General features: G+C 40.3%; 428 protein-coding genes, 9 tRNA genes, 3 rRNA genes, 1 other RNA gene and 3 riboswitches (2 of these 444 only partly in view). Of the genes, 215 read left to right on the forward strand and 226 right to left on the reverse strand.

Annotation, left to right across the window (positions count from 1 at the left end; all coding sequences use genetic code 11):
* From pepF to WS08_RS02045, 3 genes are all read left to right on the forward strand, one after another.
* Positions 1–967: the 3' portion of an oligoendopeptidase F gene (gene pepF, locus WS08_RS02035; protein ID WP_009764931.1), read on the forward strand. The gene continues 845 nt to the left of window position 1, outside the view; 967 of the gene's 1,812 nt are visible here — the last part of the coding sequence; the start codon falls outside the window, past its left edge; it ends in the stop codon at positions 965–967.
* A gap of 86 nt (positions 968–1,053) precedes the next feature.
* Positions 1,054–1,410, forward strand: coding sequence for a DUF948 domain-containing protein (locus WS08_RS02040; RefSeq protein WP_009764932.1), 357 nt, complete (start codon positions 1,054–1,056; stop codon positions 1,408–1,410).
* A gap of 32 nt (positions 1,411–1,442) precedes the next feature.
* Positions 1,443–2,171, forward strand: coding sequence for a hypothetical protein (locus WS08_RS02045; protein WP_009764933.1), 729 nt, complete (start codon positions 1,443–1,445; stop codon positions 2,169–2,171).
* Between the two features lie 51 nt (positions 2,172–2,222).
* Here the strand turns inward: WS08_RS02045 and WS08_RS02050 are convergent, their stop codons facing one another.
* Entirely contained in the window at positions 2,223–3,323 is a 1,101-nt protein-coding gene (locus WS08_RS02050) for a M24 family metallopeptidase (protein ID WP_009764934.1), read from the reverse strand.
* A 174-nt stretch (positions 3,324–3,497) separates the two neighbouring features.
* Between WS08_RS02050 and ccpA the strand changes: the two genes are divergently transcribed.
* Entirely contained in the window at positions 3,498–4,499 is a 1,002-nt protein-coding gene (gene ccpA / locus WS08_RS02055; protein ID WP_009764935.1) for a catabolite control protein A, read from the forward strand.
* A gap of 234 nt (positions 4,500–4,733) precedes the next feature.
* Here ccpA and WS08_RS02060 read toward each other — a convergent pair.
* The 5 genes from WS08_RS02060 to WS08_RS02080 all read right to left on the reverse strand — a co-directional run bounded on the left by WS08_RS02060 (position 4,734) and on the right by WS08_RS02080 (position 5,246).
* Positions 4,734–4,822: transfer RNA gene (locus WS08_RS02060), tRNA-Ser, on the reverse strand.
* A gap of 80 nt (positions 4,823–4,902) precedes the next feature.
* A tRNA-Glu gene (locus WS08_RS02065) sits at positions 4,903–4,974 on the reverse strand.
* Positions 4,975–4,994: 20 nt separating this feature from the next.
* Positions 4,995–5,066, reverse strand: a tRNA-Glu gene (locus WS08_RS02070).
* A 14-nt stretch (positions 5,067–5,080) separates the two neighbouring features.
* Positions 5,081–5,152: transfer RNA gene (locus tag WS08_RS02075), tRNA-Glu, on the reverse strand.
* A 22-nt stretch (positions 5,153–5,174) separates the two neighbouring features.
* Positions 5,175–5,246 (reverse strand) — tRNA-Glu (locus WS08_RS02080).
* A gap of 167 nt (positions 5,247–5,413) precedes the next feature.
* Between WS08_RS02080 and WS08_RS02085 the strand changes: the two genes are divergently transcribed.
* The 30 genes from WS08_RS02085 (at position 5,414) to WS08_RS02225 (ending at position 44,277) form a co-directional block, all read left to right on the forward strand.
* The gene (locus WS08_RS02085) at positions 5,414–6,961 is read left to right on the forward strand and encodes a helix-turn-helix domain-containing protein (protein ID WP_009764936.1); all 1,548 of its coding nucleotides are present in this window, start codon (positions 5,414–5,416) and stop codon (positions 6,959–6,961) included.
* Between the two features lie 311 nt (positions 6,962–7,272).
* On the forward strand, positions 7,273–11,628 hold the full coding sequence (locus tag WS08_RS02090; RefSeq protein ID WP_038566628.1) for a DUF5978 domain-containing protein: 4,356 nt from the start codon (positions 7,273–7,275) through the stop codon (positions 11,626–11,628).
* A gap of 389 nt (positions 11,629–12,017) precedes the next feature.
* Positions 12,018–15,635, forward strand: coding sequence for a MucBP domain-containing protein (locus WS08_RS06745; protein WP_051747830.1), 3,618 nt, complete (start codon positions 12,018–12,020; stop codon positions 15,633–15,635).
* 202 nt (positions 15,636–15,837) lie between these two features.
* Entirely contained in the window at positions 15,838–17,031 is a 1,194-nt protein-coding gene (gene coaBC, locus WS08_RS02100; protein ID WP_009764942.1) for a bifunctional phosphopantothenoylcysteine decarboxylase/phosphopantothenate--cysteine ligase CoaBC, read from the forward strand.
* A 1-nt stretch (position 17,032) separates the two neighbouring features.
* Positions 17,033–18,202 (forward strand): hydroxymethylglutaryl-CoA synthase, encoded by a 1,170-nt coding sequence (locus WS08_RS02105; protein ID WP_009764943.1) that lies wholly within the window; start codon positions 17,033–17,035, stop codon positions 18,200–18,202.
* A 31-nt stretch (positions 18,203–18,233) separates the two neighbouring features.
* Complete coding sequence (locus WS08_RS02110; RefSeq protein ID WP_009764944.1) at positions 18,234–18,677, forward strand: nucleoside 2-deoxyribosyltransferase; 444 nt, start codon at positions 18,234–18,236, stop codon at positions 18,675–18,677.
* Positions 18,678–18,893: 216 nt separating this feature from the next.
* Positions 18,894–19,703, forward strand: a complete 810-nt coding sequence (locus tag WS08_RS02115) for an N-acetylmuramoyl-L-alanine amidase (protein ID WP_009764945.1) — start codon at positions 18,894–18,896, stop codon at positions 19,701–19,703.
* 286 nt (positions 19,704–19,989) lie between these two features.
* Positions 19,990–21,297, forward strand: a complete 1,308-nt coding sequence (gene hisS, locus WS08_RS02120; protein ID WP_009764946.1) for a histidine--tRNA ligase — start codon at positions 19,990–19,992, stop codon at positions 21,295–21,297.
* Between the two features lie 4 nt (positions 21,298–21,301).
* Positions 21,302–23,107, forward strand: coding sequence for an aspartate--tRNA ligase (gene aspS, locus WS08_RS02125; RefSeq protein ID WP_009764947.1), 1,806 nt, complete (start codon positions 21,302–21,304; stop codon positions 23,105–23,107).
* Between the two features lie 41 nt (positions 23,108–23,148).
* The gene (locus WS08_RS02130; protein WP_009764948.1) at positions 23,149–24,030 is read left to right on the forward strand and encodes a YitT family protein; all 882 of its coding nucleotides are present in this window, start codon (positions 23,149–23,151) and stop codon (positions 24,028–24,030) included.
* A 132-nt stretch (positions 24,031–24,162) separates the two neighbouring features.
* Positions 24,163–24,348 carry a 30S ribosomal protein S21 gene (gene rpsU, locus WS08_RS02135; protein ID WP_009764949.1) on the forward strand — a complete coding sequence of 62 codons (186 nt, stop codon included), beginning with the start codon at positions 24,163–24,165 and terminating at the stop codon, positions 24,346–24,348.
* 92 nt (positions 24,349–24,440) lie between these two features.
* Entirely contained in the window at positions 24,441–24,884 is a 444-nt protein-coding gene (locus WS08_RS02140; RefSeq protein ID WP_009764950.1) for a GatB/YqeY domain-containing protein, read from the forward strand.
* 77 nt (positions 24,885–24,961) lie between these two features.
* Positions 24,962–25,444 carry an rRNA maturation RNase YbeY gene (gene ybeY / locus WS08_RS02145; protein WP_009764951.1) on the forward strand — a complete coding sequence of 161 codons (483 nt, stop codon included), beginning with the start codon at positions 24,962–24,964 and terminating at the stop codon, positions 25,442–25,444.
* A complete protein-coding gene (locus WS08_RS02150; protein WP_009764952.1) occupies positions 25,428–25,832 on the forward strand; it encodes a diacylglycerol kinase family protein in 405 nt (134 codons plus the stop codon). Before ybeY ends, WS08_RS02150 begins: the two co-directional genes overlap by 17 nt.
* A gap of 20 nt (positions 25,833–25,852) precedes the next feature.
* The gene (gene era, locus WS08_RS02155) at positions 25,853–26,761 is read left to right on the forward strand and encodes a GTPase Era (RefSeq protein ID WP_009764953.1); all 909 of its coding nucleotides are present in this window, start codon (positions 25,853–25,855) and stop codon (positions 26,759–26,761) included.
* 34 nt (positions 26,762–26,795) lie between these two features.
* Complete coding sequence (recO, locus tag WS08_RS02160) at positions 26,796–27,578, forward strand: DNA repair protein RecO (protein ID WP_038566630.1); 783 nt, start codon at positions 26,796–26,798, stop codon at positions 27,576–27,578.
* Positions 27,579–27,837: 259 nt separating this feature from the next.
* Positions 27,838–28,767, forward strand: a complete 930-nt coding sequence (gene glyQ / locus WS08_RS02165) for a glycine--tRNA ligase subunit alpha (RefSeq protein ID WP_009764955.1) — start codon at positions 27,838–27,840, stop codon at positions 28,765–28,767.
* 1 nt (position 28,768) lies between these two features.
* Positions 28,769–30,847, forward strand: a complete 2,079-nt coding sequence (glyS, locus tag WS08_RS02170; protein ID WP_009764956.1) for a glycine--tRNA ligase subunit beta — start codon at positions 28,769–28,771, stop codon at positions 30,845–30,847.
* 254 nt (positions 30,848–31,101) lie between these two features.
* Positions 31,102–31,698, forward strand: coding sequence for an HAD family hydrolase (locus WS08_RS02175; protein WP_009764957.1), 597 nt, complete (start codon positions 31,102–31,104; stop codon positions 31,696–31,698).
* Between the two features lie 9 nt (positions 31,699–31,707).
* Positions 31,708–32,589, forward strand: a complete 882-nt coding sequence (gene fba, locus WS08_RS02180; RefSeq protein WP_038566632.1) for a class II fructose-1,6-bisphosphate aldolase — start codon at positions 31,708–31,710, stop codon at positions 32,587–32,589.
* 343 nt (positions 32,590–32,932) lie between these two features.
* Positions 32,933–33,622, forward strand: coding sequence for an MIP/aquaporin family protein (locus tag WS08_RS02185; protein ID WP_009764959.1), 690 nt, complete (start codon positions 32,933–32,935; stop codon positions 33,620–33,622).
* A 121-nt stretch (positions 33,623–33,743) separates the two neighbouring features.
* Positions 33,744–35,348: an L-lactate permease gene (locus tag WS08_RS02190; protein ID WP_009764960.1), complete on the forward strand. Its 1,605-nt coding sequence runs from the start codon at positions 33,744–33,746 to the stop codon at positions 35,346–35,348.
* A gap of 91 nt (positions 35,349–35,439) precedes the next feature.
* The gene (locus WS08_RS06900; RefSeq protein WP_157788564.1) at positions 35,440–35,610 is read left to right on the forward strand and encodes a hypothetical protein; all 171 of its coding nucleotides are present in this window, start codon (positions 35,440–35,442) and stop codon (positions 35,608–35,610) included.
* Between the two features lie 160 nt (positions 35,611–35,770).
* On the forward strand, positions 35,771–36,724 hold the full coding sequence (locus WS08_RS02195) for a TerC family protein (RefSeq protein ID WP_009764961.1): 954 nt from the start codon (positions 35,771–35,773) through the stop codon (positions 36,722–36,724).
* Between the two features lie 112 nt (positions 36,725–36,836).
* Positions 36,837–37,862, forward strand: coding sequence for a lactonase family protein (locus tag WS08_RS02200; RefSeq protein ID WP_009764962.1), 1,026 nt, complete (start codon positions 36,837–36,839; stop codon positions 37,860–37,862).
* Positions 37,863–37,980: 118 nt separating this feature from the next.
* Positions 37,981–38,496 carry a tRNA (cytidine(34)-2'-O)-methyltransferase gene (locus WS08_RS02205; protein WP_009764963.1) on the forward strand — a complete coding sequence of 172 codons (516 nt, stop codon included), beginning with the start codon at positions 37,981–37,983 and terminating at the stop codon, positions 38,494–38,496.
* An 8-nt stretch (positions 38,497–38,504) separates the two neighbouring features.
* On the forward strand, positions 38,505–41,198 hold the full coding sequence (locus WS08_RS02210) for an FtsK/SpoIIIE family DNA translocase (protein ID WP_009764964.1): 2,694 nt from the start codon (positions 38,505–38,507) through the stop codon (positions 41,196–41,198).
* Positions 41,199–41,350: 152 nt separating this feature from the next.
* On the forward strand, positions 41,351–42,250 hold the full coding sequence (locus WS08_RS02215; RefSeq protein ID WP_009764965.1) for an ABC transporter ATP-binding protein: 900 nt from the start codon (positions 41,351–41,353) through the stop codon (positions 42,248–42,250).
* Complete coding sequence (locus WS08_RS02220; RefSeq protein WP_009764966.1) at positions 42,250–43,497, forward strand: ABC transporter permease; 1,248 nt, start codon at positions 42,250–42,252, stop codon at positions 43,495–43,497. Before WS08_RS02215 ends, WS08_RS02220 begins: the two co-directional genes overlap by 1 nt.
* Before the next feature lie 18 nt (positions 43,498–43,515).
* Complete coding sequence (locus WS08_RS02225; protein WP_051747837.1) at positions 43,516–44,277, forward strand: glycerophosphodiester phosphodiesterase family protein; 762 nt, start codon at positions 43,516–43,518, stop codon at positions 44,275–44,277.
* Positions 44,278–44,331: 54 nt separating this feature from the next.
* Here WS08_RS02225 and WS08_RS06990 read toward each other — a convergent pair whose 3' ends face one another.
* Complete coding sequence (locus WS08_RS06990; RefSeq protein ID WP_267134623.1) at positions 44,332–44,460, reverse strand: hypothetical protein; 129 nt, start codon at positions 44,458–44,460, stop codon at positions 44,332–44,334.
* A gap of 116 nt (positions 44,461–44,576) precedes the next feature.
* Here WS08_RS06990 and uvrC point away from each other — a divergent pair, with 116 nt between their 5' ends.
* The 4 genes from uvrC (at position 44,577) to WS08_RS02245 (ending at position 49,668) form a co-directional block, all read left to right on the forward strand.
* Positions 44,577–46,364, forward strand: coding sequence for an excinuclease ABC subunit UvrC (gene uvrC / locus WS08_RS02230; protein WP_038536152.1), 1,788 nt, complete (start codon positions 44,577–44,579; stop codon positions 46,362–46,364).
* Positions 46,365–46,477: 113 nt separating this feature from the next.
* Positions 46,478–47,776 (forward strand): GTPase ObgE, encoded by a 1,299-nt coding sequence (obgE, locus tag WS08_RS02235; protein WP_009764969.1) that lies wholly within the window; start codon positions 46,478–46,480, stop codon positions 47,774–47,776.
* Positions 47,777–48,015: 239 nt separating this feature from the next.
* On the forward strand, positions 48,016–48,915 hold the full coding sequence (locus WS08_RS02240; RefSeq protein ID WP_009764970.1) for a sulfite exporter TauE/SafE family protein: 900 nt from the start codon (positions 48,016–48,018) through the stop codon (positions 48,913–48,915).
* A gap of 72 nt (positions 48,916–48,987) precedes the next feature.
* Positions 48,988–49,668 (forward strand): YigZ family protein, encoded by a 681-nt coding sequence (locus WS08_RS02245; RefSeq protein WP_009764971.1) that lies wholly within the window; start codon positions 48,988–48,990, stop codon positions 49,666–49,668.
* 115 nt (positions 49,669–49,783) lie between these two features.
* Here WS08_RS02245 and WS08_RS02250 read toward each other — a convergent pair whose 3' ends face one another.
* A complete protein-coding gene (locus tag WS08_RS02250) occupies positions 49,784–51,007 on the reverse strand; it encodes an MFS transporter (protein WP_009764972.1) in 1,224 nt (407 codons plus the stop codon).
* Positions 51,008–51,132: 125 nt separating this feature from the next.
* A riboswitch (purine riboswitch) is annotated at positions 51,133–51,231 on the forward strand.
* Between the two features lie 93 nt (positions 51,232–51,324).
* Between WS08_RS02250 and guaB the strand changes: the two genes are divergently transcribed.
* From guaB to rpsT, 25 genes are all read left to right on the forward strand, one after another.
* Positions 51,325–52,473 (forward strand): IMP dehydrogenase, encoded by a 1,149-nt coding sequence (gene guaB, locus WS08_RS02255; RefSeq protein ID WP_009764973.1) that lies wholly within the window; start codon positions 51,325–51,327, stop codon positions 52,471–52,473.
* A 148-nt stretch (positions 52,474–52,621) separates the two neighbouring features.
* Positions 52,622–53,218 (forward strand): Holliday junction branch migration protein RuvA, encoded by a 597-nt coding sequence (gene ruvA / locus WS08_RS02260; RefSeq protein WP_009764974.1) that lies wholly within the window; start codon positions 52,622–52,624, stop codon positions 53,216–53,218.
* 9 nt (positions 53,219–53,227) lie between these two features.
* Entirely contained in the window at positions 53,228–54,226 is a 999-nt protein-coding gene (gene ruvB, locus WS08_RS02265; RefSeq protein ID WP_009764975.1) for a Holliday junction branch migration DNA helicase RuvB, read from the forward strand.
* A gap of 360 nt (positions 54,227–54,586) precedes the next feature.
* Positions 54,587–54,658: transfer RNA gene (locus tag WS08_RS02270), tRNA-Gly, on the forward strand.
* Positions 54,659–54,922: 264 nt separating this feature from the next.
* Positions 54,923–56,496: ribosomal RNA gene (locus tag WS08_RS02275) — 16S ribosomal RNA — on the forward strand.
* Positions 56,497–56,588: 92 nt separating this feature from the next.
* A tRNA-Ile gene (locus tag WS08_RS02280) sits at positions 56,589–56,662 on the forward strand.
* 6 nt (positions 56,663–56,668) lie between these two features.
* Positions 56,669–56,741: transfer RNA gene (locus WS08_RS02285), tRNA-Ala, on the forward strand.
* A gap of 202 nt (positions 56,742–56,943) precedes the next feature.
* Positions 56,944–59,860, forward strand: a 23S ribosomal RNA gene (locus WS08_RS02290).
* Between the two features lie 106 nt (positions 59,861–59,966).
* A 5S ribosomal RNA gene (gene rrf / locus WS08_RS02295) occupies positions 59,967–60,083 on the forward strand.
* The 16S, 23S and 5S rRNA genes sit together here with 4 tRNA genes alongside, the layout of an rRNA operon.
* Before the next feature lie 4 nt (positions 60,084–60,087).
* Positions 60,088–60,160 (forward strand) — tRNA-Val (locus WS08_RS02300).
* Between the two features lie 255 nt (positions 60,161–60,415).
* Positions 60,416–60,736 carry a preprotein translocase subunit YajC gene (yajC, locus tag WS08_RS02305; RefSeq protein WP_009765503.1) on the forward strand — a complete coding sequence of 107 codons (321 nt, stop codon included), beginning with the start codon at positions 60,416–60,418 and terminating at the stop codon, positions 60,734–60,736.
* Positions 60,737–60,794: 58 nt separating this feature from the next.
* On the forward strand, positions 60,795–61,910 hold the full coding sequence (gene dinB, locus WS08_RS02310) for a DNA polymerase IV (RefSeq protein ID WP_009765502.1): 1,116 nt from the start codon (positions 60,795–60,797) through the stop codon (positions 61,908–61,910).
* A 47-nt stretch (positions 61,911–61,957) separates the two neighbouring features.
* On the forward strand, positions 61,958–62,902 hold the full coding sequence (locus WS08_RS02315) for a DHH family phosphoesterase (RefSeq protein WP_038528156.1): 945 nt from the start codon (positions 61,958–61,960) through the stop codon (positions 62,900–62,902).
* On the forward strand, positions 62,902–64,254 hold the full coding sequence (locus WS08_RS02320; RefSeq protein WP_009765500.1) for a DEAD/DEAH box helicase: 1,353 nt from the start codon (positions 62,902–62,904) through the stop codon (positions 64,252–64,254). The genes WS08_RS02315 and WS08_RS02320 overlap by 1 nt, the downstream gene beginning before the upstream one ends.
* Positions 64,255–64,390: 136 nt before the next feature.
* Positions 64,391–64,987, forward strand: coding sequence for a sugar O-acetyltransferase (locus WS08_RS02325; RefSeq protein WP_081855546.1), 597 nt, complete (start codon positions 64,391–64,393; stop codon positions 64,985–64,987).
* Between the two features lie 297 nt (positions 64,988–65,284).
* Entirely contained in the window at positions 65,285–67,921 is a 2,637-nt protein-coding gene (gene alaS, locus WS08_RS02330; RefSeq protein ID WP_009765498.1) for an alanine--tRNA ligase, read from the forward strand.
* 21 nt (positions 67,922–67,942) lie between these two features.
* Entirely contained in the window at positions 67,943–68,194 is a 252-nt protein-coding gene (locus WS08_RS02335; RefSeq protein WP_009765497.1) for an IreB family regulatory phosphoprotein, read from the forward strand.
* Positions 68,195–68,629 carry a Holliday junction resolvase RuvX gene (gene ruvX / locus WS08_RS02340; protein WP_009765496.1) on the forward strand — a complete coding sequence of 145 codons (435 nt, stop codon included), beginning with the start codon at positions 68,195–68,197 and terminating at the stop codon, positions 68,627–68,629.
* Positions 68,630–68,645: 16 nt separating this feature from the next.
* Positions 68,646–68,924, forward strand: a complete 279-nt coding sequence (locus WS08_RS02345) for a DUF1292 domain-containing protein (protein WP_009765495.1) — start codon at positions 68,646–68,648, stop codon at positions 68,922–68,924.
* 53 nt (positions 68,925–68,977) lie between these two features.
* On the forward strand, positions 68,978–69,253 hold the full coding sequence (locus tag WS08_RS02350; protein ID WP_009765494.1) for a DUF1292 domain-containing protein: 276 nt from the start codon (positions 68,978–68,980) through the stop codon (positions 69,251–69,253).
* A 67-nt stretch (positions 69,254–69,320) separates the two neighbouring features.
* Positions 69,321–69,992 carry a helix-hairpin-helix domain-containing protein gene (locus tag WS08_RS02355; RefSeq protein ID WP_009765493.1) on the forward strand — a complete coding sequence of 224 codons (672 nt, stop codon included), beginning with the start codon at positions 69,321–69,323 and terminating at the stop codon, positions 69,990–69,992.
* A gap of 41 nt (positions 69,993–70,033) precedes the next feature.
* The gene (locus tag WS08_RS02360) at positions 70,034–72,190 is read left to right on the forward strand and encodes a ComEC/Rec2 family competence protein (protein WP_009765492.1); all 2,157 of its coding nucleotides are present in this window, start codon (positions 70,034–70,036) and stop codon (positions 72,188–72,190) included.
* A gap of 68 nt (positions 72,191–72,258) precedes the next feature.
* Positions 72,259–73,284 (forward strand): DNA polymerase III subunit delta, encoded by a 1,026-nt coding sequence (holA, locus tag WS08_RS02365; RefSeq protein ID WP_009765491.1) that lies wholly within the window; start codon positions 72,259–72,261, stop codon positions 73,282–73,284.
* Positions 73,285–73,418: 134 nt separating this feature from the next.
* Complete coding sequence (gene rpsO, locus WS08_RS02370; RefSeq protein ID WP_009765490.1) at positions 73,419–73,688, forward strand: 30S ribosomal protein S15; 270 nt, start codon at positions 73,419–73,421, stop codon at positions 73,686–73,688.
* 54 nt (positions 73,689–73,742) lie between these two features.
* Complete coding sequence (rpsT, locus tag WS08_RS02375) at positions 73,743–73,997, forward strand: 30S ribosomal protein S20 (RefSeq protein WP_009765489.1); 255 nt, start codon at positions 73,743–73,745, stop codon at positions 73,995–73,997.
* Positions 73,998–74,123: 126 nt separating this feature from the next.
* Here rpsT and WS08_RS02380 read toward each other — a convergent pair whose 3' ends face one another.
* Positions 74,124–75,296, reverse strand: a complete 1,173-nt coding sequence (locus WS08_RS02380) for a DUF998 domain-containing protein (RefSeq protein ID WP_009765488.1) — start codon at positions 75,294–75,296, stop codon at positions 74,124–74,126.
* A gap of 234 nt (positions 75,297–75,530) precedes the next feature.
* On the opposite strand from WS08_RS02380, the gene WS08_RS02385 reads away from it, so the two are divergent.
* From WS08_RS02385 to WS08_RS02600, 44 genes are all read left to right on the forward strand, one after another.
* Positions 75,531–77,501 carry a ribonuclease J gene (locus WS08_RS02385; RefSeq protein ID WP_009765487.1) on the forward strand — a complete coding sequence of 657 codons (1,971 nt, stop codon included), beginning with the start codon at positions 75,531–75,533 and terminating at the stop codon, positions 77,499–77,501.
* Between the two features lie 61 nt (positions 77,502–77,562).
* Entirely contained in the window at positions 77,563–78,462 is a 900-nt protein-coding gene (locus WS08_RS02390) for a hypothetical protein (RefSeq protein WP_009765486.1), read from the forward strand.
* A 200-nt stretch (positions 78,463–78,662) separates the two neighbouring features.
* Positions 78,663–79,850: an elongation factor Tu gene (gene tuf, locus WS08_RS02395; protein ID WP_009765485.1), complete on the forward strand. Its 1,188-nt coding sequence runs from the start codon at positions 78,663–78,665 to the stop codon at positions 79,848–79,850.
* Positions 79,851–80,062: 212 nt separating this feature from the next.
* Positions 80,063–81,352, forward strand: coding sequence for a trigger factor (gene tig, locus WS08_RS02400; protein WP_009765484.1), 1,290 nt, complete (start codon positions 80,063–80,065; stop codon positions 81,350–81,352).
* 147 nt (positions 81,353–81,499) lie between these two features.
* On the forward strand, positions 81,500–82,744 hold the full coding sequence (clpX, locus tag WS08_RS02405) for an ATP-dependent Clp protease ATP-binding subunit ClpX (protein ID WP_009765483.1): 1,245 nt from the start codon (positions 81,500–81,502) through the stop codon (positions 82,742–82,744).
* A gap of 12 nt (positions 82,745–82,756) precedes the next feature.
* On the forward strand, positions 82,757–83,359 hold the full coding sequence (gene yihA / locus WS08_RS02410; protein ID WP_009765482.1) for a ribosome biogenesis GTP-binding protein YihA/YsxC: 603 nt from the start codon (positions 82,757–82,759) through the stop codon (positions 83,357–83,359).
* Between the two features lie 56 nt (positions 83,360–83,415).
* A complete protein-coding gene (gene zapA / locus WS08_RS02415) occupies positions 83,416–83,643 on the forward strand; it encodes a cell division protein ZapA (protein ID WP_009765481.1) in 228 nt (75 codons plus the stop codon).
* On the forward strand, positions 83,643–84,149 hold the full coding sequence (locus WS08_RS02420; protein ID WP_009765480.1) for a CvpA family protein: 507 nt from the start codon (positions 83,643–83,645) through the stop codon (positions 84,147–84,149). The genes zapA and WS08_RS02420 overlap by 1 nt, the downstream gene beginning before the upstream one ends.
* 8 nt (positions 84,150–84,157) lie before the next feature.
* Positions 84,158–86,542 carry an endonuclease MutS2 gene (locus WS08_RS02425; RefSeq protein WP_009765479.1) on the forward strand — a complete coding sequence of 795 codons (2,385 nt, stop codon included), beginning with the start codon at positions 84,158–84,160 and terminating at the stop codon, positions 86,540–86,542.
* A gap of 88 nt (positions 86,543–86,630) precedes the next feature.
* Positions 86,631–86,954 (forward strand): hypothetical protein, encoded by a 324-nt coding sequence (locus WS08_RS02430; RefSeq protein WP_009765478.1) that lies wholly within the window; start codon positions 86,631–86,633, stop codon positions 86,952–86,954.
* A 95-nt stretch (positions 86,955–87,049) separates the two neighbouring features.
* Complete coding sequence (gene trxA / locus WS08_RS02435; protein WP_009765477.1) at positions 87,050–87,364, forward strand: thioredoxin; 315 nt, start codon at positions 87,050–87,052, stop codon at positions 87,362–87,364.
* 771 nt (positions 87,365–88,135) lie between these two features.
* Positions 88,136–88,975, forward strand: a complete 840-nt coding sequence (gene murI / locus WS08_RS02440) for a glutamate racemase (RefSeq protein WP_009765476.1) — start codon at positions 88,136–88,138, stop codon at positions 88,973–88,975.
* Positions 88,968–89,564, forward strand: coding sequence for an XTP/dITP diphosphatase (locus tag WS08_RS02445; RefSeq protein WP_009765475.1), 597 nt, complete (start codon positions 88,968–88,970; stop codon positions 89,562–89,564). The genes murI and WS08_RS02445 overlap by 8 nt, the downstream gene beginning before the upstream one ends.
* A gap of 2 nt (positions 89,565–89,566) precedes the next feature.
* Positions 89,567–90,085, forward strand: a complete 519-nt coding sequence (locus WS08_RS02450; protein WP_009765474.1) for a YfcE family phosphodiesterase — start codon at positions 89,567–89,569, stop codon at positions 90,083–90,085.
* A 115-nt stretch (positions 90,086–90,200) separates the two neighbouring features.
* Positions 90,201–90,809: a GTP pyrophosphokinase gene (locus tag WS08_RS02455; protein ID WP_009765473.1), complete on the forward strand. Its 609-nt coding sequence runs from the start codon at positions 90,201–90,203 to the stop codon at positions 90,807–90,809.
* A 4-nt stretch (positions 90,810–90,813) separates the two neighbouring features.
* Positions 90,814–91,626, forward strand: a complete 813-nt coding sequence (locus tag WS08_RS02460) for an NAD kinase (protein ID WP_009765472.1) — start codon at positions 90,814–90,816, stop codon at positions 91,624–91,626.
* Positions 91,626–92,531 carry an RluA family pseudouridine synthase gene (locus WS08_RS02465; protein ID WP_009765471.1) on the forward strand — a complete coding sequence of 302 codons (906 nt, stop codon included), beginning with the start codon at positions 91,626–91,628 and terminating at the stop codon, positions 92,529–92,531. The genes WS08_RS02460 and WS08_RS02465 overlap by 1 nt, the downstream gene beginning before the upstream one ends.
* Before the next feature lie 24 nt (positions 92,532–92,555).
* Positions 92,556–93,950 carry a magnesium transporter gene (mgtE, locus tag WS08_RS02470; protein ID WP_009765470.1) on the forward strand — a complete coding sequence of 465 codons (1,395 nt, stop codon included), beginning with the start codon at positions 92,556–92,558 and terminating at the stop codon, positions 93,948–93,950.
* Positions 93,951–94,092: 142 nt separating this feature from the next.
* Positions 94,093–94,794 carry a ribosome maturation factor gene (locus tag WS08_RS02475; protein ID WP_009765469.1) on the forward strand — a complete coding sequence of 234 codons (702 nt, stop codon included), beginning with the start codon at positions 94,093–94,095 and terminating at the stop codon, positions 94,792–94,794.
* Between the two features lie 15 nt (positions 94,795–94,809).
* Entirely contained in the window at positions 94,810–95,937 is a 1,128-nt protein-coding gene (gene nusA / locus WS08_RS02480) for a transcription termination factor NusA (RefSeq protein ID WP_009765468.1), read from the forward strand.
* 17 nt (positions 95,938–95,954) lie between these two features.
* Positions 95,955–96,251 carry an RNase P modulator RnpM gene (gene rnpM / locus WS08_RS02485; RefSeq protein ID WP_009765467.1) on the forward strand — a complete coding sequence of 99 codons (297 nt, stop codon included), beginning with the start codon at positions 95,955–95,957 and terminating at the stop codon, positions 96,249–96,251.
* Positions 96,244–96,558 carry a L7Ae/L30e/S12e/Gadd45 family ribosomal protein gene (locus tag WS08_RS02490; protein WP_009765466.1) on the forward strand — a complete coding sequence of 105 codons (315 nt, stop codon included), beginning with the start codon at positions 96,244–96,246 and terminating at the stop codon, positions 96,556–96,558. The genes rnpM and WS08_RS02490 overlap by 8 nt, the downstream gene beginning before the upstream one ends.
* 11 nt (positions 96,559–96,569) lie before the next feature.
* Entirely contained in the window at positions 96,570–98,774 is a 2,205-nt protein-coding gene (gene infB, locus WS08_RS02495; protein WP_009765465.1) for a translation initiation factor IF-2, read from the forward strand.
* 30 nt (positions 98,775–98,804) lie between these two features.
* Positions 98,805–99,158: a 30S ribosome-binding factor RbfA gene (gene rbfA / locus WS08_RS02500; RefSeq protein WP_038528173.1), complete on the forward strand. Its 354-nt coding sequence runs from the start codon at positions 98,805–98,807 to the stop codon at positions 99,156–99,158.
* 126 nt (positions 99,159–99,284) lie between these two features.
* Positions 99,285–99,791, forward strand: coding sequence for a GNAT family N-acetyltransferase (locus WS08_RS02505; RefSeq protein ID WP_009765463.1), 507 nt, complete (start codon positions 99,285–99,287; stop codon positions 99,789–99,791).
* Positions 99,792–99,801: 10 nt separating this feature from the next.
* Positions 99,802–100,713 carry a tRNA pseudouridine(55) synthase TruB gene (gene truB, locus WS08_RS02510; protein WP_009765462.1) on the forward strand — a complete coding sequence of 304 codons (912 nt, stop codon included), beginning with the start codon at positions 99,802–99,804 and terminating at the stop codon, positions 100,711–100,713.
* A 47-nt stretch (positions 100,714–100,760) separates the two neighbouring features.
* Positions 100,761–101,351: a pentapeptide repeat-containing protein gene (locus tag WS08_RS02515; protein ID WP_009765461.1), complete on the forward strand. Its 591-nt coding sequence runs from the start codon at positions 100,761–100,763 to the stop codon at positions 101,349–101,351.
* Positions 101,352–101,408: 57 nt separating this feature from the next.
* Positions 101,409–102,344, forward strand: a complete 936-nt coding sequence (gene ribF, locus WS08_RS02520) for a riboflavin biosynthesis protein RibF (protein ID WP_009765460.1) — start codon at positions 101,409–101,411, stop codon at positions 102,342–102,344.
* An 18-nt stretch (positions 102,345–102,362) separates the two neighbouring features.
* Entirely contained in the window at positions 102,363–104,066 is a 1,704-nt protein-coding gene (locus WS08_RS02525) for an NFACT RNA binding domain-containing protein (RefSeq protein WP_009765459.1), read from the forward strand.
* A gap of 196 nt (positions 104,067–104,262) precedes the next feature.
* Positions 104,263–104,898: a copper homeostasis protein CutC gene (locus tag WS08_RS02530; RefSeq protein WP_009765458.1), complete on the forward strand. Its 636-nt coding sequence runs from the start codon at positions 104,263–104,265 to the stop codon at positions 104,896–104,898.
* Positions 104,899–105,062: 164 nt separating this feature from the next.
* Positions 105,063–105,929: a DegV family protein gene (locus WS08_RS02535; protein ID WP_009765457.1), complete on the forward strand. Its 867-nt coding sequence runs from the start codon at positions 105,063–105,065 to the stop codon at positions 105,927–105,929.
* Between the two features lie 53 nt (positions 105,930–105,982).
* Positions 105,983–106,828: a DegV family protein gene (locus WS08_RS02540; protein ID WP_009765456.1), complete on the forward strand. Its 846-nt coding sequence runs from the start codon at positions 105,983–105,985 to the stop codon at positions 106,826–106,828.
* Between the two features lie 300 nt (positions 106,829–107,128).
* Positions 107,129–108,811, forward strand: coding sequence for a D-lactate dehydrogenase (dld, locus tag WS08_RS02545; protein ID WP_009765455.1), 1,683 nt, complete (start codon positions 107,129–107,131; stop codon positions 108,809–108,811).
* 209 nt (positions 108,812–109,020) lie between these two features.
* Positions 109,021–109,242: a YozE family protein gene (locus WS08_RS02550; protein ID WP_009765454.1), complete on the forward strand. Its 222-nt coding sequence runs from the start codon at positions 109,021–109,023 to the stop codon at positions 109,240–109,242.
* A 14-nt stretch (positions 109,243–109,256) separates the two neighbouring features.
* Positions 109,257–110,135 (forward strand): ribosome biogenesis GTPase YlqF, encoded by an 879-nt coding sequence (ylqF, locus tag WS08_RS02555; RefSeq protein WP_009765453.1) that lies wholly within the window; start codon positions 109,257–109,259, stop codon positions 110,133–110,135.
* Positions 110,125–110,886: a ribonuclease HII gene (locus WS08_RS02560; protein WP_009765452.1), complete on the forward strand. Its 762-nt coding sequence runs from the start codon at positions 110,125–110,127 to the stop codon at positions 110,884–110,886. The genes ylqF and WS08_RS02560 overlap by 11 nt, the downstream gene beginning before the upstream one ends.
* A 252-nt stretch (positions 110,887–111,138) precedes the next feature.
* The gene (locus WS08_RS02565; RefSeq protein ID WP_038566635.1) at positions 111,139–116,532 is read left to right on the forward strand and encodes a DUF5978 domain-containing protein; all 5,394 of its coding nucleotides are present in this window, start codon (positions 111,139–111,141) and stop codon (positions 116,530–116,532) included.
* A gap of 517 nt (positions 116,533–117,049) precedes the next feature.
* Positions 117,050–122,230: a KxYKxGKxW signal peptide domain-containing protein gene (locus tag WS08_RS02570; RefSeq protein ID WP_038566637.1), complete on the forward strand. Its 5,181-nt coding sequence runs from the start codon at positions 117,050–117,052 to the stop codon at positions 122,228–122,230.
* Positions 122,227–123,162, forward strand: coding sequence for an LPXTG cell wall anchor domain-containing protein (locus tag WS08_RS02575; RefSeq protein ID WP_038566640.1), 936 nt, complete (start codon positions 122,227–122,229; stop codon positions 123,160–123,162). The genes WS08_RS02570 and WS08_RS02575 overlap by 4 nt, the downstream gene beginning before the upstream one ends.
* A gap of 158 nt (positions 123,163–123,320) precedes the next feature.
* Positions 123,321–124,151, forward strand: coding sequence for a DNA-processing protein DprA (gene dprA, locus WS08_RS02580; RefSeq protein ID WP_051747839.1), 831 nt, complete (start codon positions 123,321–123,323; stop codon positions 124,149–124,151).
* Positions 124,152–124,425: 274 nt separating this feature from the next.
* Positions 124,426–126,621 carry a type I DNA topoisomerase gene (gene topA / locus WS08_RS02585; RefSeq protein WP_009765447.1) on the forward strand — a complete coding sequence of 732 codons (2,196 nt, stop codon included), beginning with the start codon at positions 124,426–124,428 and terminating at the stop codon, positions 126,619–126,621.
* Between the two features lie 8 nt (positions 126,622–126,629).
* Positions 126,630–127,547: a tyrosine-type recombinase/integrase gene (locus tag WS08_RS02590; RefSeq protein WP_009765446.1), complete on the forward strand. Its 918-nt coding sequence runs from the start codon at positions 126,630–126,632 to the stop codon at positions 127,545–127,547.
* A gap of 280 nt (positions 127,548–127,827) precedes the next feature.
* Positions 127,828–128,763: an amidohydrolase family protein gene (locus tag WS08_RS02595; protein WP_038528192.1), complete on the forward strand. Its 936-nt coding sequence runs from the start codon at positions 127,828–127,830 to the stop codon at positions 128,761–128,763.
* Between the two features lie 155 nt (positions 128,764–128,918).
* Complete coding sequence (locus tag WS08_RS02600) at positions 128,919–129,818, forward strand: aldose 1-epimerase family protein (protein ID WP_009765444.1); 900 nt, start codon at positions 128,919–128,921, stop codon at positions 129,816–129,818.
* 371 nt (positions 129,819–130,189) lie between these two features.
* Here the strand turns inward: WS08_RS02600 and WS08_RS02605 are convergent, their stop codons facing one another.
* Both WS08_RS02605 and plsY read right to left on the reverse strand, forming a co-directional pair.
* Positions 130,190–131,371 carry an MFS transporter gene (locus tag WS08_RS02605; RefSeq protein WP_009765443.1) on the reverse strand — a complete coding sequence of 394 codons (1,182 nt, stop codon included), beginning with the start codon at positions 131,369–131,371 and terminating at the stop codon, positions 130,190–130,192.
* 212 nt (positions 131,372–131,583) lie between these two features.
* Positions 131,584–132,213, reverse strand: a complete 630-nt coding sequence (plsY, locus tag WS08_RS02610; RefSeq protein WP_009765442.1) for a glycerol-3-phosphate 1-O-acyltransferase PlsY — start codon at positions 132,211–132,213, stop codon at positions 131,584–131,586.
* Positions 132,214–132,434: 221 nt separating this feature from the next.
* Here plsY and parE point away from each other — a divergent pair, with 221 nt between their 5' ends.
* The 6 genes from parE to WS08_RS02640 all read left to right on the forward strand — a co-directional run bounded on the left by parE (position 132,435) and on the right by WS08_RS02640 (position 139,684).
* On the forward strand, positions 132,435–134,486 hold the full coding sequence (parE, locus tag WS08_RS02615) for a DNA topoisomerase IV subunit B (RefSeq protein WP_009765441.1): 2,052 nt from the start codon (positions 132,435–132,437) through the stop codon (positions 134,484–134,486).
* Positions 134,479–136,950 carry a DNA topoisomerase IV subunit A gene (parC, locus tag WS08_RS02620; RefSeq protein ID WP_009765440.1) on the forward strand — a complete coding sequence of 824 codons (2,472 nt, stop codon included), beginning with the start codon at positions 134,479–134,481 and terminating at the stop codon, positions 136,948–136,950. The genes parE and parC overlap by 8 nt, the downstream gene beginning before the upstream one ends.
* A 114-nt stretch (positions 136,951–137,064) precedes the next feature.
* A complete protein-coding gene (locus tag WS08_RS02625; RefSeq protein ID WP_009765439.1) occupies positions 137,065–137,412 on the forward strand; it encodes a toxin-antitoxin system HicB family antitoxin in 348 nt (115 codons plus the stop codon).
* A 17-nt stretch (positions 137,413–137,429) separates the two neighbouring features.
* A complete protein-coding gene (locus WS08_RS02630) occupies positions 137,430–137,768 on the forward strand; it encodes a hypothetical protein (protein WP_009765438.1) in 339 nt (112 codons plus the stop codon).
* A gap of 50 nt (positions 137,769–137,818) precedes the next feature.
* The gene (locus WS08_RS02635) at positions 137,819–138,640 is read left to right on the forward strand and encodes an SPFH domain-containing protein (RefSeq protein WP_009765437.1); all 822 of its coding nucleotides are present in this window, start codon (positions 137,819–137,821) and stop codon (positions 138,638–138,640) included.
* 117 nt (positions 138,641–138,757) lie between these two features.
* Complete coding sequence (locus tag WS08_RS02640; protein ID WP_009765436.1) at positions 138,758–139,684, forward strand: manganese-dependent inorganic pyrophosphatase; 927 nt, start codon at positions 138,758–138,760, stop codon at positions 139,682–139,684.
* Positions 139,685–139,825: 141 nt separating this feature from the next.
* Here the strand turns inward: WS08_RS02640 and WS08_RS02645 are convergent, their stop codons facing one another.
* Positions 139,826–140,455, reverse strand: coding sequence for a GntR family transcriptional regulator (locus WS08_RS02645; RefSeq protein WP_009765435.1), 630 nt, complete (start codon positions 140,453–140,455; stop codon positions 139,826–139,828).
* A gap of 201 nt (positions 140,456–140,656) precedes the next feature.
* Here WS08_RS02645 and WS08_RS02650 point away from each other — a divergent pair, with 201 nt between their 5' ends.
* The 6 genes from WS08_RS02650 to WS08_RS02680 all read left to right on the forward strand — a co-directional run bounded on the left by WS08_RS02650 (position 140,657) and on the right by WS08_RS02680 (position 146,274).
* Complete coding sequence (locus tag WS08_RS02650) at positions 140,657–141,847, forward strand: quaternary amine ABC transporter ATP-binding protein (RefSeq protein ID WP_009765434.1); 1,191 nt, start codon at positions 140,657–140,659, stop codon at positions 141,845–141,847.
* Entirely contained in the window at positions 141,847–143,550 is a 1,704-nt protein-coding gene (locus WS08_RS02655; RefSeq protein ID WP_009765433.1) for an ABC transporter permease/substrate binding protein, read from the forward strand. Before WS08_RS02650 ends, WS08_RS02655 begins: the two co-directional genes overlap by 1 nt.
* A 354-nt stretch (positions 143,551–143,904) precedes the next feature.
* On the forward strand, positions 143,905–144,102 hold the full coding sequence (locus tag WS08_RS02660; protein ID WP_144242022.1) for a hypothetical protein: 198 nt from the start codon (positions 143,905–143,907) through the stop codon (positions 144,100–144,102).
* Positions 144,103–144,225: 123 nt separating this feature from the next.
* Positions 144,226–144,741, forward strand: coding sequence for a GNAT family N-acetyltransferase (locus tag WS08_RS02665; protein ID WP_009765431.1), 516 nt, complete (start codon positions 144,226–144,228; stop codon positions 144,739–144,741).
* A 429-nt stretch (positions 144,742–145,170) separates the two neighbouring features.
* Positions 145,171–145,521 carry an iron-sulfur cluster biosynthesis family protein gene (locus WS08_RS02675; RefSeq protein WP_009765429.1) on the forward strand — a complete coding sequence of 117 codons (351 nt, stop codon included), beginning with the start codon at positions 145,171–145,173 and terminating at the stop codon, positions 145,519–145,521.
* 60 nt (positions 145,522–145,581) lie between these two features.
* Positions 145,582–146,274, forward strand: a complete 693-nt coding sequence (locus WS08_RS02680) for a YjjG family noncanonical pyrimidine nucleotidase (protein ID WP_051950121.1) — start codon at positions 145,582–145,584, stop codon at positions 146,272–146,274.
* An 82-nt stretch (positions 146,275–146,356) separates the two neighbouring features.
* Here the strand turns inward: WS08_RS02680 and WS08_RS02685 are convergent, their stop codons facing one another.
* The 4 genes from WS08_RS02685 to WS08_RS02700 form a co-directional block, all read right to left on the reverse strand.
* Positions 146,357–146,572 carry a hypothetical protein gene (locus tag WS08_RS02685; protein WP_009765427.1) on the reverse strand — a complete coding sequence of 72 codons (216 nt, stop codon included), beginning with the start codon at positions 146,570–146,572 and terminating at the stop codon, positions 146,357–146,359.
* Positions 146,573–146,759: 187 nt separating this feature from the next.
* Positions 146,760–147,137: a PH domain-containing protein gene (locus WS08_RS02690; protein WP_009765426.1), complete on the reverse strand. Its 378-nt coding sequence runs from the start codon at positions 147,135–147,137 to the stop codon at positions 146,760–146,762.
* A 283-nt stretch (positions 147,138–147,420) separates the two neighbouring features.
* Positions 147,421–149,112, reverse strand: a complete 1,692-nt coding sequence (gene rnjA, locus WS08_RS02695) for a ribonuclease J1 (RefSeq protein ID WP_009765425.1) — start codon at positions 149,110–149,112, stop codon at positions 147,421–147,423.
* Between the two features lie 3 nt (positions 149,113–149,115).
* The gene (locus WS08_RS02700; protein WP_009765424.1) at positions 149,116–149,328 is read right to left on the reverse strand and encodes a DNA-directed RNA polymerase subunit epsilon; all 213 of its coding nucleotides are present in this window, start codon (positions 149,326–149,328) and stop codon (positions 149,116–149,118) included.
* 181 nt (positions 149,329–149,509) lie between these two features.
* Here WS08_RS02700 and WS08_RS02705 point away from each other — a divergent pair, with 181 nt between their 5' ends.
* From WS08_RS02705 to WS08_RS02815, 23 genes are all read left to right on the forward strand, one after another.
* Positions 149,510–149,998 carry a hypothetical protein gene (locus WS08_RS02705; protein ID WP_009765423.1) on the forward strand — a complete coding sequence of 163 codons (489 nt, stop codon included), beginning with the start codon at positions 149,510–149,512 and terminating at the stop codon, positions 149,996–149,998.
* A 50-nt stretch (positions 149,999–150,048) separates the two neighbouring features.
* Positions 150,049–150,636 (forward strand): peptide deformylase, encoded by a 588-nt coding sequence (gene def, locus WS08_RS02710; RefSeq protein ID WP_009765422.1) that lies wholly within the window; start codon positions 150,049–150,051, stop codon positions 150,634–150,636.
* Positions 150,637–150,641: 5 nt separating this feature from the next.
* Positions 150,642–150,923, forward strand: a complete 282-nt coding sequence (locus WS08_RS02715) for a UPF0223 family protein (RefSeq protein ID WP_009765421.1) — start codon at positions 150,642–150,644, stop codon at positions 150,921–150,923.
* A gap of 1 nt (position 150,924) precedes the next feature.
* Positions 150,925–151,695: an inositol monophosphatase family protein gene (locus WS08_RS02720; protein WP_009765420.1), complete on the forward strand. Its 771-nt coding sequence runs from the start codon at positions 150,925–150,927 to the stop codon at positions 151,693–151,695.
* A gap of 100 nt (positions 151,696–151,795) precedes the next feature.
* The gene (gene typA / locus WS08_RS02725) at positions 151,796–153,643 is read left to right on the forward strand and encodes a translational GTPase TypA (RefSeq protein WP_009765419.1); all 1,848 of its coding nucleotides are present in this window, start codon (positions 151,796–151,798) and stop codon (positions 153,641–153,643) included.
* A gap of 102 nt (positions 153,644–153,745) precedes the next feature.
* Positions 153,746–154,975 carry an FtsW/RodA/SpoVE family cell cycle protein gene (locus WS08_RS02730; protein WP_009765418.1) on the forward strand — a complete coding sequence of 410 codons (1,230 nt, stop codon included), beginning with the start codon at positions 153,746–153,748 and terminating at the stop codon, positions 154,973–154,975.
* Positions 154,976–154,977: 2 nt separating this feature from the next.
* On the forward strand, positions 154,978–155,292 hold the full coding sequence (locus WS08_RS02735; RefSeq protein ID WP_009765417.1) for a YlbG family protein: 315 nt from the start codon (positions 154,978–154,980) through the stop codon (positions 155,290–155,292).
* Positions 155,292–155,843: a 16S rRNA (guanine(966)-N(2))-methyltransferase RsmD gene (gene rsmD, locus WS08_RS02740; protein WP_009765416.1), complete on the forward strand. Its 552-nt coding sequence runs from the start codon at positions 155,292–155,294 to the stop codon at positions 155,841–155,843. Before WS08_RS02735 ends, rsmD begins: the two co-directional genes overlap by 1 nt.
* Positions 155,844–155,845: 2 nt before the next feature.
* The gene (gene coaD, locus WS08_RS02745; protein ID WP_009765415.1) at positions 155,846–156,319 is read left to right on the forward strand and encodes a pantetheine-phosphate adenylyltransferase; all 474 of its coding nucleotides are present in this window, start codon (positions 155,846–155,848) and stop codon (positions 156,317–156,319) included.
* 3 nt (positions 156,320–156,322) lie between these two features.
* Positions 156,323–157,372: a SepM family pheromone-processing serine protease gene (locus tag WS08_RS02750; protein ID WP_038528205.1), complete on the forward strand. Its 1,050-nt coding sequence runs from the start codon at positions 156,323–156,325 to the stop codon at positions 157,370–157,372.
* A 164-nt stretch (positions 157,373–157,536) separates the two neighbouring features.
* Entirely contained in the window at positions 157,537–158,874 is a 1,338-nt protein-coding gene (locus WS08_RS02755) for an MFS transporter (RefSeq protein WP_009765413.1), read from the forward strand.
* A gap of 114 nt (positions 158,875–158,988) precedes the next feature.
* A complete protein-coding gene (gene dnaG / locus WS08_RS02760; protein ID WP_009765412.1) occupies positions 158,989–160,851 on the forward strand; it encodes a DNA primase in 1,863 nt (620 codons plus the stop codon).
* 10 nt (positions 160,852–160,861) lie between these two features.
* The gene (rpoD, locus tag WS08_RS02765) at positions 160,862–161,995 is read left to right on the forward strand and encodes an RNA polymerase sigma factor RpoD (RefSeq protein ID WP_009765411.1); all 1,134 of its coding nucleotides are present in this window, start codon (positions 160,862–160,864) and stop codon (positions 161,993–161,995) included.
* A gap of 222 nt (positions 161,996–162,217) precedes the next feature.
* Positions 162,218–163,441 carry an MFS transporter gene (locus WS08_RS02770; RefSeq protein ID WP_009765410.1) on the forward strand — a complete coding sequence of 408 codons (1,224 nt, stop codon included), beginning with the start codon at positions 162,218–162,220 and terminating at the stop codon, positions 163,439–163,441.
* Positions 163,442–163,541: 100 nt separating this feature from the next.
* Positions 163,542–164,252 carry a response regulator transcription factor gene (locus WS08_RS02775; RefSeq protein ID WP_009765409.1) on the forward strand — a complete coding sequence of 237 codons (711 nt, stop codon included), beginning with the start codon at positions 163,542–163,544 and terminating at the stop codon, positions 164,250–164,252.
* Positions 164,253–164,262: 10 nt separating this feature from the next.
* A complete protein-coding gene (locus tag WS08_RS02780) occupies positions 164,263–165,636 on the forward strand; it encodes a sensor histidine kinase (RefSeq protein ID WP_009765408.1) in 1,374 nt (457 codons plus the stop codon).
* A gap of 54 nt (positions 165,637–165,690) precedes the next feature.
* Positions 165,691–166,335, forward strand: a complete 645-nt coding sequence (gene udk / locus WS08_RS02785; protein ID WP_009765407.1) for a uridine kinase — start codon at positions 165,691–165,693, stop codon at positions 166,333–166,335.
* 218 nt (positions 166,336–166,553) lie between these two features.
* Complete coding sequence (ytpR, locus tag WS08_RS02790; protein ID WP_009765406.1) at positions 166,554–167,195, forward strand: YtpR family tRNA-binding protein; 642 nt, start codon at positions 166,554–166,556, stop codon at positions 167,193–167,195.
* 19 nt (positions 167,196–167,214) lie between these two features.
* On the forward strand, positions 167,215–167,733 hold the full coding sequence (locus WS08_RS02795) for a hypothetical protein (protein ID WP_009765405.1): 519 nt from the start codon (positions 167,215–167,217) through the stop codon (positions 167,731–167,733).
* 134 nt (positions 167,734–167,867) lie between these two features.
* Entirely contained in the window at positions 167,868–169,208 is a 1,341-nt protein-coding gene (gene murC, locus WS08_RS02800) for a UDP-N-acetylmuramate--L-alanine ligase (RefSeq protein WP_009765404.1), read from the forward strand.
* A gap of 74 nt (positions 169,209–169,282) precedes the next feature.
* A complete protein-coding gene (locus WS08_RS02805) occupies positions 169,283–169,987 on the forward strand; it encodes a Bax inhibitor-1/YccA family protein (protein WP_009765403.1) in 705 nt (234 codons plus the stop codon).
* A 210-nt stretch (positions 169,988–170,197) separates the two neighbouring features.
* Positions 170,198–172,882 (forward strand): DNA polymerase I, encoded by a 2,685-nt coding sequence (gene polA, locus WS08_RS02810; RefSeq protein ID WP_009765402.1) that lies wholly within the window; start codon positions 170,198–170,200, stop codon positions 172,880–172,882.
* A gap of 178 nt (positions 172,883–173,060) precedes the next feature.
* Positions 173,061–173,267, forward strand: a complete 207-nt coding sequence (locus WS08_RS02815; protein WP_009765401.1) for a CsbD family protein — start codon at positions 173,061–173,063, stop codon at positions 173,265–173,267.
* Between the two features lie 96 nt (positions 173,268–173,363).
* Here WS08_RS02815 and WS08_RS02820 read toward each other — a convergent pair whose 3' ends face one another.
* Complete coding sequence (locus WS08_RS02820; RefSeq protein WP_009765400.1) at positions 173,364–173,690, reverse strand: DUF898 family protein; 327 nt, start codon at positions 173,688–173,690, stop codon at positions 173,364–173,366.
* A gap of 389 nt (positions 173,691–174,079) precedes the next feature.
* Here WS08_RS02820 and mutM point away from each other — a divergent pair, with 389 nt between their 5' ends.
* The 10 genes from mutM to yjeM all read left to right on the forward strand — a co-directional run bounded on the left by mutM (position 174,080) and on the right by yjeM (position 184,505).
* On the forward strand, positions 174,080–174,916 hold the full coding sequence (gene mutM / locus WS08_RS02825; RefSeq protein WP_009765399.1) for a bifunctional DNA-formamidopyrimidine glycosylase/DNA-(apurinic or apyrimidinic site) lyase: 837 nt from the start codon (positions 174,080–174,082) through the stop codon (positions 174,914–174,916).
* Positions 174,916–175,509, forward strand: a complete 594-nt coding sequence (gene coaE / locus WS08_RS02830; RefSeq protein ID WP_009765398.1) for a dephospho-CoA kinase — start codon at positions 174,916–174,918, stop codon at positions 175,507–175,509. Before mutM ends, coaE begins: the two co-directional genes overlap by 1 nt.
* Before the next feature lie 24 nt (positions 175,510–175,533).
* Positions 175,534–176,856, forward strand: a complete 1,323-nt coding sequence (locus tag WS08_RS02835) for a DnaD domain protein (protein WP_009765397.1) — start codon at positions 175,534–175,536, stop codon at positions 176,854–176,856.
* Positions 176,857–176,859: 3 nt separating this feature from the next.
* A complete protein-coding gene (dnaI, locus tag WS08_RS02840; RefSeq protein ID WP_009765396.1) occupies positions 176,860–177,816 on the forward strand; it encodes a primosomal protein DnaI in 957 nt (318 codons plus the stop codon).
* On the forward strand, positions 177,816–178,916 hold the full coding sequence (locus WS08_RS02845; RefSeq protein WP_009765395.1) for a YibE/F family protein: 1,101 nt from the start codon (positions 177,816–177,818) through the stop codon (positions 178,914–178,916). Before dnaI ends, WS08_RS02845 begins: the two co-directional genes overlap by 1 nt.
* Positions 178,916–179,665, forward strand: a complete 750-nt coding sequence (locus WS08_RS02850) for a YibE/F family protein (protein WP_009765394.1) — start codon at positions 178,916–178,918, stop codon at positions 179,663–179,665. The genes WS08_RS02845 and WS08_RS02850 overlap by 1 nt, the downstream gene beginning before the upstream one ends.
* 102 nt (positions 179,666–179,767) lie before the next feature.
* Positions 179,768–180,463 carry a response regulator transcription factor gene (locus tag WS08_RS02855; protein ID WP_009765393.1) on the forward strand — a complete coding sequence of 232 codons (696 nt, stop codon included), beginning with the start codon at positions 179,768–179,770 and terminating at the stop codon, positions 180,461–180,463.
* A gap of 16 nt (positions 180,464–180,479) precedes the next feature.
* Positions 180,480–181,919 carry a HAMP domain-containing sensor histidine kinase gene (locus WS08_RS02860; RefSeq protein ID WP_009765392.1) on the forward strand — a complete coding sequence of 480 codons (1,440 nt, stop codon included), beginning with the start codon at positions 180,480–180,482 and terminating at the stop codon, positions 181,917–181,919.
* A gap of 17 nt (positions 181,920–181,936) precedes the next feature.
* Positions 181,937–182,941 (forward strand): nucleoid-associated protein, encoded by a 1,005-nt coding sequence (locus tag WS08_RS02865; RefSeq protein ID WP_009765391.1) that lies wholly within the window; start codon positions 181,937–181,939, stop codon positions 182,939–182,941.
* A 79-nt stretch (positions 182,942–183,020) separates the two neighbouring features.
* On the forward strand, positions 183,021–184,505 hold the full coding sequence (gene yjeM, locus WS08_RS02870) for a glutamate/gamma-aminobutyrate family transporter YjeM (RefSeq protein ID WP_009765390.1): 1,485 nt from the start codon (positions 183,021–183,023) through the stop codon (positions 184,503–184,505).
* Between the two features lie 87 nt (positions 184,506–184,592).
* Here yjeM and WS08_RS02875 read toward each other — a convergent pair whose 3' ends face one another.
* Together WS08_RS02875 and WS08_RS02880 are read right to left on the reverse strand one after the other, a co-directional pair.
* Positions 184,593–185,309 (reverse strand): LytR/AlgR family response regulator transcription factor, encoded by a 717-nt coding sequence (locus WS08_RS02875; protein ID WP_009765389.1) that lies wholly within the window; start codon positions 185,307–185,309, stop codon positions 184,593–184,595.
* A complete protein-coding gene (locus WS08_RS02880; protein WP_009765388.1) occupies positions 185,287–186,645 on the reverse strand; it encodes a sensor histidine kinase in 1,359 nt (452 codons plus the stop codon). Before WS08_RS02880 ends, WS08_RS02875 begins: the two co-directional genes overlap by 23 nt.
* A 152-nt stretch (positions 186,646–186,797) precedes the next feature.
* Here WS08_RS02880 and WS08_RS02885 point away from each other — a divergent pair, with 152 nt between their 5' ends.
* Both WS08_RS02885 and WS08_RS02890 read left to right on the forward strand, forming a co-directional pair.
* Positions 186,798–187,727, forward strand: coding sequence for a D-alanyl-D-alanine carboxypeptidase family protein (locus WS08_RS02885; protein WP_009765387.1), 930 nt, complete (start codon positions 186,798–186,800; stop codon positions 187,725–187,727).
* Positions 187,728–187,990: 263 nt separating this feature from the next.
* On the forward strand, positions 187,991–189,139 hold the full coding sequence (locus tag WS08_RS02890; RefSeq protein WP_009765386.1) for a trans-sulfuration enzyme family protein: 1,149 nt from the start codon (positions 187,991–187,993) through the stop codon (positions 189,137–189,139).
* Between the two features lie 274 nt (positions 189,140–189,413).
* On the opposite strand, the gene WS08_RS02895 is transcribed toward WS08_RS02890, so the two are convergent.
* Positions 189,414–189,887 (reverse strand): BdrQ-like protein, encoded by a 474-nt coding sequence (locus WS08_RS02895; RefSeq protein ID WP_009765385.1) that lies wholly within the window; start codon positions 189,885–189,887, stop codon positions 189,414–189,416.
* A 426-nt stretch (positions 189,888–190,313) separates the two neighbouring features.
* Between WS08_RS02895 and WS08_RS02900 the strand changes: the two genes are divergently transcribed.
* The 13 genes from WS08_RS02900 (at position 190,314) to WS08_RS02960 (ending at position 203,436) form a co-directional block, all read left to right on the forward strand.
* Entirely contained in the window at positions 190,314–191,240 is a 927-nt protein-coding gene (locus WS08_RS02900; RefSeq protein ID WP_009765384.1) for a DMT family transporter, read from the forward strand.
* A 229-nt stretch (positions 191,241–191,469) separates the two neighbouring features.
* On the forward strand, positions 191,470–192,234 hold the full coding sequence (locus tag WS08_RS02905; RefSeq protein WP_009765383.1) for a threonine/serine exporter family protein: 765 nt from the start codon (positions 191,470–191,472) through the stop codon (positions 192,232–192,234).
* A gap of 15 nt (positions 192,235–192,249) precedes the next feature.
* The gene (locus tag WS08_RS02910; RefSeq protein ID WP_009765382.1) at positions 192,250–192,720 is read left to right on the forward strand and encodes a threonine/serine exporter family protein; all 471 of its coding nucleotides are present in this window, start codon (positions 192,250–192,252) and stop codon (positions 192,718–192,720) included.
* Between the two features lie 55 nt (positions 192,721–192,775).
* Entirely contained in the window at positions 192,776–193,948 is a 1,173-nt protein-coding gene (locus WS08_RS02915; protein WP_009765381.1) for an ArgE/DapE family deacylase, read from the forward strand.
* Between the two features lie 26 nt (positions 193,949–193,974).
* Positions 193,975–195,000, forward strand: coding sequence for a linear amide C-N hydrolase (locus WS08_RS02920; RefSeq protein ID WP_009765380.1), 1,026 nt, complete (start codon positions 193,975–193,977; stop codon positions 194,998–195,000).
* Positions 195,001–195,212: 212 nt separating this feature from the next.
* Positions 195,213–196,715, forward strand: a complete 1,503-nt coding sequence (gene abc-f / locus WS08_RS02925) for a ribosomal protection-like ABC-F family protein (RefSeq protein ID WP_009765379.1) — start codon at positions 195,213–195,215, stop codon at positions 196,713–196,715.
* A gap of 225 nt (positions 196,716–196,940) precedes the next feature.
* Positions 196,941–197,666, forward strand: a complete 726-nt coding sequence (locus tag WS08_RS02930) for a WxL domain-containing protein (RefSeq protein ID WP_038566645.1) — start codon at positions 196,941–196,943, stop codon at positions 197,664–197,666.
* Between the two features lie 124 nt (positions 197,667–197,790).
* Positions 197,791–198,819: a DUF916 domain-containing protein gene (locus WS08_RS02935; RefSeq protein ID WP_038528215.1), complete on the forward strand. Its 1,029-nt coding sequence runs from the start codon at positions 197,791–197,793 to the stop codon at positions 198,817–198,819.
* A 28-nt stretch (positions 198,820–198,847) separates the two neighbouring features.
* Positions 198,848–200,512 (forward strand): Ig-like domain-containing protein, encoded by a 1,665-nt coding sequence (locus WS08_RS02940; protein ID WP_009765376.1) that lies wholly within the window; start codon positions 198,848–198,850, stop codon positions 200,510–200,512.
* A 101-nt stretch (positions 200,513–200,613) separates the two neighbouring features.
* Positions 200,614–202,083: a helix-turn-helix domain-containing protein gene (locus WS08_RS02945; protein WP_009765375.1), complete on the forward strand. Its 1,470-nt coding sequence runs from the start codon at positions 200,614–200,616 to the stop codon at positions 202,081–202,083.
* 44 nt (positions 202,084–202,127) lie between these two features.
* Entirely contained in the window at positions 202,128–202,304 is a 177-nt protein-coding gene (locus tag WS08_RS02950; protein ID WP_009765374.1) for a type II toxin-antitoxin system RelB/DinJ family antitoxin, read from the forward strand.
* 144 nt (positions 202,305–202,448) lie between these two features.
* Positions 202,449–202,880, forward strand: coding sequence for a GNAT family N-acetyltransferase (locus WS08_RS02955; RefSeq protein WP_009765373.1), 432 nt, complete (start codon positions 202,449–202,451; stop codon positions 202,878–202,880).
* Positions 202,881–203,256: 376 nt separating this feature from the next.
* The gene (locus WS08_RS02960) at positions 203,257–203,436 is read left to right on the forward strand and encodes a type II toxin-antitoxin system RelB/DinJ family antitoxin (RefSeq protein WP_009765372.1); all 180 of its coding nucleotides are present in this window, start codon (positions 203,257–203,259) and stop codon (positions 203,434–203,436) included.
* A 205-nt stretch (positions 203,437–203,641) separates the two neighbouring features.
* On the opposite strand, the gene WS08_RS02965 is transcribed toward WS08_RS02960, so the two are convergent.
* On the reverse strand, positions 203,642–204,619 hold the full coding sequence (locus WS08_RS02965) for an Abi family protein (RefSeq protein ID WP_009765371.1): 978 nt from the start codon (positions 204,617–204,619) through the stop codon (positions 203,642–203,644).
* Between the two features lie 514 nt (positions 204,620–205,133).
* Here WS08_RS02965 and WS08_RS02970 point away from each other — a divergent pair.
* The 3 genes from WS08_RS02970 to WS08_RS02980 all read left to right on the forward strand — a co-directional run bounded on the left by WS08_RS02970 (position 205,134) and on the right by WS08_RS02980 (position 209,038).
* Positions 205,134–207,200, forward strand: a complete 2,067-nt coding sequence (locus tag WS08_RS02970; RefSeq protein ID WP_009765370.1) for a DNA topoisomerase — start codon at positions 205,134–205,136, stop codon at positions 207,198–207,200.
* A gap of 155 nt (positions 207,201–207,355) precedes the next feature.
* Positions 207,356–208,459, forward strand: a complete 1,104-nt coding sequence (locus WS08_RS02975) for an alpha-hydroxy-acid oxidizing protein (RefSeq protein ID WP_418080421.1) — start codon at positions 207,356–207,358, stop codon at positions 208,457–208,459.
* Positions 208,460–208,534: 75 nt separating this feature from the next.
* On the forward strand, positions 208,535–209,038 hold the full coding sequence (locus WS08_RS02980) for a hypothetical protein (protein WP_009765368.1): 504 nt from the start codon (positions 208,535–208,537) through the stop codon (positions 209,036–209,038).
* A 48-nt stretch (positions 209,039–209,086) separates the two neighbouring features.
* On the opposite strand, the gene WS08_RS02985 is transcribed toward WS08_RS02980, so the two are convergent.
* A complete protein-coding gene (locus WS08_RS02985) occupies positions 209,087–209,932 on the reverse strand; it encodes a metallophosphoesterase family protein (protein WP_009765367.1) in 846 nt (281 codons plus the stop codon).
* Between the two features lie 237 nt (positions 209,933–210,169).
* On the opposite strand from WS08_RS02985, the gene WS08_RS02990 reads away from it, so the two are divergent.
* The 7 genes from WS08_RS02990 to WS08_RS03020 all read left to right on the forward strand — a co-directional run bounded on the left by WS08_RS02990 (position 210,170) and on the right by WS08_RS03020 (position 217,084).
* A complete protein-coding gene (locus tag WS08_RS02990) occupies positions 210,170–211,486 on the forward strand; it encodes a Y-family DNA polymerase (protein WP_009765366.1) in 1,317 nt (438 codons plus the stop codon).
* Positions 211,470–211,856 (forward strand): hypothetical protein, encoded by a 387-nt coding sequence (locus tag WS08_RS02995; RefSeq protein ID WP_009765365.1) that lies wholly within the window; start codon positions 211,470–211,472, stop codon positions 211,854–211,856. Before WS08_RS02990 ends, WS08_RS02995 begins: the two co-directional genes overlap by 17 nt.
* A gap of 161 nt (positions 211,857–212,017) precedes the next feature.
* Complete coding sequence (locus WS08_RS03000) at positions 212,018–212,842, forward strand: Fic family protein (protein WP_009765364.1); 825 nt, start codon at positions 212,018–212,020, stop codon at positions 212,840–212,842.
* Positions 212,843–212,957: 115 nt separating this feature from the next.
* Positions 212,958–214,388, forward strand: coding sequence for a C69 family dipeptidase (locus WS08_RS03005; RefSeq protein WP_009765363.1), 1,431 nt, complete (start codon positions 212,958–212,960; stop codon positions 214,386–214,388).
* 871 nt (positions 214,389–215,259) lie between these two features.
* Complete coding sequence (locus tag WS08_RS06750) at positions 215,260–215,961, forward strand: CPBP family intramembrane glutamic endopeptidase (protein ID WP_009765362.1); 702 nt, start codon at positions 215,260–215,262, stop codon at positions 215,959–215,961.
* A gap of 705 nt (positions 215,962–216,666) precedes the next feature.
* Positions 216,667–216,906 (forward strand): hypothetical protein, encoded by a 240-nt coding sequence (locus WS08_RS03015; protein WP_009765361.1) that lies wholly within the window; start codon positions 216,667–216,669, stop codon positions 216,904–216,906.
* Positions 216,899–217,084, forward strand: coding sequence for a type II toxin-antitoxin system RelB/DinJ family antitoxin (locus tag WS08_RS03020; RefSeq protein ID WP_009765360.1), 186 nt, complete (start codon positions 216,899–216,901; stop codon positions 217,082–217,084). Before WS08_RS03015 ends, WS08_RS03020 begins: the two co-directional genes overlap by 8 nt.
* 50 nt (positions 217,085–217,134) lie before the next feature.
* Here WS08_RS03020 and WS08_RS03025 read toward each other — a convergent pair whose 3' ends face one another.
* A complete protein-coding gene (locus WS08_RS03025; RefSeq protein WP_009765359.1) occupies positions 217,135–218,475 on the reverse strand; it encodes a DUF3800 domain-containing protein in 1,341 nt (446 codons plus the stop codon).
* A gap of 178 nt (positions 218,476–218,653) precedes the next feature.
* Here WS08_RS03025 and WS08_RS03030 point away from each other — a divergent pair, with 178 nt between their 5' ends.
* From WS08_RS03030 to WS08_RS03060, 6 genes are all read left to right on the forward strand, one after another.
* Positions 218,654–218,824 carry a type II toxin-antitoxin system RelB/DinJ family antitoxin gene (locus tag WS08_RS03030; protein WP_009765358.1) on the forward strand — a complete coding sequence of 57 codons (171 nt, stop codon included), beginning with the start codon at positions 218,654–218,656 and terminating at the stop codon, positions 218,822–218,824.
* Positions 218,825–219,076: 252 nt separating this feature from the next.
* A complete protein-coding gene (locus WS08_RS03035) occupies positions 219,077–219,466 on the forward strand; it encodes a DUF805 domain-containing protein (RefSeq protein WP_009765357.1) in 390 nt (129 codons plus the stop codon).
* Between the two features lie 35 nt (positions 219,467–219,501).
* A complete protein-coding gene (locus WS08_RS03040; protein ID WP_144242024.1) occupies positions 219,502–222,402 on the forward strand; it encodes a MucBP domain-containing protein in 2,901 nt (966 codons plus the stop codon).
* Positions 222,395–224,083: a pre-toxin TG domain-containing protein gene (locus tag WS08_RS06905; RefSeq protein WP_009765355.1), complete on the forward strand. Its 1,689-nt coding sequence runs from the start codon at positions 222,395–222,397 to the stop codon at positions 224,081–224,083. The genes WS08_RS03040 and WS08_RS06905 overlap by 8 nt, the downstream gene beginning before the upstream one ends.
* An 18-nt stretch (positions 224,084–224,101) precedes the next feature.
* Positions 224,102–224,539, forward strand: a complete 438-nt coding sequence (locus WS08_RS03055; RefSeq protein WP_009765354.1) for a hypothetical protein — start codon at positions 224,102–224,104, stop codon at positions 224,537–224,539.
* Between the two features lie 510 nt (positions 224,540–225,049).
* On the forward strand, positions 225,050–226,081 hold the full coding sequence (locus WS08_RS03060) for an IS30 family transposase (protein WP_009765353.1): 1,032 nt from the start codon (positions 225,050–225,052) through the stop codon (positions 226,079–226,081).
* A gap of 941 nt (positions 226,082–227,022) precedes the next feature.
* Here the strand turns inward: WS08_RS03060 and WS08_RS03065 are convergent.
* The 6 genes from WS08_RS03065 to WS08_RS03090 all read right to left on the reverse strand — a co-directional run bounded on the left by WS08_RS03065 (position 227,023) and on the right by WS08_RS03090 (position 233,584).
* Positions 227,023–227,601 (reverse strand): hypothetical protein, encoded by a 579-nt coding sequence (locus WS08_RS03065; protein ID WP_009765352.1) that lies wholly within the window; start codon positions 227,599–227,601, stop codon positions 227,023–227,025.
* A gap of 203 nt (positions 227,602–227,804) precedes the next feature.
* A complete protein-coding gene (locus WS08_RS03070; RefSeq protein WP_009765351.1) occupies positions 227,805–228,089 on the reverse strand; it encodes a sigma-70 family RNA polymerase sigma factor in 285 nt (94 codons plus the stop codon).
* A gap of 248 nt (positions 228,090–228,337) precedes the next feature.
* On the reverse strand, positions 228,338–228,841 hold the full coding sequence (locus tag WS08_RS03075; RefSeq protein ID WP_009765350.1) for a hypothetical protein: 504 nt from the start codon (positions 228,839–228,841) through the stop codon (positions 228,338–228,340).
* Between the two features lie 206 nt (positions 228,842–229,047).
* The gene (locus WS08_RS03080; RefSeq protein WP_009765349.1) at positions 229,048–229,596 is read right to left on the reverse strand and encodes a hypothetical protein; all 549 of its coding nucleotides are present in this window, start codon (positions 229,594–229,596) and stop codon (positions 229,048–229,050) included.
* Between the two features lie 24 nt (positions 229,597–229,620).
* A complete protein-coding gene (locus WS08_RS03085) occupies positions 229,621–229,899 on the reverse strand; it encodes a hypothetical protein (RefSeq protein ID WP_009765348.1) in 279 nt (92 codons plus the stop codon).
* A gap of 145 nt (positions 229,900–230,044) precedes the next feature.
* Positions 230,045–233,584, reverse strand: coding sequence for a bifunctional glycosyltransferase/CDP-glycerol:glycerophosphate glycerophosphotransferase (locus WS08_RS03090; RefSeq protein ID WP_009765347.1), 3,540 nt, complete (start codon positions 233,582–233,584; stop codon positions 230,045–230,047).
* Between the two features lie 151 nt (positions 233,585–233,735).
* Here WS08_RS03090 and trhA point away from each other — a divergent pair, with 151 nt between their 5' ends.
* The gene (gene trhA, locus WS08_RS03095; RefSeq protein WP_009765346.1) at positions 233,736–234,389 is read left to right on the forward strand and encodes a PAQR family membrane homeostasis protein TrhA; all 654 of its coding nucleotides are present in this window, start codon (positions 233,736–233,738) and stop codon (positions 234,387–234,389) included.
* Positions 234,390–234,488: 99 nt separating this feature from the next.
* Here trhA and WS08_RS03100 read toward each other — a convergent pair whose 3' ends face one another.
* From WS08_RS03100 to WS08_RS03260, 33 genes are all read right to left on the reverse strand, one after another.
* Positions 234,489–235,022, reverse strand: a complete 534-nt coding sequence (locus WS08_RS03100) for a biotin transporter BioY (RefSeq protein ID WP_009765345.1) — start codon at positions 235,020–235,022, stop codon at positions 234,489–234,491.
* Positions 235,012–235,749 (reverse strand): biotin--[acetyl-CoA-carboxylase] ligase, encoded by a 738-nt coding sequence (locus WS08_RS03105; RefSeq protein WP_009765344.1) that lies wholly within the window; start codon positions 235,747–235,749, stop codon positions 235,012–235,014. Before WS08_RS03105 ends, WS08_RS03100 begins: the two co-directional genes overlap by 11 nt.
* The gene (gene accA / locus WS08_RS03110) at positions 235,749–236,549 is read right to left on the reverse strand and encodes a carboxyltransferase subunit alpha (protein WP_009765343.1); all 801 of its coding nucleotides are present in this window, start codon (positions 236,547–236,549) and stop codon (positions 235,749–235,751) included. The genes WS08_RS03105 and accA overlap by 1 nt, the downstream gene beginning before the upstream one ends.
* Positions 236,546–237,397: an acetyl-CoA carboxylase carboxyltransferase subunit beta gene (locus WS08_RS03115; RefSeq protein WP_009765342.1), complete on the reverse strand. Its 852-nt coding sequence runs from the start codon at positions 237,395–237,397 to the stop codon at positions 236,546–236,548. Before WS08_RS03115 ends, accA begins: the two co-directional genes overlap by 4 nt.
* Before the next feature lie 31 nt (positions 237,398–237,428).
* Entirely contained in the window at positions 237,429–238,799 is a 1,371-nt protein-coding gene (locus tag WS08_RS03120; protein WP_009765341.1) for an acetyl-CoA carboxylase biotin carboxylase subunit, read from the reverse strand.
* 3 nt (positions 238,800–238,802) lie between these two features.
* Positions 238,803–239,234, reverse strand: coding sequence for a 3-hydroxyacyl-ACP dehydratase FabZ (gene fabZ / locus WS08_RS03125; RefSeq protein WP_009765340.1), 432 nt, complete (start codon positions 239,232–239,234; stop codon positions 238,803–238,805).
* A 1-nt stretch (position 239,235) separates the two neighbouring features.
* Positions 239,236–239,712: an acetyl-CoA carboxylase biotin carboxyl carrier protein gene (locus WS08_RS03130; protein WP_009765339.1), complete on the reverse strand. Its 477-nt coding sequence runs from the start codon at positions 239,710–239,712 to the stop codon at positions 239,236–239,238.
* Entirely contained in the window at positions 239,713–240,951 is a 1,239-nt protein-coding gene (fabF, locus tag WS08_RS03135) for a beta-ketoacyl-ACP synthase II (RefSeq protein ID WP_009765338.1), read from the reverse strand.
* A gap of 19 nt (positions 240,952–240,970) precedes the next feature.
* Positions 240,971–241,693 (reverse strand): 3-oxoacyl-ACP reductase FabG, encoded by a 723-nt coding sequence (gene fabG / locus WS08_RS03140; protein WP_009765337.1) that lies wholly within the window; start codon positions 241,691–241,693, stop codon positions 240,971–240,973.
* Positions 241,680–242,615, reverse strand: coding sequence for an ACP S-malonyltransferase (locus WS08_RS03145; protein WP_009765336.1), 936 nt, complete (start codon positions 242,613–242,615; stop codon positions 241,680–241,682). Before WS08_RS03145 ends, fabG begins: the two co-directional genes overlap by 14 nt.
* On the reverse strand, positions 242,612–243,583 hold the full coding sequence (locus WS08_RS03150; RefSeq protein WP_009765335.1) for a DUF561 domain-containing protein: 972 nt from the start codon (positions 243,581–243,583) through the stop codon (positions 242,612–242,614). Before WS08_RS03150 ends, WS08_RS03145 begins: the two co-directional genes overlap by 4 nt.
* 17 nt (positions 243,584–243,600) lie before the next feature.
* Complete coding sequence (locus tag WS08_RS03155) at positions 243,601–243,846, reverse strand: acyl carrier protein (RefSeq protein WP_009765334.1); 246 nt, start codon at positions 243,844–243,846, stop codon at positions 243,601–243,603.
* Between the two features lie 65 nt (positions 243,847–243,911).
* Positions 243,912–244,883 (reverse strand): beta-ketoacyl-ACP synthase III, encoded by a 972-nt coding sequence (locus WS08_RS03160; protein WP_009765333.1) that lies wholly within the window; start codon positions 244,881–244,883, stop codon positions 243,912–243,914.
* Positions 244,884–245,351 carry a MarR family winged helix-turn-helix transcriptional regulator gene (locus WS08_RS03165; protein WP_009765332.1) on the reverse strand — a complete coding sequence of 156 codons (468 nt, stop codon included), beginning with the start codon at positions 245,349–245,351 and terminating at the stop codon, positions 244,884–244,886.
* Positions 245,352–245,370: 19 nt separating this feature from the next.
* Positions 245,371–245,802, reverse strand: a complete 432-nt coding sequence (gene fabZ / locus WS08_RS03170; protein ID WP_009765331.1) for a 3-hydroxyacyl-ACP dehydratase FabZ — start codon at positions 245,800–245,802, stop codon at positions 245,371–245,373.
* 142 nt (positions 245,803–245,944) lie between these two features.
* Complete coding sequence (locus tag WS08_RS03175; protein ID WP_009765330.1) at positions 245,945–247,834, reverse strand: acyltransferase family protein; 1,890 nt, start codon at positions 247,832–247,834, stop codon at positions 245,945–245,947.
* Between the two features lie 322 nt (positions 247,835–248,156).
* Positions 248,157–248,813 carry an ATP-binding cassette domain-containing protein gene (locus WS08_RS03180; protein ID WP_051747843.1) on the reverse strand — a complete coding sequence of 219 codons (657 nt, stop codon included), beginning with the start codon at positions 248,811–248,813 and terminating at the stop codon, positions 248,157–248,159.
* Entirely contained in the window at positions 248,810–250,888 is a 2,079-nt protein-coding gene (locus tag WS08_RS03185) for a bacteriocin-associated integral membrane protein (RefSeq protein WP_009765328.1), read from the reverse strand. Before WS08_RS03185 ends, WS08_RS03180 begins: the two co-directional genes overlap by 4 nt.
* 249 nt (positions 250,889–251,137) lie before the next feature.
* On the reverse strand, positions 251,138–252,484 hold the full coding sequence (locus WS08_RS03190; protein ID WP_009765327.1) for an FAD-dependent oxidoreductase: 1,347 nt from the start codon (positions 252,482–252,484) through the stop codon (positions 251,138–251,140).
* Between the two features lie 321 nt (positions 252,485–252,805).
* Positions 252,806–253,312 (reverse strand): TetR/AcrR family transcriptional regulator, encoded by a 507-nt coding sequence (locus tag WS08_RS03195; RefSeq protein WP_009765326.1) that lies wholly within the window; start codon positions 253,310–253,312, stop codon positions 252,806–252,808.
* A 19-nt stretch (positions 253,313–253,331) separates the two neighbouring features.
* Positions 253,332–254,402, reverse strand: coding sequence for a YdcF family protein (locus WS08_RS03200; RefSeq protein WP_009765325.1), 1,071 nt, complete (start codon positions 254,400–254,402; stop codon positions 253,332–253,334).
* A gap of 184 nt (positions 254,403–254,586) precedes the next feature.
* On the reverse strand, positions 254,587–255,186 hold the full coding sequence (locus tag WS08_RS03205) for a thiaminase II/PqqC family protein (protein WP_009765324.1): 600 nt from the start codon (positions 255,184–255,186) through the stop codon (positions 254,587–254,589).
* Positions 255,167–255,841 carry a thiamine phosphate synthase gene (thiE, locus tag WS08_RS03210; RefSeq protein ID WP_009765323.1) on the reverse strand — a complete coding sequence of 225 codons (675 nt, stop codon included), beginning with the start codon at positions 255,839–255,841 and terminating at the stop codon, positions 255,167–255,169. The genes WS08_RS03205 and thiE overlap by 20 nt, the downstream gene beginning before the upstream one ends.
* Before the next feature lie 8 nt (positions 255,842–255,849).
* Positions 255,850–256,653 (reverse strand): bifunctional hydroxymethylpyrimidine kinase/phosphomethylpyrimidine kinase, encoded by an 804-nt coding sequence (gene thiD, locus WS08_RS03215; protein WP_009765322.1) that lies wholly within the window; start codon positions 256,651–256,653, stop codon positions 255,850–255,852.
* Positions 256,644–257,423, reverse strand: coding sequence for a hydroxyethylthiazole kinase (gene thiM / locus WS08_RS03220; protein ID WP_009765321.1), 780 nt, complete (start codon positions 257,421–257,423; stop codon positions 256,644–256,646). Before thiM ends, thiD begins: the two co-directional genes overlap by 10 nt.
* A gap of 78 nt (positions 257,424–257,501) precedes the next feature.
* Positions 257,502–257,593, reverse strand: a riboswitch (TPP riboswitch).
* 131 nt (positions 257,594–257,724) lie between these two features.
* Positions 257,725–259,380 carry an adenine deaminase gene (ade, locus tag WS08_RS03225; protein WP_009765320.1) on the reverse strand — a complete coding sequence of 552 codons (1,656 nt, stop codon included), beginning with the start codon at positions 259,378–259,380 and terminating at the stop codon, positions 257,725–257,727.
* A 173-nt stretch (positions 259,381–259,553) separates the two neighbouring features.
* Entirely contained in the window at positions 259,554–261,497 is a 1,944-nt protein-coding gene (locus WS08_RS03230; RefSeq protein WP_038528242.1) for an LPXTG cell wall anchor domain-containing protein, read from the reverse strand.
* Between the two features lie 402 nt (positions 261,498–261,899).
* The gene (locus WS08_RS03235; RefSeq protein ID WP_009765317.1) at positions 261,900–263,699 is read right to left on the reverse strand and encodes a glycerophosphoryl diester phosphodiesterase membrane domain-containing protein; all 1,800 of its coding nucleotides are present in this window, start codon (positions 263,697–263,699) and stop codon (positions 261,900–261,902) included.
* Positions 263,700–263,800: 101 nt separating this feature from the next.
* A complete protein-coding gene (locus tag WS08_RS03240; protein WP_038528245.1) occupies positions 263,801–263,980 on the reverse strand; it encodes a hypothetical protein in 180 nt (59 codons plus the stop codon).
* A gap of 156 nt (positions 263,981–264,136) precedes the next feature.
* Positions 264,137–265,003 (reverse strand): CHAP domain-containing protein, encoded by an 867-nt coding sequence (locus WS08_RS03245; protein WP_009765316.1) that lies wholly within the window; start codon positions 265,001–265,003, stop codon positions 264,137–264,139.
* Positions 265,004–265,336: 333 nt separating this feature from the next.
* Positions 265,337–266,161 carry a Cof-type HAD-IIB family hydrolase gene (locus WS08_RS03250; RefSeq protein ID WP_009765315.1) on the reverse strand — a complete coding sequence of 275 codons (825 nt, stop codon included), beginning with the start codon at positions 266,159–266,161 and terminating at the stop codon, positions 265,337–265,339.
* Positions 266,162–266,290: 129 nt separating this feature from the next.
* Positions 266,291–267,385: a GGDEF domain-containing protein gene (locus tag WS08_RS03255; RefSeq protein ID WP_038536182.1), complete on the reverse strand. Its 1,095-nt coding sequence runs from the start codon at positions 267,383–267,385 to the stop codon at positions 266,291–266,293.
* Between the two features lie 77 nt (positions 267,386–267,462).
* Entirely contained in the window at positions 267,463–268,374 is a 912-nt protein-coding gene (locus WS08_RS03260) for an ADP-ribosylglycohydrolase family protein (protein WP_009765312.1), read from the reverse strand.
* Between the two features lie 122 nt (positions 268,375–268,496).
* On the opposite strand from WS08_RS03260, the gene WS08_RS03265 reads away from it, so the two are divergent.
* Positions 268,497–268,916 (forward strand): DUF2507 domain-containing protein, encoded by a 420-nt coding sequence (locus WS08_RS03265; RefSeq protein ID WP_009765311.1) that lies wholly within the window; start codon positions 268,497–268,499, stop codon positions 268,914–268,916.
* Between the two features lie 62 nt (positions 268,917–268,978).
* On the opposite strand, the gene trmB is transcribed toward WS08_RS03265, so the two are convergent.
* Genes trmB through WS08_RS03280 form a run of 3 tightly spaced genes read right to left on the reverse strand, consistent with a single transcriptional unit; the run spans position 268,979 to position 271,417 of the window.
* A complete protein-coding gene (gene trmB, locus WS08_RS03270; protein ID WP_009765310.1) occupies positions 268,979–269,653 on the reverse strand; it encodes a tRNA (guanosine(46)-N7)-methyltransferase TrmB in 675 nt (224 codons plus the stop codon).
* 4 nt (positions 269,654–269,657) lie between these two features.
* On the reverse strand, positions 269,658–270,734 hold the full coding sequence (locus WS08_RS03275) for an ABC transporter permease (RefSeq protein ID WP_038566651.1): 1,077 nt from the start codon (positions 270,732–270,734) through the stop codon (positions 269,658–269,660).
* On the reverse strand, positions 270,734–271,417 hold the full coding sequence (locus tag WS08_RS03280) for an ABC transporter ATP-binding protein (RefSeq protein WP_009765308.1): 684 nt from the start codon (positions 271,415–271,417) through the stop codon (positions 270,734–270,736). Before WS08_RS03280 ends, WS08_RS03275 begins: the two co-directional genes overlap by 1 nt.
* Before the next feature lie 127 nt (positions 271,418–271,544).
* Here WS08_RS03280 and WS08_RS03285 point away from each other — a divergent pair, with 127 nt between their 5' ends.
* Positions 271,545–271,973 carry an HIT family protein gene (locus WS08_RS03285; protein ID WP_009765307.1) on the forward strand — a complete coding sequence of 143 codons (429 nt, stop codon included), beginning with the start codon at positions 271,545–271,547 and terminating at the stop codon, positions 271,971–271,973.
* Between the two features lie 14 nt (positions 271,974–271,987).
* Entirely contained in the window at positions 271,988–272,275 is a 288-nt protein-coding gene (locus WS08_RS03290; protein ID WP_009765306.1) for a hypothetical protein, read from the forward strand.
* A gap of 105 nt (positions 272,276–272,380) precedes the next feature.
* Here WS08_RS03290 and uvrB read toward each other — a convergent pair whose 3' ends face one another.
* The 5 genes from uvrB to pcrA form a co-directional block, all read right to left on the reverse strand.
* Positions 272,381–274,393 (reverse strand): excinuclease ABC subunit UvrB, encoded by a 2,013-nt coding sequence (uvrB, locus tag WS08_RS03295; RefSeq protein ID WP_009765305.1) that lies wholly within the window; start codon positions 274,391–274,393, stop codon positions 272,381–272,383.
* A 20-nt stretch (positions 274,394–274,413) separates the two neighbouring features.
* Positions 274,414–275,052: a YfbR-like 5'-deoxynucleotidase gene (locus tag WS08_RS03300; RefSeq protein WP_009765304.1), complete on the reverse strand. Its 639-nt coding sequence runs from the start codon at positions 275,050–275,052 to the stop codon at positions 274,414–274,416.
* A 243-nt stretch (positions 275,053–275,295) separates the two neighbouring features.
* The gene (locus WS08_RS03305) at positions 275,296–276,483 is read right to left on the reverse strand and encodes a CamS family sex pheromone protein (protein ID WP_038566654.1); all 1,188 of its coding nucleotides are present in this window, start codon (positions 276,481–276,483) and stop codon (positions 275,296–275,298) included.
* Positions 276,484–276,613: 130 nt separating this feature from the next.
* Positions 276,614–278,719 carry an NAD-dependent DNA ligase LigA gene (gene ligA, locus WS08_RS03310; RefSeq protein ID WP_144427311.1) on the reverse strand — a complete coding sequence of 702 codons (2,106 nt, stop codon included), beginning with the start codon at positions 278,717–278,719 and terminating at the stop codon, positions 276,614–276,616.
* Between the two features lie 20 nt (positions 278,720–278,739).
* Positions 278,740–281,034 carry a DNA helicase PcrA gene (pcrA, locus tag WS08_RS03315; RefSeq protein ID WP_009765301.1) on the reverse strand — a complete coding sequence of 765 codons (2,295 nt, stop codon included), beginning with the start codon at positions 281,032–281,034 and terminating at the stop codon, positions 278,740–278,742.
* Positions 281,035–281,513: 479 nt separating this feature from the next.
* Between pcrA and WS08_RS03320 the strand changes: the two genes are divergently transcribed.
* From WS08_RS03320 to msrA, 3 genes are all read left to right on the forward strand, one after another.
* The gene (locus WS08_RS03320) at positions 281,514–281,789 is read left to right on the forward strand and encodes a hypothetical protein (protein ID WP_009765300.1); all 276 of its coding nucleotides are present in this window, start codon (positions 281,514–281,516) and stop codon (positions 281,787–281,789) included.
* Positions 281,790–282,026: 237 nt separating this feature from the next.
* The gene (locus WS08_RS03325) at positions 282,027–282,374 is read left to right on the forward strand and encodes a TM2 domain-containing protein (protein ID WP_241761922.1); all 348 of its coding nucleotides are present in this window, start codon (positions 282,027–282,029) and stop codon (positions 282,372–282,374) included.
* A gap of 199 nt (positions 282,375–282,573) precedes the next feature.
* On the forward strand, positions 282,574–283,095 hold the full coding sequence (gene msrA, locus WS08_RS03330) for a peptide-methionine (S)-S-oxide reductase MsrA (RefSeq protein WP_009765298.1): 522 nt from the start codon (positions 282,574–282,576) through the stop codon (positions 283,093–283,095).
* A 60-nt stretch (positions 283,096–283,155) separates the two neighbouring features.
* On the opposite strand, the gene WS08_RS03335 is transcribed toward msrA, so the two are convergent.
* The 5 genes from WS08_RS03335 to WS08_RS03350 all read right to left on the reverse strand — a co-directional run bounded on the left by WS08_RS03335 (position 283,156) and on the right by WS08_RS03350 (position 286,831).
* Positions 283,156–283,938 (reverse strand): trypsin-like serine peptidase, encoded by a 783-nt coding sequence (locus WS08_RS03335; protein ID WP_009765297.1) that lies wholly within the window; start codon positions 283,936–283,938, stop codon positions 283,156–283,158.
* A gap of 217 nt (positions 283,939–284,155) precedes the next feature.
* On the reverse strand, positions 284,156–285,286 hold the full coding sequence (locus WS08_RS03340) for a THUMP domain-containing class I SAM-dependent RNA methyltransferase (protein ID WP_009765296.1): 1,131 nt from the start codon (positions 285,284–285,286) through the stop codon (positions 284,156–284,158).
* A gap of 91 nt (positions 285,287–285,377) precedes the next feature.
* Positions 285,378–285,749: RNase P RNA component class B (rnpB, locus tag WS08_RS06840), an RNA gene on the reverse strand.
* Between the two features lie 16 nt (positions 285,750–285,765).
* On the reverse strand, positions 285,766–286,182 hold the full coding sequence (gene gpsB / locus WS08_RS03345; protein ID WP_009765295.1) for a cell division regulator GpsB: 417 nt from the start codon (positions 286,180–286,182) through the stop codon (positions 285,766–285,768).
* A 91-nt stretch (positions 286,183–286,273) separates the two neighbouring features.
* Positions 286,274–286,831 (reverse strand): SLOG family protein, encoded by a 558-nt coding sequence (locus tag WS08_RS03350; RefSeq protein ID WP_009765294.1) that lies wholly within the window; start codon positions 286,829–286,831, stop codon positions 286,274–286,276.
* Between the two features lie 186 nt (positions 286,832–287,017).
* Here WS08_RS03350 and recU point away from each other — a divergent pair, with 186 nt between their 5' ends.
* Together recU and WS08_RS03360 are read left to right on the forward strand one after the other, a co-directional pair.
* Entirely contained in the window at positions 287,018–287,629 is a 612-nt protein-coding gene (gene recU / locus WS08_RS03355; RefSeq protein WP_009765293.1) for a Holliday junction resolvase RecU, read from the forward strand.
* Positions 287,622–289,895 (forward strand): transglycosylase domain-containing protein, encoded by a 2,274-nt coding sequence (locus WS08_RS03360; RefSeq protein ID WP_009765292.1) that lies wholly within the window; start codon positions 287,622–287,624, stop codon positions 289,893–289,895. The genes recU and WS08_RS03360 overlap by 8 nt, the downstream gene beginning before the upstream one ends.
* Before the next feature lie 221 nt (positions 289,896–290,116).
* On the opposite strand, the gene WS08_RS03365 is transcribed toward WS08_RS03360, so the two are convergent.
* The 8 genes from WS08_RS03365 to WS08_RS03395 form a co-directional block, all read right to left on the reverse strand.
* Positions 290,117–292,285, reverse strand: coding sequence for a C39 family peptidase (locus WS08_RS03365; protein ID WP_009765291.1), 2,169 nt, complete (start codon positions 292,283–292,285; stop codon positions 290,117–290,119).
* Between the two features lie 234 nt (positions 292,286–292,519).
* A complete protein-coding gene (locus WS08_RS03370) occupies positions 292,520–293,275 on the reverse strand; it encodes a DnaD domain-containing protein (protein ID WP_009765290.1) in 756 nt (251 codons plus the stop codon).
* A gap of 3 nt (positions 293,276–293,278) precedes the next feature.
* Positions 293,279–293,419: a hypothetical protein gene (locus WS08_RS06910; RefSeq protein ID WP_157788572.1), complete on the reverse strand. Its 141-nt coding sequence runs from the start codon at positions 293,417–293,419 to the stop codon at positions 293,279–293,281.
* Positions 293,420–293,446: 27 nt separating this feature from the next.
* Positions 293,447–294,124, reverse strand: coding sequence for a CPBP family intramembrane glutamic endopeptidase (locus WS08_RS03375; protein WP_009765289.1), 678 nt, complete (start codon positions 294,122–294,124; stop codon positions 293,447–293,449).
* 155 nt (positions 294,125–294,279) lie between these two features.
* Positions 294,280–295,575, reverse strand: a complete 1,296-nt coding sequence (gene asnS / locus WS08_RS03380; RefSeq protein WP_009765288.1) for an asparagine--tRNA ligase — start codon at positions 295,573–295,575, stop codon at positions 294,280–294,282.
* A 10-nt stretch (positions 295,576–295,585) separates the two neighbouring features.
* A complete protein-coding gene (locus WS08_RS03385) occupies positions 295,586–296,017 on the reverse strand; it encodes a hypothetical protein (RefSeq protein WP_144427312.1) in 432 nt (143 codons plus the stop codon).
* Between the two features lie 165 nt (positions 296,018–296,182).
* Positions 296,183–299,008, reverse strand: a complete 2,826-nt coding sequence (locus WS08_RS03390; RefSeq protein WP_009765286.1) for a helicase C-terminal domain-containing protein — start codon at positions 299,006–299,008, stop codon at positions 296,183–296,185.
* Positions 299,009–299,524: 516 nt separating this feature from the next.
* The gene (locus WS08_RS03395; RefSeq protein WP_009765285.1) at positions 299,525–299,767 is read right to left on the reverse strand and encodes a GlsB/YeaQ/YmgE family stress response membrane protein; all 243 of its coding nucleotides are present in this window, start codon (positions 299,765–299,767) and stop codon (positions 299,525–299,527) included.
* Between the two features lie 424 nt (positions 299,768–300,191).
* Between WS08_RS03395 and WS08_RS06915 the strand changes: the two genes are divergently transcribed.
* The 4 genes from WS08_RS06915 to WS08_RS03410 all read left to right on the forward strand — a co-directional run bounded on the left by WS08_RS06915 (position 300,192) and on the right by WS08_RS03410 (position 302,229).
* Positions 300,192–300,332: a hypothetical protein gene (locus WS08_RS06915; protein WP_157788571.1), complete on the forward strand. Its 141-nt coding sequence runs from the start codon at positions 300,192–300,194 to the stop codon at positions 300,330–300,332.
* 237 nt (positions 300,333–300,569) lie between these two features.
* Positions 300,570–301,004 carry a hypothetical protein gene (locus WS08_RS03400; protein WP_009765284.1) on the forward strand — a complete coding sequence of 145 codons (435 nt, stop codon included), beginning with the start codon at positions 300,570–300,572 and terminating at the stop codon, positions 301,002–301,004.
* 116 nt (positions 301,005–301,120) lie between these two features.
* Positions 301,121–301,588, forward strand: coding sequence for a hypothetical protein (locus WS08_RS03405; protein WP_009765283.1), 468 nt, complete (start codon positions 301,121–301,123; stop codon positions 301,586–301,588).
* Between the two features lie 194 nt (positions 301,589–301,782).
* Positions 301,783–302,229, forward strand: a complete 447-nt coding sequence (locus tag WS08_RS03410; RefSeq protein WP_009765282.1) for a hypothetical protein — start codon at positions 301,783–301,785, stop codon at positions 302,227–302,229.
* A gap of 235 nt (positions 302,230–302,464) precedes the next feature.
* On the opposite strand, the gene WS08_RS03415 is transcribed toward WS08_RS03410, so the two are convergent.
* The 7 genes from WS08_RS03415 to WS08_RS06920 all read right to left on the reverse strand — a co-directional run bounded on the left by WS08_RS03415 (position 302,465) and on the right by WS08_RS06920 (position 305,598).
* The gene (locus tag WS08_RS03415) at positions 302,465–302,689 is read right to left on the reverse strand and encodes a hypothetical protein (RefSeq protein WP_009765281.1); all 225 of its coding nucleotides are present in this window, start codon (positions 302,687–302,689) and stop codon (positions 302,465–302,467) included.
* A 203-nt stretch (positions 302,690–302,892) separates the two neighbouring features.
* Entirely contained in the window at positions 302,893–303,180 is a 288-nt protein-coding gene (locus tag WS08_RS03420; RefSeq protein WP_009765280.1) for an HNH endonuclease, read from the reverse strand.
* A gap of 61 nt (positions 303,181–303,241) precedes the next feature.
* The gene (locus WS08_RS03425) at positions 303,242–303,436 is read right to left on the reverse strand and encodes a hypothetical protein (protein WP_009765279.1); all 195 of its coding nucleotides are present in this window, start codon (positions 303,434–303,436) and stop codon (positions 303,242–303,244) included.
* A gap of 152 nt (positions 303,437–303,588) precedes the next feature.
* The gene (locus WS08_RS03430) at positions 303,589–304,128 is read right to left on the reverse strand and encodes a hypothetical protein (RefSeq protein WP_009765278.1); all 540 of its coding nucleotides are present in this window, start codon (positions 304,126–304,128) and stop codon (positions 303,589–303,591) included.
* Positions 304,112–304,294 carry a helix-turn-helix domain-containing protein gene (locus WS08_RS03435; RefSeq protein ID WP_009765277.1) on the reverse strand — a complete coding sequence of 61 codons (183 nt, stop codon included), beginning with the start codon at positions 304,292–304,294 and terminating at the stop codon, positions 304,112–304,114. The genes WS08_RS03430 and WS08_RS03435 overlap by 17 nt, the downstream gene beginning before the upstream one ends.
* 513 nt (positions 304,295–304,807) lie before the next feature.
* Positions 304,808–305,374, reverse strand: a complete 567-nt coding sequence (locus WS08_RS03440) for a hypothetical protein (protein ID WP_009765276.1) — start codon at positions 305,372–305,374, stop codon at positions 304,808–304,810.
* 47 nt (positions 305,375–305,421) lie between these two features.
* Complete coding sequence (locus tag WS08_RS06920) at positions 305,422–305,598, reverse strand: hypothetical protein (RefSeq protein WP_157788570.1); 177 nt, start codon at positions 305,596–305,598, stop codon at positions 305,422–305,424.
* 480 nt (positions 305,599–306,078) lie between these two features.
* On the opposite strand from WS08_RS06920, the gene mvk reads away from it, so the two are divergent.
* Genes mvk through fni form a run of 4 tightly spaced genes read left to right on the forward strand, consistent with a single transcriptional unit; the run spans position 306,079 to position 310,136 of the window.
* Entirely contained in the window at positions 306,079–307,014 is a 936-nt protein-coding gene (gene mvk / locus WS08_RS03450; RefSeq protein ID WP_009765274.1) for a mevalonate kinase, read from the forward strand.
* Between the two features lie 13 nt (positions 307,015–307,027).
* Complete coding sequence (mvaD, locus tag WS08_RS03455) at positions 307,028–308,017, forward strand: diphosphomevalonate decarboxylase (protein ID WP_009765273.1); 990 nt, start codon at positions 307,028–307,030, stop codon at positions 308,015–308,017.
* Positions 308,014–309,078, forward strand: coding sequence for a phosphomevalonate kinase (locus WS08_RS03460; RefSeq protein WP_009765272.1), 1,065 nt, complete (start codon positions 308,014–308,016; stop codon positions 309,076–309,078). The genes mvaD and WS08_RS03460 overlap by 4 nt, the downstream gene beginning before the upstream one ends.
* Positions 309,078–310,136 carry a type 2 isopentenyl-diphosphate Delta-isomerase gene (gene fni, locus WS08_RS03465; protein WP_009765271.1) on the forward strand — a complete coding sequence of 353 codons (1,059 nt, stop codon included), beginning with the start codon at positions 309,078–309,080 and terminating at the stop codon, positions 310,134–310,136. Before WS08_RS03460 ends, fni begins: the two co-directional genes overlap by 1 nt.
* 101 nt (positions 310,137–310,237) lie before the next feature.
* Here fni and WS08_RS03470 read toward each other — a convergent pair whose 3' ends face one another.
* The 6 genes from WS08_RS03470 to WS08_RS03490 all read right to left on the reverse strand — a co-directional run bounded on the left by WS08_RS03470 (position 310,238) and on the right by WS08_RS03490 (position 314,436).
* A complete protein-coding gene (locus WS08_RS03470) occupies positions 310,238–310,576 on the reverse strand; it encodes a thioredoxin family protein (protein ID WP_009765270.1) in 339 nt (112 codons plus the stop codon).
* A 114-nt stretch (positions 310,577–310,690) separates the two neighbouring features.
* Complete coding sequence (gene yidC, locus WS08_RS03475; RefSeq protein WP_009765269.1) at positions 310,691–311,647, reverse strand: membrane protein insertase YidC; 957 nt, start codon at positions 311,645–311,647, stop codon at positions 310,691–310,693.
* Positions 311,648–311,718: 71 nt separating this feature from the next.
* Complete coding sequence (locus WS08_RS03480; RefSeq protein ID WP_009765268.1) at positions 311,719–312,210, reverse strand: GNAT family N-acetyltransferase; 492 nt, start codon at positions 312,208–312,210, stop codon at positions 311,719–311,721.
* A 90-nt stretch (positions 312,211–312,300) separates the two neighbouring features.
* The gene (gene ndk, locus WS08_RS03485) at positions 312,301–312,717 is read right to left on the reverse strand and encodes a nucleoside-diphosphate kinase (RefSeq protein ID WP_009765267.1); all 417 of its coding nucleotides are present in this window, start codon (positions 312,715–312,717) and stop codon (positions 312,301–312,303) included.
* Positions 312,718–312,854: 137 nt separating this feature from the next.
* Positions 312,855–313,031: a hypothetical protein gene (locus WS08_RS06925; RefSeq protein ID WP_157788569.1), complete on the reverse strand. Its 177-nt coding sequence runs from the start codon at positions 313,029–313,031 to the stop codon at positions 312,855–312,857.
* Positions 313,032–313,110: 79 nt separating this feature from the next.
* Positions 313,111–314,436, reverse strand: a complete 1,326-nt coding sequence (locus WS08_RS03490) for an APC family permease (RefSeq protein ID WP_009765266.1) — start codon at positions 314,434–314,436, stop codon at positions 313,111–313,113.
* A gap of 373 nt (positions 314,437–314,809) precedes the next feature.
* On the opposite strand from WS08_RS03490, the gene WS08_RS03495 reads away from it, so the two are divergent.
* Positions 314,810–315,397 carry a DUF1361 domain-containing protein gene (locus tag WS08_RS03495; protein WP_241761923.1) on the forward strand — a complete coding sequence of 196 codons (588 nt, stop codon included), beginning with the start codon at positions 314,810–314,812 and terminating at the stop codon, positions 315,395–315,397.
* A 45-nt stretch (positions 315,398–315,442) separates the two neighbouring features.
* Here WS08_RS03495 and WS08_RS03500 read toward each other — a convergent pair whose 3' ends face one another.
* The 11 genes from WS08_RS03500 to WS08_RS03550 all read right to left on the reverse strand — a co-directional run bounded on the left by WS08_RS03500 (position 315,443) and on the right by WS08_RS03550 (position 328,575).
* Entirely contained in the window at positions 315,443–316,420 is a 978-nt protein-coding gene (locus WS08_RS03500) for a YeiH family protein (protein WP_038528389.1), read from the reverse strand.
* 197 nt (positions 316,421–316,617) lie between these two features.
* On the reverse strand, positions 316,618–318,471 hold the full coding sequence (locus WS08_RS03505) for a hypothetical protein (protein WP_009765263.1): 1,854 nt from the start codon (positions 318,469–318,471) through the stop codon (positions 316,618–316,620).
* Positions 318,471–320,471, reverse strand: a complete 2,001-nt coding sequence (locus WS08_RS03510; protein WP_009765262.1) for a glycosyltransferase — start codon at positions 320,469–320,471, stop codon at positions 318,471–318,473. The genes WS08_RS03505 and WS08_RS03510 overlap by 1 nt, the downstream gene beginning before the upstream one ends.
* Complete coding sequence (locus WS08_RS03515; protein WP_009765261.1) at positions 320,464–321,531, reverse strand: bifunctional glycosyltransferase family 2/GtrA family protein; 1,068 nt, start codon at positions 321,529–321,531, stop codon at positions 320,464–320,466. Before WS08_RS03515 ends, WS08_RS03510 begins: the two co-directional genes overlap by 8 nt.
* Before the next feature lie 474 nt (positions 321,532–322,005).
* The gene (locus WS08_RS03520) at positions 322,006–323,184 is read right to left on the reverse strand and encodes a thiolase family protein (RefSeq protein WP_009765260.1); all 1,179 of its coding nucleotides are present in this window, start codon (positions 323,182–323,184) and stop codon (positions 322,006–322,008) included.
* Between the two features lie 235 nt (positions 323,185–323,419).
* Entirely contained in the window at positions 323,420–324,370 is a 951-nt protein-coding gene (locus WS08_RS03525; RefSeq protein WP_009765259.1) for a Dyp-type peroxidase, read from the reverse strand.
* A 194-nt stretch (positions 324,371–324,564) separates the two neighbouring features.
* Positions 324,565–325,008 (reverse strand): Fur family transcriptional regulator, encoded by a 444-nt coding sequence (locus WS08_RS03530; protein ID WP_009765258.1) that lies wholly within the window; start codon positions 325,006–325,008, stop codon positions 324,565–324,567.
* Between the two features lie 11 nt (positions 325,009–325,019).
* On the reverse strand, positions 325,020–326,159 hold the full coding sequence (locus WS08_RS03535; protein ID WP_158500889.1) for a serine hydrolase domain-containing protein: 1,140 nt from the start codon (positions 326,157–326,159) through the stop codon (positions 325,020–325,022).
* Positions 326,160–326,266: 107 nt separating this feature from the next.
* Positions 326,267–327,049: an ABC transporter permease gene (locus WS08_RS03540; protein WP_009765256.1), complete on the reverse strand. Its 783-nt coding sequence runs from the start codon at positions 327,047–327,049 to the stop codon at positions 326,267–326,269.
* On the reverse strand, positions 327,033–327,686 hold the full coding sequence (locus WS08_RS03545; protein ID WP_038528394.1) for an ABC transporter ATP-binding protein: 654 nt from the start codon (positions 327,684–327,686) through the stop codon (positions 327,033–327,035). The genes WS08_RS03540 and WS08_RS03545 overlap by 17 nt, the downstream gene beginning before the upstream one ends.
* 91 nt (positions 327,687–327,777) lie before the next feature.
* The gene (locus WS08_RS03550) at positions 327,778–328,575 is read right to left on the reverse strand and encodes an alpha/beta fold hydrolase (RefSeq protein WP_009765254.1); all 798 of its coding nucleotides are present in this window, start codon (positions 328,573–328,575) and stop codon (positions 327,778–327,780) included.
* Positions 328,576–328,857: 282 nt separating this feature from the next.
* Between WS08_RS03550 and WS08_RS03555 the strand changes: the two genes are divergently transcribed.
* The gene (locus tag WS08_RS03555) at positions 328,858–329,808 is read left to right on the forward strand and encodes a sugar-binding transcriptional regulator (protein ID WP_009765253.1); all 951 of its coding nucleotides are present in this window, start codon (positions 328,858–328,860) and stop codon (positions 329,806–329,808) included.
* 187 nt (positions 329,809–329,995) lie between these two features.
* On the opposite strand, the gene WS08_RS03560 is transcribed toward WS08_RS03555, so the two are convergent.
* From WS08_RS03560 to WS08_RS03610, 11 genes are all read right to left on the reverse strand, one after another.
* Positions 329,996–331,777, reverse strand: coding sequence for an FtsX-like permease family protein (locus tag WS08_RS03560; protein ID WP_009765252.1), 1,782 nt, complete (start codon positions 331,775–331,777; stop codon positions 329,996–329,998).
* 14 nt (positions 331,778–331,791) lie between these two features.
* Complete coding sequence (locus WS08_RS03565; protein ID WP_009765251.1) at positions 331,792–332,544, reverse strand: ABC transporter ATP-binding protein; 753 nt, start codon at positions 332,542–332,544, stop codon at positions 331,792–331,794.
* 98 nt (positions 332,545–332,642) lie between these two features.
* The gene (locus WS08_RS03570) at positions 332,643–333,524 is read right to left on the reverse strand and encodes an alpha/beta hydrolase (RefSeq protein WP_009765250.1); all 882 of its coding nucleotides are present in this window, start codon (positions 333,522–333,524) and stop codon (positions 332,643–332,645) included.
* A gap of 81 nt (positions 333,525–333,605) precedes the next feature.
* On the reverse strand, positions 333,606–335,012 hold the full coding sequence (gene lpdA, locus WS08_RS03575) for a dihydrolipoyl dehydrogenase (protein WP_009765249.1): 1,407 nt from the start codon (positions 335,010–335,012) through the stop codon (positions 333,606–333,608).
* A gap of 1 nt (position 335,013) precedes the next feature.
* Entirely contained in the window at positions 335,014–336,321 is a 1,308-nt protein-coding gene (locus tag WS08_RS03580) for a dihydrolipoamide acetyltransferase family protein (RefSeq protein ID WP_038566664.1), read from the reverse strand.
* The gene (locus WS08_RS03585; RefSeq protein ID WP_009765247.1) at positions 336,314–337,294 is read right to left on the reverse strand and encodes an alpha-ketoacid dehydrogenase subunit beta; all 981 of its coding nucleotides are present in this window, start codon (positions 337,292–337,294) and stop codon (positions 336,314–336,316) included. Before WS08_RS03585 ends, WS08_RS03580 begins: the two co-directional genes overlap by 8 nt.
* A complete protein-coding gene (locus WS08_RS03590; RefSeq protein WP_009765246.1) occupies positions 337,294–338,403 on the reverse strand; it encodes a thiamine pyrophosphate-dependent dehydrogenase E1 component subunit alpha in 1,110 nt (369 codons plus the stop codon). Before WS08_RS03590 ends, WS08_RS03585 begins: the two co-directional genes overlap by 1 nt.
* On the reverse strand, positions 338,393–339,400 hold the full coding sequence (locus WS08_RS03595) for a lipoate--protein ligase (RefSeq protein ID WP_009765245.1): 1,008 nt from the start codon (positions 339,398–339,400) through the stop codon (positions 338,393–338,395). Before WS08_RS03595 ends, WS08_RS03590 begins: the two co-directional genes overlap by 11 nt.
* 183 nt (positions 339,401–339,583) lie before the next feature.
* Positions 339,584–341,278 (reverse strand): glycoside hydrolase family 13 protein, encoded by a 1,695-nt coding sequence (locus tag WS08_RS03600; RefSeq protein WP_038536195.1) that lies wholly within the window; start codon positions 341,276–341,278, stop codon positions 339,584–339,586.
* Positions 341,279–341,366: 88 nt separating this feature from the next.
* Positions 341,367–342,695 (reverse strand): SLC45 family MFS transporter, encoded by a 1,329-nt coding sequence (locus tag WS08_RS03605; protein WP_009765243.1) that lies wholly within the window; start codon positions 342,693–342,695, stop codon positions 341,367–341,369.
* A gap of 228 nt (positions 342,696–342,923) precedes the next feature.
* On the reverse strand, positions 342,924–343,442 hold the full coding sequence (locus tag WS08_RS03610; protein ID WP_009765242.1) for a DoxX family protein: 519 nt from the start codon (positions 343,440–343,442) through the stop codon (positions 342,924–342,926).
* Positions 343,443–343,723: 281 nt separating this feature from the next.
* Here WS08_RS03610 and WS08_RS03615 point away from each other — a divergent pair, with 281 nt between their 5' ends.
* Both WS08_RS03615 and WS08_RS03620 read left to right on the forward strand, forming a co-directional pair.
* Entirely contained in the window at positions 343,724–344,284 is a 561-nt protein-coding gene (locus tag WS08_RS03615) for a GNAT family N-acetyltransferase (RefSeq protein WP_009765241.1), read from the forward strand.
* A gap of 522 nt (positions 344,285–344,806) precedes the next feature.
* Positions 344,807–345,493: a LysM peptidoglycan-binding domain-containing protein gene (locus WS08_RS03620; protein WP_009765240.1), complete on the forward strand. Its 687-nt coding sequence runs from the start codon at positions 344,807–344,809 to the stop codon at positions 345,491–345,493.
* 417 nt (positions 345,494–345,910) lie between these two features.
* Here WS08_RS03620 and WS08_RS03625 read toward each other — a convergent pair whose 3' ends face one another.
* Positions 345,911–346,354 (reverse strand): hypothetical protein, encoded by a 444-nt coding sequence (locus WS08_RS03625; protein ID WP_144242030.1) that lies wholly within the window; start codon positions 346,352–346,354, stop codon positions 345,911–345,913.
* A gap of 418 nt (positions 346,355–346,772) precedes the next feature.
* A complete protein-coding gene (locus WS08_RS03630; protein ID WP_038528908.1) occupies positions 346,773–347,093 on the reverse strand; it encodes a MazG nucleotide pyrophosphohydrolase domain-containing protein in 321 nt (106 codons plus the stop codon).
* Between the two features lie 68 nt (positions 347,094–347,161).
* Between WS08_RS03630 and WS08_RS03635 the strand changes: the two genes are divergently transcribed.
* Positions 347,162–347,728 carry an LOG family protein gene (locus WS08_RS03635; protein ID WP_009765237.1) on the forward strand — a complete coding sequence of 189 codons (567 nt, stop codon included), beginning with the start codon at positions 347,162–347,164 and terminating at the stop codon, positions 347,726–347,728.
* Positions 347,729–347,801: 73 nt separating this feature from the next.
* On the opposite strand, the gene WS08_RS06995 is transcribed toward WS08_RS03635, so the two are convergent.
* The 3 genes from WS08_RS06995 to WS08_RS03645 are packed head-to-tail and all read right to left on the reverse strand — an operon-like array spanning position 347,802 to position 348,430.
* Positions 347,802–347,930 carry a hypothetical protein gene (locus WS08_RS06995; RefSeq protein WP_267134621.1) on the reverse strand — a complete coding sequence of 43 codons (129 nt, stop codon included), beginning with the start codon at positions 347,928–347,930 and terminating at the stop codon, positions 347,802–347,804.
* Between the two features lie 2 nt (positions 347,931–347,932).
* Positions 347,933–348,124 carry a hypothetical protein gene (locus tag WS08_RS03640; protein WP_009765236.1) on the reverse strand — a complete coding sequence of 64 codons (192 nt, stop codon included), beginning with the start codon at positions 348,122–348,124 and terminating at the stop codon, positions 347,933–347,935.
* Between the two features lie 27 nt (positions 348,125–348,151).
* A complete protein-coding gene (locus tag WS08_RS03645) occupies positions 348,152–348,430 on the reverse strand; it encodes a hypothetical protein (protein ID WP_038566668.1) in 279 nt (92 codons plus the stop codon).
* A gap of 420 nt (positions 348,431–348,850) precedes the next feature.
* Here WS08_RS03645 and WS08_RS03650 point away from each other — a divergent pair, with 420 nt between their 5' ends.
* A complete protein-coding gene (locus WS08_RS03650; protein WP_009765234.1) occupies positions 348,851–349,783 on the forward strand; it encodes a LacI family DNA-binding transcriptional regulator in 933 nt (310 codons plus the stop codon).
* A gap of 121 nt (positions 349,784–349,904) precedes the next feature.
* On the opposite strand, the gene WS08_RS03655 is transcribed toward WS08_RS03650, so the two are convergent.
* The 19 genes from WS08_RS03655 to WS08_RS03745 all read right to left on the reverse strand — a co-directional run bounded on the left by WS08_RS03655 (position 349,905) and on the right by WS08_RS03745 (position 370,062).
* Positions 349,905–351,122: an OFA family MFS transporter gene (locus WS08_RS03655; protein WP_009765233.1), complete on the reverse strand. Its 1,218-nt coding sequence runs from the start codon at positions 351,120–351,122 to the stop codon at positions 349,905–349,907.
* 119 nt (positions 351,123–351,241) lie between these two features.
* On the reverse strand, positions 351,242–352,903 hold the full coding sequence (locus WS08_RS03660) for a formate--tetrahydrofolate ligase (protein ID WP_009765232.1): 1,662 nt from the start codon (positions 352,901–352,903) through the stop codon (positions 351,242–351,244).
* Between the two features lie 13 nt (positions 352,904–352,916).
* Positions 352,917–354,179, reverse strand: coding sequence for a phosphoribosylamine--glycine ligase (gene purD, locus WS08_RS03665; RefSeq protein WP_009765231.1), 1,263 nt, complete (start codon positions 354,177–354,179; stop codon positions 352,917–352,919).
* Between the two features lie 29 nt (positions 354,180–354,208).
* Positions 354,209–355,735, reverse strand: coding sequence for a bifunctional phosphoribosylaminoimidazolecarboxamide formyltransferase/IMP cyclohydrolase (gene purH, locus WS08_RS03670; protein ID WP_009765230.1), 1,527 nt, complete (start codon positions 355,733–355,735; stop codon positions 354,209–354,211).
* On the reverse strand, positions 355,735–356,322 hold the full coding sequence (purN, locus tag WS08_RS03675; RefSeq protein WP_009765229.1) for a phosphoribosylglycinamide formyltransferase: 588 nt from the start codon (positions 356,320–356,322) through the stop codon (positions 355,735–355,737). Before purN ends, purH begins: the two co-directional genes overlap by 1 nt.
* A complete protein-coding gene (gene purM / locus WS08_RS03680) occupies positions 356,307–357,356 on the reverse strand; it encodes a phosphoribosylformylglycinamidine cyclo-ligase (RefSeq protein ID WP_009765228.1) in 1,050 nt (349 codons plus the stop codon). Before purM ends, purN begins: the two co-directional genes overlap by 16 nt.
* Positions 357,357–357,389: 33 nt before the next feature.
* On the reverse strand, positions 357,390–358,883 hold the full coding sequence (gene purF, locus WS08_RS03685; protein ID WP_038528405.1) for an amidophosphoribosyltransferase: 1,494 nt from the start codon (positions 358,881–358,883) through the stop codon (positions 357,390–357,392).
* Positions 358,865–361,102, reverse strand: a complete 2,238-nt coding sequence (purL, locus tag WS08_RS03690; protein ID WP_200870257.1) for a phosphoribosylformylglycinamidine synthase subunit PurL — start codon at positions 361,100–361,102, stop codon at positions 358,865–358,867. The genes purF and purL overlap by 19 nt, the downstream gene beginning before the upstream one ends.
* Positions 361,102–361,773, reverse strand: a complete 672-nt coding sequence (purQ, locus tag WS08_RS03695; protein ID WP_009765225.1) for a phosphoribosylformylglycinamidine synthase subunit PurQ — start codon at positions 361,771–361,773, stop codon at positions 361,102–361,104. Before purQ ends, purL begins: the two co-directional genes overlap by 1 nt.
* A 3-nt stretch (positions 361,774–361,776) precedes the next feature.
* Positions 361,777–362,034: a phosphoribosylformylglycinamidine synthase subunit PurS gene (gene purS / locus WS08_RS03700; protein ID WP_009765224.1), complete on the reverse strand. Its 258-nt coding sequence runs from the start codon at positions 362,032–362,034 to the stop codon at positions 361,777–361,779.
* 2 nt (positions 362,035–362,036) lie between these two features.
* A complete protein-coding gene (locus WS08_RS03705; RefSeq protein ID WP_009765223.1) occupies positions 362,037–362,759 on the reverse strand; it encodes a phosphoribosylaminoimidazolesuccinocarboxamide synthase in 723 nt (240 codons plus the stop codon).
* A complete protein-coding gene (purK, locus tag WS08_RS03710; RefSeq protein ID WP_009765222.1) occupies positions 362,746–363,873 on the reverse strand; it encodes a 5-(carboxyamino)imidazole ribonucleotide synthase in 1,128 nt (375 codons plus the stop codon). The genes WS08_RS03705 and purK overlap by 14 nt, the downstream gene beginning before the upstream one ends.
* Complete coding sequence (gene purE, locus WS08_RS03715; RefSeq protein WP_009496497.1) at positions 363,866–364,354, reverse strand: 5-(carboxyamino)imidazole ribonucleotide mutase; 489 nt, start codon at positions 364,352–364,354, stop codon at positions 363,866–363,868. Before purE ends, purK begins: the two co-directional genes overlap by 8 nt.
* 342 nt (positions 364,355–364,696) lie before the next feature.
* Positions 364,697–365,983 carry a D-alanyl-lipoteichoic acid biosynthesis protein DltD gene (gene dltD, locus WS08_RS03720; RefSeq protein WP_009496496.1) on the reverse strand — a complete coding sequence of 429 codons (1,287 nt, stop codon included), beginning with the start codon at positions 365,981–365,983 and terminating at the stop codon, positions 364,697–364,699.
* On the reverse strand, positions 365,976–366,215 hold the full coding sequence (gene dltC / locus WS08_RS03725) for a D-alanine--poly(phosphoribitol) ligase subunit DltC (protein ID WP_009496495.1): 240 nt from the start codon (positions 366,213–366,215) through the stop codon (positions 365,976–365,978). The genes dltD and dltC overlap by 8 nt, the downstream gene beginning before the upstream one ends.
* Before the next feature lie 30 nt (positions 366,216–366,245).
* A complete protein-coding gene (gene dltB / locus WS08_RS03730; protein WP_009496494.1) occupies positions 366,246–367,484 on the reverse strand; it encodes a D-alanyl-lipoteichoic acid biosynthesis protein DltB in 1,239 nt (412 codons plus the stop codon).
* Positions 367,484–369,016 carry a D-alanine--poly(phosphoribitol) ligase subunit DltA gene (dltA, locus tag WS08_RS03735; protein WP_009496493.1) on the reverse strand — a complete coding sequence of 511 codons (1,533 nt, stop codon included), beginning with the start codon at positions 369,014–369,016 and terminating at the stop codon, positions 367,484–367,486. Before dltA ends, dltB begins: the two co-directional genes overlap by 1 nt.
* A gap of 30 nt (positions 369,017–369,046) precedes the next feature.
* Positions 369,047–369,175, reverse strand: coding sequence for a teichoic acid D-Ala incorporation-associated protein DltX (dltX, locus tag WS08_RS03740; protein ID WP_009496492.1), 129 nt, complete (start codon positions 369,173–369,175; stop codon positions 369,047–369,049).
* 317 nt (positions 369,176–369,492) lie between these two features.
* Positions 369,493–370,062 (reverse strand): GNAT family N-acetyltransferase, encoded by a 570-nt coding sequence (locus WS08_RS03745; protein ID WP_009496491.1) that lies wholly within the window; start codon positions 370,060–370,062, stop codon positions 369,493–369,495.
* 278 nt (positions 370,063–370,340) lie between these two features.
* Here WS08_RS03745 and lepA point away from each other — a divergent pair, with 278 nt between their 5' ends.
* The 3 genes from lepA to WS08_RS03760 all read left to right on the forward strand — a co-directional run bounded on the left by lepA (position 370,341) and on the right by WS08_RS03760 (position 373,058).
* Positions 370,341–372,116: a translation elongation factor 4 gene (gene lepA, locus WS08_RS03750; protein WP_009496490.1), complete on the forward strand. Its 1,776-nt coding sequence runs from the start codon at positions 370,341–370,343 to the stop codon at positions 372,114–372,116.
* A 242-nt stretch (positions 372,117–372,358) separates the two neighbouring features.
* Complete coding sequence (locus WS08_RS03755) at positions 372,359–372,724, forward strand: DUF805 domain-containing protein (RefSeq protein WP_009496489.1); 366 nt, start codon at positions 372,359–372,361, stop codon at positions 372,722–372,724.
* Positions 372,725–372,758: 34 nt separating this feature from the next.
* Entirely contained in the window at positions 372,759–373,058 is a 300-nt protein-coding gene (locus WS08_RS03760; RefSeq protein ID WP_009496488.1) for a hypothetical protein, read from the forward strand.
* 133 nt (positions 373,059–373,191) lie between these two features.
* Here the strand turns inward: WS08_RS03760 and WS08_RS03765 are convergent, their stop codons facing one another.
* The 17 genes from WS08_RS03765 to WS08_RS06950 form a co-directional block, all read right to left on the reverse strand.
* Entirely contained in the window at positions 373,192–374,217 is a 1,026-nt protein-coding gene (locus WS08_RS03765; protein WP_009496487.1) for a zinc-binding dehydrogenase, read from the reverse strand.
* On the reverse strand, positions 374,207–374,917 hold the full coding sequence (locus WS08_RS03770) for an IspD/TarI family cytidylyltransferase (RefSeq protein ID WP_009496486.1): 711 nt from the start codon (positions 374,915–374,917) through the stop codon (positions 374,207–374,209). Before WS08_RS03770 ends, WS08_RS03765 begins: the two co-directional genes overlap by 11 nt.
* A gap of 4 nt (positions 374,918–374,921) precedes the next feature.
* Entirely contained in the window at positions 374,922–375,722 is an 801-nt protein-coding gene (locus tag WS08_RS03775) for a LicD family protein (protein WP_009496485.1), read from the reverse strand.
* Positions 375,723–375,845: 123 nt separating this feature from the next.
* The gene (locus WS08_RS06765) at positions 375,846–377,567 is read right to left on the reverse strand and encodes a CDP-glycerol glycerophosphotransferase family protein (RefSeq protein WP_009496484.1); all 1,722 of its coding nucleotides are present in this window, start codon (positions 377,565–377,567) and stop codon (positions 375,846–375,848) included.
* Positions 377,568–378,184: 617 nt separating this feature from the next.
* Complete coding sequence (locus WS08_RS03785) at positions 378,185–378,376, reverse strand: hypothetical protein (RefSeq protein ID WP_009496483.1); 192 nt, start codon at positions 378,374–378,376, stop codon at positions 378,185–378,187.
* 146 nt (positions 378,377–378,522) lie between these two features.
* Entirely contained in the window at positions 378,523–379,854 is a 1,332-nt protein-coding gene (locus tag WS08_RS03790; RefSeq protein WP_009496482.1) for a dihydrolipoyl dehydrogenase family protein, read from the reverse strand.
* A 55-nt stretch (positions 379,855–379,909) separates the two neighbouring features.
* Entirely contained in the window at positions 379,910–380,470 is a 561-nt protein-coding gene (locus tag WS08_RS03795) for a TetR/AcrR family transcriptional regulator (RefSeq protein WP_009496481.1), read from the reverse strand.
* A 138-nt stretch (positions 380,471–380,608) separates the two neighbouring features.
* Positions 380,609–380,878 (reverse strand): 30S ribosomal protein S14, encoded by a 270-nt coding sequence (gene rpsN, locus WS08_RS03800; protein ID WP_009496480.1) that lies wholly within the window; start codon positions 380,876–380,878, stop codon positions 380,609–380,611.
* A gap of 2 nt (positions 380,879–380,880) precedes the next feature.
* Positions 380,881–381,030, reverse strand: a complete 150-nt coding sequence (gene rpmG, locus WS08_RS03805) for a 50S ribosomal protein L33 (RefSeq protein ID WP_009496479.1) — start codon at positions 381,028–381,030, stop codon at positions 380,881–380,883.
* A 184-nt stretch (positions 381,031–381,214) separates the two neighbouring features.
* Complete coding sequence (locus WS08_RS03810) at positions 381,215–381,847, reverse strand: hypothetical protein (protein WP_009496478.1); 633 nt, start codon at positions 381,845–381,847, stop codon at positions 381,215–381,217.
* 111 nt (positions 381,848–381,958) lie between these two features.
* On the reverse strand, positions 381,959–382,162 hold the full coding sequence (locus tag WS08_RS03815) for a hypothetical protein (protein WP_009496477.1): 204 nt from the start codon (positions 382,160–382,162) through the stop codon (positions 381,959–381,961).
* Between the two features lie 114 nt (positions 382,163–382,276).
* Complete coding sequence (locus tag WS08_RS03820; RefSeq protein WP_009496476.1) at positions 382,277–383,461, reverse strand: acetate/propionate family kinase; 1,185 nt, start codon at positions 383,459–383,461, stop codon at positions 382,277–382,279.
* A gap of 294 nt (positions 383,462–383,755) precedes the next feature.
* Positions 383,756–385,006, reverse strand: coding sequence for a peptidase T (gene pepT / locus WS08_RS03825; RefSeq protein WP_009496475.1), 1,251 nt, complete (start codon positions 385,004–385,006; stop codon positions 383,756–383,758).
* A gap of 19 nt (positions 385,007–385,025) precedes the next feature.
* Positions 385,026–385,823, reverse strand: coding sequence for a Nif3-like dinuclear metal center hexameric protein (locus WS08_RS03830; protein WP_009496474.1), 798 nt, complete (start codon positions 385,821–385,823; stop codon positions 385,026–385,028).
* Positions 385,810–386,511: a tRNA (adenine(22)-N(1))-methyltransferase gene (locus tag WS08_RS03835; RefSeq protein ID WP_009496473.1), complete on the reverse strand. Its 702-nt coding sequence runs from the start codon at positions 386,509–386,511 to the stop codon at positions 385,810–385,812. Before WS08_RS03835 ends, WS08_RS03830 begins: the two co-directional genes overlap by 14 nt.
* A 152-nt stretch (positions 386,512–386,663) precedes the next feature.
* Complete coding sequence (locus WS08_RS03840) at positions 386,664–387,944, reverse strand: tetratricopeptide repeat protein (protein WP_009496472.1); 1,281 nt, start codon at positions 387,942–387,944, stop codon at positions 386,664–386,666.
* Positions 387,945–388,091 (reverse strand): hypothetical protein, encoded by a 147-nt coding sequence (locus WS08_RS06950; RefSeq protein WP_009496471.1) that lies wholly within the window; start codon positions 388,089–388,091, stop codon positions 387,945–387,947.
* A gap of 211 nt (positions 388,092–388,302) precedes the next feature.
* On the opposite strand from WS08_RS06950, the gene WS08_RS03845 reads away from it, so the two are divergent.
* Positions 388,303–388,779, forward strand: a complete 477-nt coding sequence (locus WS08_RS03845; RefSeq protein ID WP_009496470.1) for an NUDIX hydrolase — start codon at positions 388,303–388,305, stop codon at positions 388,777–388,779.
* 104 nt (positions 388,780–388,883) lie between these two features.
* Here WS08_RS03845 and WS08_RS03850 read toward each other — a convergent pair whose 3' ends face one another.
* The 20 genes from WS08_RS03850 to WS08_RS03945 all read right to left on the reverse strand — a co-directional run bounded on the left by WS08_RS03850 (position 388,884) and on the right by WS08_RS03945 (position 406,775).
* Positions 388,884–389,585 (reverse strand): hypothetical protein, encoded by a 702-nt coding sequence (locus tag WS08_RS03850; RefSeq protein WP_009496469.1) that lies wholly within the window; start codon positions 389,583–389,585, stop codon positions 388,884–388,886.
* A 1-nt stretch (position 389,586) separates the two neighbouring features.
* Entirely contained in the window at positions 389,587–390,084 is a 498-nt protein-coding gene (locus tag WS08_RS03855) for a DUF805 domain-containing protein (protein ID WP_009496468.1), read from the reverse strand.
* Positions 390,085–390,330: 246 nt separating this feature from the next.
* Positions 390,331–391,260: a lactate/malate family dehydrogenase gene (locus WS08_RS03860; RefSeq protein ID WP_009496467.1), complete on the reverse strand. Its 930-nt coding sequence runs from the start codon at positions 391,258–391,260 to the stop codon at positions 390,331–390,333.
* Positions 391,261–391,276: 16 nt separating this feature from the next.
* Positions 391,277–392,488, reverse strand: coding sequence for an MFS transporter (locus WS08_RS03865; protein ID WP_009496466.1), 1,212 nt, complete (start codon positions 392,486–392,488; stop codon positions 391,277–391,279).
* Between the two features lie 2 nt (positions 392,489–392,490).
* Complete coding sequence (locus WS08_RS03870) at positions 392,491–392,991, reverse strand: ECF transporter S component (protein ID WP_009496465.1); 501 nt, start codon at positions 392,989–392,991, stop codon at positions 392,491–392,493.
* Positions 392,981–393,802 carry a bifunctional hydroxymethylpyrimidine kinase/phosphomethylpyrimidine kinase gene (locus WS08_RS03875; protein WP_038566673.1) on the reverse strand — a complete coding sequence of 274 codons (822 nt, stop codon included), beginning with the start codon at positions 393,800–393,802 and terminating at the stop codon, positions 392,981–392,983. Before WS08_RS03875 ends, WS08_RS03870 begins: the two co-directional genes overlap by 11 nt.
* 333 nt (positions 393,803–394,135) lie before the next feature.
* Positions 394,136–394,411 carry an HU family DNA-binding protein gene (locus tag WS08_RS03880; RefSeq protein WP_009496463.1) on the reverse strand — a complete coding sequence of 92 codons (276 nt, stop codon included), beginning with the start codon at positions 394,409–394,411 and terminating at the stop codon, positions 394,136–394,138.
* 333 nt (positions 394,412–394,744) lie between these two features.
* Positions 394,745–396,055, reverse strand: a complete 1,311-nt coding sequence (gene der, locus WS08_RS03885) for a ribosome biogenesis GTPase Der (RefSeq protein ID WP_009496462.1) — start codon at positions 396,053–396,055, stop codon at positions 394,745–394,747.
* A gap of 135 nt (positions 396,056–396,190) precedes the next feature.
* Positions 396,191–397,441, reverse strand: a complete 1,251-nt coding sequence (rpsA, locus tag WS08_RS03890) for a 30S ribosomal protein S1 (protein ID WP_009496461.1) — start codon at positions 397,439–397,441, stop codon at positions 396,191–396,193.
* A gap of 96 nt (positions 397,442–397,537) precedes the next feature.
* Complete coding sequence (gene cmk / locus WS08_RS03895) at positions 397,538–398,218, reverse strand: (d)CMP kinase (RefSeq protein ID WP_009496460.1); 681 nt, start codon at positions 398,216–398,218, stop codon at positions 397,538–397,540.
* 110 nt (positions 398,219–398,328) lie between these two features.
* Entirely contained in the window at positions 398,329–398,919 is a 591-nt protein-coding gene (locus tag WS08_RS06770; RefSeq protein ID WP_009496459.1) for a LysM peptidoglycan-binding domain-containing protein, read from the reverse strand.
* Positions 398,920–399,098: 179 nt separating this feature from the next.
* Complete coding sequence (locus tag WS08_RS03905) at positions 399,099–400,538, reverse strand: RecQ family ATP-dependent DNA helicase (RefSeq protein WP_009496458.1); 1,440 nt, start codon at positions 400,536–400,538, stop codon at positions 399,099–399,101.
* Complete coding sequence (locus tag WS08_RS03910; RefSeq protein ID WP_009496457.1) at positions 400,535–401,581, reverse strand: YpbB family protein; 1,047 nt, start codon at positions 401,579–401,581, stop codon at positions 400,535–400,537. Before WS08_RS03910 ends, WS08_RS03905 begins: the two co-directional genes overlap by 4 nt.
* A 15-nt stretch (positions 401,582–401,596) precedes the next feature.
* Positions 401,597–402,184, reverse strand: a complete 588-nt coding sequence (locus tag WS08_RS03915) for an ECF transporter S component (protein ID WP_009496456.1) — start codon at positions 402,182–402,184, stop codon at positions 401,597–401,599.
* Positions 402,185–402,256: 72 nt separating this feature from the next.
* A riboswitch (FMN riboswitch) is annotated at positions 402,257–402,374 on the reverse strand.
* 56 nt (positions 402,375–402,430) lie between these two features.
* Positions 402,431–403,201, reverse strand: a complete 771-nt coding sequence (locus tag WS08_RS03920) for a pseudouridine synthase (protein ID WP_009496455.1) — start codon at positions 403,199–403,201, stop codon at positions 402,431–402,433.
* Positions 403,194–403,805: an SMC-Scp complex subunit ScpB gene (gene scpB, locus WS08_RS03925; protein ID WP_009496454.1), complete on the reverse strand. Its 612-nt coding sequence runs from the start codon at positions 403,803–403,805 to the stop codon at positions 403,194–403,196. The genes WS08_RS03920 and scpB overlap by 8 nt, the downstream gene beginning before the upstream one ends.
* On the reverse strand, positions 403,783–404,589 hold the full coding sequence (locus WS08_RS03930; protein WP_009496453.1) for a segregation and condensation protein A: 807 nt from the start codon (positions 404,587–404,589) through the stop codon (positions 403,783–403,785). Before WS08_RS03930 ends, scpB begins: the two co-directional genes overlap by 23 nt.
* Positions 404,582–404,956, reverse strand: coding sequence for a hypothetical protein (locus tag WS08_RS03935; protein ID WP_009496452.1), 375 nt, complete (start codon positions 404,954–404,956; stop codon positions 404,582–404,584). The genes WS08_RS03930 and WS08_RS03935 overlap by 8 nt, the downstream gene beginning before the upstream one ends.
* A 20-nt stretch (positions 404,957–404,976) precedes the next feature.
* Positions 404,977–405,882, reverse strand: a complete 906-nt coding sequence (gene xerD, locus WS08_RS03940; RefSeq protein WP_009496451.1) for a site-specific tyrosine recombinase XerD — start codon at positions 405,880–405,882, stop codon at positions 404,977–404,979.
* A 20-nt stretch (positions 405,883–405,902) separates the two neighbouring features.
* Entirely contained in the window at positions 405,903–406,775 is an 873-nt protein-coding gene (locus WS08_RS03945) for a CvfB family protein (RefSeq protein WP_009496450.1), read from the reverse strand.
* 185 nt (positions 406,776–406,960) lie between these two features.
* On the opposite strand from WS08_RS03945, the gene WS08_RS03950 reads away from it, so the two are divergent.
* The gene (locus WS08_RS03950; protein WP_009496449.1) at positions 406,961–407,509 is read left to right on the forward strand and encodes a hypothetical protein; all 549 of its coding nucleotides are present in this window, start codon (positions 406,961–406,963) and stop codon (positions 407,507–407,509) included.
* A gap of 104 nt (positions 407,510–407,613) precedes the next feature.
* On the opposite strand, the gene WS08_RS03955 is transcribed toward WS08_RS03950, so the two are convergent.
* The 4 genes from WS08_RS03955 to glpK are packed head-to-tail and all read right to left on the reverse strand — an operon-like array spanning position 407,614 to position 412,430.
* Positions 407,614–408,327: an MIP/aquaporin family protein gene (locus tag WS08_RS03955; protein WP_241761921.1), complete on the reverse strand. Its 714-nt coding sequence runs from the start codon at positions 408,325–408,327 to the stop codon at positions 407,614–407,616.
* Positions 408,324–409,112 (reverse strand): triose-phosphate isomerase, encoded by a 789-nt coding sequence (gene tpiA / locus WS08_RS03960; protein ID WP_009496447.1) that lies wholly within the window; start codon positions 409,110–409,112, stop codon positions 408,324–408,326. The genes WS08_RS03955 and tpiA overlap by 4 nt, the downstream gene beginning before the upstream one ends.
* 6 nt (positions 409,113–409,118) lie before the next feature.
* Positions 409,119–410,921 carry an FAD-dependent oxidoreductase gene (locus WS08_RS03965; protein ID WP_038528426.1) on the reverse strand — a complete coding sequence of 601 codons (1,803 nt, stop codon included), beginning with the start codon at positions 410,919–410,921 and terminating at the stop codon, positions 409,119–409,121.
* Positions 410,922–412,430: a glycerol kinase GlpK gene (gene glpK / locus WS08_RS03970; protein ID WP_009496445.1), complete on the reverse strand. Its 1,509-nt coding sequence runs from the start codon at positions 412,428–412,430 to the stop codon at positions 410,922–410,924.
* 245 nt (positions 412,431–412,675) lie between these two features.
* On the opposite strand from glpK, the gene WS08_RS03975 reads away from it, so the two are divergent.
* Positions 412,676–413,716, forward strand: coding sequence for a helix-turn-helix domain-containing protein (locus WS08_RS03975; RefSeq protein ID WP_009496444.1), 1,041 nt, complete (start codon positions 412,676–412,678; stop codon positions 413,714–413,716).
* A 67-nt stretch (positions 413,717–413,783) separates the two neighbouring features.
* On the opposite strand, the gene WS08_RS03980 is transcribed toward WS08_RS03975, so the two are convergent.
* From WS08_RS03980 to tsf, 17 genes are all read right to left on the reverse strand, one after another.
* Positions 413,784–414,752, reverse strand: a complete 969-nt coding sequence (locus tag WS08_RS03980; RefSeq protein WP_009496443.1) for a cation:proton antiporter — start codon at positions 414,750–414,752, stop codon at positions 413,784–413,786.
* Between the two features lie 139 nt (positions 414,753–414,891).
* A complete protein-coding gene (locus WS08_RS03985; protein WP_009496442.1) occupies positions 414,892–415,059 on the reverse strand; it encodes a type II toxin-antitoxin system RelB/DinJ family antitoxin in 168 nt (55 codons plus the stop codon).
* Positions 415,060–415,236: 177 nt separating this feature from the next.
* A complete protein-coding gene (locus WS08_RS03990) occupies positions 415,237–417,462 on the reverse strand; it encodes a RelA/SpoT family protein (protein WP_009496441.1) in 2,226 nt (741 codons plus the stop codon).
* Between the two features lie 122 nt (positions 417,463–417,584).
* The gene (locus WS08_RS03995; RefSeq protein ID WP_009496440.1) at positions 417,585–420,899 is read right to left on the reverse strand and encodes a DNA polymerase III subunit alpha; all 3,315 of its coding nucleotides are present in this window, start codon (positions 420,897–420,899) and stop codon (positions 417,585–417,587) included.
* Positions 420,900–421,033: 134 nt separating this feature from the next.
* Entirely contained in the window at positions 421,034–421,234 is a 201-nt protein-coding gene (locus tag WS08_RS04000) for a YjzD family protein (protein WP_009496439.1), read from the reverse strand.
* A gap of 154 nt (positions 421,235–421,388) precedes the next feature.
* Positions 421,389–421,886: a dihydrofolate reductase gene (locus WS08_RS04005; RefSeq protein ID WP_038528437.1), complete on the reverse strand. Its 498-nt coding sequence runs from the start codon at positions 421,884–421,886 to the stop codon at positions 421,389–421,391.
* Position 421,887: 1 nt separating this feature from the next.
* Positions 421,888–423,801, reverse strand: a complete 1,914-nt coding sequence (locus WS08_RS04010) for an ABC-F family ATP-binding cassette domain-containing protein (RefSeq protein WP_009496437.1) — start codon at positions 423,799–423,801, stop codon at positions 421,888–421,890.
* Entirely contained in the window at positions 423,801–425,024 is a 1,224-nt protein-coding gene (locus tag WS08_RS04015; RefSeq protein WP_009496436.1) for a CCA tRNA nucleotidyltransferase, read from the reverse strand. Before WS08_RS04015 ends, WS08_RS04010 begins: the two co-directional genes overlap by 1 nt.
* 161 nt (positions 425,025–425,185) lie before the next feature.
* Positions 425,186–425,743 carry a hypothetical protein gene (locus WS08_RS04020; protein WP_038528441.1) on the reverse strand — a complete coding sequence of 186 codons (558 nt, stop codon included), beginning with the start codon at positions 425,741–425,743 and terminating at the stop codon, positions 425,186–425,188.
* A gap of 115 nt (positions 425,744–425,858) precedes the next feature.
* The gene (locus tag WS08_RS04025; protein ID WP_009496434.1) at positions 425,859–427,613 is read right to left on the reverse strand and encodes a DUF2075 domain-containing protein; all 1,755 of its coding nucleotides are present in this window, start codon (positions 427,611–427,613) and stop codon (positions 425,859–425,861) included.
* A 116-nt stretch (positions 427,614–427,729) separates the two neighbouring features.
* Positions 427,730–429,541: a glutamine--fructose-6-phosphate transaminase (isomerizing) gene (gene glmS / locus WS08_RS04030; protein ID WP_009496433.1), complete on the reverse strand. Its 1,812-nt coding sequence runs from the start codon at positions 429,539–429,541 to the stop codon at positions 427,730–427,732.
* A gap of 278 nt (positions 429,542–429,819) precedes the next feature.
* Positions 429,820–430,488: a hypothetical protein gene (locus WS08_RS04035; RefSeq protein ID WP_009496432.1), complete on the reverse strand. Its 669-nt coding sequence runs from the start codon at positions 430,486–430,488 to the stop codon at positions 429,820–429,822.
* A 225-nt stretch (positions 430,489–430,713) separates the two neighbouring features.
* On the reverse strand, positions 430,714–430,887 hold the full coding sequence (locus tag WS08_RS06930; RefSeq protein ID WP_157788567.1) for a hypothetical protein: 174 nt from the start codon (positions 430,885–430,887) through the stop codon (positions 430,714–430,716).
* Positions 430,888–431,005: 118 nt separating this feature from the next.
* The gene (locus WS08_RS04040) at positions 431,006–432,151 is read right to left on the reverse strand and encodes an LCP family protein (RefSeq protein WP_009496431.1); all 1,146 of its coding nucleotides are present in this window, start codon (positions 432,149–432,151) and stop codon (positions 431,006–431,008) included.
* A gap of 119 nt (positions 432,152–432,270) precedes the next feature.
* On the reverse strand, positions 432,271–432,828 hold the full coding sequence (gene frr / locus WS08_RS04045) for a ribosome recycling factor (RefSeq protein WP_009496430.1): 558 nt from the start codon (positions 432,826–432,828) through the stop codon (positions 432,271–432,273).
* Complete coding sequence (gene pyrH / locus WS08_RS04050) at positions 432,828–433,550, reverse strand: UMP kinase (protein ID WP_009496429.1); 723 nt, start codon at positions 433,548–433,550, stop codon at positions 432,828–432,830. The genes frr and pyrH overlap by 1 nt, the downstream gene beginning before the upstream one ends.
* Before the next feature lie 24 nt (positions 433,551–433,574).
* Entirely contained in the window at positions 433,575–434,450 is an 876-nt protein-coding gene (tsf, locus tag WS08_RS04055) for a translation elongation factor Ts (protein ID WP_009496427.1), read from the reverse strand.
* Positions 434,451–434,910: 460 nt separating this feature from the next.
* Here tsf and WS08_RS04060 point away from each other — a divergent pair, with 460 nt between their 5' ends.
* Entirely contained in the window at positions 434,911–435,576 is a 666-nt protein-coding gene (locus tag WS08_RS04060; RefSeq protein ID WP_009496425.1) for a TrbC/VirB2 family protein, read from the forward strand.
* Positions 435,577–435,756: 180 nt separating this feature from the next.
* Here the strand turns inward: WS08_RS04060 and rpsB are convergent, their stop codons facing one another.
* The 3 genes from rpsB to WS08_RS04075 form a co-directional block, all read right to left on the reverse strand.
* Complete coding sequence (gene rpsB / locus WS08_RS04065) at positions 435,757–436,521, reverse strand: 30S ribosomal protein S2 (RefSeq protein WP_009496423.1); 765 nt, start codon at positions 436,519–436,521, stop codon at positions 435,757–435,759.
* A gap of 214 nt (positions 436,522–436,735) precedes the next feature.
* Complete coding sequence (locus WS08_RS04070; protein WP_009496421.1) at positions 436,736–437,020, reverse strand: GIY-YIG nuclease family protein; 285 nt, start codon at positions 437,018–437,020, stop codon at positions 436,736–436,738.
* On the reverse strand, positions 437,013–437,777 hold the full coding sequence (locus tag WS08_RS04075) for a tRNA1(Val) (adenine(37)-N6)-methyltransferase (RefSeq protein WP_009496419.1): 765 nt from the start codon (positions 437,775–437,777) through the stop codon (positions 437,013–437,015). Before WS08_RS04075 ends, WS08_RS04070 begins: the two co-directional genes overlap by 8 nt.
* Positions 437,778–437,873: 96 nt before the next feature.
* On the opposite strand from WS08_RS04075, the gene WS08_RS04080 reads away from it, so the two are divergent.
* Positions 437,874–438,512, forward strand: a complete 639-nt coding sequence (locus WS08_RS04080) for a lysophospholipid acyltransferase family protein (protein WP_009496417.1) — start codon at positions 437,874–437,876, stop codon at positions 438,510–438,512.
* 95 nt (positions 438,513–438,607) lie between these two features.
* On the opposite strand, the gene WS08_RS04085 is transcribed toward WS08_RS04080, so the two are convergent.
* The 22 genes from WS08_RS04085 to tagD all read right to left on the reverse strand — a co-directional run bounded on the left by WS08_RS04085 (position 438,608) and on the right by tagD (position 459,711).
* On the reverse strand, positions 438,608–438,835 hold the full coding sequence (locus WS08_RS04085; RefSeq protein ID WP_009496415.1) for a YneF family protein: 228 nt from the start codon (positions 438,833–438,835) through the stop codon (positions 438,608–438,610).
* A 69-nt stretch (positions 438,836–438,904) separates the two neighbouring features.
* Positions 438,905–439,141 carry a DUF896 domain-containing protein gene (locus WS08_RS04090; RefSeq protein ID WP_038528946.1) on the reverse strand — a complete coding sequence of 79 codons (237 nt, stop codon included), beginning with the start codon at positions 439,139–439,141 and terminating at the stop codon, positions 438,905–438,907.
* Positions 439,142–439,421: 280 nt separating this feature from the next.
* Positions 439,422–439,937 (reverse strand): adenine phosphoribosyltransferase, encoded by a 516-nt coding sequence (locus WS08_RS04095; protein ID WP_009496410.1) that lies wholly within the window; start codon positions 439,935–439,937, stop codon positions 439,422–439,424.
* Between the two features lie 4 nt (positions 439,938–439,941).
* Positions 439,942–442,242, reverse strand: coding sequence for a single-stranded-DNA-specific exonuclease RecJ (gene recJ, locus WS08_RS04100; protein WP_009496408.1), 2,301 nt, complete (start codon positions 442,240–442,242; stop codon positions 439,942–439,944).
* Entirely contained in the window at positions 442,235–443,224 is a 990-nt protein-coding gene (gene rnz / locus WS08_RS04105; protein ID WP_009496406.1) for a ribonuclease Z, read from the reverse strand. The genes recJ and rnz overlap by 8 nt, the downstream gene beginning before the upstream one ends.
* A 112-nt stretch (positions 443,225–443,336) precedes the next feature.
* A complete protein-coding gene (locus tag WS08_RS04110; protein WP_009496404.1) occupies positions 443,337–444,059 on the reverse strand; it encodes a hypothetical protein in 723 nt (240 codons plus the stop codon).
* Positions 444,060–444,069: 10 nt separating this feature from the next.
* Positions 444,070–444,339: a hypothetical protein gene (locus tag WS08_RS04115; RefSeq protein ID WP_009496402.1), complete on the reverse strand. Its 270-nt coding sequence runs from the start codon at positions 444,337–444,339 to the stop codon at positions 444,070–444,072.
* 82 nt (positions 444,340–444,421) lie between these two features.
* Positions 444,422–445,333, reverse strand: coding sequence for a DnaJ C-terminal domain-containing protein (locus tag WS08_RS04120; protein WP_009496400.1), 912 nt, complete (start codon positions 445,331–445,333; stop codon positions 444,422–444,424).
* 79 nt (positions 445,334–445,412) lie between these two features.
* The gene (gene dnaK / locus WS08_RS04125) at positions 445,413–447,230 is read right to left on the reverse strand and encodes a molecular chaperone DnaK (protein ID WP_009496398.1); all 1,818 of its coding nucleotides are present in this window, start codon (positions 447,228–447,230) and stop codon (positions 445,413–445,415) included.
* A 49-nt stretch (positions 447,231–447,279) separates the two neighbouring features.
* Positions 447,280–447,822: a nucleotide exchange factor GrpE gene (gene grpE / locus WS08_RS04130; RefSeq protein WP_009496396.1), complete on the reverse strand. Its 543-nt coding sequence runs from the start codon at positions 447,820–447,822 to the stop codon at positions 447,280–447,282.
* A gap of 24 nt (positions 447,823–447,846) precedes the next feature.
* Positions 447,847–448,869 carry a heat-inducible transcriptional repressor HrcA gene (gene hrcA / locus WS08_RS04135; protein ID WP_009496394.1) on the reverse strand — a complete coding sequence of 341 codons (1,023 nt, stop codon included), beginning with the start codon at positions 448,867–448,869 and terminating at the stop codon, positions 447,847–447,849.
* A gap of 166 nt (positions 448,870–449,035) precedes the next feature.
* Positions 449,036–451,672: a GH25 family lysozyme gene (locus tag WS08_RS06775; protein WP_009496393.1), complete on the reverse strand. Its 2,637-nt coding sequence runs from the start codon at positions 451,670–451,672 to the stop codon at positions 449,036–449,038.
* Between the two features lie 165 nt (positions 451,673–451,837).
* The gene (locus WS08_RS04145) at positions 451,838–452,611 is read right to left on the reverse strand and encodes a DUF4422 domain-containing protein (RefSeq protein WP_009496392.1); all 774 of its coding nucleotides are present in this window, start codon (positions 452,609–452,611) and stop codon (positions 451,838–451,840) included.
* 67 nt (positions 452,612–452,678) lie between these two features.
* Entirely contained in the window at positions 452,679–453,614 is a 936-nt protein-coding gene (locus tag WS08_RS04150; protein ID WP_009496391.1) for a glycosyltransferase family 2 protein, read from the reverse strand.
* Between the two features lie 35 nt (positions 453,615–453,649).
* Entirely contained in the window at positions 453,650–454,006 is a 357-nt protein-coding gene (locus WS08_RS04155; RefSeq protein ID WP_009496390.1) for a hypothetical protein, read from the reverse strand.
* Between the two features lie 17 nt (positions 454,007–454,023).
* On the reverse strand, positions 454,024–454,653 hold the full coding sequence (locus WS08_RS04160; RefSeq protein ID WP_009496389.1) for a sugar transferase: 630 nt from the start codon (positions 454,651–454,653) through the stop codon (positions 454,024–454,026).
* 18 nt (positions 454,654–454,671) lie between these two features.
* Positions 454,672–455,451 (reverse strand): type I methionyl aminopeptidase, encoded by a 780-nt coding sequence (gene map, locus WS08_RS04165; RefSeq protein WP_009496388.1) that lies wholly within the window; start codon positions 455,449–455,451, stop codon positions 454,672–454,674.
* A 154-nt stretch (positions 455,452–455,605) separates the two neighbouring features.
* Complete coding sequence (locus WS08_RS04170) at positions 455,606–456,754, reverse strand: CDP-glycerol glycerophosphotransferase family protein (protein WP_009496387.1); 1,149 nt, start codon at positions 456,752–456,754, stop codon at positions 455,606–455,608.
* Between the two features lie 73 nt (positions 456,755–456,827).
* The gene (locus tag WS08_RS04175) at positions 456,828–457,637 is read right to left on the reverse strand and encodes an ABC transporter permease (protein WP_009496386.1); all 810 of its coding nucleotides are present in this window, start codon (positions 457,635–457,637) and stop codon (positions 456,828–456,830) included.
* Positions 457,634–458,680, reverse strand: coding sequence for an ABC transporter ATP-binding protein (locus WS08_RS04180; RefSeq protein ID WP_009496385.1), 1,047 nt, complete (start codon positions 458,678–458,680; stop codon positions 457,634–457,636). The genes WS08_RS04175 and WS08_RS04180 overlap by 4 nt, the downstream gene beginning before the upstream one ends.
* Before the next feature lie 44 nt (positions 458,681–458,724).
* A complete protein-coding gene (locus WS08_RS04185) occupies positions 458,725–459,171 on the reverse strand; it encodes a hypothetical protein (RefSeq protein ID WP_009496384.1) in 447 nt (148 codons plus the stop codon).
* Between the two features lie 102 nt (positions 459,172–459,273).
* Complete coding sequence (gene tagD, locus WS08_RS04190) at positions 459,274–459,711, reverse strand: glycerol-3-phosphate cytidylyltransferase (protein ID WP_009496383.1); 438 nt, start codon at positions 459,709–459,711, stop codon at positions 459,274–459,276.
* Between the two features lie 223 nt (positions 459,712–459,934).
* On the opposite strand from tagD, the gene WS08_RS04195 reads away from it, so the two are divergent.
* A complete protein-coding gene (locus WS08_RS04195; RefSeq protein ID WP_009496382.1) occupies positions 459,935–461,173 on the forward strand; it encodes an aminopeptidase in 1,239 nt (412 codons plus the stop codon).
* Between the two features lie 136 nt (positions 461,174–461,309).
* Here WS08_RS04195 and WS08_RS04200 read toward each other — a convergent pair whose 3' ends face one another.
* Positions 461,310–461,373, reverse strand: the 3' portion of a protein-coding gene (locus WS08_RS04200) for a cold-shock protein (protein WP_009496381.1). 140 nt of this gene lie beyond the right edge of the window; the window shows 64 of its 204 coding nt (coding positions 141–204); its start codon lies off the right edge, out of view — the gene reads right to left on this strand; the stop codon is at positions 461,310–461,312.

The following is a 461,373-nucleotide window of genomic DNA, read 5'->3' on the forward strand; positions in this document are numbered from 1 at the left end:
ATTGCTACACCGTTACGTGGCTTTGCGTAAGCGTTTATTAGGTGTTTCAGAACTACATTCATATGATTTGTACACACCAATCTTGGGTGAACCAGATTACGCCATCGATTATACATCTGCACAAGCGACAGCGTTAGAAGCGTTGCGTCCATTAGGGGATGACTATTTAGATGTTGTAAACAAGGCATTTGATGAACGTTGGATTGACGTACCTGAAAACAAGGGAAAGCGCTCAGGGGCTTATTCTGGTGGTTCTTATGATACGAATCCGTTTATTTTGTTGAATTGGGTTGATAACTTGAACAACTTGTACACATTGGTGCATGAGATGGGGCACAGTGTTCACAGTTACTTAACACGTCAAAATCAACCATATCACTACGGTGATTACCCAATCTTCTTGGCGGAAATTGCCTCAACAACGAATGAAAATCTGTTAACAGATTATTTGTTGGAAACAATTGATGATAAGGCGTTACGTGCGTTTGTATTGAATCAATATTTAGATGGTGTAAAGGGAACGATGTTCCGTCAAACACAATTTGCGGAATTTGAACAATGGATGCATCATCAAGATGCGCAAGGTATTCCGTTGACGGCTGATGTTTTGAACGAAGCGTATGCTGAATTAAACCAACGTTACTACGGTCCAAGTCTTGAAGTTGATCCAGAAATTGCGAATGAATGGTCACGTATTCCACACTTCTACTACAATTTCTATGTCTTCCAATACAGTACTGGATTCGCTGCTGCAACAGCGATGGCACATGAAATGAAGACAAAGGGTGCGACAGCCGTGGATGCATACAAGAACTATTTGAAGGCTGGTTCATCAGCGTTCCCAATTGATGTGATGAAGACAGCAGGGGTTGATATGTTACAACCAACATACTTGCAAGAAACATTTGCGATTTTTGAAGAACGACTAAATGAATTTGAAGCATTAGTTAATGAATTAGATATGTAAGTTCTATGCATTTTCAAGGCATTCACTTGTCGCATAATCGATAAACATGTAGAATTACAGTTATAAAAGAAATTGGAGGGATTTATATGACACTGGGAGGAATTGCGTGGCTGATTGTCGCGATTGCGATTTTGTTGTTTTTGGGGTCAATTAGTTTCATGATTTTCCGCATTACGCAACCGTTGAAGAATGTGTTGAAGGACGTTGATATCATTGCTCGTGAAGCAGATGACTTGTTGGTAAATACTAACGTGTTGTTGGAAGATGTTAACGGTAAGGTCGAAGTTCTTGACCCAGCCTTCCAAGCGGTAGCGGATTTGGGAGAATCAGTTTCTGATTTGAACGACGCAGCTCGTAACTTGACGACTAAGATCGGTACAAGCAACATGTCAAAGATGGGACTATTATTTGCGACATTTAACGGAATGCGTAAGGGATCATAAAAACGCATAGCTTATAAACTGGAGGGGAAACCATGGCAAACGGATTTATTAAGGGATTGTTGGTAGGTGGAGCAGCCGCTGCTGCTGGATACGCTGGATACAAGATGTTGAATGAAAATCAAAAGAAGGAAGTTAACCGCAAAGTTGCGGATGCAACTGACTCAGTGATTGAATACATCTTAGATGCTGAAGCAATTGCAAGCGCTACTTTTGCTGCTGCAAAGGCTAAGGCAGAAGATTCACTTGAAGAAGCTGGTTTGGAAGAAAAGTTTGGTGCCTTGAAGGATCAAGCTGAAGGTTTCGTGAACCAAGCTATGGATAAGGCACAATCTTTTAAGGATGATGCTGAATTAGTTGAAGCTGTTACTGAAGCTGACATTTTGTTGGATGCAAGTGACTTGGCTGCTGAAGTAACAACACCTGAAAAGGTTGAAGTTGTTGTTTTGGAAGCACGTCCATTGCCAGAAAAGGAAGTTCCAGAAGCTGAATTGAAGGCAACTGCAAAGGAACAAGTTAAGAGCTTGGCTAAGTCAAGCAAGAAGCCTTTGTCAGAATCAAAGAAGCAAGGTTTGGCTGAAGAAACAGAAGACAAGAACAAGTCTGCTGCTAAGTCAAAGTCAACTAAGAAGTCTAGCTCACCAAAGAAGAAGGCTGCTAAGTCAAAGTCAGATACATTATCAAAGTCTGATCGTCCTGCATTGTCAAAGAGTGAAAAGTCATTGGCAGATACAGACAAGAAGGGTTTGGCTGATAAGAAGTAATTTATCAATGTCATCAATGAAAAAACCACATCGTAGAGATGTGGTTTTTTTTTAGTCAATAATAAGTAGTTCTTTTGATGTATGTGTAAATGATTCAGATCCTGATTCAGTCACAACAACGGAATCTTCAATACGAATACCTAAATCACCGGGGATGTAAATTCCGGGTTCGATAGAAAAAGTCATACCGGGTTCCAGAATAACATCATTGCCAGCCGCAATTTGTAGTGATTCATGAACAGATGAACCCAAACCATGGCCTAGGCGATGGATAAAGAAATCACCGAATCCACCCTCAGTAATAATGTCACGAGCAATCTTATCTAAGCTACCTGTTGTAATACCAGGCTTAACCGCTGCTTGCGCTTCACGTTGTGCCTTTAGAACTAGTTGGTAGATATCACGTTGACGGAATGAAACGGAATTAAAGGCCACTGTTCGGGTCGCATCTGATACATAACCATCATAGATTGTTCCCAAGTCGAATAGGGCCATTTGTCCACCTTTAAGCTTAGTATCGTTCGTTGCGCCGTGTGGATCTGCCGCATGCGGACCAAATTGTACCATGGTGTCAAAAGACATGCCTGTAACACCGTTCATCTTTAATTTATATTCTAATTCGGCTTGGACGCTTAATTCAGTGATACCGGTACGTAATGCATCAAAACCATATTGGAAAGCTAGGTCAGCATCACGACCAGCTGCGTGCATTTTAGCGATTTCATCGGGGGTCTTAATAAGACGCATACGTTCAATAATTGGTGACAAATCAGCCGTAAACTTTAAATCAGGGAATGCCGTTTGTAAGGCATTCGCTTTATTAAGGGTTAATTGTTGTTGTTCAACGGCCCAGCGTGTTGTGTGTGCTGTTGTCTCACGAATGTGTTCGGCGATTAGAGCAAATGGATTTTCAGAATCTTGGTAACCATAGACTGGATATTGCCAACCCGTTGCTCTTACTGCTTGAACTTCTAATGCGGGTGCAAAAATGAACGGATCATTTTGCGGAAAAACAAATAATGCTAGAATTCGTTCGATTGGATCTGATTCAAATCCTGTTAAATATGAGATTGAATGGAAATCAGAAAAGTAGGCAACATCAATGCCTTCAGTGTTAAGCCAGTTTTGGACTTGCGTTAGATGTGTCGTCATATCAGAACTCCTTTGATTGAATTATATCTATTGTACTCTTTTAATTAAAAAATGTTTGTGCTAAAATTAGCACTTGGCTTTGAAAAGATTAATGAAAACGTGTTATACTTACCGAGTAAGCGCTTTCTGAAATACTCCCCCAGATTTTAATCTCAGGGAATGAGGAGAATTATAATGGAAAAACAAACCGTAACAATTTATGATGTCGCGCGTGAAGCCAATGTATCAATGGCAACAGTATCACGTGTTGTGAATGGAAATGCAAATGTTAAGGCTGGAACTAAAGAAAAGGTTCAAGCTGTTATTAAAGAATTAGGCTACCGTCCAAATGCGATTGCACGTGGATTGGCCTCAAAGCGAACAACAACAATTGGATTAATTCTACCTGATTTAACTGATCAATATTACGTTGAATTAGCCCGTGGGATTGATGACGTCGCTAAGATGTACAAATACCAAATTATCCTAACAAGTGCTGGGGAATCAAACGAAAAGAACTTAGAAGTTATTGATAACCTACTTGGAAAGCAAGTTGATGGGATTATCTACATGGGAAACCATATTGATGAAGACGTGGATGAACGCCTAGACTCAATTGATGTGCCTGTTGTATTTGCTGGATCAGTGGATTCAGAAAACCAACACCCATCAGTAAACATCAACTACATCGAAGCGTTTGAACAAGCGACTGGTATGTTGTTGGCGAATGATCATGAAAAGGTGGCCTTTATTTCTGGTGATCTAGAACATGCTATTAACAAGGACCATAAGTTGAAGGGATATCAAGTTGCATTGGAAAAGAAGGGTATGGCTGTTGACCCAGACCTAATTTTCCAAGGTAGCTATGTATATGAATCTGGATACGCAATGGCTAAGGACATTATTGCAACAGGCGCAACTGCGGCGATTGCTGTTAATGATTCTATGGCTGCGGGTGTACTAAATGGATTGACTGATGCTGGCGTGAAAATCCCAGCAGATTTTGAAATCATTACGAGTAACAACACTGCGTTGACAAGTATGACGCGTCCGCAATTGAGCTCAATTACACAACCAATCTATGATCTTGGAGCGGTTGCAATGCGTGTTTTGACAAAGTTGTTGGATCATGATGAATTAGCTGAAAAGCAAATTGAATTACCACATGGTTATGTGGAACGTGCTACAACAAATTAAAACGCAATATAAGCTCATATGAGCGAATTACGTATTACGTGGATAAAGATATAAGAATAGCCGTCAGAAGTCATTTGAAAGCTTCTGACGGCTTTTTTGAAACGTTTTAAAGGTAAGAGGAGTTAAAACGTTTAATTTTGAGAGAAGACCACGAAAGAAAATAAAAACAGAGTGACACTGTTATGTGTGACTCTGTTTTTGAAATGCTGACTTAGCGATGATAGATGGGTTTAAAGGAGACAACGGGATTTGAACCCGTGCACCGATTTATCACCGGTTCGGCGGATTTCGAATCCGCTGCATTACCACTCTGCCATGTCTCCAGTTACAGAACATGTTCATTATATCGAGGGGGAAAAGGGGATTCAAGCAAAAAAAAAACAACGCCGTAGCGTTGTTGAGATAGCCCATCAGGGAATTGAACCCTGGATGCCGGTGTGAAAAACCGGAGTCTTAACCACTTGACCAATGGGCCAGGCTTGTTTTAAAAACAAATAGCTCATCAGGGAATTGAACCCTGGATGCCGGTGTGAAAAACCGGAGTCTTAACCACTTGACCAATGAGCCAAAATATCGAGCAATAGCCCATCAGGGAATTGAACCCTGGATGCCGGTGTGAAAAACCGGAGTCTTAACCACTTGACCAATGGGCCGATAGTTTGTTTTAAAAACAAATAGCTCATCAGGGAATTGAACCCTGGATGCCGGTGTGAAAAACCGGAGTCTTAACCACTTGACCAATGAGCCATGAATGTTGCATGTCTTAAACAACAGAGATTAATATACCAAGTTTTAAAACCTTTGACAAGTCTTTTTTCAAAAAAAAAAAAATAAAATGTGTGTGTTGCGTATTTTGCTTAACTTGCTTACACTGGTAACAAAGTCATACGTGAGAAAAAGGGTTAGGGAGAATTATGAATCTTTTACGTTGGATGTTGGATAGACATGAACAAGAAGTATTGGAGTTGCATGACTATTTGATATTGCATGAAGGGGAAAAGCTGTTACTTAAGACAGTGATAGAAGAATTGGGATGGTCACGATATCGTGTTGTGACTGCATTTAATAGTTTAATCGATGATCTGAACTTAGTTGATCAACATGCGGTGTCAGAAGAAAAGTTTATTTATGACACGAAATATATTGAAGTAAAAAAGCAAAATCAAGCAGCTGTTTTAGAATTAGAACATTATTACCGCCAAAATTCAGTTATTTGGTGGTTCTTAGTTGATAGCTTAATGGAAGATGTTACATCATATGAAAACTTTGCTGTGAAACATAATACCAGTGTGTCTGTCATTCGTTCATCTAAAGAACGTGCGACTGAAGCACTAAGCAAGCATGGCATTAAGATTACCAAGAATAATCATTTGGTGGGAGATGAAGCAACGCTTCGTACATTCTTTGTTCATATTATGAATCAGTATCATAGTTATACTGAAATGCCATTGGATGAATTCGAAAATGACGAAATTGAAGATATTGTGGATATTGTGGTAGATATCTTTGATATCGAGAACCGTCAATCATTGCGTCAGTCACTTCGTATTCAAGTGATGATTGCGATTATTCGTATTCGAAAAGGACATTATCTACGCGATGTTGATATGCCAAAAATTGTACGTCCGTCTGATGAATGGCCACCAGATCAAAAAATTCGATACCAAAAGTATCGTGCATTATTCCAGGAGACATTTGACTTACCAGAACACGTCATTCATACAGAAGTAGTGTTCAGTATTTTAAGTTTATTTGTTAGTGGGATTATTCGCGATGCACCTCGTGGGGTATTGACGGATAAGATGCGTAAGCATTTTACAGAAGACCGTGAACGTTTTGTACATCGTTTTGAGCAATTCTTTGGGAAGGAATTGCCAGACGAATATCAATATCGTTTGAGTCTTGCTTTAGCAGGACCAAATATGCGACAAGCATACTTTGAAAACACCTATGATCGTAAACGTCATAGTATGCAGTTCTTAGAAGAGAACTTTCCGATTCAGTCGCGTTTCATTGACTGTGTCATGGCGGATTTCAAACGAGAACGTCTTTCTTGGACGCCGAATGCTGATCGTAAGGTAGAAAATCTATCGCAAGAATATTTCAATGCGATGGTTGCCATTGTTCCAGCAGATATGATTTTACCTAAAATTCATATTGCGTTGGATTTCTTATATTTCCCAGGACTAGAAACTGTCTTGCGTCGTATTTTTGAAAGCCAATGGCAAATTAATTTTGTGTTTAATGAAATTGAGGATCCGGATTTTTACATTTCAGACATGGAATTAGACACTTTCGAAAATACAAAAGCATTGGTTTGGACTACTTTCCCGGATGCATCTACATTAGGTCAATTTATTAAAGAAGCGATGGCACTAAGTGAACGTAAGTTCTTAGAACAGCGTAATGTGGATAATTGGGAAGAGTTAACGGCTCAATTGGCGCCGAAAGAAGTTGAATAGTTATTATATAAATATATAAACGGTAACGAACATTTTGTTTGTTGCCGTTTTTTTAATATATATTCTAATGATTTATTTTTATTCGTTGTATTTATATGCATTTTTATAATATTTGTTTCTTCGATTACTTATTATATAAAAGAATTAGATGTGTTTTTAAGTGTCTGTAGACTTATTGAAACGTTTTACTAGAAAAATAAATACAAAAAAAGATTATTTTAAATGTTTTATGTAGATTAAAAATTTTAAATAATGTATTATTTTGAGTGTAAGAACGGGAAATGTATGTAATGTATAAAAGGAGATTTCTAATGGGATTTAAAATGTATAAGGCTGGTAAATTTTGGGTATTTAGTGCAGCTGTTTTGACTGTCGTGGGTGCGGCAGGTGTAATGGATGCGAATAGTCAAATTTACGCGAATTCAGAAGCGACGCAAGGTGGGCAACTTGCAGCGACTTCAAAAGAATTAATTGTTAATAAAGATAATTTTGAAGAACATTTCAATATTAACGGGGCAGCAACGTATGATAAAGATACGGGAATTGCAACCCTAACGCCATTCCAACAACGTGTTTCTGGGAATATTTCTATGAAACATAAGTTTGATGCAACGCAAGATTTCTCTATTTCTGGAGAAATTAATCTAGGAGCGAATAAGAACGGGTCTGGAATCAGTGGGTCTGGAACAAATCGTGGTGGTGATGGAATCGGAATTTTGTTCCACCCAGGGGATCCTAAAGTTGTTGGTGGAAAAGGTGGAGCTATCGGAATCGGTGGTGTACCAAATGGATTTGGATTTAAGTTTGACACATATTGGAATCGAAATGATTCAAACGCAGCTGATGCTTGGGCAGTAAAAGACCCTAAGACAAATGCTGCTGGGGAGAGCTTAGAACTAAAGTCTTTTGGTGCATTCGTTAAGAACCGAGCAGATAATGCTGCGGAAACAGTTGTAGAAGCAGGAACGGCTGACCCTAAGTTAATTGGAGAACCGGATGGAAACACATTCAAGCCGATGGAACTTAAGTATACTGCTGCAACAAAGACTTTGACTGTGACTTATGAAGGAAAGACATGGTCACGATCAATCGCAGACTGGATTACGCAAGATGAATTGTCATTTGCTATTTCTGCATCAACAGGGCCAGCGTTGAACCTACAACAATTCCGTATGAACGAATTGCGTATGACACAAAATGTGCCAGAAACACCAACGCGTCCGGTAGATGAAAAGGGAAATCCAATTGAAGTTCCAGCAGATAAGACAATGCCAATTGTTGATGGATTCCCAGGTGATGAAGTTGAAATTGATATTAAGGATATTCCTGATATCCCAGGATACGATAAGCCGGTAGCTGATGAAAATGGTAAGGTGAAAGTTAAAGTTCCCGAAGCAGGAAAGATGATTGACTTACCATATACTGAAAAGTCAACACCAACACGTCCAGTGGATGAAAAGGGAAACCCAATTGAAGTTCCGGCAGGAGAAACAATGCCAGAAGTAAAGGGTGAACCAGGAGACGAAGTTGAATTGAATGTTGATGACTTGCCAAACATTCCAGGTTACGAAAAGCCAAAGGGTGACGAAAATGGTAAGGTAAAGGTCAAGATTGTTGATGATGGTAAGGGTGGAAAAGTCTACGATGTAACTTACACTGAAAAGTCAACACCAACACGTCCTGTAGATGAAAAAGGAAACCCAATCGACGTACCTAAGGATACGAAGATGCCAGATGTGAAGGGTGAACCAGGAGACGAAGTTGAACTTGATGTAAATGAGTTGCCAGACATCCCAGGATACGCTAAGCCAGAAGCCGATGAAAACGGTAAGGTAAAGGTCAAAATCAAGGATGATGGTAAGGGTGGAAAGGTATATGACGTAACTTACGCTGAAAAGACAACACCAACACGTCCAGTAGATGAAAAGGGAAACCCAATCGACGTACCTAAGGATACGAAGATGCCAGAAGTAAAGGGTGAACCAGGAGACGAAGTTGAACTTGATGTGAATGACTTGCCAGACATCCCAGGATACGCTAAGCCAGAAGCCGATGAAAACGGTAAGGTAAAGGTCAAAATCAAGGATGATGGTAAGGGTGGAAAGGTATATGACGTACCTTATACACAAGCTACACCAACACGTCCAGTAGACGAAAAGGGAAACCCAATCGACGTACCTAAGGATGCGAAGATGCCAGAAGTAAAGGGTGAACCAGGAGACGAAGTTGAGCTTGATGTAAATGACTTGCCGGATATCCCAGGCTACGAAAAGCCAAAGGGTGACGAAAATGGTAAGGTAAAGGTCAAGATTGTTGATGATGGTAAGGGTGGAAAGGTCTACGATGTAACTTACACTGACAAGAAGACACCATCACGTCCAATCGACGAAAAGACTGGGGAAGAAATCAAGTTGCCAGAAGGTAAGACAATGCCTGAACTTGACGGAAAGCCAGGAGAAGAAGTTGAAATTGATGTGAACGACTTGCCAGACATCCCAGGATACGACAAGCCAAAGGGAGACAAGAACGGTAAGATCAAGGTGCAAATTCCAGAAGATGGAAAGCCAGCTGATGTGCCATACACACCAGCCGAAGATAAGAAGACACCATCACGTCCAGTAGATGAAAAGACTGGGGAAGAAATCAAGTTGCCAGAAGGTAAGACAATGCCTGAACTTGACGGAAAGCCAGGAGAAGAAGTTGAAATTGATGTGAACGACTTGCCAGACATCCCAGGTTACGATAAGCCAAAGGGTGACGAAAACGGTAAAATCAAGGTGCAAATTCCAGAAGATGGAAAGCCAGCTGACGTGCCATACACACCAGCCGAAGATAAGAAGACACCATCACGTCCAATCGACGAAAAGACTGGGGAAGAAATCAAGTTGCCAGAAGGTAAGACAATGCCTGAACTTGACGGAAAGCCAGGAGAAGAAGTTGAAATCGATGTGAACGACTTGCCAGATATCCCAGGATACGACAAGCCAAAGGGAGACGAAAACGGTAAGATCAAGGTGAAGGTACCAGAAGATGGAAAGCCAGCTGACGTGCCATACACACCAGCCGAAGACAAGAAGACACCATCACGTCCAGTAGATGAAAAGACTGGGGAAGAAATCAAGTTGCCAGAAGGTAAGACAATGCCTGAACTTGACGGAAAGCCAGGAGAAGAAGTTGAAATCGATGTGAACGACTTGCCAGATATCCCAGGATACGACAAGCCAAAGGGAGACAAGAACGGTAAGATCAAGGTTCAAATTCCAGAAGATGGAAAGTCAGTTGATGTCCCATACACACCAGCCGAAGATAAGAAGACACCATCACGTCCAGTAGATGAAAAGACTGGGGAAGAAATCAAGTTACCAGAAGGTAAGACAATGCCTGAACTTGACGGAAAGCCAGGAGAAGAAGTTGAAATCGACGTGAACGACTTGCCAGATATCCCAGGTTACGATAAGCCAAAGGGAGACAAGAACGGTAAGATCAAGGTGCAAATTCCAGAAGATGGAAAGCCAGCTGACGTGCCATACACACCAGCCGAAGACAAGAAGACACCATCACGTCCAGTAGATGAAAAGACTGGGGAAGAAATCAAGTTACCAGAAGGTAAGACAATGCCTGAACTTGACGGAAAGCCAGGAGAAGAAGTTGAAATCGACGTGAACGACTTACCAGATATCCCAGGATACGACAAGCCAAAGGGAGACAAGAACGGTAAGATCAAGGTGCAAATTCCGGAAGATGGAAAGTCAGTTGATGTGCCATACACACCAAAGAAGAACACGACACCATCACGTCCAGTAGACAAGAACACTGGTAAGGAAATCAAGACAGACAAGAGTTTCCCAATCCTAGAAGGAAAGCCAGGAGAAGAAGTTGAAATCGACGTGAACGACTTACCAGAAATCCCAGGTTACGATAAGCCAAAGGGAGACAAGAACGGTAAGATCAAGGTTCAAATTCCAGAAGATGGAAAGTCAGTTGATGTGCCATACACACCAAAGAAGAACACGGCACCATCACGTCCAGTAGACAAGAACACTGGTAAGGAAATCAAGACAGACAAGAGTTTCCCAATCCTAGAAGGAAAGCCAGGAGATGTTGTTGAAATCGACGTGAACGACTTACCAGAAATCCCAGGTTACGATAAGCCAAAGGGAGACAAGAACGGTAAGATCAAGGTTCAAATTCCAGAAGATGGAAAGTCAGTTGATGTCCCATACACACCAAAGAAGAACACGACACCATCACGTCCAGTAGACAAGAACACTGGTAAGGAAATCAAGACAGACAAGAGTTTCCCAATTCTAGAAGGAAAGCCAGGAGATGTTGTTGAAATTGATGTGAACGACTTGCCAGATATCCCAGGTTACGATAAGCCAAAGGGAGACAAGAATGGTAAGATCAAGGTTACTATTCCTGAAAACGGAATGATTGACTTTGGTTACACACCAATTGAAGCTGGAAAGCCTGGTCAATCACAACAAAACAACAATGGTTCAAAGAACACACCTGACAACAACGCTCCTCAAAAGGGAAAGTCAAAGGGTGATGCAGCATATCCAAACACAGGATCAGAAACAAATGCACTTGTTTCAGCTCTTGGTGCAGCTATGTTGGCTTTGACAGGATTATTTGCAGGGTTGACTAAGTTGCGTAAGAAGTAATTTGAAACTGCGTATCATTTAAGTGAATAGCTTTTTGTAAAGAACCCTCGGAAATTAACCTTTCCGAGGGTTTTTATAATTAATTATAAAAGTCGTACAAAAATATTGTTTTAAATATTTGAAACTGGCAGTTATATGGTAAAATGTAATGTGTGATAATAGTATTGTTTGTTATTAATGTGTTACATGGGAATGTGACGCGTATAACAGAAAGGGGTGTTTGTTAGTATAATGGGCATTGGGTAAGGGACGTGTATTTGTTAGATGGGATTTAACCTGACAAATACATTTGAATATTGTAGTTGTTGCTATTTCAGCCGTGTAATTCACGTCTGGCAGGGGCAATCTATGATTTTTTGTAGGATAATATGTTTACGAAGGAGAAGTATATGGCGAAGAGCATTAAGAAAATGTTCATTATCATGATGGCAATGGTATTGTCATTCTCAGGTGTACCGGCCTCAGTATTTGCGGCTGATTTAAACCCGGGCGATTATGTTGATAAAGTGCAATATGGAAAAGAAGAAGTAACTTCAGGTGACTATGTCAGTTTGAGAGTTGACTTTAATGAGAAGGGTGTTGAAGGAGAACCTGGAGCGAAATTATTCGCTGCAGGGGACACTGTTACACTACCCCTACCACCAGAACTAAAGGCATTGAAGCAAAACATCAAATTAGGAGAATATGGTGAAGTTGTTGTGACTGGTGACAAAATGGTCATCACGTTTAACGACAAAGCCACAACGATGGAACACATCAAGGGATACTTCGAAATTGAATTGTTTGTGGAACGTGTTGAGGACGGATCAGAACAAGATGTTGTTGCTGATTTGAACACAGGACTGGGAACAAAGTTGAAGGTCAAGGGATACCCAATTCGTGAAGGTGGCGAAGAAGGTGAACGTGGTCGCTACGACTTTGGATACAAGGGTGGAAACGTTAACCGTGATGAACCAACAATTATTGATTGGTACATTGTTGCTAACGCAAACCAAGACGAATTGAATGATGACATTATCATCAAGGACGTTTTCGGTGAAGGTCAATCAATGGTGGATGGTACATTTACAATCATGTACGAAAAGCCAGAAGAAGCTGAAGGTATCAAGTTTGTTCCAAACGGAAGTGGATTTGATCTTGTAATCAGCAAGGACTTCGCAAACAAGCGTTCTGTTCAAATGAGTTACCAAACAAAGATTAATGACGATTCTAAAAAGCAAAAGATTTTTAAGAATGAAGCAGAAATTAAGTTTGACTCAGCTATCGATGGTAAGGGTGAATTTACTGCTAAGAGTGAAGTTCAAAACCGTTTGTCAGTAGACGGTGGTGCTGAAGGTGATCAAGTATTCGAATTGGTAGTTGAATATCAAGACGAAGACGGAAACACAATTGCCCCTTCAACTGCACCAAAGGACTACACGGACGGTGCAGACTACACAACTGATCCTATTGACATTGACGGATACGAATTTGTGAAGGTTGATGAAAACAATGACCCACAAAACGGAAAGATCAATGGTAAGGACGCCAAGGTTATCTACGTCTACAAGAAGAAGGCTGAAGAACCAAAGCAACACAAGTTGGACGTAATCTATGTTGACGAAGAAGGTAATGAAATTTCAGAACCTGACGAAACAAAGACATTGGATGACAAGTCAGATTACAAGACAACACAAAAGGACATCGACGGTTACGAATTCGTAAAGGTTGACGAAGAAAACGGTGACAAGGCCAACGGAACAATCGATGGTAAGGACGCCAAGGTTATCTACGTCTACAAGAAGAAGGAAGAACCAAAGCAACACAAGTTGGACGTAATCTATGTTGACGAAGATGGTAAGGAAATCGCACCAGCTGATGAAACAAAGACATTGGATGACAAGTCAGATTACAAGACAACACAAAAGGACATCGACGGTTACGAATTCGTAAAGGTTGACGAAGAAAACGGGGACAAGGCCAACGGAACAATCGATGGTAAGGACGCCAAGGTTATCTACGTCTACAAGAAGAAGGCCGAAGAACCAAAGCAACACAAGTTGGACGTAATCTATGTGGACGAAGATGGTAAGGAAATCGCACCAGCTGACGAAACAAAGACATTGGATGACAAGTCAGATTACAAGACAACACAAAAGGACATCGATGGTTACGAATTTGTAAAGGTTGACGAAGAAAACGGTGACAAGGCCAACGGAACGATCGATGGTAAGGACGCCAAGGTTATCTACGTCTACAAGAAGAAGGCCGAAGAACCAAAGCAACACAAGTTGGACGTAATCTATGTTGACGAAGATGGTAAGGAAATCGCACCAGCTGACGAAACAAAGACATTGGATGACAAGTCAGATTACAAGACAACACAAAAGGACATCGATGGTTACGAATTTGTAAAGGTTGACGAAGAAAACGGTGACAAGGCCAACGGAACGATCGATGGTAAGGACGCCAAGGTTATCTACGTCTACAAGAAGAAGGAAGAACCAAAGCCAGAAACAAAGCCAGAAACAAAGCAACACAAGTTGGACGTAATCTATGTTGACGAAGATGGTAAGGAAATCGCACCAGCTGATGAAACAAAGACATTGGATGACAAGTCAGATTACAAGACAACACAAAAGGATATCGACGGTTACGAATTCGTAAAGGTTGACGAAGAAAACGGTGACAAGGCCAACGGAACAATCGATGGTAAGGACGCCAAGGTTATCTACGTCTACAAGAAAAAGGCCGAAGAACCAAAGCAACACAAGTTGGACGTAATCTATGTTGATGAAGAGGGTAATGAAATTTCAGAACCTGACGCAACAAAGACATTGGATGACAAGTCAGATTACAAGACAACACAAAAGGACATCGACGGTTACGAATTCGTAAAGGTTGACGAAGAAAACGGTGACAAGGCCAACGGAACAATCGATGGTAAGGACGCCAAGGTTATCTACGTCTACAAGAAGAAGGCCGAAGAACCAAAGCAACACAAGTTGGACGTAATCTATGTGGATGAAGAGGGTAATGAAATTTCAGAACCTGACGCAACAAAGACATTGGATGACAAGTCAGATTACAAGACAACACAAAAGGACATCGACGGTTACGAATTCGTAAAGGTTGACGAAGAAAACGGTGACAAGGCCAACGGAACGATCGATGGTAAGGACGCCAAGGTTATCTACGTCTACAAGAAGAAGGCCGAAGAACCAAAGCAACACAAGTTGGACGTAATCTATGTTGACGAAGAAGGTAATGAAATTTCAGAACCTGACGCAACAAAGACATTGGATGACAAGTCAGATTACAAGACAACACAAAAGGACATCGATGGTTACGAATTCGTAAAGGTTGACGAAGAAAACGGTGACAAGGCCAACGGAACAATCGATGGTAAGGACGCCAAGGTTATCTACGTCTACAAGAAGAAGGTCGAAGAACCAAAGCCAGAACCAAAGCAACACAAGCTGGACGTAATCTATGTTGATGAAGATGGTAAGGAAATCGCACCAGCTGACGAAACAAAGACATTGGATGACAAGTCAGATTACAAGACAACACAAAAGGACATCGACGGTTACGAATTCGTAAAGGTTGACGAAGAAAACGGTGACAAGGCCAACGGAACAATCGATGGTAAAGACGCCAAGGTTATCTACGTCTACAAGAAGAAGGTCGCAGAACCAAAGCCTGAGCCAAAGCCTGAGCCAAAGCCAGAACCAAAGCCAAAGCCAGAACCAAAGCCTGAGCCAAAGCCAAAGCCAAAGCCAGAACCAAAGCCTGAGCCAAAGCCAGAACCAAAGCCAAAGGCTAACAACAAGCCAGCAGAAGGTAAGAAGACAACAGAAACAAAGTCAACTCCTTCTCAAAAGCAAGTTGAAAAGAAGTCAGAAGCTAAGAAGGGTGAATCTTTGCCTAACACTGGATCAAAGAAGAACATCTTCGTTTCAGTTGCTGGATTGATTCTTTTGATTGGGGCACTTGCATTTGCTATCCGTAAGCGTAAGCAACAATAATTTTTAATTAAATATGTAAGTGGTTTGTAAATAGAAACGAACGGTAGAATTATTTTGCCGTTCGTTTTTTATTTTGTCTTTTTTAAGGGCAATAACATAAGCTAGGAGAGTTAAAGCCTTATTTTACGCTTATTCAGTTGGTGTTTAAGAAAAGCATGTTAAAATGTAAGTATGTAATTAAGTCAAAGTAGGAGAACGATATATGTTCACAGATAAAAAAATTGTGGTCATGATAAGTGGTGGTATCGCAGCATATAAATCAATCGTATTAGTACGTGGTCTCCAGAAATTAGGTGCACAAGTACGTGTGGCAATGACGGAATCTGCTACTGGATTTATTGTGCCAAAAACATTGGCTGTGTTAACAAACGCACCTGTATTAACTGATTTGTTTGCATCAGATGATCAACAAATTGGGCATATTGAACTATCTGATTGGGCGGATTTGATGATTGTTGCGCCAGCAACTGCAAATCTGATTGGTAAGATGGCGAATGGTATTGCGGATGATGCAGTGAGTTCTGTACTAAGTGCACGACATGTTCCAACATTTGTCGTGCCAGCAATGAATGTACATATGTGGGAAAACCCAGCTCTTCAAAGAAATCTTTCTGTGTTGAAAGCGGATGGTGTACATATCATAGAGCCAGCTGTCGGATTACTTGCAGAAGGTTATGAAGGTAAGGGCCGTTTGGCAGAGCCAGAAGATGTTATTGCGCAACTTGAGGCGTATTTAAATCGGGATATGGTGCTAGCTGGTCGGCGAGTATTAATTAGCGCTGGAGGAACGATTGAGCCAATTGACCCTGTTCGCTTTATTGGAAATCGCTCATCAGGAAAAATGGGCTATGCATTAGCTGAAGAAGCGCGCCAACTTGGTGCAGACGTAACGCTTGTTACGACCGTAAAACGCGCAGTCCACGCTGATATTCATGTTTTGATGGTTGAAACAGCGCAACAATTAGATATGACGATGAAAGAACAATTTGATGCGGCCGATATCGTTATTATGGCTGCGGCTGTTGCGGACTTTCGAGTCGCGGAAATTGCAGAACATAAGATGAAAAAGACCGATGGTGATGACACAATGACATTATCATTAGTGAAAAATCCAGATATTCTGGCTGGATTAAGTGCATTGAAAACACATCAATACATGGTTGGTTTTGCGGCAGAAACACAAAATGTGATTGACTATGCACAGAAAAAATTAGCCAAGAAACGTGTTGATATGATTGTTGCCAATGACGTTTCTCAGGAGAATATTGGGTTTGCCCATGACACAAATGCAGTCAGTTTGGTCACAGAAAATCAGGTAGAGACGTTACCTCTAGCAACGAAAAATGATATTGCCCACGCAATTTTAATGCGTATTAGTGAAAGGTTACAAAAATAGCATGAATATTGGAATTGATAAAATAAATTTTTTCTCCCCAAACCTATACTTAGATATGGTCGACTTAGCTGAAGCACGTGGTGAAGATCCTAACAAGTACTTAATTGGTATCGGACAAACACAACAAGCGGTTATCCCGGCGACACAAGATATTGTGACTATGGCCGCTAATGCTGCGGATGCAATCTTGACTGATGAAGACCGTGAAAATATTGAAGAAATTATTGTGGCAACAGAATCAGGGATTGATCAATCTAAATCTGCCGCTGTTTACGTGCAAAGCCTACTAGGGTTGAACAAGTATGCCCGCACAATTGAAATGAAGCAGGCATGTTATGCGGGAACATATGGTCTGATGCATGCTCGTGATTTTGTGGCTGCCCATCCGGATAAAAAAGTCTTAGTGATTGCGACAGATATTGCGCGCTATGGGCTTGAAACTGGTGGTGAAGTGACGCAAGGTGGTGGAGCTGTTGCAATGCTTGTTTCAGCAAATCCACGTATTATGACAATTAATCAAGATAGTGTCTACATGACCGCAGATATTATGGACTTTTGGCGTCCAAATTACACAAGTGAAGCTGTTGTTGATGGTAAGTTTTCAGCGAATATTTATCGTGATTTCTTTGGTGAGCTATGGGCCCGTTACAAGGACAAGAACAATCTGTCATTAACAGATATGTCAGCATTTGTGTATCATCTACCATTTACAAAGATGGGCTTGAAGGCATTGCGTGATATTTTGCCAGAAGTTGATGAGGATAAGCAAGCAGCCTTTTTAGCAGCATTTGAAGACAGCCGTGCCTACAATCAACAAGTAGGGAATCTGTACACGGGTTCAACCTACTTGAGCTTGTTGTCATTGTTGGAGAACACAAAAACGCTTGAAGCTGGTGATCGTATTGGAATCTTCTCATATGGTTCAGGTGCAGAAGGTGAAGTGTTCACGGTAACATTACAACCAGAATTTAAGTCTGCCTTACCGTTGGGAAACTTCGCAGACTTGTTGGCTAATCGTCGTCGTGTCACAGTGGCTGAATATGAAAAGATTTTTAAGTCAGTTCTATCAGGATCACAAGATCGTGAATTAGATGTGAGCGCAGATTCAGCACGTTTTGTGTTAGCTGGTTTGAAGGAACAACAACGTCAATACCTTGATCAAAACGATTAAGGGAATACTACATTATTTGGGGGAATGAAGCATGACAAAGATTTACCTAGCAGGACCATTTTTTGATGATGAACAAATTGAACGTATTAGCCGTATGGAAGAGGCTTTGACAGCCAATCCAACGGTGGCATCGTTTTTTAGTCCACGTAAAGAAGAGTTTGAAAATCGTGTGATGGGAACACCAGAATGGGCCGCCGATGTATTTGAGATGGATCGTGTCAACATTGATAACGCTGATGTTGTGACAGCGGTTATTGATTATGAAGGAACGTACGTAGACCCGGGGACTGCTTGGGAAATTGGATATGCAAATGCGATGGGAAAGCCTGTTCTATTGATCAAGGAAAAAGCAGAAGGTAGTGTGAACTTGATGATGGGAATTCCAGCGCACGGTGTTTTGACAGACGTGGCTGAAATTGCGAACTATGATTTTAATGAGATGCCACGTAGCTCATGGCAAGGTGATATGTTTTAATTGAATCAATTTGAGAGAATCTTTGATACAGACAGTCTTTTTTCTGTGTTAAGGGTTCTTTTTTGTACAGATTAGATTAAAATAGAAGACATGAAGTTGTACGGAGATGCATCCGCAATGCATTTAAAAAGGGGACGTACGGAGAAGGAGTTTCGTGGGGGAATGTTGAAAATAAAATTAAGGGAATATTGGATACCTTTAGTCATATCAGGGATTATGATTGGCTTAGCAATTTGGTTGACCATGTTCTTACTATATAAACAACAAGTAACGGTTCAAGTGAATCAAGTGCCAATTCGAGATGCACGTGGCTATCAAGCTAAGAAACTTGGGACTTTAGAACAAGGTGAACATTTACAGATTTTGAAAAGACAAGATAATTGGTATGAGGTGCGTCGTGAAGACGAATCAACAGGATGGGTAGCAAGTTGGTTAGTAGAACGCAAGCTACCGCTAGATGAAATTACGCCACTATCTGAAATGACCATTGTGGTTGATGCTGGACACGGGGGAAGTGATCCGGGGTCATTGGCTAATAATGGTTCTGAAGAAAAGCAATACACACTAGAGACGGCACAAAAGATGCAAAGCCAGTTAGAAAGTCGTGGGGCAAACGTAGTTATGACACGCAGTGGAGATACTGATGTGACGTTAGAAGAGATTGCTAGCCTACCGAAGAAAGCAGCTGCAGACTTATTTGTATCCATTCATTTTGACGCCGTAAAGAAGAATCAAGCGCGTGGATTTACAACATTTTATTACCATGACGATGGTTCTATTGCATTTGGTGAGGCGATTAATAATGAACTAGCCAAACGTGTGCCAGAAAAGATGCCGAATCGTGGTAATGACTTTGGGGATTATTATGTGTTACGTAAGAATACAGTCCCCGCTGTCTTAATTGAAGGTGGTTATATTGATTCAGATAAAGACTTTAGTTACATTAAAGACGGAAATTATCAAAACAAACTAGCAAAGAGTGTGGTTGCTGGAATTGATCAATATAATGTCGAGAAAAACGGGTAGCTCTAGGCTTGACGTTGTCTACTGGATATTAGATAATAAAAGACGATATATAAACCAGTGATGAAATGAATTTTATGTCTAACAAGCCAAGCGAGTGGGAAATGGTGCAAGCCCACATTGTCAGCATAGAAGGGACACTTCTGAGGTCGCGTTGCGCGGATGTACACCGTTATCGTACGTTGAGAACCAAAACAAGGTGGTACCGCGCGTGAATGCGCCCTTGATAACATATTTTTTGTTATCGAGGGCTTTTTTTATAGCCTGGTATCGTGAAAGGACTTTAATTATGGCAAAATCAAATTTCCAAAAGCCAAAAGGAACGGCAGACTTACTACCAGGAGAATCATATAAGTGGCATTTCGTTGAAGAAACAGCCCGTTTGTTGTTTTCTGATTACCAATACCAAGAAATTCGCACACCATTGTTTGAAAACTTCGATGTTTTTGCGCGTTCAGCGGGAGATACATCTGATGTGGTAACAAAGGAAATGTATGACTTCTACGATAAGGGAGAACGTCATATTGCATTGCGTCCAGAAGGAACAGCTGGAGTTGTGCGTTCATTTGTTGAAAACAAGTTATTCGGACCAGAATTCCAAAAGCCATACAAGGCATTCTACATTGGACCAATGTTCCGTTATGAACGCCCACAAGCAGGCCGTATGCGTCAATTCCACCAAATTGGGGTTGAAGCATTAGGATCAGAATCACCAGCATTAGATGCTGAAACAATCGCTATGGCCGTTGATTTGTTCCAAACACTTGGACTAACAGATCTAAAGGTAACGATTAACTCATTGGGTGATCCAGAATCACGTGAAGCCTACCGTAATGCATTGATTGATTACCTACGTCCATTGGCTGATGAATTATCAGCTGACTCAAAGCAACGTTTGGAACAAAATCCATTACGTGTCCTTGATTCTAAGGACGCACATGATCAAGAATTGGTTGCGGATGCGCCATCAATTTTGGATTACTTAACACCTGAAGCCCAATTGCATTGGGATAAGGTTCAAACATACTTGGATGCTTTGGGGCTAGATTACGAAATTGACGCGAACACTGTTCGTGGTTTGGATTACTACAACCACACAATTTTTGAAATTATGACACAAAACGCTGTTCTTGGCCGTGGTTGGACAACCATTGCGGGTGGTGGGCGTTACAATGGCCTAGTACAAGAATTTGGTGGACCTGAAATGCCAGGTGTTGGATTCGGAATCGGGCTAGAACGTTTGATGTTGTTGCTAAATGAAATGGATGCAAACTTGGGGATGGCACCAAAGGTAGATATCTTTGTGGCTAACCAAGGTGAAGGCACGGATGTTGCTGCTATGCAAATGCTACAAGCCGTTCGTTCATTTGGTTACAGTGCAGAACGTGATTACCAAGATCGTAAGCTAAAGGGACAATTTAAGGCTGCTGACCGTATGCAAGCGCGTTACATGATTATCATTGGGGAACGTGAATTGGCGGATCAAGTCGCTAACTTGAAGGACTTGGAAACAGGTGTTGAACGTACTGAAAAGTTAACAGACTTGTACACAGCATTGCCTGATTTGTTAGAAGCAACTGTAATTGATGGAGAATAAAAATATGAAGCGAACTAATTATGCTGGACTAATTGATGAAACTTACTTAGGACAACGTGTGACACTTGATGGTTGGGTACAAAAGCGCCGTGACTTTGGTGGTGTGTTGTTTGTCGATTTGCGTGACCGTGAAGGGCTTGTGCAATTATCATTTTCAGACGAAATTAATGCAGATGCGATGGCTATTGCATCAGACATTCGTACAGAATATGTGATTGAAGTACAAGGAACAGTTACAGAACGTATTGAAGGGGCACAAAACCCTAACTTGCGTTCTGGAAAGATTGAAGTTCGTGTCGACCATATCGAAGTATTGTCAGAAGCAAAGACAACACCATTTGAAATTGAAGACAAGATTGAAACAGCTGACGAACTACGTTTGAAGTACCGCTACTTGGATTTGCGTCGTCCTGAAATGCAACGTAACCTACGTATTCGTTCAAAGATTACAGCGGCAACACATGACTTCTTGGATAATGCTGGTTTTATCGATATTGAAACACCTATCTTGGCTAAGTCTACACCTGAAGGTGCGCGTGACTACCTAGTACCATCACGTATCTACCCAGGATCATTCTATGCATTACCACAATCACCACAATTGTTTAAGCAATTGTTGATGGGTGCTGGTTTTGACCGTTACTACCAAGTTGCACGTGCATTCCGTGACGAAGACCTTCGTGGAGATCGTCAACCTGAATTCACGCAATTGGACTTGGAAACATCATTCATGAGCCAAGATGAAATCATGGCATTAGTGAGCGAATGGGTTGCCCACATCATGAAGAAGACGGTTAACTATGACCTTGCAATTGATCAAATTCCTACATTGGAATGGTCAGAAGCCATGGAACGTTTTGGAACAGATAAGCCAGACATGCGTTTTGGCATGGAATTGCAAAACTTGACTGACTTGATGGCTGATTCAGACTTTGGAGTCTTCTCTAACGCTGTTAAGAACGGTGGACAAGTTAAGGCCATTGTTGTTCCTGGTGGCGCTGAGAACTATTCACGTAAAGATATCGACAAGATGGGACAATTCATCGAACGTTTTGGTGCCAAGGGACTAGCATGGTTGAAGGTATCAGAAGCAGGGATTGAAGGGCCAATCGCTAAGTTCTTGACTGAAAAGGCCGATGCTTTGCTAGCACAAACAGATGCCCAAGTTGGTGATTTGCTGTTGTTTGCAGCCGACCAACCAGGTGTTGTTGCGGCTAGTTTGGATGCTTTGCGTCGTTCAGCCGCTGAAAAGTTGAACTTGATTGATGAATCAAAGTGGGCATTTGCTTGGATCATCAACTGGCCACTATTTGAATACCAAGCTGAAGAAGATCGTTGGATTGCAGCGCACCACCCATTCACAATGCCAAATGAAGAAGATTTGCTATTGATGGATACAGTTGAAGGTGCACACAAGGCCCATGCTCAATCATATGACTTGGTTTTGAATGGATATGAATTGGGATCAGGTTCAATCCGTATTCACCGTATGGACATTCAACAAAAGATGTTGCAAGCCATCGGATTCACACCGGAATCAGCCAAGGAAGCATTTGGTTTCTTGCTAGAAGGTATGGAATACGGATTCCCACCAATGGGTGGAATCGCACTTGGTCTAGATCGTTTGGCTATGCTGTTGGCTGGACGTGACAACATTCGTGATGTCATTGCATTCCCTAAGAATTCAAAGGCCACAGAACCAATGACTGATGCGCCAACACCAGCAAGTCGTCAACAAATTGTTGAAGACTTGGGCTTGGTCTCACCTGTTTACGCTGAAACAGATGTACCAAACATGGCCGAAGAATAAATCACGCTCATATCATTTTTCGTTATTAGAATGGAGGAAGCATGAGCTCGATTATAAAGTTTTTTGACCAACACGAATCTGCTTCGCGCGTCTTTACAGCATTGTTGTACGCATTGACCTCAGCCATTGCGTTGAATTTTTTCTGGATTCCTGGAAATATTTATTCATCCGGATTTACTGGGTTAGCCCAAATTGTGAATACGATTAGTAATCGCTACATGGGTATCGATATTCCGATTGGTGTTTTGATTATCCTATTAAACGCACCGTTACTAGTTTTGGCGTACATTAAAATTAGTCGTCGATTCGCCTTGTTTACAACGGTTGCCTTGGTTGGAGCCGCAATATCTATTCGATTTGTAACCGGACCAACGATTCCTTGGAGTACAGATCCATTAGTACTTGCTATCTTTGGTGGTGCTGTTAATGGATTCGGAACCGGATTTGCCCTGCGTAACGGGATTTCCACTGGTGGATTAGATATTATTGGAATTCTAGTCCGTAAGAAGACGGGGATGCGTATGGGGGCTGTTAATCTAACCTTCAATGCCTTTATCGTCTTAACAGCTGGATTTTTGTTTGGACCGCAATTTGCGCTTTACACAATTATTAGCTTAGTGGTGAATGCGAATGTGTTAGACGGTGTCTATACACGTCAACAACAATTACAAGTCATGATTGTCACAGACAAGCCTGCACAAGTGATTGAATTAGTACAAAAGGAATTGCGTCGTGGAATTACGATTGTTCACGGGGCAGAAGGGGCTTATACGCATGCGCCTAAGGAAGTGCTGTTTACAGTTATTTCGGCGTATGAACGATATGAATTCCGTGATGCCTTAGCAGAGGCTGATCCTAGTGCATGGGCGTCAACTTGGCGTATTGAACGAACGATTGGTCGTTTCTTCGAACCTAAGTTATAACTGGATTGATATTTAGAAAAAGTCATTGTTTTTCTGTTTGACAATGGCATTTAAGATGTATAAAATAGTAAAGAACAAAGTGTGCAACGTTAAATGGTTGAATTTTTCACACGGGAAGGGAGGGTAAACATTATGACTATGACTGTTGTTCGTAAGAATGAGTCACTAGATGATGCACTCCGTCGCTTCAAGCGTGGAGTCTCAAAGGATGGTACTCTTCAAGAATACCGTAAGCGTGAGTTCTACATTAAGCCATCAGTTCAACGTAAGTTGAAGGCTGAAGCTGCTCGTAAGCGCAAGAACAAGAAGGGACGTTAATTCGTTCTAGCCGGGCTACCGTTGGGTGGTCCGGTTTTGTTTTATATATTTGTTAAATACATGTTTTTCTCGTTAATAGAAAGGACTTAAAAATGTCATTAATTGAAACACTATCAGCTGATATGAAGACAGCCATGAAGGCTAAGGACAAGCAAACACTTGGTGTTGTGCGTATGTTGAAGTCTGCATTGTCAAACGAACAAATCAAGTTGGGTGCTGACCTAACTGAAGAACAAGAAGTTGCGGTTTTGTCACGTGAAATGAAGCAACGTGTTGAAGAACTTGAAGGAAATCAAGCAGCTGGCCGTGATGACCTAGCCGAAGAAGTTCAAGGTCAAATGGACGTTTTGAAGCGTTACTTGCCAGAACAATTGTCAGATGAAGAAGTTGAAGCAATTGTTGTGGAAACAATCGCGCAAGTTGGTGCAACAAGCAAGGCCGACCTTGGTAAGGTGATGGGTGCTTTGATGCCTAAGGTTAAGGGGAAGGCTGACGGTAAGTTGGTTAACCGCTTGGTTATGGAAAAGCTTGCCTAGTAAGTACGGGACTATTCCCGGTACATAAAAGTGCGGTATAATTAAGTATTCAGCAAGATTAATGGAGGAATAAGTCAATGGATGTTGCTATGATAGACCAGTCAACCCCTGGGTTGACGACTGAACAAACAGCCTTAGTCACTGATATCTTGGATTTTGCCGGTAAGTATCTAGAATTACCCGCAGACACTGAAATGTCAGTTACATTTATGCATAATGATGAAATTCAACGTTATAATCGTGAATATCGTGATAAGGATCGCGCAACTGACGTGATTTCTTTTGCAATCGAAGATGACGATGAAGATATGCCTTTGATGTTTGATGAAGACATGCAAGCTGATTTGGCAAAAAACCTTGGTGATATTTTAGTTTCAGTTGATAAAGTTGCTGAACAAGCTAAGGAATACGAACATTCATATGATCGTGAACTAGGATTTTTGGTTGTTCATGGTTTCTTGCACTTAAATGGATATGACCACACATTAAGTGAAGCGGATGAAAAGGAAATGTTTGGTCTCCAAACAGAAATTCTGGATCAATATGGATTGGAACGCTAAAGACCAACAAACAGAAAAAAACACGTGCTTTCTACAATCCTTTGGTCATGCTGTAGATGGGATTAAAGTTGTTTTAGAGCGCGAACGTAATATGCGTTTTCACTTATTAGCAACTTTGGTCGTGATTGCAGGTGGTTTGTGGTTAGGAATTGGTCGTTCAGATTGGATCTGGATTACAATTTCAGTGTTTATTGTCGTGGTCGCCGAATTTACCAACACAATGGTTGAGGCGATTGTCGACTTGATTGTCGGAGAAACGTATGCACCATTAGCAAAGGTCGCCAAAGATGTGGCTGCTGGTGGTGTATTGGTTGCTGCAGGTACGGCAATGATTATCGGTAGTTTGATTTTTCTACCATACATTTTCCCCCTTTTGGGTTGGAAATAGCGGAAAGTTAAGGAATAAATATGAGCGAACAAGCATTTAAGTCAGGTTTTGTGGCCATCGTTGGGCGTCCTAACGTTGGAAAGTCAACATTGATGAATGAAATGATTGGTGAAAAGATTGCCATCATGTCACCCAAAGCCCAAACAACACGTAACAAGATTCAAGGAATCTACACAAATGATGACGGGCAAATTGTCTTTATTGACACTCCTGGAATCCATAAGCCTCAAAACGGATTGGGTGACTTCATGGTGAAGACAGCAATGTCATCACTTGGTGAAGCTGACATGATCTGGTTTGTTGTGAATGCTGATCAAAAGCGCGGTGCTGGAGATGACTTTATTATTAATCGTTTGAAGACAGTGGATACACCTGTTTACTTGATTATTAACAAGGTTGACTTGGTTCACCCACAAGAATTATTGGCAATTATTGACGATTACCGTCAACAAATGGAATTTGCGGAAATTTTCCCAATTTCAGCGTTGGATGGTGATGGTGTGCCAGAACTATTGAACGTGACAATGGGTCACATGGAAGAAGGACCACAATACTACCCTGAAGATCAAATTACTGATCACCCAGAACGTTTTATTATGGCCGAATTAATCCGTGAAAAGGTCCTACAATTGACACGTCAAGAAGTGCCTCATTCAGTTGCGGTTGTTATCGAAACAATCGAACGTGAAGGAGATGCTAAGCTACACATTCAAGCAGCGATTGTTGTTGAACGTCCAACCCAAAAGAACATTGTTATTGGTAAGGGTGGCGCAATGATTAAGGAAATCGGAACGCGTGCGCGTAAGGATATCGAACGCTTGATGGGTGAAAAGATTTTCCTTGAATTGTGGGTAAAGGTTGAAGATCGCTGGCGTGATAAGCCACAATCTTTGAATGCCTTTGGTTACAACGAAGATTCAGAAGTTTAATCTATTCATGATTTAGTTAACGAGGGAGGTTGCCATGGCAGATGTTTTTGATGCAATTGTGATGTATCAACGCCCTCACAAAGAGCATGATTTAATGGTTAAAATGCTGACTAAAGATTATGGTAAGCGAATGTTTTACATTCGCCATGGTAAGTCTAAGCGCTATGCATATGCAGCAGATGTACAACCGTTTACAATTGGTAAATACGAAGGGTCAATTAATGCAACTGGCTTGAGTTTTATGAATGATGTTAAACAAAGTCATATGTCGCGTACTTTTTTGGAAGATATGCATCGCACTGCCTACATGACTTACATTATGGGGTTGGTCGATGCCGCATTCGTGGACAATCAACCTTTGCCAGCTTGGTTTGATGAAATTGCATTAGCAATTGAAAAAATGGAAGCAGATTTTAGTTCAGCGGCTTTAGCCCATTATTTTGAGCTCAAGTTGTTGCCTGCATTTGGTGTGCATATTGATTGGACGCATTGTGTGGTGTGTGAAGAAACCACGCCACAAATGGATTTCTCCATGAAATTAGGTGGTTTATTATGTGCAAAACATTTTGGACAAGACGAACATCGGATGCAAATCGTGCCTAAGGCACTGTATATTTTGCGTCAATTTAGTCAAATTAGCCTAAAGCAAATGCATTCATTACAAGTTAAATCGAGTACGAGTCAAGAAATGACACGTGTCTTAGATGCGATTTATGATGACCAAGTAGGAATTCAACTTAAAGCAAAGTCGTTTATCAATCAATTACAGAGCTGGGAATCTCGCTTACAAACGCGACAATCTGATGCAAATAATTGACAATTGATAGCGGTGGCGTAAAATAGAAGTTAAGCGATGAGAACAGAAGAAACGTGTCTAAAAGCACAGCGAGCTACCGATGGTGTGAGGGTAGCCTTTGAAGCATGTGGGGAGCTGTTTGAGCATTTAATTAGATAATTAAGCTGCCGGATTCATTCGGAAGTAGGGTGGAACCGCGATAACATCGTCCCTACATCAATCACGTTATGTGGTTGGTGTAGGGACTTTTTTTCTGCACTGCCACAGGAAGGAAACACTAATGAGCACAAAAATGAGTGTCCAAGATATTATTTTAACGCTTCAAACATTCTGGGCGAAGCAAGGTGCCATGTTAATGGAAGCCTACGATACTGAAAAGGGAGCTGGGACTATGAGCCCATACACGTTCTTACGTGCGAATGGACCAGAACCTTGGAATGCTGCCTATGTTGAACCATCACGTCGTCCAGCGGATGGACGTTATGGAGACAACCCTAATCGTTTGTACCAACACCACCAATTCCAAGTGGTTATGAAGCCATCTCCTGATAACATTCAAGAACTATACCTAGAATCATTGGAAGCATTGGGAATTGATCCACTTGCTCACGATATTCGTTTCGTTGAAGATAACTGGGAAAACCCATCAATGGGTGCGGCTGGAATCGGTTGGGAAATCTGGTTAGACGGAATGGAAGTGACGCAATTTACGTACTTCCAACAAGTTGGGGGAATCCCAGTTGATGCCGTTACATCAGAAATCACATACGGTTTGGAGCGTTTGGCGTCATACATTCAAGACGTACCAACTGTTTACGATCTAGAATGGGGAAATGGTGTTCTTTACGGTGACATCTTTAAGGAACCAGAATTCGAACACTCAACATACTCATTTGATACATCTGATGCAGAGATGTTATTGCGTCACTTCAATGAATACGAAGTTGAAGCAAAGCGTGCATTGGAAGCTGGTTTAGTACACCCCGCCTATGACTACATTCTAAAGGCATCACACACATTTAACTTGTTAGATGCACGTGGAACGGTATCTGTTACAGAACGTGCGAAGTACTTGAGCCGTATCCGTAACATGGCTCGTATGGTGGCTAAGGCCTTTATCGCTGAACGTAAGAAGCTTGGTTTCCCTCTTTTGAAGGACGAAGCATTGCGTGAAAAGTACTTACCAACGCAAGAAGAGGAGGCCAAGTAACATGGCAGATTTTCTATTAGAAATTGGACTAGAAGAAGTTCCAGCGCATTTGGTTTCACCAGCGCGCGAACAATTGGTTGAACGTACAGAAGCGTTTTTGACAGAAGAACGTTTGGCCTATGGCAAGGTTGAAGCTTTTTCAACACCTCGTCGTCTAGCTATCCTAGTACGTGATTTGGCGGATAAAGCTGAAGATATCGCACTTGAAATCAAGGGACCTATTAAGCGCGCAGCCGTAGATGCTGATGGTAACTACACAAAGGCAGCGCAAGGATTCGTTCGTGGACAAGGTATGACAACTGATGACATCATCATCAAGGAATCAAACGGAAACGAACACATCTTTGTTTCTAAGTTTGAAGCTGGTCAAGCTGCAGCTGAAGTTTTGCAAGGATTTAAGTCAGTGGTTGAAGCAATGCAATTCCCAACAATGATGCGTTGGGGACGTCACAGCTTTGAATACGTTCGACCAATCCGTTGGATGGTCGCCTTGTTAGATGAAAACATTGTGCCATTTAACGTTTTGGATGTTGCGACAGGACGTACATCACGTGGACACCGTTTCTTAGGACAAGATACTGAAATTGCAACAGCAACGGCATATGTCGATGCGCTAGACGCACAAGCAGTATTGGCTGATTCTGAAGCACGTAAAGGACAAATTTGGCAACAAATTGAAGCCATTGCGGCTGCGAATAACTGGTCAGTTGTTCGTGACGAAGACTTGCTAGAAGAAGTTAACAATTTGGTTGAATTCCCAACGGCATTTAACGGAAACTTCGATGCTAAGTACCTAGACTTGCCAGATGAAGTGTTGATTACATCAATGCGTGAACACCAACGTTTCTTCCACGTTGTCGATGAAAAGGGTGCGCTATTGCCACACTTTATTTCTGTTCGTAATGGTAATGACCAACACTTGGATAACGTGATTGCTGGTAACGAAAAGGTGCTTATTGCCCGTCTTGAAGACGCCGTATTCTTCTACGGTGAAGACCAAAAGCATGATATTGCTTACTACAATGACAAGTTGAACAATGTTTCATTCCACGCAAAGTTGGGATCTGTTGCAGATCACACACGTCGTGCCCAATTGCTAGCTGCTTTGTTAGCTGACCGTTTGGACTTGAATGAAGAACAACAAGTTAAGTTGGCTGAAGCTGCATCAATCTACAAGTTTGACTTGATGACTGGTATGGTTGGTGAATTTGACGAATTGCAAGGTATCATGGGTGAAAAGTATGCCAACTTGTTTGGCGAAGCACCTGAAGTTGCGGCCGCAATTCGTGAACACTACATGCCAATCAGTGCGGGTGGTGAACTGCCTGCAACTGACTTGGGTAAGATTTTGTCTTTGGCAGATAAGCTTGATACATTGGTCTCATTCTTTGCTGGTGAAATGATTCCTTCTGGATCAAATGACCCATACGCTTTGCGTCGTGCCGCATCAGGTGTTGTAAACATCTTGCATGCGAACGATTGGGCTTTTGACTTGAATGAATTGCTAGTCACATACGTTGCTGCCATTACAGAAAGTGAAGACCATGTTGGTTTGCCAGAAGACGTGGTTGCGCGTTTGGTAGCCAGTGTTGCTGATGTAAACGACTTTTTGACAGACCGTGTTATTAAGGACTTGCAAGATCAACATGTTCGTCACGACGTGATTAATGCTGTGACACAAGCAAACTTAACAAGCACAACACAAATGTTTGATTCAGCTGCGGCTTTGTTAGCACATCAAGATGATGCTAACTTCCGTGGTGGTGTTGAAGGATTGACACGTATCATGCGTTTGACAGCCAAGAACCCAACTGACGCAGAAGTATCAGTAGAATTGTTTGAAAACGATGCAGAAGCAGCCTTGTACGCTGCTACAACAGCGTTGGATGCAGAAACAACTGATGACTTGTTAGTTGATTTGTTGGCCCTAGAACCAATGATCGCCGCATACTTTGATGTAACAATGGTTATGGTTGAAGATGAAGCGGTCCAACAAAATCGTCTTGCAACCTTAGCGGTTGTGAGTGAGATTGCTGGTCAAATTGCAAACTTCATGCAATTGGATGTTAAGAGTAAATAAATCCGATAATGAAAAGAGGTACAGCCTATGCTGTACCTCTTTTTTTAGTATATATAAGTATACCAATTATTTGTTTTCATAATAAATGTGTTTATGGTGGGGGTTTAGATAGTGTTAATGCGGTATTTTTAAAACCTGACTAGTATCTGTTAATCATGAATACCAATTGTGTGTTTACATTTTTGATAGAATAGTTGATAATAGTCAATATCGAAAATGAAAGCGTTTACCAAAAACGCAATGAGGGAGAGAAGATGAATAAGCCGAAGTTATATTTAGATATGGATAATGTGTTGGTAGATACATTGCCGGTGTTGAATGCGTATGCGCAAGAACATCCAGATGCAGGGAAGCCAGATCGTATACCAGGAATATTCGCTGATTTACCAATTAAAGATGGTGTTGCAATGGCCATTAAATGTTTGGCACCTTATTTTGATCTCTATATTTTATCAACAGCACCTTGGCATAATCCAAGTGCTTGGCAAGACAAGATGATTTGGTTAGAAAAACATTTTGGCGAAGGGGAATTAAACCCATTTTATAAAAAAGTGATTATGACACATGACAAAGGATTAGTGCATCAATCAGGCGGTATTTTAGTCGATGACCGTCCATACCATGGTGCCAGCGCATGGGCTGACGCTGAAAGTGATAGCGTGTGGATTCAATATGGGTATACGTCAGAATTAACATGGGAAAAGGATTTAGTACCGTATTTAATTGATATCTCAACGACGTACGGCCAAATGATGACCCCTAATTTAACGCAAGCAGTTGCAGAAGCAGATACGATCACAGGTGCAATTCATGGTGATTTGGTGACATTTGAAAAAGAAAGTTGGGAATAAGGAGAGCTAATCATGATTACAAATAGTACTGAAATGTTGCAGGCGGCACGCCAAGGTGGCTATGCTGTACCTGCATTTAATGCGAATAATTTGGAATGGGTGAAGGCGATTCTACAAGCAGCCCAAAAGACAAACTCACCAGTGATTGTGCAAGTAACTGGTGGCGCGGCTAAGTATATGGGAAGTTTTAAAGTGGCCCATGATTTAATTGTAAATTTGCACGATGCATTAAACATTACTGTGCCAGTTGCGATTCATCTAGATCATGGTGCATATTTAGAAACCCAAGAAGCATTAGCCGCAGGGTTCACGTCAATTATGTTTGACGGTTCTTCACTAGATATTGATGACAATTTAGTCCAAACGACCAAGTTAGCGGTGCAATTACATGCACGTGATGTCACCTTAGAAGGTGAAGTTGGTACCATTGGTGGTGAAGAAGATGGAATTGTGGCGCAAGGTGAAATTGCCCCTGTAGAAGATGCGGTTAGAATGGCAGAGTCAGGGGTGGATATGTTGGCGGTGGGTATTGGAAATATTCATGGTCCATATCCTGATGATTGGCAAGGATTAGATTTTGATCACTTAAGAGCCATTACAGCGGCGATTAAAAACAAAATGGCCATTGATATGCCGCTAGTGTTGCACGGTGGCTCAGGTATTCCAGACGACCAAATTCAAGAAGCCATTAAATTGGGTGTGGCAAAGATTAATGTGAATACGGAAGGTCAATTAGCTTTCCATGATGCCATCAGAGCCTTTGTTTTAGCCGATAAAGATTTGGAAGGTAAAAACTATGATCCGCGTAAATTCTTGTTACCAGGAACGAACGCAATTGAAGACATGTGTGTCGAACGAATCCATGTTTTTGGTTCAAATGGCAAAGCCTAAGCCATATGACGCACGGCTGACATATATTGGAAATTAAAAAGAACGCTTTTATCAATACTTTAGATGGTACTTTTGTAGTAAAACACGAAAGTATGTTTTGAACATCACAAAGTTTTGATAGAGGCGTTTTTCAATTAATCGTATACTTATGGAAGGTAAGTGTATTTTTATGTGACATTTTCGTCCTTTATTTTAAATAAAAGTATGTTTTATCGCGGTGTATTGTGATACTATGAACAACGTGATGTTACGCGATATTATGATATTCGTTATGTAGAAAGAAATAATTAGCTAACATTGAAAGATTATTACATACAATTTGGAATTTATAGGAGTGCAGAGCATGAAGCGCAAGATTTTTGGTGAAGTAGCGGGAACCGCGCTATTGATTTATTTAGGGACAGGTTTGGTATTACTTGGTGGTCCATACACTGATTTGGTAGGTCCAGCATTAGGTTGGGGATTCATGTTTACCATGTTAGTTTACACATTTGGTCCACTATCAGGTCCGCATTTGAACCCAGTTGTAACGTTGACAATGTATTTGACAAAGCGCATGCCTGGTAAAGAAGCGGGTGTTTACTTTGTAAGCCAACTAGTTGGTGGATTGCTAGGTGAATTAGCGTTAATTGCAACATACAGTGGTTTCTTGTCACAAAAGGGAATTGCATGGTCTGATGCAATTGCTGAACACCATTTGGGAAGTACAATGTATCCTAACCTAACAGCAGGATCAGCTTTCTTTGTAGAAATGTTGATTACAACAATCTTGTTGACTGTATTGTTGGTCTTCATGAACCGTCTAACGAATGAATTCTCAGGACAATCTCCCATCATTGTGGGTGTAACAATTATTGCGCTTGTGATGTTCAGTGGGAACCTAACAGGAACTTCAATGAATCCTGTTCGTTCACTATATCCAGCTTTGTTTGCTGGAGGTGAAGCACTATCTGCTGTCTGGGTATACTTAACAGCGCCATTTGCAGCCGTATTTATTGCTGTATTGATTGATAAATATATTTTAAATGACTAAATAAAACGAAAACACTAATTTTAAAATTAGTGTTTTTTTTTAAATTTCACATACATGTATGCGTTTTCATGTATAATAAAGAAGTATTGAAGTGTATGAGGAAAACAGGGAGGAATGAGTAATGACAATATTAGTTTCAATATTGCCAATTGTGTTACCGGTGATTCTATTAGGGATTTTGAATATGCCGGCTGTAAAGGGAATGGCAATTAGTGCTTTAGCTGTGACAGTAGCAGCATACTTGTATTGGGGGATGCCAGGGGATGCAATTGGGGCCTCTATCCTACAAGGAATTCACAAGAGCTTACCAATTGCATGGATTTTATTGGGAGCCATGTTGCTACTAAAAGTGTTGCAACATACAGGGGCCATTGATCGTATTAATTTAGGATTTATGAACCTAACGCAAGACATGCGTCTCCAAGCCGTGATGATTGCCTTTTTGTTTGGATCATTAATGGAAGGTGTGTCAGGATTCGGAACGCCAGCGATGGTAACGGGACCTTTGTTGATTGCCTTGGGATTTAAGCCATTGTCAGCGGTATTTTTGGCATTGGTATCTGATTCAACTGCCGTATCATTTGGGGCTGTGGGAACACCTCTAACGGTAGGTCTAAGTAATGCGGTACCTGCCAATGAATTACCACAAGTGGCGATGCAAATCTCTCAAATTGAATTGTTTGTGGGAACATTTATGCCATTAATTCTAATCGGTATGTTAGTAATGGTATTGCCTAACCAATACAGCAACAACCGTCTAAAGAGCTTATTAGAAGTCGTACCTTGGTTGTTGTTGATTGGATTAACATACACTGGAACAAGCTTTACGGTTGTTCGTGTGATTGGTTACGAAATGGCGTCAATTATTTCACCATTAATTGCCATCGCAGTGAGTGTGTTAACGATTAAGTTCGGTATTTTAGTACCAAAGTCAGCCAAAGAAAATCCATGGCGTCAAGAACCAATGTCAACGGAGAACAGCACAGAAATTAAGAGTGACATGCCGCTATTGTTGGCGTGGTTACCATACATCTTAGTGGTTGTAGCATTATTGATGACAAAGTTTGTGACACCAATCAAAACATTCATTAACAGTACCTTTGATTTGTCATATCGCCAAATTCTAGGTTTTGAAACAATTAATTCTGATTGGTTGATTTTGGCTAACCCAGGAACAATCTTGTTGATTGTGGCAATTGTGACTTTGTATTTGCAAGGTGGTCGTTGGCGTCCATTCCAATCAAAGGCTGTTGATGTTGTGAAGGGGATGAAGGGAACAATGACAGCCCTAGTTGTGACATTGATTATGGTACAAGTCTTCACGAACTCAACTTATAACATGAACGATTTGGTAAGTATGCCAATTTATCTTGCTTCTACATTGGCTGAATATCTAAGTAGCACTTGGCTAATTATTGCGCCTGTACTGGGAGCGCTTGGATCATTCATTACAGGTAGTGCCACAGTTTCCAACTTAACATTCTCACCTATTCAACATAGTGTGTCTGTGGATGCTGGTTTGAACCAGTCATTAGTACTAGCGCTACAAGTCATTGGTGCAGCCATTGGAAATATGATTTGTATTCATAACATTGTTGCCGCTGGTGGTGCTGTTGGCTTGAATGGTAAAGAAGGGGACATTCTTCGTAAGACCATTATTCCAGCCTTAATCTATGTCACATTACTAATTATCGTTGGTTCTATCTTTGGGATGATTAACGCATAAAAATTGGAACATTTAGTTACTTTTGCTATAATGGTAATCATTAAGGCGTGAATAATAATGAACAGGTCTATTGGTGACCAGCGGGAGTGCTATGTTAATTTTTGGTTTTATTGGAATTCTGTTTGGCTTTGTCTTTCTAGGATGTGGTGCATATTTCTGGGATACAGGATTGCCAAATGAAGAGAACAAAATTGAATTCGTAATGATGGGAATTGGAATCTTGTTGCTACTAGTTGGCACATATCTAATGTTCAGTGTTTAAAATATATAAAATGCGTATGGCAACTGATTAGGTTGTCATACGCATTTTTTTTATGCTTAAAGTCAATTTGTTTAGTTTCATTTAAGTTTCAGTCGTTAATTTCAATAGGTTAGGAATAATTGTAGAGATTCCTTGTGTCAAAATGAAAGATGAGTATTTCATGGAAGTTAGTATTGGATATTGGATTGGATTTTTTGCGTTTGTCATTGTTATGTTGGCCTTGGATTTAGGGGTCTTCCATAAAAATAACGAGACACCAACAATGAAGTCATCCTTACTTTGGAGTGCATTTTGGATTGCCTTAGCATTCGCCTTTGCCGGCGGTGTGTGGGTAGTTGGCGGATCTGCTCCAGCTATTGACTTTGTAACAGCATACTTGTTAGAAAAGTCATTGAGTATTGATAATTTATTTATCTTTATTCTGGTCTTCACATTCTTTGGGATTGAATCGAAGTACCAACACCGTTTGTTGTTCTGGGGAGTTTTCGGAGCGCTTGTAATGCGTGTTATCTTTATCTTCGGTGGTGCAGCCTTACTACATCGTTTTGCTTGGTTGATGTACATTTTCGGAATTTTCTTGGTGATTACAGGAATCAAGATGTTCTTTGAGAAAGATGACAATCAAGACTTGAACGATAATAAGATGATTAAGTTCTTCCGTAAGTTCTTGCCATTGAAGGAAGATGTTAAGGAGCCACATTTTGTGGTTCGTGAAAATGGAAAGTTGTATGCCACACAGTTCTTGTTGGCATTGCTATTCATTGAAGCCTCTGACCTATTGTTTGCTGTAGATTCTATTCCAGCAGTATTGGCCGTGTCACAAGATACCTTTATCGTTGTGACATCTAATATTTTTGCGATTATGGGATTGCGTTCATTGTACTTTGCCTTAGCAGGGATTTTGCCAATGTTCCGTTACATCAAGTACGGTCTAGCCGGGATCTTAACATTTATCGGATTTAAGATGATTTTGAATGAAGGTAGTGCGATGTTTGACTTACCATTTAAGATTTCAAACACAGTCTCATTGGCTGTGATTGTTATCTTGTTGGTGGGATCAATCGGTGCTTCTATCTGGGCAACCAAGCAAGAAGAAAAAGCACAACAATCATAATTCTCATATTGAGATGGAAAAGCAGCCTTAGGGCTGCTTTTTTAATACCAAAAATTTGCGTGAATGATGATATAATAAGCTTATATTATTAAAGAGATGAGGGTTGTTTGTTATGGCAGAGAAGATTTTATTTGGTACGTACACAAAGTCAGCATCAAAGGGGATTTACGAAGCAACGTTTGATGACGCAACAGGTACAATGGGACCAGTTGAATTGGTTGCAGAAGTTGGATCACCAACTTATGTTGCCTTGAGTAAGGCAAACAAGCTATACGCTGTTGATCGTAAGAACGGCGAAGAAGGTGGAATTGCTATGCTTGATTACGCAAATGATCAAGCAGAAATGGTACAAGAAGTGGTTGAACCTGGAGCATCAGCAGCATATGTTGCTGTCGATGAAGCGCGTCAATTTGTTTACTCAGCAAATTATCACCGTGGATTGGTACAAGTATTCAAGATTGAAGCCGATGGGCAATTGACTGAAACTGACCGTTACCAAGCAACTGGAAAGGGTCCTCGTCCAGAACAAGCATCATCACACATGCACTTTTTCAACGTGACACCAGATGGTCGTTTGGTTGCTGTTGATTTGGGTTCAGACAATGTTTTGACATTTGATTTGTCATCTGATGGTAAGTTGACATTGGTTAACACATACACAACAGAACCTGGTTACGGACCACGTCATATCCGTTTCAGTGCAGATGGTAAGCATGCTTACTTGTTAGGGGAATTGTCATCAAAGCTAACTGTTTTGTCATACAATGAAGATGGTTCATTGACACCGTTACAAGTGGTTTCAACAATTCCAGCTGATTGGACAGAACACAATGGAACAGCCGCCATTTACTTGTCAAATGACAACCGTTTCTTGTACAGCACAAACCGTGGACACAATTCAATGGCTGTCTTTGAAATCCAAGAAGATGGTGCACATGTTGAATTGATTCAATTGATTAGCACAGAAGGGGAATTCCCACGTGATTTCGCGTTGTCACCATCAAATGACTATTTGATTGCTGCAAACCAAAACACAGATAACGTTACGATTTATTCACGTGATGCCCAATCTGGAAAGTTGACTTTGAAGGAAAAGGACTTGTTCTTGCCTGAAGGAGTTTGCGTTAAGTTTATCTAAGAGCTAAAGGCTTTAATAAGATTCGAATTATAGCACGGATGACAATAGTTATCCGTGCTATAATTTTTTGAAATGGGTATTTTTAAATATATCCGAACACCGTTGGAGGAATTATTTTATGAGCACGAACCATATTGTTTTATTTGAACCGTTGATGCCAGCTAACACAGGGAACATGGCCCGTACGGCAACCGGAACAAACACAAAGCTACACTTGATTGAACCATTAGGATTTAAGTTAGATGATAAGCATGTTAAGCGTGCTGGATTGGATTACTGGGATACTGTTGATATTACAGTTCACAAGAATTTACCAGCATTCATGGCAACTTTGACTGAACAAGATCAATTGTTCTTGATTTCTAAGTTTGCACCACAATCTTATCATCAAGCAGATTACACAAATCCAGATCATGACTATTACTTTATGTTTGGTAAAGAAACAACTGGTTTGCCTGAAATGTTCATGAAGGAACATGCTGAAAAGGCTTTGCGTATTCCACAAAACGATACAAACATCCGTTCTTTGAACGTATCAAACACAGCATCAATTATTATCTATGAAGCATTGCGTCAACAAGGATTCCCAAACTTGGACCTTACGCAAGACTATGATTACGATAAGCTAAAGTAGGAGGAGCTATGGCTGCGAAAAGTAAAACAACCAAAAAAACGGCGGCCAAGCGTAAGCCTCGCAAAAAGACAGCTCAAAAAAGCTGGTTGAATCAACATTGGCCACAATTAGTCGGCCTAGGATTAACGCTTGCGACCATTTTTGCCATTTTGCAGGTGGGCTTGCTAGGTAAGTTTTTGGCTAACTGTGTACGTTGGTTAGTAGGTGGTAGTTATCAATTCTTGTTATTGATGCTATTGATGCCATTCTTAGTCTTATTGGCGTATGCACAATGGCCAAAGCGCTTTAAGGCGCATCATTACATTGGTTTCAGTTTGTTTTATTTTGGCATCATGTTAATTAATGCCATTTTGTTCTTTTCACCCAAAAACATGTATATTGAATTGCCCGCAAAAGTGACGCAATTTATTAATCAAGACTTTATGAATCATGCTAGCTCAACGCCTGTCGGTGGTGGTGTGATTGGTGCTCAATTGTATGAGTGGACCCACATGATTGCTGGAAATTTTGGATCTTGGTTAGTTGGTATTTTACTTCTAGTGGGTGGCTTTGTTGTGATGTTTAAAGTACCTGTTCGTGAAGTGTTTGATAACTTCTTCTCATTAGCCGAAGGTACCGGTGATTTTGTCCAATCACAAGCCACGCAAGTACACGAGGCTGTGACTGAAAAAGTCACAACTTTCCGTGAAAACCAACGTCAAAATATGACCGATGTCTTTAAGGACAACCCTTTTTCTTCTGAACCGGATCCGCAAGCAGAAGTATCTGCGACAGCAACGGCAGGAAAGAGTATTACCAAGACGAAAAAGCGTGAACCTGACTTTACACAGGAAGCCACAACATCTGGTGCCGATTTCTTGCCACCAGAAATTATTGCGCCGGAGCCACAAGTTACGAAAGTTCAAACGGCACCAATTAAGTCAGCGGTGGAAGCGAAGGCAGTGGATCTACCACCATTACCACCAGAACCAATGTTTGATGATGACTTTGAACCAGAAAATGTGATTCAAAGTGCAGATGTTATGGTGGACCCAATTACGATTCAACCTGATTTGCCTGAGGCTGAGATTGATACGTTGTCACATGCGGATATTTTCGGGCATGATGATGCGAAAACATCACCAAAGACACAAGCCAAGCCTGATAGCTTTGGGCATGTCGAACCAACCACACAAACAATGCCAACGGCTGATGTTGATGCAAGTGGATTGGGTAATGTGATCGATGATCGTGATTATGATTTGCCAACAACAGCATTAATGACAGAGATTGGCTCAACTGATCAATCAGCTGAACGTGATGCGTTGAATGAAAAAGCACGTCTATTACATGAGACATTGAAGAGCTTTAACATCAATGCCACGGTTGAAAAAGTTGTATTGGGGCCAACGGTTACCCAGTATGAAATTAAACCTGCTGTGGGAGTTAAGGTATCTAAGATTCAGAATTTAGCTGATGATTTAGCCCTTGCTTTAGCAGCCAAGTCACTTCGTATTGAAGCGCCAATTCCAGGGAAGAACGTGGTTGGAATTGAAGTTGCCAATGATCAACAAGCGACGGTTGGTTTCCGTGACATGATGGATGAAGCAGGAATTGATACTGAGCATCCATTAGTCGTTCCAATTGGACGTGGTGTGACAAGTGGTGTGGTTAAGATGGATTTGACCAAGATGCCTCATTTATTGATTGCTGGATCAACTGGATCTGGTAAATCAGTGGCGATTAATGGTATTTTGGCGTCAATCTTGCTGCAAGCAAAGCCAAGTCAAGTGCGTTTGATGTTGGTAGATCCTAAGAAAGTGGAATTGTCAGTCTATAATGATATTCCACATTTGATTACACCGGTTGTTTCGGATCCTAAGAAGGCTTCGCTTGGTTTGAAGAAGGTAGTTGCTGAAATGGACCGTCGATTCAAAGTGTTAGCTGAAGAAGGTGTGCGTAACATTGACGGATACAACCGTTATGTGCAAAAACACAATGCGACAAGTACTGAATCAGTCTTGCAAGAAATGCCATACTTAGTTGTCATTATTGACGAATTGGCTGACTTGATGATGACGTCATCTGTTTCAGGTGATGTTGAAAATGCCATTGTGCGTATTGCGCAATTGGGACGTGCCGCAGGAATTCACATGATTGTGGCAACGCAACGACCATCAGTTGATATCATTACGGGATTGATTAAAGCCAATGTGCCTTCACGTATGGCCTTTGCGGTGTCATCTGGAATTGATTCACGTACGATTTTGGATTCTAACGGTGCTGAAAAGTTATTGGGTCGTGGAGACATGTTGTTCTCACCAATTGGTTCAAGTGGACCACAACGTGTGCAAGGTGCCTTCTTGAGTGATGAGGATGTTGAGAATCTAACAGACTTCATTAAAGCCCAAGGAGAAGCGCAATACGATGATACAATGACTGTTTCTGATGCTGAAATGCAAAGCCTTGAACAAGGGGATGCTGGATCAGGTAGTGACCTTGATGAACAATGGGATGAAGTGCTTGAGTTTGTATTACGTGCAAACGGAGCTTCAACGTCATCAATTCAACGTCACTTTAAGATGGGGTATAACCGTGCCGGACGTCTCGTTGATGATATGGCTGACCGTGGCTTGATTGGTGGACCGAATGGTTCTAAGCCACGTGAAGTACATTTCACGGCTGAGATGTTACCTTCATTGCGTCGAAATGCGCAACAATAATTGATGATTAAATAAAAGTCATACACTGAGGTGTATGGCTTTTTTGTTTAGGTTAGAAAAGTTTTAAAGTTAAACTGTTTTTTAATAAGAAAACTTGATAAATGTTATAATAATACAACTTATCAGAGAAGAAATTAAGGGAGGGACGTGTCATGATTGAATTGACGCATCTAACGAAGCAGTTTGGGGATAAAACGGCTGTTAGTGATTTAAATATGACGATTAAACCTGGTGAAGTCATGGGGTTAATCGGTCAAAATGGTGCTGGAAAGACAACAACATTTCGTATGATTTTGGATTTTATTACACCAACCGAAGGAACTGTCTTGTGGGATGGACAACCTTTAAATGCCCAAAAGCGACAAAAATTAGGATTTTTACCTGAGGAACGTGGATTATATCAAAAGCAAACAATCGAAAATCAAGTGTTATACTTTGCGGAATTGCACGGGATGAAGCGACAAGATGCGAAAATTGCATTGCGAGATTGGATGCAGCGTTTAAACGTGGTGGGAAAGCCAGAAGATAAGGTCCAAGCTTTGTCTAAAGGAAATGCTCAGAAGATTCAACTGATTTCGACTGTTATCTTTGAACCAGAATTTTTAATTTTAGATGAACCATTCTCAGGGCTTGACCCAGTGAACACAGAATTAATGATGGGTGAAATTAAGCGTTTGAAAAATAATGGGGCGAAAATTTTATTTAGTTCACATGATATGTCAGGGGTTGAATATTTATCTGACAAGATTACGATGTTGAAACATGGAGAAACGGTCTTACAAGGGACTCCTGTAGATATCCGTGAATCGTTTGGTCGTAGTGAAGTGTATATTGAATCTCCTGTTACAGATGTGCAATTACAACAAATTGCTGGAGTAGATACAATTGAAGTATCTGGTGCAGGACGTCAGATTCATCTAACAGATCCAGCGGCTGGAAAAGACATTTTTAATGTTGTTGCAGCCGATGGTTATGTACCTGTGTTTGCACAAACACCGCCAACGATGGATGAAGTGTTCCGACGCGAAGTTGAAGCAGGAGGGCATAACTAATGTTTATGAAACAACTGTGGTTAGTGATGCGTCAAACCTTTATGACGCGTGTGAAGACAGGTGGTTATTGGATGTTGGTGCTATCACCAATTTTAATTGTGGGAATTATTGCTGGAATCACCTTCTTTATGCAAGCAACACAAAACAAAGATACGCCAACCGTGGCGGTGGTTAATCAACCACAATTGACGCAAGCCTTACGTCAAGATACGCAATTAGATGCGGAATTGACGGATGTTTCTTCCAAAACTGTTGCGGAACAAGATTTAGCAGCTAAAAAAATTGATGGTGTGTTAACGGAATCTAACGGAAAATACACGTATGCGTACACATCTGATTCGCATGAAATGAATCAAGACGCTTTACAAGCTGGTATTAATCAATATGCAATGCTAAATAAAGCGCAAAAGTTAGAGCTTTCTTCACAAGACTTAACAGAATTGATGCGATCACCTGAATTGAAGATGGTGGTGCAAAGCGATAAAGGTAATGCAGATGGTGGTGCAGCCGCAACGGCTAATTATGCCTTGGCTGTCGCATTGGGAATTTTCATCTTTGTCTTTCTGAATGCGTACGTTAGTATGATTGCGCAAGAAATTGCGAATGAAAAGTCATCTCGTATTATGGAAATTTTGTTAGCAACAACATCTCCAGCCGTACAATTCTTTGGTAAAATTGGTGGTATTTCGCTATTAGCGCTATTACACGGTCTGATTTATATTGCAGCAGGGGGAATCTTTGCCTTAGTTGCACCAAATAATGAAATGCTTGTACAAGCAAAATCAGTGCTTGTTGGTGTTGATTGGAGCTTTGGATTGATGACCTTGGCAATTGTTTTCGTAGCAATTGTACTGTATATGGTCTTAACGGCAATGATTGCAGCGATGGTTAATGATTTGAGCCAAGTCCAACAGGCAGTTTCACCAATTACCTACCTATCAATGATTAGTTATATGTTGACGTTCATGTTGAATGGAAATGCGCATAATGTGGTCTTGCAAGTGTTATCATATTTGCCATTCTTCTCACAAACGTTGATGCCAGCACGATTGGGCCTACAGTATGCAACGATGACCGACGCATGGATGGCATTAATCCTAGAAATTGGCGCCTTGATTGTCTTAAGTTACTACGGATTACGTATCTACAAGCGTAATGTGTTGACCTATCAAGAAGGAAATCTATTAAAGCCAATGTGGCGTAGTATCACAAAGATGCTAAAAATAAGTACGATTGATTCGCATTAAAAATAAAGTGAGGGAATAATGATGGAAAGAACAATATTTGCCCACCGTGGTGTACCAGCAAAGTTACCAGAAAATACAATGCGTGGTTTTAATGCAGTCGCTGATTCTGATGTGATGTGGATTGAAACTGATGTGGCTATCACAAAAGATGGCCAATTAATTTTGATGCATGATGATTTTCTAGATCGTACCACAGATATGACTGGTGAAATCACGGCTAAAGATTGGCCAGAGATTAAATTTGCGGATGCATCTGTTAATGCGCCTAAGAAATTACGTGGTGAACGTATCCCAACGATGGAAGCCTTTATTCCATTTATCAATCACCATGGTTTAAATATTAATTTCGAGTTGAAAGGGGTATCAGGACCAAATGGTTTGGCATTATCTAAGCAACTGGTTCGTCAAATGATGACTTATTTGGATCAACTGGATGCGGGTGTTAAAGTCCAAATTTCAAGTTTTAATCCGATTTTGCTGGGGATGATGCGTCAAGCGTATCCAAAGGCCCAATATGCATTGCTATTTGAAAAAGCAACGTTTAACCCAGATTGGCCTATGCTAGCGCAAGCGTGTGAAGTGACAGAAATTAGTATCGAAAATGAAGGATTAACAGAAGCAGATGTTACGCAAATCCGTGCATTGGGGTATGAAGTTAATGTTTGGACTGTTAATTCAGGACGTCGTATCAAAGAATTGTTTGATTGGGGTGTGAAGGGAATCTTCACTGATAATGCACCTAAGTTTTTGAAGATTGCGACGAAATATTCAGATAATTAAGAAATAGAAAAGGCGCTAATCGTTAGGATTAGCGCCTTTTGCGTGTTTTTATACTTATTGTTTCTTTTTGGTACCCAAGAAACGGTTTTTATCATCTTGCATTGGTTCGTCGAGAGTTGGAATATCAAAACGATCTTCAACTTCTCGGCTATTTGTATCTTTTCGACGTGTTAGTAATCCCATGATATGCCTCCAATTAGTTGTAGGCTATATTATAGCACCTTTTATCAGGTGATAGATGACTTTTCAGAAAAGGGCAATGGTATAATAAAGACAAAGAATCGATAGAGGAGGCAGTCATGGCATCTACCCATATTGAGCAAAAATTATCGCTTTTACCTGATCAACCAGGATCGTATCAGATGAAAGATATTAACGGAAAAATTATTTACGTTGGTAAAGCGAAGAATCTAAAAAATCGTGTGCGTTCATATTTTAAAGGTGAGCACAGTGGTAAAACCGCGCAATTAGTTGAAAATATTGCGGATTTTGATTTTATTGTCACGTCTTCAGAAAAAGAATCATTGTTATTGGAAGTGACGTTAATTCAGAAATATCAACCGTATTATAATATTCGGCTAAAAGGGGGGACGGGATATCCGTATATTAAAGTCACCCACGAACGTGATCCTAAGATTGAGTTAGCCAATGAAGTTAAAAAGGATGGTGGTTTGTATTTTGGACCGTATCCTAATGTTTATGCGGCCCAAGAAACATTGCATTTTTTACAAAAGGCTTATCCGTTACGTCGTTGTAATGGTTTTCAGGGTCGTCCATGTCTGTACGCTAACATGGGGCAGTGTCTAGGTGCATGTTATCGTGAAGTACCGGTCGAAGAATATGACGAACAAATCAAACGTATTCAAGCGTTTTTGAATGGTCGTACGAAAGAAGTCACACAAGAGTTAAAAGCAAAGATGTTGTTGGCATCAGAAGAAATGGCCTTTGAACGAGCTGCTGACCTACGTGATCAACTACAATTCATTGAAGCGACCGTTGAAAAACAAAAGATTATTTCAAATGATGGTACGCCTCGTGATTTGATTAATTATTATGTGGATAAGGGCTGGATGTCGGTGCAAATTTTCTTTATTCGACAAGCTCGCTTGATGAAACGAGAAAAGCGTGTGTTTGCGATTGTGGAAGATGCAGCCGACGAATTAACGCGTTTTATTTTACAATTTTATCAACGTGATAATTCTGTGTTGCCTAAAGAATTACTTGTTCCGGCTGGCTTGGATACAGCTAATTTAAGTGCGGTGTTAGGTGTACCAGTTCGTACACCGCAACGTGGTGAAAAAAGGCAATTACTTGAATTAGCTGAGAAAAACGCAAAAATCGAACTTGATGAAAAATTCCGACTAATGGAAATGAACACCAAGAAGACCAGCGGTGCTTCCCAAGAAATCGGAGATGCGCTAGGCTTGACTGAAATCCACCGTATTGAAGCGTTTGATCATTCGCACATTAGTGGGCAAGAAATGGTTTCGGCAATGGTTGTCTATGAAGATGGTGTACCAAATAAAAATTTGTATCGTAAGTACAAAACCAAAACAGTTGAACATGCCGATGAGCGTGCTGAAACGATGGAAGTTATCCGTCGTCGCTATAGTCGTCTGTTAAAAGAACATGGTGAAATGCCAGATTTGATTTTAATGGACGGGGGAGACATTCAATTAAATGCAGCCAAAGAAGTGATTGAGGACGAACTTGGTTTGGATATTCCAGTGGCCGCCATGGTGAAAAACAATTACCATAAAACCGCTGATTTATTAGTCGCTGCAGGAGAACCAGCTGTTGCCTTAGATCACAAATCACAAGGGTTCTTTTTGATTCAACGTATCCAAGAAGAAGTACACCGTTTTGCGATTACTTTCCATCGTCAATTACGTTCAAAGTCATCATTAGGATCTAAATTGGATGAAATTAGTGGTGTGGGTCCTAAGACACGTCAGAAACTTTTGACGACATACGGGTCTTTGAAGAAAATTAATGATGCGCCCCTAGAAGACTTACAAAAACTAGGGATTAGTAAAAAAGTTGCGCAAAACATTAAGATATCATTGCAAGCACGAGATACAGATTAAACCAATAAAATACCATTCGCCGGTTGGCAATTGTGTTCAGATAATGTAAACTGGAAGATACTGAATTTCGCGTGGAACATAACTCTGAAATAAAAGAAAGTGAGGTCATGAACATGGCGTTTGTCGACCAAGTTAAAATTAACGTTAAAGCAGGAAAGGGTGGCGATGGAGCTGTCTCTTTCCGTCATGAAAAGTATATTGATCGTGGTGGTCCTTTCGGGGGTGACGGTGGTCATGGTGGAAACATTGTAATGGTTGTTGATGAAGGTCTACGTACTTTGATGGACTTCCGTTACAAGCGTCACTTTAAGGCGCAACCAGGACAAAACGGTGCAACTAAGGGTATGACTGGACGTTCAGCAGAAGATATGATTATTCGCGTACCACAAGGTACAACAGTAACAAATGCTGAAACTGGTGATATTATTGGTGACTTGACTGAAGCTGGGCAAGAATTGATTGTTGCCAAGGCTGGACGTGGAGGACGTGGAAACATGCGTTTCGCGTCATCAAAGAATCCTGCACCTGAAATCGCCGAAAACGGTGAACCTGGTGAAGAATTTGAAATTGGACTAGAACTTAAGGTTTTGGCCGATGTTGGGCTTGTTGGATTTCCATCTGTTGGAAAGTCAACATTGTTGTCTGTTGTGACAGCTGCTAAGCCAAAGGTGGCCGAATACCACTTTACAACATTGAAGCCTAACCTAGGAATGGTTCGTCTAGAAGATGGTCGTGACTTTGTTATGGCCGACTTGCCTGGATTGATTGAAGGTGCGTCAGAAGGTATCGGACTTGGAATTCAATTCTTGCGTCACGTTGAACGTACACGTGTTATTTTGCACATGATTGATATGTCTGGAATCGATGATACACAAGATCCATTCGAAAACTACATGAAGATTAATGCAGAATTAGAAGCGTATGACCCAGCCTTGTTGGAACGTCCACAAATCATCGTGCCAACAAAGATGGATATGCCAGATGCGGCTGAAACACTAGCAACGTTTGAAGAAAAGATGGCAGAAGCCGGTATTGATGCTGACATCCACCCAATCTCTTCTTTGACACGTACAGGTGTAGAAGACTTGATGCAATACACTGCTAACTTGTTGGATGAAACACCAATGTTCATCCCTAAGGGTATGGAACCACAAGATGAAACAGCCTTGTATGAATTTAATGACACTAAGCCAGCGTTTGAAATTGCGCGTGAAGAAGATGGTACTTGGATCTTGTATGGTGAAGAAATTGAACGCCTATTCCAACGTACAAACACAAACTTTACAGAATCAATGATGCGTTTCGCACGTCAACTACGTTACATGGGTGTCGATACAGCTTTGCATGAAGCTGGTGCCCAAAACGGAGATACAGTGCAAATTCTTGATTTCCAATTCGATTACGAAGTATAAAGTTAACGAACTCCGTGATGCTAGTTATCAAACTAGTATCATGGAGTTTTTTGTTTATGCGACCATAAACTAGTCACGGGATATACGCATCTGTTTAGGAAAATGGATGGGGGAAATGGCACAAACATCGTGTATGAAAGGTTTGCGTGCGGTTACTGAATCGGGTAAAATAGTTAAATGCATTTATTAGTTGAGAGATAACTAATAAATTTAAGTGATGATTGAATGTGAGAATAAAAATGACTGAAGAAATTATTTTAAATATCTTGAAATTTATCCTATTGGGCGCGTTAGTAGGAATCGGTGGGATTATTGTTTACCAAATTCGTAAGCAAAAAATCAATGTACGTGAACGATTTGGAAAAGGATTTGTTATCGGACTATTCGCCGACTTTGGGGATACGTTAGGAATTGGCTCATTTGCGACAACAACAACTATGTTTAAAGCAACAAAGTGGTTGGATGATGATCGTAAATTACCGGGGACAATGACAGTTGCGCATGCAATCCCAGTGTTTGTGGAAGCTTTATTGTTCTTGACGGCTGTTAAAGTAGAAGCATTGACACTTGTTTCAATGACCTTAGCCGCCGTAGTGGGAGCCTTTGTTGGAACCCGCGTGACGGCGAACTGGAATGTACGTAAGGTACAACGTTTCTTATCAATTGCTTTGGTTATTGCGGCGATTGCGATGTTGATTAAGTTGTTGTTCCACCCAGGAATGGATGCATCAACGGATGTGCATGGTTTGCATGGTTGGTTGTTGGTTCTAGGGATTGGTGTTAACTTCTGTCTAGGAATCTTTATGACAATGGGATTAGGGAATTATACGCCTGAATTGATTTTCTTCTCACTTGTGGGGATGAATCCGTTGGTGGCATTCCCAATCATGATGATGGACGCCGCCATGATTTTCATGACATCAGCGGTCGCGTTTATTCGTTCAGGTCGTGTCGAGTGGCGAGGAGTACCAGGAATCATCATTGGTGGTGTGATTGGTGTCTTGCTAGCGGTGCAAGTGGTGAACTACATTGATGTGACTGTCTTATCATATTTGATTGTTGGTCTATCTGTTTACACAGCAAGTACATTGTGGCGTGATTCAAAGAAGCCACTGCCTGAAACAACTGAAAATGTTTAATCTAAAAAGTCCTGACACTGTTCGGGGCTTTTTTTGATGGTATACTAAGTAAAAAGAAGTGGGAGAAAAGAGATGGCCGAGAATGAATATTTAAACTTAACGATAGCGCCGACTGTCGCTACGTGGGAACATGAGATTAAAAAGTCTCGTTTTATCTTAAATGTCGCCCGAATTAATTCAGAAGAAGAAGCGCGTGACTTTATTGCACGTATCAGTCAACAAGAACGGAAAGCAAACCATAATGTATGGACATACGTATTAGGTGAGCATGATGAAATCCAACGTTACTCTGATGATGGTGAACCTGCTGGGACCGCAGGGGTACCCATGTTAGAAGTTTTGAAAAACAATCAAGTACACAATGTTGTTGCCGTTGTGACACGATATTTTGGTGGGATTAAATTAGGCGCTGGTGGTTTAATTCGTGCCTACGCCGGTACCGTCGCTGATGGCTTGGTTGATGTTGGTCTTGTAGAATTAGTCGCTCGTCAAGCAGTCACAATCAGTGTGAGTTATAGCGCGTATGATTCATTAAAATACTGGTTGGATACGAATGACCATATCATTAATGATACGCAATATACGACTGGGGTAGATATCACGGTTCCAGTCCTGCCGGCTGAAATGAGTGCATTCGAATCAGACATTAATGATTTGTTAGCGGGACAAGTGACCTTTACCAAAGGGGATGAGCAGATTTTCGAACTACCGTATGATCGGTCAGTGAGTGCTGCAACGTCATCGCTTAAATAGATTGTTGTTGGAATACTGTCATTTTTGTTGTTCACCAACAAGGTAGAGATAAATATAGATATCAAAAAAGGCTTCGATGCACATGCACCGAAGCCTTTTTGTATAAGTTAATAATTTAGAGTGGTTGATTAAAATCGATATTAGCTGTTAATCTTCTAAATACTGTTGCGGTTAGTGCAACTAAGATTGCACCAGCGATAAAAATACCAGGATAACCAAACTGGATTGCAACGACTGTTCCAATCATGGGACCAATCACGGCACCCAAAGCTTGGAAGGATTGATTGTATGCAAAGACACGGCTGGTGATTTCACGAGGCGTTGTTTTTGACAGTAGGGTTTGAACAGCCGGCAACATTGTTGCATCTGAAATCCCAATCAAGAAACGGAACAATGCCAATTGCCAAACGGCGGTGACGAAGGCAGTCGGAATTAGAATTAAGATGGCTGCTAAGAATCCAGCCATAATCATACGTTGTGTTCCGATGCGATCACCTAAGGCACCGAATTTTGGTGCGACAAGTAATGTAGCGATACCTGGCATCGCCGCAACCACCCCGGCTAAGAATGTGACGCTAACTGGGGTCGTGTTTAGTTCGCGGACAAACAATGAAATAATCGGTGTGATTGAAAAATTGACAATCTGAATCATCATCGTCGTAAAACACAGCCCTAAGGTTAGGCGTGCATGTGGTAATTTAGTGACAATTTGTTTGAATGATGGTGCATCTTCTTTCGCCGTAGGGGTAAAGTTCTCTTTAATACCGAATAGAACGAGTAAGAACACACAGAAGAAAATGATACTTGTAACAAAGAACGTCATACGGAAGCCAGTAAGACTGGCCAAGGTACCTCCGACAAAGGGACCGATTAATTGACCGGCAGTAGTACCTGTGACAATAACTCCCATAGCATACCCAGCATGATCTTTTGGTGTTTGGGTTGCGACTAATGCTGTTGCGTTTGAGATGAAACCACCAAACACACCTTGAATGGCACGTAATGCAAGAAGTTGCCAAACGTCAGTGACGGTTCCCATCAAAGCGAAAATAATTGCCATTCCAAGGGATGCACGTAATAGCATTAATTTACGACCTTTGGCATCAGCCAAACGTCCCCAGAGTGGTGCAGTAAATGCAGTGGTCAGAAATGCAATAGCAAAAGTTGCGGCGCTATAAAAATTCAATTGGTTGGTTGAGAATGACCCTAATGTATCAATATAGAGTGATAAGAAGGGCATCACTTCACTAAATCCAATCCCGATCATGAAAACACCAAACCATAAAATCATCAAGTTTTTTTGCCAAAGCTCAGTGGGTCTTTCGCGATGTTTCAACATGGGTGCCTCCAATTTTTTTAATTATTAGTAATAGTGTAGGCTTTTTTGCTTTAAACAACAAGTTATAGTCTAAATTGGCTGAAAAAATGCTTGCAAAATGATGAAAACAAGGTAATATGTGTAACAAGACTTTTTAAATAAATGCAGATTTAATTGTTGGAATATGGCCAACGAGTCTCTACCACCGACCAAATTCGGTGACAATCCGCAAATGTCCTTCTATGCGAAATCCGCATAATATAGTTAGGGTATTTGTGGTGTTGTCCGCGAATTTTGTCCCGCACCCAAATTTAAACCAAACTTCGGAGGATGAACACATGACATTTGCAGCAGATAAAGTAACAAAACTAGGATTAACATTTGATGATGTATTATTGGTGCCAGCGGCATCAAACGTATTGCCTAACGATGTCGATTTAAGCGTTTCATTGACACCTACATTGAAGTTGAATATCCCAGTATTGTCTGCAGCGATGGATACTGTTACTGAAGCACGTTTGGCTATTCGTATGGCGCAATTGGGTGGAATGGGTGTGATTCACAAGAACATGCTAATTGAACAACAAATTGCGGAAATCAAGAAGGTTAAAGAAGCAGCGATTGATTACGGAACATTCCCGCAAGCTGCTACTGATGAAAACGGACAATTGATCGTTGCCGGTGCTGCTGGTATTACGTCAGATACAATCAAGCGAATTGCTTCATTAGTTGAAGCTGGAGCAAACGCAATTGTTTTGGACTCAGCGCACGGACATTCAGAAGGTGTTTTGCGTAAGATTCGCGAAGTTCGCGCCGCATTCCCTGATGTAAACATCATTGCTGGAAACGTTGCAACAGTTGAAGGAACACGTGCTTTGTATGAAGCTGGTGTCGATGTTGTAAAGGTTGGAATTGGTCCTGGATCAATTTGTACAACTCGTGTCGTTGCCGGAGTTGGTGTGCCACAATTGACAGCTGTGCTTGATGCAGCAGAAGTTGCGCGTGAAATGGGTAAGACAATCATCGCCGACGGTGGTTTGAAGTACTCTGGAGACATCGTTAAGGCGTTGGCTGCTGGTGGAAACGCGGTAATGCTAGGATCAATGTTGGCTGGAACTGCTGAAGCACCAGGTGAAGTGTTTACTGATGAAGCAACTGGTGAACAATTTAAGTCATACCGTGGTATGGGTTCAATTGCTGCTATGGAAAATGGTTCTAAGGACCGTTACTTCCAAGGTGAAGTTAATGAAGCCAACAAGATGGTTCCTGAAGGAATTGAAGGACGTACAGCTTACAAGGGATTGTTGGATGATGTTATTTTCCAAATCCTTGGTGGGTTGCGTTCAGGTATGGGATACACAGGTTCACACTCAATCGCAGAATTGATTGAATCAGCACGCTTTGTTCAAATCACAAACGCTGGATTGATTGAAAGCCACCCACATGACGTTCAAATTTCAAAGGCAGCGCCTAACTACGCTAACTAATTTGTGTCATTCATAATTAATATTTAAAAAGGTTGTCGCATATCATTGCGATAACCTTTTTTTCTTAGGTTTAGGTGATTATCTTCGTTTAAACTTAATATCTGCTATAATTAGAGTATCTGAATTTATATGTTGAAGGGAAATACACATGTACGAATATCTAAAAGGAACCATTGAAGCAGTTACGCCCAGTTATATTGTTGTGGACGTTAGTGGGGTCGGTTACCGTGTTATGACGGCAAATCCGTATGTCTTTACACAAGAACAAACAACAATCGTATATGTTGAACAAATTGTACGTGAAACTGAACAAACGCTATATGGTTTTGCGACATCTGATGAAAAAGTATTATTCCAAAAGTTGATGGCGGTATCGGGGATTGGACCTAAGTCAGCATTGGCTATTCTAGCCAGTAATGATCATTCTGGTTTAGTACAAGCCATTATTGATAATAACGTGACATTCTTGACGAAGTTCCCGGGGATTGGAAAAAAGACAGCGCAACAAATTATTTTGGACCTACAAAATAAGTTAGCTGATTTGCCATTCCAGAGTAACGTTGAAATTACATTAGATGTGCCTAAGGTAGAAGTAGCAGACGGTGCATTAGGGGAAGCGATGTTAGCGTTGGAAGCGTTGGGATATGCGAAGCGTGATTTGAAGCAAGTTGAAAAGCAATTAAGTAAAATGGATTTTGCGGTTACTGCGGAATATGTCAGTGCCGGATTGAAACTATTACAATAGAGGTGAGTGATGACAGAAGACTTATTGCGGGATGTATCCGCCGATATAGAAGAAAAATCATTACGTCCGACACGTCTAAGTCAGTATATTGGACAGCCTGCCTTGAAAAAGCGCATGAATATTTATATTGAAGCTGCCAAGCAACGTGCTGAACCATTGGATCATGTGTTGTTTTATGGACCACCTGGTTTGGGTAAAACAACCATTGCGATGATTATCGCAAATGAAATGGGGGTTAATATTCGAACAACGACGGGTCCAGCTATTGAAAAGTCTGGTGACTTACTAGCGCTATTGAATGAATTGGCACCAGGGGATGTTCTGTTTATTGATGAAATCCATCGTTTGCCAAAAACGGTTGAGGAAATGTTGTATTCAGCCATGGAAGATTTCTACGTGGATATCATTGTTGGTGAAGGGCCAACTGCACATCCTGTGCATTTCCCATTACCTCCATTCACATTGATTGGTGCAACAACGCGTGCGGGGATGTTATCACAACCATTGCGAGACCGTTTTGGTATCGTTGAACATATGAATTATTATTCTATGGAAGAATTAGCAGAAATTGTGACCCGTTCGGCGGAAGTGTTCGGAACTGAGATTCAACCAGAAGGGGCATTGGCCTTGGGGCGCCGTTCACGTGGGACCCCTCGAATTGCAAATCGCTTATTACGACGTGTTCGTGACTTTGCAATGGTGCAAGGCTTAGATGTGATTGATAATCGTATTGTTGATTTCGCATTAGAGATGTTGAAAGTAGATAGCCGTGGATTAGATCAAGTGGATCATAAGATTTTGCGAACAATGATTGACTACTATCAAGGTGGTCCCGTAGGTATTAATACGATTGCCGCTAATGTTGGTGAAGAAGTAGATACCATTGAATCAATGTATGAACCTTATCTGATTCAAATTGGTTTCTTGCAACGCACACCCCGAGGGCGTGTAGTGAGTCCAGAGGTGTACGCTCATTTGAATCTACCATTACCTGCGACGCCGAAATAATTGAAATAATTAACGAAGCTAACTCTTTTATAGAAAGAACAGTATAGTTGGCGTGTATCACTAATGCGAAGTACTCGTACGATAAATACATCTATGGCCCATAGGTGAATCATGTAATCGTTTAAGGTCATCTTGATATGATAGGTTTGTAGTCCTTGAGGTGTTGATAATCTAAATGGGACATGAGTGCAGGATAACGGCAGAATACTGGTTCTTTTCGGTTTAAGATGCGATGTTTGTGCCTCAATAACAAAAAAATAAAACTTTTTAACAAAACGCTTGACGATTGCTTGCCAGCGCGGTATATTATTACTTGTCCTTCAGACGAGCAGTCAGATGCGACCGAGTTAAAACGTTTTTGCGGATGTAGTACAATGGCTAGTGCTCCAGCCTTCCAAGCTGGGAATGCGGGTTCGATTCCCGTCATCCGCTTTGCAGAAATGCAAACGAATGAAAAAACTTCAAAATAAGTTGTTGACATTCGTATCATACCGAGGTATGATAATTAAGTTGTCTCAGGGAGACGTCAGTCAAACGAAACAACGAAGTAGATCATTGAAAACTGAATATCGTTTCGATGTAACAAATGTGTAGGTCGACCAACTATTAGTTGGTCCAAACATTTGCGAAGTCAATTCGCTAGTAAATTCGTTTAACATCTGTTAAACAACAAAAAATTGAGTTATACTCAAACTTCAAATTGAGAGTTTGATCCTGGCTCAGGATGAACGCTGGCGGCGTGCCTAATACATGCAAGTCGAACGCACTGTGGTTCAACTGATTTGAAGAGCTTGCTCTGATATGACGATGAACATTGCAGTGAGTGGCGAACGGGTGAGTAACACGTGGGAAACCTACCTCTTAGCGGGGGATAACATCTGGAAACAGATGCTAATACCGCATAACACTAGCAACCGCATGGTTGCTACTTGAAAGATGGTTCTGCTATCACTAAGAGATGGTCCCGCGGCGCATTAGTTAGTTGGTGAGGTAATGGCTCACCAAGACGATGATGCGTAGCCGAGTTGAGAGACTGATCGGCCACAATGGGACTGAGACACGGCCCATACTCCTACGGGAGGCAGCAGTAGGGAATCTTCCACAATGGACGAAAGTCTGATGGAGCAACGCCGCGTGTGTGATGAAGGGTTTCGGCTCGTAAAACACTGTTGTAAGAGAAGAATAGCATCAAGAGTAACTGCTTGGTGTGTGACGGTATCTTACCAGAAAGGAACGGCTAAATACGTGCCAGCAGCCGCGGTAATACGTATGTTCCAAGCGTTATCCGGATTTATTGGGCGTAAAGCGAGCGCAGACGGTTTTTTAAGTCCGAAGTGAAAGCCACAGCTTAACTGTGGAAGTGCTTTGGAAACTGGATGACTTGAGTGCAGTAGAGGAGAGTGGAATTCCATGTGTAGCGGTGAAATGCGTAGATATATGGAGGAACACCAGTGGCGAAGGCGGCTCTCTGGACTGTAACTGACGTTGAGGCTCGAAAGTGTGGGTAGCAAACAGGATTAGATACCCTGGTAGTCCACACCGTAAACGATGAGTGCTAGATGTTTGGGGGTTTCCGCCCCTAAGTGTCGCAGCTAACGCATTAAGCACTCCGCCTGGGGAGTACGACCGCAAGGTTGAAACTCAAAGGAATTGACGGGGACCCGCACAAGCGGTGGAGCATGTGGTTTAATTCGAAGCAACGCGAAGAACCTTACCAGGTCTTGACATCCTTTGACCACGCCAGAAATGGCGCTTTCCCTTCGGGGACAAAGTGACAGGTGGTGCATGGTTGTCGTCAGCTCGTGTCGTGAGATGTTGGGTTAAGTCCCGCAACGAGCGCAACCCTTATTACTAGTTGCCAGCATTCAGTTGGGCACTCTAGTGAGACTGCCGGTGACAAACCGGAGGAAGGTGGGGATGACGTCAAATCATCATGCCCCTTATGACCTGGGCTACACACGTGCTACAATGGCAAGTACAACGAGTCGCTAACCCGCGAGTACGCAAATCTCTTAAAGCTTGTCTCAGTTCGGATTGTAGGCTGCAACTCGCTACATGAAGTCGGAATCGCTAGTAATCGCGGATCAGCACGCCGCGGTGAATACGTTCCCGGGTCTTGTACACACCGCCCGTCACACCATGAGAGTTTGTAACACCCAAAGCCGGTGAGGTAACCTTTTAGGAGCCAGCCGTCTAAGGTGGGATAGATGATTAGGGTGAAGTCGTAACAAGGTAGCCGTAGGAGAACCTGCGGCTGGATCACCTCCTTTCTAAGGAAAATCGGAAACCTACACATTCGCATTGAAACGATATTTAGTTTTGAGTGGTTTACACTCAATGTAATAGACGAGAGAAGAACCTCGGGACTGTAGCTCAGCTGGTTAGAGCGCACCCCTGATAAGGGTGAGGTCGGAGGTTCGAGTCCTCTCAGTCCCATTCTACGGGGAATTAGCTCAGCTGGGAGAGCACCTGCTTTGCAAGCAGGGGGTCATCGGTTCGATCCCGATATTCTCCATTGCCACTCACGTGGCAGTGACTTAGATCTTTGAAAACTGAATAATATTGTAAATTTTAAATTCATTTCAAATTAATTATTTAATTAAATTGAGCCGAAAAAAATACACCGCGTAATTTTTTTGAGTTTTTTTAAATTTAGTTTAAATCGCATGTGGCCTTGAGCCACATACTCAAACTTGAATCATCAACGTAAGTTGATAGGTTAAGTTATTAAGGGCGCATGGTGGATGCCTTGGCACTAGGAGCCGATGAAGGACGGGACTAACACCGATATTCCCCGGGGAGCTGTAAGTGAGCTTTGATCCGGGGGTTTCCGAATGGGGGAACCCAGCTTGTGTATGCAAGTTATCACCTGATGAATACATAGTCAGGTTGAAGGTAGACGTTGTGAACTGAAACATCTCATTAGCAACAGGAAGAGAAAGAAATATCGATTCCGTCAGTAGCGGCGAGCGAAAACGGAAGAGCCCAAACCAATGTGCTTGCACATTGGGGTTGTAGGACTGTCGTTGTGGAGTTATAAAGTTGTTTGTTAGCAGAATCAGCTGGGAAGCTGAGCAGGATAGGGTGATAGCCCCGTATGCGAAAACAAATAACCTCCCGTACAGGATCCTGAGTACGGCCGGACACGTGAAATCCGGTCGGAATCCGCGAGGACCATCTCGCAAGGCTAAATACTCCCTAGTGACCGATAGTGAACCAGTACCGTGAGGGAAAGGTGAAAAGCACCCCGGAAGGGGAGTGAAAAAGTTCCTGAAACCATGTGCCTACAAGAAGTCAGAGCCCGTTAATGGGTGATGGCGTGCCTTTTGTAGAATGAACCGGCGAGTTACGATAACGTGCAAGGTTAAGGTGGAAAGACCGGAGCCGTAGCGAAAGCGAGTCTGAAATGGGCGCTTGAGTACGTTGTTGTAGACCCGAAACCAGGTGACCTACCCATGTCCAGGGTGAAGGTGCGGTAAAACGCACTGGAGGCCCGAACCCGTGCATGTTGAAAAATGCTGGGATGAGGTGTGGGTAGCGGTGAAATTCCAATCGAACTTGGAGATAGCTGGTTCTCTCCGAAATAGCTTTAGGGCTAGCCTCGGAATGAAGCGTGTTGGAGGTAGAGCACTGTTTTGGTGCGGGGCCCATCTCGGGTTACCAAATTAAGATAAACTCCGAATGCCAATCACGTATGTCCGGGAGTCAGACAGTGAGTGATAAGATCCATTGTCGAAAGGGGAACAGCCCAGATCGTCAGTTAAGGTCCCTAAGTGTGTGTTAAGTGGAAAAGGATGTGGAGTTGCATAGACAACTAGGATGTTGGCTTAGAAGCAGCCACCATTTAAAGAGTGCGTAATAGCTCACTAGTCGAGTGATTCTGCGCCGAAAATGTACCGGGGCTAAACACACCACCGAAACTACGGGTGCCACGTAAGTGGCGCGATAGGAGAGCGTTCTATGGGCGATGAAGTCAGACCGTGAGGACTGGTGGAGCGCATAGAAGTGAGAATGCCGGTATGAGTAGCGAAAGACAGGTGAGAATCCTGTCCACCGTATGACTAAGGTTTCCTGGGGAAGGCTCGTCCTCCCAGGGTTAGTCGGGACCTAAGGCGAGGCCAAGAGGCGTAGTCGATGGACAACAGGTTGAGATTCCTGTACCAGGTGAACATGTTTGAACGATGGAGGGACGCAGAAGGCTAACAGATCCCAGCTGATGGATATGCTGGGTTAAATCATAAGTCTTAGAGTGAGTTAAATGCTTGCTCTTCCAAGGACAAGTGATGATGAGGACCGAAATAAAGTAGGGAAGTCTGTGATGTCACGCTGCCAAGAAAAGCTTCTAGTTAGTGTTTACCTGCCCGTACCGCAAACCGACACAGGTAGTCGAGGAGAGCATCCTAAGGTGAGCGAGTGAACTCTCGTTAAGGAACTCGGCAAAATGACCCCGTAACTTCGGGAGAAGGGGTGCTCAGCGAAAGCTGAGCCGCAGTGAATAGGCCCAGGCGACTGTTTATCAAAAACACAGGTTTCTGCAAAATCGTAAGATGACGTATAGGGGCTGACGCCTGCCCGGTGCTGGAAGGTTAAAAGGAGTGCTTAGCGCAAGCGAAGGTACGAATTGAAGCCCCAGTAAACGGCGGCCGTAACTATAACGGTCCTAAGGTAGCGAAATTCCTTGTCGGGTAAGTTCCGACCCGCACGAAAGGCGTAACGATCTGGGCACTGTCTCAACGAGAGACTCGGTGAAATTTAAAGACCCGTGAAGATGCGGGTTACCCGCGACAGGACGGAAAGACCCCATGGAGCTTTACTGTAGCTTGATATTGAGTGTTTGTGCAGCTTGTACAGAATAGGTAGGAGCCGTTGAAATCGGAACGCTAGTTTCGATGGAGGCATCAGTGGGATACTACCCTCGTTGTATGACCACTCTAACTCACATCGCTTATCGCGATGGAAGACAGTGTCTGGCAGGCAGTTTGACTGGGGCGGTCGCCTCCTAAAAAGGTAACGGAGGCGCTCAAAGGTTCTCTCAGAATGGTTGGAAATCATTCGTAGAGTGTAAAGGCACAAGAGAGCTTGACTGTGAGACTTACAAGTCGAGCAGGTACGAAAGTAGGACTTAGTGATCCGGTGGTTCCGCATGGAAGGGCCATCGCTCAACGGACAAAAGCTACCCTGGGGATAACAGGCTTATCTCCCCCCAAGAGTCCACATCGACGGAGGTTTGGCACCTCGATGTCGGCTCATCGCATCCTGGGGCTGTAGTCGGTCCCAAGGGTTGGGCTGTTCGCCCATTAAAGCGGTACGCGAGCTGGGTTCAGAACGTCGTGAGACAGTTCGGTCCCTATCCGTCGCGGGCGTAGGAAATTTGAGAGGAGCTGCCCTTAGTACGAGAGGACCGGGGTGGACGTACCTCTGGTGTATCAGTTGTTCCGCCAGGAGCATCGCTGAGTAGCTATGTACGGATGAGATAAACGCTGAAAGCATCTAAGTGTGAAACTCGCCTCGAGATGAGATTTCCCATTCTTTATGAAGTAAGACCCCTCAAAGATGATGAGGTAGATAGGCTAGAAGTGGAAGTGCGGTGACGCATGGAGCGGACTAGTACTAATGGTTCGAGGACTTAACCAAGTTGAACAAAACGTGGTGTTAAGGCTCAAAAATAAATGATTTAAAACTTGACAATGTTATTCAGTTTTGAGATAATTAAATCTCGTACTGCTAATTAAATAGCACGTGTTGTGATGATGGCATTGAGGCCACACCTGTTCCCATACCGAACACAGAAGTTAAGCTCAATAGCGCCAAAAGTAGTTGGGGGATCGCCCCCTGCGAGGATAGGACATCGCAATGCATCTGGACGTTTAGCTCAGCTGGGAGAGCACCTGCCTTACAAGCAGGGGGTCACAGGTTCGATCCCTGTAACGTCCATCCTGAAACCACTCCTTGTGAGTGGTTTTTTTGTATCTTAATACATAGTCATTTGTCCTAAAATGATGAAGGACTTTAATAAAATGTGGTTAGTGTTCTGTTCATAACTTGTAATATTTGTTAAACTTAATAGAAGACATCTGTCCAGTGATTGCGGAAAAATGTTTAATATATTTTCGCACCGAAGTTATGGAAAACTATGGTTACAACAAAGTAAATTCACGTTAATTTTAAAACCCTTGGAGGATTTTATTCATGAGTCAACAACTACTATTGATCGCGCTTTTGTTTGGAGCAATGTACTTCTTTTTGATCCGTCCACAAAAGAAGCAACAAGCTAAGCACCAAGAAATGATGAGCAACATCAAGCCAGGTACACATATTATTACTATTGGTGGATTGCATGCAACAATCGATTCAATCAGCGAAGACCGTAAGACTGTTTCTTTGGACGCTGATGGAACATTCTTGACATTCGAAATGTCTGCTATCCGTACAGTTGTTGCGGAAGCGCCTGTTTCTGAAACTGTTGTGGAAGAAGAAGTGACTGTTGTCGAAGACACAGAAGAAAAGTAATTCTTGAGAATTCAAAGTCATAAGTGGCTTTGGATTTTTTTGTTTAATGAGGTATGTTATGGCAGATTTGTTTGAAATTCCAATTCAATTAGAAACGAATAAATCCATCATTCATATTGATATGGATGCTTTTTATGCGCAAGTAGAAATGCGTGATCATCCGGAATATCGAGATCAAGCAGTCATATTAGCTAATGACCCACGTAAAAATGGACATAGGGGTGTTGTGGCAACGGCAAATTATCATGCTCGAGCGCTAGGTGTTCATTCAGCAATGAATGCAAATGAAGCCTTGAAATTAGCACCAGATGCATTGTTTGTGGCGCCTGACTTCCCAAAATATCAAGCTGTATCCGCTGAAGTTCATGAAATATTCCACCGGGTGACAGAAAAAGTAGAGCCAGTCGCTTTCGACGAAGCCTATTTAGATATCAGTGATTTAAAGGATGAACCAATAGAGATTGCGCATCAGTTACAACAAACAATCTATGATGAATTGTCGTTAACCTGTTCGGTGGGGATTTCATTTAATAAGTTCTTAGCTAAATTAGCATCAGAGCATAACAAACCAGCTGGGCTAACGTATATTGAAGCAGATGATATTCGGGCCTTTTTAGACCCATTACCGATTGAGGACATTCGTGGAATTGGTAAAAAGACAGCTGAAAAAATGTATGCGCAAGACATTAAAACAGGTTATGATTTGTTTCAAATGGCCCAAAGTGATTTGACCAACCAATTCGGTAAAATGGGTTTTATTCTATATCAACGTATACGAGGTATGGACTCCGGTGTTGTCGAGTGGGAGCGTGAACGTAAATCCATTGGTAAAGAACATACGTATGGATCAGTGGTGGATACTGAGGATGAAGTCCTACAAGAACTAAAGCTAATTGCGACAGAATTATCAGAAAATCTCAATCGTAAAAAGATGCATGGGAAAACATTAGTGCTTAAAGTACGTAGTGATTCGTTTATCACAAAAACACATCGATTAACATTGCCAGACGTCATTGAAGCCGATCCGTATGTTATTTGGCGATTGGCACAAGATATTTGGGAAGATTTAGGAGGTTATCAAGAACCGTTACGGTTGATTGGATTAACCATGACGAATCTAACTCCTATAACCTTTAAAAATATTAGCCTTCCTTTGTATGAGGAGGGCCCTTGAATATGTTATACTTAATAGAATTTTATTAAGTAAAGGAATTAAAAATTATGAGCGCACAAACACAAATTATGGCTCAAATTGAAGCCGCATCAACAATTGTGATTCATCGGCATCAACGTCCTGATCCAGACGCAGTCGGATCACAACAAGGGCTTGCAACCATTTTAAAAGCAAGCTTCCCTGAAAAGACAATCTATTCTGTAGGAAAGCAAGTACCAAGTATGGCTTGGATGGGTGAGATGGATATCATCCCAGACGAAGTATACGATACTGCTTTGGTTATTGTGACTGATACAGCAAACGAACCACGTGTTGACGACCGTCGTTACGACTATGCAAAGACATTGGTAAAGATTGACCACCATCCTAATGATGAACCATTTGGTGATTATTCTTGGATTGATGATACAGCATCTTCAACATCTGAAATGATCTACCGTTTCTATGCAGAATTCTCAGATAAGTTAACGATGACACAAGATAGTGCATCATACTTATACTCAGGAATCATTGGAGATACAGGTCGTTTCTTGCATGCGACAACGCCAGAGACAATGGAAACTGCAGCTGCTTTAATGCGCTTTGGTTTTGATTGGACAGCGATGACACAACGCATGGATACGATTTCTTTGGAAGCAGCTAAGGCAACAAGTTACGTATATGATCACATGGTCTTAACACCTGAAGGGGTAGGATACATTATCCTGGATCATGAAACACTAACGCAATTTGACTTAGGTGATTACAGTACAGCCTTTATCGTGCCTGTATTAGGAAGTATCGATCAAGCTAAGGCTTGGGTTGTCTTTGAAGAACAAGAAGAAGGATTCTACCGCGCCCGCCTACGTTCACGTAATATTGTGATTAACAATGTTGCTAAGCGTCATGGAGGAGGAGGACATAAGTTTGCCTCTGGTGCGATTGCAGAAAATATTGATGAAGTTCATGACATTATCAATGAAATGAAAGAGACATTGAAGGAGCAGGCTTAATGGCTAAATTTACAGATTATAATCTACGTCCCGAAATTTACCGTGGACTAGAAGCAATTCGCTTCACAACGCCAACGCCAGTTCAAGAACGTTTTATCCCAGTTGTCCTACAAGGACGCTCAGTGGTAGGACAATCACAAACTGGTTCTGGAAAGACACACGCATTTTTGATTCCAATTTTTGAGAAGCTAGATGTTAATGCTAAGCAAGTACAAGCAATTATCACAACACCTTCACGTGAATTGGCACAACAAATTTACGATGCTAGCCAAAAGATGGCCGATGCATTCCCTGAAGACGCACGTCCAAAGGTTGGTGTTTACGTTGGTGGAACTGACAAGGCACGTCAAATTCAACAATTGCAAAACAACCAACCACAAATCGTGATTGGAACACCAGGTCGTATCAAGGACTTGTACAAGAGTGGTGCTTTGGATATCCATACTGCAAAGACATTGGTTATCGACGAAGCCGACATGACAATGGACTTAGGATTTATGCCTGAAGTTGATGCCATTGCGGGTGCATTGCCTGAAAACCTACAAATGTTGGTTTTCTCAGCAACAATTCCACAAAAGCTACAACCATTCTTGAAGAAGTACCTAAGCAACCCAGTTGTGGATGAAATTCCAACAACAACTGTTATTGCACCAACAATTGAAAACATTTTGTTGGAAACAAAGGGTAAAGAAAAGGATCAAGTTGTTTATGATCTTTTGACAATGGGAGACCCATACATGGCCTTGGTATTTACAAATACTAAGGAACGTGCGAAGGAACTTTCTCGTAACTTGAAAGAACGTGGATTGAAGGTTGCGGAAATCCACGGTGGTATCCAACCACGTGAACGTCGTCGTACAATGAATCAAATCCAACACTTGGACTATCAATATGTTGTTGCGACTGACTTGGCCGCACGTGGAATTGATATCCCAGGAGTTTCATTGATCATTAACGATGGTATTCCGAATGACCTAGAATTCTTCGTTCACCGTGTTGGTCGTACTGGACGTAACGGTATGGATGGTCGTGCAATTACATTGTACTCACCAGATGAAGAAGATAAGGTTGCAGCGGTTGAACAATTAGGTGTTACTTTCGAACCAATGGCATTGAAGAAGGGTGAACTAACACCTGGATTTGACCGTCGTCGTCGTAAGCAACGTTCAAAGTCTTCAGAAAAGCTAGATCCAACAATGATTGGAATGGTTAAGAAGAAGAAGAAGACTGTTAAGCCTGGTTACAAGCGTCGTATTAAGAACGAAATTGCTCGTGATGCGAAGTACAAGAAGCGTATTGAACAACGTCAAACAGACCGTGCAACACGTAAGGCTCGTAAGCAACAAGGGTAATACATTAAGCTGACTTAGGTCAGCTTTTTTTGTATCTTCATTTTGGTTCGCCCTAACTTTTAAGGTTTGATGTGCTATACTTGTAAACAATATTAATTAGAAACAATATATTTTGTGGGAAAAAGGGGCAAGAAAGATGAAGGCACATACGCTGTCAGATAAAGAAAAGGCAGAAATGGGACAACTGTACAATTCAGATAAAGATAAAGAGTTAATTGACCAACGATTGGTTGCACGTAATCGTTGTTTTCAATATAATCAACTTTTGCCCGTGCAGGTAGATGCACAACAAACTTTATTGGCAGATTTTTTTGGTGAAACAGGTGATGACTTAACAATCATGGCACCATTCCATTGTGATTACGGGGAAAACATTTATATTGGTCAGAATTTTTATGCGCAATATAATCTAGTGATTTTGGACGCTGCGGTCGTGACAATTGGGGATAACGTCGTTGTGGGGCCTAATTGTACGTTCACGACATCTGGTTATCCGTTAGACGTCGAGCAACGTGAATCAGGACTAGAATACGCCTATCCAATTACGATTGGTGATGATGTTTGGATTGGGGCCAATGTTGTGATCAATCCGGGTGTAACGATTGGTGCTGGGGCTGTTATTGGGGCCGGTGCAGTCGTAACGCGTGACATTCCTGAACATGTGGTGGCTGCAGGTAATCCAGCAGAAGTGATGCGCGAATTACGTTACGAAGATAAATTGAAATACCAATAAACGGTGAGAAATGGGTATTCAAGCCAGCAATTGTGTGTGGTATAATGAATGTGTTGGATAGAAAGATTAGCCAGTAGACTCAGAGACGTTACGGTTGGTGCAAGTAACGCTACTTAATCTTTTTGCTCCCAACGGTAATAACGATTATGAAAATAATCCGCTAATCAGCGTTAACGATCTATTAAGAGGTAATGATGGCAGACAATCATTGCAAACAGAGTGGTACCGCGTTAATGCGTCTCTGATTTGTAGTGGTTTTCTGTCTTTTTTTATATATTTAAGAAGTGAGGCAACATTATGAAAGAATTATCATCTGCTGAAACACGTGATATGTTCTTGCGTTTCTTTGAAAGTAAAGGACACAGCATTGAACCATCACAACCATTGATTCCAAAGGATGACCCAACCCTTTTGTGGATTAATGCAGGAGTTGCAACATTGAAGAAGTACTTCGATGGAAGTGTTATTCCTAAGAACCGTCGTATTACAAATGCGCAAAAGGCCATTCGTACCAACGACATCGAAAATGTTGGACATACAGCACGTCACCACACATTGTTCGAAATGATGGGGAACTTCTCAATCGGAGATTACTTCAAGACTGATGCCATTCCATTTGCATGGGAACTTTTGACAAGCCCAGAATGGTATGACATTGACCCAGAAAAGCTATATGTAACTGTGTACCCAAATGACACAGAAGCAAAGCGTATCTGGTTAGAAGAAGTTGGTATTGACCCAACTCACGTTTACGAAGAAGCAGATAACTTCTGGGATATCGGTGAAGGTCCTTCAGGTCCTGACACAGAAATCTTCTTTGACCGTGGACCACGTTTTAATGCCGAAGACGAAAATGAAAACTACCCTGGTGGTGAAAATGATCGTTACCTTGAAATTTGGAACATTGTGTTCTCACAATACAACCACTTGCCTGGTTTGACAGATAATAAAGATTATCCTGAACTACCACACAAGAACATCGATACGGGGATGGGTCTAGAACGTTTGGTTTCTGTTTTCCAAAATGCAGACACAAACTTTGAAACTGACTTGTTCATGCCAATCATCGAAAAGGTTGAAGCTCTTTCAGGGCTTAAGTATGGTGAAGATGCAGAACGCGATATTTCATTCAAGGTGATTGCGGACCACGCACGTGCGGTCACATTCGCAATTGGTGATGGTGCTTTGCCATCAAATGAAGGTCGTGGATACATTATTCGTCGTTTGCTACGTCGTGCCGTGTTGCACGGTCGCAAGCTAGGTATCGAACAATCATTTATTAATGAATTAGTACCTGTTGTGGCAAACATCATGCAAGCTTACTACCCAGAAGTTAAGGAAAACGAAGAATACATTGCGTCTATCGTTGTCGCTGAAGAAGTTCGTTTTAACAAGACTTTGACTGCTGGACTAGCATTGTTGGCTGATGTTATGGCCGACGCAACAGACACAATTGATGGTGCGGTTGCCTTTAAGATGTACGACACATATGGATTCCCATATGAATTGACAGTTGAAGCAGCTGAAGAAGCTGGTTTGACAGTTGATCGTGCAGGCTTTGACGCTGCCATGAAGGAACAACAAGAACGTGCGCGTGCAGCTCGTGGCACACAAGCCTCAATGGGTGTGCAAAACGAATTGTTGACGAACTTGGACACACCATCAACATACGTTGGTTGGTCTGAACTAGCCGTTGAAGAAGCACAAGCCGTCGCTATTATTGTTGATGGTGACTTGGTTGATGCTGTTTCAGATGGTTCAGCACAAGTTATCTTCAATGCAACACCTTTCTATGCAGAAATGGGAGGTCAAGTGGCTGATCATGGTGTTGTTTTGGATGCTGATGGTGAAGTTGTTGCCCGTGTCTTGGACGTTAAGAAGGCACCTAATGGACAACACTTGCATGAAGTAGAAGTACTTTCAACATTGGATAACAATGGTGTGTACCGTCTAGAAGTTGATCAAGCATACCATGCTGCAATTTCTAAGAACCACACTGCAACACACATGCTTGACCAAGCTATCCGTAACATTTTGGGTGAACACTCAACACAAGCCGGATCATTGGTTAACGCTGATGGTTTGCGTTATGACTTCACTTACAATGGTGCCGTTCCAGCAGAAAAGTTGGCTGAAATTGAAGATTTGATTAATCAAAAGATTATTGAAAACTTGCCAATTTCATGGGTTGAAACAGACCTAGAATCAGCTAAGAAGCTAGGAGCAGTTGCTGTCTTTACTGAAAAGTACGGTGAAAAGGTCCGTGTTGTTTCAATTGGTGACTTTAACATTGAATTTGATGGTGGAACACATGCTGTATCTACTGCTGAATTGGGAATGTTTAAGATTACTAGTGAACAAGGTACGGGAGCTGGTATTCGTCGTATCGAAGCCGTTACTGGTCAAGGTGCAATGAACTTGTTTAAGCAACATGATGCTTGGTTGAACAAGGCCGTAGAACAAGTTAAGGCACCACAATTGAGCGAAGTGAATGACAAGATTGCTGCGCTTCAAAACGCTTTGAAGGATGCAGAACGTCAAGTACAAGCCCTAGAACAAAAGTTGGCGAACCAAAGTGCTAGTGATGCCTTCACACAAGTTGTTGAAGCTGGATCACACACTTTGATTACTGCTGAATTGGCCGTTGAATCAATGGATGCATTGCGTGCGACTGCTGACAATTGGAAGCAAGCGTACCCATCTGATGTTCTAGTCCTTGCGGCTAACTTGGGTGATAAGGTAAACTTATTGGTAGCAGCATCACCTGATGCCATCTCAGATGGTATTAAGGCTGGTGATTTGATTAAAGCTATTGCCCCAGCAATTGGTGGTGGTGGTGGTGGTCGTCCAGATATGGCGCAAGCTGGTGGGAAGAATCCTGCTGGAATTACGACCGCATTTGAACAAGCGAACGATTGGTTAGCTGCGAAATAACAGCTAGGAAAGAGGTGTTTTATGAACTCACTAGATCACACAACTTTATTTAATGTAAATCGTAACGAAGATAACGATGTACGTAAGATGTTAGAAACGGTATACGAGGCTTTGGAAGAAAAGGGTTACGACCCAACAAGTCAAATTGTTGGTTACTTAATTTCAAATGATCCAGCCTACATCCCACGTGTGAACGATGCGCGAAACTTGATTCGCAAATTCGAACGTGACGAAGTAATTGGTGCCTTGGTTAAGAATTACTTGGGTAAATAGATGGGACGCTTACTTGGTTTAGATGTAGGGTCACGTACCGTTGGTGTCGCAGTTTCTGACGTCTTTGGTTGGACATCACAAGCAGTTGAAATTATTCGTATCAATGAAGATGAAAAAGAATTCGGAATTGAACGTATGAAGGAACTGGTTGCAGAACAACAACCAACTGGCTTTGTGCTGGGACTACCCAAAAATATGAATAACACATCAGGTCCTCGTGTTGAAGCTGCACAAGCTTACGGGGCCTTGTTAGAAGAAACATTTGGTTTGCCTGTTGATTATCAAGATGAACGCTTAACAACCGTTGAAGCGGAACGTATGTTAGTTGAAAAAGCTGATGCGTCACGTAAGAAGCGGAAGCAAGTTATTGATAAATTGGCAGCAGCCTTGATTTTACAAAACTATCTTGACCGTAAAGGACCACTGGTCAAGTAATTAAAGGAGCAATAATATGAGCAATGTAAACGAAGAACAAGATATTATCTCATTGTTTAACGAACAAGGAGATGAAGAATTATTTGAAGTGTTGTTCTCATTCCACGATGATGATTACAACAAGGATTACATTTTTGTATACCCTGCAGGCGCTGATTTGGATGAAGGTGTAGACATCTTCCCATTCATCGTTAACAGCAAGGATACAGAAGGTACTTTCGATGAAATCGAAGACGATGCTGAATTTGAAATGGTTAGCGAAGCGTTGAACCGTTACTTGGATGAAGCTGAATAATTAAAAAATTGAGCCACCGATTGCCGGGGCTCTTTTTTGTCAGGAGATATAAAATGGTAGAAGCACAAAACGAAGAAATTTTTGTCCTAACAGATGATGATGGAAATGAACAAACATTTGTAGAAATGTTCTCATTTGATTCAGAAGATTACGGAAAGTCATACATTGTATTGGCTCCAGACGTAGATACAGGTGAAGATGTGACTGTATTGCCATACATCTACAACCCAAATGATGAAAATGACACACTACAACCTGTGGAAACACAAGAAGAATTCGACATGATTGAAGAAGTGATGAACACATTGTTTGCGGATGGACACATCTAATCAAGCCGATTTGAATATCTAATTAAAAACCGCGTCTTTATTTATTGAAAATAAGGAGGCGGTTTTTATGTGGGGAAAAATAACAGATAATCTGAAGGTTCTCTGGGATGCGTATCGGGCATGGATTGTTGCGCAAGTGATGACCATCGGAGTTTGTTTGGTTCTATGTGTCTATATGCAGGGACATCAGACGATCCCTGATCAAACAGAGGGGAATGATTCACAACGGACAGAATGGACGAGTGAAATTACTAATGCGAAAACTAAAGCAACAACTGAGAAGGAAGATCAAGTAGTTAACACGACAGGGGCATGGTTCGTCGACGTCAAGGGGGCTGTTAAAAGGCCAGGCATCTATCAAATTCAAGGTGGAAAGCGGGTTATAGACGCCATAACTCTGGCTGGTGGACTACGTGGTGATGCCAATCTACAACAAATCAATCAGGCAACTAAAGTCAGTGACGAAATGGTCATTGATGTCCCGGTGAAAGGTGATCAAACATCTGAATCAGCACAGACACAGAGTACGCATGGCACAGATGCGAAGAATACCTTAGTTAACATTAATAAAGCGACTGAAGCAGAATTAATGACATTACCTGGCGTTGGACAAAAACGTGCACAAGATATCTTGGCGTATCGGGAAGAGAAACATTTTGCGAGTGTTGATGATTTGGGACAGGTGCAAGGGATTGGACCTAAAATGTTGGCGAAATTAACGCCGTTGGTTTGTGTGTGAGGAGTGGCTTTTGGTTTTGGACAGGCTGTATATTGATCTGCATGAATATTGGCCTTTTAAATGCCGACTTAACTTTTTGGTGGATTGGTGCGATTTGGTTTAGTGCGATTGTGTGGTACTACTATGCTGATTATTTATGGATATTGTTTGTGATTATTGTGCTGTGTGTTGCATGTTGGGGATGCCGAGAGTATCGATTAAATGAGTATCATCGTGAAATAGGTGAGCATACAGGATGGCTGACCCTGCATCAGGGTGATATGAAATGGTCACAAGGTTATTTAACTGGTGTTGGCGATATGGATGGTATACCAGTCAAGCTCAAAGGGCAATGTCCGCAACCACCGCATACACAGAAGGTTAAATTATATGCATCTTTTTCATGTGATGTGATTGAGCCTAATCGAAATCGATTCAATTTTAATCCACAAGCATATTGGCGGACGAAAGGTGTTATTTTAGCGTGTACACTCCAAGAGGTACGATATTGGGAAAATGATGATCAGGCACGTTGGTACGATTGGATAAAAACGCTCCATTATCATTGGCTGAATTGGTTTGAGAAATTACCAGGTGGACTACGTGATTATGGTGAAACATTATTACTCGGCTATACGCGTTCGGATTTTTATGCTGATAATGCTGGTATTCAAAAACTTGGCTTAGTTCATCTATTTAGTATATCTGGGTTTCAAGTGACGTTATGTTATCGTGTTTGGTTCGCTTTAGCCCGCATTTTACGTCTCTATCGAGAAGATATCCAAATCCTATGGTTTGGATGGTTAGCCTTTATCTGGTTTTTTGCTGGTGGCGTTCAGAGTTTGATTCGGGCGATTTTATCTAGTGGACTGATGAATTATTGTGAACTCAGAAATGTAACGATGACACCGATTGATGTTTGGGGGATGACCGTCCTCGGTAGTCTCTTATGGGAACCAGCTGTATTACATCAATTAGGTGGGCAGTTATCTTTCTTATTAAGTTTTGGACTGCTATGGTTACAAGAAGCATCTTTTTGGAAAACCAATTTAACGCTGAATATGTTGATTGCACCTTGCTTGATTACACAAACCTACAGTTGGCAACCGGTGGGGATTTTAGCTAACTTAATTGTGATACCTGTCTTTACATGGCTAGTCGTGCCAATTGTTGTTATCGGGATTTGTGCGGCATTACTGCAAATAACACCTATCGTACAGCTGTGTAATACGCTAGTTAGTTATGTGCAGGACATCATCAGACTAGGTGAAGATTTGCCAGGTGAATTAATTAGTGGCGAACCAAATATTTGCTGGAGCGTGGTGGTTGTCATTTGTACAGGCGTGATGCTAACAATGCCTAAATGGCAGTCATGGTGTGCCTTAGTCATCTGTTACGTCTGTTTACTTTTAGGTTATGCTGGGTCTACGGAACCATTTATAGCGTTTGTTGATGTAAACCAAGGGGATGCGACTGTATGGCGTGATGTGCACCAAGAAAGTTATGTGATGGACGTGGGTGGAAAGGTCGACACATTACCGAATACGCAGCAGCGGACTAAACCCAACTTTGTTGGGCAACAATTATGCCAAGTCTTAAAAGGCTATGGCATTAGAAAAGTAGATCACCTTATTTTGAGCCATCAAGATATTGATCATATCGGTAATTTTGCGTATTTAGCGCAACATGTTCCGATTGTGAATATGTATTTGCCACCGGGTATGTGCGAAACAAAAAACTATCAACGTCAAATTGCGCCATATATCCACAAGACAACTGTTATTCATGAAGTGGGTGCCGGTGCAAGTATTGGGAAATCTGATTGCCGGGTATGTCATCCGTTTAAACGTGGCTTGGGTAAGAACGAGGATTCCATTGTTGTAACGATGACGTTAGCTGGTCTGCGCTATATGTTAATGGGAGATTTAGACATTGCGGGCGAGCAAAGGATTTTGTCTCATTATCAAGTCCCAAGTATTGATGTATTGAAATGTGGACATCATGGTTCACGAACGAGTACGTCAGCTTCTTTTTTAGCGGTATTACACCCTAAACTAGCCATTATTAGTGCTGGTAAAAATAATCGTTTTAAACATCCACATGAGGAAGTCTTAGCACGATTGAAAGCACAGCATGTGCAAATGCTTAATACAGCGGAATTGGGGATGATAAGGTCTGACGGCATGCATTGGCAAACTAGCTTGAAAAAAATGAACTAATCAATTGTATTCTGTTCAGCGATGTGGCACGATTAAAGGACTGAAGATAACAAGAAAGGGCGATTAACATGGCGATAACGTTAAAAGAATTAAAGAAGGATTTGGCGAATCAAAATAGTGCGCCCGTATACCTGATTCAAGGAACCGATCAATTTCTATTAGATCAAACACGTGCATTATTTACGAATCTAATCGAAGAAGAAGATCGCACAATGAATTTAGCGCAATTTGATATGCGTGAGACAAATTTAGCAGTGGCATTAGATGACGCCCGCGCTGTACCATTTTTTGGTGATAAGCGTGTCGTGATTGTTGATAATGCTTATTTCCTAACAGGAGAGACAACACGTGGGAAAATTGAACATTTTCCTGATGAATTAGTCAACTACGTGCAACAACCAGAACCACAGACAATCCTTGTTATTTTTGCGCCATACGAAAAACTAGATGGCCGTAAGAAAGTAACGAAACTTTTGAAAGAACGCGCCAGCTACTTGGCATTTGGTGATTTAACTGAACGTGATATTCATCAACTTATCCAACAAAGATTGGATGAGGCTGGCTATGTCATGGCATCAGGGGCTGAACAAGTATTATTCCAACGAACTAATCTCTCATTGACCCAAATTATGATGGAATTAGAGAAATTGTTATTGTACACGTACGATACGAAGCAAATTACGGTTGCAGATGTTGAAGCAGCGGTGACCAACACATTGAGTCAAAACATCTTTGATTTAATTGAGGCATTATTGAATCAACGTTTACGACAAGCCGTTGAGTTATACCACGAGCTTGTTTTAAATGGTGAAGAACCCTTGCGACTACATGGGGCGATGATTGGACAGTTCCGACTGTTGTTGCAAGTTAAAAGCATGACATTAAGTGAACAGGGGATTGCGACAGCGTTGAAGGTGCATCCATATCGTGTGAAGTTAGCCAAACAAACTGTGCGCAAGTACAGTTATGCAGCGTTATCAAATGCTTTTCTAGGCCTTGTTCAAATGGAAGAACAGTTGAAGTCAACATCACGTGATCCTGAATTACTGTTCGAATTATTTGTCTTACGCTATCAAGAAACATCTAAAAATTAACCCTTGTATTCGGACTTATGTTTGGGTATACTAATTAAGTACATTTGTACATGACCTCATACGATGTTTGACGGTTCACCGTCGTTTTACGTTGTATGTGGCGACTAATAAATTATGAAAGGTGGATATCCAACATGGCAATTTCTGCAGAACGCAAGAATGAAATCATCAAGGAATTCGCACGTCACGAAGGTGATACTGGTTCAGTTGAAGTTCAAGTCGCAGTTTTGACTGCTGACATTAACGAATTGAACGCTCACATGTCAGAACACAAGCATGACTTCCACTCACAACGTGGGTTGATGAAGAAGATCGGTCACCGTCGTAACTTGCTACGTTACCTACGTGATAACGAAGTACAACGTTACCGTGAATTGATCCAAAAGCTTGGATTGCGTCGTTAATTTTAACATTAACACGTACGTATTTTTTGACACTTATCTCCGGAGGAAAAAGCGATGCCAATTATTGAGTCATCAATCCAACGTGCCCGCTTAAACAAGGTACAACGCGAGCGTAACGTTCAACAATTGAGTGCTTACCGCACTGAAGTGAAGAAGTTCCGTAACGGTGTTGAAGCTGGAGCCGACAATTTGCAAGAATTGTTTGCTAACGCATCATCAGCTATCGACCGCGCTGCATCAAAGGGCTTGATTGCTAAGAACAAGGCTTCACGTGACAAGTCACGTTTGTCAGCTTTGTTGAACAAGTAATCAACGTTGCTAAAAAAGAAAACAGCTAACTTAGGTTAGCTGTTTTTTTGTGCCGTTAAGACGGCATTTATGATTTAAGACAAAATAAAAAGCACTTGTCAGAAGGCGAGTGCTTTTTTGCTATATTTAATTAATTTCTTGGTTAAGTGTGATAACTTCAGCCTTAAAGGATGAAGATGGCAATGCAATACTACTCAAATGTGTCAGTAGTAGGATTAGCCAGAAGAAGGCTAATGCACAGGCGACAATTTCAAAACCAGTTAGGGATAGTAAGTGGAAGTGTTGGAACAAAATAGTTACCACAACGAGTGACGCTCCAATGGCATACGAGATATAAATGAATTCAGTCCCAGCTTTTGGTAGGAACCATTTGATACCAATAATCATTAGTAAGATGATTACAACTAATGTTTGCGCAAAGTAATCGTGAACTGTGTGTGTCCAACCGGGGTTATTTGGGAACAAGCCCACACCACCAAGTGTGATTGCTAACATAGAAAATAGGATACGTAGCGCGAATAGACGACGATTGTGTGTGAAGCTCGCATCTAAACTAGTAAATAGATAATCAACTAACGTTAACATAGTTAATCCAGAGAAGATTAGCGTGAAATTAAAGTACATTGCATTTTCAACATGTTGCGTACCTAAGTAACTAAAGTTAAATTGCCACCAGTCTGGTTGACCGCTTGTTAGCATAGAAAATAGAATACCACCAAATAGTGTGGCGATTAGAACAGCTGTAATGGTTGAAAAGTTGATGTTACGTGCGGCTAACATAAGCGCATAAGCATTAATACCAACGATCAATCCGATAATAATAGCCGCAGTGTATTGATCAAGGTGCAAACCAATGAATGCTTGTGAGAAAATACGGAAAAAGATTGCGACGACAGCAAAACATAAAATACCGTAGGCTAATGTCAAATTAAAGATATGGCGCCAACGCAGAACCCATTGTTGTTGTGCTCTGTTTTTAATTAGTGTGTATAGAAAGCCTAAGCAACCAAAGAACACGCTAAAGTAAATTGAGATTTGTGCCACTGAATTCGCACCAGATAAGGGAACATTTGGTGTTTGTTGGACAAAAAAGTTTACTAATGCAAGTAAACCACTCAAGATGGCGGTGATTGTAAAATAACGAATGAGAACACGTTCATCATGGTGATCACGTGCAATGTTTTCAAATGTTATTTTTCCGTCTGCGTATACGGCAGTGATGTGGGCATCTTTTTTAAAATGCCCTTGTTTAGCTACCGTGTCGGGGATTTCTATATAAAGTTTTTCGTTAGTGGGCATAGGCACTCCTTGTTTCCGACCCATTTGAGGGGAAAGGGTATTTTATCAGTCATATTCAATTATATATGAATATATGCATTATGGAAATGTTAGAGCGGAAACCTGTTGCTTTTTTGTTAATAAGGGGTTTGCTATTGGTCGAAGCCGTATTCTGTGCTATATTATAAGGTAATCGAAGGAAGTTGGATTTTATATCCTGTTAAAAAATAAATTAAAGAAAAGAATAGGGAAATTATGAGTACGACATTAAATATTATGCCGTTTGGTGGCGTCCGTGAAAACGGAAAGAACATGTACGCAGTAACAGTTAACGAAGATATTTTTATCTTGGATGCAGGATTGAAGTACCCAGAAAGCGATTTGTTGGGTGTGGATGTTGTTATTCCTGATTTTGAATATCTAGTAGAACATGCAGACCAAGTTCGTGGGATTTTCTTGTCACACGGACATGCTGATGCAATTGGGGCTTTGCCATACTTGTTGAGCAAGATGCAAGCACCTGTCTTTGGATCAGAATTAACATTGGAATTAGCTAAGTTGGCCGTTGAAGCAGAACCTTTAGCTAAGGGATTTGATGATTATCACGTTGTTAATGAAAATAGTGAAGTTGCGATGGATTCTGTCACAGTTTCATTCTTTAAGACAACTCACACAATTCCAGAATCACTAGGAATTAACTTGGAAACAGAAGAAGGACAAGTTGTTTATACTGGTGACTTCAAATTTGATACAACAGCAACACCAACTTACCAAACAGATTTGGCACGTTTAGCTGAAATTGGTAATAAGGGAGTTATTGCATTGTTGGCTGATGCTGCGGGAACAGCGAACACAAGTGCAACTGACCACGAAACTGATTTGGGAAAGTATGTTCTAGAATCATTCCGTGCACATGCAAAGGAACGTATTATTGTGGCAACTGTTGCCTCAAATATCCTACGTATTCAACAAGTAATCGATGCTGCCTTTAAAACAGGACGTCGTATTGTCTTGTCTGGGAATGATATTGAAAAGGTTGTCCGTACAGCGCTACGTTTGAACAAATTGGAATTACCAATGCGTGAAAACGAATTGTTCGTATCAATGAAAAACATGGACAAGCTAGCACCAGAAGAAACAGTTATCTTGGAAACAGGTCGCATGGGTGAACCTGTCCGCCATCTACAACGTATGGCACAAGGTGAAGACCGCAATGTGCAAATTCAAGAAGGTGACTTCGTCTTTATCGCAACAACACCTGCTGTTGCAATGGAAGGATTTGTCGCACGTACACGTGACGTATTGTTCCGTGCAGGAGCGTCTGTGCAACAAATTAGTACAGATAAGAAGTCTTCAGGACATGCTAGTCGTGATGACTTCCAACTACTATTAAACTTGTTGAAGCCACAAAACGTGATTCCAGTACAAGGTGAATACCGTGTCTTGAATTCAGCGGCTAAGGCTGCGTATGCAGTTGGTTACACACCTGACCATGTCTTTTTGCTTGAGAACGGTGACCGTTTGAACTATGCAGATGGTGAAATGGAATTGGGTGGATCAGTACAAGTGACATCAACAATGATTGATGGATCTGGTGTTGGTGATATTGGGTCAATCGTTTTGAATGACCGTCGTATCTTGTCCGAAGACGGTGTGTTTATTGCTGTTGTGACCATCGATCGTAAGAAGAAGAAGGTTGTGGCAAAGCCTAAGTTGGATTCACGTGGATTCGTGTATGTGAAGACATCTCGTGATTTGATTCGTGAAGCAAGTGACTTAGTAGAAAACACAGTTACTGAAGGTATTCAAAACACAAAGGAATTCGATTGGTCAAACTTGAAGAATTCTGTACGTGATGTATTAGGTAAGTTCTTGTACGAACAAACACACCGTAAGCCAGTTATTTTGCCAGTTATTATGGAAGCCAACCAAAATGGTCGTCGTCGTAAGAAGACACCAGCTAAGAATGGTAACAATAACGCTAACGCAAATAAGAAGGCTAACAATGCTGAAGGTGGTCAAGCGAATAAGCAAGGCAACAAGAAGCAAAACAACAATAATAAGAAGAAACAAGCACCAAAGGCGAATGCAAATAAGCCAGCGGAACAAAATCGCCCAGGTAACAAACCTGAAGGGGCAGCGCCAAAGAAGCGTCGTCGTCAACGCAAGCCAAAGGCTGCGGCACAGACGCCAGCAACTGAAGCACAAGCACCAAAGGCAGAATAATGAAAAAGGGCTGACATTTTATTTTTATAATAAGATGTCAGTTTTTTTATAAGGAGAGATTATGAATGTAGAGGAGCTACTGATTGCTGCGGAGCAAGCGATGGACGAAAACGACTATTCTCATGCAGTCGAGCTTTTAGAAGATGCGTACCAAATGGAGCAAACCCAAGAAATCAATCGTCGCTTAGTTACAAGTTTGGAAGCAGCTGAACAGTTTGAGCATGCATACCGTATTGCAATGGAGCGTGCATGGGTAAGTTATGTCGATGTACAAGAGCAAGAAACATTTATGCGCCTCGCATTAAAAGTTAATCGTCCAATTGCGGCACGTAAGATGTTGAGTCAGTTCATTGGGGATGTAGAGAGCTGGCAACAAAAGATTGTGTCGTCTGAAAATGAGAGTCGTTTAAACGAACAAACGCGTATTAAAGAAATGACGCGAGAATTTTACCATTTAGGGCAAACGACATTAACTGACCAACACCGTCTATTGTCTGAAATGGATCAATTACCACTGAAAGAATATGTTTTCAGTGCCAAAGGGGTGTTAACAGATCCGTTCTCTAATTCGTTAATTCGTGCGACTGTTTTTGAAAGCCTACAACATCTAAAATACTCAGAAGATATTGAGATGTTATCCGTCTTGGGAGATGTACATGTTGTGAATGCCGCAGACATCTCTCCATTAAAGGGGATGGCCAGCTATCAAGAAATGTTGCGTCATTTAGTTGAATTAGAGAATGATATGGACCCAACAATGTGGCAAGGGCTTTCTCAACAGAGTGAGTTGATGCTACAAATCATGTATCCGTTTGTGAATTTCGGCATAACTAATGTTGCTGATTGGTTAAATGATGTTCAAGTTATGATGTTTGGCTTTGGAGAAATGCGTTCAGAACCTGAACAACAACGCTGGCAACACGCAATCTGGCAAGCAATTGCAGAAATTTTGGAAAATTAAGATTGAATTCATTATGGCATGTTTACAAATGAATTAATGTTTTATATAATTATTTCATCTTCTCATTGGAGCGTTACCTTTTCCATGCATTTTTTTGTGTGTTTTGGGTTCCTTTCCATTTGGGAATGTTGTATACTTAAAAGCAAGCATAAATGGTTAATCCCAAGGGGTTAACTTGCGAAATTTAGGAGGATAAGCTTTTGGCTAAAGAAAATTTTGAGCGCACTAAGCCTCACGTAAACATTGGAACTATCGGTCACGTTGACCACGGTAAGACTACTCTTACTGCTGCAATCTCTAAGGTATTGGCCGACAAGGGATTGGCACAACAACAAGACTTTGCTGCTATCGACGCTGCTCCTGAAGAACGTGAACGTGGTATCACGATCAACACTTCACACATCGAATACGAAACTGAAGCTCGTCACTACGCGCACATCGACGCGCCTGGTCACGCGGACTACGTTAAGAACATGATCACTGGAGCCGCTCAAATGGACGGTGCCATCTTGGTTGTTGCCGCTACTGACGGTCCTATGCCACAAACACGTGAACACATCTTGTTGGCACGTCAAGTTGGTGTTGACTACCTAGTTGTCTTCTTGAACAAGACTGACTTGGTGGACGACGAAGAATTGGTTGAATTGGTTGAAATGGAAGTTCGTGAACTGTTGTCAGAATACGATTTCCCAGGGGATGATATTCCTGTACTTCACGGTTCAGCTTTGAAGGCCTTGGAAGGTGACGCAGCTAACGTTGCAGTTATCGAAAACTTGATGGACACAGTTGACGAATACGTGCCAACTCCAGATCGTGAAACTGACAAGCCATTCTTGATGCCTGTCGAAGACGTATTCACAATCACTGGTCGTGGAACTGTTGCTTCAGGACGTATCGACCGTGGAACAATCAACTTGAACGACGAAGTCGAAATCGTTGGTTTGCACGAAGATGTTCGTAAGACTGTTGTTACTGGTATCGAAATGTTCCGTAAGTCAATGGAACAAGGACAAGCTGGAGACAACGTTGGAGCATTGCTACGTGGTGTTGACCGTTCAGAAATCGAACGTGGACAAGTTTTGGCAAAGCCTGGATCAATCCAAACTCACAAGAAGTTCTTGGGTGAAGTCTACGTATTGTCAAAGGAAGAAGGAGGTCGTCACACACCATTCTTCACTAACTACCGTCCACAATTCTACTTCCACACTACAGACGTTACTGGTGTTGTTCAATTGCCAGAAGGTGTAGAAATGGTTATGCCTGGAGATAACGTGACATTCGACGTTGAATTGATCGCTCCTGTTGCCATTGAAAAGGGATTGAAGTTTACTGTTCGTGAAGGTGGCCGTACTGTTGGTGCCGGAACTGTTTCAGAAGTCTTGGACTAATCTGAATATTCAGTAAATTAAATAGTCTAACTATTTAAAAAAGATGTTACTTCGGTAACGTCTTTTTTTTGTTTTACAAGCGAATAAAACCATGAAATAACACGTTTTTATGCTCAGTTTTGTTTAAATTAATTGGGTAATCTGCTATACTTACCTAGTATGTAAGATAGAAATTAAATCATAATTCAATTGTGATGTGGAGGAATTTAAAAATGGCAAATGCAGTATTCACTAAGGGTGATGGAAACAACGGAACGTTGACATTCGACGTACCAGTTGATGTATATGAAAAGGGAATCGATCAAGCATTCCAAGACGTGAAGAAGGATGTTGCGGCACCTGGTTTCCGTAAGGGAAAGATGCCTAAGCAAGTATTCATGCAAATGTACGGTGAAGAATCACTATACAACGAAGGTTTGAACAAGGTTTTGCCAGAAGTTTTCGACAACGCAATTGCTGAAACTGGTGTTACAATGGTTGGTCAACCTAAGATCTCAATCGTTTCAATGGACAAGGGACAAGACTGGAAGATTTCTGCTGAAATCGAACTTGCACCTGAAGTTGAATTGGGAGACTACAAGGGTCTAACTGTTGCCAAGGTTGATGCAACTGTTTCTGAAGAAGAAGTTGCCGCAGAATTGACACGTTTGCAAGAAGACCAAGCTGAATTGGTATTGGTTGAAGCAGCTGCACAAGACGGTGACACTGTTGTCATCGACTTTGATGGTTCTGTTGACGGTGTTCACTTTGATGGTGGAAAGGCCGAAAACCACAGCCTAGCTTTGGGATCAGGATCATTCATTCCTGGATTCGAAGAACAATTGGTTGGTGCAAAGGCTGGAGATAACGTTAACGTTAACGTTACTTTCCCTGAAAACTACCAAGCTGAAGACCTTGCTGGTAAGGAAGCATTGTTTGAAGTAACTGTTCACGAAGTTAAGTCAAAGGAAACACCTGAACTTGACGACGAATTTGCTAAGGACGTTGATGAAGAAGTTGCTTCATTGGCTGAATTGAAGACTAAGATCATGGAAGGTCTTCAAGCGCAAAAGAACGCCGAAGCTGAAAACAAGAAGGAAGACGAAGCTATCAACGCCGCTGTTGATAACGCTACTGTTGTTGGTGGATCATTGCCACAATCAATGATTGACGAAGACGTAGAACGTCAAATGAACCAATTCTTCGCTTCAATGCAACAACAAGGAATTACACCAGAATTGTACTTCCAAATCACTGGAACTTCTGCTGAAGACATGAAGGCTCAATACGTTGATGGTGCAGACCGTCGCGTTAAGACTAACCTTGTGTTGGAAGCCATCGTTAAGGCAGAAAACATCCAACCTTCAGAACAAGAAATTGCTGCTGAAGTTAAGGCATTGGCTGAACAATACGGTATGGAAGAAGAAGCTATCCGTAACGCATTGTCAGACGACATGTTGGCACACGACATTGCTATCAAGCAAGTTGTTGCTGAAATCGTTAAGACAGCGGTTGAAAAGTAATTTAACCCGACTTAACATTAAAGAGATCCGGACTTGTCCGGGTCTTTTTTTGTATTCTACAGGTAGTTTACTTATCAATTGTTTAGGTCGTCTGTTATAATTGAAGATAACCGTATTTAAATACACAAAAAATGAGGAGGTAGCAGTGTGTTCGATCCTAATGAAGATACAACAGGCATTGCTTACTGTTCTTTCTGTGGTAAGTCATCTGATGAAGTTAAGAAGTTAGTGGCTGGCCCAGGAGTTTATATTTGTAATGAATGTGTGGCACTAGCCCAAGAAATTATCGAAGAAGAAATGCAACAAGATGCATTGGACCTAACACTTGATTTAAAGAAGCCACGTGATATTGTGGACACTTTGAATCAATATGTTGTGGGACAAGACGAAGCTAAGCGTACATTAGCTGTAGCTGTCTACAACCACTACAAGCGTGTTAATGCCATGTTGGAAAACACACTAGATGATACTGGTGTTGAACTACAAAAGTCTAATATCGCGATGATTGGACCTACTGGTTCTGGTAAGACATACATTGCGCAAAGCCTAGCTAAGATCTTGAATGTGCCATTTGCGATTGCAGATGCGACAACTTTGACTGAAGCTGGATATGTTGGTGAAGACGTTGAAAACGTTGTTTTGAAGTTGCTACAAGCAGCGGATGGTGACGTTGAACGTGCCCAAACTGGAATTATCTACATTGATGAAATTGATAAGATTGCCAAGAAGGCTGAAAACGTATCAATTACACGTGATGTTTCTGGTGAAGGTGTCCAACAAGCATTGTTGAAGATGATTGAAGGCACGATTGCTAGTGTGCCACCACAAGGTGGACGTAAGCATCCGAACCAAGAATTGATTCAAGTTGATACAAACAACATCCTATTTATTGTAGGTGGTGCCTTTGCAGGTATCGAATCAATTGTTAAGGAACGTGTTGGGGCAAAGGTTATCGGATTTGGTACAAGTAAAGAAGCGGCCAAATTTGATGATTCACAATCAGTGATGTCACAAGTATTGCCAGAAGACCTAATGCGTTTTGGATTGATTCCTGAATTTATTGGTCGTTTGCCAATCTTGACAGCCCTTGAAGAATTGACTGAAGCTGACTTGGTTCGTATTTTGACAGAACCAAAGAACGCTTTGGTAAAGCAATATCAAGAATTGTTCAAGCTAGAAGATGTAAAATTGAGCTTCACAGAGGATGCATTGAACGCAATGGCGCACTTAGCTATTGAACGTGAAACTGGTGCCCGTGGACTTCGTTCTATTATGGAAGAAGTGATGCGTGACATTATGTTTGATGTGCCATCTGAAGACGATATCGCTGAAGTTATTATTAACGCCGATAACGTAATCGCTCACACTGAACCAAAGCTTATTAAGAAGTAAGAGGAGAGCAACATGCAAGTCCATAACGTGGATCTAAAGATTTCAGCGGTTCGTCCGAATCAATATCCAGATGATGGTTTCCCAGAAGTGGCCCTAGTTGGTCGTTCAAACGTTGGAAAGTCATCATTGACGAATACGTTGATTAACCGTAAGGCATATGCCCGTACATCATCACAACCTGGTAAGACACAAACATTGAACTTCTACAACGTCGAAGACGCTGTATACTTCGTTGACGTGCCTGGTTATGGTTATGCAAAGGTATCAAAGAAGGAACGTGAAAAGTGGGGCGCAATGATTGAGACCTACTTGTCACAACGTAAGCAATTACGTGGTGTTATTTCATTGGTGGATGCACGTCACTCACCATCAGAAGATGATATTAACATGTACAACTGGTTGTTATACTACAATATTCCAGTCTTGGTTGTTGCGACAAAGGCCGATAAAATTGCGCGTGGTAAGTGGAATCAAGCAGAAGCTTTGATTAAGCGCGAATTGGATTTCGATCCAAGTTCTTCTGAATTTACAATGTTTTCATCAGAAACAAAGTATGGAAAAGAACGCGTGTGGGAATGGATTGAAGCCCGCATGGAAGAGCCAGAACGACAATAATGACAAAGTACCTGAGAATATTCTTGGGTACTTTTATTTCAAAAGAGGATAAAAATATGAATAAGACACGTTACAAGGGAATGATTTTAGGCGAAGAAGTTGTGATTTCTGGGACTAAAGGGGAAACACACATGGATGCAGTTTTTGAAATTGTAAACAAGCAATTGAAAGAATTGGCACACATGAACGAAAACTTGACGCGCGAACAAATGCTAACATTGATGGCCATTAATGCTGTGTCAGATCAAGTGACAATGCAAGCCGAAATGGATGCTGAAAAATAATGATTTTATCAATTGTTATTTTACTGTTGTTGCTGATTAGTTTTAAAACAGGATATCATTACGGGTTCGTACGTAGTATTGTGCGTATGACTGGCCGTTTTGTTGTGTTGATTGGGGCGACAATTCTAACGCGTCCAGTTAGCACATGGTTAGCGACAACATTATTCAATGAACCGGCAGCTAATATCCTGTTTACGACTATCACTTTTGGGGTGCTTATGACCTTCGGTAGCATGATTTGGCGCCGAATTGAACGTGTCATGCACATTTTTAATAAGATTCCTTTGATTGGCTTTTTCAATCGTTTGACAGGAGCTGCTGTATACGTTGTATTGTCATACTTAATGATCTATGTGTTGCTATTGGTGACACATACGTGGTCTGTTGATTGGTACCAAATCCAATTACAACATTCCACAGTAGCACAATGGATGTTATCAAATACAGCAGGGTATACGAATGTCTTTACTGAATGGGTAGCCAATCAATATAGTCGAATCGGATAGGCTGAATTATGAATGAGAAAATACTAAAAACGTTAGAATACAATGCTGTGAAGCAACAAATTCAACCGTACTTAGCAACTGAATTAGGTAAGAAATTACTACAAAACTTGCGACCAACGACAGATTTGGTAACTATGCGTGCATGGTTAGCCCAAACATCAGACGCAAGTAAGGTGTTGCGTTACGAAGGTGGATTAACAATTCCGCGTTTGGAAGACGTTACACCACACATGAAACGTGTTGAAATCGGTGCTGCGTTGAGCGGAACTGAACTGGCACAAGTTGGGCGTGTCCTATTTACGACTGGTCAAATGAGTTTGTTCTTTGAGAACTTCATTCAAGACCGTGGGGATGATTTGCCAGCCTTGAAGCCATACTATACACGTTTGGTTACAATGCCTGAGTTGACGAAGCAATTGAATGTTGCAATTGATGCAGATGGTCGTGTTACTGACGAAGCGTCTGTTGAATTACACCGTATTCGTCAAGCAATCACCGGGACTGAAAATGGTATCCGCCAACGTATGCAAGATTATACACGCGGTAAGATGGCGCAATATCTATCAGACCCAATTGTGACGCAACGAAATGATCGTTATGTTGTGCCCGTCAAGGCAGAATACCGTAGCAAATTTGGTGGTGTTGTTCATGATCAATCACAAACAGGTCAAACATTATATGTTGAACCTGCGGATGTTGTGGACATGAATAATCGATTACGTGAAAACATCGTGAAAGAACGCCATGAAGAAGCACGTATTCTAGCTGAATTATCAGAATTATTATTACCAGTTGCTCAGGATGTTACGGCTAATGCAGATATTCTAGGACAATTGGATTTTGTTAATGCGAAGGCACGCTATGCCATGATGAGCAAGTCTCTTGAGCCAGAAGTGAGTGATGAAAACCACATCCGTTTGCTTGAAGCACGTCATCCGTTATTGGACCTTAACAAGGCTGTAGCGAACGATATCGTGTTGGGTGAAGATTATACTGCCATCATCATTACAGGTCCTAATACCGGTGGAAAAACCATCACATTGAAGACCCTTGGTTTGTTGCAATTGATGGCACAATCAGGTTTGTTTATTCCAACTGCTGAACATGCGACCGTGGGAATGTTCGACCAAATCTTTGCGGATATTGGGGATGAACAATCTATTGAACAATCATTATCAACGTTTAGCTCACACATGGTGAACATCGTTTCGATTCTAGATAATTTGACACCAAATTCTTTGGTGCTATTTGACGAATTAGGTGCGGGAACTGATCCACAAGAAGGGGCAGCGTTAGCCATGTCAATTTTGGATGCAGTTGGTCAAACAGGGGCTTATACAGTCGCAACAACCCACTACCCAGAATTGAAGGTTTACGGATTCAATCGTGCGGATACAATCAATGCGTCAATGGAATTTGATGTTGAAACATTGAAGCCAACCTACAAGTTCTTGTTGGGAATTCCTGGACGTTCAAATGCGTTAGAAATCTCACGTCGTTTGGGGTTGGATAATACCATTATTGATGGTGCAGCGTCACTAGCTGATGACGAATCACAAGAATTGAATGATATGATTGCGGACTTAGTAGCCCGTCGTAATGCTGTATTGACGCAACAAATTGAATTAAGCGATCAAATTGCTGAGAACCGTCGTATGAAGAACGAATACACAGATAAGCTTGAAAAAGTGGATACTGTGCGTGCTCAAACGATTGAAAAAGCAAAACAAGAAGCAAATCACATTGTGGCTGAGTCTAAGAAGAAAGCAGACCGGATTATTAGTGATTTGCACAAGATGCAACGTGATGGTGCACAAATCAAAGAAAATAAGTTGATTGATGCTAAGGGTGCGTTGAATGCACTTGAACAAAAGCCATCTGCAGAAAACAATCGTGTATTAAAGCGTGCTAAGCAAGCGAAAGACCAAGGAATTACTAAGGGTGATACTGTCTTGGTCATGGAATACGGCCAACAAGGAACTGTACTCCGTGTACTAAAGAATGACCAATTTGAAATTCAAATGGGAATTTTGAAAATGGTTCTCTCTGGTGATGAAATTCAAAAGCAAGCTGAAACAAAAGCTGCACCTTCTGCACAAAAAGCCAAGAAGCGTACTGCAGTGAAGGCAACGACTAATAAGGCCGTTAACCGCCAAGAAGCATCAGTGACCTTAGACTTACGTGGTCAACGTTACGATGCTGCTATGCAAAAGCTTGATCAATTCATTGATCGTGCGCTACTGAATAACCTGTCATCTGTGGAAATTATTCATGGTAAGGGAACTGGGGCAATCCGTCAGGGAGTCACAGAATATCTACGTTCACATCGTGGCGTAAAGTCATTCAACTTTACAGGACCTGACCAAGGTGCCACTTACGCTGAATTAGGGTAAGAAATTAATAAAATGCAATAAATTGAAATAGCCGCAAAGTTCGAGTTATGTACTCAAGCTTTACGGCTATTTGTTTATATGAGGTATAATGAATCTAGCATATAGTATGGTATTAGATTGGGGTGGAATTATGTTAGAAGTGAAAACACATGAATTATTATATGGTTGGAATTTAAATGTGCCTGAAGGGAATTTTGAAAAGATTTCGATTTTTATGGGACCGCATGATGACGAAAAGAACAGTTTTTCTTTTGGTGTACGCTTGCAAGAACATGGTATGGCAGCAACAGCCTACATTTCCATAGCAGAAACCGCTGTGACATTGGAAGAAGTGCCATTTATGTTTAAAAGTGTCACGATAGATAGTCTTCAGAAATACATCACAATTGAATTGGATGTTGAAACAGCATAATGGTCATGTTATATTCATTAACATAAAGTAAGTTAATTTTAAGGGTGAATGGTGTAATTATGATATAATTATCGTATACACAAGGAGGAAAGAACATGGCAGCTAAAGATATTACTGATGCAAACTTCTCACAAGAAACAGGTACAGGCGTAACGTTAACTGATTTTTGGGCAGCATGGTGTGGTCCTTGTCTAATGCAATCACCAGTTGTTGATCAATTGGCTGGACAACGTTCAGATGTTTCTTTCTTGAAGATGGATGTGGATGCAAATCCTGAAACAGCACAAGAAATGGGAATCATGGCAATTCCAACATTGATTATCAAAAAAGATGGGGAAATTGTTGAACGTCTAACAGGGTACACTCCTGCAGACCAATTGAACAATATTTTGAATCAATATACGAAGTAATTTGAAAGTACCAATGACTATGTGTCGTTGGTGCTTTTTATTTATCTGAAGGGAAAATATATTTTTGTAACAGTAAAAGTACAGGTTAAATACTGCATCATAGAAGTGTTTATTAGGTCAATATACGTCAGAAACGAGCAAATTTACGTTAATGAATTCTTAAACACTGACGTGTGGTTTTTGGTTAGCTGATAATGTATATTAGTCCTCGTGATTGGGCAGGGATACCTGTAATTGATCATGTTGAGGATAGGCTTTTAGCCGTTTTAAGTGTCGACAACACTCATTTTACTTAATTCTTGGAGGTGTTGAACATGAATAAACGAAAGAGTCTACAAGTGTAACGTATGTGATTGAATTTGCGATTGCTTTTTCAGTTATTCTTGGCGCTATTGGCACATTTTTGATTAGGTTAGCGAAAGCGGACTATATTCGACGAAGTGACCCTAATAGCAAAAAGAAAAACGACCACTCAGACGAGTAGTCGTTTCAAACAGATACACTTAATTCTTGACGGCGCTAGGTGGTGCAACACCTAGCGCCTTTTTATTTATACCCATAGAATACGTCAATTTAGATGATGGGTCAAGAGATGCGTTATGGCGTATAGTGTGATGGATAAGGGGGTTAAAATGATTGGATATGTTCATTATGTACAGCATATGGTGCACACATGTTGATGAAGATACCTATCAACGTTCCTTTTTGATATAATAGAGTTAATTTAAAAACATGACTGCTCATGGAGTAGGTGAGAAAGTAGGTCACAAGATGGATAATCGTGCGATTGGTTATTTTGATTCTGGAGTAGGTGGTTTAACGGTTGTTAAACAGGCTCTACATCAATTACCAAATGAACAAATTAAATATGTTGGTGACACGGCACGTATGCCTTATGGCCCACGTACTTCTGAGGAACTAAAACAATTTGCGATGGAATCCGCTGATTTTCTAGTCGGTGAAGATATTAAATTGTTGGTGATTGCTTGTAATACAGCAACTGCGCAAGCACTACCCATGTTACAAGAAAAATTGGATATCCCCGTTGTGGGTGTTATTCACCCCGGTATTCAAGCTGCTTTGGAAGCAACGGCGGATAACAAGATTGGTGTAATTGCGACTGAAGGAACAGTGAATTCTAATGCGTACTATAACGGACTATTAGCAATACAACCACATGTGACCGTTGCGCAATTGGCGACACCAGAATTGGTTCAAATTGCGGAACATAAAGACTTAAACGCAGTAGAGACACATAATCAAATCAAGGAAGTTGTCGCACCACTTGTGAATTCTGGGATTGATACCCTGGTAATGGGATGTACACATTTCCCATTAATGGCAGATAGTTTACAACGTATTTTTGGAGATGATGTGACCCTTGTGGATGCTGGTGCTGAAGCGGTTAATACAGTGGAAAAAATTCTTGATGCGAAGTCAGCCAGACACGAAATTATTCCAATGGTTGATCATACAGAAGACGAATACTTTACGACAGGTGATGTCACATCGTTTGCAGAAATGGGAACGAAATGGTTGGGTCTACCAATTAACGTGTCACAATTAATGATTAATGCAGATGGATTGGAAAAGGTGAACATTCATGAATAAAATGATCTTAGCAACGAGCAATGCTGGTAAGTTAAAAGAATTCCAAGCATTCTTAGAACCACAAGGAATCACGGTTCTGGGATTAGCTGATTTTGAAGATGTTCCTGAAATCATTGAAGATGGGACAACCTTTGAAGAGAATGCGGCGATTAAAGCCAAAGTCATTTCTGAACATTTCCAATTACCTGTAGTGGCCGAAGATTCTGGTTTAATGATTGATGCGTTGGATGGTGAACCAGGTGTTTACTCAGCACGTTATGCTGGTGATCATGATGATGCAGCTAATATCCGTAAGGTACTAGACAAGCTTTCAGGGGTTGCGACAGAAGACCGTACAGCCGCCTTTCATACCGTGATTGTGGCAATGCTGCCAAATGGTGAACGTTTAGTTGCGAAAGGGCAAGTAGACGGTATCATCTTAACTGAAGAACGTGGAGCGGATGGGTTTGGATATGATCCAATCTTCTTATACGCCCCAACTAATCAATCATTTGCGGAAATGACAATGGCTGATAAAAATAAGGTGTCACATCGTGGCCGTGCCTTGCATGATTTCTTAGAAAAGCTACCAACGTGGTGGGAGGACTAATTATGGATTACTTGCTTGTATCAGATGCCCATGGTGATATTGGGATTTTACGTCAATTGTTTACAACATATCGTGGTAAGGTCACGGCGATGTTTTATGCAGGTGATTCTGAGTTACTAGCACGTGATGCAGTCTTCAATGATGTGCAAACTGTCGGGGGGAATATGGATTATGATCCTGCCTTTGCAGAGGATGTCTTATATGTGGATGATTTAAGTCGTATTTTTATGGCGCATGGTCATCTATACGATACCAACTATACCTTAGATGCCTTACTAGCCGCCGGTCAGAAACGAGATGCTGATTTTATTGTGACTGGACATACCCATCAATTGGGTGTGGAATGGTTTGGCGAAACACTCGTGATTAATCCAGGATCAATTAGCGCACCACGGGGGCAATATCGTGATATTGGTGGTACGTATGCGATTTTAACGGTGACGGAAACCAACATTGAAGTCACATTTTTTGATCGACAAATGAATCCAGTGCCACATTTGTCCTTTAATTGGCAAAAATAAGCGTAATAAACCGAAACGGTTGAGTATTCTCAATCGTTTTTTTGTGATTACGACACAAACAAAGTGGATTTTGTTACAATAGAGAAATGAATTATTTGTGTAAGGGAGATTTGTTATGGAGAACAAAGAATGGGAACTCCGTCTCCAACCGTACGAACAAACGGTGGATGAACTAAAGGTGAAATTGCGCGGTATGCGTACTGAATTTAATTTAGCTGGTGTACAAACACCCGTTGAATTTGTGACTGGGCGTGTTAAGTCAATTCCAGCCATTACGGAAAAGTTAGATCGACGTCATATTACATTGGACCGTCTAGAACAAGATATGGAAGACCTAGCAGGTGTCCGTATCATGACGCAATTTACAGATGATATCTATAAAGTTGTGAATCTATTACGTCAACGTAAAGATATGACTATTTTAGAAGAACGTGACTATGTCATGAACGCTAAGCCTTCAGGATATCGTTCATATCACATTGTGATTGAGTATCCTTTGCAACTGATTACGGGTGAACGCCTAGTGTTGGCCGAAATCCAGATTCGTACGATGCAAATGAATGTTTGGAGTACAATTGAACACGAAATTAACTACAAGTATGAAGGTGCTGATCCTGAAAATATGAAGGAACAATTGAAGAAGGCAGCTGATTTATCTGCTGAGATTGATTCTATTTTTGCGGCATTACATCATGCAGAAACTGCCCAACAGGCAACGGAGTAGAGAAATGAAATTGTCGATTTTTAGTAATAGTACCCCAAAATCTAAGGACGCAGAGGCAACTTTGCGCGCTACAATTGCGCAATACACAGAATGTGGCATTGTTTATGATGAACAAAATCCTGACATTGTGATTGTAATTGGTGGTGACGGAACACAATTATCGGCCTTTCATCACTATGAATCACAATTGGAACATGTGCGATTTGTTGGGATACATACCGGACATTTAGGCTTTTATGCCGACTGGCAAGTCTTTGAAATTGAAGACTTAGTAAAGAGCCTGGTCCATGACCCTGGAACTGAAGTAACGTATCCTTTGTTGAACGTGACTGTGCATAATGCAGCAGGTGAAGAACAAACATGGCTATCCTTGAACGAAGCGACGATCAAATATAATTTTGGGACGCTAGCAGCGGACGTTTATTTAAATGATGGTTTTTTTGAAAGCTTCCGTGGAGATGGTCTACTAGTCTCAACACCAACTGGTTCAACTGCCTATAACAAGGCAATTGGAGGGGCCGTGATTCACCCAACCTTAGAAGCAATGCAATTAACTGAAATTGCGTCTGCTAATAATCGGGTTTATCGTACCCTGGGGGCACCAATCGTCCTAAGTCATGAAGACAAGGTACGTATTGTGGTTGACCCACAAACAACAGAACCAGTTATTAGTGTGGACAATGTTCAAATTCCAATGACTGATGTGGAATGGATTGAGTCTCACGTTGCAACACAAAAAATACGTTTCGTAGAATACCGCCATATGAACTTTTGGCAAAGATTACAAACTAGCTTTATTGGCTCGGAGGAAAATTAGTGGCGAGTTTTGAATGGACAAATACCGGGGATGAAGCCCTGAAGATTAAGACGTTTTTGGCACATCAAGGTGTCTCACACCGTATGTTTTCATTGATTAAGCGTGGCGGTGGTGCTGTGCTACTAAATGGCAAGCAAGTACGTACCGTTGATGAAGTACAACCTGGTGAAACAGTAAAGATTAAATTACCACCAGAAGAATCAAACGATGTGGTTGCGATGTCAGACTTACCATTAAACATCTTGTATGAAGATGATAACTGGCTATTGGTTGATAAAATTGCAGGTATTACATCAGTACCTGGTAAAGCAGACCGTGAAACAACGATGGTTAATCGTGTAAAGGGATACCTTGCTCGTAGTGGGTCAACAGATTTGGTACCACACGTTGTGACGCGTTTAGATCGTTTTACGTCAGGGGTTGCCTTGTTAGCAAAGCATCGTTTTGCGCACGGATTGTTGGATAAGCAATTACAAGAACATTCTGTGAATAAGCGTTACTATGCATTGGTTGATGGTGTTCTACCAGATGATCATGGCATTATTGAAGGACCTATTGGTCGTGTTGATGGTGACTTCATTCGTCGTGAAGTTCGTCCAGACGGTCGTGAATCAACGACTGAATACTGGGTGAAGGCACGTATGGAGAATCAAACATTAGTTGAAGTGCAATTACACACCGGTCGTACACACCAAATTCGTGTACACTTCCGTCACATTGGGCACCCGCTAGTTGGGGATGAAATCTATGGTGGACCAATGGACCGTGGTATTGAACGTCAAGCGTTGCATGCATTCTCATTAACGTACTATGATCCTTTTGATCAAGTGGAACGTAATGTGAAGAGCCCAGTGCCAGCAGATATGCAAGAAGTTTTGGGTGAACATGCAGCATTGATTAAGTAGTTTTTAGGAGTAGGGAGGTTGGGGATGGCTAACGAAACACATAATCCTGTAGAAATTACAGAAGACTTGCGTGAAGAAATTAGTGAACAAGCACAACAACTGGTTAATGACATTCGTAATGGTCAAGAAGCAGCGTTTAAAGAAGGTTTTGAAGAATTGCATGGATTTGACCAAGCGCAATTCTACTTAAATCTGCCATCACATTTTCGTCAACAAGTAATTGATTGGGTTTCACCAGATGATATGGCGGAAATCTTTGACGAAATGGACATTGATGATATCGATGTCGATGAGTTGTTACAAGAGATGTCACCGCAATATGCGGCGAAAATGATTGATAAGATGTATTCCGACAATTCCGTTGACTTGTTAGCGGAATTAAGTGCCGAAGATTTAGATATGTATCTAGATTTGATGCCATCACGGGATGCACAATCAATTCGTCAACTGTTGACATATAAAGAAGACACCGCCGGAGCTTTGATGGGACATGAATTTGTCTCTGTTCATGAAACGCTGACCATTAAAGAAACAATGGAAGCTGTTAAAAAAGCAGCGGAAGAAGCCGAACAGATTACTTATATCTATGTCATTAATGACGCAGAAGATTTGGTTGGGGTTATTTCTTTACGTACGTTGATTTTGAGTCAGGATCAAGCTTTGGTTGCTGATATCATGGATACGAATATCATCTCTGTTGAACCAGAAGAAGACCAACAAGATGTTGCGCGTTTGATGGCTGACTATAACTTTACGTCATTACCAGTTGTGACTGAGAACAAACTCCTTGGAATTATCATGATTGATGACATCGTTGATGTTATTGATGAAGAGTCTGCTGAAGACTATTCACGTTTGGCCGGGGTTGACGTGGTTAATATGGAAGAAAATCCATTGAAATCAGCCACGCGTCGTTTGCCATGGTTAATTGGTTTGATTTTCTTGGGGATGGGAACGGCATCTGTGATTGATGGATACAATGACTTAGTTCAAGTAGCTCCAATCCTGGCTGTATTCATTTCATTGATTACAGGAACAGCTGGAAACGCAGGAACGCAGTCACTAGCCGTGGCAGTTCGTCGACTAGCCTTGAATGAAACGTCTAACTTATGGCGTATGCTGTTAACAGAAGTGTTAATTGGGCTGATTATTGGAAGCTTGGCTGGAATTACCATTTTTGCCGTTGTATCTATCTGGAAGCAAAACCTACTATTGGGAATTGCGGTTGGACTAGCCATGGCCGCTGCCATCTTGGTCGCTAATGTGGCGGGGGCGTTTATTCCATTGATTATGGATGCGTTAGGGGTGGACCCAGCGGTTGCCTCTGGACCCTTTATCTCAACTTTATCTGACTTAACATCAGTTATTATTTACTTCAATATCGCCAAATTGTTTATTGATTACTTTAGTGCGGTCTGATTTGCACGACTAGACTGAGTATGATATACTTAATTTGTTGAAAATAAACTCTTAATTGAGTGGCCGAGTGAGAGCTCGACCACTTATTTTTTTGGAGATTTATACAAATGAATTAGGTGATACAGCGAAAGGAGCATGTGCGATGAGTGAAATTATTAATCAAGTACGTGACGTCTTAGAACAACCATTGACTGACGCTGGTTTTGATTTGTGGGACGTGATTTACGAACCACAAGATGGTGATATGGTCTTGCGCGTTCTTGTTGACCGTTTAGCAGGATCAATCAGCATGGATGACTTGGTTTTGTTAACAGAATTAATTGGTGATCAAGTGGATACGATCCAACCAGATCCATTCCCAACAGCTTACATGATGGATATCTCTTCACCAGGAGCAGAACGTCCACTAGTACGTGATCATGATTTTGCCTGGGCCATGGAACAAAAAATCGTTGTGAAGTTGAAGATGCCTGTTGATAAGCAAGATGACTTTGAAGGAATCTTGGTTGCAGCAGATACTGACACAATCACATTGATGATGCCAATCAAGGGTAAGCAACAAAAGGTTGCGCTTGATCGTGCCAACATTAAGCTAGCCAAGATGGCGTTAAATCAAGATCGTATTCTACAAGCCGATGAAGATTTTGCCTGGGCTTTGAATAAGTTTGTGCATGTTTCAACCTATAAGAAGATTGATGGTGTGAAGGACTTTATGGGTGAACTTACTGCGTTTACTGCTGAAGACTTAACAATCTCAATGAGTGATGAAACGGGTGAAGAATCAATTGAAGTTGTTCTTCCACGTGACGTTATTGCGAAAGCACGACAAACAAATAATTTCTAATTTTGGAGAAAAAGAATGAGCAAGGAAATGTTAAACGCCCTCAACATTCTGGAAACAGAAAAGGGTATTAAGAAGGAAGTCCTAGTTGCGGCTATTGAAGAAGCTTTGACAAAGGCTTACGAAAAGCACTATGACGAATCAAGCAACGTTGAAGTTGTCTTCGATCAAAAGAAGGGAAACGTCAAAGTTTATTCTGTCATGAAGGTCGTAGAAGATATTTATGAACCATATGAAGAAATCACTTTGGAACAAGCTTTAGAAGTTAACAAGGGTTACGAAATTGGTGACGATGTTAAGTTTGAAGTAACGCCTTCAGATTTCGGACGTTTGGCTGCACAAACAGCTAAGCAAATCATCATGCAAAAGGTTCGTGAAGCCGAACGTGGTGTTGTTTACGATAACTTCATTCAACACGATGGTGAAATGATGACTGGTGTTGTAGAACGCCAAGACCCACGTTACCGTTACGTTATTTTGCCTGGTAACCAAGAAGCGGCTATGGAACAAAACGACCAAATGCCAAACGAAAAGTACCAAATGGGTGACCAAATCAAGGTTTTGGTTTCTCGTGTGCAAAACGAAACTAAGGGACCACAAGTCTTTGTTTCACGTACTGCACCTGGTTTGGTAAAGCGTTTGTTTGAAGCTGAAGTTCCTGAAGTGTTCGACGGAACTGTTGAAATCAAGGCAATTGCTCGTGAAGCAGGAGACCGTGCTAAGGTTGCTGTTTACTCACACAACGAAAACTTGGACGCCGTTGGAACAATGGTTGGACAACGTGGACAACGTGTACAAGCAATTGTTAACGAATTGAGCGGTGAAAACATGGATATTGTTGAATGGACTGAAGATCCAGCCCAATTCATCAAGAATGCTTTGAACCCAGCTGAAGTTGTTGATGTTATCTTTGATCCATCTGATGAACGTGGAGCGACAGTTATCGTGCCGGATTACCAATTGTCATTGGCAATCGGTAAGCGTGGACAAAACGCTCGTTTGGCTGCCCGTTTGACAAACTTCAAGATTGATATCAAGCCTGAAAGCGAACGCGATGCAGTGCTTGCTGAAAAGAACAACCCAGCACCTGTTGCGGTTGAAGAAGATGTTTTTGCGGATGTTGATGTATTCGCAGACGAGGACTAAGTCTAAGGAGGAATATCATGAAACCACGTAAAGTTCCGATGCGCAAGGATATCGTCACCGGTGAAATGGTGCCAAAGAATGATTTAGTGCGGATTGTTAAAACTCCTGAAGGGGAAGTGCAACTTGATCCAACCAACCGAGCAAATGGACGTGGCGCATATATTTCACTTGACGTCGCAGTAGCGAATAAAGCCAAGAAGAAGCGAACATTTGATCGAGCTTTTGATACAACACTAGATGATTCATTCTATGATGAATTAATTGCCTACGTTGATCATCAAGCAGCTCGTAAGGAGCTGTTTAGCAATGACTAATGAATTAGAAAAACAAAAATTACTTAACTTACTAGGTTTGGCTCGCCGAGCTGGTAAGTTGGTTACAGGGGAAGACTTGGTTCTTGGCGCAATCCGTAACGGTAAAGCATCACTAGTGTTGTTTGCCGCAGACGGTGGTCAAAGCAGTTTGAAGAAATTCTCAAACAAAACGACATCATATAATGTGCCGTTTGATACCAGTTTAACTCGAAGCGAAATGGGAGATGCCACAGGGCTAGCACGTAGTGTGATTGCTGTTGCGGATCGAGGTTTTGCAAAGAAAATGCGAGAATACTTAAATAATTAGGAGGATGTTACATGACTAAGCGTGTTTATGAATTAGCTAAAGAGCTAGATGTTACATCAAAGAAATTGGTCACAGATGCCCAAGCAATGGGTATTGATGTGAAGAACCACATGTCAACATTGGATGACTCACAAGCAAAGAAGCTTGTAGATTCAGCAAAGGGTGGTAACAAGCCAGCTGCTGCACCAAAGAAGACTGATGCCCCTAAGGCAGCAGCTCCAGCCCCTAAGAAGGCTGAAGCTAAGCCAGCGGCTAACAACAACCGTGGTGGACAAGGTCAAGGACAACAAAACCGTAACAACGGTGGTAACCGTGGCGGACAAGGTCAAAACCGTAACAACAACTGGAACGGTAACAACAATAACCGTGGTGGTAAGCGTGGTAAGAAGGGTCAAAACCGTAACAACCAACGTAACAACGAACCACGTCCAGCAGCACCACAACGTAAGGAACAACCATTACCAGAAGTGTTGGTTTACACAATTGGTATGAACGTGCAAGACATCGCTAAGTTGATTCACCGTGATGCAACGGAAATCATCAAGAAGTTGTTTATGCTAGGAATCATGGTTAACCAAAACCAAAGCTTGGATGCTGACACAATAGAATTGTTGGCAACTGACTATGGTATTGAAGCCGAAGAAAAGGTACAAGTGGACCACGCTGACATCGACAAGATCTTCGAAGAAGAATTGAACAACGATGCTGACTTGGAAGCACGTGCACCTGTTGTAACAATCATGGGACACGTTGACCACGGTAAGACAACATTGTTGGACTACCTACGTAACTCACACGTTACTGACGGTGAAGCTGGTGGAATCACACAACACATCGGTGCTTACCAAACACGTTTGGAAGACCGTACAATTACGTTCTTGGACACACCTGGTCACGCGGCCTTTACTGAAATGCGTGCTCGTGGAGCCAACGTAACTGACATCACAATCTTGGTTGTTGCTGCCGATGACGGTGTTATGCCACAAACAATCGAAGCGATTAACCACGCTAAGGCTGCTGGAACACCAATTATCGTTGCAGTTAACAAGATTGATAAGCCTGGTGCAAACCCAGAAAACGTTATCAACCAATTGATGCAATTTGAATTGATTCCTGAAGAATACGGTGGAGACACAATCTTCGTAAGTATCTCAGCTAAGTTGGGACAAAACATTGATGAATTGCTAGAAATGGTTCTTTTGACAGCCGATGTTTTGGATTTGGAAGCAAACCCTAACCAACGTGCTGCTGGATCTGTTATCGAAGCACGTTTGGACAAGGGTCGTGGACCTGTTGCAACTGTATTGGTGCAACAAGGTACTATGAACGTTGGAGATCCAATCGTTGTTGGTAACACATACGGACGTGTTCGTACAATGAGCGATGACCATGGTCGTCGTGTGAAGAATGCTGTTCCTTCAACACCAGTTGAAATTACTGGTTTGAACGAAGTACCATCTGCTGGGGACCGTTTCGTGGTCTTCGAAGATGAAAAGACAGCCCGTGCAGCCGGTGAAGAACGTGCAAAGCGTGCGTTGCTTGCTGACCGTAACCGTAACAACGTTGTTTCTGTTTCAGACTTGTTTGACAAGATGGCTGAAAAGGAAATGAAGTCTGTTCCTGTTATCATCAAGGCCGACGTACAAGGTTCTGTTGAAGCTTTGTCAGGATCATTGCAAAAGATTGATGTTGACGGTGTTAAGGTTGATATCATTCACCGTGCCGTTGGTGCGATTAATGAATCAGACATCACTTTGGCTGAAGCTTCTGGTGCGATTATCGTTGGGTTCAACGTACGTCCTACACCACAAGCTAAGTCACAAGCTGACTCAGAAAATGTTGATATTCGTCTACACAACGTTATCTATAACGCTATCGACGAAATTGAAGCAGCCATGAAGGGACAATTGGATCCTGAATACAAGGAAGAAATTGTCGGAACTGCTGACATTCGTGAATTGTTCAAGGTTTCTAAGATTGGAACTATCGTTGGTGGAATGGTTATGTCAGGTAAGATTACTCGTGAATCATCAGTTCGTTTGATTCGTGATGGAATCGTTATCTACGATGGTAAGCTTGGCTCACTACGTCGTTACAAGGATGACGTTAAGGAAGTTAAGAATGGTTACGACTTCGGTTTGACTATCGAAAACTACAACGACGAAAAGATCGGTGACATCATCGAAGCTTACGAAATGGTTGAAATCAAGCGTTAAGCTTAAGCAAACAAAAAGGAGGGCGCGAACATGGCACAACAAAACCACCGTGTTGGACGTTTAGAACAAGAAATTCAACGTGAAGTAAATGATATTCTATTGAAGAGTATTCGTGATCCTCGTGTGGAAGATGTAACAATCACTGGGGTACAAGTTACTGGTGACTTGCAACAAGCAACGATTTACTACAGCTTGTTGTCAGACCTTGCATCTGTGAACCAAAAGGCTGCTAAGGGGCTTGATGCTGCTAGCGGACTAATCCGTAAGGAACTTGGTTCACGTCTAACAATTTACAAGACGCCTGAATTGAAGTTCACTAAGGACGAATCAGTGCAATATGGTAACCATATTGATGATTTGTTACGTCAACTAAACAATAAGTAAATTTTAAAAGCGTTATTGCTCTTTTTTGAGAGCGATAACGCTTTTTTGTATGCATTGATTATTTGGTACGCGGGGCTTTTGATGATAAAATAGAGGATACTGTTAAAGACTGATAAGGAGAGTATCATGCGATTACGCCCATTAGAAAAAAGAGATTTACCGCATATCTATAAGCAAGAGAATGCGCGTCCAGTCATGGCTTTGTGGTTTGAAGAACCGTATACGTCATTTGACGAATTAGAATTACTTTATGATAAGCACGTGCTGGATCAATCCGAACGACGTTTTGTCATTGATATTGATGGTGAGTTCGCTGGTGTGGTCGAATTGATGTATATCGATTACTTACATCGTAATACAGAAATTCAAATTATCGTGGATACCCCTTATCAAGGCCAAGGAATTGCCCAAGCAGCACTTGAATCAGGAATTGAATATGCCTTTCAAGTAATTAACATGCATAAGGTCTATTTGTATGTGGATGTTAAAAACGAAGCAGCAATCCATATCTATAAGAAGGCTGGCTTTAGTTTAGAAGGTACTTTAAAAGAACATTTCTTTGCAGAAGGTCAATATCACGATAGTCATATGATGGGCTTGTTGTGTGCAGATTATCTAGCAAATAAAAAGTAGGAGTTAAATGATGGACGGAATTTTACCTGTATATAAAGAAACTGGCATGACATCGCATGATGTTGTGTTTAAATTACGTAAGATCTTGCACACTAAAAAAATAGGGCATGCAGGAACATTGGATCCAAGTGTAGATGGTGTATTACCTATTGCAATCGGTAAGGCAACGAAAACGATTGAGTTCCTACAAATGGGTGGAAAGACGTACACGGGTTCAGTGACATTTGGTTTTTCAACAACCACTGAAGACTTAGATGGTGAAATTGTGAGTTACGATCCATTGAAGACACCTTTTACAGAAGACAAAATTGCTGCGGCAATGGCTGATTTAGAAGGTGATATTATTCAAATTCCACCAATGTTTTCAGCGGTTAAAGTGAATGGTCGTCGTTTGTATGATTATGCGCGTGCGGGTGAAACGGTAGAACGTCCTAAGCGTCAAGCAACTATTTTCCACTTTAAGCGTACAAGTGAAATTTTATTTGATGAAGAAAAAGGGCTACAAACATTTAACTTTGAAGCCAAAGTTTCTAAAGGAACTTACATTCGTACATTAGCCGTAGACTTAGGTGAAGCACTAGGTGTACCAGCTGTTATGAGTCAATTAACGCGTCAATCAGCCGGTGGGTTTGAATTAGCTGAAAGTCACTCACTAGCAGATATCGCGGAAAAAATGGCAGAAGAAGAAACATTAGGCGACTGGTTAGCACCATTAAGCCAAGCTGTTGCACAATACCCAACCGTTGAACTTGACGCTGAAACATGGGCAAAGGCACAAAATGGTGTTGGGTTTGGTCGTGAAGTAGATGACACACAAGCTGAACGCTTAGTTGTAACCTTTGAGGGCGATGTGAAGTCTGTTTATACATGGTCTGATAGTAAGCAATTGTATCGACCATACCGAACATTTAAAATTAACTAATTGTCTACTGACTAGTGACAATGATGCAGTATGGGAGACAGGGAATCGTGGAAATAAAGGACGCCCGTTTAGCATTAGACGAGTTAGAATTTGGGAATACGTACATTGATTGCCATTTGACGTATTCTAACGATGCTTTACGCTTAGAGAATATCACGCTAAAACACTGTACTTTTGATCAAAGTGACTTTAGCCAAAGTGAATGGCAGGATTGTGTCATTTCGCAATGCGATTTTTCACAAGCTGATTTTAGTTCAGCCATTATCTACCGGACAACGTTCGACCATACAAAATTGATGGGCGCAAACTTTACGAAGAGTCGTTTGAACAATGTCCAAATTAAGAATTGTATGGCTGATTACGCCATTTTTGCAGAAGGGCAGTGGCAAGCTGTTACCTTTGATGATGTTCGTTTACGTGATACATCATTTCAAGCAACGAAGATTCGCCAAGGACTTATTTTTAAAGGATGTTTATTAGACGACGCTGATTTTTATGAGACTAGTCTGAAAGGTGTCGATTTTAGTCAAAGTGAGTTTTCATCATTACGGTTTTCAATGGAGCAAGCGCAAGGGGCAATCATGAGTGCCGAACAAGCAGTTCAAATTGCGCTAAATCATGGTATTAGCGTTCTATAAGCACCGTAAGAAAAACCTAGATTTATTATTAAAGTAAAAAGAAATGGAGAGTCTAATATGGAGATTGTACATTTACATCATCCAATTGATCATGACACAATCGCCAAAGAGCCTGTTGTATTAGCAATGGGTTTCTTTGACGGATTACATGCTGGACATCGTGAAGTATTAGCAGTTGCGAAAGCTAAAGCGGATGAATTAGGTGTGAAATTAGCTGTCCTAACATATGATCATCACGCCTCTGTTGTATTTAAGACTTACGATGCACCATTGCAGTATTTAACAACATTACCACGCAAGTTAGAATTGTTAGCTGAACTAGGGGTTGATAAAACCTATGTGATGAATTTTACGGCTAGTTATTCAGCACAAGCACCTCAAACATTCGTGGACAATTATATTGTTGGCTTAAATGCGCAAGTAGCGGTTGCGGGATTTGATCACACATATGGTCAAGTGGATGCTGACATGGCCCATTTGCCAATGTACAGTCATGGCCGCTTTGACGTCATTGAAATTCCAAAGGTGCTGAGTGACGGGCGTGAGAGCGCGTCTCGTGACGCACGTGCGATGTTAGATGAAGGTGACCTACCAACATTAAATACACTATTAACACGCCCATATCAAACATCTGGGACCGTTGTACATGGTGAAGCGCGTGGACGTGAGTTAGGTTTTCCTACTGCAAATATCGAAACACCTAATTTAGAACGTCTACCAATGGTCGGGGTATATGTTGTTCGATTACGTGTTGGAGATACTTGGTATCCTGGGATGGCATCAATTGGTTACAATGTGACATTTGGTGAAAATCGTCCGAAAACAGTTGAAATTAATATTTTAGATTTTAAGCAAAATATCTATGGTGAATCAGTTAATGTGGAATGGTTACAATATCTACGTGGTGAAGTGAAATTCACAACTGCGGAAAATTTGGTAACACAATTACACCAAGACGAAATCGATACACGTGCCTATTTTGCAAAACAATAAATGAAGGAGGTACTGTAAATGTCATTTGATGGTCTATTTACACATGCCATGGTTACCGAATTAAATGAAACACTGGCTGGTGGTCGAATCATGAAGATTCACCAACCATACCCGAATGAAGTGTTTTTGGTAATCCGAAACAATCGTAAGAACTATCCGGTATTGTTGAGTGCGCATCCGTCATTAGCACGTATGCAAATTTCAGAAATTAAATACAAGAACCCACAAACAGCACCAAACTTTGCAATGATGTTGCGTAAGCATCTTGAAGGGGCGCAATTACTACGTATTGAACAAGTCGAAAATGATCGAATTGTGCGTTTGGTAATTTCTGGTCGTAATGAAATGGGTGATGCTGAGAAAACTGTTTTGATTCTAGAAATGATGGGTCGTCATTCAAACTTATTCTTAGTTGATGGTGAATCAGACCGTATTATTGATTTGATTAAGCACGTCCCAGCAGACCAAAATCGTGTGCGTACACTAATGCCAGGTGGGCAATATATTTTACCACCAAAGCAAGATGTGATTAATCCATACACGGATCTAACTGGTTTGGCTAATTTAATTTTAGATATTCAAGATACTGAAGAATTAGCAAAAGCGATTCAAAAGCGTTTCCAAGGATTTGCCCGCGATTCAGCGTTAGAACTGGCGCATGTCGTGCAACAACCAGGTGATGCAATGGCGCACGCACAAGCGTGGTTAGCCAATTTTGAAACACCAGCGCCATTATTAATGACGGAAGCACAAAAGATGACTTTTGTGCCATTCAAGTGGCTAACAGTACCAGGGCAAGAACAAGCCTATCCAACACTAAGCGCACTTTTGGATGCCTATTTTGCTGGAAAGTCAGAACGTGATCGTGTTAACCAACAAGCTTCAAATGTGTTACGTGTTGTGCGTAATGAATTGAAGAAAAACATGACTAAGATGGCTAAACAACAAAAGGAATTAGATGCCGCTGCGGGTGCAGATGAGTTCAAGGTAAAGGGTGAGTTACTAACAACCTACATGCACCAAATTGAACGTGGGTCTACTAGTATTACATTACCTAATTACTACGAAGACAATGCGCCATTAGATATCGCATTGTCTAATCAATTAGGACCATCACAAAATGCGCAACGTTACTTCACGAAATACAATAAGCTAAAAGCATCTGTTAAGTTCTTAAATGAACAACGTGCGATTGCACAAACAGAAATTGATTATTTCGAGAATTTGTTAGCTCAAATTGAAATTGCCAGTCCAAAGGACGTTGAAGAAATTCGACAAGAATTGGTACAAGGTGGTTACTTACGTGAACAAACAAAGAAGAAGCAAAAGCCACAAACGAGTCAACCTGAAAAGTTTTACGCAACTGATGGAACAATGATTGAAGTGGGAAAGAATAACTTACAAAATGAGCGTCTTTCAATGAAAACATCTGCTAAGTCAGATATTTGGATGCACACAAAGGATATTCCAGGATCACACGTTATTATCCATTCTGATGCACCGAGTGATGACACCTTAACCGAAGGGGCTATGTTAGCAGCGTACTTCTCAAAAGCGCGTGAGTCTGCTCATGTACCAGTTGATTATTTGCCTGTTCGTCGTTTGCGTAAGCCAAACGGATCTAAGCCAGGATTTGTTATCTTTGAAGGACAAACAACTATCACCGTAACACCAACCTTGGCGGCAGTTGAACAATTACGTAAAAATAAGCCAGCTGAATAATTTGGAAGACTGAAATGACGACATTCATTTTAGTCTTTTTTTATACACCTGGATAAAATCTTTTGAGTTCTATATTTTTAAAGGGATTTACAGTATTGAGAAATGTCTAAGTAATCCTTATGTTTTCTATTAAAACGGTTTATTAGATGAAAATCTGATATTCTAAAGAAAGAAAGCGCATTCAGGAGGATGAAATATGATTCGTGAAATAGCTGTAGCGGATATTGAAACAATTCATAACGCAATTCAAGCGGGTGTTGAACGTGTGGAATTAAGTGCTGATCTATCAGTAGGTGGCGTCAGTCCAGATGAGGATACCGTGGCCGAAGCAGTAGGGCTAACGACGGCCGCTAACATTGACTTAGTGGTTATGGTTCGCCCTAGAGGTGGTGATTTTGTGTATACACATGACGAGATTACCGAAATGATTCAAACATTGAAGTTATATCGTTCATTAGGTGTGCACTATGTCACATTTGGTGCATTGGATGCTCAAGGGCATTTAGATCGATGTGCGATGGTGAAGCTATTAGAAGCAGCGAAACCAATGCAGGTTGTCTTTCATATGGCATTTGATGAAATACCACTTGATTATCGGGCACAAAGTCTTGAATGGTTAGCGCGCAATCATGTCATTCGCGTCTTAACACATGGTGGGCCATTAACAGATTCAATTGATATGTGTCTAGAATCATTAAAACAGACGATTGCTTGGACACCTGAAGGAATGGCTATCTTACCAGGTGGTGGCATTACATTTGTTAATGCAGTCGAAATTGCGTCCGAACTAGGTGTTGATGAAGTACACGGAAGTCGTATTGTATCTTTTTAATTTAATGGACGTTTTTAAAATTGATACGTAAAATAAATTGTTAATGACGTATCCTATTTGTTTTTATTTGTGTGTCGGTTTGTGGTATTATATTACACATGGGCAAGACGCCAAGAAAGTACGCAGAACACTTGCAGTACTAAAAATTAAAAGGAGATTATTTGATGACACTCGCGATCGTGACTGATTCAACTTCATATTTAACAGAAGACGAAGTTAAAAAGTTTAATATCAATGTGATGCCAATTCCTGTTATTATCGACAACAAGATGTATAAAGAAGGCGTTGATTTCACAACTGATGAATTTTATGACCTACTAGCCTCATCAGCTGAATTTCCTAAGACTTCTCAGCCGGCCACAGGGGAATGGTTAGAATTATTTGAACAACTAAAAGCCGATGGGTACGATGAAGCCTTGGTAATTAGTTTGTCATCAACAATTTCTGGAACCGTTAATACAGTTGCTAGTTTAGAAAATGCAATTGATGGATTTAAGGTTCACAGTTATGACTCAAAGTTAACAGTTCGTATTATGGGATTGTTGGTTTTGAAAGCTGCTCAAATGGCGGAAGCTGGGAAGAGCATGGACGAAATCTTAACAGTATTGAATCAATTAACACCAACAATTGATGAATACTTTGTGGTGGATGATTTGCAAAACTTGGCTCGTGGAGGGCGTTTGTCAAATGCATCTGCCATCCTAGGATCAATGTTACGTGTTAAGCCTATTTTGACATTTGATAATGAATCAAATTATATTGTGCCGTTTGAAAAAGTGCGTTCAATGAAGAAAGCGCTTGGACGTGCAGAAGATTTGTTTGTGCAAGCAAAAGAAGAAGCTGATTATCCATTACATGGCCTAGTAGTACATGGTAATAGCCTAGAAGCTGGAGAAAAGTTCCGTGATGCGATGCAAGAAAAGTATCCGGACGTACCATTTGACTTGTCTTACTTTGGACCAGTTATTGGGACTCACTTAGGTTCTGGTGCAATTGCTTTGGCTTGGATGCGTGAACCAGATTCATTGTAAAAAAAATTAAACATGATTTGCGCGTCAGCGCAGAAATGATGAGGGAAAAAGATATGGCAAAGGTTAAAATTGTTACAGATTCAGCTGCCTTGATTTCATCCGAAGAAGCTGAAAAGTTGGATATTACCGTTGTTCCACTAACAGTGATGGTGGATGGTAAAATTCATCAAGATAATGTCACGATTACACGTGAAGAATTTATGACGCAAATGGCTGCGGCAGACAACCTACCCACAACATCACAACCATCATTGGGTGTATTTACTGATGCTTATGAGAGTGTTGCTGGCGATGATATTGAAATCGTTTCAATTCATTTGAGCAAGGGATTGTCAGGAACAGCTAATGCGGCTGAACAAGCAGCACGTATGGTCAACGCAGATATCACAGTTGTGGATTCTGATTTTATTGACCGTGCGGAAGCTTTCCAAGTCCTAGCGGCTGCTGAAGTGGCTGCGAATGGTGGATCAAAGGAAGAAGTTCTAGCGGCCATTAAGGATGCGCATGATAAGACAGAATTGTACTTAACAATTGCTGATTTGCATAATTTGGTAGCCGGTGGTCGTTTATCAAAGACCGCAGGATTTGTTGCTGGATTGATTAACATTCAAATTGGTGCACACGTCGTAGAAGGAAACATCAACGTTGAAGTTAAGGGACGTGGTGCTAAGTCTACAAAGAAGTACTTGAATGGTGTGCTAGAAGAAATGAAGGCTGTTGAAGCTGGAATTAAAGCAGCACATATTTCACATGCAGATGCATTAGAAAAGGCAGACGCCTTTGCAGAAGAATTGAAGGCAGCTTTCCCTGATGCAACGATTACTGTTGGGCAAACATCACCAACAGTGTCAACGCACACAGGGCCTGGAGCGCTTGGATTTAGCTACATTACGAATTAATTTAGAATATCGTTGGAAACTAATACGTTTCTAACGATATTTTTTTATGGTCTTGTTATGGCAAGTGAATGTATTTTAATGCAAAATCAAGTTCTTTAAGATGGTGCATTAATTGGATTTGGTGATTGCCTGGAAAAGAGATGTCAAAAAAACGTGCAAGTTCTTAGGGGGAATAGGGTTACAACCTTGACATGGTTATAGTAAACGTTTACATTTATAGGTGTAGTAACCGTTATGATTTTAATTTAATGGATTAATGTCATACTGAAGGGGATTTTACTAGGAATAGGGGTAAAGGGAATGTCAGTAGTATCAGAATTGTATGAAGTTGTTGGGAAGAAACATGTTATCACAAATGCTGCGAAATCATTACGCTACCGTAAAGGGTATCGTTCAGGGAATGGTCCAGCATTAGCAGTTGTACAACCAGGGTCATTGATGGAACTGTGGCATGTACTAGAAATTCTACATGCAAATAACATTGTTATCATTATGCAAGCTGCCAATACAAGTTTGACAGAAGGATCTGTGCCAACTACTGGTTATGATCGTGAAGTTGTTGTGGTTAATGGTATCCGTATTAAGGGTGTTCAATTGATTAATGAAGGAGAGCAAGTACTAGCGTTCCCCGGAACAACTTTGTTTGCGCTTGAAAACACATTGAAGCCAATTGAACGTGAGCCACATTCAGTTATTGGATCTTCAACATTGGGTGCCACAGTTATTGGTGGAATTAACAATAATTCAGGTGGTGCCTTGGTTAATCGTGGACCTGCGTATACTGAATTATCACTATACGCACGTATCAACGAAGACAATGAATTGACACTAGTAAATCACTTGGGGATTGAATTGGGAAATACGCCTGAAGAGATTATTACGAATTTAGAAACAAGAAACTTCGATGTTGATGCAGTACCAGCTTCTGAACATGCAGCACACAACAAGTCATATCGTGAACGTGTTCGTGATGTTGATGCTGACTCACCTGCAAGTTATAACGCTGATCCTAATCAATTGTATGAAGTGTCTGGAGCATCTGGAAAGGTTGCGGCATTTGCGGTGCGTCTAGATACGTTCCAAAAAGAACCAGAATCTATGATGTTCTATATTGGAACCAATGATACGCATGTCTTAGAAGAAATTCGACGTCAAGCATTGAGTGAATTTGAGAATATGCCAGTGTCAGGTGAATACATGCACCGAGACGCATATGACATTGCAAAGAAGTATGGAAAAGACTCATTAGTGGTCATTGATAAGTTAGGAACGGATGCATTGCCATTTTTGTTTGGTATGAAAGCAACGGCAGAACGTATGCTAGACCATATTCCAGTGTTCAAGCCATATTTCCCAGACCGTTTGATGCAAAAGATGGGGGTTGTTATTCCAAATCAATTGCCTGAACAAATGGAAAATTATCGTGATCAATATGAACACCATTTGCAATTGAAGATGTCTGGAGCAGGGATTCAAGAAGCACGTGAATATTTGCAAATGTTGTTTGCAGAAGCAGAAGGTGATTACTTTGAATGTACACCTGCTGAAGAAAAGAAGGCTTCTTTGCACCGATTCGTGGCCGCTGGAGCAGCTATTCGATATCAAGAAGTGCATCAAACTGAAGTTGATGACTTGTTGGCATTAGACATCGCTTTGCGTCGAAATGATGATAATTGGTTCGAAGTATTACCAGAATCATTGGATAATAAAATCGAACATAAATTATACTACGGTCATTTCTTATCACACGTTATGCACCAGGATTACATCATTAAGAAGGGTGTTGACCCACACGAAGTCAAAGCAGAAATGTTAGAGATTCTTGATCAACGTGGCGCTATTTACCCTGCGGAACATAATGTTGGACATATGTACCATGCCGCGCCAACTTTGGTCGCGCATTACAAGAAGAATGATCCAACTAATAGTTTTAACCCAGGTGTGGGTAAGACAACAATGCATAAATATTGGCAAGAATTCTAAAATTGCAAGTATGTAACAGGCATTAAAGTGTGTTCGTAATGCACTAAAAAACCGTTAGAAACAATTGTTTCTAACGGTTTTTTTAATGGTTGTCCGATATAATCGTGCATAAATGCGAGAACACGATGCAAATATGGCGCCTAGTGGCTTTTTTAAGCGCAAAATGTGCTAAAATGGGTCAATACATTTGATTATAAGGGAGGCTCAGTATGCACCGTCCATTTTATAGCTGGTTGATGACAGAACAGAATCCAATTGCACAAACTGATGTGCAACAATTTGCAAATGGCGCATTCTATGACTTGCAATTTCCGAAGCAAAGTCAAGATTTCGATGAAATTTCGAATTACTTAGAGATTAACGCGCCTTATTTACACAGTATGACAACTTTCGATGAAGCTTGGGAAATGTACCAAGCTTCAGAAGGATAGGAAAGGACATAAACATGGCACAAATTATTCAATGGTATCCAGGTCACATGGCGAAAGCCTTTCGCTTAATGCGCGAAAACATGAAGCACGTTGATATTGTCTTCGAATTAGTCGATGCACGTATCCCAGTTTCATCACGTAATCCAGAATTAGATAAGGTTTTAGGTGATAAGCCACGTTTGATGATTATGACAAAAACTGACTTGGCAGATCCAGAACGTACAAATGAATGGTTACGTTACTTCCGTCAACAAGGGATGAATGTTGTGGCCCTAGATACACGTAATCACAAGACGCCACAAATGATTACTAAAGCAGCTCGTAATGTCTTAGCTGACAAGTGGGCTGCGTTGGCAGAAAAAGGGGTTAAGGATAAGTCAATTCGTGCATTAGTTGCTGGAATTCCTAACGTTGGAAAGTCAACGCTTTTGAACCACTTAGTAACAAAGAACGTTGCGATTACAGGGGACCGTCCTGGAGTTACAAAGAAGTTACAATGGTTGAAAACACCAACTAACTTAGAATTGCTAGACACACCTGGTGTGCTATGGCCAAAGTTTGAAGATAAGCGTGTGGGTCAACACCTAGCCATGACAGGAGCCATTAAGGATCAACTAGTTAATTTAGATGATATTGCATTGGTAACCCTTAAGTTTATGCGTGAATATAACCCACAAGCAATCGTGGAACGTTACCATTTACCTGAAGATGCATTTGAAACAATGTCAGATGTTGATGTGCTATTGTTGATTACAAAGAAGCTTGGTTTCAAGGATGATTACAATCGTGCAGCCGAACGTATGTTGATCGACTTACGTCGTGGTAAGCTTGGTCCATACACGGTTGAAGTACCATCTGATAATATTGGTGAGGTTCAAGAAGATGCCGAATGAAACAATTGCGAGTATTAAAGCGCAATTAGCGGCAGGAGCGTCACAAGAAGATTTAACACGTTGGCAAGCTGATACACGCCAAGGTGTGCAAAAGTTATTAGCCCAAGAAGCAAAAAGAGCAGCCAAAGCAAAAGCTGATACTGATGCTTTTAATGAGCGATTAAGCTTTGAACATGATGCCTGGGGACGTGGTTTAACCGTCGCTGGCGTAGACGAAGTGGGGCGTGGTCCACTTGCTGGTCCAGTTGTCGCATGTGCTGTTGTTATTGATGATTCGTTTGATTTGATTAGTGTGCATGATTCGAAACAATTGTCACAAGTAAAGCGCGAAGCATTAGATGCTGATATTAAATCGCAAGTTGTCGCATATGCGTTTAGTGTGATTGATGCTGACGTTATCGATGACGTTAATATTTATGAAGCAAGTCGGATTGCAATGAAAGAAGCAATTGAGAAATTGCCAACACAGCCAGACGAACTCTTGCTTGATGCGATGACGGTAGACTTACCACAACCACAAGAAAAGCTAATTAAAGGTGATGATCGTAGTATCAGTATTGGTGCTGCATCCATCTTAGCTAAAAATTATCGAGATGCGTTGATGACGGAATATGCTCAGAAATACCCTGGCTATGGTTTTGAAAATCATGCAGGGTATGGCACAAAACAGCATTTAACAGCGCTGGATGAATTAGGTGTCACACCAATTCATCGTAAAACGTTTAGTCCAGTCATGAAATATCTAAAATAATGCATATCCCAAAACACCAATTAGTCTATATCGAACTAATTGGTGTTTTATTTTGTACGTAGAGTGGATATATGGAGTGCGGGACTGAGGTTTGAATTTGATGATAGTATTTTTATCTGATTAATTATGTAATTGGTATATGTTATAATTGCTAACTTTCCATAATGTTTTTGTTTAAAAATTGTTGAACGTTTCAAAAATTTAAACTATAATAGTTTTAATTTATTGTCACTTACAATTAGTGGGGGAACTATGCGATTCAAAATGTATAAAGCAGGGAAAATATGGGTGTTTTCAGCAGCTGTCTTAGCGGGGCTTGCTGTTGTAGATGAAACAAATATGGTAATGGGAGCACAAATTAATATTGCTGGTACGCAAGAACTTTCAGCAACGAAATATTTAGTCGAAATCACTAAAGAAAATTTTAGTGATTATTTTGATATGAATGGATCCGCAACATATGATCAAGAATCAGGGATTGTAACGTTAACTGAAAAGAAACGAAAGCAAAGTGGAAATGTTAAATTAAAAGAACACTTTAATCCGAATGAAGATTTTCTATTACAGGGTGGCTTGAATTTAGGCGATAATTCCAATGGACAACCCATTAAAGGAAATGGATTAGAACGTGGTGGAGACGGAGTGGGATTTGTCTTTCATCCAGGTGACATTAACCAAGTTGGGAACGTGGGTGGTGCCATTGGTATTGGGGGTATTGTTGATGGATTTGGCTTCAAATTTGACACATATTGGAATGGAAATTCATCAGGAATTGCTGAAAAAGACCCTGAATTTTTAAAAGGAAAATCATTTGGTTCGTTTGTCTACAATGACGAAAATGTTCGAGCAATTACATGGGAAGATGAGAGTGAACCATGGTCAATGCCAAAACAAATTGATGAACCTAGTAACAATGAATTTAAGGATGTTGTCATTGATTACCGTGCTGCAACTGGAAATGTAAGTATTGTGTATGACGGCCAAGTGTGGACACGAACATTGCGAGATTTCTTAAATGACGATATGGGCCCAATTGCATTTGGTGTGGCTGGTTCAACTGGTACAGCAGTTAACCTACAGCAATTCAGATTAGACTCATTATCTTTTTATGAACTAGCTGAGAATCCAAAAATTCACCAAGTTGAATTGGAAGATACCGTAATGACTGGGACGGGCCATCCAGGCGATGAATTTGAAGTTAAAGATCAAAATGGAAATGTCATTGGTAGTGGCTTAATTAATAGTGATGGAACATGGGAGATTTCGGTTCCTAAGGATCATGTGATTAATCCGAATGATGATTATACTGTTTTTGCCAACAAACCAGGCGACAAAACCATTAAGCGTATTCCAGATACGACAACTGTGCCTAACAAAGTGATTACAGTGCCAACTATCCCTGTGGATGAAGATGGTAATGAAATTCCGGTACCAGATGGCATGGAGATGCCAAAGGTAGAAGGAAAGCCGGGAGATAAAAAGATTATTACGCCTGATGAAGTGCCTGATATTCCTGGATATGAAAAGCCAAAGGAACCAATCGAAGTTGTGATTCCAGATGACGGCGCATCAATTGAAATTCCATACGAAAAGCTAACAGAACCAAAGCCAGACCCACAACCAGAAAAGAAGGAAGTTCCGACAATTCCGGTAGATGAAGACGGAAACAAGATTTCCGTACCAGATGGTGTGGAAATGCCAAAGGTAGAAGGAAAGCCAGGAGACAAGAAGGTTATCACACCAGACGAATTACCTGATATTCCTGGATATGAAAAGCCAAAGGAACCAATCGAAGTTGTGATACCGGATGATGGCGCATCAATTGAAATTCCATACGAGAAGCTACTAGAGCCAAAGCCTGAACCAGAACCAGAAAAGAAGGAAGTTCCGACAATTCCGGTAGATGAAGACGGAAACAAGATTTTGGTACCAGATGGTGTGGAACTGCCAAAGGTAGAAGGAAAGCCGGGAGATAAAAAGATTATTACGCCGGATGAAGTTCCTGATATTCCTGGATATGAAAAGCCAAAGGAACCAATCGAAGTTGTGATCCCAGATGATGGCTCACCAATCGAAATTCCTTACGAGAAACTACCAGATCCAAAGCCTGAACCACAACCAGAAAAGAAGGAAGTTCCGACAATTCCGGTAGATGAAGATGGTAATAAGATTCCAGTTCCAGATGGCGTAGAAATGCCAAAGGCGGAAGGAAAACCAGGAGATACGAAGGTGATTACGCCAGACGAATTGCCGGATATCCCTGGATACGAGAAACCAAAGGAATCAATCGAAGTTGTGATTCCAGATGATGGATCACCAATCGAAATTCCGTACGAAAAGCTACCAGATCTAAAGCCTGAACCAACGCCAAAGCCAGATCCAGACCCACAACCAGAAAAGAAGGAAGTACCAACGATTCCGGTAGATGAAGATGGTAATAAGATTCCAGTTCCAGATGGCGTAGAAATGCCAAAGGCGGAAGGAAAGCCAGGAGATAAGAAGGTGATTACGCCAGACGAATTGCCGGATATCCCTGGATACGAGAAGCCAAAGGAACCAATCGAAGTCGTGATTCCAGATGATGGTTCACCAATCGAAATTCCATACGAAAAGCTACCGGATCCAAATCCTGAACCAAAACCAGATCCACAACCAGAAAAGAAGGAAGTACCAACAATTCCGGTTGATAAGGATGGAAACAAGATTCCGGTGCCAGATGGTGTGGAAATGCCGAAGGTGGAAGGAAAGCCAGGAGATAAGAAGGTTATTACACCAGACGAACTACCTGATATTCCTGGATACGAAAAGCCAAAGGAACCAATCGAAGTTGTGATTCCAGATGATGGCTCACCGATCGAAATTCCATACGAGAAGCAACCAGATCCAAAGCCTGAACCAACGCCAGATCCACAACCTGAAGAAGGCAAGACACCAACAATTCCGGTTGATAAGGACGGAAACAAGATTCCAGTACCAGATGGTGTGGAAATGCCAAAGGTGGAAGGAAACCCAGGAGATAAGAAGGTTATTACACCAGACGAATTGCCTGATATCCCTGGATACGAGAAGCCAAAGGAACCAATCGAAGTTGTGATTCCAGATGATGGCTCACCGATCGCAATTCCATACGAGAAGCTACCAGATCCAAAGCCTGAACCACAACCAGAAAAGAAGGAAGTGCCGACAATTCCGGTTGATAAGGATGGAAATAAGATTCTGGCACCAGATGGTGTGGAAATGCCAAAGGTGGAAGGAAAGTCAGGCGATAAGAAGGTTATCACACCAGACGAATTGCCTGATGTTCCTGGATACGAAAAGCCAAAGGAACCGATTGAAGTTGTGATGCCAGATGATGGATCACCAATCGAAATTCCGTACGAGAAGCTACCAAAGCCTGACCCACAACCAGAAAAGAAGGAAGTGCCAACAGTTCCGGTTGATAAGGATGGTAATAAGGTTCCGGTACCAGATGGCGTAGAAATGCCAAAGGTGGAAGGAAAGTCAGGCGATAAGAAGGTTATCACACCAGATGAATTGCCTGATATTCCTGGATACGAAAAGCCAAAGGAACCAATCGAAATTGTGATTCCAGATGATGGATCACCAATCGAAATTCCATACACTGAAAAGAAGACACCTTCAGTTCCAGTAGATAAGGAAACAGGTAAGGAAATCAAGTTGCCAGAAGGTGAAAAGATGCCTGAAGTACCTGGAAAGCCAGGAGACGTTGTAGAAATTGACATCAACGACTTGCCTGACATTCCTGGATACGACAAGCCAACACCAGACGAAAACGGAAAGATCAAGATTACTGTTCCTGAAGAAGGAAAGTCAGTCGAAATTCCATATACTGAAAAGAAGACACCTTCTGTTCCAGTAGATGAAAAGACGGGTGAAGAAATTAAGTTACCAGAAGGTGAAAAGATGCCTGAAGTACCTGGGAACCCAGGGGAAGAAGTTGAAATTGACATCAACGACTTGCCTGACATTCCTGGATATGACAAGCCAACACCAGACGAAAACGGAAAGATTAAGGTTCAAATTCCTAAGGATGGTGGACCAGTTCAAATTCCATATACTGAAAAGAAGACACCTTCAGTTCCGGTAGATAAGGAAACAGGTAAGGAAATCAAGTTGCCAGAAGGTGAAAAGATGCCTGAAGTACCTGGAAAGCCAGGAGACGTTGTAGAAATTGACATCAACGACTTGCCTGATATTCCTGGATACGACAAGCCAACACCAGACGAAAACGGAAAGATTAAGATTACTGTTCCTGAAGAAGGAAAGTCAGTCGAAATTCCATACACTGAAAAGAAGACACCTTCAGTTCCGGTAGATAAGGAAACAGGTAAGGAAATCAAGTTGCCAGAAGGTGAAAAGATGCCTGAAGTACCTGGAAAGCCAGGAGACGTTGTAGAAATTGATATCAACGACTTGCCTGATATTCCTGGATACGACAAGCCAACACCAGATGAAAATGGAAAGATCAAGATTACTGTTCCTGAAGAAGGAAAGTCAGTCGAAATTCCATACACTGAAAAGAAGACACCTTCAGTTCCGGTAGATAAGGAAACAGGTAAGGAAATCAAGTTGCCAGAAGGTGAAAAGATGCCTGAAGTACCTGGAAAGCCAGGAGACGTTGTAGAAATTGACATCAACGACTTGCCTGACATTCCTGGATACGACAAGCCAACACCAGACGAAAACGGAAAGATCAAGATTACTGTTCCTGAAGAAGGAAAGTCAATCGAAATTCCATACACTGAAAAGAAGACACCTTCAGTTCCGGTAGATAAGGAAACAGGTAAGGAAATCAAGTTGCCAGAAGGTGAAAAGATGCCTGAAGTACCTGGAAAGCCAGGAGACGTTGTAGAAATTGACATCAACGACTTGCCTGACATTCCTGGATACGACAAGCCAACACCAGACGAAAACGGAAAGATCAAGATTACTGTTCCTGAAGAAGGAAAGTCAATCGAAATTCCATATACTGAAAAGAAGACACCTTCACGTCCAGTGGACAAGAATACAGGTAAGGAAATCAAGACTGATAAGAGTTTCCCAAGTATCAAGGGTAAGCCTGGAGACATGGTAGAAATCGATATCAATGATTTGCCTGATATCCCTGGATTCTCAAAGCCAAAGGCTGACAAGAATGGTAAGATTAAGGTTCAAATTCCTGAAGATGGAAAGCCAGTTGAAATTCCATATCAACCAGATACACAAAGCCGTCCTGTAGATAAGAACACAGGTAAGGAAATTAAGACAGATAAGAATTTCCCAACTATTAAGGGACACCCAGGCGATGTTGTAGAAGTTGATGTAAATGATTTGCCAGAAATCCCTGGTTACAACAAGCCAAAGGGAGATAAGAACGGTAAGATTAAGGTTACTATTCCTGAAAACGGAATGATTGACTTTGGTTACACACCAATTGAAGCTGGTAAGCCTGGTCAACCAGAACAAAACAATAATGGTTCAAAGAACACACCTGAAAACAAGACTCCTGAAAAGGGTAAGTCAAAGGGTGAAGCATCATATCCAAATACAGGATCAGAAACTAACGTACTTGTTTCAGCTCTTGGTGCGGCGATGTTAGCTTTGACAGGATTATTTGCCGGATTAACAAAGCTTCGCAAGAAGTAATATAATTGTTTGAATCCACAATTATAGACGAATAGAAAACACGCCTAGAAACGTTTAATTTGTTTCTAGGCGTGTTTTTTTAGTTTGGGAGCAGGCAAACTCGTGTCTTTTGAACTGGAATGCTGTTATTAGACGCATGATGATAATGGGACAAAACGGTATTTATGGTGCCTTTGGATAGGAAACACTTGTTTTTTTAATTTTAATATATATTATATTGTGAATAATTACGATTAAAAAAATTGGTATATATCTATATTTTGTGATTTTAATTTAATTAAATAAATATTTTTATTAAAGGACATTAAGTTTATATAATACGTAAAAAGTAGTTTTGTTATTCAGCCTAATGTCCTTTTTTGTATATTGTTTATTATACTAAATGTTTTTCAAATAATTTTTAATGTATTTTATATGAAATGGTTTTAATTTAGCTTTAATATTCAGCCCATATGGTACCTATATTATAACTTTATGAGAATGATTATAATTTAAAATGGGAAAGCAGGATGTATGTATGGAACGTAATGATATGAAAATCACAAATTTTAAAATGTATAAGTCAGGGAAATCATGGGTGTTTAGTGCAAGTTTAATTGGAGCGATGATGTCTGCACCACTTGTATTTGGGTCAGAAAATGTGTCGTCAGATCAAACACTTAATGAGAATGTTTCCATCGTAATTCAGGAACAAAAAAATGAAATAGGTATAGATGAACAATCTTTCTCTGAGGTTCAAGAAGAAACAACAGCAGAACAAGATATCAACGCAGCAAATGGCGAAACTAATTCAAATGCGGTGGCAGATGAAAAACAAATCAAAATAGAGGGTGGAGAAAGTCAGAATGTCTTGAAAGACGTGCATAACACGGAAGATGATGAAACGTCGAATGTTGAACCAGAAAAAGTTGTAGAAGAGCAAAAAGAGGAAGATCAAACAACGAATAAGTTGGAGCGTCCAAGTACCGATGCACAGACAGACGCTAAGACGAATGACAAAGTAGAGAAGTCAGTACAACAAGCACCAAAGCCGAAGCCGGTACCGGTTAATGATGGTATTGCCCGAAAAGATATTTCGCATATGTTGAAGACTTCAACAAGCGGTAAAAACAATATTAAATTAAATAATGAAATGATTATGTATGTGGACAAGAATAATCAACTTCGAATGGACATTAATTTGATCACGGACGGGGGCGTTTTCACATACGAAAGTGAATTACGTATTCGTATGAACGACGCGATGCGAAAAGCTGTGGACAACAAGTCAATTCAAATTACAGGTGGATCATTACGTAATGGTGAAGATAGTACGAAGGGTGTGTGGAATGATACCACCAAAGAATTAGTGTTGAAGGGTGACTATCGCTTGTTCTTTGGACTATCAATTGCGTTTATAGGTGATGTGCCGCCAGAAGCTGCGCTAACCTTTGAGTATAGTGGGAAGCGGATTTGGGGTATTTGGGATCGGTTAGATCCTAATACAACTTCAATGACTGTCCAAATGGGTGAAACTGCCCACTTCGTCAATAAGTACTTTGAAATTTCAAAGAAAATGGCTGAATTCCCTAGTTGGTATCCATCAACTAAGATGCAACTAAACAAACAATTAGAATCATCAAATATGAATTCAGTAGCTGACTTAGAACGTTTTGAGAGTGAACTACAAGGACATGCTCAAAAAGATGCATTACGTGAATTGCAAGATGCAAATCTAACACAAGCGGAAAAAGAAGTTGCCGAACAGAATATTAATAATGCAATGACTTTGCAGCAAGTTGAAGAAAACTTAAAAGAAATTCGTGAAAAATCAGTTAATCATGATATTCAAGAAACTGAGAGTACATTTGATAATCTAGATGCTTTAACAAAGCATGATCGCACATTTTTAGATACTAAAATGGAAAATTTTCTCAGTGATTACACACTTGATAAGTTAACACGTTCTCAAGCCGAAGAAATTGAAGAGTTCTTAAATAATCTTCGACTAGAAGCTATAGATTTAAATGGTAAATCTTTGGAAGCGTTAGGGAAAGAAAAAGAAGAAGCAATAGATAAGCTTGATGACTTGATTAATTTAACGAATCCACAAAAAGACGGCTTTATTGAACGTATTACTGATGCAAATAGCATTGGTGAAGTACGCGATGCCTTACGGGATGCGAACAAGGAAAATGAAAAGCAACGTCAAAAATCAGAATTAGAAGCAGCGCGAAAAGATGCATTAAAAGAAATGGAAAAACTAGAGCATTTGCAACGCAAATTGCCGAACGTATATGAGGAACATCTGGACAAGATTCTTGATAGTAATTCCATTAACGAAATTAATGAAATCGTAGACAAGATGCAACAGCTTAATAAGGATATGAAGGACTTTCTAGAGGAAGCATTGAACGCAATTGATACGTTGGAATATCTAGATGAAGCGGAAAAGAATTCATTTAAGGAACGTCTACAAGAACGAAATGTTTTGTTAGAAATGTTGGAAATTGTTGGAGAAGGTGTTCGCTTAAATGAAGAACGTCGTGTATCTAAGCAACTGGAAGAAATTAAAGGTAGCGCGCTTAATGAATTAAAGTCGTTTACGGAATTGAATTCAGATGACCTATTAGAATTTGAAGATGCCATTCGTAATGCAGAAACAGCTGATGATGTACACAAAAAGATGGATGAAGTTGTTTTACGTAATCAACTACGTGAATCCGAGCGATTGCAACGTCTGTCAGATGCACAAAATGAGGCTCGTAAAGATGTTGAGGCATTGACGGACCTTTCTGATGATGAACGTAATGCCTTTAAAGATCGCATCAATAAGCAAAAAGATATTCAAGGCGTGAAAGATGTTCAAAACGAAGCGGAGCAGTTAAACCAATCTAAACGTGAAAAGCGTGAAGCTATTGAGTTACAAGAGTTGAAGAGAGATGCAGCGGATGAAATTAATAATCTGCAACATTTTGATAAGGAAGATTTAGATGATTGGCATAAGCAACTAGAAGACGCGAAAAAACCTGAAGAAGTAGAATCAATTTTGGAAGATGCTAAGGACGAAAGTCAAAAGCGTCAAAACGCCTTGAACGAAGCTCAGGTTGAGGGATCGAAAAAAATTCAAGCATTACCTAACTTCAACGAAACAGATCAAGAAATTTGGCATAAGAAGTTAGAAGACGCAAAGACGCCTGATGATGTTAATAAGATTGTAGAAGATGCCAAGAAAGAAAACCAAAAGCGACAGGATGCACTAGACGAAGCGCGTAAGAACGGTTCAGAAGAAATCAAGGACTTACCTCACTTTGACAAGCAAGAATTAGAAGACTTGCAAAAGAAGTTAGATGAAGCAAAGACACCTGATGAAGCGAATAAGATTGCGGAAGACGCTAAGAAGGAAAGCCAAAAGCGACAGGATGCACTCGACGAAGCGCGTAAGAACGGTTCAGAAGGAATCAAGGACTTACCTCACTTCGACAAGCAAGAATTAGAAGACTTGCAAAAGAAGTTAGACGAAGCCAAGACACCAGATGAAGCGAAGAAGATTGTGGAAGACGCTAAGAAGGAAAGCCAAAAGCGACAAGATGCACTTGATGAAGCGCATAAGAACGGTTCAGAAGGAATCAAGGACTTACCTCACTTCGACAAGCAAGAATTAGAAGACTTGCAAAAGAAGTTAGATGAATCTAAGACACCAGATGATGCGAAGAAGATTGTGGAAGACGCTAAGAAGGAAAGTCAAAAGCGACAAGATGCACTTGATGAAGCACAACGTGAACTAGAAGACGCACGTAAGAATGGATCAAAAGAAATTAAGGACTTACCTCACTTCGATAAGCAAGAATTAGAAGACTTGCAGAAGAAGTTAGATGAAGCCAAGACACCAGATGAAGCGAAGAAGATTGCGGAAGACGCTAAGAAGGAAAGCCAAAAGCGACAAGATGCACTTGATGAAGCGCGTAAGAACGGTTTAGAAGAGATCAAGGACTTGCCTCACTTTGACAAGCAAGAATTAGAAGACTTGCAAAAGAAGTTAGACGACGCCAAGACACCAGATGAAGCGAATAAGATTGCGGAAGACGCTAAGAAGGAAAGCCACAAGCGACAAGATGCACTTGATGAAGCGCGTAAGAACGGTTCAGAAGGAATCAAGGACTTACCTCACTTCGATAAGCAAGAATTAGAAGACTTGCAAAAGAAGTTAGACGACGCCAAGACACCAGATGATGCGAAGAAAATTGTGGAAGACGCTAAGAAGGAAAGCCAAAAGCGACAAGATGCAATTGATGAAGCACAACGTGAACTAGAAGACGCACGTAAGAACGGATCAGAAGAGATCAAGGACTTACCTCACTTCGACAAGCAAGAATTAGAAGACTTGCAAAAGAAGTTAGATGAATCTAAGACACCAGATGATGCGAAGAAGATTGTGGAAGACGCTAAGGACGAGAGTCAAAAGCGACAAGATGCACTCGATGAAGCGCGTAAAAACGGATTAGACGAAATCAAGGACTTACCTCATTTAGATAAGCAAGAACAAGAAGACTTGCAAAAGAAGTTAGATGAATCTAAGACACCAGACGATGTGAATAAGATTGTGGAAGACGCTAAGAAGGAAAGTCAAAAGCGACAAGATGCACTTGATGAAGCACAACGTGAACTAGAAGACGCACGTAAGAATGGATCAGAAGAAATTAAGGACTTACCTCACTTCGATAAGCAAGAATTAGAAGACTTGCAAAAGAAGTTAGACGACGCCAAGACACCAGATGATGCGAAGAAAATTGTGGAAGACGCTAAGAAGGAAAGCCGAAAGCGACAAGATGCAGTGGATGAAGCACAACGTGAACTAGAAGACGCACGTAAGAATGGATCAGAAGAAATTAAGGACTTACCTCACTTCGATAAGCAAGAATTAGAAGACTTGCAAAAGAAGTTAGACGAATCTAATACACCAGACGATGTGAATAAGATTGTGGAAGACGCTAAGGACGAGAGTCAAAAGCGACAAGATGCAGTTGATGAAGCACAACGCGAACTAGAAGACGCACGTAAGAACGGATCAGAAGAGATCAAGGACTTACCTCACTTTGACAAGCAAGAATTAGAAGACTTGCAAAAGAAGTTAGACGAATCTAAGACACCAGATGATGCGAAGAAAATTGTGGAAGACGCTAAGAAGGAAAGCCAAAAGCGACAAGATGCACTTGATGAAGCACAACGTGAACTAGAAGACGCACGTAAGAATGGATCAGAAGAAATTAAGGACTTACCTCACTTCGATAAGCAAGAATTAGAAGACTTGCAAAAGAAGTTAGACGAATCTAAGACACCAGACGATGTGAATAAGATTGTGGAAGACGCTAAGGACGAGAGTCAAAAGCGACAAGATGCACTCGATGAAGCGCGTAAAAACGGATTAGACGAAATCAAGGACTTACCTCATTTAGATAAGCAAGAACAAGAAGACTTGCAAAAGAAGTTAGATGAATCTAAGACACCAGACGATGTGAATAAGATTGTGGAAGACGCCAAGAAGGAAAGCCAAAAGCGCCAAGATGCAATTGATGAAGCACAACGTGAACTAGAAGACGCACGCAAGAATGGATCAGAAGAGATTGATGGATTGCCTAACTTATCTGATGATGAAAAGAATGATTTTAAAAAGCAATTAGATGATGCTTCTACCTTGATGAAATCAAGGGAATTTTGAATGATGCTGTTCAAAAAAATCATGATGTTGATCACGAAAATCAAGGTGACAATAAAGTGAATGACATTCTTGAATTCCATAAAGAAGAATCTAAAAAGCAAATCGAATCTTTGGATCATTTAACAGAGGCTGAAAAAAATGGTATCAACCAACGAATTGATGAAGCTGTATCAGCAGATGAATTGCATGATATTGTAGAAGAGGCTGAACACGAAAATCAAAAGCGTCAAGACGCACTCGATGCAGCGCAACGTGAGTTGGATGACGCGCGTAAGAATGGTTCAGAAGAAATCAAGGACTTACCTCATTTCGATAAGCAAGAACAAGAAGACTTGCAAAAGAAGTTAGATGAATCTAAGACACTTGACGATGTGAAGAAGATTGTGGAAGACGCTAAGAAGGAAAGCCAAAAGCGACAAGATGCGATTGATGAAGCACAACGTGAACTAGATGACGCACGTAAAAACGGATTAGACGAAATCAAGGACTTACCTCACTTCGAAAAGCAAGAACAAGAAGACTTACAAAAGAAGTTAGATGAAGCCAAGACACCTGACGATGTGAAGAAGATTGTGGAAGACGCTAAGAAGGAAAGTCAAAAGCGTCAAGATTCAATGGATGAAGCACAACGTGAACAGGAAGAGCGAAACGATAATCGTAGCGCACGACCTAATGGTGATGTGGATGATCTCAACGCACATAAAGATGAAGCCGTTAATGAAGTTCGAACTCTACCACAGTTGAATAAGCAAGAAAAGCAAGATATTCAACGCAAAATTAGTGATGCAAGAAGTGTTAAGGAAATCAATGATTTGATGACTGAATTACCAAACACGGCATCTGCAAATATGAATGCTGGTGTTGGGTTAAGTGGACTTGCATTACTGTTTGGAACATTTGGTACGTACTTCCGTCGTAAGAAGAACGATTAGAGAAACGAGTATTAGTGGTGAAAACTGACTAGAAATCAATATATGATTAAGAGCTAGAATTCTTGAATTTAGAATTCTAGTTCTTTTTTTGGTTGAACGTTTTGTAAAATTTAGGGGGAATAGGCGCTCTTTTGGTATGTGTTACCTAAGGAGACTCTATGGAGAAAATGGATTTCATGTTTTGGTTGGTATCGTTAGAAAGTTTGTCACCTAAGCGTCGCTGGGCATTTTGGTTACAGGGTGAAGCGTTATCGGATAAGGAACGAGACAAATGGGTATTGAAGCTTATCGGTGATAATAAATTGAATGGTGTAAGTAAAATGATAATTAATCGTTTAAAGTCATTACCGCATATTAATTGGTATGATGACGATTATCCAGATTTGTTGCGAGAAATTGCTCAGCCACCTTTGGTCTTATTTTATCGTGGTGATCGACAACTGTTACAGCGTAATAAAGTTGCGATTGTAGGTTCACGAAAAATGAGCGCGTACGGACAGGCGTTGGTCGTAGATTGGATACCCAAGTTGGTATCTAATGACTTTGTAACAGTCTCAGGAATTGCGGCAGGAGTGGATGGATGTGTTCACGCAGAAACATTACTGAATGCAGGGCAAACAATTGGTGTGATTGGGCATGGATTTGATTTTGTCTATCCACCACAACATCGCGTATTATTTCGCCATATTGAACAATATGGCTTGGTGCTCAGTGAATATGTGCCTTGGGTGAGTCCTAAACGCTGGCGTTTTCCTGAACGTAACCGCATTATTGTCGGTCTAACAGCAAACGTATGGGTTGTTGAAGCGGAACAAAAATCTGGTTCACTTGTGAGTGCGGCGATTGCTGCGGATGAAAATCGGCAAATTTGGTGTGTACCTCGAAATGTAACGGACCCCCGTGGGCAAGGAACGAATCAGTTGTTATGTGATGGGGCTAATATTGCGATTAATGGTGATGATTTTTTAACCGGGTTAACACTGACATAGTGAAAACAACCAATTTTTATGATTGGTTGTTTTTTACTGTTTTGTTGGATTTTTTTGCGTAGAAAATGGAAGGGTTAGAGGGAGTCGAGGATACACTTCAACAATTGACACTGTGTCAATATATATGGAGGAATCGTCGCAATGACTACATATATAGCCGGAAATAGTGTAAACTAGAGAAGTGTGACGACAGATGTGATATTTGTCTGAAAGGTCACAAACTAATAATACTAAATAAAAATTTAATGAAAAAAATAGAAAGAGGTACGTGCAAATGGCAGAGAAAATCGCCAAAGAGAAAAAAGCACCGGTTAAGCGTGCCACAACCAAAAAAACAAAGCCTAAGGGGAAGAACTTAGTTATTGTGGAGTCTCCATCAAAGGCGAAAACAATTGAAAAGTACTTGGGAAGCACTTATAAGGTTATTGCCAGTGTCGGGCACGTACGTGATTTGCCTAAGTCACAAATGGGTGTTGATATTGAACATGATTACAACCCAAAGTACATTAATATTCGTGGTAAGGGAGACTTAATCAAGTCTTTGAAGAAGGAAGCCAAAGCAGCTAAGAAAGTGTATCTAGCATCCGACCCGGACCGTGAAGGAGAAGCAATTGCTTGGCATTTGTCACATATTCTTGACTTGGATATTGAAGCGGGTGAAAACCGTGTGGTATTTAACGAAATCACAAAGGATACTGTTAAGGATGCCTTTAAGCATCCCCGTTCAATCGACATGAACTTAGTCGATGCGCAACAAGCACGTCGTATCTTGGACCGTTTGGTTGGTTACTCAATTTCACCGATCTTGTGGAAGAAGGTTAAGAAAGGGTTGTCAGCTGGACGTGTGCAAAGCGTTGCGTTGGGACTTGTTATTGACCGTGAAAAAGAAATTCAAGCCTTTGAACCGGAAGAATATTGGACATTAGATTCAGAATTCAAGAAAGCACGTACAAAGTTTAAGGCCGCTTTTTGGGGTCTTGATGACAAGAAAACGCCATTGCCTGATAATGAAACAGTTCAAATGGTTATGCAACGTATTGATCGCGAAGCACCATTTGATATTTCTAAGGTTGAAGCCAAGGAACGTCGTCGTAAGCCACAATTACCATTTACAACATCTACGATGCAACAAACAGCCAATAATCAATTGAACTTCCGTGCGCGTAAGACAATGATGGCTGCGCAACAATTGTATGAAGGAATTAATTTGGGTGGTAAAGAAGGTTCAGTTGGGTTGATTACCTATATGCGTACCGACTCAACGCGTTTATCAGAAACAGCTAAGAATGACGCAGCACAATTCATCTTGAACGAATACGGCGCTGAATACGCTGCTTCTAAGCCAGCTACAGGTAAGTTATCAGAAGGAGCGCAAGATGCCCACGAAGCGATTCGTCCAACCTCAGTCTTCCGTACTCCATCATCTGTTAAAGATAAGCTAACCAATGATCAATTTAAGTTGTATCAATTGATTTGGTCTCGTTTTGTGGCATCACAAATGACGGCTGAAGTCTTAGACACAATGGCTGTGACAGTTGAACAAAATGGTGTGCAGTTCCGTGCCAATGGTTCAAAGACGAAGTTTGCTGGATTTACCAAGGCTTACCCAGCCGCTAAGGAAAAAGAAAACAAGTTACCGGACTTGCAAGTTGGTGACAAGGTTGACTTGATGCAAACAAGTCCGGAACAACACTTTACCCAACCACCTGCTCGTTATACAGAAGCAGCGTTGGTTAAAGCGTTAGAAGAAAATGGTGTTGGTCGTCCGTCAACCTATGCGGCTACAATCGAAACGATTCAAAAGCGTGCCTATGTCAAAATGGACGCGAAGAAGTTCGTGCCAACTGAAATTGGTGAATTAGTCCAAGCAACAATGGATGAATACTTCTCTGACATCACGAACGTTGCCTTTACGGCGAAGGTCGAAGAAAAGTTAGACGATGTTGAATCAGCGGAAGAAAACTGGGTTGAAGTAGTTGATGAATTCTACCGTCCATTTGCCAAAGAATTAGAGACTGCGGAAGCCGAGATGGAAAAGGTTGTCTTGAAGGACGTATTGGCTGATGAAGATTGTGATGTCTGTGGGGCACCAATGTTGATTAAGCTAGGACGTTACGGAAAGTTTAAGGCCTGTTCTCGTTTCCCTGACTGTCGTCGTACAGAAACAATTGTGACTGAAATCGGTTTGGCTTGTCCAAAGTGTAAGGTTGGTCAAATTGTGCAACGTAAGACACGTCGTGGTCGTACTTTCTATGGTTGTTCTCGTTACCCAGATTGTGACTTTGTCAGCTGGGATAAGCCAACTGATAAGACATTGCCTGATGGCACAACACCTAAGGAAGGTGAAGAAGCCGAGGCAGTGGAGAAGAAGGATACAGCTAAAAAGGCAACGAAGAAGACTGACAAAAAACCAGCAGCCAAAGCGAAGCCGAAAGCTAAAAAAGCCACAAAGTCAACGACAAAAAAGTAGGTTAACGCATGGAAGCACAAGCATATATTGATTTGTTTATGGATTATTTACGCGTTGAGCGTCAATATTCAGAAGATACGCAAGCAGCGTATGCGGCTGATTTTAAGCATTTTAAAACCTTCCTGGCAGAAAGTAGTATTGACGACAAAGTGGATTTGATGGCTGTTTCGCGTATGGATGTGCGTGTGTACTTGTCCTATCTATACGAACAAGGGAATAGTCCTAAGACGATTGCCCGTCGGGTGAGTTCATTACGATCAGGCTATAATTTTTGGGAACGTAATCAATTTGTATCGGAAAATCCGTTTGCGAATGTCCACCTAAAAAAAGCCGGCCAACATTTGCCACGTTATTTTTATGCGAAAGAGATGACTGTGCTCTATGAAGAACTACAAAAGGACACCAGTGCGGTTGGTCAACGTAATCTGATTATTGTGGAAATGCTATATGGGACAGGTGCCCGTGTATCAGAAATGGCCAATATGAAGATTAAAGATATCAATCAGAGTGCTCGGTCTGTCACATTAATTGGTAAGGGAAACAAAGAGCGTTCTGTCTTGTTTGGTCAATATGCGGCGGATGCGTTAGCGCTTTATTTAACGGATGGGCGTCCGCAATTGATGCAAAAATCAGGTGCCGTCCATGATACCTTGTTGGTTAATCAACGTGGTGCGCCATTAACACCGGCGGGGATTGAGTATGTGCTTAAGTCCGTTGCGAAAAAGGCGGGATTGACACAAGAGGTATCTGCGCATATGTTCCGTCATACATTTGCGACTGATATGCTTAATAATGGCGCCGACTTACGGACGGTGCAAAAATTATTAGGCCATTCTAGTTTAAGTACAACGCAGATTTATACGCACGTCACGACCGATGTGCTACAAGAAAATTATCGTAAATTTTTCCGTCGTGCGACTGATTAATGACGAAAGTAAAAACACCTTTAGGGCCTTTAAATGGGCATCTAGAGGTGTTTTTTTTGTGGTCAAAAAGAAATTCGGACTGAATACGGTGATTTTATGGATGTTAGATAGCCCAAAATGCATCCCCAGACCTAAACCAATTCGACCATATAGCGTATAATAGGCATAAATAATGGTTTTGGTCAGGACAAGACATGCGCGATGAAGTATTCAAAAAGTGCCTGATTAGGTATTGCAAGACATTGATTGACCATATAATAGATTAAATCAGGAGGGTATCATGCAAAAAATTGATGGACATTTACATCTTGTTCGGAGTATTGCCGGCTTTAATGGGAATGGTCGTTTAAATCCCTTAGGCGCTGGCCGGGCAGTTTGGGATACTGGTGAGGCCTTCCAATTAATACCGACTGGGTATGGTGACGAAGCCTTTTTGGCAGCGGATGCACAGCGACTGATGGCTACGGGTCAGGTTGATAAGGCTGTCTTATTACAAGGTTCATTGAATGGATATCAAAATGCCTATACCGCTGATGTCGTGGCGCAGTACCCAGACCAATTTGTCGGAGCCTTTGCAATCGATCCCTTTACACAACAGGTACACCAAATTGTCCGTCATCATGTAGAAGACTTACATTTCCGGATTATGAAATTGGAGATGAGTTTTGGTGGTGGTCTCCACGGTTACCATGAACCGTTTAATTTGGCGGAAAATTCAGTGTTAAGTGAGGTCTTTGCTTACTTGAACACGTTTACGGGGATGACAGTCGTGGTTGATTATGGTCGTGGGGATGAGGTAAGTCACCAACCGACAGCAATTGTGGCCTTAGCACAAAAGTATCCGCAGATTGATTTTGTGGTGGCCCATTTGTCATTCGCCCAACTTGATGACCTAGACAACTTTGACCAAACACTGCAAATGTTCAAACCGTTTGAGAATATCTGCTTAGATTTATCAGCGATTCAAGACATTAATGATGAAACAGCCATGCCTTTCATGAAGTCGGAAAAGCTAGTACGACGCGCTATTGATATGATTGGCGCCGACCATTTAATTTGGGGATCCGATGCCCCTTTGTCAGCGACTAAGAATGCGTATGCTGATTTAGCGAATTGGTTAGAGGTGAGTGGGGTGTTTACAGAGGCTGAATTACAAGCCATGTATTATGGTACGGCCGAGCGGGTTTATTTTAAGGCCAAAAGAGCGTTTACATAAATGAATGGTTAATCATTTATGATGGTGCAAAGCCGTATTCTCATGCGATTCTGATTGATTTTAAGGTATACCAATGCTTTTTGAGATAGCGCTCTCAATATGCTATGATTATTGATGACGAAACACACTGGCTTAGTATTGGAAAGAGGGAGCATATGGCGGTTAAATTAGATAATGGTAGTATTGTGGTTACCATCTCTGAGCATGGCGCAGAATTAATCAGCGTTAAGAACAAAGAGAGTGGCTTAGAATATATGTGGGAAGGTGATCCTGCAATCTGGGGTCGTCATGCGCCCAATCTATTTCCAATTGTTGGCCGTCTAAAAGGTGATCGCTACAAGTACCGTGATAAGACATACTTTATGACGCAACACGGTTTTGCTCGTGATAACGAATTCGATCTTGTTGAAAAGACTGCTTCAACTGCTCGTTTCCGTTTGACAGACAGCGAAGAAACACGTGCGATTTACCCATTCCATTTCCAATTTGACATCTTGTACCGTCTAACAGAACAAGATACATTGGGAATTGTTTATATCGTGACAAATATTGACCGTCACGACATCTTCTTCTCTGTTGGGGGACACCCAGCTTTCCGTGTGCCATTGAGCATTGAAGGAAGTGAAGAAGAAAACGACAGCTTCACAGATTACTATGTGAACGTTGACCCACGTCGTACATACCAACAAGCAAAGTTGGTTGGGCCACATCTAGATAACAACATTGAAGGTTATTTTGATGCCCATATCCCACTACGTTTACGTCGTGATGACTTTAAGGATGATGCAATCATCTTACGCTTAGATGAAAATCCAACATCATTGGTTTTGTCAAAGCGTACTGAATCACATGGGGTGACAATGCACTTACAAAATGCAAAGTATGTTGGGATTTGGACACCATATGCCAAGGAAGCACCATTTGTATGTATCGAACCATGGTGGGGTGTTGCGGATACTGTTGACGCTGATGGTGATATTACGCATAAGTTTGCGATTAACAAGCTTGCGCCAGCACAAACATTTACAGGGTCATATTCATTAACATTCTTCTAATTAACGTTGATGAATATTTTCTAATAAATAAATCAATCAAAAAATATAGCACTTGAACCTACTTTCTGCGGGTTCGAGTGTTTTTTTGTATGTTTTTGTATATATAAGGTCTTTTATTATTCTGCGTTGTACAGCATCCCCAGTCAGTAAGATTAAACGTTTTCGGAGGTAATCGTAAACACGTGATAAATCGAATATCATCGTAGGAATAAGCGGGCGGTGATTAACATGTCAGTAAAGGGAAAGGGTGGTATAAGGCCACAAAAAAAGACCACCTAGCATAGATTATCTATGCACAAGTGATCTGATATGAAGGTGTGGTTATCTTTGTTACTACCATATGTGGGCAGACCCGGATAACGATATTTAAATTAGTTTGCTTGTAATTGCTTGTGTAGACGGTAAGCAATGAAAATAGCGAACAATACCATCAAGATACTAAATAGTGGTGTTGTGTTGAGGCTCATTTGTGTTGAGACATAACCACCTAAGGTAGAACCAAAGGCGATTCCGATGTTGAAGGCAGAGATGTTTAGTGACGCCGCAATCGTCATGTCTTCAGGAACCAACTTGTTCGCTTGATCCATCATCATAAGTTGTAGTCCAGGGACACTCATGAAGGCAAATAGTCCCATTAATAGGACAGCAACTAGCCCAAGCCAGTGCATGCTTTGGACTAACCACAAGAATAGCATCACAACTGCCAAACCAGACATCATACGGATTAGGGCTGTTAGGGCGTTCTTATTGGCCCACTTACCACCTAATGTGTTTCCAATCGCAACCATGATACCGTAGGCAACGAGAATTAAGACAACCGCTGACATTGACCAACCCATTTGTGTGTTCAAAATTGGTGTTAGATATGTGTAAACCACGAATGGTGCACCATAACCGAAGATTGTCATCAATAGAATAGCACGTAGGGCAGGTTGCTTAAGGATACGAATGATTCCCTTAGGGTCAGCCTTACCGGGGATGGCCAAGTCTTTTGGAATCAAGAAGAAATTCGCGATTAGGCCAATCAGTCCGATAACTGTAATGAAGATGAATGACCATTGCCAACTTGTTTGTTGTCCGATGAAGGTACCAAGTGGGACTCCAGTCACTGTCGCAACAGTCAAGCCAGTAAACATAATCGCAATGGCGCTGGCACGACGTTCAAATGGTACAACGGCTGCGGCAATAAGTGATGAAACTGACATGAACAAACCATGTGCTAAGGCGGCGATGAAACGCCCCATCAATAAAATCATAAAGGTTGGCGCAAAGGCAGTCACCAAATTACCAACGATAAAGATAATCATTGTTAGTAACATTAGCGTGTGACGGTTTAGCTTACCCGTTAATAGGGTTAGTAGTGGTGCCCCAATCACAATTCCAATCGCATATAGTGAGACGGTTGTACCAGCTTGAGATAAGCTGATACCAAAATCTTGCATCAACATGGGAATCAAGCCCACGCTAATAAATTCAGTTGAACCAATCGCGAAAGCGCTAATGGCTAGCGCTAATAAAGTTAAATTAGCGCGTTTGTTTGACGTCTTTGTCATAAGTATTACTCCAATCAGTGTTAAATGTTGTACTTAGTTTATAAGTGACAGGTACTTATTGTCTAGTAGGCACTTTCTTGAAACATAGGCACAAAAAAGTAACTATTGATGATGGATAGCGCAAAGCGAATATCGTGATCATGCGAGACGAGAAAAATAAAAAACGACCAATCTCACGATGGGATTAGTCGTTTAATACGATATCGATTTAATTATTTCTTGCTTGCCCAGTAAACCAGACCAAAAGGTACTTTGCTTTCCGTACCTTGTGCAATACGCTTAATGTTTTCACGATGACGGTAGAAGACAAAGATTGTCAGTGCCAGCGCGATAATGAATAGCACCCAGTCACCAATAACGATTGAAGCGATGGTAACGATTAAGAAACCAGCCATAGAAGCGATTGAGACGGTACTTGTAATGAAGATACCTAGGACGAAGATGAAGCAAGCAAAGGCAAACATCCCCGGATTGTACATCAACAAGACCCCAACGGATGTTGCGACGGCCTTACCACCTTTAAAGCCAATCCAAAATGAATAAGTGTGACCTAAAATCGCACCTAGACCGACGGCAAAGAACCACCATGATTCACCAGCAGGTAGGGGTCCCCAAAGCAACGCCATCATGGCCCCAACACTTCCTTTTAGGATATCTAAGACCATCACAGATGTCCCAGCAAGTGCACCTAAGTTACGGAAAGTATTGGTTGTGCCAATATTACCAGAACCCATTTCAAGCAAGTTTTTCTTGAAAAATACACGGCCAATCCAGTAACCAACCGGTGTCGCCCCAATAATGTAGGCTAAGGCAAAACTAATTAAAAAATGGATGATACTCATTCCAAACTCCTTCTTACGTGTTCACGTTTATCATTCAGTGCCTTCATTTTAGCATGACTTAGGCGCCTAAGTCGCTTTTATTTAAGTAAATTTGGCTTTGATTCTTGCCGAGCATTGCACATTACGCTAATATGTAACTTGAATGTCGTAAATTTTCTACAGTTTTCGACAAATATAGTAGAAAATTAACGACAATAGTTATTAATCAAAGGGGAACGTCCATGACTAACAAGAACACTTATTCGGATGATTCCATTACAGTCCTTGAGGGACTAGAAGCGGTGCGTAAGCGCCCAGGGATGTATATTGGGTCAACTGATGGGAAAGGACTACATCATTTAGTCTACGAAATTTTTGACAACGCAGTCGATGAAGCGCTGGCTGGTTTTGGTAATGAAATCAATGTCACGATTCACGCCGATAATAGCATTACTGTTGTCGACCATGGGCGAGGGATGCCGGTGGGGATGCATGCGTCTGGTAAACCAACCCCAGAAGTTATTTTGACAGTCCTTCATGCTGGAGGAAAGTTTGGACAAGGTGGGTATAAGACATCTGGAGGTCTACACGGAGTTGGATCATCAGTTGTTAATGCCTTGTCTGAAAGTCTAACCGTAACGATTGTTCGTGACGGTGTGAAATACCAAGAACACTTCTTAAATGGTGGACACCCAGATGGGACGTTAGAAAATCTCGGGAAAACCAAGGCCGGCAATGGAACAACATTGACGTTTAAGCCTGATCCAACCATTTTTTCAACAACTATCTACAATTTCAATACCCTAGCTGAACGTTTACGTGAATCAGCGTTTTTGTTGCGTGATGTTAAAATCACCCTAACGGACGAACGACCAGGGCAAGAACAAACAGAAGTCTACCATTACCCAGAAGGTATCCGTGCCTTTGTTTCTTACTTAAACGAAGAAAAAGATACGCTTGGGGATGTGATGTACTTTGATGGTACTGATAAGGGTGTCGAAGTTGAAGTAGCTGCGCAATATAATGACGGTTACTCAGAAACAATGATGTCATTCGTTAATAATGTGCGTACACCAGATGGTGGAACTCATGAAGCTGGTCTACGTTCAGCGTGGACAAAAGCGTTTAATGAATATGCCCGTAAAGTAAATCTCCTAAAAGAAAAAGATAAGAACCTAGAAGGTACTGACGTTCGCGAAGGTCTTTCTGCGGTTGTTTCACTGCGTATTCCAGAAGACTTGTTGCAATTTGAAGGACAAACCAAGGATAAGCTTGGAACACCAGAAGCGCGTTCAATTGTGGACAGTGTTGTCGCCGAACAATTAGGCTTTTACTTGATGGAAAACGGTGAATTCTCACAGAATTTGATTCGTAAGGCCATTCGCGCCCGTGAAGCCCGTGAAGCAGCCCGTAAAGCCCGTGAAGAATCACGTAACGGTAAGAAGAAGGGAAAGCGCGATCAATTACTTTCAGGTAAGCTAACACCCGCACAATCAAAGAATGCCAAGAAGAACGAATTGTTTTTGGTCGAGGGTGATTCAGCCGGTGGTTCAGCTAAGCAAGGACGTGATCGTAAGTTCCAAGCGATTTTGCCATTGCGTGGTAAGGTATTGAACACTGAAAAGGCTAAATTAGCCGATATCATGAAGAATGAAGAAATCTCAACAATCATCTACACCATTGGTGGGGGTGCCGGGGCAGATTTCAACATTGAAGATATCAACTACGACAAGATTATTATTATGACCGACGCCGACGATGACGGAGCGCACATTCAAATCTTGTTGCTAACATTCTTTTACAAGTACATGCGTCCATTGATTGAAGCCGGTAAGGTCTATATCGCTTTGCCACCTTTGTACATGTTACGTGGTAAGGGAACTGGTAAGAAGAATCAAATCGAATACGCTTGGACTGACCGTGAACTAGAAAAGGTCGGCGACAAGATGGGACGTGGTTATACCTTGCAACGCTTTAAGGGGCTTGGTGAAATGAATGCCGAACAATTGTGGGCAACAACCATGGATCCAGAACACCGTACGTTGATTCGTGTCATGATTGATGATGCAATGGTCGCTGAAAAGCGCGTGACAACGTTAATGGGTGATAAGGTTGAACCACGTCGTAAGTGGATTGAAAACAATGTTGCCTTTACATTAGGGGATGAAACAGATTCTTTGCTAGATGACGCAACCGCTGAACCAACTGTGGCTGTACCAGAAGCAACTGAAGAAGTGGCCATGACATTGGATTTGCCAGGTCTTGATGTAGAAAAGGAGGATCACGATGTCTAATTCAAGTCATATTGAAGAATTAAGTCTTGAAACCGTGATGGGTGACCGTTTCGGTCGTTATTCAAAATACATTATTCAAGAACGTGCTTTGCCAGACATTCGTGATGGTCTAAAGCCAGTACAACGTCGTATCTTGTACGCGATGCATAAAGACGGGAATACCTTTGATAAGCAATTCCGTAAGTCTGCCAAGTCTGTTGGTAACGTAATGGGTAATTTCCACCCCCACGGTGACTCATCTATCTATGAGGCCATGGTACGTATGTCACAAGACTGGAAGCTACGTGCGCCTTTGATTGAGATGCACGGAAACAATGGGTCTATTGACAATGATCCGCCCGCTGCGATGCGTTATACAGAAGCGCGTCTATCAAAGTTGGCTGGGGAAATGCTACGAGATTTGGATAAAGAGACGGTAGACATGGTCTTGAACTTCGATGATACGGAGTATGAACCAACTGTTTTGCCAGCTCATTTCCCAAATCTATTGGTGAATGGGGCAACCGGTATCTCAGCCGGTTATGCGACCGAAATTCCACCGCATAACTTAGGTGAAGTGATTGATGCGTTGGTGCACTTGATTGGGCATCCCAATGCTTCTTTGACTGACTTGATGGATTACATCAAAGGACCTGACTTCCCAACGGGAGCGATTATTCAAGGCTTAGACGGTATCAAGTCGGCTTATGAAGATGGTCGTGGTCGTATTATTGTCCGTTCACGAACAAACATTAAGCCACTTAAGGGTGGTAAGTCACAAATTGAAGTGACTGAAATTCCGTATGAAGTGAATAAGTCAGCCTTAGTAAAGAAGCTAGACGAAATTCGTTTGAATAAAGACGTGGCTGGTATTACGGAAGTCCGTGATGAATCAGACCGTGAAGGGTTATCAATTGTTATTGAATTAGGGAAGGAAGCCAACGTTGATGGTATCTTGACTTACTTATTCAAGAAGACTGATTTACAAGTCACGTATAACTTCAACATGGTGGCAATTCATAACCAACGTCCAGAACGTGTGGGTCTAAAGCAAGCCTTAGTGGCTTTCTTAGAACATCAAGTTGAAATTATTACCAAGCGTACCGAATATGACCTAAAGAAGGCCTTGAACCGACAACACATTGTCACTGGTCTGATTAAGATGATGTCTATTCTAGATCAAGTGATTGCGACTATTCGTGGTTCTAAGGATCGTAAGGATGCTAAGAACAACTTGGTACAAACATTTGATTTCACCGAAGTACAAGCAGAAGCGATTGTAACGATGCAATTGTACCGTTTGACAAATACTGACGTGACACAATTAGAAGCGGAAAATACAGAACTAAGTGAAAAGATTCAACACTTTAACTTGGTGCTATCTGATCCTAAGGCCCTACGTAAGGTCTTACGTGATGAATTGAAGGCCATTAAGAAGGAATATGCCACACCACGTTTGTCAACGATTGAAGCTGAAGTTGAAGAACTAAAGATTGATCAAAACGTGACGGTGGTAACGGAAGACGTGATGCTACTTGTTTCAAAGGGTGGTTACGTTAAGCGTTCATCTATTCGTTCCTATAATGCGTCAGGGGATGATAACGGACTACGTGAAGATGACGATGTTGTCTTCATGCAAGAAGTGAATACACTTCAACATGTCTTCATGATTACTGACCGTGGAAATGTGATTTATCGTCCGGTGCATGAAATCGCAGAAATGCGTTGGAAAGAACCCGGAGAACATTTGTCACAAACGATTACAGGTCTAAACCCTGATGAATTAATCATCGCAGTGAAGGTTGTGGCAGATGTTGTGAACTTACCAGGTGAATGGCTAGTTGCGACACAAAGCGGTTTGATTAAGCGTACGCAATTCGCCGATCTTGCGCCACGTAGTAATTACCGTAAGAAAGCAACACCTGTTATCAAGTTAAAGACGGATACTGATTCAGTGGTTGGCCTACAATGGTTTAACCCGAATGAACACACCGCCTCAACGATTGTACTGACATCTTATCAAGGAAATGGTTTGCGCTATGACTTGAGTGAAGTGCCAACAACCGGGGCTCGTACAGCCGGAGTTAAGGCGATGAGTCTTGAGGCCGAAGATGACATGATTACGGGGATGGGGATTGTATCTGAATCTGACACGCAAGCATTAGCGTTGATTACAAATCGTGGTGCCTTTAAGTGGATGGCCATTGATGAATTACCAACGACAAGTCGTGCCCGTAAGGGAGTGGCGATTATGCGTGAGCTAAAGAAGGAACCGCATCGTGTGGTTGCTTCAGCAGTACTTGATCAGAAGGCCCCAAACCCGTTGACGATTGTGACGGGGATGGACAAGGTCTTTACGATTAATCCATTAGATTATCCATTGAACCAACGTTATAGTAACGGAAGTTTTGTGATTGATGCTGCTGTAGATGGAGCGCCAGTCATGATGGATATCATGGTTAATGTACCTGTTTTAAAGGCTTAAAAAGACAAAAATGAAAGAGCGTGACGCTAAGGCGTCATGCTCTTTTTTATTTATTTAAAAGAAAACGTTTTCTTTTTGATAGCATAGTGCTATCAAATGTGCTACAATAGATGTATGGAAGAAAAGAAATACAATGGTTTAATATCATTACGCTTAGACAAAGACTTGCACAAGCGTGTTGCGCAAGCAGCTGAAGCCGATGATCGTAGTGTCAATAACTACATTTCAATGGTGTTAGAACATCAATTGATGCCCAAGGTTGTTTCTAAAGAATCATTCGAACAACGTCAATTCGTTGGTCGTACGATTTCAGGAGACCGCATTACGCCAGAAAACGGACTCGTTCTAGTTGATGGTATTTATTACCGTTATTTGATGGATGGTAATAAAAATGTGGACACCAGTCGTGACTATGTGATTATTGAAGCGAATGGAAACATCTTGGTTTTACGTGAAATGTAGCGTAGAAAGGAGCTTTTATGGCACTTTATGACGTATTAAAGACGTTAATGGAAGATCTCGATTTTGAGTCTGCGGAAGATGTGAGTCGTCCATCTTCTCAGCACCCACGCCCGCAAGCTCGACCAACTGCACCATCAGCATCACGTGTGAATCAAAATCACCGTGGGGCTGTGCAACCAGGGACATCATCTTACATGGCGAAAGATGGTGGATTTGGGAATAATAAAAACGCAAAGAAACAATTTAAGCGACTTCAAAAAGGTGTGACACGTGGTCCTGGAAAGCATCACAGCACCGAAGTGCGTATTGTTGAACAACTAAAGCCTTGGTTAACAGAAGGTGTCCGCAAGCCATAGCCGACTGAATATGACCGAGTAACGACACGAGAAAGAAGTGAGGAATTATAATGCCATTTGGAATTGCAATTGTACCGCAAAATAATGTTGGATTACGTGAAACACTAGGACGTTATACAACAACTGTTGATTCAGGGTTGAAGTTTTATGTACCAATTTTTCAAAAGATTAAGAATGTTAGTCTGGCCATGGAACCACTTCGTTTGCCAAATTACTCAGTGATTACAAAGGACAACGCCGATGTTTCAGCCAGTGTCACGTTGAACTACCATGTGACAGACGCTGTGAAGTACATGTATGAAAACACGGATTCAGTTGAATCTATGGCGCAATTAGTACGTGGACACTTGCGTGATATCATCGGTCGTATGGATTTGAACGAATCATTGGGATCAACAGCCAAGATTAACCAAGAGCTAAGCATTGCAATCGGTGATTTGACAAACACATACGGAATCAACGTTGACCGTATTAACATTGACGAATTGACACCATCACGTGCTATTCAAGAAGCCATGGACAAGCAATTGACTGCTGACCGTGAACGTGTTGCTGCTATTGCAGCAGCCGAAGGACAAGCACGTTCAATCGATTTGACAACTAAGGCTAAGAACGATGCCTTGATTTCAACAGCTCAAGCGGAAGCTAATGCAACAAAGACACGTGCCGATGCTGAATTGTACCGTATTGAAAAGGTACAAGAAGCCTTGAACAACGCGGATGACCGTTACTTCCAAAACCAATCAATTAACGCCTTTATTGAACTAGGAAAGAACCCAGCGAACACAATCGTTGTGCCTAGTGAAAAGGCGGGTGAATTTGGACAACTGCCGGTTGTTGGTAAGATGCTAGAACAAGGTATGAAGAAATAAAAATTCCGTGAAAGTCCCGTGATAACGGGGCTTTTTTATTATGAAAGCGTTGCACTCTCTGGCAGATGAGCTATACTATTAAATAGAAACCTGTAAAAGAATTGGAGAATTACGAATATGGCAAACATGCTTGTTTTCGGACACAAGAATCCAGACACAGACACAATTGCATCAGCAATGGCTGCGTCTTACTTGATTAACCACATCTACCACCTAGATTCAGAAGCAGTTGCTTTGGGAACACCAAACGCTGAAACTGAATTTGCATTGAACCACTTTGGTTTGGATGCATTGCGTGTCGTAGATAATGCGGACACAGAAGAAGTTTGGTTGGTTGACCACAACGAAACAGCACAATCAGTTGATAACTTGACTGACGTCACTGTGAGCGGTATTTTTGACCACCACAAGATCAACTTCCAATCAGCTGCGCCAATGTGGTTGATCAACAAGCCTTTGGGATCAGTAGCAACTGTTTTGTTCTACGAATTCCAAAACGCTAAGTTGGACATCCCAGCACACTTGGCTGGAATGATGGCTTCAGCTATTATTTCAGACACATTGTTGCTAAAGAGCCCAACAACAACACCAATGGACAAGCCTGCATTAGAAGCTTTGGCTGAAATTGCTGGAATCGCTGACTACGAAGCTTACGGGCTAGAATTGTTGAAGGCTGGAACTGATTTGTCATCACGTTCAGCTAAGGACTTGATTGATGGTGACGCAAAGTCATTTGATATGAATGGTCAAACAGTTCGTATCGGTCAAGTGAACACAGTTGATGTTGAAGAAGTTTTTGCTCGTCGCGATGAAATCGTTGCTGCAATGACTGAAGAAATGACTGCTGACAACTATGACACATTCATCTTGGTAGTGACAAACATTCTTGACTCAGATTCAGATATCTTGGTCTTGGGTGATAACCTATCAACAGTTGAAAAGGCCTTCGATACAACATTGGTAGATGGTCGTGCATCATTGCCAGGTGTTGTTTCTCGTAAGAAGCAAGTTGTGCCTCCATTGACAGACACATTTAACGCCTAATAAATAAACCACAGTTAGCGTATGCTAGCTGTGGTTTTTCTTTTTATCAGGTCTAACGGTTCTTAGGCCTCTTTTAAAGCAATCGATGGTTGCATATAGCAATACAGAAAAAGCCTATCGCAAATGCGGTAGGCTTTTTTCTTAATCATTGATGTTAAACAGGAAGGTTTCAACTTTCGAAACAGAATCCATATCACCAACAAAATAGATTTTATCGCCAGGTTCAAGAGTTGCGTAGGGGCCTGGTGAGACGGTTAATTGATCGTGACGTAAAATAGCGATTAAAGTTGTTCCGGTCATGTACCAGAAATTTAGTTCACCTAGACTCTTACCATAGGCGTTAGAGGGTTCTGTTAAGACCAATTCAAAAGGTGTTAGGGGATTTTGATGTTGGAATGATTGTGATTGATTCAAAAACTTTGTTAGGGTGTCCTGCATACGATGAAGCGTCGCTTCTTGGTCTGCAATTTGACCTAATAAGTCACTTTTCAAATCATTTAGGGTGTGTTTTTCTGCCTCAGTACTGACAAAATCAACCGCTTTTTCTTGCGAAAGAATAATTGTACCGCTACCATGGCGTGTTTCTACGATTCCCATGTCCATTAACACGTTAATCGCACGACGAGCCGTTTCGGCTGAGACGTTATACTTGATGGCTACGGCTGAGCGAGCCTGTAGTTTTTCGCCAATGCTAATGTTTTTATTAGCAATTTCATGCGCAATATTTAATGCAATTTGTCGATAACGTGGGTATTGTTTAACAGTTGCCATAGCGAGCTCACTTTCTAAATCTTTCATATATGTCCTTTAATTTGATTATACTGGTCAGAAACGTTTGCGCAAGTGTAAAAGGTATATTTTTACATTGTTAAGGGGGTAAAAGGCTTGAAATGGGCATTTGACAATGTGACAACCATATGTTTGAATTGTAGTTGTCACTTTCGGAACAACCGATGACGTTGGGAGGAAAATATGTCAAAAGTGAAGATCGAACACCTAACCAAAATCTTTGGTAAAAAGGTGAAGCCGGCCTTGAAAATGGTCCAAGAAAATGTTTCTAAGACAGAAATCTTAGAAAAAACTGGTGCTACCGTTGGGGTTTACGATGCCAACATTGAAATTGAAGAAGGCGAAATTTTCGTGATTATGGGTCTATCAGGATCTGGTAAGTCTACGTTGATTCGTTTGCTAAACCGTTTGATTGAACCAACATCAGGGTCAATTTATTTAGATGGTGAAGATATTTCAACGATGGATAAAGAAGAATTGTTAGAAGTACGTCGTCAAAAGATGAGTATGGTCTTTCAAAACTTTGGGTTATTCCCACAACGAACAGTGCTAGAAAATACAGAATATGGTTTAGAAGTACAAGGGGTCGACAAAGCAGAACGTCAAGCCCGTGCAGAAAAAGCCCTAGACAATGCCAACCTATTGGCCTTTAAGGACCAATATCCAAGTCAATTGTCGGGTGGGATGCAACAACGTGTGGGGCTAGCCCGTGCGTTGGCTAACAATCCTGAAATTCTTTTGATGGATGAGGCGTTCTCAGCGCTGGACCCATTGATTCGTCGTGATATGCAAGATGAATTACTTGAATTACAAGAGAGTCAACAAAAGACAATTATTTTTATTTCGCATGATTTGAATGAAGCTTTGCGAATTGGTGATCGTATTGCCATTATGAAGGATGGAAAGGTTGTGCAAGTTGGAACCGGTGAAGATATTTTGACCAATCCAGCCAATGACTATGTCCGTGCCTTTACAGAAGATATTGATCGTTCTAAGGTCTTAACAGCCGAAAATATTATGATTCAACCACTAACAACGAATATTAGTGTCGATGGACCTAATGTGGCGTTGAAGAAGATGGCTACTGAAGAAGTGAGTGGTCTTGTGGCCGTTGATCGTAATCGACAATTTAAAGGTTTCTTGACCAGTGATGCAGCGATTAAAGCACGTCGTGATCAAATTCCTTTGACTGATGTCTTGGTGGACATGCAAACTGTTTCCCAAGATATGTTAGTAGCTGACTTGATGCCTTTGATCTCAGATTCACCATCACCATTAGCAGTTGTGGATGGTGGACGTCTAAAGGGTGTTGTTATTCGAGGACGTGTTCTTGAAGCATTAACCGACAACTTGGAAGAGGAGGATAATGCATAATGAATATTCAAATTCCAATTGCCCAAACAGTTGAAACAATCGTAGATTGGATGACGACGAACTGGGCTGGTTTCTTTAATGCCATTCAAGCGGGTGGTCAAGGAGGAATGGATGCCATTTCGAATGGATTACTTGCGATTCCACCGATTGTGACGATTATCAGTTTAACGATTTTCGCCTTTCTATGTAGTGGCAAGAAGTACGGTTTCCCGTTGTTTACATTAGGGGGACTCTTGTTGATTTTGAACCAAGGTTTGTGGGCCGATTTGATGCAAACAACAACCTTGGTATTGATTTCAAGTTTGGTAGCCATTGTTATTGGGGTACCACTAGGTATCTGGATGGCAAAGTCTGAAACAGTTGCTAAAATTGTGCAACCTTTGTTGGACTTCATGCAAACAATGCCTGGTTTTGTTTACTTGATTCCTGCCGTTGCCTTCTTTGGAATTGGTGTTGTGCCAGGGGTATTTGCCTCATTTATCTTCGCACTACCACCAACTGTTCGTTTTACTAACTTAGGTATTCGTCAAGTACCAAAGGAAATGACAGAAGCGGCAGATTCATTTGGATCAACGCCACGCCAAAAGTTATTTAAGGTTGAATTACCACTAGCCAAGTCTACAATTTTGGCGGGTGTTAACCAAACGATTATGTTAGCTCTTTCAATGGTGGTTATTGCATCCATGGTTGGAGCACCTGGATTGGGACAAGGTGTTCTATCTGCCGTGCAACACGCTGACGTTGGAAGTGGATTTGTGAATGGGTTAGCTTTGGTTATTTTGGCCATTATTATTGACCGTTTTACACAAAAGTTGAACCCGGATTTAGCACCCAATAATGAAAAGCCACAAGCATGGCGCAAGTGGTTAGGTTGGGCAGCAGCCTTAGCCTTAGTTATCGGTGGTATGAGTAGTATGTTTGCGACAACAACGCAAAATGACAAGCATGTTAGTTTAGCGTATGTGCAATGGGATTCAGAAGTCGCCTCTACAAATGTAATCGCTGAAGTATTACGCCAACAAGGGATTGATGTCGACACGACACCATTAGATAATGCTGTTATGTGGCAATCAATTGCGCAAGGGCAAGCAGATGCCTCTGTTTCTGCTTGGTTGCCTAACACGCACAAGCCACAATATGATAAATATAAGTCTCAAATCGATGTCCTTGGACAAAATATGTCTGGTGCTCGTGTTGGGTTGGTTGTACCAACATACATGAAGGCAGATAGTATTTCAGATTTGACGACAGAAGCTAAGCAAACAATTACAGGAATTGAGCCTGGTGCTGGAGTGATGACTGCGGCAGAGAAGACGATGGATGCTTATCCTAATTTGAAGGATTGGAATCTACAAGGTGCTTCTACTGGTGCCATGACTGTTGCCTTAGGTAAGGCAATGCAAAACAAAGATGAAATTGTGATTACTGGTTGGACACCACACTGGATGTTTGAAAAGTATGATTTGAAGTATCTAAAGGACCCTAAGGGAACGATGGGGACAGAAGAGAACATCAATACGATTGCTCGTAAAGATCTAGAAAAGGATCAACCAGAAGCTTACAAGATTCTGAAAAACTTTGAATGGACTGCAGATGACATGGCGGCCGTAATGCTTGCTATTCAAGATGGGGCCACACCAGAAGACGCGGCAAAATCTTGGATTTCTGATCATGAAGACAAAGTAAAGGAATGGCTAGCCTAAAGCTAACCTTTATCGTATGACTTAAACGAAAATTTGCAGTGCGAGTTTAAACGATGTAATTAAATAAGTGTTGTTTAAAACAGACCGATTATCAGGATTTAACCGATAATTAGTCTGTTTTTTACGTTATATACAAGTGACTTTTTCTAACATAGGATTAAGGATTAGATGATCGCGTTGTGTATGACTATGTTTAACAAATGGAGACTGGTATACTAAAACGTATAGCTTGTCTGATTAGAAGTTCAGATATTGGTGATGACGTGTAAAATTTATATGCCGGTGTCGTTTGATAAATTTTTACGGTATGACATTCATAAAATGATGTATAAGAAAGAAGTAATGATGATAACAATGTTAAAAAAATATGGTGCGATTATTTCATTAGCTAGTTCACTAATTTTATTGGTGCTATTATGGCTATGTGTCGCCATGGATAGCGCTGATGTTAGAATTGCGACAACGATCTATATGATTTTTTATCTATTATTTGGTCGTTGGTTAAAAAAGCAACGTGTCGCAGAAGAAAATTCAGATAATAGCACGAAATAATACAGAAAGGATTAGGAAACTAGTCCTTTTTTATTTCTTTTATGTAAGAAGGATTTTGGTAAATTCCTTGTAAATCAGGTATAATAGTAAGATAAATGAAATAAAAGATAGGTGGTAATCGGGATGAAGTTAGAACAAATGAACCAAGAAAATGAAACATATTGGTGGTCTGTTTATGATGCTGCTTTTCCACCACATGAAACTTTGCCGTTTGATTTGATGAAGAAGATGGTTAAGCGTTCTGAAGACGTACACATGGCAGTCATCATGGATGACACGCAACAAGTTGGGGTAACTTTGTATGTGACGCTACCCGATGAACAAGTGTTTGTATTGTTCTTAGCTATTGACCCAACGCTACAAGGGAATGGACTAGGGAGCCGTGTACTAGAACTATTGAAGACGACATACCCAGGTGGGGTTATGTTGGAATGTGAAGAATTGGGCTTGAATTCAGACAATGAAACACAACGTGAGCGACGTTATGCCTTTTACCAACGAAATGGTTTGATGGATTCAGGATATATTACAGATAATCCAGCAGGAACGTTCCATCTAATGCGTTCGAACGCGAAAATGACGACAATTCGTTTAAAAGATGCCATGTCATTATTGGGGTTAGAAACGAAGGTTTATTAATCAAAAAAGGACGATAATTATATGCTACAACTTAAAGATATCGGCTTAATCTATACCTTAATTTGTGTTGTAAATATCGTATTAGGTGTTTTATGTATTCGTCAAATTCGTATTAACTGGATACAAAGAGATTGGACGTCAGCGTTGGTGTTTGCACTAAATCTCGTCGGTCTTATGATTGTATTATATGTTTTTGCGGAATCGGCGAATATCATTTAATGACTAACAAACATTTTAAGATTAGAGCGTCATGTCAAGGCGTCATAGCTGGGGATATATCGGCCCGCGAGTTAACGGTCAAAAGGGATACTTTTTGATTTGATCTAAGCTTATTTATCTTAAATATATTATTTAAGATGGTGTGTGTTGCTCTATTATTGAATATGTCATTGTGGCCATAGCCACGTACCTATAGAAAAGAGGGAACTCATGGAATTAACATTTAAAGATGCAGCTAAGGAACGAATTGAAAAGCGTTTGAAGCCAGACACTAAGTTGGTTTTGGATTTCGATGATGGTGTTGGACCATTTTCAGATGCTGCTTCATGTACACTTGACGTTGCCTTCTCACTTGTTTTGTGCCGACCAGATCAACTAACTGCTGATTACGACGAACACCTAACAAGTAACATGGGTGAAGTGTATTACAAGGGTTACGCAGACACACAACTTGATGGCAACATGTCAATCGACGTTGATAAGATGTTGCGTTACAAGTTGACAGGTGACAGTGGAATTATCGATCCAAACATGTCACTTCGCGACGTACAAGGAAATTAAGCTAAAAAGACGCAGAGCATTGTCGGCTATGCGTCTTTTTTGTGAGTGAAGAAGGAACAGATGATGTATAAATACTTGATATTTGATTTAGATGATACGCTGTTGGATTTTAAAGCAGGTGAACATGAGGGATTGCTGCGTGTGTTAACTAATGCGGGCATTACAGATGTAGCGCATGCGCTAGAACGCTATGCTGTGATTAACCGCGCTCTGTGGCAGCGCTATGAACAAGGCGAAATAACAAAAGCTGATATTCAACAAACACGATTTCCGGATCTATTAAAACAGTTAGAGATGACTGGTGATGGAATCGCGATGGAACGTGCCTACCGCAATGAGCTGAACCACAATAATCATTTGATTCCAGGGGCTGAGACGTTATTAAAACAATTAAGTGCTATGAACTACGTTTTAATTGCGGGAACAAATGGAGAGACGCAAACACAAAAAATGCGTTTAACTAATACAGGATTTGGTGAATTCTTTGACCAAGTGTATATTTCAGACGAATTAGGGTCTGCGAAGCCTGACCCAATGTTTTATGAACCTATTTTTACCGCTAATGCTGATATGACGACGGACAATACGGTGATGATTGGGGACGGGATTCCTTCAGATATGCGGGGCGGAATCGCTGTTGGCCTGGATACCATTTGGGTTAACTTGAAGGATCAAGTACTGCCAGACGATATCTCTGTGACGCATGAAGTAAATACTTTAAACCAACTGGGGCGAGTATTAGGTGCGAACTAAATAACGTTCTTATGGATAGACAACAAAAAAACTGTGCTTTCGAAATTGAAAGCACAGTTTTTTATATGATTGATGATGTGAATTAGTCAGCCAATTCGTTCATCAACTTCTTAACTTCAAGAGTTGAAAGTTCTTGAACAACTTCTTGTAGTTCTTCGAAGTCTTCGCGATCCCATGCGCGACGCAACTTCTTGTTCAACATCTTTTCTTCCATAGCAGTTTGGTTAGCTTGGAACAAACGGTAGGCTGCGTATCCAGTAGCACCGGCAACAGCAGCAGTTAATAGTAACTTCTTCATAGTGAAAATCCTCCTGTGTGTATATATCTATTTTATCATGAGTGGTTAAAGAATACGATGCAAATTAAAAAATAATGAAAGACTCAGAGCATGATTTTTGATGAATCACACATATTATACTGATAATAGTAGTTATAACTATATATAATCTATCAAGACATCGTGTTTAACCATTTATGAATGTTGATTAAAGTGTTTTTTCGGCTAATATTTTTTGCACATCTGTCAATGCTTCGCCTTTTCGGAAGGTTAGCTCTTCAGACGGGTCGATTTGCCCAGAAATCCAAATTTTAATTTCACCATCTAAGTCAAAATGACCAGCTGTTTCAGTTGAGAATTTGGAGATAGAGCGGTAAATGATTGATTTGTATTCAATCTTCTTACCTGTAACGCCTTGCTTATCCACAATAATTAAACGCTTATCTGTAAATACAACCAAGTCGCGAACAAGACGATAGGCGTGTTCAATTTTTTCCTCGGGAATTAGCAGTGGATCAAACTCATTTTGGATAGATTGTATATCAATTTTAGATGCGTTTCCCAATACGCCATCAAATAATCCCATTTCTTGTCTCCTCGTGTAGCTTTTAACGTCAATCCTACCTGGACGTATATGTCTGTTACCTAATGAAAATACTCATGTTCAATATAGGTGTGAAGATAACTTCATTATATCAAGAATATAGGAGGTGGAAAGATGGAATGGGCAAGATGGGTAGGATGAATTTACAAGTCCAGACAGAAAAACACCCTGATAGGAGTGGCGTGAATACGCTACCTATATCAGGGTGTTTTGAGTTGATGCGGGACTTGTCGTTAAGAATGCCTCTACATCAACGTTTATAGTCTTAATCGCGATTAATCATGATGAACATTGGCAAGATCAAAGGACGACGGTGTGTCTTTTCAAACATAAAGCGTTGTAAGTGTGAAACAACGGCATTACGTAGGCTATGTTCGCTTGCGTTTGGTTCGCGCATTGCGCCGAGCAAAGCATGGAAGATTTCCTTGCGACCTTCATTGATTAGTTCTTCTGATTCACGCATGTAGATAAATCCACGAGACAAGATATCAGGACCAGCAGTGATTTCTTGGTTCTTTAGGTCGATTGTTGCAACAACAACGACAAGACCATCTTGTGACAACATCTTACGATCACGCAAGACAGCTGCACCAATGTCACCAATTCCATTACCGTCGACATACGTATCTTCAGCAGGGAAGTGATCAGCTACACGAGCAGAGTCTGCTGTTAGCGCTAAGACATCTCCATTGTCCAATACGAATGTGTTATCTGGATCAACACCTACATCATGAGCCAAACCTTCATGGACCTTCAACATACGGTATTCACCGTGGACAGGCATGAAGTACTTTGGCTTAATCAATGACAACATTAACTTTTGTTCTTCTTGTCCACCGTGACCAGAAGCGTGAATGTTATTGATTTTTCCGTGGATAACTGTTGCACCAGCTTCTTCTAATTCGTTGATAACACGGTTCACTGAACTAGTGTTTCCAGGAATAGGAGAGCTAGAGAAGATAACAGTATCATCAGGTTGAATCTTGATTTGCTTGTGTGTTCCGTTAGCGATACGTGCTAGCGCAGCCATTGGTTCACCTTGAGATCCAGTAGACAAAATCAAGACTTCATTTGGTGGTAACTTGTTAATTTCGTGTGCATCAATCAGCATTTCATTAGGGATATCAAGATATCCTAATTCCATACCGTTCTTAACGGCACTTTCCATTGAACGACCGAACACAGCAATCTTACGACCGTGTGATAGGGCTGATTCAACAGCCATTTGAACACGAGACATGTTTGATGCGAAAGTAGCAAAGATAATACGACCTTCAATTTCATCAAATAGCTTGTTGATGGTTTTCCCAACCCATCGTTCAGACTTTGAAAATTCGTCTTTTTCAGCGTTTGTTGAATCTGACATCATCAACAAGACACCTTCAGAACCGATACGCGCCATCTTTTGTAGATTAGGCAATTGGTTCGTCGTAGGGGTCAAGTCAAACTTAAAGTCACCAGTCTCAACGATTGTTCCAACAGGTGTTTTAACGGCAACACCAAATGTGTCTGGAATAGAGTGTGTTGTACGGAAGAACTCAACAGACATATGTTCAAATTCAAGAATAGTGTCTTCATCGATTTCGTTCAACGTCACATCACGCAACATGTTACGTTCGTCCAACTTGTTACGAATCAAAGCCATGGCTAATGGTCCGGCGTAGACAGGAACGTTAACAGCATCCAAGAAGAAGTGGATAGCACCGATGTGGTCTTCGTGACCGTGCGTAATAACTAACGCCTTAATCTTGTCACGATTTTCCTTTAGAAAAGTGTAATCAGGAATAACATAGTCAATTCCCAATAACTCGTCTTCAGGAAACTTAACTCCGGCATCAATAATAATGATTTCATCACCATATTGAACACCGTAAGTGTTTTTCCCAACTTCGCCTAAGCCTCCCAGGGCATAGACGGCCACTTCGTCAGGACGAATGGCAAGTTCTGATTTATTCATAGTTTAAAACTCCATCAACTTAAAGTTGGGGCTTTGTTGTTCGTAAGCAAGTGCCTTTTCTGAAAGTTGTTCGATGTGTTCAATGTGGTGTGTTGTTTCTGATTCAACTTGCACACGTACTGTTGCTAGGTCAGCAGCGTCAACATACATAGATTGTGTTTCTTCACGCTTTGGGTTTTGAGTCTTTGTTTCTTGATAATATACTTTGAAAATCATAATGATTTCTCCTTTTAATAGTTGTTTGTATCGTACATACTTATTTTATTTATTCTAGCAGATTGCCTGCGCAATTACTAGTTTTGAGCTGTTTGTGAGTTAGAATAAATTTAGGGTGTTTTATAGATTACGGTGCTATGATAAGTATAGATCTGTTTAAGAATGAGTAGAAAGAGAGGGAATGAATGTGAATTGGATTTTTATTCTCCTAGCAGTAGGTGTTCTTCTTGTTTTTGCAGTCGTTCGTCTGATTAATCAACACGCGGCACAAGAACAATTACGTAGCTCCCAAACATTAGTGAATGATGCCATGCGAACGATATTGCCAAGTTTGAAAGCCAAACTAAAATTATCAGACGCTGGAATAGTACGTTCATCACTAGTTGCCGACGTATGGGGCCGAGGTATCTTAGCATTTGAATTTATTATGCCGGTTGATCAGCAAGTTGAACAAGATGTTATTTACTATGAACTGAGTACGATTTTAAAGTCTTACGCGACAGGCCATGATGTTGCTAAATTAGATGATAATTTACCGGCATTTGTTGTATCAGATATTTGGTATGACGAAACAGGCGATAATTTACATGTTGATATTGCACATGTGTTAAATGATGCGACTTATGCCTATTTAGCAGATTTAAAAAAAGTAAATGAATCTCAATATTAATGACAAAAACCGTGTATAATTAGTTTAATTAAAGCAAGGAGGCAATAAGAATGTATTTGATGAAAGATATTGTCCGTGATGGAGACCCTGTATTGCGCCAACAAGCCGCGCCAGTAAGTTTTCCACTTTCGGAAGAAGATGAAACAATTAGTGAAAATCTGATTGAATATTTGATTGCTAGTCAAGATCCTGACGAATCAGAAGAATTAGGTCTACGACCAGGTGTTGGAATTGCCGCACCACAAGTAGGTATTTCAAAGCAAATGACAGCGATTTTGATTCCAAATGATGACTTCGATGAAGAGCAAGAAGAATCAGATGAAAATGATCCGTATGTTTTTGCGGGGGTTATCTACAACCCAGTGATTACACGTCAATCAGTTAAACAAACAGCATTGGCAACGGGTGAAGGTTGTTTGTCTGTTGACGAAGACATTCCAGGATTTGTTGAACGTTCACAACGTATTACTGTGCGTTACCAAGATGAAGAAGGTGACACATACGAATTGAAGTTGAACGATTACCCAGCGATTGTCTTCCAACACGAGATTGATCATTTGCATGGAACATTGTTCTATGACCATATTGACAAGTCTCAACCTTGGGAACGTAATGAACGTACGAAGTACATCGGGTAAATTATATGGCTGATAAAAACTTTAATTATCCATTCTTATCAGGTTGGTCAACGGATGACGTTATCAAAGTAAGTCGTCTATACACATTAGTGTCTGACGCGTATGAAAAAAATGTGAATCGTGAACAACTATTAGCTGCCTATGATGATTTTAAGACGGTTGTACCGTCAAAATCAGAAGAAAAGCAATTAGATCGTAGCTTTGGTCAAGTATCAGGGTATTCAATCTATCGTACGGTTCAAACAGCACGTAATTTAACATTTAAGACGTTTAAAATGGAGCCTTAACATGCTGAGTTTGCAAACAATAGATATAACTGTTCAATCATGGATGGCGGAAATGCGTCAATTGGTCTTGCAAGAGCTAGAGAAACCACGTGAAATTTCCCATAAAAACGGGCCAAAAGATTTGGTAACAAATGTTGATCGGATCGTGGAAGAATTTTATGTAGAAAAAATTCATGCGCTGATGCCAAACGCACACATTATGAGTGAAGAAGGCTTCGGTGATGACGTAACGGATATGTCTGGTGATGTTTGGTTTGTTGATCCAATTGATGGGACGACCAATTTTGTTGCACAAAAAAACGAGTTTGCAAGTATGTTGGCTTGGTATCGTGATGGCGAGCCTATGCTAGCCTGGATTATGGATGTCATGGGAAATGAGTTGCTTCATGGTGGGCCTGAAGTAGGGGTCTACTTAAATGAACGGTTATTAACTAAAGTGCCCGACATGCCATTAGAAGAAGGTTTAATGGTCGTGTCAGGCGGACGTTTATTGCGCGGTGAATTGCACATACCAGAAATTGCAAAGGCATCATTAGGTTATCGTGTTTATGGTTCAGCAGGTATGACATTCTTATATATGTGTACAGGTAGAGCCATTGGGTACGTTACCAAGATGCAACCTTGGGATTTTGCAGCGGGCATTATGCTAGCAAAAGCTTTGGGATTCAATGTTGGAACTATTGACGGCGATTCACTAAATATGATATTATCGGGAACAGTCCTTGTGGCAACTCCACTTGCATTTAATCAGATTATTTCAATGAATGATTAATTGGAAGTTGTATTACTAAATGATTTAAATCAATGTGTATTACATGGAATGTGCCCTAATTAGCGATTAAAATTAACAGAGGTTTAAGGAGAACAGAATTTTGGCAAAACGCGAAAACTTACGTAACATTGCGATTATCGCCCACGTCGACCACGGTAAGACTACTTTGGTTAACGAACTTTTGAAGCAATCAGACACACTTGATATGCGTACTGAATTGGGCGACCGTGCGATGGACACAAACGACATCGAAAAGGAACGTGGAATCACGATCTTGGCAAAGAACACAGCCGTTAAGGTTGGGGACCGTCAAATCAACATCATGGACACACCTGGCCACGCCGACTTCGGTGGTGAAGTTGAACGTATCATGGGAATGGTTGATGGAGTTCTTTTGGTTGTTGACGCCTTTGAAGGTACAATGCCACAAACTCGTTTCGTTTTGAAGAAGGCCTTCGAACAAAACTTGACACCAATCGTTGTTGTTAACAAGGTTGACCGTCCAGGAGCCCGCCCAACAGAAGCTGTTGACGAAGTTTTGGACTTGTTCATTGAACTTGGAGCCGATGACGAACAACTTGAATTCCCAGTGATCTACGCTTCAGGAATGAATGGAACATCTTCATTGGACCCAGAAGTTGAATCACAAGAACACACAATGGCACCAATCTTCGACACAGTGTTTGAAGCAATTCCAGCACCAGAAGAAAAGTCAGAAGAACCACTACAATTCCAAGTGGCTTTGCTTGACTATAACGACTTCGTTGGTCGTATTGGTATCGGTCGTGTGTTCAGTGGAACAATCAAGATTGGTGACCAAGTTACAGTTATGAAGTTGGACGGATCTAAGGCTAGCTTCCGTGTAACTAAGTTGTTTGGTTTCATCGGTTTGGACCGTGTTGAAATCGAAGAAGCTAAGGCTGGAGACTTGATTGCTGTTTCAGGTATGGAAGAAATTTCAGTTGGAGAAACTGTTGTTTCACCAGATCACTTGGAAGCATTGCCAGTTTTGCACATTGACGAACCAACATTGCAAATGACTTTCCGTACAAATGATTCACCATTTGCTGGACGTGAAGGTAAGTTTGTTACTGCTCGTCAAATCGAAGACCGTTTGGGTCGCGAATTGCACACTGACGTTTCTTTGCGTGTTGAAACAATCGAAGGTGAAGCAGGAGCATGGCTTGTATCAGGTCGTGGAGAACTTCACTTGTCAATCTTGATTGAAAACCTACGTCGTGAAGGATTCGAATTGCAAGTTTCACGTCCAAAGGTTATCTTCAAGAACATCGATGGTGTTGATTCAGAACCTTTCGAAAGTGTACAAATTGACACACCTGACGAATACACTGGATCAGTTATCGATTCATTGGCACAACGTAAGGGTGAAATGCGTAACATGGAACCAACTGGAACGGGTACAACTCGTCTAGAATTCTTGGTTCCTTCACGTGGATTGATCGGATACTCAACTGAATTCATGTCACTTACACGTGGATACGGTATCTACAACCACACATTCGAAACTTACGGACCAATCGTTAAGAACTGGAACCCAGGACGTCGTAACGGAGCTTTGGTTTCAATCAACCAAGGTTCAGCTACTAACTACGCCATGATGGGTGTTGAAGACCGTGGTGTAATGACTATTCACCCTGGTGATGATGTCTACGAAGGAATGGTTGTTGGTATCAACAGCCGTGACAACGACATTTCAGTTAACGTTACTAAGGCGAAGAACCAAACTAACGTTCGTTCATCAAACAAGGACCAAACTGCTTCTATTAAGGCGCCTAAGGACATGACGCTTGAAGAATCACTTGAATTCTTGGACGAAGATGAATTGGCTGAAGTAACACCAGAAAGCGTACGTATTCGTAAGCAAATCTTGAATACAAGCGAACGTGAAAAGGCTGCTAAGCGTCGTAAGATGTCTACACAAGCATAATTTAATGCCTTAGAATAAAACTGCTTTCCTTAGGGAAGGCAGTTTTTTCTTTATATTTTATGATAAAATGAAATAATATATACACGTTAAAGGAAAGCAATCATGGTGAAAAAAAAGCGACAAAAAAAGACGAAACGTCCCATCAATTTTGGTCATATGTTCAAAAAATTGCAACAACGCTTTAAGTTTTTTGATGGCTGGTTATTCTTAGGTATTGTCATTGTTATGATCTTTGGGTGTGCCATGGTGTATACGGCAAGTACGAACATGGCAACTGGAAGTGCGGCTAGTTTTTTCGTTAAACAAGCGATTTTTGGGATTCTGGCTGTAGTGACATTATTGTTTATCTATTTGCTGCCGATAAGTTGGGAATCCAATTTCTATCGGATTTGCGTGAATGGCGTTACGATATTGTTAGTGGGTATTCTATTATTTACATTGTTGTTTGGTCCAGTTACAAGTGGGGCCAAAGGTTGGCTATACTTCGCTGGATTCGGATTTCAGCCAGTTGAATACTTTAAAACAGCTCTAATTTTGTGGTGTGCTTGGCGTTTCTCAAAGACGTTACGTAATTATAAGCCAGAGCAAGGTGATTTGATTTGGCGTCTATGGCGTATTCAAAATCTGCTATTCCCAGGATTAGGAATTGTCCTAACAATGATGATGCCTGACATGGGTGGAGTTGTTATTTTGGGGCTGATTTTACTTGCCATGTCATTTACAGCTGGAGTTAGTATCTTTTACCTGATTACAGTCGTTGTGTTGATTATTGCGGTTCTTGTCTTTATTCCCTATGTGGTGCCGTTTTTCGAAAAAATTGGGTTTATGACCTATCAACTTGATCGATTTGAAGCATACATTGACCCATGGTCAGTCGGTGATGGGGCAGGACACCAATTGATTAATTCATATTATGCGTTAAGTAATGGTGGATTCTTTGGACGTGGATTGGGAAACAGTATTCAAAAATTAGGTTTGTTGCCTGAACCAAATACCGACTTTATCTTGGCCATTATTGGGGAAGAATTAGGTGCTGTCACTGTGATTGCATTATTGCTATTTATGGGAGCCATTGTTTTACGTTTTATGTGGTACGCCATTAACACGCACAATATGCAATATCGTTTAATTTTATTTGGTATTTCGGCGTACTTGATCATTCAAATCTTCATTAATTTGGGTGGTGTAACAGGTCTATTACCAATTACAGGGGTGACGTTCCCCTTAATCTCATATGGTGGATCATCATTGCTATCATGGGGGATTACATTTGGGCTTGCCTTCAATATTATTGGTAAGTTGCGTCAAGAAGCGTATCAACGAGGAGAGTAAACATGCCGTTTGAAAAAACAGAACGACGCGCATTGATTGTATATTTGAAAAATGTACGTCAAGCCCGTCAATTACGTCGTTTTGGAATTGTTAATTACATTTCAGAAAAGATGAATTATGCGACCATCTATATGGATGAAAAAGATATCGCAACGAAAAAAGCGTTGATTGAACGATTGGGATTTGTGGATCGTGTTGTAGAATCAGAATGGCCTAATGTCGACACAACGGTCGGTGGTGAACGTGAACTCATCGACTTTACAGTTGTTGCGGACGAAGAATTAGCGCTAGAACCATCAGAAGACGAGGAATTATAATGCGAATTGTAAGTGGTACATTTGGAGGTCGTCGTTTAAAGGCCGTTCCAGGTACAAAAACACGACCTACAACGGACAAAGTAAAGGAATCAATCTTTAATATGATTGGCCCTTATTTTGATGGTGGGCGTTCACTAGATCTTTATGCTGGATCTGGTGGGTTATCAATTGAAGGTGTATCTCGTGGAATTGACCATGCAGTCTTGGTAGATCGTCAATTTGATGCGATTAAAACCATTAAAGAAAACATTGAAGTTACAAAAGCAGCGGATCAATTTACCGTGATTAAAAGTCGTGCCGACCTTGCGATTGAACGTTTGAGCGGTGGAGAGCCCTTTGACTTACTATATTTTGATCCGCCATATGCGAAACAAACAATTGCTGATGATGTTGCCAAGTTGGCTGAATATGGATTGATTACGGAAGACGCTATTATTGTGGCAGAAACTGATCAAGTTGCTGATTTGCCAGATACATTATCTGGATTTACACAAATCAAGCAAAAAGACTATGGCATTACAGTGATTACTATTTACCAAAGTGAGGCTTAATTATGACACGTGCATTGTTTCCTGGGAGCTTTGATCCTTTTACAAATGGACATTTGGATATTGTGACACGTGCGGCTAAATTGTTTGATGAGGTTGTGATCGGTGTAGGTGTGAATACGAACAAGCGCGCATTATTCACAGATAATGAAAAACTCGCAATGATTGAACAAGCCACCCAAGATTTAAACAATACATCTGTCGTTTTGATGGATGGATTAACAGCTAATTTTGCAGCTAAGATGAACACAAACGTTTTGATTCGTGGTGTCCGTAATGAACAAGACTTTTTGTACGAACGGAACATCAGTGAAATGAACAAGCAATTAACGGGAATTGAAACGGTATTCTTGATGACAAGCCCGCAAAATCAAATGCTCTCTAGTAGTTTGATTAAGGAAGTGGCAAAGGCAGGTGGGAATGTCACTGACTTCTTGCCCGTTAATATTGCTGATGCTTTACGTCAGAAATTAGGTTAAGCCATGCAAAGAATTAAAAACTTTTTTCAAAGAAATGCGCTGAAACTACTTTTTATCACCTTGATTACATTATTGATCAGTGTTGTGATGCCTTTACCGTTTTATTCAGAAGAGCCAGGTTCTGCACAAAATCTGACAGAGCACGTGGAAATTGCCAATAAAAATCCAGACGTAAGTGGGGAATACTTGTTAACATCTGTTGGTATTCGCCAAGTTAATGTGTGGGGAATTGTAGATGCATGGTTTAACCCGCACAAGACAATTATCTCGGAAGCTGATGCTTTAGGCGGTTCAACGATGCAACAGGACCAAGCACTAAATGCGTTGTTTATGGCGTCATCGATCAACCAAGCGAAGGTGAATGCATACGAACGTGCAGATATTGACTATACTCGTGTCTTTAACGGTATCTACGTATTAAATGTCCAAGCTGATTCAGAATTCTTAGATGTCTTATCACCAGGTGACACGATTACAAGTGTTGATGGAAAGACGTTTACTAGCACGCAAGAATTCCAAGACTACATTCGCTCTAAAGGCATTGGCGACGCCTTAACCATTGGGTTTGAACATAATGGTAAAGCAGAGACTGCTAAGCGCAAAACGATTCGTTTAGGTACGAAGGGTGAACTTGCTGGGATTGGAATTACGTTAACAGAAGATACTGAAATCAAAGGGCAACCTGAAATTACAGCGGACTTAGGGGCTGTTGGTGGCCCATCTGGTGGTCTGATGTTAACGCTAGAAATGTATGATGCCATTACGGGGGCTGACCTCGCACGTGGTCGTGTGATTGCTGGAACAGGTACTATTGATCCTGATGGTAATGTCGGTGAAATTGGTGGGATGGATAAGAAAATTATTGCAGCGCGTGATGCTGGTGCAACAATCTTCTTCGCCCCATATGTGAAGCAAGATAAGAAATACCAAAAAGAAACAGGCAATACACAAACGAACTATGAAATTGCAAAAGAGACTGCGGCGGAATATGCACCTGATATGACCATTGTACCGGTGGAAACATTAGATGATGCGATTGCGTACTTAAGATAAGCAGTTGACATGAATTTTATATTTTGATAATCTAGATACATTGATTTGTACAGATAGTATGTGTAAAACATGCCGAACCAAAAGGCGGGACACTACACCACACTGGTGTAGCGTCCTTTTTTTATGGTAAATATCTTAAATAATCTAGAAAGGAAATGTAGAAGATGAATAAAAAAGAGTGGAATGTATTAGGGGCTGTGATTGCAGCTGGGTTAATGAGTTTTGGTGGTGTCTTAATTGAAACCGCAATGAACGTAACATTTCCCCATTTGATGCAAGAATTTAATACAGACGCAAGTGGTATCCAATGGGTAACAACAGGATATCTACTAGCCATCGCGATTGTTGTACCAATTTCAGCTTACTTAATTCGAAACTTTTCTGTTCGTAACCTATTCTTGTTTGCGGAAGGTATGTTCTTAATTGGACTAACGATGAATGCCTTTTCACCTGATATGACAGTCTTGTTGACAGGACGTATGTTACAGGGTGTGGGAACTGGAATCTCAATTCCATTGATGTTCCATATTATTTTGACAAAGGCACCATTGCAAAAGCGTGGTGTTATGATGGGAATCGGAACGATGACAACATCAATTGCACCAGCGATTGGTCCTACGTACGGAGGTATCTTACTAAGTACATTAGGATGGCGTAGTATCTTCTGGTTCTTGATCATTATCGTTATGGTTTCTTTGTTTATTGGTTTGAAGAGTATCCCAGCAGAAACGGTTAAGCGCGATGAGAAGTTTAATTTTGTTGCCTTCTTAACATTAGCACTTGGATTATCAATGTTGTTGCTAGCAGTTGAACAAATGTCAGCTACATGGCTAATGATTAGTTTGGTATCTTTGGTTGGATTCTATTTTGCTAACCGTAAGCGTATGTTGTTGAACTTGGCGATTTTTAAGTTCCGTCAATTTGACATGTTGATGTACTCATTGTTGGTTTACCAAGCAATGTTCTTAGGCCTATCATTTATCTTACCTAACTACTTGCAAATGGCGATGAATGCAACATCAACGCAAGCAGGACTATTCATGTTCCCAGCTGCTGTGATCGGAACAATATTAGCGCCAGTTTCAGGTCGTTTACTTGACCGCATTGGGGCAAAGGGACCAATTACCGTTGGATTAACAATCGCTACGATTGCCACAGTATTAATGGCAGTGTTCTTCCAAAGCATGAACTTCTGGGTATTGATGTTCGCTCAAATGTTGATGATGGTCGGAATTGGATTGTCATACAGTAACTTGATGACTACGACACTAGGAAGTCTTCCTGAAGAATTGAAGGGTGACGGAAATAGTATTGTTAACACATTGCTACAATTCGTGGCTGCTAGTGCAACTGCGATTGTGGCCCAAATTTTGGCCAGTGCCGTTGAAAATGACGCGGTAAATGGGGTTGTCGTCGGTGCGCAAGAAGGTGTTATCTTCTTGGCAACATTGATTGTTATCTCATGGTGTGTGTTTATGGTTGCGCGTCGTAAGATTGCCTAATAAAAACACTAAAAAGATCGCTGTGGAAACACGGCGGTCTTTTTTTATGCTCTTTTCAAAACGGGTTTTAGAGCGTATAATAGTAAGGACTGAAAAGAGCAAGGAGGTAGCGCAATGGCAGGACGAATTCCAGAAAACGTTGTCACGGAAATTCGGGAACGCGTTAATATTGTTGATGTGATTTCTCCATATGTTCAACTTAAAAAACAAGGACGGAATTTGTTTGGAAATTGTCCGTTTCATGAGGAACGAACACCTTCTTTTTCGGTAAACGAAGAGAAACAAATTTTTCATTGTTTTTCATGTGGTCGTGGGGGAAATGCATTTAGTTTCTTAATGGAATTAGAAAACCTTTCTTTCCCACAGGCGGTAGCCAAGGTGGCTCCGTTAGCAGACGTAACGCTTGATACGAGTTATCTGTCTGATGGAAAGACTGAAACAGTTGATCCACAAATCAAAGCCCTACGTGAATTGTATGCAGATGCAACAAAGCTCTATCATCATTTGTTGATTAATACAGCGAGTGGTGAAGATGCGCTGACGTATCTTCAAAATCGTGGGCTTGATGATCAAACAATTGATGCATTCATGCTTGGTTATGCACCAAAGAATGATGTCTTATTGGAATATTTCCAAGGGAAGGGCATTGACTATCAATTGTTACGTGCATCAGAATTATTTGTCGAATGGGATGATGGTTCATTGCATGACCGATTTAATGATCGGATTTTATTTACCATCCGTGACCAATCAGGCCACCCGATTGCTTTTTCTGGACGTCGCTTAACGCAAGATGATGACCAACCAAAGTATATCAACAGTCCTGAAAGTCCATTGTTTAATAAATCACGCGAGCTATTCAATCTTGATTTAGCCCAAAACGATATTAAACAAAGTAAACATGTCATCATGTTTGAAGGATTCATGGATGTGATTGCGGCATTTCAAGCTGGCGTTCGAAATGGGGTTGCCTCAATGGGAACCTCACTAACAGTTGAACAAGTACAGCGCTTAGACCGTATGGCCAATCAGATTACGATTGCCTATGATGCTGACGCAGCTGGACAAAAAGCAACTAAACGTGCATTAGACTTGTTAAGTCAAAAAGGTAGTATGCAAGTAAGCGTTGCGCATATTCCAGATAACCAAGATCCTGATGAATATTTGCGTTCTCATGATGCAGCAGCATTCATGGACCTTATGACACATCACACAGAAGATCCGGTTTCATTTAATATGCGTTATCTGCGACATGAGCGTAATTTGACCAATCAGAACGATGTGTTTGCTTATATTAGTGATGTGTTGAACCTTTTGGCTCGTATTGATTCAAAGGTTGTCCAAGACACGTATATGAATAAACTATCGCAAGAATTCAATATTAGTATTGAAGCCTTGCAAGAACAGATGCGTCCGTTCTTATTGCGAAAACGTGTCGATGAGGGCGCTTTTATTGAACCACCAGAAGAGGATGAGGATTTTGGTAATCCCGAAGCCAACTGGCAACCCTTGGTGGAACATAAAAAAGAAACGCCTACGCAGAAAGCCGAACAGATGCTGTTAGCGTGGATGTTACGAGATCCAGATGTCTGGTTAATGGTAACGCAAGATACTCGTTTTAGTTTTGCGGACGTTTCGTATGAGACCTTATACCAATTAACAACGGCATTCCGTGCACAAGGACACGCAACTGAAGCCATTGATATCCAGGTATTAATGGACTTTGTGCAAAAGCCAGATTTAAATCAAATCTTGGCCACGTTTAGTGCAATACCAGATGATCTGTTTCAAGATAAAAGTCATGTGACTGCATATATGCAAGTCATCATGACTAATGAGCCTTTGGCTCAACGTATTACCAACATCAAACAACAATTAGCTGATGCTCATGCACGTCATGATCAGGCTTTAGAAGCACAATTAAGTGTGGAATTGATTACGGCACTTCGTGAACAACAGCTAGCCAAAAAAATGTAGGAGATCTTTCATGACAGAAGAAAAAGCAAAAAACGTTGAGAACTTCTCACAAGCGGACTTAGACAAGGCCGTTAAGAAGATTATTAAGGAATTCAAGAAAGATAAAGAAATCCGCGAAGATCTATTGGAAACAACTTTGCTAAATCCATTGAAGCTAGACGAAACACAAATTGAAGAAGTCTATGCTGAAATTGAATCATCAGGGATTTCAATCGTTGACGAAAAGGGTGAACCAACTGAACGTGCTTTGAAGAACCGTAAGACAGCATTGTCTGCGAAGGAATTGAAGCAAGCAGCGGACGCCCCAACTGGTATGAAGATTAATGACCCAGTACGTATGTACTTGAAGGAAATTGGTCGTGTTTCTCTTTTGACAGGGGAACAAGAAGTTCACTTGGCTGAACGTATCGAAGATGGTGACGAACTTGCTAAGCAAGAACTTGCCGAAGCCAACTTGCGTTTGGTTGTCTCAATTGCCAAGCGTTATGTTGGACGTGGAATGCAATTCTTGGACTTGATTCAAGAAGGTAACATGGGATTGATGAAGGCCGTTGAAAAGTTTGATTACCGTAAGGGATTCAAGTTCTCAACTTACGCCACTTGGTGGATTCGTCAAGCGATTACTCGTGCGATTGCTGACCAAGCGCGTACAATTCGTATCCCTGTTCATATGGTTGAAACAATCAACAAGTTGATCCGTATCCAACGTAACTTGCTACAAGACTTGGGACGTGAACCAACACCTGAAGAAATTGGGGCCGAAATGGACATCCCAACAGAAAAGGTTCGTGACATCTTGAAGATTGCACAAGAACCAGTTTCATTGGAAACACCAATTGGTGAAGAGGATGATTCACATTTGGGAGACTTTATTGAAGACAATGAAGCTATCTCACCAGCTGATTCTGCTGCATACGAAATGTTGAAGGTACAACTTGAATCTGTATTGGATACACTTACACCACGTGAAGAACAAGTATTGCGTTTGCGTTTCGGTCTTGATGACGGACGTACGCGTACTTTGGAAGAAGTGGGTAAGGAATTTGGCGTGACACGTGAACGTATCCGTCAAATTGAAGCGAAGGCACTTCGTAAGCTACGCCATCCATCACGTTCAAAGCAATTGCGTGATTTCTTGGACTAAGATAGAATAATAAATAATAAATAAGAAGAACCAGCCTCAGAGCTGGTCCTTTTTATTAGGCGTCAATAATACGAGAAAGGAGCCTAAGAATGTACGTAAAAAAACAATTTATAGATTGTAGTTGGCCAGACTTCGGCTCCACTCGCTTCCATAATTCAAGACTCTAATCAGATTATCGGATAAATTATACCGATAGAATTGCATTAAGGAAGGACTTTATTTATGAATGCAGAAGAAAGACAAGAGAAATTAGCGGACTTTAGTTGGCCCGTGCTACTTTCTAATTTCTTTTCCGTTTTTGGAGAAGGAGTATATCGTTTTGGACTAAATTGGTTCATTGTATCTACTTATGGTGATGCTCGCTTACTTGGTTGGCTAACCGCTTTTGGGTTTATTGTGTATCTAGCCAATGACATGTATGTTGGAGCCGTATTGGATCGTTTTGATCGAAAGAAAGTCTTAGTTGCGGCCGACTTATTCGGAGGAATTGGACTATTAATCTTGTCTATGTTCCTAAATCCGGATTCGCCGCAATTAGTCATCTTATTCGCGCTAACATTTATCATGAACGTAGATATCTCATATGCATATCCAGCTGGACGTGCGGTGTTACCAGATGTTATCAAGAGTCGTTCAATTCCTCGTTTCAATGCTTTCGTTAGTGCAGCGTTCTCTGCTGGACAAGCGGTTGGGCCATTGGTAGGTGGAATCTTGTTGCATTTGGAATGGATTAACTTGCAAAGCTTTATGATTTTGTACGGTATCATGGTTGTTTTGACAGCATTGATTAACATGGCCATCAAATCAGTTCCTGAAGAAAAGCCAGATAAGGAACCAGAACCATTTATTGAAAGTTTGATCGATGGTTATCGTTATGTGGCACGTAAGCCCAAGCTATTCGAATCAATGTTGTTGACAGTTTGGGGGAATTTCTGTTTCGAAGGATTCATTATTTCGATGCCATTCTTGATTCAACGTGTTTATGGCGGTTCGGCAACGAATTACTCATCAGCGTTGACGGTTGCAGCGGTTTCTGGAATCGTTGCCGGTCTATTCTTGGCGCATAAGCCAACTTGGAACAAGATTAAGACATTATACTGGGACTTTTACCTACTAGGTGTCGTGTTCATTCTAGCGGCGTTTGTTAATACATTGTGGGCATTGGTAATTGTGATTATCGTGAACGGACTAATGCGTGCATCATTCGTTATTAAGATTAATACCGTGCGTCAAGAAGACAGTGCACCTGAATACTTAGGTCGTGTCTTTGGGATTTCATTCTTTGCGACTGATTTGTTTGTTCCAGTAATTACAATTACATTTGGATATGCAATTAGTGCATTGGGATCATGGATTCTATTGATTATCGGAATCATGTTACTAGCTGGATTTGCGGTGATTCGTCTTTACTGTCGTCATCGTGAAGAAAAGTTAGGATTAGTTTAATAATAAACTTTAAAAACCACTCATCTGAGTGGTTTTTTTGGTGTTCCCGTGTCTTTTCATGGTAAAATTGTCAGTAATCGAAACGTGTGGGAGAGATACCATGACAAAAGTATTAGTTGTTGATGATGAACCAGCATTGGTAACACTCGCAACCTATAATCTAGAGCAGGCCGGTTATACAGTAATTACCGCTAATGATGGTCGAAATCTAGTAGAAACTATTAAAACTGAACAAATTGACCTAGTCTTGTTAGACGTCATGTTGCCATATAAAAGTGGTATTGAATTGCTACGTGAAATTCGCGCTGAGAAACTAACATTACCAGTGATATTAATTACGGCCTTAGACGCAGAAGTCGACAAAATCGTTGGGCTTGAAATGGGCGCAGACGACTATGTTACGAAACCGTTTAGTCCACGTGAACTACTTGCGCGTATTAAAGCTGTTATGCGTCGTTTTGATGTAAGTCAAGAACAACAAGGCACAACTGACAACACGCAAGCATTTGGTTCATTAGCCATCAATTATGATCATCGATCAGCAACCAAGCATGGTGAACATGTTAAATTAACACCTAAAGAGTATGAATTACTGGTCTATTTAACAGCCAATGTTGGTCGTGTCCTGGAACGAGAAACAATTTTACATGGTGTCTGGGGATATGACGCAGCTGGATCAGATACCCGTATGGTTGATATGCACATGTCACATTTACGCGATAAAATTGAAGACAATCCCAAGCAACCAGAATACTTAAGAACAGTTCGTGGTATGGGATATCGCTTTGATTTACCTCATGTAACAAAGTAGGGGGATACTGATGAAAAAAAGTATCTATCATTTTATTAGCGCCTTTGTTGTCTTTATCTTTCTAAGTCTGATGATGGGCTATGTGTATGGACTATATAACAGAAACTTCCACTTTGATTGGGGTTACCTCGTGTTATCTGGTCTGATTATTAGCACCTTGTTTTTAATGTGGAATGCGTGGTTACGTTATCAACGTTCACAACATTTGAATGTGTTTATTCAAAAACTACAAGCGATGCAAACCAATCAATTCTCTATGGGTCAAATTTTATTACGCCCAGAAGAAGAATTTGCACCGTTAGCCAATGCGTTGAATGCGGTGCAACAAAGTAATCAGCAACGTCTTGCCATGTTACACCAACAATCACAAAAATTAGCTGCATTAGTGAATAATATGCCCTTAGGTGTGTTGCGAATTAATGACCAAAAGCAAATCGTTGAAATTAATAGTCTTGCCTATCAATTACTTCATCTAGAACGTAGAAGAGCAGTTGGACAACCTTTTAACAATGTTTTTAAAGTGCATAAATTAGTTACGCTGGTGAATCAGTCACTAACTACAGAAACCGATTCTCGTGAGCGTATCGCCATTGATGATCACTTATTAGACGTTTCAGTCGTGCATTACCAAACGAATCCACGTGAACAAAATGTGTTAATTCTGTTGTATGATGTAACGGAATTAACACAGATGCAAGAAATGCAGGCTGACTTTTTAGTTAACGCGTCCCATGAACTACGAACGCCCTTAACAGCATTATCAGGCTTCACGGAAACGTTATTAGCTGGAGCTAAGGATGATCCAGAAATCACAACACAATTCCTAGAAATTATGCAGGGCGAAGTGAACCGATTAATTACCTTAGCAGAAGATATTTTGACACTATCTCGAATTCCAAAAAATACGATTGAAGGGCATGCCATTTATCTAAAAGACTTGGTTGATGATGTTTTGATGCAACAGTCAAAATTATCAGAAGATTATCAAGTCACTTGTCATAATAATGTTGCAGATGACGTTCTTGTTTGGCAAGATGAACAAGATTTACGTCGAATTTTACTCAATTTAGTGGTAAATGCGGTAAAATATAATCGACAAGGCGGGGACGTCAACATATCAGCTACCCAAGAAACAGACTTGTTGATGTTACGTGTCACTGATACAGGAATCGGTATTCCTAGTGACCAACAAACTCGTATCTGGGAACGCTTTTATCGTGTTGATGAATCGCGTAACCAAACGATTCCAGGGACGGGGTTAGGACTATCCATTGTCTCTGATATCGTTAAAAATCGTTTTGGAACTGTTGATTTAACGAGTCAAGTCGGGGTTGGGACCAAAATAACGGTCACATTACCAACATTAAAACAAAAGAATGAATAATCATTCTTTTATATATAAACTAAACCTAAAATTTTAAGCAAAAGAGGCAAAAACATGACTAAGAAGCGTCCCGTATTGATTGGAGTAACCGGTGGTTCAGGATCAGGAAAGACAACTGTAAGTAACAAAATTTTTGAAAAGCTTGCTGGTGAATCAGTTACCATGATTCCGCAAGATGCTTACTATAACGACCAATCACACATGACAATGGATGAACGTAAGGCTGTGAATTATGACCATCCTGATTCTTTTGACACAGCATTGTTGTCAGAACACTTGGAACAATTGTTGGCGGGTAATGCAATTGAACAACCAACTTACGATTACAAGGACTATAACCGTGCTGCTGAAACGGTAACTGTAGAACCAACAGATGTTATCATCGTGGAAGGTGTGCTGTTATTCGTTGAACCTGCTGTCCGTGACTTGTTGGACATTAAGATCTATGTGGATACTGATGATGATCTTCGTTTCATTCGTCGTATGCAACGTGACTTCGTGGAACGTGGACGTTCTACTGAATCAGTGGTTGCACAGTACCTAGAAACAGTTAAGCCTATGTATCACCAATTCGTTGAACCAACTAAGCGCTATGCCAACATCATTTTGCCTGATGGTGGTGCAAACCTAGTTGGAATTGGGATGATTGAAGCACAAATTCGTGCTATTTTAGACGGACATGAACTAGAACAAAATTAATCACAATATAAACCTCTGTGTAGATTGAAGAATCTTGGCAGGGGTTTATTTTGATCGTATAAGTTGATTTAGAATAGGAAAAAAGAGTGGTTTTGATTGCATCTTGAAAAATAATGATTAATTTATCAGGAAGTTTATAGAAAAAATAGCTATATACCAACTAACAACGCGCTTTTATGTTATTCTAGATATAAGTAAAGATACACAAGGAGACACATATGTTGATTGCAACTTATAACCAAGCTGGTATGGGGAATGTCTTGATGCTATTGACAGCACAAGCAAATGGTTCTGTTACCGCTGAACAACACGGTGACGTCGTTCGTTTGATTGATGCCCAAAACCAAGTCGTTGGATTCAATATCTTAAACGCTACAGAACATTTACAAGACTTAGCAGGTGCCGGACAAGTTCATTTGTCAGCAAGCCAAGTTGAAACATTAAACACATTGATTCAAGCAAATGATTTTTCAGATGAATTAGTGGCTGATACAGATCCAAAGTTTGTTGTTGGGTATGTAGATAGCGTTACAACACATCCTGATTCTGATCATTTGCAAATTACGGACACACTTGTTGGTAATGATGAACATGTACAAATCGTATCTGGTTCACCAAACATGAAGGCCGGAATTACTGTTGTTGTTGCAAAAGTGGGAGCCATGATGCCTTCTGGTCTTATTATTTGGCCTGGGGAACTTCGTGGAGAAGCATCTAATGGGATGATCGTTTCAGGACGAGAACTTGGATTGCCGAATGCACCACAACAACCAGGTGCAATGATTTTACCAGATAATTTTGCACCAATCGGGACACCATTTGATCGTGAATCAGATGAAGCCCAAGCAATTTTTGACTAAGCAGATAGGGAGAAAGCGTATGGCTGAACAACGACCAATTGTCTACTTTCAGCGACTAATGGGGAACTACGATCGACAAGTTGCGGAAATTATGAAGGCAAAGCGTGAATACCTAGTATTTGCGGATGATGAAGAAATCATTGAAGAAGCGCCGGTAGTAATGTCCGAACCTGTCATTGTAGAAGTATTAGTACCAAAGCAAATGGCAACGCCATTTAAGACACCAACAATTGTTGAACTTAATGCGCCACTTGATGAGGCTGAAGTTTTGGATACAGAAATGTCTGTTACTGAAGCAGAAGATATGCATCAAGACATGATGGAACAACCCGTGGTTGAACCAATTGTCATGACGCCAACTCATCATGAGGAACCAAAAGCTGTTTCAACAAGCATGCCGGAAGCAACACCAAAGGTAGAAGAGAAAAAGGTTGAAGAAACACCTAAAGCCAAGCCTATGACAGGTTTGGGATTGAACCTGGATTCTATCTTTAATGAAGAATTTTCGGCTGAACAAACAGGATATTTTGGTAAATAAGAAAAAGACTAGGTAACTAGTCTTTTTTTGTACGGAACAGCTTTTAAATGTTTATTAAAGGGTAATCATTACGCTCTTTTTTTGCTAAAATAGACATTACACGCATCACGAATTATAAATAGTGGAGAAAAATCATGAACAAAGAAACAATGTACTATTTTATTGGGATTAAAGGATCAGGAATGAGCTCACTTGCTCGTATCTTGCATGATCAAGGATACCAAGTATCAGGTTCAGACATCGATGAATACACATTTACACAAAAGCCATTAGAAGAGGCGGGCATTGCTATTAAGTCATTTAATCCTGCTAACATTGAAGCTGGGATGACTGTTATTCGTGGAAACGCGTTTGAAGATGACCATATTGAAGTTGCGGCTGCGCTGGCACTAGGTGATGACATTACTTTGATGACATACCCTGAAGTTGTACAATCATTGATTGCACAATGCACTTCAATTGGAGTAGCCGGAGCACACGGTAAGACATCAACAACTGGATTATTGGCCCACGTACTGTCAGGAATCGCTCCGACATCATACTTGATTGGTGATGGAAGTGGTCGTGGTGTTCCAGATGCACGTTTCTTTGCTTTTGAAGCAGATGAATACCGTCGTCACTTTGAAGACTACCGCCCAGACTATGCCATTATGACAAACATTGACTTTGATCACCCTGACTACTTCTCAGGAATTGAAGATGTTCGTGCGGCATTCACTGATTTTGGAAATCATGTTAAGAAGGCTATTTTTGCTTGGGGAGACGATCCACATTTGCGTGAACTAGCCATTGATACACCAATGTATTTCTATGGAACAAACCCAGAAACAGATGACTTCTATGCGACAAACATTCGTCGTTCAACAACTGGGTCATCATTTGATGCATACTACCGTGGTGAATTCTTAGGTAGTTACGAAGTGCCATTGTTTGGACAACACGGTGTGTTGAACTCATTGGCAGTGGTCGCCGTGGGTCATTTTGAAAAGATGGATCCTGAATTAGTTAAGCAAGAATTAGCGTCTTTTAAGGGTGTTAAGCGCCGCTTTACGGAAAAGCAAATTGGCCCCGTAACCGTCATTGATGATTACGCACACCACCCATCAGAAATCAAAGCAACAATTGACGCTGCTCGTCAAAAGTATCCTGATCGTAAGATTGTGTCAGTCTTCCAACCACACACATTCAGTCGCACAATTGCATACCAAAGTGAATTTGCGGAAACACTAGACTTATCAGATGATGTTTACCTAACAGAAATTTTTGCCTCTGCACGTGAAGAACGCGGAGATATTCAATCTCAAGACTTAGGTGACAAGATTAGTAAGTTCCGTGGTATCGTATCTCCAGAACATGTTTCTCCATTGTTGAAGCACGAAGATGGTGTCTTTGTCTTCATGGGAGCGGGGGACTTGCAAAACACTGAATTTGCGTTTGAAAAGTTACTAGCTAACACACAAAATAATTTACAATAGTTAAATTTGTGTTTTAACTAAGTTTCACTTGCTATACTATTAGCAAGAATTTGAATAGAAGTGAGGAATAATATATGGATAATTATGAAAACCCACGCGTTGTTAATCAAGACAGTGCGGGTCTAAATGCCTTCTTCCGTAAGGTATACACATACATGGGATTAGCGTTGTTAGTTACTTTTGTGACAGCCTACATTGGTGTGACTGTTTTCCCACGTCAAATCGCAACAATCTTTAGTAGTCCAGCATCATCATTGGTAATGCTAGCTATCATGGTTGGGTTTGTGTTCTTGTTTAGTCGTAAAGTTATGACTAATCCAGGTGCCGCCTTTGGAATGTTGATGGGATTTGCCGTATTGAATGGTGCGACATTTGCCGTTATCGGAATGACTGTGGAAATGCCAACAATCATTTTTGCATTCTTGACAACAGTATTCTTGTTTGCTGGAATGGCTGCTTATGGTTTCTTAACAAAGAAGTCAATGGCATCATGGGGAAGCATTTTGTTCGGAGCAGTTATTGCTTTGATTATTGCGAACATCATTAACTTGTTCTTCTTTAACCAAACAATGTACCTTTTGGTATCAGTAATTGGTGTTGTCGTATTCGCGTTATACACAGCTTACGACATGAACATGTTGAAGAAGATGTATTATGAATATGGTAATGTTGATGCACGTACAACACAAGGATTAGCCGTTTCTGGTGCTTTGTCATTGTACATGGATTTCATTAACCTATTCATCTACTTGATTCGTTTGTTCTCAAGTCGCGATTAAAATCATCTAAATTAAGTAAACGAGATATTCTCGTGACCTAACCACTGAAGTATTCAACCTTCAGTGGTTTTTTTATACCTTTTTATGAAAATCAGGAAATAGATGGGATTGTGTTAATGCAAATGGTCTTTTTTCGTTAAGCGAGTCGGGTTTTCTGTTATGATGGAAGTACCTAATAAAACTGATGTTAACATCAAGAAAGAGTGTATTATGGCTAAACCAACCTTATTATTAATTGATGGAAATTCACTCGCATTCCGCGCATATTTTGCGTTGATTAATCAAGTTGAACGATTTGTCAGCCATACAGGGCTACACACAAACGCTTTGGTCGGATTCAATAACTTACTAGACGGAATTGTTGATCCATTCCAACCAGATTTAGCTTTAGTTGCGTGGGACAAAGGAAAGACGACTTTCCGTACTGAAAAGCTTGAATCATACAAAGGTACACGTGATTCAACGCCTACTGAATTAAGTGAACAATTCCCATATCTTCGTGAATTAGTTGAATTACATGGTATCAAAAGCTATGAATTGGCTAATTACGAAGCCGACGATATTATCGGAACAACTGCTCGTATGGGAGAGGCCGCGGGTTACCATGTCACGATTGTGACGGGGGACCGAGATTTAACGCAGTTAGTAACTGATAACTGTACTGTTTGGGTGACTAAAAAGGGAATTACTGAAATTGAAAAGTATGATCCTGCACTAATCGCGGAAACATTTGATGGTTTAACAGCTGCCCAAATTATTGAACTTAAGGGACTACAAGGGGATACTTCCGACAATTATCCTGGTATCGCCGGAATCGGTCCTAAGACAGCAATCAAATTAATGAAACAATTTAATACGATTCCTGAAATGTACGAACGCTTAGATGAATTAAAGCCTTCAAAGCAAAAAGAGAAGTTGATTGCTGGAGAGGCCGATGCCTTTTTGTCTCGCGAGCTAGCAACAATTTTGACAGATGCGCCCGTGGATTATGCACTAGAAGATTTGGCATATCGCGGACCTGATTACGTAAACATTGTGCCATTCTATGAACAACTAGATTTCAAACAACAATTAGCCAAGTTAGCTAGTCAAGGATACGTTGGGAATCAAGCAGACGGACAAACACCTAGTACGCAAAAGATTGCTTATACAGAATTAACACATGACAACCTGGCAGATTTAAAGAAACTAACCCAGACAATTAGTGTTTTTGTTGAATTAGATGACGCTAACTATCACACTGCTGCGCCAGTTGGAATTGTGCTAGGAAATGATGATCAAGGTTACTTTGTTACTCGTGATATTAATTTGCTAATTGAATCACCAGAAGCACAAGCTGTATTAGGGAATGAGCATATTCACAAGAATGTCTTTAACGCTAAAGCGACAATGATTACCTTGAATCGCGTAGGGTTACCATTAGCTGGATTACAATATGACTTACAATTGATGTCATATTTGACAGACACAAATGATAATTCAAGTGACCTTGGGTTACTTGCACAACAACATGATTACTATGGCCTACAACCTGATGCGGAAGTATATGGAACTGGTGCTAAGTTTGAAATTCCATTAGATGATGATATCTTCTTTAATCATTTGGCACAAAAAGCCCATGTGTTAGGATTTGTACCTGAGAAGCTAGCGGAAGATCTAAAATCACGCGAACAATTCGATCTATATCAAGAAATGGAATTACCATTAACAACTGTATTAGCCAAGATGGAAATGACAGGAATTAAGGTCGATAGTAATTTACTTCTTGAAATGGGTAGCAAGTTAGTCGAACGTTTAGCTGAATTAGAACAAACAATTTACGCACAAGCTGGTCATGAATTCAATGTACAATCACCAAAGCAATTAGGTGTCGTATTGTTTGAAGAAATGGGTTACACACCACTTAAGAAAACCAAAACGGGTTATTCAACAAGTGTAGAAGTACTTGAACAAATGGGTGATGTCCCAATTGTTGCGTCAATTTTAGCGTACCGTCAAATTGCGAAGATTAAGTCAACGTACATTGATGGATTGTTACGCGTGATTCATGGATCTGATTCAAAGGTTCATACGCACTACGAACAAGCCCTAACACAGACAGGACGTTTGGCTTCAAATGATCCTAATCTGCAAAACATTCCTGTTCGTGTAGAAGAAGGTCGCCAAATCCGTCAAGCCTTTACGGCTAGTCATGAAGATTGGGTCATTATGACCTTTGACTACTCTCAAATTGAATTGCGTGTGCTGGCGGCCATTACTGGTGATGAAAACATGCAAGCCGCCTTTAAGAGTGGTGAAGACATTCACGCAGATACTGCTCGTCGTGTCTTCGGTTTGAAGGAAGATCAACCAGTTGATTCTGACATGCGTCGTAAGGCAAAAGCCGTTAACTTTGGAATTGTTTATGGGATTTCTGACTTTGGTCTAGCTAAAAACATTGGCGTATCACGCTATGAAGCCAAAGATATGATTGAAAAGTACTTTGAACAATATCCAGGTATCAAGCGCTGGATGGATGAAATCATTACATTTGCTCAGGAAAATGGATATGTGGAAACGTTGGCTCATCGTCGTCGTTACTTACCAGATATTAAAGCTAAGAATTTCAATATTCGTAGTTTCGCTGAACGTACTGCGATGAATTCACCAATTCAAGGATCAGCGGCGGATATCATTAAGATTGCGATGTTGAATGTCCAAAAGGCACTTGATGAACAAGGTCTACAAGCAAAAATGTTACTACAAGTGCATGACGAATTGATTTTCGAAGCACCACAAGACGAAGTCGAATTACTACACAAATTGATTCCTGAAGTAATGGATTCTGCAATGGCATTAAGTGTCCCATTGAAGGTCTCTTCACACGAGGGTTCAAGTTGGTATGATGCCAAGTAATTCGTAGTAGCTACAACAAATAACTAAAAGGAGACTAGTTGAATACCATTTCAGCTAGTCTCTTTTTGTATATTATTGATACTTGCACTTCTTTTTCATAAGCGTTAAACTGTAGGTGTACCTAATTGGTATATCCGAATACACTCGACGTATTACACAAACAGGGGGGACAAGTATTATGGCTTTGAACGATAAAGTAGATGGACTAAAAGATCAAGCAACTGGTAAGGTAAAGGAAGTTTCCGGCGCAGTAACTGGTGATACTAAGACTGAACTAGAAGGTAAAGCAGAAGGGTTGCTTGGAAAAGCAAAGGATGCCTTTGGCGACGTAAAAGATGCCGCATCTGATGCAGTAGACGATGTAAAAAAGAAATTTGATAAGTAATAGTTATCTAGCTAACGATTAAATCGTTGGCTTTTTTTATTAGAAAAATAATCACAAAAAAGCCCCATTCATGTAATTTGAATGGGGTTTCTGTCTTTAATTCAAAAAGGTTGTATGTTTTGCTTTCCAATCTTCTAGCTTAATACCAACCCAGAAGCCATAAATACCTAAAGTAATGATCATTAATAGCAACCACTTAATCCAGTGTCCAAATAAACCAACGGCACTCCCATTAAATTGCATCCGATGACCTTCGATGACAGTATGATTAATTTTCCAACCATATGTCATACATAGTGCCCAAGGATACAAAATACCCAACGAGATGATTGTGACAAATGCACCTAGCAATGTCCAAAAAATTAAAGACAACAATCCGCCATCAAAAAAGGACTTACGTCCATATTTCATTTCTGGTCCCATCATAAGAACCTCCTTTATGTCTGTTAGATAAAACATCGTCTCCTAGTATAAATCAATATCTCAATTTTTCACAACATCTGATAAACAGTTTCGATACTTCAGTAATTTTAGGATATTGGCTTTGTTTAAATCAAAACCACTTGCATAACTCAGCCCCCATCTAGATGGTTAATACACTAACTAGATAGGTGCTTTTTTGTTGTTTAAAATTGGACGATAAGCAACCGCCTCAAGGCTTTAGAATCTGTGATATAATAAGCGATAAATGTCAGGTTATTCACGTAATAGATATCTACAATTAACTACTATTTACAATAGTTAGTATGAAAGTTAGTACGAATTGAAAACAGGTATCAGAAACCCTGTTATATCAAGGAAAGGAGCATATCATGCCGGAACTTCCAGAAGTGGAAACGGTCCGTCGCGGACTAAACCGCCTAGTTAAAGGTCAAACAATTGAATCAGTCGAGGTTCGATGGGATAAGACCATCTCGAATATGACACCAGAAGAATTTGATGCAGAAATCGCAGGACGTACGATTGAAGTGGTAGAGCGTCGTGGAAAGTACTTGTTATTCAGATTATCTGGTAAGAAAACATTGGTTTCTCATCTAAGAATGGAAGGTGCGTACTATACGATGCCTGCAGGAACTGAACCTGGTAAGCATGATTTAGTTACTTTCAAGTTAACAGATGATATTGATTTATTCTATCGAGATACTCGTAAATTTGGTCGTATGGCTTTAGTGAATGATACAGATGTGATGTCTGTAGCAGGATTAGCTAAGATTGGTCCTGAGCCAACCGAAGAGGCGTTAGATTTAGAATACATGGTAACCATTTTTGGTAAATCAAGAACCGCCATTAAGCCATTTTTATTAGATCAAAGTAAAATTGCGGGTATTGGTAACATCTATGCCGATGAAGTTTTATGGCAAACGATGATACATCCGCTGACTAAAACTAATGACGTTACACCAACGGAACTAGCCGAACTTCGTCTTAATATTATTAACGAAATGGCTCGTTCAATTGCTCACCATGGAACAACCGTTCACAGCTTTACAGACGCCTTCGGAGAAGCTGGTGAATTCCAAAATGAACTGGATGTTTATGGACGTCACGGTGAACCTTGTTTACGCTGTGGTACCGAATTAGTCAAAATTAAAGTCGCGCAACGTGGAACAACATTCTGTCCCAAGTGTCAAATTCAAAAGGAGCCATAATGTATAAGTTAGGCTTAACAGGCGGTATCGCAACAGGTAAATCAACCGTTGTATCCTATCTAAAGGAACAAAACATTCCTGTAATTGATGCAGATGAAGTCGCACATGATTTACTAGCTAATGATGTAGCCTTATTGGCGGAATTACGTCATGCATTCGGTGATGACATTTTTATCGATGACATTTTATCACGACCTGCATTAGGTAAACGTGTTTTCGGTGACGAAGATGCATTACAAACATTGAATAGCATTACGCATCCACGTATCTATCAACGAATTGAAGATTTAGGGACAAAGTCTGCAGAAACAGGGGCAAATTTAGTCGTATATGACATTCCTTTGTTATTGGAAACAACTCCGAAAATGCATTTTGATGGTATTATGGTGGTTGCAATCGATACAAAGACCCAATTAAGCCGATTAATGGCCCGAAACAATCTTTCAAAAGAGGATGCACAAAAAAGAATTGCTGCACAAATGCCCATTCAAGATAAAGTTGCGTTAGCTGACTTTGTCATTGATAATAGCGGCACACGCGCAGAAACCTACACTCAGGTTGCGCACGTTTTAACAACAATATCAAATCAATAACCCACACATTAAGAGGAGGTCAGCATGGTTGCTTTTGCTTTACACCAACGTTATCACTTACAGCACTCCGCTGACTTAACAACAGAACAAATTACGGCATTAACCCAAGTTTATTTGCCAATTATTGGGCATGATGCCTTTGTTCTATACATGTACTGGCAAACATCGCCACATTCAACCGAATTACGTAATCATACACAATTGATGAACATGACCAACCTAGGTTTAAAGACATTTGAAAACAGTCGTCATCAATTAGAAGGTTTGGGTCTAATCAAAACATATGAACAACCGCTATCTGCAGAAACGCAATGGACATATGTCTTACAAAACCCCATGACTATGACACAATTCTTGTCTGATCGTCTGTTGACTAGTTTATTGACACATTACATTGGGGAAGCCGCTGTTACACAACTCGTGACTACTGCGCAAATGCAAGCAGTGGAACCTGCGGGTAAAAATGTGTCACGTTCATTCTTTGATATTATTGGAGATAATGCATTCACACCATTAAGCCAAGCACCATTAGTACATCAACCAACACCAACGCTAACGAAAGTTAGTCAAAGTGACCAATTAGATCTAAAATTAATGGCCCAAATGTTATCATCATTCTCTGTTTCAATGGCAGAATTGAAAGCAAAAGAGAGTGAGCTTTTAATTGAGAAAAAGCTATATGGTTTGACTGATACGGACCTGGTTCGTTTAATTCAACAGCATGTAAATCTAGATAAGACAATTGATATTACTAATTTACGTAAAACGCTTCAAAAAACAGTCACGGCGCAACAAAAGAAGCCATTACAACAACCATCACCGGCATCAACTTCTGGTAGTTCTGGCATTGAACAAGCAAAAACGACACCTAAAACAGCATCTGATATGTTGATGCAACAAGTCCGTACCGCAAGTCCAATTACATTCTTACAAGCCTTAAGGCAACGTAATAATGGTTTCATTACAGACGCAGAAGTGAAGTTATTGAATGATATTGCACAATTAAACACATTACCTAGTGAAGTGATTAATGTCCTCTTGTTTGAATTAACAGTCACACAAAAGAAGACGACCATTAATCGTAATTATATGCAGGCGATTGTCAATGATTGGGCACAAGCACAAATCAAAGATGCGCCGGCAGCTTTTGAGTATTTAAAAGCGCGTTCAAGTAAACAACGTGAACAAACACAGAAACCTAAAACATACTACAATCAACCTAATCGCCGTCATGTTCAAGAACAACGACCTGATTGGGAGAAACAAACGGTTGCCAAAGTATCTAATGCAGATAAAGAAGCCGCTGCAAAGTTATTAGCTGAATTCGGCAGCGAAACAAAGGAGTAAGATATGGGAGATCAACCGCAAGGACTTACAAGTATGGGTGACATGCTTAAAGAAATCATGGATCATCAAGGTCTAACAGGTCCATTCGCTGAAATTCAAAAAAGTGTACTGGATGATGTTGAAGTTCGGCAATTTTTGAATGAACACAATGATCAAATTGATGCAGATATGATTCGACGCGATTTTTCAGTACTTTTTGAATATGTCGACCAACGCGACCGTGCCAACAATGGGCAATTCGTGGTTCATCGTGGATATAAGCCAGTATTGGCTTTTAATGACCATCAAATCACGGTCTTGTATCAACCTGATGAAGAAAGTCTACAACAGCGTCAACATCAACAAACGGCAAAGCTTGTGCAAACAGTGGCCATGTCTGACAAGATGGTCGCACGTGCCTCATTAACTGACTTTTCAATGGATGATGATGAACAAGCCTTAGCGGTCGTTGCGGTGATTAATTTTATTCGTCAATACGATCCTAAGTCACCAACTTACCAAAAAGGACTTTATATCCAAGGTCCTTATGGGGTTGGGAAGACACATTTGATGGCTGCAATGGCTAATGCATTTGCACAAAAGAATGTTCCGGTAACATTAGTTCATTTTCCAAGCTTTATTAATGAATTAAAGGCAAGTTTTGATAAACCAGGTATCAGTTTAACTGATCAATTAACAACCATTAAACAAGTGCCGATTCTAGTCATTGATGACATTGGCGCAGAATCATTGTCTGCTTGGAGTCGTGATGATATTTTAGCCGTTATCCTAGAATATCGTATGCAAAACGAACTCCCAACATTTTTCACATCTAATTTCTCAATGGATGCCTTAGAAAAAGATTTCTTGCCATTTTCAAAGGATGGTAAAGAACCTGTGAAGGCTGACCGTTTAATGCAACGTATCCGTTTCTTAGCCTCAGAAACACCGATGCATGGACAAAATAAGCGTCTGTCATAATGCAGCGCAAATCATTAACATTTTTGCGTCCCTGGCTGTTACTCTTACTTGTGACACTGGGGACGTTTGTGTTTTTAAAGCATGATGCTTTTTTATACACACAACCCATTGCACAAGTTACTGATACCAAAATCACTGAGGCAAACGAAGTAAGTGACCAATTTGGTAATCAAGTTACTCAATCTAAACAAGCTGTGGCGGCAACCTTATTAAACGGTCCTGAAAAAGGACAGTCAATTTCATTGGAACATGAATTTGATACTTCAGGTGCACTGTATACAAAACTACAACCAAAAGAACAATTGTTTGTCCTACATCGAGAAGGGCAAACATGGCAGGTACAAAATCTTAAACGTGATCATCTGTGGATCCCCATGTTGGTCTTTATTTTAGGAGCTATGTTTATTTTATTTGGTAAAAACAGCTATCGAATTGCCTTAGCTACATTAATGAACGTTTGTTTATTTATGTTTTTCTTGTTTTTGGACCTGAAATTGCCTAATCCTAACGTCTTTCAGGTGTTTATTGTCTTTGCATTAGGAGCAACCTTACTGACAACCGGAATTATTCTTGGTTTTAAAAGTAGAAGCGCTTGGATTATCAATCTAACGGTTATAACAACGAGTATTGTGACGATGGCACTATCATTTCTTGTTTTTTATCTGACTGGTCAAAAGGGCATTTACTATGAACATATGGATTTTGTAACGCAAGATCCGGCTAGTTTATTTCTTGCGATGACATTGGTCGGATTACTTGGCGCTGTACTAGATGAAGCCACAGATATTACGGTGACGATTGACGCGTTACTTGAGGTCCGACCTGATATGAGTTGGCAAGCAATCGTTCAAGCTGGGCGAGAAGTAGGGCAAACCATCTTTGGGGCTTTAAATAATGTTTTGCTGTTGATATTTATCGCCGAACAAATCCCTCTAGCAGTCCTATACCTAAGAAACGGTAATTCCTGGGATTACACCTTTAAAGCAACATTGTCCCTTGGCTTTATTCAAACATTGATTAGTGCCATTGGTATCGTTATTACAGTACCCATTTGTCTAGGATTTATCTTATTATTCCGCCGTAAGAGAGGGGGACGCTAATGACAGTTATGTTTGTACTAAGTGTTATTTTATTTGTGTTGATGTGGCTTATTGGCGGACTTAAAGGTTTGGGAGCGTTCTTTAGTTTAGGGATTAACATCCTGATACTAGTCGTGTTAACAACACTCTTAAGTTGGGGCTTTAATTTATATATTGTGGTCGGTTTAGGCGCTATTATGATTTTGACGGTGACGATTATTAGTTCTGGGGCAGACGAAGATACTGCAACAACCGCAATGATTGTTAGTACCTTCATTATGATCATTTTAATCGTGTTGATTGTGCCAATCGTGACCTATACGAAAGCATTTGGTTTTGCGGGTGAACATGCATCGATGTTAGAAAGTTTGTCACTAACCATTCCGGTTAATTTCATGAACTTAACCATCGCTGCAACATTATTGGCCACATTAGGTGCGATTTCTGAAGCAACGGTAGCCTTTGTTGCCGCAACACACATTATTTATCGTGATGCCCCTGGACAAAAATTTAACGAGCTATATCAAGCAAGTCAAAAAGCAGGAATTGCGATAGTCGGGACAGCACTAAATACTGTTCTATTTGGTTTCTTTGCAAGTTTCTTAGGAGCAGCACTCGTCTTTGCCAAACTACAATATAGCTTGGCAGAAATTATCAATGCTAAACTATTTGTAGCAACGATGTTGTCCGTTCTATTTGCTATTTTAGGAGTATTGCTCGTATTCCCAATCACATTAATCTGTTTTTATTATCAACGCCAAGATTCTTAGGTTAAAAGTCGTGAAACAGCGGTATATGACCGGTGAAAGTATGCTAAAATAAATGTGAATAAATGAATCTATAGGATTCAGAAGAAAGTTTAGGTAAATGAGATGACCAATAACGTATTGATTATTGAAGATGAAGATAACTTGGCACGCTTTGTAGAATTAGAACTACAACATGAAGGGTATGCCACGCAAATCAAAGACAATGGCCGCAGCGGGTTGGATGAAGCTCTTGCGAATAACTATGATTTAATCTTGCTCGATTTGATGTTACCTGAACTAAGTGGGCTTGAGGTAGCACGTCGACTTCGTGAAGTGAAAAACACACCAATTATTATGATGACCGCACGTGATTCTGTATTGGATCGTGTATCTGGTCTAGACTATGGGGCAGATGATTATGTTGTTAAGCCATTTGCCATTGAAGAATTATTGGCGCGTTCACGTGCATTACTACGTCGAATTGATATTGAGACGGTTGAACATGGTACAACTAAGAGCGTTGTGACATACCGTGACTTAACAATTGAAAAAGAAAATCGTATTGTTCGTCGTGGCGATGAAATTATTAACTTAACAAAACGCGAATATGAACTGTTGTTGATTTTGATGGAGAATGTCAACGTTGTACAATCACGGGAAGAATTACTAAAGAATGTTTGGGGCTACGATGCTGATATTGAAACAAATGTCGTCGATGTTTACATTCGTTACTTGCGTAATAAGATTGATCAACCAGGCGCTGGACAAGTGTCTTACATTCAAACAGTTCGTGGGACTGGGTATGTTATGCGTCAGTAGACGATAGGGAGAACTAATGGCTATTTTAAAACCCATTACAAAAAAAACACCTGACAATCAACCGATTTCCTTACAAAGGAAATGGACTTTTGGATCTATTGTCGGTGTTTTTTTTGTATTCATTACCTTTGCTTGGTTTTTAGTAATTGCATTTTCAAATCAATTAATCCAAACCGAAAAATCTAATCTAACGACATCAATGGGTACAGTTGTAACCGAATTACAGCATCTGAATACATCAGACTTAACACTTAAAGATGTTGACCGTTTAAACGCAACGATGTCACCAGCGATGCAGCAAATCACCCGTGCAGATTATGAATATTCTGTTTATAACCAAGCGGGCGAACAAATTTTTCCAATAAATCCTGCCAAATATGATTTCCAGAAAAGTAAATCATTTAGTGTTCAAGAAACACGCCAGGGCAGTGAAACTCATTTGATTGCAAAACAAGCGTTATACAATCAAGATGGTGAATTAATTGGATATCTCCAAGGTGTTAATACATTAGCAACTTTGCACGCCACCTTTAAACGTATTTACTTAATTATTGTCGTCTCAATTGTTTTAGGCTTAATTTTGTTATCTATCTGGAATTACTGGTTGGTTAATTATCTTATTCAACCAGTTCGTGATATGACTAATCTTGCTGATGAAATTCGGAATGATCCAAGCTCACCTAAACGTGTCACGATTACAACAAAGCACAATGATGAATTAACGGGATTAGCATCACTTTTGAATAGTATGTTAGACCAAATTCAAACATTCATCACCCAGCAACAACAATTCGTGGAAGACGTCTCTCATGAATTACGAACTCCTGTGGCAATTGTCAAAGGACATATGGAATTACTTAATCGTTGGGGAAAGGACGACCCTAAAATCTTAGCGGAATCTATTGAAGCATCGTTACAAGAAATTTCTCGTATGCAAGGCTTGATTCAAGAAATGCTAGATATGACACGTGCCGATCAAGTCGAGATTGCTTTTAAAAAGGAGCATACCGATCTACGACAAGTCGTAAAAGCGGTGTTCGGTAACTATCAAATGATTACACCGGACTTTACTTTTTATCTAGATGATGACTTGAATAAGCCAACTTTTGTAAATATGAGTCGCGATCACTTGGAACAAATTTTGATTATTCTAACTGACAATGCGGTTAAGTATAGTCAAACACGCCATGAAATTCACTTTGCAATGTCTAAAAATGGCCATTTTGTAGAAGTTGCTATTCAAGACTTTGGTGAGGGACTTTCTACTGAAGATGCGAAGCACGTCTTTGATCGTTTTTACCGTGTTGACAAAGCGCGTTCACGTAAGCAAGGTGGAAATGGCCTAGGCTTAAGTATTGCGCAGAAATTAGTTGAAGGTTACGGTGGTGAAATTTGGTTAGAATCAGCATTAGGTGAAGGTTCTATTTTCCATTTGAAATTACCTATTAACAAATAAAATAAGGAAGTAATATTATGATTATTCGCCACGCAATCTTACACATTATCGATAAAGATTCTGGTAACTTAATTGCATCGCAAGACGAGATGTCTTTAGATACACCTACCGTTCATGATTATTTGGCTGGTATCATTAACAAATTTGACCAAGGTGATTTCAAGCCTGGGCAATTAACGGATGCTGATTACTTGGGCCAGATGGTCAACGCGGATAGTGATGTATCGTTTGTAGAACGTTCTACGCAATTAGCTGAAAAATTATTCGCCATTATTGCTGCAAGTCCAGATGTGCCGGCCGGTGATCTATTCTTCGTTGAATACGCTGAAGGGCAAGATGATTTTTTCGCCATTCTAAAAATGAACTTGGCACCGCACTATACTCACATGGTTGATTATCGTGAAAACGATCTCGTTAACCAAGTTATTTTAAACCAAGCGATTTTGCCGGATCCTACACAACGTGTTCAAGAAGGGGTCGTTGTTAACTTGATGACTGGTGAATTCCAATTAATCGAAAAACAATACATCATCGATGGGCATCGTGTGAATTATTTCTCTGAGAAATTCTTAGAAGTGGAACCAGCAGAATCTACAAAGGACAATATCAAAACAATTAAACAAACCGTTAAAAAGGTTGCGAACAAATTTGATATTCCTGAGCACGAAGCATTTTCTAAGACACAAGATGCTATTTTAGAAAGTATGCATGATAATAACGGTGACGTTCGTACCTCAGATATTGCAGATGCGGTTTTCTCTGGTAATGTTGCCGCAAAAGAAGCGTATACTGAAATTGCGACAGATAAGTCACTAGATGATACATTTACTGTGCCAAACCAACAAGCATATGAAAAGAAGTACCAAGTACAACGCTTTAAATTAGATTCTGGTATTGAAATTGCTATTCCAGCTGATATTTATCAGGATAAAAATAAAATCGAATTTATTAATAATCCTGATGGTAGTATGTCACTTGTTATCAAGGATATCGAATCAATTATTAATAAATTTACATCATAATGTACGTGTAATGTACATTGTCGTCTTTATCGAAAAACTGTATACTTAATAAGTTAAGTTTTTAAATAGGAGAGTAGTAATGGATAATAAAAAGATTCATCTTGGCGCCTTAGTCATGATGATGTTTACAACCATTTTTGGTTTCGCAAATGGACCTGTTGCATTTATGCAAATGGGATATGCGGCCATTATTTGGTACGTCTTGGGAGCTGTATTCTTCTTCTTGCCTACATCAATGATGTACGCTGAGTTTGGATCATCTTTTAAGGATGAAAAGGGTGGTATTTACTCTTGGATGGAACGTTCATTAGGTAAGAAGATTGCCTTTATCGCGACATTCATTGGTCTTGCTGCCTGGTTTGTTTGGATGATTAACATCTCACAAAAAGTGTGGATTCCATTCTCAACAATCTTTGCAGGAAAAGATACTACACAAACTTGGTCAATCTTAGGATTGTCTGGGACACAAACAGTTGGAATTCTTGCGGTATTGTTTATCGCCGCAGTGGCATTCTTTGTTACACGTGGTGTACAAGGAATTTCTCGTATTTCTTCTCTTGGTGGAATGTTCGTCATGGGTATGAACATCATCTTGGTTGTTGTGTCTGTAATCGTTTTGTTTGCGAATGGTGGGCAATTTGCTGAACCAATCGTCGCAGAATCATTCATCGTCCCACAAAACCCAGCTTTCCAATCACCAATGCAATTGATTTCATTTGCGTTGTATGCAGTATTCGCATATGCTGGTTTGGAACAAATGGGTGGGCTAATGCCTGACATTGATAAGGCTGAAAAGACTTATCCTCGTGCCGCATTGATTGCTACAACAGTTATTGGTATCGGTTATGCTGCATCAATCTTACTATGGGGTGTTACAACAAACTGGTTGAATCTTTCAAATCTAGATTCAGCTAACCTAGGTAACGTCACATATGTATTGATGAACAACTTAGGGGTTGAACTAGGGCATGCCGTTGGTTTGTCAGCTAGCGCTGCTATTACACTTGGTGCTTGGTTCGCACGTTTTGCTGGACTAGGTATGTTCATGGCCTATGTTGGATCATTCTTTGTTCTAACATACTCACCATTGAAGTCATTTATCTTAGGTTCTCCTAAGGAAATTTGGCCTAAGTCAGTGACTCGTCTAAACAAGAACGGGGTACCACAAGTAGCGGTTTGGATCCAAGCAGCACTTGTTATCGTGTTTGTTCTTGCCATTTCATTCGGTGGACAAAACGCCGGACAACTATACTTGATTATGACTAACATGGGTAATGTTTCATCAACACTTCCATACGTGTTCTTGGTAGCAGCATTCCCATTGTTCAAGCGTCTAAGTGACGTTGAACGTCCATTCGTATTCTTCAAGTCACACACATCAACACTTATTGTGACATTGTTAGTTGAAGCTTTGATTGTGACATCAATCGTTATGACAGTTGTGCCATTGTTTGTAAATGGTGATTACTTCAACGCTATCTGGACAATTATCGGACCAATTTTCTTTGCTATCTTGGCCTGGTCTTTGTATACACGTGCTGAACGTAAGTACGGTAAGTTATAAAAATAATGCATGTTAAAAAAGCTCCTAGAGATACTAATCTCTGGGAGCTTTTTCGTTATACAGATGATGGACTGGTATCTTCGCGCGCTAAAAATATTTTAATGAGCGGAATGATATTGGGCACGTTTGATTGTTAATCATGGTGATCATTCTATTCTTTTTATCGATTGTAGCAATATTTTTACGGTTCACAACATACGACGCATGACATTTTAAAAAGTCGGGGTTTAATTCCTCAAACTCTGAAATTTTGCCATAAAATGTGAGTAACCCCTGTAACGTGTGCAGTTTAATCTTATGCGCAACAGGAGCGGTTTCAAAAAAAAGGATGTCTTTATGGAATACCTTTTTGGTAATTGTTCCAATCTTAATCGTCATAAATGTTTCGTTAGCAGTGTTTGATTTATCCCGTTTTTCCAATTCTGCTAAGCAGGCGAAGATTTCTGTTCGCATCTCTGGGACAGTCGATTTTGCAATGAAATCAAATGCTTCAACTTTGTATTTAAAGGTAATTGGTGTCAATTCAGCATGTGTCGTTATAAAGATGATTTTACCGTCAGAATCATGTGTTCTTATTTGTGAGGCTAGTTCGATCCCATTAATATCCGCATTTAAATCAATGTCTAAGAAGTAAATATAGTCCGAAGATGGGGCCAATTGTACCTGTTTTAATATATCTGAATACGAAGTTGAAGCACATATGATTTGCGCATTAAACTCAGATTGGTTTAAATACTCAGTAATTAGTTGTTTTATGATGTCGAGATGAATCGCATTATCTTCACATATCAAAATTTGTTTCATGATGTTCTCCAGTATCAGTGACGACAATCAATGTTTGCGTAAATACTTGCTGCACAATCGTTGTGTCTAAAAACATGTTAGGGGAATTTTCAATAATATCTTGTAAATTGCTTAGACCGTAACCTCTATGAGATCCTTTCGTTGAATACGCCATTCGTATCAATTCATGAACAGGTGGGGTATTCTTTGAACAGGAATTGGAAATCTCAAAAATAAGGTTATTCTCTTTTTCAATGATTGCAATTGTAAGCATGCCACCAGAGATGTTGTCTAATTCTTCTAAAGCATTGTCTAAAATAATTCCCATACATCGTGTAATGGTCGTACTATTGACCGTTCTTATTGTAATATCTTCTGGAATTTCAATTCTAAGTTGAATGTTATCAGCCAAATGTAACAACTTCACTAACAAGACATTTTTCACATCATTGTTTTCTATATGATGTAATTGAATTAAATGTGGGCGCATTTTTTCATTTGTCATGTCTGTAGCGGCTCGAATATCCGAAAGGTACTGCTTAGCATCTGAAATGTCATTGTTGCGAATTAGTTCGGCTAATACGAGTAAATTATTCTCATAATCATGTTGCAGTTTTCGAATATCTCTATAACTATGTTCCATCTCAGCAACATATCGTTGATTTGCCTGCGCAATATCTTGTTGCTTTTGCAAGGTTTGTGCATGACGCAAATCATCGTCATACTTCTTAAGTATCTTGTAACTCAAGAATATGAGAACGAAAACCACAACAGTACTCACTAAAATTTCTAAATAGGTTAGTTTATCGCCGAATTTTAAATAGTCTGCTGGGAGTTTAATTGTCAGTAAGAAGAGTATGACAATTGCAAATAGCGTATTACCAATGCGGTTGTCAAACACATACGTATCTAATCTAAATGATTTTATAAGCCAAACAGATACTGCAGTTATTAAAGTAAAGAGACTAAATTGCAAGAGGTCAACATGTGCAAGAAGCGAGCTTATCAACACATTATCGCTTTGATAGGTCAACATGGTTGGCACAATATCTCTATACATTAAATCCTGCAAAAATACAGGGCCTAATAAACATAGCCCGGCTAGTAACATCGCATTTTGAAAAGACAGTCTACTAATTTTAAACGACATGGTTAACATGACGACAATGCTAACCATGATCATCATATCCATAAATAGATGAATACGCATAGAGTGTACGAACAATGTATTGACGCCCAAGTATGCGCCTAGTACACTAAACATCGCTGTTATACTGCATAGCTGCTTCTTATCCATATAAGTGTAGTTACTAATTAACCACAAGATGTAAACTTCGAAAAGTGTTAATAAATTCATTAATATAGCCATCCTTAAGCACGAAAATAAAATAGTATCGACGAGTACGATAGAAATGTAGACGTTTATGACATCGTATATTTAAGTATCTGTAATACCCCTTATAGTAAATAGGGTATTACAGAGATAAACGATTGCAGGAGAAATTATAAATGTCCAAGAAAAACATAGCAACTATTATTGTAGGTATCGTCATTTTATGGGTATGTTCAATTTTAGCCTATACACTAAGTTACACAAGCGAGCCTTCAAATACGGAAAAACAAACATCAGCATTAGTGGATCCTAAAACACGTTCCAAAAATTGGATTGCTGTTGATGCTCAAACAGGCGACATACTTGGGCAACAAAACGACAATAAAAAAGTGCCCATTGCATCATTAGTGAAAATTCTCGTTGCCTATACTGTATTAACTGAAATCGAAAATAAGCATGTTAAGCTAACCGATACCGCGACTTTAAGCCAATACGGTCATGCGATTTCTCAAGATATACAACTTACCAATGCACCCATGGCACTCAATGAGTCATATACTATTGAGGAATTATTAAACATCATGATGACTAGTTCCGCTAATAATGCGGCAATCACCTTGAGTGAACGTGTCGCAGGGTCAGAAAAAGAGTTTATGGTTTTAATGGAGAAGAACTTGGCACATATGGGCATTACTAATTATGTTTTGAAAAACGTAACAGGTCTGGATGCAACATCTATTCCAGATACGTTTAATGATTCAAGTGGCACAAATTTATTTACTTCAAACGACCTAAGTATCATGACACAAAAACTCATCAATCAATTTCCAGACATTTTAAAGATAACATCACAACCAAGTGTCGTATTCAATCATGCACAGATTAATAACACAAACCAATTTATTACGGGAGATAGTCCACAACCAAATGGTTGGCATATTCGTGGACTTAAAACAGGGACTAGCGCTTCCGCTGGCTTTGGTCTTGTAACTGTTGGTACATCCAATGTGACGAAAAATCCAATCATTGTTATTGTGCTAGATGCAAAGACCGATGATATTCGGTACGATGACACAACGTTAATTTTTGACAGCATCACAGGATAATTAAATCTGTTTCTCATAGTATATGCACGTTGGCTAACGACATCCTTAAACAGGGGTGTCGTTTTATGTATTGGTGATTAAATTGTATATCTCTACGTCTGAAGTTTATGTGTATGAACATTTAATTTTTCATATTGCAAGAATGGGTTACAAACTTTAAATAAGTGGTATAATTAAACGCATATCTAACAGGTTATCAGCAAGGCATGAACAAATGTCCATTGTGATTACTTGAATCAACATCATAAATAAGGAGCTTTCTCATGAAATTTGAAACAAATGCGATTCATGCTGGAATCCAAACAGACGGGGCAACAGGAGCAGTTGTGCCACCAATTTATCAAACATCAACATACAAGCAAGCGGAACTGGGAGGTACACCAGAATACGAATACACTCGTGGTGAAAACCCAACGCGTTTTGCAGTTGAATCAGTGATGGCTGCTTTAGAAGGGGGCCAATATGGCTTTGCCTTTTCATCAGGAATGGCTGCCATTCATGCTGTTATGTCTGCGTCTTTGAAGCAAAATGATCACTTGGTAATCGGAAACGATGTTTACGGTGGAACTTTCCGTTTGGTGACTCGCATTCTAACAGAATTGGGTATTGCATACACTGCGGTCGATACAGCAGACACAGACGCCGTACTAGCTGCATTACGTCCAGAAACAAAGATGGTCTTCCTAGAAACACCATCAAACCCATTGCTACATGTAACGGACATTCAAGCAATTTCTTCAGCAGTGAAGGCTGTCAATGAAGAAATTGTAATTGCGGTTGATAACACGTTTGCATCACCTTACAACCAACAACCATTGGCACTTGGTGCTGATATCTCAGTTGCCTCAGGAACCAAGTATCTAGGTGGACATTCTGACGTCGTGTCTGGTTTTGTTGTTGTTAAGGACAGTGACTTAGCCGACGGTATTAAGTTCATTCAAATGTCTGTTGGTGCGGTTCTTTCACCACAAGAATCATTCTTAGTTCAACGTTCGCTAAAGACTTTGGCATTGCGTGTTGAACGTCATAATGAGAATGCACAAGTATTGGCTGAATTCTTGAATAACCATGAAAAGGTGGCCAAGGTATACTACCCAGGTCTTCCTGGTACGCCTGATTATGAAATTGCGCGTAAGCAAATGTCTGGGTTCGGTGGAATGATTTCAATTGAACTACAAGAAGGCCTATCAACGAAGTCATTTGTTGAAGGATTGGAAGTCTTCACGCTGGCTGAATCACTTGGTGGCGTAGAATCATTGATCGAAGTTCCTGCGGTTATGACACATGCTTCAATTCCACGTGAGATTCGTTTAGAAAACGGTATTTCAGATGAATTAGTGCGTATTTCTGTTGGTATTGAACACATTGATGACTTACAACATGATTTAGCGGTTGCATTGGACAATTTATAAAAATATTTTTATAAAAAAGCACTCCAAAAAATGGGGTGTTTTTTTAATGCCATTTTTACAAAGATGGTAGAATATATCAAAAATGAAATGTCATTTATAAAATGGTATAGGTCTAAACGTCATTTTTATTTTTCTTTTGTGGACAATTAATGTCCATTTATCATCAAATTGCCAGAAAATGAATATTTCATGCTGTATCTATGAAAAGGTATGCGGGGGAATTTGAATAATAAAAGACCCCTCAGTGAACTTCACTAAGAGGTCTTTATTGGATTTACTTCAAGTTATCCTTAATTGTATCTACACGTTCTTCAACACGGTCTTCCAAGTTGTCTTTACGTTCATCAATACGATCGTCTAGATCTTCAAACCGTTCTTCAACCTTATCCTTGCGTTCGTGAAGACGGTCTTCCAAGTTGTCCTTACGTTCATCAATACGGTCATCTAGATTGTCAAACCGTTCTTCAACCTTATCCTTGCGTTCGTGAAGACGGTCTTCCAAGTTGTCCTTACGTTCGTCAATACGGTCGTCTAGGTCTTCAAAGCGTTCTTCAACCTTATCCTTGCGTTCATGTAGGCGATCTTCTAGGTTATCCTTACGATCGTGGATACGATCTTCCAAGTTATCAAAGCGATCTTCAATGCGATCTTCTAGGTCCTCGAAACGGTCTTCGATTTGATGTCCCAATTCCTTACCCTTTTTCTTGGTAGCCTTGAACTTGTTCTTCAACTTATCTGTAAATGACATAATACTGTCTCCTTAATATGTATTAATAGAAAGTATAATATTTCTACTATAAGCTAACATGTTACGTGATTTGTTAATATTTGTCCATTAATGTTACTAAAGGGTGGTATAGTTGTGTAAATATGCGCGTTTAAATACAAAATATTGCGGTATAATAGCACCATAGGTTCATGTACGTAGGGTATCGTGTAACAAGTATATGTACATTCTTAAGATACATGTAAGGTATTTATGGCCAATAACGTCTACATATCTTATATAGCATTTATTGATGTGGCATACTTCGTGGTATAGGCGTGAATAACACTAAATCTGCACAAATTATACCATCGCAAAAATACATATTTTCTAAAACATTAGACTTGATTACAAAAAGACAATACATATATTTAAATATGTTTTTATACATTTAAGGAAGAGGGTAATATGTTTTCATTCGTCTTATTAGCATTTATTTCTGGGCTATTATTGTCTAATCAAAGCCCCATTAACGCGCGTTTAGGTAGAGGGTTAGGATCACCATTTATTGCGGCATCATTTTCGTTTACAATCGGGACTATTTTCTTAGGAATTGTCACGTTCATCCAAACGAATACTTTATTCCCGAGCATCCAATTCATTAGCCAACAACCTGCATGGATTTGGTTAGGGGGGCTATTAGGATGTATTTACCTGACATCTAACATTTTATTGTTCCCTCGAATTGGAGCCGTTAAAACGGTCGTCTTGCCTATTTTGGGACAGATCATTATGGGGATTGCTATAGATACCTTCGGGTGGTTTGGTGCCACAAGTTCAACCTTTAACGTGCTCCAGGCGGTAGGGGTAGGAATCATGTTTACAGGTATTTTATTAACCGTCACAGTTGGTAACAACGGATTTCAATCACAACAAACGACTAATGTCACCACTATTTTGTGGATGATTTGGGCCGTTATTATTGGGATGGTATCTGCCATGCAACAAGCTATCAATGGTCATCTTGGTACATTATTACACTCATCTGTTCAAGCTGCCTTCATGTCATTTGGTATCGGGATGGTACTGATTGTGTCGGTGACACTATTCTTAACCCGACATAACTATCCCTCAAAAGACATGTTCCTTAAGGTTGAACCTTGGGCTTTCACTGGTGGAATTTTAGGGGCGTTGTTTGTCCTAACAACCGTTATCAGTGTCCCGGCGATTGGGACTGGATTAACGATTATGATGGCGTTAATTGGACAGGTTGTTGGTTCAATATTGGTTCAACAATTCGGGCTTTGGAAATCAAAACAAACAAGTGTCCAACTCAAACAAATTCTGGGTATTTTAATTATGGTCGTAGGTATCGTATTAATTAAGTTCCTATAAACTGTTATCAAAAAGAGGCAAAGCACAGATGTGCTTTGCCTCTTTTTTTCGTAAATATAAAACGTATTTTATTTTTTATAAAACAAACACTTTCCAATGAAATAGAGCCTTATAAGCCATACATTTCAAATAAAGTAAAGAGTAGTAATTAATGTTTAGAGTTGTACAATTATATGTATAGACTACTTAGTAAAAATGATCTATTATTTGGATTTTGGGAGGGATTTATGTGAACACAACACTAGCATTAAACGCTTCAGAAACGACCAAAATTTTGAATTTTTGTAGTGATGTTGGTTTGCTATTACTTGAAAGTGGGGCAGAAACATTTCGAGTCGAAGAAACAGTTGAACGTATTGGTACTGCAGCAAATTTGCCCATATCTTGCTATTCAACCATGACCTCTATTTTTATTTCTGTCCAACATACAAGCCAAACATTATTAGTGAAAACAACATTTGGAAGTTATGATTTGCAGAAAGTTGATCAGATTAATCAGTTATCACGGGATTTCGAAGCTGGGAATATTTCTTTTGAAACCTTTGCTCAGGCTGTCCATGATTTACATCAAACGTCAGAACCATTTCCTTTGTATCTACAAATGTTAGGGGCTGGGTTAGTCGCAATCGCACCAATGTTTGTGTTTAAAGCCGCCTGGACGGATTTAGCCTTAAGTTTCTTTATTGGGATTTCCGGATTCTTAGGTAGTAAATACATTACAAAATTAGGCTCTGTGCCATACTTGAGTGAAATATTTGGTGGTTTTGTAGTGGGGATATTAGGATTATTAGCGGTTAAATATGGCGTTGGAATCAATTCATACACCATTATTGTAAGTGCAATTATGCCGTTAGTACCTGGAGTCGCTATTACAAACGCGATTCGAGAGATTATTGCGAATGAGATTGTTTCCGGTATCGTCCGGCTAACGAATGCCATTCTTGTTGCGGGGGCCATTAGTTTTGGGATACTTTTGGCTGTTGAATTAATCTAAGGATGGGTGAACAGTATGTCAATTAACGTGTTTATCATTGAATTATTGTTTGGATTTCTATCATCCTTAGGATTTGGACTCATCACTAATATTCCACGACGTATTTTACTTGCTGCGGGATTTACCGGTGCGATGTCGTGGGGTGCGTACTATATATTTAGCTTATTTACCGCATACCAAGTGGTGTGGCCGAATTTATTAGCAACAACGATTATCGGATTCTTAGGTAATTATTTCGCCCATCGCCTAAAAACACCGGCGACGATGATTTATATTCCTAGTTTAGTTTCACTAGTTCCTGGTGGTTTAGCAGCCGTCGGACTCCAAAACTTTACAACTGGTCATAGTGCACAAGCAAGTGAGCAATTACTAGTTGTACTATTAACAGCCGTCGCCTTAGCTGCTGGTTTCATCGTGGGGGAAACTTTGTTTAAGATGGCGTTGTCCGTTGTGCATAAATTACCTTATAACTTCCATCATAAGTAACTTTTACTAAGAGCATCTATAACCGTTATTTTATTATTCAGGAGGATTATCAATCATGACAGTTATTAATACAGAAGAGCGTTTAGCAATTTTAGGCGACTTAGTCGCTATTAAGTCAGTAAACAATAATGAAACTGAAGTTGCACAATATCTTGCGGATTTGCTTGAGAAACATGGAATCTCATCTAAGCTTGTTCCTATTAGTGAGAACCGTGCTAATTTAGTCGCTGAAATTGGTTCGGGAGAACCAGTCGTTGCTGTGACTGGTCATATGGATGTTGTTGATCCTGGGAATTTAGATGCATGGGATACAGATCCGTTTAAGATGGTTGAAAAGGATGGAAATCTTTACGGCCGTGGAACTGATGACATGAAGGCCGGGTTAAGTGCACTTGTTATTTCAATGATTGAATTGCACGCAGAAGGTAAGCCAACTACTGGAACCATTCGTTTGTTAGCCACAGTTGGAGAGGAAGTCGGGGAAAGTGGGTCTCACGCCTTTTACCAACAAGGTTATATGAAGGATGCTAGCGCACTGTTAGTTGCGGAACCATCTGGTTACAATATTGCGCATGCGCAAAAGGGATCAATGGACCTTAAGCTCGTATCTAAAGGAATCACTGTGCATAGTTCGCTACCTGAACTCGGTTATAATGCCATCAATTCATTAATTAGCATTCTAAATGAAGCAAATCTTTCATTTAGTGATCCAAAGAATCCAACGAGCCCATTGTTTGGGCCAATGGCCTTTAATGTCGATGTTTTGCAAGGTGGGACACAAGTGAATTCAATTCCCGATTTCGCTGAAGCTGAAATCAATGTCCGCACTGTCCCAGAATACAATAATGACATGGTTCTTGCAGAATTAAACAAGATCATTGCGGCATACAATACAGCCCATGCGACTGACGCGGTCCCTGAACCAGTTACCCTAGAAATTCTAATGAACGAACCACCTGTTCAAGCACCAAACGATACCAACATCATCAAACAATCACAAAAAATTGCCAAGACATATGCTAAGGCAGATATTCCAGTGATGACGATTGCTGGTATTACTGATGCCTCTAACCTAGTACGTGACAAGGATACAGATTTCCCATTCCTTGTGTTCGGACCTGGTGATGCAACACAAGCGCACGTTATCAACGAACATGTTGGTAAGGATATGTACCTAAACTTTATTGAAATTTATATTGAACTATTCTCAACTCTTTTAACCGACTAATGTCAACCAAGTAGGAGGAACAGTGTATGTGTACAGGGATTAGAGTAACGGCAAACAATGGGGATATTTTTTGGGGTCGTACCATGGATTTAGCCATTGGCATGTTCGGTGAAGATGCTGATGCAGGGCGTCAATTTCCTTCAAGTATTGTCACTTATCCAAAAGGAATTGAAATAAAGGGGACCATTGACACGTGGCAATCTAAACATGCCGTGATTGGAATGGGAATCGACGATACACGAATTATGTATGATGGTGTGAACGATGTCGGATTAGCTGGTGATGTACAAGTGTTGATGGAATGTTCTCATGATTCACAAGCTAATATTACTGGTCGTGGTCAAAAACCTGTTACTGGGGAAGAATTCGTCACATTTATTCTGAGTCAATATGAAACAGTTCAAGAAATTCGCGACATGATTCATAGCGTAGCCTTAAGTGATGATACTGTGACTGTTCAAGATATGCAGTTAAGTATGCCGCTTCATTATTCATTTATTGATGAAAGTGGTGACGGCATCGTCCTGGAACCTATTCATGACGGTAGTTTTGTGGTTCATGACTTTATGGGAACTATGACAAATAGTCCAACCTATGATTGGCATTTAATGAACTTAAACAATTATATTGGTATGGGTACAATTGATTTAAATCAATCGCATACATTGAATGACAAATTTACTTTTACACCAATTGAAACAGGAACTGGATATAGCATGTTTGGTATGCCTGGTGATTATACTTCCGTTTCGCGATTCGTCAGAGCGGCCTTTATCAGTAATAATTTAGATAGTTTTACAGCCGATAAAGGTATCAATGCACTATATACTGCATTCCGTTCAGTTATTGTCCCACGTGGATTAGAACATCCTAATGCGAAAACAACTATTACCGATTACACACGCTATTGGTCTGGTTACGATATTACTAACCGTACTGTATACGTTCAAACCGGTGAAGCACTCACTATTTTTAGTAAAACAATTGACCCAAACTTAACTCAAATCACCTATACACCTGTTCCAACACAAGACCAACCAACACCGTTATAATCGTTTAACTCATATTTAAAACCCAACTTACGCCATGTAGGTTGGGTTTTTGTTTGTGTAAAAATTCTGATATTTAAGACTTGATATCGTTAATATGTACATATGATATAATAAATGCCTAGAAACATTAAAGAAGGTGATACCAATGAAGATGACAATCTAAAATTTCTATGCAAACCTGCTTAGCAGGTGTCATACATTTTGGAGGAACTATGTCGAACATAACCATTAAAAACATGTCATTTGCGTATGATGGCAATGATCATATTTTTAATCAAGTGAATTTAAATTTGGATTCATCTTGGAGATTAGGTCTAATTGGCCGCAATGGGCGTGGAAAAACAACGCTACTAAATATTTTACAAAACAAATTACCTTACAATGGATCTATTGAATCCAATGTGAACTTTAAATACTTCCCACAAACAATCAACGACCCTAATATAGATGTTACTTCACTTTTAGTCGCTAATGTCTCAATTTCAGATCATTGGCAAGTTGATAGGGAGCTTTCCTATTTAGGGATAGATTTTGATGATATCGCTAATCGTACATTTTCTACCTTATCCGGAGGTGAGCAAACAAAGCTGTTATTAGCGATGACCTTCATAGATGATCAGTCATTTATCTTATTAGATGAACCAACTAATCATTTAGACGCTCAAACACGTCAGCAAATTATCCAGTACCTAAACCGCAAGTCTGGCTTTATTGTGGTAAGCCACGACCGATCATTACTCAATACGGTCATTGACCATGTGGTTGCGATTGAGCAGACACAATTACGTTTGTATCGTGGTAATTTTGAAATCTATGAACAAGAAAAAGCAGCACGAGATCAATCAGAATTAGCGGAAAATAGCCGATTAAAACATGACATTCAACGTCTGTCTGAGACAGCGCGTGAAAAAGCGCAATGGAGTCAAAATCGTGAAAAAAGTAAACTAGGTAGTCGGACAGAATTTAATAGTAAAAACCGGGGTGATAAGGGTTTTGAAGGCGCACGTGCAGCAAGAACAATGAAAAAGGCGAAATCATTGGTTAATCGTAAAAATGATGAGATTGCGCATAAAGAAACTTTGTTACAGGATATCGAAACCGCGGACGTTCTAAGCATGAAACCTTTAAACTCACCACATCAAACCTTATTGTCATTTGACGCCTTTAGTGTTCAATACACAGAAAATCCTCTTTTTGAACCACTATCATTTACACTTAAACAAGGGGATATCGTTGCATTGACTGGTAATAATGGGGTTGGAAAATCTTCTATTATTCAAGCATTAAAAAATCAAAACGCTGTCGATTATACCGGAACTATTCACATTGCTAGTCAGCTTAAAATCAGTTACGTGAAGCAAGATACCTCTCATTTAACAGGTACTTTACGTGAATTTAGTACGAACCATGATGTGTCATATGACGAATTGCTTGGTATGCTTTATAAATTAGGTGTTCCACGTCAAGTCTTCACACAACGGATAGAAGATATGAGTGAGGGGCAGCGTAAACGTGTTGAATTGGCCAAGTCATTAATTACACCCGCACACGTATTTATTTGGGATGAACCATTGAATTATTTGGATGTATTTAATCAAGAACAAATTCAGCAGCTCATCTTGACCGCGAAACCAACCTTATTATTGATTGAACATGATCAAACTTTCTTACGGGCTATTCAAGCAAAACAAATTGCATTAATCCCTAACCAGTAACACGAACACTAACAAGATTGATACGAAAAAGCTCACCATAAATATTTATGGTGAGCTTTTTTACATACATCCCTAAAAGCGTAAATTGTCCAAAAAGTACGATAACGTTTTTTTAATTAACGAAAAAAACGTGTAATCACACTTACAAAACATAAATTAGAATATGAATTAGGCATTAATTGTATTGCCATAAATTTTTATTGCATCACATGGAGGGTTTTAAATATGAATACTAAGGTATTACTAGCAAGTGGGACTATTCTTGCAGTTTTGGCTGGGGGCGCAGCCGTTCAAGCATCAGCGGCAGAAGTTTCAGCAACAACATCACACAACTTGGTAACGTTTATCGCTGGGGACGATTCAACGGGACCAGTTGATCCTACTGATCCTACACATCCGGTTGACCCTGAAGATCCAGAAAATCCAGGTACTGGTAACAAGGGACCTTTGTCATTGGACTACGTAACAAACTTTAAGTTTGGAACACACAAGATTTCTGGACAAAACCAATCTTACGCCGCTAAGAATGTTAAGTCATACATTCAACTTAGTGACACACGTGGTACAAGTGCTGGTTGGACTTTGAAGGCCACACCTGGAGAATTCAAGTCAGCAGCTGGAGATGTCCTAAAGGGAGCAACTGTTTCACTTGGTAAGGGAAACATGATCACTGCTGGAGACGCTAAGGCACCCGAAGCAGTCGCTACAGCATTAACTGCTGGAGAATCAAGCACAGTTATCAAGGCCGCTAAGGGTACTGGTGAAGGAACATGGGTTGACCAATTGTTCGACAAATCTGTTACACGTGATGACGCACCAAAGGAAGACCTTGGAGCAAACGAAGTTGTAAAGTTGAATGTTGTTGGTGGAACAGCCAAGGCAACAAGCTATACAAGTGATGTGAAGTGGTCTTTGGAAGATACACCAATGGATGACGCACCAGAGGCATAATCACCGAAATCGTTATATTTAGAGTAATTTTATAAAAACTAACAATTTATGATTAACAAAAGCCTCCTAACGCCTTATTTGTGCAGTTCAGGAGGCTTTTTAAATTTTAAGAAAGGAGTCTATTTTGAAAACAACATATGCTCGTATTATTCCGTTTGCCATTAGTCTTTTAGTAGGGATTTCTACTATGCCCATGATTAACGCTGACGACGCAACATCAAAAGGTATGGACTTTGGTGTTCGTGCTGTTAAGCAAGACAATCAAATGTCAGATCATACTTATTTTGATTTATCTATGAAAGATGGACAAAAACAGACACTACCTGTTGAAATTTCGAATGCCAGTGACGACGAAATGAAAGTAAAGGTAACCGTTGTTGACGCAACAACAACATCTATTGGTGATGTACAATATTTGACTACCAATGATTATGATAAAGCCAAAGGACATCGTTTAACTGATATTGTTGAAAAAACAAATCAAACAATTACGATCCCAAAAAATGACACTGTTACTGTTAACATCATGGTTAATTCACCAAAGAAAATGTATGGCAATATTTTAGGTGGTATTCAAGTTGAAAAGGTTATGCCTGAAAATGCACAATCAGAATCTGATGACGAAGGGATTAGTGTTCGAAATTCATATTCATATGTTATTGGAACACAGTTACACTACAAAAATTTACCCAAGGATCAATTTGATTTTTCTCTTGGAGAAATTGGTTTAACTAAAGTGAACTATCGTAAAAAACTTTCTGTTGATATCAACAATGACAATCAGAAAATGATTAGCAAAGCCAAAACTGAAGTGAAAGTATCCAATGTCCGTAAGGATGGTAGTGTGACAGATCCAATTCTGAAAGACACCATCAAATCCGGTAGTTTTGCGCCCATGAGCACACTTCACATGCCACTTGACCCAGATAAAATCAAGGTTGGGGATTACCAAATTGATGTTACGATCACGCAAGGCAAGCAAAAGAAACATCTCGTCAAGAAATTCCATATTTCTACTGAAGATGAAAAAGCTGCAGAAAAGGATAGTGTCAAAGACAGTAATATTAATTGGGGAGTCTTAGCAACAATTCTTGTTATTTCACTTGGCGTGTTTGGATTTATTATTTGGGAATTAAAATATAAATCACGCTAATGTATGACAGTAGAGGGGGAATGATAAGATGATTCAAAGTAAATATATGATCCGATTAGTATCTGGATTAATTGTTGGACTTTCGTCATTAATCTTGATTGTACAATCCATCAATGCTGCGGATACACAGGCACAACGCCAAGCTACATCACAGGTCAAAACAAGCGAAGACAGTTCATCTACTACGGCCATATCTGAGTCAAAAGATGTACCAACAAACAAAGAACCATCCGAAAAAACTAGCTCAGTAAGAGAACTCAAACAGACAATAGCTGAACCAAGGAAATCTGAGTTTCCTGCAGAACCGTCAGGTGATGGGTATAGCTTTTTAGGATTTAGTGTATTTGCTGGTTTTGTACATCAACCTCAAAGCCAGAACGTATTAATGTCCGATAGGTCTGTTGATATAGAAGCACGTTTGGCCCCTAGTCACGTCCTGAATGGTTTCTTTTCTACAAAAGAAAATTGGGAACTATACATGTCTTCTGATGGTACGAATTATAAAAAGGTTGATTCAAGAAGTACTTCCAGTCTTGCGTTTTTTACACAAACCTATGACAGAAATTTAACTTATTCAAAATTAGGTATTAAGACAACAGGAACTTACTACTTCCAATTTAAAGTCAAAACGCCGATTGCTCTTGGTCTAGGGTCATACCATACTTTCTATAGTGATCCATTTACGATTAACGTCGTAAAAGATGAAATTACAGCTGTAGGTATTTCCATTGACCAAGGTTCACAAGGGGAAATGCTTAAAAACGATGAAAAAGACTTCTCTGCTACACTAAATCCAACAACTTCCACAGATAAGATTACTTGGGCCAGTTCAGATGACTCAGTTGCCAGTGTTGATGCTAAAACAGGTACCGTAAAAGCACACAAAAAAGGATTTACGGCAATTTCAGCCATCGCTAAAAACCGTGCTGGGACAACTGATGCAACTGTGGCATATGGTTTAACGGTTACCGGAGGATTGGACGATGTGACTGTTGATGAAGGGGATCCAGCTATTTTTGTCATTAGAGGATTACAAACAGATGTGACGTACGAAACAACTTGGTATCGTCAAAAAGGAAATGTACAAGATCCTAAGAAAGATGAAGTGCTAACCGCAAATGATGAGCATACCGTTAATACACATAATATGAAAATCATGAATCCAACAATGGCGTTAAATGGGTCACAATATTATGCAGGAATCCAAGCGTTTGTTTCAGCCGAAGACGAACATGGAAATGTCAGCAACACACCAGCTGGCGATCCATTCTTCACTGATACAGCTACCTTACACGTTAACCCGGTTCCACCTAAGTTTGTTGCAGTAGGTGACTTTGATTTTGGAAGTATCAAAATAAAAGGAAGCGATCGGAGTAAGCATTATCCAAAAAATCAAAATATCATCATTAAAAATGCGGGGCATAAAGACTGGACCGTTATGGGTCGTCAAAAGACGCTCTTGAAAGATTCCGCGGGTACTGTTATTCCGATGTATTTCCAAAATCAAGCATTAACTTCTGACTACATGCATATTGGCACTAATAAAGACGACCACGTCATACATGGGGTCGATACTGACATATTGTCATATAAGTCGAACGAAGGTTTCAGTCTATCTATGCCCGAAAAAATCATCGCTGGCCATTATGAATCTGAAATGCAATGGCAATTAGCAGACGTTCCCAGCCAATAACATGCTAATTTCTTACGTTAGTATGGTATAGTTGGGGCTTACACACAGCTAATGGTTATTTTCGTCTAAATTGTACCTTTGTGAGAAAGTAGGACATAAATATGTGGCTATTGAGTACCCGAGATAACCGTAGCATCAGAGTGCAAAATTATCTTGTATCCAATCCTGGAAGAATCGTTACTCTGTCAGCTGCGGCAATTGAGCTCAATATCTCAAAATATAATATACAACGTGACTTAGAAGCCTTAAATGACATCTATCTCACACAATTTCAAAACGATATTCCTAGTTTCGAATTTTCATCTGATCACAAAAGTATTCGTATTTCAAAAATACAGATGATACATGTTGAACAGTTGAAACGAGAATTGTTACAACACTCAACAAAAATGATGCTGCTTAATTCGTTCTTTTTAGAAGAATATAAGACAGCAGACGCAATATTACACGATATTAATATCAGTTATACGCTTTTACGTAAATATATCCGAGATATGAACGATTATCTCGCACAATCAGATATTTTAATATCAAATAACTTTACCTTGATTGGTGACGAATTAAATATTCGTCGACTGATGTTTGAAACATATTATTTGTACTATGATCTTGATGAATCTGTTTTACAGACATATTATCTAACCACTGTTTCAGATTTTCAGGAACATTTACCTGACGATATCAAAAAATCACCAACGCGTATTAAAACGTATCGCATTATGCGAATTATTTGGTTTTTACGCATTCGAAATAAGCATTCACTTTCAACAAACATTAATTTTATTGATTTTTCTAAGTTAGAAAAAGTAGATAACTACAGTTATTTACTAGCCATCAAAAATTATGATTTGTTGAACGTAAACTTACCTCCAGAACAACGTGATTTAGAAATTGAGTATGGACTATTTGTCAGCATAGTGATGGGCGGGGTTAGGATTCCAGATCTATCCCAAGCGCTTGTTCCACATATGCAAGAACGATTAGCACAAATTTCAAACGTTATTCAAGATGAATTTACGCTGATTTTCAGGAAAGAACTGGAAGTCGAAGAATTAAATGCAATCATGCAGCAATTATTAATCAGTAATATCCAATTGGTGATGATGCATCGAACAATTATTCAACATCCAATGTATAAATCAGCCGATTTATTACTATATTCTGTTTCACATGAATTGTCTTTGAATATTGGTGAACGTTTATCTGTATTATGTAATATCAGTATTGCAGAACTAGAAAAATCTCTGTTAATTGAATATATGACTGTCTTTCATCATTTTATTATTGAAACACAAGGTAAATATCTACCTAACATTAATATTGTGATTGATATGATCGACATGCCCAATTTGAAAGATGAAACACAACGCATTCTAGAAGAATATGTCTTATTTAAAATTAACGTTGTCGACAATGACACGTCCGAAAACATAGATATTATCATTTCCGATATACCGCTATTAGATAAAGGCACAACCAATATCGTCTGGCGAGGATTACCGGATTATGATGATTTATTTAGTTTTCATAAAATCGCTGGTCTCATGATTCGTGACAAACTGCGTACGTGATCAATTGACACAAAAAACTATTTAAAATTAGGAGACCATGCTCCATGGGAGAGAAATTACTACAATTACGTATTTCAGAAGACGTCAAAAACAAATGTGACGCCGTTTTTTCTGACCAAGGTGTGACCATTCAAGGGGCCATTAAAATTATGTTGACCCAGGTCGCTAACACTGGAAATTCACCATTCGATGGTATTTTTGAATCTAAGATTGGTAAATAACTTTTTATACGAGGCATACAATTATGTGTGCCTTTTTTAGTATCGAAAAATCGAAATCACTCTGACAGTTATCTGTACATCACGCAATAAGTGGTAGACTAATAAAGTATTGTTGATTCGTCGTTACATGAGGAGGAAATGATTATGTGGTTTTTAAAAAAAGCAACTGACATGGACCAAACAATGTTATTAACGGTCATGGCTGCACGTGTCTCAGTCTTTGTTGTTGAACAGAAATGTTATTATCAAGAAATTGATACTGATGATTTTTCAGCATTACATTTAATGATGCTGACAGAAGAAGGCGAATTACAAGCCTATGCTAGGATCATCGACAAAGGGGACTTTATCACCTTTGGTCGTGTCTTAGTATTACCGGAATGGCGTCATACCGGGTTAGGTAAGTCTCTGGTAGAAGAAACCATCAATCAAATCAAAACATTGTATCCATCTCGAAAAATAAAAATTGAAGCACAAGCATATTTAGTGCGTTTTTACACAAATTTTGGATTCGTTGCGACTTCTGACATTTACGACATTGATAATATCCCTCATATTGATATGTCCTTAACTTAATAAATTTAAAAAATGGTATAGCATTTCATGTTATACCATTTTTATATAGATGTATGATCCCAAAAAACAAGACCATGTCATGAGGTATAGGTTGTCAATTAGTCTACAAACACCTGTACACCTTGATTATCCGCTGTAAACAGCTTATATCGGTATACCTTAAAAACCCTTTAAATCAACAAGTAAAACCTTTTACTTGTTTAAATAGTTGAAATCAGTTCAATTATGTCATGTGTGCGTAAATACTTAAATTTTAAGGTGATACTTTTAAAACAAAAGCGCGGATATCATCGAAATCACATTGCGTAACCCCTGTACTGAGCATATAATGTAATGACATAAACAATTAATTGGTATAGTAAAAAGGGAGATTGATATGGCTGAACCTAAAGAAAAATTGATTCAATTACGAATCGAAACAGACGTGAAAGATCGTTGTGAAGAATTGTTTCATGCACAAGGATTAACAATTCAAGGAGCGATTAAAATGATGCTAACGCAAGTATCTCATACTGGCGAAACACCATTTGACAATCTATTTTCAGGGAAGCAATAAATTTTTCCTTGTCTAAAACTATTAATCATAAGAAAAGACCTTCCATTTTTGTGAAAGGTCTTTTCTTATGATTAATGATTATATGACCGAGCGTTCATTATAGAGGCATCGGAATATCTTACTGTTTAATTTGTCCTAGTAACACGATACTTAAATAAAATGTAGTCTGATAGCGTATTTACCGCCGAATAACATGCTCTTTTACTTACAATTCTGACGAATGTAACTCCATTTCATCTAGAATGAACGGTAAATGGGCGGGGGCTTTTGTGCCATATAACCTAAGCATTTCCGTAATACCAGTACTCAGAAGGATACTTGGAGTGATATTTCGCCACATTGACAATGCTGCCATTAAAAACTTTAAATTAGAACCATGGTTCTTCTTTTTAGACACTGATGTCTTGGAAACCTCCGCACGATTATACAGATATGCGCTGTATGTGAAGTTTGCTTCTGGAAAATAATTATACATTCGTCCACCATGAGCGGCACGATTTCTAAATTTATTCATAAGCTCCAGGGTCTCGTGAAATATAGTCACTAATTCTTGATAGGGTAGTTGGTTAATTAATTCATTACCGTATAATCGGCTAATAAGTAATTTCTTGTCTTCAGAGTTAAGCAGTGTAATTGCCATTTTGAGTTGTCCAAAAGTTGTTCCTTTGACCAAAATCCAAGGTGGCGTATTTCCGTATTTAGTTTTGTAATGTTTGTAAGGATCATAATTCTTATATGTTATTGATGTCATTTCTTTGAACAGTCTATCTCGTTCAGTATAGTACTTTCGGTCGGGTTTCTGTTGCCACTCGGGTAGTAGTCGTCCCGCATTAAAAACATTGTTGTTCATATACGATGAAAATTGTTCAGAGTGTTGCTCACCTAAGACGTATGCGAAATTTTGACGTAAAATACTTTCCGCAGCATCTAATCCCCCTAAGATAACATTACGAATTCGTGTATCGAAGAAATAAAGACTATATATATCTTCAAAAGTTGTTTCCGCTTTAAATATGTCCGGGTCACAACTTTCTAAAAATGTAGATTTATATCCATTGATGATTTCATAATATCCAAAAGAGCTCAACAGCTCCATAGCGCCGGGCTCATCTTTAAAGACTAATCCACGTTGTTTCAATATATTCATTTGTTCTATTAGTGAAGCGAATGGTTTTGATTCCATCAATATCCTCCAGAAAACGCAAAAACCCGACAGATTTTCATCTGCCGGGTCTAAGTTGGTCTGTACCGACCATTTAATAGGTTGTAATCATCTTACAACAAAATTATTCCCAGCGTCAAGTTTACACAAATTGTCTCATGTCAGGTATTTTGATATTTATATCTCCACAAACACAATGAAGCATGCTCGATTCGAATTCACTATACGCGGTGCATTTTAATGATGTTTCATACATGTTGCGGCAAACATTAGCCGTACGTAAATGAATTAGCCTTTAATCCATTTAGTTCCTGGTTGAGATGTTGGCGAAGGCTTGTCTATGATGATTACATCATATCAGGTTAAATCTAATTAACGGAATTGAAGATTACATTAGATGTAATGATTCAATGGATCCGTCTTTTGTGCAGACAGTACGCTTAAATACTCCCTTTTAGAACAACGAAAGAGTGTGCAATGTGATAAAATACTATTAATTCTGCTGTTGAATCGGCTTTGGGAATAAGGAGAAAGCATGCGGTATTTAATTATTACGGAAAAGCCCAGCGCTCGCAAAAATTTTGAAAAAGCCTTAGGCGGTAAAAAAGGACATTTTCTAGATTTTGACTACGAATTAACCAATCTTCGTGGCCATGTGATGCAATTGAACGCGCCTGAAAAACAAGTTTCCAAAGAATTAAGTGAACAAATTTCTAACTGGGGATTAGAATATTTACCTTGGGATTTAACACAATTTAATTGGACAAATACATATATTAAATCTAAAAATTTACGTACCGGAAAAATTGAATCCACAAAATCATTAATTGATGATTTGAAGAAACAGGCGCAGGGTATGGATGCACTTGTTATCGCGACGGATACGGATCCATCTGGAGAAGGTGAACTCCTAGCTTGGGAAGCTATCTTTGCCATGGGATGGAAAGGTAAAGTCTTACGTCTTAATTTCATGGACGAATCTGCCAAAAGTCTACAAAAAGCGTTTGGGCAGCTACGAGACGTCAGCGACCCGATGCAAGATGGAGATTTATTGAAGGGTATGGCCCGGAGTCGCTGGGACTTTGCATCCATGCAATTAACGCGAATCGCGACTAAAAGCGCGGAACAAAATGGGTACAAAATTTTGTCCCGCCAAGGACGTCTGAAATCAGCCATGATTTACAAGGTATACCAACAAGAGCAGGCGATTAAAAACTACACGCGTGTACCATTCTTTGAAGCACGCTATAAAGACGACAAGGATAATGTGTACGCACGCGATATCAAAGCCTTGAATGATCGTTCGTTTCGTCATTTAAATTTGACTGATGCTCATAAAGAAATTGCGCAAGGCATTTATCCTGAAGTTGGAACACCACAAATAACTTCTGATAAAGAAAAGCGTCAGGCGCCACCTAAGCTACTTGATTTGTCTTCTTTGTCCGCGATTCTAGCGAAAGAAGGCTTCAAAGCCAAGGAAGTCTTAGCAACCTATCAAAAAATGTATGAAGCACAGATTGTATCGTATCCTCGTACAGAAGATCGCACAATTACAACTGAACAATTTACGGAAATGTTACCAATAGTTGACCAGATTGCAAATCTTGTTGCCGTTGATCCAAGCTTATTAAGCGTCCGAACACCACGAAAGACACATGTTAAAGATGAAGGCGCACACGGGGCTAATCGCCCAGGACTTGTTGTCCCTGTAAACTTAGATGCGTTGCAAAAATTTGGTCCTTCTGCATCACGGATATATCAAGTTTTGGCTAAAAACTTTTTGGCCATGTTTGCCGCAGATTATATCTACCGTCAAATTCACGCTAACATTGCTGAAGCACCAATTTTCACGACCACAATTAACCTACCTCTTCAGATGAATTGGAAGTTGGTATACACAGACGCAGACGACCAAAATACTGATATAAATGAAAAGGGAATCGGAACACGTGCCACAATATTTGTACATGAAGGACAAAATCCCAAGCCACAACAACCTACTTGGCAATGGCTTAAAACCTTTCTTGAGAAATACAATATTGGTACTGGAGCGACTCGTACATCTACATTCTCAGAACTTTCGAACGGAAAAAATGCTTACTTTATTGATACTAAAGGAAAAATTGCCTTAACAGAAGAAGGGCGAATTTCGGCATATTTAGTACAAGGAACGTATATCGCAAATCCATCTATCACGAAGCGAGTTTTTGATATTTTCCAAGAAGTAGGCCGTCATGAAACAACCATTGATGCCGCAATGAATTCAATTGTCTTAACCGTTCAAAATGATATGCCCATTATTTTGAACAATGCCCTGGGGCTCGCGAACGAATTTGAACCACCTAAGAAGAAAACGGCTAAACGACCTAAAAAGAAAGACAAATTAACAGGGATTTTCGTGCCGACAGGTAAGGAAGTTTCTTTTAATACGAAATGGGGAAGCCATACCTTTACCGAGCATGAAGTATCAGACTTACTATCTGGAAAAGAAATCGATGTGCACGGCACTGGTAAGAAAGGGGCTTATACGTATCGCGGTAAGCTGACATCGTTCACATATAAAGGTAAGAAAACCTTTGGTTTTAAAGGTAACTTTGTTTAAGGCCTGATGATATATTCAGTAAAAACATTTAATATAGTACGAATTATATCTAGCTTGTGAAAAATCCACGTATAATCTTGAGTTATAACCTTGTAAACTTTTTATGAAAGCGTTATCATTGTGTTATCAGGGACGTTTATGAGAATATAGGGGATATAAATATGACATACATTGCAAGCGAACTAGAAGGACCAATTTCATTTGTGAACACCACAGACCTTGAAAAAGGCGCAGAAAAAATTATTCCAACCGGTGGATTCGGTTACATTAATAGTGGTGCGGGTGATTTAATCACCCTACGTGAAAACGAAACTGCGTTCGAACACGTTAAGATTGAACCTGGTGTACTGAAAAACGTCGAAAATCCGGACACTTCATTGGTATTTGATGGCATGACATTAACTGCGCCAATTATTATGGCGCCAGTAGCCGCGCATGGATTAGCTCACGTTCAAGGTGAAGTTGCATCTGCTGCTGGGGTTGCACGTTTTGGTACGATTTACACGGCGTCATCATTTGCTAGTAAGTCACTAGAAGACATGCGTGAAGCGGCTGGTCCAGATGCACCACAATTCTTCCAATTCTACATGTCAAAAGATAATGCGATTAATGATCAAATTATCGCAGCGGCGGAAGCAAGTGGCGCACGTGCCATTGTATTGACTGCTGATGCGACAGTAGGTGGTAATCGTGAAGCTGACAAGCGTAATGGGTTCACATTCCCATTGGCTATGCCAATCGTACAAGCCTACCAAAGTGGGGTTGGACAAACGATGGATGCTGTATACAAGTCAGCAAAGCAAAAGCTAAGTCCTGATGATGTATCATACATTACATCACGTACTGACTTACCAGTGTACGTAAAAGGAGTTCAAAATCCGAATGATGTAGAGCCTATCTTAGCTGCCGGTGCAGGTGGAATTTGGGTGTCAAACCACGGGGGACGACAACTAGATGGTGGTCCCGCAGCATTTGATTCATTACGCCGAATTGCGGATGTCGTGGACCATCGTGTCCCAATCGTATTCGATAGTGGTGTCCGTCGTGGACAACATGTCTTTAAAGCATTAGCATCAGGGGCAGATCTAATCGCTCTTGGTCGTCCAGTTATTTATGGTCTAGCACTAGGTGGTAGTGTCGGTGTTGAACAAGTATTTAACTTCTTCCAAAACGAACTACAATTAGTCATGCAATTAGCTGGTACACAAACGATTGACGATGTTAAAAACTTTGAGTTACTACCAAATAAATACATGTAATTTTGATTCAATGCCTCTAAGTTTATATTAGGGGCATTTTTAGAATTCATACAGCCTGAAATTCAGGGGGATAGCTTGAAAAAATCAGTTAAAGTCGCTTTACTTATGAGCACTGTGTTACTTATCATAATTTGTAGTATTGCTGGGGCATTCTTATTCGATAATGTTAAACGATCCAATTCTCAAGAAAACAATTCAGGTATCCAATCAACAAATATAACACTTCATGCGGATGATACTAGTAGTACAGGCGCACACAACACAGCGTCAACAAATGATTTGTCGGTGGAATCATCTACCTCTAAACAAAATATTTCTAACAATGGGGCTACAAACAAAATGGCCGATGTTAATTTTGATAGAACAAATCAGACAGAAGCAGCACGTCTAGCTAAAGCATATTATCAACGTATTGGTCAAGATGGCGATACGCTAGTCTACAATGGCTATCTTATAGATGATGGTCCTAATTATGAAGTTAGAGTGTCTGATGTGGAAATACAAAAATCAGGCGGCTCTGGGACTGTTGATTTGTTACAAGTAGACAAAAACAACAATGTTATCCATGTAAATAATTAGAAAAAGACACTAGTACTAAGTACTAGTGTCTTTTATATTATCGAGCGTCTAAGTTTTGCTTGCTAGAATACGTTTAAAATCATCATTATAAGTACCCGCTGCATTAATCTCGCTGAGTAATTTTTTATCTTGCGTCGGACTAATCCCGTGAACTAATAATCTATTATATAAATCTAGATACGGAACATGTTCACTTTCTGCTTTAGTATATTCATCCATTAGATTATATGCTACTTTTCTGAATGTAATATTTTGAATTCCTATATCGTCGATTTCTAAGATAGTGTATTGCGCGCGTCGATCTTGATTAAGCGTAGGATGCTTAAAAAATGGTTCTCCTACTGAACCAGGATTAAGAACGACTTGATCATTATGTGTATATCGTAATAATTGATGGTGAGTGTGCGCATAGATTGCGACATCAATTTCATCGTTTTCAAATAAGTATTCAAAGTTTTCACTGGCAGCGAAAGGTAATAAATTCGGACCGCCATTACTATCAATCTCATTGTGTGTTAACGTCAAATTGATGTTATTGACCGTTTTATTTAAATGGATAGGAGCCTGTCGGATTTTTTCTATATATTTAGCGTTTAATTTTTGAGACAAATAATAGGCGAGATGTCCCATATAAACATCTGAGGGGTCGTTCACATCGTAATTGTTTGGATTATCAAGTATTTTTAGAAACACATCATCCCAATTACCTCGTAAGAACACTGTTGTATTAATTTCATCCAACATTTCAAATAAGACATTTCCTGCTGGTCCTGGTAACAATAAATCACCTAAAAACCATGTCTCTGATATATTTTCTAATTTAATATCATTAACCACACTTTTCAAGGCAGTATAATTGCCATGTATGTCTGAAATCAACGCAATTTTCGTCATATTATTTGCCTCCTATGAATTCTCATTAAGTAGCATGTTCTATCCCATAATATAACTTCTTAGTTCGACTGTAAACGATTACACTGATGGTGCAATTTCATTAAACATGTACGCGTATCTGTTGAGCGTATTAATCGTTATGATACCTAGCTGAACACTCCCGAATAAGGCGTTTTTCTTTACAGGCGTCATTCGTTAAGTTAAACTTAATTATAAACAAACTAAGGAGGCCTAACCATGAACCCAACAGAAAAAGAAATACGCCGAAAAATCATGGTTATTGATTCTAAAAGTTTTTATGCAAGTTGTGAATGTCTGGCATTAGGTCTTAATCCGTTGAAAGCAATGCTCGTTGTCATGAGTACTGCAGATAATGCAGGTAGTGGGCTAGTTTTAGCATCATCACCTATGGCGAAAAGACTACTGGGTATCTCAAATGTCACACGAAAACGTGATGTCCCTAATGATACGCGGCTTATTATTGTTCAACCGCGTATGAACTATTACATTCAAATGAACAAGAAAATAAATGATGTGTTTCGTGAGTTTGTGGCAGACGAAGACTTGAATATGTATTCCATTGACGAAACTATCTTAGATTTCACGAGTTCCTGGAAATATCTAACATCCAAGTATGGGGCTGATATCACTATGAGTAAACTAGCACGTATTATTCAATTAGAGGTTCGTCATAGATTAGGTTTTTACCTAACAGTTGGGATTGGCGATAATCCTGCAATGGCTAAAATGGCACTAGATATAACAGCTAAACACAACCATAGTTTGATAGGCGAATGGCACTTTGAAGAACTACCTGACGTACTTTGGCCAATCACAAAATTTGAAGATGTTTGGAGTATTGGTCAGAAGACCGCTGAAAAGTTAAACGCTATGAATATTCATAGTATGTACGATTTGGCACACACTAGTCCATATGTACTCAAGGAAAAGTTTGGCGTTAGGGGAGAAGAACTATTTGCTTTGGCATGGGGTGTGGATCGCAGCATTGTATCGCATAAGTACAGTCCAAAAGATAGTAGTATTTCTAATAGCCAGGTATTGCCTCATGATTACAATAAAATACCTGAGATTAAGAATGTCATTCGTGAAATTGGCGAACAAGTTGCTGCACGTTTACGCGCCAAACATAAGATAACAAGTGTAGTTGCTTTGGGTATTGGTTCTTCCATGACCGAAAGTAAACCCGGGTTTCATCTGCAAATGAAGATTGATGGTACCAATCAGTCTAGCAAAATTGTTAATGCTTTGTGGACGTTATTTGATAGACATTATGAGGGACAAATAATTCGTCATATAAGTGTCTCGGTTAGTAAATTAACAGACGATATAGGGTCTCAATTAGACTTATTTATCCCCGTAGAACATGATATTAAGCAACAGAATTTAGATGAAGTTGTTGATTCATTACGGCACAAATACGGAACAACCGCCATTGTCAAATCAAGTTCAAAGATTGATGGTGGTACCATGATTGACCGAGCTGGATTAGTCGCTGGTCATCGAGGAGGACAGGCTTATGGCACAAATACTTGAAGAAGATATTTACACAGTAGCAAAACGCTTCTTCGAACAAGATTATCATGATCGTGGTATGCTGAAATGGCAAGGTTATCATCTATCAGACCACACAGAAGATGTGGCCAAGTACACTGCAAACGACGCTCAAATTTCGGCCCAAAAGCTCAAAGACAAACAATCACTTGAAATAATCGGCTCTCTTCTAAAAACGGCTTACGAATCAAACTTAGAGTTAACTATCCAATTAGCAACACAAGATGACACTGGCGTTACGAGTGAACTCGTAACTGGTAAGTTATTAGGATATACAGACCTAAATACTGTCTTAGTTAATAATCTAGAAATACAAATTGATCAAATTAACTTTGTTAAGGTTGGAACTTAAGTAACTGTGCTTAGTTCGTAAATTAGCTATATAAACAACGAAGGATTGTTGATTATCGAGTCTTTCGTTTAAAAGGGGCAGTACACATAATAAAGAGATACATCAAGATATATAATTGGTACAATGTAGCGACAATAAATAAGGTATAGGGAGAGAAACTCATGAACAAGTATAATTTTGATACTCCCTCTGAGGAGATGTTATTTAAGAATGCAATACCTCAGATTCTGCACAATGGCGCGCAATTTGAAAATCTCTCTCTAACAATTTTACAAACAGAACAAATTGTAAACAATGATGTACTTACAAGTGTGAAGGGATCAGATGTTGAAACAATGCGTAATATGCTTCGAGGGGCTCAATATATTCTAGCTAATTATGCGAATTTTGACTTTGATAACTTGAAGAAATTGCATAGTATTGTTGGACAAAATGAAGTATTGTGTGCAGGGGAATTACGTATTGGTTTAGGTGGTGTGAATACTAAGCGTGGATTGTTCACGCCTGACACCGTGGATGAACTACAAGATCGCTCACGATTTGAATCCCTGGTTAATCGTCAAGATTTACCAGCCCAAACACGAGCATCAGAATTATTTAGTTACCTTTCACGTGCTCAACTATTTGACGATACTAATAAGCGCACAGCGCTACTTGCAGCAAATGTCCCTCTACTTAAAGAAGGTTCAGGGGTGTTTTATATTCCCGAACCTGCTATGGAGAATACATTGAATTTAATGAGTGATTTCTATCATTCAAACGATAATCGTTTACTTGTTGCAGTACTAGATGACGTTGCTGTGTCAGATTACGATGGTAAGACATTTTATGCTCCAGAACATCAATTTTATGGCTATGGTGAAGAATACCGTAAGCATATTAATACCTTCAAAGGATTCGGTCCTAAAGGATTGCTAGGAAAAGAAACGGTTCAATTTTTGATGAAGCCTATTCACAACATGTATGAAGAACATGGTCTAAAATAATAATCAACTTAAAACAGAGTCCATCAATGTTTTTCTCATTAAAATGCCATTTAACATTGTTTCTCATACAGTGAATAGCTTATACTGGGAGAACCTAACTCAGGGGGGAAAACAAATGAACGTAGATGATTATAAACAACATAAAAAAACCTGTACCACTTTGCTCGTAGGGAAAGAAATAAGTGTAGACGGATCAACATTAATTGCTCGCAATGAGGACGGGGGAGAACAACCAAACCCACAAAAATTCGTAGTCATTCCTGAATATACCAGTAAAACAGAATATGTATCCAAGTTAAACAATGTACGTATACCATTATCAGGAAAAGCATTGCGTCATACTGCTACGCCCGATGCGGATGATTCTTTTGGTATATGGGAAGCAGCAGGGATTAATTCAGAAAATGTTGCGATGACAGCTACAGAAACAAGTACCACAAATGAAAAAATCTTAATGTTAGACCCTCTGGTACCTGATGGTATTGGTGAAACAGATATTACGGCGATTGTCTTACCCTACATCAACACAGCACGAGAAGGTGTTCTGCGTTTAGGGGAATTGTTAGAAAGACACGGAACATATGAATCTAATGGACTAGCATTTTCAGATGAAAATGAAATTTGGTACATGGAAACGATTGGTGGACACCATTGGGTAGCTATGAAAATACCAAATAATGCAGTGGTGATTGCCCCAAATCAATTTAATATCGATTGGTTTAATTTTAATTCTAAAAATTCACTGTATTCAAACGATATGATTTCCTTTATACAAGAAAATCAATTAGCATCAATTCCCAAATCAGGACTGTTAAACTTAAGACCAATTTTTGGTAGTGATACCGACAAAGATCGTGTCTATAATACACCACGTACCTGGTTTGGGCAGGCATACTTTTTAGGGCATGACGTCTTAGCTAATCGTACCGACGATTCACAGCGCATGGATTTACCTTTTTTGATATATCCGGAACAAAAGGTGAGTGTTCAAGACGTAAAATATGTATTGAGCTCTTATTACCAAGATACCAAGTATAATCCATATTTACATCCTCATGATTTACCAAAATATCGTCCAATTGGTATTAATAGAAATCAAGAGACGCACATTCTTCAAATTAGGAATAATGTCCCTAAAATGATAGCCGGAGTACATTGGCTAGCCTACGGTCCAAATACATTTAATGCATTAACGCCATTTTATGCCAATGTAGACATAACACCAGAGAGTTTTTCAAATACCACAGAACAGTATGATTCGACAAATAGTTACTGGTTAAATAGAACCGTTGCAATTATTGGTGATCAAAATTTTGATTTGTATAAAGATATGGTTCAAGACTTTGAAAATAATATCTTTCAAAAGAACCTAGCACTTCAACAAGATACGGATAAAGCGGTTATTTCAGGTATAGACCCAATTAACTTGTCTCATAAAAACGAAGAAATGGCCCACAATTACATGAATGCGACGAATCAATTGTTAGGGAAAATGATAAACCTAGGAACTGCCAACATGACGCTTCGTTTTCCGTTAGACGATTAATAATCTCAGCAACCTTAGGTCATTCAATAGTTTATTCTACATAAGTGATAATCTCTAAACAGCAATCTGCCCGAAACTGTAATATTAAAAGCATAGAAGTGATAGAGAACGACGTTACTAATTCGTGACATGTTTGTAATCTATCGTTTCTGTGCTTTTTCTTAGTTATGGGACAAAAAGAAAAAGCCGTTATACGGTGATATTACCAATCAAAAAACAGACTTCAGCGGGTATGATTCATGCTATTGAGTTATTTTTATCTGAATATCAAAATTATGTACAATCGCTTACGTTTGATAATGGTTCAGAGTTTATTTCGTGGCAATTTTTAGAGTGTATTCAAGTGAAATACGGTAAAAAACGTATTTTGCGCACCCATATTCACCACATGAACGTGGCACGAATGAACAACGTAACAAACTTATAAGAGTATATGCGGGTTATTCTGATTATGATGAAATGACATCTAATGATTGTCATGAAATCACTGAGAAACTTAATCATAAACCTATGGTACAGGCTTTAAATGGTAAAACACCATACAAGGTTTATCGTAGTGAAACGTTACGTTGGAATCGCCGATATAAGACGAAGTTGAATTATGAACGTCAATAACGACAAGTTAATTTAAATACGCTTAGAAAGTAATGTTAAAACACCCCTTAATTAGACTCTGGTAGTCTAATTAAGGGGTGTTTTTGTCCATATATAATTATTAGAATATTATGGGTATAATCATTAGAATATTATGACAAAATATGAATAAGTTGATTATAGTCCTTAAATATGGCCTTGAATATGTTTCTTATCTGTATAATAAAATGAGTATGTTCAATACATAATTATTTTGAAATAGGAGCGTGAATTATTTATGCAAACAGTTGGACGTTTTGTAAAATGCGGTCTTTGGATCATTGTTAGTATGGTGTTGTTTGGAATGATCGATTCAGTTGGAAACGAATTGGTACCAATGGTTACCTCTGATTTGATGGGACTACCTAAGAATGGATTTATTTCTATCTTAGTGATGATTGTAGCTGTATTAGGGGTTGCCTTTTTAGTTGCTAAGGTGGTTATCTTTGCCATTCGTAAGGCAAATCCTGCATTTAAGGTATTAGAACCGTTTACTTTCACAGATGGTAAGTGGATTGTGTTAGGATATGCGCTATTCTCAATTTTGAACATTTTATTTTCAAAATTAGTGGTATCAGGATCATCTTCAGCAAACCAACAAGCTGTTGAATCAGTGTTTAATACCGGCACATTCGGCATTGTATTTATGGCTGTTTCAGCTGTTATTGTTGCCCCAATCCTTGAAGAATTGATTTTCCGAGGATTGATTTTTAACTATTTGACACCAACGATTCGCTGGTGGGGAAGCTGCTTGCTTTCGGGAGCAGTTTTTGCTTATATTCACGTCATGGTCGATTTTAGCTTTATCACATTTACACCATACTTTATTATCGGAACAGTATTAGGATTCATTTACTACAAGACTGGAAAGATTCAATACGCAATTGGTGCACATATGCTAAGTAACGCAATTAGTGTTGCTACATTGTTATTACGCTAAATTTTTTGATGTACTCAATAGATAATTAATTAAAGAACGCATATGGATTTCATAATCGAAAACGCCCTTAACTGGACTCTTGTAGTCTAATTAAGGGTGTTTTTGACTATAACTATAAATAATGGCACGTAGTCGGTGCAGATCCGTGCACATGAGATATGTTACTACGACAAGTTGTTTTTTATTGTGTATTGTGGCTAAACATATTAAGTTTATTGAACCAAAAGAGAAAAAGCGTGCCCCCTTTGAAAGTGAATGTTATTTTGTTTGTCTTTTCGTTTCAATCACGTATAATTCCTTCTAATTTTAAATATAAATACATGTAGCAACGCTTAAATGCTGTCTATTGATCATTATGTGTGTATACAAAAAACAATCTGATAAGCAAAGACAACAAAGTTAATGTAGCAACCATAAAGGAGAAAAAGTCATGAAGCTGATTAGTTACTTAGAAACACACGGTACTGGAGTAGAGCGCTTTAAAGATGCTGAAGTTGTAACAAACGAACAACTTATGGTTGTACCATCCATTGATAATTAAATGATGGTGAAAAAATTGCTCATCATTATCAGACAAATCTAAAGGAAGTGTCTTCAACATCACATCCTGAATTTTTGAATTTAGCATATGATGAACGACTGGTTCAAGCATATTTAAATGACTCTATTAGCGTTTTGACCGTCACTGATGTATTCCAGGAGGATATGTTAGATGAAAATGGAGTGAGAGTTGTGAACACTAATTTCAAAAGGTCTGACATGCTGTATCTAACGGAGATTTGTTTAAAAACATATGAATTAAACAATCCTGATACACGCATACGTTTGGAGAAAAATCGTCAGTATTACATGAAGACAGGTGAACACATGCAAGGCCGTAGAATCAATATTATTAATGTACGTGATACAACTCATGAATTATATGGAGAAAAAACAAATGACTAAAAAGACAGAAACCACGGAAAAATTATTGCAAGTACGCGTTGAAGACACCGTTACGGACAGGTGTGACAAATTGTTTGCAGCTAGAGGTATCACAACACAAAATGCTATTCGCATGTTACTAGCACAAGTTGCAAACAGTGGGGAAACCCCATTTGACAACCTATTTACATCAAAATAAACATAATAGAAAAAGCCATTAAAGAAAATCTTTAATGGCTTTTTTGTTAGTTAAAATGGCTTAGTGCTTCCATCTTCAATCGCGTCTTCAATGGAATCGTACAACGAATGAATGTTCATAAATTGATTGTTCATTTCATAAAATTGTTGTTGCATTAACTCTTGAGAAACAGTCCAGTGTTGATTAGCTTTTTCAAACACAGGTAATTGGTTGAAGCTTTCTTCTTGAATGACTGTCAAATATCCTTGTAATTGCCATAGATAATCGCTAAATGTACTGTGCATGACGCCGTATTGACCAGAATCTGATCCAAAAGAATGACTGTACGTTGCTCGTGCTAAATCTATATGCTTCTTATGAGGGTTCAAGCCCTTTTCAAATAATTCTGTCATTCGTTGAACTTGTCCGGGTCTATTTGGGTCTACGGCACGAGAGTCCATTGTTGCAATCAACTTACCGTATAATCCGGCCAAAAAATCACTAGCCTGCAATCCAGGATATTCTTTTGAATCTAGGTTTTCCTGAATATCTGAAAATCCATTCTGGTGTAATCCTTCAGCTGGAGCGTCGTCATCTAATAATATTGTAATGGAATCTTTGGCTTCTTTTGCGGCTGATAAATCACCATTTAAAAACAAGTCTTCCAAAACGAATAAATCAAGTCCATAAGCTAATTGGTCCGTAGGAAAAGGATACGAAACTAATGATATATTTTCTGTTCTAAAAATTTTCGCAGTATCGCGAATTATTTTTATCAATGTTCTATACATATCTACTTGTCTTGTAGTACGTGAGTGCCCTTGATATTTTTGAACCACACGAGAAAGTTGCATTTTTAAGGTATTTAGCAAATCAGCAGTGCTTAAATCAGCATCATTAAGTGCCTTAGTTAGATCACCACCGAAGTATTTGTCTTCTGTACGTAAAAATTTTGTGATGGTGTATAAGAGTGGGTAAGGATTAAGATTGTGTCTATCAAGATAATAAAACCAATTTTTAAGTTTAGCAGCAATAAACACTTCACTCTTATCAAATGCACTTAATTGAAATGTAGAATGAGTATCATCTAGTAATTGAAATAAATCTAAATAGAACTGCGCAGCTGCGGTTTTGATATCAGCAAGTGTAGTAACATTTTTTAGAAGAGTTAGTGATTTTAATTCTTTAGCTTGTGCGCTACGTTGATTGGCATAGTAATCATCTACCATCTTTTGGAAACCAGTATCAAATTCACTTTGCTTTGATTTAGGAATGGCAAGATAAATACCCACATAGGCTGGAATGTTATCACTGCTAGACCCAAAAAAATTAAACTGATCCTCTAAATTGTCTGAAATAGATACGCTTTTAGAAGGACCTTTTTCATCAAAATAAATGTTCACATCTTTCATAATTCAAATCTCCATTCATATATAGTTCACTACATCACAATTGTAAACCTTTTGTGGAATGAAGTACAAATTAAATGAAATAAACATTGCTTTCCGATTTAAACAGCGTAGAATAAGTATCGTGTTATATGACACATACATAAATTTATCGGATAGAGAAAAGGAAGAATACATACTCATGACTGAAAAATTGATCCAACTACGCGTAGAAGATAACGTTAAGGATAAGTGTGATGAATTATTCGCTGCTAACGGTTTGACAACACAAAGCGCCATCAAGATGATGCTTACTCAAGTAGCACATAGTGGTGAAACACCATTTGATAACTTGTTTGCGCCACACAACTAATTCCTAAACAACTAAGAAGCCATACATATACTGTATGGCTTTTTTTGATACGAAACAAAAATTGGTATTTATGATTTACCGTGGTTTTCTATGATAAATACGAAAAGACGTTCTTTATTTTTGATTATTTAAAACGAAAAATGTTTTTATTTTAAAAAAACTAAAAGTTAAGGTTGTATTAAATTTTCAGACTTGCTATTCTTATGTCTTGTAAGAAAAATTTATCGAATCAGTATAAGGAGAGTAGTGTTTATGTATTTGTTGAAGGATTTTTGGACTAAGATGTTTGATTATAAGGGACGTGACGATCGTAAGAGTTTCTGGGTAGGTTACCTAGGAAATGCGGTAATTATTGTGGCGGTATACCTATTTATTTCAATTCTAATGGGAGTTGTGTCTGGATTCATGGAGTTAGAGGATGAAGGACTATTGGTTCTTGAAGTTATCCTACTAACGAACTTGATTTTGGCCATGTTTATCTACTGGATTGCTAGTTTGCCAGCCATGACACGTCGTTTGCGTGATGCTGGATTCAGCCCTTGGTGGACTGTTGCCACAATGGTACCAATGCTACAAATCGTCCCATTCATCTTGTGGTTCTTCCCTACAAAGAATGACCGTATGGTTGGCTACACTGATTAATTCAGTGTACTAAAGGGATAACGGGATAATTAAATATGAAAAAAGTATGGAAGAAAGGCCTCGTGTGGGTGAGTCTTTTGGCTTTAGGAACGTCACAGTTCTTATCTTTTAGCCAATTGATTGTCCACGGAGCTGGTCAGCCGATTTCGGTCAATCACCAGTCTGTTTTACCTAATGGTGTAAAAACAGACATACGTGGAACCATTAGCTCAATCAACGACCTGAGTAATGGGAATGTAAAGGTTAAATTGATTACTCAATCAGAAGCTGATCCTAAAGAATTAGATGATATTTTACTGGATGGCGCACTACAATTTGGTGGTAATTCACAATTGATTGTGGAGAAGGGGAATGCGAGCCAAAATAATGCGACGTCTGTCTCTTTTGATCCACAAGATAAAGGTGCTTTGCCACAGGTCTTGTTCACTAACGTGGGAACAACCAAATCCGGTCAAAACGTTGACCTGGGATGGGAAGTCACGAAATATCGTAAGCCAAAAGATGAATCACGTTTGACATTGCGAGTTGGAGATCAAGGTGCGTTACACGCGTCTATGCGTCAATTAGGTGGAATTGAATCACGTTTGACGTTCTATCATGCCGGGACTAAAAAGCCGATTAACTTGATGATGTTCCCCGCAATTAATGACATTGATTACTCACAAGCATTCAAGCTATCAAACGCAACACTGTTAGGTGCCGGTAGTAATATTACTGCAGGTCCCAATGGATTAATGCTATCTGATCCAACACCTGTTAATGGTTTAGCAGACTTTCCTTTGGGTGGTTTGTTGTACCAATACTATGGTAGTGAGTTATTAACGATGTACAATTCTTTGCATGCTGATGATGTTGAACCTGCTTCAAACGGTTATGACATTTTTGGTGCATTCGGAACAATCAAAAGTATTGAAGTTGCTAAGCCAGATTTTGGTGAGGTAAAAATTCCCAAAGCAAGTTGGAAATATACGGATAAGGCACTAAAGGCGAATGATGATGTCGCGATTGAATTAGTACAACCAATTAATGCCCTGGACAAGGACATTAATCACCGTTATGAAAACTGGGAAACTAAATTTACGCTTCCTGAGAAGCTAAATGATGCGAAGATTGAATTAGTTGATAACAACGGTAACGTCGTACCAACAACACAAAAGAAGTTATCTGATGGTCGTTATCAAGTAGTCGTAACCCCTGAAACCATGAAGACATTAGGCTTCAAGGGAGAAACATACCGTTTCAAGATTACAGGTAAAGTTGATGGCAAGATTACGGATCAAACAACCTGGCAATTTGTAGCGGATACCAATATTGATAAGATTAAGGATACAATCGCAACCAAGACTAAGCCAATTGAAAACAAAGCTACAGTGACGGTTCGTTACTTACGTAAGGACACCACTGAAGAAATTGCCAAGACCCAAACAGCTAAGTTTGGGTATGGTAAGCCCTGGGAAATTAAGCTTGGTAAAGACGTAACAGGTTACATTCTGGATGCAGAAAACGCCGCTAAGCTATCTGGCCAAATCGTTGATTTCCACGAAAAGAATATTGATCTGGTTTATATTCCTCGCGAACAAAACCTAACGGTCAATTTCATGTTAGAAGATGGGACACCGTTAGGTAAGACTGACGTTCCTGCTTTCTACAACGAATTATATGGTTCTTCAGCGAACGATATCGACGATATCTATTCATTAGTTGTCGAAAAGTTACCTGAAAACGCCGCTGGTTTATTAAAGTCAGAAAATGAAAATGTGAACTATACGTACCGTAAGACACGTGGTTATTGGGTTGAATTGAATTACGGGGCGCAAGCTATCACACGTATGGATTATCGTGGAAACATTCGATCAAACGGAATTGACTATAACGACGGTGAATTAATTACGCTTGTGAATGATAAGGATAACGCTTTGATCGTGCAACATGATGTTGAGCGTCAAGGTGGTATCTCACAACAATCTTTGACTCCTGGTCAATCAGTCGATGTGAAATTAACGACCGGTGATAAGGTAACTGTTAGTCTAGATGACCAAGGAACAGCTAAGATTTTCCGTGACTCTGCATATTACGATATGACGAGTGAAATCAAGCAAGGTAATTGGACGAATACAACACGTATCTTTACAGGTGATAAGAAACTTGTTGAAGAACAAATCACCACGATGAATGGTGTCTCTGGTGAAATTATTAGCCGTACAACAAAGCAAATTTCGGATGGTTACACGGTCCAAGCTGAAGTTGTGACCAAAGAACAAGGTCAACCAAACACTAAGGCAATCAACGTTCCTGGAACAGAATTTAAGCGTTCAGTAAAACTATCTGGTAAGCCACAAACTGCATTGGCAGCCCTTGCGCCTGTATCTGATACAGAAGTACAAGAGCTACCCATTGAAAACGAAGCGGCTGATCCAGTCTTTACACCGGAAGATACTGTGTCTGGTGCAGCTGAAATGCCTGTGAATGACGAAAACAAGTTCGATGAAAATGCGCCTCAAGGTGACTTAATCGACGACGAACGCGCCATGAAGAATTTGACTGACCAAAACAAGGTGAGTGTGTTCAAGGATGGCAAGTTGCTTAAGGAAGGCACAATTCCAAATGGTCAACAACTGACAGTTGAAGAACTAGAAGAGCCTAAACCTGAAGCAAAGAATGATGACAAGGCTAAGGATGCTAAACCATCTGATACGTCATCTAAGCATGCAGATACACCACAAGTTGATCCAAACATTTCCATAACACCTGACGAAAATGGTAATATCACGACCCAAGAACCTTGGAATCCTTTGTCTAAGACAAGTGGTCAATTACCAGGAACTGGGTGGGTATCAAATGCCTGGGTGAAAGCAGCAGGTGTTGTATTGTTGATTATCCTTATTTTGGCCGGATTCGTGATGTTGATGCGTCGAGGAGGGAAAAATCATGTCTAAACGATTTAAGAAATTCCTCAAGCACTTTAATATCTCAATGGTTGTGGTCCTATTCATTAGTTCTTTTGGTGTTTTACCTTCTGCCTTAACAGCAGAACAGGTACATGCGGCCGAAAAAGTCCTCAATAATGGTCAATACCAACAAAAAGTTGGTAGCGCAGAAGTCTATGATTACGGGAAAGATACAAATCCGCGTCAGCAACAAAAGACAACGGTTGATTATTCTCGTGAGGGAAGTCCTCGTGAAATTCCACAACCAGAACCAGTGCGTTTCTGGAAGTCAATCAAGAAAGCTACAAAGAGCATTGGAAGAGCTGTTTCAAAGCCGTTTCGTGCGGCCAAAAAGTGGGTTGCGCCTAAGCCAAAACCAAGGTACATTCCTAAACCAGCTCCAAGGCGTTGGTCACCACCACGTGCAGCCAAGCGTTGGGTTCAAAAGGTAGCTCCAAAGTGGAAAGCGCCTAAGCGTAAAGCACCAAAGAAGCAGGCACCTAAGCGAAAAGCGCCAAAGAAGCAAAACAAGAAAAAGCAGAATAAAAAGAAAAAGGCTCCGAAAAAGCAAAATAAGAAAAAAGCAAAGCCTAAAAAGAAGAAACGTCCATCCTTGATGAGCAAGGCCAAGAAAAAGGCCAATAACTTAAAAAAGAAAGCGAAAAGCAAGGTAAAAAACGCTTCTAAGAACGTTAAAAAGGCCGCTAAATCAGTTAAAAAAGCTGCTAAATCGGTCAAAAAGGGCGCTGTGAAAGGCTTTAAGAAGGCACAACAATGGACTAAAAAGAACAAAGGTAAGTTCATAAAAGCTGGAGACGTTGTTGGAGATTTCTTAGGTCTGAAGGATGGTTATGCTGTCATTACTGGTAAGGATTGGTCAACTGGTAAGAAGGTATCTCGTGTTAAGTCTGCAGGTTGGCTATTAGTTGGATTTACCCCTATGGGTAAGGCAGCTAAAGGTGCTAAAATAGCAGGTAAGGGATTCAAAGCAGCCAGAGCTGGTAAGAAGGCTAATAAGGCTAAGAAAGCTGCCCCTAAGAGAAAATCTAGTCCTTTGAAGAAGGGGGCTAAGTTCGGTAAGAAGCTGAAGAAAAAGATTACTCCTAAGAAGAAATCTTCTAAGAAAAAAGCCCCTAAGAAAAAGAATTCAGCGTTGCAAGCTGGTAACCGCGCCCAACGTCGTGCCGCCAACAAGAAGGGGCATAAGGGTTCTAAGAAGAATAAGGACAAGGTTAACCAAAAGCGCCAAAAGCAAAATAAGGCCGCTAAACAACAACGTAAGAATACTAAAAACGCTAAGTCTAAGAAGCGTAATTCACCACTGAAGAAGAGCAATTCTAAGGCTAAGAATCTGAAGAAAAAGAATTCAAAGCCAAAGAAAAAGTCTACCAAAGGAAAAGTCGATAAACTTTCTCCTAAGGAAATTAATAACATGTCCTTTGATGAATTATGGAATAGTGTCCCTGTAAATCAAGGATGGACTAGAACGAATTTTAATGGTCGAGTCCACATCCGTAGACCAGATGGAACCTTTAGAGTTCGTATTGATCCTCCAGATAAAATCACTAAGTATCAACACATGCATGTTTATAATAAAAAAGAACAGTTATTAGACATAAAGGGCAATGTTGTTGATAAAAATAGCCCTGCGGGTCATATTCGTTGGAATCATAAAGTCCCAAGTAAGTAGAATAGGAAGAATTAAATTATGAAAAACCTCGAATTACTGCAAAATCAGATTGATGCTACTAAATATTGGGACATGCCAATTCTAGATGTTCAAACACAATATTTTGGCGACGAACTCTATATTTATATAGAAAGTGATGAAGAAACCTGCTGGAAAATAAGCTTTTTATCTTGTTACAAAGTTGATTATCAAACAGATGTTAATTGGCGATCTGCTTTCTTTGAAAGTAAAGGTACATGGGAACCATTTCATGAAGTTAAAAATATGCGAGGCGGTCAATTGGGATATTTTGGACAAGACATCACGGTTTCACATAATGACGAGGTCAAAGGATTGATGAACGTTTCACTGGATTTATCAATTATGTATATGAATATTGTATGTCGTGACATTGTTGTAGAAAAGGTAAATATGTCAAAATTAGATTTCTTTTGGCAACATGACGTAAAAAAATAGGTTTTTAGAACACTGTACTTAATTGTATGGTGTTTTTTTATAGTTACATTTAATCCGATGTAACCCTCAACTGGCACTTTCGCTAGGATAGACCAATTCAGATACATTAAGTCTTTAGTGCAAACAATCAACTTCCACGAACTTTTCAAAAACACATAAAATTTCACTTAAAAGGTCATATAACGCAAATTTCAAAGCATTTCATAAACGATACGTTAGTTAAAAGTTCTAGAAAAACGTTATTTAAAATAGTTTTTAAACACTGATGTATAGGTGTTTATCGTACATCTAAATATAAAGTATAACGTACATCTAAATATAAAGTATAACGTACATTATACTTTATATTCCATTAACAACTCATGCTAAGACCGCCCAAGTATTATTCTGTATTTCTATCTATTCAAAAAATCATATAGACCATTTGTGTACTCAAAACTATTTAATTGGTAATATTATCAATTGGTGTTGAAACCCAAAAGATTTATAACATGAGGTAGGAAATAGAAGATGGCTAAACGTTTAACATTCGAAGATAGAGTTAGAATCGAAACATTTATAAAGATGGGTGAAAATTTTAGTACAATTGCCAACCAATTAGGGGTTAGTCGAGCAATTATATCCATCGAAATAGATAGATCAGTTTCAGAACACTGGCCCAATAAAATGAAAGCGCGGTTATATGATGCACGGCGTGCCGAGTGGTTGTCCATAGTACGTAAAGAGCGACCAAGAAAAGAAGGTGTGACAACAAAATTAACTAAGCGACGTTCTGAATACATAAGAGATAAAATTGTAAACGATAAATGGTCACCTGAACAAATTGTCCAGTCAACGCCTAGACTTGGCGTCTGTGTTGACACTATTTACCGTTGGATTAACCAAGGTAGAATTAAAGGCGTCAGAAACACCGATTTAAGACATAAAGGAAAACGACATAAACGCGCTATGAGTCAACGTACCTGGGCAAGTTTACGCACGAAATCTGGTGAGAAACGACGTACTATCAAAGAACATACGATTGAAAATAGACCTGATCATATTGGTGAACGTAGCAGGTTTGGGCATTGGGAATTAGATGGTGTTGAGTCAAAGAAATCTAGTACATTGTTGCTGACATTTGTTGAACGTAAAAGCAGATACGCAGCTGCAATTAAAGTAGCTAGCAAACACGCTGATGATATTCGTCTGGGTATTGATACATTTATGAGTCGTTACCAAGACTACGTAAAATCAATTACCTGTGATCGCGGTTCAGAATTTATTGCAGCATCTACACAACAATGCTTTAAGGACTACAATATCAAATATTATTACGCGCATGCATATGCACCATATGAACGTGGATCGAACGAAAACTTTAATGCCTTACTTAGAGAATATTTTCCTAAAGGTACTAACTTTAAAGACGTGACACAAGAGGATATCTCAGACGCCGTAACAGCAATTAATAAGAGACCAATGCGTCTACATCGGTTTAAAAGTCGTCTCAGTGCGTTTGAGAGACACGTAAAATACAAAGACAGATACCGAATAGTCTAAATCTTTATAGCAATTCACATAATCTAACGAGTTACGAAAGCCTAGAATTTTTAACAAAAATGAGTAGGTTTATTTAAATAGGCTTAATTCATCAAGTTTTTTCAATAAAAAAGACAAAAATAAAAACACCGTCATATCAGGTGCTTAAACAGTGTAAATGCGATTAATTTAAAACATGGTTCATGACTGTTAAAAGTTAAGTAAGCAAACGCCGCAAACACCCTAGTTTACATAATATATATTATACAAAGTTGCGTTATGTCGGGAATTTGTCAACTTGTAAAATAACACGTTTTTAATCTTATTTATTAACGAGCATTTTAATCACATTTCATCTCTCAAACATCTATTATATCGGTGTTTGAGTTTTTTGATTTTGTCATAAATATTTTTGGTTTTTTCGTATCTACTTAAATAAGCGTACCAAATTTCAAGAAATTTGAACACGAATATGAAATTCAATCTGAGCTATATTAGCTCTAACTTGCTTTTTGATCTCACGTGTCGCTCAAACGCACTGAGACGACTTTTATAACGAGGTAGACGCGTTGGTCTCTTATTAATTGCTTGTACATTCTGGCTGAGTGACTTTATTGAAGTCGGTACCTTTATTTAGGAAAATATCCTCTTAGTCATGCGTCATAGCGAGTTTTACGTTCAACAAACGTTAAGACTGTCCCATTTGATTTGTGTGACTCGACACCATCTAATTCCCAATGACCGATACGGTTCCAGCTGTCGGATCTGTTTTGGTGTGATAACTGTCATGAATACGCTTACTAATTGCTTGTGTATGATGTTTTACTTTGTGTCTTAAGTCAGTATTAGAGACCCTTGGGATTTTATTGTAATTAATCCAGGTGTAAATAGTGTGTGGTGATACATCGATTAACTGTAAAGAAAAACACCATACATTTCTGTATAGTGTTTTTGCGCTATTCCTAATGGGTTAGATTAAACAACCATTGCAGATTTCGCCAAGATTTAGGCTCTCCTTCATAATTAAGTTGTACTTTAATATAATTATCCGTTCCTTGTTTAAATAAGTTATAGGTCTTATCTTTTTCGACATTAGAAATAGTTTCGTTTTCATAACGATCTTTTATCCATGTATTATCAGGGCTAAGAACAAAACGATATTTATTTTGCGGTTCTTTTTTATCATAAAAGTAAGCCGAAATCCCACTCTTATCGTATACCTCGTATGACGCATCTGCATGCAGTGTGATATCCTCAACATCTCGCCAAGAATTTTTTGCTTCTACTTTGTATGCTAAGATCTTACTTGGGTGACGTGTTCCTATCCCGCTTAACTTAAATTCACTAGTCTCGGATAGACTATTTGTAGTAGTGGTACGTAAATCTGTATTTAAGACGTTATAATAATCGGTTTCCCCATATTTTTGAACCGTATAATACATAAAATATTGGCTGAAATTTGCATAAACAAGTATACAGATTATTACACTCACAATAGGTAGCGCAATACCTGTACAAATGATGGTTATCATTTTTTTCATAATTTTGTAGCCTCCTGCAGGAACGAAATGCGTCAGTATATCAGAAAACAAAAAAACCACTTAACCGATGAAAGCTAAGTGGTTTGAATTGCTAGTAGGAACCAACAATGTCATTTCTTACACATAGTATACCATGTTATCTGTTGAATGCAAAAAACACCTAGGTAATCACTCCTAAATGGGGTCAGAACAAAGATATTCCCTCATGCCTCATTCGTATATACATTATAAAACCAACCAATAATTTCAGGATAATGCTTCAATTGTTTCAATGAACGTTCTTCAATTGGAACAATTGATGTAGCTGAAATTTGGAACATGGTCGCAAGTTCCTCATCTGTACGAATAGGATTCTTATCTCCAATCCAGTATTTAAAGCGTAATACGTATTCATCACGAGGAGATAATTGATCTAAAATTACATTCAAACGTTCATGTTTATCTGCTTCTAAACCAGCGTTTGGCTGCATATCGTTTGTTTCTACCATTTCAAGAATCAAATCCTGACATTCCACAGTCCTTACTAAGCTGTTTAACTCCACCAACGTCTTTTAATTGACCCTTGGAGAACGTTTCTTGATCTAATCTAAATGTCTAAGCGCTCAGTTCTAATGTGTTCGATTAAACAACCATTGTAGCAAGTATCCGGCTACCCTTCATAGTCACGTTGTTTCTTAATAAAATTATCTGTTCTATGCTTGAATGCAGGTTCTTTTTCTGACAAGTTTATCTTACGCTATTCGATTAAATTAATTTTCTCTCTCACTTCATACACCGCTTTGATTCGCTCTTGTGTCTGATTTATATACGTTAAAATAGTAGAAATATCCATTTCTTTTCGCATAATTGTTCCGTTCGAATGAACAATGAAGCTCTCATATACCACTTGATTGCCCTGTATTTTAAAATTATTTGGCCTTAAATTTCGAGGGTCAGATTTAGTTTGTTCATAAACAAAGTGATTACCATCAGTTGGATTCTCAATTACTAATTTATCCACGTTGGTTAATTCTTTCCACCTAGCAATCTCATTTCCAACTTCCGTATACCCGTAATAAACAATTGCCGCGGCCATCAATGTTTCATCATTTTTTAAGTGTTCTGACGTTAACGCGTCTAACTGAGGTTCTTTTTTGTTCTCATTTTTTATCCGGGACACATTTACATCATGTGATCCAGTTTTCCGTACACTGCCATAAATGGTTATCCCTAGCATGATTACTAGTCCGAGTGTAATCATTATTTTAACTATCTTTCGCATATTTGTACCCGATACCTGTTAAATTGTCTGATTTACGTAACCAGACATGTGTTTCGTTATAGTAACCTAAGAACCCTTGGGATAACATAATAAATGTATAAAAAGCGCCCATAACAGATGTTTTCTATCTGGAATGGCCACTTTTTATACGATGATACATACCTCGGTGTCCTGTACAATATGCCTTATGCCTTTAAATATTCGTCTATTAAATGATTTTGCACACTAACAATATCTAATCCGACAATATCTCCCTTGTCTAAGTAAATGCGGTCTACTATGACAGCCTCGTTAAAATCAAATGCTAGTAGTTCTACTTTTGTTTCATCATGACTCAATATTTTTCCCGTAATTAGCTCATCATTTAGCATTACTGTTAATAGTCTTCCGGAGTCAACTGTGTGATCTATAAGCGCATCTAACATGATATCGTCATCCAAAGACTTTAAGTCTGCTTCGAGATTGTATATATCATACGCAGCAACATCTTTATTATACTGAATCAGTTTAGTAAACATATCAATATAAGGTGTATCTTGTTTTACGTCTCTAATTACCGTTATATCAAATACCTCTAAACTATCAAATTGCCCCATCTCATTAATGCTTGTAAATAACACAGACGTATCATTCACTACACGAATATATCCCAAACTAAATGATGTGTTTTCTAGCTCTAATAAATACAATTCAACCAACTTATCGGTATACTGTACTAGATCATTCTTATTCATTAAGTGACCCCTTCCTTAAAATATCTAGATTTTCCAGAAACCCAATCCAAAACCACTTAAAATACTGCGCTTATTTACAGCCGCCATCAATAGTGTCACCGATATAGGTACTCCCATCTGATGCTTTCGTACAATTCGTGATATACGATCCGGAAATGCCATTAATTCAATACCTTTGAAACTTTTATCTAAGACGTGTTCTTTACTATATGTTAAAAATTGACCAAGTTCCGTTTCAACGCCAACATCTGTAATCGCTTGATCAAATAGTGAAAGTAATTCTTGTTGCTTTGTTTTTTTCATATGATCATGCTCCTTTACACTGAATATACACTGTTAGTATCAGTATCAAAAGAACTAATTTTGATTTAAACGTTTTACATACCACAAATAGTTTAGAAACAAAAAATAAGCCTGGATATTAGATATCCAGGCTTATTTCTATTTGTTATTTAAATAATTTATCAATCATGCGCTTACCTGCATGTCCATCATCTAATGATGTATAATCTCGACGGAAAGTACGCCATGCGTCACCGTACAAGTTCATATAATCATCAGAATGTGTGATGGCTTGAATTAATTCTGATTCAGAATTAACAATCCATCCTGGTGCCGTTGGTAAGTATGGCATTAATCCACCACGTGTCTCTTCATACAAATCTAAGTCTGGTACAAAGAAAATCATTGGCTTCCCAGTTTGGGCGTAATCAAATCGTAATGATGAATAATCAAGTACAGCCATATCGGAAGCAATAATCAAATCCAAAATTTCTGGATAAGTTGTTGCGTCAATACCACTTGCAGTTGATACTGTATTTCCCGCACGACGATTCATAGCATGTCCACGGATTAACAATACATATTCATCACCCAGCTTCTTAGCTAAGTCATCATAACTAACAAAATCAACACGGTTTGACTTAAATTCGTTGTCTGATGCATAGTCACGGAAAGTTGGTGCATACAAAACAATTTTCTTATCAGCCGGAATGTTCAGGCGTTCGCGAACGCGCTTATTGATTAATTCGCGTTCTGCCGCACGTTCTGGATCGACCAAAATATCATTACGTGGATGTCCAACTTCTAGCATTTCACCCTTGAAGTTGAAATTACGTTGATATAGCGGTGTTGCATATGGTGCTGGTGACAAAATGTAGTCCCATTCTGCTTCTCGACGTTGGAATGACTTAACACGTGACATGTCAAATCCATGAGTCAAGAAGAAATCACGCCCCATCTGCTTATATGGATATCCATGGAACGCTTGGACAATACGCTGTCCAGGCTTCTTCACCATATAGTCAACTTGATGCACATTTTCAACTACTGTACCAGCAGTCGCTAACAGATCAAACCATTCATCAGAATTAATAATTACTTGGTGTGTCCCTTCAGGAACAACCACACTTGGGTTTTGTACAGCCCAATAGATTTCGATATCAGACAAAGCTGGGTCTAGTAAGATTTCATGTGTTAATGCGACCGCATTATCAGTCACAGATTCACCATAGTACGTACGGAATAAAATCTTCTTAGGATCAACAGGTGCCGTAGAATTCTGGTACTTAGTCATCATACGACCCCAACCGTAACCACCTTTGTTATCATCGTGCAATTTATTGAACAATTGGAAATATAGTTTCTTAGCTGAGTAGTTATACTCTAAGCGACTAATTTGATATCCGTTGTCATAGACATTATCTGGTAATGTACGAATGAATGCTTCATCATAGATAACATTTTCATCGCGGCCCAATGTGTTTTTAAATGAAATACTAAAACGCAACAATGGTAGAGCCATCATTTCACCAAATACATCATGATTCAATGGCAATTCGATTTCGTTAACTTCATTAGGAACTAAGGTAACAGGCATCGTTCGTGTAAGATCCCCTGACTTAACGCTTAATGTTGTTCCAAAACTTTGTGGACCATGATTACGTACGAATACACGCATCTTCAAGAAACCAGGAACCATGTGGGCACTTTTAACTTCAATGACACGAGTTCCTACGAAACGAGCTGATCCTTGTGCAACATTTGTGATAACTGTATTAATATCTGCTAACACAATTGGGTTGTCATCTTTAATGAATCCCAAAATACGGTTACCGTTTTGGTTTTTAAAAGATAGACGGAAATCATGACGTAAAGGTGTTAAGTAATCAGTAATCAACTTGTTTTGTCGTAACTTTTTCATATTAACAACAACACGATATACGTTATTTTCATCTGATTCACTTACTGGAATCAACTTAACGCGAACGTTCTTGCGATTAAAGCGAACTTTAGAATGTACAGATGCCGAAATAAGTTGGGCACCAGAATGTACAGTCATCGTTAATTGTTGGCCCTCTACTTTATCAACTGAGTATGTGGCAATTGGCACATACTTCAAATAATAAAATTGCTTGCCTGATTCCGTACTGTGCTTAATACGTAGTTGTGACGTTTCTGACAAAGTTAGGTTCGCCCAGCGACCAGTAGCATTGTTTCGGCGTCCTGAGACATCTTTTTCAAAGAACAAGTTTCCGGCTGAAATTTCCACCTTTAATTTAATACATTCGTTAAATGTATCAAACACTGCAGGTAGTTGGAATTCATAGAAATTAGGTGAATAATCTGCCCACCATTCTTTATGCTCACGAATTGTGTAAGGTGCATCATATTGACCAATTGGGTCTAATTCCGCAACTGTTTCAAATTCTTCACCCGTTTTTTCGTCAAATTTCACTAACTTCAAACGTACTTTATAGTCGAATTCATGCGCATCAATCTTTGTAATAAACGCATTTAATGAGATTTTTGGCCCTTCACTAGTCATTTCCCATTTATCGATGTCGATACGTGGTTGGAAAATTTCATGTAGGACGTGACCTTCAGAAGAAAAATTGTCAATGTAAGCTAGCGTTGACCAATCAACAACTGGTGTCCCGTGGTCATTAACTAACTTCAATTTGTGGTTTGAAATATTTGTTGCGAACAACAACTGATCAAACACTTCATACTCGTCATTATCAAGTAAACGGTAGGCAACATCAACAATTGCATCCAATTGTGTCTTGTCGTCAAGTAAATGGTAAAACTTTGGTAATTCTGAGAAAATCAAAGCGTTATATTCATCATCGACTTTATTGTAACGACGCATGATATAACGTAGATCGTTATTTAGATTTTGAACTAAACGTGGCTCTACAGCCTTAGGTGCAAATTGTCCTAAAATTTCTAGCGCTAAACGCGCCGCTTCGACACGTGATTTTAAATCGTCAACGGTTGTCTGATGAGAGATTGATGAGTCCAATTGTACCCAGTGCATTTTATGCGCACCAATAATATCAATTCCATTCTTAGCACGTGAATATAGCGTTGCTGTAAATGGTTGATCTTCGTAGACGATTCCTTCCATGAAGCCTAAATCAGCTTCACGATAATAAGAATGGCGGATCAACTTTCCCCATGGCGTTGACGCTTGTAATACTGCTGGAAATTCTTCTACGCGAAATTTTTGTTTTGATTGTGAAAACAACTTTTGAATCCACACACCTGGTTGCTTGGGCTTTTCATCATAAATCAAATCATATCCCGTAATCGCAACATCAGACCCACTTGTTTCTAATGAATTGTATAGAACCTCTAACGTATCATTATCCATGTAGTCATCCGGGTCCAAGAAGAAGATGTATTCTCCTTTGGCCGCTGCAACACCAGCATTACGTGCACTAGAAACCCCACCATTAACCTTGTCCACCAAACGAACACGAGAATTAAATAGCGCTAATTTTTTGGCAATTTTTGCCGTGTTATCAGTAGAACCATCATTTACAATGATGATTTCGATATTGGCCAAAGTTTGCTTCAACGCAAGTTTAATGTTTTTTTCTAAGTATTCTCCTGAATTATATGCAGGCACAATCACACTTACTAATTTAGTATTTTGCGTCTTTTTAGTAGGCATATGAGCTGAAATTTTCTTTTTTACATTCATAACGACTCGTTAAATCCCCTTCAATCACGTTTTATTTCCATAATTATAGCATATGTTGGGTTTTCAGTTAACTCAAAATACATGTTACACCCCCTTAACAAATTACTCAAACGTGCTACACTTACAGGAGTAATACGAAAGGAACACTTACATGTACTCAAAAACTAAATTAACGCGTTATGGTATTACGAATGAAGTCTTAAATGCGGTTACACATGGTATTGGTGTGATCTTAAGTATCATTGGCCTTTGCCTATTAATTATCAAAGGCGTTCAACTTCACTCACCTATACATATTGTGTCTTACAGCATTTATGGTACGACCATGTTATTGCTATTTCTATGTTCAACCCTCTTTCATAGTTTTATCTTCACGCGTGCTAAGAAAGTCTTTCAAATCTTTGACCACGATTCCATTTACTTATTAATCGCTGGTAGTTATACACCCTTCTGTCTATTAAGCATTCGTGGTTGGTTAGGTTGGGGACTATGTATTGTTATCTGGTTACTTGCCATTGTTGGGATTGTCTATAAATCAATGACGCTAAGTCGCACCACCAAAATATCAAATGTCTCAACAATCATTTATATTATTATGGGGTGGCTATGTTTAATCGCCATCGTACCGCTATATAACGCTCTAAGCCCTGTTGGGTTTTGGTTACTTGTTAGTGGCGGTGTTTCATACACTGTAGGAGCTTTCTTTTACAGTATGGCGAAAATCAAATACATGCATGTCGTGTGGCATTTCTTTGTTTTGCTAGGTGCCTTGTTCATGTACTTATCTGTTCTTTGGTACACATAATCAAACACCAAATCATACTAGCTCTACACATTAAAAAACCGGACATCTCATACAGCAGATGTCCGGTTTTTAACTGAATGTAAATAAACGTATGTTCATTTATGGCGTATAAACGCCGACAACATCGTATTTCTCCAATAATAATTTTGTTATCCAAAAAATACAGAATGTTTTAATCAACAAGATGAAAATGAATGGTATCACACCTACTTGTAAGGTTTTCAACCCATCCATGTTCATAAATGTTCCTAACCACAGCGCACCAATAATTAATTGGATAAATCCACTCCATAGTAGGAAACGGCCTAAAGTCCACCAAGGCTGACTTGATTTTGACCAACTACCTAACATCATTGGAAAAGCAAATAAACCAATTAAATAGCCTCCAGTTGGTCCAAATAACACACCTAAGCCACCTTGAAAATTAGAAAATACAGGTAATCCAAAAGCACCTAGTAATAGATACGCACCTACTAACAAAACACCCATCTTACGCGGCAACAATACCACAACTAATGGGATTATAAATGTCTGTAGACTAATCGGTACAATTCCAATAGGAATCGTTAATGGTGCCATAATTAATACTAAACTTAATAAAATAGCACTTAATGTTAATGACTTAGTTGTCATCCCCCCCTACGCCTCCTGTCAAAACCAGCCGCGTCAGCTCACCGGTATAGATTGTTCGTTGTTCATCATGTGTCTGAATCACGAGTCCGCCTTGATCGGTAATCGCGACTGCTTGTCCATTAATCGTCTCATGACCGACCTGTGCACTCACCTGCGCGCCAATGACCATTGAATGCTCACGATACTGTGTCATGATCCACGCGTCACTAGACTGCAAGGTATGCATAATACCATCCCCCAGCTGTTCTAACCAACCTGCGGGTAATTCCGGTCCGTGATAGTCTAAGGTCGCCATTTTATCGCATAACGCTACTGGAATGTCTTGTGGTCGGATATTAATCCCGATACCAATTAACAGATAGTCTTGATCAGGCGTATGCATTTGTTCAGTAAGAATTCCGCCAACTTTACGGTCAGCCACATATAAGTCATTTACCCACTTGATTTTGACATCTTGTGTCGATAATTGACCGATGCGTTCAATGGCCGCCACTGCCGTAGCATGAGTCACTAGTGGTAAGGTACATGTTATCATCTGCGCCGGCACAATGAACGTGAGGTATAGACCGTGCTGTGGTGAATAAAAAGGACGCTTAAAGCGGCCATAACCATTGGTTTGTTCCTTTGCCACAATCATGACCGTATCCTGCGGTGATTCGCGCATAATAAATTGGCGCGCTTCATCTTGGGTTGATGACAGACGCTCAAAGTAATACATCTCCACCATTAGAACTTCCTAAAGCGGACTTGTCGATGCGCCACGAGTTCATCCCCCGATAATGTCCGCAATTGTTGCACTTCTTCAGTTAACCATGCTTTTAGATAGCGTAAGGTCTTCTTTGGGCGCATTTCCGGCACAATATGATCAATAACGCCCTGACTATGTAAATCAGTCGCTGTCAGTCCCATAATGGTCGCTGCTTCATCTGAACGATTGGCATCACGCCATAAGATAGATGCAAATCCTTCTGGGCTTAAAACTGAGTATGTCGCATATTCGAACATTAAGACGCGATTAGCGGCGGCTAATGCTAAGGCACCACCTGAACCACCTTCTCCATAGATAACACTAATCACCGGCACACGTAAATCCATGCTTGTACGGATGGCTTCTGCAATAGCACCACCTTGTCCCATTTGTTCTGCGCTTTTACCTGGATATGCACCAGGTGTATTCACGAACATAATGACTGGTCGATTAAATTTATCTGCCTGCCGCATTAAATGCACGGCTTTACGGTAACCAGCGGGTTGCGGTGACCCATTATTGGTCTTTAGCTTTTCCGCTAAGTCAGTTCCTTTACGCGTCGCAATGACGGTGACTGGGATATCCCCTAATAACCCTAAACCACCCACGATACTATTATCTTCATGTCCCTGGTGATCACCATGTAGGACCATGAAGTCAGTAAAGACTTGTGTAAAGAAATCTTGACTATCAAATCGGTCTTCACGTGCTTTAGAAACAATTTCAGCGGCAGTCAGGACTTTCTTACTTGGGAGTAATGTTTCTTTTAACCCTTTCATCGTTTCATGCCCTCCGACGGTTGATGTAATGTAATTAATCGACTTATGACATCTGGTAACTGCTCACGGGCAATCACCTCATCAATATGTCCGTCAGCCCGCAACATTTCAGCGCGTTGGAAATCAACTGGTAAGGTCTCATGCATCGTTTGTTCAATCACACGACGACCTGCAAAACCAACCATTGCATGTGGTTCAGCCAAGATAACATCCCCATCCATCGCAAATGAAGCCGTTACGCCACCCATCGTTGGGTCAGTTAAGACCACTAGGTAGAATAGACCTGCGCGGGCATGGTTATTGATTGCACCTGAAATTTTTGCCATCTGCATCAGTGATAAGATACCCTCCTGCATACGTGCACCTCCTGATGCCGTAAACAAGACAACAGGTAACTCGTGTTCCGTCGCATATTCAAATAGACGTGTAATCTTTTCACCTACGCCTTGGCCGAGTGACCCCATAATAAAATGCGTATCCATCACGCCTAGCGCAAATTCTGTTTGCTTGATTGTACCAATCCCCGTGACCACCGCTTCTTGTAGGCCAGTCTTTTGTTGGACTTGCTGACGTTTCTCACTGTACCCAGGAAAATCCACCACTGGTCCGGTCACATGTGCATCCATCTCAGTAAAGGTATCCGTCACTTGTTCAATCCGTTCAAACGCATTTAAACGAAAACCATATTGGCATTCTGGACAGACTTTATGTGTCCCTAATTGTTTTTCGTATAAGCGCGTCTTACAGTACGGACAATCCACAAACAAATGCGCTGGCATCTGATCATATAAGTCGGTATTACGTGTTACCTTAGCAACTTTCTTTGAACGCTTGAGGAAATCTAACATAAGATCTAAGCCTCACTTTCCTTTTATTCCGTTATGAGGTTAAAGTTGCTTGCCAACGCGGCATCACGTCTGCTTCCACATACGCAATGTTAAACTGTCCCGTCTGTACTTTGGGATCATCTAATAGCCAACGTTGAAAGGCAACATTTGTTTGTAGGCCACCAATCGTGACTTCGTCCAACAGACGACGCATACGAATTAATGCTAACTCGCGTGTTGGTGCCCATGCTAATACTTTAAGGACCATCGCATCATAATAAGGTTGCACCTTATCACCTGGATACAGGGCGGTATCAAAACGAACATTTGGTCCCCCTGTAGGTAAATACAAGGTATCAATTGGTCCAGCACTGGGACGAAAGCCTTTTTCAGGTTGTTCCGCATTGATTCGGACTTCAATCGCATGCCCATGCACTTGAATATCATCTTGTGTCATAGGTAGGGCTTGGCCGGCGGCTACTTCTATCTGTAGTCGAATCAAATCAACCCCTGTTACTAACTCAGTTACCGGGTGTTCGACTTGAATACGCGTATTCATCTCCAAAAAATAGAAGGCGCCTGTGTCGTCTTGTAAGAACTCTAATGTTCCCGTATTCTCATAGTCAATCGCTTCAACAGCATTTAGGGCAATTTGTCCTAATTCCTGTCTCATATCAGTTGTAATCCCCGTTGCTGGTGATTCTTCAATCAACTTTTGCTTATGCCGTTGCAAAGAACAATTACGTTCTGGGAAATAGACTGCCTGCCCAGCTTGATCACGACACACCTGCATTTCGATGTGACGGACATTTGTAAGTACTTTTTCAACATACATACTGCCGTCACCAAAGGCGGCTTGTGCTTCACGTTGACCCGCTAAAAAGGCATCCGTTAATGCGTCTGCGGTCTGCACAACGCGAATCCCTTTTCCACCACCACCAGCAGCGGCTTTTAGTAAGACTGGGTACCCAATCTCTGCCGCAATTGCTTGTGCATCAGCGGGGGTTGCGACTGTTCCCGTTGAACCTGGAATAACCGGCACCTGTGCATCTTGCATCGCTGCACGAGCATTCGCTTTATTACCCATTAAGGCAATCACTTCTGCGGAAGGCCCAATCCACTTAATACCAACTGATGTGACCATCTCCGCAAACAATTCATTCTCGGCCAAAAAACCATAACCTGGATGAATGGCTTCAGATCCGGTCATTAACGCCGCACTTAGAATATTTTGCATATTCAAGTAACTATCTTGTGGTTGTGGTCCACCCACTGCCACGGCTTCATCCGCTAATTGCACATGCAAAGCATGTTCATCTGCCGTTGAGTAAATCGCAACTGATGCAATACCCATTTCTTTTAATGTTCGAATAATGCGGACTGCAATCTCTCCACGGTTCGCAACCAACACTTTCTTAAACATAGATTATTCTCCAATCACAAAGGTTAGGTCAGCGGTTGTGGCTTTCTTACCATTCACTGATACAATCCCTTTACCTTCACCAACTGTACCGCGCATACGTGTTAGGGTCACTTCTAATGTCAATTGATCCCCTGGTACAACACGTTGACGGAAGCGGGCCTTACTAATCCCACCTAGATAAGCGGTCTTACCCGCAAATTCAGGCAATGAAAGAATCGCAATTGCACCTGTTTGCGCAAGAGCTTCTAACATCATCACACCAGGAAAAGTTGGATTTCCCGGAAAATGCCCTTGAAAGACTTCTTCATTCATAGACACATTCTTTAGTGCCACGGCTTTTTCCCCGGGGACTAGGTCTGTCACACGATCAACCATTAAGAATGGATAGCGGTGTGGTAAAATTTCTTGAATTTCTTGTACATCTAAACTCATCATCTTATCCCTCCATAGGTGTCACTTCAAATAACACATCATCATATGCGACAACATCATTATTTGCGACACTAATTGTTTGAATGATTCCACTGACTGGGCTAATCACGGGCGTCATCAATTTCATCGCCTCAATAATGGCGACCTGATCACCGGCTTTAATTTTTTGTCCCACTTGAACAAAAGGTTCTGCTTCTGGACTAGCCTGCAAATGCACTGTGCCGACTAACTCGGCTTTAATAGCGTCAGTATCAGTCGCACTCTCTGCCACAGTCACTGCATCCCCAGTCATAGGCATAGCCGAAACTGTGTCTCCAGTAGGTCCTTGTTCCACTGGTGCAGGTGTTGGCATTGCTTGGTGATGCCATTCATTCTTACTCAGCGTTAAAACAACGGGCGCTGATTCCAAATGCAATTCACGTAGTTCACTTGCTTCAAATTGTTGCATCAAGCGTTCGACGTCAGTTAATGTCAATTCCATTTAAGCCTCCCATTTTTTAAAGACCAAAGCGGCATTATGGCCACCAAAGCCATAATTCGCAGACATCGTATATTGCACATCTGGTGCATCTTGGGTTTCCGTAATCAAATCAATATCATTGATTTCTGGGTCTTTCGTCGTCAAACCAACATTAGCTGGATATTGACCACGCAATAAACTCCCAATCGCTGCAATGGCTTCAATGGCACCGGCAGCACCCAATAGATGTCCCGTCATCCCCTTTGTTGAAGATACAGCGACACCTTGTGGGCCAAAGACTCGGACCAAGGCATTTGATTCAGCCAAATCATTCGCATGTGTCCCTGTACCGTGTGCATTCATATAATCAATCGCTTGGGCAGGTACATTAGCATCAGCCAATGCTAATTGCATCGCTTCCGCTGGTCCTGAACCATCTGGTGTTGGACTCGTTAGATGAAAGGCATCTGAATTCGCCCCGTATCCAACGATTTCCGCTAAGATATGGGCACCACGGGCTTGCGCATGTTCTAACGATTCTAAGATTAACGTTCCCGCTCCTTCACCCATCACGAAACCATCTCGATTGGCATCAAAAGGACGTGATGACGCTGCTGGGTCAGTACTGGTTGATAAAGCAGTTAGTGCCGCGAAACCTGAAATCCCCATCGCATTCACCGTTGCTTCTGCGCCACCAGTAATCATGACATCGGCACGCCCATCTTTTATACGCCAAAAGGCTTCACCGATGGCATTTGTTGCGGATGCACAAGCCGTTGATAAGACATAATTCACACCTTGTGCCCCATAACGAATCGAAATATTACCCGATAGCATATTTGGAATCGCATTTGGCACGAATAACGGACTCACACGGGCTGGCCCCTTATCATGTAATTTAATGACTTGGTCTTCGATGGTCGTTAGTCCACCAATACCATTTCCCATAATCACACCCACACGACGTGCATCAATGGCATCATCAGTTAAATCTAATTGGGCTTGTTCTAAGGCTTCACCTGTCGCATGAATACCGTATTGGGCAAAGACGTCCATTTTACGCGCTTCACGTTTACCAACCCGTTCACTTGGATCAAAGTCTTTGACTTCACCAGCGACCGTAATCCCTGTTTCACTTGCATCAAATTTTGTAATTGGCGCTAAACCACTAATCCCATTGAAAAGATTTTCCAAATAGTCAGTAGTTGTATGTCCTAAGGGGGTTAATGCCCCCATTCCCGTCACAACAACTCGTGTCATCATTTACCTCCTGTACGATTTAGATGTGTAATCCACCATCAATCGTGATTGTTTGTCCGGTCATATAATCATTTTCAATTAAAAATTGGGTTGCTTGTGCAATTTCCGTTGTTGTCCCAAAACGCTTCAATGGAATTTCAGCCAATAACGTTTCTTTTTGGGCGTCCGGCAAAGCATCCGTCATATCAGAGACAATCATCCCCGGCGCAATGGCATTCACACGAATACCACGCATCGCACCTTCACGGGCAAGCGACTTAGTGAAACCAATCATCCCCGCTTTCGCTGCCGCATAATTTGCTTGTCCCACATTACCCATTTGTCCAACTACCGAGGCCATATTAATAATGACTCCTGTACGTTGGCGCATCATTTTCTTAAAAATCGGTTGGGTAACATAGAATGTTCCCTTTAGATTCGTATCAATGACACGATCGATGGCATCTGTTGGTAAACGGACCATTAATCCGTCCGCAACAATCCCCGCATTATTCACCAAGATATCAATGGTGACATCGTTGGCATATAAATCATCAATCGCATTTTGCATTTGCGTTGCGTCAGAAATATCACCCGTCATAACCAACGTGTTTTCTGGAAATTGACTGAGTAAAGTTGCGCTCGGCATCTGACGGCCATGCAAAATAATTCGCGCCCCGGCTTGGCTAAGACGTTGGGCAATGGCTAAACCAATACCACGTGTTGATCCCGTCACCAAGACGGTCTTATCAGCTATCTGCATGTGCTTGCTCCTTAAAGGCTTGTACAGTGGCTAAATCAAATAATGAGATGCCCTGTAGATCCGTATTCATTTGTTGGGCGAATTTCAATAATGTCCCATCCGCACCAATTTCAATGACGCGTTCTGGCACTGTATCTGCCGTTAAGTGCATAAAGGCATCCGCAAAGAAAGTTGGTGTCGTCATTTGTGTGGTTAATGTGGTCGCAATATCTTGACCAAATGGTTGCGTCGTTGTATTTGAATACACGGGGATGGTTCCCTTTGCTTTTGGCACACTGTGTAATTCATCTCGTAAGGCCAAGGCCGCATCACCCATAAATGGTGTGTGAAAGGCACCGGCGACAGATAACGGCACACAACGGACCTTCGTTTGTGTCACGACATAATCAGTAAAGATTTTTAATGATGCAACCGTACCGCCCACCACAATTTGCTTGCGCGTATTATGATTGGCTAAATACACGGCCACATCATCAGCTTGCATCTTTTTGATTGCTGCTAAAATGATGTCTTGTTCTTTTCCAAGGACAGCGACCATCGTCGTTGCTTGCGCATCACTTGCAATTTGCATGTAACGTCCGCGCTTTTGCAATAAACGTAGTGCATCTGTAAAGTCAAAGACCCCACCTAGTGTTAAGGCTGTATACTCTCCAAGACTCAAGCCTAATAATGCAACTGGTTCGGGGATGTATTCAGACACCACGGCATAAATCCCCATTTCATGGGCAAAAATCGCTGGCTGTGCATAGGCCGTCTCTTGTAACTTTGCTTCGTCTTTTAAGACCGTTGCATACAGATCGTAACCTAACACGGCACTCGCACGATCAATCACTGCGCGATACGCAGCTTCATGTTCATATAGGTCAATTCCCAATGTCGGCATCGCCGCACCTTGGCCACCTAACAAGATTGCTGTTTTCATGTTTTATCCTTTAATTGATACTTCGTCAAAATAACACTTGCTTCAGACCATGTGTCAGCCAAAATAGCACTGACGGGCTTAATGGTCTGAATCATCCCAGAAATTTGTCCGGCCATGAATGCACCTTCATCTTTATTACCGTCAATTACGGCACGACGAAGTGACCCATTTTCTAAGTCTTCAATCGCTTGGGCATCTGGCTTAGGCTTTGACATTTCAAAACGCTCTTGCTTAATAAAACGCTTTGCCATTTTTGTTTTCAGCACACGGGCACGATTACCTAATAATTCACCAGTCACAACTGTATCGATATCATTCGCTTTCAATACCGCATTTTTAAAGGTCTCGTGTATTTCAGACTCTTCAGATGCCAAAAAACGGGTTCCCATCTGGATACCACTCGCACCTAGAGCAACTGCTGCTGCCGCACCACGACCGTCAGCAATCCCTCCAGCCGCAATGACCGGAATATTGACCGCATCCACCACCTGTGGGACAAGTGTCATAGTTGATAGACTACCAATATGCCCACCTGATTCAGCCCCTTCGGCCACAACTGCATCAACACCTTTCTTTTCCATCATGCGGGCTAACCCAACTGACGGTACCACCGGCATGACGATGATGCCATGCTCATGTAGCTCTTCCAAAAAGGGGGATGGATCCCCGGCCCCAGTCGCAACGACTTGGACACCTTCTTCAATCACGACGTCAAATACTTCGCGAATATGGCGGGACATCAGCATCACGTTCACACCGAATGGGCGATCAGTCACTTCACGTGCGCGATGAATTTCGGCACGTACTTGTTCAGCACGCCAGTATCCCGTACCAATAATGCCTAAACCACCCGCTTCAGAAACAGCACCAGCCAAACGACCAGTTCCTGCCCAGGCCATTCCGCCTTGAATGATGGGATAACGCATGCCTAATTTTTGAAATAACGGATTGTCTAGTTCTACTTGCATCGTGATTACCTCATTAATTACGCGTTAGCGGCTAATTCTTCAGCGATTTTTTGCACTAGGCTTTCAACCGTTGTGATGTTTTCCGCAACTGCTAATTGAATATCGAATTCATCTTCAACTTGGTTCAACACTTCAAATAGGTCCAATGAATCTGCATCAATGTCATTTGCCATATCTGTTGTTAGGGTTACTTCTGCTTCTTCCAAATCAAATTGTTCCATCAAAATTGCTTGTACCTTGTTAAAAATCATGTCGTTTGTCATTGTTTTATCTCCATTTATTTCATCTTTTAAAAAGTATATGTCATTAACTATCGTATTAAATTTTTTTAGATGCGAATAACCATCGCACCTACTGTTAGTCCACCACCAAAACCGGCTAGGACAATCGTTTGTCCGGTCTTTAAGCGACCAGTTGTTTGTAATTCATTAAGTAGAATCCCAACACTTGCAGCACTTGTATTACCATACATGGCCACATTCATCGGAAATTTTTCTACGGGTTGATCTAATTTTTGTGCAACACTTTGAATGATTCGTGCATTTGCTTGATGGCAAACGAAATAATCGATATCATCCAAGTTGATGTGCGCTTTTTGCACCGCAGATAAGATGGCACTTGGAACTTGTGTCGTCGCAAAATTATATACTTGGCGACCATCCATTTGGAATGTAAATGGTAACGCCGGGTCAACATTTGTGAACGGGCTTTCAGTTGATACCTGACCGGCAGTCAGATACTCGCCTTTCTCCCCAAAGCTCACAAGATGTTCCGCTAACACACGGCCATTCCCTGTTACATTTGAAATAGCTACCCCAGCAGCACCATCACCAAACAATACTGCTGTGCGGCGATCATGCCAATCAACTAAACGGCTCAAGGTTTCAGCACCAATCACAATACCTTTTTGGTAACGACTTTGTAGTAAAGCTGTTCCCATGCTTAAACCGTAGATAAAGCCTGCACACGCAGCGCCAACATCTAGTGCAAAGGCATGAGTTGCGCCAATACGTCCTTGTACCCCGGCAGCGACACTTGGCGTTAATGTATCCGGCGACATAGTCGCAACGATAATAAAATCCAAATCAGTTGCTGCCCAATTGGTAGTCGCAAGTAACGCTTCCGCTACTTGCACCGCTAAGTCGGTCGTTGTTTCAGTTGTGACCACATGTCGTTGCTCAATCCCTGTTCGAGTTTGAATCCATTCATCTGATGTATCCATCATCTGTGCTAATTCATCATTTGTCACAATACGTTCAGGTACAGCTTGTGCAGTCGCATTAATTGTTAATTTTTCCATCTATTCATTGATAGTGGCGTGTAATCCTTGCAAGTGTTGTTCAAGTTGGCTAATTGCTTTACCAATAACTTGTGTTTGATCATTTGAAAGAGAATCCGTCAATGAATGTGTTAGGTCGCGATGAAATGCTTCATGTGCACGATACACGGTACGACCACGATGTGTTAAGCCTAGCTTGATTTCACGTCGGTCTGTTTCAGAACGTTGACGCTCAACGTAGCCTTTTTTGACTAACTTATCCAACGCTGTTGTCATCGCACTTGGCTTCAAATGGACCAAACGCGCAATTTCTGTTGCATTTGGAAATTCGTACATGGAAATCGCCGCAATAATATGCATTTCTTTCAAGCTAATATCTTGAAATTCTGATCCTTGAAGATATACTTCTTCAATCCACATCACGTTATTAAAGACATCTACCAAACTCTTATTCATTTGTTCAAACGCGACACGCTCAGATTCCACCATTATGCTCTCCATTTCTACTTCACCTTTGTTGGTCAGAAACAACAAACATTAGTTCTGCTTCCGTTGTTAATTGACCATTAACTGTGACGTTTACCATTACGGTACCCATATTTTCTCTTATTGTACCAAATTTCACGGTCATATGGAGAACATCACCTGGTTTTACTGGCTGATGAAAGTCTGCTTGATTCACCCCAGTCATATAGGCTGTTTTATGGGCAAATGTTGGCGAATACAAAATCAAGATGGACGCTGCTTGTGCCATCGTCTCGATGATCAATGTACTTGGCATTGTCATGATACGTTGATTTGCAAAGAACGCTTCATTAGCGGTCACATTCTTAATGGCAACTAGACTTTCGTCCGGAACCATATCGAGTACCCGGTCAATATATAGAATTGGGTATCGATTAGGAATGATGTCCATAATCTCTTGGACTTGTAATTCCATATCGCTTCTCCTTTTTATTTCGATTATCGAACTATTCGACAAGAGAATCATATTACAAGTGTCCAAGAACTGTCAACAAAAAATCAAAAGACAACAAAAAAGGCATCTGATTATTTCAATCAAATGCCTGTTATACCACGGATTACGCGATATTATTTTGTTTTAAAATTGACTCAGTGATTGTATCTGCGAAGTGTACTTGTCCCTTTTCATTTGGATGTACACGATCATCGTAGAACCAATCTGGTTTGTTATCACTAACGCTATACCAGTCCACAATGGTCAAATTTGGATACTTCTTACTCATCTTTGTTAGCATCTTATTCACGTCGTTTTGCCAACGTCCCGTCGGTACACGGACGTTAACCCAGTACACATGACGATTACCTAAGAGTTCCATAACTTCATCAAATTGTTCTTCAGTAAATGAACCGTTGGTTCCTAAGATCATCAAAACATTTTGTTGAATACCTTGTGTTTGGAGCATTGACGTAATAATAGGTGTTGTTGCATACAATTGGCGTCCAACATCCGCGTTCATTGTTAATTGCGGGAATGTTTTTTCTAGCGTTGGTAACGCATCTAGTGCCATTGAATCACCAATCGCTGTCATAGGTAATGATGCCATAAAGGATTTTTGTGTCTCAGTAAACTTACCATCACCAGCCGTTTTGTCTTCCGGTTCTGTTGGTGGAATCAAATTACCAAATTCATCATATTGTGGTTCTGTTTGTTCCGTTGCGGGTTCTGATGTTTCTTGTGCTTGTTTATCAGCGCGTTCTTTTGATTCTTTTAAATGTTCTTCTAATTGATTAGGTTTCTTTTCTACTGGGTTTGGTTCACTGGCTAAGGCATAGCCAGTCATACCACATAATCCAATTAGTAAGAACAAGCTAATGCGTTTAAATGGTAACGCTTTGAATCTAAAGAAATCGCGGCCATATTGCTTAATACCGGCCCACGACATACGACGTAATGGGCGTTCAAACAAACGGTATGATAGTTCACTCAGAATCAGAATAATCACGATTTCAATCGTCGCATTCATAAGTAAATGGTCATTTACATTACCCACTTGCGCTTCATAGAAGACCATCACTGGTGATTGGTAAAGATAAATACCGTAACTACGTGTCCCAACCCAAGAAAATACTGGATTGGTCATGACTTTATTCATATCTCCTGCGGGATGTACCACAGCCGCAACCAATACAGCGGCGGCAATACTAACCAGAACCATACCACCACGATACAAAAATGTATCATCAAATGCCATTGTAATAAACGCATATACTAAGTAGCCTAATGAAGCTAATCCAAGTAGATTCATCCCCCAATGACGAACAAACGTTGTCTTTTCAGCTAACCATGTACTTGGCCAAACAAACGCTAACCAACACCCAATTAGAATTGAAAATGCACGCGTATCTGTTCCATAGTAGACCCGTGTTGGGTCGGCGCCTGGAATGTATAACCATGCCATCCATAATGCAGAAACAATCGTTAATCCTGCAATAAACCAACTTGCGCGGCGAGCGCTACGTGCTTGTCGATAGAATATCAAACAAACAAATGGCCAAATCAGATAAAACTGTGCTTCTACGGCTAATGACCAAATATGTGTAAATGGTGACGGTGTCCCAAACTTATCAAAGTAAGATAAACCATTTGAGATTTGCCACCAATTATTGACATATAACACACTACTAATAATGATTTCACGTAAATTAGTTAGTAAGTCTCGTTGAAACAGTACAATGTATGTCGATGCACTTGCTAATAATACGATTAGTGCTGGATATAGTCTTTGTAAACGGCGCTTATAAAAACCAACGATATCAATGCGCCCTGTTTGAATCCATTCTTGATTTAATAGATCAGTGATTAAGTATCCTGACACAACAAAGAATATTGTGACCCCTAAATACCCACCTGGTAATTGTTGTGGAAATAGATGATATAAGATAACACCTAATACGGCGAGTGTTCGTATACCATCTAATCCTGTTATGTATCGCCTTTTGTTTCCCATCGTCCTAACGGCCTTCCTATCCTCACATTTGTTTCGTGTTCTGCATGAGGGGGTGTTCCTAGACCATTCGCCCGACATCCCTATTTGTAAACCACTACACTTGTAACGTATTGTCATTGTCTATTAAACACCAAATGTAGATAACATGCTATTAAAATCTAGGCAAATTAATTAAAAGTCTGCCTAGATATTTGCCTGCATTCTAAAAAACGTCACGAAGTCATTAATCCCCCCAATTATGATACCCTGACCACCTAAATCAGAACGTAAAAAAGCACCTATACATCTGTTTCATTTACAGATATTTAGGTGCTGCTTTAAATTACTTTAAGTAGATATTTTGATCACTGATTTGTTCGAAATACTTATCATGTGACACAATAATCAATGTTTTATTTTGATTCTTCAAGTTAATTAATAGTTCGACGATATTTTTCTTGTTTTGTTCATCTAACGAACCAGTGGGTTCATCAGCCAAGATTATCTCTGGATCTTTTAAGATAGTTTTAGCAATCGCAACACGTTGTTGTTCTCCACCGGATAAATCATACACTTTCTTCGTTAAATAGGCTTTTCCTAACCCAACATCTGTTAATGCGCGTACCTGTTGGACTTTTTTATCAGCTTTAGTCCCCTTTTTGTACGCCTGATTAATCGCAAGATTCGCTTGTACGGTCATATCGTCAATCAAGCCAAAATTCTGAAAAAGATAGTCTATTTTCTCTCTACGCCATTGTCTAGCTTCACGACTATGCAGCTTAGGCGTTGTTTCACCAAAAATCTTAATTTCACCAGTATCTGGTGTATCCACTAACCCAATCATATTTAACAATGTGCTTTTACCCGCACCACTTGGTCCAAAAATAGTTGTAATTTCACCTTTTTTGAAAATAAGATCGAGATCCTGGGTGACTTCATGCGTGCCAAATTTCTTGCTCACATGTTGTAGTGTCACATTATTTATCGATGAAAATGTCATATTTTCTCCCCCAGTAAGTGCCTTTTAATTATTTTACCAACCACAAAAACTGTCAGTAGTTCAAATAGACATAAAATCGTCATCCCCACTAGTAACGTCAAATCAAACGCGCTTTGTGTCAACAACACACCAAACATAACGACGTATTGCATCGCAATCAAGACAAACAATTTAGCAAATAATCTAACTTCACTATAACCAGCCATATATTTATAGTAGAGTTCTTTATTATGACTACGATAATAAAGCACGATGACATACACATTCATCATTAAGATAAATATAAACATGATGCCATTTGTTACTAATGCATTCTTCAAATTCCCGATTGCCGCTTTTAACTCGTCTAAGGCGAGATCATTCAAGCTCACAATTTGTACAAACTTATCGGCATAATTTCCGATTGCTAAATCGTCATAAATTGCATGATACGTATCCTTAGCTGTCCCTGTTAGGGGTATCTTCAAGCCATCATAAATGTCCCCAGTCAATATATTCAGAAGAAGCCCATTATTTTCAGTTACAACGCTTACGATGGGCATCGGCTGATATTCACCACGATTTAAATCAAAATAGGTCGCATTCTCAGGCATTAAAACTATCCTTCGTTCAGTGATACCATCATCTCCAACACTATCTTCTAATTCATCTGCACGATTCTTAGGTACTAATAGGGTGACCTGTGTTGATGTATCAGACACGACCACGGAATTATCCGCCATGTCTTTAAGCGGAAATTTCTGTAAATAATTAGGGTTCACAAATACTTCCTCTACATTCGCCACATTATTTCTATTTGTCCCCTCTCGATATCCTTGGTCAAACAGTAAAGCACCCTTATCATTTAACTTTTGATAGACACGTGCTTTAGTTTCATCGTGTTTATCGATATCTAGATTAGTCATCTCATACCCAACAATACGAGGGGTTAAAACGCCGTATTCAGCGCCTATTTTTGCGTCTTTATACCCGGATGACGTCATCAACTCTGCTTTTAATGACACATATTGAAACATGGGTACTAACATACTAAACAGCATCACTAGCGCTATCCCCTTCACGATATACACTAAGTAAAAAGACCAGTTTAAATAACTTTTATTTTTTAATTGCTTACTTAATGAGAAACGATTCAAGAGTGCAATCACACCCGTCCCCACTATAACCATCAAGCCAATAATGCTGATGAGCAGAAGAATCGTTTTTACTGAAATGACAAGATGTCCAAATACCCGCAGCACAATGCCTAATAACACGGTACACAACAAGACTCTTCTGAACGTTGTCTGAAAGAGCTGATAAAACATTTGATAACTTGAAAAACCCGCTAAACGGTAGGTACCAATATACTTTGTACTTAATAAAATGTACAAAACAACGAAAATCAATAATATGCCAAACAAGATACTGGCTATGCCAGTGTATTGGTGCGCTTCATTCGTTTCGACCGTCGTATCTTGTAGATATTCAAGGTCATCTTCTGAGTACGTAAAGGCCGGCACACCGTATTGTGTTTTAAAATGCTGATTGTATTTGCTTGCTAAGCCGTGAATAAATTGTTGAAACTGTTCTTCATTAGTTGTTTCAACGTAAAAGACACCCTGTCTTCCGGTATAAGAGACATTCGCCGACATAGGTTCAATGGTTGCTGAATACCCTTTTAATGGTAAATCATCACGGTACTCACGCTCAACATTCGCCTCCGGTTGGTCGAAATACGTCCACACTTTACTTGGCTTAACTGTCGCGACCTGATAAGTGAGGCGGTCTTCGGTGGTGCCATAGTCAATCTCTTGATACTCATTAAGTTGGAATCCACCATATCGCTGGACCTTCACATAATTAAGGTCTTGCTCTGTACTAGTTTCCTGCAGCAAGTCTAATATTTCAGTATATTCTTTATCCGACTTAATGTCGTTCGGTAACGTAAACGGCATAAAATCAGCATTTATGCGGGCTTGCTTCGTTGCCCTTTCACTCAAATAATGAATGTGCGACGCCTGAAATAACAAATACGATCCTAAGACAAATAATCCCCCGATTAGGACCAACAAGACTTTTCTAATCTTAAACATAACTCCCCCAAGTTTCAAACACATACATGCGCCTGATTATGCTTCCCCATATAACACTTTATATACTACTAAGCATACCCTAAAAAGGACGGTTTGTTGGCACCAACTGTTAACATTTCAAGTAACGTTTCCTTTACATCCTCATTCCATCAGATTAATGAATACAATCGCACACGATAATTGCACAAAAAAGACCTTACTATCTTAATCGTAGTAAGGTCTTTTTAACTGTTCTTCTTAAATCATGCGTTATTGTGCCCCACGTGCAGTTGTGACAGCTTTCAAAGCAACAGAAGAAATGTAATTCAATGGTTGATCAAAATTAGGTTGGAAGAAGAAGTCTGTCAACGCTAATTGTTCAATCGTCATATTGTTTTCAATTGCCAAAGAAACAACGTTTGCGGCTTGAGAGATATCATGCTTTGACATAAATTCAGCCCCAATAATACGTCCTGTGGCCTTCTCCCACGTTAATGAACATTGTACCTTTTCCGTTGTCAACATAAAGTCAGGACGGTAGTCTTCTTCAATTAATACCGTTTCTGCATCCAATCCCTTTACAGCGGCACTCACCTTGTTTAGTCCTGTTGACGCAAAAGCTAATTCATATAATTCCACAGCTGATGTTGATTGTGTCCCGGGGTGTGCCAATGTTGGTGTCACAATATTACGACCAATCACCATTCCTTGACGAATCGCATTCGTAGCCAGTGGAATGTAGTCATATGATTGCGTAGGTGTTGAAAATACGGCACTTGCATCACCTGCTGAGAATACGCCTGCTACACTTGTTTCCATGTACTTATCAGTTACAATGGCACCATTTCCCAACATATCCAATTGTCCTGCAAAAAGTTCAGTGTTAGGTGTAAATCCAATACTCAACACAGCCATGTCCGCTTCGTATGACCCTTGATCAGTGTTAACGATAATCCCTGTATCAGTATCTTCGAAACCAACAACCATTTCATTCAAGGCTAAGTCGACACCGTGTGAGATGAAGGCATCTTCATATACAGATGAGAATTCTTTGGACGCTGTACGTGACATTACACGATCTGTTGCGTCAATCAATGTCACTTCTTTTCCCTTGTGAGACAATTGTTCCGCCAATTCAGCGCCAATGTATCCTGCCCCGATAACAACAACCTTTTTAATCTCTGGTGTGATTTCACGTAGGATATTAGCATCTGACCATGTCTTACTAAAGTAAATCTTCTCACTGTCAATTCCTGGCAATGGTGGCACCACTGCTTTAGATCCTGTCGCAATGACAATCCTGTCAAATACTTCCGTTGTGATTTCACCAGTTACTAAGTCTTTAATTTGTAGTGTCTTAGTCGCTAAATCCGCTTCTAAGACATCTGTTTGCATATGCATGTTAATTCCTTGTTCACGCATTGATTCTGGTGATTCATAAAACATACGATTAGGATCAGAAACTTGATCACCTACCCATAGCGCAATTCCACATGACAAAAATGACACGTTATCATGGCGTTCAAAAACATGGATATCTGCGTTCGGTTGTTCTGCTTTAATTGATTTTGCTGAGAACACACCTGCATGTGTACTTCCAATAACGGCTACTTTCATAATAGATCCTCCAATAACATCTACGACGTTAACTAATTAATTGATAAATGAATACTATCACAAACTACTTGTTTTTTACAAGTCACCGAAATATATTCGTATGACAAAAGACCCTTTAAAACACGATTATATCAATAGTTAAATCAAACTTAAACGAAAAAAGTAAAACGTTTAAACGTATTAAAAGTTTGTGAATTTTTTATTATTAAACAACAACAAAGCCCCAACAATCAACTTTTAAAAGTTTTTAAAATTGTGATTTGAAATATTTTAAAAACCAACAAAAAAGCGTAGACGACAACCGTCCACGCTTTAAAATCACTATGATAATAATTGATTAATTTTTTTATATGTTGTCTTAATTTCAGCTTCACGATCAGGATAAAGGAAGAAATTACGCATTAATCCGTGCGCGCTTTGCATCGCTAACCACCCTTTTGTTTCTGCCTCACTTGCATCCTCTCGTAGTAAACGCGGACGTAAAGATTGTGCAAAAGCTTCATCATGTAACGCTAAAAATTGCTCATTAATTTGGTAATACTTTTGTAGAAACTGGTACACTTTTGGTTGATTTTGGACCATTTGTACAATTGAGTCCAAATCGCGATGCACATGGACATCACGCATGACTTGACTGAATACCCACTTATAGGCATCATTCAAATCTGTAAAGTACGTATAAAATGATCCACGAGATATGTCAGCACGTTTGATAATACGCGCCACTTGTGCATCCACAAGTGCATAGGTCGTGAATTCTTCCACTAAGGCGTCATACACTTGCTTTTGCTTAATGGCTTTTAAATTATCAAATGTTTTGGTTACCATTTGTGTCACTTCCTCTTTCTTACATCACCACAAAAATAATGTTAAAGATAATCAATGCGGTTAAACTAACTGCATGGAATAGCTTATGCCCTGACAACAAGGCAATGTATTCGCGTAATAGGGCATTATAGACAAAGTAACGACGTGTACGTGCGCCAATACCATCAATTGTTAACCCGGCGATACGTGCATTACCCGCTGCACGGAAAACATGATAATCACTTGTGGCAAAGATACCACCATCTAATGGTAGATCATTTGCTTCAACGATTTTTTTAGAGTAAATCATATTTTCTGTGGTTGTTTTAGATTCTTCTTCGGCAATTAACAAATCAGCTGGATACCCAGTGCTTAAAGCATATTCGCGCATTGCACGTCCTTCTGGAATATCTTCATCCGGTCCTTGTCCACCAGATAGAATGATTAGTGGCTTTTCACCACCCTTATCTACTTGGCGTTGTGCAAACTTCAAAGCAACATCAATTCGAGACTTTAGCAAGTTTGATAGCTCAGTACCGTTTAGTAACCCAGCACCCAAAACAATAATGTATTTTTGATCTAACTTTGGTCTAAATAAGACATAAAGTAAGAATGACATCGTAAAGTTAATCATCCAGAAGACGAAGTAACCAATAATAACACCACTAATAATGCGGATACCACCTGCGACCATGTAGTTTAAGTGTGCATCAAACCAATTAAACAATAATGGTGACAATAGGACGTAAATCGCAATAATCAACGTTAATGAATTACTTAACGTGTGCGCTTCACGACGCCACACTAGAATCGCGTTCCATAGGAGCAGCACTCCTAACATCGCAGAAATCGCTAAGATAATTAGTAAGACCACCAGCGCTAGCATGAACCACGCGCCAGTTAGTAATGGATTACCAATAATAACGATTGATCCCGTCATACTAATCCCAAAACTCAACACCAATAGCGTTGCTAGTCCACCATTTAATAGACGTAACTTATTTGATTTAAAACTAAAATAAAGCATGACACCAATTACAGCTGTAATCCCCCACGCGATTAACATCGCTGGTCCGTACATCTGCATTGTATTTTGTATTTCTTCTACCATAACTCCCCCTGCTTTTCTAATCGTGTCTTTATTATACCTTAGACAAGGAACTCATATTCGAAAGATTCCACAAATTTCTGTCATTCTAATCATAGGTCGACGACTTTTACACATAACTAACAAAAAAACTTGATTATGAATCGTCATAATCAAGTTTCCTACTATATATAGTGACAGCTGGAAATTACACAACACATTGTTCCCAAAAGTCATATTCATGTTGATACGCTTGTTCGTATACCTGTAAATCAGCGGGGGTAATTCGTGCTTCTGTACGACTCCCTTTGACTAATTCCACAATCCCTTGACGGTAACGACTTACTTGTCCAATGTAGGCACTTTGTGTGTAGTAGTCAATCCATCCTTTGTATTCGTCAGATGTCTCACCATCGTTTTTCATGCCCGCGGCCAATAGATAATAAGATTCTAGACATGGCAACATCACTAATACCTTCTGCAAGTCATCCCCAGTTTGCATAATTTCTTGGATATATCCAGTATAGGCCTTACTAACATCCCCAATGACTTCCTGTTTCCATCCATCATTTGGCTTCAAAGCTTGATGCGCATCTGATTCATCAACAGATTGAACTTCAGATAGTAAGCCTAAGCTGTCTAGAATACGATTGACCTCGTCAAATGCTGCGCCGAAGATTTCTAAATAATAGTGGTCTTGTGCCACATAGTAATTACGTTGGCGTTGCGTCAACGTATTGTATTGAATCCCCTGCACATATCGACATTGCGAAATGCGATCCATCCATTTATTTTGTATCTGTTCCATTACTCGTATTCTCCCAAATATGTGTCATTTCTGTCAGTGTCCGTGCTAAATCAGGTGCCTCTGTTAAGAGCGAAATCACCGCGACACCATCCAATCCAGCTGTTTTTAATTCGGCCATATTATCTAAAGAGATACCCCCAATCCCAACAATTGGTAAGCCTAGACGATTGACATCTAAATACGCCGGAATTGCGGGAACACCAATACTTGGTGTCGCGTCTTTTTTAGTCAACGTTGGATAAATTGGTCCCAATCCCAAATAATCTATGCGCGGATTTAACACATCCTGCATTTCTGTTAGCGTATTAATCGACAATCCCACATACATATCCGTTGGAATCATTTGTAAAAAATCTTCCAACTTCATATCATTCTGACCAACATGAATACCGTCCGCTCCCACGGCCAATGCTAATGCAACATCATCGTTAATAATGAATGGTACGCCTTGGTGCTTAGCGTAATCACGTAATTCTTGAACGTATGATACGCGTTCAGCTGAACTCTCCCAAGTCGTTCCCTTATCGCGGTATTGAAACGCCGTAATCCCACTCGCAATAATGTCTTTCATTCTCGTTAATGCGTCTGCTTTCGTTGTGTCCTTAAAATTCTGTGGACCGGCAATACCGTACAATGCCAAAATATTTCTGTTCATGCAAATGCCTATTCTTTCTCTGCCCATAAGTTCAAAGGCCCGTGCCCATGACCAACGTTAATCCCCTGTTGAATCACCACTGACATATAATCGGTCGCCTGAGCTAAAATGTCTGGTAATTCCTGACCTTTAGCTAGATGCGCTGTAATAAAGGCAGACAATGTATCACCGGTTCCATGCGTACGAATGGTTTCAAATCGTGGATTCGTGTACCAATAAATTTGACCAGCTTCGGTGTACAATAAATCAGCCACTGTATCTCCAGTCATATGACCACCTTTGATTAAGACATTCTTGACTCCCAATGCTTGAATCATTTCAGCCGCACGAAGCATATCTGCTTCATCATCTATGCGGATACCAGTCATCACTTCTGCCTCAGCCGTATTAGGTGTGACTAAATAGGCAAAAGGTAATAGTTTATGGGTTAATAATTGAATTGCTTCATCAGATAATAACTTGGCACCACCTTTTGCCACCATTACTGGATCAATTACCAATGGTATCTCTGATACTTTCGGCAAATAATCTACCAGCGTTTGCACGACTTGTGCATCAAATAAAGCGCCTGTCTTCATCGCCTTAATATCTAAGTCAGAAAACACCGCATCTAATTGTGCGACTAACAAATCCTTTTCTGTTGGTGCCAACGCTTGGACGCCATACGTATTTTGCGCCGTTACACCGGTAATCACCGTTGCCGCGTAAACATGCTCAAGAGCGAATAGTCTTGTGTCCGCATTCACCCCAGCACCACCACTGGAATCAATTCCGGCAATAGTTAAAACTTGTGGAATTTCGGCTAATGCCATGTCATGACTCCTTCTGCTATGTCTGTATCTTGTAAGCGGTAAATGGCATCAAAAAAAGCAGGCATATATGATCCTGGACGGTCATCACCAACAAGCGCCGTTGTATTTTGACCAGCCAATTTCATATTCAATGCAGCCACATAAGCTGCTTCAAATGGATCATCTGCCACACTCGCAAATGTCGCAACGACTGCACTCAACATATCCCCCGCACCCACATTCGTGGCTAATGCTGGGTTATTGTAGTCAATACTTACCGTTTGTGTCCCATCACTAATGACATCTACTGGTCCGGATTGTACAATAATCGCGCCTGTTGTTTGCGCTGCATTTTTGACGGTTGCGACATTAATATCGTCGTCTAAGGCATCAATACCGGTTGCTTGACTTTCTTCATTGGCAAACCAGGCAATTTCCGCTGAGTTTCCACGGATGTAATCGAAATGGACCGATTCTGCTAATTGTTGGACACAACGACTACGGTATGGCATGTGTACCGCGACAGGATCCAAAATAACCGGAATATGTAATTCATTTGCGCGGATTCCCGCTTTAATCATCGTACTTAATTGCTCATCAGTAATTGTCCCAATATTGATCACCAATGCTTTTGAAATCGCTAATAGTTCATCAGTTTCATGACTTGTTTCTGTGACTAACGGACTCCCACCCAACATACTTACCACATCTGCGACACGTTGAGGTGTCACAGAATTCGCCAAATTCAACACCAATGGCTTCTCTGTCTTAATCTTGTCGCGTAATTGCATATTCTTCTCCAATCGTAAAAAAAAGCTCAACCAGTCCCTACGCAAAAAAGTAGAGTCTGATTGAGCTAGTCTAATAGTCATATCAAATCGCTACTTTCCTCCGCAAGTTTTAGCTTGTTCAGGTTCAAAGGGTTTAAGTCTCAACCAATATGGTTCCCCTAGTAGTAAAAATATTCAATTGTTTACCCGTCTAGCTTAGCATAGCCGAATATCTTTTAATAGTCATAAAATAAAATTTTAGCTGTACCATTCACTGGTGAATCGTTTTCTATGTTCTTAAAACCGCACCAGACTCACTCTATTATTGCGCGTCGTTTAATTGAATAAACGCAAACTTTTCAAAATCAAAGAGACCTTGATCCGTAATCTTTAATGACGGAATAACGGGTAATGCCATAAATGACAACGTGATAAATGGATCAAATGTCACTGAACTAATCTCTTTAAAGGCAGCTTGTAACGTCTGATATTGTTCAGCCACTACTTCATACGGTTCATCTGACATTAGACCACCGATTGCCAAAGGTACGGCAACAACTGTCTCTGCATCAATGGCCACAACTAAACCACCATTCATTTCACGAAGTGTTTCAGCCACTTTCAACATCGCTGCATCATCCACACCAGCAATAATCACATTGTGTGAATCATGCGCAACTGTTGCCCCAATGGCTCCTTGCTTAAGATCTAAGCCACTAATAATACCCGTGGTTGCGCCTAAATCATGATAACGTTCCGCAACCATAATTTTTTGAAATTCTTGATTAGGCATAAACATCCCATTATCCGTTGGAACAGATACATATTGATGGCTTGTTGTAATATGATTTGGTTCAATACCAATGACATGAACTTTGTCACTTGTAATTGGGACATCTAGATTTTGCTCAGTCAAAGTAAAGTTCAAAGGTGTACTTAATGGTTGAACGTCATTGGTTTTATTCACGCTATTATCGTTAATCCATTCCCCTGAAATCATGGTTTGTGCAACCGAAAAGTCTTCTTTATCGTTAAAGACAATCACGTCAGCCGCATAGCCATCATTCAAAGCACCAACATTTTGTAGTCCTTCAGCTTGGGCTGCATTGTAACTAGCCATTGTTAGGACAATTTCTAACGGTAGTCCTTCAGCTAAAGCAATCGCTACACTTTCGTCAATTGATCCACGCGCAACAATGTCGCTAACTGTTTTATCATCCGTTGAAAAACTAAAGCGATGTTGATTTTGTGGTGTTACCGCTGGCAATAACGCACGTTCATCTTGTTCAACAGTCCCTTGGCGAATCAAAATGTGCATACCGGCCGCTAATCGGTCTTCTGCTTCAGCAACTGACGTCGCTTCATGATCAGATGTAATACCCGCTTGGCGATAAATCGCTAATTGTTCACGCGTCAAACCAGAACCATGTCCATCAATACGCTTGTTTAGGGCTTGTGCGTCGGCAATTTTTTGCATCATGTCCGATTCTTTCGCCGCTACCGCAGGAAAATCCATCACCTCAGCCAAGCCATTTACACGAGCATGCGCATAAAACTCTTTTAGATCAGCGGCTTTTAAGGTCGCCCCTGCATGTTCAAAATCAACCGCTGGCACTGATGAAGGTAACATGAAGTAAAAGTTGGTTAAGCTAGCTTCTGCATCCGCCAACATAAATGAGATACCATCTTTACCAGCGACACTGGCTAATTCATGAGGATCTGCAATTCCCGTTGTGATGCCATGTGAGGCCAACAAACGACCTAATTCAGCGGGGCGTAACAAGCTACTTTCAATATGCAAATGCGCATCAATTAATCCCGGCGCAATGTAAGCACCTTTGGCATCATATGTCTCTGTTGCTTGCAAGACATCACTACGCCCACGGAACGCAATCTGCTTTCCGTCAATCCAAAGTTCTGTTTCTTCAAACGTTTGTGTGAATACATCCAATACGCGTGCATTAATAATGTGTAGCATGAATGGTTACCTTCCATTATCTAAAATATAGTTATGATTAGAATTGTTAATTAGTATAGCGAACTCTTTGCGGAGTGTCATCTAAAATATAAAAGAAAAAGGAGATAAAAGCCGATGCTTCTATCTCCCTTTTTATGAGTATTTGTACTGGTTTAATCAATAAACAAGAAAGTTTACTTACGACGACGTACAACCATTGCCCCGGCAAAAACCATACCTAGCAATCCAAGAACTGTTACAGCAACATTGTTTTCTGATCCAGTATTTGGTAGTTGTTCTGCCTTAACATCAACATTCTTTTCAACAGACTTAGGCGCAACAACCTTTGTTGTTTCCTTCTTTGGCGCAACCGGCTTAGGTGCTACCGTTGTGTTTGTTGTAGTAGTTGTTGTCTTCTTAACAGCTGGCTTAGTTGTTGTCTTTGGTGTCTTCTTTTCAGCACCATTTGGCTTAATTGGTGTTACTTCTTCTTCGGGCACAATTTCTTCTTCGGGCACAACGTTAATTTCTGGTTGTGATCCACGAATACCATCTTCAAGTTGGTTTTCTTCTGTGCTTTCGTTACCATTTTCTGGTGTGATTGGGTCAATAGTGTCAATCTTACCTTCATCGATAACTTCTTCTTCAGGTGTCACGTGAATTTCTTCTTGTGATCCATTAATGCCATCTTCTAGCTTTTCGTTTTCACCTTCGTTACCATTTTCTGGTTCGATTGGTGCGATTTCATCAACGTTTTCTTCTGGAATAATTTCTTCTTCAGGTGCCACGTGAATTTCTTCTTGTGATCCATTGATGCCATCTTCTAACTTTTCGTTTTCACCTTCGCTACCGTTATCTGGTTCGATTGGTGCGATTTCATCAACGTTTTCTTCTGGAATAACTTCTTCTTCAGGTGTCACGTGAATTTCTTCTTGTGAGCCATTGATGCCGTCTTCTAGCTTTTCGTTTTCACCTTCGCTACCATTTTCTGGTTCGATTGGTGCGATTTCATCAGTGTTTTCTTCTGGTGTAACTTCTTCTTCAGGCAACACGTGAATTTCTTCTTTTGAACCATGAATGCTATCTTCTAGCTTATCACTTTCACCTTCGTTACCATTTTCTGGTTCGATTGGTGCGATTTCGTCAGTGTTTTCTTCTGGCATTGGGTCGACTGTTTCTTCAGTTCCCTTGTTTAGATCATCGTCACCTTCGATCTTACCAGACATCAACACATTGTTAACGCTAACCTTGTTTGAGATAGAGTTTGGACGGTTGTTCTTCACTTGGTAGTTAGTCGTGAAAGTGTTGTCCAACTTAATCATCTTCTTTCCAGCTTCAGTCAGACGTGTTTGGTAGTGAATCCCAATTGTGTGTTCACTAACATATGCTTCTGGCAAAGTTACAGTGAACTTCTTACCATCCATCTTAACTTCTGGTGCAGTCATGTTGTTGTTTCCATCAAGACGGAAAGATGATGGCACATATTCATGACCAGGTCCCAATTCATCAGTCACAACAACATTACCAGTCATTTGGTAACGTGGTGATGCGTTGACAACAATATACCAGTTAATCAATGTTGGATCATTTTCACTAACGAATCCACCCTTGTATGAAAAATCAGGTGCGGGTTCTTCACCAGGTCCACGCTTATCGTGTCCCTTAACCTTTACATTGGGTACCTTTTGAATGTTTGTTCCTAGGTCCAATGTCACATTCTTAGATGTTCCAGCTTCAAGCTTATCTGTTGCCTTAATACTGAATGACAACATTCCCTTGATGTTCTTCTTAACAGTTGTCTTGTCTGTGAAAGTTACAATAGCACGACCTTCTTCAACTCGAACTGTCGCATAGTCTTCCAACAACATTTCATTCTTGTAACCCTTTAGTTCGCTGGGCAATTCAAAAATCATTTCATCGCCGGGCTTGAATTCATGACCATTCTTTTCACTAAAACGGATTGTGATTTCTGCATTATCTCCAGCTGAAATTTCTGTCTTTGAAATTGAAATTTCATCCACAAAAAGATTTGAATTAATTTGACTCGCTTGTACGCCTGTGTTGATAAACAATGTAACCACAAAACTTACAAGAGCCATTGCCAACCAAAGTGGGCGATATGTTGTAAATGCCTTCATATAAAACTTCTCCTTAAAATATGTATTTCATTAAGTATCACCACATTCATGTGACATACAAATAATAATCAATGTCCTATACATAATGAATAACAGATATAAAAATAACGTATTTTAAAACATCCGTCTAGTTAGAAAAATTCAATTACTTTAAAAAAACAACATTATTTGTTATGAAACCAGTCATATCAACGATTACAGGCGGCTAAATAAATTTAATTTAAAATTACATTGAATTGTTTTAAATTCAACACTCTCCATACGTACTTCTATAATATAAGTCAATACACCACCTTTTAAGCGATTTTATCATACAAAACACTTACTAAAAATACAAACAAAAAAGACTACCCCTGCATAAATAGGGATAGTCTTATTCTAATAACCTGCTATCTAACAACCTTAAGAGGCTGTACCGCTAGATAAACTCGGCATGCTAATTACATAGTGTTGAATACGTTGTGCATATGATGGGTTTTCTTGATCAGATTTAATTTCATCTTGCAAGACGCTTAATTCGTCAGTAATAACACCATCAACATTGTATGACATCATACGACGCATTGTGTCTGTATCATTAATCGTCCAAGCATATACTTCACGACCTCCAGCATGTGCCTTTGACGTGAATCGGTTATTCAATGTTGTTTCTTCCATTGTATATGCATCTGCATCAGTATGTGGATAGACAAAATTGTAAGGTAAAATGTACGACACATACAGCTTAGGTGCCTTTTGCTTCAAAACGGCCACCACATTATAGTCTAATGATTGCACCTCATGGCCGTCTTTCAACAGCTCATCTTGGTACTTATCTAAAAAGTTATCCATCATATCTGGTGAATCCTTTTTAGATGTTTTGATTTCAACAAGCAGCTTTTGATCCGCATTATTTGCGGCGGCTAAATATTCATCAAAACTTGGTAATGGTGCTTTAAATCCATTTTCTTCCACCGTCATACGTGACAATTCTTGTAACGTATAATCTTGTGGCGCCCCATCGACCCCAGTTAAATTCTTCATATTCGGATCGTGCATGACTACAAATTGACCATCTTTAGTTTCTTGAATGTCCATTTCAACATAATCTGGCTTCAATGCACTGGTCTTCACCAATGCTGGAATTGTGTTTTGCGCCCCATTAGGTGTTTCAACCCCATCAACTCCACGATGAGAAATCGTCTTTGGTACCGTTTGTCCAATACCAAGTAGATAAACAACATTAAATGATACGATCATAACAGCGGCTAATGTAATCACCATTGTAGATGCCGTCTTCATCCAACGCTTCGCACGCCAAGATACTGCTGGTTCACTTTCTTCCATATAAGGAACAATCGCGTCATTAGATAGTAGCAATGTTAACAGCACCATTGATGTCCAGGCACTAAAGAACAAATTCAAAACTTGAATTAATGATAGGCTAATCACCCCACCAAAGAGCGCAATTGGCGTGGCTAATTCATCAATCAATGTTTGACTCATAAAAATTAGCCCAAACGTGATCACTCTAGGAATCGCTGTTAAAGCACCCAATGACCATAGTTGAATGGTGAAACGCCAAAACTTGCGATGTGTAATTGCCATACTCGTTTTAACGGCAACTTTTGCGCTTTTCTTCCCTAAAATAACAAGTGGTAAGATAAAGATCCAGCGAATAGCAATATATCCAACTAGGAACCCTAGGACAACTAACAAGACACCCAGCCAGATGTTTTGTACTAAGAAATCAACAATAAACGTTGGAATAACAACTTTCCCTAATAATTGACTACCAAAAACTTCTTGTCCGGCTTGGACAATCACCATAAAGTAACCCAATAGGAATAAAGCTGAACGCCAACTAATAATTTGTAGCGCTTGCCAACTCTCTTTCAAAAGTTGCTTTAAATTGAAACGCCCTTGTGCAATTTGACGCATTCCTAATAATAGGTAGGCAAATTGTAGAAAGACGGTCAAAATTAAAATAATAAACAAGATTAACAATAACAGCGTCGCTAATGGTTTTTGAATCAAAACCGTTAGATTTGTATATGAGATATATGGAATATCTTGCATACGTAAAATCCATGATGCTGCGGCATTAAAAAATGCGACCGCTAATTGTAAAATAACATTCAAGCTGATAAACAAGAGCATATAACTTAGCCAATTGCGCGCAAATGCTTTGGTACTCTGTTTAAAATGTTTTAAAATCCCCATATTTCCCTCACTCTCATAATTCATTACCTATTTCAATGACATGCATATTACTCTAGTATACAGCAAAAAAGGCAACCCACTAAGGGCTGCCTTTAATTTTGTTACTTTGTTAAACTATCAATTTCCTTTTCAAGTTCCTTAAGGCGACTTGTTAGGTTTTTTTGACGTTCTTCAAAATCTAAACGACGACTGTCACTTGCATAAGTCGCAACTAACTTTCGTTGTACACGTGAGCGATGACGCTTCAACATTTGAACCTTAAACCAATTGTTTAAAGACATACGTATACCTCCCATTTTTAAAACTTATAATCAATAATTCTTGATTACTCAGTTGATAATTTCAATAAAATTAAAAACCATTTGTATATTTATATTATATCACATTTTTAGCAAAAAAGCATCTGAATGTCAACAGATGCTTTTTAATATTTAAAATTAAAAGTGAATAATTCCCGCAACGTCGTTGTTTACCCAAACAGTACGTTCGTTGTAAGGCTTTCCCGCGAAGTTTCCTTCAGCCATTTGGAATGATCCATCGTTGTTAACAGCTGTAATGTATCCAACGTGACCGTATCCAGCATACCAACCTTGTGCCTTAAATGAGACAACAGAACCAACACGCGGTGTCATTGATACTGAAATTCCACGAGCTTGTGCGTTACGTGCCCATGCTTCACCATTTCCAAGGAATTGGAATTGTGCTGGGTTAATACCACGGTCAGCCAAAATTTGCGCAATGAATCCAGTACATTGTAGTGCTGGGTAGCTGTAACCACCGTTGTAGTATCCGTTAATTCCTGATTGACGAACGTTAACGTTGTTTACGTTTTGCCCTTGTGAACCGTTGTTATTATTGTTGTTGTTTTCTGAAGGCTTTGAAGTTGGCTTTCCAACTGATCCACTCAAAGCTGACTTCTTAAACCAAACTGGTTCTCCATCCATCGTCAAACTCAAGTTTTCACCTTGGTTGTAACGTACTTGGTAGTTCTTGTTTGAGAAAGTGTAGTAAGAACCCTTCTTCAAAGTTTGGTTAGCATGACGCTTTCCATTTGCATCCGTAACAGTCAATGGATCAACTGGAATCCAGTTGTTGTAATCAACCGTTGGAATGGCAATTGGGTTTGTGACAACGTACCACTTACCCATGTATTGAACTAGATTGTCAACCTTGTATACGCCTTCAACATTCATTGTTGTTGAATTAGCAGAGGCTTGTTCAGTTGTTCCCATTGTAGCAAGTGTTGTTGCTCCAACCATCGTAGCCAATACTGCAGCTGTCTTTTGTCCCTTAGTAGTAATCATCGCGAATCCCCTCATATGTCTATCTCTTAATATGTCTTTAACTATACCTAATCTTCTTTACATTTCCTTAACAATTATTAATCTTTATGACGACAATTTAGATTGTCTTAAGTTTATGTAGGAAACCTGACATTCACAACCAAAACAGGACATCCCAGACAAAACAACGGCAATACCAATGCAACAGGGATACATAAGTAACATATACCAATTCACTTATGTTTTTCCACTAACTTTTGTATATTACACAATTGTTACAAACGCTTTAAAAAGTGTGTTATCTACATTAAAAAAGACATTAATCAGCGATTAATGTCTTAATAAAATCTTTAGTTATTTAATATTTAGTCGTTCAATTATCGTATCCAACACACCATCGTGATTGTTGTCATTGACAGCTAATTCAAATTCCTCGATCAATCGTTTTTCTCCATTCGGCATCGCGATTGGTACACCGACATGTTTTAGCATTTCATAATCGTTCATACCATCACCAAAAGCCATTACTTCTTCTGGCTTAACATCAAATGCATCTAGTAGATAAGTCATCCCTGTCGCCTTATTCACATTCGCTGGAATAACGTCCACTGATCCATAACCCGATGTTGTGGCATATAAGCGATCACTGTATTGATCGTTAAACAAAGCCATCAATCCTTCTGCTTCCTCCGGCAAACAATCAAAACTTATTTTATGGATTTTGTCTTCAGACATATGCGCTAGCTCTTGAATAAACTTTAAAGTTGGTACGTAGAACTCTAGGAAGTGAAAACGTTCCCCTACCCCTCTAAAATCTTCATGCATGTAACTCCCCTTTTCACCGGTATAGACGAGTCCAGCACGCCAAGTAACATCGGCCTTTAATAAGGTTTCAGTAATAAGAACCACATCTGACATACTTAGTGTGGCATCTCGATATTGCTTTTGATCAGCGTCAATAACCACCCCACCGTTATTAATCACATAATCATATCGACCATAAAAGTCTGCAAATACACGATCAACCACGCGCTTATCATTTCCTGTTGCAATGACAAAGCGTAATCCATTTTCTTCAAAGTGCGTTAACACACGATCAAACTTTTCGCCATTAATGTGTTTTTCGTCATCAAAAAAGGTTCCGTCCAAGTCTGTCGCCACCATTTTAATATCTACCATATACGCGCCCTCCTAATTGTAAGCGTTTTCTCAATATCATTATACTATACTTGCTTAAACATAAATTTACCTAATTGTGAAAAAAGAAAAACAGCAATGACATTGCGTCACTGCTGCTTCATTTATACTTTATATGTCTTGCTCAAACGCAATCCCATTTTTATTATTACGTTTAACGGTATACAAGGTGGCATCCGCCCCTTTAAATGTCTCAATTAAATTACCATGATGATAGCGACTAGCACTCACACCACAAGAAATTGTAACGTCTAATTGAAATTCTTCATGACCAAGTTGACTGATTTGCTTTCGCACAGCGTCAAAATGGTATCGAATATTGTCTTCGTTCATTTTGTCATCATGTTCCAACCACATCGCAACAACAATCTCATCGCCACCAAAACGGTAAGTTTCATATTTTGTAATCGTATCCTGGACATTTAATCGCTTCTGAATAGACCCAACGACCATCTTCAGTACTCGATTTCCCGTTACATGGCCATTTTCATCATTAATCTCTTTAAAGTGATCAATATCAAAAACCAAAATAATAATATTGTCATTATCATGTGGCTGATGAACTAATTCACTAAATGCACGATAATTTTGTAATTCAGTCAGTTCATCTGTGTAGATGGCTTCCTGCTGAAATAACTTGTTACGCTCGCTATATGATGACAGGTAAGTCAGATAGACACCAAACACAGCGTAAACCAAAATAATCTGAATAACATTGGGACTATAAATACGATACGGCAAGAAAACAAATGATTCACTCATCTCTACTATAATAAACGCAATCGTCAAAAATAGTATCTTCCACTTTATTGGTTCAATTTTACGACTTAACCATGAAATGATGTCAATCATTATCCACAGAATAACGACCAATAACGTTATGTCAGTTAAAGGCCAGTCCCGGAAATCCCATAATGAGTATCCCAAAATAATCGGGGTCATAAATCCAATCATATTGCTCGTGTCCCGATCCATTGAAACTAATGACACCATCACTGGCATATAAATGAAGAATAAAAAGCCACTTGAATGAAATGTTAAGATCATGATGATGTAAACAAAACTACTCGCAAAAATTAATTCTAAAACACGCCTGACCCTTTCCGACACAAATCGTTTATTCAATTGTGATAGGAAAAAAATTGACATACTCATACTCAAAACAAAGAACAGTATTAAAATACCGTTCGCAATACTGCTAAACATGACGTTCCCCCGTTATGTACATACACACTTCTTCTCAATACTATGTATGACCAAACATACCCGTTTGGTCGTTACCATTACGATTCTAATTCAAAAACCCCATGACGTTTCGCAATCGTTAAAATGCGCGTCACAAAGCCCATCCCCTTAGCGGTTAATTGCATACTCTCCAGCGGCTCTGCCCCATACATAAGCCCTGTCATTGCACCTAATAGTGGCAACATGCGTTGTGGTGAACCTTGTAGTTCAGATGCCAAATGTAAGGCACTGAATTTATCCCCAGTATTTAATAATACCCACAAGGTTGCTTCCAATGTATCAATAACATCCGCACTTGCCGTAATTTCACTGACCGGTAAGCTCTTAAAGTCCGGTGTATTCAACGTATCAAATGCACTTAGATCCGCTGCAAAAACAGGATGCTTGGCATAATATTCAAACGCTGAATTCATGGCTTCATCAATTGCAATTTCAAGATTTTCGCCACTCAATAATTGGTTAATAATCATGGCGTATAATCCAACCGCAATCAAGGTCCGTGGTGTATTATGTGTGACACCACAAATTTGATGCAAAATTAACATCGCTGGATCTTTTGATACGAAATCAGCGCCATATTCTGCACGCAGATATAGGACCACTGGCGTAATTCGTAATAACGCACCATTCTCCGTGTCAGTTTCTAACAAACTTCCTGAAGAAAATGGATCACGGTGATCCAAATAGTGTTGAATTGCGGTTTCTGTTACACGACCTGGCACTTGCTTTTTACGCAAAGCTGTATAATCGGCGTGTAAATACCAGTAAGTAAATTGATCCATCAATGCTGATAAATTATACCCACGTGATAAACTACTAATCGTCGCTAATGTCAGTGAGCCCGCAGCGCGCCAATCGGCTTGTGCTTGCCCTTCTAATTCTTGAACGAGCAAGTCGGCCTGTAAGACCCCTAATGTAATATTATCTAAGTCGTTACGTGTTGATAACATGCTTGTCCCTCCCGTGTTCTCATTAGAAAATTTTACCATGCTTTTCTGGTTATTGGCAAATGATGGTACTTTCGTTATAATTTTAATTATGTAATCATACAGACAGGAGATAACTGGATAAGATGCCGGATTCATTAAATGCAACATTTCCCCTTGAGGTTCTACGTGACCGATTAATTCCTACTTTGTTTCAAGAAAATCAAGCCGAAATTACTTACTGGGCTGGTAAGAGTTTAGCGCTTACGGAAACATTTGGTAGTGAAACTGAAATCATGGATTTCTTTACAACTGCTGGATTTGGTTATCTAGAAGTTGTTAAGACAGCCACAACTCACTCTGAATGGCGTTTATCTGGTGATATTGTAGATGCTCGCGTACTTAATGCGACTGACGCATCCTTTTCATTAGAAGCAGGTTTCCTAGCCCAAGCACTGGAAACCCTTTTTGATCGCCCGGTTGAAGTAACGAGTGAATTATCACGTAAAAAAGATAGTGTTACGCTACAAGCCTTGATTGGTGAAGCCAATAACGACTTCATCTAAGACCAATAAAAAAACTGACTAACAGCATTGTTAGTCAGTTTTTTTATTATCTTATCTACTAATTACTTAGCAGCCTTCTTGAAGGCCCCTTGGAACTTGTAGATTGGGAAACCACGTTCTGAGAACTTTTGTTCGTATTCAGTTTCAACGTTGTCTACCATCTTATCTTCATCAGCATGCAAGTCCAATGAAATACCATTTGGCAAGAATGTAATACCGTATTGCGCAAATGAGTATAGTGAGTATTCAAACAATCCACGATTGTCTGTCTTGAATTCAAGTTCTCCGCCTTCTGGCAAGATTGCTTCGTAACCTTCAAGGAATGACTTGTAAGTCAAACGACGTGTTTCGTGACGTGACTTTGGCCAAGGATCTGAGAAGTTCAAGAAAACCTTTGCAACTTCACCCTTTTCGAAGTATGTATCAACACCGGCACCATCACCGTAAATAAACTTCAAGTTAGGTAGGTCATCTTCGTCTTCATCTGCCTTACGTGCCGCAACAGCAACAGCAGATTCTTGAATTTCCATTCCGATAAAGTTAGTGTCTGGGTACTTCTTTGCCATACCGACAATGAATTGCCCCTTACCAGTTCCAACTTCGATGTGAATTGGTTGTTCCTTGGCAAATAGGCCAGCCCACTTCCCCTTCATATCTGTTGCTCGCTTTTGTGTGACAACTAGGTCAGCATGGTCATCAATCCATGGACCAGCCCACATTTTCTTTCGTAAACGCACGTGTTTATCTCCTTTTGAACATGTTTTCCGCTTTGCGGTCTGAGTATAAGAATACCAAAGCTAACGCCCATAAGACAAGTATAATTTCTACCATTAGAATCATTTTTACTGGCAAGCCCGCAATTAGACCAATAATTCCCCAGATAACCAGCATGCTACCCAACAAAGGTCCCATTAATTGGTGAAAGGCCTTTTGGCGTTGTTTTACCGTCACCGGAATTAAGTGATCAAACACTCGTTGCCGATAGGCAATCATGATTGGCAATACTTGAATGGTAAATAGATAAATTAAGCCCATCAACAAGCCAATCATCAACCAACCATCTAAGGTACTCACGACCACCATCCCCACGACAATCATCGTGATCCATAATTGGATATAGTCATTGGTACGTAAAAAGGTTGTGACATATAAATTCGTTAACCCATTTTTCGTTTGCCAGTGCTTAATCACCCAATCTGACCATGCATGGCTACGAACATCTGTTTTGTGTTCAGGCACGTCAATAAACCAACTAAACACTTGTAAAATACGTTGGACACGCCTTGTTTCTAATTGTGTTACCTCACGCCAATTCAACAATGGTGTTGTTTGCTTCGCATATTGCGTTGCTTGACGTCCTGTATACAGCATAACGGCGATTGCTAGCGCAACACTACCTATTAATAGCGCCCAAAGTACGCCAGGTAATTGACTAAATTGACGAAGCATCATTGGCAATAAAACAATTAAGACAGCCATTTGAATCACACTTCGGACACAAACACTGTAGATGATTCCCATCTGACGTAAGTCACGTAAGCTCTTTTCATCCCCCATAAAATATAAAGGATCTGCTTCCGCAATAAAGGTCGCCGGTACGCGCCAAAACAGTGCACTGACCAAGACAACACCTGCGACTAAACATTGATTAACGATTGTGATGGGCATCGTTATCAGAAAATTACGATATGCGACTAACCCTGCCCCAAGGATAAATACCAATGCTAAAATCGCATGGTCGTTAAAGACATAGCGCAGATACTTCGCAAAACGACGCCATTGCTGTTGCCAGCGGCGCTTAAATAAGTCTTTGGCCATTAGTGCGCCTCGCGAGGATCAACATATTGATTCATTAATCCTTGAGCAGCAACTTCACCATGTTCGAGATAAACAAATGAGTCGGCCAAATCACTTAACTTCTCAACCATATGGGTGGTCACCAAAATTTTTGCACCTGCGGCCTTCTTTTCTGCCATCAATGCCAAAAGATGATCAACGGCCACAACATCAAGCCCCAAAAATGGTTCGTCAATGATATATAGGTCGGCGTCTAGCATGAAGGCCATCACGATCATAAGCTTTTGGCGCATCCCCTTTGAAAAATGCGTCGGATACCATTTTTCTTTATTCATTAGGCGGAACATGTCCAACAGGCGATTGGCTTTTTCCCAAGCACTTGTTTGATCCAAACCGTACGTATCAATCATTAATTGAATATGTTGTTGTAGCGTTAATTCTGGATAGATGACCGGTTGTTCTGGAATGTACGCAATTTGCTTCTTATAAGCAATCGGATCATCAATTAAGTTCACCCCATTTAATTGAATTTTCCCTGACGTTGGTGCCAATAAACCAATCAGATGATTAATGGTTGTTGATTTTCCGGAACCATTTAATCCAATCAACGCCAATACTTCCCCCGCTTCAATGTTAAATGATACCTGACGCAGTACATTTTGTTGCCCATAGCCACCAGATAGCTGTTCTACTTGTAAGGTCATTTGTCTCCCCTTTTTGTTCTGTATTGAATAGTTCTATTTTACACTAAATCAAATTATCTCGCCTTTTGGTTTTCATCCTCATTTCCTGTATACTTATGTAATATAAAGACAAAGGGAGATGTGTATTATGGCAACAGAAACAGATATTTTTGATTTAATTGTACAAGGCGAAATTCCAAGTTATAAAGTGTATGAGGACGAGGACGTATTGGCCTTTCTAGATTTAAGTCAAGCAACACCTGGTCATACTCTCCTAATTCCCAAGCAACACGTAGCTGACATTTACGGTTATGACGAAGACCTAGCGGCGCGTGTCCTAACAAAGATTCCAGTGGTATCACGTGCCATTCGCGACAGCGACCCCGCTATCATCGGTCTTAATGTCTTGATGAACAACGGTGCCCCTGCTGGACAAAGTGTTTTCCACTCACACGTGCATTTGATTCCGCGTTATGAAAACGATGGGCTAAACTTACCAGCCGATGTAGAACCACATGAAACAACATCTGAAATCTACGCTGCCCGCGCAGCTAATATCGCAAAGCAATTTAATTAAAAGGGAGATTCATTATGCGCTTTTTTTCTAACCTATTTTCTGGTGTTAGCGCCAGCTTCAAGGCTTGGCGTAACCAAATGGTTCATCTAAAGCTTTCAGTTAAAAAGTTAACAACTGCTACATCTAACTTGCAAGCGGCTGTGCCAGAATTGGAAGAATTCTCAAAAGATATGGAACGTAGTTCTCGTAAGCTTGCCTACAAGAACAAGCCCCATTTGGATCGTATTAACGAAGCCAATGATCGTATTCAAGCGAATTTAACTGAAATCCAAAACATTTTAAGCCGTAAGAAGTCTAAGTAGTCACGCTACTAGACATAAATGCTTATCAAACAAAAACACGTACATGCTGAGCCTGACCAATGTCGACTCCTGCATGTACGTGTTTTTTATTAGCTATTTATCTCACTACTTGCCCATTTGAACGCGTAGTTCCATGACTGTGTCACGCAAATTAGCGGCTTCTTCAAAATCAAGACGCTTTGCGGCGGCACGCATTTGTTCTTCCAAGTTAGCCACTGTTTCTTCTTGATCGGCTTTAGCCATATCTTGGAAAGCAACTTGGGTAAAGCTTTCCGTCTTTTGACCGGCATCAGCTTCTCGTGAAACTTGGATATTTTCACGGATTGGCTTAATAATCGTTTGTGGCGTAATCCCATGCTCCGTATTATAAGCCATTTGAATTTCACGACGACGTTGCGTTTCGTCGATGGCGGCTTGCATTGAACGCGTCGTTTTATCAGCGTACATTAACACATGCCCATTCGCATTACGGGCGGCACGTCCAATCGTCTGAATCAAAGAACGTTCATTACGCAAAAAGCCTTCTTTGTCTGCATCCAAAATCGCAACCAAAGATACTTCGGGTACGTCAATTCCCTCACGTAACAGATTAATCCCAATTAGCACATCAAATTTACCTAAACGTAAATCACGGATGATTTCTGTTCGTTCCAATGTTTTGATATCAGAATGCAGATACTTTACTTTTACTCCGACGTCCTCTAAGTAGTCGGTCAAGTCTTCTGCCATTTTCTTCGTCAGTGTTGTGACGAACACACGTTCATCGCGAGCGGCACGTTCATTGATTTCACCCAACAGATCATCAATTTGGCCCATCACTGGTCGCACTTCAATCGTTGGATCCAACAAACCAGTTGGTCGGATAATTTGTTGCGCAATGTGCTCTGGTCGGACATGTTCTAATTCGTAATCACCTGGTGTCGCTGACATATAAATAATCTCATTGATATGCTTTTCCACTTCTTCAAGCTTTAGCGGACGGTTATCCAAAGCACTTGGCAAACGGAAACCATAATCAATCAATGTTTCTTTACGTGCGCGGTCACCTTTGTACATCCCCCGAATTTGTGGCATTGTCACGTGAGACTCATCGACCACAATTAAGAAATCTTCTGGGAAGAAATCAAGTAAGGTAAATGGTGGTTCTCCTGGGACACGACCATCCATATGGCGTGAATAATTTTCAATCCCATTAGTGAAGCCCATTTCTTGAATCATTTCCAAGTCATACTCAGTACGTTGCTTTAAACGTTGTGCTTCCAGCAACTTACCTTCGTCTTCAAACTTCTTTAATTGTTCATCCAATTCCGCTTGAATCGTCTTCACGGCCCGTGATCGAATATCATCATTAGTCATGAAATGCGTCGCTGGATAAATCGTCACGAAATCTGTTTCTAAGGCGATTTCCCCCGTTAGTGCATTAATCTCACGAATGCGTTCAATTTCATCCCCAAAGAATTCCACACGAATTGCACGTGAATCAGAAGACGCCGGGAAAATTTCTAACACATCACCACGTACACGGAAACGACCACGTTGAAAATCAATGTCATTACGTTGGAATTGAATCTCGACTAGCTTACGCATCAAGTCATTGCGATCGAGTTCTTCACCAACACGTAGATTAATCACATGATCACGATATTGTTCTGGGCTACCCAACCCAAAGACAGATGACACAGACGCCACCACAATTGTGTCATTACGAGACAATAGCGATGCCGTTGCGGCATTACGCAACTTGTCGATTTCATCATTAATAGATGAGTCTTTTTCAATATACGTATCTGATGATGGTACATACGCCTCTGGTTGGTAATAGTCATAGTAAGACACAAAGTATTCCACCGCATTATTCGGGAAGAATTCTTTGAATTCACTATAGAGTTGACCCGCCAAGGTTTTATTGTGTGATAACACCAAAACCGGCTTATTGGCATTGGCGATCACATTTGAAATCGTAAATGTTTTTCCGGTTCCCGTTGCACCCAACAAAATTTGTTCTTTCACATGTTCATCTAAGCCTAACGATAATTGATTAATCGCAGCTGGTTGATCTCCAGTGGGTTCATACTTTGAGACTAAGTCAAAGTTTTGTTCTTTTGTTGGTGTTTGCATCGTCACCCTCCCTGATGCCATTAATTAGTTGGCATGTAGATATCAATATAAATTTGCTTTAAGCGATCTGAACCTGGGAATTGTTCGTTCAACAATTCTGGTAAGACTTCACGAATAAAGTACGCCACACTTGGCATATCACGGTATTCGTGAATCGTCTTTAGGCTTTCACGATAGATTTCCATGAACACACGTTCTGGATTTCCCTTTTGTAATTCTTCGTATGCTTCATACAACAAGTCAATCTTGTCGGCGACTGACAAAATGCGACCTTCGAGGGTCTCATCTTTTCCTTCATGCAAACGACGCTTATAAATCGCTTGTAATTCGACTGGAATTTCAGCTTCCACGAAATTGTCAGACAGATTTTCCTCAACATCTGCTAACATGTCACGTAAAACTGGGGATGCATATTTCACTGGTGTACGGATGTCACCAATAAAACGTTCGGAAATGTCATGATTTAGCGCTTTTTCATAAACCATACGCCAATTCACTTCATTTCCATTTAATTCTTCTAAGTCACTCAAGAATTGTGCTGCTTGTGTCACTTTCCAAGAATGCGCAGCCACTGAATGTGGTTGGTACTTAAAATATCCAGGTGCGCGCGAAATCATTTCTAGTTCATTTAACCCTGACAAATATTGATGCATTCCCATGTTTTCATGTTCCCCTTTTCTAGTCGCCCTAATTATTCGACATTTTCATTATAACATAAGATTTCTAAACCGCGGTATACAGGCGTTTCAACCACTATGTTCGCATAGTATATATGACTGTATACATCTCGTAAATAAATGATACGTTTAATCACATTGGCACTATTTGATGGCTATTTTCTGAATAGAATTCCTTTGTTATAACAAAAAACACACTACCATAATTAGTAGCGTGTTTCTAAATTAATATGATCCTAGAATGTTAACTGTGTACTTGTCACTGTCCGCATCCTTCATGATATATGCTTGCATACCTGTGGCAGCGTTCATACGGATTTGTACGGGCACTCCCTTTGGTAAGTAGCTTGGTGCGTTTTGTGCAATGTAGTTAGCAAAGTTTTCAATTTCAGTTGCTGAATAGAATTGCGTTGTAATGTTGACGTTCAATCCTTGTAAATTACCATCTGTGTATTGGGCTTGTCCCGTTACAGTTGATAGATTAGGGAAGAACTTTTCAATCAAATCGGTGAAGTTCTTGAAACTCTCATTCAATTCAGTTCCCAATGGTGTTTCTTCACTACTTGATAAGGCCGGTTGCATTGGCAACACAACTGTTTTGTTATCAAGATTCTTAAACTCGCTGACTGAATCACCAGTTGATGATTGTGTCCAGCTGTAGAAGTTACCACCTGATAAGGCATCATTCTTGTTTTGCGCATATAGCACAACAACAATCTTTGTATCCTTGTTAACACCTTCAAGCTTACGGTAACGCGCAACTACTTCTTTGGCAATACGTTCCCCTTCACGCTTACGGTCAGCATCGCTGATATCTTGCGTGAATTTCGCACCATACTTTTCCTTTTCATACACATCTTGTGTATTCATGGCCAACCCAATCACAATACCATCTAGTTGCAAGTCGTTTCCTTTTTGCGTCATGAAGTTTTGTTCTTCGATTGTTTGTAGGTAGTTAGGCACACGCTTATCATCAGTCTTCCCATTATCCTTAGGATTTAGTCCTTCAGGATTATCCTTTGATTCACGGTTCAACCACTTTTCCGCTGTTGCAGCGTCTAAGTATTGCCCTTCTTGGAAGACATATTTTGATGTACTAAATTGATCCTTTGAGAAGTTCAACAAACCAGATTGGAAGCTAACCATGTTCATTTGGTTGGCATTTTGCGCTGCTGTGATACCACGTGACTTACTTGTGACATAGCGTCCGTTCTTAATAACTGTCTTGTAGGCACCTTCACCCTTAGCAGTTACTTCAACGTTTTTAGATTCCTTTTTGGCTGTTTTAGGCGTTTCAGTTCTATTCCCTGCATTTTGTGAGAAATAATTACTAAAGAAAACCAGTACTCCCATCAGGACAATGATTACACCACCAAATAACATCCATTTTAACCATTTTCCATTGACCGGCATGTCTTTTCTCCTTTTATCAGTAAGCCGTAATCACTACGACGTACCACTCTTTTATAACACTATTTGAAATCTAATTATACAGCACTTGTTAACTACGATACAACAAGAACCCTTGAGAATACTTTAAAAATCATCCCCTACGACATGCCATAGAAAAAGACATCGCAATCTTTGCAATGTCTTTTACCATAATGCCGTATTTAGGTAAATTCATTTGGGCCTTAAGCTCTTGTTCTGACCAGATTTCAATGCCAAGGTCCTGCGCTTTGGCTAGCTTTGAACCAGCATCAGCACCAGCAACCAGTAAGTCGGTCTTCTTAGAAACTGACCCAGCCACAGTTGCACCTTGGCTTTCTAGCCAATCACTTGCTTCTGTACGTGTCATCTCAGTCAACTTTCCAGTCAAGACAACCTTTTTACCTGATAATGGCGTGTCGTTGTTGATCACAATTGCGGCATCATATGCAAGGTTTAACCCTAATTCATCTAATGCTGCAATTAATTCTTGGGCATGCGTTGCTGCAAAGTATTGTTCAATACTGTCACCAATCACCAGACCAATACCTGGAATTTCCGCAATTTCTGCGGCACTCGCGGTCATTAGATTAGGAATTGTCTCAAATTTCTGTAGCAAAATCTTTGCGACTTTAGCCCCAACATTACGAATACCTAACCCAAATAACAATTTTTCAGCTGAATTTGTTTTAGATACAGCCAATGCTTCTAATAAGTTATTCGCTGATGTCTCACCAAACTTTTCCAATGTCACTAGTTGGTCTAATGACAAACGGTATAAGTCAGCCACATCGTGGACCAATTCATTGGCAACTAATTGCGCAATAATCTTTGGGCCTAATCCATCAATGTTCATTGCCAAACGTGAAGCAAAGTGTGCTAGACGTTCTTGCATTTGTGCCGGACATTGTGGATTGATACAACGTAAGGCAACTTCACCGTCCACGTGCACTAATTCTTCATGACACTCTGGACAATGTGTTGGTACGACATATGGTTCACTATCGTCAGCACGCTTAGTAAAGTTAACGGCACGAATTTCAGGAATGATATCCCCTGCTTTGTGTAAGTAGACCGTGTCGCCTAAGCGAATGTCTTTATCTGCTAGATAAGTTGGATTATGCAATGATGCACGCGCCACAGTTGTTCCAGCTAATTGGACTGGTGTCATCACCGCTGTCGGTGTAACAACGCCAGTGCGGCCCACAGTCCATTCAATCGTTTCAACAACCGTTTCAGCTTCTTCAGGTGGGAACTTATAGGCAATCGCCCAACGAGGGACTTTAACCGTACTACCTAGCTCTTCTTGCTGATGTAAGTCATCAACCTTAATCACAATTCCATCAATCCCATATGGCAAACCATCACGATCTGACGTATGTTGTTCAATATACATCTCTAGCTCATCTGTGTCCGCTGTGACACGTTGGCTCAAGGTGTTTACTGGCAATCCTAATTCATGCAAACGCGCAATGACGTCTGTTTGTGTTTGTAGGCCAAGTGTTGTTTGTGGTTCAACCAATTGATACAAGAACGCAGCCAAGCCACGTTCTTTCGTTACTTTCGCATCTAGCTGACGTAATGATCCAGCCGCCGCATTACGTGGGTTCGCAAAGGTTGCTAATCCCTCGTTTTCGCGTTGTGCATTCAAAGTCGCAAAGGCTTCTTTTGGCATATAGACTTCTCCACGCACTTCAATTGTGACCGGTTCATTTAGTTCTGCCGGAATGTCCGCAATTTGTTGGACATTCTGCGTCACATCTTCACCAATCAACCCATTTCCACGTGTTGATGCTTGTGTTAACTTTCCATCCACATACATCAAGCTAATTGCTAAACCATCAATTTTTAATTCAGCATTATACGCCAATGAATTGTTAAAGTGCTTTTGGGTCGTTGCCATCCATTCGGTTAATTCGGTCACGCTAAAGACGTCACCCAATGACAACATTGGAATTTCATGTGGCACCTTAGCCAAATCACTTTTGACCGTCGCACCACCTACTTGACGCAAGATTGAATCTGCCGCAATCAACTCTGGATAGGTGTCATTTAGGCCTACTAGCTCTGCATATGCACGATCATATTCCGCATCAGACACACTTGGTGCGTCATTTTCGTAATATTCTTGTGCCCACTGCTTAAGTGTACTTTCTAGCTCTAGAATGCGGGTTTGCGCATCTGATTCTAAAGTAAATGATTGTTCATTTTCATTAGTCATAGTCATTAAACCTCAAAATTTTAGTCTTCTACCTTAGTAATTGGTGCAAATGATGCCAACAAACGCTTGATTCCATCATTTGGAAAGACGATGTCTAATTCAGTGTTGTCACCTTCACCTGAAATCTTAACAACACGCCCAATTCCCCACTTCTTGTGAGAAACTTGGTCACCATCACGCCATGTTTTCGCAACGACTTCAGTGTTCTTTCCGCTAATTGTTGGTGCGGCGGCGCGAGCGGCTTGGTTTTGGGCCACACGTGAACGACCAGAGAATGTTGTCCCGGTTGCTGTTTGTGTACGACGCGCAAAGGGATAATCGTCATTGTTTCCGCCACTACGACCAGAGAATCCCATACTAATAGGCTCTGGTGACATAATTAGATTACCATCAATTTCATTGATGAAACGTGATTGTGGATTCGTTAATGTCTTACCATACAACAAACGTGAAAAGGCATTTGTCATGTACAGCTTGTCCTTAGCACGTGTAATTCCCACGTACGCTAAACGACGTTCTTCTTCCATTAACTTTTCTTCGTTATTGGCACTTCCCAGTGGGAATAGCGTTTCTTCCATTCCAACTAAGAACACAACTGGAAATTCTAGCCCCTTCGCCGCGTGAAGTGTCATCAAAGTTACTTGATCATTTGAATGTTCATCCACACTATCCAAATCTGAGACCAACGCTAATTCACCTAAGAAATCAACATACTTAGATACACTGTCTTCGCTTGGTTGATAATTTTGATCAAATTGTGCAGTTACAGATAGGAATTCGGCTAAGTTTTCCAAACGTCCTTGGTTTTCTGGTGTTGGGTTCGCCTTTAATGTCTTTTCGTAGTCTGACTTATCCAAAATGGCTTTTGTTAAGTCAGAAATACTCAAGTCGTCAGTCATTGTGGCACGTAGATTATTAATCATATTCGCAAATGCCATCAATTGGTTTGCCGCACGTGCAGTTAGACCTGGTACAAGACTCGCGTTAATTGCAGTTTCCAACAATGTCCAGTTATTTTGTGCCGCAAAAGCACGGAACTTTTCTAGACTTGTTAGTCCAATTCCACGCTTAGGTTCATTTACAACACGCAAGAAGCTTTCATTGTCCGCTGGATTGGTTACCAATGAGAAGTATGCCAAAACATCACGGATTTCTTTACGGTCGTAAAACTTTGAACCACCCACAATCGTGTATGGCATGTTAGCTTTCACTAACGCTTCTTCCATTCCACGTGATTGTGCGTTTGTACGGTACAAGATTGCGAAGTCTTTGTAGTTACGATCACTATCTTCAATACCCTTTTTAATTTGGCTGATGACATACATCGCTTCATCACGATCACTTTGGGCACGGTAATAGGTAATCTTTTCTCCTGCCCCGTTATCAGTCCATAGGTTTTTAGCAATACGCGCATCATTGTTTTCAATCACGCCATTGGCTGCGTCCAAGATTGTTTGCGTTGAACGGTAATTTTGTTCAAGCATAACGGTCTTAGCATCCGGATAGTCTTTCGTAAAGTCCAACATGATTTGCATGTTAGCACCACGCCAACCATAGATTGACTGGTCTGAATCACCAACTACGGCCAAATTACGGTGTAATCCTGACAACAATGTTACCAAACGGTATTGGGCATCGTTGGTGTCCTGGTATTCGTCGACGTGAACGTACAAGAATTTTTCTTGGTAAAAGTTCAAAACTTCAGGTTCTTTTTCTAACAAGTCAATCGTCAACATAATCAAGTCATCAAAGTCGACTGATTGCGCCAAACTCAATTGGTGTTGGTATTCCTTGTAGACCTTTGCGACGATGTCTTCAAATGGTCCTGATGCTTGTTCAGCGTACAACTTGGGTGTTAATAGTGCATTCTTCGCATTAGAAATGGCCCCTTGCACACTACGTGGATCATACTTATCTGTATCGACGTTCATGTCCTTCAAAATACGCTTAACCAAACTCTTTTGCGCACTTGCATCCACAATGGTAAAGTCACGCTTATACCCTAAGCGGTCAATATCACGACGTAAAATTCGTACGGCTAACGCGTGAAATGTTGATACCCAAACAGCATCCGCATCATTTTGTGAGACAAGTGTCCCAATACGCTCTTTCATTTCACGGGCTGCTTTATTCGTAAACGTAATCGCTAGAATACGCCATGGCATAACGTCTAAATCTTGAATCAAATGTGCCACACGATGTGTCAAAACACGTGTCTTACCTGATCCGGCTCCCGCCATAATCATCAATGGCCCTTCAGTGGTACTAACCGCCTCTGCTTGTCGCTCGTTCATTCCGTCTAATAACGCCGTCATATTACCCTCCTTGATATGCATACACATTATTCCGTTCGTACTTCGTGTGATACATAAATCGTTAATTTTGATTGTCTTAGTTGGGTGCCGAACAAAAACCATTTAGGTCATTACCCCAAATGGTTTACGCAATAACTGCACTTCTTACACAATTCAGTACTGTAAATTATAGCATAATCAACCAACTAACTTCTTCCGTTCACTCAATAAAATGGTCAGATATTATCTGGTTATTTTATTGATTGTCTCGTTTAGCGTACTGAATAATCTTCACACATATTTAACGCTTCTTTTTCAAATGCCGCGATAAAAATATCAAACAAAAAGTTTGAAGATTGATAAAATAGTCTATATAGCCTCCTTTCCTCTAGGCGGGAAATCTAACATTAGATTGGTTCATTAACGCTCACTCAATACATAGTCGCTTGGTTTCACGTGCAGAAAGGAATCACGTTAAAAGCTAGCGGAGGATATACAAGATGAGTAGAACACAAGTATTACGATTGATTGCCAGTATCGCGAGTGTGATGTCTGTATTGATGTATGTTTCCTATATTCCACAAATTATGAGTAATTTGGCTGGAAATCATGGTGACCCAATTCAGCCTCTAGTTGCGATGATTAATTGTATTTTTTGGACCATTCACGGTTGGTTCGGCTTAGATGGTCACACTAAAGACAAGGCCATCATTTTTGCGAATATCCCTGGAATCTTTTTTGGTGGCTTTGCCTTTTTAACAGCTATCATGCATTAATTTTTAGTGACTCTGCATCCTCAGAGCCACATACATAGCGAATCAGACATAAAAGGCCTATGCAGTAACACATGGGTAATTCTTCTTTGAAAATGAATAAAGGTACGCTAATTATATTTATTATCTCTACAGCCTGTAGTATCATACTTTTAACCCTTTAAGATTATGCTACAACATGATCATTAACTGGACACACGTGCACTCAGAATCACGCTAAAAGCTGAGTAGGAGTTTTATATGATGAATAATGCTGGTTTACTAAATCAATTAACGAATGACGAACGTATTTTGGTCAACTCAGAAGTTGAACGAAATGGTAAGAATATCGTTGTTGCGTACATTCTAGCTGTTTTCTTCGGAACACTGGGTATTCACCGTTTCTACATGGGTAAGACAGGTTCAGGATTAGCAATGTTGCTAATTACTGTTTTGACACTAGGTATGGGAGCCATCGTAACGGGTGTTTGGATGTTCGTTGACCTATTCTTAATTCCAGGTTGGATTCAAGAAGACCAAAACACATTGGAACGTGCAGCCGCAGAATCTATCCTTTCTGATCCAAACCGTTACCAAAAAGTTGGCTAAAAATTGATTATTTCTGAACACGGTTACGTGTTATGGGCGTAAGACATAACTGAAAAAGACGATATTATGCATGTGGATAATATCGTCTTTTTCTTACTTTCAGCCACTTCCCTTTCCTATTAAAAAGGAAGTGTTATAATTAAATATAATTTTAATTTAGCAATTTATCCTATCGTCATCTAAATAAGGAGGCCTCATAATGGGTCGAAACTTAGAACGCGCAATTTTTGCAGGTGGTTGTTTTTGGTGCATGGTCGAACCCTTTGAAGAAAAAGATGGTATTGAAACAGTTTTAACTGGTTATACTGGTGGAACGACCGTTAACCCAACGTATGAAGAAGTCTGTACGCATCTTACTGGTCATACCGAAGCCGTGGAAATCATCTATGATGCAGATATCATTAGTTACCAAGAGTTACTCGATATCTACTGGCAACAAACTGACCCCACTGATGAATTTGGCCAATTCTTCGATCGTGGACCTAGTTATCGTCCAGCGATTTTCTACACAACGGATGAACAACGCATTCTCGCCACTGAAAGCAAGAAAGCCTTGGATGATAGTCATCAACTATCTCGTCCCGTCGTCACAAGTATTGAACCAGCCGCACCTTTCTATGTTGCGGAAGATTATCACCAACAATATTACAAGAAGAATCCAATTGCCTACCAACAATACCACGCACATCGTGAACGTATTCTTGAACAGCTTTGGCATTAAACCATGTAAAAACACCCTGCGATACTGAGACAATCGTCCAGATATCACAAGGTGTTTTTATTATTTCGTCAACAAATCATCTTCACGGTCCACCACCGATTTAATAAATTGATAGTTTTCGGTATTCAAACGTTGTCCCATGTTTGTCATACGCTTCTTTGACGTTGATGTGCCGTGTGAATGCACACCGACTACTTCATTTTGGTCATTTAGAATTGGCGACCCTGAATTCCCACCAACAGTATCATTGTTATAAACCAAAAACGGGGATTCCATATCATCAAAATTAGTGAGCAATGTTGGCAAAGAATGGGTCCACAATACCCCATTCTTATCCCCAGGATACCCAGTCACAGTTAAATGATCATCATATGCATCAAATTGCTTAAAACTTAGTGCCGGCGCTACTTCAGATAAGCTTACACCCGTCTTAACTTCTGGTCCAACTGTCAATATTGCAATATCTGCCGTTGGTGAGTAATCAACTTTTGTTACTTTGAAGACATATGGTATCGATTTCCCTGAACGACTTGGTCGGAATTCAAATTTCTTAGCTGTGTTCTCAAAATCATCTTTAAATTCATTTGCAACATGTTCATTTGTTACAACTGTGTTATTCCCAACAACAAAACCTGTGCCAACTTTCCCACTGGCTTTTCGAATATGCCCGATTGATTTACCAACATCGGACATGCTATCAACTTTTTCACGGTTATCATCACCAATAAGGGATGCTGGCTTAACAACACTATCGGCACTGACATTTTGACACTGTCCGTCTAACACACCTACACTAAATGCAACCACCATACCAAGCGTTCCCAATACAAACTGTTTACTCATCAATAAAACCTCCCATGTTTAATGAGAAGCATCATATCATATTATTTGCATTAATAACAAATATATATTTATAAATGACGTGAAATTAAAAACCAAAAGTTTGGTCCAGTATTTCTGTCAGTTTTACGGAGAATTACCAACTCACAACATTTGACCCAAAATAAAAACCGCTATATACCAACGTTTATAGCTGGTATATAGCGGTTTTCATTATTTATTAACGGATTTTTTTACCCCAGTATTGGTACAAATCAACCTTCAAAGCACCGTTGTATAACTTACGCTTCTTAGTTGCCTTTGCACCAAAGGCGCGTTCAAATTCTTCGTCTGATGTCAAAATGTACTTAGACCATGTAGGCATGTCTAGGTAAATGTGGCCCATTTCAGCGTACAATTGTTGGGCAGCTTCTTCATCACCCAAACGTTCCCCGTATGGTGGGTTCGCTACAAGGACACCATTGATCTTATCTGTTGACCAATCCTTGGCAGCTAATTGCTTGAAGACGATGTCTTCACCAACTCCGGCTGCTTCGGCGTTTTTCTTAGCAATTTCAATCATTGAACCATCCACGTCAAAACCAGCGATATCTAGTTCTACGTCAAAGTCAATCATTGCACGGGCATCAGTCTTCAACTTCTTACCGATTGTCTTGTCAAACCAGTCCCATTGTGTGATTTCAAATTCACGACTCAAACCTGGGGCAATGTTACGACCGATCATTGCGGCTTCAATCGGAATAGTTCCTGATCCACAAGTTGGGTCAACAAATGGGTTATCTGTAAACCAACGAGCCAACATAACAAGCGCTGAAGCCATTGTTTCCTTCAATGGCGCTCCACCCTTTTCAGTACGGTAACCACGCTTGAACAATGAATCTCCAGTTGAATCAAGAGTAATCATCACGCGATCCTTGTCGATAGCTGTTTCCAAGATGAAACGGTTTCCTGTTTCAGGCAAGTGTGTACGTGCATGGTACGCTTCAGTCAAACGTGATGCAATTGCCTTCTTAGTAATCGCTTGAACCGTTGGAACAGAGTGCAACTTAGAATTCTTTGAACGTCCGTTAACCGGGAATTCAGCGTCGTATGGCAACAAGTCTTCCCATGGGAATTCAGCTGTTTGCACAAACAATTCATCAAATGTACGGGCTGTAAATTCAGTCACCACAATCTTGATACGGTCTGCAGTACGTAGCCATAGGTTAGCACGGTAGATATCTTCAACAGTCCCTTCAAAGAAAACACGTCCGTTTTCTGTTTGGGTTGCATATCCCATGTCCTTTAATTCTTTGGCAACAAGAGCTTCTAGCCCAGCCCCCATTGTCGCCATCAACTTAAATGTTTGCATGATGTCTCCTATTCTCTGTAATCGATTTTTAATCGCTTTTTTTGAAAAATAAAAACCGACGCCACAAAGGACGCCGGCTGCCTGATGTGTCAGCTGTAAGCCATGTTTTGTTCTACAAATAATGTGGCAGATTATTTGTAGTGGTAATCATCTATCTCAGACATTACTGTCTCCCCGACCATCACTTCAATTCGCTAGGTCAAGCGCCCCTACCAAAGTTTGGGTTGCCCGCTCGAGGGGTTTACCGCGTTCCACCCAATCAATTTCTTGATTGGCTCGTCACTGTGGCACTTTCACAACTATTAAACCATGGACAAAGTCTTTAGGTCGTTCGTTGGCCGTCAACTTTTACAAGCTGCCTAGCCTTATTTTTTCAGCTAGCACGAACACTACTGACATCACAGTCAGTGCGAGCATGGACTTTCCTCATGCCGCTTAAAGCGACACGCAATTACCCACCAACACATCAATGAATCTAATTATACACTTTGAGTAGGCTCTTCTGCAACAATTTTTGTCACTGGAGCTGTACGATCTACATTTTTAGTCGCTTCTGCTGAAACACCGAAGACACGACGTTCCAAATTAGATAGACGCTTCAAAATGTCCATGTTTGTATTTGCCGCAACAGCAGGTTGTGCAACCTTAGTTGGTGCTGCTTGTTGTGGTTCAGTTGCTTGCGCAACAGACAATTGCTTTGTTAGTTCTGCAACTTGGCTCTTCAAGCTCGCATTTTGTGCTTCAAGTTGGTCCATGTTGTTTTGGAAAGCTTGATAGTCAGCCATGATTTCATCTAAATATGAGTCAACATCTGTCATATCGTATCCCGTCCCAATACGGGTCTTCTTAAAATCTTTACTTAAAATTTCTTCACGTGTGTGCAATACATTTTCCATCGGAAGCTCTCCTTATTTCTCATCCGTACTCATAGGTATATTTTAGCAGATTACAAGCTAAAACCAAAGGTTATACCAGGAAATTTTAATCTTAATAAAAAGTATTTTCTTGGTATTCATTTGCGTAATCTTGCAATCGATCAAAGTCGATTAACCTCACTGGATAATCAACATTTTCTTGATAACGTTTCGCTGCCCAAACGTCATATCGCACGCTGGCATTCTCAGCGATGTCATCATAAAAAATAACTGCTTGATCAGTATGTTCCAACATGAACCTTTGATATTGCTTTAATTGGTTAGGATCTGTGTACTTATTTTGGGAAATACTCTGCGTAAAATTAACACGTGCTTTCAAATCACTTAATTTGGTTTGTCGTTCTTCTTTCCAATTAGAACCAAAATCTGTAAATGGTGTCATCAGTGCAATTTGAAAATCATCATATTCTGGTTGTAATTCTAACGCCACTTCAATGGCCCAAGTTTCAATTCCTGATTGTCCCCCAACAATCAACCAATTTAGGCCATTTTCTAACTCATGAGTCAGGACTTTCTTTAAGGCAAACTTGATAACCTCTACTTTCGGGTCTTTTTCTTTAAAAACACCTAATTCATGTTGTCGAAAACCTGTAATCCATAATCGATCCATCTTTTTGGCCTCTTTTTTCGTGATTATTTGCTCATCATAACAAAAAAAGGAACCCTGATAAAAGCCCATCTAAGGGACTTTATATCTTTTTTTGTTTTTTTATCGCGAATGTTTTCACGCATAAATTAGGTAGTTAAGTGCGTTATTTGATATAATTAGTTAGTTATTAATTTTGGAGGCTACGATATGACATTCAATTATCCGAATGGCCAACCATATACAGGCCCACAACGACCAGCGAAAGCATCGTTACAATCACGGGCAAGTAATCGTGGTATGACTCTTGAAGGAGACATTAATGTTGCGAATCAGTATTACCGAGATATCGGCCGGGCAGTGATTCATAAGAAACCCACACCTGTGCAGATTGTCAAAGTACATTATCCTGAACGCGCAGCCGCTAAAATTACAGAAGCCTATTTCACTCAGGCCTCAACGACTGATTATAACGGCATATACTTAGGACGTTATATTGACTTTGATGCGAAAGAAACTGCCCATAAGCAGTCTTTCCCATTAAAAAATGTACACGCTCATCAAGTTGCCCACTTACGTCAGATTCAAACCCAACAAGGGTTAGCAGTTTTCATCATTCGTTTCACGGCACGCCAAGAAACGTTTGTTATTCCCGCGACCCTACTATTTCAGTATTGGGATAATCAAGAAACGGGCCGGAAATCGATTCCGTATGATGCCTTTGTTACACACGGTGTCCGCGTGACCCCTGGTTTACAAATCAGCACCCCCTATCTTGACGCAATTGATCAATTGTTAGCTAAAGGAGAACAAAATGGCTGATGAACAATCCCGCATGAAGCGTACTAAAAAATCTTCTGCGAAGAAACAAAAGAAAACGCAAACAGGTAGTCGTCCCAAGCGTATTCTACGTAATACTCTATTGATTGGTTCTGCAGTAGCGGTCATTGGTATGGCCGCTGGTGGCGCAATGTTTACATACTACGCTGCAACTGCACCTCAAATTTCAGATTCTGCCCTACGCGGAACATCACAAACACAACTATTAGACAGCGAAGGTCGTGTCTTCTACACAACGGGTAATCAAACTCGTCAAGTAGCGACAACATCTGAATTGCCTAAGGAAATGCGTGATGCTGTTGTTGCCATTGAAGATCGTCGATTCTATCAACACCATGGTGTTGACCCTCGCCGTATCATGGGAGCAACCTTCGCAAACCTTGTTGGTTCATCTCTTGGACTACAAGGTGGATCAACACTAACGCAACAATTGGTTAAGCTAACCGTCTTCTCTACTGCTACTTCTGATCAAACGATCAAGCGTAAAGCACAAGAAGCCTACTTAGCAACTAAGGTTGAAAAAGAATACAGTAAGGACGATATCCTAACCCTATATATGAACAAAGTGTATATGGGTAACGGTGTTTACGGTATGAAGACAGCGGCCAAGTACTACTATGGTAAGGACGTTGAAAAGCTAACCACACCAGAAATTGCCCTTTTGGCTGGTCTACCTCAATCCCCTTCTGGTTATGATCCATACACTAACCCTGAAGGTGCCACAAAGCGTCGTAATGATGTGCTACGTGCCATGGCTACTTACGGAACAATTTCCGAAAAGCAAGCTGATGAATACACAAAGATTCCGGTTACTAAGGGATTGACTGATAGCCACCCTGAAACTGAAGCAAGTATCGAAAATGCTAAGGTTTCAGATGCCTACATCACTTCAACTTTGAATGAATTGACACGCTTAGGTTATGAACCAGCTCGTGACGGTCTAAAGGTACAAACGAACTTGAACGCTAAAATTCAAGAACGTGCCTACCAAGTTGCTAACGGTGATGATTACGTGCTTTGGCCAAATGATGATGTCCAAGTTGGTTTGACTGTAACTGACCCTAATACTGGTGGTGTTATGGCCCAAATCGGTGGACGTAAGTCAGATCACGTCTTCGGTCTAAATCGTGCTACGCAAAAGAGTCGTTCTACTGGTTCTAATGCAAAGCCTTTGATTGACTTTGGTCCTGCCGTTGAATATCTAAACTGGCCAACTTACCGTGCCTTAGATGACAAGGAATACACATACCCTGGTACAAATATTCCTGTTAACAACTGGGACAACAAGTTCGACGGTCCAATGACAATGCGTCAAGCATTAGCACAATCACGTAACATCCCTGCTATCGAAACATTTGAAGAAGTTGGCCCACAAAACGCTTCTAAGTTCCTATCTAACCTAGGTATTGACTTGAAGGCTGAAGACATGGTTGCTGGTAACGCTATTGGATTTGATGCTTCATCAGAACAAACCGCGGCTGCCTTCTCTGCCTTTAGTAATGGTGGACAATTCTTCAAGCCAACATATGTATCAAGTATCCAAGACCAAGCTGGTGTTACTAAGGAATTCGAACCTAAGGGTTCATCAGCAATGGCCTCATCAACATCATTCATGATGAACAGCATGTTGCAATCTGTTATTTCTGATTCATATGCAAGTATCATTGCTACACCTGCTTACGCACAAGCTGGTAAGACTGGTGTGGTTGGTTACGACTCAGATATCGATGTTCCTGATGGTGCAGCTTCTGACTCATGGTTCACTGGTTTCACTAAGTCAGCAACCATTTCAACTTGGGTTGGTTATGATCAACCTAACGTTCCTGGTCACTACCTATCTCGTGGTGAAGAACAATACCTACCACTTCGTACGTACAGCGCATTGATGAACTACATTATGTCTGGTGAAGTTCTTAAAGAAACTGACTCTAGTCAATGGGAAATGCCTGCTACCGTTCGTTCAGTGATGAAGTACGGTAAGCAAGAATACGAAGTTGTTGGCGGTACATTTAATGACCCTGGTCTAAATGTTGCCCCAGTTGAATCTTCAACGCAAACATCAAAGAACCGACGTTCTTCTAAGCGTGAATCAAGCGCATCATCTGTTCAAGAATCTTCTTCTTCTGAAACAAGTAAGAAAGAAGAATCAGTCTCAGAATCTAAGCCTGAATCACAAACTGTAAGTTCAGAAGCTCCTGCAAATCAACCTGCAGAAAAGCAATCAACAACTACACCTGCAGAAAATTAATAACGCACTTAATATTATTAAGACGTGCATTAAAAATGACCATTATCGATGTTTTATCGGTAATGGTCATTTTATTTTAGATCAATTATATTGTCTTTCCTCAAACCATCTATGTGCGGCAAATTTTTGGACTAACAACAAAACACGCCTACCTATCGTTCAATTGCGATAAGTAGGCGTGTTTTTATTTTATTGATTCATTACGTACATGAGATATTCAATTAACGAATAACCATGTTCATTGACTTAGGTGACTTGTATCCTAATGTTTGTGTATTAGTGTTTACGTATTCCCAAGTGTTTTGATCAACCCATTGTGTACGGTGTCCATATGAATATGGGTCCGCAATCAAGAATTTACCATTACTATGACCAACAATAGTCATAACGTGGAATGAGTGCGCACCAGTCAAACGCCATGAGTAGTCTGCCCATGTTACGATTGCGTTTCCACGGTTCAATTCACGAATGATATCTCCCTTTTTGGCCCCTGTCAAATCAGCTGCACCCATGTCTTTAAAGCTCTTGGCCATGGCACCAGCAAAGATCGTTTCAGTTACCGCACCACCATTCCCAAAGGGGTTTCCATAGAATCCTTTATTAGGACTAACATGGTATCCAGAACCAGTCTTCTTATAGATAGATTGCAAAGAAGGCACATAACGTCCCTTGTGTGACAAAGCCATTTGCATTGAGGCTCCTTCACATCCTTGCGGCGCACCTTGGTTTAATTGTGAATAGTACTTGTAGTTTAACAATGCTTGTGTTGCCTTACCATTGTTTCCAAAGTAGTAACGCGTATTGTTAAATGTCTTCCAAGTATTCGTTAGACGCTTATAGTTGTCTCCATAATATTCAACATTATTTCCAAAGTAACGTGCACCCTTCATCGCGCGACCAGAGTTGTTCAAGTAATAAGTAGTCTTCTTATTCTTAATATCGTAGTATGCATTACGCATTTGCTTGTACGTTTGGTGGTTGTACGCTTCTACTTGTAGCTTACCCTTACTATCCTTGAATGTACGAATTCCCTTCATCGCACGTCCATTGTTATTAAAGTAGTAAGTTGTGTTCTTACTCTTAATATCGTAGTACGCATTACGCATTTGCTTATACGTTTGGTGGTTGTACGCTTCTACTTGTAGCTTACCCTTACTATCCTTGAATGTACGAATTCCCTTCATCGCACGTCCATCGTTATTAAAGTAGTAAGTTGTGTTCTTACTCTTAATATCGTAGTAGGCGTTACGCATTTGCTTGTATGTTTGGTGGTTGTAGGCTTCTACTTGTAGCTTACCCTTTCCATCCTTAAATGTACGAATTCCCTTCATCGCACGTCCATCGTTATTAAAGTAGTAAGTTGTGTTCTTACTCTTAATATCGTAGTATGCATTACGCATTTGATTAAACGTTTGGTGATTGTAAGCTTCTACTTGTAGCTTACCCTTACTATCTGTAAATTGACGGATTCCCTTTGTTGCACGTCCATTTTCATTAAAGTAGTAAGTGATATTCTTACTCTTGATTTCATAGTAAGCATTGCGCATTTGTTGATACGTTTGATGGTTGTACGCTTCAATTTGTAACTTACCATTACTGTCTGTGAATTTACGAATTCCCTTCATAGCTTCACCATTAGTATTAAAGTAATAAACTTCATTAGGACCCAAGTTCAAATATCCATCGCGAAGTTGACTAAAGTCTTTTTGGTAATAGTGTGTGTATGATCCAACAACTTGCAATCCTGTCAACGCATTACCGTTAGCATCAAACAAATACCACTTCTTATCAATTTGCTTTTGTCCAGTAACGAAATCACCATTTTCGAAGTACTTACCGTCTTGCCAACCATTCTTAACTTCTTGTTCTGGTTCTAATTCCGCTTTGGTTTCTGATGTCTTTTTTTGTGTATCAGTTACTTTTTTAGTTTCTGACTTATTTTCAGACACGTCAGTTTCTGGTTTCTTTTCTGTTTTGTCTTCTGCCACATCAGTTGTGTCTTGCTTTTCTGATTTCTCATCTGCTTCATCAGGCACTTCTGTTGTCTCGGACTTATCTACTGGTGCATCAGTGACGTCTTTTGTCTCTGCCTTGTTTTCCAACACTTCAGTTACGTCTTTTGCTTCAGCTTCTTGTTCAAGGGCATTCCCTTTGATATCATCTTGTTTTTCTGCGACATCAGCACTTTTTTCATCCGCTACAGTTAACGGTTCAACATCAGTATTTGTTGTTTCAGTTACAAGCGCTACTTTGTTGCTTAAATCATTATCTTGGATTTGTTCATCGGCGCTAACAGACATCGTCCCCATTGTTATTGCCGCAATTCCTGCAACCGCTGTTACCCATAACTTACCATGCTTATACATTTTAAAGTGTCGTTTCTCAGTCATCCCTAAATCTCCCTTTATATTTTACACATACTAATAAATAGATTGTACATGACAACTATACCACATATATATCTGCCTATCACATTTTTTATAAAAATTACACCTAATTTCTAATTTTATCAACACAGAGACATACTCACACGATTAATACAAGCTTTAAATGTACGTATATACCAAAATAAAAGACCAATCATCAAGAACATCTTGATGATTGGTCTTTATGCCGATTTCTAATTAATACTTTGTCCAATCAGTATTCATGATATCAACGTCCCATGAAATATCTGGTAAATCTGTTGCTTCGCGTTGCTTAAATTGTTGATGCTTTTGCTTTTCGGCGTACACATCTTGCAACGAATGATAGTTCTTCTTTTGCCATGAAGCCAAAATAGTTTCAATATAACGGAGGCTTAATGCGCCATTTAATACCGCTTCTTGAATGGCAACTTGGATAAAATCTGCCCTAAAATGATCAATATCAAACCAATTCTTAATCGTATTAATCTCCATAGGACTTAAAGGACGACCAAATTCTTGTTCAACCATATTGAAAATATCCGCACGTGACAAATTACTTTCTTTATCTAATTGTTCTAATGCATTTTCACCTTGTGTGACCACACGGGCACTCGTTGAGATGATTGGTAATGCATCCACATCAAACGCTAAAATCTTCATATACAATGGTGAAAAGTCTAATTGTGTCGCAACCTTCCCATTACCATCTCGCTTTGCATGATCCGTTAGATATTCTTTTTCACGTAATTGTTCAATCCCACGAGAAACACCTTCTACAGACCAACCAAGTTGATTAGCAACCATCTGTAGTTGGACATCACCATCAAAACGTGTCATTTGCGTTAATAAGTGCACCATCAATAAAAACTCATCATTGGTCATACCTAATTCACGATAATGTTCAACAACATACGTACTTAAACCGACCATTGGTGCGTTAAAAAATGCTGTTACCTTTTCTTGATTTTCCATGGTTTAACGCTTTACAAACAAAACCATCGCAATCAATGCTAAGAAAGCGGCCCAAACTAAACGCCCAACATTGGCTGTTACCACTGTTTCAGTTTTAGACTTTTGAATTTTAACTTCAACTAAATCTTCGTTCATCAACTTCATTTTGTTTCTCCTTTGTCCAATTACTTTTTACAAAACACCCATCATTACTGGAATAAAGATTAGGAAATCATAGACAACGTGGGCAATAATTCCACCCCATAAGCTATCTGTCTTTGTCCAAGCATACGTAAATGGTAAACGTCCTACTCCAATAACAATCAGCATTTGATACCAGTTTCCATTATAAGCATTAAAATGCATCATGCCAAATAATGCGGCACTAATCAAAGCGGCCCAAATCCACGCTTGCTTGCGACCAATTTTCTTAACCAACAAGTAATACACTGGGAATGCAATTGATGCAGTGATAACTTCTTCTCCAATTAGCGAAATCCCCAATGTCGTTAGAGTTACAATGTTCCCCCATAAGGTTGGTTGTGCTAATGAATTGATAATCCCATTTTCTTGTAATGCGCCTTGTCCCAACAATGGACCAACTGCAGACGCCACGATAGATACAAGATATCCCAAAACAATTGCTACAAAAATTGGCTTCCAGCTACCCTTTTTCATCTTCTTAAAGAATGACAAGAAAGTCTCTTTCCCAAACATCAACACTAACACTGCTGATCCAGCAGCCAATAAGGCTAACCAACTCAACGGAACAGGATTTGTCCCTCCATACATTCCCAATGCAATAATGAATGGCGCTACGATGAATGTCCACTTATATGGCATCGGCGCTTGTTCAATTCGATTTAACATATACTATCCTCCCAAATATGATTGTTTTACTATACTTTTATTCTACCTTATTTAGCTTTTTCGCGCACTCACCCTGCATCCGTTTGAAATTAAATAAAAAACGATACATCGTGACATCATGTATCACAAAGTATCGTTTCATTTTATTTAGCTAATTATGGCTTCAAACGTGCAATTGTACGTGGGAATGGAATAGCTTCACGAATGTGTTCTTCTCCAGTTACCCAAGTAATCATACGTTCTAGCCCCAAACCGAATCCTGAATGTGGCACAGCACCGAAACGACGTAAGTCTAGGTACCAAGCGTAATCTTCTAGGTCCAATCCCATTTCCTTAACGCGTTCTTCTAGGTAATCGTAATCGATATCACGTTCTGATCCACCGATGATTTCACCATATCCTTCTGGTGCCAACAAGTCAGCTGAGATAACAACGTCATCACGATCTGGGTGGCGCTTCATGTAGAAGGCCTTGATTTCCTTAGGGAAGTTTGTGATAAAGACAGGGCTGTTAAAGTGGCTAGCCAAGAATGTTTCTTCAGGTGAACCGAAGTCTACACCCCAGTCAACATCGAAGTCGTTTTCTTGCAACAACTTAATCGCATCGTCGTATGAGACACGTGGGTATGGTAGCTTCGTGTATGAAGCCAACAATTCCTTGTCACGTCCCAATAGATCCAATTCGTATTGGTTACGGTCAAGAACAGATTGAATCATGTAGGCAACGTAACGTTCTTGCACTTCAAGTGATTCTGCTTGTTCCATCCAAGCCATTTCTGGTTCAATCATCCAGAATTCAGTTAGATGACGACGAGTCTTTGACTTTTCAGCACGGAATGTAGGTCCAAATGTGAAGACCTTTCCAAATGCCATCGCTCCTGCTTCAGCGTACAATTGTCCAGTTTGTGACAAGTAAGCATCGTTTCCGAAGTAGTCAGTTGAGAACAATTCTGTTGTTCCTTCTGGCGCTGAACTTGTCAACAAAGGTGAATCAATCTTGATAAACCCTTCCTTGTTGAAGAATTCATATGTTGCAGCGATCAAAGTGTTACGGATACGCAAAACAGCAAATGGTTGAATGTGACGTAGGTAAAGGTGACGGTGATCCATCAAGAAATCAGTTCCGTGTTCCTTTGGTGTGATTGGGTATCCTTCTGAAGCCCCAACAACAGTAACGTCCTTAACATCCATTTCATATCCAAATGGTGAGCGTTCGTCTTGGCGGATTGTTCCAACCAAGTACATGCTTGTTTCTTGTGTCAACGCCTTAATCTTAGCGAAGATATCTTCACCAACGACTTCCTTTGAGACAACACCTTGGAAAAATGCAGTTCCATCACGTAGTTGCAAGAATTGCATCTTATTTGATCCACGCTTATTACGTAGCCAAGCTCCTAAGCGAACTTCTTTTCCAACAAATTGTGGCGCATCTTCAATACGAATTGTTTCCATGGTCATACTCCTATAAGTTTTCTATTGCGCGAATGATCTTGCCATCTGAAAATTGGTAAGTCAATAGCGTCAAATTATTATCTTTTTCAACCAAAGTTACTAACCATACAGGGACGTCATCATAGATTCCCATCCCAATGCTTGTAACTTCTTTGGGCTTAAAACGAGATTGTACATCATCACGGACTTGCTTTTCAGACCAACCAGTCGTCATGTCAATTTCCATTAATTCACCAGTACTATTATTTCGAATAACCCCAATGTTTTGTTTCTTCTGATTGGTTCCCACTAATGATGTAAAGACATCATTACGTGATACTGAGTAATACTGGTCAACTTCAACCAGATTAAACTTTTCAGTGGCCAATTCCGTTAGGCGATGTTCACCCTCTCGAACTGGATGAGTCGCCATAACCAAAAACGTCACTACGATAGCTATCACAGCCACGATACCGCCTATAATTTTAAACCACCTGGCTCGGCGAGCTCGGTGGAGCGCCTGTGGCGTTTGTCTGATTTCCATAGCGTGACGTCTCCAATCGCATCATCAAAAACATATCTAAAACTAAGTTATACTTTATCAGAAAATGCCCTGAGTTTAAAGGGGTTAGCGATGTTCTGTGAAGAATTTTTGCAGATAATCAGCAACCTGATTTCCCTTAATAACTTCTTGCGGCATCTTCTTTGGCAACATCTTACGTAATGTCTTACCGTATGTCTTCTGCACAATACGCGAATCCAAAATCACGATGGCACCATAATCTTCTGGTGTACGTAACAAACGCCCCACACCTTGACGCAGTCGTAAGACCGCCTTAGGTAGGACATTGCTGTAAAATGGTTGCTTTCCAGCGGCTTTCAAAATTGATTCTTCAGCCTTTTGTGGAATTGTATTAGGTGCATCAAACGGCAAACGGGTAATCACAACAAGACGGACTTGCTCATTAGGCAAATCAATTCCTTCCCAGAAACTGTTAGCTCCGAGCACAATCATCTTATTCTCAGATTGCATACGCTTTAAGATACGCCCCTTGGTTCCAGTGATTCCCTGCGCTAACAAAGTCATCCCATGTTTTTGCGCAATTTGATGTTGTTGCATGTAATGGAAGACTTGTTCAATCATGTCGAACGAGTTAAACAACACGAGTGTGTTTTCTTGCATTGCACCTAACATGTGATCTAATTGCTTTGCAACATAGACTGGATAACGACTATCCGTTGGACTAATCGCATCGTCAACCAATAACATTTGTGATTGATGTTCATAATCATATACATCATCAAATTGATGCACATCCGCTGATTCACGATCCAAATCTAGTCGTTCATATAGATAACTTGATTTAGTTGATGTGAACAACGTTGCCCCAATCATTGTTGGTGGCATGAAGTATGGATAAATCTTGTCCTTGAAGTAATCAACTGTATGCAATAACCCACCACTTAACTTCAAGTAATTAATATCATCACGCTTTGACAACGTTAGCCAAAAGACTGAGGCTTGTGGGTAATCAATGATATTTTGTTGGAAATCCGTTAGATAAACATCATCACGTTTAATCACACGTAACCAACGACGGAAATCAGCTAATGCTTGACGTTCGGAAACCGAGAAGACATTCTTCAAGGTACTGAAGCCAGTCAATAGCTTATCTAATGCTTCTTCTGTCGCTTGGATATTCCCTTTAATTTTTTGCATACGACTCGTTTGTTCGATAAAGAACAGAGCCAACTCTGCACCATTCAAAGGTACTTCCAAATGTCCTTCCGTCGCATTCACTTGCTTACGATTCAATAAGAAACGACGATAGAACTTTGTTTCTAGTTGCGGAATCTCTGTTTGTAATTGCTTAAGTTGCAAAATGAATTCATGTTTCACACGATTTCCAGCCGGAATACGCGTCAAAATTTCTTGCAAACTATCCTCATCACGTACCACTAAGTCCAATGCTTGATTGACCGCATATTGCCAACTCGTGAAATCAAGTTGACGCCTATTTTGATCAATAATCGCGTCTGGTAAATGTTGTGGCTCGTCAATCACCAGGTATGGCGTTTCATCTTGTTGGCCTAATTCTTGCGCATAGGTCGTTAGATAAGCATGATTAATCACCAAGAATTGTGCTTCATTTGCCACAACTAATTGGCGTTCAAAGAATTCATGACCGTAGTACGCAGAACCCATTGGATTGTTAGCTGCTTGGGCTAATTTTTGTAGGAAATCCGCTGGTGGATTCAACAAATTTAATTCATCAAAATCTCCAGTTAATGTTTCTGTTAACCAAACCAAGATTTGTGCCTTTGTAAATTGTAGTCCCGTTGACCCTTCATCCACATTCAATGAACGACGGAAACTCTGCAAATTTACATAGTGCATACGTCCCTTCAAACTCACGGCACGTGTTTCAAATGGTAAGACTTGATTCAACTTTTGATTAACTAAACCGGCAACTTGTTGTTGCTGTACCAGAGTTGGTACTGCCACCACAACTTTACGGCCTGTTTGATTAGCCAAGTAAGCATATGGCAATAAGTAACCCAGTGTTTTCCCTAACCCTGTGGGTGCCTCAATCACCAAAGCATCTTCACCTGGCTTTGACTCGCTGAAGTCAGCGTCCGCATAATGATGCTCAACAAAATTCATCAATTTTGCTTGATCTTTACGGTAGCTAAAAGTGTCGCCTAATACGGCTTCAAGAGCACTTGGTTTCTTCGGATATTTCACATCCGCAGACGGTACTAAGGGCGCTGGTGCTGAGAAGCGACGAATCGCCAACCCATCCAACACTTCTAATGACTTATCCAACGCTTGTGGTGCCTTTTGATTATAAGTGAGCGCTTGTTCAATTATGATTCTTGTGTCTCGTGGTAAGCTCAATGGCAGTTTTACCAACGTTTGTAGCGTTATCATTGGCAAACTTTGCGCACGCTTCACCAAACACATGAACACTTCTGCCGTTGTTGCTGCATCACTGTCAGCTTGATGCGGATTCAAGTGTTCAATCCCCAAATATTGCGCCATATCAATCAAACGATATCCCGGCGCTGTTGGATATAGCATCTGACTCAAAGTCACTGTGTCAATCGCTTGTCCTGTTAGAGGCGTTAACCCTACTCGTTCAAATTCAGCATTTAAAAATGGCCAGTCAAAATTCACATTATGTGCAACAAAGACGGTCCCTTGCAACATCGCATGTACCATGTGTGCAACATCTTCAAAGTTCGGTGCAGACTTGACCATTGATGCATCAATCCCTGTTAGTTGCACCACGTGACGTGGAATCGCCATCCCCGGATTAATCAAGGTTGAATATTGGTTAATGATTTTATTGTTTTGTACAAATGCAATCGCGATTTGAATGATACGCCCCGTCTCAGTTGACGTTTGCGTCGTTTCTAAATCGACCACTGCATAAATGTTTTGTTTTAACATCTAGCCACCTATTCATCTCTTAATAATAATACGATTATTATACCACAGATCTTCTAAAAGCCTTTATCTCATGCGCTTTCAGGCGTCATTTTATTTAAAATAATGACGAATCCGCCATTTGTCTCCCATCACCTCATAAAATGGACACTATAAATGCCCGAACTGACGTGACACGAACGATTAATCATGTTGGAATCGAACCAACCGAACACTCCCATATGAGTATGATCAACTAAGTTGTCATTTACTTTTTACGCTTGAACAGCCAAGTCACTAAAAGAACTAACAAAAACCAAGGACGCGTCCATAGTGGACCACCATTGTTATTATTCATCAACATAACCTCCAGTATTCGTACGGGTTTCGCATGATAACTATCATACCCATACGTTTATGTTAGCACACGTATCTTTATAAACTATCAAACCCCAGCGTTTTTAGGATAACTATTCGATTGATTATTGGTTTTAGACAAAAAAAGAAGAGCTAATCGTCAGCTCTTCTATTTCTAAATTATTAATTTGTTGTGCGGCCCATTAACCATGATACAAATACCACCACGATAACAGCACCAATGATTGAAGGAATTAGGGCCATCCCCGCTAACTGTGGTCCCCATGAGCCAAGCAATGTTTCACCTAACCATGAACCTACCAATCCAGCTAGGATATTCGTTACCCAACCCATTGACGTCTTTGTAATCGCACCACCAACTGCACCAATCACAGCACCGATAATTAATGTCCAAATCCATCCCATGTCTCAATTCCTCCTCATTTGATAGCATACGAAACTGCTTACTAATACTCAGCATTGAGTATCTACCTATATGGTAGCGCTGTTGTCCACGACTTGCAACCGTTTGGCCTAGTCATTTTCTCAAATCCTAACTCCGCAATTCGTTATCGAAATGCGGAGCGTGACCCAAATGTATTTGACTCAGATATTTCTCGTCTACTTTCTTCGAATTTACTATAAGAATACATTTACACCTAGACTTTCCTAGACTATAATCATCAATAAACCAACACATTTCGCATACTATGTCGAGACAATTGCATAACTATGGCGTGTTTTTTGTCTGTTCGTTTCTAAAGAACAACTGACAACTATTAATACACACGACTTACATAGACCAAACTCAAAAAAGTATATTTTTTCTTTTACGACAGAGCAAAGTCTCATGAATATATTGGCAAAAATACAAGCAGTTGCAACAAAGCGCGGTATGTCTATTGAAAAAATTTCTGAAGAAGTAACTAAATCAGGCGCAAAAGTCGCGAAAAGTACATTATACCGTTGGGATACAATCGTGCGCTACTAGCCTTTTTACGTGCTAACCATGATCAATAGTCTATGTAGATAGCACTATTAGATTATTTAAAAATCCCAGCCCTTCAAAATGACGTCATCGTTGCGTATCTAATGTAAGGCAATACTTCCTATCTGAATGTTCCTTTCTATGAATAACCAATCTAGCCTTTCGATATTTTTTAGATTGGCATACATACGTGCAGGTAGGAAACACGTTAAAAGCTATATCGGGAGTTCGTAAACACGTATGTACTTAAGTAATAGAACTAAACAAATCATTATACCTATATCTTGTTTAATTGTTGGTATTGTCATTGGACTGTCTGCATATTCCGTCACACATGGCGATAAATGGGCTGGAGCATCTGATTATCAAGCAATCAAATTAGATGAAATACAGTACTTAACAAAACGCCAGCAAAATTATGATCTGTCTACTGGTTCTCTACACGACCAATATTTTGATTTAATTAAGCTAGTTCTTGTTAGCCCTATCGAAGATGACCGTGAATATGCAATATACGCAGCTGACCTAGTTGCTGAAAATACAGACAAACAAGAAATTTCTGAAGATGATGTTATTCCAATAGCTGAATTAGGCGGAAAACTTACGAAAGCCGCTTTAAGAAGCCTAGATCTTTCAGATGACACATATAAATTAGCCTCTGAAAAAATTAAATAATTACTAGAGCAATAGCCATTGAATAGTATTTCACGGAATCGAATCACATTTAAGGGTTAACCGTACGTGCAGAAAGGAATCACGTTAAAAGCTAATTTAGGGAGTTATATTGGGTTATGTCTATTTTAATTTTGTTAGCCATCATTTTGGGATTGATTGCTATTATGGCTTTTGCTGCATCTATGGGGTCGTCATCTAATGGCGATGTCTCAAGCAATGTAGTATTGCGTCATCCATCATTAGAAATCACAGAAAATGTGTCACTTGGGTTCTCGGCTACTACATTCTTCTTTGGAAGTATTGTCATGTTTATGAGAAAAGATTTTCAAAACGCTATCAAATATCTTTTCATCAAAGTAGTCTTCGCTATTGCATTAATCTTATGTTATTCAATGCCTATGGCTTACGTAGAAACAACCAATGTACTTCTCTTTTATGTCTGCGTACTAAGTTTTCTATTTCACCTAGCTCTTGGAGCTTATTACAACCGTGCTTATGCTAGTTCACTAATTTCATTAGGATATGTCCCTAGTACATCTGAAGACGAAAAAATGTTGATTTTAACTAAAGTTAAAATCAAATAAAAACACGTCGTATATCCTTCATTCGGATTTATGACACGCGTAAAGAATCATCACTTAACGGTAGAGTGTACAGTTGATTCGAACCCAACATGATTCATTGCAATAAAAAGTCCATCTTCCCTATTAGGTAGGTGGAATACATATACGTGCAGATAGGAGCCACGTTAAAAGCTAATTTAGGGGAGTTTTGGTATATGAAAAACATTTTAGCTTGGGGTGCTGTTCTTCTACTGGTTTTTTATCTCTTTATGCCTAGCGATAAAAAAGAAGATACCAGTAAAGAAGCAGCCAAGTCAGATACTGCTTTACTTCAAAAACAAGAGCAACAAGTTGAAGACTTAAATAAATGGTTTGACGACAGAGACGTAACTACCGACTCTGAAAATCTAATCGAAGATGAATGGCTTTATACTGGTCATTTGATGGGGTATTCAGTACATAACGGAAGTGTTTTTGCCGTATTCTCAAAGCGTGCATTTGAAGATACTGAATTAACAGAAAAAGAAGTGGCTAAATATGCATTCGCAGTCTTACAGGATTATCCTGGTGATTTATCATCAATCGATAATTTGAACGAACATAAAGAGCTTTCTGAAAACATCGCAACCGATCCTCGTATGTTCACTGTTTTTGATCGTTAATGAATAATCAAAACGCCATATTATATGCGTGATCATGATGTTCGTACGGATGATTAGCTCAGTCCTCTGATGTCCAGAAGTCCTGGGTAAAATGATTAATTTGCCATTTTGACGTTCCAAATCAATTCCACTAATATATGAAATATAGAAAAAACCGCAATGTATAAATCACTATACACTGCGGTTTTTATCGTTTTACTGATTTTAAGAATATACATTATTCACAAAACGTAATCTATAGACTCGATGCAGTGTTACTCCGTCGAGAAACCTTCGAAAAAAATATACTCATTTTTTGACAGTGAAGTGTTTGCTCCAACCATTCAGAGACTTCTATGTTCGTACCATCCCCACGAATTTTATCTTCTAGTTCACTTTGCTCTTTTAGCTTTTGTGTATCCCTATGATTAGGATTACCATTGGCTATCTGTAACTTAGCCCGTAAATCTTTTTGTCCCATAACATCCCCCTTCCTAATAGTCGAAATAAATAGAAAAAAACATGTCTATTTTGAAATACATAAATTAATAGAACCGCTATACATCAGCGTTTTAAATCTTTCACATTGCTAAAAAACGAAAAAACTCAAAAGCGGGTTTTTTAAAAAAGAAGAGGGGCTCCGGTACGCAGGCGATTTCAAATCTCAAAAAAATTATAGGGGGACTAAAATTTCACGACATCATCGCGTTCAACTTTCTTTTTGCTTCCCATTTTTTCTGGATGCGCCTTATTGTGGTGCTCTCTGCAAATCGTTTCAAGGTTATCCAGCTCATAAAATAAACTTACATCATCACGAGCATGCTGTTTATGGTGTACTGTATCTCCTTGTTTATAAACAGACCTAGATAAACACACTTGGCACAAACCTTTGTCTCTTTCTAAAGCCATTCGTCTAATTCTTTCCCAGCTTTTCGTATGATACAACCTATCAATGTCATCACGTCTAGGCATAGCTACTCCTTTCTTTTGACACAAAAAAAGAGCAACGAAATTAATCGCTACTCTTTCTTAATTACATAATAACTTGTACTGTTTCTTCATTATCCGGACGAATAAATTCCGTTCCATATGTTGTGCTGCCTATTAGGCGAGGTTCACCTCCGCCAATATCCTTCATTACAATCAGGTCCTCTTTCTCGTTGTAATAGTAGTTATACTTCTCATCTGCTGTTTTGCCACGTCCCTCTACTAACTGTACCTTTTCCATAATGTCTACCCTCCTTCAGTTGATAGACATTATTATATCATCACCTAATTATCGAACAATATCATAATAACCCGATTACCGTGAAGAGCAGGCGTAATACATACGAAACGAATGCGAAATAAAAAAAGCACCCGAACCGAATCGAGTGTTCTTTAATGTTCTTCAAATACTTTATTTTTTTCTGTGATTTTTTGTTGCAGATTTTTATAATTATGAAATTTAACAAAGACATGCACATCTTTAGAATCACGTATATTCGCCAACACATCACCATAATAGTCTTTATCCAGCAAATGCTTTTCTGTATCACTTGATACAGTTAACTCTAGCACATCATGCCCTTTAACAAGCTTAGGAATACTTTCTATAATATGTTCCTGTCCATTGACTACTACGCCCCACCGATCAACTAGTGCAGAAGATTCACCGCTGTTAGATACGAATACGGATAATGAAATATTCCATCCATCCCAATCTAATCTATCGCCTTTTTTAAAAGACTCCCCACTTTTCACAAATGTTCCATCTTCTGAAGCATGCGTAAACTCATCGATGTACGTATATACTGCATTAATTTCAAGTTTTGCTTTCCCTCTACTATAGCGAACTGCAAAAAGAACTGCTCCTACTGTACCTATCGCTGCTAACCAATTAGGTAAAGCTTCACACCAAAAACTAATTCCGAGAATCATACAATCCACCTATTTTCTCAGCCACATCTAAGGACAATCGCCCTACTTCTTTTTCTCCACGGCGTAACTTTGATAATACTGTATTTGTTAAACCTGTATCTTTCGCAAATTGATAGGTAGTAATATCACTATCAATCACCCACTTAACTTTGTCTCTCAACTCCATAACTAACTCTCCTATTTAAGTAAAGTAATCACCAACAAAATGATTTGTAAAATAACAAACGTTGTCCATATTTTTTCTTCTCGATTGAATTTACGCATAATTTAGTTTAATATGGTACACGAATAGAGGTCATCTCTGACCCCTACCATTAAAGCTATTTCAAGAGTGCTATCAAAGTTTGAATTACCGTCACTGCAATTCCAGTAATTCCAATTTTTTCACTTCTTGTGAATGGCTTTTTTTGTTTGCGTTTCAAACGCTTAACTCGTGTGTCCATATCTTTTTCCTTTCGTTTATTTAGGACTTCGTTACCTCAACCCTATAAATATACTATATAACCTTTTTGGGTTATAGTCAACACTTTTAGAAAAATAAAACCGTGAATTATCAACTTTATTTAGTCGGTAACTCACGGTTATTTTTATCATTACAACATATCACTAAAAATTAAAAATTTTGGTTGAAACAGAAAATTGTTGAATTCTCATATAATTCTTTGGGAACATATGTATATCATACATAACACTTCTCGTTCAATATCTTTTCTAATTCTGAATCCAATTCACTATTTTGCAAATTCTCGTGTTGAAGTACACATTCCTCGATTTCGTCATATAAATCGTTTAAAAATGGGTAACTTATCACAGGATCTGTCGCCGAATAAGAGGCCTCCCGTTTTAAAACAAGCGGAATTAATTTAACATCGCCACCTTTTATTTCAGGAGTAACATCATAAGATGAAGGAAGGCCTAAGTTCCCCTCATTTGAGCCCTGATTTTTCACAACAAAACTAAAAAGTTTGACCAGTGCAGTCTGTTCACCTCTATTTTCGATAAATAAATTTAGACACATGTACTGTATTGTTTTAATTGTTCCGTCATAATATCTCCTTACATCAACTTGAGCATGTATATTAAGTAATGCTGGATTTTTTGGCTTCTTAGATAATTCGATAGCAGCAGTAATAGAGCGATATGTCACATAAGCTGCAATACCAGCTATCGCAACACCAGCCCAATCTCCCACATTACCCCAGTCTAAATTCTTTAAAAAGTCCCACCAAAATGTTTTGCTATTCATCAATTATTCGTCCTCGTATTTTTTATATATTAATTTTAAAATTCATACTACTCGTAAACTCTCAAATCATCAACGTCACTGAACGCATCTGCGAAATATAAAAATGCTTGTTCGATTAATTGTTGTCCACGGCGATCGGTGTGATATTTAATCTCTTCAATTTCAACCCAGGTTAATTTCTGAAAGTATCGCAATTTCAACATTGTACGATACGGCTCTGGCATGTACTCACATGCGTTGCAAACCTTTGCCAACATATCTTTTGCCCATACATAATTAGTGTATTTCTCAACGTTAGCATTTCCACTTTTCCGAGGATACAGGCATATCTGATATTGGCGGTGAACCGATAGATATCCGCGCCATATTCTCTAATCTAGGTAATTTTTTCTCGAGCAAACGTTGTATATTGTTTCACGCTTATCTACTTCTGAATACAAAGCCGTATACTCCCTCCTAAAGTTTAGACAGTTAATTCCGAATAGATTAAATAATCACATGAAACAAACGCATAGAGTGTCATTTAGGACGCAAAAACAGCAATCCATCTCAACAGATAGAAAAAACCGCAATGTATAAATGGCTATACACTGCGGTTTTATTGTTATAAGGATTAGAAAAGTATATAGAACCTTTAAGGTAAGTTTGGTATCATGTTATTTGGCAATATTTTACATAAATGAAAGATTGGTGGTTATTTACCAATGAAAAAAAGTGCGACTGGAACAAGTCATGCCAAGGTCATTTTGACAGGTGAACATGCAGTGGTTTACAACCAACCTGCAATTGCCCTGCCTCTACCAGACATGTCTTTAACCGTAAGTATTAGCGAGCGTAATCATGGACAAATCGTCCTAGCGCCTGGATATCAAGGTCCATTAACTGAAATGGCTGAAATGTATGAGGGTGTTCGACAATTAATTGTCCGCCTCCTACATTCTTTTTCTGCGCCTGATTTAGCCTTTAAATTAAAAATTACATCAACTATTCCGGAAGAACGTGGGATGGGATCATCTGCAGCAACGGCAGTAGCCATCACGCGTGCTTTCTTTAATTACTTTGAAGCTCCCCTTTCAAATGCAGAATTACAAAAGTGGGCAAGTATTGAGGAATCAATTACACATGGTTCTTCATCTGGTATTGATGCCGCAACAGTTGCGCATGATGTACCGATTTGGTTCATTAAAGGACAAGAACCAACGACAATGCCGATGGATCTATCTGCGACATTAATCATTGCGGATACAGGTATTCATGGCCAAACTGGCCTAGCGGTATCCGTTGTTCGTCAACACTTGATGCTTGGCGAAGATAATGCGCAAGAACGTATTGAACAATTGGGACACATTTCTGCTATTTCACGTGATGCCTTAGCAAACAATGATATCCAACAATTAGGTTCTGCTATGAATGATGCCCAAACACATTTAAGTGCCTTAGGTGTTTCTCATCCTGAACTTGATAAGTTAGTGATGGCGTCACGCAGTGCTGGTGCTTTAGGTGCCAAATTAACTGGTGGTGGTGTCGGTGGCGCTATGTTGGCCTTAACTGATACCCCTGAAACAACAGCTGCGGTCATCACAGCATTAGAAACTGCTGGTGCCCGTGAAATTTGGGTCCAATCATATCCCCAAGGTTAGGAGACATCCCCCAATGGAAACTTATACTGCTCGTGCCCATACAAACATTGCATTATTAAAGTATTGGGGTAAAGCCGATACAACTTACATGGTCCCCACAACCACATCTGTGTCATTGACCTTAGATGAATTCTACACAGATACAACCGTGATATTTGATGAAACATTAACAAGTGATATTGTTTTTTTGAATGAAGAACAATTAACTGATAAATTAGCGGCGAAGGTTATTCGTGTCTTGGATATTGTCCGTGAACAAGCTGGCATTACATCATTTGCCCGTGTTTCCTCAACCAATCATGTTCCGACAGCCGCTGGTCTAGCCTCTTCGGCTTCTGCATTCGCTGCCTTAGCCGGTGCTGCAAGCTATGCGGCTGGGTTAGAACCAAGTTTGGCGGATATTTCACGTCTTGCCCGTCGTGGATCAGGTTCTGCATCACGTTCTGTCTTTGGTGGTTTTGTTAAATGGGAACGCGGGACTGATGATTTAACGTCAGTTGCGGAACCAATCCAAGAAAAGATTGATTGGCCAATTCAATTAGTTACTGTTATTTTGAATGATCAACCTAAAGCCATTGATTCACGTTCGGGGATGCAACATGCACAAGCAACTTCCCCTTTCTATCAACAATGGGTTGATCGTACAAACGCACAAACAACAGCCATGATTGATGCCTTAGCAAATCATGACTTAGAAACCATTGGTGATATTGCGGAAGCAAATGCGCTTGAAATGCACGCAACAAACGCAACCGCGCAACCACCCTTCAACTACTTAACAGACAAATCCTGGTCTGTTTTATCAATTGTCCAAAATCTACGTCGTGAAGGAATCCCTGTCTATGCGACGATGGATGCCGGTCCGAATGTGAAGTTAATTTCTGACCCTAAAGATACTGATCGTATTCTTGCCGCCTTACACGCTTGGCAACCTGATGTCACTACTCAAGTAGCCACACCTGGACCAGGTATCCAGATTGAAAAAGGAAGCTCTATCTCATGATTATTGAAAAAGCACCTGGTAAATTATTTTTAGCCGGTGAATATGCAATTACAAACACTGGTCAAACGAGTATTCTCTTTGCGGTCGACCGTTATGTCACCGTCACATTAACACCGACAACTGATGAGATTGTGGCGCTAAGCAATGGTCTGTATGCAGATTACGCTTGTGCCGTTGATGACTTAAGCGATGTTGATTTGTCAACAGAATGGGCACTGTGCCTACGTACATGTCAAATCATGCAGGACATCTATACACAACACGATATCCCGTTTACTGGTTATCGTGTTGAAATTACCAGTGATTTAACGCAAAATAATCAAAAGCTAGGTTTAGGGTCTTCGGCAGCGCTTGTTGTCGCGCTCGTACGCGCCTTTTTAGCCGCAGCTGATATTGATATGCCTAACGATCGTTTGTTCAAGCTAGGTGTCCTGGTTACAGCTACAACCCCACCTTTCAACAGTGGATCAATGGGCGATATTGCAGCGGCTGTTTACGGTGGTACCATTCATTATCGTAAATTTGACGGTGCCTGGCTAAAAGAACAGCTTATGACCAACAGCCTCTTATCCCTATTGGACGTGGATTGGCCTGAAATGGCTATTACACCGCTTCAATTCCCAGAAAACTGGCAATTATTAGTTGGGTGGACTGGTCAACCGGCCAATACACAAGATATGCTGGCAGTGAATCAAGAATTCGCACGTATCTATCGTGAAAAATTAGCCTCTAAATCAACCCCGTTAGTTGATAAAATCGCTAAAGCAATTACAACGGCCGATTATTTACGTGTTGCCACCCTCTTACAATTGAACCAAGAAGCGCTAAAACGTTACGCCTCATTTATGCATCTTAATTATTTGACTGACCGTCTACATATGTTATTAGTTATTGCGCATAAATTTGGTGCGGCAGCTAAAATATCTGGTGCCGGTGGTGGTGATAATGGAATCGCAATTGTGAAAGATTCTGAGAAAGCTGAAAAAATTCGATGCGCTTGGCAAAAACATGATATTACACCCCTTGAACTTAACATTGCACCAGAAAGAGGTCATGATTAATGGATTCACAACACACACATCGTAAAGATGAACATTTAGCTTTGGCCGAAGCACTTTATCGCCAAAAGGCCCCTGTCTCATCATTAAATGGTATTCGTTTAATCCACCGTCCTTTACCTGAAACAACGGTGGATGCGGTTGATTTAAGTTGGCATGATGCCCACTTCAACTGGGATATGCCCTTTTACATTGAAGCGATGACTGGTGGTACACCTCGTACCAACGATATTAACGCACAATTGGCACATGCTGCGGCAGAAACTGGTCTGGCCATGGCTGTTGGTTCTGAAAGTATCGCCATTAAAGACCCTAGTAAGCAAGCCGGGTTTGAAGCATTGCGGGACATCAATCCTAATGGATTCATGATGGCCAATATTGGTGCTGGGAATACGTTAGATGCAGCTAAAAAAGCCGTTGAAATCTTAGATGCTAATGCCCTTGAATATCATGTCAACGTCGCACAAGAATTGATTATGCCTGAAGGTGATCGTCAATTTAAATGGCTTGATGATTTGGCTGATATTCGTGCAAATCTAAACGTTCCTGTTATCGTTAAAGAGGTTGGTTTTGGTTTTGATCAAACGACATTAGCTGAATTAGCTAAGATGGATATTAACTACGTATCATTAGGTGGTCGTGGTGGTACTAACTTCGCGCAAATCGAAGATCGTCGTAACCGTGTCAATCCAAACGAACATGCTTACTTAGCTGATTGGGGGCAAACAACGGCCGAATCATTGTTGGAAGCGCAAAATGTACCTACTACCCTAACAACATTTGCCACAGGTGGGATCCAAACACCACTTGATGTGTTGAAAGCGCAAGTATTAGGTGCCCGTACTGCTGGTGTAGCAGGTCACTTCTTACACATCTTAATGAACAATGACGTTGAAACATTAATTACCGAAATTAAGCTTTGGCAAACACACCTAGCCAAGTTATACGCGCTTGTCGGTGCCCAAAACTATGCTGACTTAGCGAAAGTTGATTTCGTATTAGATGTTGAATTAAAGAACTATGCAGAACAACGTCAATTATTACTACCACCTCGTCGTTAATCACGACATTCTTGGTAGATAGCAGATAATGACAAAACAAAAAGACGACCAACATGTCCACATGTTGGTCGTCTTTTACTTATCATTGTTGTAAAAATATCTTATCCTAGCTTTTCAGTTAGCCAAGCTTCAATATCTAATGGTGACAAACGTTCTCCATTACCCAAATGGTCAACTTGTTGTCCATTTTCAAAGATCACAAATGCTGGAATACCACGCAAGTTTTGCGCAACTGCTACATCCATGTTTTCATCACGGTCAGCGTCAATCCAATTCACGTTTTGTGCTTCAACTTGATCACGGAACTTTTGGACAAATGGCTTAATCACTTTACAGTCACCACACCATGCGGCTTGCAAGAACATAAGGGTCTTTCCATCACCATTAATGGCTGTTTCTAATTCTTCATTTGTGTGCGCTGTTGGTTCATAAAAATTCATACATCTATCCTCCATTACTATTTTTAACTATTATAATCTTTTTATAACGAGTTTGACAACAGTTTTACTTATTTTAAGTAAGAAAAAAGACCTTCCGGAGAAGGTCTTTCCTAATTAGCTTAGGTCTTGATTCTTTTGGTTACGTTCACGATTTGCTTGACGCATATCTTTTTCAGTTGCTTCGTTTGTAATGTCTTTAGGTCCTTCTTGTGCTTGAGTCGCTTGTTGTTCTTGCGCCTTCTTCATTGCACTGGCGAATGCCCCTGTTTCTTCCATTTCAATACGTCCAGCCAATGCATCGTCGACAACATCATTGACAACAAATGAGTTTGCGACAGTCGCACGGATACGTGGACGCCAAACAACAATAATAATTGTTTGCACAATCATAACCAATGCCCCCACCAAGAAGTACAAGGCAATACCGGCGTTAGTTACCCAAGTCATAAAGAACATCATAACAGGCATAATGTACATCATTGTACGCATTGTCTTCTTTTGTTCTTCTGGAATACCGATCATTGATAGGTATGCTTGGATCATATAAATCACACCAGTCGCAATCGCTAGCAATGGGCTTTGTTCTGACAAAGAAATCCCAAAGAATGAGGCGTGTGCCAATTCCTTTGATGTACGAATCGCATCATACAATCCAATAAAGATTGGCCATTGAATAATCAATGTTGTGAAGTTCATCCCACCAAACATTGATACACCGTTCTTTTGGTAAACAGCCATCATCGCTTGAGATGCTTGCATCTTTTCTTCTTGCGTTGTTGCGTTCTTTTGCGCTTCTTGCACCTTCGTTAGTTGCGGTTGTAGCAAGCGCATCTTTTCTTGTTGCACAGTAGCTGCATGTTGTTGTTGAATCATCATTGGCATCAAGAATAGACGCACAACGACAGTCAACATCACAATTGACCAACCAACAGCATTAGGCCCACCAATCGTGTGTTCTGCCCATTGCATAAAGTTTGTCAAAGGTCCTTGTAGGAAACCAATGTTTCCTGTGATTAATAGTACTAGCAATACTAGCAACAAAATCGGTGTTAAACTGCGTTTCTTCTTCATTTCTTTCGTTTCCCTACCTTACGAGATCTTATTATTCATTAATGCTATCTATTATAGCACAGCTCATTCGCCTAAATACCAAATTCTGGCGCGTATACTAAGGTCCCAGCGTCCACTGGGCCAAATGCTTTCAGATGGAAATATTCACTTGGAATATCCATTGGTGGCACAACCTTCATATCCGCAGCTGGTACATAGCCAAATTGCGTGTAGTAGGCATCCCCCAAGATGCTGATGAATGCATAGTCGTTATCTACAGCAATTTCATCTAGCGCATCCATTAACGTTGATCCAATTCCTTCATTTTGGTGGGCTGTGTGTACACTTAATGGTGCTAATACAAGTCCCTTAGTCTTACCAATCGTTGCTTCACTTAATAAAGCATGACCCAAGACAACATCGCCATCAACGGCAGCTAATTCAATTGTGGGTGTTTCACTTTGACGCAACGCGACTGTTAATTCAGCCTCACCTTCGTAGCCGTGTGATGATTTCGTAAAAGCATCTCGCACAAGCGTGTCGATGTCATCAAACATCTGATCTGTTACTAACTTAATTTCCATATACCCAATACTCCTAATCGTAATGATAGAACAATATTACCTGAGTAGACTTTCATTGACCATAAAAAAAAGCCCGAAGGCTTCTAATTATTAATGGAACCAAATGCCAATTTCACGTGCTGCCGTTTCAGGACTATCTGAACTATGCACGACATTACGTAAGATACCGTCAGGCCAATCACGCCCGAAGTCTCCTCGGATTGTTCCAAATGCAGCTTCGTCTGGATTTGTATTTCCAGCCATCTTACGAAATACTGGAATCACATTGGTTCCACTAGCCACAATCGCCACGATTGGCCCTTCTTGCATATATTGTGTAATTTCACCAAAGTAAGGCTTATCAACCTTGTCATGATAATGTTGCTTCAAGATATCGTCAGTTGCCTTAGTAACCTTTAGTTGGTCAATACGGTATCCCTTATGTTCCAAACGCGAAATAATTTCCCCAATATGCCCTTGGCTCACCCCATCAGGCTTAACTAAGATCAATGTGCTTTGCTCTGCCATAACTACACCTCTTTTCATTTATACATTTAATTATATCAGATAAAGTGAATAATATAACAATTACACAGAAAACGCTTTCTTAATATATAAAAAAATAGTTCGTCTTACCTTGATTGATAAGACGAACTATCTTTTGATTACTTAAACTTTGATGTGACGTCGTTTGCAACGTTAGTTGCTGTGTCCTTCGCCTTGTTCATCAAGTCCCCAGCCATGTTTTCCAAGTCGGCCTTCTTGTCAGTCATCACGTCGTTTGCAACGTTCTTCGCTGTATCTGTGATTTGGTCCTTCATTCCGTTAAAATCAAATGCCATAATAATTCTCCCTTTTGTATATACACTATCTGTTACATATACAATTTTAAATCATTTGAAAGGGATAGTAAATATTTAATTATTTATTTGCCATTTTTGTGTAATAGAAATAAATAGGTAATCCAGCAAGTACCAACCCAATTGACACTAATGCAGAAATTGGATCGTTGATTAGTGTACTGAACAAAACATAAGTTGCTCCCAATCCTGCTAAAATTGGAATCACTGGATACAACGGTACTAGGAAGATGTTTTCACGACGAGCAATCCCCGCCGCCTTATCCGCACGACGTAAACGAATTAAGCCATAAAAGGCCATTAGGTAGAACATCCAGATAATAAACATACATGCATTTGATAGCCAATCAGCTGATGCTGAGAATTGCAATGCAGCTCCCAAAGTAGCTAATGTTAGGATTGCACCAGCTGGTTCTTGTGCACGATTGATGTACATCATAAACTTTGGCATCATACCATCTTCTGCCATTGCATAGATAGAACGTGGTAAAGCCATCATCTTACCATTTAATGTTCCCGCAATAGAAATCAAAATGGCCAATGATAGTAGACGTCCACCTAAATCACCAAACGCCGTTGTGACAACACCAAATGTTGCGTTGTCCCCTAAGGCAATAATTTCATTCGCTGGCATACTTTGCATTACACCGTATGTAATTCCAACGTATGCCACAATAACAATGATAAGTCCGTAAATGATTGAACGTGGAATGTTCTTGATTGGGTCCTTTAGTTCTCCACCCAAACTTGTTAACGTTGCCCAACCATCATAGGCATACAATGTGGCTAGAATCGCCATTCCAAATCCACCACCTGGTGTCGCAACAATTGTGTCTAGTGTTTGCCCTAAAGCATTAACATTTCCAAAGAAAAGTCCGAAGACAATAATCGCAATGATAGGCAATAACTTGATTGATGTTGTCGCCACAGCAAAGGCTGCTGGGACACGATTATCTAACAAGTTAATTCCTGTGATAAAGATAATAGATAACAATCCGATCCACTTAGCCCATTCACTTGGTAAGTAGAAGAAATTCGTAATCAAGATTGCAAAGTATGCTGATAATGAGGCAACAATTGCTGGTCCATACAAGAATGATTGTCCCCAACCACTCAAAAATCCAGCTGCTGGTCCAAACACCTTATGAATATAGACGTACAACCCACCAGTTGATGGAATACGTGACCCTAGTTCAGAAATCGTTAGTCCTGCCATTAATGTAATTAATCCACCAAACAACCATGCCAAGAGTGCGCCAGTTGTTGATCCTGTGATACTTAGGACTTGTGCCTGTTTAAAAAAGATTCCTGATCCAATAATTGTTCCAACAACAATTGAAATCCCCGTAGTTAGACCCATTGATCGCTGCAAATGTTTACCTGCCATGCATATACCCCCTAAAAAATATGAAAAAAAGCCCATCACTCCGTATAGTTGTCGAGTGTTGGGCTTTGTGATTTACAAATTACGTTTACCTACGCAAAAATCCTCACCCAATTAAGAACTGGTAGAGGTGGTAGAGAAACGACGATTCAATTGTTGTGCGTGATAATACATAGGCTCTACCTCTGCTTTCGGTTATGATAATTAGAAGATTATCATTTTCAGGACGTATATGCAACAGTTTTCTAATTTATTCTGTGATTTTAACTGTCGTTTAACGTGTTCTTGTTATATTAAGTCACATCAATCCTAAATACTGAGGTTTCTTATGAAAAAGTACATACTCACCATTCATGCATTAGTTGCATTTTTTGTGATGACCATTCTTCTACTCCCCACTCACTTCACATTTCTTGCATGGAATGTCTTCTTAGCCCTAATTCCCTTTGATTTATCATTAGTCATATATGCATTAAACCCAAAATATAAATGGTTAAGCTTACCTATACTATTTATCTGGCTCATTTTTTACCCGAATACAATTTATATGATTACAGATTTTGCACATTTATCTGCAATTGGTACTGATTTATTCACAACAACCCAAATTTTGAATTATAGTTTACTAGCGACCGGTATTTTCTTGGGCGTTTCCATGGGACTTGCGTCTGCACGTTTAATTCTGAACACATTTTTTAATCATTCATCTCAGCTAACGAAATTGCTTGTGTTCACCGGATTATCAACCCTATCTTCATACGCGATTTACATTGGTCGTTATTTACGCCTCAATAGCTGGGATCTCTTGCTTGATTTCCAAACCGTCTTAGTACAAATGCACGAAGCATTCACCTCTCATGCGGTCGTTTTCATTTTTATCTTTACAGCCTTACAAGTCTTCTTAATGCTTGTCTTCGCTGCCTTCAACCCAAATCAACTAAAAAACGAGCAAACATCTGAATAAGATGCTTGCTCGTTTTTGCTATGACATTCACTTTTGATAGAAAGATTAGTAAATCAAGTAAATTAATGCCAAAGCCATTGCGATTTGGAAGATGATTGTCAATAGACCATATCCTAGGAACTTTGTTCCGGCCTTCTTGATTGTCAACCACTTCAAATTCAAACCAATTCCGGCCAAGTTCACAACACCGAAGAATCCAGTGATGCTCTTACTTACATGAATGGCGTTTTCTGGTAAGTGTAGGAATGTGTTAATCATAACACCGATAAAGAACACAATAACGAACCAAGGCACACCAATCTTTGATTGTGTTGCCACTGATTCCCCTTCTGCACTGTTCTTATTAACAGCACGGGCCATGTAAATCACAACAACTGACAACAAGATAACACGTAGCATCTTGAATAGTGTTGCGTATGTAACAACTTCTGGGTTGATCAGACTAGCTGTTCCAACCACTTGACCAACAGATTGAACGGTTCCCCCGACCAAGGCTCCCATCAAGACATCATTGTCTCCTAAGAACATTGGCGCAATCATTGGCAAAACTAGCAACAAGATAGTTCCTGAAATAGATACCACGGCTACGGCAGTACGACGATCATCGTCATGCGCCTTAATCGCTGGTGCAATTGATGCAATCGCACTTGATCCACAGACAGCATTACCACCGGCCATCATCGCTGCTGTACGAATATCAACGTTGAATACTTTCACACCCAACCACATGACAAACTTAATCGTTGCCCACATTAGTAGTAGTGTGAAGATAATTCCTTGCCAACCAAGTGAGAAAATTGTCTTGAATGTTAATGAGAACCCCAAGACAGCAATTCCAACTTCAATTGGGTACTTTTCTGACCATTTAACCCCAGAGTTCCAACGTTCACCCGTTAGAACCAAGTTTCCAACAATCAAACCCAAAAACATGGCCATTGTTTCACTTCCAAGCATTGGCAAGAACCGCCCTAATTGTTCTGCCACAATCGCGACAGTGAACGTTAGAATAATTCCCGCCCACATATTGCGGTTAATTTTAAACACGATACACACGACCTTTCTATAATTCCAAATGTTGTAAATCTTATCTATTGTATCATATCTAAATAAATTGCTAGTCTTTTCTACCACAAATGCAATCTAGACCACTGATAATTTTCCTTTTAAATCAATAAAACCTCAATTGATATGATATCAATTGAGGTTTCTGATGAGATTATTTACACTGCCATATGATCAACACGGACAAGTTTATCTGATTGTACTTGATACAATCCTGGTGTCAATTCTTGATTGTACACCTTTTTAGTCAACTTCTCGTACGTTTCATGTCCTTCGAGCAATAAGACATAATCATAGTCGGCATTATGTTTCTTAAAGTCTTCTGGTGAATAATCAAACGCTTCTTGTGCGTCAACATTCGGTGAAAAGAAATAGTACTTCCCTACGAATCCAGCATAATAAGACGTCACTTCTTCACTAACAGCGTCAACTAACAAGACATGCTTATCGTTATACGTGAATTCTTCAGGCGTTACCTTATCAATCCACACCGGTAAACTCTTTGCGTTCAAACGTTCATTAAATTGAATCTTACCCAACTCAGCATTAACACCGATAATCGCAAAGAACCACAGCATAAATGCTGTTCGTTGATAGAGACGCTTATTCTTTAACACACGGAATGATTTTAGATCTCGCTTGTCATAGTTACGTTCATGTAGATTATCATCCAAAGTACGTACCAACATACCCGCCGCTAAGAATAACAACAGGATAACGATCGTTGATAGATAACGTTCGTATCCGGCTAGTACTATCGCTTCATCATACGGCATTGATACTAGGTACATCGCAAAGATACTGATGCAGTACAACACAAAGATGAAGTCTAATAGTACTAACTGCTTCAATAAGATTGACGGACGTCCCTTGTACAACAAAATAAACCAAGTTGTAAACATCACCACATTAATACCCAACATGACGAGCGTTGATAATGATGACCATTGTAACGATGCATCTAACATACGTTGTGCAATATCACGCATGTAGTCAAGCCCTTCAGCGTTCAATTGACCGCTGAATGCTGCAGCATCTAATTGATGCTTTGAGCTGGTAAATGTACTTTTAACGTGATTTAACCAAACGACAAATGGTACCACACTCACTGCACTAACCATGAACCAACGGAAGATCAAGCGTAAGCGATGTTTAATTGACTTACTTTGATCCGCTGGGTAAACAAATGATGCCACTAGGTAGTTAATCAAAATCAAGGCTACAAAGAAGGCTCCTGAGTTTTTAATCAACAATAAGTTCGCACTTGCTAAGAACACATGACTTGCTTGTAACCATGGTTGATCACGATAGACATATACCCCTAACAATCCTGCCAACGTAACGGCAGCAAGAACATAATCTACCAACAAGTTATTAAAGCCGATTTCAACATTAGCGAGCATACTGATCGCAATAACAAAACACAAGATTCCAGAGAAGAGCACTCGCTTTTGGTCTTTCAAACATTCGAAAATACTAAAGACAGCAGCCCAAATGTAGATAAATTGTGCAAGCAACATGTTCCCTTCGCTAAAGCCAATCAAGTTAACAATGTAGTTATTGAACAAGGCATTCCCAATTGGGTATGAGCTAAATGAAATCAGCGCATCACTGGCACCTGGAATACGTTGTTCAAAATACATGAATTTCACAATTGTTGCCCAATGTGAATAATTATCGTAATGCACCAAACTGACTTGCTGTAGCGTTACTCCTAACAGAATCCCTGCTAAAATCATCCAAACGTCAAAGACGTGAACATGCAATCCACCACTACTAATCTTATTTAAAGCACGTAAGATTAAATGACGTAAAAATAATACAATTCCTATTCCTGTGACAACATATATCCCGGTTTGGACATATCCAAGCATGGCAAACAGGTACAAAATTAATGTCATGACCCAGAAGCTGGTGATCCAACCTAAGTAGGCTGCAACACCCCATTCACGTAATTTAAAGAAGTACCCCATCACAACAACGACAAACAAAAGTAGGCCGAATAAATTCATTATGATTGACCTCGTTTCTTATCAGTAACCATTTTATTATTATAGCTACGCATGAAGTTTTCTGATCGATTTGCCAAGTTAATGTATAGCCCATCTAACGGCGTAATCCATTCATCTTGTTCTTCTGGCAAAACCAAATTATAACCATCATAGATAATCTGTAGATAAATATCTTCTGATTCGTGATCAATTGGTCCTTCCGTCAGTTCAACTGCGTATTGGTGCTGTTCATCAACATCAATTACACGTACAATACGCCCCTTTAATCGGGCAACTTGTCGCTTATAAACTAATTCCAAACAAATTTCTTGGTCATCACTGGCAACCAACATTTCGTTTTTAGGCGTAATGAACAGCAAACCTTGTTCTGATACATTGATTGTTTCCATCGCATAGTCTGTCCCAGCGACACTAACCATTCCCGCATATTGACGGTCAAAACGTTCGTATTCACGATACACTGGTCGCCCACTCGCTAGGAAGATACAAAATGTCACATTAATTAAGTGCATAACTAGCCAGAAAGTCACAATACTTCCCATCAAAATTTCAGTTCCAAATTTTCCATAGTTAAAGTGAATGATAGACGCGACAAGTAGGAACCATGTAATGACAAACGGCACCATGTATAAACGGTCACGCCAACCAAACTTACTATCTTTGTCCGTCACCTTAAACTTCTTTTGCTTGATTCCTAATGCTTGTAGCAAAACTGGTAACACGAGGAATGGCGCAAAAAATGTTTCTTGAATTTCACCCCAGCGTTCGTCACGAATACTACTTGCTGTGTCACCCAAGACCCAATGCAGTAAGAAATACCCTGGTGCCCAAAAAATTAGCAACAACCACAAATTCGCAATCACGACAGGTTGATCAAACAAGGCAAACACAATCGGCGCGGCGATAAACATAATACGACGTGAGAATGACCACCAGTATAAGTAACTGTTAATCAAAATCAAACGATTATTGAAGCTCAACTTACGATTCCAAAAAATACGCATGTTACGTGATGATTGAATCACCCCGCGGGCCCAACGCACACGTTGCTTAATCACACCCTTAACATCCACTGGTGAAATACCACTTGCTTGTGGTACACGTGTTGAATAACTCGTGTAACCAGCCATGTTGATACGACCACCTAATTCAAAATCTTCAGTCAATGTGTCCACCGGAAAACCACCAGCGTCGTCAATTGCTTGACGTAGAAAGACCGTGTTTGAACCAGTAAAGATAGCCGCCCCATTCATACTGTTCAAGACATTAATATCGCGAGAAAAGTAATCTTGTTCATTTGGCACTGATTTCTCAGAAAATAGATTAAATTGAAAAATGTCCGCATTGTAGAAACTTTGCGGTGTTTGGATGAAGCCCAATGGTTCTTCTTCAGGCTCTTCCTTGGCTTGGTCCGCCAAATTATGCATAAAAATAGGCACTGTTGCATCTAAGAAGCTAGAATACGGAATCATATCTGCATCAAAAATCGCGACCAATGGTGAGTTCACTAAAGTTAACGCGTGATTGATATTTCCAGACTTGGCCTCTTTGTTACCAGACAAACCAATATAACGACCACCGTATTCGGCTGTTAAAGCCGCTACTTCTGGTCGATTACCATCATCCGCAACCACCAAATGAACTTTACTTTTGTCTGGATATTCAATGTACTTAATTGCATTAAATGTCTTGCGTAACAAGGCTGGATCTTCATCATGTGTGGCCACGATCATATCAATATCTGGTACCGGCACACCTGGCAAATAATCTTGATCTTCAAGATTGTTAGAAATTTTCTTCTTGGTCACACGTAAACGGAAATAAATAACGATATACGCCGTAATATTAGAAATGATTTCAGAGAACACCAATAGAATGGCAAAAATCAAAATCCAAATTGAACCATGCCATGGCAATGTATAAAACACACGCCAAATTAGATACAAAACACTTAATAGGAAAGCTAATACATAGGCGACTTTTTTCGTTCGACTAATCATTTGACGCTCCCTTAAAAATTAAACGCTTTTGCACTTGGTAACTCACAATGAACAACAACGCATCGGCTAGGATCTTCGCGATAACCGCAGTTAGTGTCGTCTCAGCTCCTGCAAAGACTTGTGTAATCATGTATGTTAATTCACCTGCTAGGTACATTTGCACCACAACAAGGGTAAAATATTTCACCAATGTATGATTACCCGCTTTATTGAATACTAAACGACGGTTCACACTGTAATTCATGATACTTGATAGAATACGCGCAATAACAACCGCCCACAAAATATGTTCGCGTGTTTGTGTACCAAAAATCATCATCAAGATTGTAAACACACCTAAATCAACTAAGAAAGACGTGATACTTGATGCCGCAAACTTAAAAAATTGTGCATAGATTGATAATGAATCTTGCACAACTCTAAAATTAGACCCCACATTATCATTCAAATAAATGGTTTCAATGGGAACTTCTGTCATTTCGACACCATATTCTTGACTATCTAACAACATCTTAAATTCAAATTCAAAATGGTTTTCAGGAAATGCTAACAAAGGTGCAAAATACTTCTTTGGAATCACACGCAGCCCAGTTTGTGTATCTGATACCCCATGGCCTGTGAATGTACTAAACAACCAACTCGTTAGAATGTTTCCAAAGCGACTACGCAATGGCACATCAGGATCAAATTGACGTACACCAAGCACTAGATTTTCACCAGTGAATGCGTCAATACTACGACGAACATCTGGAATAGCATGTTGTCCATCAGCGTCCAACGTTGCCACACCTTGAATTTCGGGTAATGACTCTTGAAAATACGCCAATCCTGTTTTTAGGGCTGCTCCCTTGCCGGCATTTTCAGCATGCACTAGCAATGTCATCTTAGCCCCATACAATTTCGTCAATTCATTAAATATGTATTGGTGATCTTCATTACTACCATCGTCTACCACCACAACGGTTTGATTCAACACTGAATCATTCATAATTTCCTTCATAACCATCAAAAATTGTTCATCCGGGTTATAAGCGGGAATTAGTATACCTATGTTTTCCATTCATTCTACCTCTCATACTTATGTATTTTATCTAGCCCATACTATTACACATCTACTTACAATAACATAGTTGGTTTGATCATTCAAAATTTAATAAATATATTTTAATATAGCAGTGATTCTTTTTCATGATAGTTTTTTAAATAATAAAATCACAACCCTATTAGCCATCTAAAAAGCGTCCTTTTAGTACCGAAATATACATGTATACCAAAATACACATATTTGTAAGAAACGCTATAAAACACGTTTATCAACATATGCACCAATCCACTTATCTTTAGTTATCAATTAATTCTGAGTCATCTGTTTATTTTTTTATCAATTCATAAAAAATAACGCACAAAATTCCCACATCCCCAAATTGGTACACCTCGTAAGCGGATACATATATGCATATAAATCATGCTATAAAAGTCCAACAAAAAAAAGACCATATCCACTGACATAGTCTTTTTAATACGTATTATATGTTTAACGACGTGTAATCAATGCTGATACACCCATACCACCACCGATACATAGTGCCGCAACTCCACGTTCTTCCGGTTGTAGCTCATGAATTAAACTTACAAGCACACGCGCACCAGATGCACCTACGGGATGTCCCAAAGCAATGGCTCCACCACGTGGGTTCACACGCGCTTCATCTACTGTTAGTAATTGATTACTTGCCAAGGCTTGCGCTGCAAAAGCTTCATTTAACTCAAAGACATTGATATCATCTACCGTTAAGTCAGCATTACCAAGTAACTTATCAACCGCGTAGTAAGGTCCGACACCCATCAATGTTGGATCCAATCCAACTAGACTTGCGCCTTGCCATTCAGCCAAGGCTGTTAGTCCATATTGTTCTAGGGCATCTTCGCTGACCAACACAATCGCAGCGGCACCATCGTTAATCCCTGATGCATTCCCCGCTGTGACGCGACCATCTTCTTGGAAAGCAGGCTTTAGACGTGCTAGCTTTTCTAAACTTGAGTCTGGTCGAGGCCCTTCATCCTGAGTAATCATCGTTGTTTCACGCTTCACTGTAACAGGAACTGGCACAATTTCTGTATCAAAATCCCCACGTTCGATTGCCGCAGCGGCTTTTTGGTGACTAGCTAGACTAAATGCGTCCATTGCTTCACGGCTAATGTCATACTTTTGCGCCACGTTTTCAGCGGTAATCCCCATATGGAAATCGCCTTCAGCATCAGTCAAGGCATCTGATAGAATCGTATCACGCATCATCCCGTCACCCAGACGGTAACCAAAACGCGCTTTATCTAACACATATGGCGCATTTGACATGCTTTCCATTCCACCAGCAACCATGATATCCGCTTGACCTGATTGAATCATTGCTGCGGCTAGATTAATACTTGTTAATCCAGAACCACAGACATCATTCATCGTAACCGCAGGGACACCATCCCCAAGACCTGCTAGTTGACTGGCTTGACGAGCTGGATTTTGTCCTGAACCGGCTTGAAGCACATTTCCCATGAAAACTTGATCCACGTTTGCTTCAGTAGGTAATTGTGCTTGGTTTAGCGCACCTTCAATCGCTAATCCACCCAACATAGCAGCGGTTTTGCTTGCTAACGCACCACCAAACTTACCGATTGGTGTTCGTTTCGCACCAACAATAAATACTCGCTTTACCATATGTCATTCTCCTCGTTGTTTATGTATATGTAGTAAAACACGGTTAACTTGTTTTTAGCTTAATAGCATACTAAGTGCAAAGCTATATTATACGAAAAATTCAACTGTTGCAAAAGCGATATTATATAATTTAACTTTTTACATTTCCTATCATAATAAATGAATCCATCATAAAAACGACTCGCTTTCATTTAAGCAAGTCGTTTTTTATATCTTCTATTTAACGAACGCGTAATTAGTCGTTTAATTCACCCGCTGCAATTTTGTCTAGCAAAGGACGAGATGGGATAAAGAATAATTGACCAGATTGAATTGTTGAGAAGCTCAACAAGAAATCATCCATATCAACCATTTGTTGTAACATTCCCTTCGTCACTTCCCAGTAACGTGAGTAACCAATAAAGTAAGTACCAGTGGCACCACCAGCAGGATCTGAAAATGGTACGTTCATGCGAATAATCTTTTGTTCTTCACCATCAACTTCAGTCTTAGAAGCCACATTATGTGCATTAGGCGCTTTGTCTTCATCCGCTAATTCCAAGTCAGAGAACTTTTCACGTCCCACGGCTTTGTCTTGCTTTTCAACAGACATCTTACGCCAGAAGTCCATGTCATGTTCCCACTTTTGTGGAAAGGCGTATGAACCATTCATAAAGAATTCGTCTTCTTCACCAACTAATGCATATGGCGCAGCGTCTTCAACTTGTGGGGCTTCCGTCCCATCAATGTATCCGATAATGGCACGTCCTTCAAAATAACGGAATCCTTTTGTTTCATCAATCACTTCTGCGAATGGTGATAAGAACTGCATGTATTGTGTTAGTAATTCATACAAGACAGCTGCGTTCCCTGCACGGACATGAAGGAAGATATCTCCTTCAGATGCTGGCATTGCTGAGTTAGGACCAGAGACCCCTTCAAATGTTGTTAATTCGCGTGGCTTAGGTGCAGTTGGGAATAAATAGTCCCATCCTTCACTACTAAACCCATACGAAACACGTAAGTTTGCTTCGGGTTGACGGATTTTCATTGAGCGATTAATTGCTTGTGTACGATCAACGAATTCTTGCATCCCTTCTTGCGTCTCTGCTTGATTTTCACGCTTCAAACGTAGTACAACGAATACAACGTTTTCACCAATGTCCTTCCAAACATCCTGTGCTAAATTCGGATTAATGTCTACCATTTTCTTGCCTCCTAATATGTCACACCATTCTCTGTGATTGGTTGTTTTTATTATACCACAAATTATAATCATTCTAAATTAGAAAAAGATTTAGTTTTGAAAACTTATACATCATTTTCAAATAATTAACATCCCCAAGAACATACATATAAAAAAGACAGCCACTTTCGTGACTGCCTTTTAATCATTTATCTTTATTTTGATGCAGTGTTTAACTTTGCTTGGCACGCTGGACATAGCCCTTGTACTTCGACATGGTAACCACTGACCTTGTAGCCTGTTTCTTCACTCGCAATACGTGTTAATTGACTCATGTCAAAATTTTCACCGTCAGTAATTAACCCACAGGAAACACACATCGCATGATAATGTGGCGTTCCAAAATAATCAAAATGCTGTTTACCATCCACATCACTATCAATGACCAAGACCAGTTGAACCTCTTGTAACATTTCTAATGTGTTATAGATCGTTGCTACACTAATCTGTTGTCCTTCTTCGGCTAAACCTTGATGAATCATTTCCGCTGTTGGGTGCGTATGTTGTGCGGCTAAATAACGCAAAATCAATTGTCGTTGATTCGTCATTTTATATCCCGCTGCACGAATATGTTCTAAGGCATGTTCAATTGAATCCATTTTCAGCCTCCTTATTTCATGGTCATCCAGATATCAAAAATAGGCTTTGCAAGATCATAATCAAGGTTTCCCGTTGCACGATTGCTAAACAACACAACACCATTTTTACCAGAATCATCTAAAACAATACTTGGTTCGAAACTTTGTAATTGTCCATGTATATGATAGCCATAGTCACGTTTATACATTCCCGCTGCATAGCCATTTGGCTTACCTTCACGGGGTTTCGTCAAATCTGAAAATTCCGTTGTAGTTAAATTAGCCCCTTGAATTTCATCGCTGATTAATCGATACGTTTCCCAAGCTGACATAAATGAGTTTCCAGTTCCCATTTCACGCTTAAAGCGTTGGGGGTTAAACTTTTTGGCCTCCCCTTCACGATTAATCGCAATAGGTCGATTATGCGCTTTTTCAAATTCATCAACGCTTAAAATTTGGTACTTCGGCTTGATATCTTGCGCCACTAATTCATCATACGATTTATTCGTTAGTTTATGCAAGACACCGGTTAAAATTTGATAGTTTGTTGCATTGTATTTCCATTTTTCAGGCTTTACGCCATACGTCAAATTCCCCAAATAATAAGCCGTATATTCTTCCTCGGACATTTCATTTGGCGCATAGCCTGCCCCTTGGTACGGCGCATCCATTCGAATTAAATCTCGTAAAGTCGTTTCGTGTGCGCCAGGTAAGTCAGGATAAAATTCAGCTAACGACGTGTCTAAACTCATCTTTTTGCGCGTTAGTTCTTTTTGCAACAAATATGCCGTCACATTTTTTGAAATAGACGTCAATGCGATTGGCGCATCCGGATCATATACCTTCCCCGGAGCCATTTCACCAAATCCCTGTTGCCAGACAGCTTTCCCATCGCGCACAAGTAAAATGGTTCCTTGATACGCTTGCTGTTCGATTAAGGTCATAATTGGCGCATACGCAGGGTCGGTTGTTTTACCAATCGTTCCCAGCGGATCACCAATCTTAGATTCTTTAACCTTAGGACTCGCTATCTTTTTTAAATTAGCGATTTGTTCACGCGTCTCTTGTACGCCTTCATCTTTTTGTTGCGCCCATACACCCACCATACCAATGGCGATAATACTTAATACACTAATCGTTGCAATCCCTTGCCATTTTTTGTCTAATTTCACTATTTCAAAATCCACTTTCATTAACTTAAATACTCTGTATTCAATTGTAAGCCATTTATTAATAGTTTGATATGGTTAATTCTAGGAAAATGGCAGGTTCATCCTGGTTAATGGTGCGTATCTCCAGGCAAAACAAGTTGCCAGTGTGCGTTAAAGAAACGACGTACGGCCATATAACTTGTCAACATTGATGCAATAGCGGTCGCTGACAACAATGTAAAGGCAACAACAATTTGATATTTAATTGCATACACTGGATCAACTCCCGCCATAATTAGTCCAGACATCATCCCTGGCAAACTGACTAATCCATACGTACGGATTGAGTCAATTGTGGGTTGCATACCAATACGGACCGCTTCGTTAGCGATTAACTTTCCGGCTTCACTAGGGCGTGATCCTAATGCCAAGCGTTCCATGATTGCCCCTTGTTGGTCTTTAAATTGTTGATTCAAACCACGGAACACCAATCCCACAGCAACCATTGAATTTCCAGCTACCATTCCTGTAAAGGGAATCACTTGATAAGGGACAAATTTAATGGCCCCACTAGCGACCAAAATGCCAACTGTAATCGTGGTTGATGACAAGATTGCGATTAGTGCGATGCTGAATGCATGTGGCAATTTGTCACTTCGTCCCTTTGCATTCCAAGCCGCATTAAAGATAATCACCAACACCATTGCCAATGTTAACCATACTTCATTCACGCTAAAAATAGTGTGTAAAACAAAGCCGACAATCGTCAATTGCACCACCGCACGAATCACGGAAATGATTGTCTCTTTTCCCAAATTCAAACGATAACGATAACTAACCAACAAAGACACTGCCACTAACCCCAGTGACAACATTAAAGATGTGTTACTAATATCAACGGTCGTATTCATAAATCTTTCCCTTTCCTTCTTGGAGACGTAATTCAAGACGTGCGTGCGCGATTTCATCTGCATCATGGGTCACGGCTAAAATACCAAATTCATATTTAGCCTGCATCTTAACAATCAATTCCCATAGTTCAGCTTTACTGTGTGCATCTAATCCAGTTGAAATTTCATCTAATAGTAGAAACTTTGGTGGGAATAATAAATTACGAATAACCGCAATACGTTGTCGTTGCCCACCAGATAATTCATGAATATCACGTTCTAAGAAATCAGGCGTTAAACCAACCATCCCCAATAACTCAATTTGACGGTCACGGTCAATTGCCTTTTCACGTACTTGATAAGGCAAGTCTAGATTTTCTTGTACCGTTTCACCAAACAGTTGTGCCATTTGTACGGCATACGATACATCTTCACGATATGATTCAATATCTTGATCCCATTGTGACACGCCATTCAATAGTATTTCACCGCTCGTCGCATCTTGTAGCCCCGCGATAATTTTTAATAGCGTACTCTTCCCACTTCCAGACTCTCCTGTGATGGTCAACCATTGTCCACCTGTCAGTTCAAAACTAACATCACTGAAGACATCTTCTTCATAACGAATACCTAACTGCTTAACTTCTAATTTGTCCATAGCTTTTCCCCTAAATAAAAAGACTTGAAGAACCTTTCTTCAAGTCTATTCTACATCTAATTTAGAATGATTACAATTTAAAAATGTGATATTAATCACGATTAGTCATTAATAAAAAGGAAATCACCTGTTCATTAAATGCCTTTGGCGCCTCTGCATGCGGTAAGTGTCCGGTATTTGGTATGATTGCAAACGATCCCTGTTTCGCTAAATTTGCACAATACTCGGCATGTTCCGGCGACCATAAGGGAGATTTTTCACCTGCAATAAATAATTGTGGCTTATCTACTGCAGCAATAACTGATTGCCACATGGCTACAACATGACTTTCCAATAAACGCTGATTATCCGATGTATTGAATGCGTATTTGTCTTTCTCATTTTTAATTTCTTTAAAAATATCATCGGGTAAGCGATTAACTGTCATTTTTGTTTGCTTGAAATGATCAAACACCTCAGGAACACTCGCCCAAGTCGTCTCAAATAAACTGTAAGGCCAAGTATCAACAGCTAAACATTGTGGTGACTCATCGATTGTCACAATTTTCGCAATCTTTTCGGTCCCAAACAATTTCATGTAACTCCACGTTACTGCTGCTCCCATCGAATGTGCAATAAATATCACATGATCCAATTCTAACGCCGCAATTAATTCTGCAATATCTACACTCAATCTAGAAATCGTCGCATTAGGGTCAACTGAAGACCGACCGTGATTTCGCAGATCAACTTGAATCACACGAAATCCAGCCTGTAAACATGTATCTACTTGTCCATAAAATTCACTATGACGTCCTGAAAACCCATGAATAAATATGATTGGCTGGGCTGATTTTGATCCAAAATCCGTAAAATAAATCGTATTTCCATCGTTTAAAAATAATTCCATTTTTCGCCACTTTCTTATTAATTGTACATATTTTTATGATTTGTTAATGTTTTCTCATGTAGAGTATATTAAGTGGCTTAAAAGATAAATTTATGTCTCTAAACCTTGATAACTTAACTTTATCTTTTAATTATAACCGAATAAATGCCGCGATTATATGACCCATCTACGATATTTACAAATTTTAAAATCACAACTATTTATTGAAAATAGTTGTATATAATTTGTATACGGCATATAATGTATACTATACTTATAAAACGAATAGAAAGAAGGACTATAATGGCAAAAAGCATGAACCATCGTGATCTTTTGGCTAGTCTAGCCCAAGATTACTACCTATCACAACTATCTCTAGCTGACTTGGTTGAAAAATATGACCTAAGTCGCTACCTTGTTAACAAGTATCTTGAAGATGCACGTAAAGAAGGTGTCGTAACAATTAACGTTGCGGCCCCTAATCCACGTAATCTTGAGATGGAAAATCGATTCCAAGAACTCTTTGATATCGATAATATCCACATCATTAGCGATAGCTTGAACCCTATTGAAACCAGTGAAAATGCGCTAAATTACGCAGCACATCAAATTGCACCTTTGATTACACAAAGTAAAGTCGTTGGACTTACTTGGGGAAGCACAGTCTACAATTTGATTCAAAACTTCCCGGTTTCAATTCAAGAAGACATCACCTTCACGCAATTCCTTGGGGAAAACATGAAGTATAAGTCTGACGTTGGTTCTATGCGCATGGTTGAACTAGCCGCCTCTAAGTTTTCTGCAGAATACTTAACAATGGCTGGTCCTCTATATGTTTTGAACGAATCTGTTCGTGAAGGTATGAAACAAGAAATGGCTATTCGCCCTTCTTTCGAAGCCGCACAACACATGGACTTCCTATTCACAGCACTTGGAACAGTTGCTTCTCTAAACAGTATTCCTGTTTGGCGTGATAATGCTGATTCTATTCTAGCTGGAGTTGATCAAGACGAAATTGCTGGTATGGTTTATGGACGTCCATTCGATATTGATGGAAACTTCCTATCATTAGAACATGATCATGTTTTCGGTCTAGATATTGATACAATTATGTCTACACCACGTCGTTTTGCTGTGGTTAAGAGCAAATTTAAGACAAACGCTATTATTGGTGCCCTTCGTGGTAAGTTCTTCACTGACGTTGTGATGACAGAAGCCGTTGCGCGTCGTGTCCTAAACGACATTACCGACTAAGCTAAGTCATACGACGACAAAAAACAAATGCAATATATCAAAAAGACTAACCAATTATGTGGTTAGTCTTTTTTTGTATCCCTTTAAATCACCACCATCTGCTTCATCCCCTGTATAAGTAGTTTGACTCAATAACAAGTAAACAAAAAAAGCAATGGATAATATCATCCATTGCTTGCTATCAAACTTATTTTGACTTTAATACTAAACGTTGGTAAATGAATACCGTTACAAGATAGTACAATGCGTAAATTCCAAGCACCCATGGTAAGGCAGTTGGTACACCAGCGTAGGCATCTGGCATTAACTTATCAAACATTTGTAGCCCAATCAACGCATCAGCTAATCCAATTGTCATTGGAATGAAGAATAGAATCCCCAAGTCCTTAGCAACTGCCATCTTTGCTTGGTGCTTTGTCACACCAACCATGTTCAATATTTGGTAACGACGCATGTCTGGTACAACGTTAGATAGAATCTTAAACATCAACGTTGACGCTAGCATAACCATGAAGGCCATACCTAGGAACATACTCATGAATTCTAGTCCACCAAAGACACTCTTTAGTAATACGAGCATTCCAAATGATCCTGGGACACTTGATGGTCCACCTTGGTTGGCATTTTCCAAATACCGCTTTTCGCCGTCATATACTTGACGTAGTTCTTTTTCATTACCCATGAAATCGCTGGTTGTAAAGGCACGCAGTGTCTTTTGTTCACCAGCAGGTAATGTGTCAACCAATTCAAATTGTCCGCCAAATTCTAGTCCAGCAGCGTAATTTGCCCAAGTTAACAACGTATAATTTTCGTTAATCCCTTCTGAATCAACTGAAACCATGTTCAATTTTGACTTACCGTTTTCCAAATATTCTCGATCAGGAATCTTGATATCTGCAAAATCAGACTTCAAAAATGAAACCTTATCATCTGAGACAACATAATGGATATCAGCACGGTACGTGACATCTGAAACATCTGACAAATCAGTTTGTTCATTTCGAACAACCATTGTGACGTCGGCGTTTTCAACCGCTTGAGTTGGCAACGCAATGTAATATCCTTGCCCAACACTCATCGCCCCAAGTGCCATTCCAAACAATACCGCAATCATTGTTAAAATACGCTTGTAGTCAGCCAAACGGAAACGTAATTGTCCATTTAAGAATGGACGCAAACCACGCATCCCAAAATTAGAATTTTGAATCCACTTGGTTACCAAGTTTAATGTATGACTAACAAACAAGTAAGTTCCAGTAATGTTTAGGACGATAATTGCCACGAAACCTGGCAACATGAATGTCCCAATATGTGGCATTAATAGGTAGCTACCGATCAATAGCGCAAGACCTAATAGTCCCATGAATACCATCTTCATTGTGCTTAGCTTAGGTTGCTTAACCGTTGCATCCGCCGTTAGAAGCGTCAATGTATCACGACGTGTTAAACGAATACGATTATAAACTCCGTTGATAAAGAATACCAACATAAAGAAAATAACGGTCACGATAATAGCATTCGGTGTGACAACTGACCAATTCTCCAATTCAATCCCGATTAAGTTCATCAAGTATCCTGCACTGACAGACGTTAATCCCATTCCAAGCAACATCCCTAGAATGACTGATACCACACCTACCAACAATGTTTCACGCATCAATAGCGTTCCAATTTGTCGTTTTGTGGCACCCAACATGGAGAATAGTCCATATTCTTTCTGACGCAAGCGCAGTAAGAAACTATTGGCAAAGTTTAAGTAAACGAATGTGATAATTCCAAGTAAGACTTCTCCTACAATAAAGACCGGAATAATCATCTTAACCGTTGAATTAGCCTTCAAAAATGCATCATTCGTGGCCATAGCACTGAACATATAGAAGATTCCAACAGCAATCGTTGTTCCAATTAATAGAACCAGATAATCACGCCATTTATGACGCAATGACTTTAAGGCAATTTTTGTTAACATGTCTGTCACCTGCCTTATTCGAAGTTTCCGAGTTCACGTAGAATCTCGCCGTAGAAATCTTCACGTGCTGTGTTACCACGTACGAGTTCACCTGAGATTTCTCCATCATTTAGGAACAAAATACGTGATGCAAAACTAGCAGAGAATGGATCGTGCGTCACCATCAAGATAGAAATATCCGCATTATCATTAATCTTTGTTAGGTAGTTCATCATTTCACGCGCATTTTCTGAATCCAAAGCACCAGTTGGTTCGTCTCCGAAAATCAAACCAGGATTGTGTACTAGCGCACGGGCTGCCCCAACACGTTGTTGTTGCCCACCAGATAATTCTGATGGGTACTTGTTCAAGTATTCCGCAATGTTCAACATTGTCGCAACTTCATTGACACGTGTCTTAATTACCGCTGGACGTTGCTTTTGCAGCATCAATGGCAAGGCAATGTTTTCATAAACCGTCAAACTATCAACCAAATTGTAGCTTTGGAAAATGAATCCCATGTCTTCTCCACGGAACTTAGCGATTTCATTGTCATTCATGTGTAGAATATCTTGATTGTTGATGCGAACATCCCCAGATGTTGGTTTCATCAAAGTTGATAGAATATTCAACAATGTAGACTTACCAGATCCAGAAGGACCCATAATAGCCAAGAATTCACCCTTTTCCGCTTCTACTGATAGATTATGCAGAACTGTTTGTTCAACGCCCGCTGCACTCTTATAGACTTGCTTAATATTATTCGCAACCAATGCTGGTTCAGTCATGATACTACACCTCTTTTTGTTTTTATATTTTTCGTCATATCTTATTACACAGGTAATGTTATCATACGGCGTATAATACTGCAACAGAAAAAGTCGATTCACTTTTGTCCCTCGTTGAAATAATTCAGGATAGATGCCTGCACCGCCTGAGATTCCGGCAATTGTGACCACATAATAAAATCATGCATCATCGCCGGATGAATCATCAGTTCCGGACTTGTCCCCACTGTATCTAACACATCCATTAACGCGAGTACATCAGGCACAAACAATTCATTGCCCCCCATATCCAGACGAATATTCCCTAGCTGGCTGTAATCATTTTCTGCATTAAAACTATAGTAACGATTCATATCAGCATCAAAAACATCGCTAAAGACACTGGCCAATCCGTCGCGGTCTAACACCACATCTGATTCTGCGACTTGTTTTAAGTCGGTCGTCGCTAAGGTTAAGTCCGGCCCTAATGAGAATAATTCTGTTGCGTGCGGTTGTGGTAACCCCTTATCGCGAATATCAAGTAACAATCTCAAAGCTAAGTTAGCTCCAGCTGAATCACCAAATAATAAGGACCTATCTGTTTGCTCGGCCATTTTTTCATACGCTCGTAACAGCCATTTCCGCAGATAGTCACTTGAATAGTTTTGTATCAATGGATAGTCTGCAAACCAGACCGTATAACCCGCCTGAACAAATGCCATACCCACCGTAACAAAATTTTTACCCGCTGGAATCACAAAACCACCACCATGCAACATCAGAATCGAAGCATTTCTTTGGACTGACAAACTGGATACTTCGGCCACTAAATGATGGTCAATCCAATGCGCCTTATAGGAAACATTGGCCGGGAAATTCTCGCGAGTTAAGTCCTTATCTGTCATTTTCCCCTGTGCAGTCTGAAAAGCAGTGACTAATTGTTGTCGAAAATTTTGCGTCTTTAAACGCTGCGTTAAACGCTCTGCTTCATTTGAAATCATTTCACCCTCCTTTCTCTCAATCCATGAAACATCAGATACAGAAAAAACACATTGAATGATTTCCAATGTGTTTTTGGTTGTTTAGATGTGAATTGGCAAACCACTTGCTAATTCAGCGGTATCCATAATGGCTTCACTTAATGTTGGGTGTGGATGAATCGTTAATTCAATATCAGCCACAGTCAAACCATTCTCAATCGCTAATGCAATTTCAGAAATCAAATCTGATGCCCCAGCACCGGCAATTTGACCACCAATAATCCCATCAGTATCTTGATCAACCACCAAACGAATAAATCCAGCAGTTTCAGCCATTGAAATAGCACGACCATTCGCCGCGAATGGGAATTTAAAGGCCTTCGCATTCAATCCCAATTCTTTAATTGATTCTGGCGTCTCACCTACGGTCGCGACTTCAATATTTGTATAGGCCACAGCAGGCATTGCGTAATGCCCATCTTCAACATTTTGACCGGCAATTGCAGCAGCCGCAACTTTCGCTTCAAAGCTCGCCTTATGGGCTAAGGCTGGCCCAGCAACGACATCTCCAATCGCAAAGATGTGTGAAACAGATGTTTCCATACGCTTATTCACTTCAATCAAGCCACGATCAGTCATCTTGATATTCGTATTATTAAGTCCAATTTCATCTGTATTCGGGCGACGACCAACACTTACCAGTAAGTGTGAACCTGTAATAGTTGCTTCTTTCCCGTCAACTTCATAAGTGACAGTGACACTTTCATCATCTTGGCTCGCTGACTTTGCTTTTGCACTAGTAATAATCTCAGCGCCATGTTGCTTAAAGTCATCAACAACTGGCTTCGTCAATTCTTGATCAAAACCATTCAGAATATGTGGCAGTCCTTCTAAAATAGTGACCTTTGATCCTAAGTTTTGGTAGGCACCGGCTAATTCAGACCCAATGACTCCACCACCAATCACAATCAAATGCTCCGGTACTTCAGTCAAATTCAATGCACCAGTCGAATCGACGATACGACCACCAAATTCAAAGCCTGGAATTTCAACTGGGCGAGATCCGGTCGCAATAATTGCATGACGGAAGGCGTATTGTGACGCTGAATCTTCAGTTGCAACACTAATCGTTTGATTATCTGCAAAACGTGCTTCACCAGAAATGATTTGCACTTTATGCTTCTTTAATAGTGCTTCAACACCACCTGTTAAGGTTGCGACAACTGTGTTTTGCTTCCAATCTTGTGTCTTGGCAAAATCAAGTGTTACATCGTTGGCATGCAAACCAAATGGATCACCATTTAACATATTTTGACGATGATGACCGGCTGTGATTAGCGCCTTAGACGGAATACATCCAACATTTAAACAGACACCACCAATGTAATCACGTTCAACAATCACGACTTTTTGGCCCAGTTCAGCTGCACGAATTGCCGCGACATAACCACCAGGTCCCGCACCGACAACAATTGTATCAACGGATTCTGTTAATGTTCCAACAACCATATTAGACCTCCATCAGCATCATAGCTGGATCTGCAAGCATTGACTTCAACATATTCATTGCTTGTTGCGCCATCACACCATCAATTAGACGGTGGTCAAAGCTCAATGATAGGCGTAGCATTTGGCCAACCACAATTTCACCTTCAGCATTTACAGTTGGTGCTTCGTAAATACGACCGACACCCAAAATAGCAGCTTCATTCGTATTAATGACTGGTGTGAAGAACCCACCACCAGCAGAACCAATGTTTGAAATTGAAATCGTACTATTTCCCATTTCACCTGGCTTCAACTTATTATCACGTGCACGGCTTGCCAAATCAGCAATTTCCACGGCCATTGTCTTAATAGACTTACCTTGTGCATTGTTGATGCTTGGCACAACCAAACCATCCGGAACACTAACAGCGATTCCTAAGTTTACGTTTTCGTTGAAGACCACTTCATTCGTTGCCATATCAGCATGTGCATTCAACATTGGGAAGCGGTTTGCGACCGCAGCCAATGCTTTCGCAATATATGGCAAGTAAGTTAGCTTAATATCTTCCTTCGCCATCAATTCCTTGAACGCTGCACGATGCGCAACTAGCTTGGTCACATCAACTTCATCCATCAATGTGACATGTGGAATGGTCGTTGTTTGATGCACCATGTTATTGGCAATCGCTTTACGCATGGGTGACATCGTTTCACGATATTGACCTTGACCATCAACAACTGGTGCTGTTGGTGTTACTGGTGTGTCGTTCGCAACATTAACTGTTGCCATTGATTCAACGACTGGCGTTTCTGTGACAGCAGGTGCTGCTGCAGTTGGGTTTTGAACATCTTGCATTGTAATATGTCCATGACGCCCTGTTGGGACAATCGTTGTCAAATCAACATTGTTTTGACGCGCATATTGACGAACCGCTGGCATAGCCATAACAGTCCCATTCCCATTTGTTTGAACACCAGTCGTTCCAGTTGGTTCTGCGGTTGGCGCAACATTTTCTGTCACTGGCGCTGCCACTGGTTCGGCTGGCACTTCTTCAACAGCAGGTGTTTCTACAGCTACTGAGTCACCAGATCCATCCCCATCAAATTCAATCAATGGTTCCCCCATCTTAACAACTGTACCAGCGTCTACAAATAGCTTCGTTACTTGCCCACCAAATGGTGATAGAATTTCTTGCAATAACTTGTCGTTTTGGACTTCCGCAACTTCTGATTCAGGTTCTAAAACATCACCAACTTTAACTAACCAGTTAGCGATTTCACCCTCGGCCATTCCTTCACCAATATCAGGCATTGTAAAAATTTTAGTCATAAGAAACAACCTCCTTTACCGCCGCAATAATATCATCTGGATTTGGTAGCCACTCATTTTCGGCTTGTGCAAATGGATAAATTGAATCGGGCGCTGAGACACGACCAATTGGTGCATCCAAATTCATGATGAAGCGTTCTGAAATTTCAGCCATAACAGCTGCACCAACACCGGCTTGACGTTGGGCTTCTTGTGCCACAACAACGCGACCAGTCTTCTTAACCGTTTCACCAATGGCATCAATGTCCAATGGACTTACTGTACGTAGGTCCAAGACTTCTAGTTCAATTCCATCCTTGGCCAATTCTTCAGCCGCAATCAAGGCTTCACCAACCATGGCACCATACGCAATGACAGAAGCATCTTTACCTTCACGTGCCACAACCGCTTGATCAAGTGGTGTGGTGTAGTAACCTTCTGGTACTTCTGCACGCATTGAACGGTACAAACGTAAATGCTCTAGGAATAAGACTGGATCATTACTTTCAATAGATGATAACAACAAGCCCTTAGCATCAACCGGGTTTGATGGCATCACAACACGAATTCCAGGTGTCTGTGTTAATAGACCTTCCAATGAATCAGCGTGCATTTCAGGTGTCTTAGTTCCACCACCATATGGAGCACGAATCGTCACTGGGAAGTTACGTGTCCCATGGAAACGGAAACGATTACGGGCTAATTGTCCGGCCAATGAATCAATCACTTCAAAGATAAAGCCATAGAATTGAATTTCCATAATTGGACGCCAACCAGTTGCGGCCGTTCCAATCGCAAGTCCACCAATTCCACTTTCGGCCAATGGCGTATTGAAGACACGGTCTTCACCATGCTTGGCTTGTAGGCCGTCTGTCGCACGGAAAACTCCACCGTTCTTTCCCACGTCTTCTCCGAAAATCAATGTCTTATCATCACGTTCTAAGGCGATATCCAGTGCATCTGTAATCGCTTCGATATAAGTCATATTAGCCATTAGTTATCCTCCTGACGAATCTTTGCCACTTGTTCACGTTGTGTGTAAGTTGGTATTTCAAATGTTGTTTCAATCAAATCTGCAATATCCATCTTTGGAGCATTATCTGCTTCCTTAACGGCTGCATCAATTTCCTTGTTGTAAGCATCAATGATTGCTTGTTCCTTCTCTTCGCTCCACAATGATTGCTTTTCAAGGTAAATACGCATACGAATCAATGGATCCTTCTTCATCCATTCATCAATAGATTCTTGCGTACGGTAACGCAATGGATCATCACCTGACATTGAATGAGGTCCCAATCGATCAGTCAAAGCTTCAATCAAGACCGGACCATTACCACTAACGGCCCATTCACGGGCTTTCTTCGCAGCCAAGTACATGGCAATCGCATCGTTCCCATCAACGACCACTGATGGAATTCCAGCAGCCCAACCCTTCGCAGCCAAATGAGTCGCTGATGTTTGAGTTGTACGTGGTGTTGAAATGGCGTAACCATTGTTTTGAATGAAGAAAACGTTTGGTAACTTATAAGCTCCAGCGAAATTCATTCCTTCATAGGTATCACCTTGAGATGAACCACCATCACCTGTATATGTGTAGGCAACGGCGTCTTCACCGTTCTTCTTTAATCCCATCGCAATTCCCGCAGCTTCAACATATTGCGCCCCAATAATAATTTGTGGGAACCAACCACGCAAGTCTTCAAATTCACCACCTAATGCATGTCCACGTGACCATAAGAAAGCCTTTGCGATTGGGAATCCACGCATCACTAATTGTGGTACGTCACGATAACCAGGCATCACCCAGTCTTGTGGCTTAAAAGCAAAGTTAGACGCTAGTTGTGAGGCTTCTTGTCCCATTGTTGGCGCATAGAATCCTAGACGACCTTGCTTAGCCAATTTTGTTGAACGTGTGTGCAATGTACGACTTTGCACCATTTGTGTCATCAACGCCACTAATTCATCATCACTCAACCCAGCCGCAGCTAATCCAGCTTCATCGATAATCTCACCATCATTGCTCAAGATTTGTAATGTTGGAAATTGTGCATCTTGTTCTGCCAACTGCACGTTAAAATCTAAAATGTGTTCGCTATTTGCCATCATGATCTCCTATCTCTGTGAACATACTTGCAACTTCTGAATTTGTAATTGTGCCAAAGTACTGTGCTTCATCATGTTCGTCTAAGACTTTCATGATTTCGGCTGCATCAAAGTTTAAGCCAATGAAAGCATCCTTGATTTCACGCCAATCACGGACACCTAAGAAATCGCCACCGAAGGCAATATCTGTAATCTTACCTTCTTGGACTTCCGCAAAGACATCTAAAGCCCCACCAGTGAACTTTGTATGGTTCTTGAAATTGAAGTCGGGCGACTTCGCCCAATTCCATTCCCAATTAGAGAACTTGTCTTGTGCCAACGTTTTAATTTCTGTCCATTGTTCATCACTTAGGACATACTCGCCATCTGTTCCTTGATTCGTTAGCTCATACAACAAAGCTGAACGGAAGTCCGCCATGGTCATACCCTCTGGTACATAATCACCAATAGCCCCAACTCGTGCGCGAACAGACTTGGCTGCCTTTGACATAAACTTTTCGTCCGCAACGTTCAATGCGTGAACCATCGTATCAACATCGGTATCAAACAAAAGTGTCCCATGATGCATTAAATACCCACCTTGATAACGTTGCGCATTCCCTGATACTTTTTTCCCATCAATCACAAGATCATTACGACCTGTGACTTCAACTGGAATCCCCATATTGTGCAGTGCGCGGACCACTGGTTCTACGAAAGTAGAGAAGTTGACATCGCCAGCACTCGCCACCGGTACAATCAATGAAAAGTTCAAATTCCCCAAGTCATGGTACACAGCGCCCCCACCGGTTACACGGCGAACAACTTGAATATCGTGTTCGTCAGTGTATGACTTATTGACCTCTGCCCATGCATTCTGATTTTGTCCAACGATGACAGCTCGTTCGTTCTGCCATAACGCCACGACTGGCTCATCTGCATGTAATTGCGCCAACAACCACGCATCTGTGGCGATGTTTGTTGGCGCATCATTTCCCAAATAGTTAATATACTTCATTCTATAAACCCCTTTTCTTCAAAACGTGTAAGCGTTTACATATTTAATTGTAGCACTCTTCATCTCTTTGTAAAGCGCTTTCATTTACCTGTTTTTCACATGTTTCCATGTAAATTTAAAAATAAAAAAGCATATTTCACAATCTCCAGCGAGATGTCAAATATGCTTTAGTCGTTATTATGATTATTCACCAATAATCATGGCTCCATATGGTGGCAAAGTAATTGTATTCCCTGACAATGTCGTGGATACGGCCTTATCATTCACCAACAATACCTCACCTGTCATGATGGCTGGCAATGTCACTGTTTGTGTTTCTGTGCCCAGATTAATTAACACAGTTAATTGACGGTTACCTAATTCACGTTGGTAGGCAACAACATCATCGGCAACATTCATCAATGGTGTAAAGTCACCATCAACAATCGTACTATGCCACATATCGTCGACACGTACTTTATTCATCGCACGGTAATAAGCCAATACTGAATCTGGATCATTTTCTTCCGCCATGACATTAATGCCATCACGTTGATTATTCATTTCTAACCAAGGTTCAGCGTTAGAGAATCCACCGTAATTAGCATCAGTCCATTGCATTGGTGTACGCGCATTGTCACGAGACTTTGCATTCACTGTTTCTAAGGCATCTTCATTAGAGACCCCTGCGTCCATAGCGACTGCGTAGTTGTTTAATGATGACACATCATTAAATTGACTGATGTCGTTACGCTTAAAATTCTTCATTCCAATTTCTTGTCCTTGGTAAATGAATGGTACCCCTGGTACAAAGTAATACATTGTGGCCAATGCTTTGGCTGCCATTGGTGTTTGGAAGGCCGGATTTGGCACATACTTCGTTAACGCACGGTTTTGATCATGGTTTTCTAAGACGTTTCCTAGCATTCCATTAGATTGCTTAATCTCACGTTGGCTATCAAACAAAGTTTGCTTCAACAAGGCTGTATCCCACGCTGAAGGGCCACGATACCATTCATTCACATCTTGCACTTCAATATTGATATATGAGAAGTCAAAGATCATTGAGAAGTATCCATTCGGTCCGATGTAAGCTGGCAAGTCTTCATCTGGCACACCATATGCTTCACCAACAGTAATCACATCGTACTTATCAAAGGTTTCAGCCTTCAATTCATCAAGGAAAACATTGATTCCCGGACGATTTTGCCCCTTCTTTACGACAGACACACGTCCATCATCACCATCAGCGGGTAATGATGCCCAATCCAAGTCCTTCTTCAGATGGGTAATCGCGTCCACACGCCAACCAGCAACACCCTTTTCGTGCCACCAATTAATCATGTCGTAAATCTCACGACGCAAAGCTGGGTTTTCCCAGTTTAATTCAGGTTGTTCTGGCGCAAATGTATGGAAGTAAAATGTACCTGGTTCACCGGGCACTTCTGTCCAAGTTGATCCCCCAAAAATACCACGCCAGTTATTGGGCACTTCACCATCTTCAGTTGTTTTGAAGATGTAGTAATCACGGTATTTACTCTTTGGATCTGCTAATGCTTGCTTGAACCAGTCATGTTGGTCAGAGGTGTGATTAACCACCAAGTCCATCACAATTTTAATCCCGCGTGCGTCACCTTCACGTAATAACGTATCAAAATCGTCCATTGTACCGAATTGTGGATCAATAGCTTGATAGTCCGCAATGTCATAGCCCATGTCTACCATTGGTGACTTGTAGATTGGTGAAATCCAAACCATTGTCACACCTAAACTTTGTAGATAATCTAAGCGACTAATAATTCCAGGCAAGTCCCCGATACCATCATCATTCGTATCTTGGAATGAGCGTGGATATACTTGATAAACAACTTCATCTTTCCAACGGCTTGTTGTACCCATTGTGTTTTCCTCCTATTAAGGCTGCTACATAGCGGTTTATGTTAACAGAATAATCGTTCATTTTTAAATATTAACGTGTTTTAAGTGGTTATTGCTTCACAAAGCGTGTCGCTCCAGCTCCCAAAATCATCAAGATACCTGAAATCAACAACATCGTTGGCATGCTTGCCCCTACTAGTGGGAAAATCGCAAATGACGCGATTGATGCCACGATTTGTGGAATACAAATTGTACTATTGAATAGTCCCATGTATGTTCCGTCATTCTTACCATCTAAGGCCGTCGTCAAGTACATGAATGGAATAGCGTTCATTGTCACCCAACCGATTCCAATCGCCACGAATGATGCCAACAATGCATGTTGTGAATGAATGAAGAAGACTGACATGAATCCAAGACCACCAATGATCATACCACCTGCGTAAGCCAATGGACGTTGCTTTGGTGTTGTCTTTGACAATACTAGTCCCCAGACAACTGAGGCAATTGCTTGTGTTGCTGACAAAATTCCAAACCAGTTACCAGCAGATTGGTAAGCCGCTGATGATGGGTCAGTGGTTTGCCACACGTTATCCGCAATGGCTCCTGTTCCATATGTCCACAAGTATTGGAAAGCTCCCCATGCGAAGAATTGTACTAGTCCAAGTGTCCAGAAAATCTTTGGCGCTGACTTAATCAAGCTAATCATGCTTTGCTTGTTTTGTTCATCTTTGTTCACACCGTGGTATTCAGCATATTCATCCGGTGTGTATTCCTTAACTGACAATACTGAGAAAATGGCACTTACTAGTAGGATAATCGCTCCAATGTAGAATGACCAGATAACTGAGTTAGGCAATGCTCCCTTTACGGCAACGTTTGATACACCAATCAAAGTCAAAATGAATGGTAGTAATGTTGCTAAGATAGCTCCTAAGTTTCCCCAGATTGTTTGGAATGACCAAGCATAGTTCTTTTCATCGTCCGGCACCATATCCCCAATAATCATCTTAAAGGGTTGCATGGCCATGTTTGATGACAAGTCCATGAACAGAATGGCAAAGGCCGCAAATGACAAGGCTGCCATTGAACCAAATCCAAAACCAAATGATCCGGAATTAGGTAGAAGCATCATCATAATCACAGCGATTAAGGCCCCAATTAATAGATACGGCATACGACGCCCACCTAATTTAGGTAGCCATGTACGGTCTGAGAAGTATCCCACAACCGGTTGGATAAACATCCCAACCAATGGCGGCAAGATGAAGAAAAATCCAAGTGTGTGTGGATCAGCCCCAATCGTTTGGAAGATACGTCCCATACTTGAACTTTGCAATGAGAACGCCATTGACACCCCTAAGTTCCCGATTGTCATCATCATAATCGTGCGTTTTGCCAAACTTGGCAATGATTTTTTGTGTACTGTTTCAGCCATGCGACTGTTCCCCTTTTCCTGTAAACTGCTTATATCTCTTTCAACATTTATTATGTTAGCGCTTACAGAAAACGTTTACAATGATTTTTGGCATGTTACCGGTAACATAATGAGCTTTTGAATTTACTGCTACGAGCGTCTTCGTATTTAAAAGTTCCGCACAATGGCCACATAGAAAAGAAAAAGCCTTGATTAGTTAGTGAGGGAACTAATCAAGACTTTTTTAGCTTATTTTACTGAACGTGGATTGATATCATTATTCAAAAATGTGAACTTACTTCGTAGATATGGCGTTACCCAGTAATCCAGACCAATCTTTCCAGCATTAAAGCCAGAAATCAAAATGATAAATTGGATCAAAATAAACGTAGGATTCACAGATACAACCCCTGACAACAAATATGTAAAGTTCATAATCAAACCAAAGAATGCTGCCGCAAGTGTTAACATTCCAAACATCAAACCTAGTCCGACAAACATCTCTCCCCATGGTACGACAAGATTGAAGAAGCTTGCATCTTGACCTCCATCAGTTGTCATCTTCAAAAATGATTGGAACAAAGGATATGCAAAAGGTTGCTCTGGTGTACCCTGTTGCAGTGCGCCTGAAATCATGCCTTCCGCATGAAAACCACCATTCATCATTAACTTACTTAGTCCAGCAGTAAACCATTGGAACCCGATATAAACTCGTAAAACTAATAATATGTAACTAGCCGTGCGATTGTTTCTTAAAAAATAAACCATGTAAGAATACCTCCCTTTTGTTGGAGTATATCACAGAATATTTCGTGTTTACTAATTAAATATAAGTAACTTTTATGACATGAATTAACGATAAGTTTACAAACCATTTACAAGCGCATCTAAGGGCAGACCTTGCTATATAGCCTGTTTTCATGCATTTTAATTTTTATTCCAAGGTCAAATATAGATGTGTGATATGTTTTAAGTATTATATAGGTAGATTGTTGTTTAATGCTAAAGAGGTATACCGATTTAGTCACATATATAAAGGAGATATCGTTATGGCCAAAAATTATTTTAAAATGCACGTTAAGGATGACCTATTCCTTGTTTATCCAGAGATGCGAATGGCGCCTGAATTATTTGCGTTAATAGATTCTGATCGTACGCACTTACGCACATTTCTAGACTTTGTCGATGACACGATGTCCCCCAAAGACCAAGTTGACTATTTCAAGTTAAAATTAGATGGTGTAGTAAAGCAAACAGATGCCCTATTTTTTGTTGCGATTGAAGATACCTTAATTGGTTGTGTAGATCTACATGATATCGATTTATCTACGCGACAAGCAGACATTGGTTATTGGATTCATTCAAACTACCAACGTCAAGGGATTATTTCCAGTGTGGTGCAAAAATTATGCGAATACGGATTTTTGAATTTAGAGTTGAATCGGTTAAATCTGGTAATTGATACGAAGAATATCGCCAGTAATAAAGTTGCGTTAAAAAATGGCTTTACATTCTCTGGTACACAAGAAGATGATATCTTACTATATGGTACTCTTCGAGATATGAATTACTACTATCTATTGAAACGTAATTTTCTAAACCAGATTTAACGTAGATTTACTTCATTATTACTATAAGTTCAATTCATCATCATTAATAACATAGGGCACTGATTATCGTGGGATATCGACAATTAGTGCCCTATTTTTCTATTTATAAGTCAAATTGCGCTTTTTCAATGAAATATTTCAGACTTATCTATCTACCATCCCCAATTTTATTGTCATTATTAAGCGCCAACACGCCAAAAAGTAACGAAATAAAATAAAAATATACTTTACAGATTTCGTTATGTTGTCATATTTCAGCCTTCATTTAGTTCAAATCAAGATGAATAATTCTTTTTGTGTGATTTTTCAGCCCATTTTGGTTTAAATATTACGGCCTTAAAGTACTGATTTTCTGCCTTTTGTTTGAATCTATTTCATGGAATGTGACAATTTCATGATTCACTGTTATGTAATTGTCATTTGCACGCGCTCTGTTCGTCCTATACTAATCAGTGTTCAATTCAACAAGCAATTGCACATATACATAACAATAAAAATTAGAAAACAAAATGGAGATATACAATGAATATTAAACAATCACTTATCCTATCAACTAGTGTCGTCGCCGGATTATTAGGTGTAACAGGTATCGCTTCTGCTGATCAAGTAACTGTAAAGAGTGGAGACACTTTGTCATCACTTGCGGTTGAACACAATACAAACATTGACGCCCTACAAGCACTGAACAACATTGCCGACATCAACTTGATTTACGTTGGTGAACAACTAGAAATCGATGGTGCTGTAGCTCCTGCCGTTCAACCAGAAGCAGTTAACCCACCTGTACAAGAAGTTGCGCCTGTTATCGAACAACCTGTACAAGAAGTTTCACCTGTTATTGAACAACCTGTACAACAAGTGCAATACACTGCGCCTACACCAGTTGTTACACAAGTCGCTGCACCACAAGCTCCAGTAACTGCACCTGTTACACAAACAGCGGCACCTGTGAACTCAGGTTCAACATACGACCAATTCATTGCTAACGGTGGATCTGCTGCATTGTGGAGCACAATCGTGATGCCAGAATCTGGTGGAAACCCAAATGTTGTTTCGTCTGCTGGTTACCGTGGTCTTGGTCAAACTAAGGAATCATGGGGAACAGGTTCAGTTGCAACACAAACTAAGGGAATGCTTAACTACGCTAACTCTCGTTACGGATCAGTTGAAAACGCCATTTCATTCCGTCAAGCTAACGGTTGGTGGTAAAATACACGCTTTAAACAAAAGCCTAGTACTGTCATGACAGTGCTAGGCTTTTTTATCACAAGTGATTTTTAAAAATTGTTGATTCAGCTGTTTTTTTGGTGTAATTTTAAATCATAGTCAAAATAGCAAGACCAAACAAATCATTGTTATTTGTCGTCAATTAAAACACATCATATGAGGTTATCTTATGAAAATCATGAAGTACATCATCTCTCTTTTGCTAATGACAAATCTACTAAAATTACAAAATGTAGCAACCCCTGACTGGTATTGGAATCTTTTTACAGGTTTAGTGGGATTAATCTATTTGGTAATGTTAGTGATTGATCGTCAAAAAAATTGAGAAACTGCTACATATATAACCGTAAACAAAAGAGGCCCCGTGTTGATGCTAACGCGAGGCCTCTTTATGTTGTACTAATCGCTTTCCGTATCGATGCTTTTCACTTCACCGTTAAACTCTTGTGCAATTTCATCAGCTAACACTTTAGATAAACCGGCTTCATATGGTGGCATCCCCTCATTCAAAGTCTGCAATTGCTTATCTATCCCAGCCTTATAAATGAATAAGGTCTGTTTTCTCTCCTGATAAGTCACATAATAGCGTGGCTCACGTTCTATTTGTAATGATGTCTCACCAAAAACGTGCGCAATCACAGCCATTTCACGTCGGACACGTGTTGATTCAGTAAGCGTATTATCACCATATACCCAATAACTCGTTGCGGTAAACATTTCATGATGTTCATTAATATCCATCAACATCATCCAGATAGATGGATTTAAGCCAGCTTGTTCTAGCCATTCATCTAGTTCTTCAATAACACGATGTGGCGCTGTTACGACCTCTTTATTCATCATTTTCTCCAATCAGAAATACCAATCCATTAAATAACCTTGCCTGTTGCGTTTTGCTTTTAAAATGTGGTCATCCATACTCCTCTCTTTCTTTTAAAAATCTTCAGTCTGTTTTTAGTGCTTGAATCACCTGTCATAAGATGATGACATCGTATTTTTACCATATGCACCGATACTTCTTTCACAACTCTGAATACTTATTTCTGTCAAAAAACTGTGTATTTCAATATTTTTCCCAATCGTCATCCGTCATCATCGACATTCCCATTATCGATATGCTTTAGTCTAGTTACTAGTAGTAATACGGTTGCCTTTAGTTATCCTTCAATTATCTGAAACCCCTGTGTCCAGGATAAAAAAATATCCCTAAAATTAAAGTGAGTGAACCCACTTTGACTTTAGAGATATTTCATTTTAAACATCATTGTTGATCATATCGCGCATTTAACTTGTCTTCACTTTTCTTGAAGAGTTCTTCTGGTGCGATATCAAATTTGTCACACAAAATTAGAATGGCATCCATGACGTCAGCCAATTCTTCCACAACATTATCCTTCTTTTCAGCGACTGTTTTTTCCAATTCTCCTGGATGGTCACGGCCAATTTCATAGGCACGAACCCCTTGTGATAGTTCCCCAACTTCTTCCATTAAAAAGTTCAAACGTCGTGAAGAAGACAATGCTAGCCATCCGCGACTAGCATAAAATTCTGTTAACCATTTTTGATGTGCATTAATATCCATCATGTTCCCAACTCCCTATGCTATACTTTTATCTATGAGATAATCATAACATTACTGGGGGAATATACATGAAAAAGATTGCTGTATATTGTGGTGCTGCTGATGGGAATGATCCAAAATTTCAAGCCGCCACAATTGAATTGGGGAATTGGATTGCACAAAACGATATGGAATTGGTGTATGGTGGGGCACGTGTTGGCTTAATGGGACTATTAGCTGACACTGTTTTAGCACAAGGTGGTCGCGTCCATGGGATTATGCCACAAAATTTAGTTGATCGTGGTGCATCACACCAAGGACTCACTGAATTGGAAATTGTACCAAACATGTCTGTTCGCAAACAACGTATGCTTGATTTATCAGATGCCTGTATTGCCCTACCTGGTGGTCCAGGAACATTAGAAGAAATCATTGAAGCCTTCTCTTGGGCACGTATTGGGGATAACAATAACCCGTGTGTCTTCTTTGATGTCGATGGTTTCTACACACCAATGAAAACGATGTTCAAAGATATGGTCGCCAAGGATTTCCTATCACAAGAACATTTTGATAAGTTAGGTTTCTACGATAATCTACCAGCCTTATTTGATTTTATTGCAAGTTACGAACCACCTGTAATCCGCCAATACAAATAACGCATATGCTATACACATAAAAAGCCAAGTATCGACTGTATAATCGACACTTGGCTTTTTCACTATTTTCGGATTACTTACCTTCACGTTGTTCCTTAGAAGATTCGACGAAATCACTTTGCTTGGCTTCTCGTTCGGCTTGGCGCTTTGCATCTTCTACTTCACGAGCATCAACTGCTTCAAACTCATGCTTAGCTTCCATGATTACTTCCCCTCAATATCTTTGACTTCATGTTCCCATTCAGCTTTGTCATAACGTGCTTCTTTATGGTCTTCATGTACCTTTTTAACGTTCACTGATTCATGTTGTTCTGCGGCCTTATTTTGCGCATCCTTTTCGTCAGCTTTCACAAATGATTCACGGTTTTCTTCTAATCCATCTCGTAATGTTGACATCTTGGTATCCTCCTATTGAGTCATCGCTTAATTATGAACAACGTCCATAATGTCCGTCGCAATTTTTTCATTCACAGTCGCAAATGTATCTGAAATGCTTGAAATTGATTGTGTCCCAATATTTTGGGGATACGCATCAAAGATGGTTGCTTCCAACTCATCATTACGTAAAATTTCAATATCGACATTGCCAGATTCCGTGTTGTTATTAATGTGCAACAAAAAGATTTCTAGTCCAGCTTTGATCGTTAAGCCATCGTATTTCCCTTCATTACGCTTCAGTTGTTCCAGTACGTCATTCTTCATTTTCATACCTCCTACTATTTCGCGTTGTGTTGCTTTTCTTCACTCTTTCGCTCTGCTTCGCGTGATTTATTCAGTTCTTCTTCTCGTCGTTCCACAGCACCGTCACGCAAGTCTTTTAAATCTGACATATCATCACCCTCCGAATAATTAATCGATAGATGTCCTCTATCTACTTACATTTTACCACCAATTCAACAAATATTTTCCATAACATTTATATTTAAATAAATACATTTTAAAATCCTTTTATAAATTTAAAATGACATCAAAAAACATGTATCCATACAAACACACGATAAACCCTTTTGAAATCACCATTTAATCTGTGATTTAAGTTATCTTGACGTATTTTATCTTGATATTCTGCTATACTGTTGAAAGGGTTTTCAAAACAAATTACATATCGAAAGGTGCTTACACATGGTTTCTATTAATGATGTTGCAAAATACGCACATGTCTCAAAAATGACCGTTTCACGTGTCCTTAATCATCCTGAAAAAGTTTCCCCTGAAATTCAAGCGGAAGTTATGGCAGCTATTGATGCGCTAGGTTATGTCCAAAATCGTGCTGGTCGTTCATTAGCGACCAACCGTCATTATGCGATTGCCTTTGTGATGCTTGATCAAATGGACCAAGTGGAACCATATTTTGGGAATCTGATTCTCTACATCGCCGATGAATTACAACGCAAAGGTTACACCATGGCATTACATCGTTCGCTTGACGATACATATGATTCAGTTGATGGGTTACTTATCAGCGGTGCGCGTCCCCATGATATGACCCATATTACATCTTTACCGCTTCCTGCGGTTTCATATGGTGCGCACCCAGCGATTCACTCCGTAGATATCAATAACCAAGCTGGCACAACAATGGCTACGGAACACTTATTAAATGACACATATGATCATTACGTCTATTTAGGACTCACCATGACTGATGATTTTGCCATTCAGCGTGAAGCTGGCTTCATTAAAACGATTGGTGCAATACCACATACCGTGGTTCACTTACCTAATGATGAACATATCGCCCATGATTATATCCAGGATATGTTGGTACAACATCCTAATCTTGGGATTGTGGCCGCAACAGACCGCTTAGCCTTAGGCGCTTTACGGGCCGCTCAAACACAAGGTAAAGCTATTCCAGAAGAGGTTGGCATTGTCGGTTTCGATGGTATTTTCATCCATAAACTAACTGAATTAGAACTTAGCACCATCGTGCAACCATTGCCTCAAATTGCCCAAGCAATGGTCGATTTATTACTGGAACAATTAGATGCGCCAAGTGAGACGCCCATTATGCGTGAAATCCCACCATATTTCAGTCAAGGGCAAACGTCTTAATAGTATCGTCAGAAACAAAAAAGTATCGCTGGAAACAATTGTTTCCAACGATACTTTTCTTTATCTATTATTAAATCAGGTCGTGTCACATAACACCTCTGATTTTCGACATCTCTTCTAACTATTCCACAATCATCTGCGTTGGCTTGACCAAGAATACTGAAATCAAATAGGCAATCACATATAAAATACCAATCACTAGGAAAACCATTTGGTAACTCATGTTCAAACCATTCAAGATAAAGCTGGCTAATTGATTACCAGATAGTCCGGCAAACGCCCAAGCTGATAATGTCAGCCCATGAATTTTAGAGATAGCTTTCATCCCAAAACGATCGGCCAATAGTGGTGGTAATGATGAGAATCCTCCCCCATAACCTGCATTAATCGCAAAGAATGTTAGCACCATCAAAATTGGGTAAAAGGCCAAGCCAGTTGGTACGACGAACATCAATAACGTCATCCCCGCTGACATCAAGAAGATAATCTTGTAGACCATATTACGATCTTGCAGATGGTCTGACCAACTCGCAAAACCAATTCGTCCAGCAGCGTTAAAGAATGCATCCAGACTAATTACTAGTGAAATTAACCCCACTGTAAAGACCGCTTGCCCGGTACTATTCGTTAATGCTGCCATGATATCTTTTTCTTGCGAAATAATCGCTAGACCACCTGTAATATTCAAATAGAACATTAGCCAAATCCCAATGAAAGATTTATTTTTCATAAACAACCACGGGTTGAATTTCACTTTCAATGGCGTTTCTTGCCAATCAAGTGGTTTATGAATTAGGGCGGTTCCAATTAACATCATCACCGCAAAGACACCGGCCAAAATAATAAACATTTGCCATAGTCCTACATTCATCATCAGCCAAATCATAACCGGCGAAAAGACCATTTTAGACAGACCAAAACCAGCGACGGCTAAGCCAGTTCCTAGACCTTTATTTTCATGGAACCACAGCATCAAATTCTTAACAGGTGTTAAGTATCCAATCCCCAAACCAATTCCCATGATGATACCGTAAAAGACGTAAATCCCTATCAAGGACTTATATTGAATACTTAGACCGGTTCCAGCCATTCCAATCACAAACAACAAAGTTGAAACCAGCGCCGACTTTTTAATGTCTTTTTCAACAAAGCTCCCTAAGACTGCTGCCGACATCCCCAAGAAGAAGATAGCTAAAGAAAACGCCCATTCCACTTCCGCTGTACTGTGACCAATATAGTCCGCCACATTTTGTTTAAAGACACTCCAAGCATACACGGTTCCAATACTTCCGTGAATCAACAAGGCAGGTAACGCTGCCCGCATCCATTTATTTTCCATGAATTCCCCTTAGTTCATTTCAATGTTCTGATACTGTATACGACCTTCCCTATTTTGACGGCTAAATGTCTCACCGTCTAGAGGGAAAGCACTCAAATGTCTTTAATTCCTAGAAATAATTAGAATAAACCAGTAATATGGCCACTGGCATCAATATCAATGTTGTTCGCGGCCGGTGTTTTCGGTAAACCAGGCATCGTCAAAATTGATCCCGTCATTGCGACTAAGAAACCAGCCCCAACCTTTGGAATAAATTCACGAACATGAATCTTAAAGTCTTTTGGCGCGCCTAATCGTGTCGCATCATCTGACAATGAATACTGTGTCTTCGCCATAATGATTGGTAGTTTGTCCCAACCGTATTGGGCAAATTGACGCAATTGTTTGGTTGCTTTATCGGATAATTCAACCCCTTCAGCTCCATAAATGGTGCGCACAATCTTATCCAATTTGACGGTTGCATCATCCTCAGCATCATACAGAGGCGTAAAGTTACTTGGACGATTGGCAGCTTCAATCACGGCCGTGGCTAACTCAGTTGCGCCAGCACCACCTTGTCCCCATACATCAGCTGTGTAGGCTTGTGCACCAAAGTCAGCTACGAAGGCTTTAATACGATCAATTTCAGCATCTGTATCCGTTGTGAAACGATTAATCGCCACAACAACAGGCACCCCATAACGTGACATGCTTTGTAAATGTTGTCCTAAATTAGCCAAACCGGCTTCAACTGCGGCAACATTTGGTTCAGTTAGTTCCGTCTTTGCCATACCACCATGCATCTTTAATGCACGAACTGTTGCGACAATGACAATTGTATCAGGGGTCTTCCCTAATAATGGGGCTTTAAAATCAAGGAACTTTTCACCACCTAAATCAGCCCCAAAGCCCGCTTCCGTAACCACGAAATCAGCCAATTGTAACGCTGTTTTGGTTGCGCGAATTGAATTCGTTCCTTGCGCAATGTTGGCAAAGGGTCCACCATGAATCAAAGTTGGCGTGTGCGCAATTGTTTGGACCAAATTAGGCTTAATCGCATCCTTTAGTAAGGTTGTTAACGCACCTGCAACACCTAGGTCTTTGACGGTCACTGGTTCACGGTCATAGGTGTAGCCAATCACGATGCGTTCAATGCGAGCCTTCATGTCCATTAAGTTATGCGACAAAGTCAAAATGGCCATGAGTTCAGACGCCACAATAATATCAAAACCATCTTCACGTGGGACACCACTCGTTGGGCCACCTAACCCAACCACCGCATTACGTAAAGCACGATCATTAACATCCAATGCGCGCTTCCAAATCATACGACGTGGATCAATGTTTAACGGGTTACCTTGGTAAATACTATTATCAATTAGCGCCGCCAATGTATTATGGGCACTAGTTAAGGCATGAAAATCACCAGTAAAATGCAAGTTGATGTCAGCCATTGGCAAGACTTGTGAATGACCACCACCAGTCGCGCCACCCTTCATCCCCATGACTGGTCCTAATGACGGTTCACGTAATGCAATCATGGTATTTTCACCGGCTAATGATAATGCATCGGCCAAACCAACCGTTACCGTTGATTTTCCTTCACCCGCTGGGGTTGGATTAATTGAGGTCACTAGGACAAGTTTTCCTAAATCATCATCGTCACGTGAATCGTCAATCTCAACCTTGGCCTTATCTCGACCATAGGGTTCCCATTCTGCTGGCGTTAATCCAACCTTTTCCGCAATCTTTTCAATTGGCCAAACGTCCGCTGCTTGTGCAATTTCAATATCACTTGCCATTTTTTCACCTCGATTATTTGATCATGTTTTCTGCATCAACTGCCTGATATGCAATATCATGGCGGTATGTCAGCTGTGCTTGACTGTTATCTAACAGCGTGTATAACTTAGCTTGTGCGTCCGTTGCGGTGTTTGCGGCGGTTACGACCGTCATCACACGTCCACCAGAACTCACTAATTGGTTATTCTTTAATGTGACCCCTGCATAATTGATGGTCACATTATCCAATGCAAATTTTGGCAACAAAATCCCTTTTTCGGGCGCCACAGGATAGCCCGGTGCCGCTAATACCACACCCACATAAACATCATCTGTTTGCCAGCGTGCATGTGGCTGTTTCCCATCTAATAGCTCAGTTAATAATTGATAAAAGTCACTGGTTAGTTGTGGCAACACAACCTGCGCTTCTGGATCACCAAACCGGACATTAAATTCAATCACTTTTGGTCCTGTCTCTGTTAACATCACACCTGTATACAAGATACCTTCAAAGGGTGTGCCTGCTTCAGTCATCGCTGTTAAGGTTGGTGTCACAAGTTCATTAATCGCACGTTCAATATCTGTCTCTCGTAACCAGCGAACTGGGCTATAAGCACCCATACCACCCGTATTTGGACCTTCATTACCATCTAACAAACGCTTGTGGTCTTGCGCGACTGGTGTATGCACAACACCATCTGGTCCAACAAAACTGAATACTGAAAATTCAACTCCAGCTAAATATTCTTCGATGACAATAACAGCATCAGCTTGCGCATGATAGGTCTCTTGCAAATAAGACGCGACATCTGCGTCTGTTTTGAGAATCGTCACCCCTTTACCTAAGGCTAAACCATCTTGCTTCATCACGATTGGTAAACCAAATGCAGGTACGGCGCTTTGCGCTTCAGCGAATGACTGAACGGTTACTGATTGAGCCGTTGGAATATCATTAGCCATTAAGAGTTCTTTCGCAAATGTTTTTGAACCCTCTAATTGAGCTGCGATTTGATTTGGTCCAAAGATACGTAAGCCGGCTGCTTTAAAACGATCCACAACACCTAGAATTAATGCTTCTTCTGATCCTGCCATCGTTAAATCTATTTTTGCGTCTTGGGCCAGAGCTACCAGACCATCTAAATCATTGACCGCAATAGATCCAAGTTGAATACCCGCATCTGTCATCCCTGGATTACCAGGTGAGACAATCACTTCTGTGACCTGTGGACTACGTAAGAATGATTGTGCTAATGCATGTTCACGTGCACCTGAACCAATGATGAGTACTTTTGCCATCTCATTATCTCCCCTAAAATAATGTGTGATTAGTGACGGAAGTGACGGTTTCCACTAAATACCAAGACAACGCCCAATTCGTCTGCCTTATCAATTGAATCTTGGTCCTTAATTGATCCACCAGGTTCAACAATTGCCTTAATACCATGTTCGGCTGCATACGCGACTGAATCATTCATTGGGAAGAAAGCATCTGAAGCCAAAACAGCTTCATCAAAGCCAGGCTTTTCACTAGCTTTTGTCACAGCCATTTCAACTGATGTAATACGGTTTGGTTGCCCAGCCCCGACACCTAATGTTTGTCCTTCACGAGCCACAACAATCGCATTTGATTTCACGTGCTTCACAGCTTTTTGGGCGAATACCATCGCAGCCAACTGTTCTGGTGTTGGTTGTGCTTTTGATACGACCTTAAAGTCAGCGATGTCTTCTGAAACCAAATCACGATTTTGGACAACAATACCACCTAAGACCGCCGTCGCTTCTAATTGTTGTGGTAGCTTCGTTTCAAACGGTAATGTCATCAAACGCAGGTTTTTCTTCTTCGCTAATACAGCAAAGGCTTCCTCAGTGAAACTTGGCGCAATAATAATTTCTAGGAAAATTTGGTGCATTTTTTCTGCGGTTGCCAAATCAACTTCACGATTCAACGCCACAATACCACCAAAGATAGAAACATCATCTGCACTGAAGGCTTTATCCCAAGCTTCTTCAATCGTTGCACCTTGGCCAATTCCCGCTGGATTCATATGCTTAACTGTTACAACAGTTGGTTCTTCAAATTCAGCCACAATGCGCAAAGCCGCATCCGCGTCACGAATATTGTTATAAGATAATTGCTTACCATGCAAGATTTCCGCATTCAATACTGAGTAAGGTTCACTGATGGCATCACGATAAGCCGCAGCTTCTTGATGTGCATTTTCACCATAACGCAAAGATTCGTACAATTCATACGTCATCGTCTTTTGTTCAGTAACTGCTTCAGCTGACAAATAATCCGCAATCAAAGCATCGTACGCAGCGGTATGACGGAAAACTTTCGCCGCTAACATTTCTCGGAATGTTTGGTCCACGGCATCATTTGTCAACTTTTCAATTACAGTGTCATAATCACGGGGATCTACGATTGGTAAGACAGCGGCATAGTTCTTTGCGGCTGAACGCAACATTGAGGGGCCACCGATATCAATGTTTTCAATAGCTTCCGCTTGGCTAACCCCTTCTTTTTGAATGGTTTCTTTAAAGGGATACAAGTTCACAACAACTAAATCAATTGGGGCAATGTCGAATTCAGTTAGCTTGGCCATGTGTTCTGGGAGATCACGGCGCGCTAATAAGCCAGCATGGACACGTGGATGTAGTGTCTTCACACGCCCATCCAACATTTCTGGAAAACCAGTCACGTCATCAATCGGTAATGCGACTAATCCGGCTTCTTGCAAGGCTTTCAATGTCCCACCAGTTGAAACTAGTTCATAACCCAAAGCGACCAATTCGCTTGCAAATGGGACCAATCCTGCCTTGTCTGATACACTCAATAATGCACGTTTCATTAGTTAAATATCCCCTCATTCAGTAGTTGTTCTAGTGTGTCTGGATACAATACATGCTCGGCGGCATGTATTTTGACTTCAATTGTTTCAATCGTGTCTTCTGGTTCACGCTTAACAACCGCTTGATTAATAATGCGACCTGTATCAATTCCAGCGTCGACATAATGTACGGTCGCGCCTAGATATTTCACGCCATAGTCCCAAGCATCTTCAATCCCATGTCGCCCTGGAAAACTGGGTAATAAGGCTGGATGAATATTGATGATACGGTTATCAAAGGTTTGAATAAATTGTTCACTCAGAAGTCGCATATAACCGGCCAGTAGAATACCTTGCACACCATCAGCATGTAAGATATCCAACGCCGCTCGCTCTGTTTCTGTTCGAGTCGCATGTGCTTTGTAATCAATTCTCGTAACCGGAATACCGTATGATTCAGCTAAACGTATCGCCCGAATGTCTGGTCGATCAACAATCACACGGACAATCTCAGCTGGTAATTGCCGGTCTTGAATGGCCGCATAGAGTGACTCAAAATTAGAACCACGTCCTGATGCCATCACCGCTAATCTTACTTTGTGCCCCATGGTGCGTCTCCTTGATAGATGACTGATTCATCTGCTTTCGCAATCATTTCACCAATCACAAATGCGGGTTCGTCACGTGCTTGCAAGTCTGTCATAACGGTTTCAACCTTATCGGCACGAACAATTAAAACCATCCCCAAACCATTGTTAAATGTCCGCAACATATCAGCTAAACTCAGATTACCCGCTGCTTGCAACTCATCAAAGATTGGTAAGCGTGGCCAACTTCCCCAATGTAATTGAGCACTTAGATGTTCACCATATGCACGTGGTAGATTTTCAGTTAAACCACCACCGGTAATATGTGCCATACTGACAATGTTTTTATCAGTTAATAATGGCAATACGGCCGGTCCATAAAGTTTTGTGGGTGTTAAAAGCGTCTCTTTTAATCTCGGATCAAGCTGACGAAATGCCTCAGTATCGTCCCCAATGCCTAAGACATGTCGGACTAATGAATAGCCATTTGAATGAATCCCACTTGATGGCAAACCAATCAAGACATCCCCTTCACGTACGTCACTCGGTTGTAACAAATCTTCACGTTCTGCAATCCCAACAGCAAAGGCGGCTAGATCATAATGATAATCCGCGTATAGACCCGGCATTTCTGCCGTTTCACCCCCAATTAATGCAGCACCACTTTCAGCAGTTGCTTTGGCGACACCCGCCACAATTTCTGCAATCGTGTCCGGACGCATTTTATCAACGGCCAAATAGTCTAACAGAAACAATGGCTTGGCACCTTGCGCCAGAATGTCGTTCATCACCATGCCGACCAAATCTTGGCCAATTGATTGATGTTCATTAGCCGCAATTGCCAAGAGTAATTTCGTCCCAACCCCATCAGCACCAGTAATCAATACAGGATCATGATAACCACTCCCCAGCGCAAAGGCGGCTCCAAAACCACCTAGGCCCGTCACAACTTGCTCATTATAAGTCGCTGAAACTGCTGTACTCATCTTAGCGACTGCTTCGTTACCCGCGGCAATGTCTACCCCAGCTTTAGCGTAAGCATTCGTTTCCGTCATCTCACTTCTCCCATTCTTCGCATCACACTGTCATCATTTCACTTCACTTAGTGGTTCATATTGTGTCTGTGGTTCACTTGCAAAAGTCACGGCATCCGCCGCGATTAATGTTTCTAACGCTGGTTCATAATCATAAACCGGTGCTGGATAATGACCGTCAAAGTAAGCTGTGGTTAGACCAGTTCCTACCCCTTTATAAGGTAAGTTGATGGCATCCACGAGCCCATCTAATGATAGAAAGGCTAATGAGTCAGCCCCAATTAAGTCACTCATTTCTTGGACTGAATAATGGGCTGCTAATAACTCATCCGTTGTTTGCATGTCCACCCCATAGAAGGCAGGATATTTAAATTCTGGTGAAGCAATACGGACATGAATTTCAGCGGCCCCTGCTTCACGTAACATTTGCACAATATACTTTGACGTTGTCCCTCGAACTAATGAATCATCCACTAAGACAATACGCTTACCTGCGACAACTTCTGGGACCGCACTCAACTTCATACGCACTGCACGTTCACGACGTTCTTGGGTTGGTTCAATAAATGTACGGGCAATATATTGATTTTTCACCAAGCCCATATCATTTGGAATCCCAGATTCATCTGCGTAACCAATCGCAACTGACAAAGATGAATTTGGCACACCGACAACCATATCAGCGGCAACATCATGTTCACGTGCTAAGGCTGCGCCCATCTGCTTACGTGCATTATGCACATTCACACCGTAAATCGTTGAGTCAGGTCGTGCAAAATAGATATACTCCATGACATCAATGTGCAAGTCCGTTTTATCTGTGTAACGATCCATCACTAAACCATTATCATCAATTTTTAGCAATTCACCTGGTTGTACATCATGAACAAAGGTTGCGCCAATATTGGCTAACGCAGCTGTTTCAGATGTCACAACATATTGACCATCTGGCAATTGTCCAACGACAAATGGACGGAAACCATGTGGATCCAATGCAGCATAGAGTCCCTCTGGTGTTAGTAATAAGAAAGCAAAGCCCCCGCGTAATTGATTCAACGCCTCTTTGAATTGTTCTTCAAATGTTTCGGCCTTTGAACGACGAATCAAATGTAATAAAATTTCCGTATCAGAAGAGGATTGGAAAATCGCGCCATCTTTTTCTAATGCTTGGCGCAAAGTCACTGCATTGGTAATGTTTCCGTTGTGCGCTAATGACAATTGCATGTCTGAGAAATTGGCCAACAAAGGTTGTACATTTTCTAAACCATTTGAGCCTGCGGTCGCATAACGTACATGGCCAATCGCTGCTTCCCCAGACAAACGTTCCAAACGCGCTGGATTACGGAAAATATCACTTAGCAAGCCTTTACCGCGTTCTTGAATGAGTTTCCCTTGGTCATTAGACACAATTCCAGCGCCTTCTTGACCACGATGTTGTAAAGCATGTAAGCCATAGTAAGTTAAATTAGCCGCTTCTGGTGTTCCCCAGATACCAAAAATCCCACATTCTTCGTTCAATGAACTAGTTGTTACGCGTTCATCAGCCATGAAATTGCCTCCTGATAGTGTGTTTCTGCCTCAAGACGTGAGACATCAATCATATGATCATTTGCTTGCATCTTTAATGTATCTGTATCTGTTACTTGTCCTAAGCGTGTCGCACGGCCATCAGATAGTGCTTCAAATGCGGCAATATGTTTAGCTGGGACAGTTACCACAAACTGTGATGGTGCTTCAGCAAAATACCAACTTGCTGGTGCATCAATCGCGACATCAATTCCCAAACCTGTTTTAAAGGCACTTTCGGCCAAGGCAATTGCTAATCCACCTTCTGCCACATCATGTGCACTCGCAATCAGGCCAGCTTGAATACCAGTGCGAACCAATTCTTGATTTGCTAATTCACGAGCATCATCAAATGTACCTAATTGACCAGCAATGTCACCCGTCAATAACTTTTGCAGTTCTGAACCATTAAAGTCACCGGCTAAATCACCCACCAAATAAATGACATCATTGGCTTGCTTGTATGCGATGGTTGTAATGTGGTCAGTATTTTCGTGCAAACCAACCATTCCTACCATTGGTGTTGGGTAAATGGCTTGACCATTTGTTTCGTTATAAAGAGATACATTTCCCGATACAATTGGTGTATTTAATTGCTTCGCGAAGTCTGTAATCCCCGCAACCGCTTGTTCTAATTCATAGTAGACTTCTGGATTATCTGGGCTTCCAAAATTCAAACAATCGGTAATCCCAATTGGCAAGGCACCTGTCGCAACAATGTTACGTGCCGCTTCAGCGACCGCCATCTTAGCCCCCACATAAGGATCCAAGTATGTGTAACGACTACTGATATCCGTGGTCATGGCCAGCGCCTTATTCGTATCACGAATACGGACAACAGCTGCGTCACCACCAGGCTTAATCACTGTATCCGCGCGGACCATTGAATCAAATTGACGGAACAACTTCGCCTTTGTAGCGATTGTTGGTTGACTTAACAAACGCAAAAACGTGTCTGTGACATCTGATAGTTCAGGCGCAAATTGTGTGCTACTTTGCGTCATCAAACGAGCTGGTTTTTGCGTTGGCAATTCTTGCTTAGGCGCACGTGCCAAATCATCCACCGGTAGATTAGCGACTTCTTCATCACGGAATGACAGACGGTAACGACCATCATCCGTCACTTCTCCAACGACAACGGCATCCAAATCAGCATCACGATAGATGGCTTGTACTTCAGATTCATGCCCCTTTTGTACAACCAATAACATACGTTCTTGGGATTCTGACAACATCAATTCATATGGTGTCATGTTGGCTTCACGTTGTGGCACCTTATCAAGGTTCAAATGAATCCCCATCCCAGCTTTACCAGCCATTTCGGCCGATGATGACACAAGTCCTGCGGCTCCCATATCTTGAACACCTACGACGACATCCCCATGTTCCTTAATCGCTTTGATGGTTGCATCCATAACCAACTTTTCCATAAAAGGATCACCAACTTGAACCGCTGAGCGATCTTGTTCCGCTTCAGTGTTAAATTCAGATGATGAGAAAGTTGCGCCATGAATCCCATCACGACCAGTCTTAGCGCCAACATACAAGACGCTATTCCCAACTCCTTCAGCTTTTCCAACCTTCATCACTGCTTGATCCATCACCCCAACAGCCATGACATTGACTAACGGATTTCCTTGGTAAACCTTATCAAAACCAATTTCTCCACCAACCGTTGGAATCCCGATAGCATTTCCATAACCAGCGATACCGTCAATCACACCCCGAACTAATTGTTGTGTCGCTTGATTATCTAATTCACCAAAACGCAAACTATCTAAGACTGCAATTGGTTGGGCACCCATTGAGAAAATGTCACGTAAAATCCCACCAACGCCAGTGGCGGCACCTTCATATGGTTCAACCGCTGAAGGATGATTGTGTGATTCGGCCTTAAAGACAACGGCCTGTCCATCCCCAATATCTAAAATTCCGGCCCCTTCTCCTGGCCCTTGTAAGACACGTTCATTCGTTGACCAGAAGTTGCGCAAGAATGGCTTAGACTTCTTATAAGAAACGTGTTCTGACCACATCGCTGAGAACAATCCAGTCTCCGTATAATTAGGTAAGCGCCCAATCTTTGCGACGACTAAATCATATTCTTCGGGTGTTAATCCCCATTCAACATATAATTGGTCATCACGTACTTGTTCGGCTGTTGGTTCAAATGACATTGGATTTACGCTTGCTGCTTGTTTCATTATCCCGTTACTCCTGTTAAGACCGGACGTAAAAGTCCTTTGAAGAAATTTTGCCCATCCACATTACCCAATAATGCATCTACCGCACGCTCTGGGTGGGGCATCATACCAAAGACATTCCCTGCTTCATTTTGAATTCCCGCGATTTGGTCAATTGATCCATTGACGTTATCACGATATTTGAAGATGACTTGGTTATTTTCATGCAACTTCGCAATTGTTTCTGCATCAGCAAAGTAACGTCCTTCACCATGGGCAATTGGAATTGTAATTGCATCTTGCGTGTAGGCTTGGGTAAAACGAGAAGTTGGATTCACAATATCCAACGTCACTTCATCACAGATAAAGCTCGGCACTTCATTTAACATTAATTGTCCTGGTAACATCCCGGCTTCCGTCAACATTTGGAAACCATTACAGATACCAACAACGAGCTTTCCTGCATCTGCGGCTTCTTTAACCCCCGTCATGGCCGGTGCGAATCGTGCTACAGCCCCTGTACGCAAGTAATCCCCATATGCAAAGCCACCCGGCAAGAAAATCGCTTCATAGCCTGCAAATTCAGTGGTCTTTTCTGACACAATCTCTGGTGTAAAGCCTAAGTCGCGCAAGGCATAATACATATCAAGATCACAATTAGAACCTGGAAAACGAACAATCGCTGCCTTCATGTTTTAACCCTCCACAATTTGTTCTAGATCGAAACGGTATGTTTCTGTGTTGTGATTAATCAGTAAGGCTTCCGTTAAATCCTTTACTTGGTTAGCAGCGTCGTTTTCATCGATGGCATCTAGTGTCACTTCAAAATACTTTCCTTGAGTAACTTGCGTCGCATTTGTAAATGACATACGGTGCAAGGCCGACTTGATAACTTCACCTTGTGGGTCCAAAATTGATGGCTTATATGTGACATAAATCTTTGCTAGAAACATGATTATTCTCCCAATTCTGCTTGTAAGCGTTCCAATATAGTGGCGTATCCAACACGTAAATCGCCTGTTCCCTTACGGAAGACATCCTTATCTAACGACGCTCCCGTTGCTTGGTCGATTAAACGCATATTATCTGGTGACAATTCATCTGCAAGGATAATTTCGCCTTGCTTATTTTTTCCAAACTCTAATTTCGAATCAACTAATGTAATCCCTACGCGATCAAACAAGACACGTAAGTAAGCATTCGTTTGTAAAGCCAAATCATTCATTCGGACTAATTCAGTATCGGTGACTAACCCTAATGCCATTGCCTGACTACTGTTTAGCATTGGATCATCTAACGGGTCACTCTTGTAATAGAGTTCCTGTACTGTTGGTACTAAGCGTGACATAGGTTCAATATCAAACTTCTTCGCAAAGCTCCCTGCCGCATAATGCCGGGTCACGATTTCCAACTTAAACATCGTCAACGCTTGAATTAATTGATCACATTCATCAATTTGTTCAATGAAGTGATTTGGAATGCCTTTTTGATTAATATAGCCAAATAACAACGCACTAATCGCATTCGTATAATGTCCTTTATCTGAAATCTCTTCTTTTTGTTTCCCATTCAATGCCGTGGCTTGATTTAAATTGTGTACCCATAAAACATGTGGATCAGATGTCTCATAGACTTCTTTGGCTTTCCCACGAATCAACAGCGCCTCACGCGTTATCATTTTGATTTCCCCAATCTCTTAATGCCGCAATTGCGGATGCCCCGAGTACAGTAATATGGCCCATTTTACGGCCAGCGTTAATCTCTTGCTTACCATAGTCATGGAAATGCCAATCAACTTGTTGCGATAAGTCCTGACGAGCGCGTGTCATCTCATCCCCTAATAGATTCAACATCAACGCTGGTTCAATCATCTGAATCGGCGCAATGCTTAGACCAGTTACACTACGGATATGACCTTCAAATTGCGAAACATTCGTTCCTTCCATCGTGTAATGCCCTGAGTTATGCGGTCGTGGTGCTAACTCATTCACATAGACGTCATCACCTTGCACAAACAATTCAATCCCTAACATGCCTCGTAGATTTAATGCTTCCGCTAACGTTTGCGCAATCGTCTTGATTTTCGTTTCTAATGTGGCAGAAACAACAGCCGGCGCTGATGACCATTTCAAAACATGATTTTCATGAACATTTTCAGCAATTGGCCATGTGTGAATGTTATCTTGGCCATCACGCGTGACCATAATACTTAGCTCACGTTCAAATGAGAGTTTCTTTTCTAAGATTAATGGCTGTTCCATGGTGGTTGACCAATTTAGAATTAAATCATCTAAGTCTGCGCGATGACGAATATCCCATTGACCGTGGCCATCATAACCACCTGTCGTTGTTTTCAAAATAGCCGGTAAGCCAAGGCTTTCACATGCCCGACTCAATGCCATCACATTGTCAATCGCTTCAAACGGTGCGACTGGTAAGCCCAAGGCTTGAATAAATCGTTTTTCTTTTAAACGATCAGAGGTCAATTCTAGCAAGCGTGTACCTTGTGGCACTTCAGTTAATGTTTCAATTTGCATCAGCGCTTGGCGATCAACATTTTCAAATTCATAGGTTACCACATCTGCTAATGTAGCCAATTGATGCATCGCCAATTGATCATCATAGTCCGCAATGATATGTTCATCCGCTACTTGCACTGCCGGTGCCTGTTCATTTGGATCTAAGACAATCACACGATAGCCCATAGGCTTCGCAGCTAGAGCCATCATTTGGCCTAATTGCCCACCACCGATAATACCAATCGTAGCTGGCGGTAAAATGGGCTTAGTCATCAAAACGAGCCTCACTTTCAATCGCTGCTTGACGTTGTGCTAGGCGGAATGCCTCTATTTTTTCTGTCAGAATTGAATCTTGAATACTTAGCATTTGACCCGCTAGATAACCAGCATTCTTAGCACCGGCTTGTCCAATTGCCACAGTTGCGACTGGGACTCCCGCTGGCATTTGGACAATACTCAATAATGAATCAATCCCTTGTAATGCTTTACTTTGAATCGGCACGCCGATGACTGGTAATGTTGTATTGGCGGCTAACATGCCCGGTAAGTGTGCTGCACCACCTGCGCCTGCAATAATGACGCCAACCCCATTTTCACGTGCTTGCTTTCCAAAATGTGCGAGTTCATCTGGCATTCGATGTGCCGAAATAATATGTCGCTCTACTTCAATGTCCAGTGTTTGTAAAACTGAGACTGATTCTTTCATCGTTGGCCAATCTGAAATTGACCCCATGACTACCGCAACCCGTACCATTTTGTTCTCCTCCGACTTTTCGTTCGTGTTTACAATTTAATTTAAACATTAAAAGACTTCATTGTACAGGTATAGGCATATATTTTATTAATAAACGAATCATTGTTCGTGTATTAATCGTTTTACGACTTCAAAAAATACGATTGCACGGTTTTAATTTCTGGATTCTTGCATCGTCTCGATGTCTCATTTTAATCATCAATAAGACATCCAATGTTTTTTCCACAAAAAAAGAAGCCTATTTTTATCAAATACGCTCCTTATAGTTACCGATAATTAAAAAACCGGCACGAGAATCATCTCATGCCGGTTTTTTGATAAATCAAATTTTGTCCGTTTTGTTTACTTAAAGACAGACTTTACATCGTGTTCTTGTGTTCGTGGTGAATAGTTCGCCCACTCATCTCGTAAGAACTCGTCATTCACTGTGTATGTGTGTGGCTTACTTGGATTATCCAAGAATGGCAAAATAGCATCATCAATCGCTAACCAACCATTCCACCCAACGTGAATCGTATCTTGCATGAAGTATGGCTTATCACCATCTTTAGAAAAGTCGGCGATATTATCGAAACCTTGGCTCGTCAATTGGAACTTAATCTTATCGACGGCGTCACCATACATCTTCATATCTAGGCCAGTATAATCAGACCATTTCTTATTAACTGGTGGAATAACAAACAATACGTCTGTGTTTGTTTCCGCTAATTGTTCTAAGACAAGTTGGAAATCTTGATATTCAGATGATTCACAGTAATTAAACTTCTTTTGTGAATTCTTTAAACGTGCCAACTTCTTTTCACTGCTTAGACGATCACTAAAGAACTTATTTTGAATACCAAACGGATTGTTCGTTGTATTCTTCTTACCTGCTTCAGTTGCTCGCTTAGCAAGTTCTTGACGGTCATATGTTTCAGGTAAGTCCTTCAACTTTGAGGCCACATCACCTTTATATTCATCATTCAAACGCCATGAACTAAAGAAACGGTCTTCCTTCATTTGCACATCAAGATGCCAATCAATCCACTTACGGTCGCTTTCGGTAAGGGTTTCGCCAGCCGCAACCTTCTTCATCAATGATGTCTGATTACTATCAGGCATCATTTTTAGAAAACGTTGTGCTGCATATTGATCCGCTTTAGAATCAGTCGCATTTTTTAGGAAATACAATCCTTGTGATGGACTAAAGTAATGCGAGAATGTGCCCGGTTGAGCACCCTTTTTGGCGAACCATTGTGGTGAAATGACAAACACCGCTTGTTTATCTGTCATTTGTTCTGTTATTTGTTGCATCCCAAAGTATTGTGATAGGGATGTTGCACCAGCTTGTCCTAACAATAGTGGACGGTAATCACGATCATATTTCTCAGCTAAAGTTGCTGGGTGAAATGCATCAAATCGCTTCCATTCACTTGAACCAAAAAATGGTACAAAGCGATGTTCCGTATCATCCAATAATTCTTGTTTAATTGTCGCACTCTTAAACACTTTTGGACTAACAGATGCGGCTGTTTTCTTAGCGGTATCAAAACTCATGTGCGGAGTAAAATTGATTCCAAAAACAACAATGATTACGCCTAATACGGCAAGCAAAACTGGCCCAAAAATCAGCCAGAGACGCTTAAGCATTACGTAGTCCCTCTACTCCAGCCACAATCTTGTTAGCTGTGTTCCAGTCATCACGTCCCATTTCAGAAACAGGTACCTTAATGGCAAACTTTTCTTCAAGTGCCAATACTAGTTCGACAACACCCATTGAGTCCAAGACACCGGCATCAAACAAGTCGTCATCCATCATGTCTGAAACATCTTCCATGAACAAATCTTCGATAATTGCGTTTACTTCTTCATTAATATTCATAATATATTCCCTCTTTTATTATCTATAAGTTTAGAACCAGAGTTTGTCTAGGAACCCTGAGAACAACAAGAAACTAAACATTGTCACATTAAATGTCACAAAGACGGCCAAAGCATATGTCCAACGGTTACTTGGTAATGGTGCTTGTCCAGCTTTCTTACGTGTTAAGTTAATCTTCTTTTTCTTACGTAGCCACCAATCATTGATGATTAAGCATAGTCCATGGAATACACCGTACGCGATGTAGAACCATGTTAGTCCATGCCAGAATCCCATCAATGTCATATTGAACAAGTAAGCAAATGATGATGTCGTATTACGATTCTTAAAGACCTTATGACGCATCAAAACCATCACAAGACGCATAAAGACGTAATCACGGAACCAGAAACTTAGTGACATATGCCAACGGTTCCAGAATTCCTTCACGTTTGGTGCCGCAAATGGCTTATTAAAGTTCATTGGCGTTTTGACACCCATCAAATATGAAATCGCAATGGCAAATAATGAATACCCTGCAAAGTCAAAGAATAGGTACAATCCATAGGCATACATGACACCTAATGTTCCAATGTTAAACAAACCACCTTGTGCTAAAGCAAATCCTTCTACCGGCTTTAGAATAATCGTTCCAAATAGGTACGCCAGCATAAACTTGTAGAAGAATCCAAGCATCACATACCAGACTGCTTTTTGTAGCATGTCAACGTATTCATCACGTTCTGGCACGGTTGTAACATCTTCTTGGAAACGACGGAAACGATCAATCGGTCCAGAAGAAATGGTTGGCATAAACATGATGAAGCGAATCGTTGGCCAAATACCAACATGATCTAAGACACCATCACGAATTTCCATAATCATTGCAACAGATTTAAATGTTAGATATGAAATACCCAAAAATCCTAGCAATGAATTATGTCCGCTTAGCAATGGCGTAAATTTAACAACCACTAGCGGTAAAATACTTAACGCAACGGCGGTATAGAATACCCAGCTATTATTTTGCCTTTGTCGATATTTATCATACAAAACAACCAGCCCTGTTTGCCACACAACATAACCCAACAAAGCGTAAAATTGTGGCCAGCTAGCCCCCGCAAACATCAACAGGATAAAGACAAACGAAACGATTGTTTCATAAATCGCAAAACGTTTCCCAAAGAACATTCCAACTACGATTGGCACCAATGCCAGTAACAGATACCCAAAATATTGTGGATTTCCGTAGGGTTGGAGGTTCGGTAACGAACTCAACCAAGCAGTCATTATGCGTTCACCTCAGCAATCAAGGCTTTAATATCAATCTTCCCATTTGGTGTCATTGGTAAGTTTTCACGGTACATGAAACGTGATGGCATCATGTATGGCATCATATCATCTACAAGAGATTCCTTAATGGCCTTAGTTACTTGTAATGGCTTGTCATATTGTTCCATCACACCTGCCTTAGGTACAACGAAAGCAAGTAATTGTTGTACCTTATGTTGATCGTTGTAGCGTGGTACGGCCACAGCAGCTTCAACCATTGGTGACAAGTTCAACACATGAGATACTTCTTCAAGTTCAATACGGTATCCGTTGAACTTGATTTGGAAGTCTAAACGTCCACCATAGTGAATCAAATTCTCTTCATCAAAGAATCCAACGTCACCTGTGTGGTAAGCAGGTTGTCCGTCAATTTCAAAGAAGGCTTCAGCAGTCTTCTCTGGGTTGTTTAGGTATCCCTTTGAAACGGCTGGTCCAGCCACAATGATTTCCCCTTGTTCACCAACAGGTAGAATTTCACCATCAGCCATGACGTACGTTGGTGAGTCTGGCTTTGGATATCCAATTGGTAGACGTTCACCCTTTTCAATCATTGCTGGTGTAATTTCCACAGCTGACAACGCGACAGTTGCTTCTGTTGGTCCGTACGCATTAACAATGCGTGCTTCTGGGAAGCGTTCGTGCACCTTTTTAGCAGTATTAACTGTTAGTTCTTCTCCATCAAAGTAGAAGTACTTCAATTGTGGCATGTTTTCCGCATTGAATTCGTCTGATAGCATCGCCATATCAGCAAATGAAGGTGTTGATGTCCAAATTTCAATATCCAATGTTGGCAAAACTGTAAACAATTGCTTAAAGTCATTCACGACATCACGTGGTAATGCGAACAATGTTCCTCCAGCTGCCAATGTTGGTGCCCAGTACATCACAGACAAGTCAAATGAGTATGGTGGTTGTGCCAACATCTTAGGTTGCTTTGGCACATCAAAGGCGTCCGCTTCTAGCATCCAATTTGTAAATGATAATAGGTTATCATGTGAAATTTGAACACCCTTAGGCTTTCCAGTTGTTCCTGATGTAAAGATAATGTAGTAGTTATCATCTCCACGGACCATGTTATCTGCTGCATACGCAACATCTTGCTGCATCTCAGCTTGAATAGTTGCGATATCAATAACTGGTACATCAGTGATTGTAATTGGCAATGCATCCACAGCTACAATCGCCGCTGGATCCGCAATTTCAATAATTGATGTGATACGTTCATCAGCAGAATTAATATCTACGGGAATATATGCATGTCCTGACTTTGTTAAGGCCACAAAAGTCACTAACATTTCATATTCTTGTTCCCCAAATACCATAACAGGTGCACCTGCTGGTAGGTTAGCTGTATCAAAGTAAGCTGCTAATGCATCTGAATCATGCTTCAATTCCTTATATGTATGCTTCGTCCCCAAAACATCGTATACTGCTTGGTCCCCTTGAGTCTCAGCGTACCCATTTAGTGTTTCAATCATATTTGTTGTCAACATAATACTTCCCTCTTTAGTGCTGCTTAATTAGAATTCGTTGTAAATAAATCCACCTTGCCCATGACCTGAATAGCCATATAGGTAGAGCAAAAATAATAGAATCCCAAAGTAAAATACGGTTTGTAAAACAAACCGCCAAAAAGTGGCGTTCTTCATAAAAGATATCCTCTTGTTTATAGTAGTAAACTCGTCAGAATTCTATAAAAGTATACTATTCTCACGTACTTAAAACCAGCTTTTTTATTACGGAATATGACGAATTGTTACACCTGATTTACACAATGTTCTTTTTTTGTCACAAAAGACTTATTTCAAATAAGTAACTATATGACATTGATTGTTTATGTCATATATAAAAAAGGCACAACACCGCCTTTTATCAGGATTTTTCTTGATAAGTAAGAAAAAAGACTGACAAGAATAACTCGCAATCAGTCTTTTTAAAATTTAGTTAAAAAATGATCCAAGTAAAATTATTGGATCATTTTACGAACATTTTCGACGTTAGATTTATTAAATACCAATGCAGGAATACCGTTTAAGTAATCCAAGGCCTTTAAATAGTCATCCGTTGTAATGCTATCTGTTGAACGCATCAAGTGGAAAATACCACCTAGTGAGTATGACATAAATGATGAATCCAACATACCATTACGTTGGTAGAAACCATATCGACGCTCACGTTGTGTGGCATTATCGGCTGCTGCATCTAATTCTTCTGTTTCTAAGATCAAACCAGCTGGGAAAATTTCTTGTAAGGCTGGTAGAACCATTGATCCATATCCTTGACCACGTTGATCCGCATCCATTGCCAAATACAAAATGAAGGCTTTTTCAGGTGCCATGTTTGTTAGGAGGATAATTCCCACTTGCTTGTCATCATCACAAATGATTTGCATTAATACTTCTTCTGTTTCGTTTGCCAATGACAATAAGTCTTCTAATGGGGCACGTTCATATGCTGGAAATGCTTCCACATAAATTTTGTTCCAATAATCAATATCTGCTTGTGCATCTAATGTGACGTTCTTAAAGTTAATCATATTCCTACTCCTCGTTCGGTTACGCTGTAACCCCTATTTTAGCACATACTGTCTACCTAAAATGCTGCTAGACGACCGGCGTTTCTTACTACCAAGTATACGGGACAAAGGTCTGGTTAATCTTAAAAATATAACTCTGCTTCCTTTTTATATCTTTGTGTCTTCATTCCGCTATATTTCATGGAAAAACATCAGATGTCTCCCCTAGCTACTGCGTTTCTTACTGGTTTATTGCTATAATAGTAGCAATACAAATAAAATAAGGATGGCGTCTACATATGTCACAACGACAAGAAAATATTCGTAATTTCGCAATTATTGCGCACATTGACCACGGTAAGTCTACATTAGCTGACCGAATCATGGAAACAACCAATACCATCAGTAATCGTGAAGCCTCTGCTCAACTGCTTGATGATATGGAAGTTGAAAAGGCTCACGGTGTTACCGTTAAGTCTCGTACAGTTCGTAACTACTACGTCGATGCAAATGGTGATGAATTTGAATACAACCTAATTGATACACCTGGCCACGTCGACTTTAACTATGAAGTGTCACGTAGCTTATCTGCCACAGATGGTGTGCTATTGCTAGTCGACGCCACAAAGGGAGTTCAAGCACAAACGGTTGCGAACTACCGCCTAGCAATGGATGCTAACTTAACAATCATCCCGATTATCAATAAGATTGACAATCTAATGGCGGATGTTGAAAAGACAGCAGCTGAACTACTTGATTTGGACGAACGTTTCACGCCTGAAGTCACTTTGCACATTTCTGCTAAGACAGGTCTAGGTATCGAAAGCGTCCTAGAAGCCATTCGTGATCGTATCCCTGCTCCTGTTGGTGATCCAAATGCGCCACTAAAGGGGCTAATCTTTGATTCTAAGTTCGACCCTTACCAAGGTGTTGTTGTCCAAGCCCGTATCTTTGAAGGAACACTAAGCAGCCAAGACCAATTACGTTTTATGGCTAAAGATGTGCAAACACAAAGTAAAGAAATTGGGTTCTTTGACCCAATGAGCCGTAAGACAACAAGTCTTGCTGCTGGTGATGTTGGATACATTATCACTGGAATTAAAGACCCTCGCGCTGTTCAAGTTGGTGATACTGTTACCACTAAGAAAAATGGCGCAGCTGAACCATTCCCTGGTTACCAACAAATCGAACCCATGGTTTATGCAGGTCTTTACCCTAAGGGTGGTGAATACAGCGATTTGAAGCTAGCCATTGAAAAGCTATCTTTGAATGATGCAGCGTTCCAATACGAACCAGAACAATCTGAAGCCTTGGGAATGGGATTCCGTGGTGGTTTCCTTGGAATCTTCCATCTACAAATTATTCGTGAACGTTTGAAGGCCGAATTTGGTCTTGATGTCCTAACAACGATGCCTAACTCTACTTTCCGTGTCACAGTTAAAAACCAAGATGCACCTTTGTACATCGAAAACCCAAACCAATTCCCTCGTTACAACGAATTGGTTAAGGTTGAAGAACCTTATGTGCGTGCAAAAATCACAGCCCCTAACGAGCAATTGAACGACATCATGCGTCTTGCTGAATGTCGTCGTGGTGAATTGGCTGACCTTGAAACAATTGGTGACATGTTGCTAATCACATACCGCATGCCCATCTCAGAAATCGCATACGACTTCTTTAACGAACTAAAGTCTGTTTCACACGGTTTTGCAACCTTGTCTACAGAACGTGATGATTTTGGTCCGTCTGACCTAGTACGTCTAGACATTGCCATTGACTATGTCGACATTGATGCACTGACATTCGTTATGCACCGCTTACGCGTTGAATCATTTGCACAAGAGATTACACAACGTCTGAAGGATCTTGTGCCTCGTAAACTGCAAGCAATGCCAGTTCAAGCAACGGTTGAAGGACGTGTTATTGCCCGTTCAGATATCCCACCACTACGTAAAGCTGCGGCTTCTGGTGGTAAGACATCAAAGAAGCAACAACAAATGCGTCGTCAAGGACAAAAGGCTCAAATTGAATTGCCACAAACAGTCTTCGACGCCATATTGGACATGAACAGCTAGAAAATCTTGAACATCATAAAAGCATCGGTGAAACGTAGATTATATCTACTGACATCCGATGTTTTTTATTTTGGCTATATACGTACATTTACCTTTTCACACGTTTATCTCTAAAACCGCATCAGATAGCCGTTTTACGTAATGTCATATCCTATTTTAATGCTCTGCATAAGTTTCAATTGTTATGCTATATTCTAAATTTCAAACACGTAACATCGTATTACATTAGGAGATATACATATATGGTTGAAGCATATGCATCATTTTGGCGCAATATTGGTAATTTTTCTGGTACTGCCTCACGTAAGCAATATTGGTGGCCAGTAATCATTAATTGGTTAATTGGGGGACTAGTTATTGGGATTATCCAACAAGCGTCAGGACACCCTATTACTGACATTTACACAGGCGCAGACTTAGCAGTAAACTTAGCTAGTAAAATTGTTGTTTTCGCCACTTGGCTAGCAACACTATCTGTTCAAGTTCGTCGTCTACATGACATTAACTTCCGTGGTTGGTGGATTTTGATTCAATTTGTTCCCCTAATTGGAAACATCTGGTTCTTTATCCTATTGATTACACGTACAAAGTTTAATCGTTGGAGTTAGACTTCAACCGGGACCCCATTAGGAGTTTTATAATATGAAAAAACAAAACGAAAAAATCATCTTACCAGTTATTGGTATTTTGTTAGGTGGCTTAGCCTTATTCCTATCTTGGATTCCATTGGTTAATAATTTGGCCTTTGGCTTAGCGCTATTTGGTATTGTGATTACCATTATGTCTTTCATTAAGAATTGGAAGCGTACAAAAAATCTAACTTGGATCAGTTTAGCATTATCTATCATCGCGGGTGGTATCGTATTATTAACACAATCATCATTTTCTAAGACCGTTAATCATGTGAATAGTTCTATTAGTTCATCTACAACTAACAATTAACATCTGCCTATCAAAAAAGCTCACACATTACTGTGAGCTTTTTTTGTACCTTTTCGCTGTTTTACACAATAAAAGAGTCGAAGAAACATCCGTTTCTCCGACTCTTTTTGTTTAACACATTATTTTTAGCCGACTACATTTGCCAATCAAGAACTGTCTTTCCCCAGTTCTTAGTCAAATCGTCGTCAAAGGCTTCCGTAATATCACGAATTGTACGAACTTCTTGCACTTCCGGTACCATCAATTCAAGACGTTCCTTAACTGAAGTGTGTTGTCCAACCAAATCAATAGATGTTTGGAAATCTTCACGCGTTGAACGTGTTGTACCAACTAATGACAACCCCTTTTCAAGGACCATACGTGTATTAATGGCAATTGGCTTCTCAGAAACTCCAGAAAGCACAATCGTTCCACGTGGCTTAATCATATCAATAATTTGATCCAGGGCACTTTCAGACCCTTGTCCACCCACGGCTTCAATTGCTTGATCAATTTGTAAGTCTTCTGGAATTTCATCAATTTGAACAGTAGTTGCAAATGAGATGTAATCCAACTTTTCTTGGTGCTTTCCAAAAACATATAGTTGCGCATCTGGGAACATTTCACGCGCCACAACGGCTGTGATGTACGCAACGTTTCCGTCACCCCAGATACCAATACTGTCTGTACGATCAATCATTGTTTCTTTCAAACGATTGATTGCTTGCACCGCAACAGATACAACTTCAAAGAAGGCATTCATGTTAGCTTGTGCTTCTTCAGGAATCGCAATCAAGTTTTCTGGCAACATTTGCACATATTCACGCATAAATCCATCTTCTGTTGAAGAATGGAATGTTGAACTACGCAAATAATTGTCTGACACAAGTTCATCATGTCCATGCGCATGTGTTGGAATCATCGCAACACGTGTACCAGGTTCAAAAGTACCTGAATTGTCACGCACAACTTCTCCCACAGATTCATGAATTAGCGCCATTGGTAAGCGCTTAGCCAAGACCTTTTTGTCACGCATCCCCGTGTAATAACGTTCATCCGCACGACAAATGGCCATCAATGTAGGTCTTACAATCACAGTATTTGGTTCATTAATTGACGTGTTAACAGACATACGTTCAATTTGGCGTACACCTGTCAGACGATAGACATTATTTAACATCTAAATTCTCCTGTGCAATAATATTTGCAATTCGTAAGTCGTAAGGACGTGTAATCTTGATATTTGATTCGTCTCCATCGACGATTCCTACTTTGTGTCCAGCTAGCAACATAACCTTGATAGAGTCAGAAAGAATCAAACGTTCTTCTTCTGACATTTCATTGTATTGTGCTTGGAACGCTTGGATATTAACCGTTTGTGGTGTTTGTCCTTGGTACATTTCATCACGAACTGGAATTTCAACAATTTCACCATCGACAGCGCGAACAATTGTGTCTGTTGCGCCAATAACCGTATCAACAGCCTTGTACTTTGCGGCTGCTTCAATGTTATCTTTCAAAATACGACCTGAAATGAATGGACGAACAGCATCGTGCATAACCAAAACGTCATCTTCAGTTAGACCAAAGTTTTCTTCAACATAGTTGATGGCACCCATAACAGTGTCGTTACGTTCAGCACCACCTTGAATGACCACGATGCGATCATCATCAAGATACTTATCAAATAAATCACGAGCATATTGCATCCATTGTGGATGTACAGAAACAATAATCTTATCGAATTCTGGTGCAAGTGAAAACTTTTCCAATGTATGAATAATAATTGGCTTATCTGCCAAATTCAAAAATTGCTTTGGTAATTCCGTATGTCCCATACGACTACCAATTCCACCAGCCATTACTTGTGCATAGATCATTTTCTTACCCCTCATCAATCCAAAAATGTGCGTGTTGTTGTTCTTGTTTTACAGGCGTCTGCCAATTACCAAATAGCTGCGTTAAATACCTATCAGTATCAGTGACATGCCATACCTGAGAACCTTCAAATATTACCGGCGTTAAATCTTGCCAAAGGTCTCTCGCATAAAATTCTTTTTCTCCGTGCATGCCATTTAAAACACCTGCTTGTGTAGGCGTTTTCATGCAACGGTGGTAAGCTTTTGCCCACCGTACTTCCATTATACTAAAAGAATGTGTAAATTTTGAATGAATTATTTTTTTTAATACTTTTTTTACCGGTACAATCTTTGCATCCGATGGATATATACCTGTTGAACGAGCCGTATTACGGCAAATATTCAGTATTTTATGTCCAAAGAGATATATTTTACGTTTAATAACATTATCATCAATTTCATCAATCGGGAAAATATCAATAAATACACCATGGGGTACATGATAATACGGTGAATTCGCATGTGAATGTGTATCTACAACACGCAAATACGGAACCAAACTATCTGGATCCGTCTCTTTGATTAATCGAAAACGTGGATTGCTTGGTACGTAATACTTTGTGAACCAGTCATAATCTCCACGGCTCAACCCCACATCGACGTCATCATCCCATGGAATGAAGCCATTGTGTCGGACATAACCCAATAAGGTCCCTCCCAATAACACGACTGATTTATCGTGTTCTGTTACAAAGGCTGTTACATCTTGTAAGAGTTCCCGCATAATGGCTTGTACTTGTCCCGTTGATAAATCTTTTCTAGTCATTATTATTCTCTAACTTTCACTTGTTACGTTAAGTATAGGCATATTTCCAATAACCGTCAATTTCTCGCATCTCTACTATAAATAAAAGAGCACCGTTTTTATCCGGTACTCTTTATTTGATTCTTATTTTTGTTTGTGTGGACGCACAGTTTCAAAACCATTTTGCAAGGCATCAACGAAACGCTTTGAAGCATTTCCGTCTAAGTCATCGAAATAATAATCCAAGAAACCATTTAAACGTGCTTCATCAGCGTTTTCATAATCCTCAATCTCGTGTACAAGCGTTTCAAAATCACGTGCAATCGGACCTGGCACAAATTCATTAAATTCAACATAAAAGTCACGATCAGCAATGTATTCTTCTAAATCAGGTGTAAAGAAAATTGTCTTTTTCTTCAATAAGCTGTATTCAAATACAACAGATGAATAATCCGTAATCAAGACATCTGAGACAAGTAACAAATCATTAATTTCACGATAATTTGATACATCGTAGAAGAAATCAGTATATTCAGCTGGGATATTCAAACTGTTCTTAACAAACGGATGAATTTTCATCAGAAAGACAAAGTCTTGTGAGGCCAAATTATCATACAAGGCTTTAAAATCTAACCATTCATATGGATAATGCGCCGTACGTTGTCCAGAACCACGGAATGTTGGTGCAAATAGAATAACTTTCTTATCCTTGATGAATGGCAATTGTTCTTCCAATTCAATAATGTCGGCCTTCTTTTTGTCTTCATTGAAGAACAAATCAGTACGTGGCGCCCCCAGTGGCAAGACCTTTTCGCGGTCAATACCGAATCCTTCAGCATAGTATGGCGCAACATTTGTTGAGGATACAATTGCGTAATCATAATTCCGGTGATTCTTCGATTTTGGATTTGGGCCACCAGGCTTTCCAACACGACTAAAGCCAAATGTTTTAAAAGCCCCTACTGCATGCCATACTTGTATCAAGTCTACACCATCACGAATCTTCAATGGATAGATAATCGGATAATAATCATCCAAAATGACATAACGACTTGTTGCAATCCCCCAAGCCAATTGTGTATATTCACGCCATGTTTTCTTCTCACTATTTGTCTTTTTCAAATGGAATGACAAATCAAAGTCTAACTCTTGACGTTCAATCTCTTCCACAATGTATTGAAAATTACCAGATAGGTCACTTCGTGAATCAGATAAGAACAGAATTCTGTTTTCATTGATTTTAGCAAAACGACATGCAAACAAGTATACAAGCTTGAAATATGTTTTCTTAATTTTAGTACGTACACGGTGCACGAAGCCACGAACTTTATGCAAACCCTTAATCCCTTTACGGGCAAGTTTTTCCAGATACGCCACTGGTTTTGAATGCGTTGACATAAATTCCTTCTCAGCTGTCAAATAACCATCTGCTGTTTTTAAACGAGGAATTCCGTCCTGCGTCCATTCAACAGCCTGAACCTGAACCATCTGTCCACGTTGTGTTTGCTTTGTTAGGCGGGTTTCATCGTTAAAGTTTATGTCTGTGTAGTAATTTGACGGCATCGTAACTAACACGTCCGTTACATTTTCAAAGATATATGTATTGGCTTGCAGATCCAACAGTTTTAGATCATTATTATCGGCCTTAATATATCCGCGTTCAGATTTCAGAAACGGAACACCATTTTCACTCCAACGCAATCCATCAATCGTTAATACTTCATGCATATTCAATGTATCTTTTGGTGTAGCATTCGTTAATTGGACCGCAGTAAAAATAGGTTGATCTACCAACGCAAGAACTTGACGTGGAAAATCTTCAATTATCAAATATTCAGTTCCGTCAGTATCTAACTTTTCAATCATCAATGTTCAACTCTCTTTATTTCAATTCGTGTCATGAGATACACTTATATATTATATTATTATACCCTACTTACGCATTCATTCGCCATACATTGAGAGAACTTGTCTCCATATATATGGCTTTATGATGCCTGTTTCATGTAGGCGTACAGGTGCAATTTGTGTGGAAATGTCCAATTACTTTTTGGTATTCTCCAACTCTGTTTTAAGTATTATGTACACATTCATTTTAATCGACCTCATCGTATGTCGCTTAGTTACCTACATACATGCTCCACAGGTCCATAAGCACTGCTTATCCGTCTCGCAACTGTACAGTGCCCTATGTTATTTACTTCGTACTGAATTTATCCTAACCGCTCTCGTTCCATGGCGATTTCCGACAACATATCAGTATTCCTAATTGTACTGAAACCACCCTTAAAACAACATAAACGAATAGCCGACTTACGTATACCGAAAAGTCCATAGTCTAGTATACACTACTGTATCGCTTGGGTATTAGCACTAATTTTTCAAAAAAACAAAAAAAACCGCATCTGACCTATATCAGACGCGGTTTTTATTAGGTTATTACTTCTGAGGATCATTTTAGCATCATCCTCGTTAGGATATGTTTATGATTCTACTAATTCAAATAATTCTGTACGAATACCGCGCCCTGCCCACATTGCTTGAACAACTTGTGCTTCATCAAGAGGCATTCCTTCAAGTCCTTCCAATGAGCGTTGTTCAGTCAAGCAATTATTACGTCGACCTAAGATCAACACCGTATTGAATGCTTGATTTAAAATCTTTACCAGATACATATACATTTCCTAACCTATTTATCAAATTAACTTCTATAATTATACCTAATTTCTTGTAATTTCTCAACATAAATACTGACGAAATTCAGCTAAATTATATAAAAAAACTAGTCATGTTATCCATGACTAGTTTGCTTTTTAAATAATTAAACTTGTCCCCAAACATCAAATGCGATTGATGGGAAAATACCAACCAAACGGCTGATTTGTTCTGGTGTGAATCCAAATTCAATCGCTGGTAAGACAGCGTTTACAATGTCTTCAGCGCGATCTGAAACATCAGAAATACCAACCAACTTACCTTCTTTATCGAAGATCATTGTTGTTGTTCCTTGTGTTTCAAAAGTCACTTGACGGTACCAGTTTCCAGCAACGTCATGCTTAACAATTGTATACAATTCTGGTTGTTCTTCAGCTTCTTGTACAGTCACTCCCGCCATAGCAACACGTGGTGTTGTAAAGACGTTTGTTGCAATAGTTGGGTAATCAATCGCTGCATCTGATTGTCCTGAGAAACGACGCATTAGGTAGACAGATTCGAAGATTGCTGTTGGTGTCAACTTAGGTTGTGACTTAGCAATAACGTCTCCAGATGCGTAGATGCTTTCAACACTTGTTTGCAAGAATTCGTTAACTTCAATCCCGGCAGCTGATGCCTTAATCCCGACTGTTTCTAGTCCAATGTTTTCAACGTTCGGTACACGTCCAGTTGCGTCCAAGACGTAATCTGTAACGATTTCACCATTTGTTGTTGTAACAGTGATTTGGCCGTCTGTTTCAGTCAATGACGCTACTTCAGTTTCACGCATTACCTTAACACCACGTTCTGCCAAGTCTGCCAAAACAAGGTCAGAAGAGGCTTCTGGGAATGAGCGTAATGCAACTGATCCACGTAGAATCAATGTGACTTCAGCACCTGCAGCCATAGCCATTGTGGCACTTTCAAGCGCCACGTATCCACCACCAATAACAGTCATCTTAGCTGGCATTTCTGACAAAGCCAAAAAGTCTTGTGAATCGTGAGCCAATTCTGTTCCGATGATGTCCAAACGGTGTGGACGAAGTCCAGTGGCAAGTACAATCTTATCGGCTGTATATGTCTTTCCTTCAACTTCAACTGTGTGTGCATCAACCAATGCTCCACGACCAAAGATCATTTCAATCCCTTGTCCTGTCATCATACCTTCAATGGCACCTGGCAAAACATCGATTACATCATTCTTGTGTGCTTGGTTCTTTGCCCAATCAATCTTTGTTTCCCCAGCAATTACACCATTTGACTTTTCGATCGCATGTTGAATCTTTACAGCTTCTTCCAACAATACCTTTGCATTACATCCCCAGTTAGGGCAAGTTCCCCCAACCTTGTTGGCTTCAACTACGGCAACCTTTACACCGCTTGCAGCCAAAGGAATCGCACCATCAAATGTTCCGTGTCCACTTCCTAAGTAAAGCACGTCAAAGTTAAATTCTGTCATTGTATGTCCTCCAAATGTTGGTGTGCTATTTATGCACACGATGTCAGTTCAATTATTAATCGACGAAAATTGCGCGTTGCGCCATCTCAATCAAAGCATCTACTTCTTCTACCCGTACTGTCGCTTTATGTTGTGCACGTGTTTGGAGTAACCATTGAAGTGGTTGTAGCGCTTGGGCTACAATCAAATCCACATTTTTTGTTCGCAACTTATTTTGTTCATAAGCTTGTTTAATCACCGCCATCATAGCCGGTCCCAACAAACTATCGTCTCCTTGCATCGCTTCCGGTAAATATTCTGGATTCGCGCTTAGAGCCGTCATAAAGTTGACTTGTTTTGGATGTGCTAAAAATGTTTCCGCATACGTACGCATCACTTGTGCAAATTGTTCTTGCACCGGTAAAGCTGCGTTAGGTAGTGGTAAATTAAGAATTAATGTGTCACGAATGCTTTGATATAAAGTTCCCAACAAGTCCGCTTTATTTTCATAGTAAATATAGGCAGTCGCAACTGATACATTTGCTCGTTTAGCCAATTTATTAATGCTTAATTGACTTAATCCTTGCGCTTGTACCAAGTCATAGGCCGCCTCTTCAAGGGCCTTAATCTTACTCATATCTCTATTTCGCATACTTAAATACTAAACTGTTTACAGGGTTTATTCAAGGTCTTAGCGCGAACTGTTAGGTTTCTAAACACAAAAAAAGCACCCCATAAACGGGATGCTTTCTTTAGACTTATGATAATCTGCCGATTACCAAGAAGCCTTCTTAACACCAGGGATTTGACCCTTGTGTGCCAAGTCACGGAAGTTCAAACGAGACATTCCAAATTGACGCATGTATGCGTGTGGACGTCCGTCGATCTTGTCGCGGTTGTGTGCACGAACTGGTGATGCGTTACGTGGCAACTTTGAAAGTCCTACGTAATCTCCAGCAGCCTTCAATTCAGCACGCTTTGCAGCGTACTTTTCGATAGTTGCTTCGATCTTCAATTCTTTTGCGATCTTTGACTTCTTAGCCATAATTACTTAACCTCCTTGAACACGGTAACACGACGCAACTTTGGAGAATACTTCTTAAGCTCCAAGCGGTCTGGTGTGTTACGACGGTTCTTAGAAGTTAGATAGATACGTTCGCCAGTTTCAGCTGACTCTAACAAAATGTTAATGCGCATTAACAATAACTCCTCGAATTTATTTGTGAGGTGCCCCCCACTACTTACTTGAACGACAGATTCGGCTGCATAGGCCAAATCCAAGCTTGCGCCGTTTCAAATAGCTAGTAAATTACAAATGTTTACTATACACGGATTTCAAACAAACTTCAAGCATTTAGAACAATCTTTTTTCACAAAGCGTTTAAATCGCCGTGTTACGGCCATAATACCAACAAATAAACCCATACGCAGCAGCTAATGTGTCCAACGCTAGTACATCTAAGAAGCCACGTAACGGCCACCCAATTAAGGTAACAAATGATACTAATACATGGAATAACACGAACAGAATCGTTAATAATAGCACTGCATTGCCTAAGCTTGTTTGTTCATCTGCAAAGGCTGCTTGGCTAAATTGCCAGAGTGCTGCACCGACAATCAAGATACTGATGGCACTTACAACATGTGTAACCGTTAAACCTGTTTCTAGTGCGATTGTAGCCATTTCTTGTGGCACAGCCATACTTACACCAAAATAGATAATCAACGCCATAGCGACGCCTTTAATGGCCTTTTCTAACGTTTCCTTACGACGCATACGATATTGTTGATGAATGGCTAGTAAACTAATCAAAATCAACAGGATTGCGATTAGTTGAAGCCCAATAAAGACACCTCTAAACGGTGCATCATTTGCTGTTAACATCGCTAATGGATCGCGTAACACATCATATAATGGCCACATAACACCAGCTAATACACTTTGTTGTATCAGGATAAATGCACCACCGAGTCCTGCAAACAGACTTATTTTCTTTTGCCACCATTCTTGCATATTATTCCCCTAACTCACGTTAATCATATTTTCTATTATAGGATATCTTATCATCATGTACATAATAAAAAGCACCACTTCACACTGAGGTGGTGCTTTTTGATAAGTTGATTAATCACGTGTTGTTGTTTTGACTTCTTCAAATTGTCCATCGAAAACATTCTTGTTATTTACCTTCGTACGCCCTTGTGGCATACCATCAGGTCCATAGACAGTAATTTGTTCACGTAATCTCGCCATCATTGTGCGGGCCTTGTAACGTACGTACAAGCCAATGGCAAGAAAGATCAAAATGATAACCAATAATACTGACATTGTACATCCTCCGTCTCTTTTCTATACAGATATTGTAGCAAGAATAACTTAAAAAAGACAAAAAATATTTTATTCGGCAAACAAAAAAGCCTGCCGAGGCAGACTTTAGAGTGATTATCCCTTTAGACGTTCAACGTCGCGAGCGATTTCAAGTTCTTCGTTTGTTGGGATCAACAATACTGAAGCAGCTGAGTCTTCAGTTGAGATCACACGTTCAACACCACGAACGTTGTTCGCTTCTGTGTCAATCTTGATACCCATGAAGTTCAAACGGTTGATAATGTCTTCACGGACGTTAGCAGCGTTTTCACCGATACCAGCAGTAAATGTGATGGCATCAACTCCACCCATCGCAACAACGTATTGTCCGATGTACTTAACAACGTTGTCGATGAACATGTTCAAAGCCAACTTTGCGTGTTCGTTAGTATCTTCGACTTGTTCCAAGTCACGCATGTCTGATGACAAAGTAGATACACCCAACAAACCAGACTTGTTGTTCAAAACGTACAACATTTCTTCGTTTGTCAAACCTTCACGTTCTTGGATGTAGTAGATCAATGAAGGATCTACGTCACCTGAACGAGTAGCCATAGTTACACCGGCCAATGGAGTGAATCCCATTGAAGTGTCGAATGACTTTCCATCCTTAATGGCTGTAACTGAAGCACCAGCACCCAAGTGCAAAGTGATCAACTTAAGGTCAGCCAATGGCTTTCCCAAAACATCGGCTGTACGTTCTGCAACGTAACGGTGTGATGTTCCGTGGAATCCGTACTTACGTGCCCCATACTTCGTGTAGTATTCGTATGGCAATGCATACAAGTAGTTTTCACGAGGCATAGTTTGGTGGAAGGCTGTGTCAAATACGGCAACTGAGATTGCTTCTGGAAGCAATTCGCGGAATACCTTGATACCTTCAGCGTTAGCTGGGTTGTGCAATGGTGCGTAGGCTGCAAGACGTTCGATCTTGTTTAGCACTTCGTCATCAACAACAACTGATTGGTTAAACCATTCTCCACCAGCAACGACACGGTGTCCAACACCAGTGATTTCGCTAGCGTCTGCAATAACGTTTTGTTCTTGGAATTGTTCAAGCATTGTTTCAATAGCTGAACGGTGGTTTTCAAAATCCTTAACGATTTCGAACTTTTCACCATTGAACTTCATTGAGAACACACCGTCTTCTAGACCGATACGTTCAACTTGTCCCTTAGCAATGACTGTTTCTTCAGGCATTTCCAACAATTGGAACTTCAATGAAGAAGAACCGGCGTTAATTGATAAAGTTTTTGGCATGGTTAAATCCCCTTCTGACTTTAAGTTAATTTTATCAGGTTTTATTTTAGCACACTTCACTATCCACTTGTGAGTTTTGTTGAATTTCTTCCAAATTTTATTTGAAAAAACGTTTATCCGTCTATAATGTGAACCCTTTCGCATAATTTCACAAAGTCACTTTTGTCCGAATGTTTTTTCGCGCAATACACGGCTAGCACCACATTTATTTCCAAAATATTGATGTGCATTTATCATCATAAACAGAAAAAAGGTACCGTCTTGCTACAAACAAGACAGTACCTTTTTAGATGATTACTTTGTTGCGTTTAATTCTACAATCTTCAAAACAGTGTCTACGGCTTGCTTCATTGTACGTGTTGAAACGTATTCAAAGCGACCGTGCATGTTTTCAGCTCCAGCAAACACATTTGGTGTTGGCAAACCAAGGAATGTAATCTTTGATCCATCAGTTCCACCACGAACAGGTTCGATAATTGGTGTAATACCCAATTCGTTCATAGCTGCTTCGGCCAAGTTAACAGAAATCATGTTATCCTTTAGGATTTCACCCATGTTGTAGTATTGGTCAACCATGTTCAATTGAATACGGTCTTCACCAAATGCAGCATTCATGTCATCAACAATCTTTTGCATCATTGCCTTACGACCTTCAAACTTTTCGCGATCGTGATCACGAATAATGTAAGTCATTGTTGCTTCTTCTGGTGTGCCATCCATTGCTAGCAAGTGGAAGAATCCTTCTGTTCCTTCAGTATGTTCTGGACGATCATGCGCTGGCAATGCGGCATGCAGATCCATTCCAACTTGTAAGGCATTCACCATTGTATCCTTTGCAGTTCCAGGGTGAACATTACGTCCCATAATCTTGATGTCCGCACCAGCAGCTGAGAATGTTTGCCATTCTAGTTCGCCAAGTGGTCCACCATCCAATGTGTACGCAAATTCTGCCCCAAATTCAGCAACGTGGAAGTTGTTCGCTCCCATACCGATTTCTTCATCAGGTCCAAAGGCAAAGCGCAATGGTCCATGCTTGAATTCTGGGTGGGCCACAAAGTAATCTGCCGCAGCCAAAATTTCAGCTACCCCAGCCTTATCGTCAGCCCCTAGCAAAGTTGTTCCATCAGTTGTAATCAAAGTATGTCCGTCATACTTCTTTAGACTTGGGAAGTCCTTTGGTGACAATGTAAATTCATCATTCAACTTAATGTCTGATGCCCCATCATAGTTTTCAACAAATTGTGGTTGTACATTCACTGAGTTAAAGTCAGCTGTGTCAACGTGGGCAATAAACCCAATTGTTGGTACATCTGCTTCAATATTTGAACTTAGTTCCGCAAAGACATAACCGTCTGACATTGTACGAACATTTTCAAGACCCATTTCTTCTAATTCCACAGCCAAGTCAGCTAAGAAAGCCACTTCCTTTGGATCAGATGGTGTTGTTGTTGATGTTTCATCAGAGCGTGTATCAATCTTCACGTAACGTACAAAACGTTCTACCAAGTTAGGATATACTGCGTTAATTTGTTCTAGTTCACTCATATTGATTACCTCTTCCTCTTTAAATATATTGATATGGATCTGTATTCACCGTTGAGACAAATATATTATCCAATTCCCAGTTATATTGAGATTGCCAAGTTTGGACTAACTTAGCCATCTCTTTTGTTGCTAAAGCTTCCATGTGATGGTCTGGGTCAATGACCACAAAATCATCCATTAAGATACTGTGTCCAACATGGTAATAGATATCTGCTGTGACATAGGCATCCGCCCCTTGTGCTTGCGCGACGGCATATTCTTTACCACCATCCCCGCCCAAGACGGCAACAGTTTTAATCAAACGATCAGTATCATTGGCAATCACACGCACTTTTTCGACGCCACACACATCACGAATGAATGCAGCATAGTTGGCAACTGTCATGGGTTCAGCTAGTGTTCCAATGCGCCCCAATCCAGTTTCCCCATCCGGATTAGCCAATAACGGCTTCACGTTTTTAATTGTAAAGGCATCCGCCAACCAATCATTCAAGCCATCTTTTGCAGCGTCCAAATTAGTATGTGCCGCATAAACCACAATATCGTGTTTAATTAACTTCGCATACATTTGATTTTGCGGATCACTAAGATCTAAATTCTTGGCTGGGCGAAACATGACTGGATGATGTGCAAAAATAAAGTCCACACCTTTGGCAATCGCTTCTTCAACAACCTCTGGTAAAACATCCAAAGTTGTCATGACACGATGAATCTCTTGGGTACCATCCCCAATTTGAATGCCAATTGCATCACGTTCCCAAGCTAAGTGCTTCGGTGCATGTTCTTCAATTTTTTGAATTAACTCATTGGCCTGCATGGGCAAGTACCTCTTCAATTTCCGCTTTTTGAGCGGCATATTTTTGATACGCGGGCGTGTCTGTTTTTTCAACTGCAACTAATTGTGCCATCACATCACCAATACGATCTGCTTCACGTTGCCACTTGGCACGCCAAACATCATCGTTAGCCGCAATGTTAAACGGTCCATAATGACGTTCTTGACTGGTTAGGCTTTGTTCACCTGGGACAGCGACCACAATTTCATAATAATGACCTTCATCAAGCAACATTGTTTCTGCTTCAATTTGGTAACCATGTGTTTCTAACCATTCACGAACAACGTAAACATCAATATTTGGTTGTAAAATCAAATGATCATATTGTTCACCATTTTGGTGACCAGCTTCAAGGATTTGGCTAATTAAGCGTCCCCCCATTCCAGCTACCACAACAGTATCAATATTATCTTCTGGTGTTACCGCTGCTAAGCCATCAGCTAAACGCGCTTCTAAGCGGTCACTCAAACGATGACGCATCACTTCTTGACGCGCATTTTCTAATGGCCCCTTCGCAACTTCACCTGCAATCCCAAAACTGATTTTGTCAGCTAATAATAGATTGGCTGGCAAGTATGCATGATCAGAACCAATATCAGCTAAACGGGCGTTAGCGGGTACGTAATCTGCGACAACTTGTAATCTCTTTGATAAATGCAATGCGTCCATAAATTCGTCTCTTTTTCTTTATAAATATTATCTTCTAGTTTAGCACACATCAGCTGACTCGCTGGATAAGTTACACGATATTCAGAGGTTTTTTAACATGAGATACACAAAAAGCATTCACCATCACTGATAAATGCTTTTTATGGTCGTTTCTAATAATCTGTATCAGCTAAAGCAGCCAATGTTTCACTCATTTCTAAGTCCGTTGGCACGAGTTCGACATAACGTGTCAAAGTTTCTAGGGCTAATTCTTGGTTTCCATTTTCACGGAAGTAGAAGAATGCTTCACGTAAGAAGTTAGCGTCATCAATAAACAACGGCACCGCGGCTTGCCAATATTGTGTGGCCATTTCGTAATCTTCCAAAGCGGTGTAACTTTGCGCTAGATTACGGTAAATCACAGGGTCAATATCTGCTTCATCATCTGCCAAATAATCATTCAACAAGGCAATGTTTTCCGCATACTTGTTTTGCAAAACCAACCAATCAGAATAATCCAAGACCAAAGTTGGATCACCAGGATTATTACGCAATCCTTCTTTGTATAGTTGTTCTGCTTGTTCGCTTGAACCCAAACGTTCGCTCAAAATCGCTGCACGTTCAACCAATTTTGTATTAAATTGATCAACTGCTAGTCCAGCTTGGTAAGTACGTAATGCATCTTCGTCTTGTTGGGCATGTTCATACAAGTTTCCCAATGGTTCGTACAATGTGGCATAACTTGCATCAATTTCCATCAATTCTTCAAATGTATCGATGGCCTTTTGATGTGTTTCTTCGTCCGCCGCATATAACATTCCTAATTGGAAACGTACGTCTGGTGTCAATTCAGTTGTCTTGATTTGTTCTAGGTATGCTAACGCGTTAGTTACATCTCCAACTAAGGCATAGGCAACCCCAATACGTGACGCAACGTCAGTCCCAGAGAAATAACGATCCCCAGCCTTCAATAGTTCACGGTAGTAAGGAATAGCTTCTTGGTACTTCGCAGAAGCAAAGTAGTATTCTGCTAACGCGAAGCCAATGACCGCTTCTTCTGGTGCCAAATTGTGCGCTTCCAACAACTTAGCTTCAGCAGGTTCATACAAACCTTCTGATTGATATAGGTCAGCCAAAACAAGTAGAGATTCCAAGTATGCATTTGATGTTGGCTTAATATCGGCCAAATACCCCATCGCTGCATCCGTATCATCTTCATCAATCGCAATATCAGCTAATGCTGTACGTAATTGGTCTTCATCTGGATAACGTTCTAGTAGCTTTTCGTAAGCACGCTTGGCTTGATTACTCATCCCCAATGCGTATAATTCTTCGGCTAATGAATAGATTGTATCATCGTCATCATGTCGTAAGGCTGATGCAAATGACTTCTTTGCTTCATCTACTTGGCCCAAGGCCAATTCATTTAACATGCGTTCTCCAAAAGATGCCATTTATTGCTCCTTATCTGCGCTTGCCTTTTGGCGCGCTTGTGCTAATAATGCAGCGCGTTGCGCTTGCTTTTGTTCACGTGTCACTTGCCCTTTTTGTGCCGCTCCACGTGAGAAATCGTTTGATTTAAGTGTTCCTTTAGTTGACATTTTTTTGCCCCCTTTAATAATAAGTATGTTCTATTATAGACGAGTCTTAGTGTCTTGGCTAACTTTCCAAGCGCTTACTTAACAGATTCATCAAATTCCAAATAATCTGCCCTCGTATCGACTATACTTAATGACATCAAGCTCCCCTCATTCAGTAGCTAAGCGACCCGACATCCTCGTGATATAATACAAGGACGGAGGAAGAATCATTATGGTAATGGAAGCATATTTTAAAGATTTACGTGCAAAAATTGGACATGACGAAATCATCATGCCGGGTGTTGCGGGAGTGTTATTTGATGAAACGCGTACAAAGGTTCTGTTAGAACAACGTGGTGATGGTGAAATCGGTTGGAGTCTTGTTGGCGGTATGCAAAATCTTCATGAAAGTGCCATGACTTCTTTAATTCGTGAATTTAAAGAAGAAACTGGTTTGGATGTAGAAATTGCGTCACTTATTGGGCTAGATACTAATTTTCACCACACTTTTCCAAATGGGGATAAAGCCCAAATCCCAATGACTTTATTCGAGGTCACACAAACAGGTGGTTCTTTACAAGCAGACGGTGATGAGACGACAAGTCTACAATTCGTGCCCCTAGCAAGCCAACCTACAATGTACAACCCGCAGCATCAATATGCCATTGATCAATTGATTAAAGACATTCCTTACGGTTGGTACAATTAATTCGCAATATCAAATTAAAAAGGACCAACAATCCATTTGTTGGTCCTTTTATATTTCCCTCACGCCGACTTTATCGCCACTTGATGTGGTCAATATGATTATTTTTAATGCTTTAACTTAATAGCTGCCACGTCAGTTCCATCCATTGGAACCAACAAATAATCTTGGTTGTTGTCTGATTCATACACTAACGTCTTTTTAATTGTTTCACCTGGATTCAAAATACCGTCTTCCAAGAATTTAAAGTGCTTGTCTTCTACCGCTGACATACTTGTTTTACGGTTCAAAGCATCCACAAACAACCATTCACCATCGTACTTTTCGGCAATCATCAAATTGTCCACTGAGTATTCAGCGGCATCTTTACCAGTATTTGTCAGTGTAATCTCGATTGTTCGATAATGATCTTTTTGTTGCTTAAAGCTCACTGCCTCAAAAGCAATATCATCAGAGGTTACTGCTTTGTTCATCCCAACAACATCGACATCAACGTCTTCATCCTCATACGGCTCTTCGTCTAATCCTGATTCAAGTACGCCCATACGAACGCCTTCGAATGCAAATTGCGCCATTACCGCACCATTAAACATCAAAACAGTTAATAAGGTTGCAATCAACGCAACGACATGGTTATTTTTACGATTAATAATCATGCCAATAGCTGACATCGCTACCCCAGCCGTCAAAAGGACATACCCGACAAGATTTAATGCCCATATTCCACTAGGAATCATAACAGCAATCATCCCGAAGAATGCGATACCCATTCCAACAAAACCTAACCACGTATTTTTTTCTCTTGGCATGTTAAATCTCCTTTTCTGTATCCGCTACAACTTTAACGTCTGTTTGCGTTGGCAACAATTCGATGACTTCCACATGATTCGCTGCGTTGTTACTTAAATCTTCTGACATATCCATATCGTCTGTATTGGTTGGCAAGCACATAAAGATTAACAAGATTAATGACCCAACAAAAGGTACAAAATTCAAGAAAATTAATCCCCATGGATAACCTGCATCACGTAAACGTCGCACTGTGATAGACAAACTAGGTAATAAAATCGCCACGGTAAACGCCCATGAAGCGAGTCCATATAAGATCATTGTGATAACCATCAAGCCAAACATTGCTTCAGGGGATTCAGTAAATGAAATACCAATCACCCAAGTCAACAACATTGCTAAACTCATCAGTAACCCAATTAACGTATTAATGGCCATTGCATACCAAAATTGTGATCGTGTTGCCTTACCACTAAAGTCAACATAGCCACGCCAAAAATCTACATAGTATTGAAACATATTTTTCTCCTTATTTGTACCGATTCTAGTTCTCTTCGAATCTATTTACATGTCGTTTTTTTTGACACGCCATATCACCTCGTAGAGATTCCCCACATCTATATCTGTATTATACCGTTTTACATCCACCTTTTGAAGAAAGTGTCCTACTGATACGCTTCACCCCTCAGACGAGCGAGGGGTATAACCACATTTTTTGACATACAAAAAGACACTGCCAGCGACAGTGTCTTTTAAAATCAATCATTAGTTAGCTTCCAAAACTTCATGATACTTCGTCGCAATAAAATCACGTGAAGCATGTAGTGCTTGTGTTTCTTCTTCAGTTAGTAACAAGTCACAACTCTTAACGATACCACGTTCCCCAACAATCGCTGGGTATGAATAGTAGACTTCTTCACCATCACGCAAATGAGACAAGACGATTTCTTCATTTGTGTTATCTAGAATAGCTTTTGCAATACGAATACCGGCTGTGGCAACACCATAACTAGTGAAGCCTTTTCCCTTCATGATTGCTTGCGCCCCAGTAACCGCTGATGTAGCAATTTCTGTTAGATCCAAACCACGTTCTTGTGCTAATTCAGTCATTGGTAACCCCAATGCCTTAACAGTCGACCAGGCGACAAATTGTGTTTGTCCATGTTCACCTAGACTATATCCACTGATTGAACGAGGGTGAATATCTAGTTTATCAGCAAGCACACGTTGCATACGTGCTGTATCAAGCAATGTTCCTGTTCCAACTACTTGGTTAGCAGGCAAGCCTGTTTCCTTTTGGTACAGCGTTGTAATGACGTCTAACGGATTAGACATGACAATTAACACACCATTGAAACCAGATGCCTTAATTTGTTGACTCACACTGCGCACCATTTCGCTTGTAAACGCTAATTCAATGAAACGGTCACCATGACTATTCTTTTGCAGCCCAATGTCACCCAAGGTTGAGATCAATACATCTGCTTCCCCTAGCGCTGACCAATCATTTGCAATAATTTTTGCGTTCGTTGTGTCATTTGCCATGGCATCTTCAAAATCAATTTTATTAGCTGTTGCTTTCGCTTCAGTACGGTTCAAGAACACATATTCATCCGCCAAATTTTGTGCAATCATCCCATGTGCGACTGCACAACCAACATTTCCCATTCCAATAATACCAACTCGTCGTGTCATCACATTACCTCACTTTTTATGAAAAGACTTTTTTATAACTGGCTGTATATAGTCCCGCTACCAAAAGCATGACCATCAACCCCAAGTAAACCCAACTTTGTAAGACACCTTCTGGATTATTTGAGAACGCAATTCCGTAAGCAATCGGCCCCGTTGACGCTAACAAATATCCTCCAGCTTGTGCCATTCCAGCTAACGCTGCTGTTTGCATGTGGTTTTCTGTCTTTTGTGCAAACATAGTCATCACATACAGGAAGAAGAATCCTGTCACATATCCCATCAATAGGAGTTGTACAACCCAGTACCAAATATCACTCGTTTGGTGGTTAAACATCATGTAGGCTGAAATTAGTCCGAAAATACCACTAACCAAAATCATCCATTCTACCTTACGGCGTGTCAAACGCACCAAAATATTAGGTACTAAAATTGATAATGGCATTCCGATCAAAGAATATACGGCCATAATCCACCCCACATTGTGATCTGCAACACCTTCATGCGCCATCAGCGCTGGCATCCAAGCGACCACTGTATAGTTGATTAATGATTGTGTTCCAAAGGTCAACATCAAAGCCCATGCACGTGGATTACCGTATAAATGTAACTTTTCCTTTGGCGCTGTTGGTTCTTTTGTTTTCGCTTTAGTATCAATTTTAGGTTCTGCATGGCTTTTCGCAAACAACCAAACAGACAACGCCAAGACCGTTAGTCCAAGAATAACATACATCACTGATTGCCAACCAAAGGCTTTCATAATTGGAACGGTAATCAAATTGAATACCGCAACACCAATCATAATGGTCAAAGAATAGATAGATGTATACACACCAATTTTATTTGGGAAGAAAGCGACCACAAACGATGGCATGAAGACGTTAAGGTACGCAATCCCTGCCCCCATCAATACCGTCCCCGCCAACATAGCAGGCATATTCGCAAATGTTCTAAACGCAGCTCCGATGACGACCAATGTAATGGCCAATGTCATCGCACGCTTAATGCCCAAATGGTTCATTGTCTTCGCGGCCAATGTTGAAATGGTCATAAACATCAACAACGGAATTGTTGTTAACACACTCAACGTTGCCGGATTTGTTTGTAATGAATCAGCAATTGGATCCAGCATCATTGGTAACGCTGTAATAGGCGCTCGCATAATGCTTCCCAACAAAACTACACTTAGCACCAATGCTAATGTAATTTTAGAATATTTTGTTTTAATCATAATTATTTATTTTCCTGTTTTTCGAGAATTCGAATAAGTATTTGTGCAACTAGCCAACCGACTAGTACTTGTGTCATATTTAGGGGTATTTCAGCCAACGCAGCGACTAATGCCGACAACAATGACATATTCATGCCACCAATCAACCAAAGCATTAGACCACCCGCAAGCCAATAACCACCTACGACAACAATTAACGCAATAAGTAGTGACCAGAGACGCTTGAATCGCCCCTCCTTAACATCAATCAACCATCCTTCTGCCCCATGAATCAAGAGCGAAAAAATCATCCATTGTGGATATCCAGCTAGTAAATCTAACAATAGTCCTGTTAGTCCACCAACCAGCATCCCACTCGTGCGACCAAAACGCCATGCCGCCACAAAAATACCAACTTCAACTAATGAAATGAATCCAGTTGGTGTTGGTACTTTCACGACAACACTTAATGCCACATTCAAAGCGATAAACATGCTCAATAAAGTTAATTGCTTAATTTTCATGCTCGTCTCCTTTAATGCGTCGCGCAGATTGCCAAACATTACCTAAGTTTTGTTGCGCATCTAAGCGAACACCATAAGTAATCCCTTTATAAACAAAATCTTTTGCATCTGCAACGCTATCAAACACTTGTTTATGTTGTGATAGATTTGACGTAATCGCTGCTGAAAATGTACAACCAGCACCATTGTTAAATTCAGTTTCAAGCTTTTGATTTTCAAGCATCATCCATTCGTGACCATCAAACACAATATCGATCGCTGATTGACCAGATAATCGCGCACCACCTTTAATCACGACCATTTCCGGTCCCATATCATAAAGTTCTTGTGCCGCTTTTTCCATGTCTGCAGTGGTCTGTATCTCATAGCCAACTAACAATTCAGCTTCTGATAAATTCGGTGTAATAACGGTGGCTAATGGTAGTAAACGTGTCTTAAATAATGTGATAATTTCACTAATATCCCAAGCATCACTTTCTTTGACTACCATAACTGGATCGACAATAATTGGCATTTTACCCAACACATGTGTGTTTAGATAATCTGTAATCATTTCAAAATGTTCTTGATTTGGAATCAACCCAGTTTTCACACCCGCAATGTCGGCTAAACTAAACACTGACGTGAGTTGTTCTGCAAGTACGCTCTGGTCAACGGGGTAAATATTAAAGTCATCTCCTAAAACAGTTACAATGCTCGTTAAAACACTCACTCCTTGATAACCATATTCTGTAAAGGTCGCTAAGTCGGCTTGAATCCCGCCACCAGCTAACGAGTCGGAACCCGCAATTGTTACAAGACGTTGTGTCATGATGCGCTCCTTTCTATCTTTAGTTTTCAAACTGAAAGAATTAAACGCTTATGTATTGGCATTTAATAAGCCATATCTTTATACCCTAACATATTTTATTCAGGACAACAAAGTTCGTTTTTTTCATATGTGTACTCGTTTTGTCCTTCTGTTCGCAAAACATACCTTTTTTGCCTAAATACGCGTCTCAGAATATAAAAATACAAAGAAAAAAAGAGCTAGCTCAATGAGCTAACTCTTTTCTTGATGTTTAGTCATATTAGAAACAAAATGTCTCTATTCATATACTAAACGTCCCCAAACGCCTATAAACTGCAGTCTATAGCGGTTTGATTACTTAACGGCATCCTTAAGAGCCTTACCAGGCTTGAATGCAGGTACCTTTGATGCTGGGATTTCGATTTCTTCCTTAGTTTGTGGGTTACGTCCCTTACGAGCCGCACGTGAACGCACTTCGAAGTTTCCGAATCCGATCAATTGAACCTTTTCTCCCTTAGCCAATGAATCTTGGATAGATGAGAAAACAGCGTCTACTGCTGAAGCAGCGTCCTTCTTAGTCAAACCAGTTGCAGTTGCAACATCATTTACCAATTCTTGCTTGTTAGCCATATCAAATTTTCCTCCTGTTTGATAGCAAATTGGAACTCCCAATTAAATGTTGAAATAGGTGTTCATAACTTTTCTATTTCGATACTCAGAATAACATACTATATCCATATAAACAACAAAAAAAGCTAAAAAACATTGATATATCAACGTTTTAAGAGAATCTAAACCTTTTTGTTATCGTTTTCATTGCATAAAAACAGAGTCTTCACTCGACGTAAACATTCGTTTTATGTATAACTTTTATATGATAAGTATATTTTAAATCGTTATACCATCCCATCTGAAAATTTTGCAATAAAAAAGCCCAGATTTTAAAAAAATCCGGGCTAATTATTACTTACGTGCACGCTTAATCAAGTGAATTGGTGTTCCTGTAAAGTCAAATGACTTACGAATTTGATTTTCAAGGAAACGTTCATATGAGAAGTGCATCAATTCTGGTTCGTTCACAAATACAACGAATGTTGGTGGTTGAATAGCCACTTGTGTTGCATAGTAAACACGTAGACGCTTTCCATTGACACTTGGTGTTGGGTTCAACGCCAAAGCATCCATCACAACTTCGTTCAATGTTGCAGATTGAATACGACGCTTGTGGTTTTCATCCACTTGCTTAATCAATTCTGGCAACTTGTCCAAACGTTGCTTTGTTTTCGCTGATACGAAAATGATTGGTGCGTATGATAGGTATTGGAATTCACTACGGATAGTTTGTTCAAATTCCTTCATTGTGTGATTATCTTTTTCAAGCGTATCCCACTTGTTCACGACGATAACGATTGCTCGTCCAGCTTCGTGAGCATAACCGGCAACGTGCTTATCTTGATCACGGATACCTTCTTCAGCGTTCAAGACCATCAAAACAACGTTTGAGTCATCAATCGCACGCATCGCACGCATAACTGAGTACTTTTCTGTTGTTTCGTAGACCTTACCACGCTTACGAATTCCGGCCGTGTCGACCATCACGAATTCATCACCTTCAGGTGTTGTAAACTTTGTGTCAACGGCATCACGTGTTGTTCCAGCAACATCTGAAACAATAACACGTTCTTCACCTAACAAAGCATTAACAATTGAAGACTTTCCAACGTTTGGACGTCCAATCAATGAGAAACGAATCTTATCATCGTCAGTAATTCCATCTGTTTCAGGGAATTCTGAGACAACTTGATCCAACAAGTCTCCCATTCCAGTACGGTGTGTACCAGAAATTGGGAATGGTTCTCCAAAGCCAAGTGCGTAGAAATCATAGATTTCTGCACGCATTTCAACGTTGTCGACCTTGTTTACAGCCAATACAACAGGCTTCTTTGAACGGTACAAAATCTTTGCAACACGTTCATCAGCTTCTGTCATACCTTCCTTAGCAGAAACAACAAAGACAATAACATCAGCTTCGTCAATCGCGATTTCAGCTTGATGTGTAATTTGTGACATAAATGGTTCGTCATCAATGTCAATTCCACCTGTATCAATCAAACGGAATTCTTGTGTCAACCATTCTGCACGTGTGTAAATACGGTCACGCGTAATACCAGGAGTATCCTCCACGATAGAAATACGATCACCTGCAATAGAGTTGAAGATAGTAGACTTTCCAACGTTTGGGCGACCAACGATCGCCATAACTGGTAATGCCATCTCACTTCCTCCTTTTTTTCGTAAAATAAAGATATCTTTAGTATAACACTTCAGTTATCTTTAAAGATAAAAAAATTAAGCGTATGTCAGGAGTCCCTAACATACGCTTAATTGTTAGTAATTTTAACTAATTAATTAGTTGAAATCCTTGAAGATGTCACCAAAGGCGTCACCCAAAGTAGCTGAACCCTCTTCTTCAGAAGTTGAGTAGTTCTTTGGAGCTGCTTCTTGGCGAGGACGACGTTGACGACGAGGACGGTCACCACCATTGTTGTTGTTTGATGATGAGGCGTTTTCTTCGCGTTCAGGCGCTTCTTCCAAAGCCTTGATTGACAATGACAAACGTTGCTTGTCAGGGTTCACTTCAAGAACCTTAACGTTAACCTTGTCACCAGCAGTCAATACGTCAGCTGGGTTGTTCACGTGCTTGTGAGCAATTTGTGAAACGTGAACAAGTCCTTCAACACCTGGGAATACTTCCACAAAGGCACCGAAGTCAACAACACGCTTAACAGTTCCTTCAAGAACAGTTCCTTCAGGAGCATTTTCAGCCGCAGCTTCCCATGGTCCTGGTTGTGTTGCCTTGATTGACAATGAGATACGTTCCTTTTCAGGATCCAATCCCAAGATCTTAACCTTAACATCATCACCAACTGCCAATACGTCAGAAGGTTGTGAAACGCGATCGTGTGAGATTTCAGATACGTGTACCAAACCATCTACACCACCAAGGTCGATGAAGGCACCAAAGTTAGTCATACGAGCAACCTTACCTTCAACAACATCACCTTCAGCCAATTCGTTGAAGATGCGTGACAATGCTTCTGAACGTTCTTCGTTCAAAACATCGCGACGTGACAAAATCAAACGGCTTTCAGTAGGATCGATTTCGATAATCTTTGCACGGATAGTTTGACCCTTGTATTGGTTCAAATCTTGCACAAAGCGGTTTTCGATCATTGATGCAGGTACGAATCCACGTACTCCAGCAACGTCTACAACCAATCCACCCTTAACAACTTGGGTAACAGGCGCTTCTACGATGTCACCTGCGTTAAACTTGCTTGCGATTTCTTCCCAAGCACGACGAGCTTCAAGGCGACGCTTTGAAAGTAGGTATGATCCACCTTCCTTGTCAGATCCGATAGTTGATACAACTACCAAATCAATAACGTCTCCGACCTTGACAAGATCGTTCACATCAGCATCACGGTCTGAAGTAAGTTCGCGCATTGGGATTACTCCTTCAACACCGGCTCCTTCAATACCTACGATAACTTGACGGTTATCATCAATTGCCAAGACTTCACCCTTAACTACATCACCAACTTTAACTTCGGCTACGCTGTCAAGAGCTGCCAATAGCTCATTGTTTTCTTCGTTCATTACAATATATCCTCCTGGTCACACGACTCTAGCAATAATTATACTAGATACAATATTTAATTACTAGCCCTAAATGCGTCGAGCCGACATGTTTTTTTAATTAATTTTTGTTGCCATAATTTTTTTAACAGAATCAACGACTTCTGCAATCGTTAATCCGGTTGTGTCCACTTCAACGGCATCATCTGCCTTGCGAAGTGGTGAAATTTCGCGATGTGAATCTAAGTAATCACGACGTTCAATTGCTGCTGCGATTTCTTCCAATGATTCCTCGTCTGCAATCCCCTTTAATTGGTTCTCGCGATAACGACGTTCTGCACGTTCTTGGACTGAGGCAATCAAGAAGATTTTCACTTCTGCATTGGGCAACACTGTTGTTCCAACGTCACGCCCGTCCATCACAACACTGTTTGTTGTTGTAATATCACGTTGCTTTTCAGTCATTGCTGTACGTACTGCTGCATATGATGCAACGGCAGAAACATGCTTCACAACTTCTGAAGAACGAATATCATTCGTCACTTCAACATCGTTCAAAAAGACAAGTTGTCCGTCTTCACCTGGTGCAAATCGAATATCGATTGTTGGCAACAAGGCAACGACAGCCTCTTCATCGTTTGGATCAATATCCGCACGTAACGCAGCTAATGTGACAGTTCTGTACATTGCACCAGTATCGACGTAAACATAGTCTAAATCACTGGCTAAAATCTTAGCAATCGTTGACTTTCCAGCTGATGCTGGTCCATCAATCGCAATTTGAATTAACTTCATCATTCACTATCCCTCTACTTCGTTAATAGTTTTTATTTTACGCTAAATGAACAATAAAAAAAAGGCTTGTTACTTACCTAAAAATCAGGTAAGTAATTGCCTTTTATTATTTTTTACTTTACACGCAACATTTGACCAGCTGAAAGTTGATCGATGTTAACGCCAGGGTTCAATGTACGCAATTCATCTACTGAAATACCAGCATTTGTTGCCACACGGTATGCCCCTTGACCAGCTTCAACAGCGACCGTCTTTTGGTCCTTGTCATCTGGCTTTGATGATTCCTTAGGCTTAGATTCAGTTGCCTTTTTTTCTGCTTCCTTAGCTGCTTTTTCACTCGCAGCCTTGTCAGCTTCAGCTTGTTTCTTTGCCGCAGCTTCTGCATCAGCCTTCTTTTGTGATTCTTCTTTCTCGCGTGCCTTTGCAGCATCACTTGAGAAACTTGTAACCTTTGTTTCTGATGTCATTGTCTTTGACCAAGCTTGTTCTTGGCTACTTGGTTGATTCAATGTTTGTAGGTATCCAATTACTGGCACCATTGATAATGCAACAACAGCCGCAATCAACACCCCGATAATGACACGGACTTGTTGTGTCTTACGGCGATGTGCAACACGAGATGTTGGTTCAGCTTTGCTTCCTGAAAAACCATTTTCCCATGGCTCTGTTGAGTCTTTTTGCACTTTTTCTTCGTTCTCAGACATGTTGTCGTTCCTCCTACTGTGTCTCTTCATAGAATTAGCATACATGTTCAGAGCACAATAAACACTAATAATTATAAATCCTTAACAAACATATAAAATTTTAACTAACTTCATGGATCATTCAACGCAACATTTGGCGCAAACACTTATATACCGCATATTTTCAAAAAGTAACGTGTTTACCTTTTCTTAAACATTTTCTGTAGCTGTTGCTGCCAATCTAGTAATTCAGTTGTCGTTTCAGGCACCGTTTCCCCAACTAAGCCCAATTCTTCGGGGTGCCATTTACGTTGTCCCACAGATTCAAATGCTTTTTGTTCTTCCTGTATCGATTCACTAAAGAACATTAAAATTTGCTCGCGTAATCGCCCGTTGGCATTGGCATACTGGCGCATTTTGTCTAAATCAGCATACCTTTTTTCGCGTCTCTCTGCCATGATGTTTTTCACATCTATCTCTGAGTAGCCCGCCTGTTGATAATATGCGAGTAAGCGTTGTTGTTCAGGTGATTTAATTCGTCCTGTTTCATAAAACGCTTGAATTGCTTGTTTTTCAGGAATCGTTTGATCAATTAATCCATAGTGTAATTGTTCATCCCCCGGTGCAAACAACAAAATCGCCACCGCGGTGTCCCCATTTCGACCTGCCCGGCCAAATTCCTGGAGATAATTCGGAATGTCACTACTCATATGATAATGAATGACATAGCGAATATTATCTTTATCAATCCCCATACCAAATGCTGAAGTCGCCATAATAACATCTAGCTGGCCTAACATAAACTGTTGTTGAATTCGGAATCGTTCCGTACTCTCCAAACCACCATGATATGCAGCAATCCGTTTACCCGTCTCACGTTGTAACTCACGCGCCATCGCCGTTGCTTGCTTCCGACTTGAAAAATACACTAATCCTGGTCCTTTTAAAGTCGTAATTAAACTGGCTAACCGTTCTTTTTTGTCTTGGCGTTGTGTAAAGTGCTCCGTGTGTAAATAGATATTTGGTCGGTTAACTGATTCCACATAGGTGAACCATTTACGTGTTTCCTTTGCAAAATCATCCTTCAATTTTGCTAACATTTCTGGTGTTGCTGTTGCCGTAAGCAAGAGTAATTGCGGTGTGTTTAAGCGCTCATGTATCTGTGGTAAGGCGAGATAATCAGGCCTAAAATCCGGTCCCCAAGTCAACATTGTGTGGGCCTCATCAATGACCATCAAATTAATGTCAACTTGCTGAAATGCACTGATAACATCTTCTTGACTCAGCATTTCTGGCGAAATGAACACGAATCGATACTGACCCAATCGTGCTAAAACACGTTGTCGTTCGTAACCCGTTAAGGTCGAATTAAAGGCCACGACAGCGCGTTCACCTTGATAATTCAAGCGTGCAACTTGGTCTTGCATCAACGACAACAGAGGCGTCACAATAATTGTGACCCCCGGGCGTAAGTAACCAACCATCTGATAAATCAACGATTTACCACCACCTGTTGGTAACATGGCCATGACTGATTCATCCGCTAATAATGCGGAAATGATTTCTGACTGCCCTGGTTTAAAAGCATCAAAACCAAAACGTGACTTTAATGTTTGTAAGACATTTTGCTCACTTATCATACAGTCACCTCCTGTTTAGTTAACCAAATTTGATACAAGCGGAAAACTAAAAATTCATACGGATCATCAGTCAATCGAATCGTCGTAAAGCGCCAGCGGTCAATTGGCCCCGTGAGTTTCTCTTCAAAATATGCTTTTACTTGTGGTGTGATAAAGCGTTCATATGGAAAATCCGCTAATGGCAACCAAATTGCCGCAGTTAATAGATGTTCACGCACAGTGCCAACTTTCAAGTGTTGTTGCTGTGCAATCATCTCTTCATTTAACCCTGCTTGTAACCCAGCTAAGCTTTTTTGGACCTTGGTTAAAGGCCCGCTTAATTGGGCCACCAAAGATACAAGTTCATGGATTGGATTCACATCCGTTTGTTCTAGGTAGGCTAACCAACTCGCAAACATATCTCGTTGCCACATCGTTGCATCCCAATCATCCCATGTATCGGGTAAGTCTAGTTGTTGATTCGTGAGCCCAACGATTTCATGACCTGACCAAGTTGCCACAAAGCGATTCGCCTCAGCTTGTTCTAAGGTGCTTAAAAATGCAGTCGTAGCGGTCAACCATTGATCCAATAACGTATCTTTATCTTGTTGTTGAAACCAACGCTTCACGAAGGCCATTTGTTGTTGCTCAATTTGCATCGGATAGTAGGTCTTATTGCTATAAGACCATTCCGACATAATTTGTTGTGCTAACAGCATCGTTTGATTAAATGCTGTCACTTTATATCGCACAAATATTTCTGGATGTTGTAATTGATAATGGTCCACTTGATATCGTTGCCATAAATCATCCCCGACTGAGGTACGCACATACACACCTTTTTCTGTTTCCAGTAAGGCCCCACTTTGGACCAAACGCGTCATTTGCGCTTCAAACTGAGTCCGTAATAAATCCGGTAAAACACGTGTATACGGCAAGATATCATAGCGTAGTGCCCAATACTCCGTCGACACGGTCATTTCATTTTTTAGGACACAGTAAACAATCCGACTTCGTCGGGGCTGTTCTACTGCATATAAACCTAATAAGAAATGATCATGCATGTTTAACTCCTTAAACTACGCCTGTAATTGTTGGCGCAAACGGGTAAAGATATTTTTAAATGGAAAGACGAGCATCCCGATAACAAGCATCATAATAGCGCCTGATACCAAGTTAAACGGCACAACCATGTACCATAGATAGTTCGCAGTTCCAAAAATTTGATTAATATCAAACTTTACTAACCACGCATACAAAGGAATCCCATAGACGTAATTCATCGCGGTCATCGCTAACGTCAAACCAAAAATTCCTAGCACAGAAGCTACTATATAAGAAGTCATTCGCCATGATTTAAAATCTGAGCCTAGGAACTTCATAACGATCGTCAATAAAATGGCTAACCCAATAATATTCATCGGTAGGCCAATATACGTTTCTACGCCACCATTATCTAATAACAATTTTAACACGGAGCGCAATCCCAAAATCGCATATCCTGTTTTTACGTTTAATAACATCGCCCCTAGAAAGACCGGCACGAATGAAAAGTCCATTTTCAAAAAGGATACCCCTGGCACAATGGGGAATTGTGTGAGTAACATCAAAATAAATGACATGGTTCCTAAAATTGAGATAACAGTGAGTGTCTTTACGCGGTTCATAATTTTTCCTCCAAACAAAAAATGCCTTTTCTAAGTCCAGGGCGACCTAAAAAAGACATATTGTCTATGATTTTAGTTCTTCTGTATACCAGACTTTACTGTCGGTCATGGAATTACACCATGTCAATCGCAAAAGCGAGTCGCGGACTTTACCGCCGGTCGGGAATTGCACCCTGCCCTGAAGAAATATTAAATTATTTTAATTCACTTACATATAGTAAGTTAAAACGCAACCAATGTCAAGTTTTATAGACGCCCACCTGACTTACGGAATTGTTGACCTGACTTCAAGTTTTGCACTTCTTCGTAACGCAAGTCACGGTATTCACCTGGCACCAAACCAGTCAAATCAAGCATTCCGTAACGTTCACGTGTCAACTTCACAACTGGGTGTCCAACAGCCTTCATCATTTCCTTAACTTGGTGGTAACGACCTTCATGAATCGTTAGACGAACCATGGCCACTTGCTTACGGTGGTCAGTTGAAATGATTTCTGCCTTAGCTGGCGCCGCATGGTATGTCACGTGACGATTCTTTTCAACCGTACGTACCGTAACTCCTTGACGCAAAGTCTTTAGCGCTTCGTTTGTTGGGATTCCCTTAACCTTCGCAACATAAACCTTGTCGATGTTGTACTTAGGGTGCATCAACTTGTTAGCCAATTCACCGTCATTTGTCATCAACAAGACCCCTGTTGTGTCGTAGTCAAGACGTCCAACTGGGTAAACACGTTCACGAACATCCTTTAGAACGTCCATAACTGTGTCACGTTCCTTATCGTCAGATGTCGTTGTCACCACACCACGTGGCTTGTTCAATAGGTAATAAACCTTCTTTTCTGATCCTTCAAGTGGTGCACCATTAACTTGAATCTTGTCACTTGGTTCAACCTTTGTACCAAGTTCAGTCACGATCTTACCGTTAACACTAACACTTCCTTCAGCGATCAACTTTTCTGAGGCGCGTCGTGACGCAACCCCGGCTTGCGCCATCACTTTTTGTAGTCGTTCAGCCATTGTATTCTCCATCTTCTTCTGCTGTCTCATTTAAAACATCTTCGTTCATTAATGGGACGGTTGTATTTTCTACTGTTTTCAATGCTTCTAATAGGTCAATTTCACCTAGTGGTGGCAAATCGGTCAATTGATTCAAACCAAAATAGTTTAAGAAATAATCCGTTGTGCCATAAAGATTTGGTCGGCCAATTTCTTTTGAACGACCTTTAATCTCCACCAAGTTACGCAACATTAATTTTTGTAGGGTTGCTTGTGATTGGACCCGACGGATTTCATCAATTCCAATTCGGGTAATTGGTTGCTTATATGCCACAATGGCCAAAACTTCCAATGATGCCTGTGATAATGACGTAGTCAACGGCACGGTAAAGTAGCGGCGCACTGTATCAGCTAACTCTACTTTCGTCACCAATTGATAGCGATCATCGGTTTGTAATAAATCTAAGCTTGAATGTTCATCAGCGACGTAATGTTCAGCTAAATCATCAAGGATTTGCGCGATTGCTGAGAAAGAGAAACCAGTAATGGCACTCATTTCTGCAACACTTACACCTTCATCCCCGGCCACAAATAAAATGGCTTCAATTTGTTGTCGATTCGTCATCTGCTAACTTTCCTTCTTCTTTAAATGTGTACGGTTCCGTTCCTGCTGAAAAGGTAATCGTGCCAAATTCTTCTACCTGTGCGACTAATAGATGTTGGTGACGAACCAATTCTAATAAACCAAGAAAGGTTGTCACAATTTTATCACGACTATCATGTGTCGCAAACAAAGTATCAAACGTAACCGTTCTTTCTTCCATTACCCGTTGCATCAATAGGTTCATCTGTTGACGAACAGACCATGTTTCCCCACGCATTGTGCGTGTTTGCCCACGTTGTTCAGTCACCGTCCGCTTTTGCAATAAGCGTTTAAAGGCTGCTTGCAAATCATCTAATTCCAAACCGACAGGTAGCGGTTCCGCGTCAATATCAAACGGCACGTCCATAGCGGCACGCGAAAATTGTTGTTGTCGCGTACCTTCTAGCTCACGTAAGTCTTCAGCGGCTTCTTGATATTGTTGGTATTCCAACAATTGCTGCATCAGTTCTTCACGTGGATCCCCTTGTTCAATTAAGGCATCCATTTCCATATCTGACTCAAAAATTTCAGGTTGTGGTAATAGATAACTCGCCTTAATTGACATCAATGTCGCAGCCATGACCAAAAAGTCACCACCAACATCTAAATTATGGGCTTCTGCATTATGTAGAAACTCTAAATATTGCTGTGTGATATCCACAATCGGAATATCAAAGATATCCATCTCATTAATCTTAATCAGATGTAGCAATAAATCGAGCGGGCCATCAAAATCTTCCACATGATAGGTTAATACTTCATCCATGCGTTTCACGCTGCCATTTCGTAATTAATCGTTGTGTTCGGAATGTGCCCAAAATCACTTGATCATGATACGTTTGTTGTAACGCATCAAAAATTTCAATCATATGTTTACGACGTGCTTTTTTAGGCACATCAGCCCCAAAAGCGAGTAAACAAACCACCACATTACCATACGCGAATTCAATGCCAACAATCGCTGAAAAATGATTCGTATCATTGTTGCGCCACAATAACAATTGACGTTCTTGTGGGTTCGCTTCATACCAGGCAAATTCACGTTGTGCATGTTCAAACTTTCGAAAACGTGGCAAATAAGACAAAAGTCCAATCGCAATTTTTTCTTGATCTTTTTTGACTACATTAAACATCCCGTTTCCTCCTTGTTTGATTATGCCCGTGGATGGCTTTTATTATAAACTTGCGTCATCCGTTCATCGGTCAAATGCGTATAGATTTGCGTCGTTGAAATATCCGCATGCCCCAACAGCTCCTGTACGATTCGCAAATCCGCACCATTATGCAAAATATGCGTCGCAAACGAATGACGCAAGGTATGAGGTGATACATCTTTTTCAATTTTCGCGTCTTTAACCCATTGTTTAATCGACTTCCAAACACCTTGGCGCGTTAATTGACGCCCATGCGCATTCAGGAAAACAATTTTCGTATCTTGTTGCTTTCCTTGATGCGGACGGCCTTCATTGATATAACGAATCAACCATTCTGAGGCGATATCACCAATCGGCAATAAACGTTCTTTATCACCCTTCCCCAGGATTTTGATTAAGCCTAGGTCGAGATGTAAATCGTCTAACTTCAAATTAACCACTTCGCTAACCCGTAAGCCAGTCGCATACATCACTTCTAGCATCGTGCGATTACGTAAACCTAAAACAGTTGTGGTATCTTGTGAATCCAGCAAGGCATCAACCTCATCAATCGTTAAGACAGCTGGTACATGATACGCTTTTTTAGGGGGATCAACATGGTCCATTGGACTAGCCGCTACCCAACCAGACTCTGACGCAAATTGAAAGAATTTACGTAGCGTTGAATGCATATGGATAATCGAATTACGTGATTTCCCCTCATCATCTAGAACTTTTAAAAAGTTCAGAATGACAAAACGATCCACGGCCATTAAATCCAGCTTCTGCTTTTGCAGATAACCCATAAAACGGACTAAGTCTTGTTGATACGAAATTTTAGTATTTTGCGATAGACCGCGTTCAACCGTCAAGTAGTGTAGATAATCCATGAGTTGATCTTGAAATGGTCCGACATCAATTTTCATGAATGCTACACTCCTTTTTATTAGTCTTCAGCTGATTCTACCAAGTGTAGTCCATCTTCATCTTGTGTTAGCTTACGTTGCTTGTACAAGGTACCAACCGCACGCTTAAATTGTGACTTAGACATACCAAAGTAACGTGAAATAGCCTTTGGTTCTGACTTATCGTTAAATGGCAATGTCTTAGTTGCTGAACGTTCCAACAAAGTCAAAATCATTTGCGCATCTTCGCCCAAAGCTTCCAAGTTACGTGGACGCATTGACAAGTTCAAGTTACCGTCTTCACGAACACCGATGACACGTACGTCCACTTCTTCACCAAGACGTGGTTCGCGATTACGTTCACTTGGGTGAATGAATCCTAATTGGTAATGTTCTGTGATAACCAACGTTCCAACCATCTTCAAACGGTAAACCGTTGCCTTAACGTTTTGGTTACGCATAAATGGCTTAGCAGGCACACGAATGGCTTGCATCACTTCTCCAGAACCCAGTTCCGCCCATAGACGGTCCTTCTTATCAATACGTAGTGTCACCATCAACTTATCACCACGTTGTGGCCATAGTTCTTTGATTGTTGGTAATTCATCTAATGACACCGCCAAATCCTTGTTCGGCAAACCAATATCAACGAACACACCCAAATCACGACGGATATCTGTAACCGTTCCCCAGGCATAGTGCCCTAGACGGACATCAGGAATGTTCTTTGTAATTTGTAATTGGTGGCGGTCGTTTTCATAAGCAAAACCGCTGACCTTTCCACCAATGTTCAATGGCTTTTCTAATTCACGCTTATCAATGGCATATGTCACACCATCAACTTGGGCAAAGTAATCCAATTCATTTTCGTCTGTAACCGTTGCTGTGATAATTTCACCAACTGTATGGGCCATGGGGGGTTCCTCCTTGTGGGCGTATTACGCCTACGAACTAAGTTTCAATTAGTTCTAGTTTAACAGATTTTCACATGCTATTGGGATTTATCTATCAACCTATCCTGGAAATTTACATATTCTTTTATGTTCCTGAACATGCTAAAATAATCAGCATACACATACGTCAAAAGGAGATTTTAATTATGCATGCAGTTGCAATGGAACCCCAAGTCCTAATCGACATTCTAGTTGGTGCCAAGAAAGGTGTTATTTACAACTTCACGACTGAACACCGTGGTGATTTGTTGGTCACATCATACGCTTTGAAGGAAGCTGGATTGCCATCAAGCATGGCTGGAGCAGTTGTCCAACTTGAAGAAATCGAAGAAACAGAAGATGGCTACATCTGGAAGTTCAACCCAGAAGTCACATTGATCCGTCCTTTCAAGGTTCGCGGAACAATGGAAATGTTCGACATCGAAGATGACCTAATCAAGCCAGAACCAACAAACTGGTTTAACATCGAACAAGAAAACGCTGGACATGAAAAGATTAACGCTTGGATCGAAAGCTACCTAGCTGACCATCCTGAAATCGACTACATTCCTCGTGCAGACATTCCTGATGAAATTGCTGATTTGGCATCATCATTTGATGACTGGCGTGAAACATACCTAAAGATGATTTACGCACCAACTAAGGATCAAAAGAAGGAATTCCGCCAAAAGCGTTACGACGTTGAAGCAAAGTAATTCCCACTTAAATACAGAAAAATGGTAGTGAACTCAGCCTTACCGGCGCAAGTTCACTACCATTTTTTTATTTATACCCTGCTATTCGTTACGGGATTGTGAGGTTATTCCCCATCAATAACGTCATCAGTACTCAAGATATACTTGTCAATCAAGACTGCAATTCCTGCACCCACAAATGGCGCTGTTAGGTATACCCATAGTGATGATAATGCCAAACCACCCGCAAACATCGCTGGGAACAATGAACGAACTGGGTTCATTGAGGCTCCTGTCAAATTACCACCAACCATCACTAAGATGAAGATGGTAAATCCAACAACCAAGGCCCCTTGGGCACCATTAACACCAAGCTTCTTATTGTTCAAAACAAGCACAACAACCAACAAGATTGTTGTCAAAACAACTTCTGTTAGGAACGCCATCCCAACACTCAAATTAGGGAATACAGTCGCATTCAGATTGTTTACCGCGACTCCTGCCTCCCAGCTTTGACCAGTTTGGTGCAAAACTGACTTGTAAGTCAAAACGACCAACAATTCACCCAACAAACCTCCAACTAATTGCGCACCAACATATTGTCCAGCTTCTTTACCAGACATACGTTTCGTCAAAAACATGGTCAGTGTTACAGCTGGATTAAAGTGAGCACCAGACAAAGGTCCAAAGGTATAAACTAAGACCGCCAGAGCTAATCCCCAACCCATGGCTGGACCAAGCAAGTCAGTATATGGCCCACCAAAGATAACCAAACCTGTTCCTAAGTAGATTAGTAACGCTGTTCCTGCGGCTTCCCCAAACAATTTCAATCGCATCATAGACTCCCTTTCTGCGCAGTACTTGTGACTGCATCATCAATCATGTGTAAGAAATCAGCCGGTTCTAATGACGCACGGCCAATCAATAAGCCATCAATATTCGGTTGTTGCATAATTTCAGCCGCATTCGCTGGTGTTACTGATCCTCCGTATTGAATACGAATCTTATCCGCCACTTCTTGCGTAAACAAGATGGCTAATGAGGCACGAATCACCTTCGCCGCATGTTCAATAACATCCATCGTTGGCGCTTCACTAGCCCCAATTGCCCAAGCTGGTTCATACGCAATCACAATTTTGTCTGCTTGCTTACGATCAATCCCCGCTAACGCAACCGCAATTTCCGTCAATGGTGGCATTTCAATATCATCCGGATTGTAACGTGTAGTATCTTCCGCAATCGCAATAATTGGCGTTAGTCCATTCCGCAAAGCAGCGGCTACTTTTAAGCCGACCGTTCCGTTGGTTTCTTTAAACATCTTACGACGTTCATAATGACCTACAATCGCGCCATTCACTCCAATATCAGCCAAGGCAGCTGGAGACGTTTCACCCGTATATGAACCTTCATCCGCCCAGTGAATATTTTCGGAGAAGATTTGTAGTGGTTCTTCAACTTGATCCGCGTAGATGACCATTTCATGTAAGAAGATATCTTGTGCCGCAATCCCAACTTCTACAACGTTAGGTTCTGGTAATTTACCTTCAATGGCACGTAGAAAATGATGCACTTCCGCAGCCTTTTTATTTGTCTTCCAATTCCCAACAATAAACGGTACTCTCATATCACTTTACCCTTCTTTCAGATGTGCTAATTGAGCCTCGCCACGTAAGTGATAGTATTCTTCTGTCATCTTCGCTAGGACATCAGGCGTCCAATTCAACACATTGGCCATTTCCGCAATGACCGCTTCTTCAATTTGATTTGTTTCTTCAGCGTGGAATAGTAGGTAATTTGTACGACGCAACAAGAAGTCAATCGGACGCATGACCATTTCCGCTTCAATTGCATAATGCAACATACTTGTTTGGGCCAAATTTAGACCTGGCGCTTGTTGTCCACTGTGCACATAAGTTAATAGCTCAGGTACATTCGATCCATACAAGTTCGCCATCATCTTCGCATCTGCTTCATCAATACCAGCATCCATCAACATGTCCGTGTAAATCGCCATTGCTTCATCCACTGCCAAGTGGTTGAAATGACCACCTGAAATGGCATATTGCGTTGAATCGACTAATGTCACAGTCTGGTTAAATTCTTCCGTCAACATTTGCGCCACTAACTTCATCGCATCTGATCCCATCAAACGATAATCGGTTAGCTTTCCACCAGAGACATTCACCATGCCATAGCTCATCTTAATTTCAAAGCCACGTGAGACACTAGATGCTGACTTACCACCCGCAGCCAAATCAGCTAAGGTTGTATCCACAACTTGACGTTCAACTTCAGCATTAAAGTATTCGTTCAAGACACCTTGTAGTTCACGCAAACCGTCATCGGTAATCTTCTTCTTTTGCGTGTTACCGTTGTAATCACCGGTTCCAATCAATGGACGCAAACCAGCCCAACTGGCTTGAATGTCGTCTAATGTAAGATCTGCATCAGTAAAACGTGCATTAACTGCCTTCAACAAGTAATCAACATCGGCTTGTTCAACACGTGGGTGTGCGTAATCGCCGGTAAAGTCAGTATCAGTCGTTCCAAAGTAAGTTTTACCCTCACGTGGAATCACAAACAACATACGCCCGTCTTGATATCCAGAGTCAAAATACAATGTTTCTGGAACTGACAAACGACTCGCATCCACAACTAGATGCACACCCTTAGTAGGACGAATCTTTTGTTGTTCATTTGTATCTGCTAAGCGTAAGACCTTGTCATACCAAGGCCCCCCTGCATTAACCACAACCTTCGCACGGATTTTGAACATTTCACCCGTAATGTTGTCTTGCACGGTTACCAACTTACCATCATCTGTTTCATTGATATCCACGGCCTTGGCTTGACTCAATGCTAGAGCACCATCAGCCGCCGCTTGCTTAATGTTTTCAATAGTTAGGCGGGCATCATTGTTTTGGTAATCCAAATAAACCGCTAATCCCAATAAATTATCTTGCTTCAAATTAGGCACATATTCACTGACTTCATCAGCTGACAATAGCTTGTGCGCATATGGGCTATCCCCTGGTACCGCCGCTAGCTTGTCATATAATTCCATCGCCAACTTAGCACTAAATGGGCTAAAAGTTGATTCCTTATCGTCATACAATGGCATCAGCATACGTGATGGGCGTGGAATGTGTGGCGCAATCTTTTGAATACGGGCACGTTCACTCACTGTATCAGCGACAACATCCACGTCAAATGTCTTTAGGTAACGGATACCACCGTGAACTAATTTCGTTGAACGACTACTTGTCCCTTCTGCAAAGTCTTGCATTTCAATTAAACCGGTCTTCAAATTTGAAGCCGCAGATTGTAGTGCAATTCCCGCACCAGTAATTCCACCACCAATCACCAAGACATCTAATGGTTCTTCTTGTAATCGCTTAAGTGTTTTTGTTCGTTCTAATGTTGACAAACTCATTTATTCCACCACTTTCTTAGGCTTGAAACTTTGTGTTGCGTTAACCGCATCAGTCCAACCTTCATACAAGGTTTGCGCACGTGTTTGATCCATTTCTGGTTCGTACACCTTTGAAATATCTTGTAGTGACTTCAATTCTTCGACGTCCTTCCAGAAACCAACCGCTAATCCAGCTAGGTAAGCCGCTCCCATCGCTGTACTTTCAACATTGGCCGCACGCTTAACTGGTGCATTCAATAAGTCAGCTTGGAATTGCATCAAGTAGTTGTTTAGTGATGCCCCACCGTCGACACGGATTTCAGGCACCGCAATACCTGTTTCACGAACCATCACGTCCACAACATCCTTACTTTGGTAAGCCAATGATTGTAGCGTTGCCTTAACAAAGTCGGCACGTGTTGTTCCACGCGTTAGACCAAAGATCGCCCCACGTGCTTCTGAATCCCAGTACGGTGCACCTAATCCAGTAAAGGCTGGTACCACATAAACTTCATCTTCATTAGTTGAACTGTACGCCAACTCTTCACTGACTGATGTCTTTTCAATCATTTCGATTCCGTCACGTAGCCATTGCATGGCTGACCCAGCAACGAAGACAGATCCTTCTAGCGCGTAAGTCACCTTACCATCCAAGCCATATCCAATGGTCGTCAGCAAGCCATGTTCAGACATGATTGGCTTATCAGCCGTGTTCATCATGATGAAGGCTCCAGTACCGTAAGTATTCTTAACGGTTCCAGCATCCAAGGCTAGTTGTCCAAACAATGACGCTTGTTGGTCACCGGCGATTCCGGCAATTGGCACTTCCGCCCCGAAGAAGTGGACTGGCATTGCCTTTCCATAAACTTCAGATGATGAACGGACTTCTGGCAAGATTGCTGCTGGGATATTTAGCAAGTCCATAATTTCTTGATCCCATTGCAACTTGTGAATGTCGTACAACATCGTACGAGATGCATTTGTGTAATCAGTGGCATGAACCGCACCACCTGTTAACTTCCACAACAACCATGTATCAATTGTTCCAAACAACAAATCTCCCTTTTCAGCTTGTTGTTGTGCGCCAGGTACATTATCTAGAATGTAGCGAATCTTTGTGGCTGAGAAGTAGGCATCGACTGTCAAACCAGTCTTTGCACGAATCATGTCTTCATAACCCTTTTCACGTAGTTCTTCCGCAATTTCCCCTGTTTGACGTGATTGCCAAACAATTGCCTTATGGATTGGTAGTCCAGTTTCCTTATCCCAAATAACTGTGGTTTCACGTTGGTTCGTAATTCCAACTCCCGCGATATCATGTGGTTGAATTCCTGATTGAATCAACGCCGTTGCGATCACCGCTTGAACGGCAACCCAAATTTCATTCGCGTCTTGTTCAACCCAACCAGCGTTCGGATAAAACATTGTAATTTCACGTTGTGCACGTGTAACGACTTCACCCTTCTTGTCATAAATCACGGCACGGGCACTACTTGTTCCTTCATCAATTGTTAAAATGTACTTTGGCATCTGTATACTCCCCTTTTTTTGTGTCACGTTTATGTAAACGCTTTCTTTTTGGTGTATAATCATATTAATTCGAAAACAGGATTTTAGGAATACCATTTTTTCACAAACATATTTGTGCATTTGCATAATGACCATTTGTGCAAAACAAAGTATGTATCCAACACATGCCAACATTCCTATTAACGAATGACTCATATTTAATTTGTGAAATAAACCGTCACACACATATAAAGGACGACAAAATCATGATACTAACATATCCAATTGCAAAAGCTGTATTCACAAAGATACAGGCAGACATCACACCAATTTCATTAATGATTACCACACCCACCGGAAAAATTCTCACAAGCGACCAACCTAACTGGACTAATGAGACACTCTCAATTCCATCAGAAGCATTAGAAAACACGTCTCCATTACAGTTAATCAATCAAGCTGACCCCGTTTATCTCATTCCATTAGTATTTCGTTCTCAAAAAATTGGTTATTTGGGCCTTGTCGGTTCACTTGCGACCATTGATCCTTTGATTAAAATCGTTTCTCGCTCGGCGAACTTAATTTTGGCCGAGGAAATGTTTAATGCGAACGCTGAAACACGTCAATTACCTGCAACACGCGCTAAGTTCTTAGATCAATGGCTTCATCGTGATCCCGATACATTCTCACACGACTTTATTTTACTGGGCCAATCTTTTGGCTATGACGTCCTTAAGCCACATCGGATTTTAGTCGTTTCAGGTTCAATTACCTCTGATGAACTAAAAGATTACGCCCTTCATGCCTTACCTTTATCAGATAATAACCAACAAATGATTATTTTAGATGGTCACAATCCCACTCTCGATGAATTATCTATTACACAGCCAGCTGGTATATCAGCGCCTACCTTAAATCTAAAACAAGCCTTACAACAAGCGCAAAGCGCACTAAATCAAGCCTTAACTCTACCAATCACATCTCCGGTTGATTGGCAACGATCACAATACATCACCTTACTCTTGTCTAGCGCGATGCAATTAAAGCGCCCTTTTAGTTTCAAGAGTAATTCCAACACGACTGATTTATTGAATACCTTCCGTGTCTATTTTGAAAATAATGGTCATCTACAACAAACGGCGGATGCCTTACACATCCATCGCAACACCTTGAACTATCGTCTAGATATGATTCACCGCACGACCGAATTAGATCCACGTAATTATCAAGACCTCATCTTCTTGTACATTGTGTTTTTGGGTCATCGTCAAGGCGAAAACGGTAGTGACACCACGCTATCTTTATAAGATAAACAAAAAAAAGCTGTACTCATATGAAATGAGTACAGCTTTTTAATATCACAGTAATATTGAATTAGTTAACCTTGGCCAACATAGGCTTCAACATAATTGGCGCTGCAATTGTTGATAGGATAATAACCACAACGAATTGCGCGAATTGTTCTGGTGCCAAGACACCGGCTCCAGCCCCAATCTTAGCAATAACTAAGGCCATTTCTCCACGAGAAACCATTCCAGCTCCAATGGCACGACCTTCGATGGCGTCCATGCCAGCAAAACGGGCTCCGAAACCAGATCCGTAGTACTTAGTTGCAATGGCCAATGCTGTCAAAATAACCAACATAACCATTTCGTGCATTGAGATTGTTAGGTGAACAGCCAATCCGATTGATCCAAAGAAGATTGGGAACAATGTCCAATCCCCCAAGATTGAAAGCCCCTTGTGCAAGTCATGGGCCTTAGACCAACGACTTACCAATAGACCAAGCCCAAAGGCGATCAATGGGAATAGTGTTGTTAGGCTCAAACCTTGGCTACCAATAAACATTGTGTAGACCGTAACCAACAACAATGCCAAGATGTCATCCAAGACAGCCGCTCCAAGCACAACGGCTCCAACACGCGTTTGGATCTTGTTTTGTTCAGCTAATACCGCAATCGTAATTGAGATTGATGTGGCAGCGAAGACAATTCCCCAGAAAATGGCGATGTCAAAAGCGATACCAAAAGCTAACGCAGCCAACGGGAAAGCGATTAGGGGAACAATCACACCCATTACGGCAACATAAGTTGCAGGCTTAGCGTTCTTCTTCAAGGCCTTAATGTCTGTTTCTAGACCGGCATTGAACAACAACAACAATACTCCAGCTTCTGCCAAAATATCGATAAGATGTGTTGGTTCAACCCACCCTAGCAAAGCAGGCCCAACAATCAGACCAGCCATCAATTGACCAACAACACGTGAGAGACCAATTTTAGTCCCTAACCATCCCGCTAATAGCGCGACAGCAATTAAAATTAAAATACTCACTAGATTTGTCATACAAATTCTCCAATTCATTTTTTCATGAGAACAATAATTAACAAAAAAAGACACCACAAGAATTGATTAGTTCCCCAACTAATCCGTTCTTGAGGCGTCCGTCTCAACCGATAATTTATTCTTCTATGTAATTTTAAGTTTACTTTGCTGAGAACAAATTGTCAAATGGTGAGTTACCAGTATGTGCGACTTGCGTCAAAAAAATCTTGATTGCTGTTTGCGTTGTTAGACCTTGTGCCTTGAAAATTTCGTCAGCCTTGTCTTTAACATTGTCTTCAACACGCAATTGAATTAGCTTTTCTGCCATCATCATATCTCCCGTCATTAGATTTTTATTTAAATTTCATAATGTAGTATAACATATTGTTTTTGAAAATAATCTACTAAAAATATGAAAATCTATAAAAAAATTCGCAGAAGACGATAAAAGCTTACAGTTATCAAGTTTTCACATACTGTTTTTAATTTTTGAAACGTTTTTCTTTTATTTAAATGCACGTTCGACGTCAAATACGTATTTGACGATTTTAATACTTTCCATAATATGATCTAATTGCTCAAGGTCATGAACACCGACAGTCAATGTAATCACAACTTCATCACGATTATTAATTCGACCATTAATAGAACGCATTGTTTTCGTCGTATTCGTTACGGTACGAATCACGTCATTCAAAAGTTTTTCACGATTTGAAGCACGCACAACTAAATCAGCTTCAAATTCTTCACGACCGCCTAATAGATCAGACGCCCAACCAACATCAATCAAACGTTGTTCAGCTTCTTGTGCGGCGTGAATGTTTGGACATTCCTTACGATGGACAGAAACACCACGTCCTTGCGTGACATAACCAATAACCTCATCCCCTGGTACCGGTGTACAACAGTGGCCTAGGCGAATCAATAGGTTATCGACACCATCAATCACGATGCTATCACGCTTACGACGCTTCACGTCCTTCTTACCGGCTGATTCTAGGGTTGTGTGGTCTTCCAACACAGCCTTTTGTTCAGCGTCTAGACGTTCTTCTTCTAATTGCGCACGCTTCTTTTCAGTAAACTTATTAACAATACCTTGTGGACTAACATCCCCAAAACCAAGACCAGCGTACAAATCTTCACTCGTCTTAAAGTATGTCTTTTCAGCCACTTCTGAGGCGTTTTCTGCGGTCATAATCTCTTCTGGGTCAAAGCCTTCACTGCGAATGTAGTCCGCTAGAATCTTCTTCCCTGCTTCGATATTTTCACCACGATCTTGCTTACGGAAGTATTGGCGAATCTTGTTACGGGCACGACGTGTTGACACAACTTGGAGCCAATCACGGTTTGGCTTCGCATTTTGTGACGTCATGATTTCCACAATATCACCCGTTTGAATTTCATAATCCAACGGTACAATGCGGTCGTTTACCTTGGCACCAGTGGTGTGATTCCCCACATTTGTATGGATACTGTACGCCATATCAAGTGGCCCAGCCCCTTGTGGTAATTCAATCACATCCCCCATTGGTGTGAAGGCAAAGGTCAAGTTTGTGAAAAGCTCACCCTTCACTGATTCCATGAATTCACCAGCATCGTGGACATCATTCAAATCCAAAATCGTTTGAATGACATTCAACTTTTGTTGGTCAGCGTTTTGTACGTCCGCACCATCATGATTTCCTTCTTTGTAGGCCCAATGTGCGGCCACACCAAATTCAGCAACTTCATGCATTTCATGCGTTCTAATTTGCACTTCCATTGGACGACCACCAGGTCCGACCACAGTCGTGTGCAATGATTGATATCCATTGTTCTTTGGCAACGCAATGTAGTCCTTAAAACGGCCTGGCATTGGTGTCCACTTAGAATGAATCATCCCCAAAACAGCGTATGTTTCTGGCATTGAATCCACCACCACACGAATCGCAGATAGGTCAAAGATGTCTTCGAAATCCTTATGCTTATCTACCATCTTACGGTAAACAGAATAGATGTGCTTAGGACGACCATAGACGTCAGTATGTTCCAGATTTAGTGATGAAATAATATTTTCGATTTCATCGACCGCTTCTTCAACAAAATTCAAACGTTCTTGACGACGCATCTTCATCTTCTTGGCGATATCATGGTATGCATCTGGATCTAGATAACGTAATGACAAGTCTTCTAGTTCCCACTTAATCGTCATGATTCCAAGACGATCAGCTAATGGTGCGTAGATTTCCAAGGTTTCTGACGCAATACGACGTTGCTTTTCTGGCTTCAAAGCATCCAATGTACGCATATTGTGCAGGCGGTCGGCCAACTTGACAATAATCACACGGATGTCTTTTGACATCGCCAAAAGAAGCTTACGATGATTCTCAGCAAGCTGTTCACGTGAAGACTTATATTCAATTTTTGACAGCTTTGAAACACCATCCACGATGATGGCAACATTCGCTCCAAATAATTCAGTTAATTCTTCTAACGTGGCATCTGTATCTTCAATCACATCATGTAAATATCCGGCCACAACTGTATCCGGATCCATGTTCAAATCAGCTAAAATACCGGCGACTTGAATGGGGTGCATGATATAAGGTTCGCCTGATTGACGCATTTGATCATGATGTAAATTTTCAGCAAAAGCATAAGCCTTATCTACTTTTGCAACATGGTCTGCGTTCATATAAGCCGCCACAGTATTGTGAACGTCTGTCGCAGTTACTGTTTTAGTCTCTACCATCGTCTCCTTCTTTCTGCTCCCTTCAAATGTTGTGAAAACATCTAATAAGCTGAGTGTATATACATACTATTCTACATTAATATCTTTATTCATTAAAGTTGAAAAGTTAAAAACAGCTTTTATTACACCTTAAAAATGGCATTTTCAGCGCCTAGTAGGGCAATCAACTCTTTTTTAGTTGTGTCATCGTCCGCTAACCATTGGCGTTGATCCAAACGAACTTTACGCCCAGACATCATGTTCACGACCACAACCGGATTTAAGCCTTTATGTTGTGGTAATAGTTGATTTAACTGTTCAATCTGTTCTGGTGCAACTAAACGTAAGTACCAAGTCCCTTTACCAACTTCAGGTAACTTCGCTACTTGAAGTTGGTTCGCAATCATTTGCAAGCCATCACCCTTACGTTGGGCTTCAACCGTCCCATTAATTTGTAAGATACGCCCATTTTCCAACGCACTACCAATTTGCTTATAAAGCGTTGGGAATACTGTAACAGATAGGTCACCACTTAAGTCCATGACATCCACGAAGGCCATTTCATCACCCTTCTTCGTGCGGATGACTTTGATTCCCTTTACATACCCTAAAATCGTTGCTTTCGGTGCATTTAAACTTAAGTTAGCGATATCTTGGTGTGGTAATGTCAAATATGCTTCTAACGGATGTCCACTTAAGTACACCCCTAGATATTCAAATTCAAGATCTAATTGTTCCGCATCGGTATATGGTTCCACCACAATTTCCTTTGGCTTCACATCCGCTAACAAATCTAATGAACCCGCTGAAAACGCAACGGCATCAATAATTGGCTTTAATGATTGGACCAGTTTCTTACGGTTCGTATCGAACCCATCTAATGCACCGGTGTACACTAATGGTTCCAACGTTTCAACCTTTTGGTATTTGGTTGGTAAGCGGGCAACCAATTCATCTAATGATTTGTAACGCCCGTTTTCTTGGCGTTCAGTGATTAAGACTTCACGGAAATCACGACGCAGACCACTAATTGACGCTAACCCCATCTGCAGTTGCCCTTGATCGGTAACCGTGTAGCCTTGCCAACTCGTGTTAATATCAGGTCGCACAATTTCAACACCAAGACTGCGTGCTTCCGCTAGGTAGGCACTAATCTTTGGACGTTGCGCAATCGCATCATTCATCACGGCTTTGTAGAAAGCGGCTGGATAATGCGCCTTTAAATAAGCCAATTGCATGGCTAGCTTTGAATACGCCACGGCGTGTGAGCGATTGAAACCATACATGGCGAAGGTTTCGATATATCCGTAGACTTGTTCCGCAAGTTCACGGGGATGTCCCATCCCTTCAGCGCCACTCACAAATTGTGCTTTAATCGCATCTAGTTGTTGCTTGTCTTTCTTAGACATCGCACGACGTAGTAAGTCGGCTTGTCCCAATGAGAAACCAGCAAATTGTTCCGCCACACGCATGACTTGTTCTTGATAGACAATAATACCGTAAGTCGGTGCTAAAATTGCGGCCATACTTGCATCAGGCACATCTTGCGCTTCTTGACCATGTTTACGGGCAATGAAATGTCCAATGTTTTGACTAGGTCCTGGACGGAATAGTGCATTCGCGGCCACGATGTCTTCAAATGAATCCGGCTTTAAGTCCTTCAACATATTCTTCATCCCAGCTGATTCAAATTGGAAAACCCCATTGGTTTGCCCTTTTTGGAACAAAGCCAATGTTTGGGCATCATTTAAATCAATTTGGTTGATATCAAAATCAGGCGCAACTTTCGCAACTGCACGTAAAGCAGTATCCAAAATATTCAAGTTAGATAAAGCCAAAAAGTCCATCTTTAATAAACCTAGTCGTTCAACTGGGCCTTTAGGTAATTGGGTAACGAGACGCTCATCTTCCCCTAATTGGACTGGCATAATGTGTTCAATCGCATCAGCAGACAGAACCACCCCAGCCGCATGCAAAGAAGCATTACGTGGTAATCCTTCAAGCTTCTTGGCTGTTTCCACTAACAATTCACCATCCACAGGCAAGTCAATCAAGGCATTCTTAAATGGTTGTGATTGTTCATATGCATCCGCGACTGTCATCCCCACTTCACGTGGTAAAGTCTTCGCTAATTGATCAATTTGGGACGGATTCAAGCCAAATACACGTGCGACATCCCGAACAACCGCACGCATCGCCATTGTTGAAAAAGTAATGATTTGCGCGACGTGCTCATGTCCATAACGTTGATGTAGATAACGCAAAACGTCTTCGCGACGATTATCGGGAATATCAATATCAATATCGGGCATTTGCACACGTTCTGGATTCAAGAAACGTTCGAACAAAAGATCATAAGCAATTGGATCAACATCGGTAATGCCTAGCACATAGGCCACCAATGATCCGGCCGCAGAACCACGCCCAGGTCCAATTCGAATATCTTCGCGCTTCGCAAAGGCAATCATATCGGCCACAATCAAGAAATATTGATTGAATCCTAATTCATCAATGATTTGTAATTCACGGGCTAAGCGTTCTTCGTACGGTACACGATCAGTATCGGGTAGTACGGATACGCGTTCATTTAAACCAGCTTGCGCTAACTCTGCTAAATAGCTTGTTGCATTTTGTCCCTCTGGTAATGGCACAGCTGGTAGATTGTCTTGTGTTGCTTCGATTTCAAAGTGACTATTTTCCGCAATCCAATCCGCTACTCCAACGGCATCCGCTAAACCTTTTGCCACAAAACGTTCGGTACTATCCACTGCGCTTGCCAAATAGCGATTTGGCGTGTCTTTTTGACTCGCCGCAATGTTAGCCAATACTTCTCCTTGGCCAATCTTCGTGACGACTTGTGCGGCAAATTGATCACTTGGATCAGCATATTCCACGCTATCTAACGCAACCAACGGTACATCACAGGCACCTGATAGTGTTCGGTATGTTGTAGTCGCATCATCCGTCATATCTGATGACACACCTAAATAAAGATGCCCAGCAGGTACGATGGCTTGCACATCCGCCAACCATTTACCTGCGACATCAATATTACTTTGCATCCCCAATAACAATGACAGTTCACTGATACGCGGCACAATCACAAAAAGACCTGCTAAATGATCACGCAGGCTTTCTAAAGTGACAGGCTCTGTTTGGCTCATAATCACACTACTGATATGCAAAAGGTTACGATAACCTGTTTGATTTTCAACTAATAACACAAAAGGAAATGGTTGTGTCATCGTTAAGCCTTGCATTTGAGCGGTTAGACCCAAAATTGGTTTAATGTCCGCAGCCAAAGCAGCATTATAAAAGGCATCCATTCCATACAGGACATTTGTGTCTGTTAGTGCGACTGATGTGTACCCTTTTTGCTTGGCATTCTCAACCAACGTTTTAGGCATCATTGGGCTTTCTAACAAACTGAAGGCTGACTTTGTTTGTAATGGTGTCATGTTGCTTCCCCTTTCGTAAATTACCGGTTCATTAACTGGGGATAAAACCCCAAAGTAAAAGAAAATTAAGGCCCTAAGGGGCAATTTATCAAATCTAATAAAAAAACTAACCGTTCAGGGTTAGTTTCTTTAGACTATTGTTCATCTGAATAATCGCTTGGATCGGCTGAACGAGAGATAACGTAGAACATCAATACTCCGATAACTCCCATTACGGCTGAAAATAATGCAGTAGCAGTCGCGTCATAAGACACACCTTGTAAAGCACTTGAAATGTATCCAATGACTTCACCTAAAATAAACATCCAAAAGAATAAATTGATATATTTCATCATTGCTTCAGCAACCTCGATTTCTCACTATAATATATAGCCATTTTAAACCTGTTTGCTCAAAATGTCACATCATTTCGTTAATTCTCGTCCTGACTTTTTAAAGAAAAAAGCAGGGCGGGATTGAAACATCATCTACATGTGTCAAATTTCGTCTTTAAAAACGTGAGTACTTCACGATTGTGTAATCAAAATCGTTTTCTGAATCAGCTGGACCACTAGCGATTTCTTCACCACGCCACTTAGTCTTATCCACTTTATCCATGTGTACATCCCCACGGAAATCAGTGTCCAAATAAGTCACATACAAATGATCGGCAACGGCCATGAAGCTTTCATAAATTGGCTTTCCACCAATAATTTGTAGCTTAGCTCCAGCATCATCGGCCATCTTCATAGCAGTTTCAACGTCATAGACTTTCACAAAACCTTCAGGTACTTCTAGTGTTTCATCACGTGTTAAGACCAAGTTGACACGCTTGGGCAATGGACGACCACGGAAACTGTTCATCGTGTTACGCCCCATCACAATCACTTGATCAATGGTTTCTTCCTTGAAGAACTTCAAGTCGGACTTTTGTTGCCAAGGAATCCCACCATCAAGCGCAATAGTGCCATCATTTGTTTCTGCCCAAATCAAATTTACTTCTGCCATATTAATTCTCCGCTCGTTCTGAAAGTTCTTCCCAACGCAACATCTTGTCTTCCAACGCTGTGTTCGTTGCATCAAATTCACGTTGTAGATCACTTAGCTTACCAAAATCAGACCCATTTTCAATCATGGCCGCTTCTAGTTCACCAACTTTTTCTTCTAACGCTGCAATATCATCTTCAATAGTAGCCCACTCTTGCTTTTCAGCCCAAGTGAACTTCTTTTTCTTTTCCACAACAACTTCAGGTGTTGCTTCAACGACTGGTTGCACAGCTTCTTTTGCTTCAGCTAACTTGCTTGGCGCATTCTCAATCGTTGGGGCACCAAAGCGCTCCAAGTAATCAGAGAAATGACCCGCAAAACGTGAAATTTCACCTTGGCCATGGAAGACCAATAGCTTTTGCGCAACCTTATCCAAGAAGTAACGGTCGTGGGAAACTGTAATAACTGTACCCGCAAAGTGTTGTAGGTAGTTTTCTAGAACAGTCAATGTCCCAATATCCAAGTCATTGGTTGGTTCGTCTAGCAATAGCACATTAGGTTCTTGCATCAATAGCTTCAACAAGTACAAACGACGCTTTTCCCCACCTGATAACTTATGAATCAAAGTTCCATGCATGAAGCTTGGGAATAAGAATTGTTCCAACAAGTCAGAAACTGACACACGATTACCATTACGGTCAGTGATTGCTTCCGCAACATCTGTTAGATATTCAAAGACACGCTTGTTTTCAGGAATAGGTTCCGTTGTTTGCGTGTAAAAGGCCATTTTAACTGTTTCTCCAATTTCAACAATTCCACTATCTAGTGATTGTTGTTCGGCGATAACCTTCAATAGCGTTGACTTACCTGTTCCATTTGGTCCAGTAATCCCAACACGTTCATTCGCTTGAATCAATTCATTGAAGTCTTTCAAGATAATACGTTCATCAAAATCAAGATTTGCGTCTTCAATATTGATAACCTTCTTACCCAAACGTGATTGCCCAATCGCAACTTCAACGTCTTCATCAATTTGCAATGTCCCACGTTGCGCTTCAATTTCCGCAAAACGATTTTGACGCGCTGTTTGCTTGGTTGAACGAGCACGTGCCCCAGCCTTCATCCAAGCTAATTCTTGCTTGTACAATTGTTCATTCTTGTGATCAGCCGTCTTTTGTGCGGCAACACGTTCAGCTTTCGCCGTCACAAAAGCTTCATAGTTACCCTTGTATTCGTACAATTGTCCAAATGACAATTCGAAAATACGGTTTGTTACGTGGTCCAAGAAGTAACGATCGTGGGTTACGGTCATCACGGCACCATGGTAACTCGCCAAGTACTTTTCTAACCATTCAATTGAATCAAAATCCAAATGGTTGGTTGGTTCGTCCAACAACAATAGGTCTGGTGCTTGAATCAATACTTGCGCTAGACCGACACGCTTACGTTGTCCCCCAGATAGTTGACTGACCTTCAAGTTGAAATCAGGCAAATGAAGTTGTGTCAAAATCGCCTTCACTTCTGATTCGGCCAACCAAGCTTCTTCTTGGTCCATACGGGCTTGTAGCTTCGTATAGTTCGCAATCACCTTGTCATCTTCCGGATGTGCTGAATAGGCTTCTAAAGCAGCTTCATAATCACGTATCAATTGAAAGACTGGTTGTGCTCCCGCAAAAATAGCTTCTAAGACATCTTTTTCATCATCTAGAATTGGCTCTTGTGCCAAGTAACCAATTGTATAGTCATTTGGTGTGTCAATCATCCCACTATCAGCTGGCACCACATCAGAAATGGCATTCATCAATGTTGTCTTTCCAGAACCATTAACTCCGATAACACCAACACGGTCACCAGTTTCAATTAGAAACGATACGTGATCAAGTAATGTCTTTTCCCCATAGATACTTGTTAAATCAATTGCTCGTAATTGTTTCATTATTTTTTCTCGTTTTCATTTTCAATGGCTGTTTTCACAGCGTCCGCTAACGCAGCTGCATCATTAGGCAGTTCACCTGCCACCACCGCAGCTTCCAAATCGTTAATCAAGCGTCCAAACAGTGGACCAGGCTTCAAACCAAAGTCGACAGTTAATTCTTTACCTGTCATTTGTAGTTCAGCCTTGCTCTTGATCACCAAGGCGTCATAACGTTCAGCGAGACGTTGTGTGTCCACTTGTAGTTCGCTTAATTCTGCGACCACCAATGCTGTATGAATCGCTGACCCAGTCATGTACAAGTCAAAGTTCGTTACATCGCCTAGACGTAACTTATTTAACAATGTTAGACTCGCACGCACTTCATTTAGCATGTCCTTACTGTGCTTCCAAGTACGTAAGAACTTATTTGAATCTTCACTAGATAGTCCCAATTCAAACGCTAATAAAGTCCATGCAATTTCAGCTGTTTGCGGTTGGCTAGCGACTAATAATTTCGCAAACGCCACAAGATCTAATTCAGAACCACCTAACGCAGGCATGAACTTAAAGAGACCAGTTGTGACCATTTCCAACACCGCATAGTGCGCTGCTTTTCCTTGCATCAACTTCGTGAATTCCACGTTCGTACGTTCAACGGCAATATGGGCCATCAGAGCCGCATTATCACGAATCGCGACTAAGGTAGCTGGTTCAATTTCAAAATTCAATTGCGCCGCAAAACGGACAGCACGCACCATACGTAATGCATCTTCATTGAAACGCTCATTTGCATCGCCAACTGCTCGTAAGATACCGTTGTCTAAATCAGCTAATCCATCAAATAGATCAATGATTGTCCCGTCTGCTTTCATCGCTAAAGCATTCACCGTAAAGTCACGACGCTTTAGATCTTCTTCCAATGAACGGACAAACGTTACTTCGTCAGGACGACGGAAGTCTGTATAGGTTGATTCTGTTCGGAAGGTTGTTGTTTCATAACCTTGTCCGTGGTCCAAAATCATCACTGTACCGTGTTCAATCCCTGTATCCACAGTACGTTCAAATAATTCTTTAACTTCATTCGGATATGCAGATGTCGCAATATCCACATCATGAATCGGCTTACCTAATAATGTGTCGCGGACTGATCCCCCGACAAAGTAAGCTTCATAACCACCTGCTTCAATGGTCGCTAAAATTGGTAACGCGGCTTCAAATTCTGCTGGTAAATTCTCAATTTGCATACTAGCCTCCAAGTGTTTTCTCGTATCTCTAGTATAGCAAGGAATGCGGGGATTCGTTCATTTTTTTATATATTCATCTGTATCTGTATGTACACAAAAATGCCAGTAGAAATTTCATGATTTCCACTGGCATTTTATCTATCTTAATTAAGAAATTATATTTATGCTCTAAATTTAAAGTCTTGATTATCCTTGTTATTATAGTCTGATGACATATCTTTTACGTAGGTAAACGACCCGTCACCATTATCGGTTACAGTACCAATCACACTTCCCGGCATTTGATGTCCTGCATAAACATAAAAACCATTTGTTTTTTCAACTAGCCACATCGCAAAACCAGTAGGATCACTCTTACTATGAATGTGTCCATAAATGTTATTTAAGATACTTTCACGGATCGGCCACAATGATTGATTCGTTGTGCCAAACCTTACTGCATTTGATTTTACATTTGTTTCAGCTGATGAAATCATTGCACTATCTGTAGACTCAGGAGTAGTTGTAACCTCTGGTACTTCACTTGATTGTTTCATAGATTCACTGACTTCTGATTCTTTAGCGGCACGTGATTCCGATTCACTAGATACTCTTTCAATCACAGATTCTGGTGCTACTTTTTCTATCTTTTTTGCGCTAACCATCCCAAAAATTGCACTACCAGAAATAATAGTTCCCACTAATACAATTATCATTAAAATCTTTTCTGATTTTCCCATTTCCACTTCCCCATTTTGAAACATTATCATAATAATAACATCCATTAACATTTCAAAACAATTAAATTTAGATGAAAATAAAAACAATTGTACATTTACATATATGGAAATATCATCATTTCTCATCCATCAATAACGTTTTCTCAAAATAATCAAACAATTCATCATTTTTCCAAAAACCAATCCTAATACCGTCAATACCTCTAGTTAACAGAACATAGTAAATGTTTAAAACGAACAATGTAAATTCTTTTTTGTTTTCATCAGTAAAGGCTTCATCTACAGAAAAAACACCATTTACATTATGAAAATTTTCACGAACAGCATACAACTGTCCTTTCTCATCTATCCCTAAATCATCACCTAAAAGAACACCTACTTTATTCAAATCAATACCTTGCACAGCAAATACTGAGCCAATTTGATCTTCAGCATCTTCTTCGTCTGAGTCAATCCAATTTTCTTGTGTTGAATTCCAACGTCGTTTAATATCGCCTTCAATCCAATGATACTTCTTTGAATCTTTTCCATCTTTTTGTGCCCAATACTCAACTAATCCTCCAAGTACTCTATTAGTATGATGACTGTTTAAATTCCTATCGTGCTCAATCCAATCAATTAAATTTTTTAAAGGTTGCTCAGTATAGTACCCAAAATAAGATTCATCATCCATTTGCTTAAATACATCCCTATTAAAATCAGGATTAAAGTTTGTTTGATGCAATATATCCATGTCTTTATATAACAACCACTTAATTCCATTAACATAATCCTCAGACGTATACGAAGCACCCTTAGGCGCTTTGATTCTGAATTGTGTTGATAGATATTGTTGATTGTAATTTTTCGTTAATTCACGATAATCGTGTCGAGATATATTAGCCGGTCGAATACCTTGCAAAACATCATACATTAGAATGATTTGTTTTCCTACTCGTTGAATTATTTCTAAATGGCTATGTAAATTTTCATAACCTAGCTTTTTATACACTGAATTAAATGTAGGATGTTGCTTATTTCCTCTACGTGACAATTTATGTGATTCATCAACAACAATGTAATCATATTTTTCGCCTGATGTGATTAACTTAGTAGATGTGACAACATCCCATTGTTGTTTAGGAAATCCATATACATTAAAAATTTCTTTTCCAATTCTTTCCCAATTTGGCGGAACTACCACCGCCACTCGTTTCCCAGGATTTTCCTTAAGCAATCTCGCCACTAAATGGGTTAAAATTACTGTTTTCCCAGTTCCAGCATCACCATTTATGACAAAATTCATATCTGGTTCAGTCAAAATTTTATCAATAATAGCTTCCTGCTCAATTGTTAGTGATTTTATTGGACTATATTTAGTTAAAACACTGGATTTTAATTCTTTTAATGATGCAGCATTAACTAATCCATTTTGTCTTAGCTCATTTTCCCACAAAGGAACCAAAACATTAAATAGCACTTTTTCTTGATCTTTATATTCGTTTACATAGTTCCCATTTGTTTTATTAACTACTTCTTGAAAATCAAAAGATACTGTCGTCTTCTTTTCATAATCAGATTTGAAATACATAATCAATTGACGTTCTACATCATCTAAGGCAGATCCATGAAACAGACTTGAATAAACAACTAATACCTTGTTAAATTTTATCTTAATAAAATTTTCTTCAATTCCGCTGTAATGTTGCGTATGTCGTGAGATAAAATGCTTAGTTTGTCCTATATATACTTGTCCTGTTTTATCACTATGATAAATGTAAATAACATTTCCTGACAATAATTTATTTTTTATTCCTTGTTGCAAGAACTCATAATTAATTATTTTGTTATGATTATCCAAATCAAGATTAACAACACCATACTTCGCCATATTTTCACATCCATTTTCTTTATGTGATTTTAATTATATAACAATATTAGAGCCTCAGTAAATTTAACAACATAAAAAACCCTCAGTCTAAAAACTGAGGGTTTTTACTTACTTTATTATTGCACTGTAACTGACTTAGCAAGGTTACGTGGGTGGTCAACGTCCAATCCACGTAGCTTTGATGTGTAGTAAGCCAACAATTGTGTAGGCACAACTGATACCAATGGTGCTAGCAATGGTTCAACATCTGGCAAGATGTAACCATCTGTATCGTTTGCCAATGACTTAGCAGCGATTACGAATGACTTAGCTCCACGAGCTTCTGTTTCAGCAATGTTTCCACGTACCAATCCAGCAGTCTTAGGTTGTGTCATCAATGTGATAACTGGTGTCCCATCTTCAATCAAGGCCAAAGTTCCGTGCTTCAATTCTCCAGCAGCGAATCCTTCAGTTTGAATGTATGAGATTTCCTTCAACTTCAAAGCAGCTTCCAATGATACAAAGGCATCAACACCACGACCAATGTAGAATCCGTTTGAAGCAGGTACAAGAAGATCTTGTGCAACCTTTTCAAAGACTTCCTTGTCATCAACGATACCTTGAATATCAACAGCAATCTTTGATAGTTCTTGTTCTAGGTTGATGTCCACGTTTTCGGCCATAGCGTGCGCTACAATAGCTTGCAAAACAACTTGTGTAACGTAAGCCTTAGTAGACGCAACCGCGATTTCAGGACCAGCCATCAATGGTAGAGCGTATGTTGCTTCACGCCATAGAGTAGACTTTTCAACGTTTGTCATTGTTAGTGACTTGAATCCGGCTTGGTTCACGTTTTGCAATACTTCACGTGAGTCAGCTGTTTCACCTGATTGTGACAAGAAAATGAAGAATGGCTTTTCTGACAAGATGGGTTGTTCGTAAGCAAATTCTGAAGAAATGTGTACTTCAGTTGGAATACCTGACCAAGCTTCGAACATACGAGCCCCAACAAGTCCAGCGTGGTATGAAGTACCAGCCGCAACAATGTACAAGCGATCTGCTTGCTTCATGTCTGCGATGATTTGTTCATCTAGCAAGATATTTCCTTCTTCGTCAAAGTACTTTTCCAACAAGCGACGGATAGCCACTGGTTGTTCGTCAATTTCCTTCAACATGTAGAATTCGTATGTTCCCTTGTCAGCCGCGGCAGCATCAATGTCCAAGTGGAATGATTCGCGTGTTGTTTCAACACCCTTATCATCAAACAAAGTCACATTTGTTGGTGTAACAATCGCAATTTCGTTATCGTTCAATTCGATGAAGTCATGTGTTTGATCCAACATTGCAATCGCGTCAGATGTTACAACGTTGAAGTCTTCACCTACACCAATCAAAAGTGGTGACTTACGCTTTGCAACGTACATTGTGTCTGGTTCTTGATCATCCATCAACAAGAATCCGTAAGCTGAGTTTTCAGCCAACATGCTTGTCAACTTTTGCAAAGCTTCAAGCGTTGTCATACCATCAGCAACAAACTTAGCAATCAATTGCACAGCAACTTCTGTGTCAGTGTTTGATACGAAAGTTACATCAGATAGGTATTCTTCCTTCAATTCAAGGTAGTTTTCGATAACTCCATTGTGAACTAGGTAGAAGCGTTCATCTGCACTAACGTGTGGGTGAGCATTTGCAACAGAAGGAACACCGTGTGTTGCCCAACGTGTGTGCGCAATCCCAGCCTTACCATCTACATCACTCTTAGCAACCAATGCGGCAAGTTCTGCAACACGTCCTTTTTCCTTAACCAATTGGTCTACACCCTTGTTAGTGTCTGGTACGTAGATTCCCGCTGAATCATATCCACGATATTCAAGGTTTTGTAGTCCTTCCAACAACACTGGTGCTGATTGGTAGTTTAGTCCCGTATATCCCACAATTCCACAATACATATATATTTCCTCCTACATGAGCGTTTATGCTCGTTCTTTTTCTTTTTATCAACTTAAACCATTATGCTTTTTATAAATGGTATAGTCAATAAAAACAAAAGAAAAACCTTATACCATTGGTTTGGATTGGTATACAAAAAACTTACAACACATTGGTATATGTGGTTTCTTTAGACATCAAAATTATAAGGAAATTTCTTTTGGAATGTATAAAAAAAGGCTTAGGAATATATTCCTAAGCCTTTTCTATAGTTTTACATATCACGCAGCTTGTTTCATTACGCAATTTCTTTGTCTGACAATAGCCAGTCGCCATTGCTTTGCTTAATAAACGTCAACACCACCCCAGAATCATCATCTTCGTCGTATTCATCGGTCCATGTTAACACCTTCAGCGTGATGCCCCCAACTTCAACTTCTACAGAAGATGTTGCAACACCGTGTTCTTTTTCAATGTCAGCTGCGTTAGATCCACCGACACCAGTTAATTCAGCACCAACCTTCAACGCATCATACTTTTCTTGATTCCAAGTATTACCATCATTGTCCAAGTTAATGGTTGGTTCACCAACGATTTTCATTTCCATGCCTTCTTCAGCACTCATTTCCGCAAATTCCTTCTTCACATCAGCGATAGCACGCTTCTCTTCACGTTTTTGTTCTTCTTGAATGCTTTTTTCAGCTACCTTATATAATTGTACATAAGACACATGAAATGCCATTGAAATAGCTGCCCCAGCAATCACTAGCCCCAAACTAATGAATGTTAACACCTTCTTACCTTGACGATTCACATAGAACGAAATCCCTGTTAATACCAATCCTACAAGGGCTAAAAAGAACCCAAACAAATTCATAAAAGGAATCCATGACATGATCAATGCCAATGCGCCTAATACAATACCCACAATCGGCAATGCCATCTTTTCTGCTTGCTTTTCACTCATATAACTTACTCCTCTAGCTTTTTACGTGATTCGAATCTTGCACGTGATGGTTTTAACTTATTCCCATAAATATCTTTTTTATTTTAAAACATTTCACATAAATTGTCGATTTAATCAACATACTTTGATATGTCAAAAAAATACAAATACATTATTTATAACGCCTTTCTCAAGACCACCATCTCGGTTAAATCGTTCAAAGAACCTTTTCTAACTATCGCTATATCAGATCATGAAATTCTTTTTATATTTTTTTAGCTGCTCATCTGCTTTCTTGGTGGGCAACTCAACCTTTGACTCTTTTTTAATCACGAGATTTTTCTTCTTCATCCCCACTTCAGCGTGATTAATAACCGCATTAGTGTTCACCAACTTCACCCAAAATGATTTAAGATCCATTTATTTCCCCTTCTTTACGCGTACGTACTTTATTACATTGTACCCTACCTGAGCTTATCCTCAGTATTCAGGCAACAAAAAAAGAGTCAACTCACTTGAGTTAACTCTTTAATTTCATTTATTCAGTTGGTACGCCTTCCGCAATCATTTCATCCATAGAAACGTCATCGGCATATAGATTACCTGTTGTTTCTGGCTTAAGATCCAAACCATCACGTACTAAGTCAGTAATACGTTGTTGTTCGGCACGTGGGACCACTTCTGTACTTCCAGAAGACAACATCATCGTGTCACCTTGTACGTGATCACTCGTCATCTTGTTAAGAGCACCATTATACTTCAATCCCAATGATGTCATATCACTAAATGTTAGATCCGTTTGTGCTGAATCTGACATCGCCGCCAAGAAGTCTGCAGACAATAACAATTGTGGGTTTGAGGCAACCTTATGCATAATTGCTTCAAGAACTAGACGTTGACGCGCTTGACGTCCATAATCACCATCACCGTCCGCATAACGCATACGTGAGAATGCTAGAGCAGCCTTACCATCCATTGAATCGTAATTGTGTGTCACACCATCTTCACCAGTATGGGTAAATGATGTTGATCCTTCAGTAAATGAGTATAAGTTCCCCTCATCAGCGCGAGCTGTGTCTGGGTTAAAGTCGAATGTTAGTGGAGAGGCAACCTTAACTCCACCAATCTTATCAACAACCTTTTCTAGACCACCCATGTTCACAAGAGCATAATAATCAATAGGAACATTCAACCAGTTTTGTACAGTTTCGATAGACGCAGCGGCTGAACCAGTTTCATAAGCAGCGTTAATCTTTTGTGGGAATGCTGGATTTGCTCCCTTGATTGATACCAAGGTATCACGAGGAATAGAAACCATCTTTGTTTCTTTTTCAGTTGGGTTGATTGTCACCAACATGATTGAATCAGTACGTCCCTTATAGTTACGTCCCAATTCTCCAGTGTCTGTTCCTAACAATAGGATTGATACTGGCTTTCCATCTTTCAAAATCTTATCTGAATCACGTGCTTTTTGGATGTCCGCTGATTGATATGTATGATCAACTGCGTTCTTAGCTTGCATGTATGCATATGCACCCAAACCAACACCAACTGTCAAAAGTGACAACAGAATGATAATAACCCACTTCACCCAACGTTTCTTGGGCTTCTTTGGCTTATTATTCTTTTCCGCGTTTCGACTGGCGTCAAGACGGGCCATGCGTGATGATTGTTCATCTGCCATAAAAAATCTCTCCTTGATGGATAATATTTTATCCGCTATATTCTTTTAGAATTTTAGCATATCAACTTAAAATGTACATAAAAAGCCCCCAAACAGGTTTGGAGGCTTTTAACTTACAATTAAATTGTAAGCAATTCTTTTTCTTTTTCAGCTGCGACAGCGTCTAATTGCTTAACCGCTCCGTCTGTAGCCTTTTGCACGTCTTCTTCAAGACCGTGCGCTTCGTCTTCAGACATTTCGCTGGCTTTCAAAGCCTTCTTGATATCATCCATTGCATCACGACGAATGTTACGTACGGCAACCTTAGACTTTTCAGCTTCTGCCTTAACATCCTTGGCCAATTCCTTACGTGTTTCTTCAGTCAATGCTGGAATCACCAAACGAATAACTGTACCATCGTTGGCTGGTGTCAATCCCAAATCAGATGCGAAGATCGCTTGTTCGATGTCCTTCAAAGCAGACTTGTCGAATGGTGCAATCAACAATACACGTGATTCCGGAACTGTCACTGACGCCAATTGGTTCAATGGTGTTGGAGCACCATAGTAGTCAACCGTAACAGGGCGCAAGATTGATGGGTTAGCAACTCCTGCACGAATTTGGCCTAATTCACGTTGCAAGGCATCAGCTGCCTTACCCATACGTTCATTTGCCGCATTTAAGATTTCATGTGCCATTAGTTAGCCTCCACAGTAGTTCCGATATTTTCACCAAGAACAACACGCTTAATGTTTCCTTCAGTGTTCATGTTGAAAATAACCAGGTTAATGTCATTATCTCGTGACAACGTTGAAGCTGTAGAATCCATAACCTTAAGACCCTTTTCGATAATATCTTGGTGTGACAATGCAGTAAACATTGTTGCATCAGGATTCTTACGAGGATCGTCAGAGTAGACACCATCAACACCGTTCTTAGCCATCAAGATAGCTTCAGCGTTGATTTCAGCTGCACGCAGTGCTGATGTTGTATCAGTAGAGAAGTAAGGTGACCCTGTACCTGCTCCAAAAATAACAACACGACCCTTTTCAAGGTGACGCACAGCCTTACGGCGAACATATGGTTCTGCAACTTGACGCATTTCAATCGCTGTTTGCACGCGAGTTGGAACGTCTTGAGATTCAAGGGCATCTTGCAAGGCCAAAGCGTTCATAGTTGTACCAAGCATTCCAACGTAGTCGGCTTGTGCTCGTTCCATTCCCATCTTTGCGCCAGCTTCTCCACGCCAAAGGTTTCCACCACCAACAACAATGGCGATTTCAACTCCTAGCTCGTACACTTCCTTCAGTTCCGCTGCAATAGCATTAACCGTTTCAGGGTCAATTCCAAAACCGCGACCACCGGCAAGTGCTTCTCCTGACAACTTCAAGAGAACACGTTTGTACTTTACGTCTGCCATTTATATCACCCGTTAAGCCTAAGCTTAACCGATTTGCGCAGCAACTTCAGCCGCGAAATCAGTAGTTGCCTTTTCGATTCCTTCACCAACTTCGTAACGTACGAATGATACGACCTTAGCATCGTGTGAAGCAACGAAGTCACCAACAGTTTCCTTGTCAGCAGCCTTAACGAAAGTTTGTTCGTTCAAAGTCTTTTCAGCCAAGAACTTAGCCAAACGTCCTTCAACCATCTTTTCCTTGATGTTTTCTGGCTTACCGGCAAGGTCTTCTGAGTTCATCAAAACTTCCTTTTCGTGTGCCAAAACGTCAGCAGGAACTTCTTCACGGCTTACGTACAATGGGTTGATGGCAGTGATGTGCATAGCAACATCCTTGGCAACTTCCTTGTTTGTTCCGTCAAGCAATAGAAGAGCTGATACACGTCCACCCATGTGTGAGTATGCACCAAATTCTTGTGATCCATCCTTTTCCATAACTTGGAAACGACGCAAAGTGATCTTTTCACCAGTCACTTGTGTAGTGTGGATGATCAATTCGTTCAAAGTTTGACCGTCAACAGTCAATTCCAAAGCAGCGTCAACGTCTGCAGGAGAGTTTTCAACGATAACTTCTGCAACAGTGTGCAACAAGTCGTTAAATTCCTTGTTTCCAGCAACGAAGTCAGTTTGTGAGTTCAATTCAATGATAGCTGCCTTGTTTCCGTCAACAGTAACGTAAGTCATACCTTCAGCAGCAACGGCTCCAGCCTTCTTAGCTGCCTTAGCCATTCCCTTTTCACGCAAAACGTCAATCGCCTTGTCCATGTCACCGTCAGTAGCAACCAACGCCTTCTTGGCGTCCATCATTCCTACTCCAGTCTTATCACGTAGTTCCTTAACTTGTGCTGCACTAATTGCCATATCTATGGTCTCCTTTTTATTTCAAAAATTCATCTTGTTTATTATACACAAAAAACCGCTTGCTTTCCAGCGTGTCACTAAGGATAGTCAAAATATTTTGCCTATTTCCGTAGAACAATTTGTCTATATTTTTATAATATCAATTAATCTCGTATTAGAAAACAAAAAAGATGACTTTCACCATAATCACATTTGTCTTCTAACACACTTTCTTTTGTTCAATTCATCAATCAACATAAATTAACACTTCAGAAATGATATATTCACCGATTCTTTACTTTTTTGTTTCATATCTGAAAGAAAAAACAAATACACCGTTTACATTTCGTAAGCAATATAATAAAATTTAAATTACTGTTTAAACATTTGAAAAAGATAGATAATGACCCTCTCACTCCTGTCACGAAAACATACGTGCAATCCTGAATCACGCTAAAAGCTGGAATAGGAGTTTGACATTATGACTGAAAAACAAGCAGAAAAGCTTGCTCTTCCAATCATCGGGATTGTATTAGGATCATTAGGGTTATTGCTATCTTGGGTACCTATCGTGAATAACTTTGCCTTTTTCTTGGCAGTTATTGCATTAATTTTGACAGGAATTTCTTTCCTTGTTAACCGCGGTGGGAAGAAGACTTTAACATACGTTAGTTTGGGGCTAGCGGTTGCTACAGGAGCCATTGTTATGATGACACAAGCATCATACTCAAAGGCATTAGATTCTGTTACTACAGCAGTTAAGTCTGATTCTAAGTCAGAATCAAAGTCTGCAGACAAGAAGTCAGACGATAAGAAGTCTAACGCTTCATACGAAGACATCTACGAACAATACTCTGCAGAAATCAAAGCTGCGACACCTGGTCTAATTGAAGAATACAACACTGAAGCAGCTTCAAACACTGAAGGTGTCGAAGGTTTGGCTAAGATTTCAACGAAGAAAATCGAAAAGCTAGCAAAGATCAATACTGACGGTATTAGCGAAATGGCTAAGATTATGTACAAGACTGGTTCTGGTAACGGAGACGCCTACAAGGAATATGAAGACTGGGGCGAAAAGTTGACTGACGTGTACATGGCAGAAGGTGAAAAGATCACTGACGCATACATGGCTTCAGCAATGAACTAATTCTTATTTTGATCTGGTAGATTTCTATCATTTCAAATGAGTAGTTACGTCATTTGCATACCTCGCAAATAAAAAGCTGGTAACAGAACCTCCTGTTACCAGCTTTTTTATTTGTCATTTCTATTTTATTCAATGCTAAAAAAAAAGACAGACCTAAGTCTGCCTTCTTTTTAGAAGAGATTAACCTTCAACAATGTTAGTCAATTCTTCGATTGATTCAACAGAAGCTTCTTCAGCAACCATTGCTTCTTCAACGTTAGTTTCACCTTCACGTCCTTCGATAACCGCATCGGCCATCTTAGCAGTGATCAAACGAACGGCACGGATAGCGTCGTCGTTTGATGGGATAACAACATCGATTTGGTCTGGGTCAGCGTTTGTGTCAACCATAGCCACGATAGGCAAGTTCAACTTGCGACCTTCTTCAACAGCCAATTGTTCCTTGTGTGGGTCAACAACGTAAAGTACGTCTGGAACCTTAGGCATATCTGCGATACCACCCAAGAACTTTTCCAACTTTTCGCGTTGCTTGTTCAACAATGAAACTTCCTTCTTTGGCAATACGTCGAAAGTACCATCTTCTGACATAGCACGCAATTCCTTCAAGCGTTCGATACGCTTTTGGATTGTTTGCCAGTTAGTCAATGTTCCACCCAACCAACGGTGGTTGATGAAGTACATTCCTGCACGAGTAGCTTCTTCAGCAATTGCGTCTTGAGCTTGCTTCTTAGTACCAACGAACAATACGATGGCTCCATCAGCAGCGGCGTCACGCATGTAGTTGTACGCTTGGTCAACCAACTTTACCGTCTTTTGCAAGTCGATAATGTAGATTCCGTTACGTTCTGTAAAGATGTATTCTTCCATCTTTGGGTTCCAGCGACGAGTTTGGTGACCGAAGTGAACACCAGCTTCAAGCAATTGCTTCATTGAGATTACTGCCATGAGTATCTTCCTCCAAATGTTTTTCCACCTAAATTCGCATGTAAGTCACCGACTCTTTCGAGCACCCAGTGAGTTATTGAATTCAGTGCGTATTTATGGTCGTTACAATTAACGAACCAACTACAAATTTTACCGTGTCATAGATGGAAAGTCAACTTAATTAAACAGCAAAATCCCCTATGATGACATAGGGGATCCTACCATACAAACGATATTATTTTTCCGGCGTAAAATCAGTGACACCATGCGCCACAAGATACGCCGTTTTCGCTGCACGGGTTAATTTTTTAAACGCCGCTTCTGCTTTCAATGCTTGCGATTTGTCTGGAAAACTTTCCGCATGCAATAATTTCAAAGGTCGACGACTTGGTACACGCGTGTACTTGGCCCCCTTACCTGCTTGATGTGTGGCAAATCGGCGCCCCACATCATCCGTAAAGCCGGCATAGTACGTATTGTCTGCCGTCAATAAGACATACATATAGTACGGCTTATTCATTGTGACTGCGTCCTTCGTAAATATCTAAGATTTCTTGACGGTATGTCCCATCTTCATTATGGGTCACAATCGGCGGCATAATGCGCGCACCAGTTGGATCACCATCTTTAATCGCATCAATCAAAACAATATTCGCTTCTGCCCCTTCAAACGGATACACAAATTGTAGCTTCTTAGGGAACAAATGGGCCGCACGCAAAGCATCCAAAATTTCGAACAGACGGTCTGGACGGTGCACCATAAAGAAATGCGCCTTATTCTTCAATAACTTATTCGCAGTCTTGGTAACCAATGCTAAGTCGGCTTTGATTTCATGACGCGCAATGGCATAATGCTCATCCTTCTTAAAGGCAGTTTGTTCTGAATCAACTGAGAAATATGGCGGATTAGAGACAACCATATCCGCACTTCCTGGACGAATATCATCAAAAATATCACGCATATCTTTGTTCAAAATGGTAATTTGGTCTGACAGATTGTTCATTTCAACCGAACGACGAGCCATATCGGCTAATTCGGGTTGGATTTCAACACCAACGATGTCACCAATCAGTTTGTGGGCCATAAACAATGATACAGCTCCATTACCAGCGCCTAAATCAACATTAAGACCTTTACCACGCTTACGTGGTAAAGCAAAGTTCGCTAACAAAACCGCATCTAATGAAAATGAAAAGACGTCACGACTTTGAATAATGTGAACTTCATCGTTGTAGAGCATATCAATTCGCTCACCAGGTTTTAGTGGAGTTGTCATATCTGTTACCTCAATTTCTCTCTTATCTTTTAATGTACAATAGCGTACACACTCTGTCTCCATGGTATAATAATTTCATTATTCAGGAGGTTATTTATGTTTTATACTGTTGCACGTTATGTCGTGAACGTTGTATTCTGGCTTTTCAATGGCCGCTATACCGTAACCGGCAAAGAAAACTTACCCCAAGAAAGTAATTACATCATGGTCGGGCCGCACCGTGCCCTTTGGGACATGATTTACTTCGCATTAGCTGTTTGGCCAAAGCGCTTTACTTTCATGGCTAAAAAAGAACTCTTTCAAAATCCCATTTTACGCTGGATTTTAACGAACGCCAATGCTTTTTCTGTTGATCGTGAAAATCCTGGCCCATCTGCCATCAAAATCCCCGTTAATTCATTGAAGAAAACGGATATGAGTTTGATTATGTTCCCATCAGGAACACGTCACTCACAGGAAATGAAGGGTGGCGCAATGATGATCGCCAAGATGGCTGGTGTTCCTTTGGTTCCTGTTGTCTACCAAGGTCCCGTTAAGATGAGCGAATTTTTCAATCCATTCAAGCGTGGCCAAGTCAGCGTTGCCATCGGCGCACCTGTTGAAGTTGACCGCAAGATGAAGATGACTGACGAAAACGTTCAAATTATTGACCAAGAATTAACAGCTGCCTTTAATGGACTAGATGCATCAATTGATCCTGATTGGACATATGTTGATCCTAATCCTAAGGACTAGTCATTCAAAACATGAATGAAACAAAAGAAAAACCTTTGAAGAAATGTCTATACACTTCCTCAAAGGTTTTTTATTAGCCTAATAAATCAAGCTAATTACTTCTTGTCCCCTGATTGCGCCTTCATTTGCGCCATCATTTGGTTCAACTTCTTTTGTGAAGGCTTTTGCCCCATTGATGTCATCATTGAGCGCATCATGTCTTCTGAGATAGGTGGGTTGTTCTTCATGTAAGTCGTCATTGAACGACGAGCTCCGAAGAATCCCGCTACGGCTCCCAAAATAGCAGCAAGTACAACAATTGCAATCCAAATTCCTGTGTTCATGTCAAAAACCCCATTATTTATTTAATCTTCACTCAATATTCTACCGAACTATTGGCGTTGTGGCTAGTGCTAGTTATCGCGAATCCCTTTATCACGTTGGATTTCACGAACTTTTTCTGGTGTAACTTCATTACCATCATCGTCAAATACTTGTAGCATTTCAACTTGTGAACGGAATGCCTTACGGAAGTTAGCTAAGAATTCAGCACGTAGTTCGGCACGTTCTGCTTCTTCTTCAGTTGTTAGACCTTCGGCTGTCTTTGCCTTAGCAGCAAGTTCGTTGATACGTTCACGGACCGCAGTCATGTGATCTGTTTCAGCCGCTTGTCCACCTTGTGCTTCTTCTGCTTCATGGTTAATATCTGCTGTGTTTACTGGTTCTACTACCTTGTTTTCATCAGTCATATCTTGTATCCCCTCTCAAATTATCTTACCTTTATTTTACCACGTTTTAGCCGCTATGTTCGTGTAATTACATCGTAGATTGAACTTTGATTACACCCACACTAACCATCTATATATCCCGCTATAAACGGACAAAAAAAGAGCCGATTCATTAAAATCAGCTCTTTTTCGTTAATATTGATTAGTAATCCAACAATGTGAAGATATCGTACCCCTTTAGACGGTCACGACCATTCAAACCAGCCAATTCAATCAAGAAAGCAAGTCCAACGACTTCCCCACCCATTGATTCAACCAACTTAATTGTTGCTTCGATTGTTCCACCAGTTGCCAAAAGGTCATCTGTAATCAAAACACGGTCACCTGGCTTGATGGCATCTACGTGCATTTCCAAGCTAGCAGTTCCGTATTCCAATGCGTATGTTTCAGACTTCACTTCGCGAGGCAACTTCCCTGGCTTACGTGCAGGTACAAGCCCAACTCCTAGTTCAGTAGCCACTGGGCCACCAACCAAGAATCCACGTGACTCAGGTCCAACGATAACGTTGACATCATGTTCACGGGCATATTGCGCAATTTCTGCAGTTGCTTGACGGTAGGCATCCCCATCAGCCAACAATGGTGTAATGTCTCGGAAGACAATCCCTTGTTCTGGGAAATCCGGAATGGAAACAATGTAATCGTGCAAATCTAACATGCTGTTAATTCTCCTGCTGACTCAGTTGCGACAACAACTGATCAAGTTCAGCTGTTGTACTGTATATTAGTTGTTTTTCTAAATCACGCTGTGCCATAAAAGTTTGGTACGCGTTTGTTTCGGTCAAATCAACGTTCGCCGGTTCGGCGATTGGATTTAAGAAACCATTTTCTATTTTAACAAATTCCACTTCTAAAAACACCTTAAATATTAATTTTAACATTTGTGGCTTCATTTTTAGATGATCGGCGACTTGTTGGAATTGTCCACTCAAGTTCACATTTTGATGACCTTGTGTAAAACGATACACTTTTGCAAAGTCACTTTTTTGCGGCACTGTTTGTAAGTACGCTTGATCAAGACTGTAGAAGATAGCCCCGACCTTACGTGCTGGTACAAATTGCAAGACTTCACTTAATTGTTCTAATGACTTTGGCATATCTGCCAAAATCAATGTATCCACCATCGTCTTTGAAAAGACATCATCAAAACTAACGGCCTCAGCCGCGGCGCCTAAGCGTCCTGTCATTTGATTTTGAATGTTTTCGTTAAAGAAAACATATGTTCCCGGATGACTCACTGCTTCTGGCGTCAGCTTAGACGTTCGCCAGTCAAACACAGCCGCACCAGTCGCTTCCATATCCTTCAACATCATTTGGTAGGTCGTGCTACCACGGAAAGTATTTTCAGACATCGTTCCAACAACACGGATTGTGTCGAAACGACCACCTAGTTCAGTCGCTAAATGCCCATAGCCAAATCCAACAACTGGCAAATTACCTAATGGTGTTTGACCATTAAAACGAATATGCTTTCCATCACTCATTGTTTTAGGATTATCAACGCCAGACAAAGTCACTTCAAATTGCGGTTCAGGATTACCTTCTCCAAACGGCGCTAACATTTGCAAGACATCATATGTCTCACGCGTAAAGTCCGCTAAGGTCACTTTTTGCGCAATCATCAACTCAGCTTTTCCAGCTTGGTCTAATGATTGGTCTTGTGCCGCTTGAATCAATGTTTGGCGTAAAGCTGTTAAGTTATCAGTTGATAAAGTCATACCGGCTGCACCAGCATGACCTCCAAAACCAATAAACAAATCGCGATGTGGATCTAATGCTGCGAATAAATCAAATGCTGGCATTGAACGGGCTGACCCCTTCAAACGTCCATCTTCTTCACTTAGAACAATTGTGGGCTTATTGTAACGATCTACTAAGCGACTCGCCACAATTCCTAAGACACCTTCATGCCATCCAGCACCAGTCACAACCAACACAGGGTCTGACATTGTCTCAGCTTGTTCAATCGCTTCATTCGTAATGGATTCAACGAGCGCTTGGCGTTGTTGGTTTAACGCTTCAACCTCTTCAACAATTTCGGCCGCTTCTTGTTCTTCTTCAGTTAGCAACAAACGCACACCCAATGTTGGGTCTGCCAAACGCCCAACAGCATTTAGTCGCGGTCCAATAGTAAATCCAATTGTACCCGCATCAACCTTAGCCAGGTCACTACCGGCTACTCGCAACATTTCATCCAAACCAACACGTGGTTGTTCGCGAAGTTGCGCTAATCCAAGCGCAACTAATGCACGATTTTCATCACGTAATGGCATCACGTCCGCCACGGTTCCCAAGGCAGCCAAATCCAACACATCATCTGCTGGCGCTTCTAACAATGCTGAGGCAACTTTAAACGCTACCCCTGCCCCTGATAGATGCTTGAAAGGATAATCACCCGCTGGATGTTGTGGATGGACAATCGCAACCGCTTCCGGTAATTTCACCGGCAACTCATGATGATCCGTCACAATAACGTCAACACCATGCTCTTGTAGCCAGGCAACTTCACGCGCACCTGAGACACCATTATCAACCGTAACCAGCAATTGCATCCCCGCGGCGGCCAATTCTTGATACTTCGCTAAATTAGGTCCGTATCCTTCTGTGAAACGACTTGGTACAAAATATGAAACATCAGCGCCCATCAATTCTAGCGCCCATGTCATGATGGCGGTACTTGTCATACCATCAACATCATAATCACCGTAAACAACAATCTTTTCTCCAGCATCAATTGCTTGCCAAATACGATCAACCGCAACGTCCATGCCAAACATTTCAGCTGGGTCATGCAATTGTTCTAAAGTGGGTTGTAAAAAGGCCATGACTTCTTCTGGCGTTGTCATACCACGTTGCACTAATTGTTCTGCCAGTAGTTCTGGCATTTCAATCGCATCCATCAACGCTTGTTTGACAGCTATATCACTTTCTCCCGCAATCCATTGATATTGTGCTTCAATCATCTTCGTCTCCCAACTCCGTGTGATCTAATTTAATTGGTTGTGTGTTACTCTGCTCACCTGTTGGAATTTCATAGACATCGAAATCATTAACAACACGTGTATTCTTAAAGACACTACGGGCTTGGTAAGCCAATTCACTGGCTGACTTTCCCGCATAGCGTGCTGAAATGTGCGTCAAAAATAGACGCCCAACTTGCGCAGCATCTGCTACATCCGCGGCTTGCATACTTGTTGCATGGTAGTGATTACGAGCTTGCTTACCTTCACCCTTACCATATGTTGATTCATGAACCAGCACATCGGCGCCTTCAGCTAAGACAGCAGCATTCGGTGTTTTACGTGTATCACCCAAAATCGTCACAACACGTCCCGGCTTATCTGGTCCGATAAAGTCAGCACCATTCACAACCGTGCCATCCTCTAACGTTACTTCTTCACCACGCTTCAAACGACCATAAACCGGTCCTGATGGAATACCCAGTTCACGTAATTTTTCAACTTGTAATTCACCGGCACTATCCGCTTCCACAACACGGTATCCAAATGACAGAATCTTGTGATCTAGCGGCATCGCTGTCACAGTAAATTCAGACTCTTCTAATACAACGCCACCTTCATTTGGAATTTCCACAAAATTCAATGGATACGTTAAATGGGTTTGTGAGACACGTAAACTCGTTTCGATAAATTGACGAATACCGCGTGGTCCATAAATCGTCAATAAGTCTTCACCACCTTGAAATGAGCGTGATGCTAATAATCCCGGTAGCCCAAAAATGTGATCACCGTGTAAATGGGTCACAAAAATCTTATCAACCTTACGCGGACGTATCGTTGAAGAAAGCATTTGAATTTGGGTTCCTTCACCCGCATCAAATAACCACACAGAATTTAATTCATCTAACAAACGCAAAGCAATACTCGTCACATTACGATAACGTGCCGGTACACCAGCTCCAGTTCCTAAAAATTCAATTTGCATCTTCCAACCTCAATACTTCCAACTTGTTTTTTATTTTTTTACTGACATAAAAAAACCGCCTTTAACAGCGGACTTCTTTGTTTATTTTATCATCTTATGTCATAAACTTCAGCTAAAAGCTGATTTTCTGCGCATCAGTTTTTGGTGAAACTAAGTTTCCAGATACATCATAAATACTTGCGAACTCTATGTCCATTGATTGCAGTTGGTCACGTTCACTAGCGGGCACAAGAACAGTCATACCTGTTTCTAATTTAGAATGCGCCGGGATTGCCTGTGTTAAACGCGCATCATTTTCTAAACCACTTAAAGCCGTTACGCCTGCCCCATTCATGTAATTCACACCGACCACTCCAGCCGTATAAATATCAAACGGATACGGATTCTCAATTGTATAGTTCATTTGTACTGTCACAAATTGTTTCCCTAACGCTTGATCATTAAATTGATTACGGGCATGTTGTTGAGCCTCAATTGTTTTACATGCATTAACCAGTAACTTCACGGTTTGAATATCGTACGTTACCCCGTCATTCTTGATTTTCGTCTTACTTGTTAACGTTTGGCGTAATTCAACGCGTTGTCCATATGGCGAGTACGTAAATTGCCCTTGTTTCGTTAACTTACCTTCTGATACAAAATTTTTATCCTTTTGTTCTTCAGCCGGGACAGTATACGAAACTTGACGTGCTGGCGTTCGATCGGTAATTAAATTATTTTCAATATCAAGATTATCAAACCCATCTTCATTCGTTTGGAACGTGTATAAATAAGCTCCACTCAATAACCCCAGTAACAAGACCATTAACCAGGTATAATTTATCCATTTCTTCATTTGTGCCCTCTTAGCCTAATATAATAGCATCCTCATCTACACGATAACCAAAAATCGGGAACACCGTTCCATTTGTTCGACCAACCAATTTCTTTTCTTCAGGTAATTCCCATAGATCACCCAAAGTTAAGCCTGATGCATGTGTATTTGTTGTTAACTCAATAACGGTCTTATCTAAATTGAAAGTCGTCACGATACTAACATCATTCCCATAACGCATCTTAATTGGTCTATCTGCCAACATCCCTGTCGTTGCTTGCTTTAAATTTTGTATATTCATAACAAACCTCTATCTATGACCATATCAATTAAACCTTAAAGCAATAAAAAAACCAATGACAAAAGCCATTGGTTTAATCTGTTTAACTAAATAATCCGCGCTTAGCTTCTCCTGCTTCACCAAATGCTTCTTGGTATGCTTGCAAAGCCTTCTTTTGCGCCTTATTCAACTTCTTTGGTACATCTACGTAAACAGTCACAATGTGATCACCTTGACCACCACGCATGTTAGCGGCACCCTTACCACGTAGACGGAAGTTCGTTTCAGTGTCTGTTCCAGCAGGAATCTTCAATGTCACGTCACCGTGCACTGTCTTAACTGAAATTTCACCACCCAAAACAACTGTTGGGTAATCAACCGCCACACGTGAGTAAATCATGCTACCTTCGCGTGTGAAACCATCTTTAGATCCATCCACATAGAAGACAACGAACAAGTCTCCGTAAGGACCACCGTTACTTCCTGCTTCACCTTGACCAGACAGACGCATTTGTTGTCCATCTTCAACACCGGCTGGTACAGTAACCTTCAATTCCTTCTTCTCTTGTTGACCTAAGTCATTCAAACGAGAGAAAGAAACAGTTGTTTCCTTACCAAACACAGCGTCTTCAAAAGACAGGTTCATACGGTATTGCAGGTCACGACCACGACGTGGACGGTTCGGATCTGAGAAACCACCCCCGAACATTTGTTCGAAGATATCTCCCAAGTCAGAGAAATCGCCACCGAATTGTTGGCCACCAAAGCCACCTTGTCCACCGAAACCACCATTGTTGGCGCCAGCCTTACCATATTGGTTATACATGGCACGCTTTTGTTCATCACCTAGTGTTTCATAAGCTTCTTGAATCTCTTTATACGTGTCTTCCGCACCAGCTTCATGGTTAATGTCGGGGTGATATTGTTTTGACTTCTTACGATATGCTTTTTTGATTTCATCTTGCGATGCATCTTTAGCAACTCCTAAAATGTCATAATATTCGTTATTATTCATCACGATACCTTTCCATTTAACATCTTTCGATATAGCACAAAACGAGGCCGAAACCTCGTTAGTTGTGATTTAAAATCGATTACTTGTTATCTGATACGTCTTCGAAGTCACCATCAACAGTACCGTCGTCGTTAGCTGCGGCACCTTGTGCATCAGCTTCTGGCGCAGCTTGTTGGTATAGCTTCATAGCCATTTCTTGCGCAACCTTTTCCAAAGCTTCCTTCTTGGCCTTCATGTCGTCCAAGTTATCCGCTTCCTTAGCAGCCTTCAAGTCAGCAACTGCATCGGCAACAACCTTCTTTTCGTCTTCGGCAACCTTGTCTCCAACTTCTTCAAGCGTCTTTTCAGTGCTGAAGATCAATTGGTCAACTTCGTTACGCAAGTCAACTTCTTCCTTACGCTTCTTGTCAGCTTCTTCGTTCGCCTTGGCGTCTTCCATCATACGTTCGATTTCATCGTCTGACAATGATCCTGAACTTTGGATAGTAATCTTTTGTTCCTTGTTTGTTCCAAGGTCCTTAGCTGAAACTGACACGATTCCGTTACGGTCGATGTCGAATGTCACTTCAATTTGTGGTACACCACGTGGTGCAGCAGGGATATCAGTCAATTGGAATTGTCCCAAAGTCTTGTTATCAGAAGCCATTGAACGTTCACCTTGTAGCACGTGGATGTCCACAGCTGGTTGGTTGTCAGCGGCTGTTGAGAATGTTTGTGACTTTGATGTTGGGATTGTTGTGTTACGGTCAATCAACTTAGTGAAGACCCCACCCATTGTTTCAATACCAAGTGAAAGTGGTGTAACGTCAAGCAAAACAACGTCCTTAACTTCACCAGTAATCACACCACCTTGAACAGCAGCTCCAAGAGCAACAGCTTCGTCAGGGTTGATTGAGTGATCTGGTTCCTTACCAGTCAACTTCTTAACTGATTCTTGCACGGCTGGGATACGAGTTGATCCACCGTTCAAAATAACACGGTCGATGTCGTTCATTGTCAAACCAGCATCCTTCAACGCGTTCTTAACAGGCGCTTCGGCACGCGCAACCAAGTCAGCAGTCATTTGGTTGAATTGGCTACGTGACAAAGTCAATTGCACGTGCAATGGACCAGCATCAGTTGCTGTAATAAATGGCAAGTCGATTTGTGCTTCGTTTGATGAAGACAAAGTCTTCTTAGCAGTTTCAGCTGCATCCTTCAAACGTTGCAAAGCCAACTTATCATCGCGCAAGTCTACGCCGTTATCCTTCTTGAATTCTTCAGCAATCCAGTCGATAACCTTTTGGTCAAAGTCGTCACCACCAAGGTGTGTGTCACCGTTAGTTGACAATACTTCAAAGACACCGTCTCCCAATTCAAGGATAGAAACGTCAAATGTTCCACCACCCAAGTCGTAGACCAAAATCTTTTCGTCCTTTTCATCATTTTCCATTCCGTAAGCCAAAGCTGCGGCTGTTGGTTCGTTAATGATACGTTCAACTTCAAGACCGGCAATCTTACCAGCATCCTTAGTAGCTTGACGTTGGGCGTCGTTAAAGTAAGCAGGTACTGTAATAACAGCCTTTTCTACTTTTTCACCCAAGTAGTCTTCTGCGTAACCCTTTAGGTATTGCAAAATCAAAGCTGAGATTTCTTGTGGTGAGTAATCCTTACCAGCAGCTGAAACCTTGTAACCAGCTTCTCCCATGTGTGACTTGATTGATGCAATCGTGTCTGGGTTTGTAATCGCTTGACGCTTAGCAGTATCACCTACCAAGATTTCGTCGTTCTTAAATGACACAACAGATGGTGTTGTACGTCCACCGTTAGGGTTAGTAACGATCTTAGCGGCGTCACCTTCCATCACAGCAACAGCTGAATTTGTAGTTCCTAAATCAATTCCAATAATCTTTGACATAATGATATGCTCCTTTATTTTCGTAATTTAATGTTTGTAATAATTAACCTTAGTTGTAAACTGCAACCATGGCTGGACGAATCACACGATCCTTCAACAAGTAACCCTTTTGCAAAACTTGGGCAATTGTATCCGCTGGGTGATCATCATCAGCTGGTACAGATTGAATCGCTTGGTGATGGTTAGGGTCAAATGCGCCCCCAACTTCTCCAACAGCTACGATTTCATGTGCAGCCATTGCATCAACCAAAGTCTTCAAGACCATGTCTACACCTGTCTTAATTTGTTGCGCCGCTGCATCGTCAGCTTCAACTTGCAAGGCACGTTCCAAATTATCGATGGCAGGTAAGACATCAGTCGCCAACTTTTGGTTGGCGTATTTCAATGATTGGGCTTGTTCCTTAGCCAAACGCGTCTTCATGTTTTGCATTTCAGCTTGGTTACGTAGAAGCTTTTCTTCCGCTTCAGCCAATTGTGCTTTTAGTTCAGCAGTTTCATCAACGGCTTCTTCCAACACTGCATCCACAACTTCTTCTTCAGTTGCTGCGTCCAAAATTTCAACTTCTTCAACTTCACTATGTTGCTCAGTCATCTCAACACCTCTTTTCCTTTTAGTTTAATAATATTCACGCAATTGTGCTTTGACCCCTTCACGGAATTGCTCAAGCGCTTCTGTGGTTTGGCCATACATCATTGCGGTTGGCCCAATTAGAGCCAATGCGCCTAGCCCATGGCCAGGAACATCAAATGTCGTTGATAACAAACTATATTGTTGTAACAACGTTTGGTCATTTTCACGTCCAATGTTAATTGTGATTTGTCCCGGCATATGATCCACCAATTGGCGCATCGCTTGCGGAGACTCAATTAACTCATACACTCGCTTAACATGTTGCGGACTCACTTGATCAGAAAAATCTAACATGTTCAACCTGCCACCGATGAAGACATCATCACGAACAGTCCGTGCTAATACATCCCCAAATAGTTGCAAAAAAGCAACTGGCGTGCGAATCACACGCGCTGTTTTCATCGGGTAATCACTCGCAATCGTGGCCAATACATCACTGATTAACTGACCCACTAACGTTTGATTAATATATTGCACCATGTTGTCTAATTCATGAATGTCCATATCAGGTGGTAACCTGAAACTCTGACTTGTCACTTCACCATCATTTGTCACAATGATTGCCATGACTTGCTGTCCATCCAAAGGAACTAGACGAAATCCTGATAAACGATTCCCCCGCGATTCTGGCTTTAATGCCATCACCGTATAACCTGTTAACTGCGCTAGTTCTTCAACCGCACTCGCTAACACGTCATCAACTTGTTGAAAGTTTCGTGAAAACGCACGTTGCATCGCTTCAGATATAGGTCTATCTGCCACATGTTGCGGTAAAAGCGCATCAACATAGTGACGATATCCCGCTTCTGCTGGAATACGTCCAGAAGAGGTATGTTCTTTTTCAATGAAGCCTAAGCGTTCGAGCACAGCCATTTCATTACGAACCGTGGCCGAACTTACATTTAATTGCAATTCTTCAACTAAGACTTTCGAACCGACCGCCTTACCTGTTTGCACATAATTGCGAATTATCGCCGTTAAAATTAATGCTTGTCTTTCAGCTAACATCACACACCTCCTTGTTAGCACTCTTGTACACCTCTTGCTAACATCCTCTATATTACAGACTTATAAGTTCCTTGTCAACCTTTTTAGCACTCTTTAACAACGAGTGCTAAAACAAACTAAAAAAGAGAATCTACCCAATGGATAGACTCTCTTTTATATTGATTGATTAAATATTCACGCGACCTGCTTTAGTTTCAAACCAAACAAAATCCTTGTTTAGCTTAGCACCATACCAGATAGTTCCATCTTCATCGACAAATTGCTTTGTCACATGCAAAATTTCCTTATCAACAGCTGGGCGCAAAACCTTTGTATCTACAGGCATACCTTTTACTTCTTTATATAGATCATCTTCACGCTTTGTTTGATCAAAAATGAAATCAAATTTAACGTTTTGCACAACGGCACTTGATTCTTCTGACATCTTTCCAGATGTTTCCTTCACTTGAGATTCAGAAGAAGTACGCTTTTGTTGTTCTGATGACGTTGCTGATGAACTAGATGACATCACCTTTGATGATGTCTCTTTCTTCACAGAAGCAGGCGTTTCTGAAGAAGCTTCAACCATTGCCTTCTTCGCTACAGGCGCAATCTTTACAGCATTGGCATCAAACCAAACCTTTTGCCCATTCACTGTTCCATAGAACCATGTCACACCATTGTTAACCATTTGCTTGTCAACCTTAACAGTTACACCATGCTTCGCCTTACCAACATCCTTTGAGCTAGCAAATCCATATGGTGCTGTCGTATACAAACTGTCCTTACGTCCAGTTTGGTTAAACACATAGTTCTTATTCACAGCTGTTTGCTTCACATCTTGCACTTTTAGAACAGAACCTGAAAGTGAATCAAACCAAACCTTACGTCCGTTGATTTGTCCGTAATACCAGACAACACCGGTATTTGACTTGTGTTGCTTTTCAACCCATACAAGGCGGTTATTTGGAATCCATCCAGCTGACTTAGAACCAGCATATCGGAATGGCGCATTTTCAAACATACCGTCACGACGAGTTGATTGGTTTGTTACGAAGTACTTGCTTACCTTCGTAGTTGTTAATGGTGCAACCGGTAGATTAACAGCCTTAGAATCAAACCAAACCTTTTGACCATTAACTGTTCCATAGAACCACGTTACGCCGTTATTAACGATTTGCTTCTCTACCTTAACAGATGCATCATGCTTTGGCTTACCAACATCCTTTGAACCAGCAAATCCGTATGGCGCAGTAGTGTACAAGCTATCCTTACGTCCGTTTTGGTTAAAGACATACGTCTTGTTCACCGTTGTTTGTGTGACGTCTTGTACCTTTAATACAGAACCTGAAAGTGAGTCAAACCAGACCTTACGTCCATTAATTTCTCCGTAATACCAGATAGAACCAGTCTCTGACTTATGTTGCTTTTCAACCCACACAAGACGGTTATTTGGAATCCATCCAGCTGACTTAGAACCAGCATATCGGAATGGCGCATTTTCAAACATACCATCACGACGACTTGATTGGTTCGTTACGAAGTACTTACTTACCTTCGTAGTAGCTAGTGCCGTAGAAGGCAACTTAACGGCCTTGGCATCAAACCAAACCTTTTGACCATTAACTGTTCCATAGAACCATGTTACGCCATCATTGACCATTTGCTTGTCTACCTTAACAGAGACACCTTGCTTTGCCTTACCAACATCCTTTGAACCAGCAAATCCGTATGGCGCAGTGGTATACAAGCTGTCCTTGCGTCCATTTTGATCAAACTCGTATGTCTTGTTGACAGACGTTTGCTTCACATCTGATTCACGTAGCAATGATCCTGAAAGCGCATCAAACCATACATACTTACCGTTAATCTTTGCATAATACCAAGTTACACCATTGGCAGCTTTTTCACGCTTTTCAATCCACACAATTTGTCCATCTGGTACACGTCCAGCCCCTTTGGCTCCTTCATATCCATATGGCGCCGTCGTAAACATCCAATCATTACGTCGGCTTTGGTCAAACTTGAAGTAAGACTTATATACAGTTGGCTTTGGCTTTGGCTTAGGTTTTGGCTTACTTGCTGATGAACCACCGCTCATCGTTCCAGCATAATCAATATTCGCATCAAATGTTCCGCGAACATTTGGGAAATGCATATTACTATTAAATTGCCACATCCCTACATCGGTATGCCACAAAGAATCCTTGCTTGGTGTAAATGGATATGAGGCCATCCACACATTTTTCTTACCAAAACTAGCTGTACTCAAACCTGATTCTGTTGCGTATGAACCATACGTATATAGAATATTATTTGTGTATCCCGCACCAGCTACACCTGCACGGAAAGCCTTAGTATGAGTATTTACTTTCCCATTTAAGTTGGCGTACTTAACTTGAGGTTCTTCTAGATCGTCCGCCATTGGTGTGTTAGTTGGCAATCCTAATTCCTTAGCAAATTGCGCAAAATAACGTCCTTCAGCACGGGCAGTCGCTTCATCTGTATACCAACTATAGTGATATCCACCTACAGTCAGCCCCGCTGCTTTAGCGTTCGCAATTTGACTTGCGGCATATGGATTACGGTAGCTTGTAGCTTCCGTTAACTTAACCATTACACCTTTAACACCATAATTCTTCATGATTTTAAATTCTTGCACCGTTGGTACACCATTGTGTGAAGAAATATCCACAAAGTCAGTACGCGGAACACTTTTATCTGTAATGTTTAGCCAAGGAACATTGGCATGGGCAACATCGGTTTGTGTCATACCGACAATTCCCGCTGACAGCCCCATTAATAGTAAGCCTTTAAATTTCATACTCATTCTCCTAATATATCAATCATTTTTAAAATTTAATAAAACCGTCAAATTACTAATCATTTTTTAATTTAACCAACGAACATTCTATCACATCCCCCGAAATAGTTAATGTCGTTTACATTACAAAAAACAAAGTATCTTTACAATTTCATGTCATCCCATTTAAAAATGTGTTTTCTTATTTTTCCCGTTACCAAATTTACGCTTCAAGAACGCAAAACCTTTATCGAACCAATTCGTTTTCTCAGTTGTAACCAAAGGATACTCACGATATGTCTTATCATGCGTTAACATCCACGTGTCTAGGAGGTATTCAGACAAGAAACCGAACACACGGCTCTCCTGTCCTTCATAACTCTTATAAGGCACCTTTTCTTCCACCTGATTTAAGACCGCGAATAGAAAATCTGTAAATGATTGAAAATCTGCTTGCTTCATAATTTGCATATTAAACAAATGTGCCTTAGTTGATCCACAAACGCGTTCAAAAGCGGGTGCGTATTCTGCGAACTCATCAGCAATGACTTCCTTCATCACATCAAACGGCTCATGCTCATGAGCATTATAATAATGCGTTTGTTGATTTTCAATGAAGTAATTTCTTGCCTTTGGTACCAAGACATCAACTTCAGCTAACGCCGTTGTAATATCTTCTTTGGTTAAGATATCACGCAAGTCATGTGATGCCTTTACACCTAAGTAACGACGGTAATGCATTAATCCAACAATATCTTCATCTTGTAAATTGTATTTTGCCCAGTACAAACCCGTCAATTCATTGAAATGCGCATTCATCTCAGACATATTACGTCCGGTATTATCCCCGATGTAGCCAGCTGGCATATCTTGCTTCAACGCTGCACCTACATAAATAGGCTGGTAAATATCTTGTTCTGACATTTCATACGGCTTATGTGCCGCCACTAAAATCTTCATGGGGTCCTCCTGTAAAAAAAATCTCTCAAAACACTGTTTCAAGAGATTATTAAATAGACATCCAATTCTAACGTTCTTCTTTAGAAAGATAAATTGGACGGTTCTTTACTTCCAAATAAATATTTGAAATGTAGCGTCCAACAATTCCAATACTCAATAATTGAATACCACCCATAAATAGAATAATCACAATCATTGAAGTCCATCCAGAGACCACAGCCGCCGACGTGAACATTGTACGAGCTGCTAAGAATAGCGCCGCTATAACAGATCCCGCACATGACAACAATCCTAATACTGAGACCAATACTAATGGCGCTTGTGAGAAATTAACAATTCCTTCAATTGAGTATTTTAGAAGACTCCAGAATGACCATGACGTTTCACCGGCAACACGATCCTTATTTTCGAATTCAAGATATTTTGTGTTGAAACCAACCCAGCTGAACATCCCCTTAGAAAAACGGTTATATTCTGTCATGCGTAGTAGTGCTGAAACTACTTGACGAGACATGACACGATAATCACGTGCTCCTTCTACAATTTGTGTAGAAGAAATACGATTGATTAACTTGTAGAACAACTTACTAAAGAATGTACGAATTGGTGGTTCACCATCACGAGTTGTACGACGTGTTCCCACACAATCATATTCTCCAGACGCAACACCATTTACCATTTCTGGTAACAATTCTGGTGGATCTTGTAAATCGACGTCCATAACAGCAACATAATCACCAGTTGCCTTTTGCAATCCAGCATATAGTGCTGCTTCCTTACCAAAATTACGTGAGAAAGATACATAGTGTACTTGTTCTGGCATTTTGGCTTGTAACTTACGTAATTCTTCTAATGTTGCATCTGATGATCCATCGTCGATGAACCAGTATTCAAACATAATATTTGGTAATTCATTTTTACGAATGTTTTCTACAGCTTCTGTAAAAATGGGTACCATGACTTCTTCATTGTAGACCGGTACAATGATTGAAAGTTTTTCCATACTATCTATTACTCCTAAATTTAAACCTGTCAGTTTTATTCACCGTGGAAGTTTTCCTTCGCATATGCAATTGGATCCATTCCCTGTGTTGATGACTTTACAATAACCTTTTTAATATCGCTGGGAGCCCATTGATCAGCAGGTAATCCCGCATCCAATAATTTCTGGCGCATGTTTTCGACATCGTTAGGCGTTACAATCTTTCCATTAGCATCTACATTAGGATCATACTGATCCGATTTGTTAAGCATCGGGTTTGCCGCATTTTCAGTTACAACAGCACTGTCATTCGTAACTGGTGTTGCACTAAACCACCAAACACTGCCACCCACTGCTAATAGACTCATCACAATTACTGCGATAATTATATGTGTGCGTTTAATTTGTTTCATGATTCACTCACTTTCTCTTACATGGCACCATCACGTTGGAAGATGGCCGCAATTGTTTTAAAAATGATTTTGAAATCAAACCACATATTAGCGTCTTTAGCATACGTTAATTCCAACGTAGCACGTTCTGGATAGTGAATAGTACTACGCCCTGTTGCTTGCCAAAGTCCCATTGCACCTGGCTTAACTGACAAAAACTCATCAACTTCATCACCGTATTCAACTAATTCACGCTCAACCACTGGTCGAGGCCCAATAATACTCATTTCACCCTTTAAGATGTTTAAGAATTGTGGCAATTCATCAATTGATGTCTTACGAATGAATGCACCAAATCGTGTGATACGTGGATCTTCTTCCGTTGGTAATTTATAACCGTTGGCGACGAACTTAGCGTACATCTCTTCGTTTGCCAACAACTTGGCTTCAGCGTTCACAACCATTGAACGAAACTTATAAATCTTAAACGGTTGATGTTGGTATCCTATACGTTCTTGACGATAAAATACTGGTCCTTTATTACTACCAAACAGGTAGAAGGAAGAAACAACCGCAAACACTGGCGCAAACACAATCAACGCAAAAATGGCGACGGAAATATCTAAAAACCGTTTGGCAAAAATATAGCTTTTACTAAATTTATGCATACTAACTCCTCTAACGGATTACAGATACTTCGCATCCATTTCCGCGTCTTGACTAGTCAAAATCTTTGGCCCGTCATTTGTAATGGCAATTGTGTGTTCATATTGACAAGACCATGAACCATCTAATGTTGTTACAGTCCAACCATCTTCGGTTGATGTTTCAACTTGCCAACCACCCAAATTAATCATTGGTTCAATAGTAATTGTCATACCTGGCTTCAAACGTAGGCCACGTCCAGCAACACCATAGTGTGGTACAGAAGGTTCTTCGTGCATCGTTGGTTGAATACCATGTCCAACGTAATCACGAACGTTTCCATAGCCGAATTGTGTGACATATTCATCAATTGCTGAACCAATATCACCAATACGATTTCCAACTTGCGCTTGATCAATTCCAAGGTACAATGCCTTCAAGGTCACATCCATCAATTGCTTCACTTCATCAGATACTTGACCAACAGCATATGACCAAGCAGAGTCAGTGTAGAAACCATCTAATTCAACAACTGTATCAACGGTAACTAAGTCACCTTCTTTTAATTTCAACTTTTTACGAGGGAACGCATGGGCAACTTCTTCATTGACAGAGATAGTTGTTGCGAATTCAAATCCTTCAAATCCGATTTGCGCTGCGCGGGCACCACGACTTTCGATATAGTCACGCCCAAATTCTTCAATTTCCCATGTAGAAATTCCTGGCTTGATAATATCACGGAGACCTTGATGCATCCCCGCAATAATAGCACCTGATTCTTTCATGGCTTTAATTTCACGGTCAGACTTAATTGTGATCATATTGCATCCACTTCCTTATTTTTTTACATTAATTTCATTATACCGTAAATCAAGCAAAGTTGTTACAAAACTAAGCCGTTCCTACCTGTCTTCTATTTTTGGTTTTCCTACGATATTAAAAAACCAGCATAATCATATGCTGGTTTTAAAAGTTCTATATTTTATCTGTACTAATGATTTCAAATATAAAATCAACGGTCGTTTCTGCAGACATTGGATTATAGTGGGTTAACAGATCTTCTACTGCCGCTGTGTCTAATTGTTCAGCCTTCATCAAAGCTGATAGCAGTTCATGTTCACTATGCACTACCGGCAAGCCTAAGTCTTCACCAGAAATATAAAGGCCTCGCTTCTTCTTATACTCAGCAACATCGGCTTCATATAGATAGATTGGCTTTTGTTCAGGTGCATAATCAAACAATAGACTTGAATAATCTGTCACTAGTAAATCACTCACTAGGAATAATTCATTCAAATCCGCATCATTTGCAATCGTTACACCTGGCATTGTGGTTGGCAAAGCTGCAAAATAATGACCACGATATATCACATTATACGTTTTGGCTAACTGTTCCAAGACACCAGCACCCAAATAGGCTAAACTATCTTCCGCTAATTCATATTCACGAAATGTCGGCGCATACAACAACGTTGGCTTATTAGGATTCAAACGTAAGCGACGCATGACTTGTGCACGATTAAAGTTAGCACGTTGTTGCTCTAGCGCATACTTACGTAATTGTCCGACCTGGTTATAGCGTTGTGCACTCGGAAAAATATGTTCAAATCGTTCAGTGTCATATTCACCGTAAGTAAAGAGATAATCGAAGTTAGCTTTTTTATACCAATTTTTAACTAACGGACTTAATTGTGCTTCATCTGGGCCTAAATGTTTCATTGGTACACCATGCCAAAATTGAATATACGTATTCTTTGGATGATTAAATGGCGTTAATCGTTCAATTGATGCATTAGATACCCAATATTTAGAACGTAACAAATGATAAAAATATGACAATGAATTTGCAGAGACTTTTTTAGTAATACCTGAGTGATCAAACTCGCCCGGCTCATTAAATGCCCATACAAATTTAAAATCACGATATGCTGGATCCGATTGCAACAATTCAAACGCTGTACGAGGTGAATCTGAAAATTGACGCCCGCTGTATGACATAAACAAAATTTGTTTATCATCAACACGTACAAACAATTGCAACGTTTTAATGAACAACAACTGCACACCACCATATAAACGTCCTACAATTGTTGAATTTTTAATCATGTTTTTTAATTTCTGCATGATATCTCCTTTTACAGATAAAACCTGAATTCACCCATCAACAATTGAACGAGTGAATCCAGGTTTTTATTTTTTAGATAAGATCCATAAACTTACCACGGAATCGAACGTGCGCAATTGAACCACCCCATAGCATCAAGAGTGTTAATGTCCAGAAAAAGACTGTATTCAGCGGGTTATGGAAAACCGATTGGTTAAATAGCAAACTAGCTCGGAAATTATCAATAATTTGATAAAATGGCATCATTTTTAGAATAACCACAACTGTTTCCGGCATGCTACGTGCATCAAAGTTAATAATAACACCTGAGATAAAAAACGCTAAACGAAATACTGCATTCGCAGCTGTTTGAAAATCAGGTACCAATAATGTTAGCGTTGACGTTAACAAATTTAAGCCCAGTAAAAATGCCCACATAGCAAATATCGCATACCCTAGTTGTAGCCAAGAGACAGTTGGCACTACACCAAATAAAAACATAACTCCGATTGACATGACTAACATTATGATGAATCGACGGAACTCTTCAATCATTGGTACCACGGGCGCAATAGACATCGGGAATTTCGTCTTGGTTAACATGCCTAATTGTGACTTAATACTTGTTAGACCTCGGCTAAATGATCCCTTAACAAAATACCATGGTACTATTCCAATCAAGAGCCACAAAATATAGGGTTGCCCATTAATCGTTCCACCATACATACCTAAACCAAAAATCACAAAATAGGTTCCGATGTACATACAGGGTTCCAAATAATTCCAAAGCGATCCCAAGTAATTATCAGCCCAACGCGAAGCGATATTAAATCGAGCCAACCGTACTGCTATTTCTAGGTGTTGCCCAATTTCCTGCAATACCTGACGTAAATCTTTCATCATTGCATAGGCCCTCCGTGTTCAAGCATTGTTACATTGTTCGGTACAACATCTGCGTAAATTGGGCCTTGCATAATTAATAGACCTATCAAAAACACCGCTATTCCCAGCAAAATTCCTAGGCCAATTTTATCACCCCAGCTCAAACGATCATTAAATGGTTGCTCGTACACAACTTTTTTAATTAACACTTTTTCTTCAGGCGTTTCTGCACTAGCAACTGCATTTTCCGCTAGACCATCGACTGAAAAGTTCATCTGTGCTTCACGTTTGTTTTCACGGTACTTTTTTTGACCTGCATCATCTAATGCTTTATATTCAGATACAAATTTATCGTATTCATTCATCACTTCAACAGTAGGTCCAAACATTCGAACTTCCCCAAAGTGCATCCATAAAACTTTATCAGCCATTTCACGCACCTGACCTAGGTCATGCGATACAAAGAAAATTGTTTTTCCTTCTTTTTGGAAATCTTTAATCTTCGCCAATGACTTACGATTAAACGTGGCGTCACCAACAGATAATGCTTCGTCAATAATCACAATATCCGGGTTTGTGTAAACTGATATTGCAAATCCCAATTTCGACTTCATTCCTGATGAATAATGTTTAACCTGTTGATCAATAAAATCACCTAATTCTGAAAAGGCAATAATATCGTCCATGCGTTCCAAAATTTCTTCATCAGTTAAACCAACCATCAATCCCTTTAGCTTAATATTCTCACGCCCAGTCATACCACCACGCAAACCTGCGTTAATAGCAATTAACGATGTATCTCCATGAATATCAATTTTTCCGGTCGTGTTCGGAATAATTCCTGCGACCATCTTCATCAATGTTGATTTACCAGAACCATTTGTCCCAACGACGGCAATTGTTTCCCCTTCATACGCAGTAAAACTAACTCCTCGCACTGCCCAAAACACTGGGAATTTGCGACTGAAGAAAGTTGCTTGTAATTTTTCAACGCGGCTAGGCGCCAATTCATACTGCTTCGTTATGAATGAGGCTTCAATTTTCTTTTTACGCTCTACGTCCATCGTAGCATCCACCCTTTTCCAATCTATAACTCATATTTAACCTTTTATAGCTTTTGACTCATCTGCATCAAGTTACGAGATTTCATTAAACTCATAGCTGTTAGCATGAATCCAAACAAACTAATACCAATTTGGATGAATCCACTAACATTCATCCATTGTAAAGCTGTTGATAATGCAAATGTTGTAAATAGAATTGTGAACGCTACCGCACGACTACGATGTGCGTTCAACATCATCATATCTTTTGTATTTTGCTTATCTGCCGCAGTTTCAGTCATCGCTTGCATTTGCTTTGCCATGCGCGCCATCATATCCTGCATTGATTCGCCAGATTCTGAATCAATGTTAACCATGTTAAATTGATTATTTTGCATCTTTTGCTTTAATTTTTGCATACGCTCTGTACTACCAAAGCTTTGGTATTGTGCCCAACCTTTAATCATCATGTAGGCACACACTAGCAATAATATACTATCTAAGACTACCATATAGTCCCCCTATCTGTGTCGATACCTCAATCGTATGTATATGTATCAACATATCCCATTCATTCTACTCAAACTATGTTAAATCAACATAAAGACATATCATTAACGTTCCGTTAATGTTGTTTTTTGTTCAGTTGCCATGGCTTGTGCATTCAAATCTTTTTTGATTTGCGTCGTAGAAATCTCTTGCGTACGTGCTAAGTACACAACTTCTACATCAGTTTCATCCGCAAGGTAATCAAACTTCCCTTGCCAATCATCCCCCATCACAAATTCATCTACTTGGTAAAGCTTTACATCAGATACTTTTTGATCCCAATTTTCCTCAGGAATAACTAAATCGACATAGCGAATGGCTTCCAACAGTTGCTTACGCTTTTCAAAAGTAAAATAGGTTTTCTTGTGCTTATCACGCCAATTAAATTCGTCAGTAGACAACGCCACAATCAGATAGTCACCGCGTTCCTTCGCACGACGCAATAAGTTAATATGTCCGTAATGCAATAAATCAAATGTTCCATACGTAATAACCCGACGCATTGATGTTCCCTACACTTTCATTTTTAATCGTTATCCTTACATTATACGCCATTCTGAACAGATTGACATCTTCACCCACTAATTTAATATTGGGTTCTCTATTATTTATTACAAAACTCATGCAACCTTTCCTTACAATTGCAGATTTTTAAGAGTCCCCTTGTTGCATTAAAGAAGTAGTGCGGTAGAATTGTATTTAACTTATATTAACGGAGGCATTACTATGACGATTCAACATTTTGATACATTGCTTAACAAGTACGCTCAACTGATTGTAAATACTGGGATTAACGTGCGTAAAGGACAAAACGTTGTTATTTACGCGGAAATCAGTCAACAAGCATTAGTCCACGAATTGATTGACGCCGCCTACACAAGTGGTGCAAATCGCGTTGATGTAGAATGGTCTGACTTACACACAAAGCGTGAATTCTTACGCCACGCTAGTGAAGCTGATCTACAAAACCTACCCTCATCCGCAGCAATGCGCGCCCAAGAAATTGCAGATAACTTAACATCACGTATTGCGGTTATTTCAAACGATCCTGATGGCTTCTCTAATGTTGACGGTGATCGTGTCTCAACTTTTGAACAAGCTTATCAACGTGCCGTTGCACCTGTCCGTCAAGCTACAATGAACAATGACTTGGACTGGTGTGTAGTTGGCGCTGCTGGACAAGCATGGGCTGAAAAGATTTTCCCTAACTTGACACCCGCGGAAGCCCAAGATGAACTTTGGACGCAAATCTTTAAAATCAATCGTGTAAGTGTTGATAATAACCCAACCGAAGAATGGGAAGCACACATTGCAACATTGAACACAAAGGCTAGCTGGTTAACAGATCATAATTTCACAGCATTACACTTCAAGTCAGCGGTAACCGACTTAACAGTTGGACTAGCCACTGACCACGTTTGGGAAGCTGCAGATTCTACTGACAAGGCTGGAGAACGTTTCGTTGCCAACATGCCAACTGAAGAAGTGTTCACATCTCCTGACTTCCGTAATATTTCAGGAACTGTAATGTCAACCAAGCCACTTTCATATGCGGGTGTGTTGATTAATGACATCAAGCTAACATTTGCAGAGGGTAAGGTCATCGAAGCTTCATCTTCAACTGGAGAAGAAGTCTTAAAGCAACTACTAGCCACAGACGCTGGCGCTAAGTCATTAGGTGAAGTTTCACTTGTACCTTTCCATTCACCAATTTCAGAATCAGGTATTGTTTTCTACAACACTTTGTTTGATGAAAACGCCTCATGTCATTTGGCCTTTGGTGCTGCATACCCTTCAAACATTAAGAACGGAACAACAATGGATACTGAAGCACGTCAAGCAAAGGGACAAAACGACTCTGCTGTCCACGTGGACTTCATGGTTGGTTCATCTGACATGCAAGTTGACGGTATTCTAGCAGACGGATCAACTGTACCTGTCTTCCGCGACGGTGACTGGGCATAATACGTATTCAAAAATATTTAAATCAAAAAGCACGCTATATCCCCCTCAAACGGAATATAGCGTGCTTTTTTACTAACTAATAATAAAAAAGAAGCACCTCCGAAGAGATGCTTCTTTTAACGTACATTAATCAGAATTAACCGATCTTTGTAACGTTTTCTGCTTGTAGTCCACGGTCTCCGTTAACTACTTCAAATTCA

This window comes from Weissella tructae (assembly GCF_000732905.1).
Taxonomy (GTDB): domain Bacteria; phylum Bacillota; class Bacilli; order Lactobacillales; family Lactobacillaceae; genus Weissella; species Weissella tructae.

Coding starts and splice junctions, on each gene's coding strand:
- WS08_RS03425 (WP_009765279.1), bottom strand. CDS start 303,436: ATGGAAAAGGTACAGTTAGTAGAGGGACGTGGCAAAACAGCAGATGAG.
- WS08_RS02195 (WP_009764961.1), top strand. CDS start 35,771: ATGGAAGTTAGTATTGGATATTGGATTGGATTTTTTGCGTTTGTCATT.
- WS08_RS02085 (WP_009764936.1), top strand. CDS start 5,414: ATGAATCTTTTACGTTGGATGTTGGATAGACATGAACAAGAAGTATTG.
- WS08_RS06750 (WP_009765362.1), top strand. CDS start 215,260: ATGCAAACAGTTGGACGTTTTGTAAAATGCGGTCTTTGGATCATTGTT.
- WS08_RS02915 (WP_009765381.1), top strand. CDS start 192,776: ATGACAGTTATTAATACAGAAGAGCGTTTAGCAATTTTAGGCGACTTA.
- WS08_RS03635 (WP_009765237.1), top strand. CDS start 347,162: ATGAAAAAGATTGCTGTATATTGTGGTGCTGCTGATGGGAATGATCCA.
- WS08_RS03975 (WP_009496444.1), top strand. CDS start 412,676: ATGATACTAACATATCCAATTGCAAAAGCTGTATTCACAAAGATACAG.
- WS08_RS03645 (WP_038566668.1), bottom strand. CDS start 348,430: ATGAAGAATGACGTACTGGAACAACTGAAGCGTAATGAAGGGAAATAC.
- WS08_RS03145 (WP_009765336.1), bottom strand. CDS start 242,615: ATGAAAACAGCAATCTTGTTAGGTGGCCAAGGTGCGGCGATGCCGACA.
- fabF (WP_009765338.1), bottom strand. CDS start 240,951: ATGACACGAGTTGTTGTGACGGGAATGGGGGCATTAACCCCCTTAGGA.
- WS08_RS06910 (WP_157788572.1), bottom strand. CDS start 293,419: ATGAAGTTGATGAACGAAGATTTAGTTGAAGTTAAAATTCAAAAGTCT.
- WS08_RS03040 (WP_144242024.1), top strand. CDS start 219,502: ATGAAAAAAGTATGGAAGAAAGGCCTCGTGTGGGTGAGTCTTTTGGCT.
- purM (WP_009765228.1), bottom strand. CDS start 357,356: ATGACGGAAACGAATGCTTACGCTAAAGCTGGGGTAGACATTGCCGCG.
- WS08_RS02535 (WP_009765457.1), top strand. CDS start 105,063: ATGACACTCGCGATCGTGACTGATTCAACTTCATATTTAACAGAAGAC.
- WS08_RS02430 (WP_009765478.1), top strand. CDS start 86,631: ATGAATCTAGCATATAGTATGGTATTAGATTGGGGTGGAATTATGTTA.
- WS08_RS03335 (WP_009765297.1), bottom strand. CDS start 283,938: ATGAGTAAACAGTTTGTATTGGGAACGCTTGGTATGGTGGTTGCATTT.
- murI (WP_009765476.1), top strand. CDS start 88,136: ATGGATAATCGTGCGATTGGTTATTTTGATTCTGGAGTAGGTGGTTTA.
- WS08_RS03605 (WP_009765243.1), bottom strand. CDS start 342,695: ATGGCTGAAACAGTACACAAAAAATCATTGCCAAGTTTGGCAAAACGC.
- WS08_RS03190 (WP_009765327.1), bottom strand. CDS start 252,484: ATGAAAGTAGCCGTTATTGGAAGTACACATGCAGGTGTGTTCTCAGCA.
- udk (WP_009765407.1), top strand. CDS start 165,691: ATGACTAAGAAGCGTCCCGTATTGATTGGAGTAACCGGTGGTTCAGGA.
- WS08_RS03025 (WP_009765359.1), bottom strand. CDS start 218,475: ATGAAAGATGTGAACATTTATTTTGATGAAAAAGGTCCTTCTAAAAGC.
- trxA (WP_009765477.1), top strand. CDS start 87,050: ATGGCAGCTAAAGATATTACTGATGCAAACTTCTCACAAGAAACAGGT.
- fabZ (WP_009765340.1), bottom strand. CDS start 239,234: ATGATGAGTTTAGATGTACAAGAAATTCAAGAAATTTTACCACACCGC.
- lepA (WP_009496490.1), top strand. CDS start 370,341: ATGTCACAACGACAAGAAAATATTCGTAATTTCGCAATTATTGCGCAC.
- dnaI (WP_009765396.1), top strand. CDS start 176,860: ATGGGAGATCAACCGCAAGGACTTACAAGTATGGGTGACATGCTTAAA.
- WS08_RS03795 (WP_009496481.1), bottom strand. CDS start 380,470: ATGAGTAAGATTAAGGCCCTTGAAGAGGCGGCCTATGACTTGGTACAA.
- holA (WP_009765491.1), top strand. CDS start 72,259: ATGGCGATAACGTTAAAAGAATTAAAGAAGGATTTGGCGAATCAAAAT.
- WS08_RS02890 (WP_009765386.1), top strand. CDS start 187,991: ATGAAATTTGAAACAAATGCGATTCATGCTGGAATCCAAACAGACGGG.
- WS08_RS03255 (WP_038536182.1), bottom strand. CDS start 267,385: ATGTTTAGCAGTATTGCGAACGGTATTTTAATACTGTTCTTTGTTTTG.
- WS08_RS03770 (WP_009496486.1), bottom strand. CDS start 374,917: ATGATCTATGCACAAGTAATGGCTGGTGGAATTGGTAGTCGTATGGGA.
- WS08_RS02805 (WP_009765403.1), top strand. CDS start 169,283: ATGGATAATTATGAAAACCCACGCGTTGTTAATCAAGACAGTGCGGGT.
- WS08_RS02240 (WP_009764970.1), top strand. CDS start 48,016: ATGACTGAAGAAATTATTTTAAATATCTTGAAATTTATCCTATTGGGC.
- WS08_RS03250 (WP_009765315.1), bottom strand. CDS start 266,161: ATGGTAGATATTAAAATGGTGGCGACAGACTTGGACGGAACCTTTTTT.
- purH (WP_009765230.1), bottom strand. CDS start 355,735: ATGAAACGTGCATTATTGAGTGTATCAGACAAGGCAGGATTGGTCCCA.
- hisS (WP_009764946.1), top strand. CDS start 19,990: ATGGCAAAATCAAATTTCCAAAAGCCAAAAGGAACGGCAGACTTACTA.
- WS08_RS03600 (WP_038536195.1), bottom strand. CDS start 341,278: ATGGGTACAACAAGCCGTTGGAAAGATGAAGTTGTTTATCAAGTATAT.
- truB (WP_009765462.1), top strand. CDS start 99,802: ATGGACGGAATTTTACCTGTATATAAAGAAACTGGCATGACATCGCAT.
- WS08_RS03870 (WP_009496465.1), bottom strand. CDS start 392,991: ATGAAAATTAAGCAATTAACTTTATTGAGCATGTTTATCGCTTTGAAT.
- accA (WP_009765343.1), bottom strand. CDS start 236,549: ATGAAAGGGTTAAAAGAAACATTACTCCCAAGTAAGAAAGTCCTGACT.
- WS08_RS06905 (WP_009765355.1), top strand. CDS start 222,395: ATGTCTAAACGATTTAAGAAATTCCTCAAGCACTTTAATATCTCAATG.
- rbfA (WP_038528173.1), top strand. CDS start 98,805: ATGGCACAACAAAACCACCGTGTTGGACGTTTAGAACAAGAAATTCAA.
- WS08_RS04175 (WP_009496386.1), bottom strand. CDS start 457,637: ATGATGAAAGATTTACGTCAGGTATTGCAGGAAATTGGGCAACACCTA.
- WS08_RS02205 (WP_009764963.1), top strand. CDS start 37,981: ATGAGCACGAACCATATTGTTTTATTTGAACCGTTGATGCCAGCTAAC.
- WS08_RS02650 (WP_009765434.1), top strand. CDS start 140,657: ATGTCAAAAGTGAAGATCGAACACCTAACCAAAATCTTTGGTAAAAAG.
- WS08_RS03785 (WP_009496483.1), bottom strand. CDS start 378,376: ATGTATCTGGTAAAGATTTTAAATCAAGCATTCAATACGGTGTTGATC.
- WS08_RS02855 (WP_009765393.1), top strand. CDS start 179,768: ATGACCAATAACGTATTGATTATTGAAGATGAAGATAACTTGGCACGC.
- mutM (WP_009765399.1), top strand. CDS start 174,080: ATGCCGGAACTTCCAGAAGTGGAAACGGTCCGTCGCGGACTAAACCGC.
- WS08_RS03015 (WP_009765361.1), top strand. CDS start 216,667: ATGTTAGATGAAAATGGAGTGAGAGTTGTGAACACTAATTTCAAAAGG.
- ccpA (WP_009764935.1), top strand. CDS start 3,498: ATGGAAAAACAAACCGTAACAATTTATGATGTCGCGCGTGAAGCCAAT.
- WS08_RS03105 (WP_009765344.1), bottom strand. CDS start 235,749: ATGGTGGAGATGTATTACTTTGAGCGTCTGTCATCAACCCAAGATGAA.
- WS08_RS03085 (WP_009765348.1), bottom strand. CDS start 229,899: ATGAAAAAAACAAAGCAACAAGAATTACTTTCACTATTTGATCAAGCG.
- rnpM (WP_009765467.1), top strand. CDS start 95,955: ATGAAACCACGTAAAGTTCCGATGCGCAAGGATATCGTCACCGGTGAA.
- rpsN (WP_009496480.1), bottom strand. CDS start 380,878: ATGGCTAAGAAGTCAAAGATCGCAAAAGAATTGAAGATCGAAGCAACT.
- WS08_RS03640 (WP_009765236.1), bottom strand. CDS start 348,124: ATGTCAACATTACGAGATGGATTAGAAGAAAACCGTGAATCATTTGTG.
- WS08_RS02175 (WP_009764957.1), top strand. CDS start 31,102: ATGAATAAGCCGAAGTTATATTTAGATATGGATAATGTGTTGGTAGAT.
- WS08_RS06990 (WP_267134623.1), bottom strand. CDS start 44,460: ATGGGATTACTAACACGTCGAAAAGATACAAATAGCCGAGAAGTTGAA.
- WS08_RS04155 (WP_009496390.1), bottom strand. CDS start 454,006: ATGAAACAAATTAAACGCACACATATAATTATCGCAGTAATTGTGATG.
- WS08_RS03415 (WP_009765281.1), bottom strand. CDS start 302,689: ATGGGACAAAAAGATTTACGGGCTAAGTTACAGATAGCCAATGGTAAT.
- WS08_RS03205 (WP_009765324.1), bottom strand. CDS start 255,186: ATGGAACAGATACAAAATAAATGGATGGATCGCATTTCGCAATGTCGA.
- glyQ (WP_009764955.1), top strand. CDS start 27,838: ATGAGCACAAAAATGAGTGTCCAAGATATTATTTTAACGCTTCAAACA.
- purF (WP_038528405.1), bottom strand. CDS start 358,883: ATGGCTGATGAACGCGTAACAACTAGTTCATTGAACGAAGAATGTGGG.
- pcrA (WP_009765301.1), bottom strand. CDS start 281,034: ATGACGGCGTTATTAGACGGAATGAACGAGCGACAAGCAGAGGCGGTT.
- WS08_RS02640 (WP_009765436.1), top strand. CDS start 138,758: ATGGCAAACATGCTTGTTTTCGGACACAAGAATCCAGACACAGACACA.
- fabG (WP_009765337.1), bottom strand. CDS start 241,693: ATGCAGATAGCTGATAAGACCGTCTTGGTGACGGGATCAACACGTGGT.
- WS08_RS03410 (WP_009765282.1), top strand. CDS start 301,783: ATGAAAAACATTTTAGCTTGGGGTGCTGTTCTTCTACTGGTTTTTTAT.
- WS08_RS02185 (WP_009764959.1), top strand. CDS start 32,933: ATGAAGCGCAAGATTTTTGGTGAAGTAGCGGGAACCGCGCTATTGATT.
- coaE (WP_009765398.1), top strand. CDS start 174,916: ATGTATAAGTTAGGCTTAACAGGCGGTATCGCAACAGGTAAATCAACC.
- pyrH (WP_009496429.1), bottom strand. CDS start 433,550: ATGGCAGACGTAAAGTACAAACGTGTTCTCTTGAAGTTGTCAGGAGAA.
- WS08_RS03375 (WP_009765289.1), bottom strand. CDS start 294,124: ATGTTAAATCGAATTGAACAAGCGCCGATGCCATATAAGTGGACATTC.
- WS08_RS04095 (WP_009496410.1), bottom strand. CDS start 439,937: ATGTTAGATTTGCACGATTACATTGTTTCCATTCCGGATTTCCCAGAA.
- dltB (WP_009496494.1), bottom strand. CDS start 367,484: ATGACTGCTTGGTTGAGTTCGTTACCGAACCTCCAACCCTACGGAAAT.
- WS08_RS03405 (WP_009765283.1), top strand. CDS start 301,121: ATGTCTATTTTAATTTTGTTAGCCATCATTTTGGGATTGATTGCTATT.
- WS08_RS03615 (WP_009765241.1), top strand. CDS start 343,724: ATGGCCAAAAATTATTTTAAAATGCACGTTAAGGATGACCTATTCCTT.
- rnz (WP_009496406.1), bottom strand. CDS start 443,224: ATGCAAATTGAATTTTTAGGAACTGGAGCTGGTGTACCGGCACGTTAT.
- WS08_RS06915 (WP_157788571.1), top strand. CDS start 300,192: ATGAATATATTGGCAAAAATACAAGCAGTTGCAACAAAGCGCGGTATG.
- WS08_RS02360 (WP_009765492.1), top strand. CDS start 70,034: ATGAATATTGGCCTTTTAAATGCCGACTTAACTTTTTGGTGGATTGGT.
- WS08_RS03915 (WP_009496456.1), bottom strand. CDS start 402,184: ATGAACCGCGTAAAGACACTCACTGTTATCTCAATTTTAGGAACCATG.
- WS08_RS02150 (WP_009764952.1), top strand. CDS start 25,428: ATGGATTGGAACGCTAAAGACCAACAAACAGAAAAAAACACGTGCTTT.
- WS08_RS04060 (WP_009496425.1), top strand. CDS start 434,911: ATGACTGAAAAACAAGCAGAAAAGCTTGCTCTTCCAATCATCGGGATT.
- WS08_RS03175 (WP_009765330.1), bottom strand. CDS start 247,834: ATGGGAAACAAAAGGCGATACATAACAGGATTAGATGGTATACGAACA.
- xerD (WP_009496451.1), bottom strand. CDS start 405,882: ATGAAAATTGATGTCGGACCATTTCAAGATCAACTCATGGATTATCTA.
- coaBC (WP_009764942.1), top strand. CDS start 15,838: ATGTTCACAGATAAAAAAATTGTGGTCATGATAAGTGGTGGTATCGCA.
- WS08_RS03580 (WP_038566664.1), bottom strand. CDS start 336,321: ATGACTAAAATTTTTACAATGCCTGATATTGGTGAAGGAATGGCCGAG.
- WS08_RS02335 (WP_009765497.1), top strand. CDS start 67,943: ATGAACTCACTAGATCACACAACTTTATTTAATGTAAATCGTAACGAA.
- WS08_RS02965 (WP_009765371.1), bottom strand. CDS start 204,619: ATGGAATCAAAACCATTCGCTTCACTAATAGAACAAATGAATATATTG.
- dnaG (WP_009765412.1), top strand. CDS start 158,989: ATGGCAGGACGAATTCCAGAAAACGTTGTCACGGAAATTCGGGAACGC.
- WS08_RS04025 (WP_009496434.1), bottom strand. CDS start 427,613: ATGGCGAAGTATGGTGTTGTTAATCTTGATTTGGATAATCATAACAAA.
- WS08_RS02590 (WP_009765446.1), top strand. CDS start 126,630: ATGGAAGCACAAGCATATATTGATTTGTTTATGGATTATTTACGCGTT.
- WS08_RS02970 (WP_009765370.1), top strand. CDS start 205,134: ATGCGGTATTTAATTATTACGGAAAAGCCCAGCGCTCGCAAAAATTTT.
- WS08_RS03985 (WP_009496442.1), bottom strand. CDS start 415,059: ATGGCAGAAAAGCTAATTCAATTGCGTGTTGAAGACAATGTTAAAGAC.
- WS08_RS02645 (WP_009765435.1), bottom strand. CDS start 140,455: ATGGCAACTGTTAAACAATACCCACGTTATCGACAAATTGCATTAAAT.
- WS08_RS06995 (WP_267134621.1), bottom strand. CDS start 347,930: ATGGAAGCTAAGCATGAGTTTGAAGCAGTTGATGCTCGTGAAGTAGAA.
- WS08_RS02835 (WP_009765397.1), top strand. CDS start 175,534: ATGGTTGCTTTTGCTTTACACCAACGTTATCACTTACAGCACTCCGCT.
- WS08_RS02210 (WP_009764964.1), top strand. CDS start 38,505: ATGGCTGCGAAAAGTAAAACAACCAAAAAAACGGCGGCCAAGCGTAAG.
- WS08_RS03400 (WP_009765284.1), top strand. CDS start 300,570: ATGTACTTAAGTAATAGAACTAAACAAATCATTATACCTATATCTTGT.
- WS08_RS04075 (WP_009496419.1), bottom strand. CDS start 437,777: ATGACAACTCCACTAAAACCTGGTGAGCGAATTGATATGCTCTACAAC.
- WS08_RS03265 (WP_009765311.1), top strand. CDS start 268,497: ATGCCGGATTCATTAAATGCAACATTTCCCCTTGAGGTTCTACGTGAC.
- dnaK (WP_009496398.1), bottom strand. CDS start 447,230: ATGTCAAAGATTATTGGAATTGATTTAGGAACTACAAATTCAGCTGTT.
- WS08_RS06745 (WP_051747830.1), top strand. CDS start 12,018: ATGGCGAAGAGCATTAAGAAAATGTTCATTATCATGATGGCAATGGTA.
- WS08_RS02560 (WP_009765452.1), top strand. CDS start 110,125: ATGCCGAATGAAACAATTGCGAGTATTAAAGCGCAATTAGCGGCAGGA.
- WS08_RS03790 (WP_009496482.1), bottom strand. CDS start 379,854: ATGACAGAATTTAACTTTGACGTGCTTTACTTAGGAAGTGGACACGGA.
- rpsB (WP_009496423.1), bottom strand. CDS start 436,521: ATGGCAGTAATCTCAATGAAGCAATTGCTTGAAGCTGGTGTTCACTTC.
- WS08_RS02780 (WP_009765408.1), top strand. CDS start 164,263: ATGAAAAAAAGTATCTATCATTTTATTAGCGCCTTTGTTGTCTTTATC.
- WS08_RS02550 (WP_009765454.1), top strand. CDS start 109,021: ATGCACCGTCCATTTTATAGCTGGTTGATGACAGAACAGAATCCAATT.
- thiE (WP_009765323.1), bottom strand. CDS start 255,841: ATGAACAGAAATATTTTGGCATTGTACGGTATTGCCGGTCCACAGAAT.
- WS08_RS03815 (WP_009496477.1), bottom strand. CDS start 382,162: ATGTCAGTATTATTGGTTATCATTTTGATCTTTCTTGCCATTGGCTTG.
- WS08_RS02625 (WP_009765439.1), top strand. CDS start 137,065: ATGGAAGAAAAGAAATACAATGGTTTAATATCATTACGCTTAGACAAA.
- recU (WP_009765293.1), top strand. CDS start 287,018: ATGACATTCAATTATCCGAATGGCCAACCATATACAGGCCCACAACGA.
- WS08_RS03935 (WP_009496452.1), bottom strand. CDS start 404,956: ATGTTTAATGTAGTCAAAAAAGATCAAGAAAAAATTGCGATTGGACTT.
- WS08_RS02140 (WP_009764950.1), top strand. CDS start 24,441: ATGTCATTAATTGAAACACTATCAGCTGATATGAAGACAGCCATGAAG.
- mvk (WP_009765274.1), top strand. CDS start 306,079: ATGAAAAAAAGTGCGACTGGAACAAGTCATGCCAAGGTCATTTTGACA.
- WS08_RS02530 (WP_009765458.1), top strand. CDS start 104,263: ATGATTCGTGAAATAGCTGTAGCGGATATTGAAACAATTCATAACGCA.
- dltX (WP_009496492.1), bottom strand. CDS start 369,175: ATGAAGAACGCCACTTTTTGGCGGTTTGTTTTACAAACCGTATTTTAC.
- fni (WP_009765271.1), top strand. CDS start 309,078: ATGGATTCACAACACACACATCGTAAAGATGAACATTTAGCTTTGGCC.
- WS08_RS03520 (WP_009765260.1), bottom strand. CDS start 323,184: ATGGTAAAGCGAGTATTTATTGTTGGTGCGAAACGAACACCAATCGGT.
- WS08_RS03070 (WP_009765351.1), bottom strand. CDS start 228,089: ATGGTAGAAACAAACGATATGCAGCCAAACGCTGGTTTAGAAGCAGAT.
- abc-f (WP_009765379.1), top strand. CDS start 195,213: ATGTCGAACATAACCATTAAAAACATGTCATTTGCGTATGATGGCAAT.
- WS08_RS02900 (WP_009765384.1), top strand. CDS start 190,314: ATGTTTTCATTCGTCTTATTAGCATTTATTTCTGGGCTATTATTGTCT.
- WS08_RS03160 (WP_009765333.1), bottom strand. CDS start 244,883: ATGGAAAAATTAACAATTAATGCGACTGCACAAGCTGTACCTGAACGT.
- fabZ (WP_009765331.1), bottom strand. CDS start 245,802: ATGGAATTACAAGTCCAAGAGATTATGGACATCATTCCTAATCGATAC.
- mvaD (WP_009765273.1), top strand. CDS start 307,028: ATGGAAACTTATACTGCTCGTGCCCATACAAACATTGCATTATTAAAG.
- rpmG (WP_009496479.1), bottom strand. CDS start 381,030: ATGCGCATTAACATTTTGTTAGAGTCAGCTGAAACTGGCGAACGTATC.
- purE (WP_009496497.1), bottom strand. CDS start 364,354: ATGGTACGGGTTGCGGTAGTCATGGGGTCAATTTCAGATTGGCCAACG.
- WS08_RS02220 (WP_009764966.1), top strand. CDS start 42,250: ATGTTTATGAAACAACTGTGGTTAGTGATGCGTCAAACCTTTATGACG.
- WS08_RS02655 (WP_009765433.1), top strand. CDS start 141,847: ATGAATATTCAAATTCCAATTGCCCAAACAGTTGAAACAATCGTAGAT.
- WS08_RS03585 (WP_009765247.1), bottom strand. CDS start 337,294: ATGGCTAATATGACTTATATCGAAGCGATTACAGATGCACTGGATATC.
- WS08_RS03995 (WP_009496440.1), bottom strand. CDS start 420,899: ATGACACCATTACAAACAAAGTCAGCCTTCAGTTTGTTAGAAAGCCCA.
- WS08_RS02815 (WP_009765401.1), top strand. CDS start 173,061: ATGGCTTTGAACGATAAAGTAGATGGACTAAAAGATCAAGCAACTGGT.
- asnS (WP_009765288.1), bottom strand. CDS start 295,575: ATGGAAACAATTCGTATTGAAGATGCGCCACAATTTGTTGGAAAAGAA.
- WS08_RS03810 (WP_009496478.1), bottom strand. CDS start 381,847: ATGCAAGAATGGTGGCAAAAGAAAATAAGTCTGTTTGCAGGACTCGGT.
- WS08_RS02950 (WP_009765374.1), top strand. CDS start 202,128: ATGGGAGAGAAATTACTACAATTACGTATTTCAGAAGACGTCAAAAAC.
- WS08_RS03035 (WP_009765357.1), top strand. CDS start 219,077: ATGTATTTGTTGAAGGATTTTTGGACTAAGATGTTTGATTATAAGGGA.
- WS08_RS03980 (WP_009496443.1), bottom strand. CDS start 414,752: ATGACAAATCTAGTGAGTATTTTAATTTTAATTGCTGTCGCGCTATTA.
- trhA (WP_009765346.1), top strand. CDS start 233,736: ATGTACTCAAAAACTAAATTAACGCGTTATGGTATTACGAATGAAGTC.
- WS08_RS03280 (WP_009765308.1), bottom strand. CDS start 271,417: ATGACCTTACAAGTAGAACAGCTATCTGGTGGCTATGGGCAACAAAAT.
- WS08_RS03955 (WP_241761921.1), bottom strand. CDS start 408,327: ATGATGCGATTGAAATTGTTTGGGGAAGCCGCAGGAACAGCGTTACTA.
- glpK (WP_009496445.1), bottom strand. CDS start 412,430: ATGCCAAAGTACATTTTAACAATTGATGAAGGAACAAGTAGTGCCCGT.
- WS08_RS03660 (WP_009765232.1), bottom strand. CDS start 352,903: ATGGCAAGTGATATTGAAATTGCACAAGCAGCGGACGTTTGGCCAATT.
- WS08_RS02105 (WP_009764943.1), top strand. CDS start 17,033: ATGAATATTGGAATTGATAAAATAAATTTTTTCTCCCCAAACCTATAC.
- WS08_RS02635 (WP_009765437.1), top strand. CDS start 137,819: ATGCCATTTGGAATTGCAATTGTACCGCAAAATAATGTTGGATTACGT.
- hrcA (WP_009496394.1), bottom strand. CDS start 448,869: ATGTTAGCTGAAAGACAAGCATTAATTTTAACGGCGATAATTCGCAAT.
- WS08_RS02045 (WP_009764933.1), top strand. CDS start 1,443: ATGGCAAACGGATTTATTAAGGGATTGTTGGTAGGTGGAGCAGCCGCT.
- WS08_RS03540 (WP_009765256.1), bottom strand. CDS start 327,049: ATGAATACGACCGTTGATATTAGTAACACATCTTTAATGTTGTCACTG.
- murC (WP_009765404.1), top strand. CDS start 167,868: ATGAACAAAGAAACAATGTACTATTTTATTGGGATTAAAGGATCAGGA.
- WS08_RS03525 (WP_009765259.1), bottom strand. CDS start 324,370: ATGGTAGACATTAATCCGAATTTAGCACAGGATGTTTGGAAGGACATT.
- WS08_RS02490 (WP_009765466.1), top strand. CDS start 96,244: ATGACTAATGAATTAGAAAAACAAAAATTACTTAACTTACTAGGTTTG.
- WS08_RS02350 (WP_009765494.1), top strand. CDS start 68,978: ATGGTAGAAGCACAAAACGAAGAAATTTTTGTCCTAACAGATGATGAT.
- recO (WP_038566630.1), top strand. CDS start 26,796: ATGGCAGATGTTTTTGATGCAATTGTGATGTATCAACGCCCTCACAAA.
- WS08_RS02090 (WP_038566628.1), top strand. CDS start 7,273: ATGGGATTTAAAATGTATAAGGCTGGTAAATTTTGGGTATTTAGTGCA.
- WS08_RS03570 (WP_009765250.1), bottom strand. CDS start 333,524: ATGATTTCAAATGAAGCAGAGCGTTTAACGCAGCGTTTAAAGACGCAA.
- WS08_RS03930 (WP_009496453.1), bottom strand. CDS start 404,589: ATGGATGAAGTATTAACCTATCATGTGGAAGATTTTGATGGCCCGCTC.
- WS08_RS03350 (WP_009765294.1), bottom strand. CDS start 286,831: ATGGATCGATTATGGATTACAGGTTTTCGACAACATGAATTAGGTGTT.
- WS08_RS02885 (WP_009765387.1), top strand. CDS start 186,798: ATGTCCAAGAAAAACATAGCAACTATTATTGTAGGTATCGTCATTTTA.
- tig (WP_009765484.1), top strand. CDS start 80,063: ATGGCAAATGCAGTATTCACTAAGGGTGATGGAAACAACGGAACGTTG.
- WS08_RS02250 (WP_009764972.1), bottom strand. CDS start 51,007: ATGTTGAAACATCGCGAAAGACCCACTGAGCTTTGGCAAAAAAACTTG.
- WS08_RS03020 (WP_009765360.1), top strand. CDS start 216,899: ATGACTAAAAAGACAGAAACCACGGAAAAATTATTGCAAGTACGCGTT.
- cmk (WP_009496460.1), bottom strand. CDS start 398,218: ATGATGAAGTTAATTCAAATTGCGATTGATGGACCAGCATCAGCTGGA.
- WS08_RS02380 (WP_009765488.1), bottom strand. CDS start 75,296: ATGCCCACTAACGAAAAACTTTATATAGAAATCCCCGACACGGTAGCT.
- topA (WP_009765447.1), top strand. CDS start 124,426: ATGGCAGAGAAAATCGCCAAAGAGAAAAAAGCACCGGTTAAGCGTGCC.
- ribF (WP_009765460.1), top strand. CDS start 101,409: ATGGAGATTGTACATTTACATCATCCAATTGATCATGACACAATCGCC.
- WS08_RS02420 (WP_009765480.1), top strand. CDS start 83,643: ATGATTTTATCAATTGTTATTTTACTGTTGTTGCTGATTAGTTTTAAA.
- WS08_RS02675 (WP_009765429.1), top strand. CDS start 145,171: ATGGAATTAACATTTAAAGATGCAGCTAAGGAACGAATTGAAAAGCGT.
- WS08_RS03150 (WP_009765335.1), bottom strand. CDS start 243,583: ATGCAAGTAGAACTAGACAATCCGTTATTTCAAAAATTAGGCATGCGT.
- WS08_RS02955 (WP_009765373.1), top strand. CDS start 202,449: ATGTGGTTTTTAAAAAAAGCAACTGACATGGACCAAACAATGTTATTA.
- WS08_RS03065 (WP_009765352.1), bottom strand. CDS start 227,601: ATGAAAAAAATGATAACCATCATTTGTACAGGTATTGCGCTACCTATT.
- WS08_RS03305 (WP_038566654.1), bottom strand. CDS start 276,483: ATGCCGGTCAATGGAAAATGGTTAAAATGGATGTTATTTGGTGGTGTA.
- WS08_RS02475 (WP_009765469.1), top strand. CDS start 94,093: ATGAGTGAAATTATTAATCAAGTACGTGACGTCTTAGAACAACCATTG.
- WS08_RS03420 (WP_009765280.1), bottom strand. CDS start 303,180: ATGCCTAGACGTGATGACATTGATAGGTTGTATCATACGAAAAGCTGG.
- WS08_RS06775 (WP_009496393.1), bottom strand. CDS start 451,672: ATGAAATTTAAAGGCTTACTATTAATGGGGCTGTCAGCGGGAATTGTC.
- glmS (WP_009496433.1), bottom strand. CDS start 429,541: ATGTATTGTGGAATTGTGGGATATACGGGACTAAACTACCAATCAGCA.
- WS08_RS03325 (WP_241761922.1), top strand. CDS start 282,027: ATGATGAATAATGCTGGTTTACTAAATCAATTAACGAATGACGAACGT.
- yajC (WP_009765503.1), top strand. CDS start 60,416: ATGAGTCAACAACTACTATTGATCGCGCTTTTGTTTGGAGCAATGTAC.
- guaB (WP_009764973.1), top strand. CDS start 51,325: ATGACATTTGCAGCAGATAAAGTAACAAAACTAGGATTAACATTTGAT.
- WS08_RS03390 (WP_009765286.1), bottom strand. CDS start 299,008: ATGTTAAAACAAAACATTTATGCAGTGGTCGATTTAGAAACGACGCAA.
- purS (WP_009765224.1), bottom strand. CDS start 362,034: ATGTTTCTAGCAAAGATTTATGTCACATATAAGCCATCAATTTTGGAC.
- WS08_RS03620 (WP_009765240.1), top strand. CDS start 344,807: ATGAATATTAAACAATCACTTATCCTATCAACTAGTGTCGTCGCCGGA.
- WS08_RS02325 (WP_081855546.1), top strand. CDS start 64,391: ATGAAGGCACATACGCTGTCAGATAAAGAAAAGGCAGAAATGGGACAA.
- obgE (WP_009764969.1), top strand. CDS start 46,478: ATGGCGTTTGTCGACCAAGTTAAAATTAACGTTAAAGCAGGAAAGGGT.
- scpB (WP_009496454.1), bottom strand. CDS start 403,805: ATGACGAATCGACAACAAATTGAAGCCATTTTATTTGTGGCCGGGGAT.
- lpdA (WP_009765249.1), bottom strand. CDS start 335,012: ATGGTTGTTGGAACATTAACAGAATCCGTTGATACAATTGTTGTCGGT.
- WS08_RS02700 (WP_009765424.1), bottom strand. CDS start 149,328: ATGATTTTCAAAGTATATTATCAAGAAACAAAGACTCAAAACCCAAAG.
- WS08_RS02130 (WP_009764948.1), top strand. CDS start 23,149: ATGAGCTCGATTATAAAGTTTTTTGACCAACACGAATCTGCTTCGCGC.
- WS08_RS03965 (WP_038528426.1), bottom strand. CDS start 410,921: ATGAGTTTGTCAACATTAGAACGAACAAAAACACTTAAGCGATTACAA.
- WS08_RS03760 (WP_009496488.1), top strand. CDS start 372,759: ATGAAAAAACAAAACGAAAAAATCATCTTACCAGTTATTGGTATTTTG.
- WS08_RS02525 (WP_009765459.1), top strand. CDS start 102,363: ATGTCATTTGATGGTCTATTTACACATGCCATGGTTACCGAATTAAAT.
- dinB (WP_009765502.1), top strand. CDS start 60,795: ATGGCAGATTTGTTTGAAATTCCAATTCAATTAGAAACGAATAAATCC.
- WS08_RS03510 (WP_009765262.1), bottom strand. CDS start 320,471: ATGATTAGTCGAACGAAAAAAGTCGCCTATGTATTAGCTTTCCTATTA.
- WS08_RS03245 (WP_009765316.1), bottom strand. CDS start 265,003: ATGATTACTACTAAGGGACAAAAGACAGCTGCAGTATTGGCTACGATG.
- WS08_RS03630 (WP_038528908.1), bottom strand. CDS start 347,093: ATGGATATTAATGCACATCAAAAATGGTTAACAGAATTTTATGCTAGT.
- yjeM (WP_009765390.1), top strand. CDS start 183,021: ATGGATAATAAAAAGATTCATCTTGGCGCCTTAGTCATGATGATGTTT.
- tsf (WP_009496427.1), bottom strand. CDS start 434,450: ATGGCAATTAGTGCAGCACAAGTTAAGGAACTACGTGATAAGACTGGA.
- WS08_RS02750 (WP_038528205.1), top strand. CDS start 156,323: ATGCAAAGAATTAAAAACTTTTTTCAAAGAAATGCGCTGAAACTACTT.
- parE (WP_009765441.1), top strand. CDS start 132,435: ATGACTAACAAGAACACTTATTCGGATGATTCCATTACAGTCCTTGAG.
- WS08_RS03320 (WP_009765300.1), top strand. CDS start 281,514: ATGAGTAGAACACAAGTATTACGATTGATTGCCAGTATCGCGAGTGTG.
- WS08_RS04005 (WP_038528437.1), bottom strand. CDS start 421,886: ATGGCAGAAGTAAATTTGATTTGGGCAGAAACAAATGATGGCACTATT.
- WS08_RS02715 (WP_009765421.1), top strand. CDS start 150,642: ATGGCTGATAAAAACTTTAATTATCCATTCTTATCAGGTTGGTCAACG.
- WS08_RS03240 (WP_038528245.1), bottom strand. CDS start 263,980: ATGTCTTTAAACAATTGGTTTAAGGTTCAAATGTTGAAGCGTCATCGC.
- WS08_RS03435 (WP_009765277.1), bottom strand. CDS start 304,294: ATGGAGTTGAGAGACAAAGTTAAGTGGGTGATTGATAGTGATATTACT.
- WS08_RS03165 (WP_009765332.1), bottom strand. CDS start 245,351: ATGGTGGAATCTGAGCGTGTCGCGTTTGAACAAATGAATAAGAGTTTG.
- WS08_RS02605 (WP_009765443.1), bottom strand. CDS start 131,371: ATGACAAAGACGTCAAACAAACGCGCTAATTTAACTTTATTAGCGCTA.
- WS08_RS02920 (WP_009765380.1), top strand. CDS start 193,975: ATGTGTACAGGGATTAGAGTAACGGCAAACAATGGGGATATTTTTTGG.
- WS08_RS03555 (WP_009765253.1), top strand. CDS start 328,858: ATGGCAAAAAGCATGAACCATCGTGATCTTTTGGCTAGTCTAGCCCAA.
- WS08_RS03440 (WP_009765276.1), bottom strand. CDS start 305,374: ATGAATAGCAAAACATTTTGGTGGGACTTTTTAAAGAATTTAGACTGG.
- WS08_RS03850 (WP_009496469.1), bottom strand. CDS start 389,585: ATGCCAAGAGAAAAAAATACGTGGTTAGGTTTTGTTGGAATGGGTATC.
- grpE (WP_009496396.1), bottom strand. CDS start 447,822: ATGACTGAGCAACATAGTGAAGTTGAAGAAGTTGAAATTTTGGACGCA.
- WS08_RS02040 (WP_009764932.1), top strand. CDS start 1,054: ATGACACTGGGAGGAATTGCGTGGCTGATTGTCGCGATTGCGATTTTG.
- WS08_RS03235 (WP_009765317.1), bottom strand. CDS start 263,699: ATGGGGATTTTAAAACATTTTAAACAGAGTACCAAAGCATTTGCGCGC.
- WS08_RS03610 (WP_009765242.1), bottom strand. CDS start 343,442: ATGGTTTATTTTTTAAGAAACAATCGCACGGCTAGTTACATATTATTA.
- WS08_RS03000 (WP_009765364.1), top strand. CDS start 212,018: ATGAACAAGTATAATTTTGATACTCCCTCTGAGGAGATGTTATTTAAG.
- WS08_RS02455 (WP_009765473.1), top strand. CDS start 90,201: ATGGAGAACAAAGAATGGGAACTCCGTCTCCAACCGTACGAACAAACG.
- WS08_RS02910 (WP_009765382.1), top strand. CDS start 192,250: ATGTCAATTAACGTGTTTATCATTGAATTATTGTTTGGATTTCTATCA.
- WS08_RS02940 (WP_009765376.1), top strand. CDS start 198,848: ATGATTCAAAGTAAATATATGATCCGATTAGTATCTGGATTAATTGTT.
- purK (WP_009765222.1), bottom strand. CDS start 363,873: ATGACTAAGCCCATTTTACCGCCAGCTACGATTGGTATTATCGGTGGT.
- WS08_RS04120 (WP_009496400.1), bottom strand. CDS start 445,333: ATGAATAATAACGAATATTATGACATTTTAGGAGTTGCTAAAGATGCA.
- WS08_RS02845 (WP_009765395.1), top strand. CDS start 177,816: ATGCAGCGCAAATCATTAACATTTTTGCGTCCCTGGCTGTTACTCTTA.
- WS08_RS03920 (WP_009496455.1), bottom strand. CDS start 403,201: ATGGCTGAACGACTACAAAAAGTGATGGCGCAAGCCGGGGTTGCGTCA.
- rsmD (WP_009765416.1), top strand. CDS start 155,292: ATGCGAATTGTAAGTGGTACATTTGGAGGTCGTCGTTTAAAGGCCGTT.
- WS08_RS02660 (WP_144242022.1), top strand. CDS start 143,905: ATGTTAAAAAAATATGGTGCGATTATTTCATTAGCTAGTTCACTAATT.
- tagD (WP_009496383.1), bottom strand. CDS start 459,711: ATGCGTCGGGTTATTACGTATGGAACATTTGATTTATTGCATTACGGA.
- WS08_RS02390 (WP_009765486.1), top strand. CDS start 77,563: ATGAATGTAGAGGAGCTACTGATTGCTGCGGAGCAAGCGATGGACGAA.
- WS08_RS02960 (WP_009765372.1), top strand. CDS start 203,257: ATGGCTGAACCTAAAGAAAAATTGATTCAATTACGAATCGAAACAGAC.
- WS08_RS02875 (WP_009765389.1), bottom strand. CDS start 185,309: ATGAAACAAATTTTGATATGTGAAGATAATGCGATTCATCTCGACATC.
- WS08_RS02570 (WP_038566637.1), top strand. CDS start 117,050: ATGGAACGTAATGATATGAAAATCACAAATTTTAAAATGTATAAGTCA.
- der (WP_009496462.1), bottom strand. CDS start 396,055: ATGGCATTACCAGTTATGGCGATCGTTGGTCGCCCAAACGTTGGAAAG.
- WS08_RS02190 (WP_009764960.1), top strand. CDS start 33,744: ATGACAATATTAGTTTCAATATTGCCAATTGTGTTACCGGTGATTCTA.
- WS08_RS03395 (WP_009765285.1), bottom strand. CDS start 299,767: ATGGGATGGATTTGGACATTAATTATCGGTGCTGTGATTGGTGCAGTT.
- era (WP_009764953.1), top strand. CDS start 25,853: ATGAGCGAACAAGCATTTAAGTCAGGTTTTGTGGCCATCGTTGGGCGT.
- WS08_RS03360 (WP_009765292.1), top strand. CDS start 287,622: ATGGCTGATGAACAATCCCGCATGAAGCGTACTAAAAAATCTTCTGCG.
- WS08_RS03765 (WP_009496487.1), bottom strand. CDS start 374,217: ATGTTAAATAATGTCTATCGTCTGACAGGTGTACGCCAAATTGAACGT.
- dltD (WP_009496496.1), bottom strand. CDS start 365,983: ATGCTTAAGCGTCTCTGGCTGATTTTTGGGCCAGTTTTGCTTGCCGTA.
- WS08_RS03005 (WP_009765363.1), top strand. CDS start 212,958: ATGAACGTAGATGATTATAAACAACATAAAAAAACCTGTACCACTTTG.
- WS08_RS03340 (WP_009765296.1), bottom strand. CDS start 285,286: ATGCAAACATTTAAGTTGATGGCGACAATGGGGGCTGGGCTAGAAGCT.
- WS08_RS03625 (WP_144242030.1), bottom strand. CDS start 346,354: ATGATGAATAAAGAGGTCGTAACAGCGCCACATCGTGTTATTGAAGAA.
- WS08_RS06920 (WP_157788570.1), bottom strand. CDS start 305,598: ATGCCAGAGCCGTATCGTACAATGTTGAAATTGCGATACTTTCAGAAA.
- tpiA (WP_009496447.1), bottom strand. CDS start 409,112: ATGAGAGTACCGTTTATTGTTGGGAATTGGAAGACAAATAAAAAGGCT.
- WS08_RS02540 (WP_009765456.1), top strand. CDS start 105,983: ATGGCAAAGGTTAAAATTGTTACAGATTCAGCTGCCTTGATTTCATCC.
- WS08_RS06900 (WP_157788564.1), top strand. CDS start 35,440: ATGTTAATTTTTGGTTTTATTGGAATTCTGTTTGGCTTTGTCTTTCTA.
- yidC (WP_009765269.1), bottom strand. CDS start 311,647: ATGAAGAAGAAACGCAGTTTAACACCGATTTTGTTGCTAGTATTGCTA.
- WS08_RS03365 (WP_009765291.1), bottom strand. CDS start 292,285: ATGACTGAGAAACGACACTTTAAAATGTATAAGCATGGTAAGTTATGG.
- WS08_RS04040 (WP_009496431.1), bottom strand. CDS start 432,151: ATGGCAGATGAACAATCATCACGCATGGCCCGTCTTGACGCCAGTCGA.
- frr (WP_009496430.1), bottom strand. CDS start 432,828: ATGGCACATGAAATCTTAAATGCGGCAAATGAACGTATGGGTAAGGCA.
- WS08_RS03565 (WP_009765251.1), bottom strand. CDS start 332,544: ATGACTGAACCAGCATTGGTTGCGAATAATATTAAGCAAGTCTATAAG.
- WS08_RS03550 (WP_009765254.1), bottom strand. CDS start 328,575: ATGGAATTATTTTTAAACGATGGAAATACGATTTATTTTACGGATTTT.
- WS08_RS03860 (WP_009496467.1), bottom strand. CDS start 391,260: ATGACACGACGAGTTGGTATTATTGGAATGGGAAATGTTGGTTGTGCA.
- WS08_RS03905 (WP_009496458.1), bottom strand. CDS start 400,538: ATGATAAGTGAGCAAAATGTCTTACAAACATTAAAGTCACGTTTTGGT.
- WS08_RS04185 (WP_009496384.1), bottom strand. CDS start 459,171: ATGGTAGTCTTAGATAGTATATTATTGCTAGTGTGTGCCTACATGATG.
- WS08_RS04090 (WP_038528946.1), bottom strand. CDS start 439,141: ATGACTGCGGTCCGTGAACGTATCAACGAACTTGCTGCTAAGGCAAAG.
- WS08_RS03030 (WP_009765358.1), top strand. CDS start 218,654: ATGACTGAAAAATTGATCCAACTACGCGTAGAAGATAACGTTAAGGAT.
- nusA (WP_009765468.1), top strand. CDS start 94,810: ATGAGCAAGGAAATGTTAAACGCCCTCAACATTCTGGAAACAGAAAAG.
- dltC (WP_009496495.1), bottom strand. CDS start 366,215: ATGAATATTAATGAAGAAGTAAACGCAATTATCGAAGATTTGTTCATG.
- WS08_RS03275 (WP_038566651.1), bottom strand. CDS start 270,734: ATGGCCAAAGACTTATTTAAGCGCCGCTGGCAACAGCAATGGCGTCGT.
- WS08_RS03300 (WP_009765304.1), bottom strand. CDS start 275,052: ATGGGAATGCATCAATATTTGTCAGGGTTAAATGAACTAGAAATGATT.
- WS08_RS06950 (WP_009496471.1), bottom strand. CDS start 388,091: ATGTCAACTAAAGGAACACTTAAATCAAACGATTTCTCACGTGGAGCG.
- WS08_RS02450 (WP_009765474.1), top strand. CDS start 89,567: ATGGATTACTTGCTTGTATCAGATGCCCATGGTGATATTGGGATTTTA.
- WS08_RS03495 (WP_241761923.1), top strand. CDS start 314,810: ATGACCATTCTTCTACTCCCCACTCACTTCACATTTCTTGCATGGAAT.
- thiD (WP_009765322.1), bottom strand. CDS start 256,653: ATGGCATTAGCCGAAATTCCACAAGTTTTAACTATTGCCGGAATTGAT.
- WS08_RS02680 (WP_051950121.1), top strand. CDS start 145,582: ATGATGTATAAATACTTGATATTTGATTTAGATGATACGCTGTTGGAT.
- WS08_RS03865 (WP_009496466.1), bottom strand. CDS start 392,488: ATGATTAAAACAAAATATTCTAAAATTACATTAGCATTGGTGCTAAGT.
- coaD (WP_009765415.1), top strand. CDS start 155,846: ATGACACGTGCATTGTTTCCTGGGAGCTTTGATCCTTTTACAAATGGA.
- WS08_RS04085 (WP_009496415.1), bottom strand. CDS start 438,835: ATGAACACAGGAATTTGGATTGCAATTGTTGTACTTGCTGCTATTTTG.
- WS08_RS06770 (WP_009496459.1), bottom strand. CDS start 398,919: ATGTCTGAGAACGAAGAAAAAGTGCAAAAAGACTCAACAGAGCCATGG.
- WS08_RS02245 (WP_009764971.1), top strand. CDS start 48,988: ATGGCCGAGAATGAATATTTAAACTTAACGATAGCGCCGACTGTCGCT.
- WS08_RS02665 (WP_009765431.1), top strand. CDS start 144,226: ATGAAGTTAGAACAAATGAACCAAGAAAATGAAACATATTGGTGGTCT.
- rnjA (WP_009765425.1), bottom strand. CDS start 149,112: ATGAATAAATCAGAACTTGCCATTCGTCCTGACGAAGTGGCCGTCTAT.
- WS08_RS02795 (WP_009765405.1), top strand. CDS start 167,215: ATGGCTGAACAACGACCAATTGTCTACTTTCAGCGACTAATGGGGAAC.
- zapA (WP_009765481.1), top strand. CDS start 83,416: ATGAATAAGACACGTTACAAGGGAATGATTTTAGGCGAAGAAGTTGTG.
- WS08_RS03185 (WP_009765328.1), bottom strand. CDS start 250,888: ATGTTTAAGATTAGAAAAGTCTTGTTGGTCCTAATCGGGGGATTATTT.
- rpsO (WP_009765490.1), top strand. CDS start 73,419: ATGGCAATTTCTGCAGAACGCAAGAATGAAATCATCAAGGAATTCGCA.
- WS08_RS03260 (WP_009765312.1), bottom strand. CDS start 268,374: ATGTTATCAACACGTAACGACTTAGATAATATTACATTAGGGGTCTTA.
- WS08_RS03855 (WP_009496468.1), bottom strand. CDS start 390,084: ATGTTTCAATACTATGTAGATTTTTGGCGTGGCTATGTTGACTTTAGT.
- WS08_RS03230 (WP_038528242.1), bottom strand. CDS start 261,497: ATGAAGGCATTTACAACATATCGCCCACTTTGGTTGGCAATGGCTCTT.
- WS08_RS03835 (WP_009496473.1), bottom strand. CDS start 386,511: ATGGACGCATTGCATTTATCAAAGAGATTACAAGTTGTCGCAGATTAC.
- def (WP_009765422.1), top strand. CDS start 150,049: ATGTATTTGATGAAAGATATTGTCCGTGATGGAGACCCTGTATTGCGC.
- WS08_RS03990 (WP_009496441.1), bottom strand. CDS start 417,462: ATGGTAGAGACTAAAACAGTAACTGCGACAGACGTTCACAATACTGTG.
- WS08_RS03130 (WP_009765339.1), bottom strand. CDS start 239,712: ATGGAATTGACATTAACTGACGTCGAACGCTTGATGCAACAATTTGAA.
- WS08_RS03910 (WP_009496457.1), bottom strand. CDS start 401,581: ATGCATGATCATTTCTTATTAGGTTTATATGCAGTAGAACAGCCCCGA.
- WS08_RS02315 (WP_038528156.1), top strand. CDS start 61,958: ATGAGCGCACAAACACAAATTATGGCTCAAATTGAAGCCGCATCAACA.
- WS08_RS04000 (WP_009496439.1), bottom strand. CDS start 421,234: ATGATGAAATATATCAATTTATTCTTTTGGATGTTTATTTTAGGTGAA.
- WS08_RS03515 (WP_009765261.1), bottom strand. CDS start 321,531: ATGGAAAACATAGGTATACTAATTCCCGCTTATAACCCGGATGAACAA.
- WS08_RS02445 (WP_009765475.1), top strand. CDS start 88,968: ATGAATAAAATGATCTTAGCAACGAGCAATGCTGGTAAGTTAAAAGAA.
- infB (WP_009765465.1), top strand. CDS start 96,570: ATGACTAAGCGTGTTTATGAATTAGCTAAAGAGCTAGATGTTACATCA.
- WS08_RS02600 (WP_009765444.1), top strand. CDS start 128,919: ATGGCGGTTAAATTAGATAATGGTAGTATTGTGGTTACCATCTCTGAG.
- WS08_RS02690 (WP_009765426.1), bottom strand. CDS start 147,137: ATGGGATTATTTGATGGCGTATTGGGAAACGCATCTAAAATTGATATA.
- WS08_RS03560 (WP_009765252.1), bottom strand. CDS start 331,777: ATGTTAACAAAAATTGCCTTAAAGTCATTGCGTCATAAATGGCGTGAT.
- WS08_RS02770 (WP_009765410.1), top strand. CDS start 162,218: ATGAATGCAGAAGAAAGACAAGAGAAATTAGCGGACTTTAGTTGGCCC.
- polA (WP_009765402.1), top strand. CDS start 170,198: ATGGCTAAACCAACCTTATTATTAATTGATGGAAATTCACTCGCATTC.
- WS08_RS02880 (WP_009765388.1), bottom strand. CDS start 186,645: ATGAATTTATTAACACTTTTCGAAGTTTACATCTTGTGGTTAATTAGT.
- WS08_RS03875 (WP_038566673.1), bottom strand. CDS start 393,802: ATGACACAACGTCTTGTAACAATTGCGGGTTCCGACTCGTTAGCTGGT.
- ytpR (WP_009765406.1), top strand. CDS start 166,554: ATGTTGATTGCAACTTATAACCAAGCTGGTATGGGGAATGTCTTGATG.
- WS08_RS06925 (WP_157788569.1), bottom strand. CDS start 313,031: ATGGCATTTGATTTTAACGGAATGAAGGACCAAATCACAGATACAGCG.
- WS08_RS03090 (WP_009765347.1), bottom strand. CDS start 233,584: ATGAATGTAAAAAAGAAAATTTCAGCTCATATGCCTACTAAAAAGACG.
- WS08_RS03055 (WP_009765354.1), top strand. CDS start 224,102: ATGAAAAACCTCGAATTACTGCAAAATCAGATTGATGCTACTAAATAT.
- WS08_RS02730 (WP_009765418.1), top strand. CDS start 153,746: ATGGTGAAAAAAAAGCGACAAAAAAAGACGAAACGTCCCATCAATTTT.
- WS08_RS02565 (WP_038566635.1), top strand. CDS start 111,139: ATGCGATTCAAAATGTATAAAGCAGGGAAAATATGGGTGTTTTCAGCA.
- gpsB (WP_009765295.1), bottom strand. CDS start 286,182: ATGGAAAATGTATTGCACACACGTGAAGAAATTTTAAGTAAAGATTTT.
- recJ (WP_009496408.1), bottom strand. CDS start 442,242: ATGATTGAAGCACAATATCAATGGATTGCGGGAGAAAGTGATATAGCT.
- dld (WP_009765455.1), top strand. CDS start 107,129: ATGTCAGTAGTATCAGAATTGTATGAAGTTGTTGGGAAGAAACATGTT.
- WS08_RS03500 (WP_038528389.1), bottom strand. CDS start 316,420: ATGTGGGCGGGAATTATTCTAACGTTCACTGTCGCGATTGTGGCAGAA.
- WS08_RS03155 (WP_009765334.1), bottom strand. CDS start 243,846: ATGACAAACGACATGATTTTTAACAAGGTACAAGCAATTTTGATGGAA.
- WS08_RS02860 (WP_009765392.1), top strand. CDS start 180,480: ATGGCTATTTTAAAACCCATTACAAAAAAAACACCTGACAATCAACCG.
- WS08_RS03430 (WP_009765278.1), bottom strand. CDS start 304,128: ATGATTCTCGGAATTAGTTTTTGGTGTGAAGCTTTACCTAATTGGTTA.
- WS08_RS02115 (WP_009764945.1), top strand. CDS start 18,894: ATGATTGGCTTAGCAATTTGGTTGACCATGTTCTTACTATATAAACAA.
- WS08_RS03775 (WP_009496485.1), bottom strand. CDS start 375,722: ATGACTAGAAAAGATTTATCAACGGGACAAGTACAAGCCATTATGCGG.
- WS08_RS03595 (WP_009765245.1), bottom strand. CDS start 339,400: ATGAAGTATATTAACTATTTGGGAAATGATGCGCCAACAAACATCGCC.
- ylqF (WP_009765453.1), top strand. CDS start 109,257: ATGGCACAAATTATTCAATGGTATCCAGGTCACATGGCGAAAGCCTTT.
- WS08_RS04145 (WP_009496392.1), bottom strand. CDS start 452,611: ATGAAGATTTTAGTGGCGGCACATAAGCCGTATGAAATGTCAGAACAA.
- msrA (WP_009765298.1), top strand. CDS start 282,574: ATGGGTCGAAACTTAGAACGCGCAATTTTTGCAGGTGGTTGTTTTTGG.
- WS08_RS03840 (WP_009496472.1), bottom strand. CDS start 387,944: ATGGCATCTTTTGGAGAACGCATGTTAAATGAATTGGCCTTGGGCCAA.
- WS08_RS03370 (WP_009765290.1), bottom strand. CDS start 293,275: ATGGAAAATCAAGAAAAGGTAACAGCATTTTTTAACGCACCAATGGTC.
- WS08_RS02755 (WP_009765413.1), top strand. CDS start 157,537: ATGAATAAAAAAGAGTGGAATGTATTAGGGGCTGTGATTGCAGCTGGG.
- WS08_RS02895 (WP_009765385.1), bottom strand. CDS start 189,887: ATGTCATTTACAGATAAGTTGAAGAACAAGTTCAAGGCTACCAAGAAA.
- purD (WP_009765231.1), bottom strand. CDS start 354,179: ATGGCAAAAGTACTCATCATTGGTTCAGGTGCACGTGAACATGCATTA.
- WS08_RS04150 (WP_009496391.1), bottom strand. CDS start 453,614: ATGGAAAAACTTTCAATCATTGTACCGGTCTACAATGAAGAAGTCATG.
- WS08_RS04170 (WP_009496387.1), bottom strand. CDS start 456,754: ATGCAGAAATTAAAAAACATGATTAAAAATTCAACAATTGTAGGACGT.
- WS08_RS02930 (WP_038566645.1), top strand. CDS start 196,941: ATGAATACTAAGGTATTACTAGCAAGTGGGACTATTCTTGCAGTTTTG.
- WS08_RS03060 (WP_009765353.1), top strand. CDS start 225,050: ATGGCTAAACGTTTAACATTCGAAGATAGAGTTAGAATCGAAACATTT.
- WS08_RS03950 (WP_009496449.1), top strand. CDS start 406,961: ATGCATGCAGTTGCAATGGAACCCCAAGTCCTAATCGACATTCTAGTT.
- glyS (WP_009764956.1), top strand. CDS start 28,769: ATGGCAGATTTTCTATTAGAAATTGGACTAGAAGAAGTTCCAGCGCAT.
- WS08_RS03655 (WP_009765233.1), bottom strand. CDS start 351,122: ATGGAAAATAAATGGATGCGGGCAGCGTTACCTGCCTTGTTGATTCAC.
- yihA (WP_009765482.1), top strand. CDS start 82,757: ATGCAAGTCCATAACGTGGATCTAAAGATTTCAGCGGTTCGTCCGAAT.
- WS08_RS04010 (WP_009496437.1), bottom strand. CDS start 423,801: ATGAAACAATTACGAGCAATTGATTTAACAAGTATCTATGGGGAAAAG.
- WS08_RS03945 (WP_009496450.1), bottom strand. CDS start 406,775: ATGGCCCATACAGTTGGTGAAATTATCACAGCAACGGTTACAGACGAA.
- WS08_RS02225 (WP_051747837.1), top strand. CDS start 43,516: ATGATGGAAAGAACAATATTTGCCCACCGTGGTGTACCAGCAAAGTTA.
- thiM (WP_009765321.1), bottom strand. CDS start 257,423: ATGCAATTACGCGACAAGATTAAGACAGAGAAGCCATTGGTGTTGAAT.
- WS08_RS03100 (WP_009765345.1), bottom strand. CDS start 235,022: ATGACAACTAAGTCATTAACATTAAGTGCTATTTTATTAAGTTTAGTA.
- WS08_RS02985 (WP_009765367.1), bottom strand. CDS start 209,932: ATGACGAAAATTGCGTTGATTTCAGACATACATGGCAATTATACTGCC.
- WS08_RS03755 (WP_009496489.1), top strand. CDS start 372,359: ATGGTTGAAGCATATGCATCATTTTGGCGCAATATTGGTAATTTTTCT.
- WS08_RS04015 (WP_009496436.1), bottom strand. CDS start 425,024: ATGCAAATTGAGAATTTACCAGCAGAATTTGAAGCCGCGTTACCAATT.
- WS08_RS02110 (WP_009764944.1), top strand. CDS start 18,234: ATGACAAAGATTTACCTAGCAGGACCATTTTTTGATGATGAACAAATT.
- WS08_RS02990 (WP_009765366.1), top strand. CDS start 210,170: ATGAACCCAACAGAAAAAGAAATACGCCGAAAAATCATGGTTATTGAT.
- WS08_RS02705 (WP_009765423.1), top strand. CDS start 149,510: ATGAATGTGAATTGGATTTTTATTCTCCTAGCAGTAGGTGTTCTTCTT.
- WS08_RS02385 (WP_009765487.1), top strand. CDS start 75,531: ATGAGTACGACATTAAATATTATGCCGTTTGGTGGCGTCCGTGAAAAC.
- WS08_RS03180 (WP_051747843.1), bottom strand. CDS start 248,813: ATGACATTTTCATCGATAAATAATGTGACACTACAACATGTGAGCAAG.
- WS08_RS03490 (WP_009765266.1), bottom strand. CDS start 314,436: ATGGCAGGTAAACATTTGCAGCGATCAATGGGTCTAACTACGGGGATT.
- WS08_RS03285 (WP_009765307.1), top strand. CDS start 271,545: ATGGCAACAGAAACAGATATTTTTGATTTAATTGTACAAGGCGAAATT.
- WS08_RS02820 (WP_009765400.1), bottom strand. CDS start 173,690: ATGGGACCAGAAATGAAATATGGACGTAAGTCCTTTTTTGATGGCGGA.
- WS08_RS06930 (WP_157788567.1), bottom strand. CDS start 430,887: ATGGATCTTAAATCATTTTGGGTGAAGTTGGTGAACACTAATGCGGTT.
- plsY (WP_009765442.1), bottom strand. CDS start 132,213: ATGAGTATCATCCATTTTTTAATTAGTTTTGCCTTAGCCTACATTATT.
- aspS (WP_009764947.1), top strand. CDS start 21,302: ATGAAGCGAACTAATTATGCTGGACTAATTGATGAAACTTACTTAGGA.
- WS08_RS03745 (WP_009496491.1), bottom strand. CDS start 370,062: ATGATTAACTTTAAGAACGTCACATTAGATGCACAAGCAGATATTGAT.
- WS08_RS03880 (WP_009496463.1), bottom strand. CDS start 394,411: ATGGCTAACAAGCAAGAATTGGTAAATGATGTTGCAACTGCAACTGGT.
- WS08_RS03530 (WP_009765258.1), bottom strand. CDS start 325,008: ATGGATTCAATTGAACATGCCTTAGAACATATTCGTGCAGCGGGATAT.
- uvrC (WP_038536152.1), top strand. CDS start 44,577: ATGGCATCTACCCATATTGAGCAAAAATTATCGCTTTTACCTGATCAA.
- WS08_RS04180 (WP_009496385.1), bottom strand. CDS start 458,680: ATGGACGTAGAGCGTAAAAAGAAAATTGAAGCCTCATTCATAACGAAG.
- WS08_RS03470 (WP_009765270.1), bottom strand. CDS start 310,576: ATGAATTTTTATGAACCAACAGCGCACACAAATGAAGAATTAGAAACA.
- dprA (WP_051747839.1), top strand. CDS start 123,321: ATGGAGAAAATGGATTTCATGTTTTGGTTGGTATCGTTAGAAAGTTTG.
- WS08_RS02775 (WP_009765409.1), top strand. CDS start 163,542: ATGACAAAAGTATTAGTTGTTGATGATGAACCAGCATTGGTAACACTC.
- WS08_RS03590 (WP_009765246.1), bottom strand. CDS start 338,403: ATGGCAAATAGCGAACACATTTTAGATTTTAACGTGCAGTTGGCAGAA.
- WS08_RS04035 (WP_009496432.1), bottom strand. CDS start 430,488: ATGAGTGAAAAGCAAGCAGAAAAGATGGCATTGCCGATTGTGGGTATT.
- ruvX (WP_009765496.1), top strand. CDS start 68,195: ATGGGACGCTTACTTGGTTTAGATGTAGGGTCACGTACCGTTGGTGTC.
- ybeY (WP_009764951.1), top strand. CDS start 24,962: ATGGATGTTGCTATGATAGACCAGTCAACCCCTGGGTTGACGACTGAA.
- WS08_RS03195 (WP_009765326.1), bottom strand. CDS start 253,312: ATGGTAACCAAAACATTTGATAATTTAAAAGCCATTAAGCAAAAGCAA.
- WS08_RS02425 (WP_009765479.1), top strand. CDS start 84,158: ATGAATGAGAAAATACTAAAAACGTTAGAATACAATGCTGTGAAGCAA.
- WS08_RS03075 (WP_009765350.1), bottom strand. CDS start 228,841: ATGATTACACTCGGACTAGTAATCATGCTAGGGATAACCATTTATGGC.
- WS08_RS03545 (WP_038528394.1), bottom strand. CDS start 327,686: ATGGACAAATTAGAAGTTAAGCAGTTAGGTATTCGTTATGAAGAAGAT.
- rpsA (WP_009496461.1), bottom strand. CDS start 397,441: ATGAACGAAGAAAACAATGAGCTATTGGCAGCTCTTGACAGCGTAGCC.
- WS08_RS04115 (WP_009496402.1), bottom strand. CDS start 444,339: ATGAATATACAAAATTTAAAGCAAGCAACGACAGGGATGTTGGCAGAT.
- rpsU (WP_009764949.1), top strand. CDS start 24,163: ATGACTATGACTGTTGTTCGTAAGAATGAGTCACTAGATGATGCACTC.
- WS08_RS03830 (WP_009496474.1), bottom strand. CDS start 385,823: ATGCAGGCCAATGAGTTAATTCAAAAAATTGAAGAACATGCACCGAAG.
- WS08_RS03480 (WP_009765268.1), bottom strand. CDS start 312,210: ATGGAAATTAAGTTAGTAACAGATCAGATGTTTGATGACATCGACACG.
- WS08_RS02050 (WP_009764934.1), bottom strand. CDS start 3,323: ATGACGACACATCTAACGCAAGTCCAAAACTGGCTTAACACTGAAGGC.
- WS08_RS03505 (WP_009765263.1), bottom strand. CDS start 318,471: ATGAATTTATTCGGCCTACTTTTGTTTGTCGTTGTTGTGATGGGGTAC.
- WS08_RS03460 (WP_009765272.1), top strand. CDS start 308,014: ATGATTATTGAAAAAGCACCTGGTAAATTATTTTTAGCCGGTGAATAT.
- WS08_RS03650 (WP_009765234.1), top strand. CDS start 348,851: ATGGTTTCTATTAATGATGTTGCAAAATACGCACATGTCTCAAAAATG.
- WS08_RS03200 (WP_009765325.1), bottom strand. CDS start 254,402: ATGGTAGAAGAAATACAAAATACAATGCAGATGTACGGACCAGCGATG.
- WS08_RS03820 (WP_009496476.1), bottom strand. CDS start 383,461: ATGCCAAAAACTTTATCAATTAACGCCGGTTCTTCTTCATTGAAGTTC.
- ruvA (WP_009764974.1), top strand. CDS start 52,622: ATGTACGAATATCTAAAAGGAACCATTGAAGCAGTTACGCCCAGTTAT.
- WS08_RS03845 (WP_009496470.1), top strand. CDS start 388,303: ATGGTAATGGAAGCATATTTTAAAGATTTACGTGCAAAAATTGGACAT.
- WS08_RS02215 (WP_009764965.1), top strand. CDS start 41,351: ATGATTGAATTGACGCATCTAACGAAGCAGTTTGGGGATAAAACGGCT.
- ade (WP_009765320.1), bottom strand. CDS start 259,380: ATGCTACACATTATTAATGCACGCGTATTGGATGTATTCACACAAACG.
- purL (WP_200870257.1), bottom strand. CDS start 361,102: ATGAAACAAGCAGCAAGCGTAAATCCAATGTCATTTGAACCAACAGCC.
- mgtE (WP_009765470.1), top strand. CDS start 92,556: ATGGCTAACGAAACACATAATCCTGTAGAAATTACAGAAGACTTGCGT.
- rpoD (WP_009765411.1), top strand. CDS start 160,862: ATGACAGAAGAAAAAGCAAAAAACGTTGAGAACTTCTCACAAGCGGAC.
- ligA (WP_144427311.1), bottom strand. CDS start 278,719: ATGACTAATGAAAATGAACAATCATTTACTTTAGAATCAGATGCGCAA.
- WS08_RS02505 (WP_009765463.1), top strand. CDS start 99,285: ATGCGATTACGCCCATTAGAAAAAAGAGATTTACCGCATATCTATAAG.
- parC (WP_009765440.1), top strand. CDS start 134,479: ATGTCTAATTCAAGTCATATTGAAGAATTAAGTCTTGAAACCGTGATG.
- purQ (WP_009765225.1), bottom strand. CDS start 361,773: ATGAAGGCAGCGATTGTTCGTTTTCCAGGTTCTAATTGTGATCTTGAT.
- WS08_RS02630 (WP_009765438.1), top strand. CDS start 137,430: ATGGCACTTTATGACGTATTAAAGACGTTAATGGAAGATCTCGATTTT.
- WS08_RS04020 (WP_038528441.1), bottom strand. CDS start 425,743: ATGGGAAAATCAGAAAAGATTTTAATGATAATTGTATTAGTGGGAACT.
- WS08_RS02595 (WP_038528192.1), top strand. CDS start 127,828: ATGCAAAAAATTGATGGACATTTACATCTTGTTCGGAGTATTGCCGGC.
- WS08_RS02865 (WP_009765391.1), top strand. CDS start 181,937: ATGATTATTCGCCACGCAATCTTACACATTATCGATAAAGATTCTGGT.
- WS08_RS02945 (WP_009765375.1), top strand. CDS start 200,614: ATGTGGCTATTGAGTACCCGAGATAACCGTAGCATCAGAGTGCAAAAT.
- WS08_RS02720 (WP_009765420.1), top strand. CDS start 150,925: ATGCTGAGTTTGCAAACAATAGATATAACTGTTCAATCATGGATGGCG.
- WS08_RS02320 (WP_009765500.1), top strand. CDS start 62,902: ATGGCTAAATTTACAGATTATAATCTACGTCCCGAAATTTACCGTGGA.
- WS08_RS02355 (WP_009765493.1), top strand. CDS start 69,321: ATGTGGGGAAAAATAACAGATAATCTGAAGGTTCTCTGGGATGCGTAT.
- WS08_RS04080 (WP_009496417.1), top strand. CDS start 437,874: ATGTTTTATACTGTTGCACGTTATGTCGTGAACGTTGTATTCTGGCTT.
- uvrB (WP_009765305.1), bottom strand. CDS start 274,393: ATGCAAACACCAACAAAAGAACAAAACTTTGACTTAGTCTCAAAGTAT.
- WS08_RS02685 (WP_009765427.1), bottom strand. CDS start 146,572: ATGAAGAAGTTACTATTAACTGCTGCTGTTGCCGGTGCTACTGGATAC.
- alaS (WP_009765498.1), top strand. CDS start 65,285: ATGAAAGAATTATCATCTGCTGAAACACGTGATATGTTCTTGCGTTTC.
- WS08_RS02200 (WP_009764962.1), top strand. CDS start 36,837: ATGGCAGAGAAGATTTTATTTGGTACGTACACAAAGTCAGCATCAAAG.
- WS08_RS02735 (WP_009765417.1), top strand. CDS start 154,978: ATGCCGTTTGAAAAAACAGAACGACGCGCATTGATTGTATATTTGAAA.
- purN (WP_009765229.1), bottom strand. CDS start 356,322: ATGGGGCACAAAGTAAGATTAGCGGTGATGGCATCAGGACGTGGTTCT.
- WS08_RS03705 (WP_009765223.1), bottom strand. CDS start 362,759: ATGATAACGCGTGAGGCGCTGTTGATTCGTGGGAAAGCCAAAGAAGTC.
- WS08_RS02345 (WP_009765495.1), top strand. CDS start 68,646: ATGAGCAATGTAAACGAAGAACAAGATATTATCTCATTGTTTAACGAA.
- WS08_RS04195 (WP_009496382.1), top strand. CDS start 459,935: ATGACGATTCAACATTTTGATACATTGCTTAACAAGTACGCTCAACTG.
- WS08_RS02460 (WP_009765472.1), top strand. CDS start 90,814: ATGAAATTGTCGATTTTTAGTAATAGTACCCCAAAATCTAAGGACGCA.
- WS08_RS06765 (WP_009496484.1), bottom strand. CDS start 377,567: ATGATTGAAAAGTTAGATACTGACGGAACTGAATATTTGATAATTGAA.
- WS08_RS03115 (WP_009765342.1), bottom strand. CDS start 237,397: ATGTTAGATTTCCTCAAGCGTTCAAAGAAAGTTGCTAAGGTAACACGT.
- WS08_RS04110 (WP_009496404.1), bottom strand. CDS start 444,059: ATGAAGAAATGGATAAATTATACCTGGTTAATGGTCTTGTTACTGGGG.
- WS08_RS04070 (WP_009496421.1), bottom strand. CDS start 437,020: ATGAATAAGCCGTACTATATGTATGTCTTATTGACGGCAGACAATACG.
- WS08_RS02995 (WP_009765365.1), top strand. CDS start 211,470: ATGGCACAAATACTTGAAGAAGATATTTACACAGTAGCAAAACGCTTC.
- ndk (WP_009765267.1), bottom strand. CDS start 312,717: ATGGCAGAGCAAAGCACATTGATCTTAGTTAAGCCTGATGGGGTGAGC.
- rpsT (WP_009765489.1), top strand. CDS start 73,743: ATGCCAATTATTGAGTCATCAATCCAACGTGCCCGCTTAAACAAGGTA.
- WS08_RS04160 (WP_009496389.1), bottom strand. CDS start 454,653: ATGCATAAATTTAGTAAAAGCTATATTTTTGCCAAACGGTTTTTAGAT.
- ruvB (WP_009764975.1), top strand. CDS start 53,228: ATGACAGAAGACTTATTGCGGGATGTATCCGCCGATATAGAAGAAAAA.
- map (WP_009496388.1), bottom strand. CDS start 455,451: ATGATCACAATTAAGTCTGACCGTGAAATTAAAGCCATGAAAGAATCA.
- pepT (WP_009496475.1), bottom strand. CDS start 385,006: ATGAGTGAACTAGAACAAATTAACGCAGTATATCCTAACTTGGTAGAA.
- WS08_RS02850 (WP_009765394.1), top strand. CDS start 178,916: ATGACAGTTATGTTTGTACTAAGTGTTATTTTATTTGTGTTGATGTGG.
- WS08_RS03290 (WP_009765306.1), top strand. CDS start 271,988: ATGCGCTTTTTTTCTAACCTATTTTCTGGTGTTAGCGCCAGCTTCAAG.
- WS08_RS03120 (WP_009765341.1), bottom strand. CDS start 238,799: ATGTTTAAGAAAGTGTTGGTTGCGAACCGTGGAGAGATTGCAGTCCGC.
- WS08_RS03080 (WP_009765349.1), bottom strand. CDS start 229,596: ATGAATAAGAATGATCTAGTACAGTATACCGATAAGTTGGTTGAATTG.